The organism is Pseudomonas sp. KT_2_4 (genome assembly GCF_041410225.1).
GTDB lineage: Bacteria > Pseudomonadota > Gammaproteobacteria > Pseudomonadales > Pseudomonadaceae > Aquipseudomonas > Aquipseudomonas paracarnis.
Window position 1 is genome coordinate 3,813,299 of sequence record NZ_CP166962.1, and the last position, 461,373, is coordinate 4,274,671.

The window sequence follows — 461,373 nt, forward strand, 5'->3', positions numbered from 1 at the left end:
CTCGGTCAAATTATGCACACGCAGGGAAAAAGCCCCCTGCAATGAGCGCAACGCGTTACGTGCAGCCTGTGCAGAACTGGCTTCGATCAAATCAGCGATAGCTTCGGCCTGGGCCAGGTCGAGCTTATCGTTCAAGAATGCGCGTTCGCTGAATTCCCCGGGTCTGGCCAGGCGGCAACCCAATTGCAAGCAGCGCTGCAGCAGCATGTCCAACACCACAGGACCACCGTGCCCTTGTAGTTCAAGGACATCTTCACCGGTGAACGAGTTTGGCCCTGGAAAATAGATGGCCAGCCCCTCGTCCAATACGCTGTGGTCGGCATCCAGGAACTGGCCGTAATGGGCATAACGGGGTTTCAGCTCCCGGCCGCTGATAGCCTTGGCTGCCACGCCCGCCAATGGCCCGGAAATTCGAACGATGCCGACACCGCCCCGACCTTGAGCGGTAGCGACAGCAGCGATGGTTTCACGAGGAGCGCTCATCAGCAGGTTCCAGAACAAAAGTGACGGAAAGCAAAACGCCCCACTAGGGGGCGTCTTGAGTGGTTATCCACAGAGTAAATTACGCCTCGGCTTTTTTGGTAGCCGCTTCGATTTTACGTGTGATGTACCACTGTTGAGAGATCGACAACACGTTGTTGACCACCCAGTACAGTACCAAGCCAGCAGGGAACCACAGGAAGAAGAAGGTGAAGATGATTGGCATCATTTTCATTACCTTGGCCTGCATCGGATCCGGCGGGGTTGGGTTCAGACGCTGCTGGATAAACATGGTCGCGCCCATGATGATCGGCAGGATAAAGAACGGGTCTTTGATCGACAGGTCAGTTATCCACAGCATGAACGGCGCCTGGCGCATTTCAACGCTTTCCAGCAATACCCAGTAAAGCGACAGGAACACCGGCATCTGTACCAGAATCGGCAAGCATCCACCCAGCGGGTTGATCTTCTCTTTCTTGTACAGCTCCATCATGGCCTGCGACATTTTCTGCCGGTCATCACCATGTTGTTCTTTCAGCGCGGCCAGTTTCGGGGCCACGGCGCGCATACGCGCCATCGACTTGTAGCTGGCTGCCGACAGAGGGAAGAAAAGCCCTTTGATCAGCATGGTCAGGAAGATGATCGACCAGCCCCAGTTACCGACGATGCTGTGGATATGCTGCAACAGCCAGAAGATCGGCTGGGCAATGAACCACAGGAAGCCGTAGTCCACAGTCAATTCCAGGCCTGGGGACAACTCTTTCAGTACCGCCTGGCTTTTAGGGCCGGCGTACAGGGTAGCGCTGGTTTCAGCCTTGGCACCTGGAGCGACGGTCAACGCCGGGCCAGTGAAACCAATGATGTAGTTGCCCTGGCTGTCCTTGCGGGTCTGAACCAGGTTCGCGTCACCCTTGTTAGGAATCCAGGCGGTCACGAAATAGTGCTGCAGCCACGCTACCCAGCCACCTTGGACGGTTTCTTTCAGCGAGCCCTTGTCGATATCTTTCATCGACACTTTTTTGTACGGCTCGTTACTTGTCCACAGGGCGGCGCCCAGGTAAGTGGCGGTACCGGTGGCGGTGCTGGAAGACGGATCGGAGCTGGCGTCACGCTTGAGCTGGGCAAACAGGTTGCCGCTCCAGGCTTTGTCGCTGGTGTTGTCGATCAGGTAAGTGACCTTCAAATCGTACAAACCGCGGGTAAAGCTGAAACGCTTGATGTAGTTGACACCGTCGAGGCTGAATTTCAGGTCGACGTTCAACTGGTTCTGGCCGTCTGCCAGTTGATAAGTCTTCTGCTCGGTCGAATAAACCGGACGACCGGTAGCACGTGCATCCGGACCATTGGTGCCGGTCAGGCCGCTTTGCGCCAGATAGGTACGTTCACCGCCGTTATCGAACAGTTGGAACGGCACATCCGGATGGTCTTGGCGACGTGGATAAAGCGGCAGCTTCAGCTGTGCGATATCACCACCTTGTGGGTCGATAGCCAGGTCGAGCACATCCGTTTTTACGTGGATGAGGTCTTTGTTGGTGACCACTGGCGTTTCTAACGGGGCACTTGTCTCGCCATTCGCGCTGGGAACATCGGCACTCGCGGACGCATTGTTACCCAGCGGGGTGTCCGGAATAGCCGGCGCAGCCTGATTGGTAGCAACATTCTGAGTCGGCAGGGCAGCCTGACCGTAGTCCTGGTTCCATTTAAGGACCATGACATAGGACACGATTGCCAGGGCGACGATCAGGATTGTGCGTTTAATATCCATGATTACTCGGCCATCGAAGAAGAACGGGAGGTAGGGATAGGTGGAACCGGGTCATAACCACCGGGATTCCACGGATGACAGCGACCTAAACGACGAAAGGTCAGCCAGCCACCGCGCAGAAGACCATGATTTTCTATGGCCTCTAACGCGTAGCAGGAACAACTGGGGTAGAAACGACAGTGGCTGGCCATCAGAGGACTAATGGCATAGCGATAAAACTGGATCGGAACGATTGCCAGTTTACGCATCAAGGCTGTCTACCCCTACAGTTTCGGTGCTGACTGCTGGTGCTGGCTTGTGGGTACGCGCCAAACGTTTCCAGAGCTTGCCGAAATGCTGAATCAATTCGGGGTTTTCTACATCACCCAAGCCTTTGCGCGCGACGATAACAATATCCCAACCAACCAGAGTGTCCTGGTGGAGGCGAAACGATTCGCGCATCAGACGCTTGAGGCGATTGCGCTCAACGGAGAGCTTTACGCTCTTCTTGCCGATCACCAACCCGAGACGGGGATGATCAAGATCGTTGTTACGCGCAAGGAGCAGGAGATTTTTCCCCGGAACCTTGCCGGTGGGGGAGTCAAAGACTGCCTTGAAATGCCGGGGGGTTAGCAGACGCTTTTCCCGACTGAAGTCCTGACTCACCACCAGTACCGGATTATCAAACTGCCAGACGCGCACGACCTTTGGCGCGGCGACGCGACAGGACAGCACGGCCGTTCTTGGTAGCCATGCGAGCACGGAAGCCGTGAGTACGGGCGCGTTTGATGGTGCTTGGTTGGAAAGTACGTTTCATGGCGTTGTTACCTGGTTCGTCCACAACGGGCCGGAATGGCCCCCGTTTTAAGAGACCGGCGATTCTAGAGAAAGCAAGCCTCTAGGTCAATTTCCAACCAGCTTTTCCTTTAATTAGATGTCGACGGGGTCCTGGCGCCCTTCTCCCCGTCTGACTTCCATCTGCCATGCGATAGATATAAAAATAAAGAAGGAAGTTATTTAAAGCTTTTCTGTAAAGCTTATAAAAGCTAGGGACGCGATCATCTGTGGATAACTGCCTTGAGCCCTTGTTCCACGTGTTGTACAGAGAATGACAACACGGGGGAGAAGCGGTGCTCTGCCTGTGCTGCGCTATCGGATAAGCTGTGTGTGGAACAGCTACTTATCCACAGGCCGGTTACCCACAGACTTTCGACCCCACTTGTACAACGAGCTTAGGTGGGTTTATCCACAGAGCTTATGCACAGACCACTGGTCGCATTTTTTGCGGTTAACGCATTGATTTTGGGTGGCCTGTGAACAACCTACATGTGGATAAGTGGACGGCTGGCCGCTACAATGGCGGCTGTTTTTGCCTCACCGGCTTTCAACTTAGGGGATATCCGTGTCAGTGGAACTTTGGCAGCAGTGCGTGGAGCTTTTGCGCGATGAGCTGCCTGCCCAGCAATTCAACACCTGGATCCGTCCGCTACAGGTCGAAGCCGAAGGCGACGAGTTGCGTGTCTATGCGCCCAATCGTTTTGTCCTCGACTGGGTCAACGAGAAGTACCTGGGCCGCGTTCTCGAATTGCTCGACGAACATGGCAACGGCCTGGCGCCTGCTCTCTCCTTGTTAATAGGCAGCAAGCGCAGCTCAGCTCCTCGCGCCGCGCCGAATGCGCCATTGGCCGCCGCCGCGTCGCAAGCCCAAGCTGCAGTGGCGCCTGTCGCCGCAGCACCTGCACCGACAGCTGCGCCGTCCAAGCCGTCGTCGCGCAAAAATAATGCGCCAGAGAATGAAGAGCCGTCCCGCGACAGCTTCGACCCGATGGCCGGTGCCAGCTCTCAACAGGCGCCCGTGCGCTCCGAGCAACGTACTGTGCAGGTAGAAGGCGCGCTCAAGCACACCAGTTACCTGAACCGCACGTTTACCTTCGAGAACTTTGTCGAAGGCAAGTCCAACCAGCTGGCCCGAGCGGCCGCCTGGCAGGTCGCCGATAACCCCAAGCATGGTTACAACCCGCTCTTCCTTTATGGCGGCGTGGGCTTGGGTAAGACGCACTTGATGCACGCCGTCGGTAACCACCTATTAAAGAAGAACCCGAATGCCAAGGTGGTTTACCTGCATTCGGAGCGCTTCGTGGCCGACATGGTCAAGGCCTTGCAGCTCAACGCCATCAACGAGTTCAAACGTTTCTACCGCTCCGTTGATGCCTTGTTGATCGATGACATTCAGTTCTTTGCCCGCAAGGAACGTTCCCAAGAGGAGTTCTTCCACACCTTCAACGCCCTGCTCGAAGGTGGCCAGCAGGTCATCTTGACCAGTGACCGTTACCCGAAGGAAATCGAAGGCCTGGAAGAACGTCTGAAGTCTCGTTTCGGCTGGGGCCTGACGGTTGCCGTGGAGCCACCGGAGCTGGAAACCCGCGTTGCGATCCTGATGAAGAAGGCCGACCAGGCTAAAGTCGATCTGCCTCACGATGCTGCGTTCTTCATCGCCCAACGCATCCGTTCCAACGTGCGTGAGCTGGAAGGCGCGCTCAAGCGGGTCATCGCCCACTCGCACTTCATGGGTCGCGATATCACCATCGAGCTGATTCGCGAGTCCTTGAAAGACTTGTTGGCCTTGCAGGACAAGCTGGTGAGTGTGGATAACATCCAGCGTACCGTGGCCGAGTACTACAAGATCAAGATTTCCGACCTGCTGTCCAAGCGCCGTTCGCGCTCGGTGGCACGTCCACGCCAGGTTGCCATGGCCCTCTCCAAGGAGTTGACCAACCACAGCCTGCCGGAAATCGGTGATGTGTTTGGCGGACGCGACCACACCACGGTCTTGCACGCATGCCGCAAGATCAATGAACTTAAGGAATCCGACGCGGATATTCGCGAGGACTACAAGAACCTGCTGCGTACACTGACTACGTGATGACACCAGCGCAGCTTATTAAGGCAAGGGACTAGACCATGCATTTCACCATTCAACGCGAAGCCCTGTTGAAACCCCTGCAACTGGTCGCAGGCGTCGTCGAGCGCCGACAGACCTTGCCGGTGCTTTCCAACGTATTACTGGTGGTCGAGGGGCAACAGTTGTCCTTGACCGGTACCGACCTGGAAGTCGAACTGGTGGGTCGTGTCCAGCTCGAAGAGCCTGCCGAACCCGGCGAGATCACCGTGCCGGCGCGCAAGCTGATGGATATCTGCAAAAGCCTGCCTAACGATGCGCTGATCGACATCAAGGTGGATGAGCAGAAGTTGGTGGTCAAGGCAGGCCGTAGCCGTTTCACCCTGTCGACCTTGCCGGCCAATGACTTTCCAACCGTAGAAGAAGGCCCTGGCTCGCTGACGTGCAGCCTGGAGCAAAGCAAGCTGCGTCGTTTGATCGAGCGCACCAGCTTCGCAATGGCCCAGCAGGACGTGCGTTACTACCTCAACGGTATGCTGCTGGAAGTCTCGGAAGGCATCATCCGTGCTGTAGCCACCGACGGTCACCGCCTGGCGATGTGCTCGATGCGTGCCGATATCGGTCAGCCGGATCGTCACCAGGTAATCGTTCCACGCAAAGGTATCCTTGAACTGGCGCGCTTGCTCAGCGAGCCGGACGGCAACGTCAGCATCGTGTTGGGCCAGCACCACATTCGCGCGACCACCGGTGAGTTCACCTTCACCTCCAAGTTGGTAGACGGTAAGTTCCCGGACTACGAGCGTGTGTTGCCTAAAGGTGGCGACAAGCTGGTGGTCGGTGATCGTCAGGCTCTGCGTGAAGCCTTTAGCCGTACTGCGATTCTGTCCAACGAAAAGTACCGTGGTATTCGCCTGCAGCTGGCCAACGGTCAACTGAAAATCCAGGCCAACAACCCGGAACAGGAAGAGGCGGAAGAAGAAGTGGGTGTCGACTACAACGGCGCATCGCTGGAAATCGGCTTTAACGTGAGCTACCTGTTGGACGTGCTGGGTGTTATGACTACCGAACAGGTTCGTCTGATCCTGTCGGACTCCAACAGCAGCGCCCTGGTACAAGAATCCGACAACGACGACTCGGCTTACGTTGTCATGCCGATGCGCCTGTAATCATGCTCAGCAGAAGCTAGATGTCCCTCAGTCGCGTCTCGGTCACCGCGGTGCGCAATCTGCACCCGGTGACCTTCTCCCCTTCCCCCCGCATCAATATCCTCCATGGCGCCAATGGCAGTGGCAAAACCAGTGTGCTGGAAGCCATCCATCTGCTGGGGCTTGCGCGTTCCTTCCGCAGTGCCCGTTTGTTACCCGTGATTCAGTACGAACAATTGGCCTGTACCGTATTTGGCCAAGTGGAACTGGCTGAGGGCGGTCATAGCAGCCTGGGGATATCGCGTGATCGTGGTGGGGAATTTCAGATCCGAATCGACGGGCAAAATGCGCGCAGCGCAGCGCAACTGGCAGAGATCCTGCCGTTGCAACTGATCAACCCCGACAGCTTTCGATTGCTGGAAGGTGCCCCGAAAATCCGTCGGCAATTCCTCGACTGGGGCGTGTTCCACGTGGAACCCCGCTTCATGGCCACTTGGCAGCGCCTGCAGAAGGCCCTGCGGCAGCGGAACTCATGGCTGCGGCATGGTACACTTGACGCCGCTTCGCAAGCAGCCTGGGACCGTGAACTGTGCCTGGCCAGCGACGAAATAGATGAATACCGCCGCGCCTATATCAAAGCCTTGAAACCAGTCTTTGAGCAGACCTTGAGCGAGTTGTTGGACCTCGAGGGCCTGACGCTGAGTTATTACCGGGGTTGGGACAAAGAACGTGAGCTGAGTGCAGTGCTCGCAACGTCCTTGCAACGGGATCAGCAAATCGGACACACCCAGGCTGGCCCCCAGCGCGCTGATTTGCGCCTTAGATTAGGTGCACACAATGCTGCGGATATATTGTCTCGCGGCCAGCAGAAGCTAGTGGTCTGTGCGTTGCGTATCGCGCAGGGCCATTTGGTTAGCCAGGCTCGACGCGGTCAGTGCATTTATTTGGTGGATGACTTGCCGTCAGAGCTCGACGAGCAGCACCGCCGCTCGCTATGCCGCTTGTTGGAAGACTTACGCTGCCAGGTGTTTATCACCTGTGTAGACCACGAATTATTGAGGGAAGGCTGGCAGACGGAAACGCCAGTCGCTTTGTTCCACGTGGAACAAGGCCGTATCACCCAGACCCACGACCATCGGGAGTGAAGGCATGAGCGAAGAAAACACGTACGACTCGACCAGCATTAAAGTGCTGAAAGGTTTGGATGCCGTACGCAAACGTCCCGGTATGTACATTGGCGACACCGATGATGGTAGCGGTCTGCACCACATGGTGTTCGAGGTGGTCGATAACTCCATCGACGAAGCTCTGGCCGGTCACTGCGACGACATCAGCATTATCATCCACCCGGATGAATCCATCACCGTGCGTGACAACGGTCGTGGCATCCCGGTAGACGTGCACAAAGAAGAAGGCGTTTCGGCGGCAGAGGTCATCATGACCGTGCTCCACGCTGGCGGTAAGTTCGACGACAACTCCTATAAAGTATCCGGTGGTTTACACGGTGTAGGTGTGTCGGTAGTGAACGCCCTGTCCGAAGAACTGATCCTCACTGTCCGCCGTAGCGGCAAGATTTGGGAGCAGACCTACGTCCACGGCGTACCACAGGAGCCGATGAAAATCGTCGGTGACAGTGAAACCACCGGTACCCAGATCCACTTCAAGCCATCGGAAGAAACCTTCAAAAACATCCACTTCAGCTGGGACATCCTGGCCAAGCGGATTCGCGAACTGTCTTTCCTTAACTCCGGTGTCGGCATCGTCCTCAAGGATGAGCGCAGCGGCAAGGAAGAGCTGTTCAAGTATGAAGGTGGCCTGCGAGCGTTCGTTGAATACCTGAACACCAACAAGACCGCGGTCAACCAGGTGTTCCACTTCAACATCCAGCGTGAAGATGGCATCGGCGTGGAAATCGCCCTGCAGTGGAACGACAGCTTCAACGAGAACCTGTTGTGCTTCACCAACAACATTCCACAACGCGATGGCGGTACTCACCTGGTGGGTTTCCGTTCTGCGCTGACGCGTAACCTGAACACCTACATCGAAGCGGAAGGCTTGGCGAAGAAACATAAAGTCGCCACCACCGGTGACGATGCCCGTGAAGGCCTGACGGCGATCATCTCGGTCAAGGTACCGGATCCGAAGTTCAGCTCCCAGACCAAAGACAAGCTGGTGTCTTCCGAAGTGAAGACTGCGGTTGAACAGGAAATGGGTAAGTACTTCTCCGACTTCCTGTTGGAAAACCCGAACGAAGCCAAGCTGGTTGTCGGCAAGATGATCGATGCTGCACGCGCCCGTGAAGCCGCACGGAAGGCCCGTGAAATGACCCGCCGCAAAGGCGCGCTGGATATCGCCGGCCTGCCAGGCAAACTGGCTGACTGCCAGGAGAAGGACCCTGCCCTCTCCGAACTGTACCTGGTGGAAGGTGACTCTGCTGGCGGTTCCGCCAAGCAGGGTCGTAACCGTCGCACCCAGGCCATCCTGCCGTTGAAGGGTAAGATCCTCAACGTTGAGAAGGCCCGCTTCGACAAGATGATTTCCTCCCAGGAAGTCGGCACCTTGATCACGGCGTTGGGCTGCGGTATTGGCCGCGATGAGTACAACATCGACAAGCTGCGTTACCACAACATCATCATCATGACCGATGCTGACGTCGACGGTTCGCACATCCGCACCCTGCTGCTGACCTTCTTCTTCCGTCAGTTGCCGGAGCTGATCGAGCGTGGCTACATCTACATCGCCCAGCCGCCGTTGTACAAAGTGAAAAAGGGCAAGCAAGAGCAATACATCAAAGACGACGACGCCATGGAAGAGTACATGACGCAGTCGGCCCTGGAAGATGCCAGCCTGCACTTGAATGACGAAGCGCCGGGTATCTCCGGTGAGTCGCTGGAGCGACTGGTCAACGACTTCCGCATGGTCATGAAGACACTCAAGCGTTTGTCGCGCCTGTACCCTCAGGAGCTGACCGAGCACTTCATCTACCTGCCGGCCGTGAGCCTGGAGCAGTTGGGCGATCACGCCGCCATGCAGGATTGGCTGGCCCAATACGAAGTGCGCCTGCGTACTGTGGAGAAGTCTGGCCTGGTGTACAAAGCCAGCCTGCGTGAGGACCGTGAACGTAACGTATGGCTGCCAGAGGTCGAACTGATCTCCCACGGCCTGTCCAATTACGTCACCTTCAACCGCGACTTCTTCGGTAGCAACGACTACAAGACCGTGGTTACCCTCGGCGCGCAATTGAGCACCCTGCTGGACGACGGTGCTTACATTCAGCGTGGCGAGCGCAAGAAGCAGGTCAAGGAGTTCAAGGAAGCCTTGGACTGGTTGATGGCGGAAAGCACCAAGCGTCATACCATCCAGCGCTATAAAGGTCTGGGCGAGATGAACCCGGATCAGCTGTGGGAAACCACCATGGACCCTGCTCAACGTCGCATGCTGCGCGTGACCATCGAAGACGCCATTGGCGCCGACCAGATCTTCAACACCCTGATGGGTGATGCGGTCGAGCCTCGTCGTGACTTCATCGAGAGCAATGCTTTGGCGGTGTCTAACCTGGACTTCTGATCAGGAACATCTGCTAAAAACAAAAGGCCAACGCTCAGCGTTGGCCTTTTTTGTTGGTTCGTAGTCGCGCATTTTTTAAATGCTCCACGTGGAACATCAGGCTATTTAACTTTCCACAGCGGGTGTCACACTCTCCAACCGATACCCGTACCCATAGATCGTCAACAGCTGCCAACCGCGATCCGCGGTCAGCCCTAGCTTGTTGCGCAGGCGGTAGATATGCGTGTCCAACGGCCGCGACGACACCATTTCTTCGTGGCTCCAGAACCGCTCATAGAGATACTCGCGAGACAACGGCCGGGCCAGGTTGGCAAATAGACAACTTGCCAAACGGTATTCCCGTTCTGTCAGGTTAATGGGCTTGCCCGCTCGGGTGACGGTCAGTTCGGCATCGTCGAACGTCAGATCGTTAAAGCTCTGCACTTCCTGGGTAGCCGACTTTTGCAAACCGTGGCGCCGCAGCACGGCGCTGACTCGGGCTTTGAGTTCGTTGGGCCGAAACGGCTTGCTGACATAGTCGTCCGCCCCGCTGTTCAACGCCGTCACGATATCGCTTTCGGCATCGCGACTGGTGAGCATGATAACGGCGGGAGGCGACTCCATGTGCTCGCGGGTCCAGCGCAATAACGCGATCCCGGAGATATCCGGCAGTTGCCAGTCGAGGATCAGCAGGTCAAAGGTTTCCCGACGTAGCTGGCGTAGCAGGTCTTCGCCACGTTCAAAAAAATGCAGGGACCAGGGCTGTTCAGCCGGACCGGGAATCTGTCGCAGTGTCTGTTCCACCCGTCGCAACTCTGCGGGTTCGTCATCCAGTATTGCGACACGCATGGGCGGGGTCCTTCCTACAAAAATACGAGAGCTTGAATGGGGGCACATGCTGTACAAATGCCGGCCTATGAATCTGAATAATTATGGACGGATTCTACAGTGCCTGGATCTCTCGATACGCTGAAAGCGCCGTAAACTCAATCCACTACGATCCTCAAAGAAGATACCGGCTCCTGTCGTTCCGGAAAAGGGTCGGTGTGATCGCCTCGCCGGGGCGTTATGCCCGCTCCAATGTGCGGTATCGTTCATTGCGCGGTCGTGGGAAGTCCTCCAATGAGACCGAAATAAGCTTCACTGGTTTCAGAACACCGCATGCACTTCATCGCAACCCCATGGAGAGGGATCCTGGGCTTATGACATCTTTACTTAACGACCATCAATGCCTTGGCCCCCTCATGGCGCTAGCCCTGTGAAGCTCTGGCGCAAAACCGAGAAACGCCAACCTACCCAGGCCCAGCTTTTGTTCCATGGGTTGGTTCGTGAATGGCTGCTGATCGGTTTGGTACTCCTGCCCTTTACGGCCTACTTATCCTTGAGCGCTGGCTTAGCGCTCAATAATCCGCTCTATGACAGCCTGCGCCGCCTCACGCCCTTGCCGGTAGATCCACGCATCGTCCTGGTGACCATCGACGCACCCAGCCTGGAAGCACTTGGCCCATGGCCTTGGCCGCGCAGCGTACATGCCGAGCTGATTGAACGCGTGAACGCCGCACAGCCGGCGGGCATTTTGTTGGATGTGATCTTCAGTGAGACCGACCACAGTCATGACGAGCAGCGCCTGGCCGATGCCGTATGCAAAGCCGGCAATGTATTGCTGCCCATCGCCGGAGACAGCAGCGTCAGCCCCAAGGCTCCCATAGCGCCGTTGTCGCCACTGCTCAAGTGCGCCAAGGGTGTTGGTCACATCAACGTCGAAGCGGACAACGACGGTGTGGTGCGCAGCGTGTATCTACGTGAAGGCCCGCCGGGGAGCACGCTTCCTCAGTTGGCGTGGCTGGCGTTCGCCATGAGCGAGCATGCCGAGACGATGCCGGGCCTGCCACAAGAGCCTACTGGAGGGCACTGGCATCAGGAACATGAGATTCGTGTGCCGTTCACTTCGGAACCAGACCATTTTCCCAGTCTGTCCTACGTCAGCGTACTACGCGGCGAGGTAGCTCCCGAGTCGCTGCGGGGTCGCCTGGTTCTGATCGGCGCCTCAGCCTATGGCATGGCCGATCGTTTCGTGACGCCGCTCTCTTCCACCGTGGGCACCACTGCGGGGGTTGAGATCCAGGCTGAAGTACTGAATGGTTTATTGCAGGGTCGCAGCATCGTCGATCTGCCCGGCTGGTTCGCGGCGTTGCTGGCAACGTCCCTGGTGGCCCTGCTGCTGGGCCTTCTGCTTGTGCGCCCCCGTTACGCCCTGTGGATGACCTTGGCGTGCATGGCCGTGGCTTTGCTGGGCTCATGGGGCTTATTGCGCCTGGGCCACTGGTGGAGCCCCGCAGCATGCCTGATCGGTTTGTTGCTGAGTTACCTGATCTGGAATTGGCGACGTCTGAGCGTAATTCTCGCCTACTTTGGCTGGGAACTGGCACGTCTGGATAACGAACCCAAGGTGCTTCCGGAACGTCGTCGCGCGCCCGCCAGTAAGGGCGATGTGCTGCAAGGGCGGATCTTTGCCCTTGAACAAGCCGTCAGTCGTACACGCGATACGCGGCGCTTTATGGCTGACGGGCTGGAGTGCCTGCCGGTAGCAACGCTGATCACCGACCCTCAGGGCAGCATCCTGTTGGCCAACCGCGTGGCCCGTGAAGTATTCGGCAATGACCTGGTCGGCGAAAACCTCGTCGAACAGCTCGCCGATCTAGGCTATCCCCCGCTGCACAATGGTGTACGCCCTGCCCTATCGGCACTGGAACTGGTCGAGTTTCGCGATATCCACCAACGCAGTTTGCGCATGGAGCTAGCCCCTTTGCTGCCTGCCGAAGGGGATTTTGCCCTCGGCTGGTTGTTGAGCCTCACGGACCTGAGCAAGGAGCGTGAAGCCCAGCAGCACCGCGAGACGATGCTGCGTTTCCTTTCCCACGACCTGCGTGCACCGCACTCAGCGATCCTTGCCCTGTTGGACGTGCACAACGGGGAGTCCCCGGTGTTTACCCAGATCGAACAGCAGGTGCGGCGGGCCTTGAGCCTGACTGAATCCTTTGTGCAATTGGCCAAGGCTGAAGCGGACGGTTACCAGTTCCAGCCCACCCTGTTTGCCATGCTGGTGATGGACGCCTTTGATCAAGTGGCGGTGATTGCGCAGTTGAAGGGCATCCATTTGGTTCACGACCTGGATGAGGCGGACGAGGCCATGGTCTACGCTGACCAATCGCTGCTCACTCGGGCGTTGTTCAATGTGCTGGAGAACGCGATCAAATACTCCCCATCCGGTACCACCGTCAGGTTGAGGCATGGCAGTGCGCAAGGTTGGTTGGAATGCAGGATAAGCGACCAGGGACCGGGGATTGCGCCTGAGGATCTGCCGGAGTTGTTTAACCAATACCGACGTTTCGATTCGGCTCAAGGCAGTGAGGGGCTTGGACTGGGGCTGACCATGGTTAAAGCAGTGTTGGAGCGGCACGGTGGGCGCATCGTGTGTGAAAGTGAGCTGGGCAAGGGCTCGACGTTTATCCTGCTGCTGCCGTTATTGGAGGACTGAAAAAGCGGCTTTTCTGCTGTGCATAAAAAACCGGTCACAAGGACCGGTTTTTTTATGAAGAAAAAACTTATGCACGTTTTTCTGAATTTTATGAGCTTCAGAAATATGTAGGTAAATCAGCTTGTTATGAAGCAAAAAAGCCAATTCGCCAACAAAGCGTACACAGGTTATCCACAGATGCTCAAACGGCCGGCGTCTCCACCACCACAGGTTCCGGAGGCAGGGAGCCCATGGCCCGTTGCTGCGCCTCATTCCACGCCGCAGCGCGGTCGTTCAGGGCGGCGATGGCACGTGGTCCTTCGCCTTCTGCGTACATCGGTTCGCCGATCACTACGGTGATAGTGCCTGGGCGTTTAGCCCAGCCAGTCTTGGGCCAGAACTTGCCGGCGTTATGCGCAATTGGCAGCACAGGCAGGTTGGCGTTGACCGCCAGGGCGGTACCACCCCGTGAGAACTTACCCACGGTGCCGTAGGGCACCCGCGTGCCCTCGGGAAAGATCAGCACCCAGACGCCGTCCTTGAGCAACTCATCGCCCTTCTTCGCGACATGCTTGAGCGCAGCCTTGGGGTTGTCCCGGTCGATGGCGATCGGACGCAACATGGCCATGGCCCAGCCGAAGAATGGCACATACAGAAGCTCGCGCTTGAGCACCTGGCTCAACGGCGAGAAATACGCCGAGAGGAAGAACGTCTCCCAGGTGCTCTGATGGTTCGAGAGAATCACGCACGGTTGATCAGGAACGTTTTCAGCGCCCTTGACCTCGAAACGAATATTCAGGAACACCTTGCTCAGCCACAACGCGCAGCGGCACCAGTAGACGTTGATAAAGCGATAGCGCGCCTTGAAGGGAAGGAACGGTGCAATAAAAAAGCTCAGGGTGCACCAGAGAAACGAACTGGTGCCCAGCAGCAGGTAAAAGAAAAAGGTTCTGATGGCCTGCAAGATCGACATGGCGGCATTTACCGTTGCGGGACACGGCCCGCCTGCTAAAAGCGCACTCCCGAACAGTCCTTGGTCAGGAAGTCGAGGGCGGCTAGTTGTTGATAAGTTCTGCGGCAACGGCCGCCAGATCGTCAAAAATCAAGGTGCCTACCGGCAGGTTTTTAGCCTGGGTCTTTTCGCCTTTTCCGGTTTTAACCAAAACTGGCTGAGAGTCGACGGCTTTGGCCGCCTCCAGGTCACCGAGGCTGTCCCCGACGAACCATATCCCAGCCAAGGGCACCTTGTAATGTTCTGCAATAATTTTCAACATGCCAGGCTTGGGCTTGCGGCAATCGCAGCCTTCGTCCGGCCCGTGGGGGCAGTAGACCACCAGCCCCACCTCGCCGCCCTGCTCGGCCACTAACGCGCGCAAACGCGCGTGCATGGCCTCCAGGGTCGCGATGTCGTAGTAACCGCGGGCGATGCCGGACTGGTTGGTGGCGATGGCCACCGTCCAGCCGGCTTTGCTCAACTGCGCGATGGCCTCGATCGAACCGGGCAGCGGGATCCACTCCTCCACCGACTTGATGTAAGCGTCGGAGTCGTAGTTGATCACCCCGTCCCGATCGAGAATCAGCAGTTTCAACATGATCAGCCCAGTACGGAGATGTCGGCGATATTGATGAACAAGCCACGCAGGCGCGCCAGCATGGCGTAGCGGTTTTTGCGCACGCCAGCATCATCGGCATTGATCATCACCGCTTCGAAGAACGCATCCACCGGCTCACGCAAGGACGCCAGGCGCGCCAACGCTTCAGCGTAGTTACGCTCAGCGATCAGCGGCTTCACGGCGTTCTCGGCCTTGGCGATGGCTGAGTTCAGCGAGAACTCCTTGGCATCGGCAAACAGGCCCGGGTCGACTTCGGCAGTGCCGAGGTTGTCGGCCTTGCTCAACAGGTTCGACACGCGCTTGTTCACGGCGGCCAGGGCATCGGCTTCCGGCAGCTTGCGGAACGCTTGCACGGCTTGTACACGCTGGTCGAAGTCCAGTGCCGAGCCCGGTTGCAGGGCACGTACCGACAGGTAGACGGAAACGTCCACGCCTTCGTCTTCATAACGCGCACGCAGGCGATCGAACACAAACTCCAGCACTTGCTCGGCCAGGCCGGCTTGCTTGACCTTGGTGCCGAACTGGCCGACGGCAAATACCACGGCCTGGGTCAGGTCGAGGTCCAGCTTTTTGTCGATCAGGATACGCAGCACGCCCAAGGCCGCACGGCGCAGGGCATACGGGTCTTTGCTGCCGGTGGGCAGCATGCCGATACCGAAGATACCCACGAGGGTGTCCAGCTTGTCGGCAATGGCCACGGCCGCACCGGTCAGGGTGCTCGGCAGTTCTGCACCGGCACCGCGCGGCATGTACTGCTCGTTCAGGGCGAGGGCGACATCATCCGGCTCGCCGTCGTTGAGGGCGTAGTAGTAACCAGCCACGCCTTGCATCTCTGGGAACTCGCCGACCATCTCGGTGGCCAGGTCGCACTTGGACAGCAAGCCAGCACGCGCTGCCCAGGCTGCGTCGCCGCCGATACGTGGGGCAATGTAGGCCGCCAGCTTGGAAACACGCACGGCCTTGTCGTAGACGCTGCCGAGTTTTTCCTGGAACACCACGTTTTGCAGGCGCAGGTTGAAGTCTTCCAGCTTCTGCTTCTTGTCTTGCTTGAAGAAGAACTCGGCGTCGGTCAGGCGCGGGCGCACGACTTTTTCGTTACCGGCGATGATCTGCTGTGGGTCTTTGCTTTCGATGTTGGCCACGGTGATAAAACGCGGCAACAACTTACCGTCCACGTCCAGCAGGCAGAAGTACTTCTGGTTGTCCTGCATGGTGGTGATCAAGGCTTCTTGCGGCACGTCGAGGAAACGCTCTTCGAACGAGCACACCAGCGGCACCGGCCATTCCACCAGGGCGGTCACTTCGTCGAGCAGGCTTGGCGGCACGATGGCGGTGCCTTCTTGCAGACGGGCCAGCTCTTCGGTGCGCTTGCTGATCAGCTCGCGACGCTCATTGGCGTCGGCCAGCACGTAAGCAGCGCGCAGGTCGTTGAGGTAGTTGGCCGGCGAAGTGATGCGCACGCTTTCTGGATGATGGAAGCGGTGACCACGGGAGTCACGACCGGCCTTCTGGGCGAGGATGGTGCAATCGATGACCTGGTCGCCGAGCAGCATCACCAGCCATTGGGTTGGGCGCACGAACTCTTCCTTGCGCGCACCCCAGCGCATGCGCTTGGGGATAGGCAGGTCGTTCAGGGAATCTTCAACGATGGTCGGCAACAGGCTGGCGGTTGGCTTGCCGGTGATGACCTGGCTGAAACGCAGTTTCGGGCCGCTCTGGTCGATCTCGCTCAGCTCCACGCCACACTTCTTGGCAAAGCCAAGGGCCGCCTGGGTCGGGTTGCCTTCGGCGTCGAAAGCCGCCTGGCGCGGTGGGCCGTCCAGGTTGATGCTGCGATCCGGCTGCTGGGTTTCCAGCGCGGTCAGCAGCACAGCCAGGCGGCGCGGCGCGGCGTAGACCTTCTTGGCTTGAAACTTCAGGCCAGCGGTCTGCAGGCCTTTTTCGATACCGGCCAGGAATGCATCGGCCAGGGTATTGAGGGCCTTGGGTGGCAGCTCTTCGGTGCCCAGTTCAACCAGGAAATCTTGAGCACTCATTGTGCAGCCTCCAGCTTAGCCAACACTTCATCACGCAAATCCGGGGTTGCCATCGGGAAGCCCAGCTTGGCGCGAGCCAGCAGGTAGGCTTGGGCGACGGAACGCGCCAGGGTGCGCACACGCAGGATGTATTGCTGGCGCGCAGTAACCGAAATGGCACGGCGGGCGTCCAGCAGGTTGAAGGTATGGGAGGCCTTCAACACCATTTCATAGCTTGGCAACGGCAGCGGCTGGTCGAGTTCGATCAGACGCTTGGCTTCGCTTTCATAGAAGTCGAACAGTTCGAACAGTTTGTCGACGTTGGCGTGTTCGAAGTTGTAGGTGGACTGCTCCACCTCGTTCTGGTGGAACACATCGCCGTAAGTCACCTTGCCGAACGGGCCGTCAGCCCATACCAGGTCGTAGACCGAGTCCACGCCTTGCAGGTACATGGCCAGGCGCTCAAGGCCATAGGTGATTTCGCCGGTGACCGGGTAGCACTCGATGCCGCCGGCTTGCTGGAAGTAAGTGAACTGCGTCACTTCCATGCCATTGAGCCAGACTTCCCAGCCCAGGCCCCAGGCGCCCAGGGTTGGCGACTCCCAGTTGTCTTCGACGAAACGAATGTCGTGCACCAGTGGGTCCAGGCCGACATGTTTCAGCGAGCCCAGGTACAGCTCCTGGAAGTTGTCCGGGTTGGGCTTCAATACCACCTGGAACTGGTAGTAGTGCTGCAGACGGTTCGGGTTTTCGCCGTAGCGGCCGTCAGTCGGGCGGCGACTGGGCTGCACATAAGCGGCGTTCCAGGTTTCCGGGCCGATGGCCCGCAGGAATGTAGCGGTGTGGAAAGTGCCGGCGCCTACTTCCATATCGTAGGGCTGAAGTACCACACAACCTTGCTCGGCCCAGTATTGCTGGAGGGCGAGGATCAAGTCTTGGAAGGTACGCACGGCTGGCGTAGGCTGGCTCACGAAATTCACCTGTTACTTGGGCTGCGATTTAAAGAGCGGGAGTATACCCGATTCGGCCCCGCCACCACTCCCTGGAGCCTTATGCCACGCTGCTTTTGGTGTTCTGAAGATCCGCTGTACATGGCTTATCACGATCAAGAGTGGGGAACGCCGCTGCGCGATGCGCAGGGTTTGTTCGAGTTGCTTTTGCTCGAAGGGTTCCAGGCAGGCCTGTCCTGGATCACCGTTTTACGCAAACGCGAGCATTATCGAAAGGTGTTGTTCGGCTTTGACGCGCAGCGTCTGGCGCAATTGAGCGATGACGAAATCGAGGTGCTGATGCAGGACCCGGGTATCGTGCGCAATCGCTTGAAGCTCAACGCTACCCGGCGCAACGCCGCGGCCTGGCTGGCGCTGGAAGATCCCGTGGGGTTGCTGTGGTCGTTTGTCGGCGGCAAACCCAAGGTCAATCACTTCAAGGATCGCAGCGACGTCCCGGCGATCACGCCCGAAGCCCAAGCCATGAGCAAAGCCTTGAAAAAGGCCGGCTTCACCTTCGTCGGACCGACCATCTGCTACGCCTTCATGCAGGCCTCGGGCATGGTCATGGACCACACCCAGGACTGCGACCGTTACGCGGACTTGGTCAACGCCGGTTAGAATGCCGGCTTTGCGCACCACACACGATCAGGAGTGACCTGTGGAAAAGTTTAAAGGCGCCTTGCTGGTAGGCGCTCTTCGGTTGTTTGCCCTGCTGCCCTGGCGCGCCGTACAAGCCGTCGGCACGGGGATCGGCTGGATCATGTGGAAAACCCCCAACCGTTCCCGCGATACCGTGCGGATCAACCTCTCCAAATGCTTCCCGGACATGGACCCTGCAGAACGCGAGCGCCTGGTGGGCCGCAGCCTGATGGACATCGGCAAGTCCCTCACCGAAAGCGCCTGCGCGTGGATCTGGCCGGCGCAGCGCTCCATCGACCTGGTCCGCGAAGTCGAGGGCTTGGAAGTGCTGCACGAGGCCCTGGCTTCTGGCAAAGGCGTGGTGGGCATCACCAGCCACCTGGGCAACTGGGAAGTGTTGAACCACTTCTATTGCAGCCAGTGCAAACCGATCATTTTCTATCGCCCGCCCAAGCTCAAGGCGGTGGACGAACTGCTGCGCAAACAACGCGTGCAGCTGGGCAACCGCGTGGCGGCCTCCACCAAGGAAGGCATTCTCAGTGTGATCAAGGAAGTGCGCAAAGGCGGCCAGGTGGGCATTCCTGCCGACCCGGAGCCGGCTGAGTCCGCCGGGATCTTCGTACCGTTTTTTGCCACCCAGGCGCTTACCAGCAAGTTCGTGCCGAACATGCTCGCGGGCCACAAGGCGGTGGGTGTGTTCCTGCATGCCCTGCGGCTGCCGGACGGCTCGGGCTACAAGGTGATCCTGGAAGCGGCGCCGGAGGACATGTACAGCACCGACACCGCGACGTCCTGTGCGGCGATGAGCAAGGTAGTTGAGCGCTATGTAGGTGCTTACCCAAGCCAGTACATGTGGAGCATGAAACGCTTCAAGAAACGCCCGCCGGGTGAGGCGCGGTGGTACTGACTCACCGCTGACCTCCAGCCCAATGGAGATCAAATGTGGGAGCTGGCTTGCCTGCGATAGCATCACCTCGGAGTGCCTGATATACCGAGGTGATGCTATCGCAGGCAAGCCAGCTCCCACAGGTGATCACGTCAGGTTTGGCGATCAAGTTTCTTCAGGAACACCGTCATTTCTTTTTCGGCCTGTTTGTCGCCATGGGCCTGGGCGGCTTCGATGCCCTTCTCCCATGCCAGGTGTGCTGCCGCGCGATCTTCCAATCCCAGCCGCGCCTTGCCCAACAACTTCCACGCCGCTGAATACTTCGGATCGAACTCGACGCATCGCTGCAAATGCTCGGCCGCCGTTGCGTTGTCCTTCAGGTCCAGATAACCCTTGCCCAGGCCAAAGCGCAGCAGCGAATTATCCACACCCTTGGCGAGCATTTTTTCCAGGGATTCGAGCATGACTGTGCGTCCTTTAGCTATATAGCGGTTTCGATATCGTCATCGCGGGCAAGCCCGCTCCCACACTTGGAACGCGATCACATGTGGGAGCGGGCTTGCCGCGATGGCGGCGGCAGGCTCACTCAAATTTTTAATCAGAAAAAGCTCAACCCCACGTGGAACAGCTTCTCCACATCGCGGATATGTTTCTTGTCCACAAGGAACAAAATCACGTGGTCTCCGGTGGCGATCACCGTGTCGTCGTGGGCAATGATCACTTCTTCATCGCGAATGATCGCGCCAATGGTGGTACCGGGCGGCAGGCCGATATCGCGGATCGCCTTGCCAATCACTTTGCTGGACTTGGAGTCACCGTGGGCAATCGCCTCGATGGCTTCCGCTGCGCCACGGCGCAACGAGTGCACGCTGACAATGTCGCCACGCCGTACGTGGGCGAGCAAGGTGCCAATCGTCGCCAACTGCGGGCTGATGGCAATGTCGATATCGCCGCCCTGGATCAGGTCCACATAGGCCGGGTTGTTGATGATGGTCATCACCTTCTTCGCCCCCAGCCGCTTGGCCAGCAAGGACGACATGATATTGGCTTCGTCATCGTTGGTCAGGGCCAGGAAGATATCGGCGTCGGCGATGTTTTCTTCCATCAGCAGGTCACGGTCCGAGGCGCTGCCTTGCAGTACAACAGTGCTGTCGAGGGTGTCGGACAAATGCCGGCACCGCGTCGGGCTCATCTCGATGATCTTCACCTGGTAGCGGCTTTCGATGGCTTCTGCCAAACGCTCGCCAATCTGCCCACCGCCGGCGATGACGATGCGTTTGTAGCTTTCGTCGAGCCTGCGCATTTCGCTCATGACCGCACGAATGTTCGCCTTGGCGGCGATGAAAAATACTTCGTCGTCAGCCTCGATCACCGTATCGCCCTGGGGCAGGATCGGCCGGTCACGGCGGAAAATCGCGGCGACGCGGGTTTCCACATTCGGCATGTGCTCACGCAGCTGGCGCAATTGCTGGCCAACCAGCGGCCCGCCGTAATAGGCCTTCACGGCTACCAGTTGCGCTTTGCCTTCAGCGAAGTCGATAACCTGTAGCGCACCTGGAATTTCGATCAGGCGCTTGATGTAGTGGGTCACCACCTGTTCCGGGCTGATCAGGACGTCTACCGGGATGGCGTCGTTGTCGAACAGCCCGGCGCGGGTCAGGTAAGCCGCTTCGCGCACCCGAGCGATCTTGGTCGGGGTGTGGAACAGGGTGTGGGCGACCTGGCAGGCGACCATGTTGGTCTCGTCGCTGTTGGTCACAGCCACCAGCATGTCGGCATCGTCGGCACCGGCCTGGCGCAGCACCGTCGGAAACGACGCGCGGCCTTGCACCGTACGAATGTCCAGGCGGTCGCCCAGGTTGCGCAAGCGCTCGGCATCGGTGTCGACCACGGTGATGTCGTTGGCTTCACCGGCCAAATGTTCGGCCAGCGTGCCACCCACCTGCCCTGCTCCAAGGATGATGATTTTCATCCGGTCACTCCCTTAAAACCATTCAGCCGCGCGCGGCGGCAATCTTGATCAGTTTGGCGTAGTAGAAGCCATCGTGCCCGCCTTCCTGCGCGAGCAGTTGGCGGCCGTGGGGCTGCTTGATGCCGGCGCTGGTGGCGAGGTCCAGTTCGCGCGCGCCGCTGGTGCGGGCGAGGAAGGCTTGGATGACCTCGGTATTTTCGGTGGGCAGCGTGGAGCAGGTGGCGTAAAGCAGGATGCCGCCCACTTCCAGGGTTGGCCACAGCGCGTCGAGCAGTTCGCCTTGCAACAACGCCAGGGCGGCGATGTCGTCGGGCTGGCGGGTCAGCTTGATGTCCGGATGACGGCGGATCACGCCGGTGGCGGAGCAAGGAGCGTCCAGCAGGATGCGCTGGAATGGCTTGCCGTCCCACCACGTCGCGGTGTCGCGGCCGTCGGCGGCGATCAGGTCGGCGCTGAGGCCCAGGCGTGCAAGGTTTTCCCGCACGCGCACCAGGCGCTTGGCCTCAAGGTCCACAGCCACCACACCGGCCAGGTCTTTTTCAACCTCAAGGATGTGACACGTCTTACCGCCTGGCGCGCAGCAGGCGTCGAGTACGCGCTGGCCGGGGGCCAAATCGAGCAGATCGGCAGCCAATTGCGCGGCCTCGTCCTGCACGCTGATCCAGCCTTGGGCAAAGCCCGGCAGGCTGCGCACATCGGCGGCGGTTTCCAGCACGATACCGTCCGTGCTGTACACGCACGGGGTGGCGTTGATGGCCGCGTCGGCGAGTAATTGCAGGTATGCATCCCGGCTGTGGTGGCGACGGTTGACCCGCAGGATCATCGGCGGGTGCGCGTTGTTGGCCGCGCAGATAGCCTCCCATTGCTCGGGCCAAAAGGCCTTCAGGGATTTTTGCAGCCAGCGCGGGTGGGCGGTGCGCACCACCGGATCATGTTCCAGCTCGGCCAACAGCGTTTCGCTTTCACGCTGGGCGCGGCGCAGCACGGCATTGAGCAGGGCCTTGGCCCAGGGTTTTTTCAGCTTGTCGGCGCAGCCGACGGTTTCACCAATGGCGGCGTGGGCGGGCACGCGGGTGTAGAGCAACTGGTAGAGACCCACCAGCAACAGCGCCTCGACATCCGCGTCCGCCGTTTTGAACGGTTTTTGCAGCAGCTTGGCGGCCAACGCAGACAACCGTGGCTGCCAACGGGCGGTGCCAAAGGCCAGGTCCTGCGTAAACCCCCGATCGCGGTCTTCAACCTTATCCAACTGCGTGGGCAATGAACTGTTCAGCGAAGCCTTGCCGTTGAGCACGGCGGCGAGAGCCTTGGCGGCGGCCAGACGTGGGTTCATTGAGTGACCACTCCAAGCGTGGTGCCCAGGGCGAATTTCTCACGACGACTGTTGAACAAATCACTGAAGTTCAGCGCCTTGCCGCCGGGCAATTGCAGACGCGTCAGGCACAGCGCCTGTTCACCGCAAGCCACCAACAGGCCGTCTTTGCTGGCGCCGATGATCTCGCCGGGAGCGCCTGCGCCATCGGCCAGGGTCGCGGCCAACACTTTTAAGGCTTCGCGGTTCAGGGTGCTGTGGCAGATCGGCCATGGGTTGAAGGCACGTACCAGGCGCTCCAGTTCCACGGCTGGGCGGCTCCAGTCGATGCGCGCTTCGTCCTTGTTCAGCTTGTGGGCGTAGGTGGCCAGGCTGTCGTCTTGGATTTCACTTTGCAGGGTGCCGGCAGCCAGGCCAGCGATGGCCTGGATCACGGCGGGCGGCCCCAGCTCAGCCAGGCGGTCGTGCAGGCTGCCGCCGGTGTCTTGGGCGGAGATCCGGGTGGTGACTTTGAGCAGCATCGGCCCGGTATCCAGGCCGGCCTCCATGCGCATCACGGTCACGCCGCTTTCGCTGTCGCCTGCTTCAACGGCGCGCTGAATCGGCGCCGCACCGCGCCAGCGGGGCAGCAGTGAAGCATGACTGTTGATGCAACCCAGGCGCGGTATATCCAGCACAGCCTGAGGCAGGATCAAACCGTAAGCCACCACCACCAGCAGGTCCGGCTTCAGCGCGGCCAGTTCGGCCTGGGCGTCGGCGTTACGCAGGGTCGGCGGTTGCAGCACCGGAATGTTGTGCTCCAGTGCTAATTGCTTGACTGGGCTCGGCATCAGTTTTTGCCCGCGACCGGCCGGGCGATCCGGCTGGGTGTACACCGCGACGATGTCATAAGGGCTGGCAAGCAGCGCCTTGAGGTGTTCGGCGGCAAATTCAGGAGTGCCGGCAAAAACAATGCGCAATGGCTCGGTCATGGGAGTTCTCGGTAAAAACAGTCACAAAAGAAAAAGGCTTGCCGCAGCAAGCCTTTGGAAGAAGGGCATCAAGCTTGCTGGCGATGCTTTTTTTCCAGCTTTTTCTTGATCCTGTCCCGCTTGAGCGTGGACAGGTAATCGACAAACAGTTTGCCGTTGAGGTGGTCGCATTCATGCTGGATGCACACCGCCAACAGACCTTCGGCAATCAGCTCAAACGGCTTGCCGTCACGGTCCAGCGCCTTGATCTTCACGCGCAGCGGGCGTTCAACGTTCTCGTAGAACTCCGGCACCGACAGGCAGCCTTCCTGGTATTCGCCCATCTCTTCGGTCAGCGGTTCGAACTCAGGGTTGATGTACACCCGAGGTTCGCTGCGATCTTCCGACAGGTCCATGACCACGACACGCAGGTGCACGTTGACCTGGGTAGCGGCGAGGCCGATGCCCGGGGCTTCATACATTGTTTCAAACATGTCATCGACCAACTGACGAACCTTGTCGTCCACTACGGCCACCGGCTTGGCGATCGTGCGCAGGCGCGAGTCGGGAAATTCGAGGATGTTCAAAATAGCCATAAGCGTAATTGCTGCACATGTGAGGAAGAGACAAATCGGCGGTGGGATGGACCCATACGGCCGGTGTGAAACGCTCGGAAGCCGCGAAGGCTATGGCATTTCACGCGAACGCACATAATAAAGGAGATTCACCCCATGAGGAAATCGCTACTCGTCTTGCTGCTGTGGGCCCCGTTCGCCACGGCATTGATTGTGCAACCCACTGAGCGTCTGGATCAGGCCGCGCAACAGGCCATTCAGCATTTTTTACTGCACAACCGTATTTTTGACTCCCCCCACGACCTGGACAACGCGCCTTATATTATTGCGGCTCAAGGCGGGCGCGTGCTGGGTGCCAACGACGAGCGTGTGCATGCGCGCGGGCATCTGGACCCGGCCCAGCCCAGCTACGGGATCTTTCGGCGGGGCAAGGCCTACACCGACCCCGTTACCCAGGAATTACTCGGCATCAATGCCGACGACATCGGCACTGCGCGCTTTGTGCTTGCCGACAGCCTCACCACCTTGGCAGTGCAACGGGTGACCCAGGAAATTCGCCCGGGTGACCGTTTGTTGCGCGCCGAGCCTCCCGTTGCTTTGGCCAGCCTGGAACCCTGCAAACCCGCACCCTTGATTACAGGGCACATCATCGACATCCCCAAGGGCGTCACGCAGATTGGCGTGCTCGATGCTGTGACCCTGAACAAGGGCCGCCGCGATGGCCTGATGGAAGGCCAACTGCTGACGGTGATCAAGGCTGGCGCCACCGTGCGAGACGCACTCACCGGTACGCCCACGCCGCTCCCGGATGAGCGAGCGGGCACCCTGCTGGTGTTTCGCACCTACGAAAAGCTCAGCTATGCCCTGGTGCTCAGTGCTTCAAGGTCGTTGGCCGTGCAAGACCGTTTCGAGACGGCTCAACAAGCGCAATAAATAGCCTGCTAAATAAGTTACCAACAGAGTTATCCACAGCTTGTTCCGGTCAAGGATGATCATATGAATCCGATAAACAGTAGCGATATTTCCCCGGCAGAGCTGGAAGCCCGGCTACGCTTGCACAGGCTGCCAGAACTGGGGCCCAAGCGTTTTCACGTGTTGATCGAAGCCTTTGGTTGCGCTTCCAAGGCCCTGAGTGCTCCCGCCAGCGCCTGGCGTTCCCTCGGTTTGCCCGCCGTCAGTGCCGAGGCCCGACGTAGCCCCAAAGTCCGTGACGGTGCCAGTGAGACGTTGGCCTGGCTGGCGCGCCCGGCCCAGCATTTGCTGATGTGGGACCAACCAGAGTACCCGGCGTTGCTCGCGCAGATCGACGATGCGCCGCCGTTGTTATTCGTGGCGGGCGACCCCGGTATTCTGGAAAAACCACAGTTGGCCATGGTCGGAAGCCGGCGTGCCTCTCGCCCAGGCATGGACACGGCAGCGGCCTTTTCCCGCAGCCTGGCGAGCGCCGGTTTTGTCATCACCAGTGGGCTGGCGGTGGGCATTGACGGCGCGGCGCACCAGGCGGCATTGGACGTGGGCGGCCATACCATCGGCGTACTTGGCACTGGCCTGGAAAATTTTTATCCACAGCGCCATCGCAAGCTTGCTGCGGCGATGATCGCCCAAGGCAGCGCCGTGGTTTCCGAGTTTCCACTGGATACCGCGCCCCAGGCCGGTAATTTCCCACGGCGCAACCGGATTATAAGCGGGTTGTCGTTAGGCGTGCTGGTGGTGGAGGCCAGTATGTCCAGCGGCTCGCTGATCACCGCACGCCTGGCGGCGGAGCAAGGGCGTGAGGTGTACGCGATTCCGGGTTCCATCCACCACCCCGCCGCCAAGGGCTGTCATCAACTGATCCGTGATGGCGCGGTGCTGGTGGAAACCATCGAGCACATTCTTGAAGGCCTGCGCGGTTGGCAGCGGTTGCCCCCTGCTGCGCCGGTGCCCGTGACCCATCCGCTGGTGGCGCTGCTGCACGCGGCACCGCATAGCAGCGAAGCCTTGGCGATTGCCAGCGGCCGGCCGTTGTCCCAAGTGCTGGCCACCCTGACGGAGCTGGAGTTGGAGGGCCAGGTGATTTGCGAAAGCGGGCGCTGGCTGGCGCGGTGTCGGCTTTTGTAGTGGACGTTTTTGGCGCTAGGTTTTGTAACGAAGATCGGTAAACTGCCCAGAGCTTTAGTCCGGAGAGTAAACAATGGTCAACAGGTGGCGTGTGCTGGAAGCCGCACGGGAAATTCGCGCAGGCGCGGTGATCGCCTATCCGACCGAAGCGGTCTGGGGCCTGGGCTGCGACCCGTGGAACGAAGAAGCAGTGGATCGGCTGCTGGCGATCAAGAACCGCTCGGTCGACAAAGGCCTGATCCTGGTGGCGGACAATATTCGTCAGTTCGACTTTCTGTTTGAAGATTTCCCGGACACATGGATCGAACGCATGGCCAGCACCTGGCCAGGGCCGAATACCTGGCTGGTGCCCCATCAAGACTTGCTGCCCGAATGGGTCACGGGTGTGCACGACACCGTAGCGCTGCGGGTCAGTGATCATCCGTTGGTGAGAGATTTGTGCGCCGAGGTCGGCCCGTTGATTTCCACCTCGGCCAACCCACAGGGCCGCCCGGCAGCCCGCACGCGGATTCGCGTGGAGCAGTATTTTCGCGGGCAAGTGGACCTGGTGTTGGGCGGCGCCTTGGGTGGGCGCAAGAACCCGAGCCTGATTCGGGACCTGGTGACGGGTGATGTGGTGCGCCCCTCGTAGGTGCAGCTCGTTCCCACGCTCTGCGTGGGAACGCCGCATTGGACGCTCTGCGTCCGCTTGTGACGCAGAGCGTCACGGTATGCATTCCCACGCAGAGCGTGGGTACGATCTTAAGGCAGCAGGATGGTCGATCCAGTCGTGCGCCGCCCCGACAACTCCGTCTGCGCTTTGGCCGCCTCTGCCAGCGAGTAGCGCTGGTTGATATCAATGCGCACCTTGCCACTTTTGATCATCGAAAACAGATCGTCCGCCATCGCCTGCAAGTTCGCCGGGTTGTTCGCGTAGGTCGCCAAAGTAGGCCGGGTCACGTACAGCGATCCTTTCGCCGACAGAATCCCCAGGTTCACCCCATCCACTGCACCCGACGCATTGCCGAAGCTCACCAACAAGCCCCGCGGTGACACGCTGTCGAGCGAGGTCAGCCAGGTGTCTTTGCCGACGCCGTCATATACCACCGGGCACTTCTTGCCGTCAGTCAATTCCAGTACGCGTTGTGCGACATCCTCCTTGCTGTAGTCGATGGTTTCCCAGGCGCCCAGCGATTTGGCCAAAGCGGCTTTTTCCGGGGAGCTGACCGTACCGATCAACTTCACGCCCAGGGCCTTGGCCCATTGGCAGGCCAGGGAACCCACGCCACCGGCGGCGGCGTGGAACAAAATGGTTTCACCGCCTTTGAGCTCATAGGTCTGGCGCAATAGGTATTGCACGGTCAGGCCTTTGAGCATGGCACCGGCGGCCTGTTCAAAGCTGATCTCATCCGGTAGGTGCACCAGGTTGGCGGCAGGCAACACATGCAGCTCGCTGTAGGCACCCAGCGGACCGCTGCCGTAGGCCACGCGGTCGCCAACTTTGAATTGGCTGACTTCACTGCCCACCGCGTCCACCACGCCAGCGCCTTCCGCACCCAGGCCCGATGGCAGGGCGGGCGGCGCGTAGAGACCACTGCGGAAATAGGTGTCGATGAAGTTCAGGCCGATAGCTTCGTTGCGCACCCGAACCTGCTGTGGGCCAGGCTCCGCTGGCGTGTAGTCCACATATTCAAGTACTTCGGGGCCGCCATGGGCGCTGAACTGGATACGTTTGGCCATCTGCACTTCTCCTTGGGTTCGAATCTGCGTAGCCCCCTATCGGACTCCTAAGCTTGATCCTCGTCAACTGCTGTGCACCTAAGTGCAGTGGCATGTAGGCGCAGTGGTATCCTGTGCGCCCATTTGCCGCCGACGCCCCATGGGCCTCGCGTAGCTTTGCCCGATTCAAGGTGATGCCATGACTACCCGCACCGAGGCCGTTAAAGCCTACCTGCTTGACCTGCAAGACCGCATTTGCAGCGCCCTGGAAACCTTCGAGACGGACACTCGCTTTATCGAAGACGCCTGGACCCGGCCAGCCGGCGGTGGCGGTCGTACCCGTGTGATGGAAAACGGTTCGGTGATCGAAAAAGGCGGTGTCAACTTTTCCCACGTGTTCGGCAGCGGTCTGCCACCGTCTGCCAGTGCCCATCGCCCTGAACTGGCGGGCCGTGGGTTTGAGGCCCTGGGTGTGTCACTGGTGATCCATCCGCATAACCCTCATGTACCGACTTCCCACGCCAATGTGCGGTTTTTCATCGCTGAAAAAGAAGGCGAAGAACCGGTGTGGTGGTTCGGTGGTGGCTTCGATCTCACCCCGTATTACGGCAATGAAGAAGACTGCATTCACTGGCACCGCGTGGCCGAGCAGGCCTGTGCACCGTTTGGCCCGGACGTGTACTCCCGCTACAAGGCCTGGTGTGACACCTACTTCCACATCAAGCACCGCAACGAGCCCCGTGGCATCGGTGGGCTGTTCTTCGATGACTTGAACGAGTGGGGCTTTGACACCTGCTTCGCCTTCATCCGCGCCATCGGCGATGCCTACATCGATGCCTATCTGCCGATTGTGCAGCGTCGCAAGGCCATGGCGTACACCGAGCAACAACGCCAGTTCCAGGAGTTCCGCCGGGGCCGCTACGTTGAGTTCAACCTGGTCTATGACCGGGGCACCCTGTTCGGCCTGCAATCGGGCGGGCGTACGGAGTCGATCCTGATGTCGCTGCCACCTCAGGTACGCTGGAGCTACGACTGGAAGGCCGAAGCCGGCAGCGAAGAGGCGCGCCTCACCGACTACTTCCTGCAAGACCGTGACTGGCTCGGCGTTGCCGCGCCCAAGGCGGCGGTGTGATGGACCGTTATGTGGTGTTCGGCAACCCCATCGGCCATAGCAAGTCGCCGCTGATTCATCGTCTGTTCGCCGCCCAGACCGGCGAGCAACTGGACTACAGCACGATGCTCGCGCCGTTGGAGGACTTCACCGCCTGTGCCCGTGAGTTTTTCCAACAGGGCCGTGGCGCCAACGTGACCGTGCCGTTCAAGGAAGAGGCCTATCGCTTGGCCAATACCCTGACCGAACGTGCCCAGCGCGCCGGCGCCGTGAACACCTTGAGCAAACTGGCTGACGGCACGTTGTTGGGCGACAACACCGACGGCGCGGGCCTGGTGCGCGACTTGACGGTCAATGCCGGGCTGAGCCTGCAAGGCAAACGCATTCTGTTGTTGGGCGCCGGTGGCGCGGTACGCGGTGCGCTGGAGCCGTTGCTGGCGCAGCAACCCTCGTCGTTGATCATCGCCAACCGCACCGTGGAAAAGGCCGAGCGGCTGGCTGAGCTGTTCGATGACCTGGGCCCGGTGTCTGCCAGTGGTTTCGACTGGTTGCGTGAGCCGGTGGACGTGATCATCAATGCCACGTCGGCCAGCCTGTCAGGCGATGTACCGCCGATTGCCGGCAGTCTGATCGAGCCGGGCAAGACCTTCTGCTACGACATGATGTACGCCAAGGAACCCACCGCATTCTGCCGCTGGGCGAGCGAGCAAGGCGCGGCGGTGGCGATGGATGGCCTGGGCATGCTGGTGGAGCAAGCGGCGGAAGCCTTCTTGCTGTGGCGCGGCGTGCGTCCGGATTCGGGCCCCGTACTGGCCGAACTGCGCCGGCAATTGGCCTGATTCCACACGCTGATGTGGCACACTTAATGTGGGAGCTGGCTTGCCTGCGATAGCAATAGGTCAGTTACCCATGTGCTGGCTGATCCACCGCTATCGCAGGCAAGCCAGCTCCCACAGTTGATCGGGTTTAATCTTCGAAATGGAGGGGGCAGTTATCCGGCCCCTCCAGCTTCATCAATTCCTCGACCACCTGCGGCCTGGCCCCACGCAACGTCAAGCTACGGCCCAACCCCGCCAACCGCCGCGCCTCCTGGTGCAGCATCTCCACCCCGGAATAGTCGATAAAGTTGATCTGCTGCGCCTCGATCACCACCCGCTCACCCTGCAGACGTTGCAGGCGCACTTGCAGGTAATGGCTGGCGCCAAAAAAGATCGAGCCGCCCACCCGCAACACATCCGCTTCACCGTCGCGCCAGTGTTGCACCCGTGGCTGCGAGGTGCGTTTGAGGTAGAAAAACAGCGACGCCAGCACCCCGGCATAGATCGCCGTTTGCAGCTCCAGCAACAAGGTGGCGACACAGGTCAGGCTCATCACCACAAATTCGGCGCGGCTGACCCGGAACAGCGCACGAATGCCGCGGTGGTCCACCAGGCCCCAGCAGATCAGCAGGATGCTCGCCGCCATGCTCGGGATCGGAATATGCGCAATCAACGCTGCGCCAAATAACGCGAATAACGCCACCCACAGGGCCGAAAAAACCCCCGCCAATGGCGAACAGGCACCCGCCTCATAACTGAGGCCCGAGCGGGTGAACGATCCGGCTGACAGGTATCCGGAAAAAAATCCGCCCACGATGTTGGATAAACCCTGGGCGCGTACTTCCTGGTTGGCGTCGAGCAGTTGTTGCGAGCGGGCGGACAGCGAACGGGCAATCGACAGGCTGGTCACCAACCCCAGCATTCCCACCGCCACGGCACTGGGCAGCAGGCGTAGTACCAGATCCAGATCCATCGGCAACGGGCTGAACGGCGGCAGTTTGCCAATAAACGAACTGACCCGTGCCACATGCCCGAACATCGCCGGCAACAGCCATGCCGCCAGGCTGCCCAACACCAAGGCGATCAACAATGTCGGCCAACGTGGCACCAGGTACTTGAGCAGCATACCTGCCAGCAATGTACCCAGCCCCAGGGCCAGGGACGCGTGGTCCCACTCGCCACGATGGTCGATCAGCGCCAGCAGGCCATTGATAGCCGTGGCCTGGCTCGGTAAATCCAAGCCGAGCAGGTTGGGCAATTGCCCCAAGGCGATCACTACGGCGGCACCCAGGGTGAAACCCAGCACCACCGAATGGGAGACAAAGTTCACCAACGCGCCGAAGCGCAGCAGGCCGAGCAACCATTGGAATACCCCGGCGAGGAAGGTCAGCAACAGGATGAGGGTGATGTAGTCCTGGGAGCCTGGCACGGCCAGTGGGCTGATGCTGGCGTAAAGCACGATGGAGATGGCGGCCGTGGGCCCGCAGATCAGGTGCCAGGACGAGCCCCACAGGCAGGCGATCAATACTGGGATGATGGCTGCGTAGAGCCCATATTCGGGTGGGAGACCGGCGATCAGTGCGTAGGCAATCGACTGCGGCAGCGCAAGCACAGCGCCGCTGAGGCCGACGATCGCGTCCCGGCCGACGCTGGCGCGGGTTTGGCGCGGCAGCCAGCGCAGGAAAGGCAAGAGTGTATGGCGGTTGGGCCGGGGCATCGCAGGCTCGGATAAAGGGTTTTGGCAAGAGTATCAATATGCATGGGTACCTGTGGGAGCTGGCTTGCCTGCGATGCTGGCGCCTCGGTGTGAGAGGCATACCGGGGTGATGCTATCGCAGGCAAGCCAGCTCCCACGGGGTCGCCGGCAAGCGTCAGAGTTGATCGTTCCCACGCTCTGCGTGGGAATGCTGCTCGGGACGCTCTGCGTCCGATTTTAACGTCAGAGTTTGGCTTTTACCGCCGGCAACGCCTCCTGGCCGTCCAGGGTTTTCACCCCCTCCAGCCACTGGTCCAGGACCGCCGGGTTGGCCTTGATCCACGTCTTCGCCGCCTGCGCATTGCTGACCTTGTTGTTCGCCACGTCAGCCATGATGCTGTTCTCCATGGCCTGGGTAAAACTCAGGTTGGTCAGCAGTTTGCCGACATTGGGGCACGCTTGTGCGTAACCCTTGCGAGTCAAGGTATAGACGCTGCCGGTGGCACCAAAGTACTGCTCGCCGCCCTTGAGGTAGCGCATTTTCAGTTGCACGTTCATCGGGTGCGGGGTCCAGCCGAGAAAGGTGATGAAACGCTGTTTCTTCACCGCTCGCGAGACCTCTGCGAGCATCGCCTGTTCGCTGGACTCGATCAGCTTCCACTGCCCCAGGTCGAAATCATTTTTCTTGATGATCTCCTGCAACGAGATATTGGCTGGTGCGCCGGAGCCGATGCCGTAGATCTTCTTGTCGAACTTGTCGGCAAATGTGTTCAGGTCGGCAAAGTCATGCACCCCGGCGTCCCACACATAGTCCGGCACGGCGAGGGTGAACTCGGTGCCCTCCAGGTTCTTCGCCAGTTGCACCACATCGCCGTTGGCCACGAACTTGTCGTAGAAGCCCTGCTGCGCCGGCATCCAGTTGCCGAGGAAGACATCCACCTGGCCGTCCTTGAGCCCGCCGAAGGTAATCGGCACCGCCAGGGTGTCGACCTTGGGTTGATAGCCCATGCCCGTCAGCAGGAAACTGGTGATAGCGTTGGTGGCGGCAATATCGCTCCAGCCTGGATCGGCCATCTTTACCGTTTCGCAGCGAGTGTCTGCGTACACCTGGGCGCTGCTGAGCACCACCAAACTCAGTACCACGGTCAACTTTTGCATGGCCTTCCCTCTGTCTACTTATTGGTTTTGGCAGGGTTGTGGAAAACGTGCTTTGCGCTCCAGGTCATCAAGGTCGATATGGTTGCGCATGTACTGCTGACTGGCGTCTACCAGTGGCTGGTGATCCCAGCTCTTGAGCTTGCCTTGGGTCAGCGCTTCAAACACCAGGCGGCGACGGCGTTGGCTGGCGAGCACCTGTTGATGGATCGCCGGGATGTCCCATTTAGCCCGCGCTTCACGCAAGAACGCCTCGAACAATGGCCGATGTTCAGCTGACTGGCTGAGGTTTTCCTGCTCGCTCGGGTCGTTATGCACATCGAACAATAGGCAAGGATCGTCCTCGCTGTAGATGAATTTGTAGGCGCCCCGGCGAATCATCATCAATGGGCTGACGGTGCCTTCGGCCATGTATTCGCCAAACACTTCGTCATGCCCGCCCTGCCCCTGCAAGTGCGCGACCAGCGAGCGGCCGTCCAGCGGCAAGTGCGGATCCAGTTCGCCGCCGGCCAATTCCACCAGGGTCGGCAACAAGTCGGCGGTCGACACGGCCTGGGCGACGCGGCCAGCGGCGAACTGCCCCGGCGCACTGATCAGCAGCGGCACGCGGGCGGCCATTTCAAACCAGTGCATTTTGTACCAGAGGCCGCGCTCACCAAGCATGTCGCCGTGGTCGCCAGAGAAAATGATCAGGGTGTCGTCGGCCAGGCCGGTGTCTTCCAGGGTCTGCAGCAGCTTGCCGACGTTGCTGTCGATGTAGCTGCAGGCACCGAAGTAGGCGCGGCGGGCGTCGCGAATTTTATCCACAGGCAACGGTTTGTCCCACAAGTCATAAACCTTGAGCAGCCGCTGGGAATGCGGGTCGAGGTCGGCCTGGGGCGGCATCGCGGGCATTGGGATCTCGGTGTCGGCGTAGAGGTCCCAGAACGGCTTGGGAATGGTGTAAGGGTCGTGGGGATGAGTCATCGACACGGTCAGGCAGAACGGCTGGTCGCCCGGCTCGCGGATGTGGTCGAACAGATATTGCTGGGCCTTGAACACCACCTCTTCGTCGAAATCCAGCTGGTTGGTGCGTACACACGGACCGGCTTGCAGCACCGAGGACATGTTGTGATACCAGGTAGGGCGTACGTCTGGCTCATCCCAGTTCACCGCCCAGCCGTAGTCGGCGGGATAGATGTCGCTGGTCAGGCGTTCCTCATAGCCGTGCAACTGGTCGGGGCCGCAGAAGTGCATCTTGCCCGACAGTGCGGTGCGGTAGCCCAGGCGGCGCAAGTAGTGGGCATAGGTCGGCACGTCGGCGGGGAAATCGGCGGCGTTGTCGTAGGCGCCGATCTTGCTCGGCAACTGGCCGCTGACCAAGGTGAAGCGCGATGGTGCGCACAACGGGCTGTTGCAATAGGCGGCTTCGAACACCACGCCTTGTGCCGCCAGGCGGCTGAGGTTGGGCAGCTTGATCGGGGAAGGCCCGTAGAACGGCAGCATCGGCGCGGCCATCTGATCGGCCATGATGAAAAGAATGTTCTTGCGCTTCATGGTTTCTCGGCATTCCATAGGCAGTGTTTATGCCAATGAGCATGCGGTCCTTAAATTATGGGGTAAAGCCCATGCGCAGCAATGACTAGGATAAGTTGAGCTTATGTATGAAGCGCTGGGTGACCTCTCTCTCGATTTGCTGCGCGCCTTTGAGGCGGCGGCGCGTCATCGCAGTTTCACCGCGGCTGCGATGGAGCTGGGTACCACCCAACCGGCGGTCAGCCAGCAAATCAAACGCCTTGAAGAGCAACTGGCGATCCGCCTGTTTGATCGCATTTACCGCGGCATCGAACTGACCGACGCCGGTGCCCTGCTGTTCGAGCATGTGCAAGGCGGCCTGCAGAACATCAATCAGGGCCTCGGCGCCATCACTCAACAAAGCCAGCATGAAGTGCTGCAAGTCGCCACCGACTTTGCCTTCGCCGCCTATTGGCTGATGCCACGCCTGCATCGCTTTCACCAGGCCAACCCGCAGGTGGATGTCAGCCTGGTCACCAGTGAGCGCAACCACGCCACGCTGCGCAGCGATATTGATGTGGCGGTGCTGTTTGGCGATGGCCGTTTCAAGCAGGGCGAAAGCCTGTGGTTGTTCAATGAGGAAGTGTTCCCGGTGTGCAGCCCGCAGTGGCTCAAGGAGCAGGTCGCGCCCCTGACGGTGCAGACCTTGCAAGACTGCCCGTTGCTGCACCTGCGCCAGGAAAACAACAGCCAGTGGTTCGACTGGAATGGCGTGTTCCGTGAATTGGGTATCACGGCTGCGCCGACCCCTGGGCAATTGCGCTTTGACAACTACACCTTGCTGATCCAGGCCGCGATTGCCGGCCAGGGCGTCGCCATCGGCTGGCGCCACCTGGTGGATAACCTGCTGGAGCAGAATTGGCTGTGCCGGCCGATCAGCTCCACGGTGATCTCGCGCTTGGGCTATTACGTGGTGCAGCCCCAGCGCAAACGCCGTGGGCAGTTGGTGGACCGATTTGTCGAGTGGCTGGTGGCGGAACAGGCCAGCAGTGCGCAGTCGTTGACCGGGCTGGCCCTGCCGTCGATTGCGGTCTAGGATCGGCGCACAGTGGAACCGGAGTCTGCCATGCAACGTATCAAGGGCTACCACGCCCATATCTACTTCGATGCCAGCACGATCGAGCAGGCGCGCACGCTCTGTGAAGACGCCGCCAAGTTGTTCCCGCTGCGCATGGGCCGCGTGCACGAGCGGCCCGTGGGCCCGCACCCGGATTGGAGTTGCCAGTTGGCGTTCGAGCCGGAATATATCGGCGTGGTGTTGCCGTGGCTGGCGCTGCATCGCAATGGTCTGGTGGTGTTCCTGCACCCTGAAACCGGTGACGAGCTCAAGGACCACACCGATTACGCCATCTGGATGGGTGCGATGCGCGAACTGGACCTGTCTATTTTTTAGCCTTCCTACCCGATAATCCCGCGTCTTTCCCTAAGTAAAAACAGGATGAGTTGTAGGATTAATCTTGTCTTGTCTCATTATATGGGATTGATATTTATATATTGAGATATTCCGCGCCCTAGGTTTATATTCGCCCATCTGCTTTTTTCAGCACCCACTCATTTCAGGTGAAGCGATGCAGGCGCAATTGATCGCGCTCGATTGGGGGACCAGCTCCCTTCGTGCTTACAAACTCGGCCCCGCGGGGGTTGTGCTGGAACAGCGCTCGCAAGCCTGGGGCATCATGCATTTGCCCACAGAGCCCCGGGAAATAGCCGGTGTGCTGTGCACTGACGGCTTTGAACTGGCGTTCGATAGCGCCTGTGGCGATTGGCTTGATGCCCAGCCCGAGCTGCCGGTGATCGCTTGCGGCATGGTCGGCAGCGCACAGGGTTGGAGCGAGGCGGCCTATCGCAGCACGCCCGTGGATGTCGCCAGTCTCGGCCAGGCATTGCATGGCATACGCAGCCTGCGTGGGGTGCAGGTGCATATCGTGCCGGGGGTGATCGAGCAAGTGGGTCTGCCCAATGTCATGCGTGGCGAAGAAACCCAAGTGCTCGGCGTACTGCAAGGGCTAGGGCCCCAGGTGTTGATCGGCCTGCCCGGCAGCCATTCCAAGTGGGTCGAGGTGGTGGAAGGCCGCATTACCCATTTCGATACCTTCATGACTGGCGAAGTGTTTGCGGTGTTGAGCAAGCACAGCATCCTGGGGCGTACCCAACAAGCAAGCGAGCAGTTCCAGGCCGAGGCGTTTGATCGAGGCGTGCGCGTGGCGCTGTCCAACGATGGTCAGCGTGGCGTACTTTCGACCCTGTTCAGTGCCCGTACCCTTGGGCTGACCGCGCAGCTGGCGCCCGACCAGCAACCCGATTACCTGTCTGGCCTGCTCATCGGCCATGAGCTCGCCGGCTTGCCAGATTCGGCCAAACATCAGCCGATCATCCTGGTCGGCGCTGCTGCACTTTGCGCCCGCTATCAACGCGCCCTCGCCCTTTGCGGATTTGCCCACGTCAGCCTGGCGCAAGAAGCCACCGAGCGTGGCCTGTGGCAACTGGCGCAAGCCGCCGGGCTCATTCGACCTGTACTGGAGGCCTGACATGCTCAAGCAAGCACTCGCACAAAACGGTTTGATCGCCATCCTGCGCGGCCTACGCCCCGACGAAGCCCAGGCGGTCGGCCAAGTGCTGTACGACGCGGGGTTTCGCGTGATCGAAGTGCCGCTCAACTCGCCAGACCCTTACACCAGCATCCGCATCCTGCGCGACAGCTTGCCCGCCGATTGCCTGATCGGTGCCGGCACGGTGTTGACGCCTGAGCAGGTCGAACAGGTCAAGGCCGCCGGAGGCCAGGTGATCGTCATGCCCCACAGCGATGCCAAGGTGCTGCGTGCCGCTAAAGCGGCGGGCCTGTACTTGTCGCCTGGGGTAGCCACGCCTACGGAGGCCTTTGCCGCACTGGCCGAAGGCGCCGATGTGTTGAAGCTGTTCCCGGCCGAGCAGATGGGCCCTTCAGTGATCAAGGCATGGCTGGCGGTATTGCCGGCGGGCACATTGCTGCTGCCGGTGGGCGGCATCACCCCGGACAACATGCAGGTGTTTACCGACGCCGGCGCCAAGGGCTTCGGATTGGGTTCCGGGCTGTTCAAGCCGGGCATGACAGTGGATCAGGTTGCGAGCCGTGCCCAGGCTTATGTCGCCGCCTGGAAAGCCCTCGGCTGAGAGCATATTCCGCGCCCACAGGCGCTGCATCTATAAGAGAGACAAGAGATGAAAATTACCAAACTGACGACCTTTATCGTTCCGCCGCGCTGGTGCTTCCTCAAGGTCGAAACCGACCAGGGTGTGACCGGCTGGGGCGAGCCGGTGGTCGAGGGCCGCGCTCACACGGTGGCCGCCGCTGTGGAAGAACTGTCCGACTACCTGATCGGCAAAGACCCACGCAATATCGAAGATATCTGGACCGTGCTCTATCGCGGCGGCTTCTACCGAGGCGGCGCGGTGCACATGAGCGCCCTCGCCGGTATCGACCAAGCGTTGTGGGACATCAAGGGCAAAGCCCTCGGTGTGTCGGTCAGCGATCTGCTGGGCGGCCAGGTGCGTGACAAGATTCGCGTGTACTCATGGATCGGCGGTGACCGCCCCGCCGACACCGCCCGTGCTGCCAAAGAGGCCGTAGCGCGTGGCTTCACGGCGGTAAAAATGAACGGCACCGAAGAATTGCAGTTCGTCGACAGCTTCGAAAAAGTCGACCTGGCCCTGGCCAACGTCGCTGCCGTGCGCGATGCGGTCGGCCCTAACGTGGGTATCGGCGTCGACTTCCATGGCCGCGTGCACAAGCCGATGGCCAAGGTGCTGATGAAAGAGCTCGACCCATACAAACTGATGTTCATTGAAGAGCCCGTGCTGAGCGAAAACTACGAAGCGCTGAAAGAACTGGCGCCGCTGACCAGTACGCCGATCGCCCTGGGCGAGCGCCTGTTCTCGCGCTGGGATTTCAAGCGGGTGCTCAGCGAAGGCTACGTCGACATCATTCAGCCGGACGCCTCCCACGCCGGTGGGATTACCGAAACCCGCAAGATCGCCAACATGGCCGAAGCCTACGACGTGGCCCTGGCCCTGCACTGCCCGCTGGGCCCGATTGCCTTGGCGGCATGCCTGCAATTGGATGCGGTTTGCTACAACGCGTTTATCCAGGAGCAGAGCCTGGGTATTCACTACAACGAAAGCAACGATCTGCTCGACTATGTGCGTGATCCAGGCGTATTCGACTATGACCAGGGCTTTGTGAAGATCCCCAACGGCCCGGGGTTGGGCATTGAGATCAACGAGGAGTATGTGGTTGAGCGCGCGGCCATCGGCCATCGCTGGCGCAATCCGATCTGGCGCCATGCCGATGGCAGCTTTGCCGAGTGGTGATTTCCACTTGATTGAAACGCGCTAAAAATGTGGGAGCTGGCTTGCCTGCGATGGCGGTGGGCCAGTCACTGCAGTGGTGCCAGTCATGCCGCCATCGCAGGCAAGCCAGCTCCCACATTGAGCGCGTTCCTTCCTCAACAAATATAAAAAGAGGCACCCCCCATGCACCCTGAATCCCTCACCGGGCAGGCTTCTTTAGTCACGCCCAGCAGAAAGCGCTTTTTCATCATGGTGCTGCTGTTCATCACCGTGGTCATCAACTATCTCGACCGTAGCAACCTGTCGATTGCCGCGCCCGCGCTGACCAGCGAGCTGGGGATCGACCCGGTGCAAGTCGGGCTGATTTTCTCTGCCTTCGGCTGGACGTACGCGGCCATGCAAATCCCGGGTGGCTGGCTGGTAGATCGAGTGCCGCCGCGCATTCTCTACACGGCCGCCCTGCTGCTGTGGTCGATTGCCACCGTGATGCTCGGTTTCGCCGCCAGCTTTATCGCGCTGTTTGTGCTGCGCATGGCCGTGGGCGCGTTGGAGGCACCGGCCTATCCCATCAACAGCCGTGTGGTCACCACCTGGTTTCCCGAGCGTGAGCGCGCCACGGCTATCGGCGTCTATACCTCCGGGCAATTCGTCGGCCTGGCGTTCCTCACCCCGGTGTTGGCGTGGCTGCAGCACCAGTACGGCTGGCACATGGTGTTTGTGGTAACCGGTGGCATCGGCATCCTGTGGGGGGCGATCTGGTATGCGGTGTATCGCGAGCCCAAGGATTTCAAAGGCGTCAACGAAGCCGAAGTCCAACTGATCCGCGACGGTGGCGGGCTGGTGGACATACAGGCTAAAACCGTCAAGGCACCCTTCAGTTGGACCGACCTCGGCATCGTGCTGAGCAAGCGCAAGCTGTGGGGCATCTACCTGGGCCAGTTTTGCCTGAACTCCACGCTGTGGTTCTTCCTGACCTGGTTCCCGACGTACCTGGTGAAATATCGCGGCATGGACTTTATCCAGTCTGGCTTGCTGGCCTCCTTGCCGTTCCTGGCCGCGTTTGTGGGCGTGCTGTGTTCGGGGGTGTTTTCCGATTGGCTGATTCGGCGTGGGGCGTCAGTGGGCTTTGCGCGCAAGTTACCGATCATCAGCGGGCTGCTGATTTCCACGGCGATCATCGGGGCCAACTACGTGGAATCGACGGGGTGGGTCATCGCGTTTCTGGCGGTGGCGTTTTTCGGCAATGGCCTGGCGTCGATCACCTGGTCGTTGGTGTCGACCTTGGCGCCTGCCCGTCTGCTGGGGCTGACCGGCGGGGTGTTCAACTTCATTGGCAACCTGGCGGCGATTGCCACACCTATCGTGATTGGCTTTCTGGCCAGTGGCTCATCGTTTGCGCCGGCCATCACCTATATCGCGGTCTTGGCGTTGCTCGGTGCGCTTTCCTACATATTGCTGGTCGGCAAAGTCGAGCGGATCGAGCTGTAAAAAGGGCGACCTTCGGGTCGCCTTTTTTTGTTCTACGGCACCGACATCTCGTTGCGAAATATATTGTGCGGGTCCCAGCGCTGCTTGGTACGGCGCAAGCGGCTTTCGATCATCAGATCGGGAAAGAAGATTTTGTACCACTGGGGGTTTTTGCCGTTGGCCGGGTTACCTCCTTTGTAAGTCATGTCGAGGTCGGGATAATTGATGTAGCAGCCTTCGAACGCATCGTTGAGCGGCACGCCTTGAGCGTCGGCAAACGCGTTGAAGTACAGCCCCCGGATCCAGTCAGCATGGACTTGGTCCGCAGCGGCGCTGTCGCCGTGCCAGTAACATTGGGGTTGCCACTTGAGGAAGGACGAACGCTGGGCGGCCGACGACTCCTTGCGTACGGGCGCACTGGCGGCGTTGATCTGGCCGCCGAAGGACTGGATCTGGATCAGGCTTTGTGTCAGGTGGTTGTCTGGGTCTGGCCAGGTCAAGGCCCGCCAGATGGCCTCTAATACGTGAGGGCTGAATCCACCTTTCTGATAGGCCGATTTGTAGCGCCCACGCTGATTGTCTCCCGAACCATTCAATGTTTGCTGGCACGCCAGCCAATCCAGGCGCCGCGCCGCAGCCTGGGCGGATGACACTGAGTCGATGGGGCGCCCGCCGGCTGTGCCAGGCGGCAAATGGACCACATGAAACGGCACCAGCGACTCGGTGGCAGGTAAGCCGATGGCCGTGAGCATCTTGTCGACAAAATCATCGAAGGGCGCAAGGTCGTTCAGCTCACCCTCCTTGTCCACATAATGGATGCCCAGGGTGATATTGCCTGTGTGCTCGTGGCGCATTTCCAGTTTGGTCGCCAGGCCCCAGGTGTCCGGGTTGTTCTGATGGCTGGCAAACCATAGCTGGTAAGCCGCCAGCAGATTGTTCAGTGCATCCTGGGTCAGTACTGACCAATCCCATTCCAACACCAGCCACAGTACTTCTTTGGGGGCCGGTGGCAGGTCTTCGAAGTAATAGCTGGTGATAATGCCGAATTGCCCACCCCCCGCACCGCAGCACGCGGCGAACAGGTCCAATTCGTCCTGTTGCGTGCTGTCCCGGCTGACATGGCGCGGTTCGAGCCCTTTGCCTTGGCTGTCAGGCACCAGGATATCGACCCCGCTGAGCCAGTCACACACCAGTCCATACTTGCGCGACAGCAGCCCGTAGCCGCCACCACAAATGTGCCCGCCCAGGCCCACTGAGTAACATGACCCGCCGGGCAGGGTCTTGTTGGCTTGCTTGTACAACGTGCTATAGCTGTCCCAGGCCTGGCTGCCGGCCTCGAGGCGAAAGCGGTAGCGAAAGGGCTGCGTGGGATTCAGCTCGGAACCGATCTGGCCGCTGGCATCGTAGACCACTCGGTTCAGCGCGCTGATATCCAGGATCGATAGCACCTCATGCGGGCTGTCGGGCATCTTGTTGGCGACAAACCCTTCGTAGCAATGACCGCCGCTGCGTACGGTGATGCGCCCATTGGGCAGGGTCAATGCCTGGGCGGCGGCGTCCATGATGTCTTGCGGGCTGCGGCACAGGTAAATCAGATTGGCGCCCTTGTTCGACGACTGGCCCTGCACGTTTCCCAAGGGCCAGCGCAGGTTGAAGCCTTTTTGTAGGGCTGAGTGACGACGGTCTGAAACCGTGACGAGATCAAATGCCATGATGTACTCCTTAAAGAGACAAGAATGACTTCTGATGCGGCTAACTTAACGACCGAGGGGCAAGGACTGCAGGGCTTGCGAAGGTGGTTAGACGGCAAAGGGCACGAAGTGCGATAAAAAAGGAGGTGGGCGACATGCCCACCTCCTTTGAAGCCTAGCGTATGAGCTGCGGTTGTTGCGCCGTGCAGTTTACTTGCGTGCGTTGCGAACACCTTCCGACAGCGCCGCGCACAGGGTCAATACGCCATCAATGGCTTGCTGGTCGTTCTTGGCCGTGGCGATGTGATCGATCAGCGCCGAACCCACTACCACCCCGTCTGCCAGGCGTGCGATGGCCGCTGCCTGGTCCGGTGTGCGGATACCAAAGCCGATGCTGATCGGCAGGTCGGTATGACGGCGCAGGCGGGTCACGGCTTCTTCGACGTGTTCCAGAGTGGCGGCGCCCGCCCCGGTAACACCGGCGACCGACACGTAATACACAAACCCGGAGCTGCCATTGAGCACAGTAGGCAGGCGCACATCATCGGTGGTCGGCGTGGTCAGGCGGATAAAGTCGATGCCTGCGGCCTGGGCCGGGTCGCACAGCTCGCCGTTGTGCTCGGGGGGCATGTCCACCACGATCAGGCCGTCGACGCCAGCTGCCTTGGCATCGGCAATGAACTGCGACACGCCATATTTATGGATCGGGTTGAAATAGCCCATCAACACCAGCGGCGTGTCGTTGTTGTCCTGGCGGAACTCGCGAACCATCTGCAGGGTTTTCAACAGGTTCTGTTTGGCGGCCAGCGCGCGGATATTGGCCAGTTGAATGGCCGGGCCGTCGGCCATCGGGTCGGTGAAGGGCATGCCCAGTTCGATCACGTCGGCGCCAGCGGCCGGCAAGCCCTTGAGGATCGCCAGCGAGGTGTCATAGCCGGGGTCGCCAGCGGTGACGAAGGTCACCAGGGCGGCGCGGTTTTGTTCTTTAAGTTGCGCAAAGCGCGTTTGCAGGCGGCTCATCAGTGTTTCTCCTGCTTGGACTGTTCCATATGGTGCATCACGGTCTGCATGTCTTTGTCGCCACGGCCCGAGAGATTGACCACCATCAGATGATCCTTGGGCAAGTTTGGCGCGCGCTTGAATACTTCAGCCAGGGCGTGGGCGCTTTCCAGGGCAGGAATGATCCCTTCCAGGCGGCAGCATTTGTGGAAGGCTTCCAGGGCTTCGTCGTCCGTTACCGAGGTGTATTGGACGCGGCCAATGTCATGCAACCAGGCGTGTTCCGGGCCGATGCCGGGGTAGTCCAGGCCTGCGGAAATCGAGTGGGCGTCGATGATCTGGCCGTCGTCGTCCTGCAGCAGGAAGGTGCGATTGCCGTGCAGCACGCCCGGGACGCCGCCGTTGAGGCTGGCGGCGTGCTTGCCGGTTTCGATGCCATGGCCTGCGGCTTCAACGCCGATGATCTCGACGCTGGTGTCATCCAGGAACGGGTGGAACAGGCCCATGGCGTTGGAACCGCCGCCGATGCACGCCACCAGGCTGTCCGGCAGGCGGCCTTCCTGGGCTTGCAGCTGGGTGCGGGTTTCCTTGCCGATCACGGCCTGGAAGTCGCGCACCATCGCCGGGTATGGGTGTGGGCCGGCCACGGTGCCGATCAGGTAGAAGGTGCTGTCGACGTTGGTGACCCAGTCGCGCAGGGCTTCGTTCATGGCGTCTTTGAGGGTGCCGGTGCCGGCGACCACGGGGATGACCTCGGCGCCCAGCAGCTTCATGCGAAACACGTTGGCCTGCTGGCGCTCGATGTCGGTGGTGCCCATGTAGATCACGCATTGCAGGCCAAAGCGCGCCGCCACAGTTGCGGTGGCCACGCCGTGCATGCCGGCGCCGGTCTCGGCGATGATGCGTTTCTTGCCCATGCGCCGGGCCAGCAGGATCTGGCCGATGCAGTTGTTGATCTTGTGCGCGCCGGTGTGGTTGAGCTCTTCGCGCTTGAGGTAGATCTTGGCGCCGCCGCAGAACTCGGTGAGGCGTTCGGCAAAGTACAGCGGGCTTGGGCGTCCGACATAATCGCGCTGAAAGTAGGCCAATTCTTCGTTAAACGCCGGATCTACCTTCGCCGCTTCGTATTCACGGGCCAAGTCGAGAATCAACGGCATCAGGGTTTCAGCGACGTAGCGGCCGCCGAACGCACCGAACAGGCCGTTGGCGTCGGGGCCGTTGCGTAGATCGGTCTGGGACTGAGTCATGGGACGCTCCAGGAAAAATGTGTTTAAAGGCAATGACGGTCACTCTACTCGTGACGCCTTGGCCTGAAAACCGATAAGATCGCCGTAACCTGTCAGGAAAACTCACAGATGAGCCGCAACCTCCCTCCCCTCAATGCCCTGCGCGCTTTTGAAGCCACTGCTCGCCTTAACAGCGTCAGCCAGGCTGCACAGCTATTGCACGTGACCCACGGTGCGGTCAGCCGGCAGTTGAAAGTACTGGAGGAGCATTTGGGCGTGAGCCTGTTCGTCAAGGATGGACGCGGCCTTAAACTCACAGATGCTGGCGTCAGGCTACGAGATGCCAGCAGCGAGGCTTTTGAGCGGTTGCGCGACGTGTGCGCCGAACTCACCCAACGCGGCGCTGATGCGCCCTTCGTTCTTGGCTGTTCAGGCAGCTTGCTGGCGCGTTGGTTTATCCCTCGGCTGGGGCGGTTGAATGCCGACTTGCCGGATTTACGCCTGCACCTGTCGGCGGGCGAAGGCGATCTGGACCCGCGCCGTCCGGGGCTGGATGCCCTGCTGGTATTCGCTGAGCCGCCTTGGCCGGCGGACATGCAAGTGTATGAATTGGCCAGCGAGCGTATCGGCCCGGTCTTGAGCCCCCGCTTCGCCGGTTTTGAACACCTGCGTCAGGCCCCAGCGTCGGAACTGCTGGAGCAACCCTTGCTTCACACCACGTCAAGGCCGCAAGCCTGGCCCAGTTGGGCACGGCAACACGGCATCGAACCCGGTGCGCTGAAGCTCGGCCAGGGGTTTGAGCATTTGTATTATTTACTGGAAGCGGCGGTTGCCGGCTTGGGAGTGGCAATTGCGCCAGAACCGCTGGTGGCAGAGGACCTGCGAGCGGGTCGCCTGGTGGCGCCGTGGGGGTTCAGTGAAACCCCGGCGCACCTGGCGTTGTGGCTACCCAAGCGCGCCGCAGACGGGCGCGCCGGGCAGTTGGCGCAATGGCTCAAGGCTGAGCTGTTGCGTCAACCGGTGTAACCGGTCAATCAGTCACCGCGCTTGCACAGCAGGTAAGCCGCCAGCAGGCCCAGCGCGCCCACGGCGACGCCAGCGGTCGTCCATGGGTGCTCTTGTGCGTAGTCACGGGTGGCAGCGCTGGTTTCGCGGATTTTGACTTTGCTTTCTTCGTAGGCGTCGCTGATCAGATGGCGAGAGTGCTTGAGCGCGTTCTCGGCATTGCTCTTCAAGGCCTTCAGCGTTTTGCGCGACTCATCGGACGCGTCGTCCTTGAGGCTCTCCAGAGATTTGAGCAGGCTCGAAATCTCGGCTTCCATGCTTTCCAGCGACGCTTTGCGTAAAGAAGTGTTGGCCATGTGGACATCTCCTGAAGTGATTGAGTGGCGTGTGTAGATACCGACTGCGCCGGTTTCAGAAAGTGCAGTAATTCTGAACTTTCGCCTCCCAACGGTCGCCTGAAGCAGTACGCACATTCGCTGCTAGTCTTGATTGACGACCTAAAGGAGAAACGCCATGAGTGATCATCACACGTACAAGAAAGTCGAACTGGTAGGCTCTTCCACCACCAGCATCGAAGACGCGATCAACAATGCCCTGGCCGAAGCCAACAAGAGCATCAAGCATCTGGAATGGTTTGAGGTGACCGAAACCCGTGGTCACATCAAGGATGGCAAGGCTGCACACTTCCAGGTCACGCTCAAAGTGGGATTCCGCATTGCCAGTAGTTGATCGGCAGAGTTGAACTTTGCCCGCTGGCCGATTGCCATAACCTGCGCTACAAACAACGGGTGCCGACGCGATGAGCGTCGGCACGCTCTTTTTGATCAGCGCAAGGAAAGTAACGGATGAAGAAGTTTCTGTTAGCGGTAGGGTTGTTGAGCATTGCGGGTACCGCTATGGCGGCGGGCAAGCCTTGTGAAGAGCTGAAAAGCGAAATCGCAGCGAAAATCGACGCCAAGGGTGCTTCGGGGTATTCGCTGGAAGTGGTGGACAAAGGTGCTACGCCAAGTGACCACACAGTAGTGGGCACCTGCGAAGGTGGCACCAAGGAAATTGCCTACAAGCGCGGTTAATCTCGTGTTGTGGACATAAAAACCGACGCAAGTGCGTCGGTTTTTTTCGCTTGGATTTCAGCCCTTCATCACTTGTGCGAGCAGCTCGTAGGAATGAATCCGGTCGGCGTGCTCATACAGGTCACTGGTAAAAATCAGCTCATCAGCGCCGGTCTGCTCGATCAACACCTCCAGCTTGCCGCGAATCTTCGCCGGGCTGCCCACCATGGCCAGGCCGAGGAAGCTGCCCACCGCGTCTTTTTCGTGAGGCAACCACAGGCCGTCCATGGTTTTTACTGGGGGGCGCTGCACCAGGCTCTGGCCGCGCATCAACGCGAGAATACGCTGGTACACCGAGGTGGCCAGGTAATCGGCCTGCTCATCGGTGTCCGCGGCCACCAGCGGAATGCCGAGCATCACGTAGGGCTTGTCCAGCACCGCCGAAGGCTTGAAGTGATTGCGGTACACGCGAATTGCTTCGTGCATCAGGCGCGGCGCGAAATGGGAGGCGAAGGCGTAAGGCAAGCCACGCTCACCGGCCAATTGAGCGCTGAACAGGCTTGAACCCAGCAGCCACACTGGCACATTGGTGCCGGTCCCCGGTACCGCGATAACCCGTTGGTCGGGCGTACGCGGGCCCAAGTAGGCCATCAGCTCGGCCACATCTTCGGGGAAGTCATCGGCACTGCCGGAGCGTTCACGGCGTAGGGCGCGGGCGGTCATCTGGTCGGAACCGGGGGCGCGCCCCAGGCCCAGGTCGATACGGCCAGGGTAGAGGCTTTCCAGGGTGCCGAACTGCTCGGCGATCACCAGTGGCGCGTGGTTAGGCAGCATCACCCCGCCGGAACCCACGCGAATGGTCGAGGTGCCGCCTGCCAGGTAACCGAGCAGTACCGAGGTAGCCGAACTGGCGATACCGTCCATATTGTGGTGCTCGGCTACCCAGAAACGGTGGTAACCGAACTTCTCCACATGCTGGGCCAGGTCCAGGGAATTACGCAGGGACTGCGCCGGGTTGCCGTCGGCGCGCACGGGCACGAGGTCAAGGGTCGAGAATTTTACGTCGGACAGCGATTTCATAAGCCTGCTTCTCCAATTGGGCGCACAGGCTTTTTTAAACGAGCCAAAACCTGCCGCTGCATGTGCATACCCTATGCAATGAGGGCATATACCCGAGATTCAATAGTAACCGCCAAATTTCCTACTTAATCACTAGGTTTTTCTTACAAGTGAACTTTGCCGCGGCGTCTATCCTCAGAACCCTTACCGACGCAAAACCACCGTTCGAGGAGAAAGCTATGAGTATCGTTAAAAAGGCATCCGCGCATTGGGAAGGTGACCTGAAGACTGGCCTGGGCTCCATTTCCACCGAAACCGGCGTGCTGCGCGAAGCGCCCTACGGCTTCAAGGCCCGCTTCGAGGGCGGCAAGGGTACCAACCCTGAAGAATTGATCGGCGCGGCTCACGCCGGCTGTTTCTCCATGGCGTTTTCCATGATTCTTGGCGACGCCGGGCTCAAGGCTGACAGTATCGACACCCAGGCCGAAGTGACCCTGGACCAGGTCGAGGGCGGCTTTGCGATTACAGCAGTGCATCTGATCCTGAAGGCCAAAATTCCAGGCGCGAGCCAGGCGCAGTTCGATGAACTGAGCAAAAAGGCCAAGGAAGGGTGCCCGGTGTCCAAGGTGCTGAATGCAACCATCACCTTGGATGCCACGCTGGTCAACTGACACAGCAGTCATCTTATGTGGGAGCGGGCTTGCTCGCGAATGCGGTGGATCAGCCGATATCTTCGGTGCCTGATACTGCGTATTCGCGAGCAAGCCCGCTCTCACATTTTTGGTGCTGCGTTAAATTAGAACTCGTGTTTGCAAAATGTGGTCGAATAGCCCATGCAGCCTAGGCGCACACTCGTGCGCAGCGCATTCAGGGAGCTCCACACATGAAACGTTTTGCCTTGGCAATCATCTGCGGTGTATTGGCCACTTCGGCCGTGGCCGCGCCAAAAGATTGTGAAGAGCTCAGGAAAGAAATCGAAGTGAAGATCCAGGCCAAGGCGATTCCGTCCTACACCCTGGAAATCATCACCGCCGAAGAAGCCAAGAACCATGACGAAGCCATGATTGTTGGTTCTTGCGAAAACGGCACCAAGCGCATCATCTACCAAAAGAACAACGACTGATTCAGATGCAGTTCACGCTGCGCTCTTCGGCCAATAACTGGCGGGTTGAGTCGTACAGCCGGATGTTGGGCGTGAACGCCAGTGATCGCCCTTCCAGCACATAGTGCTGGCCGGCCTGAAAGTGGTCGTACTGCAGCGTCATGAAGCAGGTGCGATACATCATCTGGCTGAGGCCACCCAGGCCGCCGCCGGCGGGCACTTCAAAGTCAAAGCGCACCATCAGCTCGTGAGGGCCGGGAGGCATTTGAAAAAAGCGCCCGTCGTCGAGGTTTTTCCCGTCCAGGCGCTGAGCCATCACCAACTTGGAACCCGGTGTCGGCGTGGTGAAATCCACCCAGGCCTGCTGCGGGTCCACAGGGGGGATGGGGGTATAGGCGCAAGCGCTGAGGAACACAGCGGCGAGGGGAAGCACAAGCTGGCGCATGGCAGGTACTCAACACGAAGAGAGGCTTGAGTATAAACACGCCATGCCGTGGAAAAATCCCCTGCAAGCGCGATAGTCTGGCGAACCCATCATCCAGGAGCAGTCAGGGCATGATCAGGCGTTTTCTTCCAGGGCTGATGGTTGTGCTGCTCAGCGGCTGCTCCAGTGTCAGTTATTACAGCCAGTTGGCGAGTGGCCAGTGGCAGCTGTTGCGGGCCCGGGAGCCGGTTGCCGAGGTCATCGCCGACCCTGCTCGCCCGCCAGTGCTGCGCGAGCATCTGGCTCAATCGCAGAGAGCCCGAACCTTTGCCAGTGAACAACTGCATCTGCCTGACAACCAAAGTTATCGGCTGTATGCCGATATCGGCCGGCCCTATGTGGTCTGGAATGTCTTTGCCACGCAGGAATTTTCTCTGTCACCACAGAACCATTGCTTTCCCATCGCCGGTTGCGTCGCCTATCGCGGCTACTACAACCAAGGCGCTGCGCGGGGCGAGGCGGCGCTGTTGCGGCAGCAGGGCATGGATGTGTCGATTGGTGGCGTGGAGGCCTATTCCACCCTGGGCTGGTTCAACGACCCGATCATGAGTTCGATGATGAGCTGGGGCGATGAGCGCCTCGCCACGCTGATCTTCCATGAGCTGGCCCACCAGCGCTTCTACGTGAAAGACGACACCGAGTTCAACGAGTCCTATGCCAGTTTTGTCGAGCAGGAAGGCACCCGACAATGGCGTGCGGCGCGGGGCCTGGCGCCTGTCGGCGATGCGGCGTTGAAGCAACGCGATCAATTTATCCGGCTGATTCTCGATACCCGCAAACGTCTGGAGGCGTTGTACGCGCAGCCGTTGGCGGCGGACGCGATGCGCCGGGCCAAAGCGGCGCAATTCGAGCAGTTGCGCAGCGAATACCGGCACCTGCGCGATAGCCAATGGGGTGGTGACAAGCGTTATGACGCCTGGATCAACCAGCCGATGAATAACGCGCGGCTTTTGCCGTTTGGGTTGTATGACCAATGGGTGCCGGCGTTTGCGGCGTTGTTTGCGCGGGAAGGCGGGGATTGGGTGAGGTTTTATGCGGCGGTGGAGAAGTTGGGTGAGCTGCCGGTGGAGCAGCGTAAGGCGGCGTTGAGGCAGTTGGAGAGGGTTGGCCGTTAGGGCCTTATCGCAGGCAAGCCAGCTCCCACAATTGACCGATTTTCAACATGAGAATGCGGTCAACTGTGGGAGCTGGCTTGCCTGCGAAAGCGGTCTCAAGGACGCTGCAAAAACGCCTGATGCATCTGGTCCAACGTCTCGAAATGCCAGGTCGGCGCCTCGGCATTCAGCTCTTCAAAACTACCAAACCCATACCCCACGGCGACCGAATCCAGACCATTACTGCGTGCCCCGATCAGGTCATGCTTGCGATCACCGATCATCAAGGTGGTGGCCGGGTCCAGTCGTTCCTCACGCATCAAATGCGCGATCAATTCCACCTTGTTGGTACGCGTGCCGTCCAACTCGCTGCCGTAGATCACCTTGAAGTGCTTGGCAAAGTCGAAATGCCGCGCAATCTCGCGGGCAAATTCCCACGGTTTGGAGGTGGCGATGTACAGCTGGCGCCCTTGGCTGTTCAACTCTTCCAACAACGGCATGACCCCGTCGAACACGCGGTTTTCATACAGTCCGGTAACCTTGAAGCGCTCGCGGTAGAAATTCACCGCCTCCCATGCCTTGGCCTCGTCGAAGGCGTAAAACTGCATGAACGCCTGCAACAAGGGCGGGCCGATGAAGTGTTCGAGCTTGGTCAGGTCGGGCTCATCAATGCCCAGCTTGGCCAGGGCGTACTGGATCGAACGCGTGATGCCCTCGCGCGGGTCGGTGAGGGTGCCGTCCAGGTCGAACAGGACGGTGGGGTGATGCAGGGTCATTGATCGAATCCTTCGGCCAGGTGCAGGTCTTTGAGCTTCACGTAGTTCGCCGCGCTGTAGGTGAAAAAGGCGCGCTCTTTGTCAGTCAATGCGCGAACCTGCTTAACCGGGCTGCCCACATACAAAAAACCGCTGTCGAGTTTCTTGCCTGGCGGCACCAGGCTGCCGGCCCCGATGATCACGTCGTCTTCAACCACGGCGCCATCCATCACGATACTGCCCATGCCGATCAGGACGCGGCTACCCACGGTGCAGCCATGCAGCATGACCTTATGGGCGATGGTCACATCGTCGCCGATCAGCAACGGGTAACCCTGCGGATTGAACGGCCCGGCATGGGTGATGTGCAGCACGCAGCCGTCTTGCACGCTGGTGCGCGCACCGATGCGGATGCGGTGCATGTCGCCGCGAATCACGGTCAGCGGCCAAACCGAGCTGTCAGTGCCGATTTCGACATCGCCGATCACCACCGCCGAAATATCGACAAACGCCCCGGCGCCGAGGGTCGGCGTGTGGTTCTGATAGGTGCGAAGGGTCACGATAGCCTCTCTCTGTTGTGCTGATAGCTGCGGTGGGTGTTGATTGTAATTAAGATGGCCCCATCTTTGTTCTACATGTTTCTTCAGCCAAGGTGCCCACCGTGAGCGCGAACAACCCGCTTTTGCAGTCCTACGACCTGCCGCCGTTCTCGGCGATCCGTGCCGAGCACGTCCAGCCGGCCATCGAACAGATCCTCGCCGACAACCGCGTGGCAATCGCAGAGATCCTGCAAAGCCAGGGTAAAAATCCGACGTGGGCCGGCCTGGTCCTGGCCATGGATGAACTCAATGATCGCCTCGGCGCGGCCTGGAGCCCGGTCAGCCATCTCAATGCCGTGTGCAACAGCGCCGAACTGCGCGAAGCCTACGAGGCGTGCCTGCCGGCCTTGAGCGCTTACTCCACCGAAATGGGCCAGAACCGTGAGCTGTTCCAGGCCTTCGAAGCCCTGGCCAACAGCCCGGAAGCTGCCGGTTTCGATGTGGCACAAAAAACCATTCTGGAGCACTCCCTGCGTGACTTCCGCCTGTCGGGTATCGACTTGCCGCCGGAGCAGCAAAAACGCTACGCCGAGGTACAGAGCAAGCTATCCGAGCTGGGCAGCAAATTCTCCAACCAGTTGCTGGACGCCACCCAGGCCTGGACCAAACACGTCACCGATGAAGCCACCCTCGCCGGCCTGACCGATTCGGCCAAGGCGCAAATGGCCGCCGCCGCTCAGGCCAAGGGCCTCGACGGCTGGCTGATCACCTTGGAATTCCCCAGCTACTACGCCGTCATGACCTACGCCCAGGACCGTGCCCTGCGTGAAGAGGTGTACGCCGCCTACTGCACCCGTGCCTCGGACCAAGGCCCGAATGCCGGTCAGAACGATAACGGCCCGGTGATGGAACAGATCCTCGACCTGCGTCAGGAACTGGCCCAATTGCTGGGTTATGCGTCGTTCTCCGAGCTGAGCCTGGCCACCAAGATGGCCGAGTCCAGCGACCAGGTGCTCAGCTTCCTGCGTGACCTGGCCAAGCGCAGCAAGCCGTTTGCCGCCCAGGACCTGCAGCAACTCAAGGCCTATGCCGCCGAGCAAGGCTGCGCCGATCTGCAAAGCTGGGACAGCGGTTTCTACGGCGAAAAACTGCGTGAGCAGCGCTACAGCGTGTCCCAGGAAGCGCTACGCGCCTACTTCCCCATCGACAAAGTGCTGGGCGGCCTGTTTGCCATTGTGCAGCGCCTGTACGGCATCGAGATCGCCGAGCTTAAAGGCTTCGACACCTGGCACCCGGATGTGCGCTTGTTCGAGATCAAGGAGAACGGCGAGCACGTCGGACGTTTCTTCTTCGACCTGTACGCCCGCGCCAACAAGCGTGGCGGTGCCTGGATGGATGGCGCCCGTGACCGCCGCCGTACCGTTGATGGCGTGTTGCAAAGCCCCGTCGCCAACCTGGTGTGCAACTTCACTCCGGCCGACAGCGGCAAGCCTGCCTTGCTGACCCACGATGAAGTCACCACCCTGTTCCACGAATTCGGCCATGGCCTGCATCACCTGCTCACCCGCGTGGAACATGCCGGCGTATCCGGTATCAACGGTGTGGCGTGGGACGCGGTGGAACTGCCGAGCCAATTCATGGAGAACTGGTGCTGGGAGCCTGAAGGCCTGGCGCTGATCTCCGGCCACTACGAAACCGGCGAGCCCCTGCCCCAGGACTTGCTGGAGAAAATGCTCGCGGCGAAAAATTTCCAGTCCGGCCTGATGATGGTGCGTCAGCTGGAGTTCTCACTGTTCGACTTTGAACTGCACGCCACCCATGGCGATGGTCGCAGTGTGGCCCAGGTGCTTGAAGGCGTGCGCGATGAAGTCTCGGTCATGCGCCCACCGGCCTACAACCGCTTCCCCAACAGCTTCGCTCACATCTTCGCCGGCGGTTATGCGGCGGGCTACTACAGCTACAAGTGGGCCGAAGTGCTGTCGGCGGATGCGTTCTCCAAGTTTGAGGAAGACGGCGTGCTCAACGCCCAGACCGGGCGTGCCTTCCGTGAAGCCATCCTGGCGCGTGGCGGTTCCCAGGCACCGATGGTGCTGTTCGTCGACTTCCGCGGACGCGCGCCGTCGATTGACGCACTCTTGCGCCACAGCGGCCTGAGTGAGGACGCAGCAGCATGAGTGAAGGGCCTGTGATCACCAAAAAGCAATTTATCGCCGGGGCGGTCTGCCCGGCGTGCAGCGAGCCGGACAAGTTGAAGATGTGGACCGAAAACAGCGTGCCGCACCGCGAATGCGTGGCCTGCGGGTATACCGATACGCTGAATGATCAAGGCCTGTCGGTGCCCAAGGAATTGGGCACTAGGGTCAATACCACCGCGTTGAAAGCGCCGGCGGATCCTAAAGTGCAGGCAGTGCAGTTCTTCCCGAACCCGAAGCTGAAAAAAGACTAAAACCGCACTCACTGTAGGAGCGAGCAAGCTCGCTCCTACAATTTTTTCTCTTGCTGGCCCGTTGTGGTGATCCAGTCTTTCATTGAGCACAACGCAAAGGCGCTGGTGCTGCAATCCCCATTCGCCAAAGCTGTACGCAACTTGTCGACATCAGCTTTTATCATGTAGCGAACGCCGTCCTTGAAACCATTGCTGCTGCCAAAGCCGCCCAAGGTCATTTCGTTCAGCGCGTCCTCCTTGCTCCACCCTTGAACCACCACCCGATACATCGCTGCCATCAGGCCGGTGCGGTCGGCGCCGTGCTTGCAATGCATCAACACCGGGCCATCGACCTCTGCTGCCTGAATCGCCCTGATCGCCGCCAGCACGTCGGCATCGTCGACGTGGTTGGTGCGATAACTCAACTGCACCTGTTTGATATCAGATGACTGGAGCCACTGCGCATCAGGTTCCGGCAGGAAGTTGATGACCGTAGCGATCTTGAGCGTGTGCAACAGCGGCAGCGCACGCTCGTCCGGCAATGCACTGCGATAGAGCGTGGGTGTCATTTGATGCAGGTTGTATTGGTTACCCACCGGCTGGGCCCATTCCGGCGAACGGATCGACGCAGCCTCATCGGCTTGTACGGTGTTGAGCAGGCTCATGAGCGCCAGGCCGAGAGCGAGCAGTATGCGTGTGTTGAACATGAACGTTGTGACCGAGCGAGGAAGTGGTTGATGGGCCACAGACTCACTCACGGCGGGTCAATAAGGCGTGAGGTTCGCGTCAAAGAATCGTGATACTTGCTATCTGATCCGGTGTTTTTGTCGCCGAATTGACGCCTCTGAATTCTTAGCCTGCTATCATTTGTAACTAATGTTTGCCATTGTGCTGTATCTGCTTGGATCCAATTAGCCGCAAAGCCTTCACGCTGCTCCCAGAAGCGGCGGATAAACCCGTGACCACATGATGAGGTGTACCTATGTCTGATCAAGATCAAGACAACCCCCGGCGTGACTTTTTACGCAAATCCTTGACCTTGATCCCGGTGGTCACGGTTGCCAGCACTGGCCTTGGCGGTTCGATGTTGATGGCCACTGCGGAACCGGCCCAGGCCGAGCCGGCCAAACCTGCGGCGAGCGATAAAGCCTATGAGCCGAGCTATTTCACGGCCGAGGAATGGGCGTTTATCAACGCCGCCGTCGAGCGCTTGATTCCCGCTGACGCCCAGGGACCCGGTGCCTTGGAGGCTGGCGCGCCGGAATACATCGACCGCCAGATGAACACCCCTTACGCCAGTGGCGCCCTGTGGTTCATGCAAGGCCCGTTCAACGCCGATGCGGCGCCGGAGATGGGCTGGCAGAGCAAATTGGTGCCCAAGGAGATCTATCGCCTGGGTATTGCTGCGACGGATGCCTGGTCGAAAGCGTTCAACGGTAAAGCTTTTGCTGCGCAAGACAGCGCTACCCGAGACGATATGCTCAGGCGTCTGGAGGCTGGCGGTAGCGAAGTGGCGGCGCACTTCGACGCGGTGCCGCCCAAGATGTTCTTCAACCTTTTGCTGCAAAACACCAAGGAAGGCTTCTTCTGCGACCCTATCCACGGCGGTAATAAAGGCATGGTCGGCTGGACCATGATCGGCTTCCCCGGCGCCCGCGCCGACTTCATGGACTGGGTGGAACGCAACGAGCAATACCCCTTCCCGGCTGTTTCCATTCGCGGTGAGAGGGCATAAACGTGGCGACCATCATGAAGAAAGTGGATGCAGTGATTGTGGGCTTCGGCTGGACGGGCGCGATCATGGCCAAGGAGCTGACGGAAGCGGGCCTCAACGTGGTAGCGCTGGAGCGCGGCCCGATGCAGGACACTTACCCAGACGGCAACTATCCCCAGGTCATCGACGAACTGACCTACAGCGTGCGTAAGAAGCTGTTCCAGGACATCTCCAAAGAAACGGTGACCATTCGCCACAGCGTGAATGACGTTGCCCTGCCCAATCGCCAGTTGGGCGCATTCCTGCCGGGTAACGGTGTTGGTGGTGCGGGGCTGCACTGGTCGGGCGTGCATTTTCGCGTCGACCCGATTGAGCTGCGCATGCGCAGCCATTACGAAGAGCGCTACGGGAAGAACTTCATTCCCAAGGACATGACCATCCAGGACTTCGGCGTCAGCTATGAAGAGCTGGAGCCGTTTTTCGATTATGCGGAAAAAGTCTTTGGCACCTCCGGGCAAGCCTGGACGGTCAAGGGCCAACTGGTCGGCGAGGGCCGTGGCGGCAACCCCTACGCGCCGGATCGCTCCAACCCGTTCCCGCTTGCGGCGCAGAAAAATACCGTCTCCGCCCAGCTGTTTCAGAAAGCGGCGACCGACGTAGGTTACAAACCTTACAACCTGCCTTCGGCCAACACGTCGGGGCCGTACACCAACCCCTACGGTGCGCAGATGGGCCCGTGCAACTTCTGCGGTTTTTGCAGTGGCTACGTGTGCTACATGTATTCCAAAGCCTCGCCGAACGTGAACATCCTGCCGGCCTTGCGCCAGGTGCCCAACTTCGAGCTGCGGCCCAATTCCCACGTGCTCAAGGTCAACCTCGACAGCACCAAGAAGAAAGCCACCGGCGTGACCTACATCGACGCCCAGGGCCGCGAATGTGAACAACCGGCCGACCTGGTGATTCTTGGCGCATTCCAGTTCCATAACGTGCGCCTGATGCTGCTGTCGGGCATCGGCAAGCCCTACGACCCGATTACCAACGAGGGTGTGGTAGGCCGCAACTTCGCCTACCAGAACATGGGCACCATCAAGGCGTTCTTCGACAAGGACACCCACACCAACAACTTTATCGGCGCGGGCGGCAATGGCGTGGCCATCGACGACTTCAACGCCGACAACTTTGACCATGGCCCCCATGGCTTTGTGGGGGGGTCGCCGATGTGGGTCAACCAGGCGGGCAGCCGGCCGATTGCCGGTACGTCCAACCCGCCGGGCACCCCGGCGTGGGGCAGTGCCTGGAAGCGCGCCACCGCCGATTACTACACCCATCAAGTCTCAATGGATTCCCACGGTGCCCATCAGTCCTACCGCAGCAACTACCTGGATCTGGACCCGGTTTACCGCGATGCCTACGGCCTGCCGCTGCTGCGCATGACCTTCGACTGGCAAGAAAACGACATCAAGATGAACCGCTTCATGATGGAAAAAATGGGCAAAGTGGCCCAGGCCATGAACCCCAAGGCCATCGCCGTGCTGGGTAAAAAGGTCGGTGAGCATTTCAATACCGCCTCCTACCAGACCACCCACCTCAACGGTGGCGCGATCATGGGTACCGACCCGAAAACCAGTGCGTTGAACCGCTACTTGCAGAGCTGGGATGTGCACAACGTCTTCGTCCCTGGTGCTTCCGCTTTCCCACAAGGCTTGGGCTACAACCCTACCGGCCTGGTGGCAGCGTTGACCTATTGGTCGGCTCGCGCGATTCGCGAGCAGTACCTCAAAAACCCCGGCCCACTGGTTCAGGCATAAGGAGCGATGACCATGAAAGCATTCGTTATTGCCTCCCTGGCGCTGTTCAGCAGCTGCTCGATCAGCGCTGCCGAAACCGATCTGATCAAACAGGGTGAATACCTGGCGCGGGCCGGCGACTGTGTTGCCTGCCATACCGCCAAGGGTGGCAAGCCCTTCGCTGGCGGCCTGCCGATGGAAACACCGATTGGCGTGATCTATTCCACCAACATTACCCCGGACAAGACCGGCCTGGGCGACTACAGCTTCGAGGATTTCGACAAGGCCGTGCGCCATGGCGTCGCCAAGAACGGTAGTACGCTTTACCCGGCGATGCCCTACCCGTCTTACGCGCGCGTCAGCGACAGCGATATGCAAGCGTTGTATGCGTACTTCATGAAGGGGGTCGAACCGGTCGCCCAGGAAAACAAGGACAGCGATATCCCCTGGCCCCTGAGCATGCGTTGGCCGTTGGCGGCCTGGCGCTGGATGTTTGCCCCGGCGGTCGAGGCGCATCAGCCGCAAGCCGCTGCCGACCCGGTGATCGATCGCGGTGCCTACCTGGTGGAAGGTCTCGGACATTGCGGCGCCTGCCATACGCCGCGTGCCCTGACCATGCAGGAAAAAGCCCTGAGTGCCACGGACGGCAGCGCCTTCCTGTCTGGTAGTGCGCCGTTGGAAGGCTGGATTGCCAAAAGCCTGCGCGGCGACCACAAGGACGGTCTCGGCAGCTGGAGCGAGGAGCAGTTGGTGCAGTTCCTCAAGACCGGTCGCAGCGACCGCAGTGCGGTGTTCGGCGGCATGAGTGATGTGGTCGTGCACAGCATGCAGTACATGTCCCAAGAGGACCTGACCGCTATCGCCCGTTACCTCAAGAGCCTGCCGGCTGTCGATCCCAAGGATCAGCCGCACCAGTACGACAAGCAGGTAGCGCAAGCGCTGTGGAAGGGGGATGACAGCAAACCGGGTGCGTCGGTGTACATCGACAACTGCGCGGCCTGCCACCGTACCGACGGCCATGGCTATACGCGGGTATTCCCGGCGCTGGCGGGCAACCCGGTGTTGCAGACGGCAGATGCCACGTCGTTGATCAACATTGTGTTGAACGGCGGCACCTTGCCGGCCACCCATGCGGCGCCGTCAACCTTCACCATGCCGGCGTTTGCCTGGCGTCTGTCGGACCAGGAAGTGGCGGATGTGGTCAGTTTTATCCGTGGCAGTTGGGGCAACCAGGGCGCACCGGTCAAGGCGAGCGATGTGGCGGATCTGCGCAAAAACGATCTGCACACCACCTCGGGCGATGACCTGGGGCAGGTGACGCAAAAGCACTGATAAGTTCGCTGGCCGCCCAACGGCACTGGTCAGAAGCTTCGCGCCTCGATACTGTATATAAAAACAGTATCGAGGCGTTTTCATGTCTACTGCGCTGCCGCCCCGTGGCCGGGGTACGGCCACCAACCTGCACAATCGCTTTGCACCCACCGTCAGCGTGGCCGAGGACGACGGTTGGTACCAGGAAGTGCCGCCGACCCAAGGCACCGAAGTGCGTATCGAAACGGCCAAGACCATCATCACCCGCAACACCTCCCCGGACTTGCCGTTTGATCGGTCCATCAATCCGTATCGCGGTTGTGAACATGGTTGCATCTACTGCTATGCACGGCCCAGCCATGCCTATTGGGACATGTCGCCCGGGCTGGACTTTGAAACCAGATTGATTGCCAAGAGCAACGCGGCCGATGTGCTGGAACAGCAGTTGTCGAAGCCGGGCTACGTGTGTGCGCCGATCAACCTGGGCTCCAATACCGATCCGTACCAGCCAATTGAGCGCGAATACCGGATCACCCGGCAAACCCTTCAAGTCCTGCTGCGCTACCGCCACCCAGTGACGATCATCACCAAGGGCTCGCTGATCCTGCGCGACCTCGACCTGCTGACCGAGTTGGCCCGCCAGCGCCTGGTGGCGGTGATGATCAGCCTCACCAGCCTGGACGATGAGCTCAAGCGCATCCTGGAACCGCGCACCGCAGCGCCCAAGGCACGGCTGCGGGCGATTCGGGTAATGCGCGACGCGGGTATCCCGGTGGGCGTGCTGTGCTCGCCAATGATCCCGATGATCAACGACAGCGAGCTGGAGAGCCTGCTTACCGAAGCTCACGCGGCCGGCGCACAAAGCGCGGCGTATATGATGCTGCGCCTGCCGTTGGAGGTGGCGCCGTTATTCGAGGAGTGGTTGGCGGCCCATTACCCCCAGCGTGCGGCCCATGTGATGAGCCTGGTGCGCCAGGTGCGCGGGGGTGAGGTGTATGACAGCCGGTTTGGCGCGCGCATGCGTGGTGAGGGGCCGTTTGCCGATTTGCTGGCGCAGCGTTTCAGCAAGGCGATCAAGCGCCTGGGGCTGAATCGGCGGGAAGGGTTCAACCTCGATTGCACGGTGTTTTGCCCACCGGGCAGGCAGATGGCTTTGTTGTAGACTGATGGAGAGACGTGCACCTTTGCTGTAAGAATAGTCGCGTTTTGACATCACTGAAACCCGCGTTCTAGAGCGGTTCATTCAGTTTGAGTTAAGTTTCGACGGTTACCTTGTTCAGCGAGTGACTGATGAGTCGGCGGCCTAGCCGGTGCTTGTTTTACAACTATTTCACCGCCATGGCGTCGAACTGACCTGAACCCTCCCCTGCATTGATCAAGAGGATGAATCATGAGTGACAAGGATAAACAGCCGTTGGCTGCGTCGGCTTCAGCCCCTCAGGTGGCGGAATCCGCCGATGCAGCGCTGCAGCATATCGTTGACGGCTTTTTGCATTTCCATCACGACGTCTTCCCCCAGCAGGAAGAACTCTTCAAGAAACTCGCCACCGCCCAGAGCCCACGGGCGATGTTCATCACCTGCGCCGACTCGCGCATCGTGCCCGAGCTGATCACCCAAAGCTCCCCAGGCGACCTGTTCGTGACCCGTAACGTCGGTAACGTGGTGCCGCCTTACGGCCAGATGAACGGTGGTGTTTCCACGGCCATCGAGTACGCGGTGCTCGCCCTTGGCGTACAGCACATCATCGTGTGCGGGCATTCGGACTGCGGCGCCATGCGTGCGGTGCTCAACCCCGACAGCCTGGAGAAGATGCCAACGGTCAAGGCCTGGTTGCGTCACGCCGAGGTCGCCAAGACAATGGTCCATGACAACTGCGACTGCGCCAACGAAGGCGAGAGCATGGCGGTGCTGACCGAAGAAAACGTTATCGCCCAACTGCAACATTTGCGCACCCACCCTTCCGTGGCTTCGCGCATGGCCAATGGTCATTTGTTTATCCATGGTTGGATCTACAACATCGAGACCAGCGAAATCCGGGCCTACGATGCGGACAAAGCGGCGTTCCGACCGCTGAACGGCACCGAGCCGATCCCTTCAGCGACGCCTAAAGCGCGCTTCTAAAACACTTCCCTGCCGGGTAATGCGGTGGCTGCCATGGATGCAGCCAGGCTTTACCGCGCCCGGCGAATGCCTCGGGAGAGTCATCATGCGTGCTGCTCAATTGAAAGCTGTATTGCCACGGGAGCTGCTCGCCTCGGTGGTTGTTTTTCTGGTCGCCTTGCCACTGTGCATGGGCATCGCGATTGCGTCCGGCATGCCGCCGGCCAAAGGCCTGATCACTGGCATCATCGGCGGCTTGGTGGTGGGCTGGTTGGCCGGCTCGCCGCTGCAAGTCAGCGGCCCGGCGGCGGGTCTGGCGGTACTGGTGTTCGAACTGGTGCGCCAGCACGGCATGCTGATGCTGGGGCCGATCCTGTTGCTGGCCGGCTTCCTGCAATTGGTGGCCGGGCGTTTGCGCCTGGGCTGCTGGTTTCGCGTCACCGCGCCGGCGGTGGTCTACGGCATGTTGGCCGGCATTGGCGTGTTGATCGTGCTGTCGCAGATCCATGTGATGCTCGACGGCGCGCCCAAGCCGTCAGGGCTGGATAACCTGGCTGGCTTCCCGGCAGCGCTGGCTGAAGCGATTCCTACCTTCGGCGGCGGTCTCGGCTGGCAGGCTGGCGTACTCGGCCTGTCGACGATGTTGGTGATGTACCTGTGGGACAAATTCCGCCCGCAACAACTGCGGTTTGTGCCTGGCGCGTTGCTTGGCGTGGGCCTGGCGACCGTCGCCAGCCTGGTGCTGGCGTTGCAGGTCAAGCGCGTGGAAGTCCCGGAAAACCTGGCGGACGCTATCGACTGGCTGCGCCCCAGCGACCTGCTGAACCTGGCAGATCCACAGCTTTTGATCGCGGCATTCGCCGTGGCGTTTATTGCCAGTGCCGAAACCCTGCTGTCTGCCGCAGCGGTGGACCGTATGCACAGTGGTCAACGTTCCGATTTCGACAAGGAATTGTCGGCCCAAGGCGTGGGCAACATGCTCTGCGGCCTGGTGGGTGCATTGCCAATGACCGGTGTGATCGTACGCAGCTCGGCTAACGTCCAGGCTGGTGCTACCACGCGTCTGTCGGCGATGTTCCATGGCCTGTGGTTGCTGGGTTTCGTGCTTTTGCTGTCGAGCGTGCTGCAGAGCATTCCGGTCGCGAGCCTGGCGGGTGTGCTGGTATACACCGGGATCAAGCTGGTAGACGTCAAGGCGTTCAAGGCGCTGGGGCGCTATGGGCGGATGCCGATGTTCACCTATGCGGCCACCGCCCTGGCAATCATCTTTACCGATTTGCTGACCGGCGTGCTGGTGGGTTTCGGGCTCACATTGCTCAAGTTGGCCTTCAAGGCCTCGCGCCTGAAAGTCAGCCTGATCGACCTGCCCCAGGAAGGTGAGATGGAGCTGCGTTTGACGGGGGCGGCGACCTTTCTGAAGGTGCCGGCGTTGACTCAGGTGTTGTCGGCGGTGCCTGCGGGGACCACCCTGCATGTGCCGTTGAGCAACTTGAGTTACATCGACCACTCTTGCCTGGAGTTGCTGGAAGAATGGGGCCGGGCCAATGCGGCCAAGGGCTCGACGTTGGTGATCGAGGCGCGTGGGTTGAAGCGTCGGCTGGAAGGTCGGGTGCGAACGACAGTGGGGATCGGCTCAGCGCCTGCCTGACCCCTCAAAAAACTGTGGGAGCCGGGCTTGCCCGGCTCCCACATTGGATCCCTATCGGATCTGAAGTCTACGCAGGCTGATCCAGCGACAGCTCAACCCCAAGCTGGCGCGACAGGCATGGCCAGCGCTTCCAGGACGCTTCGGTCTGCGGGCTCTTGAGCTGTTCGCGATAGGCCTCGACCGACTCCAGCGCAAAGCTTTCCTCGTTAAGCATCTCATCCACCGCCAGGTGCACGGCTTCATCCAATTGATTGGCGAAGTCTTCACCGATCAGTTGATGGGCGATCACGTTGGCCACGGTGGTATCCGCTGGAATCAACGGCTGGCCAAAATGCTTGATATACAGATCGTTTACTTCTTCGACCAGGCGATGCGCCAGGTAGGCCTCATCCAGCAGGCCATCAAGGCCGTCGTGGCCGGCCAGAATCGCTGGCGGCTGCAGGAAGAAATGTTCAGCGATTTTCAGTACCGGTTTGATCTGGCTTTCAATCCCGGCCTCACGGGCCACGTCATTGGCGGCGTCGAGCAAATCAGGAACCAGGTCGATGTAAGCGGTCACAAAACGGGTCATGACCATGTTGCGATCACCGTCAGCCAGGGCGATGGACGAATGCAGGTGCGGCACTTGTTTTTTCAGCTGGCTGACGAGCTGGCCGGTGCTGGCTTCGTGTTGATGGGCACGGGAAATCTGCTCGCGCAATGCGGCGGTGTTCATGAGGGCTCCAGTGAAGCAGGCGTAGGAAAAGGGAGAAGATAAGGTAGTTCGTTTATACGAGCGCCTAAGACGCATTTGTCATAATTATTTCATGGTTATAGGCAGGGGTTATATCGAAATGCCATCGTTCGTCGGATAAACGATTCCGCTGCCTATTTTACGGGCTCCGTCTGTCTGTTTCTATTCATTTGCCCCCACACATTGCGGGGTTGCTACGGCTGTCTATACTCGATTTTGTACGCAATTAGCTGATGACGCCCAACTGCATGACGCAGGCAAGGCTTGGCGGTTGTAAGCAGTATGGAAGCCGCTCCCTTCGCCGCAGGTGCAAACCGGCGGGATAACAAGAAACATAAAGGGGAACCCGCAATGACGCGACATCCACACGTTTGGATGGGCCTCCTGTTGTGGTCGGTATTCGGCCAGGCGCACGCCGCCTGGACTACGAATATGGCGCCAGGGGCTACTGAAGTCAGCCACGCTGTGTTTGACCTGCACATGACCATTTTCTGGATCTGTGTGGTGATCGGCATCGTCGTGTTTGGCGCGATGTTCTGGTCGATGATCCTGCACCGTCGGTCCACGGGCCAGGTAGCGGCCAAGTTTCACGAAAGCACCACCGTGGAAATCCTCTGGACCGTGGTGCCCTTGCTGATCCTGGTGGCCATGGCTATTCCGGCCACCAAGACCCTGATCAACATCTACGACAGCAGTGAGTCGGATATCGATATCCAGGTCACCGGCTATCAGTGGAAGTGGCACTACAAATACCTGGGTCAGGATGTGGAGTTCTTCAGCAACCTGGCCACCCCCCGCCGAGCAGATCCATAACCAGGCCACCAAGGGTGAGCACTACCTGTTGGAAGTCGACCAGCCGCTGGTATTGCCGGTCGGCGCCAAGGTGCGCTTTCTGGTGACCGCTGCCGATGTGATCCATTCCTGGTGGGTGCCGGCCTTTGCGGTCAAGCGCGACGCCATCCCCGGCTTCGTCAACGAGGCCTGGACCCGCGTCGAGAAGCCCGGCATCTACCGTGGCCAGTGCGCCGAACTGTGTGGCAAGGACCATGGCTTCATGCCCATCGTGGTGGAGGTCAAGTCCAAGGCCGACTACGACACCTGGCTGGGGGAGCGCAAGGAGGAGGCCGCCAAGCTCAAGGAGTTGACCTCCAAAGAATGGACACTGGACGAACTGGTGGCACGTGGCGACAAGGTCTATCACACCACTTGCGTGGCCTGTCACCAGGCCGAGGGCCAAGGCTTGCCACCGATGTTCCCAGCGCTCAAGGGCTCGAAAATCGCCACCGGGCCGGCCAAAGACCATCTGAGCATCGTGTATCACGGCAAGCCCGGCACCGCGATGGCAGCCTTCGGCAAGCAGCTCTCTGAAGTGGATATCGCCGCTGTGGTGACCTATGAGCGTAACGCCTGGGGCAATAACAAAGGCGACATGGTCACGCCCAAAGACGTGCTGGCTCTGAAACAGGCCCAAAGCAAATGACGACTTTCATTGCCAATGCCCTGAATCGCCCCGCTCACTCGCTTGCAGGAGAACGGCCATGAGCACTGTGATCGACCACGGTCATGCCGACCACGCCCACGGCCCCGCCAAAGGCCTGATGCGCTGGGTGCTGACCACCAACCACAAAGACATCGGCACGATGTACCTGTGGTTCGCCTTCACCATGTTCCTGCTCGGCGGCTCGTTCGCCATGGTGATCCGCGCCGAGTTGTTCCAGCCGGGCCTGCAGATCGTGCAGCCGGCGTTCTTCAACCAGATGACCACCATGCACGGGTTGATCATGGTATTCGGCGCGGTGATGCCGGCGTTTGTCGGCCTGGCCAACTGGATGATCCCGTTGATGATCGGCGCGCCGGACATGGCCCTGCCGCGCATGAACAATTTCAGCTTCTGGCTGTTGCCGGCGGCGTTCCTGTTGCTGGTGTCCACCTTGTTCACGCCCGGCGGCGGGCCGAATTTCGGCTGGACGTTCTACGCCCCGCTCTCCACCACCTATGCGCCGGAAAGCGTGACGTTCTTTATCTTTGCCATCCACCTGATGGGCATCAGTTCGATCATGGGCGCGATCAACGTGGTCGCCACCATCCTCAACCTGCGTGCGCCGGGCATGACCCTGATGAAAATGCCGCTGTTCGTGTGGACCTGGCTGATCACCGCATTCCTGCTGATCGCGGTGATGCCGGTACTGGCGGGCTGCGTGACCATGATGCTGATGGACATTCACTTTGGCACCAGCTTCTTCAGTGCGGCCGGTGGTGGTGATCCGGTGCTGTTCCAGCACGTGTTCTGGTTCTTCGGGCATCCCGAGGTGTACATCATGATCCTGCCGGCCTTTGGCGCCGTCAGCTCGATCATCCCTACCTTCTCGCGCAAGCCGCTGTTCGGTTACACCTCGATGGTCTACGCCACCGCGAGCATCGCGTTCCTGTCGTTCATCGTGTGGGCGCACCACATGTTCGTGGTGGGCATTCCGCTGGTGGGTGAGCTGTTCTTCATGTACGCCACCCTGCTGATTGCCGTGCCCACGGGCGTGAAGGTGTTCAACTGGGTCAGCACCATGTGGCAAGGCTCACTGACGTTCGAGACGCCGATGTTGTTTGCGGTGGCCTTTGTGATCCTGTTCACCATCGGCGGCTTCTCCGGGCTGATGCTGGCGATTGCCCCGGCGGACTTCCAGTACCACGACACCTACTTTGTGGTGGCGCATTTCCATTACGTACTGGTGCCCGGCGCGATCTTCGGGATCTTCGCTTCTGCCTACTACTGGCTGCCGAAATGGACCGGCCATATGTACGACGAAACCTTGGGCAAGCTGCACTTCTGGTTGTCTTTCGTGGGCATGAACATGGCGTTCTTCCCCATGCACTTTGTGGGGCTGGCCGGTATGCCGCGCCGAGTGCCGGACTACAACCTGCAGTTCGCTGACTTCAATATGGTCTCGTCCATTGGTGCCTTCATGTTCGGCGCCACGCAGATCTTCTTCCTGTTCATTGTCATCAAGTGCATCCGTGGCGGCCCGCCTGCGCCGGCCAAGCCGTGGGATGGCGCCGAGGGCCTGGAATGGAGCGTGCCCTCACCCGCGCCGTATCACACCTTCACCACGCCGCCGGAGGTCAAATGAAGCCCTCCCTATACTCCCCCTGTGGGAGCGGGCTTGCCCGCGATGGCGGTAGGTCAGGCGCTGAATCTACCAGCCCTCAGGCCTTCATCGCAGGCAAGCCAGCTCCCACAGAAAGTCCAAAGCCAGGTGGGCGCCATGGCTGACTCCGTCCCGCTCAAGCGCCTGGTCACCCGCCTGCTGATCCTGGTGCTGGCGATGTTCGCCTTTGGCTTCGCCCTGGTGCCGATCTACGACGTGATGTGCAAGGCGTTCGGCATCAACGGCAAGACCGCCGGGCAGTACGAGGGTGAGCAAATGGTTGACCCCTCGCGCCAGGTGCGGGTGCAGTTTCTGTCCACCAACGCCATCGACATGGTCTGGGAATTCCACTCCAAGGCCGATGAGATTGTGGTCAACCCCGGTGCAGTCAACGAGATGCTGTTCGTGGCCTACAACCCCACCGATAAGCCGATGACAGCCCAGGCGATACCCAGCATTTCCCCGGCCGAAGCGGCGATGTACTTCCACAAGACCGAATGCTTCTGCTTCACCCAGCAAGTGTTGCAGCCCGGTGAGCGCATTGAGATGCCCGTACGTTTCATCGTCGACCGCGCGATGCCCAAGGATGTGAAGCATCTGACCCTGGCGTACACGCTGTTCGATATCACTGCGCGCCAGCCGCCCGTGGCCGTCAGGACCGGGGGCTAGCTACTGTTTGCCCCCTCAATCAGGAGAGCGAATACATGTCGACTCATGATACGTACTACGTACCAGCGCAAAGCAAATGGCCAATAATTGCCACGATTGGCCTGCTGGTCACCGTGTATGGCCTGGCCGTGTGGTTCAACGACTTGAAGGCCGCGCGGCCCGAATCCCACGGGCCGTGGATCTTTTTCGTCGGCGGTTTGTTGCTGGCCTATATGCTGTTTGGCTGGTTTGGCGCGGTGATCAAGGAAAGTCGCGCCGGGCTGTACAGCGCGCAGATGGACCGCTCGTTCCGCTGGGGCATGACCTGGTTCATCTTTTCGGAGGTGATGTTCTTCATTGCCTTTTTTGGTGCGCTGTTCTACGTGCGCGTCTGGGCTGGGCCTTGGTTGGCGGGCGAGGGGCCCAAGGGCATTGCCCACATGCTGTGGCCGAACTTTGAGTTTGCCTGGCCCCTGCTGAACAACCCCGACCCTAAGCTCTACCCTGCGCCCAAAGGCACCATCAGCCCCTGGGGCCTGCCATTGGTGAACACCATCTTGCTGGTGAGTTCCAGCGTGACCATCACCATTGCCCACCATGCCCTGCGCAAAGGCCATCGTGGTGCGCTGAAAGTCTGGCTGGCGATCACCGTGCTGCTGGGCTTGGCGTTTCTCGGGTTCCAGGCCGAGGAATACATCCACGCCTACAAAGAGTTGGGCCTCACCCTGGGTTCAGGCGTGTACGGCGCGACGTTCTTCATGCTCACGGGCTTTCACGGCGCCCACGTGACCATCGGCACCATCATTCTGTTTGTGATGCTGATGCGCATCCTGCGCGGGCATTTCAATGCCGAGCACCAGTTCGGTTTCGAGGCGGCCAGTTGGTATTGGCATTTTGTGGACGTGGTGTGGATCGGGCTGTTTTTCTTTGTCTATGTGCTGTGACGCCGCTTACCACGGCGCATGAGAGACCAATTGGCCGCTGAAAAAGCCCCAGGCGATCAAGCCCACGGTGATCACGGCCAGCGTGACACGCACGGTCAAGGCAGTGACGAGGCGGTTGGAGTTGCCCTCGTCCTTGACCAGGAAGAACAAGCCACTGAACAGGCTCACGACGGTCGCGATCAGCATCAGGGCAATGGCGGCTTTGAGCATGGTCTGGCTCCGGGCTAATTGGGGAGGGGCGATGAGATCGAGTATAGCCAGTGCCATGCAACGCTTTCGCCCGGGCATCGCGCCGACGCTGGTGGTACTGGTGTTGCTGCCGTTGATGGTGGGCCTGGGGTTTTGGCAATTGTCCCGCGGGCACGAAAAGCAACTGTTGGTAGACCGTTATGCCGAGCGCCGCGCCGCCGAGCCGGTCAGCAGTGCTCAGCTCAATGACATGGCTGATCCAGCCTTCCGTCGCGTTCACCTTCGCGGGCAACTGGATGGTGCACACAGCGTATTGCTGGATAACCGCATGCGTGACGGCAAGGCCGGTGTCGAGTTGCTGCAACCCTTTCATGACCAGGCCAGCGGCCTGTGGCTGTTGCTCAATCGCGGCTGGCTGCCCTGGCCGGACCGGCGTATCGCGCCCGCCTTTACAACCCCTGAACAGACGCTGAACCTCGACGCCTGGGTGTACGTCGCCCCCGGCGAGACCTTCCAACTGCATGCCGACCCGGCCAGCACGCAATGGCCGCGCCTGCTGACCGCGCTGCACCCTGCCGCCCTGTGGGGCGAACTGGGGCGCAGTGGCTTTGCCTATGAGCTGCGTGCCGAAGCGGGCCCCGGTACCTACGAAACCAGCTGGCCTGTGGTCGCCATGGGCCCGGAAAAACACCTGGCCTACGCTGTGCAATGGTTCGCCATGGCCATGGCGTTGCTGGCGCTTTACCTCTACCTCGGATGGCATAACAAAAAGGAGAAGCCCCATGGGAGCGGTCATGAATCCACCCAGCACGTCTGACACGCCTGATCGGCGCAAGGGGCGCTGGCAGCTGATTTTGATCCTGATGATGGTGATCGGCCCGATGGTGCTGGCCACCTTCATGTACAAATTGCAGTTCTGGGTGCCGGACAGCCGCAGCTATCACGGCGAACTGATTGGCAACGGCCAGACCCGCGCCGACATCGGCGTGCAGGCCGATGAACAGCGCTGGCAACTGCTGGTCACCGCCCCCACCGCCTGTGCTGCCAATTGCCAGCAACTGGTCTACCTGGCGCGCCAGCTGCAGATCAGCCTTGGCCGTGATGCATCCCGTGCCAGCCATGCCCTGGCGGGTGCGCAACCGTTGAGCGGCGAATACGAGGCCAAGCTCAAAGCCGAATATCCACAGCTGCAGCGCTACCCGCTGGATGTGTCGACCTTTACCAGGAACGCTGCCGCGCCTGGCGATGCGCAATTGTGGATCGTCGACCCCCACGGCAATCTGGTGCTGCGCTACGACGCCAAGGTCAAGGGCAAGGACTTGCTCAACGATCTGCGCTTGCTGCTGAAACTGTCGAACATCGGATAAGGGCACCCTCATGGCCAAGCCTGGATTTCGCCTCGCGCTGTTTGCCACGCTTCTGGCGTTGTTTGTCGTGCTGCTCGGCGCCTATACCCGCCTGACTCACGCCGGTCTCGGCTGCCCGGACTGGCCCGGCTGCTATGGCTTTATCAGCGTGCCGCAAAGCGAAGCCCAACTGGCTCATGCCGAGTTGCACTTTCCCGACACGCCGGTGGAGGCCGACAAAGGCTGGGCCGAGATGACCCATCGCTACTTCGCGGGCAGCCTGGGCCTGTTGATCGCGCTGCTGGCGGCGCGTTCGTGGCGTCATCGACGCGATCCGGGCCAGCCGGTGAAGCTGCCGCTGTTCCTGCTGACGGTGGTGTTCGCCCAAGCGGCGTTTGGCATGTGGACCGTGACCTTGAAGCTCTGGCCGCAAGTGGTCACAGGGCATCTTTTGGGCGGCTTTGCGACCTTGAGCCTGCTGTTTCTGCTGACCCTGCGGCTGTCCGGCGTACTACCGGCGCTGGTCGTGCCCAAGCGCCTACAATATTGGGCGACGGCGGGCCTGGTGCTGGTGATCGGGCAGATCGCCCTGGGCGGCTGGGTCAGTTCCAACTACGCCGCGGTGGCCTGTGTCGATTTGCCCACCTGCCACGGCCAATGGTGGCCGGCAGCGGACTTCGCCAATGGTTTTCACCTGACCCAGCACATCGGCCCCAATTACCTGGGGGGCCAGCTCGACAGCGAAGCGCGCACCGCCATCCACCTGACGCATCGCATCGGCGCCGTGCTGGTCACGCTGGTGCTGCTCGGTTTGGCCTGGCAACTGCGGGCAGTGGGGATGACGCGCCTGGCCGGCTTGTTGTTGATCGCCCTGGCCGCGCAGATCTGCCTGGGGGTGAGCAATGTGGCGTTCGGCCTGCCGCTGCCGATGGCGGTCGCGCACAACGCTGGCGGGGCAACGTTGTTGATGACGCTGGTGCTGGTCAATTATCACGCGCGCACCAGCCTGGTTCGGGTGCGACACCCGCGCCTGTTTGGCTGGCGTTTTATCCCGCGCAAGCAGGTGTCAGGTCTGATCACCCTTAAAGGAGAACTGCCATGGCGACCGTGATCGGCGCACGTCGCGACCGGGCGATCTGGCGTGACTATTTGGAGCTGACCAAGCCCAAAGTGGTGGTGCTGATGCTGATCACTTCGCTGGTGGGCATGTTCCTTGCCACCCGCGCCGGTGTGCCCTGGACAGTGCTGGTGTTCGGCAACCTCGGCATTGCCCTGTGTGCCGGCGGCGCGGCGGCGGTCAATCATGTAGTGGATCGACGGATTGATGCCGTGATGGCGCGCACTCACAAGCGGCCGATGGCTGAGGGGCGTGTCTCGCCGATGGCGGCGTTAGCGTTTGCGTTGTTCCTGGCTATTGCAGGATTGGCCCTGCTGCTGGTGTTCACCAACCCGCTGGCGGCCTGGCTGACCTTGGCTTCGCTGCTGGGTTATGCGGTGATCTACACCGGCTTTCTCAAGCGAGCGACGCCGCAGAATATTGTCATCGGCGGTCTGGCCGGTGCGGCGCCGCCGCTGCTGGGTTGGGTGGCTGTCACTGGGCATGTGAGTGCCGAACCCTTGCTGCTGGTGCTGATCATCTTCGCCTGGACTCCGCCACACTTCTGGGCCCTGGCTATTCACCGCAAAGAGGAATACGCCAAGGCCGACATCCCGATGCTGCCGGTCACCCATGGCGAGCACTACACCAAGGTGCATATCCTGCTGTACACCTTCGCCCTGCTGGCGGTGAGCCTGATGCCCTACGTTATCCACATGAGCGGGCTGCTCTACTTGGGCTTTGCGCTGGTATTGGGGGCGCGCTTTCTGCAATGGGCCTGGGTGTTGTACCGTGGCAGCCAGCCGCACGCGGCGATCAACACGTTCAAGTACTCTATCTGGTACTTGCTGCTGCTGTTTATCGCCCTGCTCGTAGACCACTACTTATTGTTGAACCTATGACTCGAACTCAAAAAACCGTCTTCATCCTCGTGGCCCTGGTGGCGTTGATCATGGGCCTGACCGTCAACAAAGTGCTGTCGGGCAAAGGCCAGGGCGACCCCACTGCGCTGATCGACGCCGGCATCATTCTGCTGCCGCAAAGCCGCCAGTTGCCAGCGGTGACCATGACTGACCAGGAAGGTCAGCCGGTGGTGGTCAATGAGTTGAAGGGCAAGTGGAGCCTGCTGTTTTTCGGTTACACCTTCTGCCCGGATATCTGCCCGACCACCCTCGCCCAGCTTCGCCAGATCAAGAGCGAACTGCCCAAAGAGGCTGTGGATAAGTTGCAGGTGATCCTGGTGAGCGTCGATCCGAACCGCGATACCCCGGCGCAGCTCAAGCAGTACCTGGGTTACTTCGACCCACAGTTCCAAGGCCTGACTGGCGCGAATGTGGAGGATGTACAGAAGGTTTCGAATGCGGTGAGCATTCCCTTCATTCCGGCGGATACCAGCAAGCCGAACTACACCGTCGACCACAGCGGTAACCTGGCACTGATCGGCCCGGATGGTACTCAGCGTGGGTTTATTCGTGCGCCATTGAACAACCAGAAGCTGGCGGCGCAGTTGCCGGGGTTGCTACAGCGCAAGTGAGCACCTGATGATCGTTCCAACGCTCTGCGTGGGAATGCAGTTAGGGACGCTCTGCGTCCCCAAGCGTGACGCAGAGCGTCACAAGAGGCGTTCCCACGCGGAGCGTGGGAACGATCAGATCAGGAGAGATCAGAACGCTGGCTTGATCGCGCCTTTGTACTTCTCTTCGATGAATGTCTTCACTTCAGGCGTGTGCAAGGCTGCAACCAGCTTCTTCACCGCGTCTGCATCCTTGTTGTCTTCGCGGGTCACCAGGATGTTCACGTAAGGCGAATCGTTGCCTTCGATCACCAGGGCATCCTTGGATGGGTCCAGCTTGGCTTCCAGGGCGTAGTTGGTGTTGATCAGCGCCAGATCGACCTGGGTCAGCACGCGCGGCAAGGTAGCGGCTTCCAGTTCACGGAATTTCAGGTTTTTATCGTTGCCGGTGATGTCCTTGATGGTCGACAGGATGTTGGTCGGGTCCTTCAGGGTGATCAGGCCGTTCTTGGCCAGCAGCAACAGCGCACGGCCGCCGTTGGTGGCGTCGTTCGGGATCACCACGTTGGCGCCGTCAGGCAGGTCGGCCAGTTTTTTGTACTTGCTGGAGTAAGCGCCCAGAGGTTCCAGGTGCACAGCGCCGACGCTCACCAGGTGAGTGCCTTTGGCTTTGTTGAATTCATCCAGGTACGGCTGGTGCTGGAAGAAGTTGGCATCCAGGCGCTTTTCAGCCACCTGTACGTTCGGCTGCACGTAGTCGGTGAAGACTTTGACCTTCAGGTCCACGCCTTCTTTGGCCAGGGCAGGCTTCACGAATTCGAGGATTTCGGCGTGAGGCACCGGCGAAGCAGCGACCGTAATGGTCTCGGCGTGGGCGGAAAACGCAGCCACAGCGGCGAAAGCAACCAGTAGTTTTTTCATCCAGCAAGCTCCTTGTTCGGGCATCTGTCGGCTACGTGCCGGCAATGGCCGTTATTTACGAGAAAAGTGCACCACCAGCCGGTCGCCGACGGTTTGCAGAATTTGCACCAGAATCAACAGCATCACCACAGTGACCACCATCACATCGGTCTGGAAGCGCTGGTAGCCAAAACGGATTGCCAGGTCGCCCAGGCCGCCAGCACCGACCACACCAGCCATCGCGGTGTAGGAAACCAGTGTAATAGCCGTCACCGTAATCGCCGCGAAGATGCCAGGGCGGGCCTCGGGCAATAGGGCATTGGTGATGATCTGGCGGGTGGTGGCGCCCATGGCCTGGGTGGCTTCGATGATGCCACGGTCCACTTCGCGCAGTGCGGTTTCCACCAGGCGCGCAAAGAATGGCGTAGCGCCGACGACCAACGGTGGGATCGCACCGGCAACACCCAGCGACGTGCCGGTGATCAGTACCGTGAACGGAATCATCACGATCAACAGAATGATGAACGGCAGCGAGCGCAAGATATTCACGATCAGCGACAACAGCGCGTACAGGCCTTTTTGTTCGAACAGCTGGCGCGGGCTGGTCAGGAACAACAGCACGCCCAGAGGCAGGCCCAGCAGCACGGTGAAGAACAGCGAGCCGAACAGCATGGTCATAGTGTCGCCGGTGGCGAGCCAGATTTCAGACCAGTCGATATTGGCGAAGAAACTCAGGAACACGTCCATCAGCGCAGCACCTCCATGTGAACGTCTGCGGCGGTGAAGCGTGCAAACGCAGCTTCCATGTCACCGCCGGTGACGGCGAGGGTCAGTTGCCCGTAAGGGATGTCTTTGATGCGGTCGATACGACCGGCAAGAATGCTGTAGTCCACACCGGTTTCCCGTGCGACGGTACCCAGCAGTGGCGCGTAGGTCGCGTCCCCTTGGAACGTCAGGCGCACGATACGGCCTGGCACATGGGCAAAGTCGTCGCGCTGCTCGCCTTCGTCCACCTGTTCGGCTTCTTGTACGAAGCGTTTGGTGGTCGGGTGCTTGGGGTGCAGGAACACGTCGGCCACCGAGCCTTGCTCGACGATCACCCCGGCGTCCATGACGGCGACCTGGTCGCATACGCGGCGGATCACGTCCATTTCATGGGTGATCAACACGATGGTCAGGTTCAACTCGCGGTTGATCTCGGCCAGCAGTTGCAGGACCGACGCCGTGGTTTGCGGGTCGAGGGCGCTGGTGGCTTCGTCACAAAGCAGGATTTTTGGCTTGGTCGCCAGGGCTCGGGCGATGCCGACGCGCTGTTTCTGGCCGCCGGACAACTGCGCCGGGTACTTCTTGGCGTGGTCCGACAAGCCGACGCGGGCGAGCAGCTCAGCCACACGTTGGTCGATTTCCTTGCGCGACAGTTCACCGGCGAGCGTCAGCGGCAGCGCGACGTTGTCGGCCACGGTCTTGGACGCCAGCAAGTTGAAGTGCTGGAAGATCATCCCGACCTGCTGACGGAAGCGGCGCAGGCCGTTGGCATCCAGGGCGGTGACTTCTTCACCGTCGACCGTGATCTGCCCGCCGCTGGGTTCTTCCAGGCGGTTGATCAGGCGCAGCAGTGTGCTTTTACCCGCACCCGAGTGGCCAATCAGGCCGAACACCTGGCCGTTGGCGACGCGCAGGCTGGTGGGGTGCAGGGCGGGGATATCCTTACCGGCGACGCGGTAGGTTTTATGGACGTTTTGAAACTCGATCACGTAGCGAACCTTGTGGGGCGCATTGAAAAGGGATCAGCGGTTAGCCGGGCGCGCATTTTAGCCTGTCCGTATAGCGTTTCTTAGCATTTATTTCGTATTCATCCAGTCATTTGGCAATAACGCGATCAAAGGTCATAAAAAAGGAACGGTGCAAAAACGCGTCAGTCACTACTTAAGCAACTCGATTTCCCAGGTGCCGTGCCTGGGGTTTTGCTCAAACGAGCCGGGGACCGCTCTGGCCACTTTGAATAAGGAGTTTTGACTGATGAGTACCAAGAAGCCAGCCACCCCGCCGAAGAGTGAACTCGCGGGCACTGATACCCTGGACCGTGGCAACACCAACGCCAAGCTGCAGGCGTTGGAAGAATTCCGTTCCGATGCAACCGGCCAGGCCCTGCGCACCAACCAGGGCGTGAAAATTTCCGATAACCAGAACAGCCTGAAAGTCGGCGCTCGCGGCCCGTCGCTGCTGGAAGACTTCATCATGCGTGAAAAGATCACGCACTTCGACCATGAACGCATCCCTGAGCGCATCGTGCATGCCCGTGGTACGGGGGCCCATGGCTATTTCCAGAGTTACGGCGACCATTCGGCGCTGACCAAGGCAGGTTTCCTGCGCACGTCTGAGCATAAAACCCCGGTGTTCGCGCGTTTTTCCACGGTGCAGGGCCCGCGTGGCTCCGGCGACACCGTGCGTGACGTTCGCGGTTTTGCCGTGAAGTTCTTCACCGACGAAGGCAACTTCGACCTGGTGGGCAACAACATGCCGGTGTTCTTCATCCAGGATGCGATCAAATTTCCTGACTTCGTCCACGCGGTGAAACCCGAGCCTCATAACGAGATTCCTACCGGCGGTTCGGCCCACGATACGTTCTGGGACTTTGTTTCGCTGCAACCGGAATCCGCGCACATGGTGATCTGGGCCATGTCCGACCGCGCCATTCCAAAAAGCCTGCGCGCCATGCAGGGCTTTGGGGTACACACCTTCCGTTTGATCAATACCGAAGGTAAGTCCAGCTTCGTGAAGTTCCACTGGCGTCCAAAAGTCGGCACCTGCTCGCTGGTATGGGATGAGGCGCAAAAGCTGGCCGGTAAAGATACGGACTACCACCGTCGTGACCTGTGGGAAGCGATTGAAAGCGGCGATTACCCCGAGTGGGAGCTGGGCGTACAGATCGTGGCCGAAGAAGACGAGCACAAGTTTGATTTCGACTTGCTCGACCCGACCAAGATCATTCCAGAAGAACTGGTACCGATCACGCCGCTGGGCAAAATGGTGCTCAACCGTAACCCGGACAACTTCTTCGCTGAAGTCGAGCAGGTTGCGTTTTGCCCGGGCCACATCGTGCCGGGCATCGACTTCACCAACGACCCATTGCTGCAGGGCCGTCTGTTTTCCTACACCGATACCCAGATCAGCCGACTGGGCGGGCCGAACTTTCATGAGATTCCAATCAACCGGCCTGTCGTGCCTTTCCATAACGGCCAGCGCGACGCTCAGCATCGCACCGTGATTGATAAGGGTCGTGCGTCCTACGAGCCAAACTCTATTGATGGTGGTTGGCCGAAAGAAACCCCTGCTGGTCCTACCGATGGTGGCTTTGAGTCCTACTACGAGCGCGTCGATGCCAACAAAGTACGTGAGCGCAGCGAATCCTTCGGTGACCATTTCTCCCAGGCGACGCTGTTCTACAACAGCATGAGCCACCACGAGAAAGAGCACATTATCGCGGCCTACAGTTTTGAGCTGGGCAAGGTGGAGCGCGAGTTCATCCGTGCGCGCCAGGTCAACGAGATCCTGGCCAATATCGACCTGGAGCTGGCCAAGCGCGTTGCGCAGAACCTCGGCTTGCCGGCGCCGACCAAGGGCACCGTGCCTGCCCGTGAAACGTCGTTGAAAGAATCGCCAGCCTTGAGCCAGGTGAATTTGCTATCGGGTGATATCAAAACGCGCAAAGTGGCGATTCTGGCAGCCAACGGCGTTGATGGTGCGGCCATTGACGCGTTAAAAGCCGCGCTTGAAGCTGAAGGCGCCCATGCCAAGTTGCTGGGGCCTACTTCGGCGCCGGTAACCACCGCGCAGGGCAAGACGCTGTCGGTCGACGCCTCCATGGAAGGCATGCCGTCCATTGCCTTCGACGCAGTGTTTATCCCGGGTGGCAAAGAGTCCGTGAAGGCGCTGAGCGGTGATGGCGTGGCGTTGCATTACGTACTGGAAGCCTACAAACACCTGAAGGCGATTGCGGTAGCCAGCGATGTGAAGCCGTTGCTGGACCTGCTGAAACTGGAGGAGGATGCGGGGTTGATCGTGGGCGCGGATGCCAAGGCGTTCAAAGCGTTTTTTGCGGCGATTGCCCAGCATCGGGTGTGGGAGCGTGAGCCGAAATCCAAGGCGATTCCGGCTTAACTTATCGGTTGTTTGTTAGGTCGTCATCGCAGGCAAGCCAGCTCCCACACTGTTCAAATGTGGGAGCTGGCTTGCCTGCGATGCTTTTAGTCCGCCTTGCGCGGAATCAGCACAACCTGCGCCGGAATATGTTTCAGGATTTGCCGGTGAATCTTCAGGTCATACCCCGAATCAATCCGCTTGACCCGCTTGGTCAGTAACGTGGCCAGCCACGGGTAATCCTGGGTGCGTGGCACCTGGATGCTGACGTCGCACTGGTAATTCACCACATCGGTGGCGATGGCGTCCAACTGATGGCGCATGTCTTCAACATCCGCAAGGTTCAGCGCCACGGTGGTGCTCGGCGCTGCCGGGTCGATGACCTTGGCGGCAGGCTTGGCCTCAGCGGCTTTCAACGCAGCTTCTGCCTGGTCCAATTCGGCTTTGCGCGCATGGCTGATGGCGCTGTTGACGCCACCGGTCAGCGCAGGGGCCTTGGGCATCAAGGCGCGGGCGCGGCTCAGGGCCGTGGCGGCAGCGTTGACGTCGCCTTTTTGCAACACGATCTGGCTGCGTTGCAGGTAGGCTTCGGCCAATTGACGCTGGTAGGCCTCAAGTGCCGGGTCATTGGGCGATTGGGCCTGCAATGCAGCCAGCTGGTCTTCGGCGGTGGCCAATTCGCTGCTGGCCAGGTTTTGTTCCAGCTGCGCGATGGCCGCAGCCCGCGGATCCGGAGCCTGGGGGGCAGCGGGCGGCGTACTTTGGCAGGCGCCCAGCAGCAGTGAAAATGCGGCAAGGAGCAGATAACGGGAGGTGAACGGCTTCATTCCTGCGACTCTCTATTTGCGCAAAAAGCGAGCAAGTCTACACCCCTCGACGGGGCAGGACAAAACTCAGCAGAAACAGGGCGGCCGCCGTAACCACAATCGACGGCCCGGCCGGTGTGTCCTTGAACCAGGACAGCGCCAGGCCACCACACACTGCAAGCATCCCCAGGAGGCTGGCGCCAATCGCCATCTGCTCCGGAGAGCGAGCGTGGCGCTGGGCGGCGGCGGCTGGAATGATCAGCAGCGACGTGATCAACAATACGCCGACAATCTTCATCGCGACAGCAATCACCACGGCGATGAGCAACATCAAGGCCATACGCAGGCCTGCGACGGGCAAGCCTTCTACCTTGGCCAGTTCTTCATGCACGGTGATCGCCAGCAACGGGCGCCACAGGGCCACCAGCAACGCCAGCACCGCAGCGCTGCCGCCGAGGATCCAGGCCAGGTCGGTCGGGCTGATCGCCAGCAGGTCGCCGAACAGGTAGGCCATCAGGTCGATGCGCACTTCATGCATGAAGCTCAGCACCACCAGGCCCAGAGACAAGGTACTGGGCGCAAGGATGCCCAGCAGTGTGTCGGAAGCCAGTGGCTGGCGTTGCTGCAGGGTCACCAGCAGCACGGCTAGCAGCAGGCAGCCGACGGTCACGGCGATGGCCGGGCTTACATCCAGCAGAAAGCCCATGGCCACGCCCAGCAAGGCAGCATGGGACAAGGTGTCGCCGAAATAGGCCATGCGTCGCCACACCACGAACGAGCCCAATGGGCCCGCCACCAGTGCCAAAGCCAAGCCTGCCAGCAGGGCGTAGAGCAGAAAATCAGCCATGCTTGCAGCTATCTCCATGAACGTGGGGGGTATCGACGACGGCGCCATGCAGGTCATGGGCGTGGTCATGGTGGTGATGGTAGATCGCCAGGCTCTGGGCGTTCTTGCCGAACAGCTCCACGAACGCCGGGTCGCCACTGACCTGTTCCGGGTGGCCGGAGCAGCACACGTGGCGGTTGAGGCAGACCACTTGGTCGGTGGTGCTCATGACCAGGTGCAAGTCGTGGGAGACCATCAGTACGCCGCAACCATGGCGGTCGCGCAGGCGGGTGATCAGGCTGTACAGCTCGGCCTGGCCGGCGACATCGACACCTTGCACGGGTTCATCGAGTACCAGCAGCTCGGGCTCGCGCAGCAGGGCGCGGGCCAGCAGCACGCGCTGCATTTCGCCACCGGAGATGCTTTGCACCGGGTTGTCGATGACGTGTTCGGCGCCGACTTCCTTAAGCGCAGCCTGGGCGCGGGCGCGGTCTACGCCAGGCACCAGGCGCAGGAAGCGCAATACGGAGAGCGGCAATGTCGGGTCCACGTGCAGCTTTTGCGGCATATAGCCCACGCGCAGCTTGGGCTTGCGCCAAACCGTGCCGCTGTGGGGCTTGAGCAGCCCGAGCACGGCGCGCACCAAGGTGGTTTTGCCGGCGCCGTTGGGGCCGATCAGGGTGACGATTTGCCCCGGTTCCACGCTCAGTGCGATGTTCTCCAGCACGTTTTGCCCGGCGAACGTGACCCCGACCTGCTCCAGGCGGATTAACGCATTGCTCATCAAACCCCCTGGCAGCCGGCGCACAGGCCGACCACTTCGACCGTTTGCCCTTCGACCTTGAAGCCGACGTCGGCAGAGCTTTTGATAATGGCGTCGCTGATGCTTTTTTGTTCAAGCTCAATGGCGGCGTGGCACTCGCGGCAGATCAAGAACTGGCCCTGATGCGCGTGCTCCGGGTGGTTGCAACCGACAAAGGCGTTAAGCGAGGCGATACGGTGCACCAGGCCGTTTTCCAGCAGGAAATCCAATGCACGGTAAACGGTGGGCGGCGCGGCGCGGCGGCCGTCCTGCTCGCTGAGGACGCCCAGAATGTCGTACGCGCCCAAAGGCTTGTGGCTCTGCCACACCAGCTCCAGCACCCGGCGACGCAAGGCAGTCAGGCGCAAGCCTTTCTTTGCGCACAGGGTGTCGGCCTCTGACAATGCGGTGTGCACGCAGTGAGAGTGGTCGTGGGGACGGCTGGCAAGCGGTGTTTTAGGCATGAGCGGCGACAGATATTTGATAGAGACGTTATTATGTTACCCGTTCCTACGCCATCGAGTGGTCATCGTGTCCCGACTTTTTCCCGTTTTTGTCGTATTTGTCACCAGTTTGTTCGTTGCGGGTGCCGCTCAGGCCGAGGTCAAGGTACTGACGAGCATCAAGCCGTTGCAACTGATTGCCGCTGCCGTGCAGGACGGCGTGGCTGTTCCAGAGGTATTGCTGCCGCCGGGGGCGTCGCCGCACAACTTCGCTTTACGCCCATCCGACGTACGGCGTGTGCAGTCGGTGGACCTGCTGTACTGGATCGGGCCGGACATGGAAACGTTTTTGCCGCGTGTGCTCAAAGGCCGTACGGCGCCAACGGTGGCCGTGCAGGACCTGCCAGGCATGAAACTGCGCATCTTCGGCGAAGATAGCCATTCACATGCCGATGAAGCCGACGAACATGACCATGATCACCGCCCAGGCAGTGTGGATGCGCACCTGTGGCTGTCCACGGTCAATGCACGTGTGATCGCCGCTCGGATGGCGGCCGATCTGAGCGCTGCCGACCCAGCCAATGCCGAGCGTTATCAGAGCAATGCGAAGGCCTTCGAAGAACGCCTGAACGCGCTGGATGCGCGCCTGAAGCAGCGTTTGGCGGGCGTTGATGGCAAACCATACTTCGTGTTCCACGAAGCCTTTGATTACTTCGAAGAGGCGTACGGTTTGAAGCATGCTGGCGTGTTCAGCGTGGCCGCCGAAGTGCAGCCGGGCGCGCAGCACGTAGCGGCGATGCGCGCGCGTTTGCAGGAAGTGGGCAAGACTTGCGTGTTTAGCGAGCCGCCGTTGCGACCTCGCTTGGCCGAAACCCTGGTGGCCGGGTTGCCGGTGAAGTTGGCGGAATTGGATGCGTTGGGTGGCTATACGCCGGCTACCGCGCAGGGTTATGAGCAGGTGCTGGAAAAACTCGGCAATGATCTGGCCGGTTGCCTGGAGTCGCTCTAACAGGTAACACAAAACTCCTGTGGGAGCGGGCTTGCCCGCGATAGCGTTGGCTCAGTTGATACCGCTATCGCAGGCAAGCCAGCTCCCACATTGACCGAGTCGGTCTTTTAAAGCGCGAACGGTAGGTGGAGCGTGACCTGCTGACGCTGCGCCAGGCGATGCTCGAACTCAGCCGGGTCGTGAATCAACACATCCTGCCCGGCAAATGACTCGGCCGCGATCAGCCGGGACAGCCAGAACCGTACGCACGCCACGCGCAGCATGGTCGGCCATAGCTCGGCTTCCTTCGCGGTAAACGCTCGTAGCCCCGCGTAAGCGCCCAGCAGCGCCCGGGCACGGTGACCGTCAATCACGCCATCGGCATCCGAGCACCAGTCATTCAAGGCGATTGCCACGTCGTAGAGCATCGGCCCCGAACAGGCGTTGTAGAAGTCGATCAGGCCCGTCAGGTGCGTGCCTTCAAACATCGCGTTATCGCGAAACAGATCGGCGTGCACATTCGCTCGTGGCAGGCCGAGGATGTCAGCCTTGTGAGCGTCGATCTCGGCTAGCGCATCGCGCAACAGGCGTTGCTGGGCCTCGTTGAGGTGCGAAATAAGCTGCGCGCCCTCGCTGAGCATCCACGCCAGGCCGCGGTCGGTCTTGCGTTCAAGTACCTTTTCGCCCTGGGTGGCCAAGTGCAGGTGGCCGAGCAGTTCGCCAACCTGGGCGCAATGCTGCGCATTGGCCTCCTTGATGTGCTTGCCCGCCAGGCGCGGTTGCAGCAAGGCCGGTTTGCCCTTGAGTTCGCGCAAAGCGATACCGTCGGTGGTACGCAGGGCGTACGGCACAGGCAGATCGGCGTCGTGGAGCACGTCAAGCAGTTCGATGAAGAACGGCATTTCTGCCACCGGGCCACGCTCAACCAGGGTCAGGACGAATTCACCCTGTTCCAGGCTGATAAAGAAATTGGTGTTTTCGCTGCCGGCGGCAATCCCCTGGAAATCAAGCAGGCGGCCGAGCCCGTAAGGGGCGAGAAAGGTTTCCAGCTCGGGCCGAGCCAGGGGGGTGAACACAGACATGGTTAAAACTGCCGTTACGGGCGCTGCGGTGGGCAGCGCCGGTTAAAATTAAGAAATCATTTCCATTCGAAGATCTTCCATGACGGGATCAGCATATCCGGCTGGTCAGAGCGGATGAAGTTCGCGTCGGTGCCGTCCGCACGTACCAGAAAGTACGGTGGTGCGCCCTTCGGGGTGACTTTGATTGCGTACAGAAAGCCGTTTTGGCGGTATTCCTGGATGGTTTTGTCGCCTTCCGTGCGAATGGTAACTTCCGGATCACCTCCAGGGGCACTGTCTGCCGCCGTGGCAGCCATCGGAGCGAGTGCAATCAAACCGGTCAACAGCAGGCGATTGAATGTACGCATGATAACCTTGTCCCTTTGTTTTCATTGGTCCGGCTATTCTAGCGCCTGACCCGCCGAAAAGGTTGATCCTGCTCATGAGCCAAGCGCCCCTCGTCCTGGTGGACGGTTCTTCTTATCTGTACCGCGCCTTCCACGCGCTGCCACCGCTGACCACCTCCAAAGGCCTGCCCACCGGTGCGGTCAAGGGCGTGTTGAACATGCTCAAAAGCCTGCGCAAGCAGTACCCGGACAGCCCATTTGCCGTGGTTTTCGACGCCAAGGGTGGGACGTTTCGCGATGAGATGTACGCCGAATACAAAGCCAACCGCCCGAGCATGCCCGATGACATGCGCCTGCAGATCGAGCCGCTGCATCAAAGCGTGATCGCTCTTGGCTTCCCGTTGCTGTGCGTCGAGGGCGTTGAGGCCGATGACGTGATCGGCACTCTGGCCCGCAGCAGCGCGGCCGCCAGCCGCCCGGTAGTGATCTCGACCGGTGACAAAGACATGGCGCAGTTGGTGGACGGCCACATTACCTTGGTCAACACCATGACCGGTAGCTCGATGGACATCGAGGGCGTTAAGGAGAAATTCGGTGTCGCTCCGGAGCAGATCATCGACTATCTGGCGTTGATGGGGGATTCGTCCGACAACATTCCCGGCGTTCCGGGCATTGGCCCCAAGACCGCCTCTGGCTTGCTGGTAGGGGTCAATGGCGGCCTCAAAGAGCTTTATGAGCAGCTGGATATTGTGCCGACCCTGCCCATCCGTGGGGCCAAGACCCTGCCGGCCAAGCTGGAAGAGCATAAGGAGATGGCATTCCTGTCTTATCAGTTGGCGACGATCAAGATCGATGTGCCGCTGGATATCGGGTTGGATGATTTGCACCTGATCGAACCGGATCGCGAAAAGCTGCTGGAGCTGTACACGCTGCTTGAGTTCAAAAGCTGGTACGACGAGATCCAGCGCGATGCCAAGCGTGTCGAGCTCAAATCGGCGAGCGAAGTTGCGCCTGCCGCCGAAATGCCGGTCGAGGCTGTTATATCGGTACCGGTAGAGGCCGTTTACACCACCATTCTGGACCAGGCCACCTTCGACGTGTGGCTGAAAAAACTCCACGATGCGCCGTTGTTTGCTTTCGACACCGAAACTACCGGCATCGACGCCCAGCAGGCGCAATTGGTCGGGGTCTCGTTTGCTGTGCAGCCCCATGAAGCCGCCTACATCCCGCTGACCCATTCCTATATCGGCGCGCCGGATCAGTTGGACCGCGACACCGTGCTGCTGGCCCTGAAACCGCTGCTGGAAGACCCGACCAAACTCAAGGTGGGCCAGCACGCCAAGTTCGATATGAACATCCTGGCCAACTGCGCCATTGGCGGCGACCCTGCCCAGGGCATTACCGTGCGCGGCATCGCCTTCGACACCATGCTCGAATCCTACGTGCTCAATTCCACCGCGACGCGGCACGATATGGACAGTCTGGCGAAGAAGTACCTGGACCACGACACGGTCAGCTTCCAAGACATCGCCGGCAAAGGTGCAAAGCAACTCACGTTCGACCAGATCGCCCTTGAGCAAGCCGGCCCCTACGCGGCCGAAGATGCCGACGTGACCTTGCGCCTGCATCAGCACTTGTACGCGCAACTGGCCGCGATCCCGACCCTGGCCAGTGTGCTGACGGACATCGAGATGCCGCTGGTGCCGGTGCTGGCACGCATCGAGCGCCAGGGCGCACTGGTAGACAAGGACCTGCTCGGCATCCAGAGCATCGAGCTGGGTAACAAGATGGTCGAGCTGGAGCGCCAGGCGTACGAGATCGCCGGTGAAGAATTCAACCTGGGTTCGCCCAAGCAGCTCGGGGCGATCCTGTACGAGAAGCTCGGCATGCCGGTGCTGAAGAAAACCGGCAAGGGCCAGGCATCCACGGCTGAGGAAGTACTGGCCAAACTGGCCGAGGATGATTTCCCGCTGCCCAAGGTACTGATGCAGTACCGCAGCATGAGCAAGCTCAAAAGTACCTATACCGACCGCCTGCCGGAACAGATCAACCCGCGTACCGGGCGTATTCATACGTCCTACCATCAGGCCGTCGCGGCGACCGGGCGCTTGTCCTCCAGCGATCCGAACCTGCAGAACATCCCGGTGCGCACCGCCGAGGGGCGGCGCATTCGCCAGGCGTTTGTCGCGCCCAAGGGTTACAAGCTACTAGCGGCGGACTATTCGCAGATCGAGCTGCGGATCATGGCGCATTTGTCCAAGGACGAAGGCTTGATGAACGCCTTCCGCAATGACCTGGACGTGCACACGGCCACGGCGGCCGAAGTGTTCAAGGTCGAGTTGAATGAGGTCACGTCCAACCAGCGCCGCAGCGCCAAGGCGATCAACTTCGGCCTGATTTACGGCATGGGCGCCCAGAAGCTGGGTAAGGACATCGGCGTCGATACCAAGACCGCCAAGGCTTACATCGATGTGTACTTCGCCCGCTACCCAGGGGTGCGCGAATACATGGAGCGCACCCGCGCCCAGGCGGCGGATCAGGGGTATGTCGAAACGTTCTTCGGACGACGGCTGTACTTGCCGGATATCAACTCCAACAAGCCCCAGGAGCGCGCGGCGGCCGAGCGCACGGCGATCAACGCGCCGATGCAGGGCACGGCGGCGGACATCATCAAGAAAGCCATGGTGCAGGTGGATAACTGGCTGACCGAGTCGGGCCTGGATGCCAAGGTTATCCTTCAAGTGCACGACGAATTGGTGCTGGAGGTGCGTGAAGACTTGGTCGCGCAGGTCAGCGAGAAGATTCGCGAGCATATGAGCGCGGCGGCGCAGTTGGACGTGCCTTTGGTGGTGGACGTAGGCGTAGGCGATAACTGGGACGAGGCGCACTGATTCTGCGGCTTTGCCATCATCGCCAGTGGTGGCGAAGCGGTTTAGAGCGCAAACGGGGGTCAGTTATTTCCAATAGTTTTTTGAGCCTGTCGGAACTTAACCTGTGAACTGCCACTCAGAGTTACTGAATGGGTGGTGAAGCCCTTCAATGCTCCTATGTTGTGTTAAGTGTTGGCAGATAATTCCGGACCCCGCCCTAGCGGTCCGGAACTTGAACCCCGAACTTCCCCTCCCCAAAAGAAGTCCGGGGTTTTTTTTGCCCGCAGAAAAGTTATTCGGCGATTTCTGCGCCCTTGTCCGCCAATTCCATCCAGCCGGCCAGTACGGTGTAGGCTTCTTCCAGGCCCATGCGCTTGGGGGCGGAGAACAGTTGAATCGTGATGGTATCGCCCCAGCCCTTACGGATTTCGGACTGCACTTTGAGCAGGGTGTTCTTGGCTGCGCCGTAGGTGAGCTTGTCGGCCTTGGTCAGCAAAATGTGCATCGGCATGCCGCTGGCGACAGCCCAGTCGAGCATCAGCAAGTCGAAGTCGGTCATTGGATGACGGATATCCATCATCAGAATCAAACCCTTCAAACTCTCGCGACCACCCAGGTAAGCCTCAAGGTGACGCTGCCAGTGCAGCTTCAGCGGGATAGGTACTTTTGCATAACCGTAGCCCGGCAGGTCGACCAGACGCCGATCATCGTCTAGCTTGAAGAAATTGAGTAGTTGCGTGCGGCCCGGGGTTTTCGAGGTGCGCGCCAGGCTGGCGTGAGTCAGGGTGTTCAGTGCGCTGGATTTACCGGCGTTGGAACGGCCGGCAAAGGCGACTTCAAAGCCCTCGTCATCGGGGCATTGGTCCACTTTGGCGGCGCTGAGCATGAAGGTGGACTGTTGGCACAGGCCGAGGATGGGGTTCTTGAGTTGCATGAGATTTCCGATGTGGGCGGTGCCGAGAAAGGGTGCGGCAAGCGGTGTCGTTTCCGTTTCAGTAGCGCCAGTATATAATGCCGCAGATTTTGTGTGTGCTTTGTCCCAGCGAAGGATGAGGTTCACGGGAGCGAAAGACCTTTATTGCGCATTAGAACGCAAAACGCTCTCAAACCCTGAATAGGTCGATGTATGGACCGACGGTTGCTCGCTTCTGCTGCCCTGATTCCGCTTTACGGCGCTCAGGCTACACAGGATCAACCGAGTTTGCATGGTCAGGCTGACGCAGTGCGTGACCCAGGGTTTCAAGGCAATGCCGCCGCGTGGTTTGTGCATGGACTGCAGTACTGAGGATTACCAGGCCGTCATTGATTTGATGGTGAGTAAACCCGGTAGATAACTCTTAAACCCTTAGCCGTAGTTGGATTAGCTGATGAACAAACTGATCGTGAGTCTGCTGTTGACCTTGGGCATCACAGGCGCTGCCGTCGCTGCAGAGGGCCCCGTCAAAGGTGATGCCACTGCCGGTCAAGCGAAGGCCGCCGTGTGTGGTGCCTGCCACGGGCCGGATGGTAACAGCCCGGCGCCGAACTTCCCCAAACTGGCCGGCCAGGGTGAACGTTACCTGAGCAAGCAGATGCACGACATCAAGGACGGCAAGCGCACGGTGCTGGAAATGACCGGCCTGCTGACCAATCTCAACGATCAGGACCTGGCGGACCTCGCGGCGTATTTTGCCAGCCAGAAGGGCAGCGTGGGAGCTGCCGACCCTAAACTGGTCGCCCGCGGAGAGCAGTTGTTCCGTGGCGGTAACCTGGAAAAAGGCTTGCCTGCCTGCACCGGTTGCCACTCGCCCAATGGCGCAGGCAACGCTGCCGCAGGCTTCCCGCACCTGAGCGGCCAGCACGCCACCTACATCGCCAAGCAGTTGACCGACTTTCGCAAAGAAGAAGCCGGCCGGGCCAACGATGGGGACGCCATGACCATGCGCACCATCGCTCGCAAGCTGAGCGACGAAGACATCGCAGCCCTCTCCAGTTATATCCAGGGCCTGCACTGACGGGGCTGGGCGTTAACGCTCGATTAATCCCGCGATGCAAGCATAAAAAGGGTGGCTCAGGCCGCCCTTTTTTGTGGCCGCTGCCGTTACACTAACGAACTCATGTCCGCGTAGACCTGTCACAACAAAGGTCGCGTGAGGCGACTTTATTTGTCCAGGAGTAAAGCATGCGTAATCTGATCCTCAGCGCCGCTCTCGTCACTGCCAGCCTCTTCGGCATGACCGCACAAGCTGCCGATGTGCCGCTTGAAGCCGGTAAAACCTATGTTGAGCTGTCTAATCCGGTTCCGGTTGCGGTACCCGGCAAGATCGAGGTGGTGGAGCTGTTCTGGTACGGTTGCCCGCATTGCTACGCGTTCGAGCCGACTATCAACCCATGGGCTGAAAAGCTGCCCAAGGACGTTAACTTCCGTCGCATTCCCGCCATGTTCGGTGGCCCATGGGACGCCCACGGCCAACTGTTCCTGACCCTGGAAGCCATGGGTGTTGAGCACAAGGTCCACAACGCCGTCTTCGAAGCAATTCAGAAACAGGGCAAGCGCCTGACCAAACCGGACGAAATGGCTGACTTCGTTGCTACTCAAGGTGTCGACAAGGACAAGTTCCTGGCGACCTTCAACTCTTTCGCTATCCAGGGCCAGATCAAACAGGCCAAGGAGCTCGCGCAGAAGTACGGCGTGCAAGGCGTTCCAACGCTGATCGTCAACGGCAAATACCGTTTCGACCTGGGCAGCACCGGTGGTCCTGAAGCGACCCTCAACGTTGCTGACCAGCTGATTGCCAAAGAACGCGCTGCCAAGTAAGGGGCTCGCCATGCGCCGCTGGGGTACCGAGCGTGTCGTTGGCCTGCATGAACCGCAGGTCAACGAGCATCACCTGGAGTCCACAGGCCTGCCGGCAGATAGCCGCTTGCGCCTGCTCAGTTTCAATATCCAGGTGGGCAACAGTACCGAGAAGTATCGGCATTACCTCACGCGTGGCTGGCAGCACCTGCTGCCCCACAAGGGGCGTACCGGTAACCTGCAGAAAATCGGCGACCTGCTCAGCGACTTCGACTTGGTCGCCCTGCAGGAAGCCGACGGCGGCAGCCTGCGCTCCGGCTATATCAACCAGGTGGAACACCTGGCTCAGCTGGGCGCCTTCCCGTACTGGTATCAGCAACTCAACCGCAACCTGGGGCGCCTGGCGCAGCACAGCAATGGCGTACTCAGCCGCCTCAAACCCACGGCTATTGAAGATCACCCCTTGCCAGGCCCCAAAGGGCGCGGGGCGATCCTTGTGCGTTTTGGCGAAGGCCCGGAAGCCTTGGTGGTGGTGATGATGCACCTGGCCCTCGGGGGGCGTACGCGCAACCTGCAACTGGCCTACGTGCGTGAATTGATTGGTAACTACAAGCACCAGGTGCTCATGGGTGACATGAACACCCATGCCAACGACCTGCTGCAGAATTCTCCGCTGCGCGACCTTGGGTTATTGGCGCCGCAAGTCGAAGCCACGTTTCCCAGCTGGCGCCCGCAGCGCTGTCTTGACCATATCCTGCTCAGCCCAAGCCTCACACTGGAAAGTGTGCAGGTGCTGGCGCAGCCCATTTCCGATCACCTGCCGGTCGCGGTAGAGATTCGTCTGCCGGGTTCGCTCACGGCTGATGCATTACCCGCGTTGAGCCCAGGCCCTCGCGGACCCCTTGCATGAGCGACGACGCCCAGCGCTGGAAAGAGAAATACCTCCAGAGCATCGAGCAACAAGACAAACTCGAACGCCGCTGGGCTGCCCGCCTCGATTTGCTGCGCCGCGGGCTGGTGCGCAGCACGCTGGCCGCCGAAGGCACCGACCGAGCTGTCGACCAATGCATGAAGGAAATGCGCGATGTCGTGCGCACGGACGACATGGATGCTGCCCTCGCCGCTTTACTGCCACGCCTGGAAAAGGCCGTGCTGGATTCGGAGCAGCGTCGCGAAACCCGCGTCGACCAGATCAGCGCCGCGCTCACCGCCTTGGTCACCCAGTTGCAAAAGCTGCCGCTGCACCGCGAGGTGGCTCGTCCGCTGAAAACCTTCGCCAAGCAACTCGATGGTCGCGTGGCGCAAGCGCGGGAGATACCGCTGCTGCTCAGTGAGCTGAGCAGCCTGCAGGGGCAGGCGCTGAATAATCTGGAGCCTGAAGGCGAACCCGCACGCCCAGGCCCGGGTCTGTTGCAACGCCTGTTCGGTAGTAAAGAGGCCGCCGGTGAAGCGCTCCCGGTTGACGCGGAGCCACTGCCGGCAGCGCAATTGGCACCGCCAAAGCCTGCAGCGCCCACACCCGCGCCCGAACCGGAAGAACCTGCGCAATCGGAAGAATTGACCCAAGCCTTGCGTGCCTTTGCACCGCTGTCACCTACGCCCGTGGCCTTGAAGCCTGCGCCTGTTGCAGCGGCCGGAGGGCAAGAGGTCGCCAGCGACACGCCGTTATTCGACGCTCCAGAGCTGCCGTCGATTGCGGCGCCTGCGCAATTATCTGAACCCGACGTGCAGGCGCCTCCGGTTGCGGAGCCTGCTCAAGAAAGCGCACTCGCCGCCTTTATCGAACCGCCGCCGGTTCCAGTCGAAACGCCGGATGAAACCACCATCGGCAGCCTGTCGCTGCCCCCTGTGCTGGAAGGTCCCGAGCCCGACGAACTGCAACCGGACGGCACCTACGCCCTGCCTGATTCGCCTGAACCGTCCTATAGTTCGGTGGCCAAGCACATTGAAGGCACTTTGCTCGGCCTGCTGGAAGACCTTTCCCTGCCTGAACGTCACCAGCCCCAGGCCGAGGCGATGCGTGAACGTCTCGCCCATGGTTTGAATTGGTACGAACTGCTCCCGATCCTGGATGACCTGGCCGTGCTGATGCTGGCGGTCACCGACAGTGGCCAGCATGAGTTCGAGGCTTATCTCAAGCAGCTCAACGAGCGTCTCGAGGCATTCCAGGGTCATCTGCAGGTCGCCAGCGAGGGCCACGCCGACAGCAGCCTGGCCGCGCGGGAGTTGGACACGCAGATTCGCGAGCAGGTCGACGGCCTGCAAAGCAGCGTGCAGGACGCTGCCGACCTGGACAGCCTCAAGCAGGTGCTCGAAAGCCATCTTGAAGGCTTGCTCGGCACCATGGATGAACACCAGCAACAGCGTGACCTGCGCGAACAGGAAGTGGCCGCACGCCTCAAAGGTCTGGCTGAACGCGTGGCCCATATGGAGCAGGAGGCCCAGGGCTACCGCGAGCACCTGGAGGTACAACGCCAGAAGGCCTTGCTCGATCCGCTCACCGGGTTGCCCAACCGTGCGGCGTGGAGCGAACGCCTCGATTACGAAGTCAACGCCTGGCATCAGCGCGGTAACAGCCTGTCGCTGGCCATGCTCGACCTGGACCACTTCAAACGCATCAACGACGGCTACGGTCACCTGGCAGGGGACAAAGTCTTGAAGATCATCGCCAATGTGCTGAGCAAGCGCCTGCGGCCGACGGACTTCATCGCGCGTTTCGGGGGTGAAGAGTTTGTGCTGCTAATGCCCGACTCGGCCTTGGCGGATGCCTTGGCCGTAGGTGAAGTATTGCGTGAGGCTATTGCAGCGTGCCCGTTCCACTTCAAGGGTGAGCCGGTAACGATCACGGTGTCCATGGGCGTGGCGCAGTTTCAACCCGGCGAGCGCAGTGACCTGGCGCTCAAGCGTGCCGATGAAGCGCTCTACAGGGCAAAAGCTGCGGGACGTAATCAGGTGCAGGCGGCATAAAAGATGTTCCATTTTGTAATTTGACCGCTTGGCCGTGAGCCGTACGTTACACTGTTGCATTATCGTCTTTCAGTGTAATGCCTCTCGCCATGAAATCCTTGTATATCGCTTTAGCGTTTCTTCTGCTCGCCGGCTGCGCCAGTGGCCCGCGCCTGAACACCAGCCATCCTTCGGTTAACCACGACAACCGCGTGCAGTTCGTTGTGGTGCATTACACCTCGACCAACCTTGAACGTTCCCTGGCGCTGTTGACCCATGGCCAGGTCAGCAGTCATTACCTGATCGGCGACGACGCCTCCGGCACCATCTACAAGCTGGTGGATGAAAGCCAGCGCGCCTGGCACGCGGGGGAAAGCGAGTGGATGGGGCGCACCTGGCTCAATTCCAGCTCCATCGGCATCGAGATCGTCAACCCAGGGTTCAGTGATACTCCCACGGGGCGTGTGTGGTACCCGTATTCCGAAGCGCAGGTGCAGTCGCTGATCGTGCTGCTCAAGGACATCAGCAAGCGCAATGGCATCGACCCCAAGAACATCATCGGGCACAGCGACATCGCCCCACTGCGCAAGCTGGACCCAGGCCCGTTGTTCCCTTGGAAACGCTTGGCGGCAGAAGGTCTGGCCGTGTGGCCGGATGCCCAGGCAGTGGCCCGGTTCCAGGTGCAGTACGCCGCGCAGTTACCAAGCATTACCTGGTTCCAGGAAGAGCTGGCGCGCCTGGGCTACCAGACGCCGCAGACTGGCGAGTTGGATGTGGCCACGCGGCACGTCATCGCCGCGTTCCAGATGCGCTTCCGGCCATCGCTGTTTGATGGCACTCCGGATGCTGAAAGTGCCGCAATCCTGCGGGCCTTGAATCACCGCTGATGGTGTACAGGTAGGAGCGAGCAAGCTCTCTCCTACAGGGGTAATGCCATATAGAACTGCGTACCCTGCCCCGGCCGCGAGTACACACCCATGCGGCCGCCGTGCAATTGCACGATTTCCTTGCACAGTGCCAAGCCCAGGCCCGCACCGCCCTTCTTGCGGCCCACCTGTACAAAGGGTTCGAAGATCCGCCCTTGCTGGCCGTAGGCAATGCCTTCGCCGTTATCCTCGACGCTGATAATCACCCGCTCACCATGCCGTCGTGCCTGCAGACGAATCTGCCCGCCTTCGGCGGTGTGGCGCAGGGCATTGCCCAGCAGGTTGTCGAGCACCCGCTCCAGTTGCACTTGGTCGGCATACAGCCGTGGCAATTCAGGTTGAGCTTCTACCAGCAACTCAATGTGCTGGGCGTTCGCAGGCTCAGCAAATCGGGCCCGTGCGTGCTCCAGCAAGTCGGTGACATCGCACGTCCCCAGGGTGAGTTTTTGCAGGCCGTTCTGGTAACGCGAGAAGTTGAGCAGGTCATTGATCAACTGCATCAGGCGCTGCATCTCTTCATTGACCGTATCCAGCAGGTCCGCCTCGCGGGAGTCCGCAGGGAATTTGGCCCGCTCACGGAACAAGCCGAAGGCCATGTGCATGCCGGTAACCGGCGTGCGCAGCTCATGGGAGGCGCGCAACACGAACTCGCTGCGCACCCGTTCGAAGGCGCGCTGTTCCGTCACGTCATGCAGCACCATCACGGCCCCGAGAATGTGCCCCTGTGTATGGCTAACCGGGGTCAGGCTGTAGGTCAGCAGGCGTAACTCACCCTCGACTTCCACCTCCAGATCATCCGGGGCCCGCTCCAGGTTGCCGCCGCGTAGCACCAGTTGCAGCTGTTCATCCATTTCCGCGCGGCCCATGGCTTCGCCAAGCCCTTGACCCAGCCGCTCCTCATCCCAGCCCAATTGGCGCTGCGCCACAGGGTTGAGGTGCTCCAGGCAGCCTTGGCGATCAATCATCAACAGGCCGTCATCGATACTGTCGAGCACCGCTTGCAGGCGCTGCTGGCCGGCCAGCAGCTCATCGATGTTAGTGGCCTGATGTTGGCGCAACGCTTCGGCCATGATGCCGAAACGGCGGGTCAGCAGGTTCATTTCCGCTGCGGAGGAGATCGGCAGCGTGACTTCAAAGTCGCCCTGCCCGATCTTGTCGGCGGCCTTGGCCAGGGCCTCGATGGGACCACCGAAACGCCGGGCGATGCCATGGGCCGTGACGAAACCGATGATCAGCACCGCGAGCCCCACCAGCCCGAGCAGGCCCGCTATCAACAAGGCGCGCTCACGGGATTTATGCTCACTGGTACTGATATTTTCCAGCGCCCGCTTGTGTTCGGCAATCAAGCCGTTGCGCAGTATGTTGAAGGTTTCGGTGAGCTTTTCCTTGCTGCCCGCAGGCGGTGATGCCTGTTGGGATTGGTCAAACGCATTGAGCAGATTCTGGTAATCCGAGCGTGCCTGGCTGAAACCATGGTTTTTGCCGTCGGCCTGTTCATGGGCGATGCCCTGGTCCAACAGATCGAAATAATGCTGCTTTGAGGCTTGCAGGGCGTCTGGGTCGGGACGCTTCTCCAGCATCATGATCAACTGGTCGCCCAGGCTCTGACGCAACTTGAGCCCCAGGTCCAGGGTGATGAAATTACTGCGGATCAACGATTCCTGGGTCTTGGCCATTTGCATGACGCTGACCAAGCCCAGGATCAACCCCAGCAAAGCCACGGTAATCAACGCTGAGATGCTCAGGAATAACCGGGTGCGCAGTTTCATCGCGAGCTTCATAAAGTCCTGTTCAAAGGTTGTACTGCTTGCGTTTGCGGTACAGCGTCGACGCATCGATGCCGAGTGTGCGGGCCGCTTGGTCCAGCGTGTCGCTGGTCGCAAGTACGGCGCCGATATGAGCTTTTTCCAGCTCGTCCAGGCTCAAAGCCGCTCCGATACGCGGTGCATTGTTGGCCGGTTGCTCGGCCATCCCCAGGTGGCTGATCTCCACCTTTTCCTGAGGGCAGATGATGCTGGCGCGTTCCACCACGTTACGCAGTTCGCGGATGTTGCCGGGCCAGCGATAGTTGAGTAGCGCTTCGCGGGCATTATCACTGAAGCCGCGTGCCGGGCGTGCGTATTCCTTGACGAAGCGGGCAAGGAAGCGGTCAGCCAGGGTCAGGATGTCTTCACTGCGTTCGCGCAGCGGCGGCAAGTGCAAGGTGATGACATTCAGGCGGTAGAGCAAGTCTTCACGGAACCGGCCATCGCGCACCATGTCTTCCAGGTTCAGGTTGGTGGCTGCGAGGATGCGCACGTCGGCGCGGCGAGTGACCGGGTCGCCCACGCGCTCATACTCTTTGTCCTGGATAAACCGCAGCAACTTGGGTTGCAACGTGAGGGGGAAATCGCCGATCTCGTCGAGAAACAGCGTGCCGCCGTCCGCCTGATTCACTCGGCCCAAGGTGCTTTCACTGGCGCCGGTGAACGCGCCGCGGCTGTGGCCGAACAGTTCGCTTTCCATTAGTTCGGCGGTCAGTGAGGGGCAGTTGATGGTCACGCAGGACTTCTTCGAGCGTTTGCTCCAGCCGTGTATCGCCCGGGCCAACTCACCTTTACCGGTGCCGGACTCGCCGAGGATCAAGATGTTGGCGTCCGTTCCGGCCACCTGCCGCGCGGTTTCCAACACCACCATCATGGCCGGACTATGGGAGTCGAGGCCGTCTTTGGGCTGGCGCACTTCGCCTTCCAGTGCTTCCAACCGCGCTGAGAGCTGACGCACTTCCAGTTGCTTGGCGGTAGCCAGGCGCAGTTGGTCTGGGCTGCAAGGTTTGACCAGGTAGTCGGCGGCGCCAGCCTGGATGGCGTCCACGGCGGTATCCACAGCCGAATGGGCGGTCACAATCACCACGCGCATCCACGGAGCCTGCACGCGCATCTGGGCCAGCACGTCCAGGCCATTGTCCTCGCCCAGCCGCAGGTCGAGGAAGCACAGGTCGAACACCTGACGCTGCATCAGGGCATCGGCCTGCGCGGCGCTGTTCGCGGTGGCGACGGTGTAGCCCTCATCTTCCAGGCAATAGCGGAAGGTGCGCAGGATCGCGGATTCGTCATCCACTAAAAGAATGCGGCCTTGAAGTTCCTTGGCTGAATCCATCTGTCCCGCACTCCTTAACTATAAATGTGATGGTGTTTAGTCCCGGAATAATCGGGCAAGTTGCATGGTTTATTCTGATTCATAAAAGGCTTCTTCGTGCAGCTATCTGCGCGCCTTCCTACAGACGTGGTTTGCGGACATTTTAAGGCCTTATTGCTCTTCGACCCTTCGATGTGCGCGCCAAGTGTCTGGTTCCGTCTACTGGGCATCGTGCATTTCGCACGGCCTATACCGAGGCATCGTGCAGGATGCTAGGCGATGATTCTATCGATCAAGTATAACTTATTGATTTTATTAGGTTTTATTTTGCAATAAAGCTGGCATGCACTCTGCAATATCTCCCCCAAGAGCGTCATGAACGAATAATCAGAATGCGGGAGTAATGCTGTATGACTCGCCAAAGCCTCAGCCAATTGCGTGTATCGCCGCTGCGCTTGCAGCAGGGCCTGTTCGCCAGCCTGGCGTTGATGGTCACGTTGATTGCCGGCCAGCAGTTGCAGCATTGGCAGGAGCGTGCGCAGCCAGCCCCGCAATTTGAACGTCCCGTCATGACCCAGACCCATTTCCGTTCCATTGGCAGCGCCAGCGCCGATGTGACTGCCCCGCAATTGAGCCTGGTAGATCAGGGTTCCACTCTGGACGAACTGCCGGCCCATGACCGTTGGGTGTTCTAGGCAAAAAACGTCGCTCATGTTGAGCGACTGCACGGCATCACCGCTGTTACCCCTATAGAAGCATAAGGAGAATCACCATGTTGAGTTGGGCAATCACATTTCTGATCATCGCCATTGTGGCCGCAGTCCTGGGCTTCGGTGGTATCGCGGGCACCGCCACCGGCATCGCCAAGATCCTGTTTGTGGTCTTCCTGGTGATGTTTATCGCTTCGTTCTTCTTTGGTCGCAAAGGCCGAGGTTGAATATGGTCAGCCTGCCTTTTAAAGCCCTTGCTGCTGCCCTGCTGTTGGGCGGCAGTGGCCTTGCCTTGGCCGCCAATGACGGTCAATCCCGGGCTAACGAATTGCTCAGCGCGGATCCGCAGTACCGTGAAACCTGGCAAGACGTGGTGAAGAAAGAGGAACGCCTGCCCGAATGGGTGATGAACCTGTCGGGCACGGCCGAGCAAATGAATGCCGTTGAGGAAGATGGCGACAAGTATTTGGTCGGGCCGCTCTGCGAAACCGCAGACACCTGCCTGAACAAGCGCCTGATCGTCGCCTTCAGCCTCGACAAGGAAGATGCCTACGCCATGTTGGTGGAAGTCCCGGCTGGTTTGCCAGCGGACAAGTCGCCGACACGGCACGCCGATTACCGTTTTCTCGGTAAGCCGGACGAGGGTATGCAAAAGCTGCTGATGGAGCAGCTCAAGAAAGACCCGAATTGGTACTAGGTTCCGTCTGACGGAGCTGGCGTCCATAGAAGGAAGCCCTTGTGCTTCTTTCTGTTTGCATCGCTCCTTGAGTGATGCATGACCAGGGGGCCGGGTTGCTCTGATCGATCAGGATCGGCGTGACCTACGGGTACAGGGAGTACCTGCGCAAGGGCCGGGTCAGGCGAAAAGCTGCGACGCAAGTTCACAAGACCTCAAGCTTGCTGAACTTGCGGCGGGCTTACGACTCTCATCCCCGCGTTTCATGCCGCTCATAGCCGCCGTTTTGCTTTTTGCCTCTGGCCAACCATTACCGGGTATGTCGGTGTGACCATCTATCGAGAATTTTTCATCGGCGCTATAGGATCTTTCTGGCGCTAGGTGATGGATTTCTCAGACATTTCTGCCAATCAATCCGAGTCGTCCAGTATCTCTGCGCGAGCCTGATTTAGCCGCTCAACGGCATATTCACCCGCCGGAATGGCAGATACGAACTGACCGTTTGGACAAATTATTTCAAAAAAAGCCATGCCGATTCGGCATGGGGTAGGCGTTTACGGCATTAGACGTCGCTCCCTTGCATGGGAATAGTTGCGCCTTTTTTCGCCTGCCAGTAAGCCATTTCGGCCACGCTGCGGTGACCTTTCATGGAGGCAGATGCACACACTTTTTCGCTTTCGAGCGTTGCAGCTGGCGCATTTGCCGTAAGTCCACTTGAAGCAAGGGTAATGACATGAAGAAGGCAAAGCTAAGCCTCGCCTGGCAGATCCTCATCGGTTTGGTACTGGGCATTGCAATCGGTGCAGTACTCAACCATTTCAGTGCTGAAAAGGCCTGGTGGATCAGCAATGTGTTGCAGCCGGCGGGCGATATCTTTATCCGCCTGATCAAGATGATCGTGATCCCGATTGTGATTTCTTCGCTGATCGTCGGTATCGCCGGTGTAGGCGACGCGAAAAAGCTCGGTCGTATCGGCGTCAAAACCATCCTCTACTTCGAAATCGTCACCACCATCGCCATCGTGGTGGGCCTCTTGCTCGCCAACCTGTTCCACCCAGGCGCTGGCATCGACATGAGTACCCTGGGTACCGTGGATATCTCCAAGTACCAGGCGACTGCCGCCGAAGTGCAGCATGAACATGCGTTCATCGAAACCATCCTTAACCTGATCCCCTCGAACATCTTCGCCGCTGTTGCCCGTGGCGAGATGCTGCCGATCATCTTCTTCTCGGTGCTGTTCGGCCTGGGGCTGTCGAGCCTCAAGCCTGAGCTGCGCGAGCCGCTGGTGACCATGTTCCAGGGCGTGTCCGAGAGCATGTTCAAAGTCACCCACATGATCATGAAGTACGCCCCTATCGGTGTATTCGCGCTGATCGCGGTGACGGTCGCCAACTTCGGCTTCGCCTCGCTGCTGCCGCTGGCCAAGCTGGTGATCCTGGTTTACGTCGCGATCCTGTTCTTCGCCTTCGCGGTCCTGGGTTTGATCGCCCGCCTGTTCGGCTTCTCGATCCTCAAGCTGATCCGCATCTTCAAAGATGAGTTGGTATTGGCTTACTCCACCGCCAGCTCCGAAACCGTGCTGCCGCGTGTGATCGAAAAGATGGAAGCCTACGGCGCGCCGAAAGCGATCTGCAGCTTCGTGGTGCCGACCGGTTATTCGTTCAACCTCGACGGTTCGACCCTGTACCAGAGCATCGCAGCAATCTTCATTGCCCAGCTGTATGGCATCGACCTGTCGATCGGCCAGCAATTGATGTTGGTACTGACCCTGATGGTGACCTCCAAAGGCATCGCCGGCGTGCCGGGCGTGTCCTTCGTGGTGTTGCTGGCGACGCTGGGCAGCGTGGGCATCCCACTGGAAGGCTTGGCGTTTATCGCCGGTGTCGACCGTGTGATGGACATGGCGCGTACCGCCCTGAATGTGATCGGCAACGCCTTGGCCGTACTGGTTATCTCCCGTTGGGAAGGCATGTACGACGACGCCAAGGGCGAGCGCTATTGGAATTCCTTGCCGCACTGGCGCAGCAAGGAAGCCCTGCCTACGGCACAAGCCACCCGTAGCTGATTGCAGATTGATCGAAAACAAACCCCGGAGAATTCCGGGGTTTGTCGTTTCTGCCAGCCCCGTTATCATTCGCCCCATCTTTCGGGGGATTTATCTGATGCTCAATGGCCTGTGGCTTGGCTTCTTTGTCGTGGCAATGGTGTCAGCGCTGGCGCAATGGCTGGTGGGCGGTAACGCCGGGATCTTCGCGGCGATGGTCGAAAGCATTTTCGCCATGGCCAAATTATCGGTGGAAGTCATGGTGCTGCTGTTCGGTACCCTGACGTTATGGCTGGGCTTTCTGCGGATCGCCGAAAAAGCCGGGATCGTCGATTGGCTGGCCAAGGCCCTCGGCCCGCTGTTTCGCCGCCTGATGCCCGAAGTGCCCGCCGGGCACCCCGCGATCGGTTTGATCACCCTCAACTTTGCCGCCAACGGCCTGGGCCTGGACAACGCCGCCACGCCCATCGGCCTGAAAGCCATGAAGGCGCTGCAAGAGCTCAACCCCATCCCCAATACGGCGACCAACGCTCAGATCCTGTTCCTGGTGCTCAACGCGTCCTCGCTGACGCTGTTGCCGGTGACCATCTTCATGTACCGCGCCCAGCAAGGCGCTGCGGACCCGACGCTGGTGTTCCTGCCGATCCTGCTGGCCACCAGCGCCTCGACGCTGGTGGGCCTGCTGTCGGTGGCGGTGATGCAGCGCCTGCGTTTGTGGGACCCGGTGGTGCTGGCCTATCTGATCCCCGGCGCGCTGGTACTGGGCGGCTTCATGGCGCTGCTGGCGACCCTGTCTGCCACAGCGCTGGCCGGTTTGTCGTCGATCCTGGGCAACCTCACGCTGTTTGGCTTGATCATGCTGTTCCTGGTGATCGGCGCGTTGCGCAAGGTCAAGGTGTACGAGGCCTTTGTCGAAGGCGCCAAGGAAGGCTTCGACGTGGCCAAGAACCTGTTGCCCTATCTGGTGGCGATGCTGTGTGCGGTTGGCGTGTTGCGTGCCTCGGGCGCCTTGGAGTTCGGCCTGGAAGGGATTCGCCATGTGGTGGCCTGGACGGGCCTGGATACGCGCTTTGTCGACGCGCTGCCGACCGCGATGGTCAAGCCGTTCTCCGGCAGCGCGGCGCGGGCGATGCTGATCGAGACCATGCAGACCCAGGGTGTGGACAGCTTCCCGGCCTTGGTGGCGGCGACGATTCAGGGCAGTACGGAAACCACTTTCTATGTGTTGGCGGTGTACTTTGGTTCGGTGGGGATCCAGCGGGCTCGGCATGCGGTGGGGTGTGCGTTGTTCGCGGAGTTTGCTGGTGTAGTCGCGGCTATTTCGGTGTGCTACTGGTTTTTTGGTTAAGGCTACAATCGCTATCGCAGGCAAGCCAGCTCCCACATTTGACTGTGTTCACAAATCAAACTGTGGGAGCTGGCTTGCCTGCGATGAGGTCCTCAAGGTTTCAGTGCTGTATTGCCCTGACTCACCACCCAATCCACCACCTGCTTATTCAACTGATCCCCAGCCTGGCCAAAAGCAGCCACCACCGCTGGCACCTGGGTGTCACTCACCGGCTGCCTCACTTCAAACCGACGGCTGGCGATAATCCTTTGATCACGCCCACGCACCAATCGCGCGTCGAGGCGAATCACCACCTCCACCGTCTTGCCCCGATACTCGCTCTGAAACGCCTGCAACTGCCCGCCCAGTTCATAGTCGGCTTGCAGGTTGGTCTCGTCAGTGCTCAAGAATGTCACGCGCCCGTCGCGCTGGAAGCCATCCAGCAGGCGATTACGCAGCAGCACCGGCGCCGGGTCACTCCAGCGCGAGTTCGCGTAGTTGCTGATCAAGTTGCCATCTGGCACCACGGCGATGCGCGGGCTGTCGAGAAACTCGCTGGTCTGCGGCTTGGTCACGCGCAGCGACCAACTCACCGGCGTGCCTTGGCTGGCCGGCTGGGTGGACGCCAGGCGGTACACGTCCGAAGGGTCCGGCTTGGGTAGGATCGAGCACGCGCTGACCAGTGCCAGGGCCATGGGGACGATCATGTGATACGCACGCTTCATGGCGTGAACTCCTTGTTCTTGTCGCTGCCCAGCAGGTAACCGCTGGGGTTGGCTTCCAGACGGCGGGAGATGGCGCGCAGCGAGCCGAGGGTTTCACGCAACTCGCGCACGGCTGGCGCCAGTTCGTTGAGGCCCTGCATGCCGCTGTTCACCGAGTCCTGGTTATTGGTCAGCAAGGTATTGATGGTGGCGGTGCTTTGCTCCAGGGATTTCATCGCCTGCTCGGCGCTGCCGAAGGCTTGCTTACCTTGTTCACTGAGCAAACCATTGGCGCTGCGCATCAGCACGGTGGTTTGCTCCAGCGCCGCGCCCGCCTTTTTGCTCACTTGCATCAATTGCTGCATCACCACCTTGATGTCGCCGCGTTGCTCGGCAATGGCGCCGGTGGTTTGTTGCAGGTTGTCCAGGGTGTTGCTCAGGCGTTCGACGTTTTCCCGCGAGAACAGGTGGTTGGCGTTGTGCAGCAGCAGGTTGACGCTGGTCATCAGGTCGTTGCTGTTATTGAGCAGGCGTGCGATAGGCGATGGCGACGCGATGATTTCCGGCAGGTTGCCGTCCTTGCCCTTGAGCTCCGGGCTCTGCGGGGTGCCGCCACTGAGCTGGATGATCGAGGTGCCGGTGATACCGGTCAGGGCCAGTTTGGCCTGGGTGTCTTCCTTGATTGGCGTTTGCCCGGCCAGGCGGATGCGCGCCAGGACGCGGCGCGGGTCTTTGGGGTCCAGGCGCAGGCTGATCACGTCGCCCACCTTGATGCCGCTGTACTGCACCGCACTGCCCTGGGACAGGCCGCTGACCGCTTCGTTGAAGATCACTTCGTAATCCTGGAAGGCGGTATCGACGCTGGACTTGGCCAGCCACAGGCCAAACAGCATCGCGCCGACCACCACAATTACGCTGAACAGTCCGATCATCACATGATGGGCTCGGGTTTCCATGTCATACCTCGTTGAGCGATTGAGCGGCATCCAATGCCGCGCGGCCCCGGGGGCCGTGGAAATATTCGTGAATCCAGGCGTCGTCCGTTTCCGAAACGACATCGATGGCGTCGGCCACCAGCACTTTCTTCTGCGCCAGCACCGCCACACGGTCGGTGATGGTGTACAGCGTGTCGAGGTCGTGGGTGACCAGGAACACACTCAAGCCCAGCGCATCGCGCAGGGTGAGGATCAGTTGGTCGAACTGCGCCGCGCCAATCGGGTCGAGACCGGCGGTGGGTTCGTCCAGGAACAGGATGTCCGGGTCCAAGGCCAGTGCGCGGGCCAGAGCTGCGCGCTTGATCATGCCGCCGGATAACGAGGCCGGGTATTTGTCGGCCGCCGACAGCGGCAACCCCGCCAGGGCCAGCTTGACCGCCGCCAGGTGCTCGGCATCGGCGCGGCTGAGGCCGGCGTGCTCGATCAATGGCAGAGCCACGTTCTCGGTCACCGTCAGCGAGGAAAACAGCGCGCCCTTCTGGAACAGTACGCCAAAGCGGCGTTCTACCAGTGAGCGTTCATGTTCAGGCAGGCTCGGCAGGTTTTTGCCGAACACCCGCACTTCGCCTTCGCTGGGGCGCCGCAGGCCAACGATGCTGCGCAACAACACGGATTTACCGCTGCCAGAGCCCCCCACCACCGCCAGGATCTCGCCCTTGTACAAATCCAGGTCGAGGTTCTCATGCACGCTTTGGCTGCCGAAACGGTTGCACAGGCCACGTACTTCAATCACCGCCTCAGTGGGCGCACGGTGTAGACGACTCACCAGCCCATCTCCATGAAGAACATCGCCGCGACCGCATCCAGCACGATCACCACAAAGATCGATTGCACCACGCTGGACGTGGTGTGCGCGCCGACCGACTCGGCACTGCCGCTGACTTTAAAACCTTCCAGGCAGCCGATGGCCGCGATCAAAAACGCAAAGATCGGCGCCTTCACCATGCCCACCAGAAAGTGCTGCACGCCAATGTCCGATTGCAGCAGCGAAAGAAACATCGCTGGCGAAATATCCAGGGCCACCGCACACACCACGCCGCCGCCGACGATCCCCGAGAGCATCGCCAGGAAGGTCAGCATCGGCAACGCCACCAGCAGCGCCAACACGCGGGGCAATACCAACAGCTCCATAGGGTCCAGGCCCAATGTGCGGATGGCGTCGATTTCTTCGTTGGCTTTCATGGAGCCGATTTGCGCGGTGAACGCACTGGCGGTACGGCCGGCGATGAGGATTGCGGTAAGCAACACGCCGAATTCGCGCAGGAAGGAGAAGGCCACCAGGTCCACGGTAAAGATCGTCGCGCCGAAGCTCTTGAGCACGGTGGCGCCGAGGAAGGCCACGACGGCGCCGACCAGAAAGGTCAACAGCGCAACGATAGGCGCCGCATCCAGGCCGGTCTGTTCGATGTGGGCGACCATGGGCGTCAGGCGCCAGCGTTTGGGCCGCCAAATGCCGCGGGCGAAGGTTTCGAGGATCAGGCCGATAAAGCCCAACAGCTTCATTGCGTCTTGCCAGACCGTGTCTACTGCACGGCCGATGCGAGCCAACACTTGAATGCCGGCGGCCTCTTCCGGCTCTTTGATCGGTACGCAAAAGTCATTCAGGGAGCGGTAGACGGTCTTGAGCAGTGCACGGTCGGCGGCTGCCAGGGTGCAATCGGTCTGTTCGGCAGAGTGTTCGATGCGTGCAGGGCCCAGCAGCTCTACCAGCAGCGAGGCGCCGGCGGTATCCAGCGCGCCGAGGCCGTTGAGGTCAATGCGGGCGCCGGCGTCGTATTGGCCGTCGAGTGCGGCCGACAGCTTCTTCAGGTCGGCGTAGTGGGCCAGCGTCCAGTCGCCGGTAATCCGTAGCGAAGGCGGGGTGCTGGACGTATCTAGATGGGCCGCGCCGGCCGTCGTGCGAGTGGTCATAAGCTCCGAGCTTGTTTGGCTATCCACAATTGCTACGTAATAGCACGATCCGGCTTACTTTGGGTTGTCCGCTTGTGCTGTGTCTATCACCTTGAAGCGCAGAACGCCGATGACTTGCCCGTCTTCGGTGAGCACCTGCACCTGCCAGCGCCCTACGGCGTCACCGGGGAAGTTCTGCTTGTGGGTCCAGGCGCGATAGCCTTCCTTGCGCCCACCATGGATGTCCAGGGCAATGCGGTCGACTTCCTGGCCGTTGAATTTCCACACATGGTAAATCCGCTCATCCAGCCCGCGTGGTGCGTTGATGGCGGTGTACGCATACAGCCCACCGCTGCGCAATTGGGCGGCGGTGACTTGCTTGAGGTCGTCGCCCGGCGTGCGGTCTTGCAGTTGGGTGCTGATGGCGACTTCGGTCATCCATAGGGTGGCGGGCGGTACCCAGCTGCGCAGGAACCAGCCGGCGCAGCCGATGGCGGCCGTTACCCCCAGCAGCATCGCCCAGCCCTTGAGGCTACGCAGCGGCAGGCTGACGGCCAGGCTCGGGATCGACAGGACCATGGCCACGCCCAACGCCAGTTTGTAACTCTGGGCGGTGGTCAGGTGCATGATGATCGGCAGCGCGGTCAGCAACGCGGCGAATAGGGTCAGGGTGTGCAGGGCCAGGAATAGCGAGCGTTTGGGCGCCAGCCATTTGTAATACAGCGGGTCGATGATCGACACCAGCGCCGCTGCGCCGAGCAGGCCAGTGAACAACGATTGGCCGCTGTTCCAGGCGGTGGTGACGAAAAAGAAGGGCAGGACGAAAAACAGACTTTCCTGGTGGATCATCTGGGTGGCGTAGCGCAGCAGCGGTTCAGGGATCTCGCGATTGAAGACTTTGGTGAACAGTTGCGTAAAGCTGTTCTCCAGCATCAGCCACAACCAGCTCACCAGCATGATCACCGCGATCCAGCTGGCCATGCCCTGCTGGCGGTCTACCAGGATGAAGCTGCCCACCCCCGAGATGAAACCGCCGAGTGCAATCACCCCTGGGTAGCGCTTGATCAGTTCTATAACGCGCTGGATGAGGGGCGGCAAGTTCGGCATGGGCGGTTCACTGGTTGTGGGAAAAATCTCAGACAGAATAACGCCTTGGCCCGATATTCTGTGCCTCATTACTCAACAGGTTTGCGATAAAGCCTCAGGCCGATCAAACCAAGGATGATCAGGCCCAGTACGCCCGCACCGATCCAGGTCAAGGCGTCATAACTCAACAGCGGTTTTTCGATGCGCCAGTAGCCCGGCTGCTGGAACGCTTCGCGCATGGCCTGGTTGGTTTGCGCCAGGCTCACGGCCTTGATGCGTTTGACCGGGTCGCTGAAACGTCCATTGGAGTAGTCGCCGGCCGCACTCCAGTAATAGTCGGCCAGTGCGCTGTTGCCCTGCACTGCCCAGGCTTGGCGGGCAATGGCGGCTTGTTGCAGGCGTGTGAATACTGTTGGGTCGAGGCCATCCTTGAGCAGTTGGGCCTTGAGGTCTTGCAAGACCTGCTCGGCTTCAGGGAGGTTTTCTCGCTCAAGGTCGGCATTCAGGCTGAGGAACCCAACGCCGCCGAGCACTTCGCGTTCTACCCACGGGCCGTAGGACAAACCGTGCTTGAGGCGCAGTTGCCGGTACAGCGCCCAGTCGAGGTAGTCCTTGAGCAGGTTGTAGGTTTCATCATGCTGGTCGTCCAGCACAGGCTCTGGGAACAGCCAGTGCAGCTTGGCGCCATCGCCCACCCAGCCGCGGATCAGGTCGCGGTGGCTGGCGGCGGTATGCTGGATTTCCGGGAGGGGGCGATGTTCGCTCGGCTCCACTGGGTCGAGTTGACCATAGGTGCGTTCCAGGTAGGCGGGCAGCAGTTTGTCGAGATCGCCGACGACGATCAGGGTCATGTTGTTCGGCGCGTACCATGCTTTGCGCAGCTTCTCCAACTGGTCGCGGGTGAGGTGGCTGACCTCGGCGCGTTCGGCGCACTTGAGGCCCAACTCCACGGCCAATTGGTTACTGGCGCTGTGACCGAGGTCTTGGCGATCCAGCAGGCGTTGCAAGTGTGAATAATGGCCGCCGTCTTCTCGCTCCATCACCTGTTTGGCGGCGTTGATATGAGCGTCGGTCAGTTGCGTGCGCGTGAGGATTGCCAGCAGCAGGTCCAGTACTTTGCGTTGGTTCTGCGCGGGCGCCTCGATCACGAAAGTAGTGTCGGCGTTGCTGGTGTAGGCGTTCCACTCGCCGCCCAGGGCTTGCATGCGGTCTTCGAGGTCGCCTTCGCCGCCGCCATCGATGCCGCTGAACAGCAAGTGCTCGAACAAGTGCGGCAGTTCTTTTTCTTCGCAACCGAAGTCGTCCAGGCCCACCCCAACCACCAGGCGAATAGCCACGTGCCCACGCTCGGTGCCCGGTTTGAGCAGCAGTTGCAGGCCGTTGGGCAAGGTGTAGCCCTCGACTTGCAGGCGGTCAAAGGCAAAGGTGTGTACCGAGCCCAAGAGCAGGCAGGCGAGTAACAGGCGACGCATAACAAGCTTCCTGGCGAATGAGGTCCATTGTTAACTGACTTCGCTCGCGGGCGTACGTTCAGGGCGAATGGGTGATGTCGGCAATACTTTCGGCAGAGAGCGCGCCGGTGTCGGACGTTTCCAACACTACATAAGCACTGCTGCAAAACAACGAGTTCAAGCGTTTCATGTCGGCAATCAGTTCCAGATGCAGGGAGCTGGTTTCCAGGCTCTGCACGATCTTGCGCTGCAAGCGGCTGACATGGGCGTGGGCCAGGCGGCGTTCCTGGGCACGGAAGCGGCGCTTTTCTCGCAGTAATTGACGGGCGCTTTCCGGGTCGCCGCTGAGAAACACCGACAGGCCCAGGCGCAGGTTGGCGATCAACTGGCTGTGCAGGCCACTGAGTTCCTCCAGGCCCACTTCGGAAAATTGCCGGCGTTGCGAGGTCTTCTGTTGCTGGACCTTGCGCAGCATGCGTTCGATCAGGTCACCGGCCAATTTCAAGTTGATCGACAGCTCGATGATCTCGGCCCAGCGGCGGTTGTCCTGTTCACTCAGGTCTTCACGGGGCATTTGCGCCAGGTAGAGTTTGATCGCGCTGTAGAGCGCTTCGACGTCATCGCTCAGGCTGCGCATTTCTTGGGTAACGGCGGTTTGGTTGCCGCGCAGCACTTCCTGCATCGAAGTGAGCATATTGTCGATCAAGTCACCCAGGCGCAGGGTTTCGCGGGCGGCGTTCGCCAGGGCCAGGCTTGGGGTATTCAATGAGGCCAGGTCCAGATGGCGTGGCTTGGCCTTGCCATTGGTTTCGGGGCGTTCCGGCAGCAGCCATTCGCACAGGCGTGCCATGGGCCCGATGGTGGGCAACAGGATCAGGCAACGGCTGACGTTGTAGAGCAGGTGGAAGGTGATGACCATGCCCTGAACGCTGTAGTCCAGGCTGTCCATCCAGCCCACGAGCGGGTCAAGCACCGGAATGATCAGCAACAGACCGATCAATTTGTACAACAGGCTGCCCAGGGCCACTTGGCGACCGGCAGTGTTTTGCATGCTGGTACTGAGAAACGCCAGCACCCCGCTGCCGATGTTGGCGCCGATTACCAGGCCGATGGCCACGTGCAAGCCGATCACGCCGGCACCGGCCAGGGTGGCCGTGAGCAGCACCGCAGCGAGGCTGGAGTAGGAAATCATGGCGAACAGCGCGCCCACCAGGGCGTCCAGCAAGATATCGCCGGTCAGCGAAGCGAAGATGACTTTCACGCCCTGGGCATGGGTAATGGGCCCGGCGGCTTCGACGATCAATTGCAGCGCGAGGATGATCAGGCCCAGGCCGATCCCCACCCGGCCTAACTGTCCTGCCCGCGTCTGCTTGCGCGACAGGAAGAAAATCACCCCGAGGAAGATCAGCAGCGGCGACAGCCAGGACAAATCGAACGTCAGCACCCGCGCCATCAAGGCCGTACCGACGTCGGCGCCAAGCATGGTGGCCAAGGCCGGCGTGAGGCTCATCAGCCCTTGGCCGACGAACGAAGTCACCAGCATCGCGGTGGCGTTACTGCTTTGCACCATGGCCGTCACCAGGATACCAGCGACAAATGCCAGCCAGCGCTTGGACATGTTCTGCCCGATGACTTGGCGCAAATTGGAACCGTAGACCCGCAGGATGCCGGTTCGGACGATATGCGTGCCCCAGATAAGCAGGGTCACGGCGGAAAGCAGATTGAGCAAGGTCAGCATGCTCGGCCCCCCGTGTGGGTGCGCTCCAGCAGGAGCGAAGGAAAGTTACCGCGTGCCGCTCTACGTCTTGTACCTAAGCTGTAGTTGGCGAATGGGCTCTGCGCCAGCATCGCATAGCTAAACTTGGGATTGAAACAAAACTGTCATGAAGATCGTTCCCCACGCTCGGCGTGGGAACGCATCCTGTGACGCTCTGCGTCACTTTGCGGACGCGGAGCGTCCGAGAGGGCATTCCCACGCGGAGCGTGGGAACGATCACTCGCGGGTCAAATTTACTGACCCGGAATGTCCTTGCGCAGTTTCACTGGGTCCTGCTGTTTCTTCTTTTTCGCGATGGCGGTACGCATCTTGATGTTCACCGCTTCCACCGCCAGCGAGAACGCCATGGCGAAGTAGACGTAGCCTTTTGGCACGTGTACGTCGAAGGATTCAGCGATCAGTACGGTACCCACGACCAGCAGGAACGACAGCGCCAGCATTTTCAGCGACGGGTGCTTGTCGATGAACTCGCTGATGGTGCCGGCAGCCAGCATCATCACCAATACCGCAACGACGATGGCGGCAACCATCACCGGCACGTGGGAAACCATGCCGACGGCGGTAATCACCGAGTCCAGGGAGAACACGATGTCGATGATGGCGATCTGGATAATGGTGTAGATGAACTTGCCACCGGCGCCTTTGGGCTCGTCGTGGGTTTCATCTTCACCTTCCAGCGCGTGGTACATCTCCTGGGAGCTTTTCCACAGCAGGAACAGGCCACCGAAGAACAGGATCAGGTCACGACCGGAGATGCCTTGGCCAAACACGACGAACAGGTCGGCGGTCAGTTGCATGACCCAGGTGATCGACAGCAGCAACAGGATGCGCGTGACCATGGCCAGTGCCAGGCCGAAGATCCGGGTGCGCGCCTGCATATGCTTGGGCATGCGGCTGACCAGGATCGAAATCATGATGATGTTATCGATGCCCAGGACGATCTCGAGAGCCGTCAGGGTGAAGAAGGCAATCCAGATTTCCGGATTGGTCAGCCATTCCATGTGTATTCCTTTGAGCAAGTGTTAACCGCGCAAGCTGTAGCGCCGCGCGGTGAGTGAGTCGGTACGATTATAGAGTGCTGAACAGCGGAAAAATCCCCATCAGCAGTGCGGCGAACATTATGCACAGGCACACCAGCACTGCCCACTTGAGCGTGAAGCGCTGGTGATCGCCGAATTCGATACCCGCCAGGGCAACCAGCAAGTACGTCGAGGGTACCAGTGGGCTGAGCAAATGCACGGGCTGCCCGACGATCGACGCCCGCGCCATTTCCACCGCGGTGATGCCGTAATGGCTGGCAGCTTCGGCCAGTACCGGCAGTACGCCGTAGTAGAACGCATCGTTGGACATGAAGAAGGTGAACGGCATGCTCACCAGCGCGGTGATCACCGCCAGGTAAGGGCCCATGGCTTCGGGGATGACTGCCAACAGGCTCTTGGACATGGCGTCGACCATGCCGGTGCCCGACAGGATGCCTGTGAAAATACCGGCGGCGAAGATCAAGCCCACCACCGCCAATACGCTACCGGCGTGAGCCGCGACGCGGTCTTTCTGCTGCTGCAGGCACGGGTAGTTGACGATCATGGCGATACTGAACGCCACCATGAACAGCACCGGCAGCGGCAACAGGCCGGCAATCAGGGTGCACATCAACGCCAGGGTCAGGGCGCCGTTGAACCAGATCAATTTCGGCCGGCGGGCGTCGGGGAATTGCGACACGCTGATTTCGCTGTGGTCGATCTCGTCGCCCTGCAGGTGCAATTCACCCAGGCGCGCACGTTCGCGCTTGCCGTACATGTAGGCAATCACCAGGATCGCCACAACACCGGCGGCCATGGCCGGGATCATCGGTACGAAGATGTCCGACGGGTCTACATGCAGCGCACTGGCGGCGCGCGCCGTCGGGCCGCCCCAGGGGGTCATGTTCATCACGCCACCGGCGAGAATGATCAGGCCGGCCATGATCCTTGGGCTCATGCCGATGCGCTGGTACAGCGGCAGCATGGCCGCGACGCAGATCATGTAGGTGGTGGCACCGTCACCGTCCAGGGACACCACCAGGGCCAGCACGGCGGTGCCGACCGACACCTTGAGCGGGTCGCCCTTGACCATCTTGAGGATCTTGCGCACGGCCGGGTCGAACAGGCCGGAGTCGATCATCAAGGCAAAATAAAGGATGGCGAACATCAGCATCACGCCGGTCGGCGCAAGCTTGGTGATGCCTTCGAGCATCATCGGGCCGATCTTCGGTGCGAAACCGCCGAACAGCGCGAACAGGATCGGCACGATGATCAAGGCGATCAGCGCGGACAGGCGCTTGGTCATGATCAGGAACATGAACGTGATGACCATGGCAAAGCCAAGGAAAGTCAGCATAGGAATACTCCAGGCGTAGCGCGGCTAGGGAATGGCGGACCGAGTGGCGGTCAGCGCAGAACGAAAGGCACGAGGCGTACGGGTGGAGTCGGAGCGAACAGGCGGGTACGAGCGGACATCGGGAATCACCATTGTTGTTGTTAACAGCCGGTCTGTTGCCGGCAGTGAGGGCGATCCTAGACGGGGAAGCTTTCAGCCAGCTTTCGCTGAGAAAACAGCTGACACGCGGCCTTGGGGTTTATGCAGATAAAAACTGTGGGAGCTGGCTTGCCTGCGATGGCGGTGTATCAGCCAACATCTCTTATGGCTGTGACACCGCCATCGCAGGCAAGCCAGCTCCCACATTTGGATAGTGGTCGCTGCCAGACTATCAGGGTAGCTCCAGGCCGCCGGCGGCTTTGTGCAAGGCCCGCAAATGCTCACCCACCTGCTTGAGGTTGGCTTCACACGCGGCGATCTCGGCGGCGCGGGAAGGATCGAGCAGCGCCCTCACCTCCTTATCCAGCTCGCCGGTCAACGACTGCAACTGTTTCTGGCGTTCGGCGCTTTCTGATTCAAGGCGCTTGGCTTCCGAAGGTTGCGGCAGGCCATAACCCCCACTGTCCAGCAACTCGGCCGGGCGACTCAGGAAGCCGCTGTTGGCGAGAATTTGCTGCAGCGTGTTGTTGGCTTTCTCCATGCCGCCGTATTTCAGCTCGCGGGCATTGAGGTAGCGTTGTTTGACCTCATCCTGGGCGAGCATCAGTTGTTTGCGATAGCTGGCCTGCTCCAGCAGCAACAGCGCGGCGCTGGTGCGCAGGTCGGCCTGGCTGAACCATTGGCGACGCGCTTGCGCATCCAGGGACAACCAGTCTTCGACCTGGGTCTGCTTGATCGGCAGTTGCTTGCGCAGCACATCAAACATGGCCTGGTAACGCTCGCGGAACGAGTCGAAGTGATACCCCAGCCGCAGTGCCTCGCGCTTGTCATTCAATACGCTGGTATCGGCCAGGCCGCGGGCGCTGAGCACTTCCAGCAAACCGTTGGGGGTGATGTTGTCCAGGCCGGTCAATTGCGGGTTGGCGCTGCCGCTGCGCAACAGTTTCAGGCTTTCGACCGCACAATTGTTGGAGATAAAGAAGTAGTTGCCGTCATAGCTCCAGTGCATCTGCGCCGCATGTTCGACGGTGTCGTTGATTTCCTGACGGCTGAGCTTCAGCGGCACCGACGCCAGGCCACGCAGTTCGGTCTTGGTGTATTCATCAATGACCTGGGCCAACGGCAGTACGAACAGCCGCGACGGGTATTTACCCACCAGGCCATCCCAGCTCGACAGCTGGACATCCCCGACGAAGGCGCGGTAAGACAAGACCAGGTGCCGGTCCAGATCCAGCCGGCAATCCGGGCCACGCGGGCGGCCTGGAGCGCAAATCACCAGGCGCAACATGCTATGACCCCAACGGCTCACTAGGTTCTGGTTGGCTTCGGCCAGCAGATAGTCGATTTCATACACGCGCTCCGGATCGATCTGGCCCAGGGGCGTCTTGGCGAAATCGTTGCCCGCGTTCAGGAAGGCATAGGTACTGGCGCAGGTGTCCTGTTCAGGCGGGGCCCAGCCGAAGTGATCCTTGTAATAACGGAACAGCGCGGGGCGGCGACAGGCGTAGCTGGGGTCCAGGAGGAAATACTCCATGTTGACCGCCACGAACTCCAGCGGGCTGGTGGTTTCGTAGATGTCCGGGCTGCGCACCACCTGATGGTTGTGCTGCTCACGCTCTCCGCGCCGACCCACATACTGTGGCCAGCCGGCAAGATCCAACAGGCGTGGGTCGTCACTGAGGGTAAAGCGGCGGTCGTTCTGGCCACGGCACTGGTCGGGCAAGCCGATCAAGCCGGTAATGTTGTTCTGACGGCTGCAGCGCTGGATCAGCGTGCGCTCGTCCTGGGACCACAGGCGCGCACGGTCATAGATGTGGGTCAGTTCATGCAGCACCGTGGCGAGCATTTCCCGGCGCACAGTACCGTGGGGGCGATTGGTTTTCTGGGTGGCGGCGCTGCCGTCAGTCAGGCTGGCGAGCAGGTTCTGGTTGAGGTCCAACTCGGACACCAGGGACGCCTGGCCGTAGGCGTTGTCAGGCATCTTGTCGGTCCAGCCGACATCAATACGTCGGTCCAATTGCTCGACAAAGCGCGGCGGCAAGGAGCGCAGCGCTTCATCCAGCAATGCCTGGCTGGCCTGCTGTTCGGCCGGGCTCAAGCCTTCGGTCTTGAGCCGCAGTTGCAGGCCGGCCTGGGCCGTACTCGCGCACAGCAGCACGGCCCCGGCCAGGAGCCAGGTTTTGAGGCGCCTCACAGAGCGAGGATAGCTTCTGCGAGGGTCTGGTCGCTGGCATCACGGGCTTCTGGCACGCGGGTGCGAAGGGTATCGAACGCTGCTTCCAGCTGGGCGCCACGGATCTCGCCATTGGTGGCGACGAAACTGGCGGCGTCATCGTGGGCTTCGCGCACGATCTTGGAGTCGCGGATGGAGGTGGTGGTGTCCGAGGTGAAATCAATGGTGCGCGCCGAGGCACGCACGACGATGTTGCTGGTGGCCTTCAAGGTTTGCGCCTGGGCGACATCGGCCAAAAACAGCAGGCCGAGGGCGGCGACGATCAGCGGGCTACGCATGGGGTGACTCCAATGACAAAGATAGAAATACAACGATGATTATTGGACGAGAATTGCTTGCGCCAGTTCAAGGTCGCTTGCATGAAGTTTTGGCTGGGTGCGGCGCAGATAGTCCAGCGCGGACTCCAGGCGTGCGCCCCGCCATTGGCCGTCAGTGGCAATGAAAGCGGCAGCATCATCCCGAGCGGCCAGGACCAACTTATTGTCGAACGGCGCAGAGGTCACTTTGCTGGTGGCATACACGCTGACAACCGTGCTCTGGGTGGACACATCCAACGCTGAAGCCATGGGTGACCAGCAGGCGCAAAACAGTACAGGAACACTCAATAAACGGTATGAAAAAGCCATGGGACTCGACAACTGAAAGCGAGCGCCAAGGCTAGCGCAACGGCCGGGCGAGAGCCAGCGCCGAGCCATCCGGGAGCGGCAGGCGCTCCCGTCTGGTTGCCGTGGGTCAGATAGCCAGGATGGCCTGTGCCAGCTGCGTATCGGTAGCGGTATTCAATTGCGGCGCTTGTTGGCGGATCTGGGCCAGGGCGCTTTCCAGTTTCACGCCACGGATGGCGCCTTGGCTGGCGACAAAGCTGGCGGCGTCGTCACGGGCCGCTTGTACGACCTTGTTGTCGCGCAGGGATGAGGTGGCATCAGACGTGGCATCGGAGGTTGCCTTCAGAGCGCCGACGATCGAGTCAGTCGTCATGATCAGGCTGCTCGCGTTGGCATTGGCAGCCAGAGTCAGCACAGCGGCAGTGCACAGCAGGCGAAGACGGGACATGGGGTAACTCCTGTAGACGAATAATAAGGTGGCGCGAAACGGCCACAATGAAACGGACTGGGACTGTCGAGCATCAGACGCACGCTCTACAGGGTTCGCCACGTGGTGAACCGATATTAGGCGTGTGCAGGACTATTCGGAAGCCTGTAATTAAACTGTACCTGTCATATTTTATAAATTTAAAACTGTATCTGTGTGCTTGAATCGAGCCAATCCAATGGGCTATCGCAGATACAACAAAGCCCGCCTCCGGTTACCCGGGGCGGGCTTTGCTTTGACAAATCAGGGTGCTGGCAGTGGACCCGTCAGGTCAGGGCCAGCGGGCGCCACTTAGCGCCAGAACGGCTTGCTCAGCTCTTCGTAGCGTTGAGCTTCGCTGATACCGGCGTCAGCCAGCAGGCGCGAATCCAGGCGAGCCAACTGGTGGCGGCTGGAGATGCGGCGCTGCCACAACATCAGGTTGGCGAGAACGCGCAAAGGCAGGGAAGCCTGGGTGTTTACAGCTTTTTCTTCAAAGAACAGTTCGGAACTGAGTGTACGTTCCATGATGACATCCTTCCGCTTGTGGCGGGATTAGGTAGTGGTTTAACTGATGCCAATGATCCTCCTCCGAGGCAAGACTCTCTAGATACAGTTCACCTGTATTGTGAGAGGCCAGTTAACTGTTTAGCGAGGCTGTACGGTACGAAATTGGGGCAACTGTACCTGTGCGCACTTAAAAGGTGCGAAATAGGCATTTTTGAGTTGGTGTGTGGGATATTTCGGTAGGAAATGACCAGTACAGCAGTACAGTTTTTTCCATAAGTGCGGGTGGGTTCACCGAGCTGATGAAACTGTATTTGCATCAGCCCGGATCTGTATTCATCAAGCCTTGAGCATGTGCCCGGTTTCTTCCAGATTAATGTGCCAACTCAGTGCTTCGCGCAAGATGTGCGGCGTATGCCCACCGATGGCGCAGGCGGCATCGAAGTAAGTGTTGAGGGCATCGCGGTAGGCTGGGTGCACGCAGTTATCGATGATCACCCGAGCGCGCTCCCGTGGCGCCAGGCCCCGCAGGTCGGCAAGGCCTACTTCGGTGACGAGAATGTCCACGTCATGCTCGGTGTGGTCCACATGGCTGACCATCGGTACCACGCTGGAAATTGCGCCGCCCTTGGCAATGGACTTGGTGACGAAGATCGCCAGGTGCGCATTGCGGGCGAAATCCCCGGAGCCGCCGATGCCGTTCATCATCCGCGTGCCGCAGACGTGGGTGGAGTTGACGTTGCCGTAGATATCGAACTCCAGCGCGGTATTGATACCGATGATGCCCAGGCGCCGTACCACTTCAGGGTGGTTGGAAATTTCCTGCGGGCGCAGCACCAATTTGTCCTTGTAGTGCTCCAGGTTGCCGAACACATCGGCATTGCGTCGCTCCGACAAGGTAATCGAACTGCCGGAGGCAAAGCTCAGCTTGCCGGCGTCGATCAGGTCGAAGGTCGAATCCTGCAACACTTCCGAGTACATGGTCAGGTCTTCGAACGGCGACTCGATCAATCCGCACATCACCGCGTTGGCAATATTACCGATGCCGGCTTGCAGCGGGCCGAGCTTGTTGGTCATGCGCCCGGCATCGACTTCTTGCTTGAGGAAGTTGATCAGGTGATTGGCGATGCCTTGGGTGTCGCTGTCAGGCGGCGTTACCGTGGAGGCGGAGTCCGCCTGGTTGGTGATGACGATGGCGACGATTTTCTCGGGCGGGATCGGAATCGCGGTGCTGCCGATACGGTCGTCGACTTTCACCAGCGGGATCGGCGTGCGCGTCGGCCGGTAGGTCGGGATGTAGATGTCGTGCAGCCCTTCCAGGTTCGGGTTGTGCGCCAGGTTGATCTCGACGATCACCTGTTTGGCAAAGATCGCGAAGCTGGCCGAGTTGCCTACGGAAGTAGTGGGCACGATATGGCCCTGCTCAGTGATCGCGACGGCTTCGATCACGGCGATGTCGGGCAATTTGAGCTGATTGTTGCGCAGTTGCTCGACGGTTTCCGACAGGTGCTGGTCGATAAACATCACCTCGCCGGCATTGATCGCCTTGCGCAGAGTGCTGTCGACTTGAAAGGGCATGCGTCGTGACAGTACGCCGGCTTCGGTCAACTGCTTGTCCAGGTCATTGCCCAGGCTGGCGCCGGTCATCAGCGTGATTTTGAGTGGCGAAGTCTTGGCGCGTTCGGCCAGGGCGTGGGGGACGGCCTTGGCTTCACCGGCACGGGTGAAGCCGCTCATGCCGACGGTCATGCCGTCCTCGATCAGTGCAGCGGCGTCTGCCGCGCTCATGACCTTGTTCAACAACGAAGGCAAGCGGATACGATCACGGTACATGAATTGTTATCTCTGGCTACGGAAAGCAAGGTGGGCAGTGTAGTGATTTCAAAAAGTTTCGGCCCGCTACCATGGTCGAATGCCAGGTCGCGATTTAGAGCCTTTGGTCGGGTTTCATGTGTGTGCAAAGCGGGACGCAGAGCATCCCTGGATGCGTTCCCACGCGGAGCGGGGGAACCATAAAAAAACCCCAGCCTACGTGAGGCCAGGGTTTCAGGTATTGCGCTGGCGCAGTGTTATTCGACGGCCTTGACCATGTCTTCGATGACCTTCTTGGCATCACCGAACACCATCATGGTCTTGTCCAGGTAGAACAACTCGTTATCCAGGCCGGCGTAGCCGCTGGCCATCGAGCGCTTGTTGACGATGATGGTCTTGGCCTTGAACGCCTCGAGAATCGGCATGCCGGCGATGGGTGAGTTCGGGTCGTTCTTGGCGGCCGGGTTGACCACGTCGTTGGCGCCCAATACCAGCACCACGTCGGCCTGGCCGAACTCGGAGTTGATGTCTTCCATCTCGAACACCTGGTCGTAAGGCACTTCGGCCTCGGCCAGCAATACGTTCATGTGCCCCGGCATACGGCCCGCCACCGGGTGGATCGCGTACTTTACGGTGACGCCGTGGTGGGTCAGCTTCTCGGTCAGCTCCTTGAGCGCGTGTTGTGCCCGCGCGACCGCAAGGCCGTAGCCTGGGACGATAATCACGGTGTCGGCGTTGGTCAGCAGGAAGGTGGCGTCATCAGCGGAGCCGGACTTCACCGGACGTGCTTCTTTGGAGCCCGCCGCAGCGCCAGCATCCGGCGCGTTGCCGAAACCGCCCAACAGCACATTAAAGAAGGAGCGGTTCATCGCCTTGCACATGATGTACGACAGGATCGCGCCGCTGGAGCCCACCAGGGAACCGGCGATGATCAGCATCGAGTTGTTCAGCGAGAAACCGATGCCCGCCGCTGCCCAGCCGGAATAGCTATTGAGCATCGACACCACCACGGGCATGTCGGCGCCGCCAATCGGGATGATGATCAGCACACCCAGCACGAAGGCCAGGGCCAGCATCAGTGCAAATGCGCTGAGATTGCCGGTGAACATGAACGCCAGGCCCAGGCCCAGGGTTGCCAGGCCGAGTACCAAGTTCAGTTTGTGTTGGCCGCCGAACTGTACCGGTGCGCCCTGGAACAGGCGGAACTTGTACTTGCCCGACAGCTTGCCGAATGCGATCACCGAGCCGGAGAAGGTGATTGCACCGATAGCGGCACCGAGGAACAGTTCCAGGCGGTTACCGGCCGGTATCGAATCGCCCAAGTGCTTGACGATGCCCAGGGACTGCGGCTCGACCACGGCGGCAATGGCGATGAACACCGCGGCCAGGCCGATCATGCTGTGCATGAACGCGACCAGCTCGGGCATCTTGGTCATTTCAACACGCTTGGCCATGATCGAGCCGGCGGTACCGCCAACCAATAGGCCAACGATGACGTAGCCGATACCGGCAGTCGCCAGTTCAGCCCCCAGCTTATAGATGAGGCCGACGGTAGTGAGTACCGCCAGCGCCATGCCGAGCATGCCGAACAGGTTGCCGCGCCGCGAAGTGGTCGGGTGCGAGAGGCCTTTAAGGGCCTGGATGAAACAGATCGACGCGATCAGGTAGAGCGTCGTCACGAGATTCATGCTCATTACTTGGGCGCCTCTTCTTTTACTTTCGGGGCTTTCTTCTTGAACATCTCAAGCATTCTGCGGGTGACCAGGAAGCCACCGAAGACATTTACCGCCGCCAGGGCCACGGCCAGTGTGCCCATAGTCTTGCCCAACGGGGTGACGGTCAGCGCGGCAGCCAGCATGGCGCCGACGATGACAATCGCGGAAATGGCGTTGGTCACGGCCATCAGCGGCGTGTGCAATGCAGGTGTTACGTTCCAGACCACGTGATAACCGACATAAATCGCCAGCACAAAGATGATCAGGTTGTAGATACCGGGGGAGATAAGCTCTTCCATCGTCTGAATCCCTGCTTAGGCGTTTTTGCGGATGACTTGGCCGTCGCGGCACATCAGGCACGCGGCGACGATGTCGTCTTCGAGGTTGATTTCAAACTGCCCTTCCTTGGTGAAGACCAGCTTCAGGAAGTCCAGCAGGTTGCGCGCATACAAGGCCGACGCATCGGCGGCGACAGCGCCCGCCAGGTTGGTCGGGCCGCAGATGATCACGCCGTTTTCCACCACGACCTGGTCGGCCACCGTCAGCGGGCAGTTGCCACCTTGGGCTGCAGCGAGGTCGATGACCACCGAGCCGGGTTTCATCTGCGCCACGGTATCGGCGCTGAGCAGGGTCGGCGCCTTGCGGCCCGGGATGAGGGCGGTGGTGATGACGATATCGGCCTGTTTGGCGCGTTCGTGCACGGCCAGGGCCTGGCGTTGCATCCAACTGCTGGGCATCGGGCGCGCGTAGCCACCGACACCGACGGCGCATTCACGCTCTTCATCGGTTTCGTACGGTACGTCGACAAACTTGGCACCCAGGGATTCGATCTGCTCCTTAACCGCCGGGCGTACGTCGGACGCTTCGATCACCGCGCCCAGGCGCTTGGCCGTGGCGATGGCTTGCAGGCCCGCCACACCGGCGCCGAGGATCAGTACGCGCGCGGCTTTTACAGTGCCGGCAGCAGTCATCAGCATCGGCATGAAACGCGGGTAGTGATGAGCGGCGAGCAACACGGCCTTGTAACCGGCGATGTTGGCTTGCGAAGACAGCACATCAAGGCTTTGAGCGCGTGAAGTGCGCGGCGCGGCTTCCAGGGCGAAGGCGGTGATGCCGCGCTCGGCGAGCTTGGCGATGGTTTCGTTGCTGAACGGGTTGAGCATGCCCACCAACACGGTGCCACTTTTGATCAGCGCAAGTTCGCTGTCGCTTGGGGCAACCACTTTGAGAATCAGCTCGGCGCCAAACGCGTCGTTGGCACTGCCAATGGTGGCGCCTGCCGTTTCATAGGCACTGTCGACGATGCTGGCATTGATGCCTGCGCCGCTTTGTACAGTGACCTTATGGCCCTGGCCGATCAGCTTCTTGATGGTTTCCGGGGTGGCAGCCACCCGCGTTTCACCGGTCTGGGTTTCGAGAGGAACACCAATGTGCACGTCAAATCTCCTGCATGATCTTTTTGCTTTTGATCTTTTTGTAAAAAGGCCAGTGCACCGCGAGTGGCGCAACTGGGGCGGCCGATCAGCACGATCCCGCTGAAATGACAGCGGGGCGCGGCATTTTGCAGGCGAACTTTACGGCCATCAAGGGATTATGACGGGTGACGAAAAATTAACTACAAGTCACCCTGTGACTGATTGTCGCAACAAGCTGAAATAACCTCTTTAAATACAGGTCATTAAAGGCGTTCAGGCGTTTTCGCTCCATTTTTCCATTGCCAGTGTGAATAGTCGTGCATTGGCCGGTAAGAGTCGCTACGAGCCATGAGATACATGGCTTTTAGCCTTATTTTTGGCTGACAAGTACAGTCTGTTTAAATGCGACATATACGTATATCTGTAGGATCTTAATTTATTTGACTACAAAGTCAGCAATTTCGCTTTGTCCTTTATTTACATGGGTTGTAGCGTCTTGACTGGTCGAGCAGCCAGTCCCTAAATGCATGCAGTGAGGCGGATTCGACCTTTTTGTCAGGAATCATCAGGTAATAAGCCTTTTCGCTGGTCAGTGCTTCGGTGCTCGCGATTACCAGTTGTTGCTCCTTCAGCTCCCGCTGTATGAGGAAGGGAGGAATCAGTGCGATGCCCATGTCATGCATGGCCGCTTGAGACAGCATCGAGAATAGCTCGTATCGAGGGCCTGTCATGTCGCGAGGGATGCTCAGGTGTTGGGCGTTGAACCATTGGCGCCAGGCGTAGGGGCGTGTGGTCTGCTGCAACAGGGGCAGCTCGGCGATCTGTTGAGGGGTGAAGTGCGTGCGGTCGCCGAGTAAGCGCGAGCTGCATACCGGTACCGGGTTTTCGCCCATTAACCGGTGGGATTGCGTACCCGACCAATCGGCATCTCCGAAGTAGATCGCCGCATCGAACTCAGTATCGGCGAACAGGAAGGGGCGTGTGCGGTTCGTCAGGTTCACCGTGACTTCCGGGTGCTGATGTTGAAAGTCTTTCAGGCGTGGGATCAGCCACTGCGTGCCGAAGGTAGGTACCACCGCCAGTTCGATCACATTGGCGCCCTGCTGGCCCATCACCGACAAGGTGTCGCGCTCTACGGCGTCCAGTTGCGTTGCAACCCTGCGGCTATAAGACAGCCCCGCCTCCGTCAGCTTCACCCCACGGCGTGAGCGGCGAAACAGCTCGACACTCAAAAACTCCTCCAGGCTGGCGATCTGTCGGCAAATCGCGCCTTGGGTGATGGAAAGCTCCAAGGCTGCCTTGGTGAAGCTCTCGTGCCGGGCTGCTGCCTCAAAGCTGATGAGCGCGGTGGTACTGGGGATTTTCCTGCGCATGTACGTTGCCCTCACAGATAAAGCGCATTTCTGGGCTTTTTTAGTGTTACGAAGTGAGAAACTAGCACAAGCCTATGCAAAAACCTCGTTTGCCCTCTGCGCTGACCGCGCCTAGTCTGGTTCCACGACTTCTGATTTTTTCCGCGAGGACTTATTCATGGCTGGCAAGGCAAGCTTCAACTGGATCGATCCACTGCTGCTGGATCAACAGCTCACCGAAGAAGAGCGCATGGTGCGTGACAGCGCCGAGCAATTTGCTCAGGACAAGCTGGCTCCCCGCGTGCTCGAAGCCTTTCGCCACGAAAAGACAGACCCTGCTATTTTCCGCGAGATGGGCGAGACCGGTTTGCTGGGGGCGATGATCCCTGAGCAGTACGGTGGCAGTGGCTTGAACTATGTCAGCTACGGTTTGATTGCTCGGGAGGTGGAGCGTGTCGACTCCGGCTATCGCTCGATGATGAGTGTGCAGTCTTCCCTCGTCATGGTGCCGATCAATGAGTTCGGTACCGAGGCGCAAAAACAGAAGTACTTGCCCAAACTGGCCTCTGGTGAATGGATCGGTTGCTTCGGGCTGACCGAGCCCAACCATGGTTCCGACCCAGGTGCGATGATTACTCGTGCACGCAAAGTGGATGGCGGCTACAGCCTGACCGGCGCAAAGATGTGGATCACCAACAGTCCGATTGCGGATGTGTTTGTGGTGTGGGGCAAAGATGATGCCGGGGACATCCGTGGCTTTGTCCTGGAAAAAGGCTGGAAAGGTCTGAGCGCTCCGGCTATCCACGGCAAGGTGGGGCTGCGGGCCTCCATCACCGGTGAAATCGTGATGGATAACGTATTTGTGCCCGAAGAAAATATCTTCCCGGATGTACGGGGTTTGAAAGGGCCGTTTACCTGCCTTAATTCGGCACGGTACGGGATTTCCTGGGGGGCGCTGGGGGCTGCTGAGTTCTGCTGGCATACCGCACGCCAGTACACACTTGATCGCCAGCAGTTTGGTCGCCCACTGGCTGCCACTCAGTTGATCCAGAAGAAGCTGGCAGACATGCAGACCGAGATTACCTTGGCCCTGCAAGGTTGCCTGCGCCTGGGTCGGATGAAGGATGAGGGGACGGCGGCGGTTGAGATCACTTCGATCATGAAGCGTAACTCGTGTGGCAAGTCATTGGATATCGCGCGCATGGCCCGGGACATGCTGGGCGGCAACGGTATCTCCGACGAATTCGGAGTGGCGCGCCACTTGGTCAACCTGGAAGTGGTCAACACCTATGAAGGGACCCATGACGTGCACGCCTTGATCCTGGGGCGCGCGCAAACCGGTCTTCAAGCGTTCTATTAATAGGAGCATGGGCATGGGCGCGCTTTCGCATCTGCGAGTGCTGGATTTGTCGCGAGTACTCGCGGGCCCCTGGTCCGGGCAGATTCTTGCAGACCTTGGGGCTGAGGTGATCAAGGTCGAAAGGCCGAGCAGCGGCGATGACACGCGCGCTTGGGGGCCGCCCTTCCTTAAGGATGCGGATGGCGAAAATACCAGTGAGGCGGCGTATTACCTGTCGGCCAACCGTAATAAAGAGTCGGTGACCATCGACTTTACGCGGCCGGAAGGCCAGAAGCTGGTGCGTGATCTGGCTGCCAAGTCGGACATCCTGATCGAAAACTTCAAGGTGGGCGGCCTTGCGGCGTATGGGCTGGACTATGAATCCCTCAAAGAGGTCAACCCGGAGCTGATTTACTGTTCCATCACGGGGTTTGGTCAGACGGGCCCCTATGCGATGCGTGCCGGCTACGATTTCATGATCCAGGGTCTGGGCGGGCTCATGAGCCTGACCGGGCGGCCTGAAGGGGATGAAGGTGCCGGGCCGGTAAAGGTTGGCGTAGCCTTGACCGACATCTTGACCGGACTTTATTCGACCGTCGCGATCCTGGCTGCGCTAGCTCATCGCGACCACGATGGTGGTGGGCAACATATCGACATGGCGTTGCTGGATGTGCAGGTGGCATGCCTGGCGAATCAGGCGATGAATTACCTGACAACCGGGGCGCCGCCCAAGCGCCTGGGGAATGCTCACCCTAATATCGTGCCTTATCAGGATTTTCCTACGGCCGATGGAGATTTCATCCTCACCGTAGGCAATGACGGGCAGTTCCGTAAATTCGCTGAAGTCGCTGGGCAACCGCAATGGGCGGATGACGTGCGTTTCGCCACCAATCGCGCACGGGTAGCTAATCGTGCGGAGCTGATTCCTTTGATTCGCCAGGCGACGGTCTTCAAGACGACCGCTGAGTGGGTGTCGCAGCTGGAGCAAGTGGGCGTGCCGTGTGGGCCCATCAATGATCTGGCGCAGGTGTTCTCCGATCCTCAGGTCCAGGCGCGGGGTTTGGCGATTGAGTTGCCTCACGCATTGGCGGGGACGGTGCCCCAGGTTGCGAGCCCGATACGCTTATCCAAGACGCCTGTGGAGTACCGGAGTGCGCCTCCTCTATTGGGGGAGCATACGCTTGAGGTGCTGCAGGGGGTTTTGGGGTTGGGAGCTGCTCATGTGGCCGCACTGAAGGAGGCGGGCGTTATTTGAACTTCCCTTCTATATAGACGCGCAGTGGATGCCGGCTGTTTTTTAACCGAAGCTAACTTATTGATAGAAAAGCAAAATTAAGAGTTGACGGCGAATTATATCTGTCTATAATTCGCCCCACTTCCGGCGCAGTCGAAACGGAAAACTCCTTGGTAAACAATGAGTTACGCAGTTCTCGGCAGCAAGTTGCTTCAGTTCATCGAAGCCAAAAGGAAGTTGAAAAAGAGGTGTTGACAGCAGCGTGTAACGCTGTAGAATTCGCCTCCCGCTTACGAGAGATCGCAAGCGCAAGTGGTTGAAGTTGTTGAAGAAATCTTCGAAAACTTCTGAAAATAACCACTTGACAGCAAATGAGGCTGCTGTAGAATGCGCGCCTCGGTTGAGACGAAAGATCTTAACCAACCGCTCTTTAACAACTGAATCAAGCAATTCGTGTGGGTGCTTGTGGAGTCAGACTGATAGTCAACAAGATTATCAGCATCACAAGTTACTCCGCGAGAAATCAAAGATGTAACCAACGATTGCTGAGCCAAGTTTAGGGTTTCTTAAAAACCCAAAGATGTTTGAACTGAAGAGTTTGATCATGGCTCAGATTGAACGCTGGCGGCAGGCCTAACACATGCAAGTCGAGCGGTAGAGAGAAGCTTGCTTCTCTTGAGAGCGGCGGACGGGTGAGTAATGCCTAGGAATCTGCCTGGTAGTGGGGGATAACGTTCGGAAACGGACGCTAATACCGCATACGTCCTACGGGAGAAAGCAGGGGACCTTCGGGCCTTGCGCTATCAGATGAGCCTAGGTCGGATTAGCTAGTTGGTGAGGTAATGGCTCACCAAGGCGACGATCCGTAACTGGTCTGAGAGGATGATCAGTCACACTGGAACTGAGACACGGTCCAGACTCCTACGGGAGGCAGCAGTGGGGAATATTGGACAATGGGCGAAAGCCTGATCCAGCCATGCCGCGTGTGTGAAGAAGGTCTTCGGATTGTAAAGCACTTTAAGTTGGGAGGAAGGGTTGTAGATTAATACTCTGCAATTTTGACGTTACCGACAGAATAAGCACCGGCTAACTCTGTGCCAGCAGCCGCGGTAATACAGAGGGTGCAAGCGTTAATCGGAATTACTGGGCGTAAAGCGCGCGTAGGTGGTTTGTTAAGTTGGATGTGAAATCCCCGGGCTCAACCTGGGAACTGCATTCAAAACTGACTGACTAGAGTATGGTAGAGGGTGGTGGAATTTCCTGTGTAGCGGTGAAATGCGTAGATATAGGAAGGAACACCAGTGGCGAAGGCGACCACCTGGACTAATACTGACACTGAGGTGCGAAAGCGTGGGGAGCAAACAGGATTAGATACCCTGGTAGTCCACGCCGTAAACGATGTCAACTAGCCGTTGGAAGCCTTGAGCTTTTAGTGGCGCAGCTAACGCATTAAGTTGACCGCCTGGGGAGTACGGCCGCAAGGTTAAAACTCAAATGAATTGACGGGGGCCCGCACAAGCGGTGGAGCATGTGGTTTAATTCGAAGCAACGCGAAGAACCTTACCAGGCCTTGACATCCAATGAACTTTCTAGAGATAGATTGGTGCCTTCGGGAACATTGAGACAGGTGCTGCATGGCTGTCGTCAGCTCGTGTCGTGAGATGTTGGGTTAAGTCCCGTAACGAGCGCAACCCTTGTCCTTAGTTACCAGCACGTTATGGTGGGCACTCTAAGGAGACTGCCGGTGACAAACCGGAGGAAGGTGGGGATGACGTCAAGTCATCATGGCCCTTACGGCCTGGGCTACACACGTGCTACAATGGTCGGTACAGAGGGTTGCCAAGCCGCGAGGTGGAGCTAATCCCATAAAACCGATCGTAGTCCGGATCGCAGTCTGCAACTCGACTGCGTGAAGTCGGAATCGCTAGTAATCGCGAATCAGAATGTCGCGGTGAATACGTTCCCGGGCCTTGTACACACCGCCCGTCACACCATGGGAGTGGGTTGCACCAGAAGTAGCTAGTCTAACCTTCGGGAGGACGGTTACCACGGTGTGATTCATGACTGGGGTGAAGTCGTAACAAGGTAGCCGTAGGGGAACCTGCGGCTGGATCACCTCCTTAATCGACGACATCAGCTGCTCCATAAGTTCCCACACGAATTGCTTGATTCATTGAAGAAGACGAAAAGAAGCAGCCCGAAATTGGGTCTGTAGCTCAGTTGGTTAGAGCGCACCCCTGATAAGGGTGAGGTCGGCAGTTCGAATCTGCCCAGACCCACCAATTTTGTGTGGGAAACGCCTGTAGAAATACGGGGCCATAGCTCAGCTGGGAGAGCGCCTGCCTTGCACGCAGGAGGTCAACGGTTCGATCCCGTTTGGCTCCACCACTACTGCTTCTGTTTGTATAAAGCTTAGAAATGAGCATTCCATCGTTGTGATGGTGAATGTTGATTTCTAGTCTTTGACTAGTTCGTTCTTTAAAAATTTGGGTATGTGATAGAAAGATAGACTGAACGTTACTTTCACTGGTAACGGATCAGGCTAAGGTAAAATTTGTGAGTTCTCTTAATTGAGAAATTCGAATTTTCGGCGAATGTCGTCTTCACAGTATAACCAGATTGCTTGGGGTTATATGGTCAAGTGAAGAAGCGCATACGGTGGATGCCTTGGCAGTCAGAGGCGATGAAAGACGTGGTAGCCTGCGAAAAGCTTCGGGGAGTCGGCAAACAGACTTTGATCCGGAGATGTCTGAATGGGGGAACCCAGCCATCATAAGATGGTTATCTTGTACTGAATACATAGGTGCAAGAAGCGAACCAGGGGAACTGAAACATCTAAGTACCCTGAGGAAAAGAAATCAACCGAGATTCCCTTAGTAGTGGCGAGCGAACGGGGACTAGCCCTTAAGTGGCTTTGAGATTAGCGGAACGCTCTGGAAAGTGCGGCCATAGTGGGTGATAGCCCTGTACGCGAAAATCTCTTAGTCATGAAATCGAGTAGGACGGAGCACGAGAAACTTTGTCTGAATATGGGGGGACCATCCTCCAAGGCTAAATACTACTGACTGACCGATAGTGAACTAGTACCGTGAGGGAAAGGCGAAAAGAACCCCGGAGAGGGGAGTGAAATAGATCCTGAAACCGTATGCGTACAAGCAGTGGGAGCCCACTTTGTTGGGTGACTGCGTACCTTTTGTATAATGGGTCAGCGACTTATTTTCAGTGGCGAGCTTAACCGAATAGGGGAGGCGTAGCGAAAGCGAGTCTTAATAGGGCGTCTAGTCGCTGGGAATAGACCCGAAACCGGGCGATCTATCCATGGGCAGGTTGAAGGTTGGGTAACACTAACTGGAGGACCGAACCGACTACCGTTGAAAAGTTAGCGGATGACCTGTGGATCGGAGTGAAAGGCTAATCAAGCTCGGAGATAGCTGGTTCTCCTCGAAAGCTATTTAGGTAGCGCCTCATGTATCACTGTAGGGGGTAGAGCACTGTTTCGGCTAGGGGGTCATCCCGACTTACCAAACCGATGCAAACTCCGAATACCTACAAGTGCCGAGCATGGGAGACACACGGCGGGTGCTAACGTCCGTCGTGAAAAGGGAAACAACCCAGACCGTCAGCTAAGGTCCCAAAGTTATGGTTAAGTGGGAAACGATGTGGGAAGGCTTAGACAGCTAGGAGGTTGGCTTAGAAGCAGCCACCCTTTAAAGAAAGCGTAATAGCTCACTAGTCGAGTCGGCCTGCGCGGAAGATGTAACGGGGCTCAAACCATACACCGAAGCTACGGGTATCACGTAAGTGATGCGGTAGAGGAGCGTTCTGTAAGCCTGTGAAGGTGAGTTGAGAAGCTTGCTGGAGGTATCAGAAGTGCGAATGCTGACATGAGTAACGATAATGGGTGTGAAAAACACCCACGCCGAAAGACCAAGGTTTCCTGCGCAACGTTAATCGACGCAGGGTTAGTCGGTCCCTAAGGCGAGGCTGAAAAGCGTAGTCGATGGAAAACAGGTTAATATTCCTGTACTTCTGGTTATTGCGATGGAGGGACGGAGAAGGCTAGGCCAGCTTGGCGTTGGTTGTCCAAGTTTAAGGTGGTAGGCTGGAATCTTAGGTAAATCCGGGATTCTAAGGCCGAGAGCTGATGACGAGTTACCTTTCAGGTAACGAAGTGGTTGATGCCATGCTTCCAAGAAAAGCTTCTAAGCTTCAGGTAACCAGGAACCGTACCCCAAACCGACACAGGTGGTTGGGTAGAGAATACCAAGGCGCTTGAGAGAACTCGGGTGAAGGAACTAGGCAAAATGGCACCGTAACTTCGGGAGAAGGTGCGCCGGTGAGGGTGAAGGACTTGCTCCGTAAGCTCATGCCGGTCGAAGATACCAGGCCGCTGCGACTGTTTATTAAAAACACAGCACTCTGCAAACACGAAAGTGGACGTATAGGGTGTGACGCCTGCCCGGTGCCGGAAGGTTAATTGATGGGGTTAGCTAACGCGAAGCTCTTGATCGAAGCCCCGGTAAACGGCGGCCGTAACTATAACGGTCCTAAGGTAGCGAAATTCCTTGTCGGGTAAGTTCCGACCTGCACGAATGGCGTAACGATGGCGGCGCTGTCTCCACCCGAGACTCAGTGAAATTGAAATCGCTGTGAAGATGCAGTGTATCCGCGGCTAGACGGAAAGACCCCGTGAACCTTTACTATAGCTTTGCACTGGACTTTGAATTTGCTTGTGTAGGATAGGTGGGAGGCTTTGAAGCGTGGACGCCAGTCTGCGTGGAGCCATCCTTGAAATACCACCCTGGCAACTTTGAGGTTCTAACTCAGGTCCGTTATCCGGATCGAGGACAGTGTATGGTGGGTAGTTTGACTGGGGCGGTCTCCTCCTAAAGAGTAACGGAGGAGTACGAAGGTGCGCTCAGACCGGTCGGAAATCGGTCGTAGAGTATAAAGGCAAAAGCGCGCTTGACTGCGAGACAGACACGTCGAGCAGGTACGAAAGTAGGTCTTAGTGATCCGGTGGTTCTGTATGGAAGGGCCATCGCTCAACGGATAAAAGGTACTCCGGGGATAACAGGCTGATACCGCCCAAGAGTTCATATCGACGGCGGTGTTTGGCACCTCGATGTCGGCTCATCACATCCTGGGGCTGAAGCCGGTCCCAAGGGTATGGCTGTTCGCCATTTAAAGTGGTACGCGAGCTGGGTTTAGAACGTCGTGAGACAGTTCGGTCCCTATCTGCCGTGGACGTTTGAGATTTGAGAGGGGCTGCTCCTAGTACGAGAGGACCGGAGTGGACGAACCTCTGGTGTTCCGGTTGTCACGCCAGTGGCATTGCCGGGTAGCTATGTTCGGAATAGATAACCGCTGAAAGCATCTAAGCGGGAAACTAGCCTCAAGATGAGATCTCACTGGAACCTTGAGTTCCCTGAAGGGCCGTCGAAGACTACGACGTTGATAGGTTGGGTGTGTAAGCGCTGTGAGGCGTTGAGCTAACCAATACTAATTGCCCGTGAGGCTTGACCATATAACACCCAAGCAATTTGCGAACTCGAGAGAGACCAGATTGCGGTGTGTGAAGACGCAATGAACCGAAAGTTCGACGCTCACAAAACACCACGATCTATCACATACCCAATTTGCTGAAGCGAGGCCAGCTGGCCACGACTCAGTACCCGAATTTCTTGACGACCATAGAGCATTGGAACCACCTGATCCCATCCCGAACTCAGCAGTGAAACGATGCATCGCCGATGGTAGTGTGGGGTTTCCCCATGTGAGAGTAGGTCATCGTCAAGATTAAATTCCGAAACCCCTGTTTGCTAACGCAAACAGGGGTTTTGTTTATGTAGAAGCTCATGAATTTCACCGGCACGTTGCCAACACAACGGTCTGGTACACAGAATTTCTTGACGACCATAGAGCATTGGAACCACCTGATCCCATCCCGAACTCAGCAGTGAAACGATGCATCGCCGATGGTAGTGTGGGGTTTCCCCATGTGAGAGTAGGTCATCGTCAAGATTGAATTCCAAAACCCCTGTCTGCTAACGCAGACAGGGGTTTTGTCGTTTAGGGTAGCCATCACAGCGAATCTGCCTTATCCATACCGCCTGTCGGTTTCCTACGCTAAAAGAAGATGCTTCTCACAAATTTCTAAGATTTGTCGAAGTTTGGCCGAAAGCCTGACGAGCCATGCGTGCACCGAAATAGAGCGACCGCAGAGTCCGCCTATCCCGTTACATGGAATGTTCCACTCGGCACGCTCACCCCCCTTTGGCAAAAGAAGTCGATGAAATGAATCTCAAGTTCAGTCATAAAATTCTGTTGGCCGCGTCAGGCGTCGTGGTTTTAGCCTTCGCGCTATTTACGCTCTACAACGACTACCTGCAGCGCAGTACCATCAGGCAAAACCTGACATCGTCCATCCAGCAATCCGGCGAGCTGACCGCCAGCAGTGTGCAGAACTGGCTCAGTGGTCGCATCCTGGTCCTCGAGAATCTGGCGCAGAACGTTGCCCACCAAGGCAGTGCGGCCGACCTTCCTGGTTTGGTCGATCAGCCAGCATTCACCACCAATTTCCAGTTCACCTATGTAGGTCAAACCAACGGGGTATTCACCCAGCGCCCTGACGCGAAGATGCCTGACGACTATGACCCTCGTCAGCGCCCTTGGTACAAGCAAGCAGTAGTCGCGGACAAAACCATGCTTACTCCGCCTTATATGGCGGCTGTGGGCGGTCAGATCGTGACAATTGCCATGCCGGTGAAAAAGAACGGCGAGTTATTGGGTGTTGTCGGTGGTGACCTGAGCCTGCAGACACTGGTGAAGATCATCAACTCAGTAGACTTCGGTGGTATCGGCCATGCGTTCCTGGTCAGCGGTGATGGCCAGGTCATCGTCAGTCCAGACCAGGACCAGGTGATGAAGAACCTCAAGGACATCTACCCTGGCACCCATGTGCGCATTGAGAAGCTCAATCAGGACGTTGTCCTCAACGGTCAGGATCGCATCCTTTCCTTCACGCCTATCAGCGGCTTGCCTGGCGCTGACTGGTACATCGGCCTTTCGATCGACAAAGAAAAAGCCTATGCCCCGCTGGGCAAGTTCCGTACTTCGGCCTTGATTGCGATGTTGATTGCCGTTGTCGCCATTGCGGTGCTCCTGAGCCTGTTGATTCAAGTACTGTTGCGCCCGCTGACCACCATGGGCGTGGCCATGCAGGACATTGCCCAAGGCGAAGGTGATTTGACCCGACGTCTGGACGTGACCAGCAAAGACGAGTTCGGCGAGGTCGGCAGCGCATTCAATCAGTTCGTCGAGCGAATCCACGCGTCGATTTCCGAAGTGTCTTCGGCAACGCGCCAGGTGCACGATTTGTCCCAGCGTGTGATGGCTTCATCTAATGCGTCGATCATCGGTTCTGACGAACAGAGCGCGCGTACCAACAGCGTGGCCGCAGCCATCAACGAACTAGGGGCTGCCACCCAGGAAATCGCGCGCAACGCCGCGGATGCGTCCCAGCACGCCAGTGGTGCCAGCGAACAAGCTGACGATGGTCGTAAAGTGGTGGAGCAAACCATCCAGGCGATGTCTGAGTTGTCGCAGAAGATCAGCCTGTCCTGCACTCAGATTGAAACCCTTAATGCCAGTACCGACAACATCGGGCACATCCTGGATGTGATCAAAGGTATTTCCCAACAAACCAACTTGCTCGCCCTCAACGCGGCGATCGAAGCGGCCCGTGCTGGTGAAGCCGGGCGTGGTTTTGCCGTGGTGGCGGATGAAGTGCGTAATTTGGCGCACCGTACCCAGGAGTCGGCAGAGGAAATTCACAAGATGATCACTTCGCTGCAAGTGGGCTCGCGTGAAGCTGTGACCACCATGAACGCCAGCCAGGCTTCCAGCGAAGAAAGTGTCGAAGTCGCCAACCAGGCAGGTGAGCGTCTGGTCAGCGTGACGCAACGTATCGTTGAGATCGACGGCATGAACCAATCCGTCGCGGCCGCCACCGAAGAGCAGACCGCAGTGGTTGAAACCCTCAACGTCGATATCAACCAGATCAACTTGCTAAACCAGCAGGGTGTGGCCAACCTCAACGAGACGCTCAAGGACTGCGATGCGCTGTCCCAGCAGGCCAGCCGACTGAAGCAATTGGTCGATAGCTTCAAGATCTGATCCTGACCGCATCGGAGCGAGGCCTCTCGCTCCGATCGCTTGGCCTCACGTCCAGGGTGCTATTCAGAGGAAGTTGATAGCGCTCAGGTAGTCGCAGCCTTTGCGTAACAGCGCCTGGCTCTTGGGTGGATAGCACATCCCCATTTTTTCCAAGCCCCACCGGGCATTGTCGTAACGGATCATCGATGTATCACCGATGTCTTCGCCCAGTCCGTCCAGGTAAAAGCCCAGCACCCCGAACAGTGCGTTATCGCGACTTACGTTGCGCAACGCCCGTTGCCAGTGTTCAACGCTGACTCGGTCAAAAACGTGCCCAGCCTCGCTGAAGGCGTCGAGGTACTGGTCCCAACTCAAGGGCAGCGGGTTGTGCAGGTTGAACACATGTCGCCCAGGGTCAAAGTGAGCGCTGTGGAAGGCGATGAAACGCGCCAGGAAGTCCACCGGCATCAGGTCGAAATTGGCGTCCAGTCGGGGGACCATCCCTAATTGCAGAGACCCCTTGAGCATCAACATCAAGCGGTTTTTCTGTGGCTGGCAAACGCCGTTCTGGCTGTTGAAGCTGATATTTCCCGGCCGATGAATATTGACCCAGGCCCCTTGCTCAACTGCCCGTCCTAATAGCCGCTCGGCTACCCACTTGGAGAGGTTGTAGCCATTTTTCACATAGAGCGGCAGTGCGCGTCGGGCAGGCGCTTCAAGCACGTACCCGTCGACGTCTACGCTGCTGCAGGCTGACAGCGTCGAGATGAAATTGAGGACCTTCTTGCAATGGGTCTCGCAAAGACGCAGGCATTCCAGCACCGGCTCGACGTTGTCCTTTGCGAGTGAGGCGTAATCCATCACATGATTGACCTGCGCGGCGTTATGCACCAACACGCCGTAATGACGGGCGAGGTGCTCGTACACGTCGTCGGCCAAGCCCAGGCGAGGTTTACGAATATCGGCGGCGTATACCTGTACTCGGCTCAGGTCCAGATGTTCCAAGCGGTATTCACGCAATGCCTGGGCGAACCTTGCCGCTGCCGAATGGCCGGGCGACTCGCGCACCAGGCACGCCACGTCCTGCGCCCCGCCAGCCAGCAGTGCCTGGACGATATGCACCCCGACAAAGCTGTTTGCGCCAGTAACGATGGCTTTGCGCGAATCTCCCGCAAGGGTCTCGGGCAGCACCTCGACCTCCAGTGCTCGCGTCGCATCTTGTTCCATCTGGTCGGATGGTGTATCCGGCAGCGCACTGCCATCCATGAGTGCGGCCAATGTGCGGATGGTCGGCGTCTCAAAAAAGGGGCTCAGGCAGAAGCTGCGGCCAAACTGCTCGCGCAGGCGTAGCAACAGAGTCGACAACAGGATGGAGTGGCCACCGAGGTTGAAAAAACTCTCATCAATCGAGAGTTCGCCTGCGGGTAATCCCAGCAGCTCACCCCACACGTCAGCCAGTTGTGCCTGCAAAGGGTCTTGTATGCGACAGCGATCCCTCCCGATGGGTATGGGTATTGGCATGGCCAACAAGGCCTTGCGATCGATCTTGCCGTTATTCGAACGGGGCATGCATGCCAGTTCGCTCCAAGCGCTGGGCTGCATATGCACGGGCAACCACTGCCGAGCATGTTCCTTCAGGCTTGCCAGCGTAGCGCCAGATTCCGGCTGGGCGGCAAAGCCGATGACTCTGTGTGCCGTATCGATCACCACTGCCACTTGGCGAAACAAGCGACTATCGCGCAAGCACTGTTCAATATCCTGAGGCTGAACTCGAAACCCGCGGATCTTGACTTGCTCATCCCTGCGGCCGCCCAGTTCGATGCCCTCTTGCGTCCATTTTGCCAAGTCGCCGCTGCGATAAGCCTGTAGCACTTGGCCATTTGGCAGTGTCAGCGCCACGAACGGATTGTCGGGCCGCGATGGTGTATTTGAATAACCCAGGCTTACTCCGGGACCGACAATGTACAAGTCGCCCATTACCTGTTCATCCACGGGCTGCAGGTTCTCGTCGAGAATCAGCACCTGGCTGTTAGCGATGGGGAGGCCGATATTGCGATGGCTGTCACCTCGTTGGAATACCCGATGGGTCGCCAACACAGTGGCCTCGGTCGGCCCATAGAGGTTATGCAGCTGGCATTGACCGGCCAGTTGTTCAATCACGCAGGGCTCGCAGAAATCACCTCCGGTCAGTAAATGAGTCATGCCCAATGGCTGATCCAGCGGCAGGATGCTGAGCAGTGCCGGTGGCACAAACCCATGAGTGACGCGTTGCTTGCGAATCAGCTCTACCAGTTGCTGAGGGTCGTGACGTTGGTCTGGGCTGGGGACAATCAACGCGGCGCCAACGATCAATGCAGGGAAAATATCGATCAGTGAAGAATCGAAGCCCAGTGGCGAAAACTGCAGGACGCGACTGTGTTGATCCAACGCCACGCAACTGACGAGCCAGGCCGTGAAATGCGCCAGGTTGTATTGGCTCAGCAGTACCCCCTTGGGCTGGCCCGTCGTACCCGAGGTGAACAGTGCCACGCACGGCTCGTCGGCACGGGGATGACGGTGCATCAGCGGTTGCGTCATGTCGGCGCTGTGCGCGGCAACCTGGCTCACATCAAGTGAAACGAAACGCTCTCGCAATGGGTGCTGGCCATTCTCCAGCAGCACACAGGCCTTGAGGCTGGTCAGCATGCAGTGCTGGCGTTGCTCCGGGTGGTCAGGCACCAGCGGCAAATACACGGCGCCACAGCCAAGCACCGCGAGAATGCTGGCGTACAACTCGGCGGATTTCTCCAGGCATACGCCGACCACTTGTGGAGCCTCGGCATCCTCCAGCAAGGGAAGCAGGCGTTGTTGAATAGCCATGGCTTGTTGCTGGAGCTGCCGATAAGTCAGCGCATGACCGGCGATGCTCAGCACTGTTCGATGTGCGAAGTTATTGAGGCTGGCCTGCAGCCGTTCGATCATGGGCGTTCGGGCCGCTTGCAACAAGGCAGGGTCCGCCGTGTGGTTGAACCGGTGCATGAAAGCCAAGGCATCCAACTCCTGCAGGCCCTGTTCAGGCCAGGCGTTAGCAGCGGCCGTTGCCGAGAAGTAGGCGGGGTCTCTTGAAAAACCGCAGACCAACAAAGCAGCCCACTCCACCACTGCATTCGTTGCCTGCTGACGCAACCGCTGCCCATTGCCGCTGGGTTCCTGGGCAACGTCGTGCACCGTCAGCAGGCGCCGCTCCCGGTCATAGCAGCGCAACTGCAATGAGGGCAGCCCGTGTTCGCAGAGCGGGCCGATACCCACGCGCAAGCTTAACCATGGCGCACTGGCGGGCGAGGGCGGCAGCGGCTGACTCCCGTCTTCAATAACCAGATCCACAGACCCCGCTCCTGCCACATGCCCATATTGCTCCAGCTCCTGCTTGAGCGCCGCCAGAGCGTTAGTGGTACCACGCCACTCGATCTGCAAGCGCCTCATGCCAACCTCGTCGATACGGGCAGATAGTCGCGCAGGGCTCGTGCCACGCTGGGGGTTTGCAATACGCCGCTGTGGTGCAGAAAGCCCATGATATTGGCCACCAGCGGATGTTGGTGGGTGATGGGAAAATCCAGCGCCCGGATTTCGTCGCGCAGTGCCACGCGAGTGTCGGCACTGATCGTCAAGTGTTCGATCAGTTGCAGATCGAAGTCTTTTTGTAGCTCGTTGGTCAGGTAGTGCGTCAGGAATACGGGCAGGGCTTGAGCAATGTGGTCGCGATCTTGCGGGCTTGCCGACTGCCAGTAGAGGCGCACCAACTGTGTCCAGAACCGCGCATGCCGCCCTTCATCAAACAGATGATCGGCCATCAGGCCGCGGACAGAGGATTTGACGCTGGCGTCTTTGGAAAACGCTGCGACGTCATGGGTGACGGTGTTCTCGGCGATGGCGACGCCGATCAGCTCAACGGCATCGTGCAAATATGTCGGTACCTGCGCCTGGGCTGCCGGAAGCGCGCGGCTCAGTTCAATTTGCCCGGGTAGATCGAGCGGTTGAATCCCGGTCATTGCCACGGCTTGCTGAAGGAAATCCAGGGCTACCAGCGCGTGGTAATCCTCGTCGACAACGACCGTCATCGCGTCGTAACGGCAGGCGAGCGGGAAGGGCAGGGAGAAGCGATTTTTAGCAATGCTGCGCGCGGTTTTGTCGACGATCTCGGTTTCGAAAATCACCACGTCATTGATGAATTTGTAGAAGCTTTGCACCAGCACGAAGTCGCGCCATTGCGGGCAGTGCTTGAGAAAGGTTGCACTCAGCACCAGAGGCTGACGGCACAGGGGGAAGATGAGTTTGTCGTCGTCTTCCAACATCCGCCGGGGGCGTGTGCGGATGGTTGCGCGACGTTCCCAGTCATCGGCAAAGGATTGGTAGCTGACGGCGTTCACGGACGTACCTCTTGCATCGAGGCCAGCACGTCGTCCCAGAGGGTAATACGACTTTCCACGGCGCCCAGGGCGGCGCTATCGGCTTGTTGCTGACGACTGGGGTCGGCGTCGATCAGGTGCGTTAGCAACTGTTGCGCCGCAGGGCCGTGGTCATCGCCGTCCAATTCGATATGGCGGTTGAGGTAGTAACATAACGTAGGGGCCTGCCGACCTATAAACGCATGGCTATGCAAAAGCCCCTTGAACATTGACGGAATCACACTCTCGCGGCCATGCAGGAACGCCGCCGCCACACAGTGGGTTGGGGCGCTCAAGGCGATTTGTAAGGTGCTGTCGACGAAGCGGGCCACGCCCAGGGGAGCATCGCTCATTTGCAAGGCTGCGCTTACCTCCACTCCCTGGCTTTGCAGGTCGATGAAGCGAGTGATTGCGACGGTGCTGGCGCCCACTTCCGTCATCGCGTCAAGGTACAGCTCGAAGTGGCTGCAATAGCCCCGTGTCGGGTGTTCGTCAGACTCTTCAGCCAGCACGATTTCATTGATCAGGCGGGCAGCGCGGGGGGCAGCGCAGGGGAGCCAGGGTAACTGCGTGCACGTGAGGTCCTGTTGCAGGCGTTTGGTCAGGCTCATGAAGTCCCAGACAGCAAATACATGGTGTTCCATAAAGTGTTGTAACTTGCCAACGGTGGTTATTTCTATAAATAACGGGTGGTCGAACAGTTTTTGTTTTTTTTGCTCAAGTAAATAGTGATGCATGGTTGACGCCTATAGTTGTTGCGAGTGCTTTAAAAGCAGTGTTGGACTGTTATAGTTGTGGGTGCAAGAGTAACTTGATCGCGTTCACGCGCACGGCGCTACCATTTAAATAGGCGGCCGCAGCGGTATGGGAAGGCGTGGCTTGCTGAGCGAAGATAATAAGCTGATTGAATGTTTGAACCGGTATGCAAATGTATTAAAGGACTTTGCCGATGTTTATATGTGCGGTAAATTGCCCGGCTATAGGTGGGATTTTTCCGTGCACTAAGTCGGCGTTAATCGTTCTTTAGTTATTTTTTAAATATTTCTGATGGAGCAACAACCCTGATAGGGAAGCTGCTCCATCACCTGAGGATTAAGGGCAAAAGCAAAAAAACTTACTGCACGGCTTTTTTGTCGACGCTCTCAAGGCTGCTGAGGTAGGTGGCGATCACCTCCATGCCTCGCATCAAGTGGTTACGCAACGTCAGGATGCTCTCCTCGACCTTCTTCTGCGCCACCAGGCTCAGCAGTTCGCGGTGATCTTCCTGGGAGGTCTCGCCCAGCCCCATCGCCTCAAGGTTGAAGCGCAGGAAGCGCTCCTCCTCATTCAACCCGTGCTCGACCAGGGTGAGCAGTCGCTGGTTGGGCGCCTTGCCATATAGCACCATGTGAAACAGGCGATTGAGGCGACCAATCTCGGTGTAGTCTTTTTCGCTTTCCAGCGAATTGATACAAGCCTCGGCTTGAGCAAGGTCCGCGTCGGTGAGCAGCGGAATCGACAGGCGCAAGGCTTCGGACTCCAGCAACATGCGCAAGGCATAGGTCTCTGCCGAATTGTCCTCGATCAAGGGGGCAACGACGGCACCCTTGTGAGTCACCACATGCAGCAAGGATTGCGCCTCCAGCTGGCGCAAAGCTTCACGCACGGGCATGCGGCTGACGCCGAACAGGCTGGCCAGTTCTTGCTGGCGCATGGCGGTGCCACAGGGCAATCGCCCATCGAGGATGGCATTACGCAAGGTTTCTTCAATAACGGAGCGCGCAAGATGGGCGGGAATAGGCCCGCTGATTTTGATGCTGCTTAATGGGTTCGGCTTCTGCGTCACGGTTGCGCTATCCTCCTTTCTTGAATAATAGGTTGGCTAATTGGATCCAAAGAACACTAAAGATGGGCCAGGCGCTTGTCAAACAGCCAGAGTTTCCGTTTGTAAGGGCTTACACAGCATACTTTGTGTCTCTCACAGGAGGCGGTTATAAAATCACCGCCTACTGTGATGATTGCACTGTGCCATTGTTTTTTGTAGGGCCAGGCTTCACCATTCCTTGAAATTCCGTCTCTTTCATGGACTGAACACTTTGGCGGTAAGTTTTATTCCCTATCGACTGCTGTGCTGGCTTTTATCAGCAATTTTACTGGCTGGCCTGATGCTCGGCGGGCTGCGTGCCGATTGGGATTTCTCGCAGATCAGCCGCAAGGCCACCGCCGTCTACGGCCCGTTGGGGCAAGGCCAGCAACGTATCGACGCCTGGCAGCGGCTATTGGCGAGCGAAAAACAGGTCAGCGAGCAGGACCAGCTCAAGGTCGTCAATTTGTTCTTCAACAAGCAAATGACCTACGTGGAAGACATCGATCTCTGGCACGTTGTCGATTATTGGGAGACACCCGTCGAAGCACTCTGGAAAGGCGCCGGTGACTGCGAAGACTACGCCATCGCAAAGTATTTCAGTTTGCGTCACCTGGGGGTGTCCAGCGACAAATTGCGCATTACCTACGTCAAGGCCTTGCGGCAGAATCGGGCGCACATGGTCCTGACCTATTATTCGACCCCAGACGCTGTCCCACTGGTGCTCGACAGCCTGATGGATGAGATCCTGCCGGCCACCCGTCGCACCGATCTGGTCCCGGTGTACTCATTCAACGCCGAGGGGCTGTACTTGCCCGGTGCCAAGGGCAACAAGAAAGTCGGTGATACCAAACGCTTGTCGCGCTGGCAGGATGTGTTGAGAAAAATGCGTGCGGAAGGCTTCCCAGCCGAGCCTGCCAACTAGGAGTAACTGATCGGATGTCTCTGTTCAAACAGCTATTGATTGCAATCTGTCTGTTCCTGGTGGTCGCCTTCAGCGGCAGCTTCATGGTCAGCCTGGAAAGCTCGCGCACCCAATACGTCAACCAACTGCGCTCCCACGCCCAGGATGCCGCAACGGCGTTGGCGCTGTCGCTGACCCCGAATATCGATGACCCAGCCATGGTGGAGCTGTTGGTCAGCTCGATCTTCGACAGCGGTTACTATGCCAGCATCCGCGTCGTGGACCTGGCCACCGACAAAACCATCGTCGAGCGCAGCGGTATTCCTGACAACAACGGCGTGCCCAACTGGTTCGTCAAGCTGATCGGCCTGGAGCCGGCCGGTGGTGATGCGCTGGTCAGCCGTGGCTGGGAACAGGCCGCGCGGGTCGAAGTGGTCAGCCATCCGATGTTCGCCCTGGCCAAGCTCTGGCAAAGCGCCCTGGGTAGCCTGGGCTGGTTGCTGCTGTGCGGCGCGGTCAGCGTGGTGCTCGGTGGGCTGTTGCTGCGCCGGCAATTGAAGCCGTTGGACTATATGGTCAAACAGTCCCACGCCATTGCCCGCCGCGAGTTCCTCAGCCTGCCTGACTTGCCCCGCACGCCAGAGCTGCGGCGCGTGGTACAGGCCATGAACCAGATGGTGGAAAAGCTCAAGGCGCTGTTCCAGGAACAGGCCGAGCGTAGCGAAAAACTGCGCACCGAATCCTATCAGGACAACCTCACCGGCCTCGCCAACCGCCGTTATTTCGAGATGCAGCTCAACGCCCGCGTCAGTAACCCGGAAGAGACCAACTCCGGCTACCTGCTGTTGCTGCGGGTCAAGGACCTGGCCGGCCTCAACCAGCGCCTGGGCGGCCAGCGTACTGACCAGTTGCTGCAGGCGGTTGGCCAACAACTGCTGCGCCAGTGCGCGCCGTATCCGGAAACCCATAACCTCGTCACCCGTATTCGTGGCGGTGAGTTCGCCGTGCTGGCGCCGGGGTTGATGCGTGAAGAAGCGGTGCAACTGGCGCAAAACCTCGAGAGCACCTTGCTCAGCCTGCAAGCGACCGGCGCCAGCGACGTTACACCGGTCGCCTATATCGGCCTGGCGCCGTTCAGCCATGGCGACGCACCCCAAGCCCTGTTGACCCTGGCCGACCAGGCCCTGGCCCAGGCCCAAGCGCAGGGCGACACCAGTTGGGTGTGCCTGGACCGCAGCGCCGCCGCCAGCGTCGGTGACGATCACCATGCCTGGCACACCTTGTTGGACCAGGCCCTGACCCAGCAGCGCTTCCAGCTGTATTTCCAGCCGGTGGTGGCCAGCCAGGACCCGCAGTTGGTCTTGCACTACAAAGTGCTGTCGCGCTTGCAAGACGAAGACGGCCACACCATACCGGCCGGGCGCTTCCTGCCGTGGCTTGAGCGCTTCGGTTGGTCGGCCCGCCTGGACCGCCTGATGCTGGAGCAGGTGCTCAAGCAGATGAGCAGCCACACCGAGAACCTGGCGCTGAACCTCTCAGCCGCGACCTTGCAGGACACCCAGGCTCTGAACCGTATTTATGACCTGCTACGTCAGCACAGCAACCTGGGCCCGCGCCTTACCCTGGAGATCGGTGAAGAGCAACTGCCTGAGCAGCCCGTGCTGGAACAGATGACCCAGCGCCTGCGCGAGCTGGGTTTCTCCCTCAGCCTGCAACGTTTCGGTGGGCGGTTCAGCATGATCGGTAACCTGGCGCGCCTGGGCCTGGCGTACCTGAAGATCGACGGCAGCTACATTCGCGCCATCGACCAGGAAAGTGACAAGCGCCTGTTTATCGAGGCCATCCAGCGAGCGGCCCATAGCATCGACCTGCCACTGATTGCCGAGCGTGTAGAGACCGAGGGCGAACTGAAGGTGATTCGTGAGATGGGGATTTTCGGCGTGCAGGGCCAACTGTTTGGCGAGCCCGCGCCCTGGAAATAATTACCTGTAGGAGCGAGCTTGCTCGCGAAGATCGCCAACGATAATGCGCAAAGCCTGACACCCCGTGGCGATTTCAGTTTTTTCGCGAGCAAGCTCGCTCCTACAGGGGGAGGAGCGGTTGGATTAAATCAATCCTTTCTCGTCATCATCGATCAACTGGCTCAACCCACCCAACGCTTCCCGCGCCTGGTTACGGTCCATCAACTTGGCCTGGGCTGCCGGCGGCAGGTCGGTCACGCTGATCACCCCTTTGCGGGTCAGCACCTGGATCAAGTCATCCAGCACCCGGATCATCTCCAAGTCGCTCTGTTTGAGCTGGGCCAGGCTGGTTTCCACCACTTCGTTGGCGTACCAGGCCTGGATCTCATGGTGATCGGCCGGCAGGGTTTCAGTGGATTCGGTAAAGGCGATAGCCTCTACGCGAACCAGTGCGCCCTGTGCATCACGTTGCACGTAAAACATAACAACCCCTCGAAAATGCGCCACAGGCGTTCAACAGCATAGGTCAACGCTGCGTGTATGGGCGTGAGTATGCGATGCACCGTCCGCCAGGGCCAGCGACCCGCAGGCCAAAAAAACGGCCGCCTGAAAGGGCGGCCGATTAATCGTGTCTTAAGTGTGGTCGATCTTGATGGTCGGGTCGGCACCACTGATCAGCGAGTTGATGCTGGTGTGGGACCAGTCGTTGCCTTCCAGTTTGATCGTCACATCGGCATTGGCCAGGCCACCGGCGGCGTTGAGCTTGCCTTCACTGCTCACTTGCAGGGTCGACACGCCGTCTACCGTGGTGATCTTGAGGTAGTTGTCGATGGTGCTGTCGGTTTCACCTTTCAACAAATCACGCAGATCAATGCGGTCGCCTTCCGAGGCCTTGAAGTCCTTGATCACATCGTTGCCGATGTCGCCAGACTTCCACACAAAGGTGTCGGCACCCGAGCCACCGATCAGGATGTCGTTGCCCTGGCCGCCGATCAGCGTGTCGTTGCCGGTGCCACCCAGCAGGATGTCATTGCCTTTGCCGCCATCGAGTGTGTCGTTGCCGCCTTGGCCGAACAAGATGTCGTCGCCAGCGCCGCCCAACAGCGTGTCGTTGGCATCCTTGGCGCCGGAGACGTCGAAGTCCACATAGTGTTCGGTGACGTACTGGTGAACGTTAGAGGCGGTCACCGCAGAGACAGCCACGCCGGTTTTCTGCGCGACAAAGGCCTGCAGTGCGTTGTAACCCTCGCCATTGATCCCGCTGAAACTCACCAGGTCGCCGAACAGGATGTCGTTGCCGTCGCCACCGCTGACGGTGTCCGCGCCCGGCAACGTCGCCTCGGTGTGGCCGAGGATAGCGTTGGCGAGGTCCTTCGGATCGATGTTGGCCTGTGGCTTGCCATCGCTGTCGTACGGTGCCAGCTGATTCAAGCTGACCCCACTATTGAGGCCGATGGCTTCTACGCCACCTGTGGACAGACCTTTAAGCAGTGCGAACGCGCTGTTGGAGTTGAGGGTGGTGGAGTAGTCGGTATCGTATCCGAGGCCGCCTTGCACCGATATTTCATAGGTGCCATCCCCTTGGGCGTGGATGATTCCCTTGTTGTATCCCCAGCCGTAAGACCAGAGGGTCACCTTGCCGGCAGAGTTGATATCAAGGTAGTTATTCGAATCGATGTTGATCCGGGTGGCGGTACCTATGGTGTAGTTGTTCATGGTGACGACATCATCGAGCCTGACGTTGCCGTACAAGTACGGGTTGGTCTGCTCGGACGCTTGGTAAAACGTCGGCTGACCATCGGTGATGAAGTACGTTGTATTAATAGCGCCAGTGTTGCCAGTCGCCTGGGCACTTTTGAAGAAGTTGGACGCGGCCTTGAACACGTCTTCGTAGTTGGTCCCGCCGGTAGACACCATGGAGTCCAGGACTTTCTGCAGCGAGTCCAATGCACCTGGGTCTTTCAGGTTGACTGTCACCGTGCGATTGACCTGGTCGCTGAAATCCGCCAGGAAGATATTCACAGTGCCGGAGGTGCTGGCGCCGATACTGTTTTTCAGCGAGTTGAACGTGGTAGTCAGCGAGGTTTTTGCCGCTGCTATCGAGTCCGCACCCATACTGCCCGATGTATCGATCATGAACGCGATGTTGTAGTTCTTGCCCTGCACCACGTTCAGGCCGGCGATGTCGGCCACGACGATGTCGTTGCCATCGCTGCCATTGATGGTGTCGCTGCCCGAGGTGCCGGTGACCGAATTGTAGGTCGCCGGATGCACCGTGACTGGTAATTGCGCGGTGGTGGTCGCTGAACCGCCGATGCTCTCGGTGGAAGTCGAGGTGACTGTCAGGTTGAACTGGCCGCTGTAGTAGGTCGGCGGCTTGATGCTCAGCGTGTTCAGGTCCCAGCCGGTGACATTCACTTCGCCCACGGTTTTACCCGCAGTAAAGGTGTGCCCCGATGCGTCGGTAAGCACCGAGCCTGCCGGAATGCCGCTGATCTTTACGCTCAGGGTTTCGGAGCCGTCGGTATCGGTCAGCGCGGTGGTGACCTTGGACAGTTTGACCGTGCCGTTTTCCTGGCCTTCGTTGAGCTTGTAGCCCACGTAGTAGCCGTCACCGTTGCTGCCATGCAGGTCGGATACGGTGACGCCGGCGTTGGTCAGGTCGGTAAGGCCGGTGTACAACGGCACGGTGCTGGTGCTCAGGTTCTGCACCGCCCCGCCGTTGATCGACAGGTTAACGTCGAAGCTGCCTGGGCCCGCCTGGTTGGCCTGGTAGATCTCAAGGCTGTAGTAACCGGTGGTGGTTGGCGTGAACGAGCCGCTGAACTTGCCGCTGTTGGTGCCCCACAAACCGCTGGCAACGTCTTTACCGCCAACGTTGACGACCACGCTGTCATCGGCGATACCGCTGAAGGTGTAGCTCTTGCCCGCTTCCATGTAGATCAGGCCGGAGATCTTGGAACCAGAACCGGCGGTGACGTTGTCGACGGACTCGACGTTGGTCACCACGGAGGTGTTGTTGGGGGTGCCCGCGTTGTCGATGGCTTTTTTCAGTACGTCTGGCGCAGCGCCATTGCCGTTGTTTCCAAGGCCGGCGATGTTGTTCCAGCCCTGTTTGACCAGCCCGGTCGAGGCAACGTTGTTGTCCGCCACGCTGAGGGTCGGTGCGTCGGCCACTGGGGTGATATCCACTTTCACCGTGGCGCTGGTGCCCAGGTCCTTGCCATCGGTTGGCTGGAACTTGAACTGCGCGTAATCCGCTTGCTTGTTGCCTACACCGGTGCCGCCGTAACCATCGGCGCCGGATTCGTTGGCGTTAGGCATGAAGCGCAACTGGCCGCCGTCGATCTGGGCCTTGGTGAAGGTCTGGCCGCTGCTCACGTTGGTCCAGGTGGTGCCGTCCGCCGCCAGGTATTGCAGCTTGCCGGCTACCGGCAGCTCGGTGATTTTCACCCCGAGGCTGGCTTGTGGCGAGTCCACATCGCTCACGCCGAAGTTGGCCCAGGTCAGGGCCAGCGCGGTGTCTTCCGTACCGGTCACGGCACCGCCAGTGGCCACTGGTGCATCGTTGACCGCTACCACGTTGACGGTGGTGGTAGCCACGTTGGAGTAGTTGCCGCCATCGGTCACCGTCACGGTGATGGTGCGGGGCGTGGTGCTCGGGTCGTGGCTGTTGTTGGTGAACGTGATGTTCTGGATACGCTGCATGTAGTCAGCCAGCGTCGCACTGCCGGACAACGTCAGGGTAATAGTGCCCGTCTGGTTGTTGGTGCTGACGCTGATGCCATTCACGCTATTGCCCAGGTTCAGGGCATCACCAGCCTGCGCGTTGGTCAGCGTGACCGTCGCGCCCGTCAGCAGTGTGCTGTCTGGGTCAGTGATCTTGATGTCCGTGTCGGCGATCGACACGCCCGGCCCGGCGGTACCCTCGGTAAACGTCGTCTTGTAATCAGCACCCGTGGCGCCGCTGGAGTTGTTGGCATCCAGGTCGAGCACCGGCGGCGCATCGTTGTCGAGGATATTGGTGGTGACGGTGCCTTTGTCGATCACCAGGTTCTCGAAGTTGCCCCCGGTGACCTTGTCGATGGTGATGACGATCTGTTCCGTAGGCTCGGTAATCTTGTCGTCGAGCGTGCGGATATCAAACGGCACACTGCTGGAGCCTGCCGGGATCTTCACGGTATACACGCCAGTGAAGTCCGAACCGTCAGTGGCGGTGCCGCTGTATTTGAGCGTCACGGTCACATCCGTTTGCGGCGGGTTGGTCAAGGTCAGGGTGTAGTGGGCGGTGCCACCTTCAGTGACCGAACCGTCGCCCGTAATGCTGATTTTGGTATCAGTCACTACATCCGTGACCTTGGTGACTGCGGGGCTGCCATCAACAATCAGATGCTCGTACTTGTCGCCACCGCTGACCACGCCGGTGATCTTGGCGCTGACATCATTGGCGCCGACATAGGCATCGTTCGGTGCGGTAGCCGTCGTGAAGCTGGTGGACTTGCCGCTGCCAATGGTGATGGACGAGCCGTTATCCAGCCTTACCACCAGGTCGGAGCCCACGTTGTTCACGGCCGCGCCGTTTTTGTCGACCAGGGACGCGGTGTAGACGATCTGCCCGCCCTCGCTGACCGAGCCAGTGGCCTTGAGCACCACTGTCACGTCATCGATGGTGTCGTTGACGGTGGTCGTGGCGCCCGCAGGTGTGATGGTCACACCCTCGAAATTGCCGCCGGTGGTGCCGGTGATCTTGACGGTCTGGGTGCTCTTGTCGATGAACACGTCATCGGTAGGCGCCGGGACGGTCACCGTGCCCACGGTCTCACCTTGCTTGATGGTGATGCTCGAACCGTTGTCGAGCTGCACCACCATGTCACTGCCGGCCTTGTTGCTCAAGGTGGCGGTGTAGGTGATCTGGCCGCCTTCGTTGACCGCGGTTGGGGCGGTCAGGGTGACGGTGGTCAGGTCGGTGGTGCCCGGTGTGTCGGTGACGGTGGTGTTCACCGCCGTCGTGCCCGGCACCAGGTTCTCGAAGTGCTCGCCGCCAGTCACGCCTTTGATGGCGGTGGTGACGGTTTGGTCGCCTTTGTAGACGTCGTTTGGCGCTACGGTGGTGATGGAACCGCTCGACTGATTCACACCGATGGTGATGGTCTTGCCATTGTCCAAGGTGACGGTCAGCGGATTGGTGATGTTTGTCACCGCTGCGCCGTTTTTATCCACAAGGCTGGCGGTGTAGACGATGTTGCCGCCTTCGCCGACGGTGGTGGTGGCGGTCAGGACCACATCGACTTTGTCGATGGTGTCGTTGATCGTGGTGGTGGCGCCATTGCCGGCAACTTCGAGTTTTTCGAAGTTGCCGCCGGTGGTCTCGGCGATCTTGACGGTTTGGGTGCTCTTATCGATAAACACGTCATCGGTAGGCGCAGGGACAGTGACGGTGCCAACAGTTTCGCCGGCCTTAATGGTGATGCTTGAGCCGTTGTCGAGTTTCAGCGTGACGTCGGTGCCGGCCTTGTTGCTCAAGGTCGCGGTGTACGTGATCTGGCCGCCTTCGTTAACGGTACTTGGCGCAGTCAGCGTCACGGTGGTGGTGTTATCGGTACCCGGTGTGTCCGTAACGGTGGTGTTCACCGCGGTAGTGCCAGGGACCAGATTCTCGAAATGCTCGCCGCCGGTCACGCCTTTGATGGCGGTGGTGACGGTTTGGTCGCCTTTGTAGACGTCGTTTGGCGCTACGGCGGTGATGGAACCGCTCGACTGATTCACACCGATGGTGATGGTTTTGCCATTGTCCAAGGTGACGGTTAGCGGATTGGTGATGTTGGTCACCGCTGCGCCGTTTTTATCCACAAGGCTGGCGGTGTAGACGATGTTGCCGCCTTCGCCGACGGTGTTGGTGGCGGTCAGGACAACATCAACTTTGTCGATGGTGTCGTTGATCGTAGTGGTCGCGCCGCTGCCTGCGACTTCCAGTTTTTCGAAGTTGCCGCCAGTGGTTTCGGTGATCTTGACGGTCTGAGTGCTCTTATCGATAAACACATCATCGGTAGGGGCGGGCACGGTCACAGTACCGACGGCCTCGCCAGCTTTGATGGTGATCGACGAGCCGTTATCCAACTTCAAGGTGACGTCGGTGCCGGCCTTGTTGCTCAAAGTTGCGGTGTAGGTGATCTGACCACCTTCGTTAACGGCACTTGGCGCAGTCAGCGTCACGGTGGTGGTGTTATCGGTGCCCGGTGTGTCCGTAACGGTGGTGTTCACCGCGGTAGTGCCAGGGACCAGATTCTCGAAATGCTCGCCGCCGGTCACGCCTTTGATGGCGGTGGTGACGGTTTGGTCGCCTTTGTAGACGTCGTTTGGCGCTACGGTGGTGATGGAACCGCTCGACTGATTCACACCGATGGTGATGGTTTTGCCATTGTCCAAGGTGACGGTTAGCGGATTGGTGATGTTGGTCACCGCTGCGCCGTTTTTATCCACAAGGCTGGCGGTGTAGACGATGTTGCCGCCTTCGCCGACGGTGTTGGTGGCGGTCAGAACCACATCAACCTTGTCGATGGTGTCGTTGATCGTGGTGGTTGCGCCGTTGCCTGCAACTTCTAATTTTTCGAAGTTGCCGCCGGAAGCGTCAGTGATCTTGACGGTCTGAGTGCTCTTATCGATGAACACGTCATCGGTAGGCGCAGGCACGGTCACAGTGCCAACAGTGTCGCCAGCCTTGATGGTGATCGACGAACCGTTATCCAACTTCAGCGTTACATCAGTGCCCGCTTTGTTGGAGAGCGTGGCGGTGTACGTAATCTGTCCACCTTCGTTAACAGCGTTAGGCGCTGTCAGCGTCACAGTGGTGGTGTTGTCGGTACCTGGTGTGTCCGTGACGGTGGTATTCACCGCCGTAGTACCCGGCACTAGATTTTCAAAGTGCTCGCCACCGGTTACGCCTTTGATAGCGGTGGTGACAGTTTGGTCGCCCTTGTACACGTCATCTGGAGCAAGAACCGAAACGCTACCGCTCGATTGATTTACACCGATGGTGATGGTTTTGCCGTTATCCAGGGTCACGGTCAACGGGTTGGTGATGTTAGTCACCGGCGCACCGTTTTTATCCACAAGGCTGGCGGTGTAAACGATGTTGCCGCCTTCGCCGACGGTGGTAGTGGCGGTCAGGACCACATCAACTTTGTCGATAGTGTCGTTGATCGTGGTCGTTGCGCCATTGCCGGCAACTTCGAGTTTTTCGAAGTTGCCGCCGGAAGCGTCGGTGATCTTGACGGTCTGAGTGCTCTTGTCGATGAACACGTCATCAGTAGGGGCGGGCACGGTCACAGTACCGACGGTCTCGCCAGCTTTGATAGTGATCGAAGAACCGTTGTCCAACTTCAACGTAACGTCAGTGCCCGCTTTGTTGGAAAGTGTGGCGGTGTACGTAATTTGACCACCTTCGTTCACTGCGCTAGGCGCGGTTAGCGTGACCGTCGTGGTGTTATCAGTGCCGGGGGTATCTGTGACGGTGGTGTTTACCGCCGCAGTGCCCGGTACCAGGTTTTCAAAATGCTCGCCGCCCGTCACACCCTTGATCGCGGTGGTGACAGTCTGATCGCCTTTGTACACATCATCAGGAGCAATAACCGAAACGCTACCGCTCGACTGATTCACACCAATGGTGATGGTTTTGCCGTTATCCAAGGTGACGGTCAGCGGGTTGGTGATGTTAGTCACCGGCGCACCGTTTTTATCCACAAGGCTAGCGGTGTAGACGATGTTGCCGCCTTCACCAACGGTGGTGGTGGCGGTCAGAACCACATCGACCTTGTCGATGGTGTCGTTGATCGTGGTGGTCGCACCGTTGCCCGCAACTTCGAGTTTTTCGAAATTGCCGCCAGTGGTTTCGGTGATCTTGACGGTCTGAGTGCTCTTATCGATAAACACGTCATCGGTAGGGGCAGGCACGGTTACGGTGCCAACCGTGTCGCCAGCCTTGATGGTGATGCTTGAACCGTTGTCGAGTTTCAGCGTTACGTCGGTACCGGCTTTGTTGCTCAAGGTCGCGGTGTAGGTGATCTGGCCGCCTTCGTTAACGGCACTTGGCGCAGTCAGCGTAACCGTGGTTGTGTTATCGGTGCCTGGGGTATCCGTAACGGTGGTGTTCACCGCCGTAGTACCCGGCACCAGATTTTCAAAGTGCTCGCCGCCGGTTACGCCTTTGATAGCAGTAGTGACGGTCTGATCGCCCTTGTAAACATCATCAGGAGCAAGAACCGAAACGCTACCGCTCGATTGGTTTACGCCAATGGTGATGGTCTGGCCGTTATCCAAAGTCACGGTCAACGGGTTGGTGATGTTGGTCACCGGTGCGCCGTTCTTATCCACAAGGCTGGCGGTGTAAACGATGTTGCCGCCTTCGCCAACGTTGGTGGTCGCGGTCAGGACTACATCGACCTTGTCGATGGTGTCGTTGATCGTGGTGGTCGCGCCATTACCTGCGACTTCCAGTTTTTCGAAGTTGCCACCAGTGGTCTCGGTGATCTGAACGGTCTGCGTGCTCTTATCGATAAACACGTCATCAGTAGGGGCGGGCACGGTCACAGTACCGACGGTCTCGCCAGCTTTGATGGTGATCGACGAGCCGTTATCCAACTTCAAGGTGACGTCGGTGCCGGCCTTGTTGCTCAAAGTTGCGGTGTAGGTGATCTGACCACCTTCGTTAACGGCACTTGGCGCAGTCAGCGTAACCGTGGTGGTGTTATCGGTGCCCGGTGTGTCCGTAACGGTGGTGTTCACCGCGGTAGTACCCGGCACCAGATTTTCAAAGTGGTCGCCGCCGGTCACACCCTTGATGGCGGTGGTGACGGTCTGGTCGCCTTTGTACACATCATCCGGCGCGATGGTAGTGATGGTGCCGCTCGACTGATTCACGCCAATGGTGATGGTTTTGCCGTTGTCCAAGGTGACGGTCAACGGATTGGTAATGTTGGTCACCGGCGCGCCGTTCTTATCCACAAGGCTGGCGGTGTAAACGATGTTGCCGCCTTCGCCAACGGTGTTGGTGGCGGTCAGAACCACATCAACCTTGTCGATGGTGTCGTTGATCGTGGTGGTTGCGCCGTTGCCTGCAACTTCTAATTTTTCGAAGTTGCCGCCGGAAGCGTCAGTGATCTTGACGGTCTGAGTGCTCTTATCGATGAACACGTCATCGGTAGGCGCAGGCACGGTCACAGTGCCAACAGTGTCGCCAGCCTTGATGGTGATCGACGAACCGTTATCCAACTTCAGCGTTACATCAGTGCCAGCTTTGTTGGAGAGCGTGGCGGTGTACGTAATCTGTCCACCTTCGTTAACAGCGTTAGGCGCTGTCAGCGTCACAGTCGTGGTGTTGTCGGTACCTGGTGTGTCCGTAACGGTGGTGTTCACCGCGGTAGTGCCAGGGACCAGGTTTTCAAAGTGGTCGCCGCCGGTCACACCCTTGATGGCGGTGGTGACGGTCTGGTCGCCTTTGTACACATCATCCGGCGCGATGGTAGTGATGGTGCCGCTCGACTGATTCACGCCAATGGTGATGGTTTTGCCGTTGTCCAAGGTGACGGTCAACGGATTGGTGATGTTGGTCACCGGCGCGCCGTTCTTATCCACAAGGCTGGCGGTGTAAACGATGTTGCCGCCTTCGCCAACGGTGTTGGTGGCGGTCAGAACCACATCAACCTTGTCGATGGTGTCGTTGATCGTGGTGGTTGCGCCGTTGCCTGCAACTTCTAATTTTTCGAAGTTGCCGCCGGAAGCGTCAGTGATCTTGACGGTCTGAGTGCTCTTATCGATGAACACGTCATCGGTAGGCGCAGGCACGGTCACAGTGCCAACAGTGTCGCCAGCCTTGATGGTGATCGACGAACCGTTATCCAACTTCAGCGTTACATCAGTGCCAGCTTTGTTGGAGAGCGTGGCGGTGTACGTAATCTGTCCACCTTCGTTAACAGCGTTAGGCGCTGTCAGCGTCACAGTCGTGGTGTTGTCGGTACCTGGTGTGTCCGTAACGGTGGTGTTCACCGCGGTAGTGCCAGGGACCAGGTTTTCGAAGTGCTCGCCGCCAGTGACGCCTTTGATGGCGGTGGTGACAGTCTGGTCGCCTTTGTACACATCGTCTGGCGCGATAGTGGTGATAGAACCACTCGACTGATTCACACCGATGGTGATGGTCTTGCCGTTATCGAGGGTGACGGTCAGCGGATTGGTGATGTTGGTCACCGGTGCGCCGTTCTTATCCACAAGGCTGGCGGTGTAGACGATATTGCCGCCTTCGCCGACGGTGGTAGTGGCGGTCAGGACCACATCGACTTTGTCGATGGTGTCGTTGATCGTGGTGGTGGCGCCGTTGCCTGCAACTTCCAGTTTTTCGAAGTTACCGCCAGTGGTCTCGGTGATCTGAACGGTCTGGCTGCTCTTATCGATAAACACGTCATCGGTCGGGGCGGGCACGGTCACAGTGCCAACAGTGTCGCCAGCCTTGATGGTGATCGAAGAACCGTTGTCGAGTTTCAGCGTTACGTCAGTGCCCGCTTTGTTGGAAAGCGTGGCGGTGTACGTGATCTGCCCACCTTCGTTTGCCTCGGCCGGAGCGGTCAGCGTCACAGTAGTGGTGTTGTCGGTACCCGGTGTGTCCGTAACGATGGTGTTCACCGCGGTAGTGCCCGGCACCAGGTTCTCGAAATGCTCGCCGCCGGTTACGCCTTTGATGGCGGTGGTGACAGTTTGGTCGCCCTTGTACACGTCATCAGGAGCAAGAACCGAAACGCTACCGCTAGTCTGGTTTACGCCAATGGTGATGGTCTGGCCGTTATCCAAGGTGACGGTCAACGGGTTGGTGATGTTAGTCACCGGCGCACCGTTTTTATCCACAAGGCTAGCGGTGTAGACGATGTTGCCGCCTTCACCAACGGTGGTGGTGGCCGTCAGGACCACATCGACCTTGTCGATGGTGTCGTTGATCGTGGTGGTTGCGCCGTTGCCTGCTACTTCGAGTTTTTCGAAGTTGCCGCCGGAAGCGTCGGTGATCTTGACGGTCTGAGTGCTCTTATCGATGAACACGTCATCGCTAGGAGCGGGCACGGTCACAGTGCCAACCGTGTCGCCAGCCTTGATGGTAATCGACGAGCCGTTGTCCAACTTCAGCGTGACGTCAGTGCCCGCTTTATTGGAAAGCGTGGCGGTGTACGTAATCTGTCCACCCTCATTCGCTTCGGCCGGAGCGGTCAAGGTCACGGTAGTGGTGTTGTCGGTACCGGGTGTATCGGTAACGGTCGTGTTAACCGGGGTAGTACCTGGAACCAGATTTTCAAAATGCTCGCCGCCGGTCACGCCTTTGATGGCGGTAGTGACGGTCTGGTCGCCTTTGTACACATCGTCTGGCGCTACGGTGGTAATGGAACCGCTCGATTGGTTTACGCCGATGGTGATGGTCTTGCCGTTATCGAGGGTGACGGTCAGCGGATTGGTGATGTTAGTCACTGGTACGCCGTTCTTATCCACAAGGCTGGCGGTGTAAACGATATTGCCGCCTTCGCCAACGGTGGTAGTGGCGGTCAGGACCACATCAACTTTGTCGATCGTGTCGTTGATCGTGGTGGTCGCACCGTTGCCCGCAACTTCGAGTTTTTCGAAATTGCCGCCAGTGGTTTCGGTGATCTTGACGGTCTGAGTGCTCTTATCGATAAACACGTCATCGGTAGGGGCAGGCACGGTTACGGTGCCAACAGTGTCGCCAGCCTTGATCGTGATCGACGAGCCGTTATCCAGCTTCAAGGTGACGTCAGTACCGGCCTTGTTGCTCAAGGTCGCGGTGTACGTAATCTGACCACCTTCGCTCGCCTCGGTTGGAGCCGTCAGCGTCACGGTAGTGGTGTTATCGGTACCCGGTGTATCAGTTACAGTTGTGGTGACGTTATCGGTACCTGGGACCAGATTTTCAAAGTGTTCGCCGCCGGTTACGCCTTTGATAGCAGTAGTGACGGTCTGGTCGCCCTTATACACATCATCAGGAGCCAGAACCGAAACGCTACCGCTAGCCTGGTTTACGCCAATGGTGATGGTCTGGCCGTTATCCAAAGTCACGATCAGCGGATTGGTGATGTTAGTCACCGGCGCGCCGTTTTTATCCACAAGGCTGGCGGTGTAGACGATGTTGCCGCCTTCGCCAACGGTGGTGGTCGCGGTCAGGACTACATCGACCTTGTCGATGGTGTCGTTGATCGTGGTGGTTGCGCCATTACCTGCGACTTCCAGTTTTTCGAAGTTGCCACCAGTGGTCTCGGTGATCTGAACGGTCTGCGTGCTCTTGTCGATGAACACGTCATCAGTAGGGGCGGGCACGGTCACAGTACCGACGGTCTCGCCAGCTTTGATAGTGATCGACGAGCCGTTATCCAGCTTCAAGGTGACGTCAGTACCGGCCTTGTTGCTCAAGGTCGCGGTGTAGGTGATCTGGCCACCTTCGTTAACGGCACTTGGCGCTGTCAGCGTAACGGTGGTGGTGTTATCGGTACCCGGTGTGTCCGTAACGGTGGTGTTCACCGCGGTAGTACCAGGCACCAGGTTCTCGAAATGCTCGCCGCCGGTCACGCCTTTGATGGCGGTAGTGACAGTTTGATCGCCCTTGTAAACATCATCCGGCGCGATGGTGGTGATAGAGCCACTCGACTGATTCACACCGATGGTGATGGTCTTGCCGTTGTCCAAAGTCACGGTCAACGGATTGGTGATGTTGGTCACCGGCGCGCCGTTCTTATCCACAAGGCTGGCGGTGTAAACGATGTTGCCGCCTTCGCCAACGGTGTTGGTGGCGGTCAGAACCACATCGACTTTGTCGATGGTGTCGTTGATGGTGGTGGTTGCGCCGCTGCCTGCAACTTCCAATTTTTCGAAGTTGCCGCCAGCGGTTTCGGTGATCTGGACGGTCTGGGTGCTCTTATCGATGAACACATCATCGGTAGGTGCAGGCACAGTTACGGTGCCGACGGTTTCGCCGGCTTTGATGGTGATCGACGAGCCGTTATCCAGCTTCAGCGTTACATCAGTGCCCGCTTTGTTGGAAAGCGTGGCGGTGTGCGTGATCTGCCCACCTTCGTTTGCCTCGGCCGGAGCGGTCAGCGTCACCGTAGTGGTGTTGTCAGTGCCTGGTGTATCCGTAACGGTGGTATTAACCGGGGTAGTACCTGGAACCAGATTTTCAAAGTGCTCGCCGCCGGTCACGCCTTTGATGGCGGTAGTGACGGTCTGGTCGCCTTTGTACACATCATCAGGAGCAAGAACCGAAACGCTACCGCTAGTCTGGTTTACGCCGATGGTAATGGTCTGGCCATTATCCAAGGTGACGGTCAACGGATTGGTGATGTTAGTCACCGCTGCGCCGTTCTTGTCCACAAGGCTGGCGGTGTAGACGATGTTGCCGCCTTCGCCAACGGTGGTGGTCGCGGTCAGGACTACATCGACCTTGTCGATGGTGTCGTTGATCGTGGTGGTTGCGCCATTACCTGCGACTTCCAGTTTTTCGAAGTTGCCACCAGTGGTCTCGGTGATCTGAACGGTCTGCGTGCTCTTGTCGATGAACACGTCATCAGTAGGGGCGGGCAGGGTCACAGTACCGACGGTCTCGCCAGCTTTGATGGTGATCGAAGAGCCGTTATCCAGCTTCAAGGTGACGTCAGTACCGGCCTTGTTGCTCAAGGTCGCGGTGTAGGTGATCTGGCCACCTTCGTTAACGGCACTTGGCGCAGTCAGCGTAACCGTGGTGGTGTTATCGGTGCCTGGGGTATCCGTAACGGTGGTGTTCACCGCCGTAGTACCCGGCACCAGATTTTCAAAGTGCTCGCCGCCGGTCACGCCTTTGATGGCGGTAGTGACGGTCTGGTCGCCTTTGTAGACATCGTCTGGCGCGATGGTGGTGATAGAACCGCTCGACTGGTTTACGCCAATAGTGATGGTCTGGCCGTTATCCAAGGTGACGGTCAACGGGTTGGTGATGTTGGTCACCGGTGCGCCGTTCTTATCCACAAGGCTGGCGGTGTAGACGATGTTGCCGCCTTCGCCAACGGTGGTGGTCGCGGTCAGGACTACATCGACCTTGTCGATGGTGTCGTTGATCGTCGTGGTTGCACCATTACCTGCAACTTCGAGTTTTTCGAAGTTGCCGCCGATGGTTTCGGTGATCTGGACGGTCTGGGTGCTCTTGTCGATGAACACGTCATCGGTAGGCGCAGGCACGGTTACGGTGCCAACAGTTTCTCCAGCCTTGATGGTGATCGAAGAGCCGTTATCCAGCTTCAAGGTGACGTCGGTACCGGCCTTATTGCTCAAGGTCGCGGTGTAGGTGATCTGCCCACCTTCGTTTGCCTCGGCCGGAGCGGTCAGCGTCACCGTAGTGGTGTTGTCAGTGCCTGGTGTATCCGTAACGGTGGTATTAACCGGGGTAGTACCAGGAACCAAGTTCTCGAAATGCTCGCCGCCGGTCACACCCTTGATAGCAGCAGTGACGGTCTGATCGCCTTTATAAATATCGTCTGGCGCCACGGTAGTAACGGTGCCGCTGGATTGGTTAACACCGATGGTAATGGTCTGACCGTTATCCAAAGTCACGGTCAACGGGTTGGTGATGTTAGTCACCGGCGCGCCGTTCTTATCCACAAGGCTAGCGGTGTAGACGATATTGCCGCCTTCACCAACGGTAGGAGTTGCCGTCAGCACCACATCAACTTTGTCGAGGGTGTCGTTGATCGTGGTGGTTGCGCCATTGCCTGCAACTTCCAATTTCTCGAAGTTGCCGCCAGAGGTCTCAGTGATCTGGACGGTCTGCGTGCTTTTGTCGATGAACACATCATCGCTAGGCGCAGGGACAGTTACGGTGCCAACGGTCTCGCCAGCCTTGATGGTGATCGACGAACCGTTATCCAACTTCAGCGTGACATCTGTGCCAGCTTTGTTGGAAAGCGTGGCGGTATACGTAACCTGCCCACCTTCGTTCGCCTCGGTTGGCGCTGTCAGCGTCACAGTGGTGGTGTCGATCGAATCGGTAATGGTGGTAATCGCTGGCGTGGTGCTCGGCACCAGGCTCTCGAAATTGCCGCCAGTCGTACTCGTAATCGTCGTACTGACGGTGCTGCCGTTGACGTAGACGTCATTAGCCGGCGTATCAACGACAACGCTGCCTGTCGACTCACCGGCCTTGATGGTGATCACCGAGCCATTGCTCAAAGTGACGTTCACTGGCGTTTGCGCCGGGTTGGTCAGCGTGGCGGTATAGGTGATCTGGCCGCCTTCAGTCACGGTCGAACCTGCGGTCAGGGTGACCGTGGTGGCATCGATCGAATCGGTAATGGTGGTGACCGCAGGCGTGGTATTCGGTACCAGATTCTCGAAGTTACCGCCCGTTGCGCCCGTGATCGTGGTGCTGATCGTCGAACCGTTGTTGTAGACATCGTTAGCCGGCGTATCAACGACAACAGTGCCTGTCGACTCACCAGCCTTGATGGTGATCACCGAGCCATTGCTCAAGGTGACGTTCACCGGGGTCTGCGCTGGATTGGTCAGGGTGGCGGTGTAGGTGATCTGGCCGCCTTCGGTCACGGTCGAACCAGCGGTCAGGGTGACGGTGGTGGTGTCGATGGTGTCGGTGATCTGCGTCACGGCCGGGTTAGGGTCGATGGTCAATACCAGGTTGCCGCCGCCGGTGGTACCGGTAACGCCGACGCTTATCTGGCCCGGGTCGATGTACGGGCTGTCATTGGGGGCCAAGGGCACATTGACGGTGCCGGTCAACTGGCCCGACGGGATGGTAATCACCGCGCCATTGGTCAAGGTGACGGTCAGGTCACTGGTGGATGGCCGGGTCACGGTAGCGGTGTAGGTCAGCACGCCGCCCGCTTCGGTGATGGTCGGCGTCGCGCTCAGGGTCAGGGTCGAAGGCTGCAGCACTTGGTTACCCGAGTCTGCCGAGCCTGGTGCTCCGTTCAGGGCGTTGAGTGCCGAAGTGCCTTGGCCGATGGGTGCGGTGGGGAAGCCGATGGTCGGGTCTACACGGCCGGCGGTCGCGTCCAGCACCACGAAGCTGTGGCCGCCCCCGGCAGCACCATTACCGGCAGCGTTTGCGCCGGCGGCAGTGGCTTCCAGGTCGGTGGTCGGGTCGGCGCCGGCGGCGATGGCTTGTTGCAGCTCGGCCACCGAGGGTGCGGCTTGCTCGCTGGCCGCTGCCAGGTCGGCGGTGGAGTCCGGCATATCGGCGCTCCACTGGGTGTCCCGGCCCAGGTCCAGGATGCGACCGTCGGCCAGTTCCAGGCTCACGGCGCCCGACAGACCGGTGTCGATCTGGTCGCCGGCAAACAGACGATCACCTTCTACAAGGACGCGACGGGCACCTTCCGGAGAAATTACGAAAACTTGACCAACAATGCTTTTGACGGTGGCAACAACACTGCTCATTAAAATTTTCTCCGGCGATCCGTTTCGACAAATCCATTTCGCAGCGCGCTATTAGCGCTGCCAATCTGGGGGCGTAGTCTATAAATGCATTGACGTCAAATATTTGGCTGGATTTTTTAGCTATCTAGTTTGTGCCAAACTATTGACCTTATGGGCGTCATCCTAAACAATCGCCCTAGTAATGTCACATTGATATTTATGCGGCGAACCGTCCTACATGTGTGAAGCAGTTCCGCTTTTCGAACTTTCCGACGTACGGTCATTACGGTAGCCATTATCCGACGCAGCGGTGCTAATCGCTGTGATTTAAGACAAGAAGTCTTGGGGAAATTTTAAATGCGTCTGCACCTGTTCAAGGCAATACCGTTCGCTCTCGCCGCCAGTTTCGTACAAGCCCAGACACTGCCCCAAGCCATGCAACAGGCATTGGATGTACACCCGGAAATCCAGGCGGGTGTTAACAGCCGCATCGCCGCCGATTACCAATTGCGCGCCGCACAAGGTGGCTACCTGCCGCGTGTCGATCTGAACGCCGGATACGGCCGCCAAGGAACCGACAACGCCACCACCCGCGCCAACAACCCTGGCGGCAATCACTGGGACACGCTCAATCGCGGCGAATCCAGCCTGCGCCTGCAGCAAATGATTTTTGACGGTTTTGCTACCTCCAGCGAAGTCGGGCGTCAACAAGCCAACGTTAATTCCCGCGCTTACTCCTTGCTGGGGACTTCCGAGCGCACTGCGCTGACCGTTGCCCAGGTTTACCTGGAAGTATTGACCCGCCGTGAGTTCGTACGCCTGGCCGAAGACAACCTGCGCAACCACGAGCGCATCTACGACCAGATCAAGTTGCGCACCGAGCGCGGCGTCGGCAACGGTGCCGACCAGGACCAGGCTGAAGCCCGCCTGGCCCAGGCCCGTAACAACTTGATCACCGAGCAGACCAACCTGGCCGATGCGCAGGTCAACTACCTCAGCGCCGTCGGCCAGATGCCCGACGAACTCGAGCGTCCGGCCCCGTTCATGGCCATGCTGCCGGCAGACCTGAATGAAGCCCGTCGCCAGATGCTCGACAACAGCCCGGTACTGCGTTCGGCCGAGTCGGATATCTCTGCCGCCGAGAAGCAGTACGACGCCGCCAAATCCACCTTCTACCCACGCTTTGACGCTGAGCTGGGCACCAACGCCGACAACAACGTCTCCGGTGACCCCAACCACAGCAATGGCTGGGAAGCCATGGTGCGCATGCGCTTCAACCTGTTCGCCGGTGGCAGCAACAAGGCCGACCTGCAATCGAAGTCCTACCAGGCCAACCAGGCGTTGGACATTCGCAACAACGCCTTGCGCCAACTCAATGAAGAGCTAGGCTTGGCTTGGAACGCCCTGAACAACGCCAACGCGCAATTGCCGGTTGCCCAGCAGTACGTGGATCACAGCACTCGCGTACGTACGTCCTACCAGCAACAGTTCAGCCTTGGTCAACGTACCCTGTTGGATTTGCTCGACAGCGAAAATGAATTGTTCACCGCTTCCCGCCGCCTGGAAGAAATCAAGAACATTCAGTTATTTACTCAGTACCGAATCAAGGCGACCATGGGCGAATTGCTCAAGAGCCAGGGAGTGGTTGCACCAATGGCCTCCGTCGTGCAGAACGACGTGAAACCTAAAGTCCAACTGCCTGGGATGAATTGAGCCACCCCAATAGCCCCATCTGTTAGTCGAGAGTGCCCGCGTGGAACCTGAAGTCAGTCGAGTTCATCTCAGTCATGATCCACGCGCACTGCACGACGACCCGTTACTCGACGGGTTGTTGGCGCTCTGCGCCCTGCATCAAAAACCGGCCAGTGCGGCCATGCTCACCACCGGCCTGCCGCTGCCTTCGCAACGGTTGAGTGCCGAGTTGCTATCGCGTGCCGCTGCGCGGGCCGGGTTGCAAGGCCGGCTGCTGCAACGCAAGCTGGAACAGATCCCGACCATTGCACTGCCGGCGCTGCTGTTGCTCAAGGACGGTCGCAGTACCGTGCTGGTGGGCTGGGAGGGCGAAGATCAAGCGCGGATCCTGCTCAGCGAAAGCGACGGCGGTGAAGTGCTGATCAAGCGCGAAGCACTGGCCGACGACTACATCGGCAAAGTCTTCTTTGCACAGCCGCAGCACAAGTTCGACGTCAACCACGGCAGCCTGATTCCGCGGGCACGCTCGTGGTTCCGTGACACCCTCATGCGTTCACGCTGGCTCTACACCGACGCCATCGCCGCCAGCTTCCTGATCAACATCATCGCCATGGCCGCGCCGCTGTTCGTGATGAACGTGTACGACCGCGTCGTGCCGAACCAGGCCACCGCCACCCTGTGGGTGCTGGCCGTGGGTATCTGTGGTGCCTACCTGTTCGACCTGATCCTCAAGAGCCTGCGCAGCCTGTGCCTGGACCTGGCCGGTAAAAAAACCGACCTGATCATCTCGGCCACGCTGTTCGAGCGCATCGTCGGCATGTCCATGAAATACCGCCCGGCGCGGGTCGGCAGCTTCGCGCAGAACATCCACGAGTTTCAAAGCCTGCGCGACTTCCTCGCGTCGCTGACCCTCACCAGCCTGATCGACCTGCCGTTTACGCTGCTGATCTTCCTGGTCATCGCCATTCTCGGCGGGCACCTGGTGTGGATTCCAGTGTTGGCGTTCCCGCTCGCCCTGGGCATCGGCTACGCCTTGCAGAAGCCCCTGGTCGCGACCATGGAACGCACGATGGCGCTGGCCGCCGAGCGCCAGTCGAGCCTGATCGAAACCCTCGCCGGGCTCGATGCGGTCAAGGTCAACAATGCCGAAAGCGAGCGCCAGTATGGCTGGGAGCAGACCATCGGCACCCTTAGCCGGCTTGAGCTGCGGGTGAAGTTGCTGTCGGGCCTGTCGATGAACATGACCCTGCTGATCCAGCAACTGGCCGGCGTGATCATGATCGTGTTCGGCGTGTACCAGATCATCGACGGCAACCTCAGCATGGGCGGCCTGATTGCCTGCTACATGCTCAGTGGCCGCGCCTTGAGCCCGTTGGCCTCGCTGTCGGGCCTGCTGACGCGCTACCAGCAAGCCAAGGTCACCATGACCTCGGTGGACCAGATGATGGAGCTGCCCCAGGAGCGCAACTTCGAAGAGCGCCCCATGAGCCGTCGCACCCTGCAAGGCGCCATCGAGTGCCGGGGCCTGAACTTCACTTACCCGAACCAGCAGAACCTGGCGCTGAAGAACATCAACCTGGTGATCAAGCCAGGGGAGAAAATCGGCATCATCGGCCGCAGCGGCTCGGGCAAAAGCTCCCTGGCCAAGTTGATCGTCGGCCTTTACCAACCCGACTCCGGCTCCTTGCTGGTGGACGGCGTGGACGTGCGCCAGATCGACGTGAGCGAGCTGCGCCACAACATCGGCTATGTCGCCCAAGATATTCAATTGCTGGCCGGCACCCTGCGCGACAACCTGGTCAGCGGTGCGCGCTACGTCGAGGATGAAATGGTTTTGCAAGCTGCCGAACTGGCCGGCGTGCACGAATTTGCCCGTCTGCATCCCCAAGGCTACGAACTGCAAGTCGGCGAGCGTGGGCAGAACCTGTCCGGCGGCCAGCGCCAGAACGTTGCCCTGGCCCGTGCGCTGCTGCTCAACCCGCCCATGCTGTTGCTGGACGAACCCACCAGCGCCATGGACAACACCGGTGAAGAACGCTTGAAGCAACGCCTGCAAGCCGTGGTGCAAAACAAGACCGTGGTGCTGGTTACGCACCGAGCCTCACTGCTCTCTCTGGTCGACCGCCTGCTGGTGGTCGACCGTGGGCAGATTCTCGCGGACGGCCCGAAAGCCGTGGTCATGGAAGCGTTGAAGAAGGGGCAGATCAGTGTTGCTTAACTCCATCAAGAGTGCGGTCGGCCGCTACTTCAAAGGCTCCGATTCGCTGCAGGGCCAGCCGCTGCCCGAGGTCAACAAGGCGCTGATCGAAGATGCGCCACGGGTCATCCGCCTGACCATCTGGGCGATAATCGCGTTCTTTGTATTCCTGGTGGTGTGGGCCGGTTTCTCCCAGATAGACGAAGTGACCCGTGGCGACGGCAAGGCGATTCCGTCGTCCAAGTTGCAGAAAATCCAGAACCTGGAAGGCGGTATCGTCGCCGAGTTGTACGTCAAGGAAGGCCAGATCGTAGAGGCCGGCGCGCCGTTGATTCGTCTCGACGACACGCGGTTTGTCTCCAACGCCGGGGAAACCGAAGCCCTGCGCCTGGCCATGCAACTGCGCGTCGAGCGTTTGAGCGCGCAGGTGGATGACCGCCCGCTGAACATCCCTGACGAGGTGTTAAAGGCCGCGCCGAGCCAGGCCGCCAACGAGCGCTCCTTGTATGAAAGCCGCCGTCAACAGTTGAAGGATGAAGTGGGCGGTTTGCAGGAACAACTGGTACAGCGCCAACAGGAACTGCGCGAGTTCACTTCCAAGCAGGGCCAATACCGCAGCCAGTTGTCCCTGCAACGCCAGGAAATCAACATGTCCGAGCCGCTGGTGGCCCAGGGCGCGGTGTCGCCGGTAGAAGTGCTGCGCCTCAAGCGCGCCGAAATGGAAACCCGCGGACAGTTGGACGCTACCACTCTAGCGATCCCGCGTGCTGAATCGGCGATCAAGGAAGTGCAACGCAAGATCGATGAAACCCGCGGCAAATTCCGCAGCGAAGCCCTGACCCAACTCAACGAAGCCCGTACTGAACTGAACAAGGCCGAGTCCACCGGCCGCGCGCTGGAAGACCGGGTCAGTCGCACCCTGGTCACCTCGCCCGTGCGCGGGATCGTCAAGCAGTTGCTGGTCAACACCGTTGGCGGTGTGATCCAGCCGGGCAGCGACATGGTCGAAATCGTGCCGCTGGACGACACCCTGCTGGTAGAAGCCAAGATCCGCCCGCAAGACATCGCCTTCCTGCACCCAGGGCAGGAAGCGGTGGTCAAGTTCACCGCTTACGACTACACGGTCTACGGTGGCCTGAAGGCCAAGCTCGAACGCATCGGCGCCGACACCATCACTGATGAAGACAAGAAGACCACCTACTACATGATCACTCTGCGCACCGACCGCAGCCACTTGGGTACCGATGAGAAGCCGCTGCTGATCATCCCCGGCATGGTTGCTTCGGTGGATATCATCACCGGCAAGAAAAGCATCCTCAGCTATCTGCTAAAACCGATCATCAAGGCGCGGGCCGAGGCGTTGCACGAGCGTTGATCTTCAGCGCCTGTACCGACCTCATCGCAGGCAAGCCAGCTCCCACATTTGAATGGGTTCACAAATCAAAATGTGGGAGGGGGCTTGCCCCCGATGAGGCCGTCAGCATCACTCTACAACTCAAACCAAACGCCATATCCATATGCGTTAACGGTATTTAAGCTTCCATCCTTATGCCTATAAATTCACTCCCCTGTCCGCCGGGAATGAATCAAATGTCTGCCACCACCGCCCTCCAAAGCTTCGACATCCACCCGTTCCCCGGCAGCGTCGGCGCCGAGATCATCGGCCTGGACTTATCCCGTCCAGTCAACGAGCAGGACTTCGCCCGCATCCACCGCGCACACTTGGACCATCACGTCATCGTGTTCCGCGACCAACGCATCACCCCCGAACAACAGATCGCCTTCAGCCGCCGTTTCGGCGTGTTGCAGATCCATGTGCTCAAACAGTTCCTGTTGGCCAACCACCCCGAGATCCTGATCGTCTCCAATATCATCGAGAATGGCCAATCCATCGGCCTGGGGGATGCGGGCAAATTCTGGCATTCGGACCTGTCATACAAAGAACTGCCCAGCCTGGGTTCGATGCTGCATGCCCAGGAACTGCCATCTGAAGGCGGCGACACCCTGTTCGCCGATATGCACAAAGCCTGGGAGCACTTGCCAGGTCACCTGCGCAACGCGGTCGAAGGCCGCAGCGCCGCGCATTCCTACACCGCGCGCTACAGCGAGACCAAATTCGAAGGCAACTGGCGCCCAACCCTTACCCCCGAACAGCTCGCCCAGGTTGCCGAAGTGGTGCACCCCGTTGTGCGCACCCACCCGGAAAACGGCCGTAAGGCGCTGTTCGTCAGCGAGGGCTTCACCACCCGTATCGTCGGCCTGCCCGATGACGAAAGCCGTGACCTGCTGGCCCAGCTCTACGCCCATAGCGTGCTGCCGGAAAACATCTACCGCCATCAGTGGCAGCCCCACGACCTGGTGTTCTGGGATAACCGCTCGCTGATCCACCTGGCCGCTGGTTGCCCAAGCCACCTGCGGCGCAAATTGTTCCGTACCACCATTCAGGGGGATGCGCCTTTCTAACCCGATAAAGCCTGCTAGGATTGCGCCCAGTTCACTCCCAACGAACCACGAGTGCTTGGCATGCAACTACCGGACATGAACCTGTTGGTCGCCCTCGACGCGTTGCTCGACGAGGGCAGTGTGGTGGGCGCCGCGCGGCGGATGAACCTCAGCCCGGCCGCCATGAGCCGCACCCTCACGCGTATCCGTGAAGCGGTCGGTGACCCGATCCTGGTGCGTGCCGGCCGTGGCCTGGTGCCGACGCCCAAGGCGCTCGAGCTGCAAGGCCAGGTGCGCAATGTGGTGGAGCAGGCTGCGTTGTTGTTCCGTTCGGCGGACCAAGTCGATTTGAGCACCTTGCGCCGTCGTTTCAGCGTGCGCGCCAATGACTTTTTCATCGGCGTGTATGGCGGGCGACTGTTCGACACCATGGAGCGTGTGGCGCCGCTGTGTGAGCTGCGCTTTGTGCCCGAAGGCGACACTGACGATGAAGCCCTGCGCGAAGGGCGGTTGGACTTGCGGGTGAGCAACACCATGCCGGCCAGCCCGGAAGTGAAGGTGCAGAACCTGTTCTCCACCACCTTTGTCGGTCTGGCGCGGCAAGACCACCCGTTGTTCGACGAAGAAATCACGGCGGCACGCTTTGCCAGCTACTCCCACATCAGCATCTCCCGGCGCGGCATCGCCCGTGGGCCCATCGATACTGCGTTGAATGCTCAGGGCCTGGAGCGCCGGGTGGCCATGATCGCCCCAGGCTTTCACGGTGCGATGTTCATGCTGCCCGATTCCGACCTGCTGTTGCCGGTACCCAAGGAAGCCCTCCTGAGCGCCAAGCGTCTGAACCTGCCACTGCGCGCATTTGCCTTGCCGATTCCACTGCAAACCCTGGTTCTGGCCCAATCCTGGCACCCACGCTTCGACAAAGACCCGGCCCATAAGTGGCTGCGCGAAACCATGCGCGAGAGCTGTCATGCCACCTGGCTAGAAGCCCAGCCGGTATAAAGCGAACGCAATCAATGTGGGAGCTGGCTTGCCTGCGATAGCGGCGCGTCAGACAACACATTTTCATCTGTCAGGCCGCAATCGCAGGCAAGCCAGCTCCCACAGGGTTCAGTGTTGATGTTCAAAGTTGCGTCTGACGCACTTATAACCTGCTAACAAGTAACTTTTTGTCATGAGAGTGCCTGATTAAACTGCTCGGGTATTTCTTATTCCGAGTTACCTGTTCATGACGTCCCTCGCTGCCCCCGTCCTCCAGGCCGCAGCCAAACCTACGGCTCTGAGCCCACCCGTATTCGGCCCGCGCATCATCATCGGCTTGCTCGGCGTATTGCTGGCGGTACTGGTCTCCGGTCTCAACGAAATGGTCACCAAGGTCGCCCTCGCCGATATCCGTGGTGCGCTATACATCGGCTTTGATGAAGGCACCTGGCTGGTCGCCGCCTACACCGCCACTTCCGTGGCAGCCATGGCGTTTGCGCCGTGGTGTTCGGTGACGTTTTCCCTGCGCCGTTTCACGCTGTGCGCCATCGGCTTGTTCACCGTGCTGGGCATCCTCTGCCCGTTCGCACCCAACTACGAAAGCCTGCTGCTGCTGCGTACCGTGCAAGGTCTGGCCGGTGGCGCGCTGCCGCCGATGCTGATGACCGTGGCACTGCGTTTCCTGCCGGCCAACGTCAAGCTGTATGGCTTGGCCGGTTACGCACTGACCGCCACCTTCGGCCCCAGCCTGGGCACGCCGCTGGCGGCGTTGTGGACCGAATACGTCGGCTGGCAGTGGGCGTTCTGGCAGATCGTCGCGCCGTGCCTGCTGGCCATGGCGGCCGTGGCCTACGGTTTGCCACAAGACCCACTGCGCCTGGAGCGCTTCAAGCAGTTCAACTGGCGTGGTTTGCTGTTGGGCTTCCCGGCGATTTGCATGCTGGTGATCGGCCTGTTGCAAGGCAATCGCCTGGACTGGTTCGAGTCGGGCCTGATTACCTTCCTGCTGTGTGGCGGCACAGTGTTGCTGGCGCTGTTCATGCTCAACGAATGGTCACAGCCACTGCCCTTCTTCAACTTGCAGATGCTCGGCCTGCGCAACCTGGCGTTTGCCTTGATCGTGCTGGCCGGCGTGCTGATGGTGCTGACCTCGGTGATCATCATCCCGTCCAGTTTCCTCGCTCAGGTTCAGGGCTACCGGCCGCTGCAGACCGCACCGGTGATGCTGCTGATGGCGTTGCCGCAGTTGATCGCGCTGCCGCTGGTGGCGGCGCTGTGCAACCTGCGCTGGGTCGATTGCCGCTGGGTGCTGGGCATTGGCCTGAGTATGTTGGTGCTGTGCTGCCTCGGCAGTTCCCACCTGACCTCGGCGTGGATTCGTGACGACTTTTATGGCTGGTACCTGCTGCAGATTTTCGGTCAGCCCATGGCCGTGCTGCCGCTGCTGATGCTGTCCACCGGCAGTATCCAACCCATCGAAGGGCCGTTTGCCTCGGCCTGGTTCAACACCGTCAAGGGCCTGGCCGCTGTGATCGCCACTGCGGTGCTGGATACATTGACCACCCAGCGCGGGCATTTCCATTCAACCATGTTAGTAGACCGCCTGGGCAATTCGCCCCTTGCCGACGCTGACGCGCCGGGCCTCGCCCACCGCTTGCACGAGCAGACCGTGGTGCTGACCTCTTCGGATCTTTACGTCGTCATGGCCGGTGTCGCGGTGGCGTTGATCCTGCTGATTTTCTGGATGCCCACGCGGATCTTTCCGCCTCGCGCTCCGGCCTGACCACAAGGACTTTCCATGAAACGCAAAGATAAAATTGCCGTCTCCGTTATCGCCGTATTTGCCGTCGGTGTGCTGGTTTACCTGGTTGCGCCGGGCGTACTGGGCAGCAAGCACCAGACCACCAACGACGCCTTCGTCGCGGCGGATTTCACCCTGGTCGCTCCCCGCGTTGCCGGCTTTATCAAGGAAGTGCTGGTGGAAGACAACCAGCGTGTCAAAGCCGGGCAACTGTTGGCGTTGATCGACGACCGCGATTTTCGCGCCGCCGCCCAGGCCGCCGATGCCGACACCCTGGTCGCCCAGGCCCAGCTGAAAAACGCCAGCGCGACCCTGGAGCGCCAAAGCTCGGTGATCGCCCAGGCCCAGGCCACCGTGGCAGCAGATCGCGCCGAAGTGGCCTTTGCCGAACACGAACTGAACCGCTACAACCACCTTGCCGGCGTCGGTGCGGGCACCGTGCAGAACGCCCAGCAAGCCAAGACGCGCATCGACCAGGCTACTGCGCGCCTGGCTAAATCCACCGCCGTGCTGGCCGCCGAACGCAAGCAGGTGGAAATCCTCACCGCCCAGCGTGACGCCGCCGAAGGTGGACTCAAACGCGCCCAGGCCGCGCTGGAAATGGCCAGTTATCAGCTGTCTTACACGCGCATTGTCGCACCGGTGGATGGCATGGTCGGTGAGCGTGCGGTGCGGGTCGGCGCCTACGTGACACCGGGCAGCAAGATCCTTGCGGTCGTGCCGCTTTCTGAAGCCTATGTGGTGGCCAATTTCCAAGAGACCCAACTGTCGCATATGCACGCGGGGCAAGCGGTGCAAGTCAGCGTCGACAGCCTTGACGGCGAACTGCTCAAAGGCCATCTGGAAAGCCTTGCGCCAGCCACGGGAGTGACCTTCGCCTCGGTCAAACCCGACAACGCCACCGGCAACTTCACCAAGGTGGTGCAGCGTATTCCGGTGAAGATCGTGCTTGAGCCGAACCAGCCATTGACTGAGCGCCTGCGCGTGGGCATGTCGGTAGAAGCCAGCGTCGATACCCGGCCCGTCGAGCAGCAGCGTGAGGTGGCCCAGCAATGAAACACGTTGCCTGGCTCACCTTGAGCCTGATCACCCTGAGTGCCTGCACGGTCGGTCCCGACTTCCAGCGGCCCGAGAGCCCGCAGATCAATCAATGGAGCGAACCTCAGGGCCGACAAGCTGCCAGCCGTGCCGTCAGCGATCCCTTGCAGGAGCGCTGGTGGGACGTGTTCCACGACGCGCAGCTCTCAGCCCTGACACGCCGCGCCCTCAGCGATAACCTCGACCTGAAGTTGGCCAGCAGCCGCCTGCAACAGAGCCGCGCGGTACGTCAGGTAACCACCGCCGAGCGCTACCCGAATGTCGATGCGGGCGGCGGCTACCAGCGCAAACGTAACAGTGGCAAAGGCTTGAACGACCCCTCCGGCGAGAATGGCCGCGCAGCCTTCAACCAATGGGACATGGGCTTCTCGGCCTCTTGGGAGCTGGATTTCTGGGGCCGGGTCAAGCGTGAAACCGAAGCAGCCGACGCCACGCTGGAAGTTGCCGAAAACGACCGTCGCGCCGTGTTGTTATCGGTGCTGGCCGAGACTGCCCAGGACTATATCCAACTGCGCGGCGTCCAAAACACCCGTGCCGTCACCGAGCAAAACCTTGATGTTGCGCGCCACAGCCTCAAGCTCTCGCAATTGCGGTTGGCCGACGGCGTGGCCACCGACCTGGATGTGGCCGAAGCCGCCGCCCAGGTCGCGGCTATCGAAGCGCGCCTGCCGGATTTACAACAGCGCCAGGACCAATTGATCAACGCCCTTAGCCTGCTGATGGGCGAGCCGCCTCAGGCCTTGCACGCGCAGTTGTCCAAAGACGCTCCCGTGCCGCAAACCCAACGCCAGGTCGCGATCGGCCTGCCATCGGAACTCGCCGAGCGTCGCCCCGACATCCGCCAAGCCGAAGCCCGCCTGCACGCTGCCACTGCCAGCATCGGCGTGGCCAAGGGCGACTTCTACCCGCGCATCACCCTGTCTGGCAGCCTCGGCTCCCAAGCCATGCAGCTCTCGGATTTCGGCTCCTGGGGTTCCCGTGCCTTTGCCTTCGGCCCGCAGTTGAGCCTGCCGCTGTTCAACGGCGGGCGCCTGCAAGGCATGGTGGATTTACGCGAAGCCCAGCAACAGGAAGCGGCCCTGGCCTACCAGCAAACCGTGCTGCGTGCCTGGCATGAAATCGACGACCAACTGACCCGCTACAACGCCAGCCAACTGCGCCGCGACAGCCTCGCGGAAGCCGTGCGCCAGAACCAAATTGCGCTGACCACCGCCCAACACCAGTACGTCGAAGGCGTGGCGGATTTCGTCAACGTACTCACCGTGCAGAGTGCGTTGTTGGCGACTCAGGAACAGTGGGTGGAGAGCTCCACCGGCGTGTCATTGGCCATGGTCGGGCTGTACAAAGCGTTGGGAGGAGGGTGGGAGTCGGTGTATCCGTTGCAGGCCGCTGGGCGCTGAGTGAGAAAGAGTTTTTGTCAGTCGTCAAATAAGATGTAATGATAATTGCTCTCAATAACACTTCTGAGCTTTTCATGGGCATCGCGACTGACGGCCAGCAACAGCTTCACATCCTGTACCGCGACCATCACGGCTGGCTGCAAGGCTGGTTGCGCAAGCGCCTGGGCGACCGTGAGCAGGCCGCCGATGTGGCGCAGGACACCTTCCTGCGCCTGCTGGTGGCCGGGCGTTTCCCGGGTGACAAGGAAAGCCGCAGCTATTTGGCGCAGATCGCCCGTAACCTGGTGATCGACCTATGGCGCCGCCTGCGCATCGAACGTGCGTACCTGGAAAGCATCGCGCACCTGCCCGAGCCCGAGTCGCCTTCCCTGGAAACCCGCGCGCTGATCCTCGAAACCCTGATGCAGATCGACGCCATGCTCGACCGCATGCCCGACAATGTACGCCGTGCGTTTTTACTTTCGCAGTTCGAAGGCTTGAGCTATGCGCAAATCGCCGAACGCCTGGGCGTCACCGTCAGCTCGGTGCAGAAGTACATGACCCGCGCCATCGTCGCCTGCTACCAGGTGGTGTACGAAGAATGAAGCACGACGCGCCCATCGCCCCCGCGATTGTCGAGCAAGCCAGCGAGTGGTTGATGCTGCAATGGGGCGGCGAGCTCAAGGGCGAGCAGCGCCAGGCGTTTGCCCGCTGGCAGGCCGCTGACCCGGAACACCGCCGCGCCTGGCAGCGCTTGCAGCAGCTGCAACACACCCTGGGCGGTGTACCTGCCGACAGCGCTCGCGCGGTATTGCGCGACACCCCGGATACCCAACGTCGGGCCGCGCTCAAACTGCTCGGCCTGCTGTTGGTGGCCGGTGGCAGCGGCTACCTGGTGCAACGCAGCGAACCCTGGCGAGCGGCCTTTGCAGAGCTGCGTACCGCCACGGGCGAAATTCGCCATATGACCTTGAGCGACGGCACGCAACTGGACCTCAACAGTGACAGCGCCGTAGACCTGCGTTTCAGCGCTACCGAACGACGTATTCGGCTGATCCGAGGCGAGGTCTTGCTGACCAGCGGCCACGATGCCTCGCGCCCGCTGATCGTCGAAACGCCTGCCGGTGATGTACAGGCGTTGGGCACGCGCTTTGCGGTACGTGAATTGCCCGACGGCAGCCGTGTGGATTTGTATGAAGGTTGCCTGCGGGTCACGCCGTTGCAGGGTGCGCCGGTGCATATGCAGGCAGGGGACAGCCTGTGGTTCAACGCGCGTCAAAGCACCGCGTTGCCGGCAGTGAGCGCCAATGCCAGCAGTTGGACCGAGCATCGTCTGGTTGCCGAACGTCAGCCGTTGGGTGAGTTCGTGGCGCAACTGAGTCGCTACCGCCCGGGCCTGTTGCGCTGTGATCAGGCGGTGTCGAACCTGCTGTTGACCGGCGTGTTCCCGCTGAACGACACCGACGCGATCCTGGCCGCCTTGGAGCGTTCGTTGCCCGTGCACGTGCAGGCGGTGACCCGTTATTGGGTAACGATCAAGGCGCGGATCTGAAAATACTTTGTACAGGGCTTGTCGGTTTTTGCGGCCCGTTCGGGATACCTCTTGAAAGCCAATCAAGAAGCGTTCTCACGGGGAGTCCTGCCATGTCGCACCACCCAATCCAACCTTTGGCCCGCGCGCTGCGTCGTGGCCTGTTTGCCGGCCTGCTGGCAACGGCTCCTGTACTGCCGAGCATGGTTCAAGCCGAAGAAAGCACCGAAGCGCTGCGCAGCTATGACATCCCTGCGGGCAGCCTCGACCAGGCGTTGAACCGTTTCGCCAGTGCCTCAGGCATCCTGCTGTCGGTTGACGCTTCGCTCACCGACGGCAAGCGCAGCGCCGGCTTGAAAGGGCGTTATGGCGTAGGGTCGGGGTTGCAGCGCTTGCTGGCGGGCAGCGGTTTGGCGGCTGTGCAGTCCCAGGGCGGTTGGTCGTTGCAGGCCCTTTCCGGCGACGGAGCCTTGCAGTTGGGCGCGACCCAGATCAGCGGCCGGCAGGCGCAGGAAAGCGCCTGGGGTCCCGTGGACGGTATTGTCGCCAAGCGCAGCGCCTCGGGCAGCAAGACTGACTCGGCGCTGGTGGAAATCCCCCAGACCATCAACGTGATCACCGCCGCCGAGATCAAGGCACGCGGCGCCCAGAGTGTCACCCAGGCGTTGCTCTACACCCCAGGCATGAGCGCCGGCGGTTTTGCCGACCGGGTCAAATTGTTCGATGAGCCGACGTCACGCGGCTTCTCGCCTACGCCGTTGTATCTTGACGGCTTGCACTTGCCCTACGGCGGCGGCAGCACAGGCGGTGCGTTGCAGATCGAGCCGTATTCCCTGGAACGCATCGAAGTGCTCAAAGGCCCGGCGTCAGTGCTTTACGGCCAGAACCAGCCGGGCGGCATCGTCAATATGGTCAGCAAGCGCCCCAGCGAAACGCCGAGACACCAAGTGGTACTGGAAGCCGGCACCTACGAACACAAAAGCGCGGCCATCGACCTGAGCGGCCCGTTGGACGAGGAGGGGCAGTTTCTCTACCGCCTGACCGGCCTGGCGAATGACGCGCAAGACGAAATCAACTACGTCGAAAACAAGCGCCAGTTCATCGCCCCCAGCCTCACCTGGCGCCCCAACGACGATACCAGCCTGACCCTGTTCGCCCAGTACCAGAAAGATAAAGGCGTGCCCGAAGCCCAAGGCCTGCCGGCGTCCGGCACGCTGTGGGACAACCCCAACGGCAAGATCAAGCGCGATGTGTTTATCGGCGAGCCGGGCGTCAACCAGTACAACCGCGAGCAATACGTGCTGGGTTACGAAGTTTCCCATCGCCTCAACGACATCTGGACCCTTAAGCAAAACGCCCGTTACGCCGAGGTCGACGACCGCTACACCGCGCCCTTGCACGGCTACCGTTTCGTCGCCAACCCAAACACCGGCGTGCAAGACCAGCGTTACCTGCAACGCTTCGGCGTGGACTGGTCGCAGACCAACAAAGTGTTCGGCGTGGACAGCATCGCCCAGGCCGAATTTGACACGGGGGCGCTGTCCCACACCTTCATCGTTGGCCTGGACTACTACCATTCCAACTCGCAGTTCCATGGCCTGTACGACCGCAACCCGCCGATCATTGACCTGTTCAAACCGGTGTACGGCCAGCCCTTGAACTTCGGCCAACCGTACCGCTGGGATCGCACCATCACCCAGACCGGCCTGTATCTGCAGGACCAGATCAAATTGGATAAATGGGTACTGGTACTCGGTGGCCGCTATGACTGGGCGAATGTGGTGAACAAGGAGCCGATACAGGACACCCGCTTTGCCAGCAAAGACCAGGCGTTCACCGGCCGTGCGGGCCTGGTGTACCTGTTCGATAACGGCTTGTCGCCCTTCGTCAGCTATTCGGAATCCTTCCTGCCGCTGGCCGGCACTGATGCGAACCGAAAACCCTTCGAACCCTCCACCGGCAAACAGTACGAAGTCGGCGTGAAGTTCCAGCCACCGGGCCAGAAGAGCTTCATCCAGGCTTCTGTGTACCAACTGGACCAGGAAAACGTGCTGACCACCAACCCGGTGGATACCACCTTCAGCACCCAAAGCGGCGCCCTGCGCTCGCGAGGTGTTGAACTGGAAGCCAAGGCCGTCTTGAGCGATGCCTGGGACGTGGTCGCCTCGGCTGCGCGCAATGACGTCAAATACACCAAGGACAACGATGGCCGCCAAGGTCGCCACCCGGCCGGCATCTCCCCACTCACCGCCTCGATGTGGGTCAACTACACCGTGCTCGGCGACACGCCCTTGGCAGGGTTGGGCGCGGGCTTGGGCGTGCGTTATGCCCGTCAAAGCCTGGGCGACGACTACGAAGGCGCTTTTAATGTGCCGTCCTACAGCGTCTACGATGCAAGCCTGAGCTACGACCTGGGCGCCTCGCCGCTCAAGCTCAAGGGCGTGAAACTGGCGATGAACGTGCAGAACCTCAGCAACAAGACCTACGTCTCGCAGTGCACCAGTGATTTGGATTGCTACTACGGGGAAGGACGCACGGTGGTGTCGAGCCTGACGTACGATTGGTAACTTAGCGTTTAGGTGATATTTGCTGCGGCGCGCACCCTTCAAGGGTGCGCTCTGTTGCCGCCCTACACCAGGTCCGCTGCAAATCGTGTACACACATTGGAAAGCATGCGTACCTCGGCACCGCTACAGCCTGCCGCTTCGAAAAAGCCGGAGGCTTCTCGCACGACGGCATACATATCCGTGACGATGGACCTTGCTTCATCCGCCCCCAACCCAAAGCGTTCAGGCGTACTCAGCAAATTACTGACAGACGATACCCGGCCTTCATTGCCGATGATGAGCGCCTGCAAGCCTAGTTGGGTAGGGTGGGGCAACACGTCAAATACTGGCGCAAGGGAATAGCCCGAGGCGCTGGTCAGCAGCAGCCCGGTTTGTTTCAGGTGGTCGTCGCTATTGCCGATGAGCACGTTGAAGGCCATGCGCTTGTAAAGCTCGCGCATGTCAAAGGTGGCATCGTCGCAGACCTTCTTCAACACGTCGGCGATCCTGGAATAGGAAACGGCACCGTCAGCTGCATCAACCCGCATTCTTGGCTTCTGCGTGCTTACCAAAGAGTTGCAGCTGACATAGTGCTCGCGACCAGCGCCTTCATGTCGATCAAAACGCTCGACCATCAAGACCGGTTTGCCGGCGACCTCTACCAACTTGTGCCCGGCTGCGGGTAGACCTGCTGCATCCGCCATTTGAAGGCTGGCGAATTCCGCCCGTGGCTGGTCGAACACATCGTCGCTACGGCCGAGTTTAGCAATCCATTCCTTACCTTCATGAGTCACGGTGACCTTCGGCCTGGCGCCGCCCATGGAACTCCCAAACTCGAATAACCGTGCGATTTCCACGGGCAGGTCGACGTCACCTTTCTCGACTCGATCAAGGCCCACCATGATTTTCTCAAGGTCTTCGAATTGCGGGGGGTGGTGCAGGGTTGGCAGCTGGCTTCTTGACGCACTGAACAGCAGGCAACCCACTCCTGCTCCCCGCGATGCAAGCAGCCATTCAACTTCGTTTTGTGGATGCTGTTTGTGGGTCGCCAGCAGAACACGCCGGCCCCAATTGTCGGGCGTTGCGTCGTCGAGCACACCAAACATGCGCGTCGAGGAATACTGGTTAGGGGTCAGTGGCAAACTCAGCGGGTCAATCGCAAATGCGTCGGGCCGCGCGAGCCAACTGTTGGCGTAGCGAAAAACGAAGCCATTCCCATGCATGGCCACTTCGCCAACAGGGACCGGGTCACCGACTAAGTGAGCTGAAAAAACAAAGGCATTACCAATCGGCTTCCAGGACATCGTGTTCTCCTTCAGTGCGAATGCGCTCAGGCTCACGGGCAAGGCTCATGGTAATCCCAACCTGGTCAAGTTCTGGTGACGCAATGCTCGCCATACCTTCTTCCAGGTCCATCGCGCTAAGCACATTCATCAGCACGCCGAGGGATACGCCGGCCTCGCCCTGCCTCAGCCGCTGATACGTCTGCCGCGTAATGCCCGCGCGGCTGCATATGGTGGAAATTTTCAACCGGCGACGAATGCGGGCTATTTCGATACCGTTCCCGATACCTCTCATCAGCTCAGCGCTTCTCTCAGAGATGTACCCTTTGTGCGGGTAGGGTTTCGCTGTTTCTTGCATGATATATCACCCTTTAAAGCAACAAAGGTAACTTATATCATCCAAGCCTCTAAGGCCACCTGCAAAAAACCGGCTCGAGGCCGGCTTTTTGCAGGGTTGGAAGAATCAAAGGTTTTGCAAAAACACCACATACCCCCGAAACCACTCATCGGCCCCCAGATACCCCGGCTCTTGCCACTCCCCGCCCTGAATCAAGCCAATCTTGAACGGCACGCCCAGCCGATTCATCCGCGGCAAATACGCGGCATAGTCAGGGATGCTGTGACGCCCTTGATACGTCTGCACCACCACTTCATCCACCACGCCCTTGAGTTGGGCGATAGCGGCCGGGTCGGCGTTGCTGCTCCAGTCCATCAGGCCGGTGATGCTCAACCGCAGGTCGGCAGGCAGACGCTGGCGCAGGTCGCGCAGAAAATCGGCGTATTCGTGCAGATATTGGGTGCGGGCGTCGAAGTCGATCTGGATGCCGATCACCGGGTTGCCGGCGTCACGCCAGCGTTGCACCTGGCCCAGCACCTGGGTGTAGACCCGTTCCGGCCAGCGCAAGGTGTGGGCGCGGTACACCACCCAGACGTGGCCTTGAGTAATACGCGGCACGCTCATGCCCTGGGCGATCAATTGCACGCCGCGCTGGGGCGCGCGACGAGTGGAGTTGATCTGGCCTTGCAGGATGTACAAGGTTTTTGCCTGCTTGATCACCGGCTGAGGCTCGACGCCACTCCACAGCCAGAAGGCGTCATAGGCGCGGGCGTCCACGGCACCAAAAGCCGGGCTTGCCAGCAACAGCAAGCCCAGCCACAGCGGCTTCACCAGTAGTACTGCAGCGATTTGCCCCACTGGGTATCGGCAAAACCGCTCTTGAGTTGGCGGAACCAGGCTTTGCGCACCGCCGGCGCCACGTCTTCGCCGCCGCAGCTGTTGTAGCCGGCCGGCGCGTAGCAGTTGATGGCGCGGAACAGCGCATAAGCCTTGTCGGTTTTCGGCGCCTTGGCGTTGGCGATCACCTGTTTGTAGCCGTCCAGGCGCGAGAAGGTTTCACCCTTGAAGTCCGAGGCGGTACTGCCCAGGCTGCCGGCGGCGCGGGGTTGTTCCAACGGCATGCCGTCCAGGCCGTTGCGCAGGATGAACTCACCGAAGCAGTTCAACGCATGCGGGTTTTTGGCCTCGTTCTGCAAGGTCGCCGCGATTTGCGCGATGCTTGGGCAGGCGTAGCCGGATTCGGCCTTGTCGCCGTTCCATTGGAACAGCTTCAAGGTCTGGCCGCTGGTATAGGTGTAGCCCAGGCTGGTGCCGAGTTTGTCGTCAGAGAGCGAGGCCTGCTTGAGGTCATCGGCGAAGGTGGCGTACTGGCCGCGCAGCAGGTCTTTGTAGAGGAGCACGAATTGCGCGCTCTGACGCTCGGTCGGGTCGCTTGCGTTGGCGATCTGCTGGCGCAGCAGGTCGGGGCCTGCGACGTTACGCAGCAGGATGTAGCGCACTTGCTTGGCGCTGATCGGTGAGTCGGCGGCGAACACCTTGGCCAATTGGCCGCTGCGCTCGTAGTTCATGGCCAATGCCAGCTCGAGCTGGTCACGTTGCAGCGGTTGCTTGGCCAGCGGCAGCAGTTGCAGCCACAGGGCTTCGGCGGCCTTCCAGTCCTGCTTGGCTTCCAGAGCCAGGGCGCGCAGGGTCTGTTGGCTGAAGGCGAAGTAATCCAGGCTCGACGGCACATCCGCCGGCAGGTGCTTCAAGGCCGCGTCGGGTTGGTGTTCGACGTACAGGGCATAGCTGGCTTGCAGGAAGTCAAAAAGCGCCGGCTCACTGGCGAAGGTGCTCTTTTGCTTATCCAGGTCTTCACGGCTCAACAGCGGCGGGGTGTGGGCGCGCATCGCCATCAGGTCGCTGACCACTTGCAGCATCGGGCTGTTCGCCGCTTTATTGCCGACCATCAGCAACTTGAGGTCGGCCTCTTCCACCAGTTCGTCCACGCTCACATTGCGCTGGGCCTCAGTGGCCTCGGTGAACTGCCAAGTGAAGTCTTCGGCAAGCCTGGCGTCGTCGTTCGCCAGCCAGTGCACACGGCGCAACAGGCCACGGGCCGACGCAACGTAATCGCCCTGTGGATAATGTTTCAGGTAACTGAGAAAACCTTCTTCGGCATCGCTCAAGGCCGACTTATCCACATGCTCGCGTTGCGGCATGCCGTATTCGTCGAAGGCTTCGGCCTGGGCCTGATTCAGTGAAGTACGCGCAGTCATGTACAGCGCCGTTTCCTTCAGCCACGGCACATCGCTGGTGGCGGCGGCGGCGAACCCGCGCTCGGCGTAATCGAAACGCCCGCTGTAGAAGTCGCCGGCGGCCTGCAAATAGGTGCGAAACAACTGGGCGTTGGCCGAGGGGGTCAACTGCGCGTCCACGACCTGGCGGCTCCAGTCACAGGTGGTCAGCAGCTGCAGGCGTGCTTTTACCAACACATCGCGCTCGGCGGGCGGCATCTGGGCCTTGATCGCCTGGCTGATAAACGCCGTGGCGCTGTCATCGTCATTGCTGCGGCAACGGCTGCCTTCGCCATTCAGGAAGGCCTGGCCTGCGGTCTTGTACTCCTCGCGCTTGATGCCCAGGGGCTGGAGCAGCGTGTCGAGTTCGGCTGTGCGTGAATCGTCAGCCTTGTTGTCAGGCTCCTCATTCGTGGCCGGAACCGGCACCAGGCGGTACACCGGAAACGGCACCGGGCCAAAGCCTTGCGCCAAATCGTCTTCGCCTAAGGCATTGGGGGCCAGGGGCGCGGCTTTTTTGTCGGCCAGCAACAGGCGCAGGTTCACCCGGCTGTCGTTGCCAGGGCTGAGAAACGGCTGGTTGCTGCACGGCTCGTAGCTGTCACGCGATACCCGCCAATCGGGGTAACACGAGTCGTCAGAGCTGGCCTGGGCCGGTAGGGAAAAACCGGCCAACAGGGCCAGGGCCAGAGGTGACAGCAAACCGATGCGCATAACGTTTCCTTGATCCTGAGTCCTTGGAGAAGGGGCAATAATAGCCTGATCCGACGAGTGCTTCGGTGAAGGCCTACACAAATTGCTGATTTGTCCGATTCCAGCGGCGAGGCCAGGGCTTTTGGCCTAGAGTGGCGGTGTTTGCGCATAGGCAAGCAGGGTCATGCCGGGAGAATTTGAGGTGCGTCGGTCTGTGGTAGAGCAAAACGAAACAGTTGGGGCATTGCCTGCCTTGCATCGCTCGACCTGGGAAGGTGCCGGCTGGCTCAGCCGTCTGTGGTGGGTGCCGATCCTGGCGCTGGCCTTGGCCCTGCGGTTTTACCACCTCACCTCGGCGGCGATCTGGGGCGACGAAGGCTCAAGCCTGTTACTGAGCGAATACGCCCTGGCCGACCTGTGGTTTCACGCGGCCCATGATGTGCACCCGCCGCTGTATTTCTTGCTGCTGCGCGGTTGGATCGAAGTATTCGGCGATAGCATCGGCTCAATTCGCAGCCTGAGTGCAATCCCCGGCGTGGCCGTCGTGGGCCTGGGCATCTGGCTGACACGGCAACTGTCCACCCGCCGCGCGGCCGTGCTGGCGGGGATCCTGTTGGCGCTGCTGCCGACCGCAGTGCGCTACAGCCAGGAAGTGCGCATGTATTCGCTGCTGGGCGTGTGGCTACTGGGCGCCACGCTGGCCCTGGTGTACTGGGTGAAGCAGCCCGAGCGCGTGCGTTATTTGGCTGTGTATGTGCTGTTAATGAGCGCCGGGTTCTATACCCACTACTTCACCGCGCTGTGCGTGCTGGTGCATTGGGCGTACCTGGGGTTGCAGGCGCCAGCTCAACGCCTGATCACGCGACCTGCCTGGTGGGTCGCCAACGTAGCGATAGTGTTGTTGTATCTGCCCTGGCTGCCCCACCTGCTGGATTTGGTACAGCACGTCGAACAGCTCAAAGTCGGCGGCGACATTGGTTGGGAAGAGCCGGTCAATCTACTGTCGCTGCCGTCGATCATCTGGCAGTTCCTGTTGCAGGATGACGGTCTCGGCCTGTGGCCGCCGCTGTTCTGGCTGTTCCCCCTGCTGCTCGCCGGGGTGGTTGTATCGACGGCCTGGCGCAACCACGCGGCGCGCCTGCCGGCACTGTTTTGCCTGCTGCCGCTGCTGCTGGTCTATGGCGTGTCCTTTATCTCGCCCGTGTTTATCGAGCGCTACCTCACGGTGTATGCGTTAGGCCTGCCGATAGTCCTGGCGCTTGCCATCGACCGTTTGCCGCCCCGTTTGTCCTGGCTGGGCGTGGCGTTGTTCGCACTGTTTGTTGGCGTAGAACTGTTGGGGCTAAAGAACAACTTCGAAGTGGATGAGCACGACCAGTTCAACGTGCCGGTGGAGTTCGTCAATCGCGACTACCAGGAAGGCGACCGCATCGTCCTCAGTGACATGATGTGGTACCTCAGCTACGTGTATTACGACCAGACCGACGCGCAACTGCAGCTCTTCACACCGCCCAAACCCGACGGCACTGCCACTCGCCCGAACGCCTATGGTTTCGGCACACTGGTGGACCAGGACGGTGGCCGCATCTATCTGGACCGCCTCTCAGCACTGCCTGCTCAAACGCGACGGGTATGGTTGATCAGCAGCAACGAAGCCCCGGATGAATTCGCGCCGCTGCCCAACGGCTGGCGCGAACTCAGTCGCCAGGACGGCGGTGGCGCCAGGACGCGGTTGTTCGTGCTATGCAATGCACCGGCGCCGCAACCTGAAGGCTGCCGCTAGACTCACTTGAACCTACTTATGAGGAGCCTTTCATGGAATCGCCACTGCACAGCTTGCCGGCTTTGTTCAAACAGCTTGGCCTGCCGGACGACCCGGTCAGTATTGAGCAATTTGTCGCCTCTCATTCGCCGCTCAAGCCGGAGTTGAAACTGGCGGATGCGTTTTTTTGGAGCGACGCCCAGAAGACATTTTTGCGTGAAGAGATTCTGGAGGATGCGGATTGGGCGGTGGTGGTGGATGAGTTGAATTTGATGTTGCGGGGTGGGCGAGGGGTGTAAAAAAATATCCCAAGAAATGCGAGTATGTAAAAAAAAATGGTGAGCGGTAAAAAAAACTGGGCTTTAATCGCTTAAGTGAATTTTTTCTGGAAAAGCTCGCCCTGCCAACAGTCGGATACGCTCATCTGTGTGAGGCGCTCGATCTAAAGGTTATCGCACCCTCCCTCCCGAAATGATGGACCGCGCCATCCAGTGGGCTTACCTGCACGAAACCCGCGATTCATTTGCCATCGAAAAAGAACAACCCAGCGAAGAAAAATCCCGTCGCTTCGTTCAACTCCTGCGCCAGGCCCACGAAGGCCGTTTGCTCACCGAAGACTACTTGGTCGAGCTGCAAAACAGCACAGTCTCCAACCCCTTCGACAAAGCCGTCGCGTTTCGCCACGAACAGAACCATCTGCACAACGGGCTGCGCGGCGCAGCCGGTGTGAGCTACGTACCGCCAGCCCCCGCGCTTTGCCAGGAATTGATGGAAGAGCTGATGGCCTTCGCCAACCAGCCCGTTCGAGACGTCGATCCTTTGGTTGCGGCCGCGGTCACCGCTTTCGGTTTCGTCTTCCTGCACCCGTTCATGGACGGTAATGGGCGCCTGTCTCGCTTCCTGATTCACCAGACGCTTTGCCACTACGGCGCACTGGAAAATGGTTTGCTGCTACCGGTTTCTGTCGCCATGAAGCATGAAGAACAAGCCTACCTGCAAGCGCTGCAAACCTTTTCCCAGCCAACCCGTGAGTTCTGGAACGTCACCTGGCTGGATGCGGACCACATGGCGTTCGACTTCATCGGCCACCCCTCGATCTATCGCTACTGGGATGCGACCCGCTGCGTCGAATTCACCCTGCAAATGGCCCGCCGAGCCCTGGAAGTGGAACTGCGCGAAGAAACCGAATTCCTCGACCGCTACGACCGCGCGATCAAGGCCGTGAATCAACGCTACGACGTGCGTGGCAGTGATTTGTCGAAGCTGGTGATGATGTGCCTGGATAACGGTGGGAAGCTTTCCAAGCATCGGCGTAAGCAGTTTCAATACAGCGTGGCGGATGAGGTGTTTGGGTTTATTGAGGAGGAGAGCCTGAGGTTGATGGGCGAGTAAGAGGTGATCCCGACACTTCGTGAAAGATGGGAAACGTCTTATTTCTCTAGGTGAAACGGACTATCAGATGCTGCAGACGTTTTTTCTTATCAAAGGGATATCGCCTATTGATGAGTGGGTGCGACTAATCCCGCGTGGAAGACTACGTCGTCTGGGCGGGCAGGCTGAGCAGCAAGCATGAAGCCGACGCTGACCTAATGTGGGAGCGGGCTTGCCCGCGAAGGCGGCGTGTCAGTCACTGAATATTCAACTGAACCACCGCTTTCGCAGGCAAGCCAGCTCCCACATTTTGTTTGTCGCATGGCGAACGCGCATCCCACCACTCATCTGCGAAATTGTTTCAAAACTTGACGGCAAACCCTTTCTCCACCATATTGATAGTTAGCAAACTAACTGTATGCGAACTATCCAGTGCCTCAATCCCTCGAACAACTCCAGATGAGCCTCAGCAGCAGCATGGTGGTGGGCGCCCGTAATTGGCGCAAAATCTGCCAGACCACGCTGGTGAGCTATGGCATCTCCGAAGCCTGCGCCGTGCCGTTGTTGATGATCGGCCGCTTGGGCGACGGGGTACACCAGGTCAAAGTAGCCCAGGCTTCCGGTATGGAAAGCCCATCACTGGTGCGCCTGCTCGACCGGCTGTGCGGTGACGGTTACGTCTGCCGCACCGAAGACATCCACGACCGTCGCGCCAAGGCCCTGAGCCTTACCGAGCGTGGCCGTGAGTTGGTGCAGGCGGTGGAAGCGCAACTGGTGCGCCTGCGCAAAGACGTGTTGGCAGATATCGCCCCTGACGATCTGCAAGCCGCACTGCGCGTACTGCGCGCCTTCGAAGCGGCTGAGGCTGTGTCGTCTTGAACGGATTTTTTACCGGCTTCCCGCCTGCCCGCGATTGGTTCTACGGGGTGCGTACCTTCGCCGCGTCGATGATCGCGCTGTACATCGCCATGCTCATGCAAATGCCGCGTCCGTACTGGGCGATGGCCACGGTGTATATCGTCTCCAGCCCGTTTGTCGGCCCAACCAGTTCCAAAGCCCTGTACCGCGCCATCGGCACCTTGATGGGTGCGGCGGCGGCGGTGCTGTTTGTGCCGATGTTCGTGCAGTCACCCTACATTCTGGTGGTGGTAATTGCGCTGTGGACGGGCACCTTGCTGTTCTTGTCCATGCACCTGCGCACCGCGAATAACTATGCCCTGATGCTGGCCGGCTACACCTTGCCGCTGATTGCCCTGCCGGTGGTGGATAACCCTTTGGCGGTCTGGGATGTGGCGGAGGCGCGTACCGAAGAAATCTTCCTCGGCATTGCGGTCGCGGCGGTGGTGGGCGCGATGTTCTGGCCCCGGCGCCTGATGCCGGTGTTCGATGGCTCGGTGGCCAAGTGGTTCAGCGACGCCCAGGTCTACAGCCAGCGCTTTCTCAGCCGCAAGGTCGACCCCGAAGAAGTCAGCAACCTGCGCGGCGGCATGGTCGCCACTTTCAATACCCTCGAATTGATGATCGGCCAACTGCCCCACGAAGGCGCGCGCCCGCAGACAGTACGCAACACCAAGGAACTGCGCGGGCGCATGATTCACCTGCTGCCAGTGATCGACGCTCTGGATGATGCGGTGTACGCCATCGAGCACCGTGCGCCGGAGTTTCTCGACCAGCTCACGCCGTTATTGGAAGCGGCCAACGCCTGGCTGCAAAGCACTACCGAACAAGCGCCCCTGGAACGCTGGCGCGTATTGCGTGACAAGATCGACGCCGCCCAACCCCAAGGCGAAGCGCTGGATGACCGTCACACCTTGCTGTTCTCCAACGCCCTGTACCGCCTGGGCGAATGGGTCGATTTGTGGCAAGACTGCCGCAGCCTGCAAGCCGCCATCCAATGTGAAAGTCAGGACACCTGGCGCGCCGTTTACCGGCACTGGCGCCTGGGCCGGCTCACGCCGTTCCTCGACCGTGGGCTGATGTTCTACTCGGCGTTTTCCACCGTCACCGCAATCATCGTCGCCTCGGTATTGTGGATTCTGTTGGGCTGGACCGACGGCGGCAGCGCCGTGATCCTTGCCGCTGTGGCGTGCAGCTTTTTCGCCTCGATGGACGACCCTGCACCGCAGATCTATCGGTTCTTTTTCTGGACCGCCATGTCGGTGCTGTTCGCCAGCCTGTATCTGTTTCTGGTGCTGCCCAACCTGCATGATTTCCCCATGCTGGTGCTGGCCTTCGCCGTGCCGTTTATTTGCATCGGTACCCTCACGGTGCAGCCACGGTTTTACCTGGGCATGTTGCTGACGCTGGTGAACACCTCATCGTTCATCAGCATCCAGGGCGCTTATGACGCGGACTTTCTCAACTTCGCCAACGTCAACCTGGCCGGGCCCGTGGGTCTGCTGTTCGCGTTCGTTTGGACCTTGATCGCCCGACCCTTCGGCGCCGAACTGGCGGCCAAGCGCCTCACCCGTTTCAGCTGGCGCGACATCGTCAGCCTCACCGAGCCCGCCACCCTGGCCGAGCACCGGCACATGGCCGTACAAATGCTCGACCGCCTGATGCAACACCTGCCGCGCCTGGCGCTCACCGGCCAGGACACTGGCATCGCCCTGCGCGACTTGCGCGTGGCTTTGAACCTGCTCGATCTGCTGGCCTACTCGCCGCGCATCCTCGGTGTGCCACGGGTGTTGCTCAACCAGGTGGTGGAAGGCGTGGGCGGTTACTTCAAGGCCTGCCTGAAGGCGGGTGAACGCTTGCCCGCGCCCAGCGGTCTGCTGATGACCCTGGACCGCACGCGTCGCGCCCTCAACGGCCAGGGCCTGCAAGACGAAGACGACACCCGCCTGCACCTGCTGCACGCCTTGGCCGGCCTGCGCCTGGCGCTGTTGCCCGGGGTGGAGTTCATTGGCGGTACAGAGATGCAAGCGCCGTTACCTGATGGAGCGCCTTTATGATCGGTGACCTGGATATCAGCGGGGTATTCCTGCCCACGCTGCTGGTGCTGATGGGCATTACTTATGTGTTGTTTCTGGTGGTGCACGGGCTGTTGACGCGCATGCACTTCTATCGCCTGGTCTGGCACCGGGCATTGTTCAATGTGGGGCTCTACGCGCTGTTGCTGGGCGCGGTGGACTCACTCAGTCGATATTTGATGACATGAAAAAACCTTTTTTGACTATCGGCCGTGTCGTCCTGACGTTGTTGATCGTGAGTTTCGCGGTCGTCGTTGTGTGGCGCATGGTCATGTACTACATGTTTGCGCCCTGGACCCGTGACGGCCACATCCGTGCCGACATCGTGCAGATCGCCCCGGACGTGTCCGGGCTGATCCAGCGCGTGGACGTGCGCGACAACCAGTTGGTGACCAAGGGCCAGGTGCTCTTCGCCGTCGACCAGGACCGCTTCAAGCTGGCCCTGCGCCAAGCCCAGGCCGCCGTGGCCGACCGCCAGGAAACCCTGGCCCAGGCCCAGCGCGAGTACAAGCGTAACCGGGGCCTTGGCAACCTGGTGCCCAGCGAGCAACTGGAAGAGAGCCAGTCCCGCGTCGCCCGTGCCCAATCGGCCCTGGCCGAAGCCCAGGTGACAGTCGACTCCGCCCAACTCAACCTCGACCGCTCGGTGATTCGCAGCCCCGTGGACGGCTACGTCAACGACCGCGCACCGCGTACCCAGGAGTTCGTCACCGCCGGGCGCCCGGTGCTATCGGTGGTGGACAGCAATTCCTTCCACATCGACGGCTATTTCGAAGAGACCAAGCTCGACGGCATTCACGTAGGCATGGGTGTGGATATCCGTGTGATCGGCGACAACGCGCGCCTGCATGGCCACGTGCAGAGTATCGTCGCCGGTATCGAAGACCGCGACCGCAGCAGCGGCTCCAATCTGTTGCCCAACGTTAACCCGGCGTTCAGTTGGGTGCGCCTGGCCCAGCGGATCCCCGTGCGCATTGCCTTCGATGACGTGCCGGCGGACTTTCGCATGATCGCCGGGCGCACGGCGACGGTGTCGATCATTGACGACAAAGTTAAAGACGGGGGCAAACCATGAAGCGGCTTCTGGCAACCGCTTCCCTGGGGTTGTTGCTGTCGGCCTGCCAAGTAGTAGGCCCGGATTACAAACTGCCGGAGCAGGCTGCGGTCAACCGTGGCGACCTCCAAGGGCCGATCATGGGCGAAGGCAAAAATGTAGTCTCGGCGCCAGTGCCAGCGGATTGGTGGAAGCTGTACAAAGACCCGCGCCTGGACGAACTGGTGCGCCAGGCCATGGCCTCCAACACCGACCTGCGCGTGGCCGCCGCCAATCTGCAGCGCTCGCGTTACCAGGTGCAGCAGGCCGAATCCGCTGGCGGCTGGAGTGCCGGCGTCAAGGCCGAGGCCCAGCGTTTGCAGGAGTCTGGAGAGGCCTTCTTGCTGCCGGACAAAGTCCCGGTGGGCAATATCGGTAGCGTCGGGATTACCACGTCCTATCAATTCGACCTGTTCGGCACCTTGCAGCGTGGCATCGAAAGCGCCCAGGCCAGCGCCGACGCCACCCAGGCTGCGGCGGATATCGCCCGCATCACCCTGGTGGCCGATGTGGTGCGCTCCTATACCCAGGTGTGCGCGGCCAACGAAGAGCTGGCGATTGCCAACGAGTCCCTCGACCTGCAAGCCCAGAGCACCAAACTGACCCAGCGCCTGCGGGATGCCGGGCGAGGCGACGAAACCCAGGTGACTCGCTCGCAAACCCAATACAAATCCCTGCGCGCCGACATACCGCGCTATGAAGCCTCGCGTCAGGCCGCGCTGTTTCGGCTGTCGATGTTGCTGGCCAAACCGGTCGACCAACTGCCAGCCGGCACGGGCACCTGCGCTGAGCTGCCGCATATTGCTCAATTGCTGCCGGTAGGCGATGGCGCCACGCTGCTCAAGCGCCGCCCTGATGTGCGCCAGGCCGAACGCCAGCTGGCCGCCGCCACCGCACGCATCGGTGTGGCGACCGGCGCGTTGTACCCGGACATCAGCATCGGCGCCACGGTCGGCACCGTCGGCTTGCTGGAAAACCTTGGCACGCCTGCCACTAATCGCTGGGGCTTTGGCCCAATGATCAGCTGGACTGTACCGACCAACGGCGCCCGCGCCCGCGTGCATGAAGCCGAAGCCGCGACCCAGGGAGCCCTGGCCCACTTCGACGGCGTGGTGCTCAACGCCATCCGCGAAACCCAGACCGGCCTGGCCCAATACACCGCCGTGTTGCAACGCCGCGACGCCCTGGCCGGCGCCGAACAGTCGGCCCGAGAAGCGGCGGGCCAGACCCACCGCTTCTTCCAGGCCGGCCGCGAATCCTTCCTGGCCGACCTCCAAGCCACGCGCACCTACACCGATATGCGTGCGCAATTGGCGGCGGCCAACACCCAGGTTGCCATGAGCCAGATCGACCTGTTCCTGGCCCTGGGCGGCGGTTGGGAAAGCGGACGAACGCAAGGGCAAAAACCCGGCAAACCGTGAGGTGATTGCTATGCTTTCTTGGGTGAGGCCCGCTGGCGCCTCACCCGACAAAGCTCGCGTTTGCTCATGGGGATTCCAAGAATGAAAAACCCTTATGCTCCCGCTTTCTGGTGCGTGCTCTTCGCACTGGTTTTGTTATCGGCCGCGTATTTTTACGGCGTCATGCTCGCCCATCAACTCGACAAGGCGATGGTGTTCCTCGACAGCGCCTGCCTGGTGATCGGCACCTTGTCCATTGGCGTGGTGGCCTGGGCGTCGTATCAAAACCAGCGGGTGAAGAAAAAACTCCTCGAGCAGGGCAAGACCCGCGTGGCGATCTGGGACACCAAGGTCGCCCTGCGCCGCGTCGAAACCGTGTTCGACCGCTATTTCTGGGGCAGCTACTGGCAGCCGGGGCGCACGTTCCAGGAAGTCATGGGCGACCTCACCGGCACGCCGCTGGAAAAAAGCCTCGAAGTCCTGAAAAAACAATGCGTGCTGCTGGACCGACAGGTTGCCGACGGTAGGCATTGGCTGGATAACGCGCGGGAATTGTCCGACGTGGCCACGCAAATGGCCCGCGAGCGCTACCAGCTGGATTTTTGCGACCCCAAGGCCGACACCCCCCGGCAACGCCGTGATACACCGCGAGTTCGAGGTGTTGGTGTACACCTGGACCGCGCGCTTGAAGAGTTTTGATCACCAACTGGATGAAGTCGAACAAGAGTACTCCTGAACTCCTGCTGAACTGATCCCTCTGAAAGGCTGGGCCGTTTACGCCCGCCAGTGCTAATCTTCCCCCGTTTTCGGCGGGCTTGAGCCAATCCCCTCAGGGGTTCAAGGAAGACAGCCCACTTCTCACAGGATTTGATCAGGTCACTTCATGAATAAGCCAGCCGTTGTTTTCTTGGGTTTTGTTGTCGCCGTCGGCGCCGTCAGTGCGGGCGGTGCCTGGTACACCGGTAAACAACTGGAGCCGGTCCTGCAAACCGCTATCCAGAGCGCCAATAAAGAACTGCAGACCTCCATGGCCGGCGTCGATGGCAGCGTGACCCTGGAGCTGGTGTCCCTGGACCGTGGCGTGTTCAGCAGCACCGCGCACTATCGCCTCAAGGGCCAAGGCAGTGTGTTCGGCGAAGACAACCCGAACCCCGAATTGCTGTTCGTCGACCATATCGAACACGGCCCGCTGCCGTTCTCGCGCCTGGTGACCCTCAAGTGGTTGCCGGTCATGGCCACCAGTCACTACGAACTGGAAAAGAACCCCACCACCGAAAAATGGTTCGCCGCCAGCAAAGACGTGTCGCCGCTCAAAGGCGTGGCGAATATCGGCTACAGCCGTTCGGTCAGCGGCAACATCGAATTGCTGCCGCTGGAATTCAAGGATGACACCTCCTCGGTGAGCTTCTCCGGCGCCAACCTGGAATTCGACAGCAGCGCCGAAGGCCAGAAGGTCAAGGCTGATGGCTTCATGAACAGCCTCAAGGTCGCGGCGATCGATGCCAATGGCGCACCGTTCGAAGCGGAACTGGCTGGCCTGACCGTCGCCAGCAACCTGGAAAAGTCCACCTTTGGCTTCTACACCGGCCAGAACACTGTGGAGCTGACCGACACCAAGGTCACCTTCGGCCCGCAGAAAGCCGTGCTGACCCTCAAGGGCTTCGAGCAGAAAGATTCCACCCAAGCCAAGGACAACAACCTGGCCGGTCGCGTCGACTACAAAATCGACGAGATCGGTTACCAGGGCAAGCCGGTCGGCTCGGCGGCCATGGCTGTGAGCATGAAGAACGTCGACATCCCGGCGATGCTGGTGCTGACCAAGCTCTACCAGGACAAAATGCAACCGGTGCAAGCCGCTGCCGCTGCCGGCCAACCGGTACCGGAACTGCAATTGACCGAAGCCGAGCAGGCCCTGGCCGAAGCCAACGTCAACCAGGTATTGGCTGCCAAGCCGCAACTGGCGGTGGAAAACCTGTCGCTGAAAACCACCCACGGCGAAAGCAAGTTCAACCTGGTGGTCGACCTGGCCAAGCCAGCGTCCATGGAGCTGCCGCCGGTTGAGCTGGGCAAGCAGATGATTGCGCTGCTCGATGCCAACCTGACCCTGTCCAAGCCGATGATCAGCGACGTGGCCGCCCTGCAAGCCCAGGTCGGCGGCGTGACTGACCCCAAAGCCATCGAGCAGCAATCGCAGATGGCGGCCGAGATGGTCAGCGGCATGGCCGTCGGCACCCAAATGGCAACCCTGGTGGGCACCGATGTGGTTTCCAAGCTGCACTACGCCAATAACGAAGTGACTTTCAACGGCCAGAAAATGACCGTTGAGCAGTTCCTCAGCTTTGTGATGTCCAAGGCCGGTGCGGTCAGCGGCGCCCAGTAAGCGCTGAAAATGCAGTAAAAAATGTGGGAGCTGGCTTGTATGGGAGCTGGCTTGCCTGCGATAGCATCGCCCCGGTCTGGCTGAACGACCGCGGTGCCTGCATCGCGGGCAAGCCCGGCTCCCACACAAACCCGGCTCCCACATTCGTTTTGTGTGAGGGCAAAAAATCGCGCTCGCACAATTCTGAACAATTGTTCTGAATTGCACTTCCCCCTACTTCGCTAAGAGATAGTTCCTACAGGAAAGCTAGGTCGGGTCCCGAGACGCCGACACCCTGATGCGTTTCGCTCAGGATCACCTATCGTTAAGGCTTTCCGTGTGTAAGGAAGCTCACGATATGCTGCGAAACCATCCCTACAGTGCCTCAGGCCGGTTGCGTCTGCTTATCGGGGCCGCCCTGTGCAGCCAGTTGCTGGTTCCAGGCCTTGCGTTTGCCGACCCAGCCTACGACGCCCTTATCATCCAGGCCCGCAACGGCCACTTCACGCCGGCGCTGACCCAACTGCGCCAACTCTCCGCCGAACGCCAGACCCCAGGCCAGGTCAGCGACCACCTGGTGATCGCCGGCTGGGCCGGGCAAGACGCAGAAGTGCTTAAGGTGTACGAGGCGCAAGGCAAGCATCGCAACCTCACCACCCAGGCACTCGCCACGGTGGCGCGCACTTATCGCAATCAAAAGCAGTGGGCTCAGGCCGAAGCGGTCTATCGCCAGGCGTTGCTGCGTGAACCCCATAACGTCGACCTGCAACTGGGCCAGGCCCTCACCCAGGCCGATGGCGGCAAAGCCAACGAGGCGGTGCAACGCCTGCGCACGCTGGTGGCGGCCCAACCCAATGACCCCAACCGCCGCATGGCCCTGGGGTATGCGCTGACACGTGCCGGTTTGAACTACGACGCGCTATTCGAATTCGACCAAGCCTTTATCCGCGCCGGTGACAAGCCCGAAGTGGCCCGTGAATACATCGTTGCCCTGCAAAAGGCTCGGCTGCCGGAGCCAGCACTGCGCCTCTCGGCCAAGCGCCCGGGGTTGGTGGACGCCGTCACCCAGCGCCGCCTCGAAGGCGACCTTGCCGCCGAGCGTGTGCGCATGGCCGAGTTCGCCACGCGTACAGAAAAAGAACGCTACGTCATCGCAGACCGTGCCCTGCAGGACTACGACAAACTGATCAGCCGCTGGGCTCCCGACGCCACAGCCAAGGACGATGTCATCCGCTGGCGCATCGACCGCCTGGGTGCGCTCAAGGCGCGAGCGCGGCATGCCGAGGTGATCCGCGATTACCAAACCCTCACTAGCGAAGGCGTGCAACTGCCCACCTACGCCTTGCGTTGGGTCGCCGGCTCTTACCTGGAACAGCGCCAGCCGGAAAAGGCCGAGCCGTTGTACCGCCAGGTACTCACCGCCCCTGACACAGACGCCAGCTATCGGGTCGATGACAGCACGGCGCTGTTCTACGCCTTGTTGGAAAGCGACAAGGTCGAAGAGGCCCGCCAGGTCGCCAACAACCTGGCCAAGGAGCAAAACCCCCGCGTTGAGCTCAAGGGCTTGCCCATTGGTAACCCCAATGACAACTGGATGGACGCCCAACAATTATCCGCCCAGGCCGGTACCTATGGCGGTGACCTGCCCGGTAGCGAGGCCAGCCTGGAAGCGCTGGTGGCCAAGGCACCGGGCAACGTGGGTCTGCGCCTGGCCCAGGCCGACATGTACCGCGCCCGCGACTGGCCGCGCCGCGCCGAAGGCACGCTCAAGGAAACCGAAACCCAGGCCCCCCGCGACATCGGCCTGGAAGTCTCCCAAGCCTATACCGCCATGGACTTGCAAGAATGGCGGCAGATGGACGCGCTCACCGACGACGTGCTCGCCCGCAACCCGGACAACCGTCAGGTGCAGCGCCTGAGCCGCCTGCGCGATGTGCACGACATGGCCGAGCTGCGTGTCGAAGCCTACACCGGCAAAAGCTACGGTGGCGGCAATAACAACGACGCCGGTGCCGTCTCCGGCAGCCGAGACTGGGGCATTGAAAGCGTGATCTACACGCCGCCCATCGACGAAGACTGGCGCCTGTTCGCTGGTGCCGGCTATGCCACCGCCGACTTCCAGGAAGGCACTGGCCAACATCGCTGGCAGCGCGTGGGCGTGGAGCGTCGCACCCGTGACATGACCATCGAAGCCGAAGTGTCCAACCATTCCTATGGCGACGGTTCCAAGCAAGGCGCCAGCGTGTCGATTGCCCGCGACATCAACGACCACTGGCAATACGGCGGCAGCCTCGGCTATTTGCTCAGCACCACGCCGTTGCGGGCCCTGAATGACGGCGTCACAGCCAACGGCGGCAGCGGTTTTATCCGCTGGCGCGCCAACGAAAGCCGCGAGTGGAAACTGACCCTCAGCCCGTCCCATTTCAGCGACGGCAACGATCGCTTCGAAGCCTTGCTCACCGGCCGCGAAGGCCTATACAGCTCGCCCCATGTGCAAGTGGACCTGGGCCTGGAAGTGGGCGCCAGCCGCAACAGCAAGGAAGACACCGTGTACTTCAACCCGAAGTCGGACTTCACGGTGTTGCCCATGATCAACGTCAATCACGTGCTCTATCACCGCTACGAAACCCAGTGGAGTCAGCAGTTCCAAATCGGCGCGGGTACCTACAGCCAGCGTGACTACTCCACCGGCGGTATCGGCCTGATTGGCTACGGCCAACGCTATCGCTGGAACGACGTACTGGAAATGGGCGCCAACCTCAGCCTGATCAGCCGACCTTATGACGGTGATCGCGAACGCGATCTGCGCCTGCTCGTCGACCTCACTTACCGTTTCTAAAAGAGCCTGACCATGACCGTCCTCAGCCGTTGCTTGTTGGTCCTGGGTGTAATGCTGGCCGCCGCCTGCGCCCAACAACCCGCGCCCTACACTCCACCCGCCGAACGGCCGATAGCGCCCAACGAAGCGCCGTGGCCGAAGAACCACTTCCTGGGCATTGCCTATCACGACGTAGAGGATCGCGACCCCGATCAAGCCGTGGTGGCGGTGCGCACCGAGCGTTTGATCGAGCAGCTGGCGTGGCTGCGGGAGAATGGCTACCAGGCGGTCAGCGTCGATCAGATCCTGGCGGCCCGGCGCGGCGGCCCGGCATTGCCACCCAAGGCGGTGATGCTCAGCTTCGATGACGGTTATTCCAGCTTCTACACCCGCGTGATGCCGATTCTGCGTGCTTATCACTGGCCGGCTCTGTTGGCCCCGGTGGGCTCCTGGATCGACACGCCGTTGAACCAACCGGTGGATTTTGCCGGTACACCACGGCCACGCGGGGAATTCCTGACGTGGCAGCAGATTCGTGAAGTGTCCCAGTCTGGCCTGGTGGAAATCGCCGCCCACACCGACGCCAATCACAAGGGCATTCTGGCCAACCCCCAGGGCAACCTGGAACCGGCCGCCACCACGCGAAGTTTTGACCCCAAAACCAACGGCTATGAAAGCGAAGCGCAGTTCCAGGCGCGTATGCGGGCTGACGTTGCCGCGATTTCGAACAAAATCCGAACCGTCACCGGCAAGGCGCCGCGTGTATGGGTGTGGCCGTATGGGGCGGCCGATGGCACCTCGCTGGCGGTGGTCGGCGAGCACGGCTATGAGATGGCGCTGACCCTGGAAGACGGGCTCGACGACCTCGGCAACCTGATGAACAGCCCGCGCTTTCTGGTGGCCTCCGACCCGGACGGTGAACACTTTGCCAACAGCATGGTGGCCGTGCAGACCAAAGCGCCGATGCGCGTGCTGCACGTAGACCTGGACAACGTGTACGACCCCGACCCGGCCCAACAGGCGCGCAACCTCGACGTGCTGGTTCAGCGCGTGGTGGACATGGGCGCCGGCACCGTCTTCCTGCAAGCCTTTGCCGACCCCAAGGGCGACGGCCTGGTGCATTCGCTGTACTTCCCCAACCGCCATCTGCCGATGCGTGCCGACCTGTTCAACCGGGTTGCCTGGCAATTGCACACCCGCGCCCATGCCAGTGTGTACGCCTGGATGCCGGTGCTGAGTTTTGCCCTCGACCCCAAGCTGCCGCGTGTCACCCGCTGGGACCCGAAAACCGGCCAGGTCGGCCCCGACCCGGATCAATACAAACGCCTGTCGCCATTTGATCCCAAGGTGCGGCAGGTCATCGGTGAGATCTACCAAGACCTGGCGCGTGTAGGGCCGATTGACGGCATCCTCTACCACGATGATGCGGTGTTCAACGACTTCGAAGACGCCAGCCCCGCAGCGCTCAAGGCCTACGCGGCCCAAGGTTTGCCGGACAGCATCGCGGCCCTGCGTGCCGACCCTGCCGTGATGCAGCGCTGGACCCGTTTCAAAAGCCGTTACCTGATCGACTTCACCCATGAGCTGACCGCCAAGGTCCGCGCCATCCGTGGCCCGCAGGTGCTGACGGCGCGCAATATCTTCGCCGAGCCCATGCTCAACCCTGGCAGCGAAACCTGGTTCGCGCAGAACCTCGATGACTTCCTCCAGGCCTACGACTGGACCGCGCCGATGGCCATGCCGTTGATGGAAGGCCAGGAAGTGAAAACCTCCAACGCCTGGCTGGAAAAACTCATCGCCACGGTCAAGACGCGTCCCGGCGCGATGCAAAAAACCATCTTCGAATTGCAAGCCAAAGACTGGCGCACCCAAGCCGCACCGGATATCAGCGCTGAGCAATTGGCAGAGTGGATGGGTGTACTCAAACGCCAGGGCGTCACCAGTTTCGGCTACTACCCGGACAACTTCCTGGAAAACTCCCCGGACTTGAAGACCATCCGTCCGGCCCTCTCCAACCAATGGAACCCTTGATCATGGTTGACAGAATCCTGGCTCTATTCGTGTTGGCACTGGTACTGGGCTTGCCCCTGGGCCTGATATTCCTGGTGACCGGGCAGTTCCTGATGGACTTCGTGTTCTTCTACCCGCTGTTCATGTCGGCGCTGTGGATCGCCGGTGGCCTGTATTTCTGGCTGCACTGGGAACGCCACTGGCCGTGGGAAGAAGACACGCCGGCGCCGACCCTGGCCGGCGAGCCGCTGATCTCGATCATCATCCCTTGCTACAACGAGGGCGATAACGTCGCCGACACCATTGATGCGGCCCTCGGCCAGGTGTACCCGAACATCGAAGTGATCGCGGTCAACGATGGCTCCAGCGACAACACCGCCGCAGTACTCGATGCCCTTGCGTTGCAACACCCGCGCCTGCGCGTGCTGCACCTAGCGCAGAACCAGGGCAAAGCCGTGGCCCTGCGCATGGGCGCCGTGGCCGCCCGCAGCGAATACCTGGTGTGCATCGACGGCGATGCCTTGCTCGACAAAAACGCGGCCGCCTACATGGTCGCGCCGATGCTCGACAACCCGCGCCTGGGCGCCGTCACCGGCAACCCGCGCATTCGTACCCGCTCGACCCTGATCGGCCGAGTGCAGGTGGGCGAGTTCTCCTCGATCATCGGTTTGATCAAGCGTACCCAGCGGGTATTCGGCCGGATCTTCACGGTCTCTGGTGTGGTGGTGGCGTTCCGCAAGAAAGCCCTGGACCGCATCGACTACTGGAGCACCGACATGATCACCGAGGACATCGATGTCAGTTGGAAGCTGCAACTCGATCACTGGGCGATCTTCTACGAGCCGCGCGCGCTGTGCTGGATCCTCATGCCCGAAACCGTCGGCGGCCTGTGGAAACAACGCCTGCGCTGGGCCCAGGGCGGCGCCGAAGTGCTGTTCAAGAACATCCGTGGCATCTGGCAATGGCGCCACCGCTACCTGTGGCCGCTGCTGTTCGAGTACTGCCTGTCCACCGGTTGGGCCTTCACCTTCCTGCTGTCGGTGATCTTCTGGGCCGTGGGTAAATTCGTCACGCTACCGGCGGCGATCACCGTGAGCTCTTTGGTGCCGCCCGCGTTCACCGGCCTGGTGCTGGCGATGGTGTGCCTGCTGCAGTTTGCGGTGAGCATCCTGATCGACCGGCGCTACGAAAAAGACCTGTGGAAAACCCTGTTCTGGACCGTGTGGTACCCGATGGTGTTCTGGCTGGTCAGCCTGCTCACCACGCTGGTCAGCTTTCCCAAGGTGTTGTTCAACCAGCATCAGAAACGCGCACGCTGGGTCAGCCCGGACCGCGGTATCAAACCTGCACAAGAGGAGGCGTGATCATGAAACTGGTCAGAACTCGCCAAAACACACTGATGTGGATCGTCGATGTGCTGCTGACCCTGCTGGCCTGGGGTGGGTTGATCTGGTTGCTGGCGCGAGGCATCAGCGCCATGCTTGAAACCCACGGTGGCCCACGCATCGAGGCGCCGATCTTTGCGGCGCTCAACACTTTGCAGGTCTACCTGTGGATCGCGCTGTTCAATGCGGTGATCCTGATCAGCTGGGCACGTTATCAGCAGCATCGCGGGCGCAAATTCGCCCAGCGCCGCGCCGAAGCCAACGCCCTGAGCGACAAGCACCTGAGTGAAAGTTTCAACCTGGGCGAGGGCGACCTGGAACAACTGCGCCGCCCCGGCGTGCTGGTGATTCACAACGATGAAGAAGGCGGCGTCGAAGAAGTGAAATCCCATGTCTCCCGCGACGTCGAACGCCCCGGCCTGACCCTGGTACCCGACAAAGACAAGGGCATTGGCTAGACCTAAGCGAACGCAATGCCCAAAGCAATGAAGACCCAATGTGGGAGCTGGCTCGCCTGCGAAAGCGATAGTGCAGTAACAGTTGCAGTGACTGACACACCGCCTTCGCGGGCAAGCCCGCTCCCACAGGTAGTATTTCCACCCATGGGTTGCAGTGGTTCACTCCTCTTGTTGGAATTCCGATAAATGGGATCCAATTCACAAAACCCCCGCGAACTTTTCCCCCTTCTCCGGTACTAACCTAACTCGACGAACACCTGATGGCTAAATAATGGCAGTCGGAAAGTCATTCGTCGAATCGCCATCAAAACAGTTGCCGCTTGTCGGAATAATCACCGTAGGTGCCCGACTTAAACTCTTTTGATGAAAAATTATTATTAATAATCAACAGGTTAGAAAACTAATCAGTCGAGCGGCCCCACTTCGCCCGTTTCTAGGCGAGCTGGAAGTTCGATGTTAGTTTCGCGGCCCTTGATTTTCGATGGATCGAACATGTCTTCGTTATTGCCATGGACCCGGTTATTGCTCTGCACCTTCCTGCTCAGTTGCATGGGCCTGAACAGTGCATCCGCCGCCCCCACGCCTGGCGATCAGGACTTGATCCGCGACCGGCAGAACCGCCTGCTCGAAGAGCAGCAGCGGCGCCTCCAGGAGCTTCAGGACCTGCCCGGCAAAGCGGACAAGCCCCAAGCCCCGGCAACCCCGGCTGACACCCGTTGCTTCCCGATCAAAACCATCGAACTCAAAGGCGCCGACAGCCTGCCGGCGCCCGACCGCGAGCGCTTGCTCAAGCCCTACATCGGCCAGTGCCTGGGCGTGTCCCAGCTGAACGACCTGCTCAAAACCATCACCGACTACTATCTCGGCAAAGGCCGCGTCACCAGCCGTGCCTACCTGCCGCAGCAAGACCTCTCCACCGGCCATCTGCAAGTGCTGGTGGTGGAAGGCAAGCTCGAAGCCCTGCGCAGCGCCGAAGGCAGCACGGTGACCGACCGCGAACTGGCCATGGCCTTTCCCGGCAAAGTCGGCGAAGCACTTAACCTGCGTGAAATCGAGCAACTGGTGGACCAGCTCAACCGCCTGCCGTCCAAACAGGCGCAGATGGAACTCACCCCCGGCAAGCAAATCGGCGGCAGCGACGTGGTGGTCAAGAACACCGCGCAAAAGCCCTGGCGCGCCAGCCTGTCGCGCAACAACGACGGGCAGAAAAGCACTGGCGAACAGCAATGGGGCGCTGGCCTTGAGTGGGACAGCCCACTCGGCCTGGGTGACCAACTGATGCTGCGCGGCGGCCACGACGCCATCAGCGACCACCAGAAAACCTCGAAAAACACCATGCTCTACTACAACGTGCCCTGGGGCTGGTGGAACTTCAGCTACACCTACAGCGAAAGCGACTACCGCACCTACGGCGTCACCGACGGCTTCAAATACAAGCAGGACGGCGACAACCAGAACCACCAACTGCGCGCCGAGCGTGTGATCCACCGCGATGACGTCAGCAAGACCTCGGTCAACGTCGGCCTGGCGCACCTGCGCACCAACAACTACATCCTCGACGTGCGCACCGCGCCCAGCAGCAACCGCCTCAGCGAACTGCAACTGGGCGTCAACCACGGGCGGCGCATCGGCAGTGCCTTCGTCAACCTGGACCTGGGCATGCAAAGCGGCATCGGCCTGCTCGACGCCCAGGCCCAAGACGAGCGTGACCTAGCAGGCCGTCGCCAACCGAACTCGCGCTACCGCAAATACACCGCCACGGTCAGCTACCTGCAACCCTTCAGCCTGTGGGGCGAGTCGTTCAGCTTCAGCAGCCTGGCCACCGGGCAGCGCAGCGAAGACCCGCTGTTTTCGCCGCAACGCATGAGCCTCGGCGGCTCGGCCTCGGTGCGCGGTTTCAAGGACCAATTGCTGACCGGCGACAGCGGCGGCTACTGGCGCAACGAAGTGCGCTGGGCACGCCCGGTGACCCTCGACTGGATGCGCCCGGCCTTCTTCGAATACGGCGCCAGCGTTGGTTACGACCAGGGCGTGATCCGCAACGACCGCTACAACGACAACGTTCATGGCCGGGTGTCCAGCAACTCCCTGGAGCTGTTCGCCCGTGGCAAACACGTCAGCACCAGCGTGACCTTTGCCCATTCGTTAGAAAGACCTGGTGTGGTGACCGAGCGCGAAGCGCCGATCTATTTCCGCATGGATTTCTTCCTGTAATTCAACGCCCCGCTGCATGAGAGCCTGACAATGGATGTTCGCCAATTCGCCTTCCTGGCCCGCCAACCTTCTGCCGCCCTGAAGCGCCGGGACGCGTTCTTCGGCCTGCCCAAGCGCGGGCTGGCGTTGATCCTTGCCAACGCACTGTTCTGGCAGCCGCTGCTGGCCCAGGCCGAAGGCATAGTGGTCAGTGCGCCGGGCACCACCGTGGGCGCGGCGGGCAATGGCGTGCCGGTGGTCAACATCGCCACCCCCAATGGCGCGGGCCTTTCCCATAACCAGTTCAAGGACTACAACGTCGGCCCCAACGGCGTGATCCTCAACAACGGCAACAGCGCCATGGTCAACACCCAACTGGGCGGGATCATTGTCGGTAACCCCAACCTCAAGGGCGGCGCGGCGAACGTCATCCTCAACGAAGTCAACGGCGGCAGCCCCAGCCAGTTGCGCGGCTACACCGAAGTGGCGGGGCAGTCGGCCAAGGTCATTGTCGCCAACCCGTACGGCGTGACGTGCAGCGGTTGCGGCTTTATCAACACCCCCAACGTCACCCTCACCACCGGCAAACCGGTGCTCGACGCCAGCGGCCAATTGCAGCGCTATGAAGTGGATGGCGGCGCCGTGACCATCGACGGCGAAGGCTTGAACGCCAGCAACGTCGAACGTTTCGACATCATCACCCGCTCGGCCAAGATCAACGCACAAATCAACGCCCGCGAACTCAACGTGATCGCCGGGCGCAACGACGTCGATGCGCAAAGCCTGAAAACCACCGCCCGTGCCGATGACGGCAGCGCCAAACCCGAGTTGGCAATCGACTCCTCGGCCCTGGGCGGCATGTATGCCGGCGCGATCAAACTGGTGGGCACCGAGGCCGGTGTGGGCGTGAAGCTCGACGGCACCCTGGCGGCCAGTGGTGGCGATATTCAGCTCGACGCCAACGGGCGCCTGAGCATGGCGCAAACGGTGACCACCGGTAACGTCAAAGTCACCGCGCAAAACGTCGACCTCACCGACAAGGTCTACGCCAACGGCAACGTGCAGGTCACCAGCGCCCAGGCGCTGGTCAACCGCAAGAGCATCGCCGCCGGCCAGCGCATCGAGATCAACGCGGCCAGCGTGAACAACCCCGGCATCATCGAAGCCGGCGTCGCCGCCGATAACAGCCGCAACACCACCGGCGATCTGGTGGTGAACGCGCAAACCGTCACCACCAGCGGCAACCTGCTGGCCAGCCGTGCACTGGCGATCACCGCCGCGCAGGCGCTGACCAACCAGGGCGCGATCATCCAGGCCAAGGCCGTCGAGGTCAGCAGCGCCAAACTCACTAACCAGGGTGCCACTGCGCGCCTGTTCGGTGAGCAGAGCCTGGCGATCAACTCGCCGGCCATCGTCAACCTCGGCGGCCTGATCCGCTTCGGCGAAGGCCAGGCCGCCACGCTCAACAGCGCATCGCTGGACAACCGCCAGGGCCGTATAGAAATGGCCGGCGGCAGCCTGGCGCTCACCAGTGCCGAATTGAACAACAGCGGCGGGCAAGTTATCGCCAACGACCTGACCGTCAACGCCGGCAGCCTGAACAACCAGAACGGCGTACTGGTGGCCAGGACCGCGACCGTCACTGCCAGCAACCTCGACAACAGCCTCAAGGGCCTGATCCAGGCCGACGGCGGCGCGCTCAACCTCGCCGTTTCCAACACCTTCAACAACAATCAGGGTTTCGCCCAGGCCAGCACCGATCTGAACGTTACGGCCGGCACCCTCAGCAGCAACGCAGGCGGCGTACTGAGCGCCGACACCGGCAAGCTCACCCTCACCGCCGCACAACAGCTCAACAACGCCCAGGGCCGCTTGCAGGCCGGGCAGGGCGATATCGAACTGCACGCCGCCAACCTGGATAACCAGGGCGGCACGATCGTCGGCAAGCAACTGCTGCTCGACGTGGCCGGCGGCGACATCGACAACCGCGCCGGGCGCGTGTTGGGCGACCACCTCGACGTGCGTGCCTCGGGCCTCGACAACCGCAACGCCGGCCTGCTGGCCGGTGGCGCCCAGGGCGTAAGCCTGCTGCTCAAAGGCCCGGGCCAGTTGCTCAACGCCCAGGGCCGCATCCAGAGCGAGGGCCTGCTGCAACTGCAAGGCGAGCGCTTGGACAACAGCGCCGGCATCCTGCTGGGCCAGACCGTCGACGTCACCGCGCAGACCTTCACCAACAGCAAAAAAGGCGCGCTGATCAGCGATGGCGGCGACGTGGTGCTCAAGGTCAGCGACCTGCTCACCAACGTCGGCGGCCAGATCGACGCGGGCGAGCGCAGCGTGCTGGTCAAGCAACTCACCACCCTCAATAACGACGGCGGCACCCTGCGCGGCAAGCGCCTGGACATCGCCGCTCAGCACCTGAACAACGACAACGGCCAACTGTTGGCCGGCGCCGAAGGCCTGAGCTACAGCGGCCAGGATGTGAGCAACCGCAAGGGCCTGATCCTCAGCGGCGGCGCGCTCACCGAACTGAACACCACCCGCCTGGATAACCAGGGCGGTACCGTGCAGGGCGACAGCCTGACCGTCACCGCCAACAGCGTCGACAACGCCAGCGGCGGCCTGATGGCAAGCCTGGTCGGCAACCTGCAACTGACCGTAGAAGCCCTGGCCAACCGTGGCGGCAAACTGTTCGGCAAAGAACAAGTGACCGTCAGCGGCGCCACCCTCGACAACAGCGCGGGCGGCCAGGTCAGCGGCAATCAGATCAACCTGACCTCACGCGACACCCTCAGCAACCAGGGCGGCCTGATCGAAGCCAACCAGGGCCTGACCCTCACCGGCGGCAACCTGGACAACAGCGCCAGCGGGCAACTGCGGGCCCTGGGCGGCGCCAGCAGCAAACTCAACCTCAGCGGTGCGTTGAACAACCAGAACGGCACCCTCGAATTCGGCAGCCAGGCCTTCAGCCTTGACGCCGCCAGCCTCAACAACCAGAACGGCATGCTGCAACACGCCGGCACCGGCCTGTTCCACCTCAACACCGCCAGCCTCGCAGGCAGCCAAGGCAATATCCAGGGCATGGGCAGCGCCGACTGGGCATTCGGTAAAGTCGACGGCCTGGGCCGCGTGCAACTCAACGACGTGCTCACCTACAAGAGCGACCAAGGGCTGGCCCTCAAGGCCGGCGACCGCATGGCCAGCGCCAAGGGCTTGATCCTCAACGTGGCCAGCCTGGACAACGGCGGCGAACTGCTCAGCGACGGCGACATCAGCATCACCACCGGCGATATGAGCAATAGCGGCCGCGTCTCGGCCCTGCAAACACTCACCGTCGCCGCCAACAACCTCAGCCAGAACGGCGGCCGCCTGGCAGCCACCAATGCGCGCCTGACCCTGGGCGGCACCCTGGACAACCTCGGTTTCCTCACCGCCCGCCAGCAACTGGACATCGCCGCCGCGCAAATCAACAACCGTGGCACCCTCGGTGCCCAGGGTGCAGTGAACCTCACCGCAGTCAACAGCATCACCAATGCCGCCAACACGCTGCTGTTCAGCGGCGGCGACATGACCTTGCGCAGCAATGGCTTCAGCAACAGCTATGGCGATGTCTACAGCAAAGGCAACCTGAGCTTCGCCGCTCGCGATGGCGGGCGTGCCGTGCTGTTCAGCAACCGCTCCGGTACCGTTGAAAGCGAAGGCTCGATCGGCATCAATGCGGGCTTTATCGAAAACGCCAAAGATGAATTCGAACTCGGGCAAACGCTGACCACCGGCAGTTTGAGTTGGATCTGTGGCCAGCACTGCGGCGAGAGCGACAACTGGGAACGTGGCGAGATCACCATCTACGAGACGTACCTTGAGGCGGCGACCAAGGACTCGGTAGCGGCGCGCCTGGTGGCGGGCAAAAACATGCTGCTGCAAGGCGACACGGTGCAGAACCGCTACAGCCTGATGGCCGCCAATGGCGACCTGAGCATCACCGCCGGTGACCTGCTCAACCAGGGCGCCGCCACGCGCACGGGCCAGCGCAAGCTTGTCATCGGCACGCCAGGTCACGTCTCCGACGATTTGTTTGAACGCATGCAATACGTCGACGTGCCCGCGTTCAATGCGGCCACGGCGGCTGGGAATTTCGACAAGGCGCGCTTCGAAGAACTCAAAAGCCGCTCACCCAATAGCCTGCCGTTCGCCTACGCAAGTGACGTCACCACCTGGACCAACAACAGCGGCCCCGGCTACGACGCCACCCTGCAAGCGGGCGGCACGGTCAACCTCAACGTCGCCCGCACCCTGCAAAACGGTACGCTGCACAACAACACCCTGGCGCAGTTGACCGGCACCCTCGGCGACGACCAGACCGGCATCCCCGTCGGCGGCATCAATATCAACCTGAGCAAACACGTCAACGACCCGAGCGCCCAGGCGCCGGGCAGCGTATTGCCCGTCGTGGGCGTGGCCCCCGGTGGCGGCTTCGTACCGGTGGACTACACCGGCACCGCCTTCGCCCCGGTCGACCCCACCACCTCGCCCACCTTCCAACTGCCCAAGGGCGAGTACGGCCTGTTCGTCAAAAACGCCGACCCTACCAGCCACTACCTGATCGAGACCAACCCCGAGTTCACCTCGGTGTCGGGCTTCTTCAGCTCCGACTACATGCTCGGCAAACTCGGCTTCACCGCCGACAACGCCTGGCGCCGCCTCGGTGACGGCCAGTACGAAACCCGCCTGATCCGCGACGCCGTCCTCGCGCAAGCCGGCCAACGCTTCCTCGCCGGCGGCCTGTACAGCGACGCCGACCAGTTCCGCTACCTGATGGACAACGGCCTCGCCAGCAAAGACGCCCTGCGCCTGAGCCTGGGCGTGGCCCTCACCGACCAGCAAGTCGGCGCACTGACCCACGACATCGTGTGGATGGAAAACCGCGTCATCGACGGCCAGACCGTCCTCGTACCGGTGCTGTACCTGGCCCAGGCCGACTCGCGCAACGTGCGCGGCAACAGCCTCATCCAGGGCCGCGACCTCAACCTGGTCACCGGCGGCGACCTGATCAACGTCGGCACCTTGCGCGCCAGCAACAACCTCTCCGCCATCAGCAGCGGCAGCATCTACACCGGCGGCCTGGTCGAAGCCGGCAACAACCTCAACCTGCTCGCCCAGGACAGCATCCGCAACGCCATGGCCGGCGAAATCCGCGGCAAACAAGTCAGCCTCACGGCCCTCAAAGGCGACATCACCAACGAAACCACCGCCATCCAGGTACGTGACGGCGCCGGCATGCGCACCCTCACCGACACCAGCGCCGGCACCATCGTCGCCCGCGAAAACCTCGCCATCGACGCCGGCCGCGACCTCACCAACCGAGGCGCACTGGTAGCGGGCAACGACGCTAACTTAACCGCCGGCCGCGACCTCAACCTCATCGCCGCCAGCGACACCAGCGTCAAACACGAGACCCGCAACGGCGGCGAGAAATCCAGCATCACCACCGACGTCAAAAACCTCGCCGCCAGCGTCACGGCGGGCGGCAACCTCAACATGCAGGCCGGGCAAGACGTCAACATCATCGGCAGCACCGCCACCGCCGGCAAAGACCTCAACATCGCCGCCGGCCGCGACCTCAACGTCGCCTCGGTCAGCGACATGCACAACGTTGAGGGCAAGGAAAAGGACGGCAAAAAACGCATCAAGACCTCGGACGACCAGACCACTCAAGTGGCGAGCGTGCTGACGGCGGGTGGGGATTTTGTCAGCCAGGCGGGGCGTGACACCACGATCGTGGCGAGCAGGATCAGTGCGGGGAATGAGGCTTATCTGTATAGCGGGGATAAGTTGAGTTTGTTGGCTGCGCAGAACAGCACCTACAGCCTTTACGACATGAAGGAGAAGGGGGGCTGGGGCGCGAAGAAGACCAAGCGTGATGAGGTGACCCACGTTACAAATGTGGGGACTGAGATCAAGACTGGTGGTGATCTGTCGCTGGTCAGTGGCGGTGATCAGCTGTATCAGCGGGCCAAGCTTGAGAGCGGTAAGGACCTGGCCATCACCAGTGGCGGCGCGGTGACCTTCGAGGCGGTCAAAGACCTGCACCAGGAGAGCCACGAGAAGAGCAAGAGTGACCTGGCGTGGACCAGCGCGAAGGGCAAGGGGAATACCGACGAGACGTTGCGCCAAAGTGAGTTGAAGGCACAGGGTGAGTTGGCGATCAAGGCGGTTAACGGGCTGAAGATCGACATTAAACAGATTGATCAGAACACGGTTAGCCAGACGATTGATGTGATGGTCAAAGCAGACCCACAGTTGGCTTGGTTGAAAGAAGCCGAGAAGCGTGGGGATGTGGATTGGCGGCATGTGAAGGAGTTGCACGACTCCTTTAAATACAGCCACTCCAGCCTCGGCCAAGGCGCAATGCTGGCAATTATCATCGTTGTCACCGTGTTGACGGCGGGAGCGGCCAGTGCGCTAGCTGCTTCGGCAGGTAGCGCTGTAGGGGCCGGCTCCACTATGGCTGCCGCGACAGCCGCTACCGCTGCGACGTCGACCACCGCAGCAGTCGCAGGAACTGCAGCAGGGTTGGGCAACGTCATCGCGACTGCCTCGTTGACCTCGCTTGCCAGTACCGGCGTCGTCAGCACCATAAACAATAAAGGCAACTTGGGGGCCGCATTCAAGGAAACCTTCAGCAGCGACAGCTTGAAGCAGTCACTGATCGCGGGCGCTTCTGCGGGCTTTGTGAATTACGCCAGTGGCAATTGGTTTGGCGCGCAGAGCGACCCTGTAACTAACAAGGTAAGTGGACCAAGCGTCGTACCCCATTGGAATGACCCCGCAGCGATTGGCCGTTTTGGAACGATCCAATTGGCTGGCGGTGCCGTGCGCGGAACGCTCTCTGAAGCTCTTGGACAAGGCAGCTTCAAGGATGCAATGAAGGGCAGCCTTTTCGATGTAATGCAGGCGACCGCGTTCACCGGCGTTGGTGATTTTGGTAATGCCTTCAAACTTCAAGACAGCGACCTGAGCAAAACTGCACTGCATGCTGTTGTAGGTGGTTTGCTTTCAGAAGCAATGGGCGGCGACTTTAAAACGGGAGCGATGGCTGCGGGTGCTAACGAAGCCCTTATTGTGGCGTTGGATAAGTCGCCTTTGCTCAGTGGCAATGATCCAGCGGAACACGATCGTCTGGTCAATGCGGCTTCGAAACTGGTGGGATTGCTCGCTGCCGCGAGTGTTGATGGCGATGTCGCCATGGGCTCGGAAATCGCTGGGAATGCACAGTCATACAACCGCAAGTTGCACGTTCAAGAAGAGAAACGACTGGCCCAAGAGGCCAAGAGTTTAGATGCCACCAAAGGTCAAAGCCGATCTGGTTTTGAGTGGGATGCGCTCCTAACGTTTGTTGCCGGAGGCGAGGTCGATCAGAAAACCAACAATGAGCTTCAAGGGATTCTGGCCGGTTACGGTCCTTCTAACCCTGAAGGGCAAGCATTAGGTGACGACCTGACTGTTGCGCGGGGAGTTATCACCAAGCTGCAAAACGAGAAAGTCCTGCTGACCTGGGGAGATGGCAGCCCCATTGTTGCCAACGGGGATCAGGTCGTTGCGTTCAAGTCCACAGAAAAGCAGTACAAGGATTCGCTGCTGTTCAATCCTTCAAGTAACACAACCTACAACAACGAACCTGGTGGCATGGGTGTTGTGCCTGATGCGTGGTCCGAGCAATACGGAGAGCGTACGGCTATCACGAAACTCCCTGAGATCGCCGCGCTCAGTTCTGACGCCGCCTCCCAAGCAGAGCAAATAGACCGGCTACGTGTTTTGGCAAGTGGTGGCATTAATTCAGATATTGATCTCAAGCTGCTTGCTGAGCTTATGCCCATAGGTGGAGTAGGCAAGGGAGCATTGTTAAGCGCAATCAAAGAGTTGGCCGCGCGCGACGCATTAGCGGTTAAAGGTACGGAGGCTATCGCTGGCAAGGCTGCAGAAACTGTTGCCGGAAAGGGCATTGAGTCAGCCGCTGGTAAAGGCTTGGATGCGGCGGCGGGTAAGGGGACTGAACAGTTTGCCAACCAAGCACAGGCCAAATTAGCAGGCTATAGCCCATGCTGTTTTGCAGCCGGGACTATGGTCGCCACCCCTGATGGTGAACGAGCCATTGACGCGCTCAGGGTGGGCGACGTCGTCTGGACTAAACCTGAAGAAGGCGGTGAGCCGTTCGCGTCGAAGGTCTCAGCAACCCACATTCGCACGGATCAACCGATCTATCAGCTGACGCTTGTGAAGAACGGCAGTGCCGGTCAAGGTATCACTGAGACTCTGCAAGTGACGCCGGGTCATCCGTTCTACGTGCCTAAGCGCAAAGGCTTTGTGCCACTTATAGAGCTCAAGCCGGGTGATCAACTGCAGTCGTTGGGGGATGGGGCGACTCAAGAGGCTTCGATCTCCGTTGTATCAATAAAGCTGCTGCAGTCGCAGGGTAAAACGTACAACCTGACGGTGGATATTGGACATACGTTCTATGTTGGCAAGCTAAGTACCTGGGTACATAACATTGGGCCTTGTTATACCTGTAATGCGGGAAGCTGTTCGATTCATGAGGTGCCTTCTGCCGGATCGCCTGTAAGCGAAAGCCACACTGACCGGACGTTTCAAGAGCTTGTGCCTGACGGCAAAGTGCCTAGCGTTCGTAACGGCGCTTTCACACGTTGGTTTGACGACCTGTCGCCAGCAGAGCTAGACGTGCTTTGGGAAAACAGGGCTACCCGAGAGGCAATTGAGGCGAGAATTCGTCAGCCAGGAGGTTTGCATGAGTGGTGTATGGTTTGTCGCGCTCCTGAATTCAAACAATGGGGGGTGCCGATGAGTGAAATTCAGCGTTTCAGAACAAAAACATCCGAATTGACATGGGTCAACCCTATTGATGGGGTACCAGGCGGTCACGGTGGGAATGCTTCAGGTGCTTTCCATAATGAGCTAAAAGCTGTTATTGATAACAGTAAGTCCCTAAACGAATTTAATAAGGGCGTAACGGCATTGCGCGATCGATGGAAAATCGATCCTTCTCTTTTGCCGGAGTTACCAAGAGGAAGAAATTAATGCCTACCCTTTTAAATGACTGGTGCGCTTTTTGTGAGGGAAGAACTTATTTTGATAAGTCGCATTTTTTAGCTCTGTTCAAAGTACATTCTTCTCTAACTGAAATTACTGAAGCGTTAAGCTATTTTCCTCAAGCTGACAGTTTGGTATCGCGCGTGAATGAGGTGATCCAAGCTGGTACGCTTGAAGATAAGTTATATCTATGCCCGACGATTGAATCTAGCGACTTTGAATTGATGCAAAAGGCAAAACTCTGGTTGCAAGCTCAGGCAAGTTTCTGTAAGTCTCTTGGAGACGACGAGTTATACGGGATATGCCAACGTGCAAAACTGTTGTATGGAAGTAAAGATCAATTTAACGATTATGATAAATTAGACGTTCCCAGCAACTGGATACTTGAACTGGTGGGGGATCAGGTCAGGGATTGCAGGTTGCTAAAAACAGAGCAAGAGTACGCACTGTTTGAGGCCCTTTACGGAGTTGCCGCTGATTATTATTTGGCTTGGTATATGGGGCAGCCTTTAATAAATCTGGATTTTGACTTTCGTTCATATTTCGAATTTTGGCGCTTAGGCGGTATTGGGTATCTCAGTGAAGATAAGTTCTTTGTTTGTCGAAAATAAAAGAGTGGGGGAAATGTATTTAGATCTGTTATGGCAGTACAAGACCTATTAGATAATATCTATCCCCCCTAAAAAAGGGGAGATTCGAGGGCGGAAAGTGATTACAGAAAGAACTGATCGTTACAGTGATGAACTTTTAGGGTTTGTAATCACCTGTCTGTTCTGCGAGGCTATTGATAGATTGGAGTTACAATCGTGGTGCGCAGGATTTTTAGGGGAGGAGGGAGCTCCAGATTTTTTATATGATTTGATTGAATTTGATGAGCCTATTTTCAAGATCTACAAAGTAATTGGCTATGTTCCAAATTGGAGTCGCTCTAAAAACGAGGAATATGCTTTATATGGAATAGCACTGCTCCGTGGCACGGTACCCTACGATATGCCGCTTTCGGCTACCGAAATGTTGGACGAGCTAGCCCGGTTGCCAGCGATACAGCATATGTTTCGTAAAGTATTTCCAAGTGTTGTATTTTAAAAGGTAGGATAGATTTTTTTGGGGTAGAGATGAGGGTGTGTTAGCAATAATGTGGAAATGAAAAAAGGGGACTAAAAAATGGGACAAATTTATTTAAATTAAAGTTGAAAAGCCTATTAAATAAATCTGTCCCATTTTGTTGGAACATTACCGCCGAATAAAGCTGGCTTAACTAAGCCAATGTCTGAGGTGAAGGTGGATCCGGTGGATTGGGGGGATAAATGATTAATATTAATTTTGAGACGGGCGAGATATTAACTCTACCTTTAAATGGTTTTGTTGGTGCAAGTTTGAAAGGGTTGCAGTTGCATCGCGCTATATTTGATGAGCTTAATATTGGAAGTGCCGACTTTTCTGGTTCGAATCTGAGAAGTGCCTCATTTGTTAACGCGTTTATAGATCGAGCTATATTTGATCGAGCAGCTCTGATGAATTCAAATTTTATGAATTCAGTTATGAGTAATACTTCTTTCGCAGGCGCAATGGCAGCATTTGCTGATTTTGCCGGTGCAAATCTTTCATGTGCAAGTTTTGATGGTGCTGATATTGGTGGTGCTAGCTTTATTAGATCAAATTTATGTGGCGCTGATCTTTGTGCAAATAGAATCGAAGAGGCGTTTTTTTTGGGCGCTACGTATAATGACGCTACTGTCTGGCCAAGTGGGTTTCGACCAGAAAGTTATGGTGCGATTAAAGTGCTTAAACGAGAGTAGAAAAGGGGGGCGTTATTTATGTTAGAGTTGAAAAGCATATTAAATAAATCTGTCCCCTTTTTCTATCGTGGTTGTATTTGATGTCGATGCTAAACTCCATAGTGAAATTATGGCTAACGCAGTTCCTCAACGTCCGATTCCAGGAGTCAACCGAGACCCGTCAGCGCCTAAAATTGTAGATCCGACCAACCTGGGACAGCCCTGGAACTTCCTAAGGTGTGGGAATCGTTGCTTGAAAAGCACTCAAGCAACGCCCGCATTTACGCTCATGAAGAATTTTTAAAGGAGTTCGGGAATTGAATTTAAATAAAGAAGTGCTTGATGGTTTATGGTCTGGTGAGAAAAGTATCTGTTTTTTTGTAAGTGGTGCTAAGTGTTATTGGGTTTTGGATTATAAGTATAACTTTTCATTGGATGCGGAAAAAGACTATCGCGCATATTTGGATAAAGGGCATATAACCCAGGCGCAGTATGAAGAAGCGTGTAGGGTGTTCCGTGGTGGAATTTTAAAGCTAACAGCCGATAATTTTTCGCAGTATCTAAATAGTGTTAGTGAAGGTGTGTTGACGGGTGAAGACCTTTCAAAAATTTTTGAGCTGGATGACGACTGTAGTTTACCCCGGTTGTTGAAAGAGGTTGAGGGCTACTTTTTGTCAGGCGCGAGTTTGAGTGCGGATATATTCGGTCTTGTTGGCCGTGTAGCGTCTAGGTTGCCCGTATTCTATATTAATTTTGATAGAAGAATATATATGCATATGGATCAAGACCGATTCCACGAGGAACTCTCATATTCTGATTGGACATCCAAGTGTTCAGATTTTAGTTTTTTAATACCAGATGCTGAGAGATATTGGATGAAGAGCGGTGATCTCTGGAAGTTTCGCTATGTTTAGTCGTGGTGTTGAGGCGATTTATTCGTGAATCTGACACAAAAATGGCCTTTCGTCGTGCTATAACTAAGGTGGGCGTCAAGATTTGATGGGCGAAGTTGCGTTTATTTAGGGGGGTAAGCCTTTTGGGTTTAGTTTTCAAGTTCGCCTAACTTTCAAGAGTGTTATGTATGAAAAAAATTTTCGTAGTTTTTTGCACTTTATTTCTGCTGGTTGGCTGCGTAACACAAGACCTGAGCATTGAAAACCGCCATAAAATCACGACTGTCACTATTTTGCCTGCCTCGTTTTCGGAGCAGCAGTTCAAGTACACCAGCATGGATCAAGCCTGGGGGGCCGGCTTAGGTGCCGGTGCCGGGGTGGCTGTGGGAATGGCATCGGATTCGTCCAAAGTCGCTACCAGTGCTATGGCTGGCGTGGGTGTGGCAGCGGGCGCGAAAGTGGCTGATGGTGGAGCTTCAAGTCCACGGCAGGCAATTTTGTTGAACTTGCAGCGTAACGAAATAGATCCAAGGCAGTTGTTCAAACAACTGTTGGAGGCACGGATCAGTGCTGAGCATTTATTCAAAGTTGAACCGGAGGGCGGCCGGGCCGATGCGCATATAGAATTTGTCGTGTCCGAATGGGGCTTTGCCTTGAAAAACTACAGTGCAGAGCTTTATCCCACAGTGGGCATTGTAGCGACCATGAAGCTCGGCGACGCAGTAGTTTGGAGGAATTTCGAAACTGTAACAGCGTTCAGTGAGGGAAATGTCCAGGCGTATACACCTCAGGAGTACGCAACAAACCCTGAAGCTCTCCGTAGCGCTTTGCAGAATGCTTTCGAGTTAGTGATAGCTAAACTAATGGCTGACTTAAACCAATAGGCGCTATAAGGGATAGAGAGAAAATGGCACAGATTTATTTAAATTTTAGCTGGGAAAGTGTATCAGATAAACCTGTCCTATTTTGTTGTGCTTAATTGCATAGGGCGCGGCGAGTTATGACGGATAAACAAGTATGTGAGCTGACGATTGATGATCTTGGTAGTTATAGCGTTTGGTTCTTTCCGATGGACGACACCGTGGAGGACGAATTAACTATACGCCCCCTCGCCGAACAGGAAACGTGCTCAGACTTTCAGATTATCGTTCGAGCTGATTTTTTTGGTGAAAATGGCTCTGTGTATTGCGGTTATTTGTATTGGGACTCCAATCTTGCAGTTGAATACTTGAGGCCTGTTGTATTGTCTGGAACGGGAGAGGCCGTAAGTTTTTGGAACGGTATAGTAACTCCCGCGTGGGAAAGTTCGGAGTTCGCCGATTTGATTAGATCCGAGTTGCCTATTTCTTATACCTCAGAACCGATTTTTGGTCTTCCTTCCATTTGCGGAAAACTGGAGGGACTTTATTATCTTTCTGATGATCAAGTTTGCTGCGTGAAATGACGAAAAAAGTGGACCGGTTTTTTGGTTGGATTGCTCACGCACAAAGCGGGCGACACAAAGGCCGCCCGATTTTCACTCAAGGAAAAGGGGACAGATTTATTTAAGTTAGAGTTGAAAGGTATATTAAATAAATCTGTCCCCTTTCGTTCAGTCCCCTTTTGTTCACAGCAAAATTGGACACATAGGTGGTGAAGCTATGGGGGGCGGAAAGTGATTATAGAAAAAACTGAGCGTTACAGTGATGAGCTTTTAGGGTTTGTAATTACCTGTCTGTTCTGCGAGGCTATTGATAGATCAGAGTTACAATCGTGGTGCGCAGGATTTTTAGGGGCGGAGGGAGCTCCAGATTTTTTATATGATTTGATTGAGTTTGATGAGCCTATTTTCAAGATCTACAAAGTAATTGGCTATGTTCCAAATTGGAGTCACTCTAAAAACGAGGAATATGCCTTATATGGAATAGCACTGCTCCGTGGCACGGTACCCTACGATATGCCGCTTTCGGCTGCCGAAATGTTGGACGAACTAGCCCGGTTGCCAGCGATACAGCATATGTTTCGTAAAGTATTTCCAAGTGTTGTATTTTAAAAGGTAGGATAGATTTTTTTGGGTTAGAGATGAGGGTGTGTTAGCAATAATGTGGAAATGAAAAAAGGAGACTGAAAAAAAGGGGAAGAATTTATTTAAGTTAGAGTTGAAAAATACCTATTAAATAAATCTGTCCCCTTTTGTTCGTGCCGCCTGCTCTGCTTGTAAATTATGGAGCACTGTACGATAAGTAGCGCCCAGCAATTGAGTCGGAGAAAAAGCGTGAAAATTAATAAATGGCTTTTAGTAGTATTATTGTCGGCCTTGGCTGGCTGCGCACCTTCCCATTCCAATTGGGAAAATGGAATGAATCTATGGGTAGGTACTCATTTCGATTCCCACCTTTACAAAGACTGCACTCGAGGATGTGGCGACTCATATTGGTCGCCTGTAAATAAAAATAAGACCTTTGATAAGGTTGTTGATGAAAACGGAGGCAGGCGGTATTACATAACTTGGATTAGAGATTGCCGATATTCGGTTTTTGTCGCTGCGGATCGGCTAATAAAGTCATGGAGATACGAAACTTCTAACGTAAAAGGATGTTATGTCTTTTAACTGCTGTTTTAAGGGTAAAGAAAAGAGAGAAAAGGGGGCGGATTTATTTAAATTAGAGTTTAAAGGTGCATTAAATAAATCAGTCCCCTTTTGTTGAGACGAACGAATTAGTATGGTTTCCAATTTCGGTGAGCTGCAGAAAACCGTGAGTTTGATAGGCGCTAAGTTGGGAGCGCCTAAGTCTATGCTGTTGGTTAGAGAGAGCTCCCCCGAAGATGGTACTCCTCACGTGGAGTTTAAAAGTGAGGGTTTTGAATATGTCTCCTCAGAAAGAGGTTATGAGATTTTCAGAAAGCACACGCATTCGCTGGATGAACTTCTCTTTTGGATAATCAGTCGTGTAGCTTTCAATATGGCGGTAGATTACGAGCTCTCCCATCGTGCTGCCGGAAAAGACTCCAGAATAATGATTTTTGAAAAGTACCTCTCGGAACTTAGTAGGATTAATAAGGAATGGGGAAAAAAAGCGTCTGATGAAATCGAGGCGGTACTGCTCGCCGCTCCATTTTCAGATAGTTGAAGTCGATGGGAATGATCAGGAAAGGTTAAGGGTTTGAGAAAAGGTGAGAAAAGGAGACAGATTTATTTAAATTAGAGTTGAAAAGCATATTAAATAAATCTGTCCCCTTTTGTTCGAAATATTTCTGTAAGGGTGGCACGGTAATGACTAAATATAAGCTTGAGTTTCGGCATAGACCTAGTGTTTCAGAGTCTATCGAAGAGAGGCATAAAGATTTTTTGAGAGCTATAGGCGATTTGGGCGTTCCGTGGAGTTTGAACGATGCCTTTGAAGTTCCCCCTATTGGAAGCGAGTTGGTGACCTCGGTGTCATTGGATAAGCTACTTCCAGTCGGCGTTAAAGGTCGAATTTCATATGCTCTGCGAGATCAGAAGTATCTCCAAGATGATGCGCAGTTTGATGATACGCTATTTATTGAATTTACAGACTCCAAAGTCGACTATTCGTATTTGTTGAAGGTTGTTTTTCCTGTTTATATAAAGGCGTTTGGCTCCTATCGCTCAGCTTTACATGATTGGAGTGTTACGAGGAGCGATTGGCCTTTAGTGTTGGAAGCTTGTGATGCTACAAAAAAAGACGTTAACGGTAGGGATGGCGTTTTTCGTATAAATGCAGCGAATTATTTCGATAAGGAGTTGTGTTTTCGCGCCTTTGAAAAAGGGCCTCGTGAACTTGTTGATTTGTTGAATGGTTATGTAGAAGAAGTGTGTGAGTTTGAAGAGGGGGTTTTGATTGTAATTAGTTATACTCCGCTTTCTGCCGACGAACTACTCAGTGCGGGTGATCGAATAAAGAGCTTAGTGGTTTGATTTTTTGTCTAGTCAAATTGGTTGGTGTATTGCAGTTTTGATTGCAAACGAAAAGGGGGCAGATTTATTTAAATTAGAGTTTAAAGGCGCACTAAATAAATCTGTCCCCTTTTTCACCTTTTTCATTTACGCAATACCTACTGGGGTAGGAGTTTGGATACAGTCCTGGTTGAAAAATCGTAAAGAGCGTGAGTCTAACGATAAAGACAGGGGCCAAGGGAATTGAGCACAAAGCGGGCGACACAAAGGCCGCCCGGTTTTCACTCAGGACGGATCGGCATTAAGCCTGCGACTGATGACATCCAGCAAATCACACCCATCGCGCAGCGGAATGGCCAGCAAGTGGGCGAAGTCTGAAAGCACTACGGCATCGCTGCTGAGTTGTTCGCGGAAGGCCAGGTTTTCCAGCAGTTGGGTGACGGCCCGAATGCGGTGCACGGCGGCGTCGTGAAGGACGTCGAGAGGTGCCTGGGTGTCGATGATCAGGGCTGGGACGGTGCAGTCGTGGCCGGTTAGGGGCATGTATCTATTCATACTTAACACTCTGTTTTTGGTGGTTGAAGCCACCACTCAATCGTCGCCAAACGAATGGGTGGCAGCTGTACGCAGGTTGGCGAACCGGCAACAGAGTAAACCGGCAGACCCGAAGGTCTCCCGCGCACAGCCGCCATAACGAGCACAGCTTTGCGGGTGCAAAAACACCTGCATGAAGCGGATTGCTTTTGCACTCTGTTGTCAGGTCGCCAAACCTGATCGCCGTATGGGCGACGGCCGGACTATAAGCCCCTCACCCAAAACCGCGCAAGGCATCACAGCAATGGCACAATGCTTCGGGCCATGCCATAAAAATGAGATCCCGCCATCATCGGCACTCTCAAAACCGCTCCACCGTTACCCACAAGGAAGAAATACATGATCAAGTTGTTCTGCAAAGCCGCTGTCGTTCTGTCCCTTGCCACGCTGTTTGGCTGTTCCTCGACGCCGTCGGTGGAGAAGATGCAGGCTGACGTGGCGAACTATTCGCTGCCCAAGGCTGCCGTGGCCGATAAAGGTTTGGTGTACGTCGTGCGCCCTAGCAATGTCGGGATGATGGTGCGGTTCAATGTGTTCCTGGATGACAAGGAAGCCGACTCGGAGATGGGTTACAACCGTGGTAACCAGTACATCTATTTTTTCGTGACGCCGGGCAAACACGTGATCAGCTCCAAGGCTGAAAACTGGGCGGACATGCCGATTGATGTCAAAGCGGGTGAGGTGGTTTACCTCAAGCAGGAAGTCGAAATGGGCTTCGCCGTGGCGCGTAACAGCCTCAAAGCGCTGAGCGAAGTCGAAGGCCGTTACCTGGTCAAGGATGCGTCCTTGGGCACCATTGCCAAAGAAAGCAAATGAGTTGAGCCAGTGTGTCGGCAGGGTCCAGGCTCTGCCGACTTCTCGTATTCACTGCAAACATTAAAGGACTGATGTGAAAAACCTCCTTTTCATTCTCCTCACCACCCTCATCCTCGGCGGCTGCGTCAGCCACCCCCTCACTCCCGAAAACCGCGCGCAGATCAAGACCGTCAAAGTCCTGCCCGTGAAGTGGGAAAAGAACATGGTGTACTTCGGCCGCGAACAGGCCTGGGGCGCGGCCCTGGGTGCCGGGGTTGGCGCGGGTGTTGGCATGACCAGCGGGGCGTCCAAGCTGGGTACTGCGGCGTTGAGTGGCGCCGGGTTTGCCGGCGGCATGAAGCTTGGGCAGTTGGCCGAGATGCCGACGCCGGTGGCTATTCTGACGGTGATGGAGGCGGAAAAACTCGATGTAGGCGTGTTGCTCAAACAGGGCTTTGTCGATGAGTTGGGTAAGACGTCGACGCTCAAGGTGGTCGGCGATGATGAGCCCGCCGATGCGCAGATTCAGCTGACTGTGTCCGAGTGGGGCTTTCGCCTGACCCAGGGTTTCAGCAGTGTGATTTATCCGACCCTTAACGTGTTAGCGCAGATGGATCGGGGCGATGAGATGATCTGGCGCACCTTTGAAGCGGTCACGCCGTTTAATGGTCAGAACGTTTATGGCTATACACCGTTAACCTACCGCACGGACCCGGAAGCTTTGCGCCGGGCGTTGACCGGGATTACGCAGATTTCTGCGCAGTACCTGGTGAAGGAGCTCAAGTAGGGCTGTGCGAAGGCTGGCTGCTGTTGGTGGGCGGGCTTGGACTAATACCAGTCAGGGTTAAGCGCAGTTCCCCTGTGGGAGCGGGCTTGCCCGCGAAGGCGGTGTGTCAGTCGCTGCATCTGTTGCTGCACTACCGCTTTCGCAGGCAAGCCAGCTCCCACATTGGATCTTCGTTGCTTTGGGCATTGCGTTCGTTTAATTGATCGGCATTGGGCTTGCCCGCGAAGGCGGTGTGTCAGTCGCTGCATCTGTTGCTGCACTATCGCTTTCGCAGGCAAGCCAGCTCCCACATTGGATCTTCGTTGCTTTGGGCATTGCGTTCGTTTAATTGATCGGCATTGGGCTTGCCCGCGAAGGCGGTGTGTCAGTCACCGCAACTACTACTGCACTAACGCTATCGCAGGCAAGCCAGCTCCCACATTGGATCTTCGTTGCTTTGGGCATTGCGTTCGTTTAATTGATCGGCATTGGGCTTGCCCGCGAAGGCGGTGTGTCAGTCGCTGCATCTGTTGCTGCACTATCGCTTTCGCAGGCAAGCCAGCTCCCACATTGGATCTTCGTTGCTTTGGGCATTGCGTTCGTTTAATTGATCGGCATTGGGCTTGCCCGCGAAGGCGGTGGGTCAGTCGCTGCATCTGTTGCTGCACTGCCGCTTTCGCAGGCAAGCCAGCTCCCACATTTGATCTTCGTTGCTTTGAGTATTGCGGTCGGCAGTAGGGTAAGCCACCCACCTATGGCCGAAACAACTTGAGAACCGCTCTCAACCCCGTAAAATGCCGCAGCCGTTGCATCACCGTCTTTCAGGGAAGAATTCAGGCCAGTGCGTTTTCAGGCTGCCTTTCTCCTTGGAAAACCCAGCAACGCTGATTTCCTCACCCAAGGAGCACCCTGTGAAGACACTGTCCAAAATCCTGCTGTCGGGCCTCACCGCCGCGGCGCTGTTGACCGTGGCCGGTTGTGCCACCGAGAGCAACCGCGCGATGCCGGTGGAGCAAGTCGCCAGCGCCCACGTTGCCTATTCCGGCGTGCGTGTGCCGATTGCCGTGGGTAAGTTCGATAACCGCTCCAGCTACATGCGCGGCATCTTCTCCGATGGCGTTGACCGTCTCGGCGGCCAGGCCAAGACCATCCTCATCACCCACTTGCAGCAGACCAACCGCTTCAGCGTGCTGGACCGCGACAACATGGGCGAAATCTCCCAGGAAGCCAAAATCAAAGGCACCGTGCAGAAGCTCAAGGGCGCTGACTATGTGGTAACTGGCGATGTGACCGAATTCGGCCGCAAAGAAACCGGCGACCGCCAGTTTTTCGGCATTCTCGGCCGTGGCAAGACCCAAGTGGCCTACGCCAAAGTCGCGTTGAATATCGTCAACATCAATACCTCCGAAGTGGTGTATTCCACCCAGGGCGCTGGTGAGTACGCGCTGTCCAACCGTGAAGTGATCGGCTTCGGCGGCACCGCCAGCTATGACTCCACCCTCAATGGCAAGGTGCTGGACCTGGCCATGCGCGAAGCGATCAACCGCCTGGTCGACGGCATCAACGCCGGCGCCTGGAACCCGCGTAACTGATCAGCCACACCACAAGGAGCAGTACACGGATGAGCAAGGCAGTGAAGTTAGCGCTGACGCTGGCAGCAGTCGCAACGGTAACCGGGTGCCAGACGGCGCCCCAGCCCCTGTATCAATGGGAGAGCTACCAGCCGCAGGTTTACGAGTACTTCAAAGGCGAGCCCAAGGAAGCTCAGGTGGAAGCACTGGAGCGCGATCTGCAGAAGATCAACGCCAGTGGCCGCAAGGCGCCGCCGGGTTACCACGCGCACCTGGGCATGCTGTACATGAACATGGGCAAGGATGACCAGATGGTGCAGGAGTTTCGCACCGAGAAGGCGCTGTTCCCCGAGTCTGCTGCGTACATGGACTTTCTGTTGAAAAACGCCAAAGCCGGAGTCGCCACCAAATGAGCCTGTTAAAACTCACCGGCGCCTTACTGGCCCTGGCGTTGCTCGGCGGTTGTGCCGCGCCCAAGACGGTTGATTATTCGGCGTACAAACAGGCGCGGCCCAAGTCGATCCTGGTACTGCCGCCGATCAATGAATCGCCGGAAGTGCAGGCGTCCTACAGCCTGGTGTCGCAAGTCACCTACCCGCTGGCCGAAGCCGGCTACTACGTGTTGCCGATTGCCCTGGTGGACGAAACCTTCCGTCAGAACGGCCTGACCACCGCCAACGATATCCAGGCCGTACAACCGGCCAAGCTGCATGACATCTTTGGTGCGGACGCGGCGCTGTACATCACCATCAGCGAGTACGGCACTCAGTACATGCTGATCTCCAGCGACACCTCGGTGACGGCCTCGGCCAAACTGGTGGACCTGCGCACCGGCACCACCCTGTGGACCGGTTCGGCGCGGGCGTCGAGCGAGGAGGGCAACAACAACGGCGGCGGCCTGGTGGGCATGCTGATCACGGCGGCGGTCAAGCAAGTGATCAACAGCTCTACCGATGCGGCGCACCCGATTGCCGGTATCACCAGTGCGCGGTTGCTGTCGGCAGGGCAGCGCACCGGCATCTTGTATGGCCCGCGTAACCCGAAATACGGCACGGACTAAGAGAACACCGCCATTCAACTGTGGGAGCTGGCTTGCCTGCGATAGCGGTGGGCCAGTGCTGGAAAGGCTGCCTGACACACCGCTATCGCAGGCAAGCCAGCTCCCACATTGATCGGGGTGAATTTCAAGGGTTTAACCCGAACCCAACCTATGTCGCGTCTGACCTTGTGAACGGCTCATTCATTCACGAGGTTCAGCCCCATGTCCCGCCCTCTGCTTTACCTGCGTCCCGCTGCCCAAGGCTTCACCGTCACCCTGCTGGTAGCGCTGGCCGGGTGTGGGCTGTCTTCCTCTCCCGAGGTGGCCAAACCCGCACAACCCGTCGCCGAGCTGTACAGCCCGCCGGTTGAGGGCGCGATGGCCAAACGCATGGCCATGCCGGCACCGATGATGGTGCGTGAAATGGCGATGATGAATGACCGCAGCGAACCCCGCGAGCAATACGCCAACCTGCCCGACAACCCCGTGCACCGCGTCGCCGAAACTCCGGTCTCCACCTTCAGCGTGGATGTCGACACGGGCAGCTACGCCAACGTACGGCGCTTCCTCAACCAAGGCCGTCTACCGCCCGAAGGCGCGGTGCGATTGGAGGAAATGGTCAACTACTTTCCCTACAATTACGCGCTGCCCACCGATGGTTCGCCCTTTGGCGTCACCACCGAAGTCGCCACCACGCCATGGAACCCGCGCACAAAACTGCTGCGCATCGGCATCAAGGCCTCCGATAAACCCGTGGCCGAACTGGCGCCCGCCAACCTGGTGTTCCTGGTGGACGTGTCCGGCTCCATGGACCGTCGCGAAGGCTTGCCGCTGGTCAAAAGCACGCTGAAATTACTGGTGGATCAACTGCGTGATCAGGACCGCGTGTCACTGGTGGTCTACGCCGGTGAATCCCGCGTGGTGCTCAAGCCCACCTCGGGCAGTGAAAAAGCCAAGATCCGCAACGCCATCGACCAACTCACCGCCGGCGGTTCCACGGCGGGCGCGTCCGGCATCGAACTGGCCTACCAGATGGCCCGCGAAGGCTTTATCGCTAACGGCATCAACCGCATCCTGCTGGCCACCGACGGTGACTTCAACGTGGGCATCAGCGATTTTGACAGCCTCAAGCAAATGGCCGTGGCCCAGCGCAAAAGCGGCGTATCGCTGACCACCCTCGGCTTTGGCGTGGACAACTACAACGAACACCTGATGGAACAACTGGCCGACGCGGGCGACGGCAACTACGCCTACATCGACAACCTGCGCGAAGCGCGCAAAGTGCTGGTGGAGCAACTCAGTTCTACCCTGGCCGTGGTGGCGCGGGATGTGAAACTGCAGGTGGAATTCAACCCGGCCCAGGTCAGCGAATACCGCCTGCTGGGTTATGAAAACCGCGCCCTGAAACGTGAGGATTTCAACAACGACAAGGTCGATGCCGGCGAGATTGGCGCAGGGCACACGGTGACCGCGCTGTATGAAATCGTGCCCAAGGGCGAGAAGGGCTGGTTGGAACCTCTGCGTTACGCCGACGCGCCTGCGACCGAAGGCAAGTCCGATGAGCTGGCGATGCTGCGGGTGCGCTACAAACCAGCTGCGGGCGGTAACAGCCAGTTGATCGAACGCCCCATCGCCAACCAGGCTGCCCCGGCCAGCGACGACCTGCGTTTCTCGTCTGCCGTGGCCGCCTTCGCCCAACAGCTCAAGGGCGATGGCCGCTACACTGGCACCATGAGCTTGCAAGACACCGCCAAACTGGCGCGCTCGGCCCGCGGCGATGACCCGTTCGGGCTGCGCAACGAATTCGTGCAACTGGTGGAGCTGGCCCAAAGCCTCAAACCCGAATCTCGAACACAACAATGAACCAATGTGGGAGCTGGCTTGCCTGCGATGCAGACAACTCGGTTCACCAGGCACACTGAGTGGATGCCATCGCAGCGTTGCGACGATTCGACAAGCCAGCTCCCACACTAACCCTGCTTCGGCTGACCAAAAGGAGTTCGCCCACTACATGGCCGTTCCAGACGACTCACCCAGCGACGAATCGCTGCTGGCCCGCTACCGAACCGGTGACGCTGCCGCCTTCGAAGCTTTGTACAGCCGCCACCGCCAGGGCCTGTACCGTTTCCTCGTGTCCCTGTGCAACAAAGCCGAACTGGCCGAAGAAATCTACCAGGACACCTGGCTCAGCCTCATCCGCAGCACCACCCAGCCACAAGGCCGGGCGAGTTTTCGCACCTGGTTGTTCCAGATCGCCCGCAACCGCCTGATCGACCATTGGCGCAAGCACGGCATCCACAACCCCCTGCATGACAGCTACGATGAACAGCTGCACGCCCAGGCCGACGACAGCGACGGCCCCGAGCAGCAACTGACCCTCAGCCGCGACCAGGCGCGCCTCGACGCGGCCCTGCAAGCGTTGCCCGAAGACCAGCGCGAAGTGTTTCTGCTGCGCCTGCACGGCGAGCTCGAAGTACCGCAAATCGCCACCCTCACCGGCGCCCCGCTGGAAACCGTAAAAAGCCGCCTGCGCTACGCCCTGCAAAAATTGCGGCGCCTGCTGGCCGAGGAGGTACCTGTATGACTGACTCCCGACACACCCCGGACGACGCGCTGCTCCAGCACTACCGTCAACACAGCACGGGCGAACCGCCCGCGTCCCTCGACGCCTTCATCCTCAACGCCGCCCGCCGCGAAGCCCCGCAGCCGCAACCCAGCCTGTGGCAACGCTGGCTGCAAGCCTGCCAACGCCCGCGCTGGCAAATGGCATTCGCCACCGTCGCCGGGTTGGCACTGATGATCGGCGTGGTCATGCGCTCCCCCGTGCCGCAACCTGAAATCTCCACCGCGACATTCTCCGCGCCGCGCCACGAAGAAGCGGCTCACCCGGCGCCGCAAGCGTTTTCCGCACCCGCGCCAATGGCCCGCATGGCCGTAGCGCCTAGGGTTGAAAGCGCTCCTGCTCAAGCCGAAAGCGCATTGGCGGATCAGCCAGCGGCAAAACTCAGCAAACGGACACTGCCTACGTTGGAAGAAGGCCTGCAGGAGATTGTGAACCTGCGTCGAGCGGGGGAAACCAAGGCGGCGGACGAGAAACTGCTGGCGCTGTACCAACGCTTCCCGCAGGAGGACTTGCCGGCACGGCTAGAGGCGTTGCAACAGCATTGAACCTGCCGCCACGAACCAGCCCCAGGCCTGTCGGCCTGGGGCTTTTTATTACAATCCGCCGTAGGCCCGGGACCACGCCACCGTGTCCGTGAGGGTCTGCTCCAGCACGCGAAAACTCAGCCCCAGTTCCTCTTCACTTTTGCGGTGGTCAAAGCGGGTACGGTGCTCCTCGCGTATCAACAGCCGCAACGTCGCCATGCTCAGCAAAATGGGCTTTCCGGTCACGTAGGCATAGGCCTCTTGCACCGCTGCCAACAGGTACAGCGCGGGCAGCGGCAGCTGGCGGGAGGGCACCTTGACCCCGGCAATACGCCCCAGCACAGGCATCAGCTGGCGCATGGTCAAGTTGCGACCGGCCGCGAGATAACGCTCGCCCCGTCGCCCGCTTTGGGCGGCAGCAATGTGCGCCCAGGCCACATCGCGGGCATCGACCAGAGAAAAGGTGCCAGGAATCAGCCCCGGCAACTTGCCGTTGATCACGTCCCTCACCAACTGCCCCGAAGACGTCGGCCCACGGTCACCCGGCCCCCACATCCAACCGGGCAAGACCATGCAGGCGTGCATCTGCGGATGGCTTTCAAGAAACCTCAACACCTCCCGCTCAGCCAGGATCTTGCTGCGGTAGTAGTCGTCCGCATCGGCTTCGGCCCGCAGGCACGTCTCGTCGATCGGCGTACCGGGGGCACCGTCGAGCACGGCAATCGACGAGGTATGCACAAACCGTCGCACACCGGCGTCATAGGCCTGTTGCAGCAGCGCTCGCGTACCGACGACATTGATCTTTTCCAGCTCCTCCCAATGGCTGCCGCCCTTGTAGTTATCCCGAAAGAACGCCGCGCAGTGAAACACCGTATCGCAGCCTTGCAACGCCGCCGCGAAGGCATCCACATCTGCCATGTCTCCCACCACCTGCTCCACGCCCGGCACATCGCCGAACTGCTGCGCGCCCTTGGCCGCCGAGCGCACCAGCGCCTTCACCGCATAACCCCGTGCGACCAGCTCCCGTACCAGGTTATTGCCCAGCAAGCCGGTGGCACCGGTCACAAAGGTGCTGTGCAAGCGATTGGGGTTCGTGTTCATACAGGCCATTCCATTTGTTGAGAAGGCCAGTAGATATACCCGCGAGCCCGCGCCGTAAAAACAGCGCCTGCGGCATAATGGCTTTGCACATCTGCACACCAGGGAAGCGCGGAGATATGGCATTGCATGCAAATTGGGACGATCTTCGACTGCTGCTGGCAGTCTCACGGCGCGGCAGCTTTTTACAGGCAGGCCAGTTACTCGACATCGCGGCCTCTACCGTCTCCCGCCGCCTCACCCAACTGGAAACCGCCCTGGGCGAACCACTGGTGGAACGCGGCGTGGAAGGCTGCCGGCTCACCTCCCGAGGCCAAGCGCTGGTGGACGTCGCCCTGGCAGCCGAATCCGGCCTGCGACGCCAGGCCGCCGTCGACGGCACGCCAGCAGCCCTCAGCGGCACCGTGCTGGTGAGCGCCGGCGAAGGCTTTTCTGCCAGCGTGCTCGAAGCCGCCAGCCGCTTCACCGCGCAGCACCCAGGCTGCTCCGTAGAACTACAGGTCACCACCGACTTCCACAAAATCGTACGAGGTGTGGCCGACATTGCCATACGCACTGCACACCTGGGCGAACCTTCTCTGATCTACCGAGGGCTCGGCAAACTCGCGTACGGCGTGTTCGCCACCGCCGACTACCTGCAACGGTTTCCTGCGCTAACACCAGCCACTGCCGCCAGCATCGCCTTGCTGCCACCGCTGGACCTGCTACCGCAAATGCGCGCCGCGAAAGCTGCGGGGCTGGACCATGCGCCGATCAGGGTGAGTTCGTTTGCGGTGCAGCTTGAATCGGTGAGGCGAGGGATGGGGGTGGCGGTGTTACCGCGTATTTTGGCTACGGGGTTGAGTGAGGTTTTTCAGGAGATAGAACTGCCGGCGATGGAGGTTTATTTGGTGACGCGGCCGCAGGCGTTGAAGCAGGGGCATATTCAGAGGTTTTTTGGGGTGTTGGAGGGGGTGTTGCGCGGTGGAATTTCAAGCCTGGAAAAGCAGCATTCCGGGAATTCATCAAGGCCTTCGTAATATTCAACCCATCGGGATGTAGGCGCTTAGCCACTCGTAGCAACATCGAGTTGCGCGTGCAAGTGGCTCACAAAAAAGCCCTGGGTCTTAAGGCCTCGGGTGTTTCATTCATATCTGGCTCCACACTTCTGCGGCGATGGTGCTGGCGTCCTTTGACATTTCCAACACACCAATGCGTTCTTGCCATTCCTCGAATTTGACAGGTAGAAAGGACGCATTTGTAATGCGCAGCGCAGCTTCGGTGATATACCTCTAAGGCATTAACTGCATCTCCGACAAACCGTATTCCCCCAACGAATACAGCAACGTCCCATACCCCAGCTGGACGTAGCCAACCCTGTCAGCACCATAATCCCCGCCACCACCTTCCACTTGGACGTTATTTGCCATGGCCTGCACATTCGGTGCGCTGAGGCCCTTTCGCACGGCGTAGTGGTTGTAGAGCAGTTCCCATATCGGACGGGTTTCGCCGCGATGATCGGCCGAGATGACGGTCTGTTTGAAGCTGCTGTTGGGGATGGGGGTAAACGGCACCTCCTGGCCAAGGTTGTACTTGGCCACATACTCGGCGCCCTGCAGCACGCGGTTGTTCTGGTAGCCGAACAGGTCGTTGCCCTGGCTCCAGGCCATTTGGCAGAAACTGCCGAGCAGGGCTATGTCGAGCATGGCGTGTGACTGATCACGTCCGCTTTCCTGGACTTGACCAAGGCCATCGCCGTAGAGCTTCCACACCGCGTGGGCGAGGGCGCCGTTACCGGTGCCGTGCTTGAAGTAGTCGACGGCCTCGTTGTAGAGATCGCGGCGGTCGGTCAGTACGCCGATGGCCAGCATCGAGTTCATGTTGGCTAGGTCCCAGTTGGCCCCATGATGATCAGGCCGGGCGCCGTCGTGGTTCACCAGGAAGTCATGATTGATGGGGTAGAACACAGTGAGCATCATGCCTTGAAAACGCTGGAAATCTTCCGCCCGCCACTTTGGGTAGCTGCGCAGCAGTTCGGCCGCGTTGGCCAGTTGGTAGCCGTACAAGCCTGCCACCAAAGCTCTGCCGGGCTTGTCTTTGATCGCGGTGAGGGTCGAGGCCCACTGGTTCAAAATACTCACGGCCTTGTCGGCATACGCCGGGTTGTTGGAGATCTGCCAGCGCAGGGCCAGTGCATACGCGGCGGCTGCGTCGTTGAACAGAACACTGTCGTTATTCGGGCCGCCTGAAGTGGGGTACACCACCGGCATCGGGTTGGGCTGCCAGGCTAATGAGGCATGGGGGTTGGCGATCAGCTTCTGCCAGCCGGCCAGCCACGGCTGGTTATAGTTGGCCAGCTTCTCGCGTATCCGCGTGAAGTCCTCCCGGGTCTGGAGCAGGCCAGGATGCACGAACGCTTCGGTATGCAGGGTGGGGGAGGCTTGACTGCCGATACTCATCAATAGCGCATAGAGCAGCACGGCTCTTTTGGACAGGTACTTCAAACGGATCATCGTGTGTACGCCCTGATGGGGAGAACCTTGCGCGGTCTGAAAAGCCATTCGCACAGGACTGGAATCTGCCCCAGGGATAGTTCAGATGAAGCCTGCATACCCGGGGCTTGTTGTCAGAACGTGTAGTTGATTGCAAACAGGCCCAAGCCTGCGGTTTCGCGCCTTACCAGCGGGCTGTCGCTGGCCTGGTCAGCGTATTGAGTCAGCGTCAGGCTGGCCAGCGTTGACCAGTGCGCGTCGAAGGTGTGCTGCCAGTTCAAGGCAGCGGAGTAGGCATAGATCCCGGCGTCGGCGGTGTACTTGCTGTAGATCGAGCGTTGGCTCTGAGCCTGGGTGACGCCGAAGAACGTCTGGTTGTAGCGGCTATCGCCGGCATGGGCGTCGATGGCCAGGCTCAGGGTGTCGCGGTCTGTGTGCAACAAGATGCCTTCCAGGCCAAAGCGGTAACGGTTGCCTCGGTGCTCGCCGGCCATGCGCAGTTCGGCTTCGCCGTTGACCGACAGCCAGTCAAGCAGTTGTTGGCTGAGGGTAAAGTCGGCGACGGTTGCGCCGTTGATATCGCCCATACCTCTGAGCTCGTCGCCGCCCGGGCTGGTGATGCTGTCCTTCTCTTTGCGGCCCAGGTCGTAATTGATCGCTGCGCTGGCGCTAAAACCACTGTCGGATTGAAATTGCAGGCCCACGCCGCGAGTGGTGTCGGCGAACAACGCTCCGTGCTGGATGCTGAGCATCGGCAGTACGAGCGGACGGTAGCGGTCAGTACCCATGTAGCGAGGCGTGACACCCATGCCAAGGCCCAGGGTAACGGTGGTTTCTTCGGCTGTCGGGCTGGCGTCGGTCGCCTGAGCCTGGGGCGCGAGCGCGCAGCACAGCAGCGTGACGGCGCCCAACAGAACGTTGTGGGTAGGGGAGGTGGTGAAGTTCATGGTCAAGCCCTATGTGCAAAAGAAGACAGCAGTGCGCCCGCCGACGCGCGACACAACGCCTCCCTCTGATCGAGCTGTTCAGGCCCGTTGATAGGCTTGGACAGCGATGCAGTGGTCGGCATAGGATCGGCTCGCGAAAGCGGGCGTAGGGCAATACTGGCAGCGCACTTTCAATAAACCGTTCGTAAATTATCAAGGTTTCATCAAGAGGCTTCTTTGTGTCAGGAAAACGTATCCTCATCGTCGAAGACGACGCCGACAGCGCCAACATTCTCGAAGCCTACTTGCTCCGGGATGGCTATGAGGTGGCCCTGGCCGAAGACGGCCAGCGCGGTCTGGACCTGTACAAAAGCTGGCAGCCCGACCTGATCCTGCTCGACGTGATGCTTCCGCGCTTGAGCGGCACCGAGGTGTTATCCGCCGTGCGCCGTAGCAGTGACACGCCGGTCATCATGGTCACGGCCATGGGCGACGAACCGGAAAAGCTCGGTGCCTTGCGTTATGGCGCGGACGACTATGTGGTCAAGCCTTACAGCCCGCGCGAAGTGGTGGCGCGGGTGCACGCGGTGTTGCGGCGCACCACCGGCAACCAACCGGTCGAACACCTGCTGCGCCATGAAAACCTGCGGGTGGATCTTGTTGCGTTTACCGCGGCCATTGAGCAGGGCGAAGCACCACCGCAATGGCTGGACCTGACCCCAACGGAATTCAAGCTGCTGGTGACGTTGCTCAAGACGCCGTCCAAGGCCTTCACCCGTGATGAGTTGCTGGAAATCTGCCTGCCGGAAAGCGAAGCCCTGGCCCGCGTCGTCGACACCCACGTGCACAACCTGCGCCGCAAGCTGGAAAACCACGGTATCACCGGCGTTCTGGTCACGGTGCGCTCCATTGGCTATCGATTCAGGTAACGCACATGCTTGAGCAACCGCGGGTCAACGACAAACCCATGTGGCGCTGGATCGGCCTGCGCATGAGCTTGCTGGCGATCGGCGCGGTGGTGGTGATCTCGGTGTGCATGTGGATCAACGTCACACTGTCGGACTGGTATTTTGTGCAGCATCTGCCGCCGGGGCCGCGTGAGGAACTGCTGGCGTTGCGCGCCGAGCCAGAGCTCAATGAGGCACGCTTGCGTCAAGTGGTTGCCCAGTACTATCCGCTGGACTATTTCCAGCCGGCTATCGCCAATCGCGACTGGCTGATACTGATCGGCCTGGTGCTGGCCGCGATCCCTATCATCATTGGCTTCGGCCTGTGGTTTTCGCGGCCCTTGTCCAGCCAGTTCTCGGCAATTGCCCAGGGCGCCCGGCGAGTCGCCGGGGGTGATTTCCTGACGCGCCTGCCGGTGCACCGCGACGCGCCCGACGAGCTGCAACGGCTGGTCAGCGACTTCAACAGCATGACCACGCAACTGGAGCGCTATGAGCGCGATGTGCGTGAATCCAGCGCGGTCATTGCCCACGAACTGCGCACACCCTTGAACGCCGCCATGGGGCGCGTGCAGGGTATGCTCGATGAGGTATTCCCCAGCGATGCCATGCAGTTGGGCATGGTCAAGCGTCAGCTCGATCAACTCAGAAAACTGGTGGATGATTTGCACCTGTTGTCGATGGCTCGTGCTGGCCGGCTGGTGCTGGAGCGCAGCGAGTTTTCTCTGGCAGCTCTGGTGGCGGAGCGGTTGGCGTGGTTCCAGCCGCAGTTGGATGAGGCTTGCGTGCTGACGCAGGTCAGTATTGCTGATGGGCTTCGTATGCACGCCGATCGTGATCGCCTGGGCCAGGTGATCAACATTCTGGTCGATAACTTGCTGCGTTATGCGGCCGGGGGAGGCGAGTTGAATGTAACGGCGCGCCGGGTTCACGGTTCGGTGGTGATTGAAGTCGGTGACCGAGGGCCAGGTATCGAAGCCCAGCATCTGGACAGCGTGTTCGACCGCTTCTGGCGTGCAGAGCGCTCCAGGGCACGTTACTCGGGGGGGAGCGGGCTAGGCTTGTCCATCGCCCGTGCGATCTGCCAGGCCCATGGCGGTACCATTACTGCCCGCAATCTGGTCGAAGGCGGTACGCTGATCAGGGCGGAGGTTCCTGTGTAGGCGTTTCTTCTTTGCTTGAGACCGGCGCTCAAGGCGGTGAAATCGTAATGATCGTAGAGCTGGAAAACTGCTTGGGAAAAAGGGGGGAGAAAAGGGGATTTATTTTCACCTCTACTATCCCGACGCGACTCAACACTCTCTCACCACCCACCAAACCAAAAACAAAAAAGCCCCAGATCTCCCGACCTGAGGCTTTTTCATTTCATATCTGGTGCACCCGGCGGGATTCGAACCCACGACCCCTGCCTTCGGAGGGCAGTACTCTATCCAGCTGAGCTACGGATGCTTGTGCGGGCGACATCATACCCATGTCGACCTGATGCGTCCATTCCAGCGTTTTCCCCGCCCCCTGTCGTCCATTTCCGACAAAAAATGGCTAATCGCCACCCTCATTCACAACTCCCCGCGCCGCACGTCCCTTTGTTTGCTTTGCTCTTGTGGCTTTACACCGCTTCCACGCCGCAATTCCTCAGGTGAACGCATGCATTCCAAAGGAACCGTGATGCTCGATCTCCCGCTCAGACAAACCCTGCTGGCTCGCTCCGATTTGTTTCGAGGTATGCCGGAGCATCTCTTGCGCTACGTCGCCACCCATATGGTGGAGCGCACGCTGGATGATCGTGAGCTGTTGTATTTCAAGGATGACACCCTCGAATTCATTGCGCTGGTGGTGGAGGGCCGGATTTATTCGGTGGTGCATGGGCCGGATGGGCGCGAGCAGATTATCGGCAGTACCGGGGCCGGGCAGGTGGTGGGGGAGACCGCGTTGATCAAGGATCATGGGCGCGAGTCTTCCACCTTTGCCAGCGGGCCCACGCGGTTGTTGCAGTTGGGTAGCCGGCATTTCGGCGTGCTGTTTGAGGAACCGGCGTTCCTGCGGCGTTTGTTGATGCTGATGATGCTGCGGTTGCTGCACGCCATCGAGTTGTTGGAGTTGGTGTGCCTGCATCGGCTGGAGTCGCGGTTGGCGCGGTTTTTGTTGGCCAACCTGGGCGAGATCGACCTGGCGTTGGCTTTGCCCAGTGTGTCGTTGCCCGCGAGCCAGGGGGTGTTGGCGTCGATGCTGAATACCAGCCGCCCCAAGTTGAATGTGCAGCTGCAAGTGTGGCGGCGCAGTGGGGTGATCAGCGGCGGTCTGGAGCGCATGGTGATCAATGATGTCGAGCAGTTGCGGCGCAAGGCTTTTGCGCTGAATTAGTTGTGGCGGTGTTCCCCAGGTAACAGCGTACCCCCGTCGAGCCCTCGCAGACTGGCCTTTCATCAAGGATGCACAGGAGTGCTGGCGATGGGGATGACTGTTCAGTTCAAGGATCAATGGGCCGCCGATGACCGTTTGTTCGAAGCGAGTTGGCGCGCTGTGCACGGCGAGCTCAGACGCCGGGCGTTGCGGCGGGCCAAGGGCAATCTGGATCAGGGCCAGGAGTGGTTGTCGGCCACGGCGATCAAGGCCCTGTTGTTTTTTCGGCGCTCGCCGGAGCGCATTCGTGACCCTGAGGGGTTTCTGTTTCTGGTGCTCGATCATGTGTTTCTTGACAGCGTGCGGCGCAGCAAGCGCGAGGGGCGGCTGTTCGATGATTCGGTGGACCTTGAACACGATCACCTGGCCGCGCTCGCCGCGCCCTGCGCTTCGGTGCTGGAGCGGGTGGAATGTTATGAGCGCCTGGAGCAGATCGAGGCGCACGTCGCACGGTTACCGCTGTTGCAGCAGCGCTTGTTCGAGATGCGTTTTGTCGATGACCTGCCTTACCCGCAAATTGCCGCCGAGCTGCATGTGAAGCTGCCGCTGGTGCGCAAGCGTGTGCAACTGCTGCGCGATGCGTTGCGCTGAAGGTGATTCACACATGTTGGCGTGGGGCGTTCTAGTGGTATGAGCGCAGCACGCCGCCGCTATCCACACCCAAACCTGGGTGAATGCCATCAAGGAGAGATGTATGACAGAGGTCAACAGCCAGATCACCGACGCGGTCACTCAAACCAACGTCAAGGTGGTGGCAGAGGCGCCGGCCCAGGCCATCGCGTCGCTGTACCAGGTGGCCAGCAGCGCGGCGGGCCTGTCGTTGCAGAACGCGGTCAACAGCCAGCAGGCGATGAACCAGATTTCCAACGCAGTGATCTCCAAGGCCGTGGCGCTGATCATGCAGATTGGCGAGAAGGGCTGAGCCCTCGGGAGATCGATTATGTCGTGGTTCAGCAGAAAGAAACCCGCCGCCTCCCCAGCAACGCCCGCCGCCGATTCACCTGCGACGGCGCCCGCCGCACCGGCCTCGCGCTCGATCATGGCGCGCATGAACGAGCATTTGCTCAATCAGGTGAGCGCGCCGTCATCCGACAGCACGGCGGCGCTCAATAGCCAGATTGTGCAGGCGGTGCAGTTCACCAATTCGCAGAACTTTGCCTATGCGCCGGCGCAGATCGCGGTGCCGGCCGACATGATGATCAGCCAGGCAGCCGGGCTGGTGGCGCAAGCGGCGGCGGGGTACTTCGACGGGGTCAGCAAGATCGCCCTGGCGGCCCAGGCCGTGCTGCTTCAGCAAATGACCGAGAACATCGTCAAGGACAACCTGCCGGCCGCAGCCGAAGACGCCTTGGGCGCCCTGGCCACCGACCTGCTGGTGGGCGCCGCTGCCGCCGTGGCTGCCGCTGCCGGTGCGATGGAAGCCGAAGCCGCCAGCGTGGCCATCGACAAGATCGACCAGAGCATCGCCAAGTACGCCGACACCCTGGCCAACCGGGCCGCGCCAGCGGCCTGAACCGAGCACAGCGCTCCAGCGTTCTGCTGGGGCGGTGCAACAGCAACTTGAAAGCAACTTTTCTTGAGTGAGGAGCGACATCATGCAGCCTGGAGATATTATTTTTTCTGTCAAACAAGATGACGACAGCGCAACGCGGGCGTTTATCAAAGCCGGTCAATTGGTCAAGGCCAAGGTGTTCTCGCAGGACACGACGTACCTGAATGTGGTTCACCCGGCGATTGCGGTGAGCGACACCCTGGTGATCGAAAGTGTCGGCAGTGGCCTGGCCCTGACCGACCTGAGCCTGGAAAAACCGCCACGCTCGGCGATGGTGTTTTCCTGCGTGGATACCGAACTGAGCGAGGCAGCGACGGTGGCTGCCAAGCAGTTCTACTTCGACAAGATCGGCGGTGATATCCGGGGCCGCTACAGCGTGTGGAACGCGATGATTTCAGCCTTTCGGCGCTGGACTTCCGATACCAGCCTGGTGACGCGGATCAACGAGTCCATCGACATCGGCAGCGGGTCCTTTTGTTCGCAGTTCGCGGCCAACTGCTATGAGGTCGGCAACCTCTACAACGAGGCCAATCTGCTGCCGCCTCCGCCGGCCATTTTTCCCAACCAGCCCAGCGCCATAACGCCTGCGGAGTTGGCGACCTTCTGTGATTCGTCGCCGCATTTTTACTTTGCCGGTTTCTGGCAGGACAACGTTGAGGTGCGGCTTTAGCGGGCGTGTCGCCGCCAAGGCAGCCCCTAAGGAGCTCGATATGCAACCCTCGGTCCTGTCCACCGACGACCGCCAGCGGCTCGAAGCGATGCTGCGCAACCCGCAGGTATTCGCCGGCACGCCCCAGGCCATCGTCGACGAAACCCTCAAGCGTGCCACCCAGGTGCTTGAGCAATCGAAGGCCAACGAACAAGCGCTCAAGACGGCTGCCCAGCAGCGTGAAGCGGCGCTACGCCAAATGCTGAACGGCGCGGCCTCGGACCAGGACGCGCAACGCAAGGAAGTGCAGGCACTGATCCAAGGGTTGATCGCCCAGATTGAAGCGGCGCTGGGCCCCGCAGCGAAACCCTAAACCAGGTTTCACAGCGCCTGTTTCGCAACGTTCATTGATGAACACGGAATGCACCGTGTACTAAATAAGGAAATTGATCATGCCATTAGTCAACGAGCAAATTACCGACGCGGTCACCCAGACCAACGTCAAAGTGGTGGCCGAATCGCCAGCGATGGCGATGAGCACTATTTATCAATCCATGGCGCAGGCCACGGCGATTCTGTTCCAGAACGCGGTGTCGGCCCAGCAGCAGCAAAACACCCTGGCCCAGGCGGCCACCAACCAGGGCGTGATGCAGATCTACAGCGTCGATACCACCGCAGGTGCGGCGGCCACCGAGAAAGTCGCCCAGGGCGGCGTGTCGGATAACCTCACCAGCCTGTTGACCGTGCTCAAGTCGTTCCAGCCTTAAGCACTGAGCAATAACGGATGTTGTTCTTTCTCAACCCAGGAGTTTCAACCATGAGTACAGTCAGCCCGCAAATCACCGATGCCGTCACCCAGACCAACGTCAAGGTGGTTGCCGAATCACCCGCGATGGCCATGAGCACTATTTACCAATCCATGGGCCAGGCCACGGCGATTCTGTTCCAGAACTCGGTCTCGGCCCAACAGCAACAAAACACCCTGGCTCAGGCGGCTACCAACCAGGGCGTGATGCAGATCTACAGTGTCGACACCACCGCTGGCGCCGCCGCCACCGAAAAAGTCGCCCAGGGCGGCGTGGCCGACAACTTGACCAGCCTGCTGGCCGTGCTCAAGTCGTTCCAACCTTAAGCTGCAAGGCCCCCAACAGCCCCGGCGCCCACAAGGCTCCGGGGCTGTTGTCGTGTGGGCACTTGATCCGAAAGATGAGCCGGATGCGCCATATTCGTTCTTTTTTTCGAACATCCTATTGCCCTGTACCCCCATTGATCCTAGGATTCGTTTGAGATTTCAAACGCTCTGTCTCCCGTGCGCTCTTTCATTTTTTCTGCGCGCTGGGGCTGATTTCCCTGACGGCAGCCCACAAGGCGCCTTTCAACAACTCTAATTCGCTCCGCGTGCGCGCGGTGCTGTTAAGGAAAGCCGACATGCAGCTTAAAGACACCCAGTTGTTCCGCCAGCAAGCCTTTATCGATGGCGCTTGGGTCGATGCGGACAATGGTCAAACCATCAAGGTCAACAACCCGGCCACGGGCGAGATTCTCGGCACCGTGCCGAAGATGGGCGCCGCGGAAACCCGCCGCGCCATCGAAGCCGCCGACAAGGCCCTGCCAGCCTGGCGTGCACTCACCGCCAAGGAGCGCGCCAACAAGCTGCGCCGCTGGTTCGAACTGCTGATCGAAAACCAGGACGACCTCGGCCGCCTGATGACCCTCGAACAAGGCAAGCCGCTGGCCGAAGCCAAGGGCGAAATCGTCTACGCCGCCTCGTTTATCGAGTGGTTCGCTGAAGAAGCCAAGCGCATCTATGGCGACGTGATCCCCGGCCACCAGCTCGACAAGCGCCTGATCGTGATCAAGCAGCCCATCGGCGTGACCGCAGCCATCACCCCGTGGAACTTCCCTGCGGCGATGATCACCCGCAAAGCCGGCCCGGCCCTGGCCGCCGGTTGCACCATGGTGATCAAGCCGGCCTCGCAAACCCCGTTCTCGGCCCTGGCCCTGGTTGAGCTGGCGCACCGCGCCGGTATCCCCAAAGGCGTGCTCAGTGTGGTCACCGGCAGTGCTGGCGACATCGGCGGCGAGCTGACCAGCAACCCCATCGTGCGTAAATTGTCCTTCACCGGCTCGACCGAAATCGGTCGCCAGCTGATGGCCGAATGCGCCAAGGACATCAAGAAAGTCTCCCTGGAGCTGGGCGGTAACGCACCGTTCATCGTGTTCGACGACGCCGACCTGGATAAGGCCGTCGAAGGCGCGATCATCTCCAAGTACCGCAACAACGGCCAGACCTGCGTTTGCGCCAACCGCCTGTACATCCAGGATTCGGTGTACGACGCCTTCGCTGAAAAGCTCAAGGTGGCGGTGACCAAACTGAAGATCGGTAACGGCCTGGAAGACGGCACCACCACCGGCCCGCTGATCGACGAAAAAGCCGTGGCCAAGGTGCAGGAACATATCGCTGATGCCCTGAGCAAAGGCGCCAAGCTGTTGGCCGGTGGCAAGGTGATGGAAGGCAACTTCTTCGAACCGACCATCCTGGTCGACGTGCCGAAAAACGCCGCCGTGGCCAAGGAAGAAACCTTCGGCCCGCTGGCGCCACTGTTCCGCTTCAAAGACGAAGCCGAAGTGATCGCCATGTCCAACGACACCGAGTTCGGCCTGGCCTCCTACTTCTACGCCCGCGACCTGGGCCGGGTGTTCCGTGTGGCCGAGGCCCTGGAATACGGTATGGTCGGCGTCAACACCGGGTTGATCTCCAACGAAGTGGCGCCGTTCGGCGGCATCAAGGCCTCGGGCCTGGGCCGTGAAGGCTCCAAGTACGGGATCGAGGACTACCTGGAAATCAAATACCTCTGCCTGGGCATCTAAGGCACGGGATTGCAGCAAACGCAGAGGGCACGAGAGCGCTGCCCCTTTGCGTGTTTCACATGGTTATTCGCAGTGGCCGGGAAAGCTGTGGCAGTCGATCATCGCATGCTGCCGTAGTTGCCTCCCCGCCACCTATCCTTGAGCCACGCCGCCCGATGAGCGGCGAATGAGGACTTTATGAGCAAGACCAACGCTTCCCTGATGAAACGCCGCGAAGCCGCTGTACCGCGCGGTGTTGGCCAGATTCACCCGATCTTCGCTGACTCCGCGAAGAACGCCACCGTGACCGACGTTGAAGGTCGCGAGTTCATCGACTTCGCCGGCGGTATCGCCGTGCTGAACACCGGCCACGTGCACCCGAAAATCATCGCGGCCGTGACCGAGCAGCTCAACAAGCTGACCCACACCTGCTTCCAGGTATTGGCCTACGAGCCCTACGTAGAAGTGTGCGAAAAAGTCGCCGCCAAGGTGCCAGGTGATTTCGCCAAGAAAACCCTGCTGGTCACCACCGGTTCCGAAGCGGTGGAGAACGCCGTGAAAATCGCCCGCGCCGCCACCGGCCGTGCCGGTGTGATCGCCTTCACCGGCGCTTACCACGGCCGCACCATGATGACCCTGGGCCTTACCGGTAAGGTCGTGCCTTACTCGGCCGGCATGGGCCTGATGCCGGGCGGCGTGTTCCGTGCGCTGTACCCCAACGAACTGCACGGTGTGAGCGTCGACGACTCCATCGCCAGCATCGAGCGCATCTTCAAGAACGATGCCGAGCCGCGTGATATCGCTGCAATCATCATCGAGCCGGTACAGGGCGAAGGCGGTTTCTACGTCGCGCCAAAAGCCTTCATGAAGCGCCTGCGCGAACTGTGCGACAAGCACGGCATCCTGCTGATCGCCGACGAAGTGCAAACCGGTGCCGGGCGTACCGGCACCTTCTTCGCCATGGAACAGATGGGCGTTGCCGCCGACCTGACCACCTTCGCCAAATCCATCGCGGGCGGCTTCCCGCTGGCTGGTGTGTGCGGCAAGGCTGAGTACATGGACGCCATCGCCCCAGGCGGCTTGGGCGGCACCTATGCCGGTAGCCCGATTGCCTGCGCCGCGGCCCTGGCCGTGATGGAAGTGTTCGAAGAAGAGCACCTGCTGGACCGCTGCAAGGCCGTGGGCGAGCGCCTGGTGACTGGCCTCAAGGCCATTCAGGCCAAGTACCCGGTGATCGGCGAAGTGCGTGCCTTGGGCGCGATGATCGCGGTCGAGCTGTTCGAAGACGGCGACACCCACAAGCCAAACGCTGCCGCCGTTGCCTCCGTGGTGGCCAAGGCACGTGACAAGGGCCTGATCCTGCTGTCCTGCGGTACCTACGGCAACGTATTGCGCGTACTGGTGCCCCTGACCTCGCCGGACGAGCAGTTGGACAAGGGCTTGGCGATCATCGAAGAGTGCTTCTCCGAACTCTGACACGCCCGTTCCTACGAAAAACAAAAAAACCGCTTCGGCGGTTTTTTTGTGCCTGCTTCATTGTACGCACGCGCCTGCATTGTCTAAGGTGCAAGCATTGCCGATGGAGCGTGCTGGATGACTGCTGTTGATTTACCCGCTGTACCCCGAGTGCTAATCGCCGAAGCAGACCCTTGGTCGCGGGACCTGCTCAAGCAAGTGCTGTTGAATGTGCGCTGTGACGCACGGCTGGATGTGTGCGCCGATGGGCAACACGCCGCCACGCTGTTGGGCGAAAAAACCTATGACCTGATCTTGGCCGATTGGGAGCTGCCGGGCGTGGATGGCCTGAGCCTGCTGCGCAGCGTGCGCCAGAAACGCCGTTCGCTGCCGTTTATCTTGCTGAGCAGTCGCAACGACAGTGCCAGCGTGCGCGAAGCCTTGCCCCTGGCGCCCACCGCCTACCTCACCCGCCCGCTGAACATGGAAAGCCTGACCCAGCGCCTGCAAGACCTGCTGCTCAACGAAGGCGAAAGCGTGTACTGCGAAATCCCACCGCTGGCGCCGGGCATGACCTTGCCAGCCTTCCTTGAGCGGCGCCGCGAGGTCTGCGATGGCGCGCCGCTGCGCGTGGATGTGAAAGCTGCCGTGCAACGCAGCCTCGGCCCCGAAGGCCTGGACCTCAAGCAGTTGGAAGGCCAGGTGCACAGCGACCCGCAAATCACCGCCGTACTCATCGCCGCCGCCAACAGCGCCGGCTACCACGGCACGCCGGTGCAGACCCTGTCAGAGGCCCTGCATAAGTTGGTGCCCGGCCAGAGCATGAATCTCATCCTGGGCCTGGCGCTCAAGCACAACGTGGTGTTGGGCGACCCTGGGCTGGTGGCCTACGCCGAGCGGCACTGGCAACTGTCCCAGGACAGCGCCGACTACGCCCGGCGCCTGGCGCGCATGCTGGAGCTCGATCACGAGCGTTGCTACAGCGCCTGCATCCTGCATCGCTTGGGCGACTTGGCTTTGTTGCGCTGCCTGGAAGACTGGCGCCAGGGCGGTGGCGCCCTGGATGACCAAACCATCGGCGAATCCCTTGAGGCCTTTGGCGCCGCCTACGGTTCGGCATTGCGCACGCGTTGGCGCTTGCCGCTGGAGTTGCGGCAGTTGATCGCGGGGATCTATTCACTTGAAGGCGGGGTGTATTCGCGCGAAGCCCTGGTGGTGAACCTGGCGGTGCAAATGGCGCGGCTGACCGAGCACGAAGGGCTGGAAGAACTGGCGGGCAGCAAGACCGCGCGGCTGCTCAAGGTCGGCTTGCCGGAACTGACCCGAGTGCGCAAAACCTGAAACACGCACCGAACAATTGTGGGAGCTGGCTTGCCTGCGATAGCGGTGGGTCAGTCAAGACGCCATCGCAGGCAAGCCAGCTCCCACAGTGGGTCGGTGTTAACCGGCGATAACGCGGTTCTTGCCCTGGCGTTTTGCTTCGTACATCGCCGCATCCGCTCGCGCAAACAGGCTGTCGAGGGTGGAGTCATCTTCGCGCAGGCCGGCCAGGCCTTGGCTGACGGTCACATTGAATTCATGCCCTTCGTAGCTGAACACCAATGCCTGGATTTCCTTGCCCAACCGCTCGGCAACCTGCAGGGCCATCTCCGGTGGGCAACCCGGCAGCACAGCAGCAAATTCTTCGCCGCCAACGCGTCCGAACAGGTCGCCACGGCGCAATACCCCGCGACCGCTCTCGGCGATGCGCCGCAGCACCTGGTCGCCCTCCAGGTGGCCATAGGTGTCGTTGATGTCTTTGAAATCATCGATGTCCAGCAACAGGAACGCCAGCGGCGTGCCCTGCGCGCAGGCATTGTCGAACGCCTGGTTGGCGAGTTCGAAGAAGTGTCGGCGGTTGCTGCTTTGGGTCAGTACGTCGGTGGTGGCGAGGCGATGCAGTTCCAGCTCAAGTTGCTTCTTTTCGGTGATGTCTTCGGCGATGCCCACCACGATCATCGCTTCACCGGGCACCACCTGCTGGTTGATGTAGCACTTGTCGCTCAACCAGCGGATCTGCCCGTCAGCGGTGATGATGCGGTACTCGCGGTCCTCCACGGCGCCCTGTTCCAGCACACGGGCCAGGCTGTGTTCGGCGTAGTCGAGGTCTTCGGGGTGAACGCTGTTGCGCCATTCACGGTGGTCGGCCAGCAGCAGGCCGGCAGAGCGGCCAAACAGGCGCTCGTAGGCCGGGCTCACATACAGCACGCGGCGTGTTTCCCAATCGATGGCCCACAGCACGGCGTTCACGCTGACCAGCAGGGAACTGAGCAGTTGCTCACGCTCACTCAGCCGCTCGACTTCACCTTGAGCATGCATAAGCGCCAACAGGGTCGCCGCCGCGGCCGGGCGCGGCGGCTCTGCGGTGGGCACATCGGGCAGGCTGGGCTTTTCGTGAACCATCGGTACAACTCTCTCTGGGCGCGCCGCAGGTGCAAAAGCGGTCACTACAAGGGGTCACCATGATGGCGAAGTGTTCTTTGAGAGAGGGGAATTGCGGTGAAGTTCCGTGAACGGCGTGGATTGACGGTGCCCGGAAAATGACGCCAAAAAGCCAGTGCGTGGGAGGGCGAACCCTCCCACGGCGCCCTCACGCTGCTGTAGGACGCAACGAGTAAGTCTTCAGCTGGTGGGCAAAATCGCGCAGGGATTGGATGCCACTGGCCTCGGCTTCATGCACCCATTCCTTGATCGCGGCCAGCATGTCGTGGCCGTTGGAACTGGTCTTGAGCCAGATCTGCTGCAGCGCCAGGCGCTTTTCGTAGATCACGGTCAGGGCATGGCTGTGTTCCAGCATGCTTTGGATGCGCAGGTGATGGCGGTCTTCCAGCAAGCTGGTTTCCCGCGACAGCAGGCGCTTGGCGCGGTGGAACTGGTGGCGTACCGAATGATCGACCTTCTCCAGCTCCTGCTTGACCAGCGGGCCAATCACCAACTTGCGGTATTGGGCCATGATCTGGAAGCGGTTGTTGAGGATCGCCATGGCGGTGTCCATGTCCAGGCTGCCCTTGCCTTCGACGCGGTGGGCGATGGGCGCTACACGCTGCACCTTGGCCAGGCGCAGGAAGCTGAACACCTTAATCCAGGCCCAGCCCAGGTCGAACTCCCACTTCTTCACCGACAGCTTGGCCGAATTGGGGTAGGTGTGGTGATTGTTGTGCAGCTCTTCGCCGCCGACGATGATGCCCCACGGCACCAGGTTGGTGGCGGCGTCACGGCATTCGAAGTTGCGATAGCCCACGGCATGCCCCAGGCCGTTGATGACGCCGGCGGCCCAGAACGGGATCCACATCATCTGGATCGCCCAGATAGTGATACCGATGGTGCCGAACAGCAGCAGGTCGATCACGCCCATGAGCGCCACGCCCAACAGCGGGTAGCGCGTGTAGAGATTGCGTTCGATCCAGTCGTCCGGGCAGTTTTTGCCGTAGATACGCAGGGTCTCGGGGTTTTCCGCCTCGGCGCGGTACAGCTCGGCACCTTTGCGCAGCACGGTGGACAAGCCCTTGATCACCGGGCTGTGCGGGTCATCGACGGTTTCGCATTTGGCGTGGTGCTTGCGGTGGATGGCGGTCCACTCGCGAGTGTTCTGCGCCGTGGTCAGCCACAGCCAGAAGCGGAAGAAGTGTTTAAGGCCGGCATTGAGCTCGAGCGAGCGATGGGCCGAATAACGGTGCAGATAGACAGTGACCCCAATAATGGTCACGTGGGTCATCAACAGCGTGACTGCCACCAGTTGCCAGGCGGACAGATCAAGAAAACCGTTGTACCACATAGGCTGTATGGCCCTCAGATAAAGAAAAAAACAGCACCCGCATTATCACTTCCTTTGCAGATAAAACCAGTCACCGTTTCAGATAAGACTTACAAAGTGTTTCCTCCTCTATAATCCTGATCCTTTGTAGGGCGATTCTGGTTATTTAGTAAGGATTACTAAGCATATGCTGTTTTCATACCGAGGTGCCCTACGTGCGGGGTTGGTGTACCTGCTGGTTTCCATCCTTTGGCTCCAGCTCAGCCATTACCTATTAATCAACTTTATCGATGAACCCTTGGAGCAGGGACGCTGGCTGCAAGCGCGCGGTTATGTGTGGGTCAGCCTCAGCGCCTTGCTCATTTACTGGATAGGCTGGCGTTTTGCCCGTGCCCATGCGTTGCAACAACCCCTGAAAGAGAACCGCGAGCGCCTGCGTCAGGCCGCTGCGGTGTTCGATTGCACCCGCGAAGGGGTGCTGGTCACCGATACCCAGGGGCTGATCGTGCACGTCAACCGCGCGTTTATGGAGATCACCGGCTACCAGCGCGACGACGTGATGGGCCAACGGCCAAGCCTGTTCAAGTCCGGGCGCCACTCGGCGCATTTCTACCAGCAAATGTTCCATGCCCTGCAAAGCACCGGCGAGTGGAGCGGCGAAATCTGGAATCGACGTAAAAGCGGCGAGGTGTACCCCCAGTGGCAAACCATCCGCGTGATTCACGATGACCAGGGCCAGGTCAGCCACTACGTGGCGGTGTTTTCGGACATCAGCGCCATGAAGAACTCCGAGCACGAATTGGCGCACCTGGCACACCATGACCCGCTCACCGACCTGCCCAATCGCCTGCTGTTCACCGATCGCGCCGAGCAGGCCCTGGCCTCCGCGCAGGTGCATAAACGTGGCTGCGCTCTGCTGTTGATGGACTTGGATCACTTCAAGATCATCAACGACAGCCTCGGCCATAACGTTGGCGATCAGTTGCTCAAGTTGGTGGCCGAACGCCTCAGCGGCCTGTTTGGGCCGGGGGTTACCCTGGCGCGCCTGGGAGGCGACGAGTTTGCCGTGCTGGCCGAAAGCTGCCCGCAGGTGGTGCAAGCGGCGGCCTTGGCGCAGCGCATGCTCAACGCCATGAAGGATCCGTTCATTTTTGACGGCAACCAGCTGTTTATCAGCGCCAGTATCGGCATCAGCCTGTTCCCCAGTGACGCCCTGAGCGCCGAGCAATTGCTGCGCAACGCCGATTCCGCGTTGTTCAAGGCCAAGAGCGCCGGGCGCGAAGGCTACGCGTTGTATACCGAAGAGCTGACCGCCCACGCCCAACACCGGGTGGAAATCGCCGGCGAGCTGCGTCGCGCCCTCGACCAACATGAGCTGCGCGTGTATTACCAGCCGGTGCACGACCTGCACGACAGCCGTTTGGTCGGCGTTGAAGCATTGGTGCGCTGGCAGCACCCGGAACGCGGCCTGGTACCGCCGGGCGAGTTCATTCCTATCGCCGAGCGCACCGGGCTGATTGCCGACATCGATGCGTGGGTGATGGACCAGGCGTGCCGCCAGATGTGCCAATGGCTGGCCGACGGCGCGCCGCTGAGCTTTATCGCAATCAATGTCTCCAGCCGCCTGTTTGCCCGGCGCGAGCTGTATGAGCAAGTGGCCCAAGTGCTGCACACCACTGGGCTGGATCCGGCCTTCCTGGAGCTGGAAGTCACCGAGAGCGCCGTGATGGACGACCCGGAAGTCGCGTTGGAGCAACTGCACCGCCTGCGCGAACTGGGCCTGCGCCTGGCGATCGACGACTTTGGCACCGGCTATTCCTCGTTGCTGCGCCTCAAGCGTCTGCCGGTGCAGAAGCTCAAGATCGACCAGGGCTTTGTGGCGGGCTTGCCGTGGGACGAAGACGACGCGGCGATTGTGCGCGTGGTGATCGCCCTGGCCAAAAGCATGGGCATGCAGGTGCACGCCGAAGGAATTGAGCAGGTGGAACAGGCGCGGTTCCTACTGGATCAGGAATGCGACATGGGCCAGGGGTATTGGTTTGGACGGCCCATGCCGGCTGATGAAATCGACTGGACCCGAGCACCTCTGATCCGCCAGGACTGACGCGGTCAATGTGGGAGTCGGGCTTGCCCGCGAAGGCGGTGTGTCAGTCGCTGCATGTGTTACTGCACCACCGCTTTCGCAGGCAAGCCAGCTCCCACAGGGTTCTGCGGCGCCTGTACATGAGCTTTTTTTCTGTGGAAACCCTTGCAACCCCATGCCTTATCAGAAAATTCTTTCTGGTTATATAAACATTCTTAAATAGTATTTTTAAGAATATCCGCGCTTATCTACTATCGCCCTCACGCCGCAAGCAGTGCCGCCACTGCCAGGCACTACTCATTTTCAGGAGCGAGACCATGAGCGCATCTCTACGTAGCGTTGACGGCCAGGACGAAGCAGCCATTTTGCGTGAAATCCAGAGCGCCCTGCGCGACCTGCGGTTTGGCGCGGTGGAAATCACCGTACACAACGCCCAAGTGGTACAGATCGAACGCAAGGAAAAATTCCGTCTGCAGAACCCCGGTAACAAACCGAGCTGAGCAAGAACGGCGATAGACCCGCAATTACAAGAAAAGCCAACACTCAAGAATTTCAGGAGCTTCTATGTCGTCGATTCGCCGTTATGCCTTGGCCGCATTGGCCAGTGCCGTGTTTGCCGGTTCCGCCGTTGCCAAGGACTACGAGTTGCTCAACGTCTCGTACGACCCCACCCGTGAGCTGTACCAGGATTACAACGCTGAGTTCACCAGCTTCTGGAAACAGTCCCACCCCGGCGACAACGTCAAGATCCAGCAGTCCCACGGTGGCTCGGGCAAGCAAGCACGCGCGGTGATTGACGGCCTGCGCGCCGACGTAGTGACCCTGGCCCTGGCCGGTGACATTGATGAAGTCGCCAAGCTGGGCAAGACCCTGCCGGAGAACTGGCAGACCCGCCTGCCGGACGCCAGCACCCCATACACCTCCACCATCGTGTTCCTGGTGCGCAAGGGCAACCCCAAAGGCATCAAGGACTGGGGCGACCTGATCAAGAAAGACGTGTCGGTGATCACGCCCAACCCGAAAACCTCCGGCGGTGCACGCTGGAACTTCCTCGCCGCCTGGGCCTACGGCCTCAAGGCCGGCGGCAGCGAAGCCAAGGCCCAGGAATACGTCAAAGAGCTGTTCAAGCACGTGCCGATACTGGACACCGGCGCGCGCGGTTCTACCATTACCTTCGTCAACAACGGCCAGGGTGACGTGCTGCTGGCGTGGGAAAACGAGGCGTTCCTGGCCTTGAAGGAAGACGGCGGCGCCGACAAGTTCGACATCGTCGTGCCTTCCCTGTCGATCCTGGCGGAACCGCCTGTGGCCGTTGTGGACAAGAACGCCGAGAAAAAGGGCAACACCGAGATCGCCACCGCGTACCTCAACCACCTGTACAGCCCGGCGGGCCAGGAGATTGCGGCGAAGAACTTCTACCGTCCACGGGATGAAAAAGTCGCCGCCAAATACGCCCAGCAGTTCCCGAAACTGGACCTGGTGACTATCGACAAAGACTTCGGCGGCTGGAAAACTGCCCAACCGAAATTCTTCAATGACGGTGGCGTGTTCGACCAGATCTACACGGCGCAATAAGCCAAAGTACCTGTAGGGGCCTGACTTTCTGTAGGGACTGGGCTGGTGTGGGAGCTGGCTTGCCTGCGATAGCATCACCATGGTGTGGCTGATACACCGAGGTGCCTGCATCGCGGGCAAGCCCGGCTCCCACAGAAAAGCCAGCTGCCACAGAACGCACGCTCCTACAGTGGTTTCTACCCTTTAACCAAGGACTCTTATGTCGCGTCGTATCTCCCCCGTCATACCCGGCTTCGGGCTGACGCTGGGCTACACCGTGGTGTATCTCAGCCTGATCGTACTCATCCCCCTGGCGGCGATGTTTGTACACGCCGCTCAACTCACCTGGGATCAGTTCTGGAACATCATCTCCGCGCCTCGCGTGCTGGCGGCCTTGAAGCTGAGCTTCAGTACCGCGCTGTACGCCGCACTCATCAACGGTGTGATTGGCACTTTGTTGGCCTGGGTGCTGGTGCGCTACACCTTCCCCGGACGCAAGGTCATCGACGCGATGATCGACCTGCCGTTCGCCCTGCCCACCGCCGTCGCCGGTATCGCGCTGACGGCGCTGTACGCGCCCAACGGCCTGGTCGGCCAGTTTGCCGCCGACCTGGGTTTCAAGATCGCCTACACCCCGCTGGGTATCACCCTGGCGCTGACCTTCGTCACGTTGCCCTTCGTGGTGCGCACGGTGCAGCCGGTGCTGGCCGATATCCCCCGGGAAATCGAAGAGGCCGCCGCCTGCCTCGGTGCCAAGCCGTTGCAAGTGTTCCGCTACATCCTCGTGCCGGCACTGCTGCCCGCCTGGCTGACCGGCTTCGCCCTGGCGTTTGCCCGAGGCGTGGGTGAGTACGGGTCGGTGATCTTCATCGCTGGCAACATGCCGATGAAAACCGAAATCCTGCCATTGCTGATCATGGTCAAGCTCGACCAATACGACTACCGCGGCGCCACCTCCATTGGTGTGCTGATGCTGGTGGTGTCCTTTGTCTTGCTGCTGCTGATCAACCTGTTGCAGCGGCGCATCGAACGTCCATAAGGAGGCGCGGAACATGTCCCAATCGTCTATTTCCGCCGCGTCCTCGGCCAACGCCGCCCGGCGTGGCAGTGCGACCTCGCGACGTATCCTGATCGGCCTTGGCTGGCTGGTATTCGTCCTGTTTCTGCTGCTGCCATTGCTGGTGGTGGTGTCCCAGGGCTTGAAGAACGGCCTCGGCACGTTCTTCACGGCAATCCTTGAGCCAGACGCGCTGTCGGCGTTGAAACTCACGGTGATCGCCGTGCTGATTTCGGTGCCGCTCAACCTGGTGTTCGGCGTCAGCGCCGCCTGGTGCGTGAGCAAGTACTCGTTCCGTGGCAAGAGCATCCTGGTCACGCTGATCGACCTGCCGTTCTCGGTCTCGCCGGTGATCGCCGGCCTGGTGTACGTGTTGATGTTCGGCGCCCAGGGCTTCTTCGGGCCGTGGCTGCAAGAGCATGACATCCAGATCGTGTTCGCCCTGCCGGGCATCGTGCTGGCGACCATCTTCGTCACCGTGCCGTTCGTGGCCCGTGAGTTGATCCCGCTGATGCAGGAGCAGGGCACCCAGGAAGAAGAAGCCGCGCGCCTGCTGGGCGCCAATGGCTGGCAGATGTTCTGGCATGTCACCGTGCCGAACATCAAGTGGGGCCTGATCTACGGCGTGGTGCTGTGTACGGCGCGGGCCATGGGTGAGTTCGGCGCGGTGTCGGTGGTGTCCGGCCACATTCGCGGCGTCACCAACACGCTGCCGCTGCATGTCGAGATTCTCTACAACGAATACAACCACGTTGCCGCGTTTGCGGTGGCCAGCCTGTTGCTGATCCTGGCGCTCTTCATCCTGCTGCTCAAGCAGTGGAGCGAGAACCGAATCAACCGCCTGCGCAACAGCGCGGGTGAGGAATAAGTCATGTCGATCGAAGTCCGTAATGTCAGCAAGAACTTCAACGCCTTCAAGGCCCTGGACAGCATCAACCTGGATATCCAGAGTGGCGAGCTGGTGGCGTTGCTGGGCCCGTCCGGCTGTGGCAAGACTACGTTGCTGCGCATCATTGCCGGCCTGGAAACTCCGGATGCCGGCAGCATTGTGTTCCATGGCGAAGACGTTTCCGGCCACGATGTGCGTGATCGCAACGTGGGCTTCGTATTCCAGCACTACGCGTTGTTTCGCCACATGACCGTGTTCGACAACGTCGCTTTCGGCCTGCGCATGAAACCGAAAAACCAACGCCCCACCGAAAGCCAGATCGCGAGCAAGGTTCACGAGCTGCTGAACATGGTGCAGCTCGATTGGTTGTCCGACCGCTACCCGGAACAACTTTCCGGTGGCCAGCGCCAGCGTATCGCCCTGGCCCGCGCCTTGGCGGTGGAGCCCAAGGTTCTGCTGCTCGACGAGCCGTTCGGCGCCCTTGATGCCAAGGTGCGTAAAGAACTGCGCCGCTGGCTGGCGCGCCTGCACGAGGACATCAACCTGACCTCGGTCTTCGTGACCCACGACCAGGAAGAGGCCATGGAAGTCGCCGACCGTATCGTGGTGATGAACAAGGGGGTGATCGAGCAGATCGGTTCACCGGGCGACGTCTACGAAAACCCGGCAAGCGACTTTGTCTATCACTTCCTGGGGGACTCCAACCGCCTGCATTTGGGCGAAGACAAGCACCTGCTGTTCCGCCCCCACGAAGTGTCGTTGTCACGCCATGAACTGGAAGATCACCATGCGGCGCAAGTGCGGGATATTCGGCCGTTGGGCGCGACTACTCGCGTGACCTTGAAGGTCGAAGGCCAAAGCGAGTTGATCGAGGCCGAAGTGGTGAAAGACCATGACAGCCTCACCGGGTTGGCGCGGGGCGAGACACTGTTCTTCAAACCCAAGGTCTGGCAAAAAGCCTAATACACTGCAAAACCCTTGTGGGAGCCGGGCTTGCCCGCGATGGCGGTGTGTCAGTCGACAGTTATGCCAACTGATCCACCGCCATCGCGGGCAAGCCCGGCTCCCACATTGGATGTTCAGTACTTGTTAGACCGTGGCGTTTTTCCCGCGTACTCCCACCGGCCCAGAGCGCTCTTCAATCTGGCGCTTGAGGTCCTGCCGCAACCCCAGCAAAAACGCCAACTCCGCCACCACAAACAACGGCCCCACGATCAGCCCCGACACATCATCCACAAACGCAGGCTTCCTGCCTTCGTAGTAATGCCCGACGAACTGAATCACCCAGCCCACCACAAACATGCCCACGCCGCTGCTCAGCCACACCGCCGTGCTTTGCGCCGCCAGCACATGCCCGGCCCACACCGACAAGCCCATCAGCACCGTCATCAACACGCCCAAGGCCAGTTCCAGGCGCAGATAAAACCACGCCGAAAACAACGCCAGCAGTACCGCAGGTGATAGCCACAGCCCGCCCACCGACCATTCGGGGCGCGACAGCAGCACGGCCACCGCCACCACAATCAACGGAATACCGATGAAGTGGCTGGCGATGTTGCGTGGGTCGCGGTGGTACGCGGCGTATTGACTGAGATGGTCGACGAGGCTTTTCATTGTTGTTCCTCCTGTAGGATGTTTGATCATGCCCTGTCAGTCGGTGCCTAACTGTCAATTGGGCGACAATCTTCGGAGTTCGCATGGACACAGGGACATGGCACGCGCAATTGGCTCGCGGTCATTGGTTCAGCCATTTGCCGCCTGACTTGCAGCGTAGCCTGCTGGGGGCGGCGCGGTTGCGTGTGCTGACGGCGGGGCAGTACCTGTTCAAGCGCGGTGACCCGCCGTGCGGCGTGTATGCGGTGCTGGAAGGCACGGTGCGCATCAGTGCGGTCAGTGCCCAAGGCAAGGAAGCGGTGTTGAGCCTGGTGGAAACGCCCTACTGGTTCGGCGAGATTTGCCTGTTCGACAACCTGCCGCGCACCCACGATGCCTTGGCCACGGGTGCTTGCAGACTGCTGCAGGTGCCGCAGGCGGCGATGCTCGGCATTCTCGAACAGCATCCGCTGTTCTGGCGGGAGATGGCACTGTTGATGAGCCATAAACTGAGGCTGTCGTTGATCAATATCGAACAGATGAGCCTGATGCCCGCTTCAAAGCGCCTGGCCCATCGGCTGCTGATGATCGCCCAAGGCTATGGCGAAGTTGAGCAGGCGCGCCGCGTGCTGCAACTGCCCCAGGAGGATCTGGCGGCGATGCTGGGCCTGTCGCGCCAGACCATCAACAGTCTGCTCAAAGCGCTGGAGCAACAGGGCATTATCGGCTTGAGTTACGGCGCCATCGAGATACGCGACCTCAATGGGCTGCGGCTGGCCGCGGGCCTATGAACCGCGATAGGTGGAGAAGCCGTAAGGGCTGAGCAGCAGCGGAATGTGGTAATGCTGGTCGGCCTGCTTGACCTGGAAAATCACCGGCACCTCGGGGAAGAACGTCTCGCGGTTCGCCTTCTTGTAGTAATCGCCGGTCTTGAACACCACGCGGTACTCGCCCGGCTGCATGCTGCGGTTGGCCGGGAACAGCTCGGCGATGCGGCCTTGCTGGTTGGTCACACCTTCAGACAGCGACTGCCATTTATCGCCCACGTGCTGTTCCAGGGTCACGTTGACACCGGCGCTTGGCAGGCCGTTTTCCAGGTTGAGTACGTGCACGCTCAGGGGGTTGCCGTCGGCCAGGGCCAGGTTGCACAGGCCACTCAGGCTCAGTGCGGCAAGGGTCATGCTCAAGGTTTTCATCGCGAAGTCCTTTTGAAGGAAGTGGAATCAAGGGGTGATTTTCAAGCCCAGTTGCTCGGCGGCCTGCACGGCGCAGGCTTCATCCTGCGCGGCGCCACCGGCACCGGCGATGCCGAGGGCACCGACCAGTTCTGCGTCGGCAAACAGCGGCACGCCACCGCCGAGCAACAGCAACTCGGGCAAGCTGTTGAGGTTGGCGGCCTCGGGGTTATTACGCGCCCGTTCGGCAAACAGCCGGGTCGGGGTTTTTGTCGACAGCGCCGTGTACGCCTTGCGTTGGCTGGCGAGGCTGTTGTGCGGGCCGACACCGTCAGCGCGCAGGCCCAGCAACAGGTTGCCACCGCGGTCGAGGACGGTCAGCGCCGCGGTGCAGTGGGCCAGGCTGGCGTCGGCCAGTTGGCGGGCAGTGTGCAAATCCAGCTCGGCGTGGCGGGGCAGTTGTGGCGTCGCCTGGGCGACGGTGACCACGGCGAGGCTCAGTAACAAGGCAGTGCGGTACATAGTGAGGGCTCCAGAAAGCAGGCCAACACGGTAACCAGCGGACGCGGACAAAAGCCGCACAATTGGATGACAGGTTTGTAATCAAACTCAGGAGTTTGTGGTGGTTGTACCGGCCTCATCGCAGCGATGCGGCGACCCGACAAGCCAGCTCCCACAGGAGAATGGGTCACATCATGTGGGAGCTGGCTTGCCTGCGATGAGGCCCTTACAGCAAACACCGTACAACTACTGCAACCCCTCGCGAAACTGCCCCGGCGTCATCCCCGTCCAGCGCTTGAACGCACGATTGAAACTGCTGGTATCGGCAAACCCCAGCAAATGGCTGATCTCGGCCAGTGAGCACTGCGGGTCACGCAGGTGCAATAACGCCAGGTTTTGCCGGCACTCATTGAGCAAGGCGTCGAATCGACAGCCTTCATCGGCCAGATGCCGCTGCAAGCTGCGCAGGCTCAAGTGCAGCGCTTGGGCAATACGTTCGGCGCTTGGCTCGCCGTCTGGCAATTGCGCCTCGATGGCGGCGCGCACCTTGCGTTCCCAGGTCAACGGTTGCAGTTGGGCGAGGGTGCGTTTGAGCACGGTTTCGTTGTGCTCGGCCAGCTCCGGGTTGGCGTCGTCCAGGTGGCTGTCGAAGTCGCTGGCGGCGAATTCCAGGCGGTCTTCGTCGGCGGCAAACCATACCGGCGCGCGAAATACCCTGTGCCACGGCTCGGGGTCGGCGGGTTCCGGGCGCCGCAGGTAAACGGCCAACGGCGCATAGTCGCGACCCAGGCGGTTGCGACAGGTGCGTACGTAGATCGCCGCAAAGGCATCAATCGCTTCCGGCGCGGGCGCGGGGCTGCCTGGAGGTTGGAGCAGGCGAAAACGGTAGATGTCGCCGTGGCGGCTCAGCTCCAGGTCCAGGGCATCACTGACCACCTGGTGATAGCGCACGATGCGCTCGAACACCTCGCGCAAGCTGCCGCTGGCCACCAATGCGTAACCTAGCGCATGAAAGGTGGTGGGGCTGACAAACCGCGACACCCGCAGCCCAATCGCCGGGTCGCCACTGGTCTGTACCGCCAGCGCCCATAGGCGCGTGGTGGCCGACAACCGATAGCGGGCGTTGGGGTCGTCCATCTGCTGCGGGTCCAGCCCGGCTTCGGCGCACAGGGCGGCGCTGTCGAGGCCCAGGGCGTCGAGCTGCTTGCGCAGGGCACGGGTCCAGCTGGCGAGGGAAGTGGGTTCGGTCATGGCAATTGGCGCTTGTGGTCAACAGATTGGCGTGCGCGGCTAGCGTCCTGCGCTAGGGTTAGGTGCAGGATTCAGGCATCACTTCACAAGAGAATGGAAGCATGGACGGTACTTCTGCAAGCCCCCAGCCGTTGAACGCGCAACAGCGTTCGGCGCATATCCGCGAGGTCGTGATGGCCGAAGGCGTGCGCTTGCGCCAGCGGCACCCCTGGTTGTTGCATCAGGACGCGCTGGGCGCGGGCATCCTGGCCTTTGCCCTGCTGGGCATGCTCGGCTCGGCAGCGCTTTATATCAGCGGTCATATGGCCTGGTGGGTGTGTCTGCTGCTCAATGCCTTCTTCGCCTCGCTCACCCATGAGTTGGAACACGACCTGATCCACAGCATGTACTTTCGCAAGCAACGCGTGCCCCACAACCTGATGATGGGCCTGGTATGGCTCGCACGGCCAAGCACCATCAACCCATGGATACGCCGGCACTTGCACCTCAACCATCACAAGGTCTCGGGCACCGAGGCCGACATGGAAGAGCGCGCGATCACCAATGGCGAACCCTGGGGCATCGCGCGGTTGCTGATGGTGGGGGACAACATGATGTCGGCCTTGATCCGTCTGTTGCGCGCCAAGACTTGGCCGCACAGGTTCAGTATCCTCAAGCGCGTGCTGCTGGTGTACGCACCGCTGGCCTTGCTGCATTGGGGCGCGTGGTACGTCTTCCTGGGCTTTCATGCCGCCAATGGCATTGCCAGTTTGATGGGCGCGCCCATTCAGTGGTCAGCCGGTACCTTGCAGGTGATGCAGGTGATCGATATCGCTGCGGTGGTGATCATCGGCCCGAACGTGTTGCGCACCTTCTGCCTGCACTTTGTCAGCTCCAACATGCATTACTACGGCGATGTGGAACTGGGCAATGTGATTCAGCAAACCCAAGTGCTGAACCCTTGGTGGCTGTGGCCGTTGCAGGCGTTCTGCTTCAACTTCGGCAGCACCCACGGCATCCATCACTTTGTGGTGAAAGAACCGTTCTACATCCGCCAGATGACCGCCAAGGTGGCGCACAAGGTCATGGCCGAGATGGGGGTGCGCTTCAATGATTTGGGCACGTTTGCGCGAGCCAATCGCCTGGAGCCCCAGGAACACCCGCGCACTGAGCTTTCTTTCAGCAAGCAATGAACGCCAATGGCAGGTCACGGATCTGTTCGCGCACTGGCGGTTTGTAATGGTCGTCGCTGGTTAATTCGTGCAACAGCTCTTCGCGTAGCTGGTGGAATTCAAAACTGCTGCGCTGGCGCGGATGAGGCAGGGCGATCTCGACGACCTGCTTGATTCGCCCGCGGCTCCATCACCACCACGCGATCGGCGAGGAAAATCGCCTCTTCCACATCGTGGGTCACCAGTACCGTGGTGATCCTGGCGCGGGCACGAATCGCCAGCAGTTCATCCTGCATCTGCTGGCGGGTCAGCGCGTCGAGGGCGCCGAAGGGTTCGTCCAGCAACAGGATGCGCGGGCTGGCCACCAGGCCGCGGGCAATCGCCACCCGTTGCGCCATGCCGCCGGAAAGTTGGTGGGGGTAGGCGCGGGTGAAGTCGGTGAGGCCCACCAGCTCGATAAAGTCACTGATGCGCCGGTTGCGCTCGGCCTCGCTCAGGGGCTCGTTGACCAGCCCCAGGCCGATGTTTTGCGCCACGGTCAGCCACGGGAACAGGCGGTGCTCCTGGAACACGATGCCGCGCTCGCCACCGATACCGCTGACGGCTTTGCCATCGACCTGGATCTCGCCGCGAAACTGCGTATCCAAGCCCACCAGCAAGCGCAGCAGTGTGGATTTCCCGCATCCACTGGAGCCGACAATCGCAACAAATTCCCCTTCGGCCACCTCCAGGTTGAATTCACGGATGGCTTCCAGTTCGAAGCCATCGACGTCGAAGGACTTACCCACGTGGTTGAAGCTGACAATCGGTGCGTTCATGCGTGTCTCCAGCGGGTGGCACGGGTTTCGATGCGTTGGCCGATCAGGTTGAGAACGGCGCCGGTGAGGCCGACCAGCAGCATGCCGCTCATGATCAAATCCATGCGCAGCAACTGTTGGGCGCCGATCATCAGGCTGCCGATGCCGCCATCTGAGGGCATGAAATATTCGGCGCCGAGGGTGCCCATCCAGGCGTAGATCAGGCTCAGGCGCAGGCCGGCGAAAATCCCCGACGCGGCGCCCGGCAGTACCAGGCGGCGCAAGCGTTGCCAGAGGTTCAGGCGCAGCACCTGCGCGGCTTCGCGCAGCTGGGGCGACAAGTTGAGCACGCTGCGCTGGGTGGCAATAAACAACGGGAAGAAGGCGGCGAGGGCGATAAACACCCACTTGGCCAGTTCACCCAGGCCGAACCAGGCGGTGAGCAGCGGCACCCAGGCGAAAATCGCGATCTGGCGCAGGGCGGACAAAGTGGGGCCAAGTAGCCGCTCACTGCGCCGCGACAGCCCCAGCCACAGGCCCATGGCAAAGCCCAGGCTACCGCCCAGCAGCAACCCGGCCAGGGCCCGGCCAAGGCTTTTGCCCAGCGCCGTAGTCAGGCTGCCATCCAGCACGCCCGCCACGCTGGTTTGCAGCACCGCCCAGGGGCTGATCAGAATGTTTGGATCGACCCAATCCTGCTGAGTCGCTACTTGCCATAACGCCAATAGCAGCAGCGGCAACAGCCAGGGTTGCAAGCGCTGCCAGCCTTCGTAGCGTGGCCCGCGTCGAATCTGCGCAGTGGCCGGATGGGGCCAGTGCACCCACTTGCGATCCAGCCAGCCGATGCCGCGGTCCATCACCACACCCAGCACGCCAATGACCACGATGCACACGAAGACGATATCGAGCATGAACAACTGGCGCGCCCACACCATCAGGTAGCCGATGCCTTCGCTGGAGGCCAGCAGCTCCACGGCCAGCAGGGAGGTCCAGCCGGCGGCCAGGGCCAGGCGTACGCCGGCCATGAACGCAGGCAGTGCGGCGGGCAGGACCAGGCGGCGGATCAGCAAGTGGCCAGGCAGGCGCAGTACACGGGCGGCTTCGCGCAGGTTGGGCTGGGCGTCGCGCACGCCCACCAGGGTATGCAGGGTCACGGGCACCACGATGGCCTTGACCAGCACCACCAGCTTGAGGGTTTCGCCAATGCCGAAAAACACCATGAACAGCGGGATCCAGGCGAGGGTCGGCACTTGCGCCAGCGCGCTGAACGTCGGGAACACCAAGCGCTCGGCGCGCGCACTGAAACCCAGGGACGCGCCCAGTATCGCGCCGGCACTGACACCGGCCAGCAGGCCCCAGAACAAGCGCTGCAAGCTGATCGCCAGATGGCTCCATAACTCGCCAGCGGCCAACTCCACCGCGCTGTTCCACACCAGGGCGGGGGTGGGCAGAATCTGCTCGCTCATCCAATGATTGCGGCTGGCCAGCCACCATAAGGCAAACAGCGTGAGCGGCAGCAGCCACGGCAATAAACGCTGGCCCAGCTGCGCCCAGCGCGGCGCGATGCCTTTAGACGGGGCCGCCAGCGGCAGGCTCAGAAGTGAAATCCGGGCCATGGAAGACCTCCGAATGCGTTATGTGATTTCGATCTTACAAAAGCGTGATCAAGATGATTGTGAGATAAGAAAAGTCATTTAAAGCCTCACACCGCCACGCATCCAATGCATTCGAAGAATATTTTCGATGCTGTTTATGCATATGCCTCTGGAGGCTACGGGTTAGCTTGCATATTTCTAAATGCTATTAAATTGTGAATTTATAGTATTTAAAGTTTTGTTCAGTCTATGCCTACTTTTTGCTCCCCAGGCGACCGTCGCCCACCAGGAGCTGCGCTTATGAAACTGCCCTTTAAACGTCTGATCAGCCTGTTCGCCGGCACCGCCCTGGCCGGGTTGGTGCATGCCGCCGACCTCAAGGAAATCCGCATCGCAGTGCCCGACCTCAGTGCCGGCAGCCAGCATAGCGGCGGTGGCATCACCGACGTGTTGCGTGAACAGCAGATCTTTGAAAAAGCCTTTGCCGACCAAGGCATCAAGATCCAGTGGAATTACTTCAAGGGCGCCGGTCCGGTGATCAATGAAGCGTTCGCCAACGGCCAGGTGGACCTGGCCTATCTGGGCGACCTGGCAGCGATCATCGGCCGCTCCAATGGCCTGGATACGCGGCTGCTCAGCGCCTCTGCACGGGGAGTGAAACACTACCTCGGCGTGGTGCCGGGCTCCGGCATCAAGACCTTGCAAGACCTCAAGGGCAAGCGCGTGGCGGTGTTCCGAGGCACGGCCAGCCAGTTGTCGTTCGACAGCGCATTGGCCAGCCAGGGCTTGAGCGAGAAGGACCTTAAGGTGATCAACCTGGACTTCAACGCGGCCGCTGCTGCCCTGGCCGCCAAGCAGATTGACGCCACCTGGGGCGGGTCCACCCTGACGGCGTTGCAGGCCAAAGGTTTGGCAGAAATACCGCTGACCACCAAGGACCTGGGCGATGCCGGCAGCATCCAGGCCGTGCTGGTGGGCAGCTCCAAATTCGTCGATGAACACCCAGACGCCGTGGCCACGTTGCTCAAGGCCCAGCAGCAAGCGGTGCAGTGGTTGACCGATGACAACAACAAACAGGCGTACATCGCACTGGTGTCAGGGCTGGCCAGTTACCCGCCGGTGATCCTCACCAATGATTTGAAAGACCAGAAACTCAGCGAAGTTTTCCCCTCCACGCTGGACCCGGTGTTCCTTGGCAAATTGCAGGAAGCGGTGGACTTGGCGTCCAGGGAGAAGTTGATTCGCAAGTCGTTTCAGGTGAGTGATTGGGTGGCGCCTGGGCTGGTGGCGGCAGGGCTCTGAGCTTGTCGGTGCCTGGGCTATCGCTATCGCAGGCAAGCCAGCTCCCACACTTGAATGTGTTCAACGCTCAAATGTGGGAGCGGGCTTGCCTGCGATGGGGCCCTTCAAACCGCCACACTGACCTGCTGGCTATCCACCTCCACCAAGGTCTCGATCATCGCCTTCGCCGCCGGCGACAACCGCGACCCCGTGCGGCTGACGATCCCGCAGCGTGCGCTCAGGGTGTCCATGTGCTGCGGCAAGTTGCGCCAGTGCAGCAGCACCAGCGCCCCCTTGGCGATGTCCTCGGCAAAGGCTTCTTCAGTGCCGACGCCGATGGCATTGGTTTGCAGCACGATGCTCACCAGTGCCGGGAAGTGCTCGGTCTGAATACTGGGTGAAAAATCCATACGCCCACTCAGGTTCGCCAGCAGTTTGCGAATGCCTTGGGAGATCAGCGGCGCCGCCAGCGGGTAGTCGAACATATCGTTGGTGGACAGGCTGTCCTTGGCCAGCAAAGGGTGGCCGGGTCGGCAGAAAAACACCCCGCGTTTGGGGGTGAGTGCGCGGGTCTGGAAATTCGGGTCGGCCTCGAACTGACGGATGTCAGCGATAAAAAATTCGATCTCTTCACGGCTCAGGCGGCGGCTGAGGGTTTCCCAGTTATCCACCTGAAACGTGGTGCGGATTTTCGGGTGGGCGTTGATAAACCGCGCCACCGCATCCGGCACCAGTTTCACCGCGGGCGCCGGGCCGCAGCCGAAGCGCAGGTCGCCGGCGTCGAGCTTGGTCATGCGCGTTACTTCACTGCTCAGCAGCGCTGCGCCATGCACCAGGCTCAGGGCGTGCTGCAACACCACCTGGCCTTCCGGCGTGGGGCGCAAGTCCTTGTGGCCACGGTCTACCAACACGCAACCAAACTCCTGTTCCAGCCCCTGGATGCTGCGGCTGAACGCTGGTTGGGTGATGCCCATGGCGTCCGCGGCACGCACGAAACTGCGGTGTTCGTTGAGGGCGATGAAGTAGCGCAGTTGGCGAAGATCCATATGCTTTCCCGGCATTTTAAAAATAGGTCGAAGGCATTTGCGACCGAGCAAGCTGAGGTTTTAAATGCAAGCTCTTATTCCGTCAACGAAGCATTCATTCATTTGCTAGACCTAAATTGCATATGGATAGAGCGTTGCTGGAAGCGTCCCCCCACCGTTTCGCAGGCACATGAGGGTCATCATAATGAGCAACGCCGCATTAGCCGTTCAATCCGTCGCCCAACCACTCGATATTCACCCGGTAGCCGGGCGGATCGGCGCCGAAATCCGTGGCATCAAATTGTCCGGTGAGCTGGATGCCGCCACCGTCGAGGCCATCCAGCAGGCGCTGGTGCAGTACAAGGTGATTTTCTTTCGCGAGCAGACCCACCTCGATGACCAGAGCCAGGAAGCCTTTGCTCACCTGCTCGGCGAGCCGATTGCCCACCCGACGGTGCCGGTGCGGGACGGCACGCGGTTCTTGATGGAGTTGGATGGCACCCGTGGCCAGCGCGCCAATTCCTGGCACACCGACGTGACCTTTGTGGATGCCTACCCTAAGGCCTCGATCCTGCGTTCGGTGCTGGCGCCTGCTTCCGGCGGCGATACCGTATGGGCCAACACAGCCGCTGCCTACAACGACCTCAGCGTGGAGCTGCGCGCATTGGCTGACCACCTCTGGGCGGTGCACAGCAACGAATACGACTACGCCGCACGCAAGCCGGATGTGGCGGTGGAGAAGCTGGAGGAATACCGCAAGGTCTTCACCTCCACAGTGTATGAAACCGAACACCCGGTGGTGCGCGTGCACCCGGTCAGCGGTGAGAAAACCCTGCTGTTGGGGCACTTCGTCAAACGCCTGAAAGGCTACTCCCAGGCAGAGTCGGCGCAGCTGTTCAACCTGCTGCAAGGCCACGTCACCCGCCTGGAAAACACCGTGCGCTGGCGCTGGAACACCGGTGACGTGGCGATCTGGGATAACCGCGCCACCCAGCATTACGCGGTGGACGACTACGGCACCCAGGAGCGCATCGTGCGCCGGGTTACGCTCAAGGGGGATGTGCCGGTGGGGGTGCAGGGGCAATCAAGCAAAACCACTAAAGGTCTTTAATCTGAGTGAAGATTAAAAAATGTGGGAGCGGGCTTGCCCGCGAATGCGCAGTGTCAGTCGACGTATTCATCAACTGACCCACTGCATTCGCGAGCAAGCCCGCTCCCACATTTGGATTCGTGGTGTTTACCAGACTCCGATCTTCACCACTTTCTCTGCCTCTGGCTCACCATAACGAAACCATTGCCCGCGCACCTCAACCTCCGTGTGGCTGATGGTGGTGCGCCGCTTCAACCCGCGCAGCCAGTCGAACAGATAACCCAGGTGCGTCTCGCGTACCTCGGCATAGGCGGGATCGCTGCCCAGGTCGTGCAGTTCTTGCGGGTCGTTTTCCAGGTCGAACAGTTGCGGGCGAAAGCCGTCGTAGGCCAGGTACTTCCAGCGCTCGCTGCGCACCATGGTCATGCGGCAACGGTCGATGGGTTGCTCCAGGCGCTCACGAGCCGGGGCCTGGAAGGCGTAGTCGTATTCGGCAATGGCATAGCGGCGCCAGTTGGGTTGTGCGCCCTGCAGCAATGGAATCAATGAGCGGCCTTCCAGGCGATGGTCGGCGGCGGGCAAGCCCAAGGCGTCGAGGAAGGTGGGCAGGGCGTCGATGGTTTCCACCAGGCGCTCGTCTACAGTGCCGCGGCTGACATCGGCGCTGGCACGCGGGTCGCGCACGATCAACGGAATGCCCACCGCAGGCTCCAGCAAAAACTCTTTTTCGCCAAGGAAGTGATCGCCGAGGAAGTCGCCGTGGTCGCTGGTGAACACGATCAGCGTGTCATCCCAACGGCCAGTGCTTTGCAGAAAATCAAACAGCCGCCCGAGTTGATCGTCGATCTGTTTGATCAGGCCCATGTAGGTCGGAATCACCGTGAGGCGCACCTCGTCACGGGAAAAATTCTGGCTCTCCTGGTGTTGGCGAAATGCCTGGTACACCGGGTGATCGCTGGTGTGCTCAGGTTGAATCGGCGCCTGCACATGCTCGGTACCGTACAGCGCGTGATACGGCGCCGGCGCGATGTAGGGCCAGTGCGGCTTGATATACGACAGGTGCAGGCACCAAGGTTGTTCGGCCTGCTCGCGGATAAAGTCGATGGCGCGGTCGGTGGTGTAGACGGTTTCCGAATGCTCCTCGGCCACCCTTGCAGGCTTGCCGGCGTTGCGCATATGCCAGCCGCTGAGCACTTCGCCGTTCTCACCTTCGGCGGCGTTGGCCCATTCGTGCCAAGGGTTGCTGCCGTGGTAGCCGTGATCACGCAAGTATTGGGTGTAGGGCGCGGACTCGCGCTTATCCTCGAACAGCGGGCTGTCGGGGTAGATGCCGTCGTGACGCAGATACGCATCGAAACCGACCTCATTGAGTGGCTCGGCCTGGGCACTGTCGGGGTCTATCTGCAGGCGCTGCAAGGCCTCAAGGTTCGGCGTGGCGTGGGTCTTGCCCACCAGTGCGGTGCGGATGCCGTGGGGGCGCAGGTAGTCGCCGATTGTCAGTTCCTCGAGCGGCAGCGGCACTGCATTCCACGCCACCTGATGGCTGCTGACATAGCGCCCGGTGTAGGCCGACATGCGCGACGGGCCGCAGATGGTGCCTTGTGTATAGGCCCGACTGAAACGCACGCCGGCGGCGGCCAGGCGGTCGATATTCGGGGTGTGCAAATGGGCATGGCCGTAGCAGGACAGGTAGTCGCGGCGCAGTTGGTCGCACATGATGTAGAGCACGTTGCGCACGGGTTTTGGTTCAGACATAGGAATTTACCGAACGGAGGACAGGTGGGTTTTTTCGCCGTTCGAGGGGCGCTCTGGCAAGTGCATTTGGGGACTGGGTTCTATGCATTGAGTGCATGGGTGTGGCTGCTGGCGTCATCGCAGGCAAGCCAGCTCCCACAGTTGAAATGCATTCCCCTGTGGGAGCTGGCTTGCCTGCGATGACGGCCTGACAGCAGACCCATATCTACCTGGCACCCCGCGATCAAATGGTGGGAGCAGGCTTACCAGGCGAAGGACCTGATGTGAGCGGCCAGTCCTGCCAGCGCTTTATCATCTGCCCTGGCCGCGTCATGGGAGGAGACATAGCCTTCATAACGCTCAAAATATTTGTCCTGGGTCGAACTGATTTTTTTGAAGGCGCTATCTTCCCCGGTCCCGTGCATCGGGAATAATTTGGCGTGCAGATGATCGACGCCATAACCCTCCAGAATCATGCCCGTTCTAGCCACACCTTTTAGTGCTTTGTCCAAAAGCTTCGCCGTCTTTTTGGCTGCGATGACCAAGTCACACAGCACGGCGTCCGGTTCGGCAAACGCATAGCTGCCGTGATGGGTTTTGGGGATAACGACACTGAACCCCGGGGTGTTGGGAAATATGGAGAGAAAGGCCATGTGGGTCTGGTCTTCCCATAGGAGGTGGCTGGGTGCAGTACGGCGGGCAATACTGCAAAAAATACAGTCCATCAAATGCGCTTCCTCGTGCGAGTCAAAAGGTAGACCCTCTTGTATGTGATCTTTGTTATCTAACGATGACTTCACTGACGTTGCGGGCCGCTGTTCACTGCTTAGTCAGACCGCAATATTTTCCAACGCATAAGCATCCTCGTCCCTCTCATCAATCTCCTTGATCTGCTCAATCATCGCCTGCGCCAGCGGCGACAACCGATACCCTGCGCGGCTGACGATCCCGTAGCGGGTGTAGCGCTCCTCCAGGTTTTCGTCCAACCCCTCAATCTGCAAACACACCAGTTCGCCCCGCGCCATGTGCAGCACGTCGCTGTTGGCGCTGACGATGCCGATGGCGTCCGAGCGCAATACCACGCCCATGAGGCTGTAGCCGTTTTCGCATTCCACATTGGGCTGGTAATCCGGCCGGCCGCTGAGGTCGACGATGACTTTGCGCAGGTTCGGCGGGCGGATGGTCACTGCCAGCGGGTAGCTCATCAGCTCGGCGGCGCTGACGCTGTTGCGTGCGGCCAGGGGATGCCCGGCGCGGCAGCAGAAGTGCCAACGGCGCGGGCGCAGGCGGTGGGTGTGGTAGTCGGGGTTGGCTTCGAAGTGGCGGGTGTCGGCGACGAAGAATTCGAACTCTTCGCTGAGCAGGCGCTTGCCCAGGCTTTGCCAGTCGTCCACCTGGAACTGCACGCGGGCCTTGGGGTAGCGCCCGATAAAACTGCCGATGGCACGTGGGACTAACCCAGCTGCCGGCGCGGGGCCGCAACCGAAACGCAGTTCACCGGCTTCCAGTCCGTTGAACTGGCTGATTTCGTTGGCCAGTTGTTGTGCGCCGCTAACCAGGCGCCGTGCATGTTCGAGCATTACCTGGCCTTGCTTGGTGGGCGCCAGGTCTTTGCGGCCACGGTCCACCAGTTGGCAGCCGGCACTGTGTTCCAAGGCCTGGATGCTGCGGCTGAACGCCGACTGCGACAGGTTCACCGCTGCTGCTGCCGCGACGAAACTGCGTTGTTCGGCGAGGGCGATGAAGTGGCGAAGCTGGCGCAGGTCGATATGCATTTTTCACATCAAAAATATCCGGGAAATGCATTGGCTATGCATTAGGTCGACTCCTTATAAAGGCTATCTCTTATGCAGTAAATGTTCGTAAAAACATAAATAAATAACCTTTAGGAATATAAGGCGACGAGTATTCCGGGGTTTTGGAGCCGCTTATGAGTCTGTTCAAGTCCTTGCCCCTGGCTGTTCTAGTGGCCGGTAGCAGCAGTTGGTCGCCGGCCCAGGCCGCTGAAACACCCACGCCTGCCGGCAAGGGCGAAAGCGCCAGTGGCCAACTGGAAACTGTCACGGTCACTGCCCGGCGGCGTACCGAAAGTGCCCAGGCCGTGCCGACGCCCATGAGCGTGCTCGGCGGCCAGGCCCTGGAAACCCAGCGGGTGTACCGCATCCAGGATTTGCAGCAACTGGTGCCCAGCGTCAACGTCGCCTATATGCATGCGCGCCAGTCCAGCGTGTCGATCCGCGGCCTGGGCAACAACCCGGCCAGCGATGGCCTGGAAGGCAGCGTGGGGCTGTATATCGACAACGTCTACCTCGGGCGCCCGGGTATGGCGGTGTTCGACCTGATGGACATTGAGCAGCTTGAGGTTTTGCGCGGCCCCCAGGGCACGTTGTTCGGCAAGAACACCACGGCTGGCGTGATCAATATCAGTACGCGCGCGCCGAGTTTTACTCCCGAGCGCAGCATCGAAACCTCCTTGGGCGAGGACGGTTATTTCCAGACCAAGGGCACGATTTCCGGCCCGCTCACCGAGGACTTGGCAGGGCGTTTCTCGGCCTATCGCACGCGCAGCGACGGCGATATCGAGAATGAACATGACGGCCATGATCTGAACGGCGGCTCCCGCCAGGGCTTTCGCGGGCAACTGCTGTACAAACCCAGCGAGGCCTTCAACCTGCGCTGGATCGGCGACTACAACGAAGAAGACTCCAGCGCCGGCACCCGCGTGCTGTACAGCACCGGCCCGACCATCAATGGCACCAACCTGTATCAATCCCGGGCCAACGCGGCGGGCGCAACTTTGGTGGACGGCACCCATCGCAAGGTCAACCTCGACAACGACCAGCACGTCACGGTGTTCCAGGGCGGTACGTCGCTGGAAGCCAATTGGACGCTGCCCAGCGACTTCACCCTGACCTCGGTGAGTGCTTACCGCTGGTGGAATTTCACCCCGCGCAACGATGACGGCCTCAACGTACCGGCGTCGTATAACGCCGGGGTTTCGGTGGAAGATAAGCAGTGGTCCCAGGAATTTCGCCTGGCGTCGCCCAGCGGTGGTTTCTTCGATTACGTGCTGGGCGCCTACTACTTCGGCTCCGACCTGGATAACAAATCCTTTGCATACTACGGGCCCAAGGCCGATATCTGGAACGGCACACCTGCCGGTGCGTTGAGCAACGTGAGCAGTGTGGGCAACGGGCATATCCGCACCGACAGCTTCGCGCTGTTCGCCCAAGGCACCTGGCACCTGACCGAACGCCTGGATTTCACCGCCGGCCTGCGTGGCACCTACGAAGAGAAAAGCGCCTGGGTCACGCGCAATGCGCCCGTCGGTGGCGCGGCGGTCAGCGGGGCTGCTGCCACGGCGCGGCGCGGGCGTACCGGGGCCTATGACTCGGGCGACCTGTCGCAATACAGCGCCACGCCGTCGGGGCTGCTCAACCTCAGTTATCACTTCAATGAAAACCTGCTGGGCTACGCGACGCTGTCCCACGGCGAGAAGTCCGGCGGTGTGAACCTGGCGGTGGGGTCTGCGCCGACGGCCGGAGCCGACTCGTTGCTGATCGGCACCGAGCGCGCCAACAACGCCGAGCTAGGCTTCAAGAGCACGCTGTGGGACCGCCGCCTGCAGCTCAATGCCAACCTGTTCTGGACCCAGGTCAACGGCTACCAGACTAACGCCTACGACCAGGACAACCGCGTGCAGTACCTGACCAACGCCGGCTCGGTACGCTCGCGGGGCGTGGAAGTCGAAAGCACCCTGGTGCCGATCAAGGGCCTGACCCTGAACATCAACGGCTCCTTCAATGACGTGACGTACCTGTCTTACAAGGACGCGCCGTGCCCGCCGGAAACCAGCCTGCGTCCCGGTGCGCCGGCATCCTGCGACCTGAGCGGCCATCAGGTAGTGGGCGCCTCCAAGTGGATCGCCAACGCCAACGGCGAGTACAAGTGGAACCTGGCGAACGGCTTCGAACCCTATGTCACCGCCAGTTACGCGTTCCGTTCCAAGGCGGTGGGCACGGTGGAAGATTCCGACTACGGGCAGATCCCGGCGTATGCGGTGGTCAACCTGTCTACCGGTTTGCGCGGCGACTATGACCAAGGGCAGTGGGATGTGTCGCTGTGGCTGAAAAACGCCTTCGACAAAACCTACTACACCACCCTGTGGACCGGTGGTAACGGCGGTTACGAGGGCCTGTTGGGCACGCCGCGCACCCTAGGCGTGACTGGGCGCTACGACTTCTAGGTCGGTGCGATAGGTGGCCGGGCTGAACACCCGCGTCACCAGCAGCATCGCCACCACCGTCACCGTCAGCACCACCCAGGCACTGACAAAGTTGCCGGTAAGCTCGCGCAGCCAGCCGGTCAGCCACGGCGAAATCGCATTGATCAAAAAGCCCACGCCTTGCACGAACGCCGCCAGTTGCCCGGCTTGGCGTGGGTCGCGATGGTGGTCGAGGGTCAGCAGCAAGCTCAGGGCAAAGCACGCCCCTAACCCGAAGCCGCACAAGGCCACCCACAGGTGGGGATATTCCTGCGGCGCAATGATCAGGCCCAGGTAGCCGATGGTTTGCGCCAGCAGGCTGATGCTGAGCAATGGGCGGCGGTCGATACCGCGTTGCGCCAGCACTGGCATCAACAGAGCGGCCGTCACCTGAAAAATCGTCATGAACGCCAGCAATGACCCGCTGGGCAGCACGCCCCAACCCAGTTGCTGATAGTAGGCGGGCAGCCACGCGACCATGCTCATGTAGCCGCAGTTGACCAGGCCGAAATACAGCGCCAGCAGCCAGGCGCGGCGGTTACGCAACCCTTTGAACGCAGGCGCCTGCTGTGGGTTTCGCGCCGCGCCCAGCGGCAGCCAGGCCCACAGCAACAACGCCCCCAGCGCCGGCAAGAGCCACACACCCAGGCCTGCTTGCCATTGCTGGAAATGCGTGGCCACCACCGGACTGAGCAGCGCCGCCAGGCCGCCACCGGCCATCAGCGAGGCCGAATACACGCCCATCGCCACCGGCACGCGGTGACGGAATTCGCGCTTGATCATCGCCGGCACCAGCGCCTGGATCAGCGCCACGCCCGCACCGCCGAGCAGCGCGGTAACCAGCAGTGCCGAAGCCTGGCCCATCAGCCAGCGCGCCAGGCACGCCAGCAAAATCATCAACAAGCCCAGGGCGATGCCGCGACGCTCGCCCAAGCGCGCCTCCACGCGCACGCCCACCAGTGCCACCAACCCCATGCAGATCACCGGCAGGCTGGTGAGCAGGGCGCTGCTCTGAAAGCTCAGGCCGGTGGCCTGGCGAATCTCGCCGAGCAGCGGGCTGATGGAACTGAGGATGGGGCGCAGGTTCAGGCCGAGCACCACCAGCAGGCCCCAGCCGGCGAGGGATTTATTCAGGGTCATGCAGGGTTTTCCACTGGTGATACAGCGCAGTCATTGCGGCATCGGGCAGGTGCTGAATGGGCAGGCGTTGCGCGTCGATGGGCAAGCCAACCTGCTGGCTGATGGCTGCCGTCGACAGGCCGAATGGCTCGGCTGTTTCGTTGCTGGCGGCAAACACTACGCGTTCTACACCGCACAGGTACAGGGCGCTCAAGCACATTGGGCAAGGCTGTCCGCTGGCATAGATCACGCACCCCACCAGGCGCGCACCCAGTTGTCGGCTCGCTGCGCGGATCGCCAGCAGCTCAGCGTGGGCGGTGGGGTCCTGGGTCAGGTGGATCTCATTCACGGCTTCCACCAGCACCTCATTGTTGCGCGTCAGCACCGCGCCGAAGGGGCGGCCGCCTTGGGTGACGTTGGCACGGGCCAAGGCAATAGCGCGTTGCAGGTGTGCTTGATCGTTGGTCATACATGGCCCCCGGATGCGATGAAAGGTGTGAAGTATGGGCAGCCAGCAAGGTATTCTGAAATTAAATATAAACATGCCAATCAGTGGCAAACACAATGGTGATGACGTTGTTCGATCCCGTGTTGTTGCGCAGCTTTGTCGCCGTGGTGGACTGCGGCAATTTCACCCGCGCCGCCGAGCGACTGCACTTGACCCAGTCCACCGTCAGCCAACAAATCCGCCGCCTGGAAGACGCAGTGGCGTGTCAGTTACTCGACCGCGACCAGCGCCGGGTAGTGGCCACCGCCGAGGGTGAGCGCCTGCTCGCGTATGCGCGCCGCATCCTCGCGCTGCACGAAGAAGCCGCCGATGTGCTGATCAACCAGCAAAGCGACGGCGTGTTGCGCCTCGGCGTGCCGGAGGACTTTGCCGCCGAGCGCCTGATGCCGCTGCTTTCGGCATTTGTCGTGGCTTATCCACGGGTGCGACTGGAAGTCACCAGCGGGCTGGGCCCTGAATTGCAGCGCCAGTACCGGGGCGGTGAGTTCGATGTGTTGCTGGTCAAGCAGATGGGCGACAGCGACGACTGTGTGGCGTCGTGGCCGGAGCCCTTGTACTGGGTCGACAGCCTGAGCACTCCGGCCCTGGGCCGCGACCCGCTGCCGCTGGTGGCTTTCCCCGTAGGCGGCCTGTATCGCAACGACATGCTGCACCATCTGGAACGGGCCGGCTGGCGTTGGCGCATCGGCTATTCCAGCGCCAGCCTGGCCAGCGTTTGTTCGGCGGTGGCGGCAGGCTTGGGCATCAGTTTATTGCCCGAACGGGTATTGCAACCGGGCCATCGCATACTCGGCCCAGAGAGTGGCTTGCCGCCTGTTCATGGCGTGCGATTGGCCCTGTATGGCCGCAGTGGTCTGGGCGCAGCGGGCCAGAGTTTGCTGGGTGAATTGCTGGCCTTGTGCAGTGGAAACCCGCACTGAGCCCATACCTTTGCCGAATATTTTGTATGCCTTTAAGGCATTGAAAGACAACGGCTTGAAGCCAGGCCACGGGCCACGTGGCTTTGGCGTGATCGGCTGTTTTGTTTATGTGTTTTTGTTCTATGTATAACTTTAAAGGTTACTTTAAGAGATAAGTGTCTGGCCCCGATGATTCAGCCCACGACGGGCCTTCGCTGGCCCGTCGGTTTTTCAAAACCGTAGGGAGTGAATCAATGGGCAATGTCCAGACCGCCGCCAGTGCACCCGAGGCGCAGTGGCGCCCGGCACCGAGTGGTGAGTTGGTCGACCTTGGCCGGCCGCATCACGCGCCGTTGGGGCAATTGCGCCTGCAGAAGACCCCGAAGCGTTTTTCCAGCCGCCGCGAGGGGGTTTTGCTCGGGTTGCTGGTGTTGGCGCTGCACGGTGCAGTGATCTATTGGGTGAGCCAGAAACCCACGCCGGTGCTGCCGATTGTGCCGCCGGAAATTCCACCGATGACCATCGAATTTTCCCAGCCGGCGCCGCCGGTGGTTGAACCGCCACCGCCTGTACCGCCACCACCGCCTCCGCCTGTGGTCGAACCACCGCCGCCGGTGGTGGATGAGTTGGCGGCCAAGCCGGCGCCGCCCAAACCCATTGCGAAACCCAAACCCAAGCCCGTGCCTAAACCTGAGCCTAAGCCGGCCCCCAAGGCCGTCGAGCAGCCACCTGCACCACCGACGCCAGCGCCACCTGCACCGCCCGCACCCGCGGCGCCAGCGCCGGTGACGCCTGCTTCGGCCAACGCCGCGTACCTGAAGAACCCGGCGCCGGAATACCCGTCACTGGCTCAGCGTCGCGGTTGGGAAGGTACGGTGTTGCTGCGGGTGCAGGTGCTGGCCAGTGGTAAACCGGGTGAGATCCAGGTGCAAAAAAGCAGTGGTCGCCAGCAGTTGGATGACGCGGCATTGGCGGCGGTGAAGCGCTGGAGTTTCGTGCCTGCCAAGCAGGGCGATGTGGCCCAGAACGGCTGGGTGAGCGTGCCCATCGATTTCAAGATTCATTAATTATTCAGCGGCGCAGAGGGAAAACATCATGGCATTGGCATCTCCACTTGAATCCATCGAAAGCGCGGTGATCTGGCTGCTGGTGGCCTTTTCGGTCGCCACCTGGGGCCTGGCCTTGCTCAAGGGCGTGCAGTTCGGTCGCCTCAAGGCCCAGGATCGCAAGTTTCACAAACAGTTCTGGGCGGCATCGAGCCTCGACTCGGCCGCCGAACTCGCCGAAACCCAGCCTGGCGCCGCCGCCCGTGTAGCCCAGGCCGGCTATGCCGCGATCCAGGTGGGCGATACCCCCCACGCTGCGGATTTGAGCCAGGCGATCAATCACCAGGACCGCCTCGAACGCGCCCTGCGCCAGCAAATCGTGCGTGAGCGTCGCTCCCTGGAAACCGGCCTGGCTGTGGTCGCCAGTATCGGCAGCACCTCGCCGTTTATCGGCCTGTTTGGCACCGTGTGGGGGATCATGGAAGCGCTGAAGGGGATCAGTGCTGCCGGGTCCGCCAGCCTGGAAACCGTGGCGGGACCCATCGGCGCGGCACTGGTGGCGACCGGCGTGGGGATCGCCGTCGCGGTGCCTGCGGTGCTGGTTTACAACTACTTCCTGCGTCGCCTGAAGCTGACGGCGGCAGACCTGGATGACTTTGCCCACGACTTCTACAGCCTGGCGCAGAAAAACGCGTTCCGCGTGCTGCTGCACCCGACGTTGGCCAAGGCCAGCACCGGCAGCCCGCAGAAAGTGAAGGAGGCATCCTGAATGGCCTTCTCCACGCAAGACAGCGATGAGGTGCTGAGCGAGATCAATGTCACGCCGCTGGTGGATGTGATGCTGGTGCTGCTGGTGGTGTTTATCGTCACCGCGCCGCTATTGACCAACTCCATCCCGATCAACCTGCCCAAAACCCAGGCCGTAGCGCCGGTTGAGCAGAAAGACCCGTTGGTGGTGAGCATCGACGGCGCGGGCAAACTGTTTATCAACAAGGACGCAATCCAGCCGGACCTGTTGGAATTCAACCTGCAGGCGGCCAAGGCCAAGGACCCCGACGTGCGGGTGCAACTGCAGGCCGACGATGGAGTGAACTACGGCGAAGTGGCGCGAGCCATGGCGTCGATCGAGCGCGCAGGCATTACCAAATTGTCGGTGATTACTGCACGTTAGTTTCAAAGAGCCGCGACACGTTTTTGGGCCGTTTCCTTGGCAGGGTGCGGCCCTTTTTTTATTGGAAGGGTATAGCGTTAGTAAAGGAAAAGAATTCACACGTTTTTGAATGTTTCTGAGCGTGCAATTCATGACCGTATGATTATTCTGGCTGGCGCATGGAAAGTTTCGATAAATGGAGAATTTATAGAATGGTACGTTTTCCGATTCGTTTGGTAGATACATTCGTCAGCCCGCAACAACCGGTTTCTCAGCCCGATGAAAAAAAACCTGTCGCTTTTTCTGGGCCGTCCGATAGGCCTGGCCCACGGCATCCGTTAGGGCAAAGTTTATCTTTGAATCGCGCCGGTTATCAGCACATTAACGCACCCAATGCCGGGCCCAAGGTATTGAAGCCAAATCCTGTAATAGATGCTTATATCAGTACGCATGCGTCTGATTTTATGTCTCCTGAAAAAGAGATTGCCACTATTTTGTCCGCGAAGATAAAACAACAGTGGGGCATTGAAGTTGATCCTGATAAAACGTATCTGGTGACGTTCAAGGATAATGGCGATGACGAAAAGGATGTTGTGGAAAAAATAACGCTGACCCAGGCGGCTTTGAAAAACAGGCAAGATGTTACGATTGAAGATAATGAGGGCTGGTTTCGAAAAATCGCCAAGTATTTTTCGCCGGCAGTGTATGTTTACAACAAAATTGACGGCTGGGTGCAGGAAGCAGGCAGTCGCCAAGCTATTTACCGGGAACCGAGTTCTCCGGGCTCTGCGCTCTACAGTGCGGCCACTGAGGTGCCCATTCCGGTTGAAGATTTCAAAGCCTTGGTCTGGGATACAGACCGCACCCAACTTTACAAGAATACGCTTGATGGATTCTGGGACAAACACAGCGCCTCGTATGCATCGTTGAGTAAAATATCCTTTGTTAAAGCGATCAATCTACAGCGTCTGGAAGGAACACTTGGACCGGTTGAGGCGGCACTCGCTCAGCGTGCGTTGGGGGCGGTTGCGCAAAAGGATTGGTCCGAGCTGACGGTTCAGGATTTTACCAAGCCTGCCGTCAAGGATCCGAATCTGGAGATCGGCTTGCTGAGCATCAACGGCTTGCAGTCGACCGACTTGATGTGTGTGACCGATCGGAAAACCCAGCTGACGTTGCTATACATCCCTGGCAATTCCTCACCTATTCATCGGTTCGATAATCCGCAGCAAATGAAAACATGGCTGGCGGGGCAGGCGTCAGACCCCGTTAAGCGCGAATCGCTGCTGACGCACTTTTCTCTCAAGGATCAAGCTGACAAGTCGTTTTCAGACGGTGTACGTCAGTCTCTGGAAGGGATGGGAAATTGGTCGGACGCGCAGGCGTCGGGTAATGCTTTCCTTAAAGGGCTCAACGGCTGGGTGCCGGACCGGTTTATCACAGTGGATCAGCTGCAGGGCGACCCTTTCGAAGCAGTCAAGGTTCGACAAAAGGCCCGATCTTATTCGGACGCGGATAATGCGATCGTCAGTGATGGGGACTACACCAAGAACAAAGTGCTGCAAGGGGTGGAAGAGGCCACCAAAGTCGCCATGTTCATGACGCCCCTGGCCCTGGTCATGCCGGAAGTCGCAATAGGCCTGGATGTTTTCTTCCTGGCAGCCGGGGGCGCCGAGGCCGGTATTGGTATTGATGATGCCATCAAAGGAAAATCGACCGGTGCGGACCGAATTGTTTTTGGGGTATTGAACGCTGCTCCGCCGTTAGCCACTCATGCGGGGGCGCCGCTGGCGAAAGTGATAACAGAAAGGTTTGCCAGCGGGGGCGTCGCAGCCGGAGCGGATGCTGCAGCCCAGGCCTCTACTCAAGTGACTGAACAAGGGCGCCCATTCTTCAATCCGCCACGGCGAATCAATGGGCAGATTGGTTATCCGATGAGCCCTGTTTCGCCCCCGAAACTCCATGAGGCGTTCACAGTCCCCATGGACGATGTCCATCAAATGGTCTCGAAAGACTACATGATTTTCGTCGATCGATACGGCACTAAAGTGACGTATGACGTAGAGGCCCGCCTATGGCGTGGGGTCAGCGAAAACGGTCGAGTGAATGACGTGTTTTATTGGCGTAAAGGCCAAGAAAACTGGATGAGTGGTACAAAAGCTGAAGCGATCGAAGGGAATAAAAATGCACCGGCCTCAATGATAAATAAGACATTGAAGTTACCGAGACTGCCATCGTTACCCTCCGGCGCCACTGAGGTGCCCAAGGTTATCCACTATTTTTGGGCTGGCAATGAGATGCCAGAGAACTTGCTCAACAATATTGTTGAGAACTCCAGGAAAAGTCCGGGCTATAAGTCGATCGTTCATGTAGATGCCAATAATGCGAGTGTTTTTCAAAAGATAAAGTCTGCATTGGATCACAAAGTAGGCGGTCTGGAAGTGCATGATTTGCAGGCAGATGAGGCTTTCAGGGAGCTGAAGGCTGGCAAGTATGGGGAAATGTATCAGTACTTTCGTGCCGGCCAAGGGCAAAATCTAGCGGCCTCATCGGATGTGATGCGCGTTGCATTGCTTAAGAAGTACGGTGGAATATATCTGGATGCGGACGATACACTGACTTTCAATGTGGGAAACGTTACGTTGAAAGCCACACCGAACGATATCCTGATGAATTCGCCAGTGACTTATGAACCAGCAGACTTCAGTGGTTTCAATACCAGTAATTTCGCCAGTCATGCCGATAATCCTTTGCTGGATGAGATCCTGGAAGAGGCCTATGAGCGCTATAAGGCCAATGAGGAGTGGTTGAAAAGTAATCGTGCTTTCCTGAGTGACAGTTCGACAGCCGCCGAACAGCACGCTTATAAAGAATACGAGAAGAAAATTTTTGAAATCACCGGGCCGAAAATGTTTGGGGATGTATTGGCAAAAAAGGAGTATGGGTTTTTCGCGGTAGTTGAAGAGGTGACAGAACTGTTGAACGCTTGTCTTTTACTTCCCAAGGACTATGGTGCCAACTATATGAGCGCGCGAGATTATTACATGCCGATGAATCATAAGTTCGGGGTCTCCATTGGCTCAGAGCAGTCTATGCATCATTCCCGCTGATTGGTAAAACAAACCTGGTGTCGATTGCAGTCGCTGAGGAGCGGGTTTATCCGCCTCAGCGACTGGCTTCAGTGACGGCGATCGCCTCGGATGAGGATAACGTGACCTGATGTCGAAAATGCAATTTGGTTATTAATAAATTCCTTTTTATTCCTTATTTGATTGTTGGGTCGCCCCTATACTGGTCAGCAACGTTAAACGCTGCAGGAGGGCACACCCATGCACAGCGAGTCGATTCGTTATCTGATCGTGCCGGGCTGGCAAGGATCGCCAGAAGATCATTGGCAAACCCATTGGCAGAACAGCCTGCCCAACAGCGCCCGCGTGGAACAGGCCGATTGGCTGACACCGCGTCGCGAGGATTGGGTCGCCGCACTGGCCGAGGCCATCGCTGCCGACAGCACGCCGGTCATCCTGATCGCTCATAGCTTGGGTTGCATCACCGTGGCCCACTGGGCCGCCACTGCCCCCGTGCACTTCTTGCGGCAGGTACGCGGCGCGTTGCTGGTGGCACCGGCGGATGTCGAGCGCCCTGCGTGTGCCCCTGCACTGCGCAATTTCGCACCTATTCCAACTGACCTGCTGCCATTTCCCAGCCAGGTGGTCAGCTCCGACAACGACAGTGCCGTGAGCGCCCCCAGGGCTCTGGAACTGGCGCGTCAGTGGGGCGCCGAAGCCGGCATCTTGGCGGGCGCCGGGCATATCAATGTGAAGTCCGGCCACCGCCGCTGGGAGCAAGGGTTTGCTTACCTCTACCGCCTGCAACATCGCCTCGAGCACCATGCTCGGCGCAGCGCCTAATATTTTTTCAACGCCCCGTCCCTGTGTGGATTGGGGCGGGAGCCTGCCATGAGTCTGCATGAAACCTTCGGCCAGCCGCTGCTGACCTTTCCAGATGCTGAAAAAAGCCCGTTGAGCATCCGCGCCAAGGCGCTGGTGTTCGTCGACCCACGCTCACGCCAACTGCGTGAAGAGTTGGAAAGCCTTGCGCCGCGCGCCTTACCCGTATTGATTCGAGGAGAAACCGGCAGCGGTAAAGAGTTGCTGGCGCGGCACATCCACCGTGGCAGTGACCGTACAGGCCTGTTTGTCTCGGTCAACTGTGGTGCCATCAGCCCCACCTATGCGGATGCCGAGTTGTTTGGCTATGCCGCCGGCAGTCACAGTGGCGCGGCGAGCAGCCGCGCGGGCTGGTTTGGCTCGGCCAATGGCGGCACCTTGTACCTGGATGAAATTGGTGATTTGCCGCTGCCGATCCAGGTGAAATTGCTCGCGGCCCTGGAAAACCACGAAGTCACCCGCGTCGGTGCCCACCAGCCCAGCCCGGTGGATGTGCGCCTGGTGGCCGCGACCAGCATCGACCTGGCCCAGGCCGTGGCCGTGGGCAAGTTTCATGAGCGTCTGTTCCATTATTTGAGTGAGGGCCGGTTGGACCTGCCGGCGTTGCGCGAGCGGGTGGGGGATATCTTGTCTCTGGCCGAATATTTCCTCGGCATCTACAGCCAGCGCCTGGACCTTCCGGTGCCACTGATCAGCGACGCCGCCCAGCAGGTGCTGGAACACCACACGTGGCCGGGCAATACGCGAGAATTGGAAAACGTCATTCACTTTGCCTTGCTGGTGAGCAGCGGCGATGAAATCTTGCCCGAGCATTTGAACCTACCGACGGCAGGCTCACCGCTGGAGCAAGTACGACGAATTTTGGCCAGCGCCAGCCCGGCCGAGACGGAATCGGTGCGTAAATTCCTGTATGAACAAAATGGAATATCAACGTGAATAAAAGATATTGTTCGGGAATAAAAAATCTAGGTATTGTCCCTTCCACGCCGCGATAGCACTTCGCTGGCACCTCACATAAAAACGGTCGTTAGAAGGACATTGCATGAAAAAGGTTCTGTTGTTTACCGCTCTGGCGGCTGCCCTGACTGCTGGCTTTGCCCAGGCCAACGAGAAACTGGTGGTGGCCGCTACGCCGATCCCGCACGCCGAAATCCTCGAGCTGATCAAGCCGACCCTGGCCAAGGAAGGTGTGGACCTGCAGATCAAAGTCTTTACCGACTACGTACAGCCGAACGTGCAGGTCGCTGAGAAACGCCTGGACGCCAACTATTTCCAGACCCTGCCGTACCTGGAAAACTTCAACAAGGGCAAGGGCGCCAACCTGATTACCGTGGTGGGCGTGCACGTTGAACCCTTCGGCGGCTACTCGAAAAAGATCAAGAAAATCGAAGATCTGAAAGACGGGGCCACCGTGGCTATCCCGAACGAAGGCTCCAACAGCGGCCGCGCTTTGTTGTTGCTGCAAAAGGCTGGTGTGATCACCCTCAAAGACCCGACAAACGCCCTGGCCACGCCGAAAGACATCGCCAGCAACCCGAAGAACCTGAAGTTCAAAGAGCTGGAATCGGCCCTGCTGCCACGGGTGCTGGACCAGGTTGACCTCGACCTGATCAACACCAACTACGCCCTGGAAGCTGGCCTGAACCCGGCCAAGGACGCGCTGATCATCGAAGACGCCAAGTCGCCGTACGTGAATTTCCTGGTGGCGCGCCCGGACAACAAGGACAGCGATGCTATCCAGAAGTTGGCCAAGGCCCTGACCAGCCCGGAAGTCAAAACTTTCATCGAGAAGAAGTACAACGGCGCGGTGGTGCCAGCGTTCTGATGTAAGCCAAAACCCCCTTCAAGGTTTCAACGCCGACGGCTCCTACAGCGTCGGCGTTTTTTTATCTGAAATACAGTCAAAACTGTGGGAGCTGGCTTGCTCGTTCCCACGCTCCGCGTGGGAACGTCTCCTGTGACGCTCTGCGTCACGACTTTAGAGCGGACGCAGAGCGTCCTGGGCTGCATTCCCACGCAGAGCGTGGGAACGATCGACAGCTCCCACAGAGGTTAGGTTTTTGGGTGATATCAATATGCTATTTCGGTATTTAAACTTTGATTTTTATACCTTTAAAGTTCGCGCTAGCTGACGTTATCCACGTCGGCACGGACTGCGCTCGCGGCATTACCCATGCGGCGATATGGACTGCACATGACCTTCGATTTCGCTTTTATCCTCAGCACGCTGCCGGCGTTTCTCAAGGCCGTGGGTGTGACGCTGCAAGTCGGCCTGATCGCCATTGCCACGTCCTTGCTGGTGGCGCTGATCAACGCTGCGCTGCTGGTGTTTCGTACGCCTTACCTGTCGCGCCTGGTGGCGCTCTATGTGGAGCTGGCGCGTAACACGCCGCTGTTGATCCAACTGTTCTTCGTCTACTTCGCGCTGCCGGCCCTGGGTTTCAATATTTCCGGGTTCTGGGCGGCGATCATCACCATGACCTTTCTGGGCGGCGCCTACCTCACCGAGGTGCTGCGCGCCGGCGTGGAAGCGGTGCCGCAAGCGCAAATCGAGTCGGGCAAGTCCATTGGCCTGTCCGACTGGCAACTGTTGCGCCATGTGATCCTGCCCCAGGCCGGCATCCTCAGCCTGCCGGCGCTGTTCGCCAACTTCATTTTTCTACTCAAGGAAACCACCGTGGTGTCGGCGGTGGCGGTGCCGGAGATTCTCTATACCACCAAGAGCTATATCGCCCTCTACTATAAAACCTACGAAATGCTCGCCGTGCTGACGCTGATTTGCGTGCTGTTGTTCTTGCCGTTGTCGCTGTTGCTCAGCCGCCTGGAAAGGAGGCTCCAGCATGGCCAGTTCGGGTCTTGAGTTGCTCTGGGTGTCGTTGCCGCAACTGGGCAAGGGCGCTGCGCAAACCCTGTCGATTTCGTTTTTGAGCATCGCCTTCAGTACGGTTGGCGGCGTGCTCTACGGCGTGCTGCGCACTTTGAATAACAAGGCGATCAACGGCGTGTTGCGGGTCTACCTGGAACTGTTCCGCGCCATTCCGGTGCTGGTGTGGTTGTACCTGCTGTTTTTTGGCGTGCCGATCTTCTTCGGCCTGAGCATCCCGAGTTTCTGGTGCGCGGTGCTGGTGCTGTCGTTGTGGGGCGCCAGCGAGGTGGGCGAAGTGGTGCGTGGCGCGCTGCATTCGCTGCCCCGTGGCCAACGCGAAGCAGGCTTGTCGATTGGCCTGTCCGACCCGCAGTTGTACGGCTACGTACTGCTGCCCCAGGCCCTCAGGCGCATGACGCCGCCGACCATCAACGTGTACACGCGCATCATCAAGACCAGCTCCCTGGCGGTGCTGATCGGCGTGGTGGATGTGATCAAGGTCGGCCAGCAAATCATAGAGCGCACCTACGAGTCGGTATTGATCTACGGTGCGCTGTTCCTGTTTTTCTTCTTTATCTGCTACCCGTTGTCGGCCGCCTCCAAGCTGCTGGAACGGCGCTGGGCCCAAGCATGAGCGCATTGATCGAGTTCCAGGGTTTCAACAAATTCTTCGGCGAGGCGCAGGTGCTCAAGGGCATCGACCTGAGCGTGCAGCGCGGCGAAGTGGTGGTGATCTTAGGCCCCAGCGGCTGTGGCAAAAGCACCTTGTTGCGCTGCCTCAATGGGCTGGAAATCGCGCACAGCGGCAGCCTGCGCTTTGCCGGCAAAGAGCTGCTGGATAAAACCACCGACTGGCGCCAGGTACGCCAGGACATTGGCATGGTGTTCCAGAGCTACCACCTGTTCCCGCACATGAGCGTGCTCGACAACATCCTCCTCGGCCCGCTGAAAGTGCAAAAGCGCGACCCGCGTGAAGCCCGTGAGCAGGCGGAAAAATTGCTGGAGCGCGTGGGCCTTGCCGACAAGCGCGACGCCTTCCCACGCCAGCTTTCCGGTGGCCAGCAACAACGCATCGCCATCGTCCGCTCGTTGTGCATGAACCCTCAGGTCATGCTGTTTGACGAAGTCACCGCGGCCCTCGACCCGGAGATGGTCAAGGAAGTGCTGGAAGTGATCCAGGACTTGGCCCGCGATGGCATGACCCTGCTGATCGTCACCCACGAAATGGCCTTCGCCCGCGCCGTCGCCGACCGCGTGGTGTTCATGGAGGCCGGTCGCATCCTCGAACACAACACCCCCGAGGCATTCTTTACGAACCCGCAGACCGCACGCGCGCAGCAGTTCCTGGAGAAGTTCTCCTTTGTTTCAACACTGCCCAAAAAGATCAAGGAACTGGAGCTGATATGAAAAAGTTACTGCTGCCACTGTTTGCCGTCGCCTTGCTGGCCGGCTGCGATAAAAAGGCCGAAGAGCCGGTAAAACCTGCGGCTGTGAGCTACATCGACAAAATCAAAGCGCGGGACAAGCTGATTGTCGGCGTGTTTACCGATAAACCGCCATTCGGCTTTGTGGACGAAGCGGGTCGTTATGTCGGCTTCGATACCGACATCGGCCGGCAATTCGCCAAGGACCTGCTGGGCGATGAAAACAAGGTGGAGTTTGTCGCCGTGGAACCGGCCAGCCGCATTCCCTTCCTGCAAAGCGACAAGGTCGACCTGATTCTCGCCAACATGACCGTGACGCCTGAACGCAAGGACGCGGTGGACTTCACCAACCCCAATCTGAAAGTGGCGGTGCAGGCTCTGGTGCCGAATGACAGCGCCGTCAAAAGCCTGGATGACCTGGCAACCCGCACGACCATCGTCACCACCGGCACCACGGCGGATATCTGGCTGACCAAGAACCATCCGGACTGGAAGCTGCTCAAGTTCGAGAAGAACTCCGAGTCGCTGCAGGCGCTGTCGGCTGGCCGTGGGGATGCCTATGCGCAAGACAACCTGGTGCTGTTCAGTTGGGCCAAGCAGAACCCTGGCTACCGCGTGCTGGAAGAGAAGCTCGGTGATGAAGCACCCATTGCCCCGGCGGTGAAGAAGGGCAATATCGAGCTGCGTGACTGGGTGAACGCTGAGCTGGCGAAGTTGGGGGAGGAGAAATTCCTGCTCAAGCTTTATGACCAATATGTGCGTAAAGAGCTGAGCGATGACACCAAGCCTGAGAGTGTGATTGTTGAAGGCGGTAAGTGGCAGGGCTGAGATAGCTATCGCAGGCAAGCCAGCTCCCACCTTTGAATGTATTCACACATCAAAATGTGGGAGGGGGCTTGCCCCCGGTGAGGCCAGTGCAGTCACCGCCTACTCCGGCCAATGCCAGGCCGGCCCATCCAGCATCCCTTGCCCCACAATTCGCGTTTCCCCCAACACCTTCTCCAACACAATCGAGTTACACCCCTCATCCTGCTGCAACGCCGCAATCAAGCGGCTGGCATGGCTCACCACCCATACCTGGCACTGCTTCGACGCCTGGATAATCAAGCGGGCCAGTGCCGGCAACAGGTCCGGATGCAAGCTGGTCTCCGGCTCGTTCAGCACCATCATGGTCGGTGGCCGAGGGGTCAGCAGCGCGGCGATCAGCAGCAGGTAGCGCAGGGTGCCGTCCGACAGCTCCGCCGCCGACAACGGTCGCAGCAAGCCTTCCTGATAGAACTCGATGGCAAAGCGTCCGCCCTGCAACGGTTCAATGTGCAGACGCGCGCCCGGAAATGCATCGCTCACGGCGCGTTGCAGCGCCTCGGGATCGCCAATCTCGCGGATGGTCTGCAACGCGGCCGCCAGATCGCGGCCGTCGTGGTGCAACACCGGCGTGCGCGTGCCCAACTGTGGCTGGCGCACTGGCGCGTCCACGTCGCTGCGAAAGTGATCGTAAAAGCGCCAGCCACGAATGCTTTCACGCAACAGCAGCACTTCCGGCGAGCCACGCAGGCTGCCGACCTGATCGAACAGGCTGTGGTAGTTCGGTGTGTGATGCGCCAGCACGTCCCACGCACGGCCTTCGCGGGCACGCACCATCGGCCCTGAGCGCTGCACCAGCAGGCTGGCCGGACGGTAGACGTGGCCGGCCCAGATGCACTCCTTTTTTACTTCGGGGTCCAGTTTGAAGGCCGAGAGGGTTTTTTCGGGTAAGCCCAAAGAGATCGCGTAGCTGAAATCCTCTGCGGCAAACCCCAGGCGCAGGCGTTTGACGCCCTGGCGCACAGTAGATTCGACCGGTACTTCGCGATTGCGCATGCGCCGGCTGATGGTTTCCGGCCCGGCCCAGAAGGTCGAATCCAGCCCGCCTTCGCGGGCCAGCGCATTGATCACCCCGCCCTGGGCGGTTTCGGCCAATAGGCGCAGGGCGCGATACAGGTTGGATTTGCCGCTGCCATTGGGCCCGGTCACCAGGTTCAGCCGGTCCAGGGGCACCACCAATTTGTTGATCGAGCGGTAATTGGCCACCGCGAGGGTTTTAAGCATGTGTAATTAGTCAGCATGGGAACCATTGGAGTATGGGATCCTCCATGCAGATAAGGAACCCTGATCTAAGCTCACAGTCGCATACACACTTGAACGTCGGCATCACGCAAAAGGAGCCTGCATGGGCGGTCGCACCTCGACATTTATTTTCAGCCTTGGCCTCCTGGCGCTGCTCAGCGGCTGTGGCCAGGACAAAGCCGAGCCCAAGCAGCATTCGCGGGTATTCGTGCAAACCGTGCAGTCAGCGGATTTTGCCGCGGCGGTCACGCTGACCGGCGATATCCAGGCGCGCGTGCAAACCGATCTGTCCTTTCGCGTGGGTGGCAAGATCATCCAGCGCATGGTCGACGTAGGCGACCGCGTCACGGCCAGGCAAGTCTTGGCCAAGCTCGACCCCAAGGACCTGCAAACCAACGTCGATTCGGCCCAGGCCCAGGTTGTGGCCGAGCAGGCGCGGGTCAAGCAGACCGCCGCCGCCTTCGTGCGCCAGGAAAAACTCTTGCCCAAAGGCTATACCAGCCGCAGCGAATACGACGCCGCCCAGGCCGCGCTGCGCAGCAGTCAAAGTGCCCTGGCCGCTGCCCAGGCGCAGTTGGCCAATGCACGCGAACAGTTGGGCTACACCGCGTTGATCGCCGATGCCCCTGGGATCATCACGGCGCGCCAGGCCGAAGTCGGCCAAGTGGTACAAGCCACCGTGCCGATCTTCAGCCTCGCCCGCGATGGCGAGCGTGACGCCGTGTTCAACGTGTATGAGTCCCTGCTGGTGGAGCCGCCCCCCGACGCGCCGATTACGGTGAGCCTGCTGGACAACCCGAGCATCAAGGCCGTGGGCAAAGTCCGCGAAGTCACGCCCGCCGTGGCCGCCAATACCGGCACCGTCCAAGTGAAGATCGCCCTGCAAAGCCTGCCCAAGGGTATGGAGCTGGGGTCGGTGGTGAGTGCCACCGCCAATGGCCCGGCCAAGGCGAGCATCGAGCTGCCTTGGTCGGCCCTGACCAAAGACCTCAGCGAGCCGGCCGTGTGGCTGGTGGACGGTGAAGGCAAGGTGCAGTTGCACAAGGTCACCGTGGCGCGCTACCTCACCGGCAAAGTGATCATCGGCGAGGGTCTCAAAGGCGGTGAAAAAGTCGTGATAGCCGGTGGGCAATTGCTGCACCCCGGCATGGTCGTCGAGATCGCCCAACCCGGAGCGCAGCCATGAAGCAATTGACGCTGATTGTCGCCGCCAGCCTGTTGCTGATGGCCTGCTCCAAGGAAGAGGCGCCGCCCGAACCCTTACGCCCGGTGCTGTCCATGGAAGTGAGGGCCGAAGACCAGGAAAACCTGGGTCGTTTCGCCGGCACCATCCAGGCCCGCTATGAAAGCAACCTGGGTTTCCGTGTGCCCGGCCGCATCGCCCGTCGCGCCGTGGATGTCGGCGCCGAGGTGGAGAAGGGCGCCTTGCTCGCCGTGCTTGACCCCACCGACCAGCAGAACCAATTACGCGCTGCCCAGGGCGACCTGGCGCGCGTACAGGCGCAGTTCATCAACGCCCAGGCCAACGCTCGGCGGCAACAGGAACTGTTCAACCGTGGCGTCGGCGCCCAGGCTCAGCTGGATGTGGCCCAGACCGACCTGAAAACCACCCAGGCGACCCTTGACCAGGCCCGTGCCTCGGTCAACCAGGCCAAGGACCAACTCAACTACGCCGAACTGCGCACCGACCATGCCGGCATCGTCACTGCCTGGAACGCTGAGGCCGGCCAAGTGGTCAGCGCCGGCCAGCAGGTGGTGACCCTGGCCCGTCCGGACATCAAGGAAGCGGTGATCGACCTGCCCGCCGGCCTGGCTGAACGCTTGCCTGCCGATGTGGTGTTCCTGGTCGCCGGGCAACTGGACCCCAGCGTGCACACCACCGCCGTGGTGCGTGAGATCGAGCCTCAGGCCCAAAGCGCCACGCGCACCCGTCGCGCACGCCTGAGCCTGGCCGAAACCCCGCCCGCGTTCCGCCTGGGCACGGCAATCAGCGTGACGTTGAGCACCGCCATCGCCCCGCGTATCGAACTGCCCCTGAGCGCCTTGCAGGAAGTGGACGGCAAGACCCGTATCTGGCTGCTCGACACCCAGAGCCAGACCGTGCAACCCCGCGAGGTCACGGTTATCAGCCGTGATGCCCGCAGCGCCTTGCTCAATGGCAGCGTCAAACCCGGCGAGCGCATTGTCACCGCCGGCGTGAACAGCCTGAAACCTGGGCAAAAAGTCAAAATCGACGAGGACAGCCCGCGATGAAAGGGAGCTTCAACTTATCCGACTGGGCCCTCAAGCATCAGTCCTTCGTCTGGTACCTGATGTTCGTCGCGCTGCTGATGGGCGTGTTCTCGTACATGAACCTGGGCCGTGAAGAAGACCCGTCGTTCACCATCAAGACCATGGTGATCCAGACCCGCTGGCCGGGCGCGACCCAGGAAGAAACCCTCAAGCAGGTCACCGACCGTATTGAGAAAAAACTCGAGGAACTCGACTCTCTCGACTATGTGAAAAGCTACACCCGGCCCGGCGAGTCCACGGTGTTCGTGTTCCTCAAGGACACCACCAGTGCCAAGGCCATCCCGGAGATCTGGTACCAGGTCCGCAAAAAGATCGATGACATTCGTGGGACCTTCCCCCAGGGCTTGCAGGGGCCATCGTTCAACGATGAGTTCGGTGACGTGTTCGGCTCGGTGTATGCCTTTACCGGCGATGGCCTGTCGATGCGCCAGTTGCGTGACTACGTGGAACAGGTGCGCGCCGAAATCCGCTCGGTGCCAGGGCTGGGCAAGGTCGAGATGATCGGCCAGCAGGACGAAGTGATTTACCTGAATTTCTCCACGCGCAAACTCGCGGCCCTGGGGATTGATCAGCGCCAGGTCGTGCAAAGCCTGCAATCGCAAAACGCCGTGACCCCCGCCGGGGTGATCGAGGCCGGGCCGGAACGCATCTCCGTGCGCACCTCCGGGCAGTTCGCCTCGGAGAAAGACCTGGCCAACGTCAACCTGCGCCTCAATGACCGTTTCTACCGGCTGGCGGATATTGCCGACATCAGCCGTGGTTATGTGGACCCGGCGCGGCCGATGTTTCGCTTCAACGGCAAACCGGCGATTGGCTTGGCCATCGCCATGCAGAAGGGCGGCAATATCCAGTCGTTCGGTAAGGCCCTGCACGGGCGCATGGACGAGCTGACCGCCGACCTGCCGGTGGGCGTCGGCGTGCACAAGGTGTCCGACCAGGCCGAAGTGGTGGAAGAGGCGGTCGGCGGGTTTACCAGCGCGTTGTTTGAGGCGGTGATCATCGTGCTGGTGGTGAGCTTTATCAGCCTCGGCATGCGCGCCGGGTTGGTGGTGGCGTGCTCGATTCCGTTGGTGCTGGCGCTGGTATTCGTGTTCATGGAATACAGCGGCATCACCATGCAGCGCGTGTCGCTGGGCGCGTTGATCATCGCCCTCGGCCTGCTGGTGGATGACGCGATGATCACGGTGGAGATGATGATCACGCGCCTGGAAAAAGGCGAAACCAAGGAACAGGCGGCGACTTACGCCTATACCTCCACGGCGTTCCCGATGCTCACCGGCACGCTGGTGACCGTGGCCGGTTTCGTACCGATTGGCCTCAACGCCAGTTCGGCAGGCGAGTACACCTTTACCCTGTTCGCGGTGATTGCCGTGGCGATGCTGGTGTCGTGGGTGGTGGCGGTGCTGTTTGCGCCGGTGATCGGCGTGCATATCCTCAGCGCCAATGTGAAACCGCACAACGCCGAGCCAGGGCGCATTGGCCGTGCCTTCAATGGCGGCATGCTGTGGGCCATGCGCAACCGCTGGTGGGCGATTGGCATCACCGTGGCGCTGTTCGTGGCCTCGGTATTTTCCATGCAATTTGTGCAGAACCAGTTCTTCCCGTCGTCGGACCGTCCGGAAATTCTCGTCGACCTGAACCTGCCGCAAAACGCCTCGATCAACGAGACGCGCAAGGCGGTAGACCGCCTCGAAGCGATCATCAAGGACGACCCGGATATCGCCCGTTGGAGCACCTACATCGGCCAGGGCGCGATTCGTTTCTACCTGCCGCTGGACCAGCAACTGGAGAACCCGTACTACGCGCAGCTGGTGATTGTGAGCAAGGGCCTGGAAGAGCGTGGCGCCCTGATCGCTCGATTGCAGAAACGCTTGCGCGATGATTTTGTCGGTATCGGCAGCTACGTGCAGCCGCTGGAAATGGGCCCGCCGGTCGGGCGGCCGATCCAGTACCGCGTCTCTGGTAAAGACACCGATCAGGTGCGCAAGCACGCCATTGAACTGGCGACCTTGCTGGATCAGAACACGCACCTGGGTGAGATCATCTACGACTGGAACGAGCCGGGCAAAGTGCTGCGCGTCGACATCGCCCAGGACAAGGCGCGGCAACTGGGGCTTTCGTCGGAAGACGTGGCGCAGTTGATGAACAGCGTGGTCAGCGGCGCGGCGGTGACCCAGGTGCACGACGATATCTACCTGATCAACGTGGTCGGCCGCGCCGAGGATGCCGAGCGCGGTACGCCGGAAACCTTGCAGAATCTGCAGATTGTTACGCCCAATGGCACCTCGATTCCATTGCTGGCCTTTGCCACGGTGCGTTACGAACTGGAGCAGCCGCTGGTGTGGCGTCGTGACCGCAAGCCGACGATTACCATCAAGGCCGCGGTGCGCGATGAGATGCAGCCGACCGACCTGGTCAAGCAGTTGGCGCCGACCATCGAGAAATTCAGCGAAGGCTTGCCGGTGGGCTACAAAGTCGCCACCGGCGGTACCGTGGAAGAAAGTGGCAAGGCCCAGGGCCCGATTGCCAGCGTGGTGCCGTTGATGTTGTTCCTGATGGCCACGTTCCTGATGATTCAGTTGCACAGCGTGCAGAAGATGTTCCTGGTGGCCAGCGTTGCGCCACTGGGGCTGATCGGCGTGGTGCTGGCGTTGATCCCCACGGGCACGCCCATGGGCTTTGTGGCGATCCTGGGGATCCTGGCGCTGATCGGCATCATCATCCGCAACTCGGTGATTCTGGTCACACAGATCCACGAGTACGAAGAGGCCGGCTACACGCCGTGGGACGCGGTGGTGGAAGCGACCGAACACCGGCGTCGGCCGATTCTGCTGACGGCCGCCGCCGCGAGCCTGGGCATGATCCCGATTGCGCGGGAAGTGTTCTGGGGGCCGATGGCCTACGCGATGATTGGCGGGATCATCATTGCGACATTGCTGACGTTGCTGTTTCTGCCGGCGCTGTATGTGGCCTGGTACAAGATCCGCGAGCCGAAACACGAACATCAGCCACAACAGGATTAACACTGAGAGAGGGGGCTGCCGGTTAAGCGCAAACCCCCTGTGGGAGCGGGCTTGCCCGCGAAGGCGGTGTATCAGTCGCTGCATCTGTGACTCAACTGTCGCTTTCGCAGGCAAGCCAGCTCCCACATTTGGATCTTCATTCTGGTTGAGACTGTGTGAAGTTTCTGAAAAATCCCCATGTCGTCCTGGCTCGCTACTGCATGTTGTACCCTCTGGTCCTCATTCCAAACCCAGGTCGATCCTCATGCAGTGCCTGCGTTTCACCTTGCTGTTTTGCGCGTTGCTCCTTGCACCGTCTGCCTTCGCCGCCACCGTACTGGAAAATGCCTTGTGGCGCGTCGAACTCGACCCCGCCACCCTGGCGCTGCGCGTGACACCCGCAGGCCAGGCTTCGGTGCAGGCGTCCAGCGGTGTGGCCTCGCATGCCGTCAGCCAATTGCAGAACACGCCTGATCAAGCCACTTGGCAATGGGACAACGGCGCCTATCGCCTGACCGCCCGCCTGCAACAGCGCGACCTGGCCTTGACCATCAACGCCCGCGAGCCCGGTGAGCTGGCCCTGCTGCGTCAGCCTGCCGAGGCCATGGGGCGAGGGTTGATCTGGCCCTTGGCCGAGGGGCATTACGTGCCTGCCGGCAATGCCATCTGGAAGACGTTTCTGCTGGAGCGGGGCGAGTTCAATACCACCCAGGACCTGAGCCTGCCGCTGTGGGGCGTGGATCATGGTGGCTTCACCTTGAGCTGGCTGTTGACTAACCCCTACAACAACCGCCTGCAATGGCAAGCCGACGGCAACGGCCTGGCGCTCTCCGCGGCCCATGAATTCACCTCGCTGGCGCCTGATGCGCCGATGACGCTGCGGCTGTACCTGGGCGATGCCGACCCATTGGCTGGTGCCAAGCGCTACCGCCAGTGGCTGGTGGAGCAGGGCCGCTATGAGCCGTTGGCGGACAAACTGCGGCAAACACCCGAAGCCCAGAAACTGCTGGGCGCCAGCCATGTGTACCTCTGGGACAACGGCCTGCTGGCTTTGGGCGATGTGCGTGATTGGCCAAGACTGATCCAACGGCTGCGCAGCCATGAACTCAAGAGCCTGATGGACAAAGAGAGCGCACAGCTGCTGGCGCAGTCCGCTGCACTGAATCGCTATGAACAAACCGTGCTCCTGCGCGGCCTCAACGCGGCGATCAACACCAAGGCCCGGCAGGCCTGGCAAGTGCAAGAGCCAGATATGACCCGCCTTGCCGCCCGTTATGGTGAGCTGCGCAGTGAACTGGCCGTGGACTTTGCGGGAGCCTTGAGTGACAGCCCGCAGACCTGGGGCAGTAGCACCATTCAAACCCTGCGCGACGCCGGGCTGCAGCGTCTGCTGCTGACCTTGGGCGAAGGTTGGGAGGGTGGCCTCTGGCATCCCGAAGCGATTCGCGCGGGGGTGGAAGCCGGTTTTCTGATGGCGCCTTACGACTCCTACGAAACGGCCCTGTCCTCCACCGAAAACCCCGATTGGACCACTGCCCACCTGGGCGCCAAGGCCTACCGCGACTGCGCGATCGTGTTGAAAGACGGCAAGCTGAAAACCGGTTTCCAGAAATCCGGCCACTACACGGATCCACGTTGTGTGCGGCCGCTGCTGGAGGCACGGGTGAAGGCAGTACACGCCAAGGCTGGCTTCAATGCCTGGTTTCTCGATGCCTACGCCACCAGCATGTTGTTCGACAGCTATCGCAGCAACGCCAGCATGACTCAGGCACAAAACGCCGAAGGCAATATCGATGCTTCCCGCTGGATCAACACCGTGCCGAAGCTGGTCACAGGCTCCGAAGACGGCAACGCGATCACTGCCCAAGGCATCCTGTTTGCCCACGGCATGCAGACCCCGGTGATCGGCTGGGGTGACCGCGAGATGACCCAGGACCCGCAGTCGCCGTACTTCGTAGGCAACTGGTACCCCACGGAGCAACCGGCGGTGTTCTTCAAATCGGTGCCGTTGAAGGAGCCGTTTCGCACGCTGTATTTCGAACCGACGATGCACGTGCCGTTGTATCAGGCGGTGTTCCATGGCTCGGTGATCACCACCCATCATTGGCTGTTCGACAGCCTCAAACTGAGCAATGTGCAGGGCGACAATGAGCTGACCCAACTGCTCTACAACGTGCCGCCGCTGTACCACCTCAGTGCGGCGACGCTCAAGGCGCGGCTGCCGATTATTCAGCGCCAGGACCGTTTTTTCCGGCCGTTGCACCAGCGCCTGGCAACCCAGGAAATGACGGATTTCCGCTGGCTTACGGTGGACAAGCAGCTGCAGCAAACCACCTTCGCAGACGGGACGCGGTTGGTGGCGAATTTCTCGGCGGTGGATAAACAGGGGTATGCCGGGCGCAGTGTGACGGTGCTTGTGGAGGGGGAGGAGCCGGTGGTGTATCAGGTGAAATAACGCTGCCCGTTACGGCGCCATCGCGGGCAAGCCCGGCTCCCACAGGGTAATGCATTCCAAAGGTGGGAGCCGGTGGTGTATCAGGTGAAATAACGCTGCCCGTTACGGCGCCATCGCGGGCAAGCCCGGCTCCCACAGGGTAATGCATTCCAAAGGTGGGAGCCGGTGGTGTATCAGGTGAAATAACGCTGCCCGTTACGGCGTCATCGCGGGCAAGCCCGGCTCCCACAAGGGAATGCATTCCAAAGGTGGGAGCTGGCTTGCCTGCGATGAGGCAGGTACAGGCGATGCAGCACTAAATCTTACGCCACACACTCGCCAACCAAGGCTGCTGTTCCCGCGGCAACCCGGCCGGCCGGTAGTAGTGCTCCAACTCTTCAAACCCGGCTGCGGTCAGCAAGGCCCGCCAGGCCTGCAGATCGTGATAAGAGCCATACCGCGGCCCATTCCAGCCCTCCTGGTTCTCGCCCCGAGGGTTCGAGCTGAACAGCACGCCCCCAGGCTTCAACGCGCCGTGCAGCTCTTTGAGCACTCGGGGCAACTCCTGCTTGGGAATATGAAACAGCACCGCATTGGCAAACACGCCATCGAAGCGGTCGGCGGGCAGGTCCAGTTTGAGAAAGTCCTGCTGCAGCACCTCACAGCCGCTGTCTTCGCGGGCCATCTGCGCAAAACGTTCGGAGCCATCCAGGCCCACGGCGATATGCCCCATGCGCGTAAACGTCTGCAAATCCCGCCCTGGCCCACAGCCGAAATCCAGCACAGTGAACGGCGGAGTGCCCTGGATATGCCGCAGCAGCGCGTCGATGTTCTGGCTCACATCGTGATCGCGGGTGCCTTCACGGAAGTCTTCGGCCACCTTGTTGTAATGGCCCAGGGTGGTGGAGGTGATCTGGTTGAGGTCGTCGGGAGCAAGTTTCATGGCATGGCGCACGGCTGCGGCTGAGGTGGTTGGACTATACCCCGGCCCACTCTTGAGTTGAAAACCGTGTATCCGCTGTAGGGCACTTCATGGCGCTCGCAGTGGGCGCATCCGACAGACCGTCACGGGAAATTGTGGGTAAGATTCGGCCTTCATTTGCAGAGGGTTATACATCCATGGAAGAGGAAAAACGTCCCACCGTTGGCAACGACATCGCGCCGAACAAGGTCGACCAATACGCCACGAGATTGAGCAATGGGCTGTTCTGGCTCAATGAGCGTGCCTGGCCGCTGACGGTGGGGATTCTCTCGGTGGCAGGCCTATACCTGTACCAGTACATCCAGATGGAAAAGGTGCCGCTGAGTATCTTGTCGGCGTCGGCGTTCACCGCATTGCCAGCGATGTTCGCCATGTTGGTATTTGTGATCGGCATGATGGGTGCATCGATCCTGGTGCCCACGTTCATCTTGTTCACACGCCTGAACGGCACAGGTGTGCGTCTGAGTGATCAGCTCAATCTCAGCCCGCAGTCGCCGCAAGAGACGGCCCAGCACAGGAGGTTACTGGGACATTGGGCGGCCAGCCTGTTGGTGATGTTTGTGTTCTGGATGTCCGCCGTATACCTGTCCGTGAACGCCGAAAGTGGGTTTTTGCTGACGTTCAGTTGGATCGTAGCGATCATGGCGGCGGTAGTGGCCTATGTCGGCATCATCATTCGTGCGCGCCCCGCCCATGTTGCTCTGCGTGAGTTGTCCGGCGAGTTCTGGCTGGCCAGTGCTGGCGCCGGGGCCATTCAAATGGTGGTCATTCTGATGGTGACGGTGCCGGTCTCCCGCGCTTTCAGCGAGTACTCCGACAGCGCCGTGTTCTTTGCGCCGTTCATGGCCGCCGAAATGGCCGTGTTGTTCCTGATCCAGGGAAGTGCCGCCTGCCTGGTGGTGCGTATGCGCGTCCAGAAAAACCCGGTGGCGTTCGCCTCATTGGTGGCCTTTGCGCTCATCGTTTTACTCGGGCTGATCCCGGCGAGTGGGGCCAAGTTGGGCGGCCTGCCGCTGCAAGGATCCGCCTCGGGAGGGCGCGTTTGTACCTTGATGACCTGGACGGCGCAGGCCCAGGTTCCCGGCGCGCTGGTAGACGCCGACAACCCCAAGCGCAGCGTAAAACTGCGAGTGATGGCCGACTCGGATGGCAGCTATATCGTGCGGCCCTGGCAGGCCAAGGAAAAAACCATCACCTTCGTGCCCCGTGCCAGTGTTGCCCAACTGGATGAGTGCCCGTGACGTCAGCGCTTGTTCAACACCCGCGCCAACCTATCCCCACTCAGTTGGATCACCGCCACCAGCACCACAAGCAACACAATCACGGTGAGCATGATCTGCGTATCGAAGCGCTGGTAGCCATAGCGGTAGGCAATATCGCCCAGGCCACCGGCGCCGATTGCTCCGGCCATGGCCGATGAATTGATCATGGTCACCAGGGTGATCGTGAAGCCGCCGACGATGCCGGGCAACGCCTCTGGCAACAGCACATGCCAGATGATGTGCCAACGGCGGCAACCCATGGCCTGCGCGGCTTCGATCAGGCCATGGTCGACCTCGCGCAGGCTCACTTCAGCGATGCGTGCAAAGAACGGCGTGGCGGCGATGGTCAGCGGTACCACTGCCGCCCAGACGCCATAGGTGGTGCCGACGATCAGGCGGGTGAACGGGATGAGCGCCACCATCAGGATCAGAAACGGAATGGAGCGGAACAGATTCACGAACGCTCCCAGCACGCGGTTTAGCGCCGGTGCCTGGTAGATGCCGCCCTTGTCACTGGTGACCAGGAATACCGCCAGCGGAATGCCCACCAGCAGCGCGATCAGCGATGACACCCCCACCATCAACAAGGTGTCGATGGCGCCCTGCACTAAACGATCAAACCACATAGCCCAGCACCTCCACCTGTTGTGCCCAGTTGGCCGCGCGTTTGCGCAGTTCTTCGGCGTTGTGCGGCGATCCATTCACCGCCAGCAGCAGTTGCCCCAAGGCATGCCCCTGGATGCGTTCCACGCCCCCTTGTAGTAAACGCACACGGCCGCCGAGGGCACTGAACAGCGCCGCGAGGTCTGGCTCCAGGGTGTCGCTGCCGGTGAACTGCAGGCGCAGCACCAGTGCGGCGTCGGCCGAGGCTGGCGTGGGTTGCAGGCGGCGTTGCAACTCTGGCGGCAAGCCGTGTTGCAGCGGTGCGAGCAGGGTCTTGCTGACCTCATGTTGCGGATCGCCAAACACCTGCCACACCGGGCCTTGCTCGACGATACGCCCGTGCTCCAGCACCACTACGCGGTCGCAGATGTCGCGGATCACCGCCATCTCATGGGTGATCAGCACGATGGTCAGGCCCAGGCGCTGGTTGATCTCGCGCAGCAGGCCGAGGATCGACTGGGTGGTTTCCGGGTCGAGGGCCGAGGTGGCTTCGTCGCACAGCAGAATCTGGGGGTCGTGCACCAGCGCGCGGGCGATGCCGACGCGCTGCTTCTGCCCGCCGGACAGCTGCGCCGGGTACGCCTTGTGTTTGTCTTGCAGGCCTACCAGCTCCAGCAGTTCATGCACCTTTCGCGCGCGTTGTGCCTGGGGCACACCGGCGACCTTGAGCGGCAACTCGACGTTCTGCCACACGGTCTTGGCCGACATCAGGTTGAAGTGCTGGAAGATCATGCCGATGCGTCGCCGCAGCGCCACCAGATGGTCTTCATCGAAGCTGCCGATGTCCACCTGGTCGATCAGCACCCGTCCGCTGCTGGGTTGTTCCAGGCGATTGATGGTGCGGATCAGCGATGACTTGCCGGCGCCGCTGCGGCCGATGATGCCGAACACTTCGCCCCGCCGGATCGCCAGGTCAATGCCTTGCAGCGCATGCACCGTGCCGTCATAGGTTTTGCCCAGGTTGATGAACCGCACATGGGCGCGGTTCAAGTCCGGGTGCAGTTCAGTCTGTTCCGCGTGGCTGGGCGCAGGGGCCAGATCGTGCAATCGGGCGTTGGCGGCACTCATGGTTTAGCTTCCCAGCCAACCTGATAGAGCTTGCCGAGGGACTTGTCCAAGGCCGCACGCACCACCGGCGAGTGCTGGTAGATATCGACGAACTTGATCACCCGTGGGTCGGTTTTGCTCTTGGGCTGGATGACGAACTGAATCACGTATTCCGGATGATCGAGGCCGTCGAACAGCAGTGCCGACTCGGCATCGAAGGTCTTGGACAGGCGGATGTACGCCGGGTAGCCCTGCACCAGATCGGCGTCGTCATAGGCGCGCACCAGTTGCACCGCTTCCACTTGCAGGATCTTGATGTTTTTCGGGTTGGCGATGATGTCTTCTTCTGTGGCCTTGTAGCCCACGCCCGGTTTGAGGGTGATCAGCCCGGCCTTGGCCAGCAGTTGCAGGCCGCGACCGCTGTTGATCGGGTCGTTGGCAATCGCCACGCTGGCGCCTGCGGGCAGCTCGTTGAAGCTTTTGTATTTTTTCGAATACAGCCCGACGTTGTTGATGATGCCCGGCGCGTACGGCACCAGGTCAAACCCGGCGGCGGCCTTGGCGTTTTCCAGGAAGGGGATGTGCTGAAAGTAGTTCACGTCGATATCGCCGGCGGCGAGGCTGACGTTGGGCGCGATCCAGTCGGTGAACTCCACCAGTTCGACCTTCAGGCCCTGCTTGCCGGCCTCTTCTACGGCGGCTTCCAGCGGAATGGCGAAGGCGGCGGTGGTGCCGATTTTCAGCGGGGCGTCGGCGGCGAATACCGCCGAGCTGAATAAGCCGAAGGCCAGGGCCAGTGCTTTGACTGGGTTGTTTAAGAATGTCTTTTTCATAGTGGTTTTCCAGTCATAAGGTCTTAGGTAGCGAGATCGTTCCCACGCTCCGCGTGGTAATGCAGCCAGGGACGCTCCGCGTCCCAAAAGCGAACGCAGAGCGTCCAAGAGGCATTCCCACGCGGAGCGTGGGAACGATCAAACAACGTGGCGGTAGGTAGAGCCGGTGTGTTGTTTGGGTAAGCGAGCCGTGTCGTGGAAGACTTTTTCCCGCAGCGTTCCCTGCGCATATTCCGTCTTGTACGAGCCCCGTCGTTGTAACTCCGGTATCACCAGCTCAATGAAATCCACATAGCTCTCCGGCGTCACAATGCGCGTCAGGTTGAAACCATCCAGCCCGGTTTCGCTGATCCAGGATTCCAGCTCATCGGCCACCTGTTCAGGCGAGCCCACCAGGGTGATATAGCGCCCGCCCAAGGCGTGCTGGTCGAGCAATTTGCGCCGGGTCCAGTCGTTGTTCTGCAGGTTCTGGGTGGCCGACTGGATCGCGTTGCTCTTGACGTACTGGATCGGTTCGTCCAACGCGTACTGGGCAAAATCAATCCCGGTCGAGGCCGAGAAGTGCGCCACGCCGGCTTCCGCGCTGGCGTAGCTGAGGTACTCGGCGTGCTTGTTCCAGGCCAACGCTTCAGTGGCGCCCACAATGACGTTCAGGCCCATGAATACCTTGATGTCGTCCGGGTTGCGCCCAGCCTCCACTGCGCTGGCGCGCACCTTGTCCACCTGGCGCTTGGTCGCGGCCTTGTTCTGCCCGCTGATAAACACGCACTCGGCATGCCGCCCGGCGAACAGCAAGCCGCGCTCGGAACTGCCGGCCTGGAACAGCACCGGCGTGCGCTGCGGCGAGGGCTCGCACAGGTGGTAACCCTCCACCTGATAGAACTCGCCGTGGTGCTCTACCTTGTGCACCTTGCCCGGTTGCGCATACACCCGCGCTTGGCGATCGTTGTGCACCGCGTCGTCTTCCCAGCTGCCTTCCCAGAGCTTGTACAACACCTGCAGGTATTCATCGGCCTGGTCGTAGCGCCGGTCATGCTCGACCTGTTCGGTAAGGCCCATGGCCTTGGCGGCGCTGTCGAGGTAGCCGGTGACAATGTTCCAACCCACCCGGCCACGGCTCAGGTGATCCAGCGTCGACATGCGCCGGGCGAACAGGTACGGCGGCTCATAGGTGAGGTTGGCGGTAAGGCCGAAGCCAAGGTGCTGGGTAACGGCGGCCATGGCCGACACCAGCAGCAACGGGTCGTTGACCGGTAACTGGATCGACTCCTGGAGCGGCACGTCGATGGAGTCCTGATACACGTCATACACGCCGACGATATCAGCGATGAACAAACCGTCGAACAACCCGCGCTCCAGGATCTTCGCCAGTTCAGTCCAGTATTCGAGGGTCTTGTACTCGGTCGAGTTGTCCCGTGGATGAGTCCACAAACCGTGATTGATGTGCCCGATGCAGTTCATGTTGAAAGCATTGAGCAGGATCTTTTTTTTGCTCATCAGATGGTCCCCCGCAGCGGCGGGTTTTCATCGTTGAGGTAGTAGTTGCCAACCGCATGGTATTTCCAGCGCACCGGGTCGTGCAGGGTGTGCACCCGGGCGTTGCGCCAGTGGCGGTCCAGGCCGTGTTCGGCCAGGGTCGCCTGGCTGCCGGCCAGTTCGAACAGGGTGCTGCCGGCCGCCAGTGAGATCTCGGTGCTCAGGGCGCGCACTTCGGCGACGGCGATGGAGGCTGCGGCGACGGTCTGGGCATTGCTGTCGGCCTGGGCGCGGTCGAGGAATTCACCCGAGCGTTCCAGCAAGGCTTCGGCGGCGTGCAGGCGGCTGCTCAGGTGGCCGAAGCTCTTGAGTGTCAGCGGGTCTTCGGTGGCCTTGTCGTTGCCGGCGTCGATCCACGGGCGGGTCTTGGTGCGCACAAAATGCAAGGCATCCTCAAAGGCTGCGCGGGCGATGCCGGTGTCGATGGCTGCGTGAAGGATCTGCGCCAGCGGGCCGACAGTGGTCGGGCGTTCGAAGGCGCTCTGGAACGGCACCACGTCTTGCGCCGCGACCCACACGTTGTCGAACACTACCGAGCCGCTGCCGGTGGTGCGCTGGCCGAAGCCGCTCCAGTCATCGATCACCGTCAGCCCCTCGCTGTCACGCGGTACGAAGGCCAGGTGCTGGACGCCGTTTTCATCCACCACCGAGGTGGGGATGCGCTGGGCGTAGATCGCGCCGGTGGCGTAGAACTTGCGCCCGTTGATGCGAAAACCATCGCCGTCGCGGGTGAGGCTGGTAATGCGGTCGTGTGCGGTCTTGGTGCCCAGCTCCGCCAAGGCGTTGCCAAAGCGTTGGCCAGCCAATACCTCGGCGTACAGGCGTTGCTGCTGTTCGGGGCTGCCGTTCACCCGCAGTACTTCGAGGGCATAGAAATGGTTTTGCGGAATCTGGCCCAACGAGCCATCGGCCTGGGCGATCAGTGCGATGACCTTGGCCAGGGTGACGTTGGACACGCCCGCGCCACCGTAGGCCTTGGGCACGCTGATGCCCCACAGGCCAGAGCGGGAAAACCCGTCCAGCTCGGGCAGCGGCAGGCGGCGTTCGCGGTCGCGTTGGGCGCTGTCGCGGCGCAAGTCTTCAGCAAGATCGCTGGCGACAATAAGCGCTTGTTCGTCGCTGGTGATGACCGCGACGGGGTGAGAAAGGGTCATGAGTTTCTCCAGAAGCTCGTGGAAAAAGTGTTCTGGTTGGTTAAATCCACGAATGACGAGCCGGCAAGGTGCCGTTGAGCCGATAGGCGCCGATGGCGTGGTACTTCCAGCGCACCGGGTCGTGCAGGGTGTGAACCCGGGCATTGCGCCAGTGACGGTCAAGGTTGAATTCGGCCAGGGTGGCGCGGCTGCCCGCCAGCTCAAAGAGCTTCTCAGTGACTTGTAACGCCACTTCGGTGGTCAGCACCTTGGCTTCGGCCACGGCAATCGAGGCGTGGGCGGCGGATTGCGCGGTGATCGGCGCGGCGCTGACCTGGTCAAGCACCTGGCCTGCCTTGCGCAGCAGGGCTTCGGCGGCGTGCAGTTCGATCTTCAGCTTGCCGATATCGGCGATCACATACAGGTCGTCGCTGGCTCGCTCGACCTTGGCGTCGATCCACGGGCGCGAACGCTCACGCACGAAGGCGATGGCATCGTCGAGGGCGCCCCGGGCGATGCCGGCGTCGATGGCGGCCTGGATCAGTTGCGACACGGCCCCTTGGATATTCGGGCTTTCGCCCAGGCGCCAGTTGTCGATGACCAGGTCCGGGTCCACCGCTACGCGATCAAGCAGCACGGTGCCGCTGGCGGTGGTACGTTGGCCAAAGCCGGACCAGTCATCAACGATGCGCAGCCCTTCGCTGCCGCGACGTACAAAAGCCATGACCTGCTTGCCGTCATCGTTCAGGGCCTTGATTGCCACCCAGTGAGCGAACAGGGCGCCTGTGGAGTAGAACTTCTGGCCGCTGAGCACGTAACCGTCGCCTTCGGCCGTGAGGCGCGCCTTGAGCTCCAGAGTATTTTTGGTGCCGCGTTCCGGGCCGCCGTTGCCGATGCGCCAGCCGTCGAGCACGCTCTGGAACAGCTGCTTTTTCTGACGCTCGGTGGCGGTGCCCTGCAATACGTGCAAGATGCCGAAATGGTTCTGCGGGATCTGCCCGAGTGCCGGGTCGGCCGCGCTGATGATCGCGAAGACTTCGGCCAGGGTCACAAACGACACCTGGGGGCCGCCGTATTCGCGGGGAATGGAAATACTGCCCAAGCCGCTGCGGGTGAACTGTTCGAGCTGCGCCCAGGGCAGTTTGCGTTGCTGGTCGCGCTGGGCGGCCTGCGCACGCGCAGCCTGGGCCAGCTCGTGGGCGGCGCTCAGCGCCTGGGCGTCGTTGCGCAGCACCGTGGCGGGCAACAGCAGGGGAGCTACGTCCACATCACTCTGGGGGGATGTTAGAGCCAAGTTAGACATCAGCGCCGCTCCTTGGCTGCACGCAATGCCCTGGCGTTGCGCACCGGGGTAATTCTGACCATACCGACCTCGCATTCAATGAAATAAACAGAAAAATCAGGAATGTCCGGTGGTCCGGTGCATATACCCTAAGCGTGTTAATTATTTAAATAAACTAACTTTTAGGAATATGCATAGAAGGGCTGTCACCCCGGTTCACAGGGTGAACCGAAGCGACGCGGTTGATAGCCTGGCGCGGGCGAGGCTGGGCGGGGCGGTGTGCAGGCGGCGATGCGCAGCGTGCGGGCGGGCGCCCAGCGGGAGTTGTTACCCACGCGATCGAGAATGCAGTAGGTGACCTCCAACCGGCAGTCGTCGCCGGCTTCGACAATCACGTGGGGCGGCACCCACACCTGCACCGCCAGGCCGACGCTTTGAGCCTGAATGCGGGGCAGGTCCAGGCGTACATCGCCCCAGCGCAAGGTGATGGCATCGCCCGTGCTCATGTTCAGGTAAGGCTCGATGGTCAGCGGAATACCGCGCCTTACCTGGCTGCTGTTGACGCCATGGCGGCGGATCGTCTCGGGCAGGTTCACGGGCGCCAGGTTCTGGTTTTCATCGCCGCCTTCAGGGTTCAGGCGCGGCGAAGGCTGACCGCCGGGGTAGTTGGTCTTGACCCGCACCAGGGTCACCGCCGAGCGCATCGGGCCATGGCCGATCTGCAAGACCTGGTAGTGGACGCGTGCCGGTCCGTCCTGCACAAAACTCTGCGGTACGCACAGGTGGGTGCACGTGCCGATCTTGCACGCCGTCACCTTGCGCGAGGCGGCGAAGCAGTTGTTCCAGAACAGTTCGATCAGGTCGCCTTCTTCCATGCTCGGGTAGGGTGAAATGTCGACCTGCAAGTGGGCGGAGGCCAGGGCGCTGATGCCGTTTCCAATAGCCTGGGGCAGCCTTGGGGCACGGAGCGTGGCCGAGGTTTGAGCGTGTGTCATAAGTAATCTCCTTGGTGCAGCCAGCAGCAATCGTTCCGAAACCTCGACGAACAGGCGCAAGGGGGGTCGAAAGGCACGATTCAGTCAGTAGCCGGGATAGGATCCAATCCTCAAGGCGCTAGATAAGAGGGTTGGCCAAGGAGCGTCAATGGAGGCAAAGGGCTAAACGGTGGGTTTGGCGAGATTCAGACGGGTCTGACGGGGAGGGGGATTTCAAGAGGCAGGCGGCGGGGTCTTTTACGGGGTGAAATGGCGACTCCCTGTAGGGCCTCGCTTATGTGGGAGCTGGCGTGCCTGCGATAGGATCACCCCGGTTGGACTGCTACACCGAGGCGCTTGCATCGCAGGCAAGCCAGCTCCCACACAGAACATCAGTGGGCGAGGAATTTGCTCAGGAACTGCTTGGTACGTTCTTCCCTGGGGTTGGCAAACAGCGCCTTGGCTTCGCCCTGTTCGACGATCACGCCCTTGTCGAAAAAGATCACCCGGTTGGCCACATCACGGGCAAAGCTCATCTCGTGCGTGACGATGACCATGGTGCGGTTTTCTTCGGCCAGGCTGCGAATGGTCGCCAATACTTCACCCACCAGTTCCGGGTCGAGGGCCGAGGTGGGTTCGTCGAACAGGATCACCTCCGGCTCCATGGCCAATGCGCGGGCAATCGCCACACGCTGTTGCTGGCCGCCGGACAGCCGCCTTGGGTAGGACGCTTCCTTGCCCGCCAGGCCGACCCTGGCCAACAGCTTGCGCCCCAGTTCGGCCGCCGCTTCCCGTGGCATCTTCTTGACCACGATGGGGCCTTCGATGACGTTTTCCAGCGCGGTGCGGTGGGGGAACAGGTTGAAGTTCTGGAACACAAAGCCCACATGCTGGCGCAGGCGTCGCACCAGGCCCTGTTGCTGGTTGAGCGGCCTGCTGCTGTCGATCTGGATGTCACCCACCTTGATACGGCCGCTGGTGGGTTCTTCGAGGAAGTTCAGGCAGCGCAGGAAGGTGGTCTTGCCGGAACCACTGGGGCCGATGATGGCGACCACTTCGCCTTCCTTGACCTCCAGGTCGATGCCGTTGAGCACCACCTGACCATTGAATTGTTTGGTCAGTTTTTCAACCACGATCATGCTTCAAGACTCCAGGTCATGCCGGTTGACCCGGTCTTCCAGACGATTTTGCAGATGCGCCAGGATGCTCGCCAGGATCCAGTAGATCAGGGCCGCGGACAGATACATGGTGAAAATTTCGAAGGTACGCGCCGACACCAGTTGGGCCTGGCGGAACAGCTCGGGCACCTGGATGGTGGCGGCCAGCGCCGTGTCCTTGACCAGTGAAATAAAGCTGTTGCCCAAAGGCGGCAACGCCGTGCGCATCGCCTGGGGCAGGATGGCCCGGCGCAACGTCTGCGCACGGGTCATGCCGATACTGGCAGCAGCTTCCCACTGGCCACGCTCGATGGAGGCGATGGCGGCCCGCAGGATTTCACACGCATAGGCAGCCATGTTCAGCGAAAAGCCGATCATGGCAGCAGGGATAGGGTCCAGCTCGATGCCCACTTGCGGCAAGCCGTAGTAGATCAGGAACAGCTGCACCAGCAACGGCGTGCCACGAAAGAACGACACGTAGACCCGGGCCGTCCAACTCAGCAACTTGAAGCGCGAGAGGCGCATCAAGGCCAGGCCGAAGCCCAGCAACAGGCCGAAAAACATCCCGCCGAGGCTGAGGATTACCGTGTAGTACGCGCCCTTGAGCAGAAAGGGCGCGGAGTCCAGCGCGAGTTGGAAACCTGCTTCCATTATTGAGTGACGTCAGCGTTGAAGTACTTCTCGGACAGCGTCTTCAAGGTGCCGTCGGCGCGCAGTTTGTCCAGAGCCTTGTTGACTGCGTCGAGCAATTCAGGCTCGCCTTTGCGCAGGGCGATACCGGATTCCTGACGGGAGAAGGCGTCGCCGGCAGCGGCGGTGTCGGGGGCCTTCTTGGCGTATTCCAGCGCGGCCAGGCGGTCGATCAGGATGGCGTCGATGCGGCCGATGCGCAGATCCTGGAACTTGGTCGGGTCGTCGTTGTAGGTCTTGATAATAGCTTTAGGCTGGTTGTCCTTGAGCCATTGTTCGTAGTTGGTGCCCAGGCCCACACCCACTTTCTTGCCGGCCAGGTCGTCGGCTTTCTTGATCGAGTCGACGTTCTTTTTCAGCACCAGCGCCTGGATGCCGGACACGGTGTAAGGCTTGGAGAAATCGTATTTTTTCTTACGCTCTTCGGAAATGGTCACCTGGTTGACCACGGCGTCCAGGCGCTTGGATTCCAGCGCGGCAAGGATGCCGTCCCATGGCGTGGCTTGCAGCTTGACCTTGACGCCCAGCTCCTTGGCCAGTGCCTCGGACAATTCCACTTCGAAACCGCTGAGCTTGCCGCTTTCATCGACAAAGCTGAACGGTGGGTAGGTGCCTTCCAGGCCGATCTTGATCTCGCCGGCCTTTTTGATGGTGTTCAACTGCTCGCCGGCAACCGCCTGGCCCAGCCAGCCAGCGCCAAGCGCCAGGCCCAAAGTGCCAACCAACAGCGTGCGACGAAATGCGGAAATAGTCATGGAGAGCCCCTGTGTTTTTATGGTGAGCGAAGCAGGTGACGCGGTAGTCGTATCCTGCCCTAAAGTGCGAAGCGCGTCTTCGCCTTCGGCGCGATGATAAAGCGGGTTTTTAAGTCTTGAAAATAATAAAAATACAATTTCATATTCTTTTTGGAAATATGTGCGGCTTGTGTGGGAGCTGGCTTGCCTGCGATTGCAGTGTGTCAGTGCCAAGTTTCTGGCTGACCCAGCGCAATCGCAGGCAAGCCAGCTCCCGCATCGACCGTATTCAATCAGTTGAAAACTGAGTCATAAGCAAACAATGCCGGCGCGCCACCGGTATGCAGGAAAATGATCGGCCCCTCTTCAAAGCGCTGGCGCCCGATGCCGTCCAGCAAACCGGCCATGGCCTTGCCGGTATACACCGGGTCCAGCAACAGACCTTCCTGGCTGGCCAAAAGTTTGATCGCCGAGAGGGTGCCAGCGTTTGGCTCGCCATAACGCGGCCCGAAATACTCGTCCCACAGGGTGACCTTGAAGGCTTGCGGAATAGCCACGCCGAGCAACTCGGCAGTGCGCTCGGCCAAGCCCTGCACCTTGGGCAATTGCGCTTGCTCGGTACGCGACACCGTGATGCCGATCACCGGCAATTGCGGCAGTGCTTCGCTCAAGGCCAGGGCCAGGCCGCTGTGGGTGCCGGCACTGCCAGAGGCAAGCACCACGGCGGCAAATTCAATGCCGCTGTCTTCAATCTGCGCGGCCAACTCCAGCCCGGCGCGCACGTAGCCCAGCGCGCCGAGTGCATTGGAACCGCCTATAGGCACCAGGTACGGCTTCTTGCCGTTACTGCGCAGGCGGTCGGCGAGGGCGTTGAGTTGGTCGTCGGCGTTGTCGAGGTTTTCCACCAGCTCCACTTTGGCGTCGAACAACTCCAGCAGCAGGCGATTGCCGTTGCCCAGGTAGTTGGGGTCGTCGGTGCCGGTAGGATTCTCCAGCAGGGCAACACAGCCCAGGCCGAGCTTGGCAGCCAGCGCGGCGGTCTGGCGCACATGGTTGGACTGGATCGCGCCGGCGGTGACCAGGGTATCGGCGCCCTGAGCGATGGCGTCGGCGGCCAGGTATTCGAGTTTGCGCAGCTTGTTGCCGCCCATGGCCAGCGGCGTGGTGTCATCGCGTTTGACGTAGATGTCCCTGCCCAGCCAAGCCGACAGCCGCTCGAGTTTTTCCAGGGCCGTGGCACTGCCCAGTAGTTCCAGACGGTTAAAACGGTCGAGCTGTTGTTTGATCATGGGTACGCACGGTGGCTGAGTGATGGGGGGACTATAGGCAGGCACTTTTCATCGGGCAACCGTCAATCGCTTATGACGAAAGGTTCTTATGCTCACACCATTGGTTCTTAAGAGCTGCCTGGGTGCATACCGTAAAGTGATGGCCATTTCGTCAGGAGTGAATACCGTGAGTGAGCGTTCCAGTCATTGGCAATTGCAGACCATCGTCAGCCAGCTGCGCGGCGCCCGCGACCAGTGGCGAACGCGCAATGGGCGCTTGAGTGGCGAGCATGGTGGCCGCGAGTTGCCGTCCCGCGAGGCGGTGGCACAGATTCTTGAGGCCTTGTGCGGCGCCCTGTTTCCGATGCGCCTGGGCCCGGCGGACCTGCGCGAAGAAAGCGAAGACTTCTACGTGGGCCACACCCTCGACGTCGCGCTCAACGCCTTGCTCGCCCAGGCGCGCCTGGAGTTACGCTATGCCGCGCGCCAGAGCGGTGAGGACGACAGCGAAGTCAACGCCCACGCCATTCGCCTGATCCAGGATTTCGCCCTGGCCTTGCCATCCTTGCGCAGCCTGCTGGACACCGACGTACTGGCCGCCTACCACGGCGACCCGGCCGCACGCAGTGTGGATGAGGTGCTGTTGTGCTACCCGGGCATCCTGGCGGTGATCCACCATCGCCTGGCCCATCACCTGTACCGTGCCGGCCTGCCGCTGTTGGCACGGATCAGTGCAGAAATCGCCCACTCGGCCACCGGCATTGATATCCACCCCGGCGCACAGATCGGCCCGAGTTTTTTTATCGATCACGGCACAGGCGTGGTGATTGGCGAGACGGCGATCATCGGCGAGCGCGTGCGCATCTACCAGGCCGTGACACTGGGCGCCAAACGCTTTCCGGCGGATGAAGATGGGCAATTGCAGAAAGGCCACCCGCGTCACCCTATTGTTGAAGATGATGTGGTGATTTACGCCGGGGCGACGATCCTGGGGCGGATCACCATTGGCCAGGGTTCGACCATCGGCGGCAATGTGTGGCTGACCCGCAGCGTGCCGGCCGGGGCGAATATCACCCAGGCGAACTTGCAGCATGATGATGGGGCGCAGAAGTAATACCTGAGCCAAACGCCGGTCAGTGTGGGAGCTGGCTTGCCTGCGATAGCGGTGTATCAGTCAACAGATGGGTGGCTGACCCAGCGCTATCGCAGGCAAGCCAGCTCCCACATTTCGAATGTATTTCAACGTGGGGTCGCTGAACGATTTGCCTTCTTCATCCGTCATACCAATCCCTGAGCTAGTGTAGGAAACACCTACCACTCAGCCTTGCGATTAGTCCCAGACCGCCTATTCATGTTTAACTTGAACGTTCGTTCAAGTTAAACCGGTGGTTCGCTGCCCGCTCACAACAGGAGGCTTACCTTTGCTGAGTCCGTTTTTTACAGCCATATCCCGCAACCTTGAGGTGCATCGTTCATGAGTGCATCGTCCACCCCTTCCAGCGGCATGGTGCGCATGAATGCGCCCGTTTTCTATTTTGCCGCCACCGTCATCCTGCTGTTTGGCATCACGGTCATCGCTATCCCGCAACAAGCCGGTGCCTGGCTGCTGGCGGCGCAAAACTGGGCGGCCAACACAGTCGGCTGGTACTACATGCTGGCGATGACCCTGTATCTGGTCTTCGTGGTGGTCACCGCGCTATCGGGCTACGGCAAGATAAAACTCGGTGCCGACCACGACGAGCCCGAATTCAGTTACCTGTCCTGGGCCGGCATGTTGTTCGCCGCCGGGATCAGCATCACGCTGTTTTTCTTCTGTGTCTCGGAGCCGCTGACGCACCTGGTGCAGCCGCCCCAGGGCGAAGCAATGAACGCCGATGCGGCGCGCCAGGCCATGCAGGTGTTGTTCCTGCACTGGGGCCTGCATGGCTGGGGCGTGTTCGCGTTTGTCGGCATGGCCCTGGCCTATTTCGCCTACCGGCATAACCTGCCGCTGGCATTGCGCTCGGCGCTGTACCCGCTGATCGGCAAGCGCATCAATGGCCCTATCGGTTATGCGGTGGATGGCTTTGGCATCATTGCCACGGTGTTCGGCCTGGGCGCCGACATGGGCTTTGGCGTACTGCACCTCAACTCTGGCCTGGACTACCTGTTTGGCATTGCCCATACCCAGTGGATCCAGGTGGGCCTGATCACCCTGATGATGGGCGCGGCGATCATCGTGGCCGTGGCCGGCGTCGACAAAGGCGTGCGGGTGATGTCCGACATCAACATGCTGCTGGCCTGTGCGCTGCTGCTGTTCGTGTTGTTCGCCGGGCCTACCCAGCACCTGCTCAACACCTTGATCCAGAACATCGGTGACTATTTGGGCGCGTTGCCCACCAAAAGTTTTGATGTGTACGCCTACAACGAGCCGAGCGACTGGCTGGGCGGTTGGACGGTGTTCTACTGGGCCTGGTGGATCGCATGGTCGCCGTTCGTGGGCCTGTTTATCGCGCGCATTTCCCGTGGCCGTACCATCCGCGAATTCGTGTTTGGCGTGCTGCTGATTCCGCTGGGCTTCACCCTGGCGTGGATGTCGATTTTCGGTAACAGCGCCATCGACCAGGTGCTCAACCATGGCATGGCTGCACTGGGCCAGTCGGCTATCGATGACCCATCGATGAGCCTCTACCTGCTGCTGGAAACCTACCCGTGGAGCAAGACCGTGATCGCGGTCACGGTGTTCATCAGCTTTGTATTCTTCGTGACCTCGGCTGACTCCGGCACTGTGGTGCTCTCCACCCTCTCGTCCAAAGGCGGCAACGCGGATGAAGACGGGCCGAAGTGGCTGCGTGTGTTCTGGGGCGCGATGACCGCCCTGGTCACCAGTGCGTTGCTGTTCGCTGGCAGTATCGACTCGCTCAAGTCTGCGGTGGTACTGACCTCGCTGCCGTTCTCGCTGATCCTGCTGCTGATGATGTGGGGGCTGCACAAGGCGTTCTACCTGGAGTCGCAAAAGCAGATCGCGCAGTTGCATTCCCTGGCGCCGATATCGGCTTCACGCAAAGGTCGAGGCGGCTGGCGCCAGCGCTTGAGCCAGGCCGTGCATTTTCCGTCGCGTGACGAGGTGTACCGTTTCCTCGACACCACGGTGCGCCCCGCGATTGAAGAAGTGACCGCCGTGTTTGTCGAGAAGGGCCTTACGGTGGTGACCCAGCCCGACCCGTCCAACGACAGTGTCAGCCTCGAAATCGGCCATGGCGAAGAACGTCCGTTCATCTACCAGGTGCAGATGCGTGGCTACTTCACGCCGTCGTTCGCCTTGGGCGGCATCGGCAAGAAAGAGATCAACAACCGCCGCTACTATCGGGCCGAAGTGCACTTGAGTGAGGGCAGCCAGGACTATGACCTGGTGGGCTACACCAAGGAGCAGATCATCAATGACATCCTCGACCAGTACGAGCGCCATCTGCAGTTCTTGCACATGGTGCGCTGATAGCGTTCCTCTCAAGTAGGTCTTTGCTGTAAAAGGAAGAGGCAGACTTAAGCGATTCAGCTGCTTAAAAGGCCCGGGAATATGCTTATTCCAGGGCCTTATTTGCCCTAGATCAAGAGAGGATTCGATGACGTACATTGCTGCCGAAAACCGCTATGAATCTATTCCCTATCGCCGCGTAGGCCGCAGTGGATTGGTGCTACCAGCCCTGTCCCTGGGGTTGTGGCACAACTTTGGCGACAGCACCCCGATCGACACCCAGCGCGCGTTGCTGCGCACGGCGTTCGACCTGGGCATCAACCACTTCGACCTGGCTAACAACTACGGCCCGCCCTATGGCAGCGCCGAGATCAACTTCGGCCGTTTGCTGCGCGAAGACTTCAAGCATTACCGCGACGAATTAATCATTTCCAGCAAAGCCGGTTGGGACATGTGGCCCGGTCCTTACGGCCAGGGTGGTGGTTCGCGCAAATACGTGTTGGCCAGCCTGGACCAGAGCCTGCAACGCCTGGGCGTCGATTATGTGGATATCTTCTATTCGCACCGTTTCGACCCCGATACGCCGCTGGAAGAGACCGCCAGCGCCCTGGCCACCGCCGTGCAGCAAGGCAAGGCGTTGTACATCGGTATCTCGTCTTACTCCGGGGTAAAAACCCGCGAAATGGCGGCGCTGCTCAAAGAGTGGAAAGTGCCGCTGTTGATCCACCAGCCGGCCTATAACCTGCTCAACCGTTGGGTGGAAAAAGACCTGCTGGAGACCACTGAAGAACTCGGCGCCGGGGTGATCGCCTTCACGCCGCTGGCCCAGGGTTTGTTGACCGATAAATACCTCAATGGCGTACCGGCCGATGCCCGGGTGAACCGTCCGGGTGGTGGCTCGTTGCAGGCCCAGCACCTGTCCGAAGCCAACATCGCCCATGTACGCGGCCTGAATGAAATCGCCAAGCGCCGTGGCCAGAGCCTGGCCCAGTTGGCGTTGGCGTGGACATTACGTGATCCACGGGTAACCAGTGCGCTGATCGGCGCAAGCCGGCCGGAACAGATTATCGAGAACGTCGGGGCGTTGAAGAACTTGAGCTTCAGTGCGCAAGAACTGGCGGAGATTGATCGGTTTGCGCAGGAAGGTGGGATCAACCTGTGGGAAAAACCGTCCACTGCTGAATAACCTTACACCACTGGTTGATCGTTCCCACGCTCTGCGTGGGAATGCAGCCCCGGACGCTCGGCGTCCGCTTTAAAGTCGTGACGCAGAGCGTCACAGGAGGCGTTCCCACGCAGAGCGTGGGAACGATCTGTCGCCAAGCGTTAGAACGGCACATCCCCAAGAATCGTCGCCCGGTGCATCACCCGCCGCTGCGGCCGGTAGTCATCCACGGCGTAATGCTGGGTGACGCGGTTATCCCAGAACGCAACGTCATTTTCCTGCCAGCGCCAGCGGATGGTGAATTCCGGGCGGGTGGCGTGGGCGAACAGCAGCTTGAGAATGGCCTTGCTTTCGGCCGGTTCCAGTTCATTGATTCGGGTGGTGAATCCGTCGCTGACGAACAGCGATTTACGTCCACTCACCGGATGTGTGCGCACGACTGGGTGCGATAGCGGCGGGTTTTTCTTGCGGGTTGCTTCCCAGCGCGCAAGGTCTTCGGCGGTGTTGCCAAAGCGCTCCAGCGGGAACGACTTGGTGAAATCGTGTGTGGCGGTGAGGCCATCGAGCATGCGCTTTAACGGCTCGGACAGTGCCTCATACGCCGCAATGCCACTGGCCCACAATGTATCGCCGCCAAACGCCGGCAGCAGCTTGGCACTGAGCACCGCGCCCAGGGCCGGCGTGGGCAGGAAGGTCACGTCGGTGTGCCAAACGGCGTTGTCACGCACGTCGGTGACCGCGGTGTCGAGGATCAGCACTTGCGGCTGTTCCGGCACGTTGGGATAGATCGGGTGGATGTGCAGGTCGCCAAAATTGGCCGCGAAGCGTGCCTGTTGCTGCGGGGTGATCGGCTGGTCACGGAAGAACAGCACCGAATAGTCGAGCAACGCCTGTTCAATGGCGTCGCGCTGTTCAGGGTTCAGCGGCTGAGTGATGTCGACGCCACTGATCTGGGCGCCCAGGGCGGTGCTTAATGGGGTAATGGTCAGGCTGCTCATTGTGGATTCTTCACTCAGTGTGCCTGGCCATGCCAGGGCACTAATTTACGCTGCAGGGCGCGCAGGCCCATTTCCATGGCGAAGGCGATCAGGGCGATGACCAGGATGCCCAGAACCACCACATCGGTGACCAGAAACTGCGCCGCCGACTGCACCATGAAGCCCAGGCCGCTGGTGGCGGCAATCAGCTCGGCGGCGACCAGGGTCGACCAGCCCACACCCAGGCCGATACGCACACCGGTGAGGATGTCGGGCAGGGCGCTGGGCAGGATCACATGGCGAATCAGTTGTGCGCGGGTTGCGCCCAGCGACTGCGCGGCCCTCAGCTTGGCAGGGTCGACGGTGCGCACCCCGGTTGCGGTCGCGATGGCAATCGGGGCGAAAATCGCCAGGTAAATCAGCAGCACCTTGGACAGCTCGCCAATGCCGCACCAGATTACGATCAGCGGCAGGTAGGCCAGCGGCGGAATTGGCCGGTAGAACTCGATCAACGGATCGAAAATGCCTCGGGCAATGCGGTTGGCTCCGATGGCAATCCCCACCGGCACGGCGGTCAGCACCGCAAAGCCCAGGCCCAGGCCGATGCGGCTCAAGCTCGCGCCCAGGTGCTGCCACAAGGTGGAATCCATGTAGCCGGTGGTCGCCAGCAGCCAGCCTTTTTGCAACACTGCCGATGGTGGCGGCAGGAACAGAGGTTCGATCAAACCGGTGGCGGTGACGGCCCACCAGAGGGCGAGCAAGGCCACCAGGGTCAGCACGCTGATCCAACGCGTGCTCAGTCTGCGGCGTACCGGAATAACGACAGGTGCCACCGCCTTGCTGGCCGTGGCGGGAAGTTCGTAGCTGCTCATGCGTACACCTGCCGTTGGGAGAACACTTTGCCCAGCACATGTTCACGGGTTTCGATAAAGCGCGGGTCGGACTTGATTGCGCGGGCTGATTCACCGGCGGCGTAACGTTGGCCGAAATCCAGCTGCAGGCGTTCGACGATCTGGCCGGGGTTGGGCGCCAGCAGGATCAGGTCCGTGGCCAGAAACACCGCCTCTTCAATGTCATGGGTAATCAGGAATACCGGCTTGGCCGTGCGCCGCCACACTTGCAGCAGCAACTCCTGCATTTGTTCGCGGGTAAAGGCATCCAGCGCGCCGAAGGGTTCGTCCATCAGCAATACGCGAGGGTCGGCCGCCAAGGCGCGGGCCAGGCCGACGCGCTGTTTCTGGCCGCCCGAGAGCTGCCAGATGCGCCGGCTGTCGAAACCGGCCAGGTCCACCAGCGCGAGCATTTCGCGGGCGCGCACTTCGCGCTGAGCCTTGGGCACGCCGGCCAGTTCCAGGCCAAAGGCGACGTTGGCCAGCACGTCCTGCCAGGGCAGCAGGGCGTCGTCCTGGAAGACCACGCCGCGCTCGGCGCTGGGACCCTTGACCGGCACGCCATCGAGGGTGATACGCCCGGCAGACGGTTCGACAAAGCCGGCAATCAGGTTCAACAACGACGTCTTGCCACTGCCGGACGGGCCCAGGGCAACCAGCAGTTGCTGGGGCCCAAGCTCCAGTGAAATATCGGACAGTACCGGTTCCGGGGCGGCTGGGTACTGTGCGCTGATGCGCTCCAGTTGTAGCAAGGCCATCGCAGTGAACTCCTGGGTCAGTTGGTAATGAACTTGGCGCTGACGTAAGGGGCGTAGTCGGGCAGCACGGCCTCGACCTTGCCTTGTTCCTTGAGGAACGCAGCGGTGTCGGTGACGGCCTTGGTGGTTGGCGCTCCCAACAGGGTTACCTGGTCGGCGGCCAACGGGTAGACGTTGCCTTGCAGCAGCAACGGGATATCGCTGGCCTTGGCGCCGGAGAGTTTCACCAGTTTGTCGACGTTGCCGGTATCGGCAAGCCAGGCTTGTGGGTCTTTGCGGTAGGCGGCGTAGGCATCCAGAGTGACCTTGGCAAAGGCGGTGACGATCTCTGGGTGCTTCTCGGCAAAATCCTTGCGCACGATCCAGGCATCGAACGTCGGCGCGCCGAACTTGGCCAGTTCGCCGGAGGTGATCAGCACCTTGCCGGTTTCTTTGGCCACGCCCAGGGCCGGGTCCCACACGTAGGTGGCGTCGATATCACCGCGCTTCCAGGCGGCGATGATGGCGGGCGGGGCCAGGTTGAGGATGGTGACTTTGGCCGGGTCGATGTTCCAGTGCTTCAGGGCAGCGAGCAGGCTGTAGTGGCCGGTGGAAACGAAGGGCACAGCGATTTTTTTGCCGACCAGGTCCTGCGGGCTGTTGATCCCCGAGCCGTTACGCGCCACCAAGGCTTCGGCGCCGCCGATCTGGGTGGCGACGAGGAAGGTTTGCACCGGGACTTTGCGGGTTATTGCGGCGGTCAGCGGGCTGGAACCGAGGTAGCCGATTTGCACGTCGCCCGAAGCGATGGCGGCGATGATGTCGGCGCCATTGTCGAATTTGCGCCAGTCGATCTTGGCGTTGGTGGCTTTTTCATAGGCGCCGTCGGCTTGGGCGACTTTGGCCGGGTCCACGGTGGTCTGGTACGCAATGGTCACATCCGCCGCCTGGGCAAACAGGCTGGCACCGGCCAGGGACAATGCGGCCAACAGGCGCAGAGGGGTCAACAGTTTCAAGGGGAAGCTCCTCAATCAGGCGGCCGAGGGTCGGCGTGAGAGGAGACTAAATGATCTAAGAATTCGAAAATAAATAACTTTTTCGAATTAGCTTATGAGGGGAAATGGCGAAGCCTGTTTTCAGGCTGGCAAAAATAATGTGGGCGCTGGCTTGCCTGCGATAGCGGTGTATCTGTCAACAGGTGGGTTGCTGACCCACCGATATCCCAGGCAAGCCAGCTCCCACACAAGCCAGCTCCCACAGGGGAGCGAGCCTGAGGTTAGTTGCTGATGGCCAGGATGCTTGCCTGGTACGAGCCGACAAACACATCGAAATCGCCCACTTCGTTCTGTTCCAGCTCCGCCTGCTGCGCCAGCGAGGCACGGGCCAGTTCTTCAAAGTGCGCTTGTTCCTCAGGCGCCAAAGGCTCCTTGCGGAAGTACTCGGCATGCACTTCGCTTTGATGCAGAGAGAACTGCGCAAAGCTTTCCTTGCGCTCAGCCATGGCTGCCAACACCTGAGCCGACGGTGTCAGGGACGGGTCCTTGACCTTGGCCAACTGGGCGTCCAGTGCCTCGCTGTGTTCGGTGATGCCGTGGCTCTGATCGAGCAGGGCGGCCAGCGGGCTAATCTTCTCCAGCAACTCGGCCGCCCACTCCTTCATGTCCACCGGCTGGCCGTCACGCTGCAATTGCAGGCCAGGACGGCGACCTTCCTTGACCACGCTGAGGAAGTTGGAGGTGGCGTTGCCGCACTCGTTGTTGGCGAACAGTGGGCTGTCGTTCAGTGCGCAGTACAGCAGGAATGCGTCGAGGAACCGTGATTCCGGCAGATCGATACCCATCGGCAAGAACGGGTTGATGTCCAGGCAGCGTACTTCGATGTACTGGATGCCGCGGGCCATCAACGCCTGGATCGGCCGCTCCCCGGTGTAGGTCACGCGCTTGGGACGGATGTTGGAGTAGTACTCGTTTTCGATCTGCAGGATGTTGGTATTGAGCTGCACCCACTCGCCATCCTTGTGCGTGCCGACTTCAACGTACGGCGCGTAGGGTGTTGCCACCGCTTCGCGCAGGCTGTCGGTGTAGCTGGCCAAGTCGTTGTAGCACGGCGTCAGGCCGGCCTGGGCGTTGCTCTGGTAACCCAGGTCGCTCATGCGCAGGCTGGTGGCGTAGGGCAGGTACAGGGTGTCGGCATCCAGGACTTCAAGCTGATGCGAGCGCCCCCGCAGGAAGCCGGCGTCCAGGGCTGGCGAGGCGCCGAACAGGTACATCAACAGCCAGCTGTAGCGACGGAAATTACGGATCAGCGCGATGTAGGCCGTGGACTGATAGTCACGGTCGGTGCCGACAAATCCTTCTGTTTCCTTGAGCAATGGCCACAACTGTTCCGGCAGGGAAAAGTTGTAGTGGATGCCCGCGATGCACTGCATGGTCTTGCCGTAACGCAGGGCCAGGCCCTTGCGGTACACATACTTGAGCTGGCCGATATTGGAGGTGCCGTAGTAGGCAATCGGAATATCTTCCTCGGCCGGCAACGGGCACGGCATCGAGGGGCTCCACAGGTATTCGCTGCCCAGCTTGGTGTAGGCAAAGCGATGGATCTTGTCCAGGCTGCTCAGGGTATCGGCCGGGTTCGGCAGGGCTGGGGTGATGAACTCCAGCAGCGATTCCGAGTAGTCGGTGGTGATCTGTTCGTTGGTCAACGCGGCGCCCAGGGCTTCGGGGTGTGGCGTTTGCGCCAGGCGACCCTCACTGGTGACGCGCAGGCATTCGCGCTCGATGCCGTGCAAGCATTGCTCTAGCAGGGAGAGGTGTTCGCGCTTGCCGAGCAGGGCCAGGCGGCGGTTGAGAAGTTCGCTCAAGTTGGATTCCTTCACGCGTCAGTCGCCCCAATATGGGGGTGGGCAGGACGGTCTACAAGGGTGAAGTGGAAACTGGCGTGATCGCCTGGTTTTGAGTCGATTTGACCCGCTCTGAATTTGCCGACTTCACTCCATGAATTGGGCTACAGCGCAGCGAGAAAATTCCGACGCTGTTATCGCAGCGCCGAAATTAACTCAAATCGGGGGTGGGGAGCTATAGGACAGCGAACGTGCCCTGTGCTTTTGCGACAAGTCTTTCGCCTTGGTACACGTCGGCCTCGACCACCAGGGTGCGGCGACCGGTGTGGATCACCCGGCTGGTGCACAGCACATCACCGTCTTCCACGGCGCGAATATAGTTGATCTTGCATTCGATGGTGGCGCTCTGCTGGTCGAAACCGTGGGCGCTGGAACACGCCAGGCCCATGGTTATATCCACCAGGCTGAAAATCGCCCCGCCATGGAGCTTGCCCGCGCGGTTGCGCAGGTGCGGCTCCAGGGTCAGGGCCACCTCGGCAACGCCCTCTTCCAGGCGTTGCAGGCGGCAGCCGATCAGTTCGCTGAATGCGCTCTGGGTCAAACCGGCCGGAATCTCCATCAACGCTTCTTCAGCTGTTTAGCGTTGGCAAACAGCGACGCCATGGCGTTGTTGCTGGGCGCGGCAGTCGCGGTTTCCTTGCGCGGCGCGTTGTTCTGCGACTGGCGCGGCGCCGAACCGGGGCGAGCACCACGTGCGCCGTCGATTTTCTCCCCGGGGGTGTCGCTCATGCGCATCGACAGGCCGACGCGTTTGCGCGGGATGTCGACTTCCATGACCTTGACCTTGACCACGTCACCAGCTTTGACTGCCTCACGTGGGTCCTTGATGAACTTCTCCGAAAGCGCGGAGATGTGCACCAAGCCGTCCTGATGCACGCCGATGTCCACGAATGCGCCGAAGTTGGTCACGTTAGTCACCACGCCTTCGAGGATCATGCCCGGTTGCAGGTCCTTGAGGTCTTCGACGCCGTCCTGGAACTCGGCGGTCTTGAACTCCGGGCGCGGGTCGCGACCCGGTTTCTCCAGTTCTTGCAGGATATCGGTGATAGTCGGCACACCGAAGGTCTCGTCGGTGTACTTCTTGGGGTCCAGGCGCTTGAGGAACGCGGCATCACCGATCAACGAACGGATATCGCGGTCGGTCTCGGCGGCAATGCGTTGCACCAATGGGTAAGCTTCCGGGTGAACCGCAGAGGCGTCCAGCGGGTTGTCACCGTTCATTACGCGTAAGAAACCAGCAGCCTGTTCAAAAGTTTTTTCACCCAGGCGTGCGACTTTTTTCAGTGCAGCACGGGTTTTGAACGCGCCATTTTCGTCGCGATGGCTGACGATGTTCTGCGCCAGGGTGGCGTTGAGGCCGGAGATTCGCGCCAGCAGGGCCACGGACGCGGTGTTCACATCCACGCCCACGGCGTTTACGCAGTCTTCCACCACCGCATCCAGGCCGCGTGCCAGTTTCAGCTGCGACACGTCGTGCTGGTACTGGCCGACGCCGATGGATTTAGGGTCGATCTTCACCAGTTCGGCCAGCGGGTCTTGCAGGCGACGGGCGATGGACACCGCGCCACGGATCGACACATCGAGGTCCGGGAATTCCTTGGAGGCCAGCTCCGACGCCGAGTACACCGAAGCGCCTGCTTCGGAGACCATGACCTTGGTCATCTTCATGGCTGGGTATTTTTTGATCAGCTCGGCGGCCAGCTTGTCGGTTTCGCGGCTGGCGGTGCCGTTGCCGATGGCGATCAGGTCCACCGCATGCTTGGCGCACAGGGCGGCCAGGATCGCGAGGGTCTGGTCCCACTTGTTGTGCGGTACGTGTGGGTACACGGTGGCGTGGTCCAGCAGCTTGCCGGTGGCGTCGACCACCGCGACCTTGCAACCAGTGCGCAGGCCCGGGTCGAGGCCCAGGGTGGCACGCGGGCCGGCCGGTGCGGCCAACAGCAGATCGTGCAGGTTGTGGGCGAACACGTTGATCGCCTCGGTTTCGGCGCCGTCGCGCAGCTCGCCCAGCAGGTCGGTTTCCAGATGGGTGTAAAGCTTGACCTTCCAGGTCCAGCGCACCACTTCGCCGAGCCACTTGTCCGCCGGGCGGTTCTGGTTCTGGATGCCGAATTGTTGACCAATCATGCCTTCGCACGGGTGCATGGTGCCCGGCAACTCGTCACCGACTTTCAACGCGGAGCTGAGAATGCCTTCGTTGCGGCCGCGGAAAATCGCCAGGGCGCGGTGGGACGGCATGCTTTTGAGCGGCTCGTCGTGTTCGAAATAGTCGCGGAACTTGGCGCCTTCTTCCTCTTTGCCGGCGATAACGCGGGCGCTGAGGATGGCTTCTTGCTTGAGGTAGGTACGCAGTTTTTCCAGGAGGCTGGCGTTTTCGGCAAAGCGCTCCATCAGGATGTACTTGGCGCCCTCGAGGGCGGCCTTGACGTCGGCGACGCCTTTTTCCGCGTCGATGAAGCGCGCGGCTTCGGTTTCCGGGGTCAGCGATGGGTCGTTGAACAGGCCGTCGGCCAAATCACCCAGGCCGGCTTCCAGGGCGATCTGGCCCTTTGTACGACGTTTCTGTTTGTATGGCAGGTAAAGGTCTTCGAGGCGGGTCTTGGTATCCGCGAGTTTGATGTCGCGTTCCAGTTGAGGAGTCAACTTGCCCTGTTCCTCGATGCTGGCGAGGATGCTGATACGCCGTTCGTCGAGTTCTCGCAGGTAGCGCAGGCGCTCTTCCAGGTGACGCAGTTGGGTGTCGTCGAGGCTGCCGGTTACTTCTTTTCGGTAACGGGCGATGAAGGGCACGGTGGAGCCTTCATCCAGTAGAGCGACGGCCGCTTCGACCTGTTGTGGGCGTACACCGAGTTCCTCGGCGATGCGGCTGTTGATGCTGTCCATAAAACCACCTGAAATTCTTAAAATCAGCGCGCCGGCCCGTAAAAACAAGGCTCGGCGAGGCTGGTTGAGCGGCCCGACTGGCGCCGCTGCCTGGGTCAAGAGGCTGGCTATTGACCCTCGAAATCGAAAAAGTCACGACAAGCGGGTAAAAAAAGCCCGGCAGCAAACGGTAACGATCTGACGTTGCCCTGCACGGAGGCGCCGCATTATAACCAGCGTTCCGCCCTTGGGGGCTACTGCGCCGCAGCTTGTAGGGCGCGGGTTCGCTGGCAGTAGATGAAAAATCTGCTAACAATGCACACGGTGCGTATAACGGCAGCTACGCCATAATGCGCGCCGAGATAAGAGGAGCATCCAATGAGCAGCACCGCACAAACTGCTGAAGGCGAAAAAATTCTCATCGTTGATGACGATCCGGGGCTGAGCAGCCTGCTGGAGCGTTTTTTCAACTCCAAGGGCTATCGTGCCCGGGCGGTGCCGAACACCGAGCAGATGGATCGTCTGTTAGGGCGTGAAGTCTTCAACCTGGTCGTACTCGACCTGATGCTGCCCGGCGAAGACGGCCTTACTGCCTGTAAACGCCTGCGCGGTGCTAACAACCAGATCCCGATCATCATGCTCACCGCCAAGGGCGATGAACTGAGCCGTATCAAGGGCCTGGAACTGGGGGCTGATGACTACCTGGCCAAGCCTTTCAACCCCGATGAGCTGATGGCGCGGGTCAAGGCCGTATTGCGTCGCCAGGCACCGGCGGTACCGGGCGCACCGGGCAGCGAAGACGAAAGCGTCACCTTTGGCGACTACGAACTGTCGCTGGCCACCCGTGAGCTCAAGCGCGGTGAAGAAGTGCACATGCTCACCACGGGTGAATTCGCAGTGCTCAAGGCCTTGGTCATGAACGCTCGCCAGCCGCTGACCCGTGACAAACTGATGAACCTGGCCCGTGGCCGGGAATGGGACGCACTGGAGCGCTCCATCGACGTGCAGATTTCCCGACTGCGCCGGATGATCGAGCCAGACCCGTCCAAGCCGCGGTATATCCAGACGGTGTGGGGTGTGGGTTATGTGTTTGTGCCGGATGGCACCGCAACCAAGTGACCGATGATTTGCAGGGGCGGGTATCCTGGCGTTTGACCCCATGAGGGTCGACGGGATGCCCGGCGTCTGCAATTCTGCGAGCACCGCTCGTTCCTGCAAGGTGTGCAGCTTTCATCTATGAAAACCCCGCTGTGGTTCCCGCAAAGTTTCTTCTCCCGCACCCTCTGGCTGGTGCTTATTGTCGTTCTGTTTTCCAAGGCACTCACGTTGGTTTATCTGCTGATGAACGAAGACGTGCTGGTGGATCGGCAGTACAGCCATGGCGTCGCCCTGACATTGCGTGGTTATTGGGCGGTAGACCCTGAGAACCGCGAAAAGGTAGCCAAGGCATCGACCCTCACTCGAGTTGACGGCGCCGGTGTGCCTGAAGGCGAGCAACATTGGCCCTACAGCGAGATTTACCAGCGCCAGATGCAGGCCGAATTGGGCGCCGATACCGAGGTGCGGCTTCGTATGCATGTTTCGCCTGCGTTGTGGGTGCGAGCGCCAAGCCTGGGGGATGCGTGGATCAAGGTTCCGCTTTATCCGCACCCGCTGCGTGGGCAAAAAATCTGGAACGTGTTGGGTTGGTTCCTGGCCATTGGCTTGCTCTCAACGGCGTCGGCGTGGATCTTCGTCCGCCAGCTCAACCAACCCCTCAAGCGCCTGGTGTTTGCCGCTCGCCAACTGGGCCAGGGGCGTAGTGTGCGCTTGCCGGTCAGCGACACGCCCAGTGAGATGACCGAGGTGTACGGCGCCTTCAACCAGATGGCAGAAGATGTCGAACAGGCCGGGCGCGAACGCGAGTTGATGCTGGCGGGGGTGTCCCATGACTTGCGCACGCCGCTGACGCGATTGCGTTTGTCCCTGGAATTGATGGGTGACCATACCGACCTCACCGATGACATGGTGCGCGACATCGAAGACATGGACGCCATCCTGGACCAGTTCCTGGCGTTCATCCGCGACGGGCGGGATGAGGTGGTCGAGGAGGTCGACCTCACGGAGCTCGTGCGTGAGGTGGTTGCGCCCTATAACCAGAACGGTGAGCAGGTGCGCACGCGCCTGGAGCCGATCCAGCCGTTCGCATTACGCCGGGTGTCGATGAAGCGCCTGCTGAACAACTTGATTGGCAACGCCTTGCACCATGCTGGTTCCGATGTGGAAGTGGCGGCGTACGTTTCTGGCGACAGTGCCGCACCTTACGTGGTGCTGAGCGTGATGGACCGTGGCACAGGAATCGACCCGGCGGAACTGGAAGGTATCTTCAACCCCTTCACCCGTGGCGACCGAGCCCGAGGAGGCAAGGGCACCGGGTTGGGGTTGGCGATTGTGCGGCGGATTGCGTCGATGCATGGCGGCAATGTTGAGTTGCGCAACCGGGAAGGCGGCGGGTTGGAGGCGCGGGTGCGGCTGCCGTTGGGGTTGATGCTGCCTAGAGACGCCGTCTAACAAGCAATATGAATGCAAATGTGGGAGCTGGCTTGCCTGCGATGAGGGCGGCACATTCAACATTATTGTTGACTGAGCTATCGCTATCGCAGGCAAGCCAGCTCCCACAGGTGGTTGGCGGCGTGTGACCAATGAGGGCTGTCAGCCCTTTCCCTTGGTCCGAGTCATATTCGGCCCGCCATTCTTTTCCAGATGCTGAATGATGATCCCTGCCACATCCTTACCGGTGGTGGTCTCGATTCCTTCCAGGCCCGGCGATGAGTTTACTTCCATCACCAAGGGGCCATGGTTGGAGCGCAGGATGTCCACACCCGCCACGCTCAGCCCCATCACCTTGGCTGCCCGTAGCGCGGTCATGCGTTCTTCCGGGGTGATCTTGATCAGGCTGGCGCTGCCACCACGGTGAAGGTTGGAGCGGAACTCACCGGGCTTGGCCTGGCGCTTCATCGCCGCAATCACCTTGTCGCCTACCACGAAGCAGCGAATGTCCGCGCCGCCAGCTTCCTTGATGTATTCCTGCACCATGATGTTCTGCTTGAGGCCCATGAACGCCTCAATCACCGACTCCGCTGCCGTTGCTGTTTCACACAGCACCACGCCGATGCCCTGGGTGCCTTCCAGCACCTTGATCACCAGCGGTGCGCCATTGACCATCTCGATCAGGTCGGGAATGTCATCCGGGGAGTGGGCAAAACCGGTGACCGGCAGGCCGATGCCCCGGCGCGACAGCAGTTGCAGGGAGCGCAGCTTGTCCCGCGAGCGTGCAATGGCCACGGATTCATTCAGCGGAAACACCCCCATCATTTCAAACTGGCGCAATACCGCGCAGCCATAGAACGTCACAGAAGCGCCGATACGCGGGATCACCGCATCAAAGCCTTCCAGGGGCTTGCCCCGGTAGTGGATCTGCGGCTTGTGGCTGGCAATGTTCATGTAGGCACGCAACGTGTCGATCACCACCATTTCATGGCCACGTTCAGTGCCGGCCTCGACCAGGCGGCGGGTAGAATACAGACGCGGGTTTCGCGACAGCACAGCAATCTTCATGCAGCACCTGGGGCAGAAATAGTGGAGACCGGGAACACCGGCTTGTCTTGAACGTACTTGAGGCCCGGATTGACCACCAGCTGGCCGTCAATCAGCGCCTTGGAGCCCAGCAGCAGGCGGTAACGCATGGCTTTGCGACAGGCGAGGGTGAACTCCACCCGCCATACCCGATCACCCAGGGCCAGGGTGGTGCTGATCACGTAGCGCACCTGCGCATGGCCGTTGGAGCTCTTGATGGTTTTCATCGTCACCAGGGGCGCTTCACAGCGCCGGTGACGCAGTTGCACCACGCTGCCCAGGTGCGCGGTAAAACGCACCCACTTTTCACCGTCGCGCTCAAAGGGCTCGATATCGGTGGCGTGCAGGCTTGAGGTACTGGCACCGGTGTCGATCTTCGCGCGCAGGCCTGCGACTCCCAAGTCGGGAAGTGCCACCCACTCACGCAGACCCACAACGGTCAAATGGTCAAATGTCTTCAATATGGTTAACCGGTCAATTCGCCCAGGCTTGAGGAGATACCTCAGCCAACGCTTTGAATGCAGGCTTGGCGAACCAGAAGCCCTGCATCAGAAATATTCCGCAGTCGGACAGGAAGTCGCGCTCGCCGGCACTTTCGATGCCTTCGGCGATGACAGTAACCCCCAACTGCTCACAGATTGTGACAATCCCTCGGACGATGACCTGGCGGACACGATCCTGGTCGACATCGCGAATCAGCGCCATGTCGAGCTTGATCAAGTCAGGTTGGAAATCGGCCAGCAGGTTCAGCCCCGAATAGCCCGCGCCGAAATCGTCGATGGCGGTCTTGAAGCCGAATTCGCGGTATTCACGCAGAATATTCGTCAAATGGCGATAGTTATCTACGTGCTCGCTTTCCAGAGTCTCGAAAATCAGCCGGTCCAGCGGGAAATTGTGCGCTCGGGCGGCCTCCAGAGTGCTGCGGATACACAGTTCCGGGCGATATACCGCATTGGGCATGAAGTTGATGGAAAGGTGAGTCTGCATGCCCAGGGCCGCGGCACCGGCGATGGCCTTGGTCCGGCAACGCTGGTCGAAGCGGTAGCGATTGGTTTCGTTGACCTGAGCCAGCACCGACAGCGCGCCTTCTCCCAGGGGGCCGCGCACCAAGGCTTCGTTGGCGAAGATCGAATGGTCACGCAGGTCTACGATAGGCTGGTAGGCGAACGCAAAATCGAACCCCAGAGGCTCGCTTTGCTGGCAACCCACGCACCGCTGGTTGGGCGAGGTGAGGGAAAGGGGAAAGTCGGTCACGGCGTATCCTCGCGAAAACAGGGTGCTACCTGGCGTATCTTAGGTGAGCCTTGGGGTTTATGCGTCGAAGGGTTTCAACGGTAAAGTTGCGACATTTTTCAGAGCGAGGAATTCAAGTGGCTCAAAAGCAGGAAGAGGAAGAGAAGGTCCGGCTGGACAAGTGGTTGTGGGCAGCGCGGTTCTATAAGACCCGCGCTCTGGCCAAGGCCGCTATCGAGAGCGGCAAGGTGCATCATCGCGGCGAGCGCTGCAAACCGGGCAAGGAGCCGCGCGTCGGCGACGAGTTTCAGATTCGTACAGGGTTTGATGAAAAAACCATCGTGGTGCAGGCACTTTCCATCGTACGCCGCGGCGCGCCTGAAGCGCAGGCACTGTATGCCGAGACCGAAGCCAGCATCGCCAAGCGCGAAAATGCTGCAGCCATGCGCAAAGCAGGTGCTTCAGGCCTGACCACTGACGGCAAGCCGAGCAAGAAGCAGCGCCGCGATCTATTCAAATTTCGCGGCAGCGGCAATGACGATTGATTGCACGAGTCGCCCATGCACACTCGATCAAATGTGGGAGCGGGCTTGCCCGCGAATACGGTGGGTCAGGCACAGATGCATTGATTGACACCCCGCATTCGCGAGCAAGCCCGCTCCCACTTTTAGCCCTGGGGGGTTACGGAGTTGTGCGCATGACACTCAACCGCCCAATAACGGGCAACTTGCTCAGTAGCCCGAAAAGCGGCGCCGTCATCCGCAACAAAGCGCCCGACACCTTCGCCGCGAACGGCGTGTAATACCCCCAGCCCAACGCCAACAGCGCCAGCAGTACGCCACCGATGTAGTCGTCCTGTCCCCAGTGCGCGCCCGCGACCAGCCGCGGCATCATGAACAGCAGCGCCAGGCCCCAGATCACCAGCACCTGGCCGATGCGCCGGGCGAACACGTTCATGAACATCGCCCAGATCAATAGCACCGAAGCATGGTCGCCGGGGAAGCTCTGGCTCGAGCGGTCCTTCAATTCCCAGGTTTTCTCCAGCCCTGGGAAAAAGTCGCTCATTTGAATCGCGCCGCTGATGACCATCGACGGGCTACTGTGCTGCCAGCCCATGTGCGCCGCGAGTTTGGAGAACAGCATGCGGACAAACAGCAACAGCAGCAGAATGCCGAGGAAGCCAAAAAACGCCTGGCGCACCTGCACGGCCTTGAACACCCAGTCGCCGCGAATCAGCAGTGCCAGCAAAATCACGCCGACCACTGCATCAAACGGCCGCAGGCTGGCCACGGCCCATATATGCAACCAGGTCGAGTTCGTGGCCAATGGGCCATTGAGCAGATGAAACAGCCACTCGTCGAAAATCACACAGAGCATCTGGCCCGTGGGCCACAGCCAAAAACACAGCAGCCCGATAGCGAGTAGATTGCAAAGAGCCCATCGCCGGAGGTTCCAGTTGGCTTGGAACAAACCCGGATTGTTCATAAACTGTCCCTCATCGCTCTATTCAGCTCCTTGAATTCAGGAGAAGTCGCACCAAGATGGTGCTAAAGCGTTTAATTTTATAAACCTTGTAATCATTTTGTCATCACTTCAGATACCCAGACCTATGATTGATCTACCGGATACCGACTTCACCCAACGCTTCATCTTCGATGAGAGCGATGCCCGCGGCGAGATGGTTTCGTTGGAGCTCAGCTATGCCGAAGTCCTTGCCAAACACGCCTATCCGGAGCCGGTCGCGCAATTGCTCGGCGAGTTGATGGCCGCTGCGGCGCTGCTGGTGGGCACCATGAAGTTCGACGGTTTGCTGATCTTGCAGGCTCGTTCCGAAGGGCCAGTGCCCATGTTGATGATCGAGTGCTCGAGCGAGCGCGAGATCCGTGGTCTGGCCCGTTACGAGCCTGACCAGATTGCCGCAGATGCCACCTTGGCCGACCTGATGCCCAATGGCGTCCTGGCACTGACTGTCGACCCGACCGAGGGCCAGCGGTACCAGGGTATTGTCGACCTCGACGGTCAGACCCTGTCGGAATGCTTCACCAACTACTTCGTTATGTCCCAGCAAGTGGGCACCAAGTTCTGGCTTAACGCCGACGGCAAGCGCGCCCGTGGTTTGCTGGTGCAACAACTGCCGGCCGATCGCATCAAGGATGAGGATGATCGTGCCGAAAGCTGGCGGCATATCATCGCCTTGGCCGACACCTTGAAGGCCGAAGAACTGCTGGGCCTGGACAACGAAACCATCCTGCACCGCCTCTACCACGAAGAGGCCGTGCGCCTGTTCGACGCACAGGGCCTGCATTTTCGCTGCAGTTGCTCGCGCGAGCGTTCCGGTAACGCGCTGGTCAGCCTGGGCCTGGAAGATGCGCAAAACCTGGTGGTGGAACATGGCGGCCATATCGAGATCGACTGCCAGTTCTGCAACCAGCGCTACCTGTTCGATGCGGCTGATGTAGCGCAATTGTTCGCTGGAGCAGGCATCGACACCCCTTCCGACACCCGCCACTAAAACGTTTAAGCACAGGTAAATCACCTGACAAACGCCGGATTAGAGGTGTTCTGACGGGAGGGCCCTACTCTTTTTGGGCTTTTCTGGCATAATCCGGCCCACTTTTTTCGCGGTAGTAGTGCGCAACTTTCTACTACAAAACGTTTGGAGCACTCGGCCATAGGCCGACGGGGAACCTCATGACGCAAGCCAATAACGCCGTATACACCGATCTGAGTGTTGACGATCTGGTCAAAGAAGCCCTGCAGCGCGGTGAAGGCGTGCTTGCCGATACTGGCGCGCTGGTCGTAGAAACCGGTCACCGCACCGGTCGTTCGCCGGTTGACCGTTTCATCGTTGAAGAGCCTTCCACCCAGGACGCCATCGCCTGGGGCCCGATCAACCGCAAGTTCCCGGCCGACAAGTTCGATGCCCTGTGGGCTCGCGTCGAGGCGTTCAATAACGCGCAAGAGCATTTCGTTTCCCATGTTCACGTAGGGGCTGCAGAAGACCACTACCTGGCCGTGAAAATGACCACCCAGACTGCCTGGCAGAACCTGTTCGGTCGTTGCCTGTTCATCAACCCGGCCCAGTACAACCCGGCCGGTCGTGAAGAGTGGCAAGTGCTCAACGTGGCCAACTTCGAGTGCGTGCCAGAGCGTGACGGCACTAACTCCGACGGTTGCGTGATCCTCAACTTCGCCCAGAAAAAAGTACTGATTGCCGGCATGCGTTACGCCGGTGAAATGAAAAAAGCCATGTTCTCGGTGCAGAACTTCCTGCTGCCGGCTGCCGACGTGCTGCCGATGCACTGCGCCGCCAACATCGGCGAAGCAGGCGATGTGACCCTGTTCTTCGGCCTGTCCGGCACTGGCAAGACCACTCTGTCCGCCGACGAAAGCCGTTACCTGATCGGTGACGACGAGCACGGCTGGGGCGAAGGCGTGGTGTTCAACATCGAAGGCGGTTGCTATGCCAAGTGCATCGACTTGTCCGAGAAGAACGAGCCGGTTATCTGGAAAGCCATCAAGCATGGCGCGGTGCTGGAAAACGTCGTGATCGACGAGGCCAAGCACGCCGACTACGCCGATGTCAGCCTGACCCAGAACAGCCGTGCCGCCTACCCGCTGGAGCACGTTGCCAAGCGTTCCGAGAAGAACCTGGGCGGCGAGCCAAACGCGGTGATCTTCCTGACTTGCGACCTGACTGGCGTACTGCCGCCTGTGTCGATCCTCAGCGAAGAACAGGCGGCCTACCACTTCCTGTCCGGCTACACCGCTTTGGTGGGTTCGACCGAAATGGGTTCGGGCAGCGGCATCAAGTCGACCTTCTCCACCTGCTTCGGCGCGCCGTTCTTCCCACGTCCGGCTGGCGAATACGCAGAGCTTCTGATCAAGCGCATCCGTGGTTTCGGCTCCAAGGTCTACCTGGTCAACACCGGCTGGACCGGCGGCGGCTACGGCGTTGGTAAACGCTTCAACATCCCGACCACTCGCGGCGTGATTGCAGCGATCCAGAGCGGTGCGTTGATCGGTGCGCAAACCGAACACCTGGACACCATCAACCTCGACGTGCCATTGGCCGTACCGGGCGTTGAAACCGGCCTGTTGAACCCACGCAACACCTGGGCTGACAAGGCTGCCTACGACGAAGCAGCGAAGGCGCTGGCTGGCCTGTTCATCGAGAATTTCAAGAAGTTTGAAGTCAGCGATGCGATCAAGGCGGCGGGTCCTAAGTTGTAAGATTCGCTGGTTGTAAAAAAGCCGCCTCTTAAGTAGGCGGCTTTTTTGTGCGCGACGTTAGCCGGCGATATGCAGTACCACTGCACCGACCAGCACCAGGACGACACCTGCCACCTGCACCGCTGACAACCGCTCCTTGAAAAATACAAACCCCAGGATCGCCGCGATCCCTCCAGAGAGCGTACTGATCACCGTCACCACCGACACCGAGCCGGCCATTGCGCCCCACGAAAACGCCGAGAAACCGCCGAGGTTCATCAAGCTCGCCCCGGTCAACGTCGCGCAGTTTTTCAGCGGCGGGATCTTCAGGCCATCCCTGATTTTCAGCACCATCACCACCAGCACGCACAGGCCTACCAGGTAACCCAGCCACAACATGGTGATTGGCCCCAGCGCTGGCAGTGTGTAGCGGCCTTGCAGCCAGAAACTGGTGCCGTACAAGGTTGCGGCGAACATGGCGTAGGCAATGGACAGGCGCGGGTTGTTGTGAGGCGTACCGTTGTCCTTGTGAACGCTGGACAGCACAACGCCGATCACGCACAGGGCGATGCAGCCCAGTTGTATCAGGCTGATGTGTTCACCGCTGGCCCAGGACAGCAAGGTGGTCACGACCCCATAGGACGTCACCAATGGCGCGACGATGGCCGCTTTGCCCAAGGCAAAGGCTTTGGACAGCGCAAGGGCGCCGGACACCGTCAGCAGAGCGGCGGCGACGCCTAGGAGCCAAACGCTTAACGGCGCATCAAGGGATTTGAAAAGGAAGGCCGGGAAAATGACCAGCAGGAGGGTCATGATCAAAAAACCGAGGGCTTGGCCGAAATACACCGCGCGTTTTACGCCAACGGCTCGGGCGTTGAGGCCCACCAGAAAGTCCGTGCCACCCCAGAGCAGAGCGGCCAGCAGGCCCATTGTCACGTCCATGTAAGGTCCTTGTTATTTATACGGCTCGTCAGATGAGCGCAGATCCACTGTGGGAGCGGGCTTGCCCTAATACTGTAGGAGCGAGCTTGCTCGCGAAAAACGTCAACGATAACGCGTGCTTGCTGAATGAACGCGGCGCCTGTGAGTTTTTCGCGAGCAAGCTCGCTCCTACAAAAAAACCTTCATTGGAATCAGCTCAGGTTTTCCAGCATCTGCGTGTCCCAGCGGTGGGTCTTGATCGCCAGGTAGAGCATGCCGATGGTCAGCGGGATCTTGTCACCACGGCCCTTGGCGCGACGCTTCAGGAACACGTCGAACACCGGCGGCTGGAAGTAACGATAAGCGTCGTAGTCGCCCAGGTCGACCCCGAAATCCTGTTCAAGCGCCTCCATGAATTGCTTGGCCTCAGCGCCATCGCACCCGAGGTCGAAGTTCAGTGAGGTGTGCAGGCCGATGGTCTTGTGTTTTGGCAAGCCGATTTCTTCATGCAGCAATTGCAGGAGCTGCTGCATGACTGGATCTTCGGGGAAGTTGGGGGCCAGGTTCATAGTGGGGGTGCGTAGGAGTGGGTGAGGGGGCCTTTTACGTTGCAGGCGGTATTTGTTTCGCGTGACGAAGAGAGCCAAGCCTATCAAGAACAAGGCCAGGGGAAGAAGTTGAATGTTCAGGACAATGGCAATGTAGGGTAGCCAGAACAACAGAAGCAGTCCCGTTACGATGAAGGTAACGGCGAAACGCGTTCTTAACGTGCAGTCAGTGATTTTGTAATACAGCAGCAGATGGAGAGCGAATAATAGCGCTGTTTGTAGGTAAAGCCATTGACTAAAGTTCATCTGGAGTACACATGCATTGAGACGCTTGAGCGCTGCGGGCCTATGCCACCGCTGACCTGAGCATCCAGGCCAATGACGATGTCTGCGCTGTGAAAGTTGCGGATCCTGCGAGAAATCAAATCGCTGATAGCGTTCTCGACTATCGATTCTGCTTTGCTGGATATGATCCCGACAGGGGCTGCAACTGCGCCAGAAATGATTTCTTTTATGAGGTTGTTCCGATTGTTCAAGCTATCTGCCTGCTTCCTGGTCAGTGGCTTTGAGACGGCCACTGTCATGACGCAGGGTAGATCTCGGGCGAGCATCTTTTCGTACAACTTCTGAAGCCGCAAGCGGACCTCTATCGCTGAAGCTTTTACTTCCAGCAAGCAAAGTGTGGCTAGCTCTTGTTGATTGTTTGGCATCACGGTGAGTCGAATTACCGTGAAAGTGATGCCATAGTGGCCGATATATTGAGTCCTTTCGATGTTCACGGTTTTTTCCGAGACAGTTGATAGGAGGTTATGTTCAGTCGGCTACGCGTAACTCGTATAGAGGGTTGAGCGGGTATTTGAAGCAGTTTGGGAAACGGATGGCGTGACGTTTGGCGGTGTCTTACAAAAGCCTCCGGCATTTATGGCTTGCAACGATGTAATAGGTAAAGCTGATCAGTTGTAGGAGCGAGCTTGCTCGCGAAAAACTCAGGGGCGCCGCGTTTTTTCTGATTTACCGCGTCATCGTTGGCGATTTTCGCGAGCAAGCTCGCTCCTACACAGGTGTTGCTTAGACTTGCGCTTGTTCAGGTTGCAGCTGAACGTGTTGCGCGGCTTCCAACAAATCACAGCCGTCCTGAACGAGCAGGTACAGCGCATTAATGATGTGGGAAATGTCTTTGAGGTCGGCGTGGTCGAAGGTCAGGCAGGAGAAGGTTTCCAATAAGTCGCTGGCAGCGCGGATACGCTGGTGGGCGGCCGATTGGATATCTTCAGCTTTGGCTGCGGTGTCTATGACAAGAGGGTGGGTATCGGTGAAGTTGGTGCGTAACTGACGATAGCGGTCCCTCGTTTCAGGTATTTGCATTTGAACGTACTCGGTTTGCTGTTAGGTAACCGACATCACCGTGGCCAAACGGTGGGTGGCGGACTGTGCGCGGGTTGGCCAGCCGGAAACAGCAATCCGACACGTCCGAAGACGTCCCACACACAGCCGCCATAGCAGTGCGTTACGAGACGATAGACGCTCGCAAGGCAAGTAATGGCACTTATGTGTGCTGTTTTCAGGTGACCAAACCCGGTCGCTGAATTGGCAGCGACGAGCCGAACCTTAAAAGTGAGTTTGTTCTCGAGCAATAAACAGATAGTTTAGTCGTTCGAAGTTCGATCAAGCACTCAGAGGCCTACCGATACACCGCTCAAAAATCGCTTCCAATCCCCGATAGTCACACGCCACCGCATCAATATTTGCCGGTATCCACGCCGCGTGTTTCACCAACCACCAATTCACCGAAAACCCCGCGTTTACGATGATCTGCTCAAACAGGATCCGCTGCGCCCGTCCATTTCCCTCGCGGAAGGGATGAATGACGTTCAGGTCGCCATAAGCTTCAGCGATTTGACGCACAAGGTCAGCCTGAGTCGCACCGACATACCAATTGGCGTCTTGCATATGCCGGACGATTTTTGCCGCTTCTGGTGGAATACGCTCCGGGGTGCAAAACAGCGTGTCGCCTTTCTGGATGTTGACGCTGCGCAGTTCGCCGGCCCAGTCATAAATGTCACCGAACAGGACGCGGTGAATGTGTTGCAGGCGATCAAGGTCGTAGGGTGGCGGAAAGAGTGGAAGGTTGCCTACGGCGATTTCGGATAATTCCCGCTCGGCCTGGTGCAGGCGTGCTTCATCGAGCAAATCGAGGCGGTTGCGCAGAGTGCTGCTACCGGGGTAGCAGTATGGGTCCTGGCCCACCCCGTATTTGTCGAGCATCAGCTAGAGGTGTTGCGGTACTTGGCAAGGACGGCTTCGCGTGTCGGCAGGGGTTTGTCGACGTCGGTCGGTTGGGTATCGAACCCTTCCAGGCGCAGACTGGCCAAGTAATTGGAACGCCGGATCTTGTGATAGTGATCCTGTTTTTGCTCAAACGTCAGTTCGCTCATCGCTGCGTCCTCTTGGAAAGCAAGGCTTGATTGTAGCGCAATGCGTAGCTCGGTAGGCGGGATAAAACGCCCGTCACAACTTGTATAAAAAATCTGCCAGCGAGCTCATTTCAGCGTATGTTTCACCGCAAAATCTTGCAGGGCGATTCCGCCCACTACTTAAAGGGAGTTAAGCATGGGTTTGCTTCGTGTCGCCTCGGCGATGTCTTTGTGTGCGGTGGCGTTTTCTGCCCAGGCCGAGCAGTTGCCGATTGAAGTGCTCAGCGCGGTGGTCAAGGACCAGAAAATCGCCGATGCCGAAGTGCTGCTGCAACGTAATGGCGCGCAGAACGTGGTGGGCCGTACCAACGCGCAAGGCCAGGTAACGCTGACCAGTGAAGCGGCTGACGATGCCAGCAACCTGCTGATCATCAAGAAGCCTGGCTATTCCAACCTGGTGGTGAAGTGCCCGTGCAAAGGCATGACCTATGCCATCAGCCCGGTGATGGAAAATCTCGACGGCCTGCGTGTGGTGTTGACCTGGGGCAAGGCTCCGCGCGACCTCGACTCCCATATGATTTTCCCCGGCAATAACATCTTCTTCAACAATAAAAAGGGCACCGACGCCGAACTGGACGTGGATGACACCGATAGCTATGGCCCGGAGACCATCACCCTGCAGAAAAAGCATTACGGCGAAAGCTACGTCTATGCCGTGCACGACTATTCCAACAGCGGCTCTCCCACTTCCAGCGAATTGTCCAACAGTGAGGCCAAGGTGTTCGTGTACATGGGGCAATCCCTGGTACGCACTTACTATGTGCCGCAGAACCGCACGGGCAACCTGTGGACCGTGTTCCGCATGACCGGCAGTGGCGACTTCCAGGACATCAACACCTTCACCGGCGTGAGAGTTGGCGCCGAAGATGTACTCAACGAGGTCAAGCCTTTGCTGGACGACAGCGTGGCCGTCACCGCCGTGACAGTGAGCTCGTCGGTACAGGCCGATGCGAAGAAGCTGAACCTCAAGGGCGAAGCGGCCTACCAGGCCGGTAACCTGGACCAGGCCATCGACTTCTTCCGTCAAGCCATCGAGCTGGATAACAGCTTCGGCAAGGCTTACGGCAACCTTGGCCTGGCGTATCAGAAAGCCGGCAATACTGCGGAGTCGATCTGGGCCAACCGCAAGGCTATCGCCCTGGCGACCGGTACCAATGCCGCGACCGTGCGTGCCGGTGCCTACTACAACATTGCACGCATCTACGAAGCGGCCGGCCAGTTCCCGGATGCGTTGCGTCATTACCAGTTGGCCAAGGAGCAAAAGGCCAACCCGGTGTATGACACGGCGATCGAGCGAGTGCAGAACCGCTGATTCAGCTGTAGCTCGGTTGTGAAATGTGGGGGAGGGCTTGCCAGCTCCCACATTTTTAATCTGCTGCTTCCTGTTACGTTCTCAGAAAAGTCCCACTTCGGCCCTGAGCCCTCCCTCCCTCTGTGTATCATCCTGTCTCTTTTTTCCTTGCGACCTTTCTCGATTCGCTGGGATTCCCGGGCTATGTTTTTGAGCCAACTCAGCGGTCAATGGAGTGACAGCCTTATGCACGACACCCTCCAGCAGGTCTTTGGTTACCCACACTTTCGCTTGGGCCAGGAAGAGACGGTCAGCGCCGTGCTGGCTGGGCGATCTGCCGCCGCCATTTTCCCTACGGGCTCGGGCAAATCCTTGTGTTACCAGTTGTCGGCCGTGTTGCTGCCGCACCTGACGTTGGTGGTGTCGCCTTTGCTGGCGTTGATGCAGGACCAATTGGGTTTCCTGCAGCGCCATGGCATTTCGGCGGGCAGTATCGACTCGGCCCAGAGCCGTGATGAGGCCAATGATGTAATGGCCCGTGCGCGGTCGGGCGAGCTCAAGATTCTGATGATTTCCGTGGAGCGTTTGAAGAACGAGCGTTTCCGTAATTTCCTGAACAGCGTGCAGATCTCGTTGCTGGTGGTAGACGAGGCGCACTGTATCTCCGAATGGGGCCACAACTTCCGTCCGGATTATTTGAAGCTGCCGGACTACCAGCGCCAGTTCAACATCCCTCAGGCGCTGTTGCTGACGGCAACGGCCACGCCCAAGGTGATCGCTGACATGCAGGCCAAGTTCGCCATTGCTGCCGAAGATGTAGTGACCACGGGCTTCTATCGGCCCAACCTCAACCTGCTGGTGGAACCCGTCAGCGGCCATGACAAACGCCGCAGGCTGGTGGAGTGGATGAAAGCGCGGGCCAACCAGCCGAGTATCGTCTACGTCACCTTGCAGAAAACCGCCGAGCAGATTGCCGAGCATCTGAACCGCCACGGTATTCAGGCCGAGGCTTATCACGCGGGGCTGCCCCATGAAAAACGCGAAGGTATCCAGCAGCGTTTCATGGGCGGGCGTTCCAATTGCATTGTCGCAACTATCGCGTTTGGCATGGGCATCGACAAGAGTGACATCCGCAATGTCGTGCACTTCGACCTGCCCAAGTCCATCGAGAACTACAGCCAGGAAATCGGCCGCGCAGGGCGTGACGGGCAGCCGTCGGATTGCCTGGTGTTGGCCAACCGCGACAGCCTCAATGTGCTGGAAAACTTCGTGTACGGTGATACGCCGGAGCAGGACGGCATTTTTCGCGTATTGGAGGAGTTGCAGTCCGCGCGTAGTGAAGGGCAGTGGGAGTTCCTGCTCAGGTCGCTGTCGGACCACAGCAATATTCGCGAGCTGCCGCTCAAGACGCTCTTGGTGCAGTTGGAGCTCAAGGGCGTGATCGCGCCGCGCTATGCGTTTTATGCGGAATACCGTTTCAAATACCTGATCGAACCCGAAGCCTTGCTGGCGCGTTTTTCCGGCGAGCGGCAGCAGTTTGTCGCGGCGATCATCCAGGTGTGCAAGCGCGCTAAAACCTGGGCGACGGTCGATTTCGATGCGCTTTATCAACAGCACAATGCCGAGCGTAGCCGGGTGGTGAAGGCACTGGATTATTTTCAGGAGCAGGGCCTGATCGAGCTCGAAAGCAAGCAGATGACTGAGGTCTACAGTTTGCTCGACACCCATTTCGACCCGCACGCGTTAAGCGCCGAGTTATACACAGGCTTCAAGCAGCATGAGGTGACGGAGGTCGCGCGGATTCACGCCATGCTCGACCTGTTCGCCACCGACCACTGCCTGGGGCAGCGTCTGGCGCACTACTTTGGTGATGATAATGCACCCCAGCGTTGCGGGCATTGTTCGGTATGCCACGGCCAGGTCGCCCATCTGCCGGCGCCGCCGAGCCTGCCGCCGCTTGTGGATAAAAACTTCATGGGGCTGTGCGGTGATTTTATCCACAGGCATCATGAGCACACGGGGCACTTGCCGAATGCGGAGCGTTTGACGCGTTTCCTTGGCGGTATCAGCGTACCGTTGTTTACCAAGTTGAAGGCGCGGGGCATTCCCGGTTTTGCGGCGCTGGAAGACTACCCCTACGCCGAGGTGCGCGACTGGGCCCATGCTCAATTGGATCAACTTTGATGAGACTTGCCGATGCCTGACTCAACGCCTGTGCGCGACGACTACCGCCACTTCCAACCGATCACCACGCGTTGGCACGACAACGATGCCTACGGCCATGTGAATAACGTCACCTACTACAGCTTCTTCGACACAGCCGTTAATACCTACCTGATCGAACAGGGCGGGCTGGATATTCATGACGGTGAGGTGGTGGGGTTTGTGGTGAGTTCGGCCTGCGATTACTTCGCCTCGATTGCTTTTCCCGAGCGCATTGAAATCGGCCTGCGGGTAGGCAAGCTGGGCAATAGTTCGGTGCAGTATGAGCTGGCAGTATTCAAGGCGGGCGAGCAGGAGGCGTGTGCGGCGGGGCGCTTTGTCCATGTGTTTGTGGACCGAGCCTCGAACCAGCCAGTGCCGATTCCGGGAATGTTGCGCGAAGCGATGCAGCGGCTGCTGGTTTGACGCACCTATAAGCAAAGCATCCCAAATGTAGGAGCCGGGCTTGCCCGCGATGGCGCAGTATCAGGCAGTACGTCTAAAACCTGATTCACTGCTATCGCGGGCAAGCCCGGCTCCCACATCGGATGTGTTCGTCAGAGCGCGGGTTTATCAGTCGCGATAACGGTGCTTGTTCTTGCGATGCCCATAGGCATGGCCGCGACCTGGGTGGCCATCGCGGTAGTAGCGACGATCGTCACGGTCGCGATCGCGGTAATGGCGGCTGTCGCGATCACTTTCGTTACCCATGTAGTTGCCTAGCGCGCCGCCCGCGCCACCGCCGGCTGCGGAGCCGATCAGTGCGCCGGTGCTGCCGCCAACGCTGCGCCCTACGACGTTACCGCCGGCTGCGCCCAGTGCGCCACCAATGGCGGCTTCGCCACGGCTACGTTTGTCGGCGCCGACTGCACTACCGCCTGCGCCGCCGAGGGCCGCGCCGATGGTCGAACCGGTGTTGCCGCCCAGCTGCTGGCCGACAACGGAACCTAGAACCCCACCCAATGCGCCGCCTACACCGGCTTCGGTGGTGCCGCCTGCCATGGCTGCGCCACTGACCAGGCCAAGGGACAACAAGAGAATCGAGGAGAACTTCATTCAGGGAAACCTCAAGGGATGACGGCGCGATCCTGAGGTTGTATCGAGGCGCTGACAATCGAAATCCGACCGGCGGCAGAGGTTGTATACAATTTGCTAAGTTACTGTTTTGTATGGGGAACTTAAGTCGTTTTTACGGGTCTTTAGCTACTTCGGAACGGCCGCTTTTATGCAAAAGCGGCCTTTTTTGTGCCTGTCGAATGTGTGGTGCTTGTGCTGGCCTCTTCGCGGGCAAGCCCGCTTCCACATCAGATCGGTCCACACAGTCTCAATGGTGAACCCATCCCAGTGTGGGAGCGGGCTTGCCCGCGAAAGCGTTAGTTCAAGCAACACATATCTCGGATCGAGTCAGGCCGAGCGCGCCATGATCAACCCACTGTCACTCGCCGCTTCCAAGCGAATCGCAACAAACTTGGACGTTGGCGTATGGCTACCGTCGCCAGTGCTTTCCAACGGCACCAACGGGTTCACTTCGGGGTAGTAAGCCGCCGCCTGCCCCGCCGGAATATCAAATGCCAGCAGCGTAAAACCCTTCACGCGGCGCTCACGACCGTCTTCCCACAGCGACACGATGTCTGCCTTCTGCCCCGGCTTGAAGCCCAGGCGGATGATGTCGGCTTCGTTGACGAACAGCACGTCACGTTGGCCTTTGACTCCGCGATAACGGTCGTCCAGGCCATAGATGGTGGTGTTGTACTGATCATGGGAGCGCATCGACTGCATGATCAGGTCCGGCACTCGGCCCGTGGCGTGGGTGCGCTCATGGATCAGGTCTTTGGGCAAGATGTTGGGGCGGAAGTTGGCGCGACCTGAGGGGGTGTTCCAGCGGCGTGCGCCGGCGGAGTTGCCCAGATAGAAGCCGCCTGGATGTTTGATCTTTTCGTTGAAGTCCTTGAAGCCTGGGATGGTGTCGGCGATCAGGTCGCGGATGCGCCCGTAGTCGGCCACCAGCCAGTTCCAATCCACGGGCTTGCTGCCCAGGGTAGCGGCAGCAATGCCCGCCAGGATCGCCGGCTCGGACTTCATCAGTTTCGACAGCGGTTGCAGTTGGCCGTTGGAGCCGTGGACCATGCTGAACGAGTCTTCCACCGTCACCGCTTGCGGGCCGTCGGCCTGGATGTCTATGTCGGTGCGGCCCAGGCACGGCAGGATCAACGCATCTTTACCGTGCATCAGGTGGCTGCGGTTGAGCTTGGTGCTGATCTGCACGGTCAGGTCGCAATTTCGCAGCGCTTCAAAGGTACGCGTGCTGTCTGGCGTGGCTTGGGCAAAGTTGCCGCCCAGGCCGATAAAGACTTTGGAGCGGCCTTCAAGCATGGCGTGAATCGCTTCCACCACGTTATGGCCATTGTCGCGAGGCACCTGGAACTGGAAACGACGCTCCAGCGCGTCCAGAAACGCCACCGGTGGGCGTTCGTTGATGCCCATGGTGCGGTCGCCCTGTACGTTACTGTGGCCACGCACCGGGCACAGCCCGGCACCTGGGCGGCCGATATTGCCGCGCAGCAGCATCAGGTTGGCGATTTCCTGGATGGTCGGCACCGAGTGGCGGTGCTGGGTAATCCCCATCGCCCAGCACATGATTACATTCTTGCCTTTGGCGTACATGCGTGCCGCTTGCTCGATCTCCACCAGGGTCAGGCCGGACTGCTCGACGATCTCCTCCCACGAGGTGTCGTCGATCTGACCCAGGTATTCCAGGACGTTGGCAGTGTGCTCATTGAGGAAGTCGTGGTCGAACACCGCTTCCTTGCCTTCGGCCAGGGCTTGGCGTTCCCACAGCAGCAAGAACTTGGCCATGCCACGCAAGATAGCCATATCGCCACCCAGCGCCGGGCGGAAGTAGGCGGTGTTGGTCGGCTTGTCGCCGTTGGTGAGCATTTCCAGCGGATGTTGCGGGTGCTGGAAGCGCTCCAGGCCGCGCTCTTTCAGCGGGTTGATACACACCACCTGAGCGCCGCGTTTCACCGCTTCGCGCAGCGGCTCAAGCATGCGTGGGTGGTTGGTGCCGGGGTTCTGGCCCCAGACGAAAATGGCATCGGCATGTTCGAAGTCATCAAAGGTTACGGTACCTTTGCCCACGCCGACACTCTGCGCCAGGGCTACGCCGCTGGCTTCGTGGCACATGTTCGAGCAGTCCGGGAAGTTGTTGGTGCCAAAGGCGCGTACGAACAACTGGTACAGGTAGGCGGCTTCGTTGCTGGCGCGGCCCGAGGTGTAGAACTCGGCCATGTTCGGGCTGGGCAGCGCGTTGAGGTGCTTGCCGATCAGGTCGAACGCGGCATCCCAACTGATGGGCAGGTAGCGATCGGTCTCGGCGTCATAGCGCATTGGCTCCGTCAGGCGGCCCTGGTACTCCAGCCAATAGTCGCTTTGCTCCAGCAACGCTGTGACGCTGTGCTTGGCGAAGAAGGCCGCATCGACGCGGCGCTTGGTGGCTTCCCAGTTGACCGCCTTGGCGCCGTTTTCGCAGAACTTGACCATGCCGCTTTCCGGCGAGTCGCCCCAGGCGCAGCCCGGGCAGTCGAAGCCGCCGTTCTGATTGGTCTTGAGCATCATGCGCAGGTTTTTCAGGGCGTTGTCACTGGTCAGCCAGGCTTGCGCCACACTGATCAGAGCGCCCCAGCCACCGGCTGGGCCTTTATAGGGCTTGTAGCGTGGGGTTGGGGTCTGGTCGGCTTGGTGGTGAAGGCTCATGGCTGGTGCTCCATCGCAGGGCTATAGACCCGTGGCGCGCTTTTTTGCGGCAGGTGGATGAGGTTGAGGTTGTGCCGGCGCGCCCATTGCAAGGCCAGGCCGGTAGGCGACGACAGGCTGACCAGGGTCTGGATGCCCGCGCGCAAGACTTTCTGAATCAATTCGAGGCTGCAGCGGCTGGTAACAATCGCGAGGCCGCCGTCGGTCGGAATCTTTTGGCGGATCAACGCACCAATCAACTTATCCAGGGCGTTATGCCGGCCGATGTCTTCGCGACCCATCAGCAATTCACCCTGGCTGTTCATAAATACCGCCGCATGCACGGCGCCGCTGTGCTGGCCCAAGGGTTGGAATGCGCTGATACGCTGGCGCAGGCCATCGAGCCACTGCGCGGGCGGCAAGGGTGCGCCGGGCAGTACCTGAAGGTCGGGCAATGCTTGTTCTACCGCTTCAACGCCACATAGACCGCAGCCGCTGGTGCCTGCCAATTGGCGGCGTTGCTGCTTGAGGTTCCAGAACGCACGGCTGGAAACCTGTACCTGAGCGTACTGGGCTGCGCCTGAACCGCTGATTTTCAGGTCATAAATGTCGTTAACGTCGGTGATAATGCCGCTGCCGAGGCTGAAACCTACAATGAAGTCTTCCAGGTCCGTAGGCGTCACCAGCATCACCGCCTGGCTGATATCGTTGTAGGCAATCGCCAACGCCACTTCTTCGGCCAGCGCAGTGCTGGCGACTTCCGTGTGTTCAAGATTGCAATAGTGATAGCTCTGGCTAGCGACGGGCGCGGTCGATTCGAGAGCGGGCGCCGCGCAGTGAGGGCGCTTGGCGTTCATGGGGCAGTACCACCGGCGGATTGATCAGTGTTTAGACTAGGCGCGACAAAGGGTCACGTCTAATCGCCAGTATTGATCTATTGATAGAGGGCGTCGATCAAGGTTCACCGGCGTTTGCGTCGGGCTTATTCCAGGCAGGGGTGAGTTGGATACTTTTGAGTCTTTAGCCAGTCTGGAACCCAAGTCGGCAGGACTGGTCTAGTCTTGGGCATCTGGAAATTAAATCCCAAGGAGAGCGCACCATGAGTATTTTTAGCTTTATCAAAGAAGCCGGCGAAAAGATTGTCGACCTGTTGACGCCGGGTAATGCGAACGCGAGTGAGCAGTTGAAGGAGCATGTGAGCAAGGTGGGCCTGGGTAATCCAAACGTGCAGACCACGGTGGATGGCGACAAGGTCACGGTGACCGGTGAAGTGGCCACGCAGGAAGAGAAAGAGAAGATCCTGTTGGCGCTGGGTAACATTGCCGGCGTGGCAAGTGTGGATGACCAGATCACTGTTACTGGCCCTGCGGTTACCGCTGCTCGCTTCGTCGTAGTGAAAAAGGGCGATACCCTCAGCGCGATTTCCCTGGCGGTGTACGGTAATGCCAACCAGTACAACAAGATTTTCGAGGCTAACAAGCCGCTGCTGTCGCACCCGGACAAGATCTACCCGGGCCAGACACTGCGCATCCCTGAGTAATACGCAGGGCAAAATGTGGGAAGGGGCGTGCTCCCTCCCACACTTGATCAAAGTCCGGCAATGAGATCTCGATAATCCCCCACTGCTAAAAATTCTGCGGTGTCCTTTGGTCCTTTCTTGCTATCAGGCTCTTTCACTGCCAGCAAATGACCGACCCCGAAATCCCGGGCGCTGCGCAAGATCGGCAAAGTGTCATCTATAAACAGGCTACGGGCCGGGTCAAAGTGGATATCCGCTTGCAAGGCTTGCCAGAATTGCGGGTTTTCCTTGGGAAAACCGTAGTCGTGAGAGCTGATCAAACGCTCGAAATACGGCGCCAGTTCAATGCGTTCCAACTTCAATGACAGCGAATCACGATGAGCGTTGGTGATCATGATCACGCGCTTGCCGGCCTGTTTGATCGCCGCCAGGAACGTATCGGCATCCGGACGCAGGGCGATCAGGTGGGCGGTTTCCAGCTTGAGTTCGCGCACCGGGATCTTGAGCTCGGCGCTCCAGAAATCCAGGCAATACCATTGCAACTGTCCGGCGTTACGCTCAAACAGCGGTTGCAGCTCCATCTCCGCCATGGCCTGGCTCACACCGTGCAGTTCGGCGTAGCGCTGGGGCAGGTGCTCCATCCAGAAGTGGTTGTCGTAATGCAGGTCGAGTAGGGTGCCGTCCATGTCCAGCAGGACGGTATCGATGGCGTGCCAGGGCAAAGAGGGCATGGTGGGGTCTCACGTAAGTAAAGATATCCGACACAGACAATCGGAAAAGCCACGGTATAGTAACCCGATCACGCCAAGGAGCCGTTTATGCGCCAGAAACCCACTGTCCTCGCCCGCGAAATAGTCGCCAGTAGCCGTTTGTTCCGCGTGGAGGAAGTGCAATTGCGCTTTTCCAATGGCGTTGAGCGCACCTACGAGCGTCTTGTCGGGCGTGGCACGGGCTATGGCGCCGTGATGATTGTGGCGATGATCGATGAAGATCATGCAGTGCTGGTGGAAGAATACTGCGGCGGCACTGACGAATATGAATTGTCGTTGCCCAAAGGCCTGATCGAGCCCGGCGAAGACGTGCTTGCAGCGGCAGACCGCGAACTCAAGGAAGAGGCCGGCTACGGTGCACGGCAGTTGGAGCACATCACCGAGCTGTCATTGTCGCCCGGCTATATGAGCCAGAAGATCCAGGTGGTGTTGGCTACCGATCTCTACGAAGAGCGTCTTGAAGGTGATGAGCCCGAACCAATGCGGGTAGACCGGGTCAACCTGCGTGAGCTGTCGGCGCTGGCGCAAAACGAGCAGTTCAGCGAAGGTCGTGCCCTGGCTGCGCTGTATCTGGTAAGAGACCTGTTGACCCAGCGTGGAGCGTTCACCGCATGAGCGAACTGTTTTTAGGCCACCCGTTTATCGCTCCGGTCATTGAACTGGCTCGGCAGGCGGGTGAAGCCATCCTGCCGTACTGGCGTGCCGAGGTAGCCGTGACGTCCAAGGCGGATGATTCTCCCGTGACGGCTGCTGACCTGGCTGCCCACCATCTGATTCTCGCTGGCCTCACCGCGCTGGACCCAAGCATTCCAGTGCTGTCTGAAGAGGACGCCGATATCGATCAGAGCGTGCGTGCCGGCTGGCAGCGTTGGTGGTTGGTGGACCCTCTGGATGGCACCAAGGAATTCATTTCTGGCAGTGAAGAGTTCACCGTCAATATTGCATTGATCGAACAGGGCCGCGTGGTGTTCGGCGTGGTGTCGATACCGACCACTGGCCGTTGCTACTTCGGCGGCGCGGGCCTGGGGGCTTGGCGTTCGGACGTCAATGCCGCGCCCAAGCAGATTCAAGTGCGCCAGGCCAGGGCTGCGGGCGAAGCCTTTACCGTGGTGGCCAGCCGTCGTCATACCAGCCCTGAGCAGGAGCGTCTGTTAGATGGTTTGAGCGAGGGCTTGGGCGAGTTGAAACTGGCGAATATCGGCAGCTCGTTGAAGTTTTGTTTGCTGGCTGAGGGCAGTGCCGATTGTTATCCGCGCCTGGCGCCGACGTCGCAGTGGGATACCGCAGCGGCCCAGGGTGTATTGGAAGGGGCGGGGGGCGAAGTGCTGGAGTTGGATGGCAAGCCGTTCAGCTACCCGGCGCGGGAGTCGCTGCTGAACCCGTTCTTTCTGGCATTGCCAGCCAAGGCCGCCTGGCGTGATCGGCTGCTGACCCTGGCCAGATCTTAAGATCACTGCAGAGCAACATGTGGGAGCGGGCTTGCCCGCGATGGCGGAGTGTCAGTCGTACAGGTATTGACTGATCCACCGCTATCGCAGGCAAGCCAGCTCCCACATTTGTTTTATGTAATGGCTGCTAGCGGTGCAGGACGTACTGGCCGGTAAAGACGACGGCACGCGCTGCACTGCCTTCATTCACAATCCACGTCTGCAGCGCCAACCGCGCCCGCCCATAGCGCTGATAGGTCGCCATAAAGCGCTTCCAAGTCTTTTCATCCGGCGCCGCGCAAACGGCTGTCGCGTTCTGGGTCACCGGCAGCGGGTAGCTGATCTGCCCTTCCTGAATCACGATGTGCCCGTCTTCAATCCCGGCTTCACGCAGCTTCAGGTGCAGCCAACCCCAACCCGCCAGCACGGCGCCGCAGTAGAGGCTGCCGCCAAACATGGTGCTCTTGTGGTTGATATTGGCTTGCAGGGGCAGGTGCAGTTGCAGCTGGTCCTGTTGCCAGTCGAGCACCCTGAGGCCCATTTCCCGGGTGAGTGGGATGTCATGGTGAAGGATGGATTCCAGGTAACGGCTATCGCGGCTCATGGCGGCCTCTTCGTAGGTGGACGATGTCATTCGTCATCGGCGCTCTGGCTGGCACTGTCGGCGAAGTTCAGGCCGTGTTTGCGCAGTTTGTCGTGCAAGGTTTTGCGCGGCACGCCCAGGGCTTCGGCGAGGCTGCGCACGGAGCTGTGGGGGCGGGTCAGTTCGGCGGCGATCAGGCTTTTTTCGAACTGTTCGACTTGCTCGCTCAGGCCTCCGGGCGTGGAGGTCAGCACGCCGGCGGCGGGATGGTCCTGGGCGTTATCCAGGGCCAACTCCAGGCCGAGTGCGAAACGCTCCGCGGCGTTTTGCAGTTCCCGCACATTGCCCGGCCAGCTGTGGCGCAGCAACAGCGCGCGCTGGCCCGGTTGCAGTTCGTGTAAGGGCAGGCCGTGGCGGCTGCTGGCCTCGTCGGCGAAGTGCTGGAACAGCATCAGCGCATCTTCACCCCGTTCCCGTAGCGGGGGAATGCGCAGCGGCGCCACATTGAGGCGGTAATACAAGTCGGCACGGAAACGGCCCTGATCGGCGGCTTGGCGCAGGTCTTCCTTGGTGGCGGCGATAATGCGGATATCCAGCGGGATCAGCTGATTGCCACCCAGGCGCTCCACGACGCGCTCCTGTAAAAGGCGCAGCAACTTGACCTGTACATCCAGGCTCATGCTTTCGATTTCATCGAGGAACAGCGTGCCGCCATTAGCGAACTCGAACTTGCCGATGCGGCGCTTTTGCGCGCCGGTAAACGCGCCCGGTTCATGGCCGAATAGTTCGCTTTCCACGACCGATTCCGCCAGTGCTCCGGCGTTGATCGCCACAAACGGGCCGCTGCGTCGGCTTGAGAGGTCGTGCAGGGCGCGGGCGACGACCTCCTTGCCTGCCCCGGTTTCGCCGAGGATCAGCACATCGGCCTTGGTCGCGGCCAGTGCACCGATTTGCTCGCGCAGGCGCAACATCTGTGGCGAGTGCCCTACCAGGCGCGTACTGAGTTGCTGGCGGTCGCTGAGAGCCAGGCGCAGGCTGCGGTTGTCCAGTACCAGCCGGCGCAGGGCCAGGGCGCGGCGCACGCTGTCGAGCAGCGCGTCGCTGGCGAAGGGTTTTTCCAGGAAGTCATAGGCGCCGGCACGCATGGCTTGCACCGCCAGCGGTACGTCGCCGTGGCCGGTGATCAGCAGCACCGGCAGGTCGGGGTCCTGGCCGTGCAGTTCGGCCAACAATTCCAGGCCGTCCATGCCGGGCATGCGGATGTCGCTGACCACCACGCCCGGCCAGTCTCGGGACAGACGTGCGGTGAGCCCGTTGGCTTCTCCCAGGGGCAGGACGTTCAGGCCGGCCAAGTCTAAGGTCTGGCACAGGGCCTGACGCAGGTGTGGATCGTCGTCGATCAATACCACCTGAATCGAGTTGTCGATACTCATACACTGCGGTCCTCGGACGGTTGCAGACTGACGCCCGGCGAGCCGGCACGTAATTTCAAGGTTAACAGCGCGCCGCCTTCCTTGTGGTTGGCGAACAACAGTTCGCCGCCAAAGGCGCGCATCAGCGTGTCGCAGATCGCCAGGCCCAGGCCCAGGCCCTGGGTGCGCGTCTTGGTGGTGTAGAACGGCTCGCTGGCGCGGCCCAGGGCTTCCATGCAAAAGCCCGGGCCGTTGTCGCGAATATACAAGTTGACGCCATGGGGCGTGGTTTCGGCACTCAGCCAGAGTTTGCGTGGCGGGCCTTTTTCGGTGAGGGCGTCCAAGGCATTGGCCAGCAGGTTACCCAGCACCTGGCGCAGGCGGGTTTCACCAGCCTGCACCCACAGGGTTGCCTCTGGCAGGTCGCGGATCAACTCCACCTCCATCGAACGCCGACGCTTGGCCAGCAATGCCAGGGCGTCGTCCAGCGCCGGTTGCAAAGCCACGCTCTCCGGCGCATGCCGGTCGCGACGGGCGAATGCACGCAGGTGGGCGATAATCGAAGCCATGCGCCCGGTCAATTCGCTGATCAGCTTGAGGTTGCCACGGGCATCGTTGGTGCGCTCATGGTCGAGCAGGATCTCGGCGTTTTCGGCATAGCTGCGAATCGCCGCCAGTGGCTGATTCAGTTCATGGCTGATACTCGCCGACATGGTGCCCAGCGCCGACAGTTTACCGGCCTGGACCAAGTCGTCCTGAGCGCGCACCAGTTCTTGCTGGGCATGCTCGCGCTCCAGCACTTCCTGTTTAAGGCGCCGGTTAAGGCCCTCCAGGTCACTGGTACGCTCGGCCACGCGCATTTCCAACTCGCGGCGGGCCTTGGCTTCGAAGGCGATGCGTTCCAGGTAGTGCCGGCGGCGCTGCATCAGCAACCCCAGCAACAGCATCAGCACCAACAACGTGGCGCCGCCCACGGCAACGACCGTGCGCACCGGGCGGTTGATCAGCGAGCGCGGCGCGAGGATTTCCACGTTCCAGCCGGTCTCTGCGATGGCTGTGGATTGGCGCAGCCAAGCGCTGCTGCTGAGGCTCAGTGGCTGCGGGTCGCGGGTGGGGTAGGGCTGGATAGCAATGATGGCCTGGCGTTCTTCGGCGGTCAGTGGCCGCGTGGCGCGGAATCGCCATTGCGGGCGCGAAGTGAGGATCACCACGCCGTTGTGGTCGGTGACCAACAGTTGTTCGGGGGTATTGCCCCACAGGCTTTCGGTATGGTCCAGGTCGACCTTCACCACCAGCACCCCGATGATAGTATCGCCGTCACGTACCGCTGCTGCGAAGAAGTAGCCGCGCTTGGCCGAGGTGGTGCCCAGGCCGAAGAACCGGCCGAGGCGCCCGGCCATGGCTTCGCTGAAATACGGACGGAAGGAAAAGTTGCGCCCGACAAAGCTGTCTTGTTTGTCCCAGTTGGACGCGGCGAGGGTCTTGCCGGTGGTGTCCATCAGATACATCACCTCTACCCCGGCCTGGGCGGCGACATCCTTGAGCAACTGGTTGGCGCTGACCAGGTGGGTGCTGACATGGGGAGCGTCCAATGCAGTACGCAGGGCCGGTAAGTCACCGAGGATCTGCGGCAGTATTTCGTAGCGGTGCAGGGTGCCCAGCAAGTTGGCGACGTAGAGGTCGAGGGTCTGGCGATTTTGCCCGGCCAGTTCGCTGCGGTAATAGCGCTCGGCCAAATGCTCCAGCGGCCACAACAGCGGTGCCAGGCACAGAGCCAGCAGGGCTAGGCTGCGCCAGCGGGGTCTTCGCGCAAGGGGTGGGGTCATGGAAGTCGCGCCTGTGAGTACAGGCGCATTATGCCTAGTGCTGCTGTGCAAGACACTCGTGCAATGCGTCTTGCCATTGTGGCTGGCTGACGTGCCATTGCTGTTGCAGGCGCGTGCAGTCCAGGCGCGAGTTCAGCGGGCGCTTGGCGGGGGTCGGGTAGGCGCTGGAAGGAATCGGTTCCAGCTCGGCGCAGGCCTTGCCTTCGGCGCGCAGTTGCTCGCCAATCGCCGCGGCAAAACCGAACCACGAGGTTTCACCCTGGGCAGTGAGGTGGTAAACACCCCAATCCCCTGCCTTACCGGCCTGCCACTGCTCGATCAGCACGCGGGTGCTGTTGGCGATAGTCCCGGCCCAGGTCGGCGCACCGATCTGGTCGGCAACGATGCGCATCTGCGCTTTTTCCTGCAGCAGGCGTTGCATGGTCAGCAGGAAATTCTTGCCATGGCCCGAATAGACCCAGCTGGTACGCAAGATCAGGTACTGGCCGCCAACAGCCGCAATCGCCTGCTCACCCGCCAGCTTGCTCTGGCCGTAGACACCCAATGGGTTCGGCGTGTCGCTTTCGGTGTACGGGGCAGGTTTGGTGCCGTCGAACACGTAGTCGGTCGAGTAGTGAATCAGCGGGATGCCCAGGGCCTTGGCTTCTTCGGCGAGGATGCGGGGGGCGATGGCATTGATGGCGAACGCAGCGTCCGGCTCGCTCTCGGCCAGATCGACGGCGGTGTGGGCCGCCGCGTTGATGATCAGGCCGGGGCGATGGGCGCGCACTTGTTGGCGGATAAGGTCTGCGTTTGCCAGATCAAGCTGGTCGCGGCCCAGGACGATGAGTTCGCCCAGGTCCTGGAGCCGCTGTTGCAGCTCCTGGGAGACTTGGCCGTGTTGGCCGGTGATGAGGATTTTTAGGGAGGCTGTCACGGGAACAGGTCCGCGTCTTTCAGGTTTTTACCGTTTTGATCCTTGGCAGACAAGGTGGGTGGGCCCGCCAACTGCCAATCAATGCTCAGTTCAGGATCGTCCCAGCGAATGCACCGCTCCGCAGACGGTGTGTAGTAATCCGTGGTCTTGTAGAGGAATTCTGCGTATTCGCTGAGTACTACAAAACCGTGGGCGAAGCCCGGTGGAATCCACAGCTGGCGGTTATTTTCGGCCGATAGGCGCACGCTGGCCCATTTGCCGAAATGTGGTGAGCTGCGGCGGATATCCACCGCAACGTCCAGTACCTCTCCGGCGGTCACACGCACCAATTTTCCTTGGGCGTGTTCTACCTGATAGTGAAGGCCTCTCAGCACGCCCTTTTGCGAGCGCGAGTGGTTGTCCTGCACAAACTGCAGTTCCAGACCGCTGGCCTGAGCAAAATCCCGGGCGTTGAAACTTTCATAGAAAAAGCCACGTTCATCGCCAAAAACCTTGGGCTCGATGATCAATACACCGGGCAGTTCAGTGGCGTTCACATTCATTTAGGATTCCCAGCGAGAGAGTACAAGTACTGACCATAGCCGGTCTTGCCAAAGTACTTGGCACGTTCCAGCAGATAGTCACGATCGATCCAGCCGTTTTCGTAGGCGATTTCTTCCAGGCAGGCCACTTTCAAGCCCTGGCGGTGCTCGATGGTCTGAACGTAGGTCGAGGCTTCCAACAGGCTGTCATGGGTGCCGGTGTCGAGCCAGGCGAAACCACGACCGAAGCGTTCAACGTGCAGATCGCCACGCTGGAGGTAGGCATTGTTGACGTCGGTGATCTCCAACTCGCCGCGTGGCGACGGCTTGACCGCCTTGGCGATCTTGATCACGTCGTTGTCGTAGAAGTACAGGCCGGTCACGGCGTAGTGGGACTTAGGCTTAGCCGGTTTTTCTTCGATGGACAGGGCGCGGCCTTCACTATCGAAGTCAATTACACCGAAACGCTCAGGGTCTTTGACCCAGTAACCGAACACGGTAGCGCCTGAGGGGCGTTCCGCCGCAGTGCGCAGCTGCTCGCCGAAATGCTGGCCGTGGAAGATATTGTCCCCCAGGATCAAGCACACAGGGTCATCGCCAATGAACTCTTCGCCGATGATAAACGCCTGGGCCAAGCCATCCGGCGAAGGCTGCTCCGCGTAGGTGAAGCGCACGCCGAATTGGCTGCCATCGCCAAGCAGGTTCTGGTATTGGGGCAAGTCCACTGGTGTGGAGATCACCAGGATGTCCTTAATCCCCGCCAGCATCAGTACCGAGATCGGGTAGTAGATCATCGGCTTGTCATATACCGGCAACAACTGTTTGGACACGCCCAGGGTAATGGGATGCAAACGGGTGCCGGAACCGCCGGCCAATACAATTCCCTTCATCATGCGATCAAATCCTTCACGTCAGTATTGCCCAGTCGTTCACCTTGATAACTGCCGTCCTGGACCCTGCGGCACCATTCCAGGTTATCGAGGTACCACTGCACGGTTTTGCGCAGGCCGGTCTCGAAGGTTTCTTCCGGGACCCAGCCCAGTTCGCGTTCGATCTTGCTGGCGTCGATGGCGTAGCGTTGGTCGTGGCCTGGGCGATCCTTGACGAAGGTGATCAGGTCAGTGAATTTCTCCACGCCGGCTGGGCGTTGCGGCGCCAGTTCTTCCAGCAGGGCGCAGATGCCGCGTACCACGTCGATGTTCTTCTGTTCGTTGTGGCCGCCAATATTGTAGGTTTCGCCCACAACCCCAGTGGTGACCACTGTGAGCAGCGCACGGGCGTGATCCTCGACGAACAGCCAGTCACGCACCTGCAGACCATCGCCATACACCGGCAGTGGCTTGCCCGCCAGGGCATTGAGAATCACCAGCGGGATCAATTTTTCGGGGAAGTGGAACGGCCCGTAATTGTTCGAGCAGTTGGTCAACAGCACCGGCAGGCCATAGGTGCGCTGCCAGGCGCGTACCAGGTGGTCGGACGCCGCCTTGCTCGCGGAATAAGGCGAGCTGGGGGCGTAAGGCGTGGTTTCGGTGAAGAGGTCGTCCACGCCATGCAGGTCGCCATACACCTCATCAGTGGAGATGTGGTGGAAACGGAACGCGCTTTTTGCCGGCTCTGCCAGCTTCTGCCAATAGGCGCGCGTGGCTTCCAGCAGGCTGTAGGTGCCCACGATATTGGTCTGGATAAAATCCGACGGACCGTCAATGGAGCGGTCCACATGGGACTCGGCCGCCAAGTGCATGATCGCATCGGGTTCGAAGCGTGCGAGCACGGCGCTGACGGTGGCCTGGTCGATGATATCGGCCTGGACAAACTCATAGCGGCTGTTGGACGCGATGCTGGTCAGCGACTCGAGGTTGCCGGCGTAAGTCAGCTTGTCCAGGTTGAGCACTTCATGCTCAGTGTGTTGAATCAAGTGCCGGATCAGGGCCGAGCCAATAAATCCGGCACCGCCGGTGATGAGAATGCGCATGTCGAGGGCCTTTTCCTTAGACGGACACTGGGCGAAAGTAGCATAGCTTGAGTTGTGAATCGGGCTGGCGCAAGCACCGTGAGCAGAAGGGGTTGATTAACGCCACAGAACAATGGCGATATAGACGCCTGAAAAAACAAAGGTCGTCACAATGTCGTTAGCCACGTTGACCCACCGTGCCAGCTTGCCTTGCCCACAAGTAACCCCCGAACAGGCAGCACACCTGCTCGAGCGACATTATGGAATGACGGGCAAATTACGCTCATTGGGCAGTCAACAAGATCTCAACTATAGAGTTGACAGCACTCGGGGCCGCTTTGTTCTGAAGATCTGCCGAGGTGACTACGCCGCGGTTGAACTCCAGGCCCAGCATGCGGCCCTCAACAGCCTGGGCACGCATCCCGGCCTGCGCGTGCCCAAGGTCATCCCGACCGTGGAGGGCGAGGATCTACTGACGGTCAACGTCGATGACCAAACCCTGCACCTGCGACTATTGGGCTACATCGACGGCCAGCCCCTGACGCATTTACCCCACCTGAGCCGCACCGTGATCGAAGGCTTTGGTGAGCTGTGCGGGCAGATGAGCCTCGCGCTGGCAGATTTCGAGCACCCTGGCCTTGCGCGCACCCTGCAATGGGACCCGCGCCACGCGCAGGCATTGATCGCCCACCTGCTGGCAACCTTGCCCGACCTGCCGCAGCGTGCTGCTTTGGAGCAGGTGGCCAGGCAGGTCGAGGCGCATGTCCAGCCGTTGGCGGCACACCTGCCGTGGCAAGCGGTGCACATGGATATCACCGATGACAATGTGGTGTGGCAGCGTGATGCCCAGCGGCACTGGCGTATACAAGGCGTGATCGATTTTGGCGATCTGGTGCGTACCTGGCGAGTTGCCGACCTGTCGGTGACCTGCGCGGCGCTGTTGCACCATGCCGACGGTGATCCGTTTGCCCTCTTGCCGGCGATCCAGGCCTGCCACGCTGTCACGCCGTTGCAGCGCGAAGAGTTGGAGGTGTTGTGGCCGTTGATCGTCGCCCGCGCGGCAGTGTTGGTGCTCAGCAGTGAGCAGCAGCAATGCCTGGACCCGGATAACGTTTATCTAAAGAAAAACGCCGAACACGAGTGGGAAATCTTCCATATCGCCACGTCGGTGCCCTTTGAACTCATGCAAGCAGCGATTCTGTGCAGCGTCGGTGAAACATTACCGCCCGTCGCCAACCAAGACTTCGCGCCTTTATTGCCAGGCTTGGTGGGGCGCGAGTTCGCGCTGATCGACCTGGGCGTACTCAGCCCGCATTTCGAGGCTGGCAATTGGGAAACTCCCGGCATCGATCGGCGCTTGCTGGATCAAGCGGCGACGGTGCATGGGCTGGCGGCCAGTCGTTATGGGCAATACCGCTTGTCGCGCACCCGCCCCGACAGTGCGCTAGAGCCCGAGACATTACCCCTGCATGTCGAACTGCACCTGCCTCACGGCACGGTTCTGGAAGCACCCTTTGCGGGAACGCTGCGCGAAGGTGCCGACGGCTTGCTGTGCTTGCACGACAGTGAGCTGAGCCTGCGCCTGTGGGGCGTGCGCACGTCACTCAAGCCCGGCGCAACGCTGGTCAAAGGGCAGGTGCTGGGCGAGGTGCAGGCGCCGTTGACTGTGCAGTTATGCCGCGCCGACCTTGAGCCGCCGCTGTTCTGCACACCTTCCCGGGCGTTGGCGTGGCAGGCGTTGTGCCCGTCGCCCTCGGCGCTGTTGGGCCTGGCCTGTGATGCTGAGCCCGAACTGGACCCGCAGGCCCTGCTGGCCCGGCGGGATGCCAGCTTTGCCCGCTCCCAGAAGCACTACTACGCCGACCCACCGCGTATCGAGCGCGGCTGGCGTAACCACCTGATCGATATGCAGGGCCGATCCTACCTCGACATGCTCAACAACGTGGCCGTGCTGGGCCATGGCCACCCGCGCATGGCTGAGGTGGCGGCTCGGCAATGGTCGTTGCTCAACACCAACTCGCGCTTTCACTATGCGGCAATTGCCGAGTTCTCCGAGCGCCTGCTGGCGTTGGCGCCACAGGGCATGGACCGGGTGTTCCTGGTCAACAGCGGCACGGAGGCCAATGACCTGGCGATTCGTTTGGCCTGGGCCTACAGCGGCGGGCGCGACATGCTCAGCGTGCTGGAGGCCTACCACGGCTGGTCGGTGGCGGCGGATGCCGTGTCCACCTCGATTGCCGATAACCCCCAGGCCTTGAGCAGCCGCCCGGATTGGGTACACCCGGTGACCGCGCCCAATACTTACCGCGGTGAATTCCGCGGGCCGGACAGCGCGCCGGACTATGTACGAAGTGTTGAGCATAACCTGGCGAAAATCGCCGCGAGCCAGCGTCAATTGGCCGGGTTTATCTGTGAACCGGTGTACGGCAACGCCGGTGGCATCTCCCTGCCAGCGGGTTACCTGCAACAGGTGTATGGCTTGGTGCGTGCCCAGGGGGGCGTGTGCATCGCCGATGAAGTGCAGGTGGGTTACGGCCGCATGGGGCATTTCTTCTGGGGGTTTGAACAGCAGGGTGTGGTGCCTGACATCATTACCATGGCCAAGGGCATGGGCAACGGCCAGCCGTTGGGCGCAGTGATTACCCGCCGAGAGATTGCCGAGGCGCTGGAGGCCGAGGGTTACTTCTTCTCGTCATCGGGAGGCAGCCCGGTCAGTTGCCGGATCGGCATGGCAGTGCTGGACGTGATGGAAGAGGAAAAGCTGTGGGAAAACGCCCAAGTGGTAGGCGGGCATTTCAAGGCACGACTGGAGGAATTGATTGATCGCCATCCACTCGTCGGTGCCGTGCACGGTTCGGGCTTCTATCTGGGCCTTGAACTGGTGCGTGATCGCCACACCCTGGAACCTGCGACGGCAGAAACCGCCTTGTTGTGTGATCGCCTGCGGGAGCTGGGGATTTTCATGCAACCTACCGGTGATTATCTGAATATCCTCAAAATCAAGCCGCCGATGGTGACGTCCAGGCGCAGCGTGGACTTCTTTGTGGACATGCTGTCCAAAGTGCTGGATGAACAACTGTGATTTATCGATTGTTATCGGCTATTTTTTGCAGACCCGAGCACCTATCATGTTTTTAGTCTGTTAAAGCCGATTTTTATCCATTATAAAGTTGCCCTTCACCCCATTCGGAGCCCTGATCGCCATGACCACCTTGCACAGCACACCTCGCGCCGATGGCTTTCATATGCCTGCCGAATGGGCGCCCCAGACCCAGACCTGGATGATCTGGCCCGAGCGCCCAGACAACTGGCGCCTGGGCGGTAAGCCTGCGCAGGCGGCCCATGTGGCGGTGGCCAAGGCTATCGCACGTTTTGAGCCGGTGACCGTCGCGGTCTCCGCCAGCCAGTACGAAAACGCCCGTGCCCGCCTGGACGTACCCAATATCCGCCTGGTGGAAATGTCCAATGACGACGCGTGGGTTCGCGACACCGGCCCGACTTTCGTGATCAACGGCAGTGGTGAAGTACGGGGTGTGAACTGGGACTTCAACGCCTGGGGTGGTTTTGACGGCGGCCTGTATTCCCCGTGGAACCGCGATTCCCAAGTGGGAGGCAAGATCCTCGAGATGGAGCGCGCACCGCGTTACCGCACTGAAGGCTTCGTGCTTGAAGGCGGTTCGATTCATGTCGACGGCGAAGGCACCCTGATCACCACCGAAGAATGCCTGTTGAACCGCAACCGCAACCCACACCTTGATCGTGCGGCTATTGAGGCGGTGCTCAGCGATAACCTGGCTGTGGATAAGATCATCTGGTTGCCGGATGGCCTGTTCAACGACGAAACCGACGGCCATGTGGATAACTTCTGCTGCTACGTGCGCCCGGGCGAAGTGTTGCTGGCCTGGACCGATGACCCGCAAGACCCGAACTACCCACGCTGCCACGCAGCCATGGACGTGCTGCAAAGCAGCACCGATGCCCAGGGCCGCTCGTTCATCGTGCATAAAATGCCGATCCCGGGTCCGCTGTATGCCACTGAGGAGGAATGCGCCGGGGTAGACCTGGTTGAGGGCAGCCAGGAGCGTAATCCGACCGTGCGGTTGGCCGGTTCCTATGTCAACTTCCTGATCGTCAACGGCGGCATCATCGCGCCGAGCTTCGATGACCCGTTGGACGACCAGGCCAAGCAGATCCTGCAGAACCTTTTCCCACAGCATGAAGTGGTGATGGTGCCGGGCCGCGAACTGTTACTGGGTGGGGGCAATATCCATTGCCTGACCCAGCAGCAGCCAGCTCCGCAGCGAAAGTGAGTGCAGTTGTAACAGCGCCTTGATGGCGTACGAGCACCGCGCGTTTGCAGTGTTCCCCGCAAGCCCGCGACCCAGCCCGGTCGCGGGCTTTTTCATGCCTGTATGCCAATGAACAGGGCACATTGGCATAGCTCTTGTATCGCTTTGGTTACAGTGGCCCAAGGGGGATGACCGCGTAGTTCTGTCACAAACCTTGAGTAAGTTAGCCGCTCACGCAGCAGGAGAGAGCGCTGAAATGAATGCCGATGTCCACCTGATGAACACGCGTACGTTCCACCCTTTGCGGGTCGACGGTGACGCCATCCATGCGTTGGCCCTTTGGTTGAAGGCGAACGGCTCGCGACAGGCCAGGCAAGCGTCTGACTTGCGCAGTGTGATGAGTGAGCGCTACCCGTTGGGGTTGTTCACGGAGGATGAAGTGCAGGCGTTGTGCGAGGTAATGAGCAACTAAAGAACACCTGAAACCAACTGTGGGAGCTGGCTTGCCTGCGATGGCGGTGGTTCAGTTAAACATTCAGTGACTGGCACACCGCTTTCGCGGGCAAGCCCGCTCCCACAGGGATCTGCGCCAGGCGCTGATGTTGTGGGCACTACCTAACCAGTGTGGGAGCTGGCTTGCCTGCGATGGCGGTGGTTCAGTTAAACATTCAGTGACTGGCACACCGCTTTCGCGGGCAAGCCCGCTCCCACAGGGATCTGCGCCAGGCGCTGATGTTGTGGGCAATGCCTAACCAGTGTGGGGGCTGGCTTTGTTTCACATGAGGCGTGTCAGAAGCTGTAGGTACCGGTGACCACCAGGCTTCGCGGCTCCCCCGGTTGAATCTGCGCCGCACTGGTCGCCGAGGCGTAGTAGTTTTTGTCGGCAATATTGTTCAGCGCCGCCCTCACGTCCCACTCTTTCTGACGGAACCCGGCCAGCGCGTCCCAGCGGCCATAACCCGGCAACACCACGGTGTTGAGGTTGTCGGCATATCGATCACCCACCAGGGTCAAACCGGTTTCCGCGTACCAGCCCATCTGCGGTTTCCAGGTGATGAACAGGCTGGCGTTGCGCTTGGCCACGTCGCTGATTCGTTTGCCTTCAAAGCCATTGTTGTCCTTCTCGACCTTGGCGTCCTGCAGGCCCACGCCGCCGCGCACATACCAGTTGTCGACGATCTTGCCGGTGGCGGTCAGCTCCACGCCGCGTGAGCGTTGCTCGCCGGTGAGCAGCGTAATGGTGCGGTCCAGCGGGTCGCTGGTGCGGCGGTTGTAGAGTTCCAGTTCGTACACGGCCAGGGTGGTGCTCAGGCGTTCGTCGAACCAGTCGCTCTTCACGCCGATTTCCTTTTGCTTGGTCAGCTCCGGGCTCAGGTCGTTGGCGTTGCCGGTGGCGTTCGGCGTGATGCCGATCAGGCCGCCGCCGGCTGGTGTGAAGGTCTTGCTCCACGAAGCATAGAACGAGTGGTGTTCCAGGGGCGTCCACACCAGGCCGACCCGCGGGCTGGTGCTGTGGCTTTTCACGTTCTGTTGGATGTCGAGCAGCTTGTTGGTGGTGTCCACTTCGAAACGGTCGTAACGCAGCCCGCCCAGCAGTTGCCACTGGTCGCTCAGGCGCAGTTGGTCCTGCACATACAGGGCGCGGCTTTCGACTTCGGTGTGGTTGTTACTCGACAGTCGCATGCTCCCGGTGTGGCTCAGGCGGCGATTGGGTTGGTTGAGGTCCAGGCTCGGCACTGTTCTGCCATCCCGAGCGGAGTACAGCTTCGGATCGCGGCGCTGGCTGCCCAGCTCAATACCGGTGAGCAGGCGGTGTTCCAGGCCAAAGGTGTCGAAACCGCCTTCCAGTTCCAGGTTGTTGAACACGTTGCGGGTGGTCAGGTCCTGCTGCCAGTGTTGGCGGGTGACGCTGTTGGTTTTCGGGTCATAGCCGGTCTGGTAGGTATTGTCGAAATCACTGTCGAGCTTGAACACGCCGAGGGTGTGGCGCAGTTGCCAGTCGGCGTTGAGCTCGTAGGCGAGTTTGGAACGCAGGGACTGGGATTTATCGTCGATGTAATCGCCGTGATCAAAGTAAGTGGTGCTGCGGCTCACATCCGCCGGGCGCCCGTTGACGCCCGGAATGCCACGGTCTGGGGTGCGGTTGTAACGGCTGTATTCGTATTGCACCAGCCAGTTCAGCTCTGGAGTGAGCTGCCAGCTTATTGACGGCGCGAACAACTGGCGGTTGCCGCTGACGCCATCGCGAAAGCTGTTGTTATCCTGGTTGCCCATGTTCAGGCGCAGGCTGATGTTGTCGGTGGGGTCGGTGCTCAGGTCGGCATACAGGCTGCGCAAATCGTTGCTGCCGCCTTGGGCTTCGATGCTGGATTTTTGCCCTGGGGTTGGCATTTTGCTCACCCGGTTGACGATGCCGCCCTGGCCGCCTCGCCCGTAAAGCACCGCAGCCGGCCCCTTGAGTACTTCGATACGCTCGATGTTATGCAGGTCGCGCACGTACTGGCTGTCGTCGCGAATGCCATCCAGATAGAAGTCATTGCTGGCGTCGAAACCACGTATGCGCAGGCTGTCGAAGCGTGTATCGGCGCCGCTGCTGACGTTGGGGATACCGCTCAACGCCTGGCCCAGCTCGTTGGTGCCATAGGAGCGCAGGCTTTCGGTTTTGACTGAGTCGATCGCCTGGGGCACATAGCGAACAGCCGTCGCGGTGCGTGTGGCGGTGCTGGTCTCCTTGACCCGTGGGTCGTCTTCGTCTGCTTCCACACTGATCGAGGTTTCAGGCAAGACCGTGGCCGCACCGGCAAAACCGGCAGACAGCAGAACAGAGAGCCCAAGGGAGAGGGGCGTCAGGCGAGGGGCAGGCATGGGAGCGTATCCAAATGACGTGGCAGGAAAATTGTGCGCGAATGGTAATGCTTTGCATTTGCGCGTGTTATCTATTCCCTAACGTCCGCTCTGTCGGATTTGTTACTTAATGTGTTTCGAGGGGGATTCAAGGCGCTTTTCAGGCTTTCATCCCTGCGCCTCCGCTCGCCGCTTAGACGAATATCGCCTAAATACAGACGATTCACGAAATTGACACATAGTTCAACGCCCGCATAGGATTGCGCCCAACGCCTGTGGCTAACCACCATGACTAATCCCAATAAAAAAGGCCTGCGGCAGTTCAGTCGTCCGCGGGCCTTCTTTTTGCCGGCAAAGTCGACACCAGAAAAAGCAATAGGAGCCTGGTGTCACAGCGCGTACTCAACCCGTAATAAGGAATATAAGAAAATGTTGAAGCAACGGATGAGTCTGATCGCTCTGGGGATTTTGAGCGCATCGACAGCAATGGCAAACGACCAGGAGCAATCCAAGGGTTTCGTTGAAGACAGCCACCTGAACATCGCAGCACGTAACGCCTACATCAGCCGTGACTACAAAAACGGCAAGCAGGACAAAGCTGAATGGGGCCAAGGCTTCATCGGCAAGTTCGAGTCCGGCTTCACCCAAGGCACCGTGGGTGTGGGTGTGGATGTGATTGGCCAATACGCTATCCGCCTGGACGGTGGTAAAGGTCGCGCTGGCGCCGGCGGTATCGACTTCTTCAAGCAGGGCAACGGCACTCTTGATGACAACGGCAAGCCAAACCCAGGCTCGGCACCGCACGACCTGGCCAAAGGCGGCGCTGCCGTTAAGTTCCGCGTTTCCAACACTGTACTCAAGTACGGTGATCAGTTCCCGGCTGTGCCTGTGCTGCAGTACGACAACTCTCGCCTGTTGTCGGAAACCTACACCGGTACTTCGATCGTCTCTAAAGAAATCGCCGGTCTGCAATTGGACGCGGGTCATTTCACTAAAGAAGCGCGCAAGAGCATGGAAGGCACCGACAGCGGCCGCCTGAAAAGCATCGACTATATCGGTGGTAGCTACAAATTCACCGAGAGCCTGTCGGCTGCCCTTTACGCCTCCGACATGCAGGACGTGTTGAAGAAGCAATACGTCAACGTCAACTACGTGCTGGCCTTGCCGCAGCAGCAGTCGCTGACGTTTGACTTCAATGGCTACAAGACCAAGCTGGATCGCAGCTTCGCCTTGGAAAACCAAAAAGACGCTGACGCGCGCGACAACAAAATCTGGAGCCTGGGCGCCACGTGGGCCGTTGGCCCGCACAGCTTCACCATCGCTCACCAGCGCAGCACCGGTGACACTGGCTACCTGTACGGCGGCTACCGCAACGCCGGCGGTATCGGCGACGGCGGCAATACCATCTTGCTGGCCAACTCCTACTGGTCCGACTTCAACGGCAAGGACGAGCGCTCCTGGCAAGCAGGTTACGGCATCGACTTCGCCACCTTCGGCGTACCGGGCCTGACCTACAACATTGCCTACGTGCGCGGTACCAACATCGACGACGGTACCAACCGTGGCGATGGTACCGAGCGTGAAATCTGGAACCAGTTCAAGTACGTGGTACAGAGCGGCCCAGCCAAAGACCTGAGCCTGCGTGCTCGTGCCTCGTGGTTGCGCGTTTCCAACAACGCCAGCGAGTACAACGTAGGCGGTAACGAAATCCGTCTGTTCGCCGACTACCCGATCAACGTTTTCTAATTGATCGAATGTCGTGCCTGATGCCAGGCCATAAAAAACCCCGACTGGTTCGGGGTTTTTTTATGCCTGGAGGCTGCTACCTAGGCCTTGGCTGGCGCGAGTTTCTTGCAGTTTTCCTTGCGTGTCGGGTACTGCTCGCACTTGCGCAACACCGTTTGCACCTGCTGCGCATTCTGCAGTTGCTGGTTGGCCAGCAGCTTTTCGGTAATAAACAGTTCCTCCGAGCCCAGGTTGCGTTCTGCCTTGTCGATCATCGCCAGTGCCGATTGCCCGTCACCGCGTTTGAGGTGGTAGCTGATCATCAAGTCATAGGTGGAAGGCCCGGCCAGGGACCAGTCCTTGATCGCCTGCAACTCTTTCACCGCTTCGCTGTTTTTGCCTTGGGCCAGGCGCACAGTATAGGCAGTGCGCCGAATGCTCGGCTGGTCTTTTACCGGCGAAGCCAGGGCCTTGCGGATGAAAGCGTCAGCGTCTGGCACCTTGTTTTTCTCCAGGGCATCAATCGCGAAGTATGCGTCTTTATAGCCCTGCAAAGCCTTCGCGACCTGGGGCGTGCTCTTCATTTTCGCCCAGCTTTGCGGGTTGACCCGGGCGCGGCGTTCCTGGCGATATTCGCGTTGCAAGTACTGGCGCAGCTCGGTGTCGCGGTCCATGGCCGACATATGTGAGCGGTTGAAATATTGGCTGGTCGCGGTGAGGCCGGTGGTCAAGCCATCCTTGACCAGCACGTCCAGCTCTTTGGTGAACTGGTTGAGATTGAACTGCTGCAGCGAATCCTGCATGGCATTCTTGCGCGCGGTGAGGAACCCCGTGAGCAAGGGTTTCTGCTTGCCTTGGAAGTCGTTGAGGCGTTCCAGGCTATGGGTGGCGGCTCGCGGCGCGTAACCGGCGCGGATCATCAAGTCGGTGCCCAGCAAGTCGGCTTGGTCTTCCTGGCTGCGGCCCCAGGCGGTGCTCCATACCTGATCGGAAAAGGTATTGGCCAGGGCGGTGTACAGCACGGTATTACCGATGGTCTTCTGGGTGCCGGCCGGGTCTTTACTGAACAGTTTCATCGTACCGGAGCTGCGGTCCACGCCCGTATCGGCAGCCATGGTGGCCAAGGCGACCGTGGAGGCGACGGTGGTGAACATGTCTTTCTGCTGCTGGAAAGCGGCCATGCGGTCATGGTGATGCAGCAATACGTGGCTCATTTCATGGCCCAGCATCGCGGCGATTTCATCTTCACTGGCGACGTTGTCCAGCATGCCCAGCGGCACGAACAGATTGCCGTAAGGGTCTGCCGACGGCCCGAAGCCATAGCTGTCGGTGATCTTCACCTGCAGCGGCGGCAACTCCCCCGGCCAGCCTTTGGACAAGCGCGTGACAATGCCCTGCAGGTAGGCTTGCAGCATGGGGATATCCACCAGGTTCTGCTGGCGCGCTTCAGCGGCCGGCACCGCACGCCCGTCGTAGCTCAGGCGCTGTTTGCTCTGGCGTTGTGGGTCGAGCTTGTAATACTGGCGTACGTCGCTGTTGTCCACGTAATGGCCCTGAACCCGGGACTGGGTCGAGGGCCCCACCAGGTTCAGAAATGCCTGGTCTGCGCCTTTCAAGGTGGCGCAACCACTGAGCACCGAACTGGCCAACAGGCTGGCTGCTACTAGATATCCCTTCACCGCAACGCTCCTTTTATTGATTGCAGCCGGCACCAAAACCGATGGTGGAGTTGTTGCGGCTGTCCTTGGCCTGGCTTTTGGTCAGGCCCTGGCAGGGCAGGTCCACGACGTTCAGCGGTGGCTCGATGCGCAGGTCCATGGTGTCCAGCCACACCTTCTGGCCTGCCAGTTCTACCTGCACCAGGTCCAGCGCCTGGTTGTACTGCAACACCGGCAGGGGCTGGGTGGGCGCGTCCTTTTTCGCCAGCTCACGTTGTTGCTTGCCTTGCTCGTCCAGTACGGTCACCGGGTCGGCGAGGAACGCCTTGATACTGTGGGTTTCTGCCCAGGCGCCCTGGGTGAAGAGGGCGGCGAGCAAGACGATGAGGCTTCTGTTCATCCTTGGTTTCCTTGAGTCAGATAGCAGAGCGGTGCACTCGGCGATCGCGGTCGAAGAAGGCTTCGATCCGCTCGCTGAACAGCACCAACGACAGCAACACAATGCCCAGCACGTTGACCGGGGTGATGTCATTGAGGCTCAGCAACACACTGACCCCCGCCAACATCGACATCACCAACAGCCACGACGGGCACGGCGAGGTAAAAAACCAGATTTCCTGGCGACGCCACCGGCTCCAGGGGCGATGGCCCGCCAGGCGACGTGCGTGCAGCGCCTTGAGCACGGCGATCAACGCCAGCAGCCCGAGCTCCAGCAGGTCCAGCCAATTGAACGGCAGGTGGGGGAAATTGGCCGGTTCATGGTCGTAGTCCATGCCCGTATTGATCAGGTTGTCCAGCGCCATGGCGTGCAGGTAAACGCCGGGGAGTTGGCCGTGCACCGGCGACTCCACCAAGTCCCCTGTCGAGGCGATATTGGCGCCCACCAACACCAGGCGGTCGCGCAGCAATTCGGCGACCAGTGCCTGGTCGTCGGGGTCGCTGACTTCCAGATCACTGGCCGACAACGTCAGCGTGTACGGGCAGCGCGCCTGGGCCGAGTCATCGAGTTTCCAGAACACCGCCTGGAAGAACTGCGCCACCCCATCCAGCAAAAAATGCCGTGCCGGCGCGCAGTGGCGGATATCGGCAATACGCGCCTGCTCGGGTGCCAGCTTCAGCCCCCATTGCACCGCGATGGGCTGGCGCTGAGCAGCGGTTTGCGCATCCACCGGCGGCGGCTTGCAGTGCTGCGTGGCGCAGAACACCCGGTACAGCGACATGGCAGGGGTTTCCAACAACCCTGCCTGTGTCTTCATCGCCAGTGGATATTTGTCATCCACGCCTTCCCACACCACCAGGGCCGGCTGGCTCACCTGCATAAACGGCGCCAGCGTATTCGCCTGGCCCGCCTCTGCGCGCATCAACCCCGTATTGGCCAGCCACAGCGGGATGCCTTGGCGCTGATAACGCTCAAACACATTCGCCAGCAACTGACTGCCCCGCGCAGGGTCACCGAACGAGTGGTCGTGGCTATAAAGCAAATCCACAAACACCGCCTGGGGCTTGTACGCCAGCAAGCGCTTGAACAACTTGCTCTGCTCGCCATAAGGCATGGGCCACGAACTGTTATTGCGCATCAGGTAGGCATCATCAATCAACACCACCGCCACCCGCTGCTGCCCAAGGCTCGGGTAGTGACTGGCAAACATGCGATTGAGCCACTGCGCCGACGCCTTGTCGCTGGAACTGGCCAGGCCGAAAGGATCAAGAATCGCCAGCAACACGATGATGACCGCCAGCCAATAGCGGCGGTATTTGAATAGCGGGGGTTTGGACAACATCCATGTCTCGATAAAAACGCAAGCAAGGCGGGGTTTTTAACGGAGTGGGGAGGGGGTGTCAATTGGAAAAGTGGCTAAGTGCCATATCGCGATGGGCGCATGGATCGTCATTCGTAAAAAAGCCCGGGCGTGTCCAGGCCGGGGTTTTATTCCGTGGGCTTCGGGCGGCCAGCCTAGGCACCACATCACTTCGCTATTGCTCAACGTTCCTGGGCTATTCAATCATCACCTCCCTCATCTCCTGGAAATAGGAGTGCGAAAAGGCAGTCTTTGTATTTGCCACCCTGGTAGTCGGTTGATTTGTCGATCTCACCGCGATGAGGCTTGCGCTGCAGGATGGCAAGGTGTGGACAGGATGTGGACATGCGGAAACAACAAAGCCTCCACATTTCTGTGGAGGCTTTGTTTTGTATGGTGCCGGCACCAGGAGTCGAACCCGGGACCTACTGATTACAAGTCAGTTGCTCTACCAACTGAGCTATACCGGCGTGTTAGGGCGACGATTATAGCGATTGGAAAGGTTCTGTAAACCCCTGAATTCTGACTATTTTTGCAAAGTCGGAGGTTTCTCGCGATTAGGGCGTTTTCCCCGTGTCTTCACAGGTTGAAGAGCGCGTGCAAAGTACGGGTCCAACTCCATGCAGTAGACGAGATCGATAGGGTTCAAGCATCCCTTGGACAGACCCCCTCGTAACCTGATGCACAACGGGCTTTACCCCTTGCCAAACGCGCCAAACAGCCCGCACAAAGAGCCCGTTATGCGCCTGGCGCCAGATGCTTATGCACAATCGGTTGGTAACGGTTGTCCCGAAACAGCCATTTTGCGCAGCAGTTCTCAACACGCTGCAACTACCTGTTTTGTGTGCATTTTATTTTGTGAACAAAAAATAACCAGGCCGGCTTTGGGTGTGAAGTGCCTATATCTAGGGCCTCTGCAAACTATTCATCAACAGAGTTATCCACAAGGCGCTTGTAGGTTTTTTTGCCCTTTATTCGCGCTCGGCCAGCACCATCAGGTTGCGAGGGGTCAACGATGGTTCGCAGAAGCTGCCGACCTCGACGTTGTAGCCCTGTTCCACCATGAACAGTGCTCGGTCCAATACCAACCACAGTTCCAATGGGCGTCGAAACAAGCCTCTCACTAACTCAAGGTTGCGCACTTCGGCCAGGCGCTGCCAGCCGTGGGCTTCCAGGGCCTGCCAGTCCTGAACACCTGTGGATAAGCCCTTGAGGCTCGCCAGTTCCTGGCAGTAGTCGGCAAAGGATTTATCCAGCCAACTGGCGGGCAGGGAAGGTGTTGGCAGGTAGTCGTCGCAGCCGCGCACTTGCCGCTGTAGTTGGTCAAAGCCCAGGCGCCTGGCCATGGAGGTGTCTCGTTGTTGGCGTACACGGTTGCCGGCGGTGACGGTTTCGCTCAGGGGCAGGCCCAGGTCATCAATCGACAGTTGCAGCAGTGAGGCGCGCCCGGCGGCGGAGACGGCCTGATAACGGTCGGCGGTGATGCGGTTGTAGCAGCAGGGCGCCAGGGCCAGTTGTTTGCAGCCGGCGGCGCTGGCCAGTTGCAGCAGGCGCACATGCAGGTCGCCGCAGGCATGCAGGGCGACCGGTGTGTGTTCGGGCTGGATCGCGACATCCGCCATGACGTCTTGGAGGTGATGGGTTGCGTGGAGGTCGTGGCGATCACTCAAGGCTTGGCCGGAGGCGATGAGGGCGGGGTCGTACTCCAGGCAGGTCAGTTGTTGACCGGGTTGCAGCAGGCGACGGCCGAGGTGGCCTTTGCCGGCGCACCAGTCCAGCCAGTGGGCAGGCGTTTGGGCAAAAGTCAGCGCGGCGCCGAAGGCTTCGATCTGTTGCCATTTGCGCCCTGGCACGTCGACATTCAGGCGATGGCGAGCGGGCTCAAGGGTGTGCGTGGGTAACTTATCCACAGCGCCGAGGCGCAGCGCGTGAGCGGCCAGCTGTGGAAACGGTGCGGGCGCGGGCAGGTTGTGGGGTTGGTTATGACTGGCTTCAGCTTCGGCCAGCGAGCGCTGACGCAACCACCGGGATAATTCCGGATGCTCGGTTTCCCAGGGCAACTGCAACTGGGTAAAGGGCCGTGGTCGCCACAGCCCTTGGTGCTCGATCAGGAATGCATCCAGTGCCTGGAAGCGTGCCTCAACGTCCTTGGCACGCATCGACGCGCAGCCATTTTTCCAGCAGTTTGAAGCCGCGCACCAGCACGTAGGCCATCAGCAGGTAGAACAACCCCGCAGCGAAGAAAATCTCCACCGGCAGGTAAGTGCGCGCAATGATGGTGCGCGCCATGCCGGTCAGTTCCAGCAGGGTCACGGTGCTGGCCAGGGCGCTGGCCTTGAGCATCAGGATCACTTCATTGCTGTAGGCCGGCAGGCCGATGCGCGAGGCGCGAGGCAGAATGATGTAGAACAGCGTCTTGGGCTTGGACATGCCCAGGGCCCGTGCCGCTTCGATTTCTCCCGGCGGGATGGCCTGGATCGCACCGCGCAGGATCTCGGCGATATAGGCGGCGGTGTGCAGGGTCATAGTGGCGGTGGCGCACCAGAACGGGTCGCGCAGGTACGGCCACATGAAGCTGTTGCGCACGGCGTCGAACTGCGCCAGGCCGTAATACACCAGGAACAACTGCACCAGCAGCGGCGTGCCACGGAAGAAGAAAATGTAGCCGTAGGGCAGGGCGCTCACGTACCAGCGGCGCGAAGAGCGGGCGATGCCCAGAGGGATCGCCAGCAGCAGACCGGCGATCACGGCGATTGCCACCAGCTCCAGGGTCAAGGTTGCGCCCTGGGCCAACTTCGGCAGCCACTTGATGATCACGGCCCAGTTCAGGCCCAGGTCAAAGTGCGATAGCCAGTTGTAGTCGCCGCTCATTGGGTGCTCCTTGCAAAGCCGCGGGCGGCGCGTTTTTCCAGGAAGTGCATGCTGGTCATCGCCAGTACGGTCAGGCCCAGGTACATGAATGCGGCGACCATGAAGAAGGTGAAGGGTTGCTTGGTCACGGTCACGCCGATTTGCGCGTGGCGCATGATTTCTTCCAGGCCGATTACCGACACCAGCGCGGTGTCTTTCATCAGGATCATGAACAGGTTACCCAGGCCCGGCAGGGCGATACGCCACATTTGCGGCATGATCAGCCGGGTGAAAATCCGAAACTTCGACAGCCCCAACGCCACACCGGCTTCGCGGTGGCCCTTGGGAATGGCGAGGATCGCGCCGCGGAACACTTCCGTTGCGTAGGCGCCGAAGCACAGGCCCAGGGCGATGACGCCAGCGGCGAAGGCGCTCAGGGACAAGTCTGGGTTTCCGAAGAACTCACCCAGGGCACGCATCAGATTGACGGTGCCGAAGTAAATCAGCAGCACCCACAGTAATTCGGGAATACCGCGAACGATGGTCGAATACGCACCGCCCAGCCATTGCAGCGGCTTGTACGGCGAAGTCTTGGCCAAGGCGCCGGCAAGGCCGAGCACCAGCCCCAGGCACAGGGCCGTGAGCGCCAGTTTGACGGTCATCAGCGCGCCGGCGGCGAGCGCCGGGCCGAATCCGTAGAGATCGAAATTCATGGTGTTTTCATATCGCGGCAGGCATTGCTAAAAGCCAGCGCGCTCGCAGGAGCGCGCCGGGCAGGCCGTTCAGATCATTCGATGCTGAACGGGAAGTACTTGTCGTTGATCTTTTTGTAGGTGCCGTCTGCCTTGATCTCTGCCAGGGCTTTGTTCAGGCGCTCGCGCAGCGGGTCGCCCTTGCGTACGGCGATACCGATCTTGTCGCTTTCTACCACCGGGTCGCCTTTGAATTCATAGGCCGAACCGTCTTTGCTCTTGAGCCATTCGTACTGCACGTACTTGTCAGCCAGGATGCCGTCGAGGCGACCGGAGGTCAGGTCGAGGTAGGCGTTTTCCTGTGTGTCGTAGAGCTTGGCTTCGGTGTCCGGCAGCTTGTCTTCCAGGTAGGTACCGGCCAGCGTTGCGCGCTGTGCACCGATCACCTTGCCTTTGAGGTAAGTGGCGTCGGTCTTGAAATCCGCAGTGGCTTTGGGCGCAATGAACTGCAGCTTGTTGGAATAGTACGGGTCGGTGAAGTCAACCGCCTGCTTACGCTCGTCGGTGATCGACAGCGAGGACACCAGGAAGTCGAACTTCTTGGCGTTCAGGGCAGGGATGATGCCGTCCCAGTCGGACACATACACTTCGCACTTCTCGACTTTCATCTTGGCGCACAGGGCGTCGCCGATGTCCTTGTCGAAGCCGACAACGTTACCGCTGGCGTCTTTATTGTTGAACGGCGGGTAGGCCGCTTCGATCCCCATTTTCAAGGTTTCTGCCATGGCCGTGGCGCTGAACGCCATCGAGACGGCCGCGGCCAGAAGGAATTTCTTATAGGTCTGCATGCATGTTGCTCCGTTAGCGGTTGCTGGACATGAATTGTTTGCAGCGCGCCGAAAGCGGGTTTTCAAACACCTGCTGTGGCGATCCTTGCTCTTCGACCAGGCCCTGGTGCAAAAACACCACTTCGCTGGATACCTGACGGGCGAAACCCATTTCGTGGGTGACCAGCAGCATGGTGCGGCCTTCTTCGGCCAGTGCGCGGATCACATTAAGTACTTCCTGAACCATTTCCGGGTCAAGCGCCGACGTCGGCTCATCGAACAGGATGACTTTAGGTTGCATCGCCAGGGTGCGGGCAATCGCCGCCCGCTGTTGCTGGCCGCCGGAGAGTTGCGCAGGGTAAGCGTGGCGCTTGTCGGCAATACCGACCTTGGCCAGCAGTGCCTCGGCCACTTCTATGGCTTCTGCCTTGCTTTGGCCGAGCACGCGACGAGGGGCCTCGATGATGTTGTCGAGGATGCTCATGTGCGGCCACAGGTTAAAGTTTTGAAACACAAACCCGATTTCGCTGCGCAGGCGGTTGATCTGCTTGCCGTCGGCGGCCATCAGTTCGCCGTTTTTCGCGGCCTTGAGCTTGAGTTCTTCGCCGGCCACCAGGATCTGGCCCTGGTGCGGGTTTTCCAGCAGGTTGATGCAGCGCAGGAAGGTGGACTTGCCGGAACCGGAGGAACCCAGGATCGAGATCACATCGCCGTCGCGAGCGGTCAGCGAGATACCCTTGAGTACCTCAAGCTCACCATAGCGTTTGTGCAAGTTGCGGATTTCAAGCGCGGGCGTGGCCTCGGCCATGTGCGGTCCTCATTGTGTTCGTTGCGATCTTCGCTGTTGGGCCGCCTTCCTGGCGAGGCGCCAAGCTAGCATAGCGTTTGGATGACAGCCAACAGCGCTGCGGACGGTTAACCGATGGTCTGCGGCAGGGTGTCGCATCGGCGCAGTAGCGTGTCGCGCCATCAACAACCTACAGACGTTTGAACCGGAAAGATCCACAGACTTCGCGTAAAAAAGGGCGCGATGGTGCCAGCTTTGGCCGGGTGTTGGAAGGGTTAACCGGGCAAACGGTCCATATCAGCCCGTTTATGGGGCGTCACGTACTTTTTGTGTGTGTTTTTGGTGCGTCGGATTGACTGGAAGGTGAGTCGCACGGTAACGCTATAGCGGAATGCCATGATTCTCAATGACTTGCGAGTGCTGACGAATTGTCCTACAGCCCGCGTCAACTGCGGCTCTGTTACATTTTGGCGCAAATCTTGCGTAAAAAATAAAGAACGCCCTGTTGGATTCTTTTCACGAGAAAGGCTGCAGGCCGGGCGAACCGTTTTCGCAATTCCTCGCAAAGGTGTGTCAATGAGTAGTACGCAAAGCTCCAATGACCTCGAACAGGGGCTCAAACCGCGGCACGTCACCATGCTGTCGATTGCCGGCGTCATCGGCGCCGGTTTGTTTGTCGGCTCCGGCCATGCGATCGCTGCTGCCGGCCCGGCTGTACTGTTGGCCTATGCAGCCGCCGGTACACTGGTGGTCTTGGTAATGCGCATGCTGGCCGAGATGGCCGTTGCGTCACCCGATACCGGTTCGTTCTCTACCTATGCCGACCGGGCAATCGGCCACTGGGCCGGTTTCACCATTGGCTGGCTCTACTGGTGGTTCTGGGTGCTGGTGATTCCGTTGGAGGCCAACGCAGCGGCGACCATCCTGCACGCCTGGTTCCCCGACGTGGCGATTTGGGCGTTTACCCTAATCATTACGTTGTTGCTGACTGCAACCAACCTGTTCAGTGTGAAGAACTACGGTGAGTTCGAGTTCTGGTTTGCGCTGATCAAGGTCGTGGCGATCGTCGGCTTTGTGATCCTCGGCCTGGCCGCGATCTTCGGCTTCTTGCCCACCAGCCAGGTCAGCGGTGTTTCGCACTTGTTCGATACCCAAGGGTTCATGCCCAACGGCATGGGCGCGGTGTTGGCGGCGATCCTGACCACCATGTTCTCGTTCATGGGCACTGAGATTGTCACCATTGCTGCCGCCGAATCGAAGAACCCTGGCCAGCAAATCACCAAGGCCACCAATTCGGTGATCTGGCGGATTGGTTTGTTCTACCTGTTGTCGATCTTCATCGTGGTCTCCCTGGTGCCTTGGAACGATCCGACCTTGGCTGCCGTAGGTTCCTACCAGACTGTGCTGGAACGCATGGGCATTCCGAACGCCAAGCTGATTGTCGACCTGGTTGTGCTGGTTGCCGTGACCAGCTGCCTCAACTCGGCGCTGTACACCGCGTCGCGCATGCTGTTCTCCCTGGGCCGTCGCGGTGACGCACCGGCCGTGGCCAAGCGTACCAACAAGAGCGGCACGCCTTACTGGGCAGTGTTGCTGTCTACCGGCGCTGCGTTCCTGGCGGTATTTGCCAACTACGTCGCCCCGGCGGCCGTGTTCGAATTCCTGCTGGCCAGCTCCGGCGCCATTGCGTTGCTGGTGTACCTGGTGATTGCCGTGTCGCAACTGCGCATGCGTCAGAAGCGTGCGGCGGCGGGCGAGAAGATCGTGTTCAAGATGTGGTTGTTTCCTGGCCTGACGTACGCGGTGATGGTGTTTATCGTCGGTACGTTGACCATCATGCTGTTCCAGGAAGCGCACCGGGTCGAGATCATCGCCACCGGGATTCTGAGCTTGCTGGTGGTGTTGGCGGGGTTGGTGGTGGCGAGCCGTCGCAAGGCTCAAAGAGTGGGGGCTGCGGCGCTTAACTGATACGCCGCTATTGAAACTGTGGGAGCGGGCTTGCTCGCGAATGCGCTAGACCAGTCAATAATTGAGTGACTGTCAGAATGCATTCGCGAGCAAGCCCGCTCCCACATTTTTATTTTGCGTCAGTCGGGGGCGTTGGCCAGCGCCTGGGACGCCGCCACGTAGTCGGCCTGGAACTGCGGCGACTCAATCCACGCCAATGCGGCGGCTTCATCATCGCTGTCCGTCGCCCACTGCCGATACTCGATCAGCGCCGCCAGGATAAAGTCGGTCGCTTCCTCTTCGCCTTCCTGCTCCAGCACCAACGCCAGCAACGGGTGCGCCAGGAACACCGCACACAGCGCCTGCTGGCTGATCTCGCCGGCGGTACGCATTTCGACGAACAGTTCAGTCAAATCCACCGACTCAAGGTCGATGCGGCTGTCGTCGCCAGCAAAAGCATCCGGCTTGTGCGCCACGGCGCGCTGGGTGCGGTTTTGCTTGGCCTTGGCTTTTGCCCGGTGGGCGCGTTTTTGCTGCTTGTTTGGCGAGGCCATGGGCTTAACGTCCTTGGGGTCTGGGTTTAGAGGGTGTATTGAAGCGCAGGTTGGGGTAAATCCCAAGGGTTTCTCGGGCGGCAATGATTGCTGTAGTGCTCGACCTTATCTGCGCGGGTACTTAGGCTGACAGTCTATGGATCCACCAGAGCCCGCCCATGACCCGTGACACCCTGGAACACCATCAGGTCCCGATCTACTTCGTTGCCGTCTTTGCGGCCGTCACGTTTGGCCTGCTCTGGCCCTTGTCGGCGCAGGGCCTCAGCCTTTGGGTGACCCCTGCCATCGCCGTGCTGATGTATGCGATGTTTTTGCAGATACCCTTTCTTGAGCTGCGCCAAGGCTTGGGCAACAAGCGCTTCATGGGGGCCTTGCTGCTGGCCAATTTCATCCTGGTGCCTTTACTGGTGTGGGGGTTGACCCGCGGCCTGGTGGAGCGCCCGGCGTTGCTGGTGGGCGCTCTGCTGGTGTTGCTGACGCCCTGTATCGACTACGTGGTGGTGTTTACCCATATCGGCAAGGGCGACTCGCGGTCGATGCTGGCGGCAACCCCGCTGCTGCTGTTGCTGCAACTGCTGCTGTTGCCGGTATACCTGGGGCTGATGTTAGGCGAGCAATCGGCCGTGGTGGTGGCGGCGGGGCCGTTTGTCGAGGCGTTCTTGGGGCTGATTGTGGTGCCGATGCTTCTGGCGGTTTTGACCAGCACTCTTGCGCGGCGGTCGAGCATAATCAGTCATTGGAACAGTGCCTGGGCGTGGTTGCCGGTGCCGGCGATGGCGTTGGTGCTGTTTGTCGTGCTCGCTTCGCACATCACGGCGGTAATGCAGGATATCAATGTGTTGCTGCCAGTTATTCCGGTCTACGTGGCCTTTGTGTTGCTGGCGCCGTTGATGGGTATTGGGGCTGCGCGCCTGTTCGCACTGCCAGCTTTGACGGCGCGGGCGGTAACGTTCAGTGCGTCGACCCGTAATTCGCTGGTGGTTTTACCGTTGGCGCTGGCCCTGCCGGAGGATGTGCGCGGCTTGGCCGCAGCGGTGGTGGTCCTGCAGACCCTGATCGAGTTGGTTGCCGAGTTGGCCTACGTTCGCCTGATCCCGGCAGTGGTGTGGCCCTCCAGTCGGTAACCGCGTGAATGTTCAGGTCTGTTCAGGCGCCGTTCAGGGGCGCGTTCGGCACCATACGCCAGCGCTTCCCACCTGACAGGTCACCCGATGGATCACCGCAACCGTTTTCGCCTGGAGTCACTGGGTATTTTCCTGGTCGCTCTCTTGTTGTTCACAGTAGGCATCTGGGATCAGCAGCCCCAGGGTTTTGACGGGCGGTGGGCGCTGTTCCTGCAGGAGATGTATCGCCATGGCGCGAGTCTTTTCCCCACCACCTACGGCCAGCCCTATGCGGATTACCCAGGCACCGCGACCTTCTTCAGTTATCTATTCGCCCGCTTGTTCGACGCGCCGAACCACTTGGCGAATGTGCTGCCAACGGCGCTCGCCTCGGCGGGTGTGATCGCGCTGATGTATCGTCTGCTGGCACCCTACAGCCGTGCCTGGTCGCTGCTGACGATGCTGCTCACGCTGCTCACCGCCCAGTTGCTCGAAAAGTCGCGCTCGGTGTGCCTGGACCAGATGGTCGCATTGTTATGCGTGGGCAGTTTCTATCTGCTGCACACCGGCGAACGCCTCGGGTCACGGCTGAGGCAACTGGCGGTGTTCCCGTTGTTCATCCTGGGTTTCGCCATACGTGGGCCGCTGGGGTTGATTGAAGTCTGCGGGGTGGTGTGTGTGTATTGGGCGTTGGGCAAACCGGGGGTGCGTGTCCGGCAGATCCTGATCCACGGCGTTGTCGGCCTGGTGTTGCTCGCCGCGTGCTGGTGGTTACTGATGAAGCTTGCGCGGTTCAGTGGTGGCAATGCGTTTGCCGATGAAGTCTTCAAGATGCAAGTCGGTGGGCGTCTGGATGAGTCGGGTGAGCCGTTTTACTTTTACTTCCAACTGAGCTTGTACCGCTACTTCCCGGTGGTGCCGCTGGCGTTTGCGACCCTGTTTGCGTTGCGCCATCGCTGGCCCGAGCGTTGGGGCAATGAGCACCTGCAATTGCTGGTGCGGTTCGGGGGCTGCGGCTTGATGATTCTGCTCGGCCTGTCGGTACCGCACTTCAAGCGCGCTTATTACATTCTGCCGATGGTGCCGATGCTTGCGGCTGTCGCTGCCTATGGGCTGCTGCATGCGCAAGGCTGGCTGGTGGGCGTGCGTCGTGGCTACGAATGGCTGGTCGCGGCGCTGCCGGCGTTGTGCGTGGTTGTGTTGTTTGTGTGTCGACACGCCTGGCACAAGCAGGGCTACTGGCCGGAGATTTCCTTGCCGTTGATGATCGGCGTGCTGGTGGTGCTGCAAGCCGCAGCGTTGATTGCCTGGCAGCGAGCATGGCGGTTGGTGTGGCTCAGTCTGATCGCCCTGGCGGCGCAATGGCTGTTGCTGGTGACGGTGATAGAGCCGGCCAAGGACCTGCAATTCGATACTCGGCGGTTTGTCAGCCAGGTGGAGGCGTTGCGCCAGGCGCAGCCGGGCCCTTTGGTATTTGTCGACCTGGCACGGGATACCTGGGCGGTGCGCTACATGATGAACCTGAATCACGATGAACAGCCGCTGTTTGTCGGGCGACACGAGCTTGAGAAATTGGCGGCGCTGCCCCGGCCCTCGTGGGTGATCGTGTCGCGCAAGGAGACCGCGCTGTTGAAGGGGTCGCCGGTGGAGCACTTGGCGCCGAGCTATCAAGGGCGCTTGAATGACAACCCGCTGATGGTGTTTTTGCTCAAGTAAGGAGGCCCTTGAGCCAAGGGCCTGCCGAGCAGATGATTATTTACAACGGAAGCTTTCAGGCATCGTGACCGTGTAATTGCGCTGCACGCGGTCCTGGAAATTCAGATTCTGCAAACCCTGCTGTACCAGGAAGGCTTCTACCTTGGCGGCTTGGCAATCGTCGTTATAGGACGACGCCCGTAGCAGGTAGACCGCGCGCCTGCTCACTTCATCACGAGCGGTGACCCGGAAGGTGGTGAGCGTGGTGTAGCCGGTGCGCTCCGAGGTCCCTACCGGGCCGTAGGAGGTGTTCGGGGTGCTGGTGCAGGTCAGTTGGTCGGTCTTTTTCTTGTTCTTCTTGCATTGGGTGGTGGTGCTGTTTGCCACTTGCCCGTATTCGGTGGCGGTGTAGCGATACGTCACCTGCTTGCTGTCGACATCCAGGGTAACGGTCATTTTGATCGGCGCGTGGTTCTTGGGCAGCGTGGTGTCGGTGAAGACATTGCGAAAGCCCTGATCCTGCATGGCGCGGACCATGTCACGCAAGTAGTAGCGGGCGTTGAGCGAGTTTTCGTCACTGCCGCCAGTGGAGGTCACCAGCACGGTTGCCTGTCGGTCAAAGTGGTAGTCCGGGTCAGGCGTTGCGTTGATTGCTACGTCCAAGTGCGTGGCACACCCACTGAGCAGGGCGGTCAGTATGAATAAGGTGCAAAGCAAGAAGCGGGTCATGAAAAAACCTTACAACTGAGATTTGGGTAAAGGCTGAACGATTGAGTCCAGCCAAAAATAACCCTCAATCGTCTTCCTGCGACATCGTGTCCGTAAATGCGTGAGTCGTATTAAATCGCAGGCAATAAAAAACCCCAAGGAACACATTGTTCCTTGGGGTTTCTCGGTATTTTGGTGCCCAGAGACGGAATCGAACCGCCGACACGGGGATTTTCAATCCCCTGCTCTACCGACTGAGCTATCTGGGCAACGGGGCGCATTAAACGGGTTTTTCAGGGGGTCGTCAAGCAAGTTTTCAAAAAATATTTAATTATTACCGTCGCTTACGTGCCGACCCCGGTTTTTGATCAATTATTGAGCAGGTGGGACGTAGCCTTCGGCCTGGGCGTATTCCTCGCCGGAAAAGAACTTGTCCATTTCGCCCTGCAGGTATTTGCGGTCTTCGGCGTTCATCATGTTCAGGCGTTTTTCGTTAATCAGCAGGGTCTGGTGTTTTTGCCAGTCGGCCCACGCCTGGGCGGAAACGTTATCGTAGATGTCCTGGCCTTTGGCACCCGGAAAAGGGGCACGTTCCAGGGCTGGCAGTTCTTCTTTGTACTTACGGCACATAACGGTGCGGGTCATGACGAAACTCCTGCGTTCAATACGTCGGCCGCGCGCTTCAGCAGTTTTTTCACCGGGGCGGCAAGGCCCAGGCGCGGCGGGGTGGCGAGGTTATACCAGAGCCAGTCGGCCTCGGCCACGTGATGGGCGGTTTCCTCGACCTGGACCAGCCAGGGTTCGATGGCCAACTGGAAGTGGCTGAAGGTGTGGATCAGCCCCGGCAGTTCCTGATGCTTGCCCAGCGCGAGTGCATGCTGGTTGGCCAGGTGGTCAAGGTCGCCCAGGTCATCCAGCTCCGGCAAGCTCCACAAGCCGCCCCACAAGCCCGTAGACGGGCGACGGTAAAGCAGGATCGCGCCCTCGGTGTTCGCCAGCATGGGCATCAGCGTGCGCTTTTGCGGGATGGTCTTGCGCGGCTTGGGGGGCGGGTAACGTGTCTCCAGGCCGAGCATGTGGGCTTCGCAGCCTTTTTCCAGCGGGCACAGCAAGCAACTGGGTTTGCTGCGGGTGCAGAGCGTGGCGCCCATGTCCATCATTGCCTGGGTGTAGGCGTTGACGCGGGTATGGGGCGTAAAGCGCTCTGCAGTGGCCCACAGCTGCTTGGCCACCTTGGGCTCGCCCGGGTAACCCTCTTGCGCGGTAAAGCGCGCCAGCACGCGTTTGACGTTGCCGTCGAGGATCGGCGCGCGCAGGCCCATGCTCAGGCTGGCTATCGCACCAGCGGTGGACAGGCCGATGCCCGGCAGCTCGGTGAGCTTTTCGACGTCGCGGGGGAATTCGCCGCCGTATTCGGCCACCACGATCTTCGCGGTCTTTTGCAGGTTGCGTGCCCGGGTGTAGTAGCCCAGGCCCGTCCACAGGTGCAGCACTTCGTCTTCCGGCGCGGCGGCCAGGGCTTCGACCGTGGGCAGGGACGCCATGAACCGGTCGAAATAATTGAGCACGGTGCTCACTTGGGTCTGTTGCAGCATGATCTCCGACACCCACACCCGATACGGCGTGATGCCCTGTTGCCAGGGCAGGTCGTGGCGGCCGTGGCGGTCGTACCAGTCCAGCACCGCCTGTGAAAACTGCTCGTTTTTCATCGGTTGAACAGGCCTTTCAATGCGTCTTTGAGCTTGGGATTAACCTTGTCGAGTTTCTCTTCCAGCTTCTCGTTCAGGCGATTGCCGGCCGCCTTGAGGGCGACCTGGCCGAGGCCGTCCTTGTCCAGGCGGCAGGCCTTGGCGCCCAGCTCCAGCGGGCCACGGCAACGCAGCGGTACCTCAATGCCCTGGAAGTTGGCGCCGACCTGGCAAGCCGGGTCCGGCACGTCGCGCTTGTCGCCTTCAACGATGATGCCGACGCGGTAGTCCATACCCAGCACACGTAAATCCACATCACCGTTGCCGTTGAGCGTCAGGCCAGGAATGCGCACTTTCAGGTCGGGGTTGCTGGCCACGCCGTTACGGAACGTGAGGTTGCCGCGCAGTTCCTGGAAGGGCGTGTCCTTGCCGCCTGGCGTGGTGCTCAGGGTCTTGCGGTTGAGCAGGGCGATGCCGGTACACAGTTGCTGCTCAATGTTGGCATTGAGCAGCACACCGTTGTTGATCACGAGGCTGGCGGTGCCGTTGAGGCTGTCGATCAGGGCCTTCTGGCTGTTGCCGCGGCCGCTGAGGTTGCTGTCGAGGGTGAGCTGGCCTTTGACCGGCGGAGTTTTCCCTTGGGCCTGCAGGATGCGTTCAACAGGTACCTGCTTGATGTGGCTTTGCAGGGCCAGCACTGGCGTGTCCTGGCGCACGTCGAGTGTGCCGTTGGCCTGGAACGTGCCGTTGTAGAGGCCGCCGCTAAGGGTGTCGAGCTTGAGTTGCCCGTCAATGCCGGAGGCTTTAAGCACCGCATTTTGAATGGGCAATTGGCTAAGGGTCAGCTCGCCAAAGGCCAGGTCTGCATTTACGTCCAGGCTGCGCAGGCGGGTCAGCGGCAGCAGTTTGTCATTGCTCCAGGCACCTTTGGTCGGCGCCTCGGGCAATGGTGTGTTGCCGCCTGCCGCCATGGCGCCGGCCTCGCTGCTCTGTACTTCGGCCTGGCGTGCAGCGGTTGCACCTTTAGCGGCTTCGGATTTGGTCGGCAGGTAATTGTCGGCATTGAAGGTATCGCCCTTGAGCTGCACACGCAGGGACTGCTTGGCGAAATCATCCACGGCGACGCGGCCGGTGAAGGTGCTGCCATCGAGCTTCAGGTTCAGGTCTTCCAGGGCGACGCTGGTGGGCGTGCCCTTGAGGCGGCTCACCAGCTCGACCTTGCTCAGGCTACCTGGGGCCATGGCTGGCAGTGGGTGGCCGATGCTCTCAAGAAACTTGGCCAGGTCAAACTGGGCAACCGACAGGGCGCCGCTGATTTGCGGGGTTTTGTCCAGGTCATTGGCCTTCAGTTCGCCCAGGGCCCGCAACTGGTTGGCCGACAGCTTCAGGTTGGTCCATTCGGCAACGTTGGCCGCCAGATCCACCAGCAATTGGCCCTGGGTAGAGAAGCTCACGGTCTTGCCTTGCAGCGGCTCGCCGGTGGCTTCACCACTAAAGCGCATGTCTTCGAACTGGTAGCGCTTGAGGGCACGCTGGATGCGCAAGTTGCCGTTCAGCTCGGTCTTGACGCGCATCAGTGGCTGGTTGCTGCCCAGGAATGCGGTGAGTTTGAGCGGAATGCTGGCGCCTTCGTGGATGGCCCCGGCGCTCAACTGGATGCTCTCGGCACTCAATTGCTTGCCGGTTTGTTCATCGGTGTATTCAACACGAGCGTTGTTGATGGTCAGGCTGTCGATGTCCAGGCGGATCGGCTGCGGCGGCTTTTCCGGCTTGGTTTCAGCCACGGGTTCGACTGGCGCGGGAGCGGGGGTGCCTGTGGTTTCGTCGGGCAGGTTCTTGCCGATGTCTTCCCAGTTGCCGTGGCCCTGTTTGTCGCGGTTCAGGCGCAGGTTCAAGCCCTCGACACGCACATCGCTCATCTGCACTTCGCGGCGCAGCAGTGGCAGTACGCGTACCGACAGGCCGAGCATCTGCAAGTCGGCGAAAGGTTGGGTGGGTGCGGTCAGGGTCGCGACGCTGGCCTCGTGCAGTTCCAGGCCCAGCCAGGGGAAAAGGCTCCAGCCGATATCGCCATTGAGCGTCAGCTCGATGTGGGCCTTGTCGCGGGCTATCTGGCGAATTTCTTCTTTGTAGTCGTTGGGATCGAAAAGGTGGGTCAGGGCAAAGCCGAGCGCCACAATGATCAGCAACAGCCCCAGAAGTACCAGACCCAGGATTTTGCCGAACGCTTTCATGGGCGAGTCCTTGTATGTCGAATTCAAAATTTAGCCGCAGAGTATAACGCCCGAAGGCCGGCGTCAGTTCACGGATCGTTACATTGTATCCACCAGCGTGGAAATGGGATTTTGACGTCAGAAAAATACAGATAATCCAAAAAAGGTAGTGGCAGTTTGATTTTTCTGTCATCCACTGGTGCTAATCTCTGCACGTTCGTCCGCCTTCTGCGACTTAAGGTCGCGCCTAAAAGGGAGCTTCACTCAACAAAACGGCCACGCTTTGCGTGCAAGGCCGAGGGAGAGAGCGCCTGACGGACGCATACCAATAACTGGGGGAAACACCAATGAGCACTAGCACTGTGGCCGGCACTGCCGCCGCACAGCCTGCGTTCCTGTCCAAGGAGCGCATCATCGCCAAGCCGGGCTTCAACCGCTGGCTGGTTCCACCGGCCGCCCTGGCCATCCACCTGTGCATCGGCATGGCCTATGGCTTCTCGGTGTTCTGGCTGCCGTTGTCCAAGGCGCTGGGTATCACCGCACCGGTCGCCTGCGCGCCAGATATGAGCTTCATTGCTCAAGTCTTCTCGTCCCAATGCGACTGGCCCATCTCCATGCTGGGCTGGATCTACACCCTGTTCTTCATCTTCCTGGGCTGCTCGGCAGCGATCTGGGGCGGCTGGCTGGAACATGCCGGGCCACGCAAGGCCGGCGTTGTCTCGGCGTTGTGCTGGTGCGGTGGCCTGCTGATCTCGGCGCTGGGTATCTATACCCACCAGATCTGGCTGATGTGGATCGGCTCCGGTGTCATTGGCGGTATCGGCTTGGGCCTGGGCTATATCTCGCCCGTTTCGACCTTGATCAAGTGGTTCCCGGACAAGCGCGGCATGGCGACCGGCATGGCGATCATGGGCTTCGGCGGCGGCGCGATGGTGGGTGCGCCCCTGGCTGCGGCACTGATGGGCCATTTCTCTTCGCCCACCAGCGTGGGCGTATGGCAGAGCTTTGTGGTCATGGCGGCGATTTACTTCGTGTTCATGATCGGTGGCGCCCTGCTGTATCGCGTACCGCCGACCGGCTGGAAGCCTGAGGGCTGGACCGCGCCGGCGAAAAAAGCCAGCAATGCGATGATCACTCACCGTCACGTGCATGTGAATGTGGCGTGGAAAACCCCGCAGTTCCGCCTGGTATGGCTGGTGCTGTGCCTGAACGTGTCTGCCGGTATCGGCATCTTGGGCATGGCCTCGCCGCTGCTGCAGGAAGTGTTCGGCGGCAAGTTGTTGGGTGTTGATGTGCCATTCGGCCAATTGGATGCGGGCCAGTTGGCCTCCATTGCAGCCATTGCCGCTGGTTTTACCGGCCTGTTGAGCCTGTTCAACATCGGTGGCCGGTTCTTCTGGGCCTCGTTCTCTGACTACCTGGGGCGTAAAAATACCTACTTCGTGTTCTTCGCCCTGGGCTTTGCCCTGTACGCGCTGATCCCGAACCTGGGGCATCTGGGCAACGTGGCGCTGTTTGTGGCGGCGTTCTGCATCATCCTGTCGATGTACGGCGGTGGTTTTGCCACGGTTCCGGCCTACCTGGCCGACCTGTTCGGCACCCAGATGGTTGGCGCGATCCACGGTCGCCTGTTGACCGCCTGGGCCGCTGCGGGCGTGTTGGGCCCGGTGCTGGTGAACTACCTGCGTGAATACCAGTTGAGCATCGGCGTTGAACGCGCCGCGGCCTACGACATCACCTTGTACATCCTCGCCGGCTTGCTGGTGCTGGGCTTCATCTGCAACCTGCTGGTGCGCCCGGTGGCCGATAAGTACTTCATGACTGATGCAGAACTTGCCGCCGAACAGGCGCTGGGCCATGACAAAGGTGCCGATGCCACCACCGTGCTGGAGTGGAAGGCCTCCGCCGCCAGCAAGCCGCTGGCGATTGCCGCGTGGCTGGTAGTGGGTATTCCGCTGGCGTGGGGTGTGTGGGTGACCCTGCAGAAGACGGCGGTACTGTTCCACTGACACCGCAATAAGGGGGGCCCGGCTCCTGTGGGGCCGGGCTAATGTGGGAGCTGGCTTGCCTGCGATACAGGCACCTCGGTGTACCAGTTGCCTCGCAGTGATGCTATCGCAGGCAAGCCAGCTCCCACAAAAGCCAGCTCCAACATAAGCCCATGCTCACATGTATGCACATGTCTATCCCCGACATTCCTCGCTCCAACTCGTCAGTCTTATCCCCTTCGTTGTTTCTGTTTAGCGCCTGCGCCCCTATAATGGCTGCCTTTTTCGCCCAATGATTTTGCGGAGCTGGTGATGGCCGAACGTAAGGCATCTGTCGAGCGCGACACTCTGGAAACCCAGATCAAAGCCTCGATCAACCTGGATGGCACCGGAAAGGCCCGATTCGATATCGGTGTACCTTTTCTTGAGCACATGCTGGACCAGATCGCCCGTCACGGGCTGATCGACCTGGATATCGTCGGCAAAGGCGACCTGCATATCGACGACCACCACATGGTGGAAGACGTGGGCATCACCCTCGGCCAGGCGTTTGCCAAGGCCATCGGCGACAAAAAAGGCATCCGTCGCTACGGCCATGCCTATGTCCCGTTGGATGAAGCGCTGTCCCGGGTGGTCATCGACTTCTCCGGCCGCCCGGGTTTGCAGATGCACGTGCCTTACACCCGCGCGAACGTGGGCCGTGGCTTTGACGTCGACCTGTTCCAGGAATTCTTCCAGGGCTTTGTCAACCACGCACTGGTCAGCCTGCACATCGACAACCTGCGCGGCACCAACACCCACCACCAGATCGAAACCGTGTTCAAGGCTTTCGGTCGCGCGTTGCGCATGGCTGTGGAAGTCGATGAGCGCATGGGCGGGCAAATGCCGTCGACCAAGGGCGTTCTGTAATGCAGACGGTCGCGGTTATCGATTACGGCATGGGTAACCTGCACTCGGTGGCCAAGGCCCTTGAGCATGTAGGTGCCGGCAAGGTGCTGATCACCAGCGATGCCAACGTGATTCGCGAAGCCGACCGCGTGGTGTTCCCCGGCGTTGGCGCGATTCGCGATTGCATGGCCGAGATCCGCCGCCTGGGCTTTGACAGCCTGGTGCGCGAAGTCAGCCAGGACCGCCCCTTCCTCGGTATCTGCGTGGGCATGCAGGCTTTGCTCGACAGCAGTGAAGAGAACGGCGGTGTCGACTGCATCGGGGTGTTTCCGGGCCAGGTGAAGTTCTTCGGCAAAGACCTGCATGAAGAGGGCGAGCACCTCAAAGTCCCGCACATGGGCTGGAACGAAGTGCGCCGCACCGTCGACCACCCGCTGTGGCACGACATCCCGGACATGGCGCGTTTCTACTTCGTGCACAGCTACTATATCGCCGCCGGTAACCCGCGCCAGGTGGTGGGTGGCGGGCATTACGGCGTCGACTTTGCCGCCGCGCTGGCCGATGGTTCGCGCTTTGCCGTGCAGTTCCACCCGGAGAAGAGCCATACCCATGGCCTGCAATTGCTGCAGAACTTCGCCGCGTGGGATGGTCGCTGGTAATGGCCAAGAAACCGAAGCCGCCGATCTTGAACCTCACGCCCGAGCAGGAGCGTGCGGCCACCGACAAGATCAAACGTTTCATGGAAGACCGCTTCGAGCTCAAGCTGGGTTCGTTCGAGGTCGCCGAGATTCTTGAGCTGTTCACCACCGAAGTGGCGCCGCATTATTACAACAGGGCGGTTTTCGACACGCAGACGCTCCTAAAAGAAAGGTTCGAAAGCATCGAAAGCGACTTGTGGTCGCTTGAGAAACCCTGATTTCCCAAGCATTGCTGAATATCGAATAAGGTTTGCCAGATGCTGATTATCCCCGCTATCGATCTCAAGGACGGCGCTTGTGTCCGCCTGCGCCAAGGCCGCATGGAAGATTCCACGGTGTTCTCCGATGACCCGGTGAGCATGGCTGCCAAATGGGTAGAAGGGGGCTGCCGTCGTCTGCATCTGGTGGACTTGAACGGCGCCTTCGAAGGCCAGCCGGTCAATGGCGAGGTGGTCACCGCCATCGCCAAGCGCTACCCGAACCTGCCGATCCAGATCGGCGGTGGTATCCGCTCCCTGGAAACCATCGAGCACTACGTCAAGGCGGGCGTGAGCTACGTGATCATCGGCACCAAGGCCGTGAAAGACCCGGCCTTCGTCGCCGAAGCCTGCCGCGCGTTCCCCGGCAAGGTTATCGTCGGCCTGGATGCTAAAGACGGCTTTGTTGCCACCGATGGCTGGGCTGAAATCAGCACCGTGCAGGTGATCGACCTGGCCAAACAGTTCGAAGCCGACGGCGTGTCCGCCATCGTTTATACCGACATCGCCAAAGACGGCATGATGCAGGGCTGCAACGTTCCGTTCACCGCAGCCCTGGCAGCGGCCACCAAGATTCCGGTGATCGCCTCGGGCGGCATTCACAACCTGGGTGACATCAAGTCGCTGCTGGACGCCAAGGCTCCCGGCATTATCGGCGCCATCACCGGCCGTGCGATCTATGAAGGTACCCTGGACGTCGCCGAAGCTCAGGCTTACTGCGACGCCTACAACGGCTGAGGACTGACCATGGCGCTGGCCAAACGCATCATCCCTTGCCTGGACGTCGACAACGGTCGTGTGGTCAAGGGCGTCAAGTTCGAGAACATCCGTGATGCCGGCGACCCGGTAGAAATCGCCCGTCGCTACGATGAGCAAGGTGCCGACGAGATCACCTTCCTCGACATCACCGCCAGCGTCGATGGCCGCGACACCACGCTGCATACCGTCGAGCGCATGGCCAGCCAGGTATTTATCCCGCTGACCGTGGGCGGTGGCGTGCGCACCGTGCAAGACATCCGCAACCTGCTCAATGCCGGTGCGGACAAGGTCTCGATCAACACCGCCGCCGTGTTCAACCCCGAGTTTGTCGGCGAAGCCGCGCAACACTTCGGCTCGCAATGCATCGTGGTGGCTATCGACGCCAAGAAGGTCTCCGGCCCGGGCGAAACCCCGCGCTGGGAGATCTTCACCCACGGCGGGCGCAAGCCTACCGGGCTGGACGCGGTGGAGTGGGCGATGAAGATGGAAGGCCTGGGCGCCGGTGAAATCCTGCTGACCAGCATGGACCAGGACGGCATGAAAAACGGTTTCGACCTGGGCGTCACCCGCGCCATCAGTGATGCCCTGGGCATCCCGGTGATCGCGTCGGGCGGCGTCGGCAACCTGCAACACTTGGCCGATGGCGTGCTCGAAGGCCATGCCAGCGCGGTGCTGGCGGCGAGTATTTTTCACTTTGGTGAATACACCGTGCCCGAGGCCAAGGCCTATATGGCGGCGCGCGGTATCGTCGTGCGCTAAACGCTGCTGGACACCATGGCAGGCTCGCGGCACTCTCTGCGCTTGCCATGGATTCCGGTAGCCTTCATGTTCAAACACCTGCTGCTCGCCCTCGCCAGTTCCTCCATGTTCATGGCGGCTACGGCACACGCCGAACAACCGTCTGACGCCTCCCTGGTGTTGCTGACGGAAAATTTCCCGCCCTACAACATGGCGAAAAACGGCAAGAACTTCGCCAAGGACGAGAACATCGAAGGCATCGCCGTAGACATCATGCGCGAAACTTTCCAGCGTGCCGGCATTTCCTACAACCTGACCCTGCGCTTCCCGTGGGAACGAATCTACAAGCTCGCCCTGGAAAAACCCGGTTACGGTGTGTTTGTGATGGCGCGTCTGCCAGACCGTGAAGCCTTGTTCAAATGGGTCGGCCCCATCGGCCCGGATGATTGGGTAATGCTGGCCAAGGCCGACAGCAAGATTCAGCTAGAAAGCCTGGAGCAAGCGCGCCGCTACAAGATTGGCGCCTACAAAGGCGACGCCATTGCCGAAAGCCTCGACAAGCAGGGGCTCAAGCCGATGGTCGCCCTGCGTGACCAGGACAATGCGCAAAAGCTCATGGAAGGCCAGATCGACCTGTGGGCCACCGGCGATCCTGCCGGGCGTTACCTGGCGCGGCAGGTGGGGGTAAACGGGCTCAAGACGGTGTTGCGGTTCAACAGTGCGCAGCTTTACCTGGCGTTGAACAAGGACGTGCCGGATGAGGTGGTGGCCAGGCTCCAGGCCGCATTGGATGAGTTACGCAACAGCGGCCGTATAGACGAAATCATGGCGCGTTACCTCTGAAGTCGGCAGGATGAACATGATCAACAATGTGGGAGCGGGGTTGCCCGCGATAACATTGGATCAGCCAATACCTGTGTGACCGACACTCCGCCATCGCGGGCAAGCCCGCTCCCACAGTAGATCTTTGCGATCTTCCTTAACGGTAAATACCGTCCTTGCCATGCCCGGCCATCGCCCGATTACTGCGCACGCTGATCATCAACTTGATATCGATCCACTCCACGCCCTGGGCCTTGAGCTTGGGCAATTCGCGCTCCAGCACCGCCAGCGTCTGTGGGTAAGGATGCCCGATCATGACTGCCGAACCCTGCTTATGTGCCAGTTTGATCGCGGTCTGCAGTTGCGTGGTAATCGCTGCCTCGGTGCGTTCGTCATCGAGAAATACATCCCGCGACACATGGGCCAAACCGATCTTCTGTGCCTCGGCGGCGGCGACGGTTTGCGCACTGGTGCGGCTGTCGACGAAGAACTTGTGACGCCGTTGCAACTCACTCATCAGCCAGGCCATCGCTACCGGTTGTGCAGTCATGCGGCTGCCCATGTGGTTGTTGATACCGGCGGTGTAGGGCACGGCTTCAAATGCCGCGTCCAGGCGCTTGCCCAGTTCTTCGATGGACAGCTCCGGGTGCCAGGCGAATGGGCCGGTGGCCGGGTCCATAGGCATGTGCAGGATCACGATCTTGCCAGCCTTGTGGGCCTCACGGGCGAATTCGGCGGCGTGGGGCGTGTCCGGCATGATGGCGGCGGTCACCGGGCCGGGTAGCGCAAGCACGCGACGATCCCGAGGCAGGTTTTGCCCCAGATCGTCGATGATAAGCGTCAGGTAGGCTTTGTGCGGTTCGCCGGCAGGGGCCGCTTGAGCGACCCCTGCCAGGCTGCACAGCACAGCGAAGATCAGGGCAAAGCGCATGATCAACGGCTGCGGGTGATGCTCAAGCCCTTGAGCAGGCTGAGTGCCTGGGCCAGTTGGTAGTCATCGTCCTGGGGCATCGGCTTGGCCTTGGCGCGGCTGCCGGTTGGCTGGTCGGCGCCGCCGTTGCCATTGCCCAGGTGACCTTGCAGATCGGCCTCTTTGTAGTATTCGCCATCGATCTCGTTGGTGATCTTGGCGCGGCGTACTTCGATGTCCGGCACGATGCCCTGGGCCTGGATCGAGCGGCCGTTAGGCGTGTAGTACAGCGCCGTGGTGATCTTCAGTGCGCGTTCGTTGTTCAGCGGCAACACAGTCTGCACTGAGCCTTTGCCGAAGCTGGTGGTGCCCATCAGCACGCCGCGCTTGAGGTCTTGCAGGGCGCCGGCGACGATTTCCGAGGCCGAGGCGCTGCCGCCGTTGATCAGCACCGCCAACGGCACGTTTTCGCTCAAGTCGTTGCCGGTGGCCGAGAAGCGCAGTTCGGAGTTGGCAATCCGGCCTTTGGTATAAACGATCAGGCCCTTGGTGACAAAGTGGTCGACCACTTCAACCGCCGACTGCAACACGCCGCCTGGGTTGTTACGCAGGTCAAGCACGATGCCGTTGAGCTTCTTGCCGTTGTCTTTGCGCAGCTTGGCCAGGGCCTTGGCCACTTCGTCGCCGGTCTTGACCTGGAACTGGGTGATACGGATGTAACCGTAGCCCGACTCCAGCAACTGGCTCTTCACGCTCTTGACCGTGATGGTCGCACGGGCCAGGGTCACGTCAAACGGGTTGCCGCCGTCGCGTACCAGGGTGAGGGTGATCTTCTGGCCGAGCTTGCCGCGCATCTTGTCGACGGCTTCGGTCATGGTCTGGCCACGGGTCGGCTGGCCATTGATCTTCACGATCAGGTCGCCGGCCTGGATGCCGGCCTTGGACGCTGGGGTGTCGTCGATGGGCGAGACCACTTTGATCTGGCCGTCTTCGGAGCCCACTTCGATGCCCAGGCCGCCGAACTCACCACTGGTGCTTTCCTGCAGCTCGGCGAAATCTTCCGGGCCCAGGTAGGCGGAGTGCGGGTCGAGGTTGCTGAGCATGCCCTTGATGGCATTTTCCAGCAGGGCCTTGTCGTCTACGGGTTCGACATACGCTGCCTTGATCCGGTCCATGACCTCGGCAAAGGTGCGCAGCTCGTCCAGCGGCAATGGCGCCTTGGTCGTCGCAGCCATGGCAGGTGCAGCCGGTGCGGCCTGGTCGGCAAAAGCCAGAGGCGCGCCGATCACCAGAGCGATCGTCAGGGCCAGCGAAGTGAGGCGGGACAAATGCAGCATGTCGAACGAACTCCTAATGTAGATGCGACCCTATCCTTGGGACCGGCACCATTGTGCAGGGTCGCTCGGGCGGCCCTGCTGACGAATAGCAAAGTACAGCGCCGGGGTGTCCTGACCACCACTGTTACCGACAGTGGAGATGGATTCACCGGCTTTTACAACATCACCTGCCGACTTGAGTAGTGTCTGATTGTGGCCGTAAAGGCTCAAATAGCCATTACCGTGGTCAAGAATCACCAGCAAGCCGGCGCCCCGCAACCAATCGGCGAACACCACGCGCCCACCATGCACGGCGTGGACCTGGCTGCCGGCAGAGGCGCTGATCATCACGCCATCCCACTTGGCACGGGTGTCATCGCCACGGGTTTCCCCAAAGCGTGCCAGTAATCGACCATCAACCGGCCATGGAAGTTTGCCCCGAGCTGAAGCAAAAGGGCCACCGAAGGACTCGCCACTGCTGGAAACCAGCGGGCCAGGGGCTGCACGCGCCGGTTTGCGCGGGGCCGGAGCGTCGCTGGTGGCAGCCAGTTCGGCCTCACGCTGACGCTTTTTTTCGGCTTCCTGCTGGGCGATCAGCGCTTTTTGCCGCGCTTCTTCGGCCTCGCGTGCCTGGCGGGCCAGGGTTTCTTCGATAGTCTTGAGGACTTTGGCCAGGTCGGCCTGGTCCTGCTCGCGGGCCTGGAGCTTGGCGTCGCGGGCTTTTACGTCGCTGTTGAGCTTGGCCAGGGCCTGCTGGCGTTCCTTGCGCACCTTGTCCAACTGATCACGCTGGGTGTCGAGGGCGGTTTTCTGGTCGAGCAGTTGCGATTGCTGGTCGGCAATCTCCTGCTCGACATTGGCCAATTGGCGCAGGGTTTCGTTAAACCCCTTCAATTGCGCCAGGCGTGCCTGGCTCAGGTAGTCGTAATAGGTGAGGGTACGGGCGAATTTTTCCGGGTTCTGCTGGTTGAGCAGCAGCTTGAGGTACTCCTGGCGTCCGCTCTGGTACGCGGCACGGGCCTGGATCGCGATCAGGCGTTGCTGTTCAACGCGTGCGCTCTGGAGTTTTTTTTTCTCAGCGTCGAGTCGCTCCAGTTCCGACTCGCTCTTCTTTAGTTCTTTTTGCAGCTCCTGGACCTGCTTCTCCAGCTTGCCCATCTCGGTTTCCGTGCCGCGCAGGTCTTTCTGCACCCCGGATTTTTCTTCCTGGAGCTTGCCGAGCAGTTTTTTCAGCTCGGTAATGTCCTGACGCGTAGCGTCCAACTGTTGTTGGGTTTGTGCGCGCTCATCGGCAAATGCCGGTTGGAGCAGGCAGACAAGAGCAAGGGTGATCAAGGCGCGAAGCATAGAGGCGGGCGACACCAGGGGAAAAGGACGGCCTAGTATGCCCGCCAAGCGCTGCAAAAAAAACGCCCAATTGGGGCGGTAGGGCAAGATAGCCGCCGAGTGGCGATGGTATGGCAAAAAGACATCTATCAAACACCACAAAACCAATGTGGGAGCGGGCTTGCCCGCGATTGCGGTGGGTCAGCGACATAGATGTCGACTGATTAGCCGCTATCGCGGGCAAGCCCGCTCCCACACTGTTTTGTGGCGTACTTTGGATCAGACCAGGATCGAGGTCCCGGTCATCTCCTTCGGTTGCTCCAGCCCCATCAGTTTCAGCATGGTCGGCGCCACATCCGCCAGCACGCCACCTTCCCGCACTTTCAGGTCACGTTTGCCGACATAGATGAACGGTACCGGCTCGGTGGTGTGGGCTGTGTGAGCCTGACCAGTGGATTCGTCGGACATCTGTTCGCAGTTGCCGTGGTCGGCGGTGATCAGTGCTTCGCCGCCGACTTTTTCCAGCGCGTCGACGATGCGGCCAACACATTTATCCAGGCATTCCACGGCCTTGACCGCCGCTTCCAGGTTGCCGCTGTGGCCAACCATGTCGCCGTTGGCGTAGTTGACGACGATCACGTCATAACGCTGGTGATCAATGGCGTCGACGATCTTGTCGGTCACTTCCGGTGCGCTCATTTCCGGCTGCAAGTCGTAGGTAGCGACTTTTGGCGACGGGATCAGGATGCGCTCTTCGCCGGGGAACGGCTCTTCGCGGCCACCGGAGAAGAAGAACGTCACGTGGGCGTATTTCTCGGTTTCGGCGATGCGCAGCTGGGTCTTGCCGTTTTTAGCCAGGTAGTCGCCCAGCACGTTCTCCAGGCTGCCCGGGGCGAATGCCGACGGGGCCGGGATGTTGGCGGCGTATTGGGTAAGCATGACGAACTCGACCTTTGGCTGGCGTGCGCGCTCGAAGTCCTTGAAGCCTTCATCGACGAACACATGGCTCAGTTCACGGGCGCGGTCGGCGCGGAAGTTCATGAACACCATGGCGTCGCCGTCTTCGACCTTCACCGGCTCGCCGATGGTGGTGGCCTTGACGAACTCATCGCTCTCGCCACGGGCGTAGGCTGCTTCCAGGCCTTCCTGGGCGGTGGCCGCGTTGAATTCGGCCTGGCCTTCGACGATCAGGTTGTAGGCCTGGGCGACACGGTCCCAGCGGTTATCGCGGTCCATGGCGAAGTAACGGCCCACCAGGCTGGCGATGCGGCCCTTGCCCAGGGCGGCGAAGGTGGCGTCGAGCAGCTCGATCGACGATTGCGCACTTTTGGGCGGTGTGTCGCGGCCGTCGAGGAAGGCGTGCAGGTAGATCTTGTCGGCACCGCGCTTGAACGCCAGTTCGGCCATGGCGACCAAGTGATCCTGATGGCTATGTACGCCGCCGTCCGACAACAGGCCCATGAAGTGCACGGCTTTACCGGCGGCGACGGCTTTATCGACCGCCGCGCAGATGGTCGGGTTCTCGAAAAACTCACCCTCGCGGATCGCTTTGGTCACACGCGTGAAGTCTTGATATACCACTCGTCCGGCGCCGAGGTTCATGTGGCCGACTTCCGAGTTACCCATCTGGCCCTCCGGCAGGCCCACGTCCATGCCGGAACCTGAGATCAAACCGTTGGGAACCGTTGCAGTCAGGCGGTCCAGCACGGGCTTGTTGGCCGAGTACACGGCGTTGTCGTGGTGGCTTTCACTGTGTCCGAAGCCATCGAGAATTATCAGGACCAAAGGTTTAGGCGTGGTAGTCATAGATCCTCTCGCGGCGGTAATAAAGGAAGACAATGGAAAAGGGAGTGGCAGTTTAAAGCGAAGTTCCGAGCGCGTCACCGCTTTACGGGGGTTGGCCCTCCTTGGCGGCTGTGTATACTTACCGCCATTTTAACGCCCTGGAACCTCCTTGATGGTTGATCACCTGATTGCATTTGCCACTGCCCACTACCTGCTCGTGGGTGCCTTCGTCATCCTGCTGGCGCTGCTGATCGCGCATGAACTGAGCCGCGGTGGTCGCAGCCTGAGCACGTCGGAGCTGACCGCCCTGGTCAACAAGGATGAGGCCGTTGTCGTCGATATTCGCCCGGCCAAGGATTATGCCGCCGGCCATATCGTTGGTGCCCTGAACATTCCTCAGGACAAGCTGATCGCGCGCTTGGCCGAGCTGGAAAAATACAAGGCCAAGACCATTATCCTGGTCGACGCCCAAGGCCAGCACTCGGGCACCCACGCCCGCGAGATGCTCAAGACCGGCTTCACCGCCGCCAAGCTGTCGGGTGGTATCAGCAGCTGGCGTGGCGATAACTTGCCGTTGGTGAAGTGATATGAGCCAGGTTGTCGTATATTCCAGCGATTATTGCCCGTTTTGCATTCGAGCCAAGCAGCTGCTGCAGAGCAAGAAGGTCGCCTTCGAAGAGATCAAGGTTGATGGCAAGCCTCAGGTGCGCGCCGAAATGGCCCAGAAGGCTGGCCGCACGTCGGTCCCGCAGATCTGGATCGGCACCCGGCATATCGGTGGTTGCGATGACCTGTTCGCTCTGGAGCGCGCCGGTAAACTTGATGCGCTGCTGTCCGTCTGACTGCCAACCCCTTAAGAACCCCAAGATAAAGAAGGATCTGCGATGACTGATCAACAGAATACCGAAGCAGCAGAAGCTCAAGGCCCACAGTTTTCGCTGCAGCGCATCTACGTGCGCGACCTGTCGTTCGAAGCGCCGAAAAGCCCGGCGATCTTCCGTCAGGAATGGACCCCAAGCGTTGCGCTGGACCTGAACACCCGTCAGAAAGCCCTGGAAGGCGACTTCCACGAAGTCGTGCTGACCCTGTCGGTCACCGTCAAGAATGGTGAAGAGGTCGCTTTCATCGCTGAAGTGCAACAGGCCGGTATCTTCCTGATCCAGGGTCTGGACGAAGCGTCCATGAGCCACACCCTGGGCGCGTTCTGCCCGAACATCCTGTTCCCGTATGCCCGTGAGACCCTGGACAGCCTGGTCACCCGTGGTTCGTTCCCGGCCCTGATGCTAGCCCCGGTGAACTTCGATGCCCTGTACGCCCAAGAGCTGCAGCGCATGCAACAGGAAGGCGCTCCGACCGTTCAATGATTTTTTGAGCGGCGCCGATCAAAAATGTGGGAGCGGGCTTGGGTGGGAGCTGGCTTGCCTGCGATAGCATCACTGCGGTGTGACTGACACACCGAGGTGCCTGCATCGCGGGCAAGCCCGGCTCCCACCCAAGCCCCCTCCCACATTTGTTTTGCGTTTTATTTAAAGCCCAGTTGTCGCCAGCCTTCGTAAACAGCGACGGCCACGGTGTTCGACAGGTTCAGGCTGCGGCAGCCTTCACGCATCGGCAAGCGCAGGCGATGGCCATCGGGCAATGCGTCGAGCACCTCGGCCGGCAGGCCCCGGCTTTCCGGGCCGAACAGGAAGGCATCGCCCTCGGCAAAGCTGGCATCGTGAAACGGCCGCGAGCCCTTGGTGGTGAACGCGAACAGCCGAGGGTGGCCCAGGCTCTCCAGGCAACTGGCCAGGTCGGCATGGCGCTTGAGGGTGGCGTACTCGTGGTAGTCCAGCCCGGCGCGGCGCAGGCGCTTGTCGTCCATGTCAAAGCCCAGCGGCTCGATCAAATGCAGGTGGCAGCCACTGTTGGCGCACAGCCTGATAACGTTGCCGGTATTCGGCGGAATTTCTGGTTGAAAAAGGATGACGTGAAACATGCACGGCTCCGAAGGCAAAGATGCGCTGCATTCTACCCCCGAAGACGACCCGAGACCGAAGCTATTGCCGAGGGTGTTGGGCTCATTGGCGATTGTCGGCTTGATGATTGGCTTGATGATCGGTCGCTTGACCACCCCCGAGCCGCTTGAGCTGCAACAGGTAGAACCTGCGGCGGATGGTTTGGTGGTGTGGTTCAACGACGAACCCAAGCTGCACGGCGAGCATATCGACGGCACCGTGGCGTTGCTGTTTGACGCCCAGGGCAAGGCTGCCAGCGGGCAGCTCAAGGTCAATGACAAGGACGTGAATTGGCGCATACGCAAGACCGATGCTGGCCTGCTGCTGAACCTGGTGGCGGCTCGGCCGTTGCGTGGGGAGTGGAGCGGTGCAGAGGTCGATGGCCGCTGGCGGCTGGAGATCCATCTCCAAGAGCAATAAAAGAGGGAGTTCCCGGCCTGCCTGTACCAGGGCTCCCAAAACGGGGTGAAGCCTAAGGCTTCGGTGTTAAAGAGGGGATTCTCGGCCTGCCTGTACCAAGGTCCCCGAAACTGGGTAGTACTGGGGTTATTGCAGGGGGCGTGCCAAAACTTGCAATTGCTGCTGGAAAAAAATGCCAAAAAGCGCAAAGCCCCGGAATACGGGGCTTTGTTTGTTTCTACTGCCAAGAAATTTGTAGCAAAAGCGATATGCGAGTTTTCTGGTCTGTGCTCAATGCCGGTTCATCGTGCATTGAAGCGGTGCACAGTCTGCAGGCATTGCACAAAACCAATGTGGGAGCTGGCTTGCCTGCGATGACGGCGTGTCAGCCCTATACTGGGTGACTGACACACCGTCATCGCTGGCAAGCCCGGCTCCCACACGGGGCCTTCAGCGGTCTTGGGGTTCAGGCTTCATCACCCTCGTCATCATCCCCACCATCCACCTTCATCCCCAATTCCTTGATCTTGCGCGTCAGGGTATTGCGCCCCCAACCCAGCAGCACGGCGGCATCACGGCGGCGGCCGGCGGTGTGTTTGAGCGCGGTCTCGATCATGATCCGCTCGAACGCTGGCACGGCGCTGTCCAGCAGGTTCGACTGGCCGCGTGCCAAGGCCTGGTCGGCCCATTGGCGCAGCGCCTGTTCCCAGTTGGTCACGGGAGCCGAGTCCTGCGGCAGGCTCAGCAGCTCCGGCGGCAGGTCGCTGATGTGCACTTCGCGCCCGGAGGCCATTACGGTGATCCAGCGGCAGGTGTTCTCCAGCTGGCGCACGTTGCCGGGCCACGGCAGATTCTTGAGGTATTCCTCGGTCTCGCTTTTGAGCAGCTTGGGCTCCACCGCCAGCTCCAGGGCGGCGCGGCTGAGGAAATGGCGGGCGAGGGTAGGGATATCTTCGCGGCGGTCCGACATGCGCGGAATGTGGATGCGGATCACGTTGAGGCGGTGGAACAAGTCCTCACGGAATTTACCCGCATGCACCAGTGTTTCCAGGTTCTGGTGGGTGGCCGCGATGATGCGCACATCCACCTTCACCGGCGTATGCCCGCCCACACGATAGAACTCGCCGTCAGCCAGCACGCGCAGCAAGCGAGTCTGGGTGTCGGCCGGCATGTCGCCGATTTCATCAAGGAACAGTGTGCCGCCGTCCGCCTGTTCAAAGCGTCCGCGACGCAGGTTGGCTGCCCCGGTGAACGCGCCTTTTTCATGGCCGAACAACTCGGACTCCATCAAATCCTTGGGAATCGCCGCCATATTCAGTGCGATAAACGGCGAGGCCGCCCGAGGGCTGTGGCGGTGCAGGGCGTGGGCCACCAGTTCTTTACCGGTCCCCGATTCGCCGTTGATCAACACGGTGATGTTGGAATGGCTCAAGCGCCCGATGGCGCGAAACACTTCCTGCATCGCCGGCGCTTCCCCGATGATTTCCGGAGTACGGGTCAGGGTCGGCGGCGCTTCCTGGTTCTGTTGTTCCTGGGCGTGCTGGTTGGCGCGCTTGACCAGCGCCACCGCCTCATCCACATCGAATGGCTTGGGCAGGTATTCAAAGGCGCCGCCCTGATAGGACGCGACAGCGCTGTCCAGGTCCGAGTGGGCGGTCATGATGATCACCGGCAAGCGCGGGTGCTGCTCGCGAATGCGCGCCAGCAAGTCCAGGCCACTGGCCCCAGGCATGCGGATATCGGAAATGATCACGTCCGGTTGCTGACGTGCCAGGCGGCTCATCACCCCATCGGCGCTGTCGAAGCTCTGGGTGGTCATGCCTTCTTGTTGCAAGGCTTTTTCGAGGACCCAGCGGATAGAACGGTCGTCGTCGACGATCCAGACAGTTTCACTACGGCTCATGTCGTGGGGGCTCCTTGTTCCAATGGCAGGAAGATCGAGAACGTGGTGTGGCCGGGGTGGCTCTCACATTCGATCAGGCCCTGGTGCTGGCTGATGATGTTCTGGGTAATGGCCAGGCCCAGCCCGGTACCGTCCGGGCGGCCGCTGACCATGGGAAAAAAGATGGTTTCCTGCAGCTCCGCAGGAATGCCGGGGCCGTTGTCGATGATCTCGACCTTGGTCACCAGGCGATGGCGCACATGGCCGATGGTGAACTGGCGCAGGGCGCGGGTGCGCAAACTGATGCGGCCCAGGCGCAGCTCGTTCTGGCTGCTGATGGCCTGCATGGCGTTGCGCACGATGTTGAGCACCGCCTGGATCATCTGCTCGCGGTCGATCAACACGTCGGGAATGCTTGGGTCGTAGTCGCGCACCAAGGTGATGCAACCTTGGCTTTCGGCCTCGACCAATTGGCAGACGCGCTCCAGCACCTCATGCACGTTGGTCATCGCCAGGGACGGCAGCTTGTTGGAGCCGAGCATACGGTCTACCAGGTTACGCAGACGGTCGGCTTCTTCGATGATGACGTTGGTGTAGTCCTTGAGGTGCTCGTCCGGCAGCTCGCGGGACAACAACTGTGCCGCGCCGCGAATGCCGCCCAACGGGTTCTTGATCTCATGGGCGAGGCCGCGCACCAGCATCTTGCTGGTTTCTTGCTTGGACAGCTGTGCTTCCTCCTTGGTGATACGCAGCAGGCGGTCGCGGGGGTGGACTTCGAGCAGCAACAGGGTCGCGCCATTGCTCAGGATTGGGGTTACGGCGTAGTCGACGGTCAACGTTTGCCCGGTCAGCGCGGTGAGCATCGCTTCGCGCTTGGTGAACGGGTGTGCCTGCTCCACGGCCTGGCGCAACGAGCTCAAGGCTTCGGCCGACTCGGTGAACAATTCGCTGATGAACTGCCCATGGCTGCGCTGGCCGCTGATCGCCAGGAGCATCTCCGCCGCCGGGTTCATGTACTCAAGGCGCAGGTCGGCATTGAGCAGGATGGTCGCGGTGGTCAGGTTGTCGAGTAACAAACGGTGCAGTGCATCGCTGATGGTCATCGGGACCTCTTTTGGAGCAAGGCGCGGGCTTGAGGCACACGCTGATACAAGGAAAATGCAAAAACCAAACCAAGGCTCCGAAAAGAAGCGCTAATGCCCTGAAATAAGGGGTTCAGGCGCGAAACTGTGGCGTTCTGCCAGCCTCAACGGGAAGTTTCGAACCAAAATGGGCTGGGCAATTGAGAAGGGTGCAGGCTATCGCACCAATATAGTGCGGTTTTGTGAAGGTTGTTCAGCCACTGAAGATTGAAGGCAAATCGCAGTCAGTGTGGGAGCTGGCTTGCCTGCGATAGCTGTGGTGCATTCAACACCGTTATCGCAGGCAAGCCAGCTCCCACATTTTTAATTGGATTTGCAGTCCTTTTAACCTTTATAGATGCAAAGCTCGGCGGTGGCGCGGATCATCGCCAGCTGGCGCAGCGGATCATTCAGCGGTTCGTGCACGGCCTCGGCCAGCCATTGGGGGCATTTGGGGTCTGTGCGCAGGGGCGTGAAGTCAGCCAACTGCTGCAGCAGCCTTTTTTGCAGCGCGTCCAATTGCGGGCGAATCTGCTGGACCAGGTCCGGGCGCGGGTCGTCGGGCGCTTTACCCTGGAACTGCCAGTCGGACAGGTGGGTATATTGCACCAGTTTGTTGGCTTCGATCTGGGCGGCGAAGAACTGCTCGGCAGCGGCCGGGTCCAGCTTGTAGCTCGGCGCCTGGGCAGTGACGCTGGCGATCACCTCTTGTTCGCGCTTCTTGTCCTCCACGGGCTTGTGGCTGTCCCACTTGCTCAGTGCTACCTGGTCGGCAATCTCCAGGCGTTCGGCGATGCTGTTGAGCAGGGGTTCGAGCGTAGGCGGCGCTGCGCTCGCACTGGCACTGATGAGCAGCAGGGCAAATACAAGTCGATATCTCAAAGGTGATCTCCTGTGGGAGCGGGCTTGCCCGCGATGGCGGTGTGTCAGTGATACAGCAGGTGGCCGGCAGTGCGCTATCGCAGGCAAGCCAGCTCCTACACTTTGATTGGGTTTGAAGAGTTGGGCTAGCGTAACGCCCAGGCAAAAAAAAGACCTCCCGAAGGAGGTCTTTTTCATCACGCTGCCTCAAGCAGCGCTACCGGATCAGCAGCTGTAGTACAGCTCGTATTCCAGTGGGTGTACGAAGGTGCGTACTTTGATTTCTTCTTCGCTTTTCAGGGCGATGTAAGCGTCGATGAAGTCGTCGCTGAAAACGCCGCCTTTGGTCAGGAACGCACGGCCCTTGTCCAGCTCTTCCAGGGCTTCTTTCAGGCTGCCGCACACTTGTGGGATCTCTTTGGCCTCTTCAGGCGGCAGGTCGTACAAGTTTTTGTCGGCGGCGTCGCCAGGGTGGATCTTGTTCTGGATACCGTCCAGGCCGGCCATCATCAGGGCGGCGAAGGCCAGGTAAGGGTTGGCAGCCGGGTCTGGGAAGCGCGCTTCGATACGACGGCCTTTAGGGCTGTTGACGTAAGGAATACGGATCGAGGCGGAGCGGTTGCGTGCCGAGTAGGCCAGCATCACCGGCGCTTCAAAACCTGGGACCAGACGCTTGTAGGAGTTGGTCGACGGGTTGGTGAAGCCGTTCAGGGCCTTGCCGTGCTTGATGATGCCGCCGATGAAGTACAGGGCGGTATCGGACAGGCCGGCATAGCCTTCGCCAGCGAAGGTGTTCTTGCCGTCTTTGGAAATCGATACGTGAACGTGCATGCCTGAGCCGTTATCGCCGTACAGCGGCTTAGGCATGAAGGTAGCGGTGCGGCCATAGGCATCGGCAACGTTGTGCACGCAGTATTTCAGAGTTTGAACTTCGTCAGCCTTCTTCACCAGCGTGTTGAATTTCACGCCGATTTCGTTCTGGCCGGCAGTCGCCACTTCGTGGTGGTGAACTTCAACGGTCTGGCCCATTTCTTCCAGTGCGTTGCACATGGAGGTACGGATTTCATGGTCGAAGTCGAACGGTGGTACTGGGAAGTAGCCGCCTTTCACGCCTGGACGGTGGCCTTTGTTGCCGCCTTCCACGTCCTGGTCGGACATCCACGAACCTTGCTCGGAGAAAATCTTGAACATGGAGCCGGAGATGTCGGATTTGAACTTGACCGAGTCGAAGATGAAGAACTCTGGCTCAGGGCCGAAGAATGCGGTGTCGCCGATACCGGTGGACTTCAGGTATTCCTCGGCACGGTGGGCGATGGCGCGTGGGTCGCGGTCATAGCCTTGCATGGTCGAAGGCTCGATGATGTCGCACACCAGGATCAGGGTTGGCTCTTCGGTGAACGGGTCGAGTACGGCGGTGCTGTCGTCTGGCAGCAGGATCATGTCGGAGGCTTCGATGCCTTTCCAGCCGGCGATGGAGGAACCGTCGAACATCTTGCCGACTTCGAAGAAGTCATCTTCCAGCGCATCGCGAGCCGGCATGGTCACGTGGTGCTGAGTGCCTTTTGTGTCCGTGAAGCGCAGATCAATCCATTTAACGTCATGATCTTTGATGAGTTGAACCGACTTCGACATGGTGTCCTCCGGGTGGCTTCGGGCTTGGGTAGTGGAGTTAGCCCTTAGAATTTGGGTGATGCCGGCGCGGATACTCCGCCAAGGCAACCTGCCTCACAAGAGAGCAAATTGCATGCCAGTGCGCCAACATGGCCGTTTTGCCTCAAAATAGCCCCTATAACGGTGCAATCGGCAAAAACGGCATAAATCGCGCACTGCAATGTAGCGTTTATTTGTGTAAATGACCCGTTTTGGTGCATTGCGTAGGCAATGCATATTAACTGGTTAAACCTTGAGCGATTTCCGCTATAATCCGCGCCCCCCTTTTTCAGCAGGCCCGGCGCGCGCTGTTTCCATGAAATTAATCGTTAAAGTCTTCCCCGAGATCACCATCAAAAGCCGACCGGTACGGACGCGTTTCATCCGTCAGTTGGCCAAGAACATCCGTGCCGTGCTCCGTGACCTGGACCCGGCTGTGGTGGTGAACGGCGTGTGGGACAACCTCGAGCTGGAAACCCGCATTACCGACGCCAAAGCCTTGAAGGACATGACCGAGCGCCTGAGCTGCATGCCGGGCATCGCGCATTTCCTGCAGGTGGATGAGTACCCGCTGGGCGACTTCGACGACATCACCGAAAAGTGCAAGCAGCACTACGGCAATGCGCTTGAAGGCAAGATTTTTTCGGTGCGTTGCAAGCGTGCCGGCAAGCACCCGTTCAGCTCCATGGATGTCGAGAAATACGTCGGCAGCAAGCTGCGTCGCGAGTGCGGTGCCGCTGGAATTTCCCTCAAAGCGCCGCAAATTGAAGTGCGCATGGAAATTCGCGACCAACGGTTGTTCGTGATCCACAGCCAGCACAACAGCATCGGCGGCTACCCGCTGGGTGCCCTGGAACAGACCCTGGTATTGATGTCCGGCGGTTTCGATTCCACGGTGGCGGCCTACCAGATCATGCGTCGCGGCCTGATGAGCCATTTCTGCTTCTTCAACCTGGGCGGGCGTGCACACGAATTGGGCGTGATGGAAGTCGCGCACTTTATCTGGAAGAAATACGGCAGCTCCCAGCGCGTGCTATTTGTAAGCGTACCGTTCGAGGAAGTGCTGGGCGAAATTCTCGGCAAAGTCGATAACAGTCATATGGGCGTAGTATTGAAGCGTATGATGTTGCGCGCTGCGTCCCGAATCGCCGATCAATTGCAGATCGACGCCCTGGTGACCGGCGAAGCGATTTCCCAGGTTTCCAGCCAGACGCTGCCGAACCTGTCGATCATTGATTGCGTGACCGAGAAGCTGGTGCTGCGCCCGCTGATCGCCAGCCACAAGCAGGACATCATCGACCTGGCCGAGCAAATCGGCACCGCCGACTTTGCCAAGCATATGCCTGAATACTGCGGGGTCATTTCGGTGAACCCCAAGACCCACGCCAAGCGTCACCGCGTGGAGCATGAAGAAAAAGAATTCGACATGGCGATTCTGGAGCGTGCGCTCGAGAACGCCAAGCTGGTGCCAATCGATCGAGTGATCGACGAATTGGGCCAGGATGTGCAGATCGAAGAAGTCAGCGAAGCCCTGGCCGGCCAGATCATCATCGACATCCGTCACCCGGATGCCGCCGACGACGAGCCGCTGGAGATTCCTGGCATCGACGTACAAACGCTGCCGTTCTATGCATTGAACGCGCGTTTCAAGGAACTGGATGACAGCCGTCAGTACCTGCTGTATTGCGACAAAGGCGTGATGAGTCGCCTGCATGCCCACCATTTGCTCAGTGAGGGGCATGCCAATGTGCGCGTTTATCGACCGAGCTAAGAGCCCGGGGCTGTTTGCCTGTGGCCTGCGTCACCGGCCCCCCGACTCTGCCGTCAAGCTGTAACGGCAAGGCCTGACTCTACTGTTAATCGCTGCCACGACCTGTCAGCACACCGAATCCTCTGATCGAGATACACAAGTGATCGAAAATCTACGTAACATCGCCATCATTGCTCACGTTGACCATGGTAAAACCACCCTGGTAGACAAACTCCTGCGTCAATCCGGCACCCTGGAGCGCAACGAGCTCAACGACGAGCGCGTGATGGACTCCAACGACCAGGAAAAAGAGCGCGGTATTACCATCCTGGCTAAAAACACCGCTATCAACTGGAACGGCTACCACATCAACATCGTGGATACCCCGGGCCACGCCGACTTCGGCGGCGAAGTAGAACGCGTAATGTCGATGGTTGACTCCGTTCTGCTGCTGGTTGACGCTCAAGACGGCCCTATGCCGCAAACCCGTTTCGTGACCAAGAAGGCTTTCGAAGCCGGCCTGCGTCCGATCGTGTGCATCAACAAGGTTGACCGTCCAGGCGCGCGTCCGGACTGGGTTCTGGACCAGATCTTCGACCTGTTCGACAACCTGGGTGCTACCGAAGAACAGCTGGACTTCCAAGTCATCTACGCCTCGGCCCTGAACGGTATTGCTGGTCTTGACCACACCGACATGGCTGAAGACATGACCCCGCTGTACCAGTCGATCGTCGACAACGTACCAGCACCGAAAGTCGACCGTGAAGGCCCGTTCCAGATGCAAATCTCGGCACTGGACTACAACAGCTTCCTGGGTGTTATCGGCGTTGGCCGTATCGCTCGTGGTAGCGTCAAGCCGAACACCCCGGTTGTTGCTATCGGCGCTGACGGCAAGAAGCGTAACGGTCGTATCCTGAAGCTGATGGGTCACCACGGCCTGCACCGCATCGACGTTGAAGAAGCTTTCGCTGGCGACATCGTATGCGTGAGCGGTATGGACTCGCTGTTCATCTCCGACACCCTGTGCCAGCCGGACAACGTCGAGGCGATGAAGCCTCTGACCGTTGACGAGCCAACCGTTTCCATGACCTTCCAGGTAAACGACTCGCCTTTCTGCGGTAAAGAAGGCAAGTTCGTGACCTCCCGTAACATCAAGGAGCGTCTGGACAAAGAGCTGCTGTACAACGTTGCTCTGCGCGTTGAAGAAGGCGACTCGGCTGACAAGTTCAAGGTCTCCGGCCGTGGTGAGCTGCACCTCTCGGTACTGATCGAAACCATGCGTCGCGAAGGCTTCGAAATGGGTGTTGGTCGTCCGGAAGTGATCATCCGTCAGGTTGACGGCGTGAAGCAGGAACCGTTCGAAAACGTCACCATCGACACCCCTGAAGAATCCCAGGGCAAGGTCATGGAAGAGATGGGCCTGCGTAAGGGCGACCTGACCAACATGGTGCCGGATGGCAAAGGCCGTGTGCGTCTGGAATACAACATCCCTGCTCGTGGTCTGATCGGTTTCCGTAACCAGTTCCTGACCCTGACCAACGGTGCTGGCATCCTGACCTCGATCTTCGATCGCTACGACACCATGAAGTCCGGCGACATGTCCGGCCGTCAGAACGGTGTTCTGGTATCGGTAGAAACCGGCAAGGCGCTGACCTACTCCCTGGAAACCCTCCAGGCGCGTGGCAAGCTGTTCGTTGAACACGGTCAAGAGATCTACAACGGCCAGATCGTTGGTCTGAACAGCCGTGACAACGACATGGGTGTCAACCCAACCAAAGGCAAGAAGCTCGACAACATGCGTGCTTCGGGCAAAGACGAAACCATCGCTCTGGTTCCACCTGTTCGCTTCACCCTGGAACAGGCCCTGGAATTCATCCAGGACGACGAGCTGTGCGAAGTCACGCCTAAGTCGATCCGCCTGCGTAAGAAGATCCTGGACGAAGGCGAGCGTACCCGCGCTGCCAAGAAAGCCAAGAACTGAGTTAACTCAAGCTGAATGAAAAACGCCCCCGGTCGAAAGGCCGGGGGCGTTTTTTTATGCCTGCAGGTTTTGTGGTGACTGTGCCGTTGTGATCGTTCCCACGCTTCGCGTGGGAACGCCGCGTGGGACGCTCCGCGTCCTGCTTTCAAGAGCGGACGCAGAGCGTCCACAGCTGCATTCCCACGCAGAGCGTGGGAACGATCAAAAACTTAGAACTTGTCGAGGGTCTTGAAGTTAGTCTCGCGCACCACTTCCTTGGGCTTATACGCGCAATACCCCGGCCGCGGCCCGATTTTCGGGTGGTTGCGGCACGTATCCGGGCGCTTGTCATAAATAGTGCAAAAGCGCGTCTTACGATCCAGGTACAGGCAGTCGTTGTTGCTCATGCGCTGCAGGGTAAAAATTTCGGACTTGTTGTTGTACCGCTCGACGATGCCTTCTTTCTGCAAACGCTTGGCGATGTTCTTCGGCGGATCGCCGCGCTCGAACTCATCGACGATGCCAATGCGGATCAGGTCCTTGATCTTCACCTCAACCGGTAGGGTGCAGCAGCTGGACACGCAGCCGCCGCACATGTGGGCGGAATATTTCTGCCAGGTCTCTAAACGGTCGAGTTCCGCGGCGGCGATCAGTTGAGGCTTCATCAGGGTTCCAGGGTGGGGCGGTATACGGGCGCGGGATCATACCGGGATTGGTGGTTTTTTGAACAATATTTTGCAGGTTTCAGCTCAAAGGTTTGGCCACTGCCTGATCGGGCACGACCCCTGCATCAAATTCAGTCCATGGCGAATGAGTTAAAAAACTGCCGAACCAGCACGTCTACCGTCTGTCAGACCGACTAGGCTCTAGCAACTCCTTCAATCTCGCCCGAGGTCGCACCGATGTCTCAGGAACCGCTTGCACGAGAAGCAGAGGTAGCCGCATTCCGCGATGCTGTCTTGACCAAACTCACCTACGCGGTGGGCAAGGACCCGGATCACGCCTTCGATCATGACTGGTTCGAAGCCATTGCCCTGGCCGCCCGCGACCAGATGGTCGACCACTGGATGGACCACACGCGGCGTATTTATCGCAAAGGCCAGAAGCGTGTTTATTACCTGTCCCTGGAATTTCTCATCGGCCGCTTGCTCTACGACAGCCTGAGCAACCTGGGTGTGCTGGAGATCGCTCGCGAAGCGCTGTCGGAGCTGGGCGTGGATCTGGAGCGCATCCGCCTGCTGGAGCCCGACGCGGCGCTCGGCAACGGTGGTCTGGGCCGTCTGGCGGCGTGCTTTATGGAAAGCATGTCGACGCTGGGCATTGCGGGCCACGGTTACGGCATTCGTTATGAACACGGCTTGTTCCGCCAGGCCATTGTCGACGGTTGGCAGCAGGAGCAGACCGAACGCTGGCTGGATTTCGGCAACCCTTGGGAATTCGAGCGCGCCGAGGTGATTTACCCGATCGGGTTTGGCGGGAGCGTTGAAACCATTGCGGACGCCTCCGGCAAGATGATCCAGGTGTGGTCGCCCAACGAAACCGTACGTGCCGTGGCCTATGACACGCCGGTCGTCGGCTGGCGCGGGGCCAGCGTCAACACCCTGCGCCTCTGGCGTGCACGGGCCGTAGAAGACCTGCACCTGGAGCGCTTTAATGCCGGTGACCATTTGGGCGCCGTCGCCGAAGTGGCCCGCGCCGAAAGCATCTCCCGAGTGCTTTACCCGGCCGACAGCACCGAAGCAGGGCAGGAACTGCGCCTGCGCCAGGAATATTTCTTCGTCTCCGCGTCCCTGCAGGACTTGTTGCGCCGCCACAAGAACATGCACGGTTCGGTACTGAGCCTGGGCGAGCACGCCGCCATCCAACTCAACGACACCCACCCGTCCATCGCCGTGGCCGAGTTGATGCGCCAGCTGGTCGATTTGCATGACATTCCCTGGGAAGCCGCGTGGGATGTCACCGTCGAGACCCTTTCGTATACCAACCACACCCTGCTGCCCGAAGCGCTGGAAACCTGGCCGGTAGGTTTGATGGAACGCATGCTGCCCCGGCATATGCAGATCATCTACCTGATCAACGCCCAGCATATCGACTCGCTGCGTGCCAAAGGCATCCACGACTTCGATGTTTTGCGCGCTGTGTCGCTGATCGAAGAAGACAACGGCCGCCGCGTGCGCATGGGCAACCTGGCGTTCCTGGGCTCCCATAGCGTCAACGGCGTGTCCGGTTTGCATACCCAACTGATGCGCAGCACGGTGTTCTCCGAGCTGCACAAGCTCTACCCCGAGCGCATTAACAACAAAACCAACGGCATTACCTTCCGTCGTTGGCTGTATCAGGCCAACCCCAAGTTGACCGATATGCTGGTGGAAGCCCTGGGCCCGGATATTCTCGACCAGCCCGAGCAGCGTCTTATCGAGTTGGAACCCTTTGCCGAGAAACCGGCCTTCCGCAAAGCGTTCGCTGAGCAGCGCCTGCACAGCAAGCGCGCCCTGGCGCAGATCATCCATGAGCGCCTGGGCATTGCGATCAACCCGGCGGCGATGTTCGACGTGCAGGTCAAGCGCATCCACGAATACAAGCGCCAACTGCTCAACCTGCTGCACACCGTGGCGCTGTACCAGGCGATCCGTGCCGAGCCGGGCATCGACTGGGTGCCTCGGGTCAAGATCTTTGCCGGCAAGGCGGCAGCCAGCTACCACCAGGCCAAGCTGATCATCAAGCTGACCAACGACATCGCCCGCACCGTCAACAACGACCCGACCGTGCGCGGTTTGCTCAAGGTGGTGTTCCTGCCCAACTACAACGTCAGCCTGGCGGAAAGCATCATTCCGGCAGCGGATTTGTCGGAGCAGATTTCCACCGCCGGTTTCGAAGCGTCCGGCACCAGCAACATGAAGTTCGGCCTCAACGGCGCGCTGACCATCGGCACCATGGACGGCGCCAACGTGGAGATGCACGAGCGTGTCGGCGCCGAGCACATGTTTATCTTTGGCCTCAGTGCCCAGCAGGTGGAGGCCCGCAAACACGCCGGCGAGTTCAACGCCGGGCCGGATATCGCAGCCTCCCATCGTTTGAATGATGTGCTGCAAGCGATCCGTGGCGGGGTGTTTTCGCCGGACGACCCGGGCCGCTATGTGGGCCTGATCGATGGGCTGATCGACTACGACCGGTTCCTGGTGTGTGCCGACTTTGACGCCTACTGGGACGCCCAGGCGCGGGTCGAGGCGCATTGGCACGACTCCAAGGCCTGGTGGCGCTCGGCCGTGCTCAACACAGCGCGCATGGGCTGGTTCAGCTCGGACCGCACCATCCGCGAATATGCCACCGAGATCTGGAAAGCCCTCGACTGACGGCCGCGGTTAAAAATGTGGGAGGGGGCTTGCCCCCGATAGCGGTTGATCAGTCACTCATGCATTGACTGAATGACCGCAATCGGGGGCAAGCCCCCTCCCACATCAAGCCTGGTCGTGAACTCTATTGGCGTTAAATCCTCTGATTAGAGGAAATCAGCCTCGACTCGCGCTAAACTGCGCGGGTTTTCAGCCCCCCATTCTCCGGAGCCGTCCATGTCCCGCGTTACCTTGAGTCGCTATTTGATCGAGCAGACCCGCAGCAACAACACGCCTGCCGATCTGCGCTTCCTTATCGAAGTGGTGGCGCGTGCTTGCAAGGAAATCAGCCACGCCGTTTCCAAAGGCGCACTGGGCGGTGTCCTGGGCAGCATGGGCACTGAAAACGTGCAGGGCGAAGTGCAGAAGAAACTGGACGTTCTGTCCAACGAAATCCTGCTCGAAGCCAACGAATGGGGTGGCCACCTGGCCGGCATGGCGTCCGAAGAAATGGACAATGCCTACCAGATCCCAGGCAAATACCCGAAGGGCGCATACCTGCTGGTATTCGACCCACTGGACGGTTCGTCCAACATCGACATTAACGCACCGGTCGGCACCATCTTCTCGGTGCTGCGTTGCCCCAACGAATACCTGAGCCAGAACGAAGCCCTGAACGAAAAGGCCTTCCTGCAACCAGGCACCGAGCAGGTTGCTGCCGGCTACGCGATCTACGGCCCACAGACCATGCTGGTGCTGACCCTGGGCGACGGCGTCAAAGGCTTCACCCTGGACCGTGAAATGGGCAGCTTCGTACTCACCCACGAAGACATTTCGATTCCTGCTTCTACCCAGGAATTTGCCATCAACATGTCCAACCAGCGCCACTGGGAAGAACCGGTGAAGCGCTACGTCAACGAGCTGATGGAAGGCGAAGAAGGCCCGTTAAAGAAGAACTTCAACATGCGCTGGGTAGCCGCGATGGTTGCCGACGTGCACCGCATCCTGACCCGTGGTGGCCTGTTCATGTACCCACGCGACAGCCGCGAGCCGTCCAAGCCAGGCAAGCTGCGCCTGATGTACGAAGCCAACCCGATGTCGTTTTTGGTTGAACAGGCAGGCGGTGCGTCTACCGACGGCCACCAGCGCATCCTCGACATCCAGCCTGAAGGCCTGCACCAGCGTGTGGCGGTGTTCCTGGGTTCGAAGGAAGAAGTTGAGCGCGTGACGGCTTATCACAAGAAGTAAGAGCTTGCGGTAACAAAAAAGCCCCGAAATGCGCTCAGCGCTTCGGGGCTTTTGTTTTTATTGAATAAGGTTTTTCAGCAGCAACGCCTGCAGGTTTTTCCGAGTGTCGGCGATGATGTGGACGTAAATGATCGGGTCTCGAATTTCGTAGATGATCCGATTCATGCCACAGACAGCCTGTCGATATTGGCTGAGATTCAACTTCTCGATCTCTTGCGGTATCGAGCCAGCATAGGGTTGAGACTCAAGCAGTCGCATGGCCTGTTTCATCGCGTCGTAGGACTGCTGCCAGGTCGATGTCGAGAACTGCCGGATGAGGTATGACTTGATATCTTTAAGGTCGCGTTTTGCCGAGTGAAGAATCACAACCTTGAATGTCATTGAGCGTCGTCCTTGTCCAGCTCGGCGAACACGTCCTCCATGTCTTGAAACTGCCCCAATTCAATCTGCCGGTTGCCCAGGGCCAATAGCTTTAACAAGGCCATGGTTTCTGCCTGCTCCTCAAAACTCTTCACATCCATCACCACCAGCTTCGCTTCGCCATTTTGGGTGATGACCAGGGGTTCGCGGCTTTCCGTGAGTGTTTTGACGATCTCGGCGGTATGACTTTTCAAGTAGCTGATCGGCTTTATCTGCGAAGAAAATTTCATGGGATGACCCCTGCTCAAGGTGTGACTGATTTTAGTCTTAATTTGGTCTTTGCTAGACAGCAACTGATGAAAGGCGGTGATTTTTCACTCGAAAACACGGTTCAAGGGGCCAGTTCACATAAAAAATAAATAGCACCCCCCATCGGGAACCAGACACCCCTTTTCCCTTCTAAGCTTCTGGCAGATACCCCAGCTGCTTTGTCTCTCCAGGAGCTTTTCCATGTCTATACGCCGTCTCGCCCTGCTGGCTTTTTGCATGCTCTTAGCCGCTTGCAGCAAGGTCACCCAAGAAAACTACCAAAAGCTCTCAGCCGGCATGGCCAAGGCCGAGGTGGAGTCGTTGCTGGGCAAGCCAACCGATTGTTCCGGCGCACTGGGCATGTCCAGCTGCACCTGGGGCGATAAAAACAGCTTTATCAGCGTGCAGTACGCCGGTGACAAAGTTCTGATGTTTTCCGGGCAAGGCCTGAAGTAAACCGGGGCGCGAGCCTGCGGGAGAAGAAGAATGATGCGTTTTGTTTTGTTCCTTTGTGCCAGCCTGTTTTTGGCGGGCTGCGCCAGCCATTCTGGCGATGATCTGCAACCCAAGACTGCGAGCAACGTCAACCTCAAGCGTTACCAGGGCACCTGGTATGAGTTGGCCCGGTTGCCGATGTACTTTCAGCGCAACTGTGCGCAATCCGAAGCCCGCTATACCTTGCTGCCTGATGGTGACATGTCGGTGTTCAACCGCTGCCTGACGCCTGAGTGGAAGTGGCAAGAGGCCAAAGGCACGGCTACGCCGCAGGTACCAGGCAAGACCGACAAGCTGTGGGTGGAATTCAATAACTGGTTTACATCACTGTTGCCGGGCGTTGCCAAGGGCGACTACTGGGTGCTGTATGTCAGCGATGACTACAAGACCGCCATCGTCGGCAGCCCGAGCCGGCGCTATATGTGGATCCTGTCGCGCACGCCGACGGTGAGTGCCGATACCCGCGAAGACCTGCTGAGCAGGGCGCGACAGCAAGGGTATGACACCACGCGGCTGATCTGGCGTACGTCGGACAAGCAGATGGCAAAGTCCTCTCAGTAATCCTGAGTACCCTCAACCCAATGTGGGAGCTGGCTTGCCTGCGATACAGGCACCTCGGTGCATCAGTTGCACCGGGTTGATGCTATCGCAGGCAAGCCAGCTCCCACAGTTGTCATGGGTTGGCCGTTAGTTCAGCAAGTCCTTCAGGACCTGGGTGAATGCCCGGCTGCTGTCTTCTTCGCCAGCATGATGCCCATCTCGCACCACCCACTTGCCATTGACCAGTACATCGCGCACTTGCCGATCACCACCGGCAAATAGCCAGCGGTTGAGAATCCCATCCTCACTGGCCGTCGCCAGGTACGGGTCGCTACCGTCCAGCACTATCCAGTCCGCGCGCTTGCCCACTTGCAGTCGACCAATCGGCTGGCCCAGCGCTTGTGCGCCACCGTCCAGCGCAGCATCGAACAGCGTGCGACCCACCATCGGTTGGTCACTGCGATACAACCGATTACGCCGTTGATCGCGCAGGCGCTGGCCGTATTCCAGCCAACGCAGTTCTTCCACCACGCTCAGTGACACATGGCTGTCGGAACCAATGCCCATGCGGCCGCCCTGGGCGAGGAAGTCCACCGCAGGAAAAATCCCATCGCCCAGGTTGGCCTCCGTGGTCAGGCACAAACCTGCAATCGCTCGGCTGTTGGCCATGCGTGTCACTTCGTCGGCATCGGCATGGGTGGCGTGCACCAGGCACCAGCGCTCATCCACCTCGACATTGTCATACAGCCATTGCAACGGGCGCTTGCCGCTCCAGGCCAAGCAGTCGTCGACTTCTTTTTGCTGTTCGGCGATGTGGATATGCACCGGGCAGCTCTTGTCACTGGCGGCCAGCACGGTATGGATTTGTTCGGGGGTGACGGCGCGCAGGGAGTGGAAGCACAGACCCAGTTGCTGCGCCGGTTGTGCCGCCAGAATGGGCTGCAGGCGCGCTTGCAAGTCCAGGTAGTGTTCCGTGCTGTTGATAAACCGTCGCTGGCCTTCATTCGGCGCTTGGCCACCAAAGCCCGCGTGGGTGTAGAGCACTGGCAGCAAGGTCAGGCCGATCCCGCTGCTGGCGGCCGCCTGGCTGATCTGGCGGGACAGTTCCGTACAGTCGGCATAGGGCTGGCCGCTGAGATCGTGGTGCACGTAATGGAACTCGGCCACCGAGGTGTAGCCGGCCTTGAGCATTTCGATATACAGCTGGCGGGCGATGATCTGTAACTGCTCGGGGTTGATCTTGCCGACCATGCGGTACATCAAGTCGCGCCAGGTCCAGAAGCTGTCATTGGGGTTGCCGGCCACTTCGGCCAAGCCCGCCATGGCGCGCTGGAAGGCATGGGAATGCAGGTTCGGCATGCCCGCCAACACCGGGCCCCTGAGCCGCTCCGCACCTTCTGCACTGGCATTGGGCTCAACCTTTGTCAGCAGGCCATCGGCGCTGACTTCAAGACGTACATCATTGGCCCATCCATTAGGCAGCAGTGCGCGTTCGGCAAAGAAAGCGGACATGATCAAGGCACCCCGGTCGTGTGTTTATTTGTATATACATATACAGACGTTTGCCTGCTCGGTAAACTCCGGCAATCTATGCATCTTTTTCCCCTGCAAGGATTCCCTGTGCCGACTCCGCCCGCCAAGTCTTCGCTGGCTGCCCACATGGACGAAAGTCCGGCGCCCTTGTATGCCCGCGTCAAACAGATGATCAGCCAGCAGATCCTCAACGGCAACTGGCCGCCCCATTACCGCGTGCCGTCGGAAAGCGAGCTGGTCAGCCAGTTGGGCTTCAGCCGCATGACCATCAACCGCGCCCTGCGCGAGCTGACCGCCGAAGGCCTGCTAGTGCGTATGCAGGGTGTGGGTACGTTTGTTGCCGAGCCGAAAAGCCAGTCAGCCCTGTTTGAAGTGCATAACATCGCCGATGAAATCGCCTCCCGCGGGCATCGGCACACTTGCCAGGTGATCACCCTGGGCGAAGAGGCCGCCGGCTCCGAACGCGCCGTTGCCTTGGAAATGCGCGAAGGCGGGCGGGTGTTCCACTCGTTGATCGTGCATTACGAGAACGACATTCCTGTGCAAATAGAAGACCGTTTCGTCAACGCCCTGGTCGCGCCGGAATACTTGCAGCAGGACTTCACCCAGCAAACCCCGTATGCCTATTTGAACCAGGTCGCGCCGTTGACTGAGGGCGAGCATGTGGTTGAGGCGATCCTCGCCGATGCCGCCGAGTGCAAATTGTTGCAGATCGAGCCGAGCGAGCCGTGCCTGTTGATTCGCCGACGCACCTGGTCGGGTCGCCAGCCGGTGACTGCGGCGCGATTGATCCACCCCGGTTCCCGTCACAGCCTCGAAGGACGCTTCAGTAAATGAGTGAGATCAACGTCTGGCGCGCCGCCGACTACGTGCGCATGCCGTGGAAGAACGGCGGCGGCAGTACCGAAGAAATCAGTCGCGACGCCGGCACCGGCCTGGAGGGTTTTGGCTGGCGTTTGTCGATTGCCGATATCGCCGAATCGGGTGGGTTTTCCACCTTCGCTGGCTACCAGCGCGTGATTACGGTGATCAAAGGCGCCGGCATGGTGTTGACCGTAGACGGTGAGGAGCAACGCGGGTTGTTACCGTTGCAGCCGTTCGCGTTCAACGGCGAAAGCCAGGTGTCATGCCGTTTGATCACGGGGCCGATTCGCGACTTCAACCTGATCTACTCGCCACAGCGTTACCACGCACGCTTGCAGTGGGTGGATGGCGTGCAGCAGTTTTTCAGCACCGCGCAGACGGTGCTGGTGTTCAGCGTGGCGGATGAGGTGAAGGTGCTGGGCGAGAAGCTCGGCCACCATGATTGCCTGCAAGTGGACGATAACACGGGCCTGCTGGATATCTCTGTCACTGGCCGCTGCTGCATCATCGAACTGACCGCACGCGATTAAAAACTGTGGGAGCTGGCTTGCCTGCGATAGCGGTATATCAGTAGCTGATGCGCTGACTGACACACCGCTATCGCAGACAAGCCAGCTCCCACCTTTGTTTTTGCATTGTTCACAAAATCTGTTTCCACTCCGCGCACCAATTTGTTACCGAATGCCCCAGCGTGACGCAAAGCTTCGCTGCCGTGACAAATTCCCCGCGCTGCAACAAACCTCCGTAAGAAATTTCATCAAGCTTTGAAGCCTTGATTTACAAGGCTCGCACGCCCCGTGCAAAAAAAACCCAACCACTCCTGGCTAAAGTTGGCCGCTCGATTGCATATGCTTGTACATACAAGTAAAGATGTGTGCGTAAGACTTTGCACCATCCCTGTTCGCGCATCGATCGCCGAGGAGTCCTAGCTGTGACCAAGCCTACAAAATACCGTGACGTCGAAATCCGCGCCGCCCGCGGTAACAAGCTCACCGCCAAAAGCTGGCTGACCGAAGCGCCGCTGCGCATGCTGATGAATAACCTCGACCCACAAGTGGCCGAGAACCCCAAAGAACTGGTGGTGTACGGCGGTATCGGCCGTGCGGCGCGCAACTGGGAGTGCTACGACCAGATCGTCGAGAGCCTTACTAATCTGAACGACGACGAAACCCTGCTGGTGCAATCCGGTAAGCCGGTCGGCGTGTTCAAGACCCACAGCAACGCCCCGCGCGTGCTGATTGCCAACTCCAATCTGGTACCGCACTGGGCCAGTTGGGAGCATTTCAACGAACTGGATGCCAAGGGCCTGGCCATGTACGGCCAGATGACTGCCGGCAGCTGGATCTACATCGGCAGCCAAGGCATTGTCCAAGGCACCTACGAAACCTTCGTCGAAGCCGGCCGCCAGCATTACAACAGTGACCTGACCGGTCGTTGGGTGCTCACCGCCGGCCTCGGCGGCATGGGCGGCGCGCAGCCATTGGCCGCGACCCTGGCCGGCGCCTGCTCGCTGAACATCGAGTGCCAGCAAGTCAGCATCGACTTCCGCCTGAACAGCCGCTACGTCGACGAGCAGGCCACCGACCTCGACGACGCCCTGGCGCGCATCGCCAAATACACCAAGGAAGGCAAGGCCATCTCCATCGCGCTGCTGGGCAACGCCGCAGAGATCCTGCCAGAACTGGTCAAGCGTGGCGTGCGCCCGGACATGGTCACCGACCAGACCAGCGCCCACGACCCACTCAATGGTTACCTGCCGGCCGGCTGGACCTGGGACGAATACCGCGCTCGCGCCCAGACCGAGCCGGCCGTCGTGATCAAGGCCGCCAAGCAGTCGATGGCCGTCCACGTCAAAGCCATGCTCGAATTCCAGAAGCAAGGCATCCCGACCTTCGACTACGGCAACAACATCCGCCAGATGGCCCAGGAAGAGGGCGTGGAAAACGCGTTCGACTTCCCAGGCTTCGTACCGGCCTACATCCGCCCACTGTTCTGCCGTGGCATCGGCCCGTTCCGTTGGGCGGCGCTGTCCGGTGACCCGCAAGACATCTACAAGACCGACGCCAAAGTCAAAGAACTGATCCCGGACGATGCCCACCTGCACAACTGGCTGGACATGGCCCGCGAGCGCATCAGCTTCCAAGGTCTGCCGGCACGTATCTGCTGGGTCGGCCTGGGCCAGCGTGCCAAGTTGGGCCTGGCGTTCAACGAAATGGTGCGCAGCGGCGAGCTGTCCGCGCCGATCGTGATCGGCCGTGACCACCTGGACTCCGGCTCGGTCGCTAGCCCGAACCGCGAAACCGAAGCCATGCAGGACGGCTCCGATGCTGTGTCCGACTGGCCGCTGCTCAACGCCTTGCTTAATACCGCGAGCGGCGCGACCTGGGTGTCGCTGCACCACGGTGGTGGCGTGGGCATGGGCTTCTCCCAGCACTCGGGGATGGTGATTGTCTGCGACGGTACTGACGAAGCGGCCGAGCGGATTGCCCGCGTGCTGCACAACGACCCGGCGACCGGGGTGATGCGTCATGCGGATGCGGGTTACCAGATCGCTATCGACTGCGCCAAGGAACAAGGCCTGAACCTGCCGATGATCAAGTAACGGGTGGCGCAGTACCTGTGGGAGCTGGCTTGCCTGCGATGCAGACGACGCGGTCTGACAGTAAGACCGCGGTGATGCTATCGCAGGCAAGCCAGCGCCCACAGAAGAGCAAGCTGCATACAAAACAATCCATCAGAGGTTGAACAACATGGCTGCAAACGACACCACCCCGTTGATCGAGAAACGTTCGATCGACTACATCCCGGAAGCGGAAAGACATGGTCGTCTATTCAGTCAATTCACCCTGTGGATGGGTGCCAACCTGCAGATCACTGCGATTGTCACCGGGGCGTTGGCCGTGGTGCTGGGCGGTGATGTGTTCTGGTCGTTGATCGGCTTGCTGATCGGTCAACTGATCGGCGGTGGCGTCATGGCGCTGCATGCGGCGCAAGGGCCCAAGCTTGGCCTGCCGCAGATGATTTCCAGCCGGGTGCAGTTCGGCGTGTACGGCGCGGCCATTCCGATCGTGTTGGTGTGCTTGATGTACCTGGGCTTCACCGCCACCGGCACCGTGCTGTCGGGCCAGGCGCTGGGCCAGTTGTTCGGGGTCAGCGGCAGCGTCGGCATCCTGATCTTCGCCAGTGTCATCGTGCTGGTCACGGTGCTGGGTTACCGGGTGATCCACTTCATCGGCCGGGTCGCCAGCCTGATTGGCGTGGTTGCCTTTGTGTACCTGTTCAGCCGCTTGATGAGCCAGACCGACGTTGGCGCGCTCCTGCAGATCCGCCACTTCAGCTGGAGCAGTTTCCTGCTGGCCGTGTCGCTGGCGGCCTCCTGGCAGATTGCGTTCGGCCCTTACGTGGCGGATTACTCGCGTTACCTGCCGAGCCACACGTCATCGGTGAAAACCTTTCTCGCTGCTGGCGCAGGTTCGGTCATCGGTGCCCAAGTGGCGATGGTCCTCGGCGTGTTTGCCGCGGCCATGTCCAACGGGCAGTTTGCCGGCCACGAGGTGGCGTACATCGTTGGCTTGAGCGGCACGGGGGCTACCGCTGCGTTGCTGTACTTCAGCATCGCGTTCGGCAAGGTCACCATCTCGACGCTCAACTCCTACGGCAGCTTCATGTGCATCGCCACTATCATCAGCGGCTTTCGTGGGCGTCTGGAGGTCACGCGTCTGCAGCGTCTGGTGTTTGTGCTGATGATCGTCGGCACGGCCACGCTGATCGCGTTGCTCGGCCAGCATTCGTTCCTCGGTGCATTCAAGTCGTTCATCCTGTTCCTGCTGGCGTTCTTTACGCCCTGGAGCGCGATCAACCTGGTGGATTACTACTGCATCACCCGCGAGCGTTATGACGTGCCGGCGCTGGCCGACCCGAACGGTCGCTACGGCCGCTGGAACCTGCTGGGCATCAGCGTCTACGTATTCGGCGTGCTGGTGCAGTTGCCGTTCATCTCTACCAAGTTCTACACCGGCCCCCTGGTGGCCGCGCTGGGGGATGTGGATATCTCCTGGATCATCGGCCTGGTACTGCCGGCGGCCCTGTATTACGTGTGTGCAAAAAAATGGCACGGCACGGTACCCGATCACCTGATCCTGCCAAAAGAGCAGGGCGCTTCACCCACAACAAACGGGCTGGCTGCACAAGCCTGATGGGACGTGGACAGGGCAGGACGCCTACTGACTGCCGTAATCCATTTCATGATTGGGAGCGTCACAACAATGACTATGAATAAGACCTTGCTGGCTACTTTGTTCGCAGCTGGCGTGCTGGCAAGTGCCGGCGCCCAGGCGGCTGGTTGGTGCGAGTCGGGTAAACCGGTGAAATTCGCCGGCCTGAATTGGGAAAGCGGCATGTTGCTCACCGACATCCTGCAAACCGTGCTGGAAAAAGGCTACGACTGCAAAACCGACAGTTTGCCGGGCAATTCCATCACCATGGAAAACGCCCTGGGCAGTAACGACATCCAAGTGTTCGCCGAGGAGTGGGTAGGTCGCAGCGAGGTCTGGAACAAAGCCGAGAAGGCCGGCAAAGTCGTGGGCGTCGGTGCTCCGGTGGTCGGCGCGGTCGAAGGCTGGTACGTGCCGCGCTATGTGATCGAAGGCGACGCCAAGCGCAAGCTGGAAGCCAAGGCGCCGGACCTGAAAAACATCGCCGACCTGGCCAAGTACGCCTCGGTGTTCAAGGACCAGGAAGAGCCGTCCAAGGGCCGCTTCTACAACTGCCCGGCCGGCTGGACTTGCGAGCTGGACAACAGCGAAATGCTCAAGAGCTACGGCCTGGAAAGCACCTACACCAACTTCCGCCCGGGCACCGGCCCGGCGCTGGATGCAGCGGTGCTGTCGAGCTACAAGCGTGGCGAGCCGATACTGTTCTACTACTGGTCACCGACACCGCTGATGGGCCAGGTCGATCTGGTCAAGCTGGAAGAAAAGCCCGGCGTGGACAAAACCGTGAGCATCAAGGTCGGCCTCTCCAAGACTTTCCACGAGCAAGCCCCGGAACTGGTGGCCGTGCTGGAAAAGGTCAACCTGCCCATCGACCTGCTGAACCAGAACCTGGGCCGCATGGCCAAGGAGCGGATCGAGTCGCCGAAACTGGCGAAAATATTCCTCAAGGAACATCCTGAAGTCTGGCACGCCTGGGTGAGCGACGACGCAGCCAAGAAAATCGACGCGGCCTTGTAGGTCAAGTGTGCACGGCTACCCTCAAGGGTGGCCGGGCGGCTGGCCACAACCCACTGGATCGAGAGCACGATATGTTTCCTGAGAGCATTACCTTTTCCATCGCCGACTGGGTCAACGGTTGGGTGGACGCACTGGTCACCCACTACGGCGATGTGTTCCGGCACATCTCCGATACGCTGCTGTGGGCCATCGTCAACCTGGAAGGCCTGCTGCGCGCAGCGCCCTGGTGGCTGATGCTGGCCATCGTCGGCGGTATTGCCTGGCATGCCACCCGTAAGGTGGTGACCACGGCGGTGATTGTCGGTCTGCTGTTCCTGGTGGGCGCGGTTGGCCTGTGGGACAAGCTGATGCAAACCCTGGCATTGATGATGGTGGCCACGGTGATTTCGGTGTTGATCGGCATCCCCCTGGGCATCCTCTCGGCGCGCAGTAATCGCCTGCGTTCAGTGTTGATGCCGCTGCTGGACATCATGCAAACCATGCCCAGCTTCGTGTACCTCATCCCGGTGCTGATGCTGTTCGGTCTGGGCAAGGTCCCGGCGATTTTCGCCACGGTGATCTACGCCGCGCCGCCACTGATTCGCCTGACCGACTTGGGCATTCGCCAAGTCGATGGCGAAGTCATGGAAGCCATCAACGCCTTCGGCGCCAACCGCTGGCAGCAACTGTTCGGCGTGCAATTGCCGCTGGCGTTGCCGAGCATCATGGCCGGGATTAACCAGACCACCATGATGGCGCTGTCGATGGTGGTGATCGCCTCGATGATCGGCGCCCGTGGCTTGGGTGAAGACGTGCTCGTCGGCATCCAGACCCTCAACGTCGGCCGCGGCCTTGAAGCCGGGCTGGCGATCGTGATTCTCGCAGTGGTCATCGACCGCATTACCCAGGCTTATGGCCGCCCACGGCATGAGGCGAGCAAATGACGACTGTCAGCAAAATCGAAGTCAAAAACGTCTTCAAGATTTTCGGCGCACGCGCCAAGGATGCGCTGGCCATGGTCGGCCAGGGCAAGACCAAGGACCAGGTACTGGCCGAGACCGGTTGCGTGGTCGGCGTCAATGACCTGTCCCTGAGCATCGGCACCGGTGAGATCTTTGTGATCATGGGCTTGTCGGGTTCGGGCAAATCCACCCTGGTGCGCCACTTCAACCGCCTGATCGACCCCACCAGCGGCGCGATCCTGGTGGACGGCGAAGACATCCTGCAACTGGACATGGAAGCCCTGCGCCAATTCCGTCGGCACAAGATCAGCATGGTGTTCCAGAGCTTCGGCCTGCTGCCGCACAAGAGCGTGCTCGACAACGTTGCCTACGGCCTGAAAGTGCGTGGCGAAACCAAGCAAGTCTGCGCCGAACGTGCGTTGCACTGGATCGAAACAGTGGGCCTCAAAGGCTATGAAAACAAATATCCCCACCAGCTTTCTGGCGGTATGCGCCAGCGCGTGGGCCTGGCCCGCGCCTTGGCGGCCGACACCGATATCATCCTGATGGACGAAGCCTTCAGCGCCCTCGACCCGCTGATCCGCGCCGAGATGCAAGACCAATTGCTCGAGCTGCAAAAGACCCTGCACAAGACCATCGTGTTCATCACCCACGACCTCGACGAGGCCGTGCGCATCGGCAATCGCATTGCGATCCTCAAGGACGGCAAGCTGATACAGGTCGGCACGCCGCGGGAGATCCTGCATTCGCCGGCGGATGAATATGTGGACCGCTTTGTTCAGCGGCGGGCGGCGGTGGTCTGACGAACGCCATCGCAGGCAAGCCAGCTCCCACATTTGATTGGGTTCACACAGTTCAAATGTGGGAGCCGGGCTTGCCCGCGATGACGCCGGCAATGCTGTAGAAATTATGAAGAGGTCAACGATGTCCCAGGCAACAACAATCATCATCGCCGACACCCCACTGCGCTGGCAGGACGTGGTCGCCGTCGCCCGCCACGGCGCCATGCTCGAACTGTCGGGCCACGCCTGGGCGCGCATCGACAATGCCCAGGCCATCGTGCAGCGCATCGTCACCAGCGGCGAGCGTGCCTATGGTGTCAACACCGGCCTGGGCGCGCTGTGCAACGTCTCGCTCAAGACCGAGCAACTGAGCCAACTGTCGCGCAATACGCTGTTGAGCCATGCCTGTGGTGTCGGCCCGGTGCTCAGCGATGAGCAAACCCGCGCGATCATCTGCGCGGCGATCATCAACTACAGCCATGGCAAGTCCGGCCTGCATCCGCAGGTGGTGCACGCGCTGCTGGCGTTGCTCAACCACGGCATCACCCCGCAAGTGCCGTCCCAAGGCTCGGTGGGGTACCTGACCCACATGGCCCATATCGGCGTGGCCCTGCTGGGCGTCGGCAATGTGAGTTATCGCGGCCAGATCGTCACGGCGCAACACGCGTTGCAGGCTGAAGGCTTGCAGCCGGTGGTGCTCGGCGCCAAGGACGGCCTGTGCCTGGTCAATGGCACGCCGTGCATGACCGGCCTGAGCTGCCTGGCCCTGGCCGATGCACATCACTTGCTGCAATGGGCCGACGTGATCGGTGCCATGAGCTTCGAAGCCCAGCGCGGCCAGATCGACGCCTTTGACGAAGAAATCATTGCTCTCAAGCCGCATCCTGGCATGCAGCAAGTGGGTATCAACCTGCGTGCCTTGCTCGACGGCAGTGAGGTGATTGCCAGCAGTAAAGGTATTCGCACCCAGGATGCCTTGAGCATTCGCTCGATCCCGCAGATTCACGGCGCGGCCCGCGATCAGGTGGAACACGCCACGCGCCAGATCGAGACCGAACTCAACAGCGCCACCGACAACCCGCTGGTGCTGGGCACGCCAGACAGCTACCGCGTGGTGTCCCAGGCCAACCCCCACGGGCAGTCCGTCGCGATGGCGGCCGACATGCTCGCCATCGCCATGGCCGAGATCGGTTCGGTGGCCGAGCGTCGCCTGGACCGCCTGGTCAACCCGCATGTCAGCGGCCTGCCAGCCTTCCTGGTGAGCAACCCGGGGGTCAACTCCGGGATGATGATCGTGCAGTACGTCGCCGCGTCCTTGTGCGGGCAGAACCGCCAGTTGGCGCAACCCGCGGTGCTCGACAATTTCGTCACCTCGGGCCTGCAGGAAGACCACTTGAGCATGGGCACCAACGCCGCGCTCAAGCTGCACCAGGTGCTGGTCAACGTCACCCAGATTCTTGCCATCGAGTACCTGCTGGCGGCCCAGGCTTTCGAGTTTCTCAAGGACCAGCGCTTCGGTGCCGGTACCGACCGCGCCTGGCGATTGCTGCGCGAAGTGGTCCCTGCTTATGAACAGGACCGCTGGCTGGCGCCGGATATTGCCGCCGCTGCCCAGCTGCTTAAAGACACCGCATTACCGAATTTGCACTGAACACCTAAGAACAATTCACAAGGAGAATGAATGTGACTGCGCTAAACCTGATTCCAGGCCAACTGAGCCTCGCCCAACTGCGTGCCATCTACCAGCAGCCAGTAACCCTCAGCCTGGATGACAGCGCCTCGGCCCAGATCGAAGCCAGCGTTGCCTGCGTGGAGCAGATTCTCGCCGAGAACCGCACCGCCTATGGCATCAACACCGGTTTTGGCCTGTTGGCCTCGACGCGCATCGCCAGCGAAGACCTGGAAAACCTCCAGCGTTCCCTGGTGCTGTCCCACGCCGCCGGCGTCGGTGAGCCGATCAGCGATGCGCTGGTGCGACTGGTCATGGTGCTCAAGGTCAACAGCCTGAGCCGTGGCTTCTCCGGGATTCGTCGCCAGGTGATCGACGCGTTGATCGCGCTGATCAACGCCGAGGTGTACCCGCACATTCCGCTCAAGGGGTCAGTGGGTGCTTCCGGTGACCTGGCGCCGTTGGCGCACATGTCCCTGGTACTGCTTGGCGAAGGCAAGGCACGCCACAAGGGCCAATGGCTGGAAGCCACCGAGGCGCTGAAAATCGCCGGCCTCACGCCGCTGACCCTGGCCGCCAAAGAAGGCCTGGCCCTGCTCAACGGCACCCAGGTGTCCACGGCCTATGCCCTGCGTGGCCTGTTCGAAGGCGAAGACCTGTTCGCCGGCGCCCTCGCTTGCGGCGGCCTCACTGTGGAGGCGGTACTGGGTTCGCGTTCGCCGTTCGATGCGCGTATTCATGCAGCGCGTGGCCAGCGTGGTCAGATCGACTCGGCAGCGGCCTATCGCGACCTGCTCGGTGAGAGCAGCCAGGTGTCCCAATCGCACCAGAACTGCGACAAGGTGCAAGACCCGTATTCCCTGCGTTGCCAGCCGCAGGTCATGGGTGCGTGCCTGACTCAATTGCGCCAGGCCGCCGAGGTGCTGGTGGTAGAAGCCAACGCAGTGTCGGATAACCCGCTGGTCTTTGCCGCCGAGGGTGACGTGATTTCCGGTGGCAACTTCCACGCCGAACCCGTGGCCATGGCCGCCGACAACATGGCGCTGGCCATTGCCGAAATCGGCTCCCTGAGCGAGCGCCGGATTTCGTTGATGATGGACAAGCACATGTCGCAACTGCCGCCGTTTCTGGTGGGCAATGGCGGGGTGAACTCCGGCTTCATGATCGCCCAGGTGACCGCCGCCGCGCTCGCCAGCGAGAACAAGGCGCTGGCCCATCCCCATAGCGTCGACAGCTTGCCGACTTCGGCCAACCAGGAAGACCACGTGTCCATGGCCCCGGCTGCGGGCAAGCGTTTGTGGGAAATGGCCGAGAACACCCGGGGCATCCTCGCGGTGGAATGGCTCGCGGCGTGCCAGGGCCTGGACCTGCGCGACGGCCTGAAGACCTCGCCCAAGTTGGAAAAAGCCCGTGGCATCCTGCGCGACAAGGTGGCGTTCTATGACAAGGACCGCTTCTTCGCCCCGGACATCAACGCCGCCAGCGAACTGCTCGCCAGCCGCTGCCTGAATGAGCTGGTGCCGGCCAGGTTGCTGCCAAGCCTCTGACCGCGACTCGGTCTGTGCCTGATCATTCCCACGCTCCGCGTGGGAATGCATCCTGTGACGCTCTGCGTCACCGCTCTTAAAGCGGACGCGGAGCGTCCAGGTCGGAGTTCCCACGCCGAGCGTGGGAACGATCTTCTCCTCATAAGAATAATTAGGGACGAGAAATGCACCAGCCAGAAAAAGGTTTGAAACGCGGGCTCAACGCCCGACATATTCGCTTCATGGCCCTGGGGTCCGCGATCGGCACCGGGCTGTTTTATGGCTCCGCCTCCGCCATCCAAATGGCTGGCCCTGCCGTGCTGCTGGCCTACCTGATCGGCGGCGCTGCTGTATTCATGGTGATGCGCGCCCTCGGTGAGATGGCCGTGCACAACCCAGTGTCTGGCTCCTTCGGCCACTATGCCAGCACCTACCTGGGGCCCATGGCCGGGTTTATCCTCGGCTGGACCTACGCCTTTGAAATGATCATCGTCTGCCTCGCCGACGTCACCGCGTTCGGCATCTACATGGGCTTCTGGTTTCCCGAAGTGGCCCGTTGGGTCTGGGTGCTGGGCATCGTATTCCTGATCGGCGGCCTGAACCTGTGCAATGTCAAAGTCTTTGGCGAGATGGAGTTCTGGCTGTCGTTGCTCAAGGTCGGTGCCATTGTGGCGATGATCCTCGGCGGCTTTGGCATCATGTTGTTCGGCATTCACTCGGCGGGCGAAACCCAGGCCAGCGGACTGAGTAACCTGTGGGCCCATGGCGGCTTCATGCCCAACGGCATCGGTGGGCTGATCGCCTCGTTTGCCGTGGTCATGTTTGCCTTTGGTGGCATCGAAATCATCGGCATCACCGCCGGTGAAGCCAAGGACCCGCAGCGGGTGATCCCCAAGGCGATCAACGCGGTGCCGCTGCGTATCCTGTTGTTTTACGTGCTGACCCTGTTCGTGTTGATGGCCATCTACCCGTGGCCGCAGATCGGCAGCCAGGGCAGCCCGTTCGTGCAGATCTTCAGCAACCTGGGGATTGGCTCGGCGGCGACTATCCTCAACATTGTGGTGATCTCGGCGGCGGTGTCGGCCATTAACAGCGACATTTTCGGCGCCGGCCGCATGATGTACGGCCTGGCTCAACAAGGGCAGGCGCCCAAGGGCTTCGCGCAATTGTCCAAACAAGGCGTGCCATGGATGACCGTGGTGGTCATGGGCGCCGCTTTGCTCGGCGGTGTGGTGCTCAACTACCTGATCCCGGAAAACGTGTTCCTGCTGATTGCTTCGATTGCCACCTTCGCCACGGTGTGGGTATGGCTGATGATCCTGTTTACCCAGGTCGCCATGCGCCGCTCGATGACCAAGGCGCAGGTCGCCGAACTGAAATTCCCGGTGCCGTTCTGGCCCTATGCGCCGGCAGCGGCCATTGTGTTCATGCTGTTTGTGTTTGGTGTACTCGGTTACTTCCCGGATACCCAGGCGGCGTTGATGGTGGGCGCCGTGTGGATCGTGCTGCTGATCATCGCCTACTGGCTGTGGGTCAAGCCTGCCGCCGGGCAAACGGCCAAGGTCGATTACGACCCGGTTTTGTCTCATCGATAACTTAGGGAGGCGTTGATGAAAACGCTTTGGCAACACTGCCACGTCGCAACCATGGCCAACGGCAAATACTCGATCATCGAGGATGCCGCCATGGTGACTGCCGGCTCGCTCATCGAGTGGGTCGGCCCCCGCAGCCAGGCGCCAACCGCGGATTACGCCCAGGTGCATGACCTGCAAGGCGCGTGGGTCACCCCAGGGCTGATCGACTGTCACACCCATACGGTGTTTGGTGGCAATCGCAGTGGCGAATTCGAGCAGCGCCTCGAAGGTGTCAGCTACGCCGAGATCGCGGCCAAGGGCGGCGGCATTGCCAGCACGGTGCGCGCAACCCGTGCGGCGAGCGAAGATGAGCTGTTCTCGAGCGCTGAAAAGCGCCTGCGCAGTTTGCTGCGTGACGGCGTGACCACGGTGGAGATCAAGTCCGGCTACGGCCTGGACCTGGCCAACGAACGCAAGATGCTGCGTGTGGCCCGACGCCTGGGTGAAGCACTGCCGGTCAGCGTGCGCGCCACCTGCCTGGCCGCCCACGCGTTACCGCCGGAGTACAAGGACCGCGCCGACGATTACATCGAGCACATCTGCAGCCAGATGCTGCCGGCCCTGGCCGCTGAGGGGTTGGTGGATGCGGTCGATGCCTTCTGTGAATACCTGGCGTTTTCCCCCGAGCAGGTTGAGCGGGTATTCAAGGTCGCCCAGCAACTTGGCCTGCCGGTGAAGCTGCACGCCGAGCAACTCTCTTCGTTGCATGGATCAAGCCTGGCGGCGCGCTACCACGCGTTGTCGGCCGACCACCTGGAATTCATGACTGAAGAGGACGCCATCGCCATGGCTGCGGCCGGTACCGTCGCCGTGCTATTGCCGGGCGCGTTCTACTTTCTGCGTGAAACCCAGCTGCCGCCGATGGAGGCCCTGCGCAAGCACGGCGTGAAGATCGCCATCGCCAGCGACCTCAACCCCGGTACTTCACCGGCGCTGTCGGTGCGGCTGATGCTGAACATGGCCTGCACCCTGTTCCGCATGACCCCGGAAGAAGCCCTGGCTGGCGCCACGCAACACGCAGCCACCGCGTTGGGCCTGGGTGATACCCATGGTTCCCTGGAAGTGGGCAAGGTCGCGGATTTTGTCGCCTGGCAGATCGATCGCCCAGCCGACCTGGCCTACTGGCTGGGTGGCGAGCTGGATAAACGCGTTGTGCGCCACGGCGCCGACGTCACTGTTTGAGAGGATGCAGTTGTGGATAAGGTTCTGACATTCAAGCAAGGCCGCGTACCGCTGCTGATCAGCATGCCCCACGCCGGCCTGCGGCTCACCCCTGCGGTGGAGGCCGGGTTGATCCCCGAGGCGCAAAGCCTGCCGGATACCGACTGGCATATCCCGCTGTTGTATGACTTTGCCGAAGAACTGGGCGCCAGCACCCTGGCTGCGGAGTACTCGCGGTTTGTCATCGACCTCAACCGGCCCTCCGACAACACGCCGCTGTATGCCGGCGCTACGACGGGCCTGTACCCCGAGACGCTGTTCGATGGCGTGCCGTTGTTCCGGGAAGGGCAAACGCCCTCCGAGGAGGAGCGGGCCAGTTACCTGCAAAAAATCTGGGGGCCGTACCACCGTCAACTGCAAGAAGAACTGGCACGCCTCAAGGCCGAGTTCGGTTATGCGTTGCTGTTCGATGCGCACTCGATCCGCTCGTTGATCCCGCACCTGTTCGACGGCAAATTGCCGGACTTCAATTTGGGTACCTTCAACGGCGCTGCGTGCGACCCGCAGCTAGCCAGCCAGCTGGAAGCCATCTGCGCTCAGCATCCGCAATATACCCATGTGCTGAACGGGCGCTTCAAGGGCGGCCATATCACCCGTCATTATGGCAACCCCGCGCAGGATATCCACGCGGTGCAGCTGGAGTTGTGCCAGAGCACCTATATGGAGGAGTTCGAACCGTTCCGTTATCGCCCGGATTTGGCCGAGCCGACTCGGGTGGTGTTGAGGCAGTTGCTTGAAGGGCTGTTGGCTTGGGGACAGAAGCACTACCGGTAATTGTTGGTGCTGCTGCAATAGCTTTCGCGAGCAAGCCCGCTCCCACACTTGACCGCGCTCCATCATGGAATGCGCTCGAAATGTGGGAGGCTGGCTTGCCTGCGATAACGGTGGTTCAGCAACACTTTTATCAACTGACACACCGCCATCGCAGCATCGGTATCTACACAACTTCGGTACGACGCTGATCCTGTGGCGAGGGAGCTTGCTCCCGTGACGACCGGACAGCCGGCGCATATCCACCTGACACCCCGCGATCAAACTGTGGGAGCGGGCTGCTCGCGAAGGCGGCCTGACAGTCAACACAGTTGGATTGTATATATCCATTGCTGCGGTAACGGCCACTTAGGGTTTCGCCTGACGGCGGGTCACTTTGGAAAAGAGCCGGAATGCCGGCCCAGCCCAAAGTAACTCGCAGGGGGGCACGCGAACAGGTGCCGGAGGTGGGTCGGCTGTATGACTATCTGCTCGGTTATCTGAGGTGCGAACTGCTGACACAGGTCTAAGTGCTCAAGGACATGCTCATTGCACAATTCGGGTTTATGATGCCAGACGGCAAAATAATAGACGTCCCCCCAGGGATGAACCCGACACCCTACGGAGCACGCAATGCAGACTTGGTACCCGCAGATCAAACCCTACGCCCGGCACGATCTGGCTGTCGATGACACCCACACCCTGTATGTCGATGAAAGTGGCTCCCCCGAAGGCTTGCCTGTCGTGTTCATCCATGGAGGTCCCGGCTCCGGTTGCGACGCCCAGAGCCGCTGCTATTTCGACCCGAACCTCTACCATATTGTCACCTTCGACCAGCGTGGCTGCGGCCGCTCTACGCCAAGGGCCAGCCTTGAGAACAACACCACCTGGGATCTGGTCGCCGACCTTGAACGCATCCGCGAGCACCTGGGCATCGACAAGTGGGTGCTGTTCGGCGGCTCCTGGGGCTCAACCCTGGCCCTGGCCTACGCGCAAACCCATCCCGAGCGTGTGCTCGGCCTGATCGTGCGCGGCATCTTCCTTGCCCGCCCCCAGGATATTCGCTGGTTCTACCAGGAGGGCGCGAGCCGCCTGTTCCCCGATTACTGGCAGGACTACGTGGCACCGATCCCGGTGGAAGAGCGCCACGACATGATCGCCGCTTACCACAAGCGACTGACCGGCAACGACCAGATCGCCCAGATGCATGCGGCCAAAGCCTGGTCGGGCTGGGAAGGCCGTATGTTGGGCCTGTGCCCGAGCCCGCAGCATGTGGAACGGTTTTCCGAGCCGCAGCGCGCCTTGTCCATCGCACGTATCGAATGTCATTACTTCACCAACAACTCCTTCCTGGAACCCAACCAGCTGATTCGCGATATGCACAAGATCGCCCATCTGCCTGGCGTCATCATCCATGGCCGCTACGATATGATCTGCACGCTGGATAACGCTTGGGAGCTGCATCAGGCCTGGCCCAACAGCGAGTTGCAGGTGATCCGCGAAGCCGGGCATGCGGCGTCCGAACCGGGCATTACCGACGCGTTGGTGCGTGCGACCGGCGAAATGGCCCGGCGCCTGCTCGACCTGCCGCCTGAAGAAGCATGAAGGGCCTGTTGCAGCGGGTGCGTGGCGCCCGGGTTGAGGTCGCAGGGGAGGTGGTAGGCTCGATTGACCAGGGTTTGCTGGTGCTGGTGGCCGTCGAGCCTTCAGATACGCCCGAAAGCGCCGACAAACTGCTGCACAAGCTGCTTAACTATCGGGTGTTCAGTGACGAGGAGGGCAAGATGAACCTGTCCCTCAAGGACATCGGCGGCGGTTTGCTGCTGGTGTCGCAGTTCACCCTGGCGGCGGATACCAAAAGCGGGCTACGGCCCAGCTTCTCCACAGCGGCTCCTCCGACCCTGGGAGCGGCGCTTTTTGAGCACTTGTTGTTACAAGCGCAACAATTGCATGGCAAGGTGGCTTCGGGGCGTTTTGGCGCGGATATGCAGGTGCACTTGGTCAATGATGGCCCTGTGACCTTCCTCTTACAGACATGAATGTATGAAAAACGACGTTAATGCCTAAAAACGCAGGGTTTCGCTACAAATACTTCACTGTCCCTGATGCGTTGTCTCGCGGGCTACTAGATAATCGCGCGCTACGGGGACCAGCGTTGTTTGGTCCATTTTTGACTTAGGTAGAGCCTTGTCCGACAACCGCATGGGGAATCATTTTGCCCCAGAGGAGTCGGAACATTGCTCGCCAACCTGGCATATAGATAGCTGGCCGTTGGTTTTTTGATCTGTTTTCGGCGAGGGTTGCTCGTGATTGTTAGTCCCTGTAATGCACCAAAATTGTCTGCCAAACGGTTACGAAACGCACTGGTGACGGGCTCTGCCCTGTTTTGCCTGTTCGGCGCGGGTCAACTGTGGGCGTTCAGTCTGGATGATGTGTCGGCCAAGGCAAAAGAGCTGGCTGGGCAGAAGTACGAAGCTCCGCGCAGCAATCTGCCGAACGAATTCCGCGAAATGAAATTTGCGGATTACCAGAAAATTCGTTTCCGCAATGAAAAAGCCGAGTGGGCCGATCAGAACACCCCGTTCAAGCTGTCCTTCTATCACCAGGGGATGCATTTCGATACCCCGGTGAAAATCAACGAAGTCACCGCCGATAGCGTGCACGAAATCAAGTACGACCCGACGCGTTTCGATTTCGGCGACGTGAAATTTGATCCTAAAGCCACCGAACAGCTGGGTTACGCCGGTTTCCGTGTGCTTTTCCCGATCAACAAGGCCGACAAGCAAGACGAAATCATGACCATGCTCGGCGCCAGCTATTTCCGCGTCGTAGGCAAGGACCAAGTGTATGGCCTGTCTGCCCGTGGCATGGCAATCGACACCGCGTTGCCGTCTGGCGAAGAATTCCCGCGTTTCACCGAGTTCTGGATCGAGCGTCCAAAGCCGGGTGACAAGCATTTGGTGATTTTCGCGCTACTGGATTCGCCACGCGCCACTGGCGCTTATCGTCTGATCCTGCGCCCTGGCACCGACACCGTGGTGGACGTCAAATCCCAGATGTACCTGCGTGACAAGGTCAGCAAGCTGGGCGTTGCGCCGTTGACCTCGATGTTCCTGTTCGGCGCCAACCAGCCGTCCAAGGTCCTCAACTACCGTCGCGAGCTCCACGATTCCAGCGGCCTGTCGATTCACGCCGGCAATGGCGAGTGGATCTGGCGTCCGCTGAACAACCCTAAACACCTGTCGGTCAGCAACTTCAGCGTCGAGAACCCGCGTGGGTTCGGCCTGCTGCAGCGTGGCCGCAACTTCAGCCACTACGAAGACCTGGACGACAACTACGACAAGCGCCCAAGCGCCTGGATCGAGCCTGAAGGTGACTGGGGCAAAGGCTCCGTCGACCTGGTCGAGATTCCGACCGCCGATGAGACCAACGACAACATCGTGGCCTTCTGGAGCCCGGCCGAGCTGCCGGAAGTCGGCAAGCCGCTGGACGTGGCTTACCGTCTGCACTGGACATTGGACGACGCGGCCTTCCATTCGCCGGACAGTGCCTGGGTCAAGCAGACCCTGCGTTCTACCGGTGACGTGAAGCAATCGAACCTGATCCGTCAGCCCGATGGCAGCGTGGCCTACCTGGTAGATTTCGAGGGCCCGTCCCTGAAGAAACTGCTGCCGGACGCTCCGGTACGTAGCCAGGTTAGCGTGGGTGATAACGCTGAACTGGTTGAAAACAGCGTGCGCTACAACGAACACACCAAAGGCTGGCGCCTGACCCTGCGTATGAAGATCAAGGACGCAAGCAAACCGACCGAAATGCGTGCGGCATTGGTGCAGGATATCGTGCAGCCTGAGCCTGAGTCGGTTTCCAACCATGTGCTCAAGGCCGACAAAGTCTTGGCCAAGCAGCATGAGAAGCAGGCCAAGAAAGACGCCAAGGACAAGGAAGCCAAACAGCCTGAGGCTGCCCCAGCCACACCGGAGCCGATCAAGACCGAGCAAGTCCTGACCGAAACCTGGAGCTATCAGTTGCCTGCCGATGAGTAATTCTCAAGTCAAGCCAGAGACTCTGTCCGAGTACCTGGCGCATCTACCCATGACGGCTGAGCAGCGCGCCGAGCTGGCGGGCTGCAAGTCCTTCAGCGAGTTGCACGAACGTCTGTCGTCCAAGACCTTCGACGCACCGACCGACGCTGCCCAAGCGTCGGTCGGCCGCCGCTTGACCCTCAACAGCGCCGAAGAGCTGCAAGACGCCGAGATGCTGGCGCTCGATGCCAGCGGTCGTGTGTGTCTCAAGGCCACGCCGCCGATTCGTCGGACCAAAGTGGTGCCCGAGCCTTGGCGCACCAACATCCTGGTGCGCGGTTGGCGCCGGATGACCGGCCGCACCAACCCGCCCAAGCCACCGAAAGATGAGCGGGTATTGCCGGCTGCGCGCTGGCGTACCGTGGGCTCGATCCGTCGTTACATCCTGCTGGTGCTGATGCTGGGCCAGACCATCGTGGCCGGCTGGTACATGAAAGGCATCATGCCGTACCAGGGCTGGTCGCTGGTCGACTTCGACGAAATTCGCAACCAGACCCTGCTGCAAACCGCTACCCAGGTACTGCCTTACGCGCTGCAAACCAGCATCCTGATCATGTTCGGGATTCTGTTCTGCTGGGTGTCGGCCGGTTTCTGGACTGCGCTCATGGGCTTCCTGGAGCTGCTGACCGGTCACGATAAATACCGTATTTCCGGTAAAAGTGCCGGTGACGAGCCGATTCCGAAAGATGCGCGCACCGCCCTGGTGATGCCGATCTGTAACGAAGACGTGCCGCGTGTATTCGCCGGCTTGCGTGCAACGTTCGAATCGGTGGCCGCGACCGGTGACCTGGATCGCTTCGATTTCTTCGTGCTCAGCGACAGTAACGACGCCGACATCTGCATCGCCGAACAGCAAGCCTGGCTCGACGTATGCCGCGAAGCCGGTGGCTTCGGCAAGATCTTCTACCGCCGTCGTCGCCGCCGCGTTAAGCGCAAGAGCGGCAACCTCGACGACTTCTGCCGTCGTTGGGGTGGTGACTACAAGTACATGGTCGTTCTCGACGCTGACTCCGTGATGAGCGGCGAGTGCCTGACCAGCCTGGTGCGCCTGATGGAAGCCACGCCGGATGCCGGGATTATCCAGACCGCGCCGCGTGCGTCGGGCATGGACACCCTGTATGCGCGCATGCAGCAGTTCGCCACTCGCGTGTACGGCCCGCTGTTTACCGCCGGCCTGCACTTCTGGCAGTTGGGTGAATCCCACTACTGGGGCCACAACGCCATTATCCGTATGAAGCCGTTTATCGAGCACTGCGCCCTGGCGCCGCTGCCCGGTAAAGGCGCGTTTGCCGGTGCGATCCTCTCCCACGACTTCGTTGAAGCCGCGCTGATGCGCCGTGCCGGCTGGGGCGTGTGGATTGCCTACGACCTGCCGGGCAGCTACGAAGAACTGCCGCCGAACCTGCTGGACGAACTCAAGCGTGACCGTCGCTGGTGCCACGGTAACCTGATGAACTTCCGCCTGTTCCTGGTTAAAGGCATGCACCCGGTGCACCGTGCGGTGTTCCTGACCGGCGTGATGTCTTATCTGTCGGCGCCGTTGTGGTTCTTCTTCCTGGTGCTGTCCACGGCCTTGCTGGCGGTGAACACGCTGATGGAGCCGCAGTACTTCATGGCCCCGCGCCAGTTGTACCCGCTATGGCCACAATGGCACCCGGACAAGGCGGTGGCGCTGTTCTCCACCACCATCGTGCTGCTGTTCCTGCCTAAACTGCTCAGCATCATCTTGATCTGGGCCAAGGGCGCCAAAGAGTTCGGTGGCAAGTTCAAGGTAACCCTGTCGATGCTGCTGGAGATGTTGTTCTCCATGCTGCTGGCGCCGGTGCGGATGATTTTCCACACCCGTTTCGTCCTCGCCGCGTTCCTCGGTTGGGCCGCTACCTGGAACTCGCCGCAACGTGACGACGACTCCACGCCCTGGAGCGAAGCGGTCAAGCGCCACGGTCCGCAAACCGTGCTGGGCTTCCTGTGGGCGCTGCTGGTGGTGTGGCTGAACCCGAGCTTCCTGTGGTGGCTGGTGCCGATTGTCGGCTCGCTGATGCTGTCGATCCCGGTGTCGGTGATTTCCAGCCGGGTCAAGTTGGGCCTCAAGTCCCGCGACGAGAGCCTGTTCCTGATCCCTGAGGAATACAACCCGCCGCAGGCCCTGCTGTCGACCGAGAAGTACACCCACGAAAACCGTTGGCACGCCCTCAACGACGGCTTTGTGCGTTCGGTGGTAGACCCGCAGCAGAACGCTCTGGCCTGCGCCTTGGCGACCTCGCGGCACCGTGAGGCCGAGCCCATCGAGTACCTGCGCATGGAGCGTGTTCGCCACGCGTTGAAAGTCGGCCCGGCTGGCCTCAACAACAGCGAACGCTTGGCCTTGCTCAGCGATCCGGTGGCCTTGGCTCGTCTGCATGAGCAGGTGTGGAGCGAAGGTCACGCCGAGTGGCTAGGCGCTTGGCGTGCCTCGATCAAGGCCGATCCGCACGCGCCATTGCTGCCCCTGCAACCACAGTCGCCCCAGGCCCAGCCGGCCTGATTCAGGCACCCCCGAAGGCTCACTTCGGGGGTGTTTCAAACGTTGGTCCTACAGCGTTTTTAGCCTCTTCCTTTTATCGCTAACTCCTTGTTATTTCGAAACAAAAGACCTTTGTTCGAAGCGTATTGCCGTGCCTGCGGCTGGGTTAGGATCGCCCCCCAAATTGGACTCGCTACGGGGGCATTCATGATCAAAAGGTATTGTTTGGCATTGCTGATGGGCTTTTTCCTGGGGGGACAGGCAGGCCTGCTTTACGCCGGCGCGCTGGACAATGCTGTGCACCGCGGCGTGCTTAAGGTCGGCACCACCCCCAATAACGTGCCCTTCGAAATGCTCGATAAGCAGGGGCGCATCGTCGGCTTTGAAATTGACTTGCTCCACGCCATGAGCCGCGCGCTGGGCGTAGAGCTTGAATTGGTAGCGGTGCCCTACACGGAGTTGTTGTCGGGGCTGATGGCGAACAACTTTGATCTGATTGGCAGCGGCATGACGGTCACTCAGGAGCGCAACCTCAAGCTCAACTTCAGTGACTCGTTTATCGTGGTGGGCCAGACTGTGCTACTGCATCCGCGCCTGGGCGGGAAAGTGTCCAGTATTGAAGAGCTGGACGATCCCAGTTACCGCGTCGTTGCAACCCAAGGCACCACCGGCGAAGCCGCGGCACAGCGCTTTCTCCTATCAGCGCGGCTCAACAGTGTGGCCAACCCGGAAGAAGGCGTGCGGCAGGTCGTTGAAGGCAAGGCCGATGCTTTTATCCATGATGCGCCCTACAACCTGATCGCGATGAGTCGGCCGCAGAACAGTGCATTGTTGGTACTGGAGCAACCCTTCACCTTTGAGCCTTTGGCGTTTGGCCTGAAAAAAGGCGATTACGACAGCCTCAATTGGATCAACCATTTTCTCAACCAGATCGCCCAGGACGGCACCTACGATCGCCTGCATGACAAGTGGTTCAGGGACACGGCCTGGATAGCCGAGATCGACTGATCGTCATAACTGCTTACACATCAATCCCTAATCGAGAGGTCGCGCGCAAGCGTCTGCCTCTGTGCCTGGCCGGCTCGCTGTCAGTGTTTTGCGACACACGCCGATAACATTTACCGGTGAAACCTTTGTGGCGGACAACGAGTGGGTTAGGATCGCACCCCGAAATGGCGCAGCCCTTCTGTGCGCCCACCTTATAAGAATCGTTCAGGGGTCTTGATGATGAAAAAGTATCTTTCGATGCTGATGCTCGGTGTCACCGCGCTGGTCGCCGCCACTGCGGCCCAGGCCGGCGCCATTGATGAGGCGGTCAAGCGCGGCACGTTGAAAGTCGGTATGGACCCCACCTACATGCCGTTCGAAATGACCGACAAGCGCGGCGAAATCATCGGTTTCGAAGTGGACATCCTCAAGGCTATGGCCAAGTCCATGGGCGTCAAGCTGGAGCTGGTGTCCACCGGGTACGACGGCATCATCCCGGCCTTCCTGACCGGCAAGTTCGACATGATTGGCAGCGGCATGACCCTGACCCAGGAACGCAACCTGCGCCTGAACTTCAGCGAACCCTTCATCGTGGTCGGCCAGACGCTGCTGATCCGCAAGGAGCTGGAAGGCACCATCAAGTCCTACAAAGACCTGAACGACGAGAAATACCGCCTGACCTCCAAGCTCGGCACCACCGGTGAGATGGTTGCCAAGAAGCTGATCTCCAAGGCCAAGTACCACGGCTACGACAACGAGCAGGAAGGCGTGCTCGACGTGGTCAACGGCAAGGCTGATGCGTTCGTCTACGACGCACCGTACAACGTGGTGGCCGAAAAGAAGGTCGGGAACGGCAAGCTGGTGTTCCTGGAAGAACCCTTCACCTTTGAACCTCTGGCGTTCGGTTTGAAGAAAGGCGATTACGACAGCATCAACTTCATCAACAACTTCCTGCACCAGATCCGTAACGACGGCACCTACGATCGCATCCATGACAAGTGGTTCAAGAGCTCCGAGTGGCTCAAGGACATGGAATAAGGCCTGACACCGAGTTGCCTGCATCGCAGGCAAGCCAGCTCCCACATTTGACTGTATTCACACATCAACCTGTGGGAGCGGGCTTGCCCGCGATGGCGGCCTATCAGGCGACACCTATGCGGAAAGTGAAATGAAACAGAAAAAAGCCCAATGGCCCTGGCACCTGCTGACGGTGGTGGTGCTGGTCGGCCTGGCGGGTGCCTTGTACTACGCCACGTCGTTGATGTCCTACGAGTGGCGCTGGAACCGCGTCCCCCAATACTTCGCCTATCAAGCCGAAACCTCCCAGCGCGCCGCGGATATTTCCACCGTGGTCGAGTTGGTGCGCAAAGGCGATATGGCCGAAGTCACCCTGCGCAACGACGCCGGAGTGGAACAAAAGCTCACAGTCGCCGATAACAGCCTGCAAGTGGCGCGCGGCGATGATGTGGCTGAAGGCGATGTGGTCGGCGTGACTCGGCAATGGGCACTGGGGCCGTTGATGTGGGGCTTGTGGACCACGCTGTGGCTGTCGGTAGTGTCCGGCATTCTGGGCTTGGCGATTGGCTTGGCGACCGGGCTGTGCCGGCTGTCGAAAAACCCCACCTTGCGCGACCTGTCGACAATCTACGTCGAGCTGGTGCGGGGCACGCCGCTACTGGTGCAGATCTTCATTTTCTATTTCTTTATCGGCACGGTGCTCAACCTGTCCCGGGAGTTTGCCGGGATTGCCGCGCTGTCGTTGTTCACGGGTGCCTACGTGGCAGAGATCGTGCGCGCCGGCGTGCAGTCCATCACCCGTGGCCAGGACGAAGCGGCGCGCTCCCTGGGCTTGAGTGCCAGCCAGTCGATGCGCCACGTGGTGCTGCCGCAGGCCTTCAAGCGCGTGCTGCCGCCCCTGGCCGGGCAATTTATCAGCCTGGTCAAGGACACGTCCCTGGTGTCGGTGATCGCGATTACCGAGTTGCTCAAGAGCGGCCGCGAAGTGATCACCACCTCGTTCTCGCCGTTTGAAATCCTGTTTTGTGTGGCGGGCTTGTACCTGCTGATCAACCTGCCGCTGTCGAAGATGGCCAGCCGGCTTGAGCGGAGGCTTGCCCAAAGTGATTGAAGTACGCGATCTGGTAAAAGTCTTCGATACCCGTGGGCAGGTGGTGCGCGCGGTGGATCATGTCACCACCCAAGTGGCCAAGGGCGAGGTGCTGGTGGTGATCGGTCCCTCGGGTTCCGGCAAGTCCACCTTTCTGCGCTGCCTTAACGGCTTGGAAGAATTCGACTCGGGTTCGGTGAGCATCGACGGCCTGCAACTGGCCGACCCGAAGACCGACGTGAATGCCTACCGCCGTGAAGTCGGCATGGTGTTCCAGCACTTCAACCTGTTCCCTCACATGACCGTGCTGGAAAACCTGTGCCTGGCGCAAAAGGTCGTGCGCAAGCGCGGCAAGCAAGAGCGGGAGGCCAAGGCCCTGGCGCTGCTGGAAAAGGTCGGTATAGCGCAGAAAGCCCGCGAGTTTCCATCGCGCCTGTCTGGCGGCCAGCAGCAGCGGGTTGCCATTGCTCGGGCCCTGGCCATGGATCCCAAGGTGATGCTGTTTGACGAGCCCACCTCGGCCCTCGACCCGGAAATGGTCGGTGAAGTGCTGGACGTGATGAAGACCCTGGCCCTGGAAGGCATGACCATGGTGTGCGTCACCCACGAGATGGGCTTTGCCCGGGAAGTGGCAGACCGGGTGTTGTTTTTCGATCACGGCAAATTGCTGGAAGACGCCGCGCCGGCGGAATTCTTCAATGCGCCAAAAGACCCGCGTGCCCAGGCCTTCCTGCGCCAAGTCCTGTAGAAATATTTGCCTCTGTGGCGAGCGAGCTTGCTCGCGCTGGAGTGCGTAGCGCTCCCAAGATTTTGGGGCCGCTGCGCAGCCCAGCGGGAGCAAGCTCCCTCGCCACAGGTCAAAGCTTGAATTTGTCGACCAGCGTCTGCAAGTCCAGGCTCAACCTCGCCAACTGAACACTCGCCGCCGCCGTTTCCTCGCTGGCGGCGGCGGTTTGTTCCGACACGTCCCGTACCTTCAGCACACTGCGGTTGATCTCCTCGGCTACAGCGCTTTGCTGTTCCGCTGCGGCGGCGATCTGCGGGTTCATTTCCTGGATGATCGACACCGTGCGGGCAATGGCGATCAGGGCGTCGCCGGCGTCGCGGGTCAGGGTGACGCTGTTATCGGTCAGGTTACGGCTGCTGTCCATGATATCCGCCACCTGCTGGGTGCCGTTATGCAGGCCGAGGATCAGCCCTTCGATCTCCTCGGCCGATTCCTGAGTGCGTTGGGCCAGGCTGCGCACTTCGTCGGCGACCACCGCAAAGCCTTGGCCGGCAGCGCCCGCACGCGCCGCTTCAATGGCTGCGTTCAGGGCCAGCAGGTTGGTCTGCTGAGAAACAGACTTGATCACATCCAGCACACTGGCGATCTTCTGGCTCTCCTGTTGCAGCGCGAGCATCGCACGGCCCGACAGCGCCATTTCACTGGCCAGGTTGCCAATCTGCTCCATAGCCTGGGTGACCACCTGCTCACCGGCGCCGGCCTGATGGTCGGCTTCTTGGGCCGCCAGCGAGGCGCGTTCGGCGTGGCGCGCCACTTCCTGGGCAGTGGCGAGCATTTCATTCATTGCCGTCGCCACCTGGTCGGTTTCATCTTTCTGCTCGTTGAGCCCGCTGCGGGTCTGCTCGGTGACGGTGGATAACTGCGTGGCCGCTCCGGCGATCTGCCGGGCGCTGTCACCGATACTGCTGATCAGGCTACGCAGGCTGCGGGTCATTTGCCCGATGCTTTGCTGCAACTGGCCGAGTTCATCGCGACGGTCGACCGCCATGTCGTGGCTAAGGTCGCCCTCGGCAATGCGGCGTGCGGCGCCAAGGATCTCCCGCAGTGGTACCGCAATCTGCCGGGCGATCCACCAGGCGGCCAGCGCGCCCAGGGCCAGGGCGGCCACTGTCACGCTCATCAGCAATGTGCGGGTGTGGTCTGCCTCGCTGTTGCGCTTGGTGTTCTGGCTTTGGCTCAACTGGTTACTGTTGTCGCGCAGGTCATCGAGTTGCTGTTCGAAGCGGTTTTGCACGGTCTCCACGTTGAGCTGGGCTTCCTTGAGCTCGATCAACTGCTCGCGATAGTTAGCCAGGTCGGTCTTGAGCAGTGCTGAGTCCACGGGCAGCGCTGTGACTGCCAGTTGCGCGGTCTCCAGGGCGTCAAGGGCCTTGCCGATGGCCTCTGTATACATTGCCAGCGATTGCGCGGCCCAGGCGGGGCTCTGGGCGCGATCTTCGGCCAGCTCCATGGCCTGCCGCAGTTGCTCAATGGCATCAAGGGCCTTTTCGTCGTTCTGATCAGGCAGGTCACTGGCAAATTGGGCGAGGGTATCGCTGGCTTGCAGGGCGACTTTTTTCAGCACCGGGCGGATGCGCTCACGCTGTTCGACCAAGGGCGGAAGTTGCGTCAGGGCCGCCTTGAAGTGGCTTGCAAGGCTCTTGGCTTCTTCAAGTCGCTGCAGGTCAGCCGAGTCTTTCAGGCGGTTTGATAGGTCGGCCAAGTGCTGGTCCATCCGTTCAATCTTCGCGGCCATTTTGCTCAGGCTATCGCTGTCTGTCAGGGTGCGGTACACGATGCGGTCGGCGCGCATGGCCTCGGCGTCAACGGCCAATTGACCCAGGGTCGTCAGGCTATTGGATCGGTAAAGCACGGCGTTCAAGGCTTGCCAGCCCGTAGCGGCGATCAGGAAACTGAGGATCAGCACTTGGCCAAAACCCAGGGCGAGCTTGAGGCGGACGCTGGCATTGACCAGCACGCGGGTTAGCCGAGAAAACATGGTGAACCTCCGAATCAGAGAAAGCATTTCGCAACACATGAAACGCTAATTCGATTCGGGGCCGTGGAGGGCTGATAACTGCGTAGGAAATTTCACAAGTTACGGCGGCTTTGGTAAGCCGCCGTGTAGGGTAATTCAGACCCGGAAGCGCCCAACCAGGGTCTGCAGGTAGATCCCCAGGCGCGCCAGTTCGGCACTGGAGGACGCAGTTTCTTCGCTGGCCGACGAGGTTTGTTCGGAGATGTCGCGCACATTCAACACGCTGCGGTTGATCTCTTCAGCCACGGCGCTTTGTTGCTCGGCGGCGGTGGCGATCTGCGAGTTCATGGCCTGAATGGTCGAGACGGTGCGGGTGATATTGCCCAGCGCGTGGCCGGCGCGGCGCGTCAGCTCAACACTGCTCTCGGTCAGCCCGCGGCTGTTGTCCATGATGGTTGCCACCTGCTGGGTACCACTTTGCAGGCCGACGATCAGCTCTTCGATCTCTTCAGTGGACTTCTGCGTGCGCTGGGCCAGGCTGCGCACCTCGTCGGCCACCACGGCAAAGCCACGGCCGGCCTCACCGGCACGCGCGGCCTCAATGGCGGCGTTAAGGGCCAGCAGGTTGGTTTGCTGGGCCACGGATTTGATCACGTCGAGCACACTGCCGATCTTGTCGCTTTCGCGCTTGAGTTCACCCATGGCCACTGTGGAATTACCCACCTCGGTAGCCAGGCGCTCGATCTGGGCGATGGCTTCACCCACCACCTGGTCGCCTTCACGGGCTTGCTGGTCGGCAGCCACGGCGGCTTCCGAGGCCTCTTCGGCATTGCGCGCCACTTCCTGCACGGTGGCCGCCATCTCGTTCATGGCGGTGGCCACCTGGTCGGTCTCGACCTTCTGGCTGTTGACCCCGGCGCTGGTTTGTTCGGTCACGGCCGACAACTGCTCGGCGGCGCTGGCGATCTGGGTGACACCGTCGCTGATCCCGCCGATCAACTCGCGCAGGCCTACGGTCATGCTTTGCATGGCACGCTGCAATTGACCCAGTTCGTCCTGGCGGCCCGATTCCAGGTTGTGGCTCAGATCGCCGGAGGCCACACGCTCGGCGACTTTGAGGGTCTGGTTCAGGGGGATGACGATCTGGCGGGTGATGGCCCAGGCTGCGAAGATGCCGACGATCAGCGCCAGCACGGTGGCAAGTAGCAACAGGTATTTGGCCTGCGCGGCATCTGCGTCACGCACGGCGGTCTGGGAGACGGTGAGTTTTTCGCTGTGGCCCAGCAGGATGTCGCCTTGGGCGATCATGGTTTTCAGCGCAGCCGCGCTGGCGACCTGGGAATCGCGATACTGGCTGACGGCGGCGCGGTAGGCTTGCAGTGAAGCCCCGGCTTCTTGCAGGTTGGCCTGGTATTGGGCCGGCAGCTGGCCTTGCAGTTCGGTGATTTTCTTCAGGGCGTTGTCGATAGCATCCAGGGCCGGTTGCTCGGCTTCGACCTTGCCGCTGTAGGTGTAGCCGCGTACTTGGAAGCGCGATTGCTGGATCAGCTTGCTCTGCTCCACCACGCTGTTGAACTGGGTGACGCTGTCACCTTGCAGCAGGGCTTTTTCGATTTCATTGATCTTGGCGACAGCATTGTCGGCAGTGTCGCCGAGCTTGCTGCGAGCACCCTCACGCTTGAGGCCCGCCTGGACCATGGCCGCGAAGGCCTTTTTGTATTGGTTCAAGGCTTCCTGCTGTTGCTCGACCAGGGCTTTGTCGTCAGGTTGCTCGATCAGCTCGGCGGCGGTCTTCAGGCCGCTGTCGAGGTGGGCGAGCAGGCCGTCGACCTTGTCCGTGCCTTGCTCGCCACGGCGCATATCGAAGTCCAGACGTGCCAGGCGCAGGTCTTTGGTCAGGCCATTGAGGCTGGAAATGAAGCCCAGCTTGTCGCCGCGACTGATCACATCCCCCAGGCCGGTCCAGCCGGTAAAGGTGATCAACAGCGTCAGGACCAATACCAGGCCAAAGCCGACGCTCAGCTTGCGGTTGACGCTTACATTCCCCAACTTCTCGGCTAACCAACGATACATGCTGCGAACTCCCCTGGAACAAGGCTTGGACTTATTCAAAGGCTATCGGCACGGGCGCGAGATTCTGTAGCTATGCACATGATCGTTCCCACGCTCTGCTGATCGTTCTCACGCTCTGCTGATCGTTCCCACGCTCTGCGTGGGAATGAATGGCGTGACGCTCTGCGTCACAAGGGCGGACGCAGAGCGTCCTGAGCGGCATTCCCACGCAGAGCGTGGGAACGATCAGTCGGGGGGTTAGAACAGGCGGGCGAGCAGGGCCGTTACGGCGGTTTCGACGCGCAAAATACGTGCACCCAGTTGCACCGGCTGCAAACCGGCCTTGGCCAGCAAGTCCACTTCATAGGGAATCCAGCCGCCTTCCGGGCCGATCGCCAGGGTCACCGGTTCCTCGAGGGCTCGGGGGCAGGCTGGGTAATCGCCCGGATGGCCGATCAGGCCCAGGGTGCCAGCCGCCATGGCCGGCAGCCGATCTTCCACAAACGGCTTGAAGCGTTTCTCGATAATGATCTCGGGCAGCACCGTGTCCCGCGCTTGTTCCAGGCCGAGGATCAATTGCTCGCGCACCGCTTCAGGCTCCAGGAACGGGGTTTGCCAGAAGCTTTTTTCCACGCGGTAGCTGTTGACCAGCACCACCTTGGGCACGCCCATGGCCGCCACGGTTTGCAACACCCGGCGCAGCATCTTCGGGCGGGGCAGGGCCAGCAGCAAGGTCAGGGGTAATTTGCTCGGTGGCGGTTGGTCGAAGCTCACTTGCAGTTCGGCTTCAGCGGCTTCCAGGCGCAGCAGTTGGGCATTGCCCATCAGCCCGCCAATCCGGCCCACGCGCAGGGAGTCACCGACGGCGGCGCGGTGAACCTCCTGCATATGCACCAGGCGCCGATCGCGCAGCACTACGCGGTCGGCCGCGATAAAGTCGGCCTCTTCGAGCAGCAGCAGGTTCACGGCTGGGTCGCAGGCGGCTGGTCGTCGTCGACAGGCGCGTCATCCGGGTGTTCGCCACGCTTGCTGATCAAGCCGCTGAACAGGATGCCCACTTCGAACAGCATCCACATCGGCACGGCCAACAAGGTCTGGGAGAAGATGTCCGGTGGCGTGAGGATCATGCCGACCACGAAGCAGCCGATGATCACATACGGGCGGATCTTCTTCAGGTACTTGACGTCGACCACGCCGATCCACACCAGCAACACTACCGCTACCGGAATTTCAAACGCCACGCCAAAGGCGAAGAACAGCGTCATCACGAAATCGAGGTAGCTGGTGATATCGGTCATCATTTCCACACCGGCTGGAGTCGCGGCGGCGAAGAACTTGAAGATCAGTGGGAACACCAGGAAATAGGCGAAGGCCATGCCGGTGTAGAACAGCAGGATGCTCGACACCAGCAACGGCACGGCGATGCGCTTCTCATGCTTGTACAGGCCTGGCGCGATAAACCCCCAGATCTGATGCAGGATCACCGGGATCGCCAGGAACAGCGAGACCATCATGGTCAGCTTCAAGGGCGTCAGGAACGGCGACGACACATCGGTGGCGATCATCGTCGCGCCGGCCGGCAGGTACTGGCGCAGGGGCGTCGAGACGAAGGTGTAGATCTGCTGGGTAAAGGCGAACAGCCCGGCAAAGATGATGAAGATCGCCGCCACGCAACGCAGCAGGCGGGTACGCAGCTCGGTGAGGTGCGAGACCAGCGGCATATGCTGGTCGTTTTCCGGTTTATCAGCGCTCATGGGGCTCGCGGCGGCAATGTAGGGTCATGGGGTGCGGGCGACGCAACGGGCGTCGGCGCGGGCGTCGTAGGAGCGGGCGCTGCCGGTGCGGCGTCGGCCACAGGGGCTGGCGCGATGCTGTGCTCGGCCACCGGCGTTACCGGCTTGGCCGGCTCTTGCACCGGGGAAAGAATCTTGCGGGCTTCCTGCTCCAACGAGAGGATGTGCTCGTTGTGCAATTGCCGACGGATTTCGTCGGCACCGATTTCCCGTTCAACTTCCTGTTTGATCGCGTTGAAACTGCGCTTGAGGCGCCCGATCCACAAGCCGGCGGTGCGTGCGGCACCGGGCAGGCGTTCCGGCCCCAGTACCAGCAGGGCCACCAGGCCGACGAGCAGCAGTTCAGAGAAGCTGATACCAAACATTAGTCAGTGCTCACGAGTCTTTGCGGGTCGGCTCTTGGACCTTTTCAGCCTGCACGTCGAAGGTACGGCGCTCGGTGATCGGCTGGGTGGCCTGCGGGTGAACAGGCTGGGCCGGTGGCACCGGGTTGGCGCTTGGCTCGGCTGGCTTTTCATCATCGTTCATGGCTTTGCGAAAGCCCTTGATCGACTCGCCCACATCGGTGCCCAGGTTCTTGAGCTTCTTGGTGCCGAACACCAATACCACCACCACCAGAATGACGATCCAGTGTTTCCAGTCAAAAATGCCCATGCTTCAAATCCTCAAGTCTTACGTTATTCAGGCGGACGGGCGCGAGGCCTTCTCGGCGTGCCCGGACAAGCCGAAGCGACGGTCCAGTTCATCCAGCACGGCCTGTGGGTGCTGCCCCAGTTGGGCGAGCATCACCAGGCTATGGAACCACAAGTCTGCGGTCTCATAGATTACATCGCTGTAATCACCGCTGATTTGCGCGTCCTTGGCCGCAATGATGGTCTCGACGGATTCTTCGCCGAGTTTTTCCAGAATCTTGTTCAGACCCTTGTGGTACAGGCTGGCGACGTAGGAGCTGTCGGCATCCGCGCCTTTGCGGTCTTCCAGCACCTGGGCCACACGGTTCAGGGTATCGCTCATGTTCAGTGTCCTGCTGGGTAGATGGCGTGCGGGTCTTTGAGCACCGGCTCCACAACCTTCCATTCGCCATTCTCGAACACGCGATAGAAGCAACTGTGGCGGCCAGTGTGGCAGGCAATGCCGCCGATCTGCTCGACCTTGAGGATCACCACGTCGGCATCGCAGTCCAGGCGCAGCTCGTGCAGGGTCTGCACGTGCCCGGATTCTTCGCCCTTGCGCCACAGTTTGCCACGCGAACGTGACCAGTAGATGGCGCGCTGCTCGGCGGCGGTGAGGCTCAGGGCCTCGCGGTTCATCCAGGCCATCATCAGCACGCGCCCGGTCTTGTAGTCCTGGGCAATGGCCGGCACCAGGCCGTCACTGTCCCACTTGATCTCATCCAGCCAGTCTTTCATGTTCGGCTCCGGCAATTTGCGACAGTGTATAACCGGATGGGCTATCGACGCACGATCAGATAAACACCCACTGCGACCATGATGCCGGCTGGCCAGTGGCCCAGTTGGTTCAATGGCCCACCAATCGCCAGCATCACACCGCCCACCAGGTGCGCGGCGCCGAGCAGGCGCAGGAACCAGTCGTCCTTGCGCTTGCGCCACGGTGGCTCAGGGTCCTTGGCATGGGGCTGGGACATGCGCTCCAGCAGGTCGCGGGTCATGTTGGCCAGGTGCGGCAGCTGTTCGAACTGGCTGTGCAGGTTGCCCAGCATGGTTTTGGGGCTCATGCGCTCGCGCATCCAGCGTTCCAGGAAGGGTTGCGCGGTGTTCCACAAGTCGAGGTCCGGGTACAGCTGGCGGCCCAGGCCTTCGATGTTCAGCAGGGTCTTCTGCAACAACACCAACTGCGGCTGTACTTCCATATTGAAACGCCGCGCGGTCTGGAACAGACGCATCAGTACCTGACCGAAGGAAATATCTTTTAACGGTTTTTCAAAGATCGGCTCGCAGACGGTACGGATCGCCGCTTCGAATTCGTTGAGCTTGGTTTCCGCCGGCACCCAACCCGAATCAATGTGCAGCTGCGCCACACGACGGTAGTCGCGCTTGAAGAAGGCAAACAGGTTGCGCGCCAGGTAATCCTGGTCTTCCGGGGTGAGGCTGCCGACGATGCCGCAGTCGATGGCGATGTACTGCGGGCTCCACGGGTTGACGGTGCTGACGAAGATGTTGCCCGGGTGCATGTCGGCGTGGAAGAAGCTGTCGCGGAACACTTGGGTGAAGAAGATTTCCACACCGCGCTCGGCCAGCATCTTCATGTCGGTGCGTTGGTCGGCCAGGGTCGCAAGGTCGGTGACCTGCACGCCGTAGATGCGCTCCATCACCAGCACTTTGGGCCGGCACCAGTCCCAATACACCTGCGGCACGTACAACAGTTGCGAGCCTTCGAAGTTGCGTCGCAATTGGCTGGCGTTGGCCGCTTCGCGCAGCAGGTCGAGTTCGTCGTAGATGGTTTTTTCGTAGTCGGCGACCACGTCCACCGGGTGCAGCAGGCGCGCATCGGCAGAGAAGCGTTCGGCCGCGCGGGCCAGGATGAACAGCCATGCCAGGTCCTGGCCGATGATCGGCTTGAGGCCTGGGCGAATGACTTTCACCACCACTTCTTCGCCGGTCTTGAGCTGCGCGGCGTGCACTTGTGCCACCGACGCCGAGGCCAGGGGCTCGACGTCGAAGCGGCTGAACACCTCGCTGATCTTCTGGCCCAGCTGTTCTTCGATCAGCGCCATCGATTGCTGCGAATCGAACGGCGGCACGCGGTCTTGCAGCAGCATCAGCTCGTCGGCGATGTCTTCGGGCAACAGGTCGCGGCGGGTGGAGAGGATCTGCCCGAACTTGATGAAGATCGGCCCCAAATCCTGCAACGCCAGGCGCAGGCTGGCGCCACGGCTCAACGGTGACGGTTTGCGCGGCAACCAGCGCCACGGCAGCACATAACGCACCGCTAGCAGGAACCATGGCAAAGGCAGGGCAAACAGCAGGTCATCGAGACGGTAGCGGATTACGACGCGCTGGATACGAAACAAACGGCGGACGGCGAGCAGCTTCATGCGTTATCGCTTGGATCAAGGGAACGGCTCAAGCGCTCGAAGCGGGCCTCGAGGCGTTCCAGGTCGATTTTGGCCTTGTCGAGCTCGCGAAAGCGCGCTTGCGCTTCCCGTTGCCCGACCAGGGTGCGCGATTCTTCGCTCAGGTATTCGGCAAGGTTCTGGTTGAGGCTGGCGAACCCTTGCTGGTACCAGCGCGAGCGGCTGCGCAGGTGCCCGCTGATCAACTGGGTGGCGACGGGGCCAATCCAGCGCGACAGTTCGTATTCCCAGTCCAGCTCCAGGTCTTGCAGCACGGCGGCCAGGTCCATCAGCACCGCACTGTCGCCTTCCAGTTCCACCTCGGGGCTGTGGAGGATGGCGGTCTTGTTGCGGCTCAGTGCCAGGTGCAACAGGCTTGAGGCTGGCGCACGCAGAGTGCAATCGGCCTCAGCGGCCCATTGAGTGGCGAGCAGCAGGCCTTCATCGCTGGGCAGGATAAACAGCTGCAAGGCGGGGCTTCGGCAGTCGACGGCAATGACTTTGCCGGTCAGGTGCGCGAGCCGCGCCAGGGCGGTGCTGTCCAGGCGCAGTACACGGTTGAGGCCGTGCTCGACGCTGGCGAGAAGACCTTGCAGCAGCATCAGGGCTTGATGCCGCGGTGCAGGGCGACGATGCCGGACGTCATGTTGTGGTAGGTCACGCGGTCGAAACCGGCCTCCACCATCATCGACTTCAGGGTTTCCTGGTCCGGGTGCATGCGGATCGACTCGGCCAGGTAGCGGTAGCTCTCGGCGTCGTTGGTGATCAGCTTGCCCATCAGTGGCATGAAGGCGAACGAATAGGTGTCGTAGACCTTGGACATCAGCGCGTTGGTCGGCTTGGAGAATTCCAGCACCAGCAGGCGGCCACCCGGCTTGAGTACGCGCAGCATCGAGCGGATCGCGTCTTCCTTGTGAGTCACGTTACGCAGGCCGAACGCGATGGTCACGCAGTCGAAATGGTTGTCGGGGAAGGGCAGCTTCTCGGCATCGGCCTGAACGAACTCGATATTGCCGGCCACGCCTTTGTCGAGCAGGCGGTCGCGGCCAACCTTGAGCATCGAGCCGTTGATATCGGCCAATACTACCTGGCCGGTGGGGCCAACCAGCTTGGAGAACTTGGCCGCCAAATCGCCCGTGCCACCGGCGATGTCCAGCACCCGGTTGCCGGTGCGTACGCCCGACAACTCGATGGTGAAGCGCTTCCACAGGCGGTGCATGCCGCCGGAGAGCACATCGTTCATCAGGTCGTACTTGGCCGCCACGGAGTGGAACACCTCAGCGACTTTTTCCGCTTTCTGGCTTTCCGGGACGTTCTTGAAGCCGAAGTGAGTGGTGGGTTCGGCATCGCTGCCTTTGCGCTGATCAGTCATATCGCTGTCACCAAAAGAGAATGCGGGACATGATAATCCCCAAGGCCTACTTTGTCTTGGCAAGGCTGCAGGTAAGATAGGCGCTCATCGAGACCTTTTGCCGCATGGCGGGTGTTCTGAGTCGTTATATAGAGGAGTCATTGCAATGGCCCGTATTACCGTTGAGCGTGAACATACCCTGGGAAAAGAACAGGCGCGGGCCAAGGCTGAGCAATTGGCGCGCAAACTCGAGGATAAATATGGGGTGGAGTCTTCATGGGCTGGCGACACCCTGAAGCTCAAGCGCTCCGGGGTTAAAGGCACGGTTGCGGTGGCCGACAACTCACTGCGCATCGATGTCGAACTCGGCCTGTTGATGTCGGCCATGAGTGGCACGATAAAGTCCGAAATCGAAAAAGCCTTGGATAAAGCGTTGGCCTGACCTGGCTGCTCTTAGGGTGCCGATTCTAATTTTAAACCCTACTTTGTGCCCAAGCCCTCAACTCCTGCGGGCCGTCCTCCCCCCTTTTTGTGTGAGGTGCACCATGGCCAAAGTTATTTTGAAGAAAAAAATCGACGTTCAAACCACTCCCCTGAGTGAGGTTAAAAGCTATGCCCGCAAGATCTGGCTGGCGGGTCTTGGTGCCTATGCGAAGGTCGGCAGTGAGGGCAGCGAGTACTTCAAAGAGCTGGTTAAGAGCGGCCAACATGTTGAAAGTAAAGGTAAAAAAGTTGTAGTTGAACAACTTGATGCCGCCAACAGTCAGATTGACCAGGTAAAGAGTAATGTCTCCGGCGTCAGGAGCCTGGTTGAAGTTCAGCTGGATAAAGTTGAAAAAGCTTTTGACACGCGTGTTGCAAGTGCCTTGAATCGAATCGGCATTGCGTCTAAACATGACGTGGAGACACTCTCTGCTAAGCTCGAAGAGCTGACGGCATTGCTCGAACGTGTCGCGCGTAAACACTAAGGAGACATCGGGATGGCTGTTAAAAAGACTACTCAGAAAGAAGGCAGCTCGTGGGTCGGGGAAGTTGAAAAATATTCCCGCAAAATCTGGCTTGCTGGTTTAGGCGTGTACTCGAAGGTTAGCAGTGACGGCGGTAAATACTTCGAGACTCTGGTCAAGGACGGCGAGAAGGCCGAGAAGTTGACCAAGAGTACAGTGGGGAAAAAAGTTGATGCGGCCAAGGCAACGGCCGGTTCCGCCAAGTCGAGTATTTCTGACACGTGGGGCAAGTTGGAAGAAACCTTCGACAAGCGCCTCAACAGTGCTATTTCGCGACTGGGCGTGCCTAGCAAGGCTGAGTTGAAGACGTTGCACAGCAAGGTCGATACCTTGACCAGGCAAATCGAAAAACTCACTGGCGCCAAAGCGGCTCCAGCCAAGACTGCCGCAGCAAAACCTGCGGCAAAACCAGCGGCCAAAACTGCAGCTGCAAAACCAGCAGCCAAAGCCGCTGCCAAGCCTCTGGTTAAAGCTGCCGCTAAACCGGCTGCAAAATCTGCGGCCAAGGCGCCAGCCAAAGCCGCGACGAAACCTGCGGCCAAGCCAGCGGCCAAAACAGCTGCTGCCAAACCGGCCAGCAAACCTGCCGCCAAGCCAGCGGCTGCTAAAGCAGCAGCGAAACCTGCGGCTAAACCGGCTGCTGCCAAATCCGCTGCCAAGCCAGCTTCCGCCAAACCCGCTGCCAAGCCAGCTGCGGCAAAATCCGCCGCGAAACCAGCAGCAGCCAAACCGGCGGTAAAACCTGCGGTGGCCAAAAAACCTGCCGCGGCGAAAAAGCCAGCAGCGCCAAAGCCTGCCGTGGCGGCCAAGCCGGCTCCGACTGCTTCTGCAGCCAATTCGGTGTCCGCGCCGTCGCCCACCGCTGCTACCCCGACTGCAACGCCGGTAACCCCGACGCCATCCAGTCAGTCCTGATTTTTGCGGGACCAGAAAATGCCCGGCCTATAAAGGTCGGGCATTTTTTATGGGCCACAGCAATCAGGCGTCGCGGGCGCTACACCAAGCCCATCAGTTATAAGTGATAGAAACGGTGACGGCACTGGCCAGCGTGCCGTGGGAAATCGCCGCGCCGGTTTTGTGGTAAGCCGCTTTGAGCGCTAGTACCGCCTTGCTGCTGCTCGTTGCAACCGTACGGCTACGCTGGGCCTCCGTACCGTTGGCGGGGATGATGCCTGCGCTGGCCAGCCAAAGAGCGGTGCCGCCCGAAGTTCCCGTATTGGCAAAGAGCTCTGCGTTGCCGGCGGAGGGTGTGCCAGCGAATTGAAAGATCACGTTCTTGACGTCAGAGTCGCAGTCAGCGGCAAGCTCGAAATCGTGTTCTCCAGCGGAGTCGGCACTATCGAAGTCCGACACTTTGACGGGCGGTAGAGTGATGGTGCGGTTTACATCGCCGGCGATCAGGTTGCACGTGCCCGCGTTGACCACGCCTTGGAAGGTCAGGGTGCCGGTGGTAGCAGCGAAGGCGACAGGAGCGCCCAGGCTGGCCGTGAACGCCAATAGCAGGGGCAGTATTGAGAGACGCATCGTTAATCCTCAGGGTTTCAGTTGTAGGTGATGTTGACGGTAGCGGTACTGATCAGCGTGCCTTGGCCGACCGTGCCGCTTTTGTGGTACGCAGCGCCGAGTGGCAGTACCGCGCGATTGCCGCTCACAACCAGCGTGCGTTCGTTGTCGCTGCCATTGGCAGGGATCGTTTGATTCGTTCCGTTGATACGGGAATACAGCCACAGCGCCACGCCTCCAGCGGTGCCTGTATTGGCGAAGAGCAGGTCATTTTCAGGCGAGGGCGGGCCGGAAAAACGAAAGGTGACGTTGGCGGCATCGCTGCAATTGGCCGTCAGCTCAAAGTTGTGTGCGCCAGCGTAGGGGCTGCTGTTGAAAGCACTGACCTGCACCGGGTCGAGGGCGATGGAGCGGTTGACGTCGCCTGCTTCAAGGTTGCAGGTAGCAACAGGGCTTACGAACCTGACCGAGTTGTTGAGGTTGAGCTCAAAGCGGCCCAGGCGCTGGCCTATACGGGTCATCATTGTGTATTTGTAGATGCTTCCCGCCGGCACTACCCCTCCGGTCACCGGGCCGGTTTTGTAGAAGATCGCCTCGGCATTGGTGAAGATGGGATGGCGTCCAGTGGGCAGCTGATTGGTAATATTTTCAAGCGCGTAGAAGTTGGTCACTCCTCGGGCATCGGTAATTTTTATGCGGATGCCGATGCCAGGAGCCTCAGTGGAATAGATCAGGCTTGGCAATAGTTGCGGGTACCTGCGGGAGGTGACCTGTCTGAGGGTCAAGCTGTGGCAATTGAAGAAACGGCCGGGAACCACTCCACTGAATGGCTGCTGGGTGATGATGCTGCCATCGGGCAGGTTGGCCGGTACCGTAATAGTGGCCGGAAGGGAAAGGCCGTGCTCGGAGTCCATATAGCTATCGCACTCCGCCTGGGCCGCGATGGGCAGGCCAAGCACCAGCAGGGTCAAGAGGCGCGAGATCGACGGCTTCATTGTGAACTCCGTATTGTCATGGGGCTTTTGGCGGTAGGCGCTTGCGGCGCATGCTGGCAGGCACCTGCGTTCAGGTGGCGCAAGCGGTTGGTGTTCTCGGCAGTGAAACCTGTGCTCACGTCATAGCGCAGCGTGCACAGGGTCGTGGCGTCCGGGCCCCACTTGACCGTCAACTGCCCCTGCCCGCGTGACACACGCGCAAAGGCTTTGCCACCCTGGCCAACGATCCCGACGCTGGCGCCGCTTTCATCGAACACATCCGCGCCGAACGGCAATGGCGTGCCATCCTCCCGCAGCGCCGTGATCAACATGGCCTGCCCGCTGACGGTCTCGAATTGCAACTGCACCACCGAGCCGGCTCGTGGCGCGACGTTCTGAGCGGCGGTCTTGAGCTCGACATCCGAGGACAGATCCTTGGGGTCCAACTCGACCACGTTCTGGCGGTAAGGCGTGAGATTCGGCACCACGGCGAAGCCGCTTTTGCCGATCTGCGCGCTGTGGTTGCCATTGATCCGTGCGCCGAGGGCGTCGGGAGCCTGGACGATGCCGATGGTGTCGCCCAACTCTGGGCCGAAGGTCACACCGCCACGGTGGGCGACGATGCCACCGGTCATGCCCAGGGAGGTCGATTGGTACGCGTTGCTTTGGCCGTAGCTTGCCGACAGCACGCCTTGAGAGGTCTGGTATTTCATGTCGGCGCTAGTGGCATAGCCGCTGCCTTGAGCACGGCTGCTGCTCAGGCCGTAGCTCAATTCATTGCGCCCGCCAAGCGTACCGCCCAGGCTCAGGCGCTCGCCGCTGCTTTGATCGCCACGGTAGACGGTGGTGGTCAGTGTGGGCGAGCGTGCGCCGCTGCCCAGTGGCAGGCTGACGGTGAAGTCCAATTGCTTGTCGACGCGTTCGCTCAGCAAGTCCCGGGTGCGCTGCGCGCTGACGGTGTAATGCAAACCCTTCCACGTACTGCTGTAGCCGGCGGTAAACGTCAGGTTGCCATTGTTGCGGTTCCAATAGTTTTGCGAGGAGCCGGTCAGGTACACCGAGCCGTCGCCGACGCTTTGGTTGAGGCTGATGTCCATTCGGTCACGCAGGCGCGAAACGGTGTCGAGCTTGAGCCCGTCCAGCGCAAGGTCGCGGATGTGTGCTGCGTCGCTCACGCTCAAGAAGCCTTCGGTGGAGTAGCGGTAGGCGCCCAGCGCGAAGTGGGTGCCCGTATTCGCGAAGTTCTTGCTGTAGCGCAGCTGTACGCTTTGACCCGCGCGTGAACCATGCCCTGGCAGATGCGCGTTCGACTGGGTCAAGTCCAGAGAAAGTGCGCCCAACGGTGTGTTGAACGCGGCCCCCAGCAACTGTGAACGGTAATCCTCACCCATCACGGCACCGGTATAACCGGTCAGCAGATTACTCAGGCCATGCTGGTAAGTCGCTTGCATCAGCCTGGGCGGGTGGTGCAGGCCGACTTCATCGAGCAGGCCGGCACTCAGCGAATAGCGGCTGTAGCCGGGGCGCAGCAGGTTGGCGTTGGCGGCAAACGGTACGATGAACTCACGGGTACGACCGTCGGCTTCGGTGACGGTGACATTCAGGTCGCCGCCGTAACCGGTGGGGAACAGGTCCTTGAGCACGAACGGGCCGGGCGCGACGGAGACTTCATCCAGCAACACACCGCGTTGGCGCACAGTGACCCGTGCGTTGGTCTCGGCAACCCCGCGCACTACCGGGGCAAAGCCGGTCAGTGAATCGGGCAGCATCCGGTCATCGGAAGACAGGCTGGCGCCGCGCAGACGCACGCTGTCGAACAGTTCGCCGGGGGTATAGATTTCGCCAAGCACCAGTTGGGACTTCAAGGCACTCAAATCCCGCTGCACATAGGTGGCGCTGCTTTGGTACCCCGAGACGGTATGGGTGCGGCTGTAGCTGCCGTTGTGGCGCCAGTGCCAGTCCCCCAGGTTGAGGCCGGTGTTCAGGCCGAGGTAGCTGGAGCCCTGGGTGCGCCCGCCGGCCCGCGTGGTGAAGGTATTGGTGTTGTAACGCACGAACGCGGCATCCACGCCGCCATCCCAGTGTTGCGGGTCGACGTAACCGCGTGGCTGGCGCGCCAGGTATATCTGCGGAACTTGCAGGTCGAGGCGACTTTCACCCGAATCGAACTGGCTGCTGGCGCCGGGCAGGTAGCTGGCGATGTCGGCACAGCTGGAAAGGGCTGCTGCCTCGACGCTATCGACGATAACGCCAAACCTGAGCAGCGCCTGGGGCTCCAGGCACAGCTGGGCGGTGTCATGGCCCGCGATCTTGGAAAAGGACAGGGTTTCACGCCCGATCCACTGGCCGTTAAGGTGCACATCGGCGCGATAGCTGCCAGGCAGGACGACGTTGCCTTGGTTGAACTTGGCGATATCGACCTGCAAGCCCGCCTTGCCACCCGGAAAGAAAGCCGGATTGAATTCGACCTGTTCGGCACTCTGGGCGCTGACGGCTTGAGCGCCGCTGATCAACAGCAGGCTATGCAGGGTCCGCTTGAAGCGATGACGTGCTTTTACGCCGGTTGGCGTGTTGAAACTCATGTTCAGCATTCTCGAAAAACAGGTGTCGGTCGACTGTCGGCATAGGGCGTCCCTACCCGCGTCAGTGGGCATCGACATGAAAAAGTAGGGGCGTGGTAGCGCCAGTCAGGGCGCCCTACGCTGGAAGGTCTGTTCTGGGGGCTGTCATGGCGGGGCCTTGGCGCTATGGACGGCCTTCACGCCATAGTCATCGAGTGTCTGGAACTCTACGGTCGCCTCGGTATTGGCCGATGCTTTGAGCGTGGGCAGCTCAAAGCGCAGGCGGCCGCCGGGCAGTACCATGTTTTCACTGCCCGACGACGCGGTTTTACGCGCATGTCGTTGCCCGGACTCCAGCACCTCGACGCCTTCAAAGGTCACGTGATAGGGCGTCGGGTTGAAGACTTCCAGGCCCTGGCCCTGTGCGCTTGAGATGCGTCGCCATTGCAGTTTTCCGGGTGCCGTTTCGACTCCGTAGAGCAGGTTATGCGGACGGAAGAACAGTTTGATCCGCGAGCGAAACGCCAGCTGCAGTTGGTTGCCCTGTTGCGCATTTGGAGATTGCGCAGGCACTTCCAGCAAGTTGAACCAGAACAGGCTTTCCTGTGCGGTCGGCAAGGATTCGCCGGTATAGGCCACGCGCACCACCTGTTGCTTGCCCGGTTCCATACGGAAGATGGGCGGGGTCACCACAAAAGGAATGCCGCCCACCTGTGGCGTCGACTGCTCATCGCCATTATCCAGCCAGGTCTGGACCAATACCGGTGCCTGGTTCTTGCTCTCCAGCCTGACGGTGACCTCTTTGTCGTTCTGCGGATAAACCACGCGCGTGCTGTTGATGATCACGCTCGCCTGCAGCGCCGTTGCGCCCACCAGCGTGCAGGTCAGCAAGGTGGTCTGCGCAAAAATCGAAAATACATTCATGGTGGTTTATCCCGTGCAGCCAGGCAGCGCTGCCGAATGCCGTACGCGGGCACCGAAATCGCTGACGCTGGTGAACTCAACCTTGGCCGGGGTACGCGGACATTCGCGCAACAGCGGCAACGCAAAGCGTTTTACATCGCCGGCCGGCAGCAGCAGGCTGTCGTTGGCGCTCTGGTTCGGCGCTTTGGCAAAACGCTGGCCGGCGCTGAGCAGTTCGATAGAGGCAAGCGAGACGTGATAGGGCGTCGGGTTAGTGGCTTGCAGGGCGTAGCCGTGATCGTGGGCGATCAGTTTCCATTGCAGTTTCGAGGCTGCGTTTGCCACCGCATAAGGCAACGCTTGCGGGCGCAGGAATACGCGCAAGCGAGTGCGAAATGCCAATTCGATCTGGTTATTCTCGTCACCCTTTGCGGCACTCGGCGGCACTTCCAGTACGTTGAGCCAAAACAGGCTTTCACGATCGGCAGGCAAAGGCTCGCCCGAGTAGCGCAGGCGCAACGCCTGTTGCTGGTGCGGCTCAATGCGGAAGATTGGGGGGGACGTACTCAGCGGCGCTTTTGCAGTGGCGGCTGTTGAGTATCGGTCGCCGTCGTCCAGCCAGGTTTGCACCAATGCCGGGCGATTGCCCTTGTTTTCCAGGCGTACGATCACTTCCTGCCGTTCGGCAGGGTAGATCACCCGTGTGCCGTGGATGATGACGCCTGCCTCGGCGGCAAGTATGAACAGCAGCATTGCACCAGACACACCGGCGACAAATGTAAGACGGGCCTTCGTTTTCATCGTCTGGTCTCTTTACCCAGGGAGGAGCCCGCCTTCGCAGGCTCGCTCGCGCTTTACTCGGCGTACTCGATCATGAACCCGACCCGGGTGTTGACCTTGCCTTCGGTGGCCGGGCCGCTGGCGTACAGTTGTGCAGCCAATGGGATGGTTGCCTGGTTATCGGCGATCACCACGCCTTCGGATTTTTCGGTGTACACGTTGATCGGCGTGCCGCTGCGGCTGGTGACCTCCACCTGGACGTTTTTGGCGTTGGTGGTATCCGATGGATCGTCGTAACCATCAATGTTCAAGCGCCCAGTGGCCACGTCGATGGCCGGGCTGGTCGGATCGAAGGCAACCATGGCGGTGCGTCCGTTGGTGCAACTGCCCTCACCCGGTGCGCCGATGCGAATGGTGAAGCCGGTCAGGTTGGCACGGCTGCCTGCCGTGGCCAGGCGTGCAGCAGAGACGCCACCCAGGTTCACGTCCTTGACCACAGCCCCCGTGCCCGGAGCCGCGCCTTCGACGGTGCAGGTCACGTCGGTCACCAGTCCACTGAAGTTGATCACGCCGTCCGCGGCGTACACCGATGACGTCATCGTGGCGCTCAAGGCCAGGGCGGTTGCAACGGCAGGTAAAACGTTGGCTTTCATTCTGTTTTCGATCTCGAGTTATTGAAGTTATCCGCCGCAGGTTTAAGCGCAGTGCCTGAGGTTCTTGTCGAATTTTTTTCATGGGGCGGGCTGGCATAATTTGTATCTAAAAGTGAATGCGCTCTATAGCGAAGTCTCGAGTTTTGGTTCGTGATTGTTCGAAAGCGTTTTGTTTTGTTTAGTTTTTTTCGTATGGATTTTTGGTTGGGTAAAGTTTCCTCAGTTGTTTCTGTAGGAAGTTGCCGTAAGTAAATGTAGTACTGTTGTGTCCGCTTATTGAACCCTGCATAAGGCTGGTCTATAGCGTGCAGTACTGCATTGATTTATGCGGGGCTCGTTATGACAACTTCACCATTGGCCATCTGTACCGTCATGCTGCTGGATGACCACGAGATGGTTCGCCAAGGTATCGCACTGGGATTGAATGCCGAGGCCGACATTCAGGTGACCGGCTCCTACGGTACGGGCCGGCAACTGCTGGAGGCGCTGGCCCGTCAGCGGGTCGATGTGGTCGTCATGGACTTCGTGCTGGCGCCGTCAGACATCGACGGCCTCAGTCTGCTCCAGACGCTGGGCAGGCGTTTCAGCCAGTGCCGGGCATTGATCGTTTCCTCGGATTATTCGCCTGCGACAGTCTCGCTGGCGCTCAAGGCTGGATGTTGGGGCATTCTGGGTAAGACTCAGAATCTGACCGAGCTGATCACGGCTATCCGAACTGTCGCTCAAGGGCGGCTTTATATACAACCTTGTATGTTGGCGACATTACAGGGCAAACACTCTGCGTTTGATCTCGTCACCGTGAAGTCGACGGTCAATGTTTCAGCGACGCTGTCATTGACTTCCGGGCTCACACCCAAAGAGCGCGAAGTGTTGCGCTGTTTTCTCGATGGCATGTCAGTCAGTTCGATTGCGGCAAAGTTCTCCCGCAGTGCAAGTACTATCAGTACGCAGAAACAATCGGCTTATCGGAAGTTGGGCGTGCGCAATGACAGTGAACTTTTCAAATTCATTCAGCAATTCGGCGGGCCTGAGTAAGCACCGGTCAAAGCGGATCATCCAGGTAGCGCAAGGCCCAGCGTTCGGTGGCCTGGCGTGCAGGTGACAGCAGGTGCGGCGCTACCAGCATCATGACCTGGTACACCACCACTCGTACCTCGCCTTCACGGTCCAGTACGCGTTGGTAATCGAGGGAGAACAGCAGAGTCATGGTGATCTGTTCCACCAACTGCCCCAGTGCCTGGGTGTCACTGACCAGTTGCCCCGCAGCCTTCAACCGCGCCAACAAGGAGGCCAGGGTGCGTTTGAGCGCGGTAAGCAGATTGCGGATCCCCTTGGCCAGCTTCGGCAGGCGCCCGGCCAGGTTCGACAGGTCCTGGAAGAGGAAGCGATAGTGGGCCATGCGCTCGACAATCAGGTGCAAAAACAGCCAGTAGTCCTCAGCCTCCAGTTGCGCATCGGCAGGCGGGTCGAGCAGCGGCGCCAGCTCGCATTGAAAGCGCTCGAACAGCCCCAGTACCAACGGCTCCTTGCCATGGAAGTGGTAGTAGAGGTTACCGGGGCTGATCCCCATTTCATTGGCCACCTCCATGGTCGACACGTTCGGTTCGCCCTTGTGGTTGAACAACTGCAAGGCACATTCAAGGATACGGTCGCGGGTCTTCATCCAGTCTTCTTAATGTGATGTTTGAGCTCATCGCACGCGCACGTAAGTGCCCGGCGCCGCTTCCATCGGTGGGTAATTCTGGTTGCCCAGAGCGGTGAGGGTTTCGCGTTGTACACCGGAGCGTTTTTGCACCCACTCCAGCCACTGCGGCCACCAACTGCCTTCGACGTGCTGGGCGTCGTAATACCAGGCGCGCGGGTCGCTGCTCAGCTTGAGGTTCTCGACGTAGTTGGCCTTGGGGTTACCCGGTGGGTTGAGGATGCTCTGGATATGCCCGCTGTTGGACAGCACGAAGCGCCGCTCGCCACCCAGCAGTTGCGTGGAGCGGTACACCGCGTCCCACGGCGTGATGTGATCGTTGATGCCGGCCACGCTGAAGCTGTCCACCGCGACCTTGCGCAAGTCGATGGGTGTGCCGCATACCTCCAGCCCACCGGGATGGCTCAGGGGGTTGTGCTTGAAGAAATCCAGCAGGTCGCCGTGCAAGGCGGCGGGCAGGCGCGTGTTGTCGTTGTTCCAGTACAGGATGTCGAACGCCGGCGGTTCCTTGCCCAGCAGGTAATTGTTGATCCAGTAATTCCAGATCAAGTCGTTGGGGCGCATCCAGGCAAACACCTTGGCCATGTCGCGGCCATCCAGCACGCCTTGCTGGTAGGAGCGGCGCTTGGCGGCCTCCAGGGTTTGTTCATCGGCGAATAGGGTTGCGGGGCTATCGATCTGGCTGTCGAGCAGGCTTACCAGGTAACTGGCGCTGGAGATGCGCCGCAACTGGCGCTTGGCTTGCAGGTGGCCTTGCAGCGCGGCGATGGTCAGGCCCCCGGCGCAGGCGCCCATCAGGTTGACCTCGCGGGCGCCAGTGATGGCCCGGCACACGTTGAGCGCTTCTTCCAGCGCCGCCACGTAGGTGGACAGGCCCCATTCGCGATGCCGCACGTCCGGGTTACGCCAGCTGACCATAAAGGTCTGCAGGCCGTTTTTGAGCGCGTATTGCACAAAGCTGTTGGCCGGGCTCAGGTCGAAAATGTAGTACTTGTTGATTTGCGGCGGCACCACCAGCAGTGGCTTGGCGTACTGTTTTTCGCTCATGGGCTTGTATTGGATCAGCTCCAGCAGCTCATTGCGAAACACCACCGAACCGGGCGTGGTCGCCACGGTCTTGCCCACTTCGAAAGCGTGCTTGCTGACCTGGCGCGGCAAACCGTTGTTGTGCAGCAGGTCTTCGAACAAATTACTCACGCCACGCACTACGCTGTTGCCGCCGGAGTTGAGCAACTCCTTGATCGCCAGCGGGTTGAGCAGGGTGTTGGAAGGGGACACGGCATCGTTGAGCAGGGCGAAGGCGAACTGCGCGCGGGCGCGATCATCGTCGCTGAGGGTGCTGTCATCAATCCACTGCCGTGTCTGTTTTTGCCAGCTCAGATAGGCTTGCAAGCTGCGGCGGTACAGCGGGTTGAGCTTCCAGGTGGGGTCGCTGAAGCGATGGTCCCTGGGGTTGGGTTCGTGCACGGCCTCACCGAGCAGCACGCGGCCCAGCTGGCCGCCCAGGGCCAGGGCGTGGCGAGCGGTGTGCACCGGGTTGCGCAGGCCGTGCGCGGCGACGGTACGCAGGGTCGACAGCAAGTCCCGGCCGCGCAGGCCGGTGATCGCATTTTGCGCGTTGATGAACGCAGCGGGGGTGGGCGCCGGGTTCGTCACGGGTCTTTCTCGCATGAGCCAACACTCCTTCGTCAAGTCATCAAGCAGGCACGCCAATCCAGAACCATAGTCGGTTCCTGGCAAGTTGCGCGGTGGTGTGGTCCTTCACACCGCCGGTCGCGGATGTATCACGGCGCGCAGGCGCTCCTCCTCCAGAAACTTCATGATGATCGGCGCCACGGCTTCGGCCCGGGTGATCAGGAACAGGTGGCCGTCGTCGATGATGTGCAACTGCGCATTGGGGATGCGCCAGGCGAGCATGCGCATGTTGACCAGCGGGATCAGCGGGTCATCGTCCCCGGCCAGCACCAGGGTGGGCTGGCGGATCTTGTGCAGCCAGTGAATGCTGGTCCAGCCCAGCCCGGCAAACAGTTGCCAGTAGTAACCCAGCTTGCCGGCCGAGCGCACTTTGCTGGCGTGCTCGGCGGCCAGTTTGGAATCACGGCGGAACGAGCCGCCATAAATCATCGGTGCAATGCGCACCACGTGGGACGGCTGGATATAACGCCTGGGGCTTGCCATCAGCCACAAGACCTTCGGTTTGCCCGGCACCATGAAAGCCCCGGCTGCGGTGGCCGCCAGGATCAATTTCTTGCAGCGCTCTGGGTAGTCATACGCAAATTGCTGGGCCAGCGCTCCGCCCCAGGACACACCCACGGCGTTCACTTGGCCGTAGTCGAGGTAATCGAGCATGCGGGCGGTGAGCTTGGCCAGGCCGGGAAAGCGGTAGGGCCGGTTCGGCGTCGAGGAACCGCCCACGCCGGGCACGTCGAAGGCGATCACTTCCAGGTCCGGGTCCAGAGCCTGGACGAACGGAAACACCAGCTCAAGGTTGGCGCCGATGCCGTTGAAGATCAGCAGCGGGGTCAAGTGCGGCTTGCCCGGGCGTACCGCCGTGCGGATGGTCTGGCCATCCAGGTCGATGGTACGGAAGATGAACGGTTGCGCCATGCTCAAGCCCTGTGAAGTGGTGCTATTGGTCTGTAGGAACTCGGTCAGTGTGGGAGCTGGCTTGCCTGCGATGGCATTCTTTCAGGCCGCGATTAGTGAGCAGGCCCATTGCTATCGCAGGCAAGCCAGCTCCCACATCTGATCTCATTTCAATCACAAGAATGCCTAGCGTTCATGTACATAGGTACCCGGCGCCGCTTCAGCGGCTGCATAGGTTTTATTGCCTAATGTCGTCGGGGCTTTTTTCAATTTTCCCGCCCGCTCCGCCTGCCACACCTGCCAATGCAGCCACCACGAATCGGTGTGCTTGGTCGCATCTTCTTGCCACTCCAGCGCACTGCCGGCCAGACCCTCGCTGGTCTGGTAGCGCGCTTTGGGGTTGCCCGGCGGGTTGAGGATGCTCTGGATATGCCCGCTGCTGGACAGTACAAACTCGACCTTGCCGCCGAACAACTGCGCTGACTTGTAGCAGGACTGCCACGGCGTGATGTGGTCGTTGGTGCCGGCCAGGGAATAGATATCGGCAGTGACCTGCTTGAGGTCGATGGGCGTGCCGCACACTTCCAGGGCGTTGGCCCGTACCAGTGGGTTGTTTTTGAACAGTTCGATCAGGTCGCCATGGAACGCGGCCGGCAAGCGTGTGGTGTCGTTGTTCCAGAACAGGATGTCGAACACTGGCGGCTCGTTGCCCAGCAGGTAGTTGTTGACCCAATAGTTCCAGATCAAGTCGTTGGGGCGCATCCAGGCAAAGACCTTGGCCATGTCGCGACCTTCCAGCACGCCGGCCTGATAGGAGTGGCGCTTGGCCGCTTCCAGAGTCTGCTCGTCGACAAACAGCGCCACCTGGGTGTCCAGGGTGGTATCCAGCACGCTCACCAGCAGAGTCAGGGCGTTGACCTTCTTCTGCCCCAGCGCCGCGTAGTGGCCCAGCAGCGCCGTGCAGGTGATGCCGCCTGAGCAGGCACCGAGCATATTCACGTCTTTGCTGCCGGTAATCGCCGTGACCACATCGACCGCTTCCTTCAGCGCCTCGATATAGGTGGATAGCCCCCATTCGCGCTGGGCCTTGGTGGGGTTGCGCCAACTGACGATAAAGGTCTGCTGGCCATTACGCAGGCAGAAGCGCGCCAGGCTTTTATCCGGGCACAGGTCGAAGACGTAGAATTTGTTGATCTGCGGCGGCACCACCAGCAGCGGGCGCTCATGCACCTGCTCGGTAATGGGCTTGTACTGGATCAGCTCCAGCACGTCGTTGCGAAACACCACCGCGCCTTCGCTGGTGCCCAGGGTCTTGCCGACTTCAAAGGCGCCCATGTTGACCTGGCTGGGCATGCCGCCGTTGTGCACCATGTCCTTGGCCAGGTGAGACAAACCGTCGAGCAGGCTTTTACCGCCGGTTTCAAAGAAGCGTTTGACCGCCGCCGGGTTGGCCGCGCTGTTGGTGGGGGCCATGGCTTCGGTCATCAGGTTGATCACGAAGTGGCCCCGGCTGATGTCTTGTGCCGACAGGTTGCTGTCGTCGATCCAGTCGTGAAGTTCCTTGCGCCATGCCAGGTAAGTCTGCAAATAACGTTTGTAGAGCGGGTTCTGGTTCCAGGCTGGGTCGTTGAAGCGACGGTCGTCGCCCTCGGGCACCAGTGCGGATTTGCCGAACATCACATTCTTCAATTCAACGCCAAAGTGGGCGACGTGCTTGACGCTGTGCAACGGTTGCTTGATGGCTTGGGTCAGCACCATCTTGGCCGAGGCCAATAAATCCTTTTTGCGTAACGCGATGATCGGGTTCAACCCCAGGGTGTTTTCCGAGGCCTGGCGTTTCAAGTCATCGTTATTCTTGTTACTCATCTACGACGCTCCATTGTCCGAAAGACGAGTACCGGCGATTGCTGCGCACCCAATTTCGATACACGACACCAGCCTGGTACTGCGACTCGGGTGACCGTTGATACCGCATCGTCAAATGCAGGGAACTTGCCAGCTCCATTGGTTACCCGAGTTTATTTTTTTTCGCAAGCGGGCCAATCGTTGGCCACGCGACAGGGCATTCAAGCAGATGAAATTAGAAAATGCGCTCTAAACAGCAAGACCGTTGAGCTAGAGCATCAGCCGCACGACCGACTCACTCGGATCGCGGGTTTTACCAGCGGCTTTGAGCTCGGCCAGGTAGTCGGCCCACAAAGCGTCCTGACGTACGGCCAACTGATAGAGGTAGTCCCAGGTGAACAGTCCGCTGTCATGACCGTCGTCGAAGGTCAATTTCAGTGCGTACTGGCCGGCCGGTTCCAGCTTGATCAACCGGACGTTGAGCTTGCCGAATTGCAGGATGGGTTTGCCGTGGCCCTGGACCTCGGCGGAAGGGGAGTGCACCCGCAGGAATTCGGCGGGTAGTTGGTAAACCTCGTCGGGCCCGTAGGTAAGGCCGAGGGTGTTGGAGGTTTTATGCAGGTTTACTGCGGTAGGAAATTTCGACATTGGAGATAACCCTGAAGGAACCGGCCCAAAATGTGGGAGGGACCAATGTGGGAGCCGGGCTTGCCCGCGATGCCGGCACCTCGGTGTTTCAGGAACACTGAGGTGATGCTATCGCAGGCAAGCCAGCGCCCACACAAGCCACTCCCACATTGAGTGAGGCTTACAGGATATAACGAGACAGATCTTCGTTCTGCGCCAATTCGCCCAGGTGGCTGTTCACATAATCGGCATCGATCTTGATCGCTTCGCCATTCTGCGCACCGGCCATGTCGCCGGCGCTGAAGGATACTTCCTCAAGCAGGCGCTCAAGCAAGGTATGCAGGCGACGGGCACCGATGTTCTCGGTCTTTTCATTGACCTGCCAGGCGATCTCCGCCAGGCGCTTGATACCGTCTGCCTGGAATTCGATACCCAGCCCTTCGGTTTTCAGCAGCTCGCGGTACTGCTCGGTGAGCGAGGCATGCGGTTCGCTGAGGATGCGCTCGAAGTCGCCCGGCGTCAGTGCCTTGAGCTCCACCCGAATCGGCAGGCGGCCTTGCAGCTCGGGCACCAGGTCGCTGGGCTTGCTCAGGTGGAAGGCACCGGAGGCGATAAACAGGATGTGGTCAGTCTTGACCATGCCCAGCTTGGTGTTGACCGTGCAGCCTTCGATCAGCGGCAGCAAATCGCGCTGCACGCCTTCGCGGGAGACATCCACGCCGCCGGAGTTACCACGCTTGGCCACCTTGTCGATCTCATCGATAAACACAATGCCATGTTGCTCGACCGCTTCCAGGGCCTTGGCCTTGAGTTCTTCCTCATTGACCAGGCGCCCGGCTTCTTCGTCGCGCACCAGCTTGAGCGCTTCTTTCACCTTGAGCTTGCGGCTTTTCTTCTTGCCCTTGCCCATGTTGGCGAACAGGTTCTGCAACTGGCTGGTCATTTCTTCCATGCCAGGCGGGGCAGAGATATCCACGCCGGACACTTCGGCCACTTCGATCTCGATTTCCTTGTCATCCAACTGGCCTTCACGCAGGCGCTTGCGGAACAGCTGGCGGGTGTTGGAATCCGACGAAGGTGCGGCGTCTTCGTTGAAACCCATGCGTGCCGGTGGCAGCAGGGCGTCGAGGATGCGCTCTTCAGCGGCGTCTTCGGCGCGATGGCTGACCTTGGTCACTTCCTGTTCGCGCAGCATCTTCAGGGCGGCGTCAGCCAGATCACGAATGATTGACTCGACATCGCGGCCCACATAGCCGACTTCGGTGAATTTGGTCGCTTCGACCTTGATGAACGGGGCATTGGCCAGTTTGGCCAGCCGCCGAGCGATCTCGGTTTTGCCGACGCCGGTAGGGCCGATCATCAGGATGTTCTTGGGCGTTACTTCAACGCGCAGTTCTTCTGGCAGTTGCATCCGGCGCCAGCGGTTACGCAGCGCAATGGCAACGGCGCGCTTGGCATCGTCCTGGCCGATGATATGGCGGTTGAGTTCATGGACGATTTCGCGGGGAGTCATGGACATAGTGTTTGGCGGCCTCAAGCCTGAATAAGCCTAGGGCTTATTCGGCGAGGTCCTGCTCCTCAATGGTCTGATTGTGGTTGGTGAACACGCAGATATCGCCAGCGATACCCAGGGCGGTCTCGACGATTTCACGGGCCGACAGGTCGGTTTTCTTCAGCAGCGCGCTGGCCGCAGCCTGGGCGTAGCCGCCACCTGAACCCATGGCGATCAAGCCATGCTCGGGTTCAACCACGTCGCCGTTGCCGGTGATGATCAGGGAAGCGTCTTTGTTCGCAACCGCCAGCATAGCCTCCAGGCGGCTGAGGGAGCGGTCGGTGCGCCATTCTTTGGCAAGCTCTACAGCGGCGCGCACCAGGTGGCCCTGGTGTTTCTCAAGCTGGCCTTCGAAGCGTTCGAACAGGGTAAAGGCATCGGCGGTTGCGCCTGCGAAGCCGGCAAGCACCTGGCCGTGGTACAGGCGGCGCACTTTCTTGGCGTTGCCTTTCATCACGGTGTTGCCCAGGGAAACCTGGCCGTCGCCGCCCATGACAACTTTGCCGTGGCGACGTACTGAAACGATGGTGGTCAAGGGGAGAGTCTCCACGCAGCGGGGCGAAAATGCCCTGATGGAAACTCATATGGGGGTGGCGAGGGGGATTTCAACCGTAGGGAGGGAGTGCGGACGAGTGGTGATCGTTCCCACGCTCCGCGTGGTAATGCCGCCTTGGGCGCTCTGCGCCTGCTCTGTGACGCAAAGCGTCAAGGGGCACGTTCCCACGCGGAGCGTGGGAACGATCAGTGGGTATGCGTCAGCGGCTCTGGCGTTGTTGTAACAACAGGTTGCTAAACCCGGCGCCGGCCAATTGCTTTTGCGCCACGGTCAGCTGTTCACGGTTGCTGAACGGCCCCACCAATACGCGATACCAAGTCGCATCCTTCACCGTGCCGGACTCAACCGATACCGATTGGCCCAACAGAATGATCTGTGCGCGTACACGGTCCGCATCCGCCTGTTTCGGGAACGAGCCCGCTTGCAGGAAGAACTTGGTCACCGGCGCCGCCTTGGTTGCAGCCACTGGCGGTGCTGGCGGCGGCGTGATACCGGCCAGCGCGGCCTGGGCGCGCGCCGTGTCGATTTTCGCCGCTTCCGCTGGGGTTACCGGCGTGGTCGGCACTTGTGGCGTCGGCAGGGTTTTTTCCGGCACGGCGTCAGGCGGCACGATCACTTCCGATTCCGGCAGCAGCGTGTAGAAGTCGTACTTGGGCTTTACCGGTGCGGTCGGGCTCGGCGCGGTCTTGTTGGCTTCGGCGATTTTCGTGGCCTTTTGCTGCTCCTGTTTGACGCGCTTGACGTCATCGCCCTGGCCGGGCTCCAGCTTCATCAGAAACACGATAAATGCGCCGACCGTCAGGCCGATGGCCATCCACAACCAACCCGGAATCGGTTGCTTCGCCGGGGCCTGGTAGCGGCTGGCGCCGCGCTTGGGTGCAGGTTTTTTCTTGGCAGCCAACTTACATACGCTCCAGAGTTTCCAGGCCCAAGAGTTCCAGGCCTTGCTTGAGGGTGCGTCCAGCCAATGCGGCAAGGCGCAGGCGACTTTGTTTCTGGGCTTCGTCGTCGGCGGTCAGGATCGGGCAGTTCTCGTAGAAGCTGGAGAACAGGCCGGCCACTTCGTACAAATAGGTGCACAGGATGTGCGGCGTGCCTTTTTCGCCAACGCTGTTGAGCACTTCGCCAAATTGCGCGAGCTTGGCCGCCAGTTCCTGTTCGTGGGCGGCGTCCAGCGCGATCTGGCCCTCGACTTCGCTGAAGTCCTTGCCCAGCTTGCGAAATACCCCGGCCACGCGGGTGTAGGCGTACAGCAGGTACGGCGCGGTGTTGCCTTCGAAGTTGAGCATCAGGTCGAAGTTGAAGCTGTAGTCGCTGGTGCGGTGCTTGGACAGGTCGGCGTATTTCACCGCGCCAATGCCCACCACGCGGGCAATATTACGCAGGTCGGCCTCGGCCAGCTCCGGGTTCTTTTCCTTCACCAGGTTGTAGGCACGTTCCTGGGCTTCGGTCAGCAGGTCGATCAGCTTCACGGTGCCGCCGTCGCGGGTCTTGAAGGGGCGGCCATCGGCGCCGTTCATGGTGCCAAAGCCCATGTGCTCCATGTGCATCGGGTGGGTGACGAAACCGGCGCGACGGGCCACTTCGAACACCTGCTGGAAGTGCAGGGCCTGGCGCTGGTCGACGAAGTACAGCGCACGGTCAGCCTTGAGCACGCCACTGCGGTAACGCACGGCGGCCAGGTCAGTGGTGGCGTAGAGGTAGCCGCCATCGGCCTTGACGATGATCACCGGCAGCGGCTCGCCGTCGGCGGTCTTGAATTCTTCGAGGAACACGCACTGGGCGCCGTTGCTTTCGACCAGCAGGCCTTTGGCCTTGAGGTCGTTGACCACGTTGATCAGGTCGTCGTTATAGGCGCTTTCGCCCATCACGTCGGCCATGGTCAGTTTCACGTTGAGCAGCTCGTAGATTTCCTGGCAATGGGACAGGGAAATTTCACGGAAGCGGTTCCACAGCGCCAGGCACTCTTCGTCGCCGGCTTGCAGCTTGACCACCAGGCCCCGTGCGCGGTCGGCGAACTCTTCAGACTCGTCAAACCGCTTTTTGGCGGCGCGGTAGAAGTTTTCCAGGTCGGCCAGCTCGTTGCTGGTGATCGGGTTTTCCTGCAGGTAGGCCATCAGCATGCCGAACTGGGTACCCCAGTCGCCCACGTGATTCTGGCGGATCACGGTGTCGCCGAGGAATTCCAGCACCCGTGCCACGCCGTCGCCAATGATGGTGGAGCGCAGGTGGCCCACGTGCATTTCCTTGGCCAGGTTCGGCGCCGACAGGTCGATGACCACGCGCTGGCTGTCGCCGGCCTTGCGCGCACCGATGCGCGCATCGGCCAGGGCAGCATCCAGGCGTGACGCCAGGGCCTGGGTGTTCTGAAAGAAGTTGATAAAGCCAGGGCCGGCGATTTCGGCCTTGGTGACACTGGCGTCAGCCGGCAGGGCTGCGATGATTTTTTCTGCCAGGTCACGCGGCTTCATGCCGGCCGGCTTGGACAGCATCATCGCGATGTTGCTGGCGAAGTCGCCATGGGTCTTGTCGCGGGTGTTCTCCACCTGGATCGCCGGCGACAGGCCTTCAGGCAACACACCTTCGTGGACGAGTTGGGTGAGGGCTTGTTGGATCAGCTGGCGAATGGTGTCTTTCATGGTGTTCTCTTTCGACCGCAAGCGGCGGCGCGCGATGCGCAGGTGGAAAAACTGGGCATTATCCGTGGCGAGGGCGGGCTTGCCAACCGTTCAGACTATATGGCGGACCTGCGGGCCTCTTCGCGGGCAAGCCCGCTCCCACATTTAAGGGTATTCACATTTCATAATGTGCGAGCTGGCTTGCCTGCGATGACGTAATTACCCTCAATACAAATCTACCGGGTCTACATCCAACGACCATCGCACCTGCCGACCGCTGGGCAGTTGCTCCAGCTCAAGCATCCAGCGACTTAATAGCCGATGCAGCGGCGCGCGGGAGGTTGCCTGCAAGAGTAGCTGAGCGCGATAACGCCCGGCGCGCCGCTCCATGGGCGCTGGCACCGGGCCGAGTAGTTCGATGCCACTGAGGGCCAGTTCGCCCAATAAACGTTCGGCGGCGCTGCAGGCCTCATCAAGAAAGCCTTCCGCCTGCCCGGGTTTGTGGGCTTCGGCACGCAGCAGCGCCAGGTGCGCAAAGGGCGGCAGGCCGGCGGCGCGGCGTTCGCTCAAGGCCTGCTCGGCGAAGGCAAAGTAGCCTTGTTCCGTCAGTTGAATCAGCAGCGGGTGGTCGGCCAGGTGCGTCTGGATAATCACCCTGCCTGGCTCTTCGGCCCGCCCGGCGCGCCCTGCCACCTGCACGATCAACTGCGCCATGCGTTCGCTGGCGCGAAAATCCCCGGAGAACAGCCCGCCATCGGCATCCAGGATCGACACCAGGGTCACCCGTGGGAAGTGATGCCCTTTGGCAAGCATCTGCGTGCCCACCAGAATGCACGGTTGGCCCTTGTGGATGGTGGTGAACAGTTGGTTCATAGCGTCTTTGCGCGACGTGCTGTCGCGGTCGACACGCAGCACCGGGTAATCCGGGAACAGAATGCCCAGGCGTTCTTCGGCGCGCTCGGTGCCGGCGCCCACGGGCCGCAGGTCCACCTTGCCGCACTGCGGGCAATGGCGCGGTACCCGTTCCACATGGCCGCAGTGATGGCAGCGTAACTCGCCGTGGCGCTGGTGCACGGTCATGCGCGCATCGCAGCGCTCGCACCCGGACATCCAGCCGCAGTCATGGCACAGCAGCGTCGGGGCAAAGCCGCGGCGGTTGAGAAATACCAATACTTGCTGGCCGGCGGCCAGGGTCTGGCCAATGGCCTGTTGCATCGGGCCGGAAATCCCGCTGTCCAGCGGGCGGCTTTTCACGTCCAGGCGCAGGAAACGCGGTTGTTTGGCGCCGCCGGCGCGCTCGTTCAGGCGCAGCAGCCCGTAACGGCCGGTGTAGGCGTTGTGCAGGCTTTCCAGGGACGGCGTGGCCGAGCCCAGCACAATCGGGATGTCTTCCTGGCGGGCGCGCACCAGCGCGAGGTCGCGGGCGTGGTAGCGCAAACCTTCCTGCTGTTTATAGGAGCCATCGTGCTCCTCGTCGACGATGATCAGCCCGGGGTTTTTCATCGGCGTGAACAGTGCTGAGCGCGTGCCGATAATAATGTCGGCCTCGCCGTCCCGCGCCGCTAGCCACGACTCCAGGCGTTCACGGTCATTGACCGCTGAGTGCACCAGGGCGATCCGGGCATTGAAGCGTTGCTCGAAACGCGCCACGGTCTGCGGGCCCAGATTGATCTCGGGGATCAGCACCAGTGCCTGCTTGCCCGCCTGCAGGGTTTCGCGGATCAGTTGCAAATAGACTTCGGTCTTGCCGCTGCCGGTGACGCCGGCTAGCAGGAACGCGTGGAAACTGTCGAAACCGGCGCGAATCGCCTCATACGCGGCGCGTTGCTCGGGGTTCAGCGGCAACTCCGGCTGGGCCAGCCAGTGTTCGTGGCGCGGGTCCGGGGCGTGCTTGCGGATTTCCACCTGCACCAGGCCCTTGGCCAGCAGCAGGTCGAGGCTGTCTTTGCTCAGCATCAGCTTGCTTAATAGCTGATGGGCCACGCCGTGTGGATGCTGCGCCAAGGTGGCCAGGGCCTCACGCTGGCGCGGGGCGCGGGCGATGCGCGGGTCTTCGAGGCGTGCGCCGGGCGCCATCGACCAGAAACGCTCCTGACGCGCTTCGGCCAGTTCGCCCTGGCGCAGCAGCACCGGCAGCGCCCAGCTCAAGGTATCGCCCAGGCTGTGTTGGTAATACTGCGCGGTCCACAGGCACAGCTTGAACAGCGCGGGCGGCAGCGGCGGTGTGGCGTCGAGCAGGGCAATAGCCGGCTTGAGCTTTTCGGCAGGCACTTCGCTGTGGTCGGTAACTTCCACCAGAATGCCGATCATTTCCCTGCGCCCGAACGGCACGCGCACGCGCATGCCTGGCTGCAACTGCGCACGCGACACGCCGGGCGGGGCCCGGTAATCGAACAGGCGGCGCAGGGGCGAGGGCAGGGCTAGGCGCAAAATGGCGTCGGGCACGCGAGGAGTCTCATCTATTAAGGCAGCGGTGGCGCAGGGGCGGGAGCCTAGCAGACCGGGGTTGTCACGTCTCCAGTACTGGAACCGGATCTTGTGGGAGCTGGCTTGCCTGCGAAAGCGCTAGTGCAGTGACTGACACACCGCCTTCGCGGGCAAGCCCGGCTCCCACATTGACGGCGGTGTGTCAGGAATATCTGATGAAAGGGAGCTTTCGGCCATTACCGCCGCTTGCGCGATTAAAAAGGTCTGGTAGAATCCGCGGCCTAATTACGTGCGGTATTCGACAATAGTGTCGAGTGGCGGCACGCTAGCCTGAGGAAGTGCCATGAAAGCCGATATCCATCCAGCGTACGAAACCATCCAAGTCACCTGCAGCTGCGGCAACAAGTTCGAAACTCGTTCGAACCTGTGCAAGCCACTGGGTACTGACGTATGCAACGAGTGCCACCCGTTCTACACCGGTAAGCAGAAAACTCTGGACACCGGCGGCCGCGTACAGCGCTTCGCAGATCGCTTTGGTGCTTTCGGCAAGAAGCCTGCTACTCCAGCAGAGTAAGGTTCAAGAGCCTTATGGGCTTTTACCCGCTGTTGAAAAAGGCGTCCCTTGTGGGCGCCTTTTTTGTGCCTGGAATTTGGCTGGTGACCGCTCAGGCCGATGCATTCTGCCCCGCCCCGGCAGCTATCGCCCGCGTTGAGGTGCAGCGTGTGGTGGATGGCGACACAGTACGCCTCAAGGATGGTCGCAGCGTACGTATGATCGGCCTCAATGCGCCGGAAACCGGCAAGAAGGGCCGTCCAGACGAGCCATTTGCCGTCGCCGCACGCCAGCGCCTGCAGGCGTTGGTCAAGGCCAGTGATGGGCGTGTCGGCCTGGTGCCGGGGCGCGAAGGCAAAGATCATTACGGGCGCACCCTGGCTTACCTCTACGGCGCCAATGGCGAGAACCTGGAGGCGCAACTGCTGGCCGAGGGCCTGGGGTACCAGGTGGGCGTGGCGCCGAACGTGGACCTGGTGGCCTGCCAGCAGGCGGCCGAAAACAGCGCCCGCCAGTCACGGCTCGGCCTGTGGCGCCAATCGCCGGTGCAAAACGTGGCCAATCTCAAGCGCTCCGGGTTTGCCCTGGTGGCTGGTCGGGTCAGCAAGATCGAGCGCAATCGCGGCGGAATCTGGATTGAACTGCAGGGTTCACTGGTATTACGCATTGCGCCCGAGCTGATCAGCCAGTTCGATACGGCCATGCTCAATGGTCTGCAAGGCCGCACCCTTGAGGCGCGTGGCTGGGTGCAGGATCGTTCCCGCCGTGGCGGCCTGAAAAAAGGCCAAGCACGCTGGCTGTTGCCAATAACCGACTCTCGCATGCTGAAATCGACGCTTTGAATAAAAAATTGTAGACATTTTTTATTTCGATTGTGAACAGTTGAGCCCTTGTATCCCGTGGCTCTTGGCCAAAAGTCGTAGCCCAGGGCCCTTGACACCTGTGACTGCCCAGTCTTGTAGGGACTTTACGACACGCGTATCCTCGGCGGTCCGTCGACCAACAGTAAAAGCGGAATGCCGATATGTCTGATTTGAAAACTGCCGCTCTCGAATACCATGCCAATCCTCGTCCAGGAAAGCTGAGTGTAGAGCTCACCAAAGCCACTGCCACTGCCCGCGACCTGTCGCTGGCCTACAGCCCTGGTGTTGCCGAACCCGTACGTGAAATCGCCCGTGACCCAGAGCTGGCGTACAAGTACACCGGCAAAGGCAACCTGGTTGCAGTGATTTCCGATGGCACCGCGATTCTGGGCCTGGGTAACCTCGGCCCATTGGCTTCCAAGCCAGTCATGGAAGGCAAGGGCGTGCTGTTCAAGCGCTTTGCCGGCATCGACGTTTTCGACATCGAAGTCGATTCCGAAAGCCCGCAGGCGTTCATCGACACCGTCAAGCGCATTTCCATCACATTCGGTGGCATCAACCTGGAAGACATCAAGGCACCTGAGTGCTTCGAGATCGAAAAGGCCCTGATCGAGCAGTGCGACATTCCGGTATTCCACGATGACCAGCACGGCACCGCGATCGTTACCGCAGCCGGCATGATCAACGCCCTGGAAATCGCTGGCAAAACCCTGGGCGAGGCGAAAATCGTCTGCCTGGGCGCCGGTGCCGCGGCCATTTCCTGCATGAAGCTGATCATCAGCATGGGCGCCAAGCTGGAAAACATCTATATGGTCGACAGCAAGGGCGTGATCCAGTCCGAGCGTACCGACCTGAACCAGTACAAGGCGATGTTTGCCCATCCGTCCTCCAAGCGCACCCTGGCTGACGCCCTCGACGGTGCCGACGTGTTCGTTGGCCTGTCCGGCCCGAACTTGCTGAGCGCTGAAGGCCTGAAATCCATGGCGCCGAACCCTATCGTGTTCGCCTGCTCCAACCCGGATCCGGAAATTTCTCCTGAGCTGGCCCACGCCACTCGCAGCGACGTGATCATGGCCACCGGCCGTTCGGACTACCCGAACCAGGTCAACAACGTATTGGGCTTCCCGTTCATCTTCCGTGGTGCCCTGGACGTTCGCGCCAAGCGTATCAACGAAGAAATGAAAGTGGCCGCTGCCAACGCCCTGCGTGAACTGGCCAAGCTGCCGGTACCTCAGGACGTGTGCGACGCCTACGGTGGCGCCAAGCTGGAATTCGGTCGTGAGTACATCATTCCAAAACCAATGGATAAGCGCCTGATCACCCTGATCTCCGATGCCGTGGCCAAGGCCGCGATCGAGACTGGTGTGGCTACCCTGCCGTATCCAAAGAACTACCCGCTGCAGAGCGTGGATGATGTGTTCAACGGCTAAGCCGTTATAGCGCACCAACAAAAAGCCCCGGCTGAGTGATCAGTCGGGGCTTTTTTGTGGGTAGCGATTCACGAGAGGCTTTGGCTGATCATTCCCACGCTCTGCGTGGGAATGCCCACCTGGACGCTCCGCGTCTGCTTTTGAGGTCGTGACGCAGAGCGTCACAGGATGCATTCCCACGCGGAGCGTGGGAACGATCGGCCGATCAGCGTGATCAGGTCAGAACAAATCGATCGGCGCGCCTTCATCCGCCGGCAGTGGGCTGCCCGGCACTGCGCCGTTGCCCAGTTCGTTGACCGACGGCGGTGTGTCTTCGCTCTTGAACAGCTCGAAGTACGCATTCGGCGTGCTCGGTGAAGCTGCGCGGCCACTGATCGGGTCGATGCGCAGGCTGAGGATGCCTTCCGGCTCTGGCTGGGTATGCAGCGGCTTGTCCTTGAGCGCTGCGCCCATGTAGCTCATCCAGATCGGCAGGGCGACGGTGCCACCAAACTCGCGGCGGCCCAGGCTTTCAGGCTGGTCATAGCCGGTCCACACGGTGGTCACGTAGTCGCCGTTGTAGCCGGAGAACCAGGCGTCCTTGGATTCGTTGGTGGTACCGGTCTTGCCAGCGATATCCGCGCGGCCCAGGGCCAGTGCGCGGCGGCCGGTGCCCTTCTTGATCACGTCTTGCAGGATGCTGTTGAGGATGTAGGTAGTACGGCCATCCACGATGCGCTCGGCAACCGCTGGCGCTTGCGGTTCGGCCGGTGCGCTGGCGTTTGCGGCCGACGGCGTGCCTGGCGTCGGCTCGATGGTGATACCGCCGTTGCTCGGTGCCGCAAGGCCGTCGGTTGCCGCCACGCCATTGACCACATCACCCGGTACCCGTGGCGGATTGGCAGTAAACAGGGTGTCGCCATTGCGGCTTTCGATCTTGTCGATCAGGTAAGGCGCGATCTT

The 461,373-nt window shown here is 59.9% G+C and carries 390 protein-coding genes, 5 tRNA genes, 4 rRNA genes and 7 pseudogenes (2 of these 406 only partly in view); 217 read left to right on the top strand and 189 right to left on the bottom strand.

The window, feature by feature from the left end; translation table 11 throughout:
- From mnmE to rpmH, 5 genes are all read right to left on the bottom strand, one after another.
- Positions 1-483, bottom strand: the beginning of a protein-coding gene (mnmE, locus tag AB9N64_RS17675) for a tRNA uridine-5-carboxymethylaminomethyl(34) synthesis GTPase MnmE (protein WP_014720595.1). Its footprint begins 888 nt before the window's first position; 483 of the gene's 1,371 nt are visible here — the first part of the coding sequence; the start codon lies at positions 481-483; its stop codon lies off the left edge, out of view.
- 79 nt (positions 484-562) lie between these two features.
- On the bottom strand, positions 563-2,245 hold the full coding sequence (gene yidC / locus AB9N64_RS17680) for a membrane protein insertase YidC (RefSeq protein WP_014720596.1): 1,683 nt from the start codon (positions 2,243-2,245) through the stop codon (positions 563-565).
- 2 nt (positions 2,246-2,247) lie between these two features.
- A complete protein-coding gene (gene yidD / locus AB9N64_RS17685) occupies positions 2,248-2,493 on the bottom strand; it encodes a membrane protein insertion efficiency factor YidD (protein ID WP_019816912.1) in 246 nt (81 codons plus the stop codon).
- Positions 2,486-2,893, bottom strand: a complete 408-nt coding sequence (gene rnpA, locus AB9N64_RS17690; protein WP_020302575.1) for a ribonuclease P protein component — start codon at positions 2,891-2,893, stop codon at positions 2,486-2,488. Before rnpA ends, yidD begins: the two co-directional genes overlap by 8 nt.
- 13 nt (positions 2,894-2,906) lie before the next feature.
- Positions 2,907-3,041 (bottom strand): 50S ribosomal protein L34, encoded by a 135-nt coding sequence (gene rpmH, locus AB9N64_RS17695; protein WP_003213577.1) that lies wholly within the window; start codon positions 3,039-3,041, stop codon positions 2,907-2,909.
- Positions 3,042-3,626: 585 nt separating this feature from the next.
- On the opposite strand from rpmH, the gene dnaA reads away from it, so the two are divergent.
- Genes dnaA through gyrB form a run of 4 tightly spaced genes read left to right on the top strand, consistent with a single transcriptional unit; the run spans position 3,627 to position 9,835 of the window.
- The gene (dnaA, locus tag AB9N64_RS17700; RefSeq protein WP_032901521.1) at positions 3,627-5,147 is read left to right on the top strand and encodes a chromosomal replication initiator protein DnaA; all 1,521 of its coding nucleotides are present in this window, start codon (positions 3,627-3,629) and stop codon (positions 5,145-5,147) included.
- Positions 5,148-5,185: 38 nt separating this feature from the next.
- Complete coding sequence (gene dnaN / locus AB9N64_RS17705) at positions 5,186-6,289, top strand: DNA polymerase III subunit beta (protein ID WP_371359571.1); 1,104 nt, start codon at positions 5,186-5,188, stop codon at positions 6,287-6,289.
- A 20-nt stretch (positions 6,290-6,309) separates the two neighbouring features.
- Positions 6,310-7,413 (top strand): DNA replication/repair protein RecF, encoded by a 1,104-nt coding sequence (gene recF, locus AB9N64_RS17710; RefSeq protein ID WP_003187251.1) that lies wholly within the window; start codon positions 6,310-6,312, stop codon positions 7,411-7,413.
- Between the two features lie 4 nt (positions 7,414-7,417).
- The gene (gene gyrB, locus AB9N64_RS17715; protein ID WP_003187253.1) at positions 7,418-9,835 is read left to right on the top strand and encodes a DNA topoisomerase (ATP-hydrolyzing) subunit B; all 2,418 of its coding nucleotides are present in this window, start codon (positions 7,418-7,420) and stop codon (positions 9,833-9,835) included.
- Positions 9,836-9,940: 105 nt separating this feature from the next.
- On the opposite strand, the gene AB9N64_RS17720 is transcribed toward gyrB, so the two are convergent.
- A complete protein-coding gene (locus AB9N64_RS17720) occupies positions 9,941-10,663 on the bottom strand; it encodes a response regulator transcription factor (protein WP_014716281.1) in 723 nt (240 codons plus the stop codon).
- Between the two features lie 409 nt (positions 10,664-11,072).
- Here AB9N64_RS17720 and AB9N64_RS17725 point away from each other — a divergent pair, with 409 nt between their 5' ends.
- Positions 11,073-13,352 (top strand): CHASE2 domain-containing protein, encoded by a 2,280-nt coding sequence (locus AB9N64_RS17725; RefSeq protein ID WP_073843354.1) that lies wholly within the window; start codon positions 11,073-11,075, stop codon positions 13,350-13,352.
- A 181-nt stretch (positions 13,353-13,533) separates the two neighbouring features.
- Here the strand turns inward: AB9N64_RS17725 and AB9N64_RS17730 are convergent, their stop codons facing one another.
- From AB9N64_RS17730 to glyQ, 4 genes are all read right to left on the bottom strand, one after another.
- Positions 13,534-14,304 (bottom strand): 1-acyl-sn-glycerol-3-phosphate acyltransferase, encoded by a 771-nt coding sequence (locus AB9N64_RS17730; RefSeq protein WP_003187258.1) that lies wholly within the window; start codon positions 14,302-14,304, stop codon positions 13,534-13,536.
- An 82-nt stretch (positions 14,305-14,386) separates the two neighbouring features.
- Positions 14,387-14,926 carry a D-glycero-beta-D-manno-heptose 1,7-bisphosphate 7-phosphatase gene (gene gmhB, locus AB9N64_RS17735; protein ID WP_173877514.1) on the bottom strand — a complete coding sequence of 180 codons (540 nt, stop codon included), beginning with the start codon at positions 14,924-14,926 and terminating at the stop codon, positions 14,387-14,389.
- The gene (gene glyS, locus AB9N64_RS17740; RefSeq protein ID WP_014716283.1) at positions 14,926-16,980 is read right to left on the bottom strand and encodes a glycine--tRNA ligase subunit beta; all 2,055 of its coding nucleotides are present in this window, start codon (positions 16,978-16,980) and stop codon (positions 14,926-14,928) included. The genes gmhB and glyS overlap by 1 nt, the downstream gene beginning before the upstream one ends.
- The gene (gene glyQ / locus AB9N64_RS17745; protein WP_003187265.1) at positions 16,977-17,930 is read right to left on the bottom strand and encodes a glycine--tRNA ligase subunit alpha; all 954 of its coding nucleotides are present in this window, start codon (positions 17,928-17,930) and stop codon (positions 16,977-16,979) included. The genes glyS and glyQ overlap by 4 nt, the downstream gene beginning before the upstream one ends.
- 81 nt (positions 17,931-18,011) lie before the next feature.
- Between glyQ and AB9N64_RS17750 the strand changes: the two genes are divergently transcribed.
- Both AB9N64_RS17750 and AB9N64_RS17755 read left to right on the top strand, forming a co-directional pair.
- The gene (locus AB9N64_RS17750) at positions 18,012-18,569 is read left to right on the top strand and encodes a DNA-3-methyladenine glycosylase I (RefSeq protein ID WP_014716284.1); all 558 of its coding nucleotides are present in this window, start codon (positions 18,012-18,014) and stop codon (positions 18,567-18,569) included.
- A gap of 40 nt (positions 18,570-18,609) precedes the next feature.
- Complete coding sequence (locus AB9N64_RS17755) at positions 18,610-19,497, top strand: lysophospholipid acyltransferase (RefSeq protein WP_014716285.1); 888 nt, start codon at positions 18,610-18,612, stop codon at positions 19,495-19,497.
- 131 nt (positions 19,498-19,628) lie between these two features.
- Here the strand turns inward: AB9N64_RS17755 and AB9N64_RS17760 are convergent, their stop codons facing one another.
- From AB9N64_RS17760 to def, 5 genes are all read right to left on the bottom strand, one after another.
- Positions 19,629-19,940 (bottom strand): M48 family metallopeptidase, encoded by a 312-nt coding sequence (locus AB9N64_RS17760; protein ID WP_014716286.1) that lies wholly within the window; start codon positions 19,938-19,940, stop codon positions 19,629-19,631.
- Positions 19,941-20,074: 134 nt separating this feature from the next.
- Positions 20,075-21,448, bottom strand: a complete 1,374-nt coding sequence (trkA, locus tag AB9N64_RS17765; RefSeq protein ID WP_014716287.1) for a Trk system potassium transporter TrkA — start codon at positions 21,446-21,448, stop codon at positions 20,075-20,077.
- Positions 21,449-21,470: 22 nt separating this feature from the next.
- Positions 21,471-22,781: a 16S rRNA (cytosine(967)-C(5))-methyltransferase RsmB gene (rsmB, locus tag AB9N64_RS17770; RefSeq protein WP_371359572.1), complete on the bottom strand. Its 1,311-nt coding sequence runs from the start codon at positions 22,779-22,781 to the stop codon at positions 21,471-21,473.
- Positions 22,778-23,731 (bottom strand): methionyl-tRNA formyltransferase, encoded by a 954-nt coding sequence (fmt, locus tag AB9N64_RS17775; RefSeq protein ID WP_371359573.1) that lies wholly within the window; start codon positions 23,729-23,731, stop codon positions 22,778-22,780. The genes rsmB and fmt overlap by 4 nt, the downstream gene beginning before the upstream one ends.
- A gap of 68 nt (positions 23,732-23,799) precedes the next feature.
- Positions 23,800-24,306, bottom strand: coding sequence for a peptide deformylase (def, locus tag AB9N64_RS17780; RefSeq protein WP_003187273.1), 507 nt, complete (start codon positions 24,304-24,306; stop codon positions 23,800-23,802).
- Positions 24,307-24,441: 135 nt separating this feature from the next.
- Between def and AB9N64_RS17785 the strand changes: the two genes are divergently transcribed.
- The 3 genes from AB9N64_RS17785 (at position 24,442) to AB9N64_RS17795 (ending at position 27,016) form a co-directional block, all read left to right on the top strand.
- Positions 24,442-25,218, top strand: a complete 777-nt coding sequence (locus AB9N64_RS17785; RefSeq protein ID WP_014716290.1) for a hypothetical protein — start codon at positions 24,442-24,444, stop codon at positions 25,216-25,218.
- Positions 25,219-25,281: 63 nt separating this feature from the next.
- On the top strand, positions 25,282-26,385 hold the full coding sequence (gene dprA, locus AB9N64_RS17790) for a DNA-processing protein DprA (protein ID WP_371359574.1): 1,104 nt from the start codon (positions 25,282-25,284) through the stop codon (positions 26,383-26,385).
- 73 nt (positions 26,386-26,458) lie between these two features.
- The gene (locus AB9N64_RS17795; protein WP_014716292.1) at positions 26,459-27,016 is read left to right on the top strand and encodes an L-threonylcarbamoyladenylate synthase; all 558 of its coding nucleotides are present in this window, start codon (positions 26,459-26,461) and stop codon (positions 27,014-27,016) included.
- A gap of 110 nt (positions 27,017-27,126) precedes the next feature.
- On the opposite strand, the gene AB9N64_RS17800 is transcribed toward AB9N64_RS17795, so the two are convergent.
- A complete protein-coding gene (locus tag AB9N64_RS17800) occupies positions 27,127-28,104 on the bottom strand; it encodes a quinone oxidoreductase (RefSeq protein ID WP_014716293.1) in 978 nt (325 codons plus the stop codon).
- Between the two features lie 178 nt (positions 28,105-28,282).
- Between AB9N64_RS17800 and hemF the strand changes: the two genes are divergently transcribed.
- Both hemF and aroE read left to right on the top strand, forming a co-directional pair.
- A complete protein-coding gene (hemF, locus tag AB9N64_RS17805; RefSeq protein ID WP_014716294.1) occupies positions 28,283-29,215 on the top strand; it encodes an oxygen-dependent coproporphyrinogen oxidase in 933 nt (310 codons plus the stop codon).
- Complete coding sequence (aroE, locus tag AB9N64_RS17810; RefSeq protein WP_014716295.1) at positions 29,215-30,033, top strand: shikimate dehydrogenase; 819 nt, start codon at positions 29,215-29,217, stop codon at positions 30,031-30,033. The genes hemF and aroE overlap by 1 nt, the downstream gene beginning before the upstream one ends.
- Before the next feature lie 127 nt (positions 30,034-30,160).
- Here aroE and AB9N64_RS17815 read toward each other — a convergent pair whose 3' ends face one another.
- The 3 genes from AB9N64_RS17815 to betC form a co-directional block, all read right to left on the bottom strand.
- Positions 30,161-31,729: a SulP family inorganic anion transporter gene (locus tag AB9N64_RS17815; protein WP_019816916.1), complete on the bottom strand. Its 1,569-nt coding sequence runs from the start codon at positions 31,727-31,729 to the stop codon at positions 30,161-30,163.
- A 222-nt stretch (positions 31,730-31,951) separates the two neighbouring features.
- Positions 31,952-32,866 carry a choline ABC transporter substrate-binding protein gene (gene choX, locus AB9N64_RS17820; RefSeq protein WP_014716297.1) on the bottom strand — a complete coding sequence of 305 codons (915 nt, stop codon included), beginning with the start codon at positions 32,864-32,866 and terminating at the stop codon, positions 31,952-31,954.
- An 18-nt stretch (positions 32,867-32,884) separates the two neighbouring features.
- Positions 32,885-34,399, bottom strand: a complete 1,515-nt coding sequence (betC, locus tag AB9N64_RS17825) for a choline-sulfatase (RefSeq protein WP_236466485.1) — start codon at positions 34,397-34,399, stop codon at positions 32,885-32,887.
- Between the two features lie 103 nt (positions 34,400-34,502).
- Between betC and AB9N64_RS17830 the strand changes: the two genes are divergently transcribed.
- The 6 genes from AB9N64_RS17830 (at position 34,503) to AB9N64_RS17855 (ending at position 40,231) form a co-directional block, all read left to right on the top strand.
- Positions 34,503-35,453: a LysR family transcriptional regulator gene (locus AB9N64_RS17830; RefSeq protein ID WP_323556003.1), complete on the top strand. Its 951-nt coding sequence runs from the start codon at positions 34,503-34,505 to the stop codon at positions 35,451-35,453.
- 30 nt (positions 35,454-35,483) lie between these two features.
- Positions 35,484-35,810, top strand: coding sequence for a DOPA 4,5-dioxygenase family protein (locus tag AB9N64_RS17835; RefSeq protein ID WP_102665861.1), 327 nt, complete (start codon positions 35,484-35,486; stop codon positions 35,808-35,810).
- Between the two features lie 175 nt (positions 35,811-35,985).
- A complete protein-coding gene (locus AB9N64_RS17840; RefSeq protein ID WP_014716301.1) occupies positions 35,986-36,945 on the top strand; it encodes a 2-dehydro-3-deoxygalactonokinase in 960 nt (319 codons plus the stop codon).
- Between the two features lies 1 nt (position 36,946).
- Positions 36,947-37,567, top strand: coding sequence for a 2-dehydro-3-deoxy-6-phosphogalactonate aldolase (locus AB9N64_RS17845; protein ID WP_014716302.1), 621 nt, complete (start codon positions 36,947-36,949; stop codon positions 37,565-37,567).
- A gap of 48 nt (positions 37,568-37,615) precedes the next feature.
- Positions 37,616-38,764, top strand: a complete 1,149-nt coding sequence (dgoD, locus tag AB9N64_RS17850; RefSeq protein WP_003187297.1) for a galactonate dehydratase — start codon at positions 37,616-37,618, stop codon at positions 38,762-38,764.
- Positions 38,765-38,926: 162 nt separating this feature from the next.
- Entirely contained in the window at positions 38,927-40,231 is a 1,305-nt protein-coding gene (locus tag AB9N64_RS17855; RefSeq protein ID WP_014716303.1) for an MFS transporter, read from the top strand.
- A 32-nt stretch (positions 40,232-40,263) separates the two neighbouring features.
- Here the strand turns inward: AB9N64_RS17855 and AB9N64_RS17860 are convergent, their stop codons facing one another.
- From AB9N64_RS17860 to trpB, 3 genes are all read right to left on the bottom strand, one after another.
- The gene (locus AB9N64_RS17860; protein ID WP_168224392.1) at positions 40,264-41,922 is read right to left on the bottom strand and encodes a BBE domain-containing protein; all 1,659 of its coding nucleotides are present in this window, start codon (positions 41,920-41,922) and stop codon (positions 40,264-40,266) included.
- 189 nt (positions 41,923-42,111) lie between these two features.
- Positions 42,112-42,921, bottom strand: a complete 810-nt coding sequence (gene trpA, locus AB9N64_RS17865; RefSeq protein WP_014716305.1) for a tryptophan synthase subunit alpha — start codon at positions 42,919-42,921, stop codon at positions 42,112-42,114.
- The gene (gene trpB / locus AB9N64_RS17870) at positions 42,921-44,147 is read right to left on the bottom strand and encodes a tryptophan synthase subunit beta (RefSeq protein WP_014716306.1); all 1,227 of its coding nucleotides are present in this window, start codon (positions 44,145-44,147) and stop codon (positions 42,921-42,923) included. Before trpB ends, trpA begins: the two co-directional genes overlap by 1 nt.
- A 108-nt stretch (positions 44,148-44,255) precedes the next feature.
- On the opposite strand from trpB, the gene AB9N64_RS17875 reads away from it, so the two are divergent.
- Positions 44,256-45,152 (top strand): LysR family transcriptional regulator, encoded by an 897-nt coding sequence (locus AB9N64_RS17875; RefSeq protein WP_014716307.1) that lies wholly within the window; start codon positions 44,256-44,258, stop codon positions 45,150-45,152.
- A gap of 8 nt (positions 45,153-45,160) precedes the next feature.
- Here the strand turns inward: AB9N64_RS17875 and AB9N64_RS17880 are convergent, their stop codons facing one another.
- Complete coding sequence (locus AB9N64_RS17880; RefSeq protein ID WP_003187304.1) at positions 45,161-45,487, bottom strand: YqjD family protein; 327 nt, start codon at positions 45,485-45,487, stop codon at positions 45,161-45,163.
- Between the two features lie 157 nt (positions 45,488-45,644).
- Between AB9N64_RS17880 and AB9N64_RS17885 the strand changes: the two genes are divergently transcribed.
- Both AB9N64_RS17885 and AB9N64_RS17890 read left to right on the top strand, forming a co-directional pair.
- On the top strand, positions 45,645-45,860 hold the full coding sequence (locus tag AB9N64_RS17885; RefSeq protein ID WP_005783406.1) for a dodecin: 216 nt from the start codon (positions 45,645-45,647) through the stop codon (positions 45,858-45,860).
- Between the two features lie 116 nt (positions 45,861-45,976).
- Positions 45,977-46,204, top strand: a complete 228-nt coding sequence (locus tag AB9N64_RS17890) for a DUF1161 domain-containing protein (RefSeq protein ID WP_014716308.1) — start codon at positions 45,977-45,979, stop codon at positions 46,202-46,204.
- Positions 46,205-46,261: 57 nt separating this feature from the next.
- Here AB9N64_RS17890 and AB9N64_RS17895 read toward each other — a convergent pair whose 3' ends face one another.
- The gene (locus tag AB9N64_RS17895; protein ID WP_014716309.1) at positions 46,262-47,263 is read right to left on the bottom strand and encodes an LLM class flavin-dependent oxidoreductase; all 1,002 of its coding nucleotides are present in this window, start codon (positions 47,261-47,263) and stop codon (positions 46,262-46,264) included.
- Positions 47,264-47,481: 218 nt separating this feature from the next.
- On the opposite strand from AB9N64_RS17895, the gene AB9N64_RS17900 reads away from it, so the two are divergent.
- Complete coding sequence (locus AB9N64_RS17900) at positions 47,482-47,913, top strand: OsmC family protein (RefSeq protein WP_003187311.1); 432 nt, start codon at positions 47,482-47,484, stop codon at positions 47,911-47,913.
- A 212-nt stretch (positions 47,914-48,125) separates the two neighbouring features.
- Positions 48,126-48,365 (top strand): DUF1161 domain-containing protein, encoded by a 240-nt coding sequence (locus AB9N64_RS17905; RefSeq protein ID WP_003187312.1) that lies wholly within the window; start codon positions 48,126-48,128, stop codon positions 48,363-48,365.
- 1 nt (position 48,366) lies between these two features.
- On the opposite strand, the gene AB9N64_RS17910 is transcribed toward AB9N64_RS17905, so the two are convergent.
- A complete protein-coding gene (locus AB9N64_RS17910) occupies positions 48,367-48,789 on the bottom strand; it encodes a hypothetical protein (protein ID WP_014716310.1) in 423 nt (140 codons plus the stop codon).
- Positions 48,790-48,899: 110 nt separating this feature from the next.
- Between AB9N64_RS17910 and AB9N64_RS17915 the strand changes: the two genes are divergently transcribed.
- Positions 48,900-49,943 (top strand): aminopeptidase, encoded by a 1,044-nt coding sequence (locus AB9N64_RS17915; RefSeq protein ID WP_014716311.1) that lies wholly within the window; start codon positions 48,900-48,902, stop codon positions 49,941-49,943.
- A gap of 95 nt (positions 49,944-50,038) precedes the next feature.
- Here the strand turns inward: AB9N64_RS17915 and AB9N64_RS17920 are convergent, their stop codons facing one another.
- Complete coding sequence (locus tag AB9N64_RS17920) at positions 50,039-50,698, bottom strand: HAD family hydrolase (protein ID WP_014716312.1); 660 nt, start codon at positions 50,696-50,698, stop codon at positions 50,039-50,041.
- The gene (locus AB9N64_RS17925; protein ID WP_003187318.1) at positions 50,695-51,237 is read right to left on the bottom strand and encodes a gamma carbonic anhydrase family protein; all 543 of its coding nucleotides are present in this window, start codon (positions 51,235-51,237) and stop codon (positions 50,695-50,697) included. The genes AB9N64_RS17920 and AB9N64_RS17925 overlap by 4 nt, the downstream gene beginning before the upstream one ends.
- Positions 51,238-51,338: 101 nt before the next feature.
- Between AB9N64_RS17925 and prlC the strand changes: the two genes are divergently transcribed.
- Positions 51,339-53,390 (top strand): oligopeptidase A, encoded by a 2,052-nt coding sequence (gene prlC / locus AB9N64_RS17930; RefSeq protein ID WP_014716314.1) that lies wholly within the window; start codon positions 51,339-51,341, stop codon positions 53,388-53,390.
- Positions 53,387-53,662, top strand: a complete 276-nt coding sequence (locus tag AB9N64_RS17935; protein ID WP_014716315.1) for a YheV family putative zinc ribbon protein — start codon at positions 53,387-53,389, stop codon at positions 53,660-53,662. Before prlC ends, AB9N64_RS17935 begins: the two co-directional genes overlap by 4 nt.
- 35 nt (positions 53,663-53,697) lie before the next feature.
- Here the strand turns inward: AB9N64_RS17935 and AB9N64_RS17940 are convergent, their stop codons facing one another.
- Positions 53,698-54,348, bottom strand: coding sequence for a tyrosine-protein phosphatase (locus tag AB9N64_RS17940; RefSeq protein ID WP_371359576.1), 651 nt, complete (start codon positions 54,346-54,348; stop codon positions 53,698-53,700).
- Positions 54,349-54,623: 275 nt separating this feature from the next.
- On the opposite strand from AB9N64_RS17940, the gene AB9N64_RS17945 reads away from it, so the two are divergent.
- From AB9N64_RS17945 to AB9N64_RS17970, 6 genes are all read left to right on the top strand, one after another.
- Positions 54,624-55,376, top strand: coding sequence for a gluconate 2-dehydrogenase subunit 3 family protein (locus tag AB9N64_RS17945; protein WP_032901553.1), 753 nt, complete (start codon positions 54,624-54,626; stop codon positions 55,374-55,376).
- A gap of 2 nt (positions 55,377-55,378) precedes the next feature.
- Positions 55,379-57,163, top strand: coding sequence for a GMC family oxidoreductase (locus AB9N64_RS17950; protein ID WP_014716318.1), 1,785 nt, complete (start codon positions 55,379-55,381; stop codon positions 57,161-57,163).
- Positions 57,164-57,175: 12 nt separating this feature from the next.
- Positions 57,176-58,474, top strand: a complete 1,299-nt coding sequence (locus AB9N64_RS17955) for a cytochrome c (RefSeq protein WP_102665865.1) — start codon at positions 57,176-57,178, stop codon at positions 58,472-58,474.
- An 82-nt stretch (positions 58,475-58,556) separates the two neighbouring features.
- Positions 58,557-59,615 (top strand): PA0069 family radical SAM protein, encoded by a 1,059-nt coding sequence (locus tag AB9N64_RS17960; RefSeq protein ID WP_371359577.1) that lies wholly within the window; start codon positions 58,557-58,559, stop codon positions 59,613-59,615.
- A 228-nt stretch (positions 59,616-59,843) separates the two neighbouring features.
- Positions 59,844-60,575 carry a carbonic anhydrase gene (locus AB9N64_RS17965; protein WP_003187331.1) on the top strand — a complete coding sequence of 244 codons (732 nt, stop codon included), beginning with the start codon at positions 59,844-59,846 and terminating at the stop codon, positions 60,573-60,575.
- A gap of 85 nt (positions 60,576-60,660) precedes the next feature.
- A complete protein-coding gene (locus AB9N64_RS17970; protein WP_014716321.1) occupies positions 60,661-62,202 on the top strand; it encodes a SulP family inorganic anion transporter in 1,542 nt (513 codons plus the stop codon).
- 67 nt (positions 62,203-62,269) lie between these two features.
- On the opposite strand, the gene AB9N64_RS17975 is transcribed toward AB9N64_RS17970, so the two are convergent.
- The gene (locus tag AB9N64_RS17975) at positions 62,270-62,917 is read right to left on the bottom strand and encodes a hypothetical protein (RefSeq protein ID WP_003187334.1); all 648 of its coding nucleotides are present in this window, start codon (positions 62,915-62,917) and stop codon (positions 62,270-62,272) included.
- 369 nt (positions 62,918-63,286) lie between these two features.
- On the opposite strand from AB9N64_RS17975, the pseudogene coxB reads away from it, so the two are divergent.
- From coxB to AB9N64_RS17995, 4 genes and pseudogenes are all read left to right on the top strand, one after another.
- A pseudogene (gene coxB, locus AB9N64_RS17980) lies at positions 63,287-64,415 on the top strand (cytochrome c oxidase subunit II).
- 58 nt (positions 64,416-64,473) lie between these two features.
- Positions 64,474-66,057 carry a cytochrome c oxidase subunit I gene (gene ctaD / locus AB9N64_RS17985; RefSeq protein ID WP_003187339.1) on the top strand — a complete coding sequence of 528 codons (1,584 nt, stop codon included), beginning with the start codon at positions 64,474-64,476 and terminating at the stop codon, positions 66,055-66,057.
- 135 nt (positions 66,058-66,192) lie between these two features.
- Positions 66,193-66,744, top strand: coding sequence for a cytochrome c oxidase assembly protein (locus AB9N64_RS17990; protein WP_003187340.1), 552 nt, complete (start codon positions 66,193-66,195; stop codon positions 66,742-66,744).
- Positions 66,745-66,779: 35 nt separating this feature from the next.
- The gene (locus AB9N64_RS17995) at positions 66,780-67,667 is read left to right on the top strand and encodes a cytochrome c oxidase subunit 3 (protein WP_014716325.1); all 888 of its coding nucleotides are present in this window, start codon (positions 66,780-66,782) and stop codon (positions 67,665-67,667) included.
- A 6-nt stretch (positions 67,668-67,673) separates the two neighbouring features.
- On the opposite strand, the gene AB9N64_RS18000 is transcribed toward AB9N64_RS17995, so the two are convergent.
- A complete protein-coding gene (locus AB9N64_RS18000; RefSeq protein WP_003187345.1) occupies positions 67,674-67,877 on the bottom strand; it encodes a twin transmembrane helix small protein in 204 nt (67 codons plus the stop codon).
- A gap of 31 nt (positions 67,878-67,908) precedes the next feature.
- Between AB9N64_RS18000 and AB9N64_RS18005 the strand changes: the two genes are divergently transcribed.
- The 5 genes from AB9N64_RS18005 to AB9N64_RS18025 are packed head-to-tail and all read left to right on the top strand — an operon-like array spanning position 67,909 to position 71,832.
- Positions 67,909-68,673, top strand: coding sequence for an SURF1 family protein (locus AB9N64_RS18005; protein ID WP_014716326.1), 765 nt, complete (start codon positions 67,909-67,911; stop codon positions 68,671-68,673).
- Positions 68,639-69,223 carry a hypothetical protein gene (locus AB9N64_RS18010; RefSeq protein WP_014716327.1) on the top strand — a complete coding sequence of 195 codons (585 nt, stop codon included), beginning with the start codon at positions 68,639-68,641 and terminating at the stop codon, positions 69,221-69,223. Before AB9N64_RS18005 ends, AB9N64_RS18010 begins: the two co-directional genes overlap by 35 nt.
- A 10-nt stretch (positions 69,224-69,233) precedes the next feature.
- Positions 69,234-70,313, top strand: coding sequence for a heme A synthase (locus AB9N64_RS18015; RefSeq protein ID WP_371359578.1), 1,080 nt, complete (start codon positions 69,234-69,236; stop codon positions 70,311-70,313).
- Positions 70,301-71,200: a heme o synthase gene (gene cyoE / locus AB9N64_RS18020; RefSeq protein ID WP_168224388.1), complete on the top strand. Its 900-nt coding sequence runs from the start codon at positions 70,301-70,303 to the stop codon at positions 71,198-71,200. The genes AB9N64_RS18015 and cyoE overlap by 13 nt, the downstream gene beginning before the upstream one ends.
- Positions 71,197-71,832, top strand: a complete 636-nt coding sequence (locus AB9N64_RS18025; RefSeq protein ID WP_122300900.1) for an SCO family protein — start codon at positions 71,197-71,199, stop codon at positions 71,830-71,832. Before cyoE ends, AB9N64_RS18025 begins: the two co-directional genes overlap by 4 nt.
- Positions 71,833-71,961: 129 nt before the next feature.
- Here AB9N64_RS18025 and AB9N64_RS18030 read toward each other — a convergent pair whose 3' ends face one another.
- The 3 genes from AB9N64_RS18030 to AB9N64_RS18040 are packed head-to-tail and all read right to left on the bottom strand — an operon-like array spanning position 71,962 to position 74,465.
- Positions 71,962-72,732: a MetQ/NlpA family ABC transporter substrate-binding protein gene (locus AB9N64_RS18030; protein ID WP_236466126.1), complete on the bottom strand. Its 771-nt coding sequence runs from the start codon at positions 72,730-72,732 to the stop codon at positions 71,962-71,964.
- 51 nt (positions 72,733-72,783) lie between these two features.
- Positions 72,784-73,458: a methionine ABC transporter permease gene (locus tag AB9N64_RS18035; RefSeq protein ID WP_003187354.1), complete on the bottom strand. Its 675-nt coding sequence runs from the start codon at positions 73,456-73,458 to the stop codon at positions 72,784-72,786.
- Complete coding sequence (locus AB9N64_RS18040; protein ID WP_014716332.1) at positions 73,458-74,465, bottom strand: methionine ABC transporter ATP-binding protein; 1,008 nt, start codon at positions 74,463-74,465, stop codon at positions 73,458-73,460. Before AB9N64_RS18040 ends, AB9N64_RS18035 begins: the two co-directional genes overlap by 1 nt.
- A gap of 265 nt (positions 74,466-74,730) precedes the next feature.
- Between AB9N64_RS18040 and katE the strand changes: the two genes are divergently transcribed.
- The gene (gene katE / locus AB9N64_RS18045; protein ID WP_371359579.1) at positions 74,731-76,872 is read left to right on the top strand and encodes a catalase HPII; all 2,142 of its coding nucleotides are present in this window, start codon (positions 74,731-74,733) and stop codon (positions 76,870-76,872) included.
- An 86-nt stretch (positions 76,873-76,958) separates the two neighbouring features.
- On the opposite strand, the gene AB9N64_RS18050 is transcribed toward katE, so the two are convergent.
- Genes AB9N64_RS18050 through zur form a run of 4 tightly spaced genes read right to left on the bottom strand, consistent with a single transcriptional unit; the run spans position 76,959 to position 79,749 of the window.
- On the bottom strand, positions 76,959-77,678 hold the full coding sequence (locus AB9N64_RS18050) for a PA5502 family lipoprotein (RefSeq protein WP_014716334.1): 720 nt from the start codon (positions 77,676-77,678) through the stop codon (positions 76,959-76,961).
- A 37-nt stretch (positions 77,679-77,715) separates the two neighbouring features.
- Positions 77,716-78,504 (bottom strand): zinc ABC transporter permease subunit ZnuB, encoded by a 789-nt coding sequence (gene znuB, locus AB9N64_RS18055; RefSeq protein ID WP_014716335.1) that lies wholly within the window; start codon positions 78,502-78,504, stop codon positions 77,716-77,718.
- Entirely contained in the window at positions 78,497-79,267 is a 771-nt protein-coding gene (znuC, locus tag AB9N64_RS18060; protein ID WP_003187361.1) for a zinc ABC transporter ATP-binding protein ZnuC, read from the bottom strand. Before znuC ends, znuB begins: the two co-directional genes overlap by 8 nt.
- Complete coding sequence (zur, locus tag AB9N64_RS18065) at positions 79,267-79,749, bottom strand: zinc uptake transcriptional repressor Zur (RefSeq protein ID WP_014716336.1); 483 nt, start codon at positions 79,747-79,749, stop codon at positions 79,267-79,269. The genes znuC and zur overlap by 1 nt, the downstream gene beginning before the upstream one ends.
- A gap of 58 nt (positions 79,750-79,807) precedes the next feature.
- On the opposite strand from zur, the gene AB9N64_RS18070 reads away from it, so the two are divergent.
- Positions 79,808-80,737 carry a zinc ABC transporter substrate-binding protein gene (locus tag AB9N64_RS18070; RefSeq protein WP_003187364.1) on the top strand — a complete coding sequence of 310 codons (930 nt, stop codon included), beginning with the start codon at positions 79,808-79,810 and terminating at the stop codon, positions 80,735-80,737.
- A gap of 107 nt (positions 80,738-80,844) precedes the next feature.
- Here AB9N64_RS18070 and AB9N64_RS18075 read toward each other — a convergent pair whose 3' ends face one another.
- Positions 80,845-81,798, bottom strand: a complete 954-nt coding sequence (locus tag AB9N64_RS18075) for a homoserine kinase (protein WP_014716337.1) — start codon at positions 81,796-81,798, stop codon at positions 80,845-80,847.
- A gap of 56 nt (positions 81,799-81,854) precedes the next feature.
- Positions 81,855-82,145 (bottom strand): DUF2782 domain-containing protein, encoded by a 291-nt coding sequence (locus tag AB9N64_RS18080; RefSeq protein WP_014716338.1) that lies wholly within the window; start codon positions 82,143-82,145, stop codon positions 81,855-81,857.
- A gap of 74 nt (positions 82,146-82,219) precedes the next feature.
- On the opposite strand from AB9N64_RS18080, the gene polA reads away from it, so the two are divergent.
- Positions 82,220-85,015 (top strand): DNA polymerase I, encoded by a 2,796-nt coding sequence (polA, locus tag AB9N64_RS18085; RefSeq protein WP_038448371.1) that lies wholly within the window; start codon positions 82,220-82,222, stop codon positions 85,013-85,015.
- Positions 85,016-85,286: 271 nt separating this feature from the next.
- Here polA and yihA read toward each other — a convergent pair whose 3' ends face one another.
- Positions 85,287-85,928: a ribosome biogenesis GTP-binding protein YihA/YsxC gene (gene yihA / locus AB9N64_RS18090; protein ID WP_003187369.1), complete on the bottom strand. Its 642-nt coding sequence runs from the start codon at positions 85,926-85,928 to the stop codon at positions 85,287-85,289.
- Between the two features lie 192 nt (positions 85,929-86,120).
- Here yihA and AB9N64_RS18095 point away from each other — a divergent pair.
- The 6 genes and pseudogenes from AB9N64_RS18095 (at position 86,121) to AB9N64_RS18120 (ending at position 91,603) form a co-directional block, all read left to right on the top strand.
- Positions 86,121-86,328 (top strand): annotated as a pseudogene (locus AB9N64_RS18095) (cytochrome).
- Between the two features lie 33 nt (positions 86,329-86,361).
- Entirely contained in the window at positions 86,362-86,988 is a 627-nt protein-coding gene (locus tag AB9N64_RS18100; protein ID WP_014716340.1) for a cytochrome c4, read from the top strand.
- A 167-nt stretch (positions 86,989-87,155) separates the two neighbouring features.
- Positions 87,156-87,791, top strand: a complete 636-nt coding sequence (gene dsbA, locus AB9N64_RS18105; protein WP_014716341.1) for a thiol:disulfide interchange protein DsbA — start codon at positions 87,156-87,158, stop codon at positions 87,789-87,791.
- A gap of 10 nt (positions 87,792-87,801) precedes the next feature.
- Complete coding sequence (locus tag AB9N64_RS18110; protein ID WP_003187377.1) at positions 87,802-88,680, top strand: endonuclease/exonuclease/phosphatase family protein; 879 nt, start codon at positions 87,802-87,804, stop codon at positions 88,678-88,680.
- Positions 88,677-90,737, top strand: coding sequence for a GGDEF domain-containing protein (locus tag AB9N64_RS18115; RefSeq protein ID WP_371359580.1), 2,061 nt, complete (start codon positions 88,677-88,679; stop codon positions 90,735-90,737). Before AB9N64_RS18110 ends, AB9N64_RS18115 begins: the two co-directional genes overlap by 4 nt.
- Before the next feature lie 89 nt (positions 90,738-90,826).
- Positions 90,827-91,603 (top strand): N-acetylmuramoyl-L-alanine amidase, encoded by a 777-nt coding sequence (locus tag AB9N64_RS18120; protein WP_014716344.1) that lies wholly within the window; start codon positions 90,827-90,829, stop codon positions 91,601-91,603.
- Positions 91,604-91,635: 32 nt separating this feature from the next.
- On the opposite strand, the gene AB9N64_RS18125 is transcribed toward AB9N64_RS18120, so the two are convergent.
- Both AB9N64_RS18125 and algB read right to left on the bottom strand, forming a co-directional pair.
- On the bottom strand, positions 91,636-93,423 hold the full coding sequence (locus AB9N64_RS18125; RefSeq protein ID WP_122300854.1) for a KinB sensor domain-containing domain: 1,788 nt from the start codon (positions 93,421-93,423) through the stop codon (positions 91,636-91,638).
- Between the two features lie 10 nt (positions 93,424-93,433).
- On the bottom strand, positions 93,434-94,780 hold the full coding sequence (gene algB, locus AB9N64_RS18130) for a sigma-54-dependent response regulator transcription factor AlgB (RefSeq protein WP_014716346.1): 1,347 nt from the start codon (positions 94,778-94,780) through the stop codon (positions 93,434-93,436).
- A 389-nt stretch (positions 94,781-95,169) separates the two neighbouring features.
- Between algB and AB9N64_RS18135 the strand changes: the two genes are divergently transcribed.
- From AB9N64_RS18135 to AB9N64_RS18155, 5 genes are all read left to right on the top strand, one after another.
- A complete protein-coding gene (locus tag AB9N64_RS18135; protein ID WP_020301400.1) occupies positions 95,170-95,454 on the top strand; it encodes a hypothetical protein in 285 nt (94 codons plus the stop codon).
- A gap of 77 nt (positions 95,455-95,531) precedes the next feature.
- The gene (locus AB9N64_RS18140) at positions 95,532-95,696 is read left to right on the top strand and encodes a DUF1328 domain-containing protein (protein ID WP_003187386.1); all 165 of its coding nucleotides are present in this window, start codon (positions 95,532-95,534) and stop codon (positions 95,694-95,696) included.
- A 2-nt stretch (positions 95,697-95,698) separates the two neighbouring features.
- Positions 95,699-96,166 carry an inhibitor of vertebrate lysozyme family protein gene (locus AB9N64_RS18145; RefSeq protein ID WP_014716348.1) on the top strand — a complete coding sequence of 156 codons (468 nt, stop codon included), beginning with the start codon at positions 95,699-95,701 and terminating at the stop codon, positions 96,164-96,166.
- A 712-nt stretch (positions 96,167-96,878) separates the two neighbouring features.
- Complete coding sequence (gene gltP, locus AB9N64_RS18150) at positions 96,879-98,210, top strand: glutamate/aspartate:proton symporter GltP (RefSeq protein ID WP_003187390.1); 1,332 nt, start codon at positions 96,879-96,881, stop codon at positions 98,208-98,210.
- Between the two features lie 97 nt (positions 98,211-98,307).
- Positions 98,308-99,537 carry a nucleoside recognition domain-containing protein gene (locus AB9N64_RS18155; protein WP_014716349.1) on the top strand — a complete coding sequence of 410 codons (1,230 nt, stop codon included), beginning with the start codon at positions 98,308-98,310 and terminating at the stop codon, positions 99,535-99,537.
- A gap of 92 nt (positions 99,538-99,629) precedes the next feature.
- On the opposite strand, the gene AB9N64_RS18160 is transcribed toward AB9N64_RS18155, so the two are convergent.
- The 19 genes from AB9N64_RS18160 to AB9N64_RS18250 form a co-directional block, all read right to left on the bottom strand.
- Positions 99,630-100,241 (bottom strand): ABC-type transport auxiliary lipoprotein family protein, encoded by a 612-nt coding sequence (locus AB9N64_RS18160; RefSeq protein ID WP_371359581.1) that lies wholly within the window; start codon positions 100,239-100,241, stop codon positions 99,630-99,632.
- Entirely contained in the window at positions 100,238-101,176 is a 939-nt protein-coding gene (locus tag AB9N64_RS18165) for an MlaD family protein (protein WP_371359582.1), read from the bottom strand. Before AB9N64_RS18165 ends, AB9N64_RS18160 begins: the two co-directional genes overlap by 4 nt.
- 1 nt (position 101,177) lies before the next feature.
- A complete protein-coding gene (locus tag AB9N64_RS18170) occupies positions 101,178-101,981 on the bottom strand; it encodes an ABC transporter ATP-binding protein (protein ID WP_014716351.1) in 804 nt (267 codons plus the stop codon).
- A complete protein-coding gene (locus AB9N64_RS18175) occupies positions 101,978-103,126 on the bottom strand; it encodes an ABC transporter permease (protein WP_014716352.1) in 1,149 nt (382 codons plus the stop codon). Before AB9N64_RS18175 ends, AB9N64_RS18170 begins: the two co-directional genes overlap by 4 nt.
- A gap of 54 nt (positions 103,127-103,180) precedes the next feature.
- Complete coding sequence (locus tag AB9N64_RS18180; RefSeq protein WP_003187399.1) at positions 103,181-104,212, bottom strand: DUF5924 family protein; 1,032 nt, start codon at positions 104,210-104,212, stop codon at positions 103,181-103,183.
- Between the two features lie 68 nt (positions 104,213-104,280).
- Positions 104,281-105,663, bottom strand: a complete 1,383-nt coding sequence (locus tag AB9N64_RS18185) for a M16 family metallopeptidase (RefSeq protein WP_371359583.1) — start codon at positions 105,661-105,663, stop codon at positions 104,281-104,283.
- A 58-nt stretch (positions 105,664-105,721) separates the two neighbouring features.
- Positions 105,722-107,380 carry a Na/Pi cotransporter family protein gene (locus tag AB9N64_RS18190; protein ID WP_371359584.1) on the bottom strand — a complete coding sequence of 553 codons (1,659 nt, stop codon included), beginning with the start codon at positions 107,378-107,380 and terminating at the stop codon, positions 105,722-105,724.
- 272 nt (positions 107,381-107,652) lie between these two features.
- A complete protein-coding gene (locus tag AB9N64_RS18195; RefSeq protein WP_014716354.1) occupies positions 107,653-108,420 on the bottom strand; it encodes a TerC family protein in 768 nt (255 codons plus the stop codon).
- Between the two features lie 67 nt (positions 108,421-108,487).
- Positions 108,488-109,795, bottom strand: coding sequence for a CitMHS family transporter (locus AB9N64_RS18200; RefSeq protein WP_003187405.1), 1,308 nt, complete (start codon positions 109,793-109,795; stop codon positions 108,488-108,490).
- A 370-nt stretch (positions 109,796-110,165) separates the two neighbouring features.
- Entirely contained in the window at positions 110,166-112,127 is a 1,962-nt protein-coding gene (locus tag AB9N64_RS18205; RefSeq protein WP_019816933.1) for a DUF4105 domain-containing protein, read from the bottom strand.
- The gene (locus tag AB9N64_RS18210) at positions 112,124-112,444 is read right to left on the bottom strand and encodes a DUF2388 domain-containing protein (protein WP_003187408.1); all 321 of its coding nucleotides are present in this window, start codon (positions 112,442-112,444) and stop codon (positions 112,124-112,126) included. Before AB9N64_RS18210 ends, AB9N64_RS18205 begins: the two co-directional genes overlap by 4 nt.
- A 39-nt stretch (positions 112,445-112,483) precedes the next feature.
- A complete protein-coding gene (locus AB9N64_RS18215) occupies positions 112,484-112,792 on the bottom strand; it encodes a DUF2388 domain-containing protein (protein WP_032894275.1) in 309 nt (102 codons plus the stop codon).
- A gap of 106 nt (positions 112,793-112,898) precedes the next feature.
- A complete protein-coding gene (locus AB9N64_RS18220) occupies positions 112,899-113,219 on the bottom strand; it encodes a DUF2388 domain-containing protein (RefSeq protein WP_020301396.1) in 321 nt (106 codons plus the stop codon).
- A gap of 330 nt (positions 113,220-113,549) precedes the next feature.
- Positions 113,550-113,765: a DUF1127 domain-containing protein gene (locus AB9N64_RS18225; protein WP_003187413.1), complete on the bottom strand. Its 216-nt coding sequence runs from the start codon at positions 113,763-113,765 to the stop codon at positions 113,550-113,552.
- A gap of 318 nt (positions 113,766-114,083) precedes the next feature.
- Positions 114,084-115,577 carry an acetyl-CoA hydrolase/transferase family protein gene (locus tag AB9N64_RS18230; RefSeq protein WP_003187414.1) on the bottom strand — a complete coding sequence of 498 codons (1,494 nt, stop codon included), beginning with the start codon at positions 115,575-115,577 and terminating at the stop codon, positions 114,084-114,086.
- Positions 115,578-115,813: 236 nt separating this feature from the next.
- Positions 115,814-117,250: an NAD(P)(+) transhydrogenase (Re/Si-specific) subunit beta gene (locus AB9N64_RS18235; RefSeq protein ID WP_014716357.1), complete on the bottom strand. Its 1,437-nt coding sequence runs from the start codon at positions 117,248-117,250 to the stop codon at positions 115,814-115,816.
- The gene (locus tag AB9N64_RS18240) at positions 117,250-117,570 is read right to left on the bottom strand and encodes an NAD(P) transhydrogenase subunit alpha (protein ID WP_003187417.1); all 321 of its coding nucleotides are present in this window, start codon (positions 117,568-117,570) and stop codon (positions 117,250-117,252) included. Before AB9N64_RS18240 ends, AB9N64_RS18235 begins: the two co-directional genes overlap by 1 nt.
- 15 nt (positions 117,571-117,585) lie before the next feature.
- Positions 117,586-118,707, bottom strand: a complete 1,122-nt coding sequence (locus tag AB9N64_RS18245; RefSeq protein ID WP_003187419.1) for a Re/Si-specific NAD(P)(+) transhydrogenase subunit alpha — start codon at positions 118,705-118,707, stop codon at positions 117,586-117,588.
- 452 nt (positions 118,708-119,159) lie between these two features.
- Positions 119,160-120,059: a LysR family transcriptional regulator gene (locus AB9N64_RS18250; protein ID WP_371359585.1), complete on the bottom strand. Its 900-nt coding sequence runs from the start codon at positions 120,057-120,059 to the stop codon at positions 119,160-119,162.
- A 157-nt stretch (positions 120,060-120,216) separates the two neighbouring features.
- On the opposite strand from AB9N64_RS18250, the gene AB9N64_RS18255 reads away from it, so the two are divergent.
- From AB9N64_RS18255 to AB9N64_RS18295, 9 genes are all read left to right on the top strand, one after another.
- Positions 120,217-121,398 carry an acyl-CoA dehydrogenase gene (locus AB9N64_RS18255; protein ID WP_003187423.1) on the top strand — a complete coding sequence of 394 codons (1,182 nt, stop codon included), beginning with the start codon at positions 120,217-120,219 and terminating at the stop codon, positions 121,396-121,398.
- Positions 121,399-121,411: 13 nt separating this feature from the next.
- Complete coding sequence (locus AB9N64_RS18260; protein ID WP_014716358.1) at positions 121,412-122,632, top strand: CaiB/BaiF CoA-transferase family protein; 1,221 nt, start codon at positions 121,412-121,414, stop codon at positions 122,630-122,632.
- A 565-nt stretch (positions 122,633-123,197) separates the two neighbouring features.
- Positions 123,198-124,734 (top strand): 16S ribosomal RNA (locus tag AB9N64_RS18265).
- A gap of 82 nt (positions 124,735-124,816) precedes the next feature.
- Positions 124,817-124,893: transfer RNA gene (locus AB9N64_RS18270), tRNA-Ile, on the top strand.
- A 30-nt stretch (positions 124,894-124,923) separates the two neighbouring features.
- Positions 124,924-124,999, top strand: a tRNA-Ala gene (locus AB9N64_RS18275).
- A 247-nt stretch (positions 125,000-125,246) separates the two neighbouring features.
- Positions 125,247-128,138: ribosomal RNA gene (locus tag AB9N64_RS18280) — 23S ribosomal RNA — on the top strand.
- Positions 128,139-128,294: 156 nt separating this feature from the next.
- Positions 128,295-128,410: ribosomal RNA gene (rrf, locus tag AB9N64_RS18285) — 5S ribosomal RNA — on the top strand.
- A 109-nt stretch (positions 128,411-128,519) separates the two neighbouring features.
- Positions 128,520-128,635: ribosomal RNA gene (gene rrf, locus AB9N64_RS18290) — 5S ribosomal RNA — on the top strand.
- Together the 16S, 23S and 5S rRNA genes with 2 tRNA genes alongside form the textbook arrangement of a ribosomal RNA operon.
- 273 nt (positions 128,636-128,908) lie before the next feature.
- A complete protein-coding gene (locus AB9N64_RS18295) occupies positions 128,909-130,789 on the top strand; it encodes a methyl-accepting chemotaxis protein (protein WP_014716359.1) in 1,881 nt (626 codons plus the stop codon).
- A gap of 63 nt (positions 130,790-130,852) precedes the next feature.
- Here AB9N64_RS18295 and AB9N64_RS18300 read toward each other — a convergent pair whose 3' ends face one another.
- From AB9N64_RS18300 to AB9N64_RS18315, 4 genes are all read right to left on the bottom strand, one after another.
- On the bottom strand, positions 130,853-134,230 hold the full coding sequence (locus AB9N64_RS18300) for an amino acid adenylation domain-containing protein (RefSeq protein WP_014716360.1): 3,378 nt from the start codon (positions 134,228-134,230) through the stop codon (positions 130,853-130,855).
- Positions 134,227-135,174 (bottom strand): diiron oxygenase, encoded by a 948-nt coding sequence (locus AB9N64_RS18305; RefSeq protein WP_014716361.1) that lies wholly within the window; start codon positions 135,172-135,174, stop codon positions 134,227-134,229. The genes AB9N64_RS18300 and AB9N64_RS18305 overlap by 4 nt, the downstream gene beginning before the upstream one ends.
- Positions 135,171-135,929: a DUF3050 domain-containing protein gene (locus tag AB9N64_RS18310; protein WP_060766969.1), complete on the bottom strand. Its 759-nt coding sequence runs from the start codon at positions 135,927-135,929 to the stop codon at positions 135,171-135,173. The genes AB9N64_RS18305 and AB9N64_RS18310 overlap by 4 nt, the downstream gene beginning before the upstream one ends.
- 377 nt (positions 135,930-136,306) lie before the next feature.
- Positions 136,307-137,017, bottom strand: coding sequence for a GntR family transcriptional regulator (locus tag AB9N64_RS18315; protein WP_103452292.1), 711 nt, complete (start codon positions 137,015-137,017; stop codon positions 136,307-136,309).
- A gap of 319 nt (positions 137,018-137,336) precedes the next feature.
- Here AB9N64_RS18315 and lapG point away from each other — a divergent pair, with 319 nt between their 5' ends.
- Positions 137,337-137,960 carry a cysteine protease LapG gene (gene lapG / locus AB9N64_RS18320; protein WP_019819857.1) on the top strand — a complete coding sequence of 208 codons (624 nt, stop codon included), beginning with the start codon at positions 137,337-137,339 and terminating at the stop codon, positions 137,958-137,960.
- A gap of 14 nt (positions 137,961-137,974) precedes the next feature.
- Positions 137,975-139,921, top strand: coding sequence for a cyclic di-GMP receptor LapD (gene lapD, locus AB9N64_RS18325; protein WP_371359587.1), 1,947 nt, complete (start codon positions 137,975-137,977; stop codon positions 139,919-139,921).
- A gap of 123 nt (positions 139,922-140,044) precedes the next feature.
- Here the strand turns inward: lapD and AB9N64_RS18330 are convergent, their stop codons facing one another.
- Together AB9N64_RS18330 and AB9N64_RS18335 are read right to left on the bottom strand one after the other, a co-directional pair.
- Positions 140,045-140,383 carry a hypothetical protein gene (locus tag AB9N64_RS18330; protein ID WP_014716366.1) on the bottom strand — a complete coding sequence of 113 codons (339 nt, stop codon included), beginning with the start codon at positions 140,381-140,383 and terminating at the stop codon, positions 140,045-140,047.
- A gap of 150 nt (positions 140,384-140,533) precedes the next feature.
- Positions 140,534-156,361, bottom strand: coding sequence for a LapA family giant adhesin (locus AB9N64_RS18335; protein WP_371359589.1), 15,828 nt, complete (start codon positions 156,359-156,361; stop codon positions 140,534-140,536).
- A 336-nt stretch (positions 156,362-156,697) separates the two neighbouring features.
- Between AB9N64_RS18335 and AB9N64_RS18340 the strand changes: the two genes are divergently transcribed.
- The 11 genes from AB9N64_RS18340 (at position 156,698) to AB9N64_RS18390 (ending at position 172,028) form a co-directional block, all read left to right on the top strand.
- Entirely contained in the window at positions 156,698-158,053 is a 1,356-nt protein-coding gene (locus tag AB9N64_RS18340; protein ID WP_014716368.1) for a TolC family outer membrane protein, read from the top strand.
- Positions 158,054-158,093: 40 nt separating this feature from the next.
- A complete protein-coding gene (locus AB9N64_RS18345; RefSeq protein WP_019819525.1) occupies positions 158,094-160,250 on the top strand; it encodes a type I secretion system permease/ATPase in 2,157 nt (718 codons plus the stop codon).
- A complete protein-coding gene (locus AB9N64_RS18350; RefSeq protein WP_014716369.1) occupies positions 160,240-161,604 on the top strand; it encodes an HlyD family type I secretion periplasmic adaptor subunit in 1,365 nt (454 codons plus the stop codon). Before AB9N64_RS18345 ends, AB9N64_RS18350 begins: the two co-directional genes overlap by 11 nt.
- Positions 161,605-161,819: 215 nt before the next feature.
- Positions 161,820-162,692 carry a TauD/TfdA family dioxygenase gene (locus tag AB9N64_RS18355; RefSeq protein ID WP_014716370.1) on the top strand — a complete coding sequence of 291 codons (873 nt, stop codon included), beginning with the start codon at positions 161,820-161,822 and terminating at the stop codon, positions 162,690-162,692.
- A gap of 60 nt (positions 162,693-162,752) precedes the next feature.
- Positions 162,753-163,673 carry a LysR family transcriptional regulator gene (locus tag AB9N64_RS18360; protein ID WP_003187445.1) on the top strand — a complete coding sequence of 307 codons (921 nt, stop codon included), beginning with the start codon at positions 162,753-162,755 and terminating at the stop codon, positions 163,671-163,673.
- Positions 163,674-163,899: 226 nt separating this feature from the next.
- Positions 163,900-165,435 (top strand): MFS transporter, encoded by a 1,536-nt coding sequence (locus AB9N64_RS18365; protein WP_014716372.1) that lies wholly within the window; start codon positions 163,900-163,902, stop codon positions 165,433-165,435.
- A 15-nt stretch (positions 165,436-165,450) separates the two neighbouring features.
- Positions 165,451-166,509 carry an HlyD family secretion protein gene (locus AB9N64_RS18370; protein ID WP_014716373.1) on the top strand — a complete coding sequence of 353 codons (1,059 nt, stop codon included), beginning with the start codon at positions 165,451-165,453 and terminating at the stop codon, positions 166,507-166,509.
- Positions 166,506-167,951 (top strand): efflux transporter outer membrane subunit, encoded by a 1,446-nt coding sequence (locus AB9N64_RS18375; RefSeq protein ID WP_014716374.1) that lies wholly within the window; start codon positions 166,506-166,508, stop codon positions 167,949-167,951. Before AB9N64_RS18370 ends, AB9N64_RS18375 begins: the two co-directional genes overlap by 4 nt.
- A gap of 74 nt (positions 167,952-168,025) precedes the next feature.
- The gene (locus AB9N64_RS18380; protein WP_014716375.1) at positions 168,026-168,535 is read left to right on the top strand and encodes a sigma-70 family RNA polymerase sigma factor; all 510 of its coding nucleotides are present in this window, start codon (positions 168,026-168,028) and stop codon (positions 168,533-168,535) included.
- Complete coding sequence (locus AB9N64_RS18385; protein WP_014716376.1) at positions 168,532-169,482, top strand: FecR domain-containing protein; 951 nt, start codon at positions 168,532-168,534, stop codon at positions 169,480-169,482. Before AB9N64_RS18380 ends, AB9N64_RS18385 begins: the two co-directional genes overlap by 4 nt.
- A 92-nt stretch (positions 169,483-169,574) precedes the next feature.
- On the top strand, positions 169,575-172,028 hold the full coding sequence (locus AB9N64_RS18390) for a TonB-dependent siderophore receptor (RefSeq protein ID WP_038448397.1): 2,454 nt from the start codon (positions 169,575-169,577) through the stop codon (positions 172,026-172,028).
- 62 nt (positions 172,029-172,090) lie between these two features.
- Here the strand turns inward: AB9N64_RS18390 and AB9N64_RS18395 are convergent, their stop codons facing one another.
- The 4 genes from AB9N64_RS18395 to AB9N64_RS18410 all read right to left on the bottom strand — a co-directional run bounded on the left by AB9N64_RS18395 (position 172,091) and on the right by AB9N64_RS18410 (position 176,617).
- A complete protein-coding gene (locus AB9N64_RS18395) occupies positions 172,091-173,311 on the bottom strand; it encodes a type II toxin-antitoxin system HipA family toxin (protein ID WP_081339094.1) in 1,221 nt (406 codons plus the stop codon).
- On the bottom strand, positions 173,289-173,648 hold the full coding sequence (locus AB9N64_RS18400) for a helix-turn-helix transcriptional regulator (RefSeq protein ID WP_014716379.1): 360 nt from the start codon (positions 173,646-173,648) through the stop codon (positions 173,289-173,291). Before AB9N64_RS18400 ends, AB9N64_RS18395 begins: the two co-directional genes overlap by 23 nt.
- Before the next feature lie 105 nt (positions 173,649-173,753).
- Positions 173,754-174,458: a DUF3142 domain-containing protein gene (locus tag AB9N64_RS18405; RefSeq protein WP_014716380.1), complete on the bottom strand. Its 705-nt coding sequence runs from the start codon at positions 174,456-174,458 to the stop codon at positions 173,754-173,756.
- Positions 174,455-176,617 (bottom strand): outer membrane assembly lipoprotein YfiO, encoded by a 2,163-nt coding sequence (locus AB9N64_RS18410; RefSeq protein WP_371359591.1) that lies wholly within the window; start codon positions 176,615-176,617, stop codon positions 174,455-174,457. Before AB9N64_RS18410 ends, AB9N64_RS18405 begins: the two co-directional genes overlap by 4 nt.
- Positions 176,618-176,798: 181 nt before the next feature.
- On the opposite strand from AB9N64_RS18410, the gene AB9N64_RS18415 reads away from it, so the two are divergent.
- The 25 genes and pseudogenes from AB9N64_RS18415 to AB9N64_RS18535 all read left to right on the top strand — a co-directional run bounded on the left by AB9N64_RS18415 (position 176,799) and on the right by AB9N64_RS18535 (position 212,112).
- Positions 176,799-178,379: a glycosyltransferase family 39 protein gene (locus tag AB9N64_RS18415; RefSeq protein ID WP_371360392.1), complete on the top strand. Its 1,581-nt coding sequence runs from the start codon at positions 176,799-176,801 to the stop codon at positions 178,377-178,379.
- 32 nt (positions 178,380-178,411) lie between these two features.
- Positions 178,412-178,657: a DUF2789 domain-containing protein gene (locus tag AB9N64_RS18420; protein ID WP_014716383.1), complete on the top strand. Its 246-nt coding sequence runs from the start codon at positions 178,412-178,414 to the stop codon at positions 178,655-178,657.
- A 157-nt stretch (positions 178,658-178,814) separates the two neighbouring features.
- Positions 178,815-179,750 (top strand): annotated as a pseudogene (locus AB9N64_RS18425) (Fic family protein); the annotation flags it as partial.
- 438 nt (positions 179,751-180,188) lie between these two features.
- Complete coding sequence (locus AB9N64_RS18430; protein WP_003187465.1) at positions 180,189-180,608, top strand: MarR family winged helix-turn-helix transcriptional regulator; 420 nt, start codon at positions 180,189-180,191, stop codon at positions 180,606-180,608.
- On the top strand, positions 180,605-182,683 hold the full coding sequence (locus tag AB9N64_RS18435; RefSeq protein WP_014716385.1) for an FUSC family protein: 2,079 nt from the start codon (positions 180,605-180,607) through the stop codon (positions 182,681-182,683). The genes AB9N64_RS18430 and AB9N64_RS18435 overlap by 4 nt, the downstream gene beginning before the upstream one ends.
- Positions 182,680-182,889 (top strand): DUF1656 domain-containing protein, encoded by a 210-nt coding sequence (locus AB9N64_RS18440; RefSeq protein ID WP_003187469.1) that lies wholly within the window; start codon positions 182,680-182,682, stop codon positions 182,887-182,889. Before AB9N64_RS18435 ends, AB9N64_RS18440 begins: the two co-directional genes overlap by 4 nt.
- Positions 182,886-183,776, top strand: a complete 891-nt coding sequence (locus tag AB9N64_RS18445; protein WP_014716386.1) for an efflux RND transporter periplasmic adaptor subunit — start codon at positions 182,886-182,888, stop codon at positions 183,774-183,776. The genes AB9N64_RS18440 and AB9N64_RS18445 overlap by 4 nt, the downstream gene beginning before the upstream one ends.
- Positions 183,773-185,215, top strand: coding sequence for an efflux transporter outer membrane subunit (locus AB9N64_RS18450; protein ID WP_038448403.1), 1,443 nt, complete (start codon positions 183,773-183,775; stop codon positions 185,213-185,215). The genes AB9N64_RS18445 and AB9N64_RS18450 overlap by 4 nt, the downstream gene beginning before the upstream one ends.
- An 81-nt stretch (positions 185,216-185,296) precedes the next feature.
- Positions 185,297-185,930: pseudogene (locus AB9N64_RS18455) on the top strand (NADH:ubiquinone oxidoreductase subunit N).
- A 147-nt stretch (positions 185,931-186,077) separates the two neighbouring features.
- Entirely contained in the window at positions 186,078-187,574 is a 1,497-nt protein-coding gene (locus AB9N64_RS18460) for a YdgA family protein (protein WP_371359592.1), read from the top strand.
- 337 nt (positions 187,575-187,911) lie between these two features.
- Positions 187,912-190,392: a poly-beta-1,6 N-acetyl-D-glucosamine export porin PgaA gene (gene pgaA, locus AB9N64_RS18465; protein ID WP_019819552.1), complete on the top strand. Its 2,481-nt coding sequence runs from the start codon at positions 187,912-187,914 to the stop codon at positions 190,390-190,392.
- Positions 190,393-190,404: 12 nt separating this feature from the next.
- Complete coding sequence (gene pgaB / locus AB9N64_RS18470; RefSeq protein WP_014716390.1) at positions 190,405-192,402, top strand: poly-beta-1,6-N-acetyl-D-glucosamine N-deacetylase PgaB; 1,998 nt, start codon at positions 190,405-190,407, stop codon at positions 192,400-192,402.
- Positions 192,403-192,404: 2 nt separating this feature from the next.
- A complete protein-coding gene (pgaC, locus tag AB9N64_RS18475) occupies positions 192,405-193,745 on the top strand; it encodes a poly-beta-1,6-N-acetyl-D-glucosamine synthase (RefSeq protein ID WP_014716391.1) in 1,341 nt (446 codons plus the stop codon).
- 2 nt (positions 193,746-193,747) lie between these two features.
- The gene (gene pgaD / locus AB9N64_RS18480; RefSeq protein ID WP_198833842.1) at positions 193,748-194,224 is read left to right on the top strand and encodes a poly-beta-1,6-N-acetyl-D-glucosamine biosynthesis protein PgaD; all 477 of its coding nucleotides are present in this window, start codon (positions 193,748-193,750) and stop codon (positions 194,222-194,224) included.
- Positions 194,225-194,716: 492 nt separating this feature from the next.
- Positions 194,717-196,438 carry a ShlB/FhaC/HecB family hemolysin secretion/activation protein gene (locus AB9N64_RS18485; protein WP_288856057.1) on the top strand — a complete coding sequence of 574 codons (1,722 nt, stop codon included), beginning with the start codon at positions 194,717-194,719 and terminating at the stop codon, positions 196,436-196,438.
- Positions 196,439-196,468: 30 nt separating this feature from the next.
- Positions 196,469-205,510 (top strand): filamentous hemagglutinin N-terminal domain-containing protein, encoded by a 9,042-nt coding sequence (locus AB9N64_RS18490; RefSeq protein ID WP_371359593.1) that lies wholly within the window; start codon positions 196,469-196,471, stop codon positions 205,508-205,510.
- Positions 205,510-206,133, top strand: coding sequence for a hypothetical protein (locus tag AB9N64_RS18495; RefSeq protein ID WP_014716394.1), 624 nt, complete (start codon positions 205,510-205,512; stop codon positions 206,131-206,133). Before AB9N64_RS18490 ends, AB9N64_RS18495 begins: the two co-directional genes overlap by 1 nt.
- 97 nt (positions 206,134-206,230) lie before the next feature.
- Positions 206,231-206,608 (top strand): hypothetical protein, encoded by a 378-nt coding sequence (locus tag AB9N64_RS18500; protein ID WP_014716395.1) that lies wholly within the window; start codon positions 206,231-206,233, stop codon positions 206,606-206,608.
- Between the two features lie 221 nt (positions 206,609-206,829).
- Positions 206,830-207,321: a pentapeptide repeat-containing protein gene (locus tag AB9N64_RS18505; RefSeq protein WP_019819564.1), complete on the top strand. Its 492-nt coding sequence runs from the start codon at positions 206,830-206,832 to the stop codon at positions 207,319-207,321.
- Between the two features lie 296 nt (positions 207,322-207,617).
- Complete coding sequence (locus AB9N64_RS18510; protein ID WP_019819566.1) at positions 207,618-208,214, top strand: hypothetical protein; 597 nt, start codon at positions 207,618-207,620, stop codon at positions 208,212-208,214.
- A 167-nt stretch (positions 208,215-208,381) separates the two neighbouring features.
- A complete protein-coding gene (locus AB9N64_RS18515) occupies positions 208,382-209,077 on the top strand; it encodes a hypothetical protein (protein WP_019819568.1) in 696 nt (231 codons plus the stop codon).
- Between the two features lie 116 nt (positions 209,078-209,193).
- Positions 209,194-209,637 (top strand): hypothetical protein, encoded by a 444-nt coding sequence (locus AB9N64_RS18520; protein WP_072435749.1) that lies wholly within the window; start codon positions 209,194-209,196, stop codon positions 209,635-209,637.
- 210 nt (positions 209,638-209,847) lie between these two features.
- Positions 209,848-210,225, top strand: coding sequence for a hypothetical protein (locus AB9N64_RS18525; protein WP_081088332.1), 378 nt, complete (start codon positions 209,848-209,850; stop codon positions 210,223-210,225).
- Between the two features lie 670 nt (positions 210,226-210,895).
- Positions 210,896-211,303 (top strand): Imm63 family immunity protein, encoded by a 408-nt coding sequence (locus AB9N64_RS18530; protein WP_020302870.1) that lies wholly within the window; start codon positions 210,896-210,898, stop codon positions 211,301-211,303.
- A 143-nt stretch (positions 211,304-211,446) separates the two neighbouring features.
- On the top strand, positions 211,447-212,112 hold the full coding sequence (locus tag AB9N64_RS18535) for a hypothetical protein (protein ID WP_032901603.1): 666 nt from the start codon (positions 211,447-211,449) through the stop codon (positions 212,110-212,112).
- Between the two features lie 264 nt (positions 212,113-212,376).
- Here AB9N64_RS18535 and AB9N64_RS18540 read toward each other — a convergent pair whose 3' ends face one another.
- Positions 212,377-212,634: a hypothetical protein gene (locus AB9N64_RS18540; protein ID WP_005783616.1), complete on the bottom strand. Its 258-nt coding sequence runs from the start codon at positions 212,632-212,634 to the stop codon at positions 212,377-212,379.
- Positions 212,635-213,108: 474 nt separating this feature from the next.
- Between AB9N64_RS18540 and AB9N64_RS18545 the strand changes: the two genes are divergently transcribed.
- From AB9N64_RS18545 to AB9N64_RS18580, 8 genes are all read left to right on the top strand, one after another.
- Complete coding sequence (locus AB9N64_RS18545; protein ID WP_171905465.1) at positions 213,109-213,501, top strand: DUF2846 domain-containing protein; 393 nt, start codon at positions 213,109-213,111, stop codon at positions 213,499-213,501.
- Between the two features lie 73 nt (positions 213,502-213,574).
- On the top strand, positions 213,575-214,267 hold the full coding sequence (locus AB9N64_RS18550; protein WP_014716401.1) for a hypothetical protein: 693 nt from the start codon (positions 213,575-213,577) through the stop codon (positions 214,265-214,267).
- An 890-nt stretch (positions 214,268-215,157) separates the two neighbouring features.
- Entirely contained in the window at positions 215,158-215,838 is a 681-nt protein-coding gene (locus tag AB9N64_RS18555; protein ID WP_371359594.1) for a CsgG/HfaB family protein, read from the top strand.
- Positions 215,839-215,867: 29 nt separating this feature from the next.
- Positions 215,868-216,230, top strand: coding sequence for a DUF4810 domain-containing protein (locus AB9N64_RS18560; RefSeq protein WP_032901737.1), 363 nt, complete (start codon positions 215,868-215,870; stop codon positions 216,228-216,230).
- Positions 216,227-216,877 (top strand): DUF799 domain-containing protein, encoded by a 651-nt coding sequence (locus tag AB9N64_RS18565; RefSeq protein WP_005783625.1) that lies wholly within the window; start codon positions 216,227-216,229, stop codon positions 216,875-216,877. The genes AB9N64_RS18560 and AB9N64_RS18565 overlap by 4 nt, the downstream gene beginning before the upstream one ends.
- Positions 216,878-217,078: 201 nt before the next feature.
- Positions 217,079-218,719 (top strand): VWA domain-containing protein, encoded by a 1,641-nt coding sequence (locus AB9N64_RS18570; protein ID WP_102666675.1) that lies wholly within the window; start codon positions 217,079-217,081, stop codon positions 218,717-218,719.
- Positions 218,720-218,867: 148 nt separating this feature from the next.
- Positions 218,868-219,440 carry an RNA polymerase sigma factor gene (locus AB9N64_RS18575; RefSeq protein ID WP_019819946.1) on the top strand — a complete coding sequence of 191 codons (573 nt, stop codon included), beginning with the start codon at positions 218,868-218,870 and terminating at the stop codon, positions 219,438-219,440.
- Positions 219,437-220,024: a hypothetical protein gene (locus AB9N64_RS18580; protein WP_371359595.1), complete on the top strand. Its 588-nt coding sequence runs from the start codon at positions 219,437-219,439 to the stop codon at positions 220,022-220,024. The genes AB9N64_RS18575 and AB9N64_RS18580 overlap by 4 nt, the downstream gene beginning before the upstream one ends.
- A gap of 48 nt (positions 220,025-220,072) precedes the next feature.
- On the opposite strand, the gene AB9N64_RS18585 is transcribed toward AB9N64_RS18580, so the two are convergent.
- Entirely contained in the window at positions 220,073-221,104 is a 1,032-nt protein-coding gene (locus AB9N64_RS18585; RefSeq protein WP_371359596.1) for an SDR family oxidoreductase, read from the bottom strand.
- 116 nt (positions 221,105-221,220) lie between these two features.
- Here AB9N64_RS18585 and AB9N64_RS18590 point away from each other — a divergent pair, with 116 nt between their 5' ends.
- Positions 221,221-222,120, top strand: coding sequence for a LysR family transcriptional regulator (locus tag AB9N64_RS18590; RefSeq protein ID WP_371359598.1), 900 nt, complete (start codon positions 221,221-221,223; stop codon positions 222,118-222,120).
- 252 nt (positions 222,121-222,372) lie between these two features.
- On the opposite strand, the gene AB9N64_RS18595 is transcribed toward AB9N64_RS18590, so the two are convergent.
- On the bottom strand, positions 222,373-223,593 hold the full coding sequence (locus AB9N64_RS18595) for an alginate lyase family protein (RefSeq protein WP_122301161.1): 1,221 nt from the start codon (positions 223,591-223,593) through the stop codon (positions 222,373-222,375).
- Between the two features lie 113 nt (positions 223,594-223,706).
- Positions 223,707-224,519 (bottom strand): MipA/OmpV family protein, encoded by an 813-nt coding sequence (locus AB9N64_RS18600; protein ID WP_073453899.1) that lies wholly within the window; start codon positions 224,517-224,519, stop codon positions 223,707-223,709.
- Positions 224,520-224,737: 218 nt separating this feature from the next.
- Between AB9N64_RS18600 and AB9N64_RS18605 the strand changes: the two genes are divergently transcribed.
- Together AB9N64_RS18605 and AB9N64_RS18610 are read left to right on the top strand one after the other, a co-directional pair.
- Positions 224,738-225,427: a response regulator gene (locus tag AB9N64_RS18605; protein WP_003187519.1), complete on the top strand. Its 690-nt coding sequence runs from the start codon at positions 224,738-224,740 to the stop codon at positions 225,425-225,427.
- 5 nt (positions 225,428-225,432) lie between these two features.
- On the top strand, positions 225,433-226,608 hold the full coding sequence (locus AB9N64_RS18610; protein WP_019819932.1) for a cell wall metabolism sensor histidine kinase WalK: 1,176 nt from the start codon (positions 225,433-225,435) through the stop codon (positions 226,606-226,608).
- Positions 226,609-226,817: 209 nt separating this feature from the next.
- Here the strand turns inward: AB9N64_RS18610 and AB9N64_RS18615 are convergent.
- Positions 226,818-226,894 (bottom strand) — tRNA-Arg (locus AB9N64_RS18615).
- A gap of 216 nt (positions 226,895-227,110) precedes the next feature.
- Between AB9N64_RS18615 and AB9N64_RS18620 the strand changes: the two genes are divergently transcribed.
- From AB9N64_RS18620 to AB9N64_RS18670, 11 genes are all read left to right on the top strand, one after another.
- On the top strand, positions 227,111-227,806 hold the full coding sequence (locus AB9N64_RS18620) for a Crp/Fnr family transcriptional regulator (protein ID WP_074059256.1): 696 nt from the start codon (positions 227,111-227,113) through the stop codon (positions 227,804-227,806).
- An 87-nt stretch (positions 227,807-227,893) separates the two neighbouring features.
- Positions 227,894-228,436: an RNA polymerase sigma factor gene (locus AB9N64_RS18625; RefSeq protein ID WP_019819928.1), complete on the top strand. Its 543-nt coding sequence runs from the start codon at positions 227,894-227,896 to the stop codon at positions 228,434-228,436.
- Between the two features lie 103 nt (positions 228,437-228,539).
- Positions 228,540-228,767, top strand: a complete 228-nt coding sequence (locus AB9N64_RS18630; RefSeq protein WP_003187543.1) for a RebB family R body protein — start codon at positions 228,540-228,542, stop codon at positions 228,765-228,767.
- 18 nt (positions 228,768-228,785) lie between these two features.
- Positions 228,786-229,358, top strand: a complete 573-nt coding sequence (locus AB9N64_RS18635) for a hypothetical protein (RefSeq protein ID WP_019819925.1) — start codon at positions 228,786-228,788, stop codon at positions 229,356-229,358.
- 82 nt (positions 229,359-229,440) lie between these two features.
- Positions 229,441-230,067, top strand: coding sequence for a hypothetical protein (locus tag AB9N64_RS18640; protein ID WP_019819922.1), 627 nt, complete (start codon positions 229,441-229,443; stop codon positions 230,065-230,067).
- Positions 230,068-230,107: 40 nt separating this feature from the next.
- The gene (locus tag AB9N64_RS18645) at positions 230,108-230,419 is read left to right on the top strand and encodes a hypothetical protein (protein WP_014716415.1); all 312 of its coding nucleotides are present in this window, start codon (positions 230,108-230,110) and stop codon (positions 230,417-230,419) included.
- A gap of 79 nt (positions 230,420-230,498) precedes the next feature.
- The gene (locus AB9N64_RS18650; protein ID WP_003187550.1) at positions 230,499-230,813 is read left to right on the top strand and encodes a RebB family R body protein; all 315 of its coding nucleotides are present in this window, start codon (positions 230,499-230,501) and stop codon (positions 230,811-230,813) included.
- Between the two features lie 50 nt (positions 230,814-230,863).
- Positions 230,864-231,178: a RebB family R body protein gene (locus AB9N64_RS18655; protein WP_003187551.1), complete on the top strand. Its 315-nt coding sequence runs from the start codon at positions 230,864-230,866 to the stop codon at positions 231,176-231,178.
- A 296-nt stretch (positions 231,179-231,474) separates the two neighbouring features.
- A complete protein-coding gene (gabD, locus tag AB9N64_RS18660) occupies positions 231,475-232,917 on the top strand; it encodes an NADP-dependent succinate-semialdehyde dehydrogenase (RefSeq protein ID WP_371359599.1) in 1,443 nt (480 codons plus the stop codon).
- Positions 232,918-233,094: 177 nt separating this feature from the next.
- Complete coding sequence (gene gabT / locus AB9N64_RS18665; RefSeq protein WP_014716416.1) at positions 233,095-234,372, top strand: 4-aminobutyrate--2-oxoglutarate transaminase; 1,278 nt, start codon at positions 233,095-233,097, stop codon at positions 234,370-234,372.
- 117 nt (positions 234,373-234,489) lie between these two features.
- A complete protein-coding gene (locus AB9N64_RS18670) occupies positions 234,490-235,692 on the top strand; it encodes an HDOD domain-containing protein (protein WP_019819918.1) in 1,203 nt (400 codons plus the stop codon).
- A 99-nt stretch (positions 235,693-235,791) separates the two neighbouring features.
- Here the strand turns inward: AB9N64_RS18670 and AB9N64_RS18675 are convergent, their stop codons facing one another.
- Positions 235,792-236,793 (bottom strand): sensor domain-containing diguanylate cyclase, encoded by a 1,002-nt coding sequence (locus tag AB9N64_RS18675; protein ID WP_014716418.1) that lies wholly within the window; start codon positions 236,791-236,793, stop codon positions 235,792-235,794.
- A gap of 187 nt (positions 236,794-236,980) precedes the next feature.
- Positions 236,981-238,165: a delta-9 fatty acid desaturase DesA gene (desA, locus tag AB9N64_RS18680; protein ID WP_003187559.1), complete on the bottom strand. Its 1,185-nt coding sequence runs from the start codon at positions 238,163-238,165 to the stop codon at positions 236,981-236,983.
- A gap of 166 nt (positions 238,166-238,331) precedes the next feature.
- On the opposite strand from desA, the gene dibA reads away from it, so the two are divergent.
- The 6 genes from dibA to AB9N64_RS18710 all read left to right on the top strand — a co-directional run bounded on the left by dibA (position 238,332) and on the right by AB9N64_RS18710 (position 244,690).
- The gene (dibA, locus tag AB9N64_RS18685) at positions 238,332-240,248 is read left to right on the top strand and encodes a phosphodiesterase DibA (RefSeq protein ID WP_019819917.1); all 1,917 of its coding nucleotides are present in this window, start codon (positions 238,332-238,334) and stop codon (positions 240,246-240,248) included.
- Between the two features lie 296 nt (positions 240,249-240,544).
- Positions 240,545-240,727 (top strand): sulfur starvation response protein OscA, encoded by a 183-nt coding sequence (gene oscA / locus AB9N64_RS18690; RefSeq protein ID WP_003170956.1) that lies wholly within the window; start codon positions 240,545-240,547, stop codon positions 240,725-240,727.
- 64 nt (positions 240,728-240,791) lie between these two features.
- Entirely contained in the window at positions 240,792-241,802 is a 1,011-nt protein-coding gene (locus tag AB9N64_RS18695; RefSeq protein ID WP_014716420.1) for a sulfate ABC transporter substrate-binding protein, read from the top strand.
- A gap of 199 nt (positions 241,803-242,001) precedes the next feature.
- A complete protein-coding gene (gene cysT / locus AB9N64_RS18700) occupies positions 242,002-242,820 on the top strand; it encodes a sulfate ABC transporter permease subunit CysT (RefSeq protein ID WP_003187564.1) in 819 nt (272 codons plus the stop codon).
- A gap of 13 nt (positions 242,821-242,833) precedes the next feature.
- Entirely contained in the window at positions 242,834-243,706 is an 873-nt protein-coding gene (cysW, locus tag AB9N64_RS18705; RefSeq protein ID WP_014716421.1) for a sulfate ABC transporter permease subunit CysW, read from the top strand.
- 3 nt (positions 243,707-243,709) lie between these two features.
- On the top strand, positions 243,710-244,690 hold the full coding sequence (locus AB9N64_RS18710; RefSeq protein WP_014716422.1) for a sulfate/molybdate ABC transporter ATP-binding protein: 981 nt from the start codon (positions 243,710-243,712) through the stop codon (positions 244,688-244,690).
- Positions 244,691-244,816: 126 nt separating this feature from the next.
- Here AB9N64_RS18710 and AB9N64_RS18715 read toward each other — a convergent pair whose 3' ends face one another.
- Positions 244,817-245,341 (bottom strand): DUF962 domain-containing protein, encoded by a 525-nt coding sequence (locus tag AB9N64_RS18715; RefSeq protein ID WP_058410246.1) that lies wholly within the window; start codon positions 245,339-245,341, stop codon positions 244,817-244,819.
- An 83-nt stretch (positions 245,342-245,424) separates the two neighbouring features.
- Here AB9N64_RS18715 and AB9N64_RS18720 point away from each other — a divergent pair, with 83 nt between their 5' ends.
- Entirely contained in the window at positions 245,425-246,111 is a 687-nt protein-coding gene (locus tag AB9N64_RS18720; protein ID WP_014716424.1) for a Crp/Fnr family transcriptional regulator, read from the top strand.
- Here AB9N64_RS18720 and uraH read toward each other — a convergent pair.
- The 3 genes from uraH to AB9N64_RS18735 form a co-directional block, all read right to left on the bottom strand.
- Entirely contained in the window at positions 246,106-246,516 is a 411-nt protein-coding gene (gene uraH, locus AB9N64_RS18725; RefSeq protein ID WP_014716425.1) for a hydroxyisourate hydrolase, read from the bottom strand. The two genes, AB9N64_RS18720 and uraH, sit on opposite strands and share 6 nt — an antisense overlap.
- 27 nt (positions 246,517-246,543) lie before the next feature.
- A complete protein-coding gene (locus tag AB9N64_RS18730) occupies positions 246,544-247,017 on the bottom strand; it encodes a heme-binding protein (RefSeq protein WP_371359600.1) in 474 nt (157 codons plus the stop codon).
- A 225-nt stretch (positions 247,018-247,242) separates the two neighbouring features.
- A complete protein-coding gene (locus AB9N64_RS18735; RefSeq protein ID WP_371359601.1) occupies positions 247,243-248,247 on the bottom strand; it encodes an AraC family transcriptional regulator in 1,005 nt (334 codons plus the stop codon).
- Between the two features lie 101 nt (positions 248,248-248,348).
- On the opposite strand from AB9N64_RS18735, the gene AB9N64_RS18740 reads away from it, so the two are divergent.
- Entirely contained in the window at positions 248,349-249,419 is a 1,071-nt protein-coding gene (locus AB9N64_RS18740; RefSeq protein ID WP_073453945.1) for a fatty acid desaturase, read from the top strand.
- On the opposite strand, the pseudogene AB9N64_RS18745 reads toward AB9N64_RS18740, so the two are convergent.
- A pseudogene (locus tag AB9N64_RS18745) lies at positions 249,406-250,216 on the bottom strand (ABC transporter ATP-binding protein). The gene AB9N64_RS18740 and the pseudogene AB9N64_RS18745 overlap by 14 nt on opposite strands.
- Positions 250,213-251,811: an ABC transporter permease gene (locus tag AB9N64_RS18750; RefSeq protein WP_019819899.1), complete on the bottom strand. Its 1,599-nt coding sequence runs from the start codon at positions 251,809-251,811 to the stop codon at positions 250,213-250,215. Before AB9N64_RS18750 ends, AB9N64_RS18745 begins: the two are co-directional and overlap by 4 nt.
- A gap of 279 nt (positions 251,812-252,090) precedes the next feature.
- On the opposite strand from AB9N64_RS18750, the gene AB9N64_RS18755 reads away from it, so the two are divergent.
- Complete coding sequence (locus tag AB9N64_RS18755; RefSeq protein ID WP_019819897.1) at positions 252,091-253,092, top strand: ABC transporter substrate-binding protein; 1,002 nt, start codon at positions 252,091-252,093, stop codon at positions 253,090-253,092.
- A gap of 104 nt (positions 253,093-253,196) precedes the next feature.
- Here AB9N64_RS18755 and AB9N64_RS18760 read toward each other — a convergent pair whose 3' ends face one another.
- Entirely contained in the window at positions 253,197-254,117 is a 921-nt protein-coding gene (locus AB9N64_RS18760) for a LysR family transcriptional regulator (RefSeq protein ID WP_019819896.1), read from the bottom strand.
- A gap of 184 nt (positions 254,118-254,301) precedes the next feature.
- On the opposite strand from AB9N64_RS18760, the gene AB9N64_RS18765 reads away from it, so the two are divergent.
- Complete coding sequence (locus AB9N64_RS18765) at positions 254,302-255,207, top strand: TauD/TfdA family dioxygenase (RefSeq protein WP_019819893.1); 906 nt, start codon at positions 254,302-254,304, stop codon at positions 255,205-255,207.
- A 126-nt stretch (positions 255,208-255,333) separates the two neighbouring features.
- Here the strand turns inward: AB9N64_RS18765 and AB9N64_RS18770 are convergent, their stop codons facing one another.
- The 3 genes from AB9N64_RS18770 to AB9N64_RS18780 form a co-directional block, all read right to left on the bottom strand.
- A complete protein-coding gene (locus AB9N64_RS18770) occupies positions 255,334-256,941 on the bottom strand; it encodes an alkaline phosphatase family protein (RefSeq protein ID WP_371359602.1) in 1,608 nt (535 codons plus the stop codon).
- A 242-nt stretch (positions 256,942-257,183) separates the two neighbouring features.
- Entirely contained in the window at positions 257,184-257,645 is a 462-nt protein-coding gene (locus tag AB9N64_RS18775) for an HIT family protein (protein WP_014716433.1), read from the bottom strand.
- Positions 257,646-257,750: 105 nt separating this feature from the next.
- A complete protein-coding gene (locus tag AB9N64_RS18780) occupies positions 257,751-258,695 on the bottom strand; it encodes a LysR family transcriptional regulator (protein ID WP_014716434.1) in 945 nt (314 codons plus the stop codon).
- A gap of 155 nt (positions 258,696-258,850) precedes the next feature.
- Here AB9N64_RS18780 and AB9N64_RS18785 point away from each other — a divergent pair, with 155 nt between their 5' ends.
- Positions 258,851-261,166: a TonB-dependent receptor gene (locus AB9N64_RS18785; protein ID WP_019819889.1), complete on the top strand. Its 2,316-nt coding sequence runs from the start codon at positions 258,851-258,853 to the stop codon at positions 261,164-261,166.
- On the opposite strand, the gene AB9N64_RS18790 is transcribed toward AB9N64_RS18785, so the two are convergent.
- On the bottom strand, positions 261,137-262,324 hold the full coding sequence (locus tag AB9N64_RS18790; RefSeq protein ID WP_014716436.1) for a CynX/NimT family MFS transporter: 1,188 nt from the start codon (positions 262,322-262,324) through the stop codon (positions 261,137-261,139). The genes AB9N64_RS18785 and AB9N64_RS18790 overlap by 30 nt on opposite strands.
- Positions 262,311-262,772, bottom strand: a complete 462-nt coding sequence (locus AB9N64_RS18795; RefSeq protein ID WP_014716437.1) for a nucleoside deaminase — start codon at positions 262,770-262,772, stop codon at positions 262,311-262,313. The genes AB9N64_RS18790 and AB9N64_RS18795 overlap by 14 nt, the downstream gene beginning before the upstream one ends.
- Positions 262,773-262,879: 107 nt before the next feature.
- Between AB9N64_RS18795 and AB9N64_RS18800 the strand changes: the two genes are divergently transcribed.
- From AB9N64_RS18800 to AB9N64_RS18855, 12 genes are all read left to right on the top strand, one after another.
- A complete protein-coding gene (locus AB9N64_RS18800; RefSeq protein ID WP_005783745.1) occupies positions 262,880-263,731 on the top strand; it encodes a LysR family transcriptional regulator in 852 nt (283 codons plus the stop codon).
- A 233-nt stretch (positions 263,732-263,964) separates the two neighbouring features.
- Positions 263,965-264,777 carry an energy transducer TonB gene (locus AB9N64_RS18805; RefSeq protein WP_014716438.1) on the top strand — a complete coding sequence of 271 codons (813 nt, stop codon included), beginning with the start codon at positions 263,965-263,967 and terminating at the stop codon, positions 264,775-264,777.
- A gap of 25 nt (positions 264,778-264,802) precedes the next feature.
- Entirely contained in the window at positions 264,803-265,525 is a 723-nt protein-coding gene (locus tag AB9N64_RS18810; RefSeq protein ID WP_093114384.1) for a MotA/TolQ/ExbB proton channel family protein, read from the top strand.
- A complete protein-coding gene (locus AB9N64_RS18815) occupies positions 265,526-265,927 on the top strand; it encodes a biopolymer transporter ExbD (RefSeq protein ID WP_014716440.1) in 402 nt (133 codons plus the stop codon). It abuts the gene before it with no gap.
- A gap of 191 nt (positions 265,928-266,118) precedes the next feature.
- Positions 266,119-269,016: a glycosyltransferase family 32 protein gene (locus AB9N64_RS18820; RefSeq protein WP_014716441.1), complete on the top strand. Its 2,898-nt coding sequence runs from the start codon at positions 266,119-266,121 to the stop codon at positions 269,014-269,016.
- 219 nt (positions 269,017-269,235) lie between these two features.
- On the top strand, positions 269,236-269,817 hold the full coding sequence (locus AB9N64_RS18825; protein ID WP_014716442.1) for an alpha/beta hydrolase: 582 nt from the start codon (positions 269,236-269,238) through the stop codon (positions 269,815-269,817).
- A gap of 48 nt (positions 269,818-269,865) precedes the next feature.
- Positions 269,866-270,792: a sigma 54-interacting transcriptional regulator gene (locus tag AB9N64_RS18830; RefSeq protein ID WP_014716443.1), complete on the top strand. Its 927-nt coding sequence runs from the start codon at positions 269,866-269,868 to the stop codon at positions 270,790-270,792.
- 106 nt (positions 270,793-270,898) lie between these two features.
- Entirely contained in the window at positions 270,899-271,681 is a 783-nt protein-coding gene (locus AB9N64_RS18835) for a MetQ/NlpA family ABC transporter substrate-binding protein (RefSeq protein ID WP_371359603.1), read from the top strand.
- A 369-nt stretch (positions 271,682-272,050) separates the two neighbouring features.
- Positions 272,051-272,716, top strand: a complete 666-nt coding sequence (locus AB9N64_RS18840) for an amino acid ABC transporter permease (protein WP_014716444.1) — start codon at positions 272,051-272,053, stop codon at positions 272,714-272,716.
- Positions 272,697-273,356 (top strand): amino acid ABC transporter permease, encoded by a 660-nt coding sequence (locus tag AB9N64_RS18845; protein WP_014716445.1) that lies wholly within the window; start codon positions 272,697-272,699, stop codon positions 273,354-273,356. The genes AB9N64_RS18840 and AB9N64_RS18845 overlap by 20 nt, the downstream gene beginning before the upstream one ends.
- A complete protein-coding gene (locus AB9N64_RS18850; protein WP_014716446.1) occupies positions 273,353-274,129 on the top strand; it encodes an amino acid ABC transporter ATP-binding protein in 777 nt (258 codons plus the stop codon). Before AB9N64_RS18845 ends, AB9N64_RS18850 begins: the two co-directional genes overlap by 4 nt.
- Entirely contained in the window at positions 274,126-274,974 is an 849-nt protein-coding gene (locus AB9N64_RS18855; protein ID WP_014716447.1) for a transporter substrate-binding domain-containing protein, read from the top strand. Before AB9N64_RS18850 ends, AB9N64_RS18855 begins: the two co-directional genes overlap by 4 nt.
- A gap of 99 nt (positions 274,975-275,073) precedes the next feature.
- On the opposite strand, the gene AB9N64_RS18860 is transcribed toward AB9N64_RS18855, so the two are convergent.
- Positions 275,074-276,234 (bottom strand): AAA family ATPase, encoded by a 1,161-nt coding sequence (locus tag AB9N64_RS18860; RefSeq protein WP_014716448.1) that lies wholly within the window; start codon positions 276,232-276,234, stop codon positions 275,074-275,076.
- 121 nt (positions 276,235-276,355) lie between these two features.
- Here AB9N64_RS18860 and AB9N64_RS18865 point away from each other — a divergent pair, with 121 nt between their 5' ends.
- From AB9N64_RS18865 to AB9N64_RS18880, 4 genes are all read left to right on the top strand, one after another.
- Positions 276,356-277,438 (top strand): efflux RND transporter periplasmic adaptor subunit, encoded by a 1,083-nt coding sequence (locus AB9N64_RS18865; RefSeq protein ID WP_014716449.1) that lies wholly within the window; start codon positions 276,356-276,358, stop codon positions 277,436-277,438.
- Positions 277,435-278,505, top strand: coding sequence for an efflux RND transporter periplasmic adaptor subunit (locus AB9N64_RS18870; RefSeq protein WP_014716450.1), 1,071 nt, complete (start codon positions 277,435-277,437; stop codon positions 278,503-278,505). Before AB9N64_RS18865 ends, AB9N64_RS18870 begins: the two co-directional genes overlap by 4 nt.
- The gene (locus tag AB9N64_RS18875) at positions 278,502-281,567 is read left to right on the top strand and encodes an efflux RND transporter permease subunit (RefSeq protein ID WP_019819880.1); all 3,066 of its coding nucleotides are present in this window, start codon (positions 278,502-278,504) and stop codon (positions 281,565-281,567) included. Before AB9N64_RS18870 ends, AB9N64_RS18875 begins: the two co-directional genes overlap by 4 nt.
- Before the next feature lie 244 nt (positions 281,568-281,811).
- Positions 281,812-284,001 (top strand): glycoside hydrolase, encoded by a 2,190-nt coding sequence (locus tag AB9N64_RS18880; protein WP_371359604.1) that lies wholly within the window; start codon positions 281,812-281,814, stop codon positions 283,999-284,001.
- 295 nt (positions 284,002-284,296) lie between these two features.
- Here AB9N64_RS18880 and AB9N64_RS18885 read toward each other — a convergent pair whose 3' ends face one another.
- Positions 284,297-284,923 (bottom strand): bifunctional 2-polyprenyl-6-hydroxyphenol methylase/3-demethylubiquinol 3-O-methyltransferase UbiG, encoded by a 627-nt coding sequence (locus AB9N64_RS18885; protein WP_014716453.1) that lies wholly within the window; start codon positions 284,921-284,923, stop codon positions 284,297-284,299.
- A gap of 176 nt (positions 284,924-285,099) precedes the next feature.
- Here AB9N64_RS18885 and AB9N64_RS18890 point away from each other — a divergent pair, with 176 nt between their 5' ends.
- The gene (locus AB9N64_RS18890; RefSeq protein WP_106111053.1) at positions 285,100-286,203 is read left to right on the top strand and encodes a hypothetical protein; all 1,104 of its coding nucleotides are present in this window, start codon (positions 285,100-285,102) and stop codon (positions 286,201-286,203) included.
- Positions 286,204-286,205: 2 nt separating this feature from the next.
- On the opposite strand, the gene AB9N64_RS18895 is transcribed toward AB9N64_RS18890, so the two are convergent.
- From AB9N64_RS18895 to AB9N64_RS18945, 11 genes are all read right to left on the bottom strand, one after another.
- Positions 286,206-286,850 carry a methionine ABC transporter permease gene (locus tag AB9N64_RS18895; RefSeq protein WP_003187635.1) on the bottom strand — a complete coding sequence of 215 codons (645 nt, stop codon included), beginning with the start codon at positions 286,848-286,850 and terminating at the stop codon, positions 286,206-286,208.
- The gene (locus AB9N64_RS18900) at positions 286,840-287,955 is read right to left on the bottom strand and encodes a methionine ABC transporter ATP-binding protein (RefSeq protein WP_371359606.1); all 1,116 of its coding nucleotides are present in this window, start codon (positions 287,953-287,955) and stop codon (positions 286,840-286,842) included. Before AB9N64_RS18900 ends, AB9N64_RS18895 begins: the two co-directional genes overlap by 11 nt.
- A complete protein-coding gene (locus AB9N64_RS18905; protein ID WP_019819873.1) occupies positions 287,952-288,767 on the bottom strand; it encodes a MetQ/NlpA family ABC transporter substrate-binding protein in 816 nt (271 codons plus the stop codon). The genes AB9N64_RS18900 and AB9N64_RS18905 overlap by 4 nt, the downstream gene beginning before the upstream one ends.
- A 138-nt stretch (positions 288,768-288,905) precedes the next feature.
- A complete protein-coding gene (locus tag AB9N64_RS18910; protein ID WP_072434713.1) occupies positions 288,906-290,264 on the bottom strand; it encodes an LLM class flavin-dependent oxidoreductase in 1,359 nt (452 codons plus the stop codon).
- On the bottom strand, positions 290,264-291,457 hold the full coding sequence (locus AB9N64_RS18915; protein ID WP_073451994.1) for an SfnB family sulfur acquisition oxidoreductase: 1,194 nt from the start codon (positions 291,455-291,457) through the stop codon (positions 290,264-290,266). Before AB9N64_RS18915 ends, AB9N64_RS18910 begins: the two co-directional genes overlap by 1 nt.
- A 40-nt stretch (positions 291,458-291,497) precedes the next feature.
- Positions 291,498-292,739, bottom strand: a complete 1,242-nt coding sequence (locus AB9N64_RS18920; RefSeq protein WP_019819871.1) for an SfnB family sulfur acquisition oxidoreductase — start codon at positions 292,737-292,739, stop codon at positions 291,498-291,500.
- 185 nt (positions 292,740-292,924) lie between these two features.
- Positions 292,925-293,713, bottom strand: a complete 789-nt coding sequence (locus tag AB9N64_RS18925) for a hypothetical protein (RefSeq protein ID WP_060767880.1) — start codon at positions 293,711-293,713, stop codon at positions 292,925-292,927.
- 371 nt (positions 293,714-294,084) lie between these two features.
- Positions 294,085-294,831, bottom strand: a complete 747-nt coding sequence (gene tcyN, locus AB9N64_RS18930; RefSeq protein WP_072434715.1) for an L-cystine ABC transporter ATP-binding protein TcyN — start codon at positions 294,829-294,831, stop codon at positions 294,085-294,087.
- A gap of 3 nt (positions 294,832-294,834) precedes the next feature.
- A complete protein-coding gene (gene tcyL / locus AB9N64_RS18935; RefSeq protein WP_003187646.1) occupies positions 294,835-295,500 on the bottom strand; it encodes a cystine ABC transporter permease in 666 nt (221 codons plus the stop codon).
- Positions 295,500-296,294 carry a cystine ABC transporter substrate-binding protein gene (gene tcyJ / locus AB9N64_RS18940; RefSeq protein ID WP_014716462.1) on the bottom strand — a complete coding sequence of 265 codons (795 nt, stop codon included), beginning with the start codon at positions 296,292-296,294 and terminating at the stop codon, positions 295,500-295,502. The genes tcyL and tcyJ overlap by 1 nt, the downstream gene beginning before the upstream one ends.
- Positions 296,295-296,566: 272 nt before the next feature.
- Positions 296,567-297,562 (bottom strand): D-cysteine desulfhydrase, encoded by a 996-nt coding sequence (locus AB9N64_RS18945; protein WP_014716463.1) that lies wholly within the window; start codon positions 297,560-297,562, stop codon positions 296,567-296,569.
- A 166-nt stretch (positions 297,563-297,728) separates the two neighbouring features.
- On the opposite strand from AB9N64_RS18945, the gene epsC reads away from it, so the two are divergent.
- The 3 genes from epsC (at position 297,729) to mgrA (ending at position 302,181) form a co-directional block, all read left to right on the top strand.
- Positions 297,729-298,655, top strand: a complete 927-nt coding sequence (gene epsC / locus AB9N64_RS18950) for a serine O-acetyltransferase EpsC (protein ID WP_014716464.1) — start codon at positions 297,729-297,731, stop codon at positions 298,653-298,655.
- Between the two features lie 399 nt (positions 298,656-299,054).
- A complete protein-coding gene (gene betT, locus AB9N64_RS18955) occupies positions 299,055-301,016 on the top strand; it encodes a choline transporter BetT (protein ID WP_169856569.1) in 1,962 nt (653 codons plus the stop codon).
- 127 nt (positions 301,017-301,143) lie between these two features.
- Positions 301,144-302,181, top strand: a complete 1,038-nt coding sequence (gene mgrA / locus AB9N64_RS18960) for an L-glyceraldehyde 3-phosphate reductase (RefSeq protein WP_014716465.1) — start codon at positions 301,144-301,146, stop codon at positions 302,179-302,181.
- Positions 302,182-302,321: 140 nt separating this feature from the next.
- Here the strand turns inward: mgrA and tauD are convergent, their stop codons facing one another.
- From tauD to AB9N64_RS18995, 7 genes are all read right to left on the bottom strand, one after another.
- A complete protein-coding gene (gene tauD / locus AB9N64_RS18965; protein ID WP_339232132.1) occupies positions 302,322-303,158 on the bottom strand; it encodes a taurine dioxygenase in 837 nt (278 codons plus the stop codon).
- A 14-nt stretch (positions 303,159-303,172) separates the two neighbouring features.
- The gene (gene tauC / locus AB9N64_RS18970) at positions 303,173-304,009 is read right to left on the bottom strand and encodes a taurine ABC transporter permease TauC (RefSeq protein WP_102666673.1); all 837 of its coding nucleotides are present in this window, start codon (positions 304,007-304,009) and stop codon (positions 303,173-303,175) included.
- Positions 304,006-304,785, bottom strand: a complete 780-nt coding sequence (tauB, locus tag AB9N64_RS18975) for a taurine ABC transporter ATP-binding subunit (RefSeq protein WP_371359607.1) — start codon at positions 304,783-304,785, stop codon at positions 304,006-304,008. The genes tauC and tauB overlap by 4 nt, the downstream gene beginning before the upstream one ends.
- A 17-nt stretch (positions 304,786-304,802) precedes the next feature.
- A complete protein-coding gene (tauA, locus tag AB9N64_RS18980) occupies positions 304,803-305,780 on the bottom strand; it encodes a taurine ABC transporter substrate-binding protein (RefSeq protein WP_014716469.1) in 978 nt (325 codons plus the stop codon).
- 260 nt (positions 305,781-306,040) lie between these two features.
- A complete protein-coding gene (gshA, locus tag AB9N64_RS18985) occupies positions 306,041-307,624 on the bottom strand; it encodes a glutamate--cysteine ligase (RefSeq protein WP_201491903.1) in 1,584 nt (527 codons plus the stop codon).
- A gap of 214 nt (positions 307,625-307,838) precedes the next feature.
- Entirely contained in the window at positions 307,839-308,222 is a 384-nt protein-coding gene (locus AB9N64_RS18990) for a PaaI family thioesterase (RefSeq protein WP_014716471.1), read from the bottom strand.
- Positions 308,222-310,546, bottom strand: coding sequence for a Tex family protein (locus AB9N64_RS18995; RefSeq protein WP_014716472.1), 2,325 nt, complete (start codon positions 310,544-310,546; stop codon positions 308,222-308,224). Before AB9N64_RS18995 ends, AB9N64_RS18990 begins: the two co-directional genes overlap by 1 nt.
- Positions 310,547-310,903: 357 nt before the next feature.
- Here AB9N64_RS18995 and ompR point away from each other — a divergent pair, with 357 nt between their 5' ends.
- Together ompR and AB9N64_RS19005 are read left to right on the top strand one after the other, a co-directional pair.
- Positions 310,904-311,644, top strand: a complete 741-nt coding sequence (ompR, locus tag AB9N64_RS19000) for a two-component system response regulator OmpR (protein WP_003187669.1) — start codon at positions 310,904-310,906, stop codon at positions 311,642-311,644.
- Between the two features lie 117 nt (positions 311,645-311,761).
- Positions 311,762-313,075 carry an ATP-binding protein gene (locus tag AB9N64_RS19005; RefSeq protein ID WP_014716473.1) on the top strand — a complete coding sequence of 438 codons (1,314 nt, stop codon included), beginning with the start codon at positions 311,762-311,764 and terminating at the stop codon, positions 313,073-313,075.
- A 141-nt stretch (positions 313,076-313,216) separates the two neighbouring features.
- Here AB9N64_RS19005 and rimK read toward each other — a convergent pair whose 3' ends face one another.
- From rimK to AB9N64_RS19020, 3 genes are all read right to left on the bottom strand, one after another.
- Positions 313,217-314,122, bottom strand: a complete 906-nt coding sequence (rimK, locus tag AB9N64_RS19010) for a 30S ribosomal protein S6--L-glutamate ligase (protein WP_003187674.1) — start codon at positions 314,120-314,122, stop codon at positions 313,217-313,219.
- The gene (locus tag AB9N64_RS19015; protein WP_230957596.1) at positions 314,119-314,541 is read right to left on the bottom strand and encodes an ATP-dependent zinc protease; all 423 of its coding nucleotides are present in this window, start codon (positions 314,539-314,541) and stop codon (positions 314,119-314,121) included. The genes rimK and AB9N64_RS19015 overlap by 4 nt, the downstream gene beginning before the upstream one ends.
- A gap of 73 nt (positions 314,542-314,614) precedes the next feature.
- Entirely contained in the window at positions 314,615-315,394 is a 780-nt protein-coding gene (locus AB9N64_RS19020; RefSeq protein WP_014716474.1) for an EAL domain-containing protein, read from the bottom strand.
- Between the two features lie 116 nt (positions 315,395-315,510).
- Here AB9N64_RS19020 and AB9N64_RS19025 point away from each other — a divergent pair, with 116 nt between their 5' ends.
- A complete protein-coding gene (locus tag AB9N64_RS19025) occupies positions 315,511-315,918 on the top strand; it encodes an RNA-binding S4 domain-containing protein (RefSeq protein WP_003236026.1) in 408 nt (135 codons plus the stop codon).
- Between the two features lie 136 nt (positions 315,919-316,054).
- Here AB9N64_RS19025 and AB9N64_RS19030 read toward each other — a convergent pair whose 3' ends face one another.
- On the bottom strand, positions 316,055-316,858 hold the full coding sequence (locus AB9N64_RS19030) for a phosphatase PAP2 family protein (protein ID WP_014716475.1): 804 nt from the start codon (positions 316,856-316,858) through the stop codon (positions 316,055-316,057).
- 124 nt (positions 316,859-316,982) lie between these two features.
- On the opposite strand from AB9N64_RS19030, the gene hslO reads away from it, so the two are divergent.
- Positions 316,983-317,885, top strand: a complete 903-nt coding sequence (hslO, locus tag AB9N64_RS19035) for an Hsp33 family molecular chaperone HslO (protein ID WP_014716476.1) — start codon at positions 316,983-316,985, stop codon at positions 317,883-317,885.
- 179 nt (positions 317,886-318,064) lie between these two features.
- A complete protein-coding gene (locus AB9N64_RS19040; RefSeq protein ID WP_005783824.1) occupies positions 318,065-319,606 on the top strand; it encodes a phosphoenolpyruvate carboxykinase in 1,542 nt (513 codons plus the stop codon).
- Positions 319,607-319,663: 57 nt separating this feature from the next.
- Here the strand turns inward: AB9N64_RS19040 and AB9N64_RS19045 are convergent, their stop codons facing one another.
- From AB9N64_RS19045 to AB9N64_RS19070, 6 genes are all read right to left on the bottom strand, one after another.
- Positions 319,664-320,527 carry an EamA family transporter gene (locus AB9N64_RS19045; protein WP_336826709.1) on the bottom strand — a complete coding sequence of 288 codons (864 nt, stop codon included), beginning with the start codon at positions 320,525-320,527 and terminating at the stop codon, positions 319,664-319,666.
- A gap of 191 nt (positions 320,528-320,718) precedes the next feature.
- A complete protein-coding gene (locus AB9N64_RS19050; RefSeq protein ID WP_032901789.1) occupies positions 320,719-321,075 on the bottom strand; it encodes a DUF1493 family protein in 357 nt (118 codons plus the stop codon).
- Positions 321,076-321,356: 281 nt separating this feature from the next.
- Positions 321,357-321,833: a hypothetical protein gene (locus tag AB9N64_RS19055; protein ID WP_032901791.1), complete on the bottom strand. Its 477-nt coding sequence runs from the start codon at positions 321,831-321,833 to the stop codon at positions 321,357-321,359.
- Between the two features lie 289 nt (positions 321,834-322,122).
- Positions 322,123-322,419 carry a hypothetical protein gene (locus AB9N64_RS19060; RefSeq protein WP_032901792.1) on the bottom strand — a complete coding sequence of 99 codons (297 nt, stop codon included), beginning with the start codon at positions 322,417-322,419 and terminating at the stop codon, positions 322,123-322,125.
- Positions 322,420-322,719: 300 nt separating this feature from the next.
- Positions 322,720-323,319 (bottom strand): putative adenosine monophosphate-protein transferase Fic, encoded by a 600-nt coding sequence (locus AB9N64_RS19065; RefSeq protein ID WP_371359608.1) that lies wholly within the window; start codon positions 323,317-323,319, stop codon positions 322,720-322,722.
- Positions 323,319-323,489 carry a YhfG family protein gene (locus AB9N64_RS19070; RefSeq protein WP_087149535.1) on the bottom strand — a complete coding sequence of 57 codons (171 nt, stop codon included), beginning with the start codon at positions 323,487-323,489 and terminating at the stop codon, positions 323,319-323,321. Before AB9N64_RS19070 ends, AB9N64_RS19065 begins: the two co-directional genes overlap by 1 nt.
- 175 nt (positions 323,490-323,664) lie before the next feature.
- On the opposite strand from AB9N64_RS19070, the gene AB9N64_RS19075 reads away from it, so the two are divergent.
- From AB9N64_RS19075 to AB9N64_RS19085, 3 genes are all read left to right on the top strand, one after another.
- A complete protein-coding gene (locus tag AB9N64_RS19075; protein WP_371359609.1) occupies positions 323,665-324,840 on the top strand; it encodes a tetratricopeptide repeat protein in 1,176 nt (391 codons plus the stop codon).
- A gap of 225 nt (positions 324,841-325,065) precedes the next feature.
- Positions 325,066-327,003 carry an ATP-dependent DNA helicase RecQ gene (locus AB9N64_RS19080; RefSeq protein WP_014716481.1) on the top strand — a complete coding sequence of 646 codons (1,938 nt, stop codon included), beginning with the start codon at positions 325,066-325,068 and terminating at the stop codon, positions 327,001-327,003.
- 12 nt (positions 327,004-327,015) lie between these two features.
- Positions 327,016-327,447, top strand: coding sequence for a thioesterase family protein (locus AB9N64_RS19085; protein WP_003187697.1), 432 nt, complete (start codon positions 327,016-327,018; stop codon positions 327,445-327,447).
- A 147-nt stretch (positions 327,448-327,594) separates the two neighbouring features.
- Here AB9N64_RS19085 and AB9N64_RS19090 read toward each other — a convergent pair whose 3' ends face one another.
- The 3 genes from AB9N64_RS19090 to fdhD all read right to left on the bottom strand — a co-directional run bounded on the left by AB9N64_RS19090 (position 327,595) and on the right by fdhD (position 331,610).
- A complete protein-coding gene (locus tag AB9N64_RS19090; RefSeq protein WP_034125502.1) occupies positions 327,595-328,077 on the bottom strand; it encodes a glycine zipper domain-containing protein in 483 nt (160 codons plus the stop codon).
- 348 nt (positions 328,078-328,425) lie between these two features.
- Complete coding sequence (locus AB9N64_RS19095) at positions 328,426-330,774, bottom strand: FdhF/YdeP family oxidoreductase (RefSeq protein ID WP_014716483.1); 2,349 nt, start codon at positions 330,772-330,774, stop codon at positions 328,426-328,428.
- The gene (gene fdhD / locus AB9N64_RS19100) at positions 330,771-331,610 is read right to left on the bottom strand and encodes a formate dehydrogenase accessory sulfurtransferase FdhD (protein ID WP_003187702.1); all 840 of its coding nucleotides are present in this window, start codon (positions 331,608-331,610) and stop codon (positions 330,771-330,773) included. Before fdhD ends, AB9N64_RS19095 begins: the two co-directional genes overlap by 4 nt.
- 242 nt (positions 331,611-331,852) lie before the next feature.
- On the opposite strand from fdhD, the gene lysM reads away from it, so the two are divergent.
- On the top strand, positions 331,853-332,293 hold the full coding sequence (gene lysM, locus AB9N64_RS19105; RefSeq protein ID WP_003187704.1) for a peptidoglycan-binding protein LysM: 441 nt from the start codon (positions 331,853-331,855) through the stop codon (positions 332,291-332,293).
- 47 nt (positions 332,294-332,340) lie between these two features.
- On the opposite strand, the gene yrfG is transcribed toward lysM, so the two are convergent.
- A complete protein-coding gene (gene yrfG, locus AB9N64_RS19110; protein WP_014716484.1) occupies positions 332,341-333,003 on the bottom strand; it encodes a GMP/IMP nucleotidase in 663 nt (220 codons plus the stop codon).
- 87 nt (positions 333,004-333,090) lie between these two features.
- Between yrfG and nudE the strand changes: the two genes are divergently transcribed.
- Complete coding sequence (nudE, locus tag AB9N64_RS19115; protein ID WP_014716485.1) at positions 333,091-333,657, top strand: ADP compounds hydrolase NudE; 567 nt, start codon at positions 333,091-333,093, stop codon at positions 333,655-333,657.
- A complete protein-coding gene (gene cysQ / locus AB9N64_RS19120) occupies positions 333,654-334,490 on the top strand; it encodes a 3'(2'),5'-bisphosphate nucleotidase CysQ (protein WP_014716486.1) in 837 nt (278 codons plus the stop codon). The genes nudE and cysQ overlap by 4 nt, the downstream gene beginning before the upstream one ends.
- Before the next feature lie 127 nt (positions 334,491-334,617).
- On the opposite strand, the gene AB9N64_RS19125 is transcribed toward cysQ, so the two are convergent.
- From AB9N64_RS19125 to rfbB, 7 genes are read right to left on the bottom strand one after another with little or no spacing between them, the layout of a single operon-like run.
- Positions 334,618-335,073: a YiiD C-terminal domain-containing protein gene (locus AB9N64_RS19125; protein WP_371360393.1), complete on the bottom strand. Its 456-nt coding sequence runs from the start codon at positions 335,071-335,073 to the stop codon at positions 334,618-334,620.
- Between the two features lie 26 nt (positions 335,074-335,099).
- Positions 335,100-336,485, bottom strand: a complete 1,386-nt coding sequence (locus AB9N64_RS19130; RefSeq protein WP_020302411.1) for a sigma-54 dependent transcriptional regulator — start codon at positions 336,483-336,485, stop codon at positions 335,100-335,102.
- Positions 336,482-338,290 carry an ATP-binding protein gene (locus AB9N64_RS19135; RefSeq protein ID WP_032901796.1) on the bottom strand — a complete coding sequence of 603 codons (1,809 nt, stop codon included), beginning with the start codon at positions 338,288-338,290 and terminating at the stop codon, positions 336,482-336,484. Before AB9N64_RS19135 ends, AB9N64_RS19130 begins: the two co-directional genes overlap by 4 nt.
- A 34-nt stretch (positions 338,291-338,324) precedes the next feature.
- Complete coding sequence (rfbD, locus tag AB9N64_RS19140; RefSeq protein WP_014716490.1) at positions 338,325-339,206, bottom strand: dTDP-4-dehydrorhamnose reductase; 882 nt, start codon at positions 339,204-339,206, stop codon at positions 338,325-338,327.
- The gene (gene rfbC, locus AB9N64_RS19145; RefSeq protein WP_103451978.1) at positions 339,203-339,748 is read right to left on the bottom strand and encodes a dTDP-4-dehydrorhamnose 3,5-epimerase; all 546 of its coding nucleotides are present in this window, start codon (positions 339,746-339,748) and stop codon (positions 339,203-339,205) included. Before rfbC ends, rfbD begins: the two co-directional genes overlap by 4 nt.
- Positions 339,745-340,620 carry a glucose-1-phosphate thymidylyltransferase RfbA gene (gene rfbA / locus AB9N64_RS19150; protein WP_014716492.1) on the bottom strand — a complete coding sequence of 292 codons (876 nt, stop codon included), beginning with the start codon at positions 340,618-340,620 and terminating at the stop codon, positions 339,745-339,747. Before rfbA ends, rfbC begins: the two co-directional genes overlap by 4 nt.
- Entirely contained in the window at positions 340,617-341,699 is a 1,083-nt protein-coding gene (gene rfbB, locus AB9N64_RS19155; protein ID WP_014716493.1) for a dTDP-glucose 4,6-dehydratase, read from the bottom strand. Before rfbB ends, rfbA begins: the two co-directional genes overlap by 4 nt.
- Positions 341,700-341,850: 151 nt before the next feature.
- Here rfbB and AB9N64_RS19160 point away from each other — a divergent pair, with 151 nt between their 5' ends.
- The 3 genes from AB9N64_RS19160 (at position 341,851) to AB9N64_RS19170 (ending at position 346,439) form a co-directional block, all read left to right on the top strand.
- Positions 341,851-344,760 carry an aminotransferase gene (locus AB9N64_RS19160; RefSeq protein WP_122365665.1) on the top strand — a complete coding sequence of 970 codons (2,910 nt, stop codon included), beginning with the start codon at positions 341,851-341,853 and terminating at the stop codon, positions 344,758-344,760.
- A gap of 121 nt (positions 344,761-344,881) precedes the next feature.
- Entirely contained in the window at positions 344,882-345,988 is a 1,107-nt protein-coding gene (aguA, locus tag AB9N64_RS19165; protein ID WP_019817883.1) for an agmatine deiminase, read from the top strand.
- 235 nt (positions 345,989-346,223) lie between these two features.
- Entirely contained in the window at positions 346,224-346,439 is a 216-nt protein-coding gene (locus AB9N64_RS19170; protein WP_014716496.1) for a hypothetical protein, read from the top strand.
- Between the two features lie 317 nt (positions 346,440-346,756).
- Here AB9N64_RS19170 and AB9N64_RS19175 read toward each other — a convergent pair whose 3' ends face one another.
- On the bottom strand, positions 346,757-348,832 hold the full coding sequence (locus AB9N64_RS19175) for a TonB-dependent receptor (protein ID WP_371359610.1): 2,076 nt from the start codon (positions 348,830-348,832) through the stop codon (positions 346,757-346,759).
- Between the two features lie 408 nt (positions 348,833-349,240).
- Between AB9N64_RS19175 and AB9N64_RS19180 the strand changes: the two genes are divergently transcribed.
- A complete protein-coding gene (locus AB9N64_RS19180; RefSeq protein WP_014716498.1) occupies positions 349,241-350,557 on the top strand; it encodes an OprD family porin in 1,317 nt (438 codons plus the stop codon).
- Positions 350,558-350,637: 80 nt separating this feature from the next.
- On the opposite strand, the gene AB9N64_RS19185 is transcribed toward AB9N64_RS19180, so the two are convergent.
- From AB9N64_RS19185 to AB9N64_RS19225, 9 genes are all read right to left on the bottom strand, one after another.
- Positions 350,638-352,215: a M48 family metallopeptidase gene (locus AB9N64_RS19185; protein WP_032901798.1), complete on the bottom strand. Its 1,578-nt coding sequence runs from the start codon at positions 352,213-352,215 to the stop codon at positions 350,638-350,640.
- Between the two features lie 13 nt (positions 352,216-352,228).
- Positions 352,229-352,594, bottom strand: a complete 366-nt coding sequence (locus AB9N64_RS19190; RefSeq protein WP_014716500.1) for a hypothetical protein — start codon at positions 352,592-352,594, stop codon at positions 352,229-352,231.
- Between the two features lie 16 nt (positions 352,595-352,610).
- Positions 352,611-353,975, bottom strand: a complete 1,365-nt coding sequence (locus AB9N64_RS19195) for a CHASE2 domain-containing protein (RefSeq protein ID WP_014716501.1) — start codon at positions 353,973-353,975, stop codon at positions 352,611-352,613.
- A gap of 412 nt (positions 353,976-354,387) precedes the next feature.
- Positions 354,388-354,463 (bottom strand) — tRNA-Thr (locus tag AB9N64_RS19200).
- A 501-nt stretch (positions 354,464-354,964) separates the two neighbouring features.
- Complete coding sequence (locus AB9N64_RS19205) at positions 354,965-356,152, bottom strand: methyltransferase (RefSeq protein ID WP_371359611.1); 1,188 nt, start codon at positions 356,150-356,152, stop codon at positions 354,965-354,967.
- The gene (locus tag AB9N64_RS19210; RefSeq protein WP_032803763.1) at positions 356,133-356,822 is read right to left on the bottom strand and encodes an ABC transporter permease; all 690 of its coding nucleotides are present in this window, start codon (positions 356,820-356,822) and stop codon (positions 356,133-356,135) included. Before AB9N64_RS19210 ends, AB9N64_RS19205 begins: the two co-directional genes overlap by 20 nt.
- 38 nt (positions 356,823-356,860) lie before the next feature.
- Positions 356,861-357,556, bottom strand: a complete 696-nt coding sequence (locus tag AB9N64_RS19215) for an ABC transporter permease (protein WP_005783890.1) — start codon at positions 357,554-357,556, stop codon at positions 356,861-356,863.
- A gap of 74 nt (positions 357,557-357,630) precedes the next feature.
- Positions 357,631-358,383, bottom strand: a complete 753-nt coding sequence (locus AB9N64_RS19220; RefSeq protein WP_014716503.1) for an ABC transporter substrate-binding protein — start codon at positions 358,381-358,383, stop codon at positions 357,631-357,633.
- Between the two features lie 13 nt (positions 358,384-358,396).
- On the bottom strand, positions 358,397-359,170 hold the full coding sequence (locus AB9N64_RS19225) for an ABC transporter ATP-binding protein (protein WP_010213906.1): 774 nt from the start codon (positions 359,168-359,170) through the stop codon (positions 358,397-358,399).
- A 555-nt stretch (positions 359,171-359,725) separates the two neighbouring features.
- Here AB9N64_RS19225 and gabP point away from each other — a divergent pair.
- On the top strand, positions 359,726-361,117 hold the full coding sequence (gene gabP, locus AB9N64_RS19230) for a GABA permease (RefSeq protein WP_020302403.1): 1,392 nt from the start codon (positions 359,726-359,728) through the stop codon (positions 361,115-361,117).
- Between the two features lie 119 nt (positions 361,118-361,236).
- Here gabP and AB9N64_RS19235 read toward each other — a convergent pair whose 3' ends face one another.
- On the bottom strand, positions 361,237-361,650 hold the full coding sequence (locus AB9N64_RS19235) for a hypothetical protein (protein ID WP_014716505.1): 414 nt from the start codon (positions 361,648-361,650) through the stop codon (positions 361,237-361,239).
- 158 nt (positions 361,651-361,808) lie between these two features.
- Here AB9N64_RS19235 and AB9N64_RS19240 point away from each other — a divergent pair, with 158 nt between their 5' ends.
- Both AB9N64_RS19240 and AB9N64_RS19245 read left to right on the top strand, forming a co-directional pair.
- A complete protein-coding gene (locus AB9N64_RS19240; protein ID WP_106111075.1) occupies positions 361,809-362,774 on the top strand; it encodes an arsenic resistance protein in 966 nt (321 codons plus the stop codon).
- 87 nt (positions 362,775-362,861) lie between these two features.
- Positions 362,862-364,469 (top strand): ArnT family glycosyltransferase, encoded by a 1,608-nt coding sequence (locus AB9N64_RS19245; protein WP_371359612.1) that lies wholly within the window; start codon positions 362,862-362,864, stop codon positions 364,467-364,469.
- Positions 364,470-364,505: 36 nt separating this feature from the next.
- On the opposite strand, the gene AB9N64_RS19250 is transcribed toward AB9N64_RS19245, so the two are convergent.
- The 5 genes from AB9N64_RS19250 to AB9N64_RS19270 all read right to left on the bottom strand — a co-directional run bounded on the left by AB9N64_RS19250 (position 364,506) and on the right by AB9N64_RS19270 (position 369,078).
- Positions 364,506-365,177 (bottom strand): hypothetical protein, encoded by a 672-nt coding sequence (locus tag AB9N64_RS19250; RefSeq protein WP_371359613.1) that lies wholly within the window; start codon positions 365,175-365,177, stop codon positions 364,506-364,508.
- A gap of 172 nt (positions 365,178-365,349) precedes the next feature.
- Positions 365,350-365,425: transfer RNA gene (locus AB9N64_RS19255), tRNA-Phe, on the bottom strand.
- A 103-nt stretch (positions 365,426-365,528) separates the two neighbouring features.
- Positions 365,529-365,801, bottom strand: coding sequence for an oxidative damage protection protein (locus AB9N64_RS19260; RefSeq protein WP_014716509.1), 273 nt, complete (start codon positions 365,799-365,801; stop codon positions 365,529-365,531).
- Positions 365,798-366,865, bottom strand: coding sequence for an A/G-specific adenine glycosylase (mutY, locus tag AB9N64_RS19265; RefSeq protein ID WP_371359614.1), 1,068 nt, complete (start codon positions 366,863-366,865; stop codon positions 365,798-365,800). The genes AB9N64_RS19260 and mutY overlap by 4 nt, the downstream gene beginning before the upstream one ends.
- A complete protein-coding gene (locus tag AB9N64_RS19270; RefSeq protein ID WP_371359615.1) occupies positions 366,862-369,078 on the bottom strand; it encodes an AsmA family protein in 2,217 nt (738 codons plus the stop codon). The genes mutY and AB9N64_RS19270 overlap by 4 nt, the downstream gene beginning before the upstream one ends.
- Before the next feature lie 326 nt (positions 369,079-369,404).
- Here AB9N64_RS19270 and AB9N64_RS19275 point away from each other — a divergent pair, with 326 nt between their 5' ends.
- From AB9N64_RS19275 to AB9N64_RS19305, 7 genes are all read left to right on the top strand, one after another.
- Positions 369,405-371,066: an OFA family MFS transporter gene (locus AB9N64_RS19275; RefSeq protein ID WP_014716512.1), complete on the top strand. Its 1,662-nt coding sequence runs from the start codon at positions 369,405-369,407 to the stop codon at positions 371,064-371,066.
- Between the two features lie 291 nt (positions 371,067-371,357).
- Positions 371,358-371,954 carry an imidazoleglycerol-phosphate dehydratase HisB gene (gene hisB, locus AB9N64_RS19280; protein ID WP_003187781.1) on the top strand — a complete coding sequence of 199 codons (597 nt, stop codon included), beginning with the start codon at positions 371,358-371,360 and terminating at the stop codon, positions 371,952-371,954.
- Positions 371,954-372,592 (top strand): imidazole glycerol phosphate synthase subunit HisH, encoded by a 639-nt coding sequence (gene hisH / locus AB9N64_RS19285; protein ID WP_014716513.1) that lies wholly within the window; start codon positions 371,954-371,956, stop codon positions 372,590-372,592. Before hisB ends, hisH begins: the two co-directional genes overlap by 1 nt.
- Positions 372,592-372,849 (top strand): DUF2164 domain-containing protein, encoded by a 258-nt coding sequence (locus tag AB9N64_RS19290; RefSeq protein ID WP_014716514.1) that lies wholly within the window; start codon positions 372,592-372,594, stop codon positions 372,847-372,849. The genes hisH and AB9N64_RS19290 overlap by 1 nt, the downstream gene beginning before the upstream one ends.
- 39 nt (positions 372,850-372,888) lie before the next feature.
- Positions 372,889-373,626: a 1-(5-phosphoribosyl)-5-[(5-phosphoribosylamino)methylideneamino]imidazole-4-carboxamide isomerase gene (hisA, locus tag AB9N64_RS19295; protein ID WP_003187784.1), complete on the top strand. Its 738-nt coding sequence runs from the start codon at positions 372,889-372,891 to the stop codon at positions 373,624-373,626.
- Between the two features lie 9 nt (positions 373,627-373,635).
- Complete coding sequence (gene hisF / locus AB9N64_RS19300; RefSeq protein ID WP_003187786.1) at positions 373,636-374,406, top strand: imidazole glycerol phosphate synthase subunit HisF; 771 nt, start codon at positions 373,636-373,638, stop codon at positions 374,404-374,406.
- A gap of 66 nt (positions 374,407-374,472) precedes the next feature.
- Entirely contained in the window at positions 374,473-375,228 is a 756-nt protein-coding gene (locus tag AB9N64_RS19305; protein WP_069868907.1) for an ABC transporter substrate-binding protein, read from the top strand.
- Positions 375,229-375,364: 136 nt separating this feature from the next.
- Here the strand turns inward: AB9N64_RS19305 and AB9N64_RS19310 are convergent, their stop codons facing one another.
- The 4 genes from AB9N64_RS19310 to gpmI all read right to left on the bottom strand — a co-directional run bounded on the left by AB9N64_RS19310 (position 375,365) and on the right by gpmI (position 380,565).
- A complete protein-coding gene (locus AB9N64_RS19310; RefSeq protein WP_371359616.1) occupies positions 375,365-376,138 on the bottom strand; it encodes a divergent polysaccharide deacetylase family protein in 774 nt (257 codons plus the stop codon).
- Between the two features lie 2 nt (positions 376,139-376,140).
- Positions 376,141-377,454, bottom strand: coding sequence for a S41 family peptidase (locus AB9N64_RS19315; RefSeq protein WP_020302395.1), 1,314 nt, complete (start codon positions 377,452-377,454; stop codon positions 376,141-376,143).
- A gap of 30 nt (positions 377,455-377,484) precedes the next feature.
- Positions 377,485-378,780, bottom strand: a complete 1,296-nt coding sequence (locus tag AB9N64_RS19320; protein ID WP_019819986.1) for a murein hydrolase activator EnvC — start codon at positions 378,778-378,780, stop codon at positions 377,485-377,487.
- Between the two features lie 258 nt (positions 378,781-379,038).
- Entirely contained in the window at positions 379,039-380,565 is a 1,527-nt protein-coding gene (gpmI, locus tag AB9N64_RS19325; RefSeq protein WP_102667043.1) for a 2,3-bisphosphoglycerate-independent phosphoglycerate mutase, read from the bottom strand.
- A 151-nt stretch (positions 380,566-380,716) separates the two neighbouring features.
- On the opposite strand from gpmI, the gene AB9N64_RS19330 reads away from it, so the two are divergent.
- The 3 genes from AB9N64_RS19330 to secB are packed head-to-tail and all read left to right on the top strand — an operon-like array spanning position 380,717 to position 381,908.
- Positions 380,717-381,130 (top strand): rhodanese-like domain-containing protein, encoded by a 414-nt coding sequence (locus tag AB9N64_RS19330; RefSeq protein ID WP_003187796.1) that lies wholly within the window; start codon positions 380,717-380,719, stop codon positions 381,128-381,130.
- A 1-nt stretch (position 381,131) separates the two neighbouring features.
- Entirely contained in the window at positions 381,132-381,386 is a 255-nt protein-coding gene (gene grxC, locus AB9N64_RS19335; RefSeq protein WP_019819989.1) for a glutaredoxin 3, read from the top strand.
- A 42-nt stretch (positions 381,387-381,428) separates the two neighbouring features.
- Positions 381,429-381,908: a protein-export chaperone SecB gene (gene secB, locus AB9N64_RS19340; RefSeq protein WP_014716520.1), complete on the top strand. Its 480-nt coding sequence runs from the start codon at positions 381,429-381,431 to the stop codon at positions 381,906-381,908.
- A 158-nt stretch (positions 381,909-382,066) separates the two neighbouring features.
- Here the strand turns inward: secB and AB9N64_RS19345 are convergent, their stop codons facing one another.
- Complete coding sequence (locus AB9N64_RS19345) at positions 382,067-382,522, bottom strand: tRNA (cytidine(34)-2'-O)-methyltransferase (RefSeq protein ID WP_003171120.1); 456 nt, start codon at positions 382,520-382,522, stop codon at positions 382,067-382,069.
- Here AB9N64_RS19345 and AB9N64_RS19350 point away from each other — a divergent pair.
- Entirely contained in the window at positions 382,521-382,961 is a 441-nt protein-coding gene (locus AB9N64_RS19350) for a hypothetical protein (protein WP_019819992.1), read from the top strand. The two genes, AB9N64_RS19345 and AB9N64_RS19350, sit on opposite strands and share 2 nt — an antisense overlap.
- 445 nt (positions 382,962-383,406) lie before the next feature.
- Here AB9N64_RS19350 and ntrC read toward each other — a convergent pair whose 3' ends face one another.
- From ntrC to glnA, 4 genes are all read right to left on the bottom strand, one after another.
- Entirely contained in the window at positions 383,407-384,843 is a 1,437-nt protein-coding gene (gene ntrC, locus AB9N64_RS19355) for a nitrogen regulation protein NR(I) (protein WP_003187806.1), read from the bottom strand.
- Positions 384,840-385,925, bottom strand: coding sequence for a nitrogen regulation protein NR(II) (gene glnL / locus AB9N64_RS19360; RefSeq protein ID WP_014716523.1), 1,086 nt, complete (start codon positions 385,923-385,925; stop codon positions 384,840-384,842). The genes ntrC and glnL overlap by 4 nt, the downstream gene beginning before the upstream one ends.
- Before the next feature lie 363 nt (positions 385,926-386,288).
- Complete coding sequence (locus tag AB9N64_RS19365; RefSeq protein WP_371359617.1) at positions 386,289-386,825, bottom strand: chorismate mutase; 537 nt, start codon at positions 386,823-386,825, stop codon at positions 386,289-386,291.
- Between the two features lie 204 nt (positions 386,826-387,029).
- Positions 387,030-388,436 (bottom strand): type I glutamate--ammonia ligase, encoded by a 1,407-nt coding sequence (glnA, locus tag AB9N64_RS19370; RefSeq protein WP_003187811.1) that lies wholly within the window; start codon positions 388,434-388,436, stop codon positions 387,030-387,032.
- Positions 388,437-388,770: 334 nt separating this feature from the next.
- Between glnA and thiI the strand changes: the two genes are divergently transcribed.
- Both thiI and typA read left to right on the top strand, forming a co-directional pair.
- Positions 388,771-390,225 (top strand): tRNA uracil 4-sulfurtransferase ThiI, encoded by a 1,455-nt coding sequence (thiI, locus tag AB9N64_RS19375; protein ID WP_014716525.1) that lies wholly within the window; start codon positions 388,771-388,773, stop codon positions 390,223-390,225.
- Positions 390,226-390,364: 139 nt separating this feature from the next.
- Positions 390,365-392,185: a translational GTPase TypA gene (gene typA / locus AB9N64_RS19380; RefSeq protein WP_014716526.1), complete on the top strand. Its 1,821-nt coding sequence runs from the start codon at positions 390,365-390,367 to the stop codon at positions 392,183-392,185.
- A 209-nt stretch (positions 392,186-392,394) separates the two neighbouring features.
- On the opposite strand, the gene AB9N64_RS19385 is transcribed toward typA, so the two are convergent.
- Positions 392,395-392,829, bottom strand: a complete 435-nt coding sequence (locus AB9N64_RS19385; RefSeq protein WP_003187815.1) for a YkgJ family cysteine cluster protein — start codon at positions 392,827-392,829, stop codon at positions 392,395-392,397.
- A 237-nt stretch (positions 392,830-393,066) separates the two neighbouring features.
- Between AB9N64_RS19385 and AB9N64_RS19390 the strand changes: the two genes are divergently transcribed.
- Positions 393,067-395,517 (top strand): glycogen/starch/alpha-glucan phosphorylase, encoded by a 2,451-nt coding sequence (locus AB9N64_RS19390; protein WP_020302392.1) that lies wholly within the window; start codon positions 393,067-393,069, stop codon positions 395,515-395,517.
- A gap of 216 nt (positions 395,518-395,733) precedes the next feature.
- Positions 395,734-396,744, top strand: coding sequence for a class 1 fructose-bisphosphatase (locus AB9N64_RS19395; RefSeq protein ID WP_003187818.1), 1,011 nt, complete (start codon positions 395,734-395,736; stop codon positions 396,742-396,744).
- 57 nt (positions 396,745-396,801) lie between these two features.
- Here the strand turns inward: AB9N64_RS19395 and AB9N64_RS19400 are convergent, their stop codons facing one another.
- Together AB9N64_RS19400 and AB9N64_RS19405 are read right to left on the bottom strand one after the other, a co-directional pair.
- Entirely contained in the window at positions 396,802-397,125 is a 324-nt protein-coding gene (locus AB9N64_RS19400) for a type II toxin-antitoxin system RelE/ParE family toxin (protein ID WP_371359618.1), read from the bottom strand.
- Entirely contained in the window at positions 397,122-397,394 is a 273-nt protein-coding gene (locus tag AB9N64_RS19405) for a type II toxin-antitoxin system Phd/YefM family antitoxin (protein WP_003171142.1), read from the bottom strand. The genes AB9N64_RS19400 and AB9N64_RS19405 overlap by 4 nt, the downstream gene beginning before the upstream one ends.
- 220 nt (positions 397,395-397,614) lie before the next feature.
- Between AB9N64_RS19405 and AB9N64_RS19410 the strand changes: the two genes are divergently transcribed.
- Positions 397,615-397,869 (top strand): hypothetical protein, encoded by a 255-nt coding sequence (locus tag AB9N64_RS19410; protein WP_371359619.1) that lies wholly within the window; start codon positions 397,615-397,617, stop codon positions 397,867-397,869.
- Between the two features lie 30 nt (positions 397,870-397,899).
- Positions 397,900-398,469 carry a lipocalin family protein gene (locus AB9N64_RS19415; RefSeq protein WP_014716529.1) on the top strand — a complete coding sequence of 190 codons (570 nt, stop codon included), beginning with the start codon at positions 397,900-397,902 and terminating at the stop codon, positions 398,467-398,469.
- A gap of 126 nt (positions 398,470-398,595) precedes the next feature.
- Here the strand turns inward: AB9N64_RS19415 and AB9N64_RS19420 are convergent, their stop codons facing one another.
- Positions 398,596-399,960, bottom strand: a complete 1,365-nt coding sequence (locus tag AB9N64_RS19420) for a formimidoylglutamate deiminase (RefSeq protein ID WP_371359620.1) — start codon at positions 399,958-399,960, stop codon at positions 398,596-398,598.
- A 147-nt stretch (positions 399,961-400,107) separates the two neighbouring features.
- On the opposite strand from AB9N64_RS19420, the gene hutC reads away from it, so the two are divergent.
- The 20 genes and pseudogenes from hutC (at position 400,108) to AB9N64_RS19520 (ending at position 425,026) form a co-directional block, all read left to right on the top strand.
- Complete coding sequence (gene hutC / locus AB9N64_RS19425) at positions 400,108-400,818, top strand: histidine utilization repressor (protein ID WP_224796965.1); 711 nt, start codon at positions 400,108-400,110, stop codon at positions 400,816-400,818.
- Positions 400,815-401,375 carry a HutD family protein gene (locus tag AB9N64_RS19430; protein ID WP_103452447.1) on the top strand — a complete coding sequence of 187 codons (561 nt, stop codon included), beginning with the start codon at positions 400,815-400,817 and terminating at the stop codon, positions 401,373-401,375. The genes hutC and AB9N64_RS19430 overlap by 4 nt, the downstream gene beginning before the upstream one ends.
- Before the next feature lie 401 nt (positions 401,376-401,776).
- Complete coding sequence (hutU, locus tag AB9N64_RS19435) at positions 401,777-403,447, top strand: urocanate hydratase (protein WP_371359621.1); 1,671 nt, start codon at positions 401,777-401,779, stop codon at positions 403,445-403,447.
- A gap of 148 nt (positions 403,448-403,595) precedes the next feature.
- The gene (locus AB9N64_RS19440; RefSeq protein ID WP_371359622.1) at positions 403,596-405,041 is read left to right on the top strand and encodes a cytosine permease; all 1,446 of its coding nucleotides are present in this window, start codon (positions 403,596-403,598) and stop codon (positions 405,039-405,041) included.
- A 69-nt stretch (positions 405,042-405,110) separates the two neighbouring features.
- Positions 405,111-406,076, top strand: coding sequence for an ABC transporter substrate-binding protein (locus tag AB9N64_RS19445; RefSeq protein WP_014716535.1), 966 nt, complete (start codon positions 405,111-405,113; stop codon positions 406,074-406,076).
- Between the two features lie 71 nt (positions 406,077-406,147).
- A complete protein-coding gene (locus AB9N64_RS19450; RefSeq protein WP_020302389.1) occupies positions 406,148-406,999 on the top strand; it encodes a proline/glycine betaine ABC transporter permease in 852 nt (283 codons plus the stop codon).
- Positions 406,996-407,820 carry a glycine betaine/L-proline ABC transporter ATP-binding protein gene (locus AB9N64_RS19455; protein ID WP_014716537.1) on the top strand — a complete coding sequence of 275 codons (825 nt, stop codon included), beginning with the start codon at positions 406,996-406,998 and terminating at the stop codon, positions 407,818-407,820. The genes AB9N64_RS19450 and AB9N64_RS19455 overlap by 4 nt, the downstream gene beginning before the upstream one ends.
- 121 nt (positions 407,821-407,941) lie before the next feature.
- Positions 407,942-409,450, top strand: coding sequence for a histidine ammonia-lyase (gene hutH / locus AB9N64_RS19460; RefSeq protein ID WP_032901817.1), 1,509 nt, complete (start codon positions 407,942-407,944; stop codon positions 409,448-409,450).
- Between the two features lie 26 nt (positions 409,451-409,476).
- Positions 409,477-411,015, top strand: a complete 1,539-nt coding sequence (gene hutH / locus AB9N64_RS19465) for a histidine ammonia-lyase (protein ID WP_093114373.1) — start codon at positions 409,477-409,479, stop codon at positions 411,013-411,015.
- 164 nt (positions 411,016-411,179) lie between these two features.
- Entirely contained in the window at positions 411,180-412,589 is a 1,410-nt protein-coding gene (locus tag AB9N64_RS19470) for an amino acid permease (RefSeq protein ID WP_014716540.1), read from the top strand.
- 15 nt (positions 412,590-412,604) lie between these two features.
- Positions 412,605-413,810, top strand: a complete 1,206-nt coding sequence (hutI, locus tag AB9N64_RS19475) for an imidazolonepropionase (protein ID WP_014716541.1) — start codon at positions 412,605-412,607, stop codon at positions 413,808-413,810.
- Positions 413,811-413,822: 12 nt separating this feature from the next.
- The gene (gene hutG / locus AB9N64_RS19480; protein WP_014716542.1) at positions 413,823-414,623 is read left to right on the top strand and encodes an N-formylglutamate deformylase; all 801 of its coding nucleotides are present in this window, start codon (positions 413,823-413,825) and stop codon (positions 414,621-414,623) included.
- Between the two features lie 609 nt (positions 414,624-415,232).
- Positions 415,233-416,204, top strand: coding sequence for a prolyl aminopeptidase (gene pip / locus AB9N64_RS19485; RefSeq protein ID WP_014716544.1), 972 nt, complete (start codon positions 415,233-415,235; stop codon positions 416,202-416,204).
- On the top strand, positions 416,201-416,638 hold the full coding sequence (dtd, locus tag AB9N64_RS19490; RefSeq protein WP_014716545.1) for a D-aminoacyl-tRNA deacylase: 438 nt from the start codon (positions 416,201-416,203) through the stop codon (positions 416,636-416,638). The genes pip and dtd overlap by 4 nt, the downstream gene beginning before the upstream one ends.
- Positions 416,639-416,905: 267 nt before the next feature.
- Positions 416,906-418,642, top strand: coding sequence for a glucan biosynthesis protein G (locus AB9N64_RS19495; RefSeq protein ID WP_014716546.1), 1,737 nt, complete (start codon positions 416,906-416,908; stop codon positions 418,640-418,642).
- Positions 418,635-421,213 (top strand): annotated as a pseudogene (gene mdoH, locus AB9N64_RS19500) (glucans biosynthesis glucosyltransferase MdoH); the annotation flags it as partial. The gene AB9N64_RS19495 and the pseudogene mdoH, both read left to right, overlap by 8 nt.
- 178 nt (positions 421,214-421,391) lie before the next feature.
- Positions 421,392-422,192 (top strand): transporter substrate-binding domain-containing protein, encoded by an 801-nt coding sequence (locus tag AB9N64_RS19505; RefSeq protein WP_032901819.1) that lies wholly within the window; start codon positions 421,392-421,394, stop codon positions 422,190-422,192.
- Positions 422,193-422,411: 219 nt separating this feature from the next.
- Positions 422,412-423,209 (top strand): transporter substrate-binding domain-containing protein, encoded by a 798-nt coding sequence (locus AB9N64_RS19510; protein ID WP_032901820.1) that lies wholly within the window; start codon positions 422,412-422,414, stop codon positions 423,207-423,209.
- A gap of 130 nt (positions 423,210-423,339) precedes the next feature.
- Positions 423,340-424,299 carry an amino acid ABC transporter permease gene (locus AB9N64_RS19515; protein WP_019820013.1) on the top strand — a complete coding sequence of 320 codons (960 nt, stop codon included), beginning with the start codon at positions 423,340-423,342 and terminating at the stop codon, positions 424,297-424,299.
- A complete protein-coding gene (locus AB9N64_RS19520; protein ID WP_014716551.1) occupies positions 424,292-425,026 on the top strand; it encodes an amino acid ABC transporter ATP-binding protein in 735 nt (244 codons plus the stop codon). Before AB9N64_RS19515 ends, AB9N64_RS19520 begins: the two co-directional genes overlap by 8 nt.
- A 109-nt stretch (positions 425,027-425,135) precedes the next feature.
- Here the strand turns inward: AB9N64_RS19520 and AB9N64_RS19525 are convergent, their stop codons facing one another.
- From AB9N64_RS19525 to ubiE, 12 genes and pseudogenes are all read right to left on the bottom strand, one after another.
- Positions 425,136-427,043 carry a methyl-accepting chemotaxis protein gene (locus AB9N64_RS19525; RefSeq protein WP_371359623.1) on the bottom strand — a complete coding sequence of 636 codons (1,908 nt, stop codon included), beginning with the start codon at positions 427,041-427,043 and terminating at the stop codon, positions 425,136-425,138.
- A gap of 135 nt (positions 427,044-427,178) precedes the next feature.
- Positions 427,179-428,051: a methyl-accepting chemotaxis protein gene (locus tag AB9N64_RS19530; protein WP_370694792.1), complete on the bottom strand. Its 873-nt coding sequence runs from the start codon at positions 428,049-428,051 to the stop codon at positions 427,179-427,181.
- Positions 428,037-429,095, bottom strand: a pseudogene (locus AB9N64_RS19535) (methyl-accepting chemotaxis protein); the annotation flags it as partial. The pseudogene AB9N64_RS19535 and the gene AB9N64_RS19530, both read right to left, overlap by 15 nt.
- A gap of 237 nt (positions 429,096-429,332) precedes the next feature.
- Positions 429,333-430,040, bottom strand: a complete 708-nt coding sequence (locus AB9N64_RS19540) for a 16S rRNA (uracil(1498)-N(3))-methyltransferase (RefSeq protein WP_014716554.1) — start codon at positions 430,038-430,040, stop codon at positions 429,333-429,335.
- Positions 430,037-430,828 (bottom strand): twin-arginine translocase subunit TatC, encoded by a 792-nt coding sequence (gene tatC, locus AB9N64_RS19545; RefSeq protein ID WP_003187874.1) that lies wholly within the window; start codon positions 430,826-430,828, stop codon positions 430,037-430,039. The genes AB9N64_RS19540 and tatC overlap by 4 nt, the downstream gene beginning before the upstream one ends.
- On the bottom strand, positions 430,825-431,232 hold the full coding sequence (tatB, locus tag AB9N64_RS19550) for a Sec-independent protein translocase protein TatB (RefSeq protein WP_003187876.1): 408 nt from the start codon (positions 431,230-431,232) through the stop codon (positions 430,825-430,827). The genes tatC and tatB overlap by 4 nt, the downstream gene beginning before the upstream one ends.
- Positions 431,233-431,242: 10 nt before the next feature.
- Positions 431,243-431,521, bottom strand: a complete 279-nt coding sequence (locus tag AB9N64_RS19555; RefSeq protein ID WP_003187877.1) for a twin-arginine translocase TatA/TatE family subunit — start codon at positions 431,519-431,521, stop codon at positions 431,243-431,245.
- A gap of 27 nt (positions 431,522-431,548) precedes the next feature.
- Complete coding sequence (locus AB9N64_RS19560; RefSeq protein WP_003187881.1) at positions 431,549-431,881, bottom strand: phosphoribosyl-ATP diphosphatase; 333 nt, start codon at positions 431,879-431,881, stop codon at positions 431,549-431,551.
- Positions 431,882-431,883: 2 nt separating this feature from the next.
- Positions 431,884-432,276 carry a phosphoribosyl-AMP cyclohydrolase gene (gene hisI, locus AB9N64_RS19565; RefSeq protein ID WP_003187884.1) on the bottom strand — a complete coding sequence of 131 codons (393 nt, stop codon included), beginning with the start codon at positions 432,274-432,276 and terminating at the stop codon, positions 431,884-431,886.
- A 41-nt stretch (positions 432,277-432,317) separates the two neighbouring features.
- Positions 432,318-433,922 carry a ubiquinone biosynthesis regulatory protein kinase UbiB gene (ubiB, locus tag AB9N64_RS19570; protein ID WP_019820016.1) on the bottom strand — a complete coding sequence of 535 codons (1,605 nt, stop codon included), beginning with the start codon at positions 433,920-433,922 and terminating at the stop codon, positions 432,318-432,320.
- Positions 433,919-434,542 carry an SCP2 domain-containing protein gene (locus AB9N64_RS19575; protein ID WP_019820017.1) on the bottom strand — a complete coding sequence of 208 codons (624 nt, stop codon included), beginning with the start codon at positions 434,540-434,542 and terminating at the stop codon, positions 433,919-433,921. Before AB9N64_RS19575 ends, ubiB begins: the two co-directional genes overlap by 4 nt.
- Positions 434,542-435,312, bottom strand: a complete 771-nt coding sequence (gene ubiE, locus AB9N64_RS19580; RefSeq protein WP_003171186.1) for a bifunctional demethylmenaquinone methyltransferase/2-methoxy-6-polyprenyl-1,4-benzoquinol methylase UbiE — start codon at positions 435,310-435,312, stop codon at positions 434,542-434,544. Before ubiE ends, AB9N64_RS19575 begins: the two co-directional genes overlap by 1 nt.
- A gap of 145 nt (positions 435,313-435,457) precedes the next feature.
- Here ubiE and AB9N64_RS19585 point away from each other — a divergent pair, with 145 nt between their 5' ends.
- The 3 genes from AB9N64_RS19585 to AB9N64_RS19595 all read left to right on the top strand — a co-directional run bounded on the left by AB9N64_RS19585 (position 435,458) and on the right by AB9N64_RS19595 (position 437,213).
- Positions 435,458-435,733, top strand: a complete 276-nt coding sequence (locus AB9N64_RS19585) for a polyhydroxyalkanoic acid system family protein (protein ID WP_014716557.1) — start codon at positions 435,458-435,460, stop codon at positions 435,731-435,733.
- Positions 435,734-435,836: 103 nt separating this feature from the next.
- Positions 435,837-436,259 carry a phasin family protein gene (locus AB9N64_RS19590; RefSeq protein WP_014716558.1) on the top strand — a complete coding sequence of 141 codons (423 nt, stop codon included), beginning with the start codon at positions 435,837-435,839 and terminating at the stop codon, positions 436,257-436,259.
- A gap of 12 nt (positions 436,260-436,271) precedes the next feature.
- The gene (locus AB9N64_RS19595) at positions 436,272-437,213 is read left to right on the top strand and encodes a phasin family protein (protein WP_014716559.1); all 942 of its coding nucleotides are present in this window, start codon (positions 436,272-436,274) and stop codon (positions 437,211-437,213) included.
- A gap of 93 nt (positions 437,214-437,306) precedes the next feature.
- Here AB9N64_RS19595 and AB9N64_RS19600 read toward each other — a convergent pair whose 3' ends face one another.
- The 6 genes from AB9N64_RS19600 to AB9N64_RS19625 form a co-directional block, all read right to left on the bottom strand.
- Positions 437,307-437,822 carry a fimbrial protein gene (locus tag AB9N64_RS19600; RefSeq protein ID WP_014716560.1) on the bottom strand — a complete coding sequence of 172 codons (516 nt, stop codon included), beginning with the start codon at positions 437,820-437,822 and terminating at the stop codon, positions 437,307-437,309.
- Between the two features lie 17 nt (positions 437,823-437,839).
- A complete protein-coding gene (locus AB9N64_RS19605; RefSeq protein ID WP_014716561.1) occupies positions 437,840-438,796 on the bottom strand; it encodes a fimbrial protein in 957 nt (318 codons plus the stop codon).
- Positions 438,793-441,357, bottom strand: coding sequence for a fimbria/pilus outer membrane usher protein (locus AB9N64_RS19610; protein ID WP_371359624.1), 2,565 nt, complete (start codon positions 441,355-441,357; stop codon positions 438,793-438,795). The genes AB9N64_RS19605 and AB9N64_RS19610 overlap by 4 nt, the downstream gene beginning before the upstream one ends.
- Positions 441,358-441,501: 144 nt before the next feature.
- A complete protein-coding gene (locus tag AB9N64_RS19615) occupies positions 441,502-442,260 on the bottom strand; it encodes a molecular chaperone (protein ID WP_133634100.1) in 759 nt (252 codons plus the stop codon).
- A 6-nt stretch (positions 442,261-442,266) separates the two neighbouring features.
- On the bottom strand, positions 442,267-443,040 hold the full coding sequence (locus AB9N64_RS19620; protein WP_197865411.1) for a molecular chaperone: 774 nt from the start codon (positions 443,038-443,040) through the stop codon (positions 442,267-442,269).
- Positions 443,041-443,093: 53 nt separating this feature from the next.
- Entirely contained in the window at positions 443,094-443,672 is a 579-nt protein-coding gene (locus AB9N64_RS19625) for a fimbrial protein (RefSeq protein WP_014716565.1), read from the bottom strand.
- Positions 443,673-444,011: 339 nt separating this feature from the next.
- On the opposite strand from AB9N64_RS19625, the gene AB9N64_RS19630 reads away from it, so the two are divergent.
- Positions 444,012-444,707: a response regulator transcription factor gene (locus tag AB9N64_RS19630; RefSeq protein ID WP_014716566.1), complete on the top strand. Its 696-nt coding sequence runs from the start codon at positions 444,012-444,014 to the stop codon at positions 444,705-444,707.
- 7 nt (positions 444,708-444,714) lie between these two features.
- Here AB9N64_RS19630 and AB9N64_RS19635 read toward each other — a convergent pair whose 3' ends face one another.
- The 10 genes from AB9N64_RS19635 to AB9N64_RS19680 form a co-directional block, all read right to left on the bottom strand.
- Complete coding sequence (locus AB9N64_RS19635) at positions 444,715-445,335, bottom strand: TetR/AcrR family transcriptional regulator (RefSeq protein ID WP_020302373.1); 621 nt, start codon at positions 445,333-445,335, stop codon at positions 444,715-444,717.
- A gap of 27 nt (positions 445,336-445,362) precedes the next feature.
- A complete protein-coding gene (phaC, locus tag AB9N64_RS19640; protein WP_191948820.1) occupies positions 445,363-447,045 on the bottom strand; it encodes a class II poly(R)-hydroxyalkanoic acid synthase in 1,683 nt (560 codons plus the stop codon).
- Positions 447,046-447,135: 90 nt separating this feature from the next.
- Positions 447,136-447,981 carry a poly(3-hydroxyalkanoate) depolymerase gene (gene phaZ, locus AB9N64_RS19645; protein ID WP_019820034.1) on the bottom strand — a complete coding sequence of 282 codons (846 nt, stop codon included), beginning with the start codon at positions 447,979-447,981 and terminating at the stop codon, positions 447,136-447,138.
- Between the two features lie 165 nt (positions 447,982-448,146).
- Entirely contained in the window at positions 448,147-449,826 is a 1,680-nt protein-coding gene (gene phaC / locus AB9N64_RS19650; protein ID WP_371359625.1) for a class II poly(R)-hydroxyalkanoic acid synthase, read from the bottom strand.
- A 249-nt stretch (positions 449,827-450,075) separates the two neighbouring features.
- Complete coding sequence (locus AB9N64_RS19655) at positions 450,076-450,453, bottom strand: gamma-butyrobetaine hydroxylase-like domain-containing protein (protein ID WP_019820036.1); 378 nt, start codon at positions 450,451-450,453, stop codon at positions 450,076-450,078.
- Positions 450,454-450,613: 160 nt separating this feature from the next.
- Positions 450,614-451,951, bottom strand: a complete 1,338-nt coding sequence (hslU, locus tag AB9N64_RS19660) for an ATP-dependent protease ATPase subunit HslU (protein WP_003171208.1) — start codon at positions 451,949-451,951, stop codon at positions 450,614-450,616.
- A 37-nt stretch (positions 451,952-451,988) separates the two neighbouring features.
- Positions 451,989-452,519, bottom strand: a complete 531-nt coding sequence (gene hslV / locus AB9N64_RS19665; RefSeq protein ID WP_003171209.1) for an ATP-dependent protease subunit HslV — start codon at positions 452,517-452,519, stop codon at positions 451,989-451,991.
- Positions 452,520-452,739: 220 nt separating this feature from the next.
- Complete coding sequence (locus AB9N64_RS19670) at positions 452,740-453,441, bottom strand: SPOR domain-containing protein (RefSeq protein WP_003187899.1); 702 nt, start codon at positions 453,439-453,441, stop codon at positions 452,740-452,742.
- Between the two features lies 1 nt (position 453,442).
- Positions 453,443-455,179, bottom strand: a complete 1,737-nt coding sequence (gene argS, locus AB9N64_RS19675; RefSeq protein ID WP_014716573.1) for an arginine--tRNA ligase — start codon at positions 455,177-455,179, stop codon at positions 453,443-453,445.
- A 204-nt stretch (positions 455,180-455,383) separates the two neighbouring features.
- The gene (locus tag AB9N64_RS19680) at positions 455,384-457,603 is read right to left on the bottom strand and encodes a primosomal protein N' (protein ID WP_038448547.1); all 2,220 of its coding nucleotides are present in this window, start codon (positions 457,601-457,603) and stop codon (positions 455,384-455,386) included.
- A 325-nt stretch (positions 457,604-457,928) separates the two neighbouring features.
- Here AB9N64_RS19680 and rpmE point away from each other — a divergent pair, with 325 nt between their 5' ends.
- The 3 genes from rpmE (at position 457,929) to AB9N64_RS19695 (ending at position 460,431) form a co-directional block, all read left to right on the top strand.
- Positions 457,929-458,159, top strand: coding sequence for a 50S ribosomal protein L31 (rpmE, locus tag AB9N64_RS19685; RefSeq protein ID WP_014716575.1), 231 nt, complete (start codon positions 457,929-457,931; stop codon positions 458,157-458,159).
- A 14-nt stretch (positions 458,160-458,173) separates the two neighbouring features.
- Entirely contained in the window at positions 458,174-458,980 is an 807-nt protein-coding gene (locus AB9N64_RS19690) for a thermonuclease family protein (protein WP_122301040.1), read from the top strand.
- Positions 458,981-459,162: 182 nt separating this feature from the next.
- Positions 459,163-460,431, top strand: a complete 1,269-nt coding sequence (locus AB9N64_RS19695; RefSeq protein WP_014716577.1) for a malic enzyme-like NAD(P)-binding protein — start codon at positions 459,163-459,165, stop codon at positions 460,429-460,431.
- A 219-nt stretch (positions 460,432-460,650) separates the two neighbouring features.
- Here the strand turns inward: AB9N64_RS19695 and AB9N64_RS19700 are convergent, their stop codons facing one another.
- On the bottom strand, positions 460,651-461,373 hold the end of the coding sequence (locus AB9N64_RS19700) for a penicillin-binding protein 1A (protein WP_371360394.1). Its footprint extends 1,740 nt past the window's final position; the window shows 723 of its 2,463 coding nt (coding positions 1,741-2,463); its start codon lies beyond the right edge, outside the window — the gene reads right to left on this strand; its stop codon occupies positions 460,651-460,653.

Excerpts from the sequence above, each read along its gene's own strand:
- ctaD (WP_003187339.1), top strand. The coding sequence starts at position 64,474 with ATGAGCACTGTGATCGACCACGGTCATGCCGACCACGCCCACGGCCCC.
- AB9N64_RS18895 (WP_003187635.1), bottom strand. The coding sequence starts at position 286,850 with ATGTGGTTTGATCGTTTAGTGCAGGGCGCCATCGACACCTTGTTGATG.
- AB9N64_RS19070 (WP_087149535.1), bottom strand. The coding sequence starts at position 323,489 with ATGAGCGAACTGACGTTTGAGCAAAAACAGGATCACTATCACAAGATC.
- AB9N64_RS18750 (WP_019819899.1), bottom strand. The coding sequence starts at position 251,811 with ATGGCCCGGATTTCACTTCTGAGCCTGCCGCTGGCGGCCCCGTCTAAA.
- tauB (WP_371359607.1), bottom strand. The coding sequence starts at position 304,785 with ATGGCCTTGCTACAACTGGAGCGCATCAGCGCACAGTACCCAGCCGCC.
- AB9N64_RS17860 (WP_168224392.1), bottom strand. The coding sequence starts at position 41,922 with ATGGCATTTGATCTCGTCACGGTTTCAGACCGTCGTCACTCAGCCCTA.
- AB9N64_RS18575 (WP_019819946.1), top strand. The coding sequence starts at position 218,868 with ATGGCCGTTCCAGACGACTCACCCAGCGACGAATCGCTGCTGGCCCGC.
- AB9N64_RS19510 (WP_032901820.1), top strand. The coding sequence starts at position 422,412 with ATGAAAAAGTATCTTTCGATGCTGATGCTCGGTGTCACCGCGCTGGTC.
- AB9N64_RS18255 (WP_003187423.1), top strand. The coding sequence starts at position 120,217 with ATGGCTGGCAAGGCAAGCTTCAACTGGATCGATCCACTGCTGCTGGAT.
- ntrC (WP_003187806.1), bottom strand. The coding sequence starts at position 384,843 with ATGAGCCGTAGTGAAACTGTCTGGATCGTCGACGACGACCGTTCTATC.
- AB9N64_RS18015 (WP_371359578.1), top strand. The coding sequence starts at position 69,234 with ATGGCCAAGCCTGGATTTCGCCTCGCGCTGTTTGCCACGCTTCTGGCG.
- AB9N64_RS18460 (WP_371359592.1), top strand. The coding sequence starts at position 186,078 with ATGAATAAGCCAGCCGTTGTTTTCTTGGGTTTTGTTGTCGCCGTCGGC.
- AB9N64_RS18540 (WP_005783616.1), bottom strand. The coding sequence starts at position 212,634 with ATGCCCCTAACCGGCCACGACTGCACCGTCCCAGCCCTGATCATCGAC.
- dnaN (WP_371359571.1), top strand. The coding sequence starts at position 5,186 with ATGCATTTCACCATTCAACGCGAAGCCCTGTTGAAACCCCTGCAACTG.
- AB9N64_RS18915 (WP_073451994.1), bottom strand. The coding sequence starts at position 291,457 with ATGACCCTTTCTCACCCCGTCGCGGTCATCACCAGCGACGAACAAGCG.
- uraH (WP_014716425.1), bottom strand. The coding sequence starts at position 246,516 with ATGAAAACCTTGAGCATGACCCTTGCCGCACTGAGCCTGAGTGGCCTG.
- dprA (WP_371359574.1), top strand. The coding sequence starts at position 25,282 with ATGAATCCGATAAACAGTAGCGATATTTCCCCGGCAGAGCTGGAAGCC.
- lysM (WP_003187704.1), top strand. The coding sequence starts at position 331,853 with ATGAGTATTTTTAGCTTTATCAAAGAAGCCGGCGAAAAGATTGTCGAC.
- ubiB (WP_019820016.1), bottom strand. The coding sequence starts at position 433,922 with ATGAAGCTGCTCGCCGTCCGCCGTTTGTTTCGTATCCAGCGCGTCGTA.
- hisA (WP_003187784.1), top strand. The coding sequence starts at position 372,889 with ATGCTGATTATCCCCGCTATCGATCTCAAGGACGGCGCTTGTGTCCGC.
- AB9N64_RS17900 (WP_003187311.1), top strand. The coding sequence starts at position 47,482 with ATGAGTATCGTTAAAAAGGCATCCGCGCATTGGGAAGGTGACCTGAAG.
- AB9N64_RS19450 (WP_020302389.1), top strand. The coding sequence starts at position 406,148 with ATGTTTCCTGAGAGCATTACCTTTTCCATCGCCGACTGGGTCAACGGT.
- AB9N64_RS18125 (WP_122300854.1), bottom strand. The coding sequence starts at position 93,423 with ATGAAGCTCGCGATGAAACTGCGCACCCGGTTATTCCTGAGCATCTCA.
- rpmE (WP_014716575.1), top strand. The coding sequence starts at position 457,929 with ATGAAAGCCGATATCCATCCAGCGTACGAAACCATCCAAGTCACCTGC.
- AB9N64_RS19530 (WP_370694792.1), bottom strand. The coding sequence starts at position 428,051 with ATGCAAAGCATGACCGTAGGCCTGCGCGAGTTGATCGGCGGGATCAGC.
- AB9N64_RS18215 (WP_032894275.1), bottom strand. The coding sequence starts at position 112,792 with ATGGCTTTTTCATACCGTTTATTGAGTGTTCCTGTACTGTTTTGCGCC.
- AB9N64_RS18830 (WP_014716443.1), top strand. The coding sequence starts at position 269,866 with ATGAGTCTGCATGAAACCTTCGGCCAGCCGCTGCTGACCTTTCCAGAT.
- tcyN (WP_072434715.1), bottom strand. The coding sequence starts at position 294,831 with ATGATCGTGGTTGAAAAACTGACCAAACAATTCAATGGTCAGGTGGTG.
- AB9N64_RS17840 (WP_014716301.1), top strand. The coding sequence starts at position 35,986 with ATGCAGGCGCAATTGATCGCGCTCGATTGGGGGACCAGCTCCCTTCGT.
- AB9N64_RS17795 (WP_014716292.1), top strand. The coding sequence starts at position 26,459 with ATGGTCAACAGGTGGCGTGTGCTGGAAGCCGCACGGGAAATTCGCGCA.
- zur (WP_014716336.1), bottom strand. The coding sequence starts at position 79,749 with ATGCCTAAAACACCGCTTGCCAGCCGTCCCCACGACCACTCTCACTGC.
- AB9N64_RS19040 (WP_005783824.1), top strand. The coding sequence starts at position 318,065 with ATGACGCAAGCCAATAACGCCGTATACACCGATCTGAGTGTTGACGAT.
- trkA (WP_014716287.1), bottom strand. The coding sequence starts at position 21,448 with ATGAAAATCATCATCCTTGGAGCAGGGCAGGTGGGTGGCACGCTGGCC.
- algB (WP_014716346.1), bottom strand. The coding sequence starts at position 94,780 with ATGGATTCAGCCAAGGAACTTCAAGGCCGCATTCTTTTAGTGGATGAC.
- AB9N64_RS18035 (WP_003187354.1), bottom strand. The coding sequence starts at position 73,458 with ATGGACGTGTTCCTGAGTTTCTTCGCCAATATCGACTGGTCTGAAATC.
- AB9N64_RS18720 (WP_014716424.1), top strand. The coding sequence starts at position 245,425 with ATGGACACAGGGACATGGCACGCGCAATTGGCTCGCGGTCATTGGTTC.
- AB9N64_RS19130 (WP_020302411.1), bottom strand. The coding sequence starts at position 336,485 with ATGAGTATCGACAACTCGATTCAGGTGGTATTGATCGACGACGATCCA.
- AB9N64_RS19095 (WP_014716483.1), bottom strand. The coding sequence starts at position 330,774 with ATGAGCCTTCACCACCAAGCCGACCAGACCCCAACCCCACGCTACAAG.
- AB9N64_RS18395 (WP_081339094.1), bottom strand. The coding sequence starts at position 173,311 with ATGTCCTGGAAGCCGATTGGTAATGCCTTTGTTTTTTCAGCTCACTTA.
- grxC (WP_019819989.1), top strand. The coding sequence starts at position 381,132 with ATGAGCCAGGTTGTCGTATATTCCAGCGATTATTGCCCGTTTTGCATT.
- AB9N64_RS17760 (WP_014716286.1), bottom strand. The coding sequence starts at position 19,940 with ATGCTCGAATCCCTGGAAAAAATGCTCGCCAAGGGTGTGGATAATTCG.
- AB9N64_RS19235 (WP_014716505.1), bottom strand. The coding sequence starts at position 361,650 with ATGGCCTCGCCAAACAAGCAGCAAAAACGCGCCCACCGGGCAAAAGCC.
- AB9N64_RS18075 (WP_014716337.1), bottom strand. The coding sequence starts at position 81,798 with ATGTCTGTGTTCACCCCCCTGGCTCGGCCCGAGCTGGAAACCTTTCTC.
- AB9N64_RS19405 (WP_003171142.1), bottom strand. The coding sequence starts at position 397,394 with ATGAAATTTTCTTCGCAGATAAAGCCGATCAGCTACTTGAAAAGTCAT.
- AB9N64_RS17935 (WP_014716315.1), top strand. The coding sequence starts at position 53,387 with ATGAGTGAAGGGCCTGTGATCACCAAAAAGCAATTTATCGCCGGGGCG.
- AB9N64_RS17890 (WP_014716308.1), top strand. The coding sequence starts at position 45,977 with ATGAAGAAGTTTCTGTTAGCGGTAGGGTTGTTGAGCATTGCGGGTACC.
- AB9N64_RS18135 (WP_020301400.1), top strand. The coding sequence starts at position 95,170 with ATGACTCGCCAAAGCCTCAGCCAATTGCGTGTATCGCCGCTGCGCTTG.
- AB9N64_RS18440 (WP_003187469.1), top strand. The coding sequence starts at position 182,680 with ATGATCGGTGACCTGGATATCAGCGGGGTATTCCTGCCCACGCTGCTG.
- AB9N64_RS18820 (WP_014716441.1), top strand. The coding sequence starts at position 266,119 with ATGGTACGTTTTCCGATTCGTTTGGTAGATACATTCGTCAGCCCGCAA.
- AB9N64_RS18905 (WP_019819873.1), bottom strand. The coding sequence starts at position 288,767 with ATGAAAAAGACATTCTTAAACAACCCAGTCAAAGCACTGGCCCTGGCC.
- hutC (WP_224796965.1), top strand. The coding sequence starts at position 400,108 with ATGGACGAAAGTCCGGCGCCCTTGTATGCCCGCGTCAAACAGATGATC.
- oscA (WP_003170956.1), top strand. The coding sequence starts at position 240,545 with ATGAGCGCATCTCTACGTAGCGTTGACGGCCAGGACGAAGCAGCCATT.
- AB9N64_RS18535 (WP_032901603.1), top strand. The coding sequence starts at position 211,447 with ATGACTAAATATAAGCTTGAGTTTCGGCATAGACCTAGTGTTTCAGAG.
- AB9N64_RS17995 (WP_014716325.1), top strand. The coding sequence starts at position 66,780 with ATGTCGACTCATGATACGTACTACGTACCAGCGCAAAGCAAATGGCCA.
- AB9N64_RS19430 (WP_103452447.1), top strand. The coding sequence starts at position 400,815 with ATGAGTGAGATCAACGTCTGGCGCGCCGCCGACTACGTGCGCATGCCG.
- secB (WP_014716520.1), top strand. The coding sequence starts at position 381,429 with ATGACTGATCAACAGAATACCGAAGCAGCAGAAGCTCAAGGCCCACAG.
- AB9N64_RS18145 (WP_014716348.1), top strand. The coding sequence starts at position 95,699 with ATGGTCAGCCTGCCTTTTAAAGCCCTTGCTGCTGCCCTGCTGTTGGGC.
- choX (WP_014716297.1), bottom strand. The coding sequence starts at position 32,866 with ATGCAAAAGTTGACCGTGGTACTGAGTTTGGTGGTGCTCAGCAGCGCC.
- AB9N64_RS18600 (WP_073453899.1), bottom strand. The coding sequence starts at position 224,519 with ATGAACTTCACCACCTCCCCTACCCACAACGTTCTGTTGGGCGCCGTC.
- AB9N64_RS18795 (WP_014716437.1), bottom strand. The coding sequence starts at position 262,772 with ATGACCAACGATCAAGCACACCTGCAACGCGCTATTGCCTTGGCCCGT.
- hutI (WP_014716541.1), top strand. The coding sequence starts at position 412,605 with ATGAAAACGCTTTGGCAACACTGCCACGTCGCAACCATGGCCAACGGC.
- AB9N64_RS18355 (WP_014716370.1), top strand. The coding sequence starts at position 161,820 with ATGTCTGCCACCACCGCCCTCCAAAGCTTCGACATCCACCCGTTCCCC.
- AB9N64_RS18295 (WP_014716359.1), top strand. The coding sequence starts at position 128,909 with ATGAATCTCAAGTTCAGTCATAAAATTCTGTTGGCCGCGTCAGGCGTC.
- AB9N64_RS18755 (WP_019819897.1), top strand. The coding sequence starts at position 252,091 with ATGAAACTGCCCTTTAAACGTCTGATCAGCCTGTTCGCCGGCACCGCC.
- AB9N64_RS18000 (WP_003187345.1), bottom strand. The coding sequence starts at position 67,877 with ATGCTCAAAGCCGCCATTGCCCTGATGCTGATCGCGACCGTCGTGAGC.
- AB9N64_RS18210 (WP_003187408.1), bottom strand. The coding sequence starts at position 112,444 with ATGCGTAGCCCGCTGATCGTCGCCGCCCTCGGCCTGCTGTTTTTGGCC.
- katE (WP_371359579.1), top strand. The coding sequence starts at position 74,731 with ATGAGTACCAAGAAGCCAGCCACCCCGCCGAAGAGTGAACTCGCGGGC.
- aguA (WP_019817883.1), top strand. The coding sequence starts at position 344,882 with ATGACCACCTTGCACAGCACACCTCGCGCCGATGGCTTTCATATGCCT.
- AB9N64_RS18780 (WP_014716434.1), bottom strand. The coding sequence starts at position 258,695 with ATGCATATCGACCTGCGCCAGCTTCGCCACTTCATCGCCCTCGCCGAA.
- dtd (WP_014716545.1), top strand. The coding sequence starts at position 416,201 with ATGAAGGGCCTGTTGCAGCGGGTGCGTGGCGCCCGGGTTGAGGTCGCA.
- hisH (WP_014716513.1), top strand. The coding sequence starts at position 371,954 with ATGCAGACGGTCGCGGTTATCGATTACGGCATGGGTAACCTGCACTCG.
- AB9N64_RS19305 (WP_069868907.1), top strand. The coding sequence starts at position 374,473 with ATGTTCAAACACCTGCTGCTCGCCCTCGCCAGTTCCTCCATGTTCATG.
- AB9N64_RS18565 (WP_005783625.1), top strand. The coding sequence starts at position 216,227 with ATGAGCCTGTTAAAACTCACCGGCGCCTTACTGGCCCTGGCGTTGCTC.
- AB9N64_RS18330 (WP_014716366.1), bottom strand. The coding sequence starts at position 140,383 with ATGTTTTACGTGCAACGTGATGCACAGGGCGCACTGGTTCGCGTAGAG.
- AB9N64_RS18995 (WP_014716472.1), bottom strand. The coding sequence starts at position 310,546 with ATGGACAGCATCAACAGCCGCATCGCCGAGGAACTCGGTGTACGCCCA.
- AB9N64_RS18370 (WP_014716373.1), top strand. The coding sequence starts at position 165,451 with ATGAAACGCAAAGATAAAATTGCCGTCTCCGTTATCGCCGTATTTGCC.
- AB9N64_RS18880 (WP_371359604.1), top strand. The coding sequence starts at position 281,812 with ATGCAGTGCCTGCGTTTCACCTTGCTGTTTTGCGCGTTGCTCCTTGCA.
- AB9N64_RS18645 (WP_014716415.1), top strand. The coding sequence starts at position 230,108 with ATGCAACCCTCGGTCCTGTCCACCGACGACCGCCAGCGGCTCGAAGCG.
- AB9N64_RS18445 (WP_014716386.1), top strand. The coding sequence starts at position 182,886 with ATGAAAAAACCTTTTTTGACTATCGGCCGTGTCGTCCTGACGTTGTTG.
- AB9N64_RS19050 (WP_032901789.1), bottom strand. The coding sequence starts at position 321,075 with ATGAACCTGGCCCCCAACTTCCCCGAAGATCCAGTCATGCAGCAGCTC.
- trpA (WP_014716305.1), bottom strand. The coding sequence starts at position 42,921 with ATGAGCCGCCTGCAAACGCGCTTTGCGCAACTTAAAGAACAAAACCGC.
- AB9N64_RS19005 (WP_014716473.1), top strand. The coding sequence starts at position 311,762 with ATGAAAACCCCGCTGTGGTTCCCGCAAAGTTTCTTCTCCCGCACCCTC.
- AB9N64_RS19455 (WP_014716537.1), top strand. The coding sequence starts at position 406,996 with ATGACGACTGTCAGCAAAATCGAAGTCAAAAACGTCTTCAAGATTTTC.
- AB9N64_RS19310 (WP_371359616.1), bottom strand. The coding sequence starts at position 376,138 with ATGCGCTTTGCCCTGATCTTCGCTGTGCTGTGCAGCCTGGCAGGGGTC.
- AB9N64_RS18225 (WP_003187413.1), bottom strand. The coding sequence starts at position 113,765 with ATGGAACGTACACTCAGTTCCGAACTGTTCTTTGAAGAAAAAGCTGTA.
- AB9N64_RS17750 (WP_014716284.1), top strand. The coding sequence starts at position 18,012 with ATGCCACGCTGCTTTTGGTGTTCTGAAGATCCGCTGTACATGGCTTAT.
- AB9N64_RS17965 (WP_003187331.1), top strand. The coding sequence starts at position 59,844 with ATGAGTGACAAGGATAAACAGCCGTTGGCTGCGTCGGCTTCAGCCCCT.
- AB9N64_RS17875 (WP_014716307.1), top strand. The coding sequence starts at position 44,256 with ATGAGCCGCAACCTCCCTCCCCTCAATGCCCTGCGCGCTTTTGAAGCC.
- AB9N64_RS19560 (WP_003187881.1), bottom strand. The coding sequence starts at position 431,881 with ATGAGCGATACCCTGAACCGTGTGGCCCAGGTGCTGGAAGACCGCAAA.
- cysT (WP_003187564.1), top strand. The coding sequence starts at position 242,002 with ATGTCGCGTCGTATCTCCCCCGTCATACCCGGCTTCGGGCTGACGCTG.
- AB9N64_RS19420 (WP_371359620.1), bottom strand. The coding sequence starts at position 399,960 with ATGTCCGCTTTCTTTGCCGAACGCGCACTGCTGCCTAATGGATGGGCC.
- rpmH (WP_003213577.1), bottom strand. The coding sequence starts at position 3,041 with ATGAAACGTACTTTCCAACCAAGCACCATCAAACGCGCCCGTACTCAC.
- AB9N64_RS19085 (WP_003187697.1), top strand. The coding sequence starts at position 327,016 with ATGCCTGACTCAACGCCTGTGCGCGACGACTACCGCCACTTCCAACCG.
- AB9N64_RS18655 (WP_003187551.1), top strand. The coding sequence starts at position 230,864 with ATGAGTACAGTCAGCCCGCAAATCACCGATGCCGTCACCCAGACCAAC.
- AB9N64_RS18625 (WP_019819928.1), top strand. The coding sequence starts at position 227,894 with ATGGGGATGACTGTTCAGTTCAAGGATCAATGGGCCGCCGATGACCGT.
- AB9N64_RS17730 (WP_003187258.1), bottom strand. The coding sequence starts at position 14,304 with ATGTCGATCTTGCAGGCCATCAGAACCTTTTTCTTTTACCTGCTGCTG.
- pgaC (WP_014716391.1), top strand. The coding sequence starts at position 192,405 with ATGGTTGACAGAATCCTGGCTCTATTCGTGTTGGCACTGGTACTGGGC.
- AB9N64_RS18380 (WP_014716375.1), top strand. The coding sequence starts at position 168,026 with ATGGGCATCGCGACTGACGGCCAGCAACAGCTTCACATCCTGTACCGC.
- AB9N64_RS18005 (WP_014716326.1), top strand. The coding sequence starts at position 67,909 with ATGAGATCGAGTATAGCCAGTGCCATGCAACGCTTTCGCCCGGGCATC.
- AB9N64_RS19615 (WP_133634100.1), bottom strand. The coding sequence starts at position 442,260 with ATGAATGTATTTTCGATTTTTGCGCAGACCACCTTGCTGACCTGCACG.
- AB9N64_RS18620 (WP_074059256.1), top strand. The coding sequence starts at position 227,111 with ATGCTCGATCTCCCGCTCAGACAAACCCTGCTGGCTCGCTCCGATTTG.
- AB9N64_RS18420 (WP_014716383.1), top strand. The coding sequence starts at position 178,412 with ATGGAATCGCCACTGCACAGCTTGCCGGCTTTGTTCAAACAGCTTGGC.
- AB9N64_RS18030 (WP_236466126.1), bottom strand. The coding sequence starts at position 72,732 with ATGAAAAAACTACTGGTTGCTTTCGCCGCTGTGGCTGCGTTTTCCGCC.
- AB9N64_RS18485 (WP_288856057.1), top strand. The coding sequence starts at position 194,717 with ATGTCTTCGTTATTGCCATGGACCCGGTTATTGCTCTGCACCTTCCTG.
- betC (WP_236466485.1), bottom strand. The coding sequence starts at position 34,399 with ATGAAGCGCAAGAACATTCTTTTCATCATGGCCGATCAGATGGCCGCG.
- AB9N64_RS17855 (WP_014716303.1), top strand. The coding sequence starts at position 38,927 with ATGCACCCTGAATCCCTCACCGGGCAGGCTTCTTTAGTCACGCCCAGC.
- AB9N64_RS19415 (WP_014716529.1), top strand. The coding sequence starts at position 397,900 with ATGATGCGTTTTGTTTTGTTCCTTTGTGCCAGCCTGTTTTTGGCGGGC.
- AB9N64_RS18875 (WP_019819880.1), top strand. The coding sequence starts at position 278,502 with ATGAAAGGGAGCTTCAACTTATCCGACTGGGCCCTCAAGCATCAGTCC.
- AB9N64_RS19505 (WP_032901819.1), top strand. The coding sequence starts at position 421,392 with ATGATCAAAAGGTATTGTTTGGCATTGCTGATGGGCTTTTTCCTGGGG.
- AB9N64_RS18580 (WP_371359595.1), top strand. The coding sequence starts at position 219,437 with ATGACTGACTCCCGACACACCCCGGACGACGCGCTGCTCCAGCACTAC.
- hisB (WP_003187781.1), top strand. The coding sequence starts at position 371,358 with ATGGCCGAACGTAAGGCATCTGTCGAGCGCGACACTCTGGAAACCCAG.
- AB9N64_RS18670 (WP_019819918.1), top strand. The coding sequence starts at position 234,490 with ATGACTGCTGTTGATTTACCCGCTGTACCCCGAGTGCTAATCGCCGAA.
- AB9N64_RS18490 (WP_371359593.1), top strand. The coding sequence starts at position 196,469 with ATGGATGTTCGCCAATTCGCCTTCCTGGCCCGCCAACCTTCTGCCGCC.
- hslO (WP_014716476.1), top strand. The coding sequence starts at position 316,983 with ATGATTGATCTACCGGATACCGACTTCACCCAACGCTTCATCTTCGAT.
- AB9N64_RS19635 (WP_020302373.1), bottom strand. The coding sequence starts at position 445,335 with ATGAAGACCCGCGACCGTATCCTTGAATGTGCCTTGCAGTTGTTCAAC.
- AB9N64_RS18640 (WP_019819922.1), top strand. The coding sequence starts at position 229,441 with ATGCAGCCTGGAGATATTATTTTTTCTGTCAAACAAGATGACGACAGC.
- AB9N64_RS19470 (WP_014716540.1), top strand. The coding sequence starts at position 411,180 with ATGCACCAGCCAGAAAAAGGTTTGAAACGCGGGCTCAACGCCCGACAT.
- gabP (WP_020302403.1), top strand. The coding sequence starts at position 359,726 with ATGAGTAGTACGCAAAGCTCCAATGACCTCGAACAGGGGCTCAAACCG.
- AB9N64_RS18220 (WP_020301396.1), bottom strand. The coding sequence starts at position 113,219 with ATGTCCCGTCTTCGCCTGCTGTGCACTGCCGCTGTGCTGACTCTGGCT.
- AB9N64_RS19065 (WP_371359608.1), bottom strand. The coding sequence starts at position 323,319 with ATGCTCGACAAATACGGGGTGGGCCAGGACCCATACTGCTACCCCGGT.
- AB9N64_RS18375 (WP_014716374.1), top strand. The coding sequence starts at position 166,506 with ATGAAACACGTTGCCTGGCTCACCTTGAGCCTGATCACCCTGAGTGCC.
- AB9N64_RS18840 (WP_014716444.1), top strand. The coding sequence starts at position 272,051 with ATGACCTTCGATTTCGCTTTTATCCTCAGCACGCTGCCGGCGTTTCTC.
- AB9N64_RS19400 (WP_371359618.1), bottom strand. The coding sequence starts at position 397,125 with ATGACATTCAAGGTTGTGATTCTTCACTCGGCAAAACGCGACCTTAAA.
- AB9N64_RS18730 (WP_371359600.1), bottom strand. The coding sequence starts at position 247,017 with ATGTACCGCACTGCCTTGTTACTGAGCCTCGCCGTGGTCACCGTCGCC.
- lapD (WP_371359587.1), top strand. The coding sequence starts at position 137,975 with ATGTCTCTGTTCAAACAGCTATTGATTGCAATCTGTCTGTTCCTGGTG.
- AB9N64_RS18590 (WP_371359598.1), top strand. The coding sequence starts at position 221,221 with ATGGCATTGCATGCAAATTGGGACGATCTTCGACTGCTGCTGGCAGTC.
- AB9N64_RS18630 (WP_003187543.1), top strand. The coding sequence starts at position 228,540 with ATGACAGAGGTCAACAGCCAGATCACCGACGCGGTCACTCAAACCAAC.
- hisI (WP_003187884.1), bottom strand. The coding sequence starts at position 432,276 with ATGAAAGACTGGCTGGATGAGATCAAGTGGGACAGTGACGGCCTGGTG.
- thiI (WP_014716525.1), top strand. The coding sequence starts at position 388,771 with ATGAAATTAATCGTTAAAGTCTTCCCCGAGATCACCATCAAAAGCCGA.
- AB9N64_RS18610 (WP_019819932.1), top strand. The coding sequence starts at position 225,433 with ATGCTTGAGCAACCGCGGGTCAACGACAAACCCATGTGGCGCTGGATC.
- znuC (WP_003187361.1), bottom strand. The coding sequence starts at position 79,267 with ATGAGCAATGCGTTAATCCGCCTGGAGCAGGTCGGGGTCACGTTCGCC.
- AB9N64_RS18785 (WP_019819889.1), top strand. The coding sequence starts at position 258,851 with ATGAGTCTGTTCAAGTCCTTGCCCCTGGCTGTTCTAGTGGCCGGTAGC.
- AB9N64_RS18560 (WP_032901737.1), top strand. The coding sequence starts at position 215,868 with ATGAGCAAGGCAGTGAAGTTAGCGCTGACGCTGGCAGCAGTCGCAACG.
- pgaB (WP_014716390.1), top strand. The coding sequence starts at position 190,405 with ATGACCGTCCTCAGCCGTTGCTTGTTGGTCCTGGGTGTAATGCTGGCC.
- AB9N64_RS19330 (WP_003187796.1), top strand. The coding sequence starts at position 380,717 with ATGGTTGATCACCTGATTGCATTTGCCACTGCCCACTACCTGCTCGTG.
- AB9N64_RS18775 (WP_014716433.1), bottom strand. The coding sequence starts at position 257,645 with ATGGACTGTATTTTTTGCAGTATTGCCCGCCGTACTGCACCCAGCCAC.
- pgaA (WP_019819552.1), top strand. The coding sequence starts at position 187,912 with ATGCTGCGAAACCATCCCTACAGTGCCTCAGGCCGGTTGCGTCTGCTT.
- AB9N64_RS18890 (WP_106111053.1), top strand. The coding sequence starts at position 285,100 with ATGGAAGAGGAAAAACGTCCCACCGTTGGCAACGACATCGCGCCGAAC.
- AB9N64_RS19060 (WP_032901792.1), bottom strand. The coding sequence starts at position 322,419 with ATGCAAATACCTGAAACGAGGGACCGCTATCGTCAGTTACGCACCAAC.
- AB9N64_RS18430 (WP_003187465.1), top strand. The coding sequence starts at position 180,189 with ATGAGCCTCAGCAGCAGCATGGTGGTGGGCGCCCGTAATTGGCGCAAA.
- ompR (WP_003187669.1), top strand. The coding sequence starts at position 310,904 with ATGAGCAGCACCGCACAAACTGCTGAAGGCGAAAAAATTCTCATCGTT.
- AB9N64_RS18335 (WP_371359589.1), bottom strand. The coding sequence starts at position 156,361 with ATGAGCAGTGTTGTTGCCACCGTCAAAAGCATTGTTGGTCAAGTTTTC.
- AB9N64_RS19195 (WP_014716501.1), bottom strand. The coding sequence starts at position 353,975 with ATGTTGTCCAAACCCCCGCTATTCAAATACCGCCGCTATTGGCTGGCG.
- AB9N64_RS18300 (WP_014716360.1), bottom strand. The coding sequence starts at position 134,230 with ATGAGGCGCTTGCAGATCGAGTGGCGTGGTACCACTAACGCTCTGGCG.
- tatC (WP_003187874.1), bottom strand. The coding sequence starts at position 430,828 with ATGAGCGCTGATAAACCGGAAAACGACCAGCATATGCCGCTGGTCTCG.
- AB9N64_RS19215 (WP_005783890.1), bottom strand. The coding sequence starts at position 357,556 with ATGAATTTCGATCTCTACGGATTCGGCCCGGCGCTCGCCGCCGGCGCG.
- AB9N64_RS18365 (WP_014716372.1), top strand. The coding sequence starts at position 163,900 with ATGACGTCCCTCGCTGCCCCCGTCCTCCAGGCCGCAGCCAAACCTACG.
- AB9N64_RS19170 (WP_014716496.1), top strand. The coding sequence starts at position 346,224 with ATGAATGCCGATGTCCACCTGATGAACACGCGTACGTTCCACCCTTTG.
- lapG (WP_019819857.1), top strand. The coding sequence starts at position 137,337 with ATGCTCGGCGGGCTGCGTGCCGATTGGGATTTCTCGCAGATCAGCCGC.
- AB9N64_RS19045 (WP_336826709.1), bottom strand. The coding sequence starts at position 320,527 with ATGGACGTGACAATGGGCCTGCTGGCCGCTCTGCTCTGGGGTGGCACG.
- AB9N64_RS18695 (WP_014716420.1), top strand. The coding sequence starts at position 240,792 with ATGTCGTCGATTCGCCGTTATGCCTTGGCCGCATTGGCCAGTGCCGTG.
- gpmI (WP_102667043.1), bottom strand. The coding sequence starts at position 380,565 with ATGACTACCACGCCTAAACCTTTGGTCCTGATAATTCTCGATGGCTTC.
- AB9N64_RS17785 (WP_014716290.1), top strand. The coding sequence starts at position 24,442 with ATGAGGAAATCGCTACTCGTCTTGCTGCTGTGGGCCCCGTTCGCCACG.
- AB9N64_RS18230 (WP_003187414.1), bottom strand. The coding sequence starts at position 115,577 with ATGTACCGTGATCGTATCCGCTTGCCTTCGTTGTTGAACAAGGTCATG.
- gyrB (WP_003187253.1), top strand. The coding sequence starts at position 7,418 with ATGAGCGAAGAAAACACGTACGACTCGACCAGCATTAAAGTGCTGAAA.
- AB9N64_RS18675 (WP_014716418.1), bottom strand. The coding sequence starts at position 236,793 with ATGGTTCACGAAAAGCCCAGCCTGCCCGATGTGCCCACCGCAGAGCCG.
- AB9N64_RS18080 (WP_014716338.1), bottom strand. The coding sequence starts at position 82,145 with ATGCGTACATTCAATCGCCTGCTGTTGACCGGTTTGATTGCACTCGCT.
- AB9N64_RS18765 (WP_019819893.1), top strand. The coding sequence starts at position 254,302 with ATGAGCAACGCCGCATTAGCCGTTCAATCCGTCGCCCAACCACTCGAT.
- tcyL (WP_003187646.1), bottom strand. The coding sequence starts at position 295,500 with ATGGAAGCAGGTTTCCAACTCGCGCTGGACTCCGCGCCCTTTCTGCTC.
- AB9N64_RS17915 (WP_014716311.1), top strand. The coding sequence starts at position 48,900 with ATGATCAGGCGTTTTCTTCCAGGGCTGATGGTTGTGCTGCTCAGCGGC.
- AB9N64_RS18910 (WP_072434713.1), bottom strand. The coding sequence starts at position 290,264 with ATGAGCAAAAAAAAGATCCTGCTCAATGCTTTCAACATGAACTGCATC.
- AB9N64_RS18025 (WP_122300900.1), top strand. The coding sequence starts at position 71,197 with ATGACTCGAACTCAAAAAACCGTCTTCATCCTCGTGGCCCTGGTGGCG.
- AB9N64_RS18855 (WP_014716447.1), top strand. The coding sequence starts at position 274,126 with ATGAAAAAGTTACTGCTGCCACTGTTTGCCGTCGCCTTGCTGGCCGGC.
- AB9N64_RS18410 (WP_371359591.1), bottom strand. The coding sequence starts at position 176,617 with ATGCGCATCGGTTTGCTGTCACCTCTGGCCCTGGCCCTGTTGGCCGGT.
- AB9N64_RS18140 (WP_003187386.1), top strand. The coding sequence starts at position 95,532 with ATGTTGAGTTGGGCAATCACATTTCTGATCATCGCCATTGTGGCCGCA.
- AB9N64_RS19605 (WP_014716561.1), bottom strand. The coding sequence starts at position 438,796 with ATGAAGCCGTCGATCTCGCGCCTCTTGACCCTGCTGGTGCTTGGCCTG.
- AB9N64_RS19595 (WP_014716559.1), top strand. The coding sequence starts at position 436,272 with ATGGCTGTTAAAAAGACTACTCAGAAAGAAGGCAGCTCGTGGGTCGGG.
- AB9N64_RS19555 (WP_003187877.1), bottom strand. The coding sequence starts at position 431,521 with ATGGGCATTTTTGACTGGAAACACTGGATCGTCATTCTGGTGGTGGTG.
- AB9N64_RS18235 (WP_014716357.1), bottom strand. The coding sequence starts at position 117,250 with ATGAGCATGAATCTCGTGACGACGCTCTACCTGATCGCGTCGATCTGT.
- AB9N64_RS18845 (WP_014716445.1), top strand. The coding sequence starts at position 272,697 with ATGGCCAGTTCGGGTCTTGAGTTGCTCTGGGTGTCGTTGCCGCAACTG.
- AB9N64_RS18870 (WP_014716450.1), top strand. The coding sequence starts at position 277,435 with ATGAAGCAATTGACGCTGATTGTCGCCGCCAGCCTGTTGCTGATGGCC.
- AB9N64_RS19075 (WP_371359609.1), top strand. The coding sequence starts at position 323,665 with ATGGGTTTGCTTCGTGTCGCCTCGGCGATGTCTTTGTGTGCGGTGGCG.
- recF (WP_003187251.1), top strand. The coding sequence starts at position 6,310 with ATGTCCCTCAGTCGCGTCTCGGTCACCGCGGTGCGCAATCTGCACCCG.
- mgrA (WP_014716465.1), top strand. The coding sequence starts at position 301,144 with ATGACGTACATTGCTGCCGAAAACCGCTATGAATCTATTCCCTATCGC.
- AB9N64_RS18195 (WP_014716354.1), bottom strand. The coding sequence starts at position 108,420 with ATGGAATGGCTGACCAATCCGGAAATCTGGATTGCCTTCTTCACCCTG.
- AB9N64_RS18650 (WP_003187550.1), top strand. The coding sequence starts at position 230,499 with ATGCCATTAGTCAACGAGCAAATTACCGACGCGGTCACCCAGACCAAC.
- AB9N64_RS18165 (WP_371359582.1), bottom strand. The coding sequence starts at position 101,176 with ATGGAAACCCGAGCCCATCATGTGATGATCGGACTGTTCAGCGTAATT.
- phaZ (WP_019820034.1), bottom strand. The coding sequence starts at position 447,981 with ATGGCGCAACCGTTCATCTTCCGTACCATCGACCTGGATGGCCAGACC.
- rimK (WP_003187674.1), bottom strand. The coding sequence starts at position 314,122 with ATGAAGATTGCTGTGCTGTCGCGAAACCCGCGTCTGTATTCTACCCGC.
- AB9N64_RS18835 (WP_371359603.1), top strand. The coding sequence starts at position 270,899 with ATGAAAAAGGTTCTGTTGTTTACCGCTCTGGCGGCTGCCCTGACTGCT.
- AB9N64_RS18530 (WP_020302870.1), top strand. The coding sequence starts at position 210,896 with ATGGTTTCCAATTTCGGTGAGCTGCAGAAAACCGTGAGTTTGATAGGC.
- AB9N64_RS18920 (WP_019819871.1), bottom strand. The coding sequence starts at position 292,739 with ATGTCTAACTTGGCTCTAACATCCCCCCAGAGTGATGTGGACGTAGCT.
- phaC (WP_191948820.1), bottom strand. The coding sequence starts at position 447,045 with ATGCGAGAAAGACCCGTGACGAACCCGGCGCCCACCCCCGCTGCGTTC.
- AB9N64_RS19220 (WP_014716503.1), bottom strand. The coding sequence starts at position 358,383 with ATGCAGACCTATAAGAAATTCCTTCTGGCCGCGGCCGTCTCGATGGCG.
- AB9N64_RS17975 (WP_003187334.1), bottom strand. The coding sequence starts at position 62,917 with ATGAACACCGCCGCATTGCGCGAGCAGATTTCCCGTGCCCATCAACAC.
- nudE (WP_014716485.1), top strand. The coding sequence starts at position 333,091 with ATGCGCCAGAAACCCACTGTCCTCGCCCGCGAAATAGTCGCCAGTAGC.
- AB9N64_RS19620 (WP_197865411.1), bottom strand. The coding sequence starts at position 443,040 with ATGAAAACGAAGGCCCGTCTTACATTTGTCGCCGGTGTGTCTGGTGCA.
- AB9N64_RS17895 (WP_014716309.1), bottom strand. The coding sequence starts at position 47,263 with ATGAAATCGCTGTCCGACGTAAAATTCTCGACCCTTGACCTCGTGCCC.
- AB9N64_RS19385 (WP_003187815.1), bottom strand. The coding sequence starts at position 392,829 with ATGAAGCCTCAACTGATCGCCGCCGCGGAACTCGACCGTTTAGAGACC.
- AB9N64_RS18190 (WP_371359584.1), bottom strand. The coding sequence starts at position 107,380 with ATGCTGACCTTGCTCAATCTGCTTTCCGCCGTGACCCTGCTTATCTGG.
- AB9N64_RS18585 (WP_371359596.1), bottom strand. The coding sequence starts at position 221,104 with ATGAACACGAACCCCAATCGCTTGCACAGCACCTTTGTGACCGGTGCC.
- rsmB (WP_371359572.1), bottom strand. The coding sequence starts at position 22,781 with ATGAACCCACGTCTGGCCGCCGCCAAGGCTCTCGCCGCCGTGCTCAAC.
- desA (WP_003187559.1), bottom strand. The coding sequence starts at position 238,165 with ATGTGGTACAACGGTTTTCTTGATCTGTCCGCCTGGCAACTGGTGGCA.
- AB9N64_RS19695 (WP_014716577.1), top strand. The coding sequence starts at position 459,163 with ATGTCTGATTTGAAAACTGCCGCTCTCGAATACCATGCCAATCCTCGT.
- AB9N64_RS18310 (WP_060766969.1), bottom strand. The coding sequence starts at position 135,929 with ATGCATCACTATTTACTTGAGCAAAAAAAACAAAAACTGTTCGACCAC.
- aroE (WP_014716295.1), top strand. The coding sequence starts at position 29,215 with ATGGACCGTTATGTGGTGTTCGGCAACCCCATCGGCCATAGCAAGTCG.
- dibA (WP_019819917.1), top strand. The coding sequence starts at position 238,332 with ATGCTGTTTTCATACCGAGGTGCCCTACGTGCGGGGTTGGTGTACCTG.
- AB9N64_RS18925 (WP_060767880.1), bottom strand. The coding sequence starts at position 293,713 with ATGACACACGCTCAAACCTCGGCCACGCTCCGTGCCCCAAGGCTGCCC.
- AB9N64_RS18010 (WP_014716327.1), top strand. The coding sequence starts at position 68,639 with ATGGGAGCGGTCATGAATCCACCCAGCACGTCTGACACGCCTGATCGG.
- AB9N64_RS17880 (WP_003187304.1), bottom strand. The coding sequence starts at position 45,487 with ATGGCCAACACTTCTTTACGCAAAGCGTCGCTGGAAAGCATGGAAGCC.
- ubiE (WP_003171186.1), bottom strand. The coding sequence starts at position 435,312 with ATGACTGATCAGCGCAAAGGCAGCGATGCCGAACCCACCACTCACTTC.
- AB9N64_RS19625 (WP_014716565.1), bottom strand. The coding sequence starts at position 443,672 with ATGAAAGCCAACGTTTTACCTGCCGTTGCAACCGCCCTGGCCTTGAGC.
- AB9N64_RS18740 (WP_073453945.1), top strand. The coding sequence starts at position 248,349 with ATGGACGGTACTTCTGCAAGCCCCCAGCCGTTGAACGCGCAACAGCGT.
- AB9N64_RS18735 (WP_371359601.1), bottom strand. The coding sequence starts at position 248,247 with ATGACCGAACCCACTTCCCTCGCCAGCTGGACCCGTGCCCTGCGCAAG.
- AB9N64_RS19080 (WP_014716481.1), top strand. The coding sequence starts at position 325,066 with ATGCACGACACCCTCCAGCAGGTCTTTGGTTACCCACACTTTCGCTTG.
- glnL (WP_014716523.1), bottom strand. The coding sequence starts at position 385,925 with ATGACCATCAGCGATGCACTGCACCGTTTGTTACTCGACAACCTGACC.
- fmt (WP_371359573.1), bottom strand. The coding sequence starts at position 23,731 with ATGACCGAGCCATTGCGCATTGTTTTTGCCGGCACTCCTGAATTTGCC.
- AB9N64_RS18200 (WP_003187405.1), bottom strand. The coding sequence starts at position 109,795 with ATGCTGACTTTCCTTGGCTTTGCCATGGTCATCACGTTCATGTTCCTG.
- AB9N64_RS19345 (WP_003171120.1), bottom strand. The coding sequence starts at position 382,522 with ATGTTTCACGTCATCCTTTTTCAACCAGAAATTCCGCCGAATACCGGC.
- AB9N64_RS19030 (WP_014716475.1), bottom strand. The coding sequence starts at position 316,858 with ATGAACAATCCGGGTTTGTTCCAAGCCAACTGGAACCTCCGGCGATGG.
- phaC (WP_371359625.1), bottom strand. The coding sequence starts at position 449,826 with ATGAGTAACAAGAATAACGATGACTTGAAACGCCAGGCCTCGGAAAAC.
- dsbA (WP_014716341.1), top strand. The coding sequence starts at position 87,156 with ATGCGTAATCTGATCCTCAGCGCCGCTCTCGTCACTGCCAGCCTCTTC.
- AB9N64_RS18770 (WP_371359602.1), bottom strand. The coding sequence starts at position 256,941 with ATGTCTGAACCAAAACCCGTGCGCAACGTGCTCTACATCATGTGCGAC.
- AB9N64_RS18115 (WP_371359580.1), top strand. The coding sequence starts at position 88,677 with ATGAGCGACGACGCCCAGCGCTGGAAAGAGAAATACCTCCAGAGCATC.
- AB9N64_RS17910 (WP_014716310.1), bottom strand. The coding sequence starts at position 48,789 with ATGCGCCAGCTTGTGCTTCCCCTCGCCGCTGTGTTCCTCAGCGCTTGC.
- AB9N64_RS17835 (WP_102665861.1), top strand. The coding sequence starts at position 35,484 with ATGCAACGTATCAAGGGCTACCACGCCCATATCTACTTCGATGCCAGC.
- rfbB (WP_014716493.1), bottom strand. The coding sequence starts at position 341,699 with ATGCGCATTCTCATCACCGGCGGTGCCGGATTTATTGGCTCGGCCCTG.
- cyoE (WP_168224388.1), top strand. The coding sequence starts at position 70,301 with ATGGCGACCGTGATCGGCGCACGTCGCGACCGGGCGATCTGGCGTGAC.
- AB9N64_RS18100 (WP_014716340.1), top strand. The coding sequence starts at position 86,362 with ATGAACAAACTGATCGTGAGTCTGCTGTTGACCTTGGGCATCACAGGC.
- AB9N64_RS18180 (WP_003187399.1), bottom strand. The coding sequence starts at position 104,212 with ATGCCGAACTTGCCGCCCCTCATCCAGCGCGTTATAGAACTGATCAAG.
- AB9N64_RS19440 (WP_371359622.1), top strand. The coding sequence starts at position 403,596 with ATGGCTGCAAACGACACCACCCCGTTGATCGAGAAACGTTCGATCGAC.
- AB9N64_RS18760 (WP_019819896.1), bottom strand. The coding sequence starts at position 254,117 with ATGGATCTTCGCCAACTGCGCTACTTCATCGCCCTCAACGAACACCGC.
- AB9N64_RS17940 (WP_371359576.1), bottom strand. The coding sequence starts at position 54,348 with ATGTTCAACACACGCATACTGCTCGCTCTCGGCCTGGCGCTCATGAGC.
- rfbA (WP_014716492.1), bottom strand. The coding sequence starts at position 340,620 with ATGATGAAGGGAATTGTATTGGCCGGCGGTTCCGGCACCCGTTTGCAT.
- AB9N64_RS17815 (WP_019816916.1), bottom strand. The coding sequence starts at position 31,729 with ATGCCCCGGCCCAACCGCCATACACTCTTGCCTTTCCTGCGCTGGCTG.
- dgoD (WP_003187297.1), top strand. The coding sequence starts at position 37,616 with ATGAAAATTACCAAACTGACGACCTTTATCGTTCCGCCGCGCTGGTGC.
- AB9N64_RS19445 (WP_014716535.1), top strand. The coding sequence starts at position 405,111 with ATGACTATGAATAAGACCTTGCTGGCTACTTTGTTCGCAGCTGGCGTG.
- AB9N64_RS17905 (WP_003187312.1), top strand. The coding sequence starts at position 48,126 with ATGAAACGTTTTGCCTTGGCAATCATCTGCGGTGTATTGGCCACTTCG.
- AB9N64_RS19575 (WP_019820017.1), bottom strand. The coding sequence starts at position 434,542 with ATGCTGCTGCAAGGTCTTCTCGCCAGCGTCGAGCACGGCCTCAACCGT.
- rfbC (WP_103451978.1), bottom strand. The coding sequence starts at position 339,748 with ATGAATGTGAACGCCACTGAACTGCCCGGTGTATTGATCATCGAGCCC.
- AB9N64_RS19225 (WP_010213906.1), bottom strand. The coding sequence starts at position 359,170 with ATGGCCGAGGCCACGCCCGCGCTTGAAATCCGCAACTTGCACAAACGC.
- yrfG (WP_014716484.1), bottom strand. The coding sequence starts at position 333,003 with ATGCCCTCTTTGCCCTGGCACGCCATCGATACCGTCCTGCTGGACATG.
- AB9N64_RS19630 (WP_014716566.1), top strand. The coding sequence starts at position 444,012 with ATGACAACTTCACCATTGGCCATCTGTACCGTCATGCTGCTGGATGAC.
- AB9N64_RS19655 (WP_019820036.1), bottom strand. The coding sequence starts at position 450,453 with ATGTCGAAATTTCCTACCGCAGTAAACCTGCATAAAACCTCCAACACC.
- AB9N64_RS18250 (WP_371359585.1), bottom strand. The coding sequence starts at position 120,059 with ATGCGCAGGAAAATCCCCAGTACCACCGCGCTCATCAGCTTTGAGGCA.
- AB9N64_RS17955 (WP_102665865.1), top strand. The coding sequence starts at position 57,176 with ATGAAAGCATTCGTTATTGCCTCCCTGGCGCTGTTCAGCAGCTGCTCG.
- AB9N64_RS18850 (WP_014716446.1), top strand. The coding sequence starts at position 273,353 with ATGAGCGCATTGATCGAGTTCCAGGGTTTCAACAAATTCTTCGGCGAG.
- pip (WP_014716544.1), top strand. The coding sequence starts at position 415,233 with ATGCAGACTTGGTACCCGCAGATCAAACCCTACGCCCGGCACGATCTG.
- AB9N64_RS19090 (WP_034125502.1), bottom strand. The coding sequence starts at position 328,077 with ATGAAGTTCTCCTCGATTCTCTTGTTGTCCCTTGGCCTGGTCAGTGGC.
- AB9N64_RS18945 (WP_014716463.1), bottom strand. The coding sequence starts at position 297,562 with ATGATCAAACAACAGCTCGACCGTTTTAACCGTCTGGAACTACTGGGC.
- AB9N64_RS18520 (WP_072435749.1), top strand. The coding sequence starts at position 209,194 with ATGACGGATAAACAAGTATGTGAGCTGACGATTGATGATCTTGGTAGT.
- AB9N64_RS19390 (WP_020302392.1), top strand. The coding sequence starts at position 393,067 with ATGTCTCAGGAACCGCTTGCACGAGAAGCAGAGGTAGCCGCATTCCGC.
- betT (WP_169856569.1), top strand. The coding sequence starts at position 299,055 with ATGAATGCGCCCGTTTTCTATTTTGCCGCCACCGTCATCCTGCTGTTT.
- AB9N64_RS19350 (WP_019819992.1), top strand. The coding sequence starts at position 382,521 with ATGCACGGCTCCGAAGGCAAAGATGCGCTGCATTCTACCCCCGAAGAC.
- AB9N64_RS19270 (WP_371359615.1), bottom strand. The coding sequence starts at position 369,078 with ATGAAAGCGTTCGGCAAAATCCTGGGTCTGGTACTTCTGGGGCTGTTG.
- AB9N64_RS19240 (WP_106111075.1), top strand. The coding sequence starts at position 361,809 with ATGACCCGTGACACCCTGGAACACCATCAGGTCCCGATCTACTTCGTT.
- AB9N64_RS17800 (WP_014716293.1), bottom strand. The coding sequence starts at position 28,104 with ATGGCCAAACGTATCCAGTTCAGCGCCCATGGCGGCCCCGAAGTACTT.
- glnA (WP_003187811.1), bottom strand. The coding sequence starts at position 388,436 with ATGTCGAAGTCGGTTCAACTCATCAAAGATCATGACGTTAAATGGATT.
- AB9N64_RS18515 (WP_019819568.1), top strand. The coding sequence starts at position 208,382 with ATGAAAAAAATTTTCGTAGTTTTTTGCACTTTATTTCTGCTGGTTGGC.
- AB9N64_RS18390 (WP_038448397.1), top strand. The coding sequence starts at position 169,575 with ATGTCGCACCACCCAATCCAACCTTTGGCCCGCGCGCTGCGTCGTGGC.
- AB9N64_RS18790 (WP_014716436.1), bottom strand. The coding sequence starts at position 262,324 with ATGACCCTGAATAAATCCCTCGCCGGCTGGGGCCTGCTGGTGGTGCTC.
- AB9N64_RS19245 (WP_371359612.1), top strand. The coding sequence starts at position 362,862 with ATGGATCACCGCAACCGTTTTCGCCTGGAGTCACTGGGTATTTTCCTG.
- AB9N64_RS19590 (WP_014716558.1), top strand. The coding sequence starts at position 435,837 with ATGGCCAAAGTTATTTTGAAGAAAAAAATCGACGTTCAAACCACTCCC.
- trpB (WP_014716306.1), bottom strand. The coding sequence starts at position 44,147 with ATGACTCAGTCCCAGACCGATCTACGCAACGGCCCCGACGCCAACGGC.
- AB9N64_RS18715 (WP_058410246.1), bottom strand. The coding sequence starts at position 245,341 with ATGAAAAGCCTCGTCGACCATCTCAGTCAATACGCCGCGTACCACCGC.
- tcyJ (WP_014716462.1), bottom strand. The coding sequence starts at position 296,294 with ATGACTATTTCCGCATTTCGTCGCACGCTGTTGGTTGGCACTTTGGGC.
- gabT (WP_014716416.1), top strand. The coding sequence starts at position 233,095 with ATGAGCAAGACCAACGCTTCCCTGATGAAACGCCGCGAAGCCGCTGTA.
- AB9N64_RS17970 (WP_014716321.1), top strand. The coding sequence starts at position 60,661 with ATGCGTGCTGCTCAATTGAAAGCTGTATTGCCACGGGAGCTGCTCGCC.
- AB9N64_RS18505 (WP_019819564.1), top strand. The coding sequence starts at position 206,830 with ATGATTAATATTAATTTTGAGACGGGCGAGATATTAACTCTACCTTTA.
- fdhD (WP_003187702.1), bottom strand. The coding sequence starts at position 331,610 with ATGAACGCCAAGCGCCCTCACTGCGCGGCGCCCGCTCTCGAATCGACC.
- cysW (WP_014716421.1), top strand. The coding sequence starts at position 242,834 with ATGTCCCAATCGTCTATTTCCGCCGCGTCCTCGGCCAACGCCGCCCGG.
- AB9N64_RS18635 (WP_019819925.1), top strand. The coding sequence starts at position 228,786 with ATGTCGTGGTTCAGCAGAAAGAAACCCGCCGCCTCCCCAGCAACGCCC.
- AB9N64_RS17920 (WP_014716312.1), bottom strand. The coding sequence starts at position 50,698 with ATGACCCTGCATCACCCCACCGTCCTGTTCGACCTGGACGGCACCCTC.
- AB9N64_RS18185 (WP_371359583.1), bottom strand. The coding sequence starts at position 105,663 with ATGCGTCGCCTGTTACTCGCCTGCCTGCTCTTGGGCTCGGTACACACC.
- yidD (WP_019816912.1), bottom strand. The coding sequence starts at position 2,493 with ATGCGTAAACTGGCAATCGTTCCGATCCAGTTTTATCGCTATGCCATT.
- tatB (WP_003187876.1), bottom strand. The coding sequence starts at position 431,232 with ATGTTTGGTATCAGCTTCTCTGAACTGCTGCTCGTCGGCCTGGTGGCC.
- AB9N64_RS18385 (WP_014716376.1), top strand. The coding sequence starts at position 168,532 with ATGAAGCACGACGCGCCCATCGCCCCCGCGATTGTCGAGCAAGCCAGC.
- AB9N64_RS17960 (WP_371359577.1), top strand. The coding sequence starts at position 58,557 with ATGTCTACTGCGCTGCCGCCCCGTGGCCGGGGTACGGCCACCAACCTG.
- AB9N64_RS18495 (WP_014716394.1), top strand. The coding sequence starts at position 205,510 with ATGCCTACCCTTTTAAATGACTGGTGCGCTTTTTGTGAGGGAAGAACT.
- AB9N64_RS18340 (WP_014716368.1), top strand. The coding sequence starts at position 156,698 with ATGCGTCTGCACCTGTTCAAGGCAATACCGTTCGCTCTCGCCGCCAGT.
- AB9N64_RS19525 (WP_371359623.1), bottom strand. The coding sequence starts at position 427,043 with ATGTTTTCTCGGCTAACCCGCGTGCTGGTCAATGCCAGCGTCCGCCTC.
- AB9N64_RS18110 (WP_003187377.1), top strand. The coding sequence starts at position 87,802 with ATGCGCCGCTGGGGTACCGAGCGTGTCGTTGGCCTGCATGAACCGCAG.
- AB9N64_RS18570 (WP_102666675.1), top strand. The coding sequence starts at position 217,079 with ATGTCCCGCCCTCTGCTTTACCTGCGTCCCGCTGCCCAAGGCTTCACC.
- AB9N64_RS17885 (WP_005783406.1), top strand. The coding sequence starts at position 45,645 with ATGAGTGATCATCACACGTACAAGAAAGTCGAACTGGTAGGCTCTTCC.
- polA (WP_038448371.1), top strand. The coding sequence starts at position 82,220 with ATGAGCCAAGCGCCCCTCGTCCTGGTGGACGGTTCTTCTTATCTGTAC.
- AB9N64_RS18155 (WP_014716349.1), top strand. The coding sequence starts at position 98,308 with ATGCTCAATGGCCTGTGGCTTGGCTTCTTTGTCGTGGCAATGGTGTCA.
- gabD (WP_371359599.1), top strand. The coding sequence starts at position 231,475 with ATGCAGCTTAAAGACACCCAGTTGTTCCGCCAGCAAGCCTTTATCGAT.
- AB9N64_RS19205 (WP_371359611.1), bottom strand. The coding sequence starts at position 356,152 with ATGCGTGCCAAGGACGTTGAGGCACGCTTCCAGGCACTGGATGCATTC.
- AB9N64_RS18160 (WP_371359581.1), bottom strand. The coding sequence starts at position 100,241 with ATGAAGCGTGCGTATCACATGATCGTCCCCATGGCCCTGGCACTGGTC.
- AB9N64_RS19125 (WP_371360393.1), bottom strand. The coding sequence starts at position 335,073 with ATGAGCCGCGATAGCCGTTACCTGGAATCCATCCTTCACCATGACATC.
- AB9N64_RS19175 (WP_371359610.1), bottom strand. The coding sequence starts at position 348,832 with ATGCCTGCCCCTCGCCTGACGCCCCTCTCCCTTGGGCTCTCTGTTCTG.
- AB9N64_RS18885 (WP_014716453.1), bottom strand. The coding sequence starts at position 284,923 with ATGAAACTTGCTCCCGACGACCTCAACCAGATCACCTCCACCACCCTG.
- znuB (WP_014716335.1), bottom strand. The coding sequence starts at position 78,504 with ATGGCTGATTTTCTGCTCTACGCCCTGCTGGCAGGCTTGGCTTTGGCA.
- AB9N64_RS18990 (WP_014716471.1), bottom strand. The coding sequence starts at position 308,222 with ATGGAGATTCCGGCCGGTTTGACCCAGAGCGCATTCAGCGAACTGATC.
- AB9N64_RS19585 (WP_014716557.1), top strand. The coding sequence starts at position 435,458 with ATGGCCCGTATTACCGTTGAGCGTGAACATACCCTGGGAAAAGAACAG.
- AB9N64_RS18805 (WP_014716438.1), top strand. The coding sequence starts at position 263,965 with ATGGGCAATGTCCAGACCGCCGCCAGTGCACCCGAGGCGCAGTGGCGC.
- AB9N64_RS18175 (WP_014716352.1), bottom strand. The coding sequence starts at position 103,126 with ATGACCACTCGCACGACGGCCGGCGCGGCCCATCTAGATACGTCCAGC.
- def (WP_003187273.1), bottom strand. The coding sequence starts at position 24,306 with ATGGCTATTTTGAACATCCTCGAATTTCCCGACTCGCGCCTGCGCACG.
- AB9N64_RS19315 (WP_020302395.1), bottom strand. The coding sequence starts at position 377,454 with ATGCTGCATTTGTCCCGCCTCACTTCGCTGGCCCTGACGATCGCTCTG.
- AB9N64_RS19260 (WP_014716509.1), bottom strand. The coding sequence starts at position 365,801 with ATGACCCGCACCGTTATGTGCCGTAAGTACAAAGAAGAACTGCCAGCC.
- yihA (WP_003187369.1), bottom strand. The coding sequence starts at position 85,928 with ATGCAACTCAAGAACCCCATCCTCGGCCTGTGCCAACAGTCCACCTTC.
- AB9N64_RS19160 (WP_122365665.1), top strand. The coding sequence starts at position 341,851 with ATGTCGTTAGCCACGTTGACCCACCGTGCCAGCTTGCCTTGCCCACAA.
- glyS (WP_014716283.1), bottom strand. The coding sequence starts at position 16,980 with ATGAGTGCTCAAGATTTCCTGGTTGAACTGGGCACCGAAGAGCTGCCA.
- AB9N64_RS18260 (WP_014716358.1), top strand. The coding sequence starts at position 121,412 with ATGGGCGCGCTTTCGCATCTGCGAGTGCTGGATTTGTCGCGAGTACTC.
- AB9N64_RS19410 (WP_371359619.1), top strand. The coding sequence starts at position 397,615 with ATGTCTATACGCCGTCTCGCCCTGCTGGCTTTTTGCATGCTCTTAGCC.
- AB9N64_RS18825 (WP_014716442.1), top strand. The coding sequence starts at position 269,236 with ATGCACAGCGAGTCGATTCGTTATCTGATCGTGCCGGGCTGGCAAGGA.
- AB9N64_RS19610 (WP_371359624.1), bottom strand. The coding sequence starts at position 441,357 with ATGAGTTTCAACACGCCAACCGGCGTAAAAGCACGTCATCGCTTCAAG.
- gltP (WP_003187390.1), top strand. The coding sequence starts at position 96,879 with ATGAAGAAGGCAAAGCTAAGCCTCGCCTGGCAGATCCTCATCGGTTTG.
- AB9N64_RS19515 (WP_019820013.1), top strand. The coding sequence starts at position 423,340 with ATGAAACAGAAAAAAGCCCAATGGCCCTGGCACCTGCTGACGGTGGTG.
- AB9N64_RS17720 (WP_014716281.1), bottom strand. The coding sequence starts at position 10,663 with ATGCGTGTCGCAATACTGGATGACGAACCCGCAGAGTTGCGACGGGTG.
- AB9N64_RS18120 (WP_014716344.1), top strand. The coding sequence starts at position 90,827 with ATGAAATCCTTGTATATCGCTTTAGCGTTTCTTCTGCTCGCCGGCTGC.
- hutH (WP_032901817.1), top strand. The coding sequence starts at position 407,942 with ATGTCCCAGGCAACAACAATCATCATCGCCGACACCCCACTGCGCTGG.
- AB9N64_RS18545 (WP_171905465.1), top strand. The coding sequence starts at position 213,109 with ATGCAGGCTGACGTGGCGAACTATTCGCTGCCCAAGGCTGCCGTGGCC.
- AB9N64_RS18815 (WP_014716440.1), top strand. The coding sequence starts at position 265,526 with ATGGCCTTCTCCACGCAAGACAGCGATGAGGTGCTGAGCGAGATCAAT.
- AB9N64_RS19690 (WP_122301040.1), top strand. The coding sequence starts at position 458,174 with ATGGGCTTTTACCCGCTGTTGAAAAAGGCGTCCCTTGTGGGCGCCTTT.
- hisF (WP_003187786.1), top strand. The coding sequence starts at position 373,636 with ATGGCGCTGGCCAAACGCATCATCCCTTGCCTGGACGTCGACAACGGT.
- AB9N64_RS17990 (WP_003187340.1), top strand. The coding sequence starts at position 66,193 with ATGGCTGACTCCGTCCCGCTCAAGCGCCTGGTCACCCGCCTGCTGATC.
- AB9N64_RS18900 (WP_371359606.1), bottom strand. The coding sequence starts at position 287,955 with ATGAGTGCCGCCAACGCCCGATTGCACGATCTGGCCCCTGCGCCCAGC.
- AB9N64_RS18240 (WP_003187417.1), bottom strand. The coding sequence starts at position 117,570 with ATGGAAGAGCTTATCTCCCCCGGTATCTACAACCTGATCATCTTTGTG.
- AB9N64_RS19600 (WP_014716560.1), bottom strand. The coding sequence starts at position 437,822 with ATGCGTCTCTCAATACTGCCCCTGCTATTGGCGTTCACGGCCAGCCTG.
- AB9N64_RS18450 (WP_038448403.1), top strand. The coding sequence starts at position 183,773 with ATGAAGCGGCTTCTGGCAACCGCTTCCCTGGGGTTGTTGCTGTCGGCC.
- AB9N64_RS17945 (WP_032901553.1), top strand. The coding sequence starts at position 54,624 with ATGTCTGATCAAGATCAAGACAACCCCCGGCGTGACTTTTTACGCAAA.
- AB9N64_RS19290 (WP_014716514.1), top strand. The coding sequence starts at position 372,592 with ATGGCCAAGAAACCGAAGCCGCCGATCTTGAACCTCACGCCCGAGCAG.
- tauD (WP_339232132.1), bottom strand. The coding sequence starts at position 303,158 with ATGAGCAGCCTGACCATTACCCCATTAAGCACCGCCCTGGGCGCCCAG.
- AB9N64_RS18595 (WP_122301161.1), bottom strand. The coding sequence starts at position 223,593 with ATGATCCGTTTGAAGTACCTGTCCAAAAGAGCCGTGCTGCTCTATGCG.
- AB9N64_RS19190 (WP_014716500.1), bottom strand. The coding sequence starts at position 352,594 with ATGAACAGAAGCCTCATCGTCTTGCTCGCCGCCCTCTTCACCCAGGGC.
- AB9N64_RS17830 (WP_323556003.1), top strand. The coding sequence starts at position 34,503 with ATGTATGAAGCGCTGGGTGACCTCTCTCTCGATTTGCTGCGCGCCTTT.
- tauC (WP_102666673.1), bottom strand. The coding sequence starts at position 304,009 with ATGAGCAGCTACGAACTTCCCGCCACGGCCAGCAAGGCGGTGGCACCT.
- AB9N64_RS19275 (WP_014716512.1), top strand. The coding sequence starts at position 369,405 with ATGAGCACTAGCACTGTGGCCGGCACTGCCGCCGCACAGCCTGCGTTC.
- AB9N64_RS18860 (WP_014716448.1), bottom strand. The coding sequence starts at position 276,234 with ATGCTTAAAACCCTCGCGGTGGCCAATTACCGCTCGATCAACAAATTG.
- AB9N64_RS19250 (WP_371359613.1), bottom strand. The coding sequence starts at position 365,177 with ATGACCCGCTTCTTGCTTTGCACCTTATTCATACTGACCGCCCTGCTC.
- argS (WP_014716573.1), bottom strand. The coding sequence starts at position 455,179 with ATGAAAGACACCATTCGCCAGCTGATCCAACAAGCCCTCACCCAACTC.
- AB9N64_RS18360 (WP_003187445.1), top strand. The coding sequence starts at position 162,753 with ATGCAACTACCGGACATGAACCTGTTGGTCGCCCTCGACGCGTTGCTC.
- AB9N64_RS18865 (WP_014716449.1), top strand. The coding sequence starts at position 276,356 with ATGGGCGGTCGCACCTCGACATTTATTTTCAGCCTTGGCCTCCTGGCG.
- hutH (WP_093114373.1), top strand. The coding sequence starts at position 409,477 with ATGAATGTGACTGCGCTAAACCTGATTCCAGGCCAACTGAGCCTCGCC.
- AB9N64_RS19180 (WP_014716498.1), top strand. The coding sequence starts at position 349,241 with ATGTTGAAGCAACGGATGAGTCTGATCGCTCTGGGGATTTTGAGCGCA.
- AB9N64_RS17845 (WP_014716302.1), top strand. The coding sequence starts at position 36,947 with ATGCTCAAGCAAGCACTCGCACAAAACGGTTTGATCGCCATCCTGCGC.
- AB9N64_RS19135 (WP_032901796.1), bottom strand. The coding sequence starts at position 338,290 with ATGACCCCACCCCTTGCGCGAAGACCCCGCTGGCGCAGCCTAGCCCTG.
- hslU (WP_003171208.1), bottom strand. The coding sequence starts at position 451,951 with ATGTCCATGACTCCCCGCGAAATCGTCCATGAACTCAACCGCCATATC.
- hemF (WP_014716294.1), top strand. The coding sequence starts at position 28,283 with ATGACTACCCGCACCGAGGCCGTTAAAGCCTACCTGCTTGACCTGCAA.
- AB9N64_RS19395 (WP_003187818.1), top strand. The coding sequence starts at position 395,734 with ATGTCCCGCGTTACCTTGAGTCGCTATTTGATCGAGCAGACCCGCAGC.
- cysQ (WP_014716486.1), top strand. The coding sequence starts at position 333,654 with ATGAGCGAACTGTTTTTAGGCCACCCGTTTATCGCTCCGGTCATTGAA.
- yidC (WP_014720596.1), bottom strand. The coding sequence starts at position 2,245 with ATGGATATTAAACGCACAATCCTGATCGTCGCCCTGGCAATCGTGTCC.
- AB9N64_RS18710 (WP_014716422.1), top strand. The coding sequence starts at position 243,710 with ATGTCGATCGAAGTCCGTAATGTCAGCAAGAACTTCAACGCCTTCAAG.
- mutY (WP_371359614.1), bottom strand. The coding sequence starts at position 366,865 with ATGAAAAACGAGCAGTTTTCACAGGCGGTGCTGGACTGGTACGACCGC.
- AB9N64_RS19320 (WP_019819986.1), bottom strand. The coding sequence starts at position 378,780 with ATGCTTCGCGCCTTGATCACCCTTGCTCTTGTCTGCCTGCTCCAACCG.
- pgaD (WP_198833842.1), top strand. The coding sequence starts at position 193,748 with ATGAAACTGGTCAGAACTCGCCAAAACACACTGATGTGGATCGTCGAT.
- AB9N64_RS18400 (WP_014716379.1), bottom strand. The coding sequence starts at position 173,648 with ATGCAAGAAACAGCGAAACCCTACCCGCACAAAGGGTACATCTCTGAG.
- AB9N64_RS18050 (WP_014716334.1), bottom strand. The coding sequence starts at position 77,678 with ATGAAGCCGTTCACCTCCCGTTATCTGCTCCTTGCCGCATTTTCACTG.